Below are 461,373 nucleotides of genomic sequence, written 5' to 3'. Positions count from 1 at the left end.
CACTGCCGCGGTTGCGGCTGGTCCGGCAAAGCGGCGATGAGCTCTGCGGTCTCGGCGTCGGCCTGTTGCTGTCGCAACGCGACCAGAGCCGCCTTTTCAACCGCTTCTGACTCGCCGTCGACCAAGCCTTCGAGAAACTCCACAGACTCCTCGATCGGCATCCATCCCGCAAGTTCGGCGACCATCAGACGGTCCGAACTATCTGTGCACTCGCTCATGCGAGTGATCGTCTCGACCAAGCGTCGCCGTGGTGCGGCACGGCACAGCAAGCGCCTAATTTGATGGCGAACGGGAACCGGCGCTGCGGCGTGGTCGCCCAGCAGGACGTCCGCTGCCCTTTCGCATGAGCTCCAACAACAGGTAGGCGGCCGACTCTGCGCGGGACGCAGCACGCCGGCGGTGATGAGCCGATCGCGAGTCGCGTCTGCAACGGCCAGTCTGGCAGCAACGCTGGCCGTCCACGGATAGATCGCACTCCCATCAAGTAGCGTGCCAGCGAGACGGAGCAAAGCATATCCGTCGCTGGCATGGAACGCCTGGGTGCGTTTCTCTATCGTCGCCCTTCGCCAATACCGATCGACCAGCTCATATTCGCCGACAGCCGGCCCAGCGCTCGCTTCCGGGAATTCGGCAATAGATCGCCGCCAATGTGGGACGTGTAAGCGACAGCAGCACGTCGTCAGGGAGGAACTTAGGATCGCGGCCGGGACCGGCGGAGATGTTCACGCACTTGCGCCAAGGTGAAGTCAGGCACGGCCACTTCGCTCAGCCCCTCGGTCGTCTGATGCAGCAGCCTCGTCATACGATTCTCCGCTGAGATCACCGTCCTGATACCCAGGCGCGCCCAGGGCACCGCTGTCGGCGGCTAGATCCGGATCGGGCCAGGTGGTCGAGGAACAAGGTCAGCCAGACGCCATCCTTGTTGCCAAGTTGCGGAAATCCTCGCAATTGGCAAGCTGCGGTCAAAATCGGTGCGCCAAATGGTCTGACGAACTTATACATCCGGGACAGGTAAGACCGGCTATTCTAGCCTTCGTCAGATCACAGGTCCACCATCGCCGAACCTTCGAGCGAGAGCAACAGCCGAATCTGCCAGCGGCTATTCCCGAACGAATTGATCCGCACCTGCGTTGACTGAAGCCCACATATCGTCGGGTTCCTCGGCATCGGCAACGTTTTGCGTCATCTGCCAAAGAGTGTCGAGAACGTCTGAACCATCTGCAGCGGTAGTCAGTTGCCCTACCCAAGCAGTTATCGCTGCTACCGGCCAGGCGACGACAAACGAGATTAGATCGCCATTTACAAATCCGGCCACGTCTCCGGTCAAGGACTTCCCGCTCCCGCTTTTCGCGGTCGTATATGAACCGGACACTTTGTTCCCCACAACGGCAAGAAACATCTTCGAACCAAGCTCGTTTTTCCAATGTCCGGCAAAGTCGGGACCGTTGCCTGAAGTCATCGAAAGCAGCTTGAGCGCCGTCTCAACTTTTCGCACGTTACATTCCTCCCAAGGTCGACCTTGTGTGGCTTATATCCAAAGGGAGCTTGACGAAGCAAGGCACGTTCCGTCAGTTGTGGGAGAAAAAGGGGTGATAGCAATCAAGACAGAAAACCAGCCAGCCTAGATTCACCACTCGTCATGGCCGATGAATCCAATGCGCTGACGACGGCGACAAGAGACCGCCGGCCCCTCCGGAGCCAATCCATCATTCCAACCAATCTTTCTGTCCCGCATTGCGCTTTGTTGCCGGCAATAGAAGAACGACTCTGTCCAGGATCTGATTTCAGACAGAATTGTTGCCCGCACCGGACGGCAGTTTCTAGACGCAGATATTGAATGCACCCCTCAGATCGGCGCACTCCCCCTGCGCCACTGAAAATTCGCTGACTAGCATTGGGCTTGTTCTCGGATTGCCGCTTCGTGTTCGCGTACGAGTTCTTGGAAGCTAGCGAACGCGACGTAGAACAGCATCTGTTATCGCTCCAGCAAGGTCACAATCTTGGCAAGGTCGAGCGGCTCACGTCCGCCGAACCCGTAACGGACCTGGCCCGTCTTCTCGTTGACGATCCGCGTTACGAGTTGCGTCATTCCAACCACAAACCGCGGCGAGAAACGATGATTGTAGGCATTGCGGAAATCGTCGGTGCCACCGCGGAAGGCACTTGCGCCAATGGCGTCAAGCGCGCGCTTAAGTCCTTTGTAGCCTCGCCAAGACTTGCCATACTTGTCAGCCACGTGGGGATAGATGTCGTAGTCGAGCGGCAGGTCGTCGCTCCAGGTGGCTGGCCGCTTGAGCATATTCGCCTGATGGCACAGATGGGCGGCGGCGAAGCCGAAGCGCCCCTTGACTACATAGGGAGAGTTCAAGGCGTTGATGGCGAGTGTGTCGATGAATTCATGGGTCGCGTCAAATTGTTTCTTCTGCGTTAGCGACTGGATCACCCTTGACCAAGCTGTCAGGCTATGGACGTCGTTGGTAAATCTATTGATGGTATTGGCGAGCTCACGCCCAAATTCGTCGAGCATCCACGAATACGCCATCCATTGGACGCCAATCGGATTGGGCAAGTTCGACCAATTGTAGGGCATATAGCGCCCGGTGAGCGGCGTCCCCTTTAAGGTTTTCCGGAACTGTCGATAGAGCGAGATCCCCATAGCGAGAGTTGTACTCGACGGCGTTCAAAAAGCCATACGCGTCAGTCGCCATTTCAATCGGATCGCGCCGGTATAATTCGGCTTAGGGATTGGGTTCGAGGGCGTCGCGGATATGACGTTTGCATGGCGAACCAGCGCGATGGCGGCGCATTGACGGTCGGGAAATGGAACTTTTCCGGTGTCCTCTACCAGTTGCTTGCAACGTTGAAGGCCGGCCTCACCGCAATGATCGAAGAAGTGGTAGCCAACCGCGACGGTGCCAGCGTCCGCATCGTCGTCGAGCGCGCGAGAGGCGGCGATGCCCAGACGCTCCAACCTGTGGTCCGCAGGGTCGACTAAATCAAGATCCGCCGGGGAATGGCGCCTTGGACTTCGCGCACGATCGTTGAAGAGGTGCTGCCAGATCTGTTTGAGGCCGCGGGCAATGGTGCACAGCCAACCGAATTCCGGTTCATCACAATCTCGATGGGACGGATGCGTTCGCAAAGTTCGTCGAGTCAATCGGCAACGCGCATCGAAATGGCAAAGGTCCAGCGGATCTCGATACCTTAGAGCTGCGCTTTCGCTGGCGGACGGAAAGAATATCACCGGAAGGTGTTCAGCCACATCGTCGAGACCTTGGACGCTCCTGAAGTGTGGCGTTTTCTGGCGACCCTCATAGTGGCGGGCTGGTCGGAGGCAGCAATCACCGATGAGATCGATGCTATGCTGGCCGAACTCGTCGATGAGCGCGAGGAGATCTCCGTCAAGCGCAAGGCGTTTGTGGCGCAGCTCCTCGGCTTAGGCACGGGGTCGGCGTGTCGCTTTTCGCAAACGCCCTGCTTCAAGCGGTCGATCTCATCCTGCGCGGCTGACCTTGGCGCGGCGCATACCGTGGATTCTTCGTCAAATCGAGACGCCCTGCAGGTGGCGAGATATGATCGGACCATTGGATGTGCGGGGCGTGCCGGCGTCGATCGAAGCCCCACTTTCGGTTCCGGACAAGGCAAGACCTGTCGGCTGTGCCGCGCCGCACAGGAGATGATTGATGCCGGCCAATGCGCGATGTTGTTGGCGGCGAGGGGGGAACTTGCCGACATCGAGGCCAAGGAAGGTGTGCTTGTGAAGGTCGGCAACAGGGCGGTATCGCGCTGCGGCGGCGATGAATGCCGCACGGTGCACGGTTGGCTTAGTTGGGCTGTGTTGTGGATCACTGGAGGCTGCACTGCTGAGAGCCTCACTTGACCAAGGCTGCTTCGCGCCCAATTTCGGACGGTGAGGCAAACTTTGCCTTCGCCTGGAAGCAGACATTCCGATCGCCATCTTGATAGTCCACGGCAGAGCCCCGAAGCCGCCGTTCGGTCGAGGACTGCGACGTAGTCGGTCGACCCGCGCCAGTGGCCCGCGATCTTCTGGACAACATTGTTCGCTATGATCTACCCCCTTCCGCCAAGGCGCGTATCCTGCTCAAAGGAAGTTGCCAGCGCAAAAACGAAAGCTAACATCTGGAGTGGCCGCGGTAGCGGCTCGGGGGAATTCGCTTGAAGATCATCAACTGCGGGAACGGCCTACATGTGCGCGAGGTGAAGGGCATCGAGACCTTAGCTTCATTGCCTTCGCACTGGTTCGCTTATACGAACCTCGACCTTGCTACCGCGCCCGGCTCAAGCCGCGAGATCGACGTCATCATCGTGGCGGACGACCGCATACTGGTCGTCGATCTCAAGGATTGGTTCGGCCCGATCGAGAGCCGCGATGGGCATTGGTACAACGCCGGGCGGGACCATGGCCCGTCGCCGGTCGCGAAGATATCTGCCAACGCGCGCCACGTCTTCATTCAGCTCGAGGCCCACCTCAAGCGCCACGCCAAGGGCGCAAAGCCGATCGTCCCTAGGGTACAGGGCCTTGTGGTCCTGACCAAGGCCACAGACCTCAGCGGCATTTCGGAGACCGAGCGGCGGGCGGTAATGCCCGTCGCGGCGTTCACTTCTTCGCTCAAGTCGGTTCCCAAGCGGATCGAGGTGTTCGGCAAAGGGCCACCCGCTGGCATCCTGACCTCGGCGGAGTGGAAGGACCAGCTCTCGAAGTTCTTCAATATGAGCAAGGGCGTCTTCGTACCTGGCCGACGGACCTATGGTGGCTTCTATGCCACGTCCGCCGCACCGGTGTTCGAGCACCCCGAGGGAATCTTCGCGGAGTTCGAGGCGAGCGACGAACGGCAGTCGCCAACCCTCGGAGTCCTGCGGCTATGGGATTTCTCCAAGGCGGAAACTCGCTTCCAGACCGAAGAAGGACGTAGCGAGATCGCTGGTCGCGAGCAGGAGGTCATCGCCTACCTGCAGGACCGGAGCGAACAGTGCGACAGCGTGATTGTCGGCGGCAAGACGCGCGACCCGACCTTCGGCGTACGATACTGGGAGGTCTATGACCGCCGGCGCCGGCTTCACCGTCTGACAGATTTTGGCAGCTCCGAGCTAGCTGACCTTAGCCGGGTCGATCGAATCGAACTGGCTCGCCAATTGCTCTCATCCCTCGACGCGCTTCACCTCGCGGAGGCAGCGCACCTCGACCTCGGACAGCACAGCGTCTGGGTGCAGCGACCGTCAACCGTTCGGCTCTCGCACCTGATGGCGGCAAGCTACCCCGATGTTCGCTCGCTCGGCGAGTCGCGCTTCCAGTTTCTGTCAACAGGCAAGCTGCCAGAGGACATCTTCGGAGTCGAAACAACCCCTAAACGTCGCGACGTGTTCCTCGCCGCTTCCGCCATTCACCGCATCCTCCTGGGCACGGGCCCTGCAACCTCGAGCGGAATTCCCGAGTGGGACAGCGAGTGCGACAAGGCATCCGACTACGTCGAACTTTACGGCTGGCTGGCGTCCGCGCTCGCGCCCGACCCAATGCACCGGTTCAAGGACGCGGGAGACGCGCTGACGGCCTTCAACGCTGCAGTCGCCATCCGGCCCACGCCTGCGGAAGTCATAGCAGGGCTTGAGCGGCATCGCGGCGCGATCAAGAGTCAGATGGCTCTCTTCCAGGCCTATCCGCCTGCCGAGATCCTGCGAGACGACGAGACGCGCGCCTTGTGGCGCTCCTGCAAGGACGGTCGCGAGGTGCTGGTAAAGGTCTGGAAGCGTGCTTCGTGGGGCGACCAGAAGAAGGAAGGATCGCGCATCCTTGATTTCCTAGATCAGCTCGCCGAGCTCTCGGCAGTCGAGCCCGAGGGATGCGCGAAAATTCTGGGTGCGATGTGGCTGGGCGATGCGATCGTCATGATCCAGGAGTGGATCGATCGCCCCGACCTCGCGCTGTTGATGGCGGAGCACCCGGAGCAATTTGGCGAGGAAGCGCGGCTTCAATTAATCGACGCTCTTGCCCGGCGGGTCGAGGAGTTGCACACCCTTCGCCTGGCGCATGGCGACCTCAAACCTGCCAACATCCTCGTCGATCCCGCAGCACCGAGCGACCCGGTTATCGTCGACCTGAGTGACTTTACGACGGCCACCGAAGGCGACACTGTAATTGCGCGCTATGCCCCCGAGAGCGGCGGTCGCTTCGAACGCGATTGCTTCGCGGTCACAGTCATCGGCGAGGAGCTCCTCGCCGGAAGCGATTCGAGAATATCCGGCCGCCTTCGCGAGGCAATCGCGAAGGTGCGAACCGACGACCCGGCGAACGCGACGTTGCTTCCCTTGATCGATGTGCTGGCGGCCGGCGAGCCGCACGACGCGGACTTGGCGACGATCCGGCTCGCTAGCCCACACGTAGGGGCAGGCCCTTTGCTACCGGACGAGGGCCATTATTTCCTGCGCCGCGCCCCCTGGGGACGTACGCTCATTATCCGCGGGGCCTGCGAGGAGCTTGAGGTCAGCATCGGGGCTGACGGAAAGCCCTACCGGCTCAACCGGCGCGCTCTGGAGCAGTCAAGGATCAGGCTTTTCCAGAGGTTCGAGTTCGCGTCACTCGAAGCTGCCATCATCGTCGAGGACGGTCCAGTTACCAATCTGGAAGACCTCACTCCGCTGCTCGAACGCGAGGATGTCACTGCGGCCCTGGGTCCGACGCAGCCCAGGGCGACGGACGCCGAGGTGAGCGCGGAGGGCGAGCAGCCCGCCGAACAACGCGACATCGTTTCAGGCGAGTCGCCCGAGGACGACCTGATCGAGGCGATCGCTGCTGAGCCACCGCCGAACGGTCAGGTAGACGTGGCGATGCTGTGGGGGATCCTCGTCGATGCCGAGCGGGAGTTGGTCACCTATGGGCAGGTTGCCGAGGACAGCGTCTTCGACATAAGCATCAACCGGCACAAGGTCCAGTTTGACCTGATGAGTGGGTCGTTTGACTACAATCGGCGTGACCGTGTCATGGTCGAGCGCGAGGACCGCCGAGGCAATTGGCGGCCCGTCGGCCAACTCGACCTCCAGCGATCCAAGCCTGACACGCTCTATCTGGAAAGCATGCGGCCGGAGCAGCGAAACGGACCGCCGCTAGTGGAGGAGGGCGACGAGCTTCGCTTCCGGAGCCGCATGGAGGAGACCAGCCTCGACCGTCGCCAGGCTGCGGTCAGGCGGATCGTCGGGCGCACCTCGCGTACGCGCAACCTGATCGGAATCCTCGATCCGCGCACCGCGGCAACACCGCAGTCGTTGCCCGATCGCCAGCCGGTCGAAAAGTTGAAGGAGCAGTACGAGCTCAATGACCAGCAGGCCGAGGCCTTGTCAGCTGTGCTCGCCACACGCCCGCTCGCCCTCGTGCAGGGGCCGCCGGGAACAGGCAAGACGGTCTTCATTGCGGCGTTGGTGCATGCCGCTCTCACCTTGGGGCTGGCGCGCAATGTCCTGCTCGCAAGCCAAGCGCATGAAGCGGTCAACAATGCCGCCGAGGCCGTGCTTAAGCTCTTCGCTCGGGCGGGTGAGATACCGAGCATCCTTCGCGTCGGCAACGAGGGTGTTGTCTCAGACCGCCTGCTGCCATTCCACGTCGAGCGAGTCGAGCAGCTCCAGAAGGATAGGTTCCGTGCCGAGATGCGCGAGCGCTTGGCCGTCGCCGCCCAGGGACTGGGCATTCCAGAGGCGCTGACCGACGCGCTGACCCATGTCGAGATTGCGATAAGGCCCGTCGCGGCCCGGCTGGCCAGCTTGCAGGACGAGGAAAGTTCGGCGCAACGAGTAACAGCGCTTCGCGAGACAATCAGCCAGCAGGTCTTGCCGCTTGGCATAGACGACACGCTGCCCGCCGACCTGGCGGCCGAGAAGATTGTCACGACGATTGTCGACGCCTGCCTCCAGGCCATGCCGCAGGGCGAGCGCCCGAGCGCTGACCGTGTTGCTAGGTTCCAGGCAGTCGCAGGGCTAGCACGCGACTTCGTGGGAACAGTCTCGACCGAGCAACGGAGCCTCGAAACTTTCCTCGCCGGAACGCGCCAGATCGTCGCTGGGACCTGTGTGGGGCTCGGCAGATCGGCGCTTGGCTTGACCTCAACACCCTTTGACCTCGTGATCGTCGACGAAGCGGCGCGCTGCACCGCCAGCGAGCTCGCGGTGCCGATCCAGGCGGGCGCATGGATCGTACTCGTCGGCGACCATAAACAGCTTGAGCCACAGCATCCGGAGTCAGTGGTCGACGAAGTCGCCGAGCGCCTCGGCGTGGGCGTGGCGGAGGTTGCGAGGAGCGACTTCGAGCGCATCTTCGAGACACCCTATGGGATTGCCGCGGGTCACACGCTGCGACGGCAATATCGTATGCTCCCACCGATCGGTGAGATTGTCTCGCGGTCATTCTATGGCAAGCGCCTTGAGCATGGTCGCGTGACGCCGATCATCGACGCAGAAGCGCTACCTGCCGACCTCAGCGCGCCTGTCACGTGGTTCGACACGGCGCCGTTTGGCGAGCGCGCCAAGCAAGCCGATCCCAATCATCGCAAGAGCCTGACCAATACGGTTGAGGCAGACGTGATCGTAAGCCTTCTTAAGCGATGGAGCGAATGCCAGCTGTTCCTCGACTGGCTTGCCCAACAAGCAACGCATGCCCATGGCATCGGGATCATTTGCGCCTATTCGGCCCAACGTGACCTCGTGAGGCGCAAAATCGCCTTGGCACCGATCCATCCCTCGCTGCGAGCCGCGATGAAGGTGGACACGATCGACAGCTACCAGGGCAAGGAAAACCCCATCGTGATCGTGTCGCTTGTTCGCAATAATTGGGACGGGCCCGTGCAGGGCGGCTTCAAGACAATTCGGCCTGGATTCCTCGCAAGGCCCAACCGCATCAACGTCGCGATCAGCCGCGCGATGGACCGCCTTGTTATCGTGGGTAGCTTGAAGCGATGGGAGGAGGCCGGGCCGATGGACCGGATCGCGCGGGCCTTTGCCAGTAACGTTGAATACGGGCACGCAAGGGAAGTAGATGCAATGGCTTTACTGGAGAATCGGCTCAACGCCGCGCCCATTGATGGCGCCTTGGAGAAGGCACAATGACCGTCCAGCCCCGCAGTAAGCTGACGCTCGGCCCCGTGCGCGAGGGGCTCGTCGAAGAATCGGAGGACGGCCCGCTCCAGTTGGCGACGATCGACCTAACGCTGCCCTGTCGTCGGTTCGTCGTCGAGCACAAAGTCGCTGATGTTGGCAAGGTCTCCGTGACAGCCGAGTTTCTAATTCGCTTCGTCCGCGCAATGGGAAGCTGCACAGAGGAAGCGGTCCAGTCCTTCTTCGGATATAGCCGGCGCGAGATGGCCTACGTTTTCCACGAGGTCGAGGACGCCGACTACATCCGTCGGAGCGAGGGACGCATCACGCTGACACAGACGGGGCTTTCGCTCTTCCGCCCTGGTGTCGAAGAACCACTTATCTACGAGGTCGAGCGCAAGATCGCACGCGTCGGCTTCGACCTCATCTCGCTGGCGCCCGCCGAAAAGAAATTTCTGAGCTACTTCGAGCGGAACCTTCCCGAACTGCCGCTGGCCGACGTTGAGCAAGTCAGCTCGGCAACGGAAAGGGTGCCGTCGTCGTTCCGTCGGTTCTTTCGCGAGTTCGCGCTGAAGATCGATCCAATCTCGACCCCGCGACGCACGCTCTATTCCATCGACGGGGTGGCGGCTGAGGAGCGCTTTTCGACGCTCGTGCGCGTCCGGTTGATGTCATCGGGGCTCAAGCCAACCTTACCCGACATCGACCTTTCCGAGTGGAAGTCAGACTACGAGTTGTCAGATCGTGAGGCAGTGGGGCTTGCGGTCGCCGAGATGGTCGAGCGCATGGCTGTTGCGCGGCGGGAAGACGATGGCGAGGCATACCAGCTCCTGATCCAACTTGCCCAAGACTATCTTAAGGAATGGACGCGCCGCGATGGGTTAAGCGTGCAGCGCTTCTATCGACACGCCTTCACGAGCCACGGCGACGTCCGTGCTGACCGCCCGACCGTGCCGATCATCGGCAGCCTATTCACCAAGGAAAATGCGCGTAGGCTGTTCGATGTCGCAAGCTACGGCCTGCGCAAAACGCGCCACGCCGCAGCTGCGATCTATTGGGTGGTGCCCCAGGCCCCACTTTGGGGAAGCACCTCGATCATGGCCGAAATCGTCGAACAGTTCCGCGAACAGATCAATCGCTTGAACGAGGATCTCGGTGTGCGGCAGAACGTAGAGACGATTTCGTTGACCGCACAGCGCGCCGAGCGCTGGGTGAAGGAAGCCTTCACCCGCGGGTACGAGTCGAACGCCCGTGTATTTCCCGGCGGGTTCGAAATGCTGCTCGTCCCGGGTGCCTTCGTCGCCGCAACGGTCCACGCGCCGATCGGCCAACAATCGGGCTTGCCGGTCCCTTTGGGCTTTGCGAGTTTCGACTCGCACGTGTTGGCGCGTGCGGGCGAGTTGCTCGACGCGAACGCCGAAGCGTTCAAACTCGGTGACGTGCTCAGACGAAACCTTATCGCGCCGCCCGCAACGGAAAAGACGGAGGACAGTGCAGGAGGGGCCGTGCCCGCCTCAAAATAGCCGCCGCACCCCTCGAACGGCGAACATGATCCAGAAAAGTTGCGGTTCGCGACCTCGGAGACAGCAGCAGCTTCGCGTCACACGTTGTTGACAACTCGCGGTGTCGAAAGGGGTCAATGCGCAACGTGATCGAACGAAGCATAATTTTGAGCGTCGTCGAAACGGCATCTATCCCCAAAAATTCTATAAGCGGTCAGACCGCATGCGGCCCCAAGGCTGCCGGACCGCAATGCGCCCAATCTCAGTCATTCGATCGCCGGATCTCGATTCCGGGAGCTGCCGTTCGCCGACTTGGCCATGGATCCCTAGCTCACATTCTGATTAGTCTTGGCGTATTGCTCCGCTGTCAGTTCCCCGACTGCTTGAATATTCGCCCGGTTGGTCGAAAAGGACGCAGCGCTGCTGAGATTGGGTGAATCCGAAGGCGATGCATTGGTCCAGTGCCGAGCAGCCCCGTTCGCACTCGTTGCGAGAGCGGGCGCTCAGCACCCGGAACCCGTTGCCTGAAAAAGCCTTGCCGTTGAAATACTCGAAATAGGGAGCCGCACTCGACGCCGGCGGCATGTCATCTCCCGAGATAACGCCGCTAGTAGCGCGGGCGTTCATCAAAAGTTGGCCTTGTCGCTCCTTGAGAAAGCACTTTCTGTTCCACGCGTCGTAAGTGAAAGCCCTGCACCAGCTCTCCGAAGCTCGGCACATGGATTCACACTGTTCCACGTTGTCAGCTTGACGGGTCTCTGCGGCCTTACTCTTTATATCCCTGTTGAGGAAACGCCTGAAAGATCCGGATGGTGGCGCGACGGCCACCGCCTCCTCTTCCAACTCGCCAGGCTCCGGCGGCGGTTCTGCCTGTGGAGAGGCAGGTGGATTGACTGGTGGATGATAGCCAGTGACCAGACTGCGAGTGCCGGCCGTGTGTCCTTGGCTTTCCTGCGCGCCTGCTACGCTCGAGAACAGCCTGCAGACGCCGCCATGCGACGAATGATCAAAGCCCGCGCACCCCGAGCGCGCGGAACAAAGCTTGCTGCAGGCCTCAAGCGGCACGCTGACCGTGGCGCTGACCGCCCCGTTCAGGAAGGTCTGCGGGTAGCGGAAGAGCTCCTGGGCCGATTGCGCGTTTGCGGGCCGACCTCCGGCCGGCGGAACAACAGCAGCCGCAAATGCGACCACAAACCCTATCAGTAGTCCAACGGTTCTGCCGCTCAATTGCCGAATGCGATCAGCAAACCTCCGCGGGCACGCAGGATGCATGTCCGATGGTGGCTCGGACACTTGGAGCACCTGCGGATTGTTCATCTGTGACATTGGTTGCCTTTCTCCGCCGCTTTCCGAAGAGAGCCTCAAAAGCTTCCGGGACCGCTCAGCGGACATTTCCGGGATGCGAGAACCGAGAAGGTCCCAAAATGGTTGTTGCAGATGCGGAACTTAGACGGACGTGCCCTCGACGCCGAGGAGGTCGGATCTGGTGAGGCCGCTTTTGACTTTGCTGCCGGCCGCTGACTTGTCGCCTCTCGTTGTTTTTTACGTCTTGGTTTCGCTCGGACGATCGCCGCAGGCTTGCCAGTCTTTTGCGATGTGGCGCTTTTCTGCTTCGTCGCTCCCGCTTCCGACGCACCCTGGCTCGGCTGCGATGTCGGTTGAGCTGCGACTGGCGGATTGGCTGGCGGACGGTAGCCCATGACGAGACTGCGTGTTCCGGCGATGTGTGGCGGGCTCTCACCCGCGCCAGCCACGTTCGCGAACAGCCGACAGAAACCGTCGGACGACGAGTAGTCGAAGCCGATGCATCCCGAACGCGCGAAGCAGAGGTTTCTGCACGACTTCAGCGGCACGCTGACCGTCGCGCTGACGGTACCATTCAGGAGGGTTTGTGGATAATTGAAGAACTCTCCTGTCGACTGCGCGTTCGCTGGCAGAATCCCCGTTGGCGGCACGACAGCAGCAAGCGCGCCCGCAAGTCCCAAAAGAAGTCCCGCCATCCCGCGACGAAGACCACCTGCCAGCATGTTTCCTCCTCGCCTGCTCAGCCTCGCGCTACCGTTCCTGTAAAATGGTCGTGTCCTCGGAAACGGCCGGTGCGAGCTTCCTTTTCAGGCGCATGATGTTCTCGTAGGATTTCTGTATCCGCTCAAGCATTTCCGGGTCCTTGCGCGCTTCCTCGGACAGGAGGGCGGCAACTTTTTCCGGGACCAGGGGGTCTGGATGTTTGTCGTTGGCAAATATCAGGATGTCGTTCCCTGCCAAAACGGCTCGGCGCACCGAGTCCTCAAAGGTGATGGTGTCGGTAATGGCCTGCATCTGCATGTCGTCGCTGATAACCACGCCCTTGAAGTGCATCTTGTCCCGCAGCAGCCCGGTTAACGTCGCGCGGGAAAGCGAGGAGGGGATTTGGGCCGAAAAGGAAAGCTTGTTATTTATCACATGGGCGGACATGACCATGTCGACATCTCCCGACGCGATCAGGTTCTTGTAGGGGAGAAGTTCCTTATCGCTCCATGTCTTGGAAACGTCGGCCATGCCCTTGTGGCTGTCCTTGGTGCTGGAACCGTGCCCAGGGAAGTGTTTCAAGACCGTTAGCACTCCCTTCGCCCGATGCGCTTCGACGAAAGCCTTCGCGTATGCCTCGACCGTCTGCGGATCGGCGGAAAAGCTCCTGCCAAGCTTGCCAATGATGGGATTTGCCGGGTTGACGTTGACATCGACGACGGGAGCCAAGTTGAGGTTGAATCCCAGATCCGAGAGAGCGGAAGCGAGGTCCTGGTAAATCACGCTGGCCTCGTCTGGACTCATGGACTTAGCCACAGTCGCCTCGCTCGGCGTCTCGTTGAACCCCATGGCTCCAGTGAACCTCTGGATACGGCCGCCCTCCTGGTCGACAGCGATGAGCAGCGGGCTTGCCGCGAAACGCTGCAGGCCCTCGTTCAGTTGCCGCACTTGCTTCAGGCCGTCGATATTGCGCCCCAGATAAATGACGCCCGTGATCTTTCCTTCCTCCGCTTGCCTGACGACTCTCGCGTATCCCTCGGCACCGGGCTGGCTGCCGACAAAGCCAACCAGCACCATCTGCCCGATCATCTGACGCAGCCTGGCGTCTTCGATTATGCGATGCAGGTCGACGTTTGGGATGCGGGCTCTCGGCACTGGGGGGTCAGCCTTCAGCGGTGAGGAAAGGCCAAAAAAGGCGCAGGCAACAGCGGTGAGAAATGCGATCCGCGGCGGCATGTTTTAATCCCTCGGAGCGACGGGATGTACAAAGTCGGGAGTGACCGTCCGGCTGTTTTTTCGCGCCGACGTCATGCCTTTTCGCCGCACCGGGTACAGGTTGGTTCCCTGGACCAGGAAACATCGGTTGGGTCTCACGGTCACCCACGTAAACCCACCGCATCCACCGTCCGAGTGACATTGCCCCATGCATTCCTGATAGGAGATCGCAGGCGATTCCATGCCGTTTCCAATGAAGCCGCTCAGGGTGAAAAGCTCCCAGTCGGCAGTCAAGGTCGGAGGAGGGGCCGATGGTTTAGCCTTGAAATAGAGGCCGGACCGTCCCAAAGGGTAGGATTGCACGAAATCGAAGCCCGATTTTAAAAAGCATCGATTCACCTCCTGATTGTAGGTGAACGCCCGGCAGGAGGTTCGGCTGTCACACAGAGCCGAGCAGCTTTCGGCGTTGGGCGCATCGATGCCTTTTGACACGAGATCGCCCCCCCAAAGGTCAACCCCGCTGAAGGACGCATAGTACCAGGACTCGGCATTGGCGGGATCGTGATAGCCTGGAATCCGCTGGCGGGTGCCGCCGGTCGAGAGCGGGTCAGGTTGTGCTGAGGCGACCGCTGGAAACAAACGGCAGAGGTTGGTTGAAGAGGAGTGATCGAACCCGGCGCAGCCCGAACGCTCCAGGCAGATTTTCCGGCAGTCGTCCAAAGGTCGCCGGAACTCGGCACTGGGGGTTCCCCTCAATGCGGTCTCTGGATATTCGAGAAGTTCGCCTCCTGACGCCTGCGCAGCAATTCCAGGCATCGCAAGCGAAAATGTCAGCAGAAACGCCGCCGACGCTGTTCCGACCACGCGCAACCAATGCCGCCTCCGCTGCATTCCGCTTCCCTTGGCCCAACCCATGAAACCGATATGTAAGAGCGGTTGGGTCAAGGACTGATCGACCCTTCGCAGTAGGTGGTGCGAAGGAAATTCTCGTATGCGTTGGCGTGGTTCGAGCCCGTGTCGCTAGCGTCGACGCAAAGCGAGCTCAGCAGGTTGTTGGCTTGCGCATTGCCCTCTAGCGCGAGTTCGAAATACGAACGCGCCGCCTTATTGGAGTCGATCGCGTCCACGCGGTCCGGCGCGAAGGTCCTTGGATCATACCATTTCGCCATTTCGAGCTTCGCGTCCTGGTTGCCTCTCTGCATTGCGAGATTGATCGCCTGCAGCCCGACGCTCCGGTCTCCGCGCTTGAAAGCCTCCTCGCTTAGCGCGAAGAGTTCATGGCCGTCAGTGTCGGTTTCCTTGAGCTTCGCCAGCCTGGCTGCAAGCGGAGGATTTGTCGGGTCGGTGTAATTCGAAAGCAGGCTGCGCGTCGCAGCGGTCGAACCCACGTTCACGCGTCCGGCGCCCACGCTCGCGAACAGGCGGCACTCGTCCTTTTGAGAATGGTCAAACCCCTGACATCCCGAACGCGCCTCGCAGAGTTTCCGGCATTCTTCTATCGGCTTGGAAAACTGGGCGCTGACGATCCCGTTCAGCAGAGTGTCCGGGTAGTTGAAAAGCTCGTTCGCCGCGGAATTTTCCTGTGCTCCCGCTGACAGGGTCATGCCCAGCAAGATTGCAGCAGCCATGGCCGCCATGTACCCCCTGAAGTGGAGGAAATACTTGTCGAAGCTGCTCTTCAGCATGCCATTGTCCCTCTGACGGTTCCATAGGCGGCGAATTGCCGGACCTTGTGATTTTCAATCATTATTCCAGCGTCCCCTCGCAATAAGTGTCCTTCAGGAACCCATTGAACCCAAGGTCTTGAGGAGAACTCGCGCTCTTCGCGCAGAGGGAGCGGAGCATTTCCCTGGCCGCTGTCTCGCCTTCTACCGACAGTTCGAAATAGGCCCTCGCCGCCCTGTTCGCATCCGGTCGATCTGCTCTGCTGGGCTCGAAGGAGCTTGGATCGTACCAGCGCGCAATCTCGAGTTTCGCGTCCTTGTTGCCCCGCTCCATCGCAAGATTGATCGCCTGCAAGCCGATTCCGCGGGCGCCTTCCCGGTATGCCTCGCCGCTTAGGGCGAACAGCTCAACGCCGTTAGTGTCCGTCAGCTTCAGCCTCTCGAAACGCGCGAGCAAAGGCTCGGGGTTGTTGAACCAACCCCTGCTGTCGGCAATGTAGTATCCTCCCCCTGCCAGAAGCAGCGCCAACGGGATCAGTAGGTACAAGAACCGCCTCTTCTTTGGCGGCTGGGCCAAAGGCTGGGGTTTCGGCTCCACCACCCGTGGCAGCTCAACAACCTGTTCGAGGGCCTCTTCAAGCTCCCGTTCTATAGCCTGAGGAATGGACATCTTGAAAGGGGTCAGTTCCTGGGACCAAGCTCCCGGGCTAGGTGGGATCGGCGGCCAGAAGGCGCTCCCCTCAATGTCATGGCCTTCGACTTCGATCTTCACCTGCAGGTCGACCGGGATCTGGTCGCAGACCTCGGGTCCGACGACCAGCGTGGCCGAATTCGCGCCGCGGCTGACGACCGCTGCCTCTACGGTTGCGGGACGCGCCTGCCATCCGGCGGCGCCAAGATAGGGAGCGTCCTTGGACTTGCGCATGATCGACAGTCGCAACCCCGGAGAGCTGCCTAGTTCCTGCGGGAACGTGATCAGGGCATGCCCGAACAGGCGCGTCTCGTCCTCGCTGACTTTGACCGCAACCTTGTTCATCGAGCAGTCCCAACGGGCGCACCAAGCAGCGGCGCGGACTCATCGAGCGCGTCCAGTATGGCCCTCAGGCGCTCGTTCTCCTCGACGTTTATAATGATCCCTTCGCCCGAGAGGACGTTGTCAGTAACCACTTGGTGGAAGGCGTACATCCACTCCGAGAGCGCGAGGTAGGAGAAGTTCCGCCGCTCCACCCCAAGCCCGTCGCAGTCTGAAACGCTCGGACGGCGGGCAAAAACCCTAACTTCACCGTTCTCAGTGCCGTCAGGAGCCAGAGGCCGCTTGTTCTCGGGCATCGCGTCGAAGCCAAGCGTGCTGACGAAACGGTTGATGTGGCTCGTGGCAAGAAAGCCAGCCTTCTCGAGCAGGATGTCGGACCTTTCGACTGAACTTCCCGAGAGCTTGGCAAGGTCCCTGGCTATGCGCTCTTCGAGCCCCGATCGCCGCGCGGCAGATGTAAGCTCGGCGACCAACTCGCTTGCGGACTCTTGCCCGAGGCCAATGGCCTGCAACGCATTGTCGTTTCTCGCGAGTGCGAAAAGGCCGTCCGTCCAATGCCTGATGGCTGACCGGGCGAGATAGGCTTCGCGCGGCAGCGCTTTCTGCGAAACCGACTCCCCGGAGGAAACCACGGCCGCGGCCACCTTCTTCTTGCTGCCGGGCAATGGAGGGGCGCCGGGCCGCGGAGGCGCCGGTCGCTTCTTCGCCGCGGCGTCTGTCCGTCCTTCGGAACCTTCCTCCGGCGCGTTCTGCCGCTTGAGGCGGTTGCCGTACTCGATGTGAAGGTGTTCGGAGATTCCGTTCTGCGATATCTGCAGCATCTTCATGGCGGTCCCGAACTGGTCCCGCTCCCAAACCTCGGTGAAGTTTGCGAGAATCTGGTCCGAGACTTCCCGACGCTCGGCTATCCGCTTGTTGATGTCGCTTTCGATGAAATACGGAGCGAGCACACGGCGGATATCGTGGGCTATGTCCCCGACGCGGCCTCGTATCTGTGAATACTTGATGTCGGGACGACAGATGGCCGCGAGGTTCTCCGCCAGATAGCTTACGCCGCCATCGTTCAGCCTGAGGGCCTCGTCGAAGGCCTTGGCCGGCTCGCGGAAGTGCTGCTGAACTTCACTGACCTGAAGATACGCCTCGCGCAGCGCGGCGACCTTCGCGACCTTGTCGGGCAATATCTCGGTCTCCACGCCGCCTTTGTACTTGATCAGGGACTCTGCCTTGAAGTTCGGGTTGCGCAGCCAGTAAGAGTTGTTGAAAGGCCTGTCCGGCATCCATTCGAACGGCCACTTGTGGGCCTTGCCGAAAAAGCGCGTTAGCGAGGCGCCCAGGCGCGCGCTGAAACGATCCGCCAGGCTCTGTCCTTCCTCGCCCGCCTTTTCGCTGAAGTGCATGTCGAACATCGTCAGCACCAGGAACAGCGCAGTCTCGGTCCGGGCCCGATCGAGCGGGCTTTCCCCGTGCGAGGTTCTGATCCAGTCGTCGATCATGTCGGGAAGGGTCGCGACGTCCTGGTTCGAGGGCTTGATGCACAGCAGCATGCTCGAAAGCTCCTGCTCTGCAACGTAGCGGTCGAAGAGGTAGGCAACCTTGCCCCGGACGAAGAGTTCCTTGAGCGCGTCGGGGTTGCCCTCGATGAAGGCCTGAAGGTCCACCTTCTGCCTGCTGCGAGCGCCCGGGAAGTCCAGGAGGTCTGTGTGCTCGAAGAACGGCCATGGCTGTTCCGATATCGCAATCCGGAGTTCAGCCACCAATGCGGCGATAACGGGTCTCGGCAACGAAACCGTCGATCCTTTCATTGGCCGGATCAGCAACTCGTCCTGGCCGGATTTTCCGAGCCCCCGCAGCGTCTCGACGTCTATGATGCTGCTTTCCCGGGGAACCAGCGCCTCGACAGGGCAGTAGGCATCCTTGGCGAACCCCAGGCTCTCAAGGGCGGTGACGAGTTCGACGAAGAGATCGGTAAATTTCTGCAGACCGCCCCATAGCACGGAAAAAAGGTCGCCGCGGTCGGCAATGGAAAGCCGGGAGCCAAGGAAGGCCGCTTCCTCCCAGTAGGCCCCTAGCGTTTCGATGTTCGGCAACCCGGCGAACTGCTTCTCGAAATACTCCTGGAGGTCCCACACGTCCTCCTCGGCCAGGCCATCCGTCGCTGCCTGCGGCATAGCCCGGCTCTTCGCCCTTTCCAGGGTGGACAGGACGCTGTCGGAAGTCAGCGGCGCGCGTTTCTTCGCGTCTCCGTCAAGGAAGAAGCTGTTGCCCAGGACCTTGGCCACGTCCGTTTCGCTCAGCATCCTCAGCACAACGGGCGCGCCGGGCGGACTTGGCTCTTCTCGAACCGAAAAGCGGGTGACAAGCCCGGTCGACTCCCGATCGCCACCGGGGTTGATCTCCCGGATGAAATCGACCTCCCGCCCGAGATCGCCGAAGCGAGCCATCAAGGGCGCGCTTCCATTGCGGGCCAGGACGGACACAAGATAAGACTTGCCAGCCTGGCTGGGGCCGAACACCCCGACGCACATGGGGCGGTCTATGGCCAGCATCGCCTTCCGGGTGGCAACGATCGACTTCTTGAGCTGCTGCTCGGCGCCCGAGCGCGTGCTGCCGACCCGCTCCGCGTTTGCTGAGGCTCCGATCCAGACAAGGCCCTCCTGCGCCGATTTCAGCGCCGTGTCGCAGGTCTTCTTCAACTCTTTACGCATGCCTTCAGCTTTCACTGGATGGAGATAATTCCGGTATCGAGCCAGTAGCCGTCGCCCGCCTCGACCGCGAGCGTGTCCAGCTTCAGCTCCATGATGCGCTTGACCGGAGAGCCGTCGGCGTCCTCCGCGTCCTGAACCACGAACTCCTCGCGGGTCGCCTCGCTCGTAAGAAGCGCGATCTCGTTCGCCTCGTCGTCTTCCGGCACCTGCACATTGCGCGCGATCGTGACGCGGACCGGCTTTCGCACGCTCCGCGCCGATCGCGTCTGCGCGGTGGTCAGCTTGTAGAGCGGAGTCGCCACCCAGCGCTCCAGTGGAAGCTGCCTGAAGCCAATGCGAAGCGGGCTGTGGTAGTCGAATTCCGCCTCGGCTTCCGCCGTTGCGGCATCGAGGTCGATGTCCGAGAAAAGCAGGGTTTCGTCCGGCAGCACGGAGCTGCCCTGAAGCCGACCGATGTACCGGGCCGTCGACTTCATCCTGAGGTACTGGGAATAGAGGGTGAAGTTGGTGATCTGCCGTTCCGCGAGCGCGCACAGCATTGCGCCCACGACCGCGGTCGTCTTTGGATCGTCGATGTGCGTGTTGCTGACGCCCCGGAAGGGATACCACGTGCCGACGCGATAGTCCTTGATCGGAATGACGCGGTCAGGCCGGACCGACATCTTGTTCATGAACAGGCTTATCATCTGTGGCAGGCGCATCGGCCGCCCGGTCAGCAGCACCACGTCAGCGTCCAGATGGTTGATCGCTTCCGCGATGTTGTCGAACACGCCGTCGAAGATCGACAGGACGCACTCTTCGACCGCCAGCGGGTCGACTGCTATGTCGCAGTCGGAGACCGTGAACTCTCCGGCTCCCAGAGCCCCTATGCTGTCCTTGAGATATCCGAGGATGCGCGCGTCAACCGGAATGTCGCCTCCGGCCGTCGTTCGTCCCCCGGTCTCGAAGAAACTGCCTGCCTTCCGGATTTCCGTCTTGCGGCTCGTCGCAGGCATCGCTTCGCATTCGGACAGAACCGCGATGGCGATTGGCTGCAGAACCTGCAGAACGAACTGGCGTCGCAGGTGCTTTTCCTGCTCGGACATGTTCGGGTTGTCGCCTGCGAAGCGGTCCTTGAGATAGTTCCGCGCGTTCGGGAGGCCCGCTTGAGCCAGGCCTTCCTCGAGCCTGGGTATGACAAGCCGCTCGATAACCACCTTGAGGAGGTCGTCCCCCGCGATACGGAATCCCTCCCGAAAGTTCTGGTCGGGGAAAAGGGCGACATTGTCGGTTTGAAAATAGGTCGTAACCATGAGGTCGGTGGTGCCGCCGCCCACGTCGACGCTGGCGACGCGCAGGGACCGTTCGAGCTTCTCCTTGGCCTTGGACGCCGGGAGCGCCTTCGGCCTCTCCCTGTCCTTGCCGAGCATGTCGAACAGCGTCCTGATCGACCCGCCCAGCTTGTGCACGGCCTCGCCGTAGAGATAGACCAGATGAACTGAACTCGCCTCGTCCCAGGAGCAGTGGATTTCCGGACGCTGGCTGTTTATGCCGCTGTCGCTGTCGCCCCATCCCGACAGGGACCAGAGAAGCTTGACCGCGGCTTCTGCGCGCGACCGCAGGATGCGCTGCTCCTGGATCGGGGTCGCTGACGGGATCGTCAGGATGATCCTGCGCAGGCGTCGCGGAGAATCTTTGAGTCTTCTCTCCCGGCGGGTGCCGGGGTTGTTCATCATCGACATCGCCTGCGCAATGATTTCGACAAGCATGAACGTGAAGAAGGACGACCTCGAGAAGCAGAAGCGGCTCGCCGTCTGCAGTTCGCTCTCTTTGACTTTCAACCTGAACTGGCGCCTGTCGCTCTCGAGCTGTTCGAGGACGTCGCCGCGGTCGTTTATGAAGCGGTACATGGAGCGCTCGATCAGCGGCTCGGTTCCCGCATGGCCCGCCGAGGCCGAGCGGAACTTCCACTCCTGGAGAACCGGATCGGAACTCCACAGGTACCGCTTCGGCGAAGAAAGCCCCGTGGCCGCCTCGGTGCCTTCCGACTCCCCGCGCAGGCGGGAGGCCTCGGGGCCGATGCGGAGCAGGCTTGGCCAAAAGAATGCCCGCGGTCGGCCTGACCGCCTGGCGATGTCTTCCGCTCCGAATTCCCCGGCCACCAGTTCGCACTGGCTTTCGAACGGATCGCGATAGACGAGTTCGGGCTTGGAAAGGTCGCGCAATTCCAGCACGACGGAGTTGTTGAGGTCGACGTTCACGTCGTCCGGGAACGACTGGATCAGAAGTCCGCACGACCGCGAGTTCCCGATGTCGAGCACCAGGTCGACGTCGACTGGATGGACGTTCCTGTTGTCGCTGACCGTGTCGATGAGGGTGACGCGAACGGGCTTGATCACGCTGGCGAGAAACTGGACGAAGGTTATGTAGCGGGCGAGGTGCTCGAACTGGAAAGGAAAGTCATCGGGCCTCAGCTCCTTGCCCTTCCTCTGAAGCTTCTTGAAGGAGTGGAGGATGTCCCTCAGCCAATCGTCCAGCCATTTCTGGGCGTCCACGGGCCCTTGTCCGGGAACGTCGACCTTATGGGAAAGGAACGAGATGACGTCTGGAAGCTGGCTGACGAACCGGAACGATTCTGTCCGCATCGCGTCTTCCGGACAGGGCGCGAGATAGGGACGGTTCGTCTTGCGGGGCGCAAGCGAGCTGTCGAATGCGAAGATTGCCCTGTGCGTTCCCTTCCGGTCGCCATGGGCGTTCCTGGTTTCCGTAACCCTTACCCGGACCCAGTCGGTCGGGCCCTGTGCGTAAATTTCGTTGCCCAGCGAGTCCTTTCCGGGTTCGATCTTGAAGAACGGCACCGGAACCCAGCGGTCGAGGAAGGTCTCGAGCGCCCTCGACTTCGCGATGTCGTATACCACGTCGTCGCCACTCGGGGGATACGGCGGCTGGTCAGAGTCGGGGTCGTCATCGTTCCAGTTCGGAAGCAGGCGGATCAGCGTCTTTCCATCCGACCCCGTTTCGCCCGGCGACACACGCTCGATGAACGACCTCGTAAGACGCGGCGAAGCGTCGAAGTCAAACCCGAACTCGACGAACTGGAGGCCGCTGTCCGGCACCAGCGTGAAGCCGTCGCTGAAATCGGCGAGGTTGGTCAGCATCGATTCGTCCTGTCAGGCTGGTGGCGGCTTGCTGCAGTCATGGAACATTGAACTCCATGACTTTCATCTGCGTCGCGTCGTGAGACTCTTCAGTCACGCTGCCCGGGTAGCTTTGAGTGGCGTCACCCTTCTTGAGGATGACGTTGAAATCCGTCCGCCGGGCAGGATCTCCGCGCTTGTTGAACATTCTCAGGTAGACCTCGTAGTGTCCGGGCGGTGGCTTGCTCGCCCACGTTATGTGTTCGACCGGCTTGGTGCTCTCTCCATTGAGATTCATGTCGATGTCGTGCACGCCCCCGCATTTCGGCTGTCCGTCCAGAAGCACCATTCCGCCGTCCGGGCACTTCACGAAGAGGTCCAGGTCGGTCCGGTTGTTCCAGATGAGCGTCACCTGCGTCTGGCCTTCCGCACCGCCTGCGCTTTCGACGCGATTGTCTGCTTCCTGCGCTGGGTCAGTCTGCTCGGCCCTTGGCGCCGGAGCGGGGGGCTGGCACGAGTTCAGGTGCCGCCGCAGCTGCTCCTCGATGACAGCTTCTTCCGACATGAGTTCCCGCGTGCGCAAGCTACTATGGTCGACAGTCGGCTGCGGCGCCGCAAGGGCGCAGTAAGCGCCTCCGCCCTTTCCAAATGCGGTGACTCCGAACGGAAGGACCAAGCCGCAAGCCGGGAGCAGCAGCCACGCGGTCGCCCCCGCGAGTGCTACGGGAACAAGCCAAAGAAGCCTGCGGGCGACCGACTGCCACCAGGCAGGTCCAGCAGATCGCACGGGCCGCTCCGTTGCTGTGTCCGCAACAGAAGCCGTCGGCGGGCGGTCCCGGGCGGCTTCAGCAATCTGTCCCTTGCCGCTGGTTTCCGCGTCATGTTTTTCGTAACCCCATGCCGTAAGCACGAGCACTCCGTCGCTCCCGTCGGAGCCGCCGGAAACCCATACGTTCTCGTCGTCGGGGAATGTCACCGCGTTGCGCAGCGCAGTAGCCGTCGAGCGGGCTGCCGGGTCGGTGCGAGCCTCATGCGCGGCGGCCGCACGAAGAACTGCGCGGACGGATTGGTCGAGCCGCGCCTTGTAGACGGACGCCGTTTCGGGCGGGAGGTCCGTCAGCCGGACAAGAGGCTCGTCGCGCTCGGTATACCAGTCGATCCCAGAGCCGTCCTTTCGCGGCACCGGTTCGGCCAGCTCGAGGCCTATGCCCCCGGGGAATTCCCGTCCGAGCACGGCTTGAAGCCTATGGACCGAGCGCTCCGCGGTCGACCCGAGGGAACGCATCAGGCTGAGGGTCGTGGTCGCGACGAACTGGCTCATTTGACAGGGCCTTCCGTTGGCCCTGCGGCCGCGGCTATTCCCGTGGCCGGATTACACGGCTGATCGGCGCCGGCCACCGTCACGCCGTTGGCTGACAGGAACCGGATGGCGTCGCTCGCGCCGAGGGAGAAGTTCAGCTTCTGAACGTTCCCCCCGTCGAGGACTATGAAGGTGTTGACTCCGACGGCCCGGCCGCAGGCGTCCGAAAGGGGACCTCCGCTGTTGCCGGGGGAAATGTTCGCGGAATGGGTAATGACCTTTGCCGCCCCGCCCTGAGGCATGGCCATGACGTTGCCCTGCGTGACGACCATCTCAAGATTGGCAAGCCCCGTGGTGTCGCCATTGAGGATCGCTCGATAAGTGCTGTCCATCGACATCACGAATGACGGAAAGCCCCCCGCGATGACGCTGTCCAGCCTGGCGATTTCCGTAGAAAGGTGCAGGGGCCTCACAGTGCTGGGGCATCATCCACCCGAAGGAGGGCAAAGTCCGGATTTCCAGTCTCGCTGCTTGCGGATCTTGCAACGACACGGGCGGGAACCGCACGCCCGAGTGCCTTGCTGGCGACGAATACCGTCCCCCCGGCGCCCTCGACAACGTGGTTGTTGGTGAGGATTTCCCTCTGGCTCACAAAGAACCCGCTTCCAGTGCTGAGGGAGTCCGCCGAGGGTGCGAGCACGAGGACCGTCGCCGAGTCCAGGGCGGCGAGAAGCGAATGCGGTGAGCCGGGGGCAGGCGCCTGCCCGCGGGCGGCTCCTGACGCGCCGTTTTCTGTTCCACCGCCGGACTCATGGAGCGGCGGACCGAGAACAGATGAATCTGCCTCGCATGCAGCCTTTGCGAGCTCCCTTTTCATTTTGCCGATTCGCTCTTCAAGGCTCCGGTTGACCTCCTCGTTGTTCACGAGTGGAGCTGTCGGTGGCGGCGGGAGCGCTTCCGGATAAACGAGGTTGCCCGGCGAGGCCGCGTAGATCAGGCAGGCGGCGAACACCAACGAAAGGGCAGCTATGGGCCAAAGCCAAGACTGTTTGTGTCGAGCTGGCGCCGTTGATTGAGCCTCTTGCGTGGATGCTGCGGTGGCCTCGGGTGCAATCACGCGCCGCGGGGGAGACAGTCCGGCAGTGGCGAAACCTCCCAGGGCAGCCCACGCCTGACCAGGCACCCGGGGGGACATGCCGCTTGGAAGGTAGGGGCCAATTGTCTGCTCGCTGTGCCGCACGAATGCGGCGCGGGAGGAGCGGGCTTCCTCCGGCAGCACTCCCCAATTCGTGAGGACGGCGTTCTCGCCGACGGCGACGATAGAGGCTTCGTCCGCGACATTGAGCATCGCCCCAACGGTCCCGCCGATTTCCCGGTCCGCCAGGGCTGGTCGAAGCGCCTCGATCCGCGCGGCCAAGTTCGACTCGATCCGCGACCGTTTTCCCCGATCGAGTTCGCCCAGTTGCTTCGGCTCCTCGTCGAAGCTGCTGAACCACGCCACGACCAGGCGGCCGCCCTCCTGCTCCTTGGCGTTCGGTTCCGCGAACAGCCGCGAGGTGTTGTCCCCGCACAGTTCATCTATGCGGGCGAATGCCGTTTCGCAGTCGTGCCACAGCGGTTTCCCTGCGACAGCCAACACGTCCACGGCACGCGCGGACGTTGAACGAACGAAGTGGACATTGCCCCCCCGAGCCATTAGGCACCTTCCCCTTGCCGCAATAAATCGTTGACCATGCGGCGTCCCCGGCCTCATATTTCGACGTAAAAAACGCAGTGTCAACGAGCCCTCAAGTAGATTCGACTCAGATGCTTAACCTGTAGCGGGCTCGCAGCCTATTTCACGTCTTGGCGACCGTTTCTATCTTGAACCCAATTTCGCGGTGCTCATCCCCCATTTATAGCTGGAAATGCAAATTCTGGAGAATTACGGTGGCGCCGGGCTGGTATTGCCGAGCCCTAAAGGGGCATTGCCTACGGCAAAGAAAAATGAGGCAACAGGAAAGATCGCGACCTGTCATGAGAATCCTGGCTGGCCGTCTAGTTCGACCCTCCACGTCGCCAGTCATGACATCAAGCCGGCGAACTTCGCTGACTTGGCGATCAAGTCCACTTGAAACAGAATAACAGCGGCCGGGGGAAACATGTTTGCGCATCTTTTTCGCTGCGGATTCCAAGAGTTCGTGCTCGGAGTCGCCGGGTCGTCTCTGGCAACTCTCGTCCTTCTAGTCGGCATTCAACCGATCGGCGCGCAAACCACGGCAGTGTTCTTCGACTATCCCGGGACCTCACTGAACGGGTTCGTCAGCGCGCAGGTCATCGCACCCTTGGAGGCGTGTCGTTCCCTTTGCACCTCGCGTTCGGGCTGCGTTGGGTTTGACCACTCGACCGAGGGCGGCGTTTGTCGGCTTTTGGCGAGCGTAGGCTCCGCCAGCCAAAATCGGCTTTCGACGGCAGCCACGCGGAACCTGGTCGCCGGCTATCGTCCTCCCTCAAATCCACCCGAGGCGCCTTCCGCCGTCCAGCCGAAACCCGCAGTTGTGCGCTCGGAGCCGCCAGACATCAGTGGCCGCAAGGTGAGTTATCGATCGATTCCTGGCGACCCGAGGCCGATAGGCTGGGTCTATATCAATGTCTGCAGCGGAGCCCCGGTCGATGCGGCCTCAATTCGCAGTTCGATCAACGGATATGTTTTTGAATCGTTGCGCGTCATTCCGGGCAGAATTGAACAGTTTGACAGGAACACCACACCGCAATGTGCGCTGGTGCCCAAGGCCGTTGGCTATGCCTCGCCGAGCGCCGAGGAATGGAGAATTGGAGCGGTGCTGGAGGAGATGCGTCCGATCCTTCGTGCTGCAGGAGTGGGAACGCGCGCGGACGGTCTATTGCCCATGCAAGGTTCTGACCGCTACCGCATCGATATATGGCTTAGTCACGAGTGAATGCCTCGGCTTCACTGCGGGACCGGCAGCGCGGCGAAATCCGAACCGATGCCGTTGGGATAACCGAAAAAATCGTGATCGGGATGTCCCAAGACCCTTCGACGCTAATATGCGAAGGTAAGCCCCACCGAATGGACACTTCAACGGCTCGATCCTATCAGCAGCCATCGAGTGCCTTTATGCCTTCGATGTAGTCCTTGCCGCCCTCATTCACTGTCCTCACTTCGGCGCGGCCAGTGCATGTCGTCGCACCCTTCCTGAACGCATAGCTGACGAAGAACAAGTCTTCTGCCTTCGCTTGTATGCCGAGAAGCTTAAGGGGCGCCTGCATCCCTCCGTAGAAGCCACTCAGCGCGGCTGCTGAGAGAGGACCCTTGGTGCTCTTTTCTGGAACTACAAACCGCGCCGCCTCCTTGCCGTCCCCAGTGCCGAGGGCCAGATAAAACGCCCGCACGACAGTCGCGGCAGTGCCATATTGTTCAGTGATGTCCTCTTCAGGCGCGATGCTCCCGACAACGGCCATGAGCGGGGCTCGGTGATTTGCGTTATTTGCAGCCCATCGATCAACGACGCCGACAGTCACGCGGCGTCCGATCAACGATGCCATGGCGCTTTCCATACCGCCCACCGGCACGACGTGAACCTCGCGGAAACTGGATGCGGGATCAGCAAAGTCCGCGCCCTCAAGGCAGATGTCGGCATCCAGTTCCAGTAGGTAAGTCGGCTCGGGCTGATCTCCTGCCTGCACGTCTTTGTAGTTCGGCGGCCCGGGAAGTATCCGACGATCGAGTTGGCCGCTCAGCTGCGATGGCTGCCCTTTTGAGATGTCGTAGCAGGCGGCCTGCGCTCCGCTGACCGCAACGACACCGTAGAAAACCAATGCGGTTGCCCCAAGATATTTCATAGTTCGCTCCCCACAAAGCCAATGCCATATGGCATTCATTCATGGCGTCGTTCAACCGATACATGACCGAGTGTTTTTAACCCTCGTTCTTTGCAAGATCGTCGCCAAATGCTCGATGCGCATCATAACCTCGCCGCGTGACGGCTGGGTCGGCGAACGTCAGGCAAGAGTCGGGCAGCATGTGCGCGCAGGCACTCTGTTGGTCGCCGTCGTTCCTCGGAGCGTAGGTCGTGGCCAATTTTCAAGGAGACACAGATTGCCGCGTTGTGCATTGGCGGCAGGATTGCAGTATCAGTCGAGCCGTCCCCGGGAGGGACGCATTGAGAGCTTGTCGCCAGCCAGCGGGGCACAGTTTGCACTCCTACCGGCAGACAACTCGGCCGGCAATTTCACCCACATCGTTCAACGCATACCAGTTAAGATTACCTTAGATCAGGGGAAAGCAGGCCTCGATTGCTTGCGACTCGGTATGTCAGCTTTCGTCGCAATGTCACCTGCTAGGCATCCCGGACGACAGAGTGGAACCGCAACGCGCAAATTGATGATCTGAAGTGATGGCCGACGACGGGAGGAGCTCGCCCGCTCCCATGACCAGACACGAACGTCGTCAATGGGACGGCAGCGAAACGTCCGCCTATTCACGACTTCAGCCCAAAAGCTGCCAGTCAGCTGCCGGCCCCGCAACAGTCTAGCGGCGTTTCTCTGGTGGCCAATCATGGCTGCAGGAGAAGCGAAATGGGACACTCGTGCTACGACCTCACCGACTCCGACCGCCGGGCATGGAATGCCGGGAAGAAGGTCGGGACGAAACGACCTCTGAAACCTCGACAGATATGGGCGATACGCTTCTTTCTCGATCGAGAGCTGCGTCTGCGAGACAGAGCGCTCTTCGATTTGGCGATCGACAGCAAGTTGCGCGGCTGCGATCTCGTCAAGATCAAAATCGGCAACCTCGTGGTAGGACCGGAAGTCCGAACTCGCGCGATGGTCATCCAACAGAAAACTGGCCGACCTGTTCAGTTCGAGTTGATGAGCGACGTACGCTCCAGCCTTTCTCGCATGGCTGGAGCGACGCGGCGGAACAGTCGATGATTACGCGTTTCCGAGCAGGATCAATCCAAGGGCTCACATGAGTACAAGGCAGTATGCACGCCTCGTCGACGAATGGGTCGAGGCGATCGGGCTTAGACCAGAGGAATACGGAACCCATTCCCTGCGTCGCACCAAGGCCTCGATTATCTACAAAGCGACGGGAAATCTGCGAGCCATCCAGATTTTAGTCGATGTTGAGGATGCTCTCGAACTTTCCGAGGCAACTGAGGTTTGATCAGGTGCGGCTCCACTTCACGAGTGGAGCCGTGACCAAATTGCGCCGGTGGGTTCAACCGGTCATCGTAACACCTTCTGTAGCCTATCGGCCGGCGTTTCGAAGTCCAGGGTTTTCGGGGTCGCTGATTGAGCTGCAGGGCGACGGCGTTGAGTTGGGCCTGCGAGACATGGGAGAGGTTGGTTTCTCTCGGGAAGTACTGCCTGAGCAGACCGTTGGTATTTTCATTGCTGCCGCGCTGACAGGGACTTCGCGGATCGCAGAAGTAGACCTGTAGATCGGTTGCAACGGTGAAGCTCATGTGCCGAGCCATCTCCTTGCCCTGGTCCCACGTTAGCGAGCGTCGTAACTCTTCGGGCAATGTGCCGATCGTCTGGGCAAGGGCCGCCACGACGGTGGCCGAGTCCCTCCTCGCCACCTTTACAAGCATCGTGAACCGGCTGTGTCGCTCGACAAGGGTGGCGATGTGCGTGTCGTTCGCGCCGGTGAGCAGATCACCCTCCCAATGGCCTGGGATGGCGCGATCCTCAGCCTCGGCGGGGCGCTCGCGGATGGAGATCATATCGAGTATTTGTCCTTGCCCCGTCCGGCTCTGTGCGCCTTTTGCGAGCCGCATCTGTCGTTTGGTACACAGGTGCGCTGATAGTTCCTTCTTGAGCGCCCCTCGCGACTGGATGAATCGACTGCGATAGATCGCTTCATGAGATATCCGCATGCTTGGATCGCCTGGGTACTCTCGCCTCAGCCAGCCCGCTATCTGCTCCGGGGACCATTGCAGCGCTAGCTTTTGCGCCACCTGCCATCGTAGCCGCCCAGAGCTTGCCAGGCGACACTGCTTCGGGCGCAGCGCTCGCACCCAAGCATGCTTGTCGGCCCGGGTTGCACGATACGCTTGTGCACCGCCATTGCGCGAGATAACGCGACATATTGTCGATGGGGATCGCCCGAGACTTCGTGCAATAGCGCGGATCGCAAGACCCGCCGCGATCCCGCGAGAGATCTCTTCGCGTTCCGCCAGCCCGAGCGCCAAGGCCCCTCTACGCCTAGCTGACGGAGCAATGCCGCTGCGTAAGGATACGATCCGCTGAACGCCGGTCTTGTTCCGGCGGTCAAGTGCTCTGACCTCGGTTCCATCGCTCCCAAAGCTCGACCTTCTGCGCTGACGTAAACCAGATCCGTGACGTCACCATGCAACACCTCTTCATCCTCTCAGATTAAAGCGGGTTGCGACGACCGGTTGAACCCGCCGCCTCATTCCGGTCGTTCGCCCACCTTCCGAAAACGGGTCGCCGGCGGTGAACTCAACTCTAACTTGTCGTCAGTAAGTTGTGTTCCGTGCCTCCTGGCCTAAGCGATTGCGTTCTTGCAATATCTCAGCTCAGCTCCGGCGTTAATTTAGATCAATCTAATGGACCCCTAATGAGTGCGCGCTTATCGACGGCCATTAGGATCGGGGAAGCCGCAAAGGCGATCTTCCGAAAAACTCAGAGCTTTCCAAGCCGAGAATTCGGAAAGCATGCAGACCTGAGCGAACGCGAACACGTCGGTGTTGAACCGATGCTTTTGGCGCTTTCTATGGAGCTGGCACTCAAAGCGTGGTTCGTCTTCGACCACGAAAATCCAAAAGTCGTCAAATCGCACAACCTGATAAGGCTGTTTGATCGCCTAAAGCCCGAAAGCCAAGAGAAACTCGACGCGGAGTTCAAAAGGTCAGTGGTCCCGTATCATCCCAATGGTTTCTACATCGAGTACAGCATTCGTCACATTCTGTATCAACACCAAGATGCCTTCACCGACTGGCGCTATCTTCACGAGGCAAAGAAATCGATGATGTTCGATCAGAGTGCTTTTGAGGCAACGCTCGAAATGGTGCTCCGTGAGTTCGAGAAGAGGTATCGGATTGAGCGGGTGAAGCCGCTTTGGCCATCCTGAATGTAGTCAGGATCGGAGGCCCCGATGCGGCCTTGATTGTTTCGAGCGGTAGCTTTGGGACCGGAGCTTTCCTTGCCGGAAGGGCTAACGACCGCAACGAGGCGGGCAGCGGCCTGACCGTCCCGGGCTTCAGGACCACGTGGCCTCGTCCGAAACCCACTTATGGAACGCGGCGATACGAGGGTCGGTCCAGCAATCTTTTCTGCAACACAAATGATAGGCCTCCGTGTCGTCAGAGATCTGCATATCTTTGAACGGCAGCACCAGTTCTCCCTTGGCAATCTCGTCGTGAAGCACAGAGAGGTCTCCGATCGCGACGCCCTGGCCCATGGCCGCGGCACGATAGGCCATATCGGCACTGGGAAAAACCTCACCCGAGTTCACGTCAAGAAGGTTCGGCGCAAATCGCCCAGCCCAAACTTTCCAATCGTGCCGATCAGGCGTCTCGTGCAGCAGGTTATGGTGAACCAGGTCGGCAGGAAACGTTATTGGCACGCCCCTCTCCAGTAGCTTTGGAGAGCAAACTGGGGTGCCGAACGATTGCAACACCAACACCGCCTCGATATCTTTCGGCCGATTTGGATAACCGCAGTCAAAGGCGAGATCGAACTCACCTCCGAAGAAAATTTCCCAGTCAAAAGGAGCGGTCGTTACCCGAATACCGATTGCAGGCCATTGCTGCTTGAAACGGTCAAGCCGCGGGAGCAGCCACCGAATGGAGAAGGTGGGCGGGCAGATAACCTTCAGATGCCGAGGCTGGCGTTGCACGTCTTGAGCTCCCGCGGCAATGCTTTCGAACGCGGCCGCCAGGATCGGTTGAAAATTGCGCCCCGCATCGGTCAAAACCAACCGGCGCGGCAATCGTCGAAACAATTCCACTTGCAATGCTGTTTCCAACAGCTTGACGTGCCTGCTGATCGCTCCTTCGGTCACGCATAGCTCCTCAGCCGCGCGCGCAAAGCTTTCGTGGCGCGCGGCTGCTTCAAAGGCCCGAAGCGCATTGAGTGAAGGGAGACGCATCGACTGTCACTACCTCAGGAATTCTGAGCCTATCCCAGAGAAAGACTGGTTTGTAGCCGGTACGCTGTCTGCCTACGCTGTCATCTGCAAGCGCGAGGTTGGCACGGAGGCCTGACGGTGAGCAACAATCTTCTTGCATCGACGTTTCAGGACTTGTCCCATGAGGTTCGAGCAATCAGAATAGCTCGCTATGTCTCAAGATGGCGGCAACGGCATTTCTACCGCCGTGACCTAGCGCGACTATCGGGGGTAGCGCCGCACATGATCGACGATATTGGATTGACGGAGGACGAAGTGGAGTCTGAACTTGCAAAGCCATTCTGGCGATGATCGGATCCTGACTAGGCCGACCACTTGAAAGCTGGAACCCTTTGTCGAGTGCGCTAAGCTCCCCCTCAGGTCAAGTCACGACGCGCCCACGCCAACCCTGAATGTCCGGCCTTGAAGATTCGCAGACCGAAGCTGCCGGTCAGCTACCGGCTCAAAAAATCTACCGGTCAGCAATGCGCCTTAACTCGACCAGAGAGTTCAATTTTGCAGCGGCCCGAATGGAGACATCGCCGGCGACCACGCCGGACGCCGCGGTTGCGCCTCAAAATCGTTGTTAAAGAATGGCCCCTAATTCGGCTGATCAATTGCCGCCCTCAAGCGGGCTCAGCCCGCGGGGCTTTCCCTTCTCACCAATTTCCCGTCTGGTTCTGCGCTGCACTCTTAAGCGCGAGAGAGGCGGATGTATCGAAACTGTCGGCGCAGGCCGCCTCGACGTCTGCTTTGGTTAAGCCAACGTCGCGCAGAAGGAAGTTGGACAGGTGACCAAGCCCACGCTTTATGTTGCGGCGGGTCCGCCACTCACAGACAAGGGCCAGCAGCCGTTCGAGCGGAGGATCAAAAAAAGTGCGCGGCACGCGCAGTGCGGTCTCGCCTAGTGTCGTTTGCGTAATGTTACGCCAGGTCATGGTAGCCTCCGTTGGGGGATGCACGAATGACGACCACCATCATGGCAGAGGACGGGAAGGGGCCAGCGCACCTTCGGAAGCACTCCGCTTCAGATTGTGAACTGGCCTTAGAGCTCCGCAAGGCCTAACCTGCGGCAAAGGAGCGGTCAGCCATGACGCGACGGCCTTACGGACTGGTCTGCCCGATCTCGCACGCCTGCGAGTTCCTGGAGCCCCGCTGGACGATCCAAATCCTGACCGAACTCTGGAACGGCTCGACCCGCTTCAATGACATTCGCAAGGGGGTGGGCAACGTCTCGTCCGCCCTCTTGTCGAGGCGGCTCAAGGACATGGAAGCGTTGGGCCTGGTCGAGCGCGTCGAGGACGGGGCGACGGGCGCCATCTGCTATTTCCGTACCCAGAAGTCGATAAACCTCAGGGAAGCGCCATGGAAAGCACGTGCAGTAACGGTTGATTCAACCATTGCTGGTATAAGTGTGGGGTGGGTGGCGGCTCCGACAGTTCGGGGTGGAACTCAATGCCGAAGCCGCCTGCGCAGCCAAGGTTGGGGTTTGACCGCGCCGTCCTATTCTGGGACAGCGCGGTCAACGATTCGTTAAAACGCTCCGGAACTAATTAAGCACGCGCTAATTGACTCGCGGTCTCGGGAGTCAGTGCATGCGTGAAGTTCATTCCTCCGATGATGGAGCCGATTTGGCGGGACAAGCCTCCCGAGGGCATTGGACAGCGTCACGTACCGGCCGCCGTCTTCGTCTTCCCTCTTCCTAGAGATCCGCCATTCGTTGGGCGAGTGGGTTGTTCGCATCATAGGGAGGAACGGTGAAACGTATTCCCGAGCATTCGAATATGAAGCAGATGCCGTCGCTTTCGCTGGCGATCAGTCTTCTCGTCTAGGATTGGAAGCTCCCCCGAAGCAAGCAACTTGACGAAATCAGCGAGCGACGCGCCTAGGAGACGGCGGTTCATCATCACGATGGTTTATGGCACTTGTCCGACATGCCGAGCGCCGGACTCCGTCTTGGCCGGCTGCAGCAAGCGCTGGTCGATAGCGGCGGCCTTGAACGCCGCAAATGCTACGGCCGGACTGCAGCTTCCATCCTTGGCCTCCGCAATTAATCGGCACGCATTCCTATAGGCCGCCGCTTCTTTATTTGGCCACTGCCCCAGGAGCGCTTCCTCGGCCTCACAGATAGAGGAAACCGTCATTGATTTCCGGTCTTCCATGCAGAACCAGTGCGATGCCATGCGCGGCTTTGCAAATCCGAAGCCTCCATCCTTGCCGCAGCCGGCATGTTCACATGCATGATTGTCGACGCGTCGTCGTCGCGGAGTGGCCCTGTCATGTATGGCCTCTGCCAAAGACAATGCACGATCAAGGTCATGCGGGATAGTTCGCCAGGCACCATATGGCGGTTAATTCAGCGATGGCCGCCTTTTGGCTGAGAGGTGAGAGGCCGCGCATCTGCTTTCCCATCTTGCTGACAGCGCGATGTATGGCCGGCAGCTCGCGCCTTATCGTGGCGTAGATTTCGGGCTGTTCGGATTCAGTCGCAATCGTCGGTTTCATGGTTTGTCTCCAATTTGCCCGCAGTGAACAAAATAGGAACACGGTAGTCAATCCCTCTTGACTGGACAGGAATATGTTCCTCATTTTTGTTCACTATGGCGCACGATCCGATCGACACTCTGGGAAGGCGACCCGGCACAACATGCTTGTGAAAGCCGAGTGCAGCTGCGGCAACGTCCGCTACTGCCGGTCCGCGGACCTGATGATGGTCTAATGGCGGCGGCGTGGATCCCTTGAAGCTCAATTTCGACTGCAACAGGTGTAAGCCGCAGATCAAAATCACGCTTCTCGAGGTCCATCCCGAGCATCTCCCCAAGAGTCACGCATCGAGTTCCCCGCTCCTCCCAGGAAGATTCCCGGTTCATGTCGTTTATTGCTAGGCGCAGAGGCCTGCACCAACGCTTTGAAGGTCAGCAATGCGCCCAACGTCGGCCGTTAAGATCAGGCTCGCCGTTTCCTCAAAGGAGACGTTCGGCTTGGGCGACATGATCTCCGGGTTTGGCCCAAAGCGGGCCTTGGGTGGCCTTTCAGGCCAAGCTCAGCTTGTCCGCTCAGCCGAACGACGGCGTGGCGCAATGTCAAACGGGCAGTGGCACAGGAGAGCATCGAGGGATCAGCGAGCCCCAAGGGCTTACGGCATGGCTTTGCCTTGGGCGCCACCCACTCCGGATTTCCCCTCAATCTGCTCCAGCCTAGTCACCCGCGGCGACGGACATCGCCAATTCCGGTGTGCCGTTGAAGGTCGGCATGGCTCCGACCGCCGATAAGACCGTCGCGATGTTCATGCGCTACATCCACAACGAAGACGACCCGGTCCCGTCGCCGATCGATTGTGACGTCCAACGCGCCGGCAATCATCGTGCCCGCGCCGGAGGCTGCCGAAGCCGCGCCGAGCAAAGGCCGGCGTGGCCTGTCAGCACGGAGACGGCGGCATGAAAGCCCCAAACCCATAGCCACACGTCGGGTATGGTCCGACGCGATGGCCGACCGCACAATCGCGCTCGGTCGCCCCAACATTTCGAACGGGCCGGCAATGTCCAAAAGATTGACGCCTTCATAATCAGGAATTCCAAGTTTCGTTGGAGGCCCTTCCTACTCGGCGACGAGCAATTCCCGGATATTGATCGTTGGATTTCCGACTTCGCTTAGGGCCAGCACACGGTCCTTGCCTTTCGCGCCAAGCACCTCGATGCGTACCTCGAGCTTCTTGCCGGCCACGTCCGAACGATTGGCCCTCAGATCGACGTTAACGGTCTCGCGTTTCACACAGCTTGGGCATTTTTTGGGTTCGGTCCCTTGAAAAAAGGCGTGCCGCGCAACTCTCTTGCCGTCCGCAAGGAGTTGGACTTCAAAACTGCCGGATATGGCCAGGCGTGCTATGTTTTTCACGCGAATGGAGAGCCTGGCCTTGCGCGGGATGCTGAACGACTGATCGGCCGAGATATTGCCTCGCGCAACCCTGGCCAAGGCGCTGAACAGCGACGCCGCCGGATCCTCATAGGCGTACTGCGACGCGTCGATCGCCTGAGCGGCTGTTTCCGTGAACGGTTTCAGTTCGTTAAAGGGAGCTACATCCAGCCAATCCATGTCCGGGATGCTGAGCGTCTTGCGAAAGTCTTCAAGCGACACGGCTTGGTGGCGCTGCTGCCATGCCCACCACATGCGCTCCCAGTTGCAATGGAAGAGCCAGAAAATCGGATCGAAGGCCGCAATATCGGGTGTTTGCATCGCAGGACCGCACGACACGTGCCCGTCGTCGTGCGCTTGCTCGATCTGCTGGGTAAAGCTTTCAAACGTCGGGGAATCTAGCGCGCCCTTTATGGTCCCCTCGACATCGCGATCGACCATCTCGGCATGGATTTTCTTGGCGGAGTGCCGTTTTGTCGCCGTGCCGGCGGGGTACTGTGGCGCAGCGTCGCGTTGCAAAGTGTAGCTGTCGAACGGCGGCTGAAACATCCACGCTGGCGGCTGACGGACGACGTTCCAATAGGGCAGCTTGATATCCTCGCACTTTGGAACCGACTGGAGACCCGCCTCGAAGCGGTCGATGAAAATGCGGTGCCAGGGATTGTATCGCTCTTCATGATGAAGGCAGTTTACCGGTGTCGGAAACCAATGAATATCAGCGAGCGCAAAATAGCTCTGCGGATGGTCTGGCGAACGCTCCATGATCGTCCGAAAGGCTAGTGCGAGTCTTTCAACTTCTTCCTTCGACATGTTCTCGGCATCGCGTCGGAACGCCCCGCGGGCGGTTGCCGCCAAACTGGACATTGTCTTCAGGACCTTCGCTGGCGCGTTTCCCATCGGAAATCCGCCACTGATCCAGTTCTTGAACGTTTTAACGCGGTTCTGCGACCAACGCCTTTCCGGTTCCGGAGGCATCGATCCGGATTTGGTCTGGGAGTAGATTGAGGTGGCGTTTGCCTTTACCCCGTCGTAGGTAGCGAGATCGACGCCACGCGGCGCCATATGATCCACATCTATGGCTTCAAAGAAAAATTTGATGTGTTCCAGGAAAGTTGGATTGTCGACAACTTTGTCCTCACTGTCCGGCATAGTGCATCCCCCATTTTAGAACTCACAATCAAGCGGCCAGCCCGCGGATTGACACTGTCCGATGCAACTGCCTTGTCGATTTTGGCAGCATTGGATTCCGCAGGACAGGCTTCTAGGCTGCCGATTGCTGGATATTGCCCTCCAGGGCCACTTGCGCTAGCAACGCATGAGGCACAAAGCCAAATCAAAGCCGCAAACGCAGCCGTGGTGCGAACCTCACGCATCACGGTCGCCTCTCAATTAAAAGAAATACAAACAATCCCTCCTGCGTTATTTTGCACGACTTACAAGGATTTGCAATAGCCTTGTTAAGTATAGATGGTTAAACTGTATTTTACATAATTGGCGTCTGCTGTCGTGGAGACGCATGGGAGGATAAACACCGCCAAAGGGGGCATCCACCTCGGGTAAGATGTGGCCATGGGGCAACGTCCGCTTCGGTGGAGTCGTTCCGAATAACGTCTCTGGTAGCCCTGCTGCTGTGAACCAGCCCGAGCGGAAGGGCACGCCGCTCGGCTGTTCCGAGATCGCGTCTTAGATGCCAAATGTTACGATCAACGGGCAATGGTCCGCGATTCCCAGCAGTGGCTCAGGGTTGTCTTTATTCGGTACATTGCCGATATTCTTGCAGTCCGCCTGCCAGTTGGCTGTCGCGATCGGGACAGATGAGAGCATATAGGTGGCGGACGATTTCCGCGGACGTGCTCTGGCGCATTAGGGAGCCTGATCTGAGCTTGCGCCTGTGGACCAGATGGCACTATTTCTATTGCGCAGTATCCAACTATGCGAGGCGTCGCTTGAGTGTAGAATTCGATCACGGACCACCTGATCCATTTGCGCAACACTTTGCAGCGATGCCGGACTACGCGCCCTTCAAGCAATTCTTCTGGTACGATTGGGGGCCGGTGTTCTACCGCGGCCGGCTCGATGGGTCGGCACGGGTGCTGTGCATCGCGTCTGATCCGGGTGCGACCGAGAGGCTGGTCGGACGGACGCTGGTCGGCGACGCCGGACAGCGCGTTCAGGGATTCCTCGCCAAACTCGGTCTCACTAGATCCTATCTCTGTCTCAATGCCTATGCGCTGGCGCTGATACCGAGCCAAGCCGCTGGCGGCGACGATGTGCTCGATGCGCCTGACCACAAGGCATGGCGGAACGCGCTCTACGACATGGCGAAGACGGCCAGGGTGCAGGCGATCATCGGGTTTGGAGTGCAGGCGCAGCAGGCGGTAACCAAATGGCCGGGCAAAGGCACGACTCCGGTGTTCAAGCTGCCGCATCCGAGCAGCCGTGACCCGGCGGCACTGGCCGATGGCTGGCGCGTGGCGATCACGCAATTGCGCGCACTGGTCACGCCGGACGCCGATGGGGATACTACCCTTCCCAATTACGAGGCGCAGGTGGCGGAAGCCGACTACCGGCCCATCCCGAAGCGCGACCTCCCCTATGGTTTGCCGGCATTCGTCGGCGACGATGCGTGGCTCAGGGCGCAGGCTCCGGCAAAGTTTGCGAGCGTCAGCAGGCCGCGGCCGGACGACCGGCATACATTGATCTGGACGGCGCCGAAGACGGTCTGAACCAAAGGAGGGGCGACAATGCAGGCGAGCAAGCGGGCCTATCGCGGGCGTGTGGTGCAGATGGACGCGGCGTTCAGTGTGCTCAAGGACGCGGTGATCTGGATCGAAGGCAACCGGATCAAGGCGGTGCTCGACGCCGCGGCGACGCCACCGCAGGGGTTCGAGCACATGACGCCCATCAACACCGGCGGAACATTCTATCCGGGGCTGATCGAGCTCCACAACCACCTGGGCTACGACATATTGAAGCTTTGGGATGTCCCTAAGCTCTATTGCAATCGCGGCCAGTGGCAAGGCTCGCCTCCCTACCAGGCCGGCGTGAGCGGACCAATGGGCGTGCTGGGCAAGACGCCTGGCGTGGCACCGGCGATTGCCCGCTACACGGAGGCCAAATGCCTAATGGGCGGGACGACTACGTCACAGGGCATCACCCTGTTCAGCGCGCCGGGACTGATGCGACAGTACAGAGGAATAGTTCGGAACGTCGAGGAGAGTCTCGACAGCACACTGCCCGATGCCAAGGCGCGCATCCCGGACTATGCCGCCAAAGACAAAGACAATTTCCTCGGCTACCTGAAGGATTTTCCATGCCTCTTGATGCATCTCAGCGAAGGGATCGATGCGAGCGCGCGCAAGCATTTCCTCGACCTAGAGATTAGTCCCAATGTGTGGGCGATCGCGGCGTCGCTGACCGGAATTCATTGCAACGCGCTGACGCGGAAGGATTTCGACCGGTTGGCCGCAGTGCGCGCAGGTATGGTGTGGTCGCCGCTGTCAAACTTCATGCTCTATGGCCAGACGGCCGACATTAAGTCAGCGCGCGCGGCGGGCGTGCGGATCGGGCTTGGCTCGGATTGGTCGCCGAGCGGTAGCAAGAATTTGCTACACGAGTTGAAGGTGGTACGGGTGGTTAACTCGGTACAGGCGCTCGGGTTTTCCGATCGCGATATCGTCGCGATGGCGACCATTGTGGCGGCGGGCCTATTGCGGTGGGACCGCTATCTCGGCTCGATCGAAGCCGGGAAATATGCCGATCTGGTGTTGGTTAGGGGCAAGGCCGGCGATGCCTATGAGCATCTGCTGAAGGCGGACGAGACCAGAATCGACCTCGTCGTGATCGACGGCTTGCCTCGCTATGCGATCAAGAAACTGACGGCGGGGTTTTCAGGAACAGGGGAGGTGATCAGTTTTGCGGGTGAGACGCGTTATCTCAATCTCGACGATGCCAACGCCGACGAGATCGTCGCGGGACTGTCGCTGAAGGTCGCCACCAAGACGTTGAGTAATGCGATGAAGAACTTGCCGACGTTGGCAAAGAAGCAGGCCAAGTTGCCACCGTCGCCACTGATGACGATGGCAATGGACGGCGCGCGACGGAGGGTGTTCGGACAGGGTCCGACCCCGCGGGCCGACTGGACTCTCGTTCTGGACCAAGACGAGCCGCCGGACGAGAACTTGCGCCCACGCTTCGACAGCGAGGCGCCGCTGCCCGGAACGATCCGGATGTCCGCGATGCCGACGGCCACAAAGGCGCCAGCGGTTTTGAAGCCGCTGGAACTCGATGAACTGACCGTCACGGGCGATCCCGGCTATTATCCAGCGCTTGCGGGCCAGCGCAACATTCCTCAGGCGATCAAGGACGGGTTACAGCCTTAAAGTGGGGACGAGGGGAGAACTGAAATTTCAGGCCGTTTATTGAATAAGGGGCTCTTCGGTCCGGCTAGGGTCTCCGAGCGTCCGCCTTGCAAACGTAGCGGTCCTGTATCCCAATCTCTGTCTTTTTCTTCGCGGCTCAGTTTTAGTCAATCCACTCGAACGTCGGGCAGGCCGTCTCCCCACTAGTCGAGTCGGCGATCGGAGCCTCCATGAGATCGCGTGCGATCGACGTCATTTCGTGCATACCGTTCATGATCGCGGTGTAGAGCGCATTGGGCGTGCCGTTGATCGCTTCGCCGAGTTGCCGCAGCATCATGGTGTATCGGTTGTTGAAGGCGTCGTTCAGCGCCGCTATTCTGGAACCCTTGGGATAATCCGTTGTCCGGGCATTCTGTTTTATCGGATACACCGCAGTATAGTCGACAGGCATCGCGATGCCTGTCGGCGGTTTGCCGGGGTTGTCAGTCTTTGAAAAGTGCCGTTCGAAGAAGATTTCGCTGAAGCGGTAGTAGTGACCCATATCGAGCGGGTGGTCGACGCTAGCCGCGAGCCTATCCTGGGTCCAAGGCCACGCGCCTTCACCTTGGTCCACCACCGTCCTCAGGGCGGCCTTTGCGCTTTCAAGGTCGGTCACAATCCTTATTGTTCCACCACCTCCCCAGAAAAAATCGCTCTCGAGTTGGTGGCTGGGATCGCCGCTAAACAGCTTGCCTGGAAGCGCGGCATCGAGTTCCTCCAACAGAGAGACGATCTCACCATAGAACTCCCCAATGGTGGGTGCGGGGACATCTATCACGTCGTGCAACCATGCCGTCTTGGTAACAGGTTGCTGTGGCTGCTCGATCTTCATGAAAGTAACCATCGATGCCTTGGAAAATCGCTCCAGGTTGATTGGAAACGTCCGGTCAGCGAAGGGTCGGCCCTCAAACGTCATCGTTAGAGGGTATCTCGGACAGTTCGACTTTCCGACGAACGGACGACCGCCGACAGCATTCATGACATTTGCGACCAGGGCCAAATGAAGCATCTCTTCCATCGCGACACCACGGATGAGGTCCGCCGCTACCCGGTTAGAACTTCGTTTAATGCTGAGAAGGGCCACGAGGTATGGGGGCAGGGTTGCCCACTCCAGTTCCAAGGCCAGTTGCAGTCGAGCCAGCAGCGTTCGGTGCTTCTCCTCTCTTTCAGCTTCGTTCACTAGACGCCGCCTCCCGCGTTCAAATGATCCCCGAGCCTGATAGCCAGAGCCGTGAGCGTCAGGGTCGGATTTATTGCGCCGATGTTTGGGAATACAGCATTCGAGATCACATATAGATTGTCGATCCCATGAACTCTCAGATCGGCATCGACCACGCCATCTTGCTCCCTCGAACTCATCCTACAGACGGAGGCAGCGTGATCTGCGCGCCATGACAATGATTTCGTCCCCGTGGGGGGTGCATCCATAGCTTTTAGTATTTCGCCGACCTGCGCTTCGACATCCTTCATTCGTTGGTCAAAGTCAGGGTCTTTGGTGTACTCTACTTGGGTCATTGGTATCCCGACCCGGTTGTACTTGACCTTGCCGTTCGCTTCCTTGGCGACAGTTACCCGATTATAGTGGCGTCCAAAGACCTCGATCATTCCGTGGATTTGAACGCCATTTCGACCTGTGAGCGCCGCGTCGATCTCGGCGCGAGATTGACCCTTCTGAAGGCTATCGGCAAGTCGAAATCCGACGGCGTCTGGGGGTGAGACGAGCACGTATTTTCCGGCAGCTTGCTGGGGTTCGCTGTCAAAGTGCCGCGACACGAGGGTTGGAAAATCCATCTCGGCCTGGAGACGAAGCGGATTGGCAGGCAACAGCCCTTCGAAAGTAAAGTAAGGATGCGTAACGAGATACCGACCCACCAGATCATGGTTATTGCCAAGCCCATTTCGCCAATCATCTGAAACAGAGCGCTGGAGCAGCTTGGCAGACTCGATGGTGCCGGCGGCGACAATCACCCGATCGGCCTCAACATCTTGAGAGGCTCCGGTCTCGCGATCCCAAAATGTTACACCTTTGACCCTACGCTTTCCGTCTGTGATGATGCGATCGACGATGGCGCCGAGCCGCACCGACAGGCCAGGCCAATCGTTCCACTCGATGAAATCATCGAGGTAGTTGCAAGCAGCGTAGCGCGCACCGAAAGGACAATATTTGCAGGTTCCGGTTGTTTGGCACGGAGCATGCCTCGACGGTTCACCCGATACGCCGCGCCTGGCTATCGGCAAATGGCCAAAATCGAAATCAAGCTTCTTGAGTCCATCCGCGATCGGGCGATCCATCAACGTGAAAGGAAACTCGCGAAACGGGTAGTCGCGACTGCGCTTGAGCAGAGGATCGCGAGAATCCCCCGATACTGCCAAATGGTGTTCGGCACGGCAGTAGAATGGTTCAAGCTCATCGTAGTCGAAGGGCCAGTCGATGCCTTCGCCGGTATTCGACCTCAAATGGAAGTCTTCAGGCTTCAGCCGGAACGCCCAGCCACCCCAATGCAGGGTCGATCCTCCGTACGCGAAGACTCTGGCACCATTGAGCGGCATGTCCGTGCCACCCGCACTAGTGTTTTCACCTGGAAAATCGCGCTGTGGATATGGCAGATCAGTGTACTGCTCGTACGGCGTCTGGCGGGTCAGCATGTATTGCTCCCACAAGCCAAAATCCTTGGTCTTGACCCGGACGCCGGCCTCAAGAATGAGCACCGACGCTTGCGGGTTATCTGCAAGAAGCCTCTGAGCGACGGCGGTTGCAGCCACACCGGAGCCGACGATGACAGTACCGACTTTCATCGTTTATCGCTCCCGATATGGGGTTGGCTCCCCATCGATATTCGCGCCGCCAAAATAGCCCCGATAATTGATCGCGCCGAAGGACTTGAATCCTCCGAGAGCCAGTCGGAGAGAGATGAATTCATTCACCACGAACCGCTGTACCGCCTCAAGTCGCGTGGCTGGGATCCCCGATTGGACCACTCGCGGCTTCTGGGCAAAGAGGCGTTCGAGAGCTGCCGCCGGTCCAATGTCTGCGGTCAAGCTTTCAAAATATGCCGCACCGTCGACGTAGTAACCCTCATACACGGGATTCAAGTTTGTCCTGTTCTCAAGGAACGTTTCAAAACGAAGTCGATAGCCGGTGGGCTGGTCCTCAAGGGACCAATGCTCACCGATCGCGACGAAAATCGTCCACAATGTCTCTATTGTTTCCCGTGCGAGCGGCTTCAGGGATCTGCTTAATGGGTGCATCGCGCGACGTTGATACATTTGGATGTCCCATCTAAGAGTTTATGTTGGAATGGGTGTCCAGCGAAGATCGTCCTGCAGCCGGCGCCGGTACGGCGTCATAACCTGTGAAGGTGTCTTGCGTACATATGCTTCGGCGTCAGCGTGATCACCACTTTCAATCAGGTCTCTGAAGTGCCTGAGCACAGCAGTGTATTGCGGCACGACGTTGGGACTACCTTTCAGTCCGGGTTTCAGGTTCGTCCACACCACTGCATCAAGGTTGTGGGCCAGGGCCCATGCCGCAATGGTTTGTGCACCTCGCCCATTTGACGCTCCATCTGCTTTCCGCCACCAACCAATTGAATACTGAATGTTCTCTTCTTTTATGTCCTCGCGCGTGGCCAGAGCATCTATTGCGGCGGCCTGACTATCGACCTTCATCAGCGCCCACAAGGATGTCACCGTCTCCGGAACGTTGGCGATCACGAGAGTTATGCGCTTTCGGCCTGATTCACGCGCAAACTCAATTGGTAGTATCGGGCCGTCCTTTTCCCACTCGCCAGACAATGGCAAGTTTCTTGGATCCCAAACCAACGACCCCCAACCCAAGCAAGCGATCTTCATCTGCGTCTCAATGCCGTTCGAAGGCTGAACCCCGACCAAATCCAGAAGCCACCGCCATAGTCGGTACCACACCCCTATCATCAACACTCCCAATCAAAGGGACCAGAATGAATAGGAGTAGTCCTTCTTAGGGAGACAGCAAAGGGCGCGGCGTCCAAAACCGCCACCGACCGCCAAAAGCGGATCACCTGTTGGCATCTTAGGAAAGGCCTATCGCCGTTTGTCCGAGGATGGACGCTACAGTCGTCCCCGAATGGTGGCAATATGGTTGCAATCCTCGCCACCTTGGGAATGGCGCATGCAATCTATCTCCGTAATATATTGATTTTATTGTGCCTTCCCGAGAGATGGGTGACAGTTCATTCCGGAGACATGGGTTACACTTTTGGCCCTTTGCAAGGAGACAAGGTGCCTTGGAAGGAGTGTAACGTCATGGAAGAGCGGCTGAAGTTCGTCGCCCGGCTGCTGGACGGCGAGAAGATGGCGGTGCTTTGCCGGGAGTTCGATATCTCGCGCAAGACCGGTTACAAGATCCTCGCGCGCTACAACGATAGTGGCCTGGAGGGGCTGACGGATCGATCGCGCCGGCCCTATCGCCAGGCCAATCAGCTTTCGTTTCAAATCGAGAAGCTGATTGTGCGCCTCAAGCAAGACAAGCCGACATGGGTTGCGCCGAAGATACGCGAGCGGCTGGCGCGGCTGTACCCCGATGTGCACAGGCCCGCGATCTCGACGGTGCATGCGGTTCTGGATCGGCACGGCATGGTCGAGCACCGCAAGCGGCGGCGCAACAGGGCGACCGGGACAGCGCTTTCAAGCGGCTGTCGCCCCAACGCGCTGTGTTGCGCCGACTACAAGGGCGAGTTCATGCTCGCCGACCGGCGCTATTGCTATCCGCTGACGATCACCGACTTCGCCAGCCGCTATCTCATCGCCAGCGAGGCGCTGTCGACCACCAAGGAAGCCTATGCCTTCACAGTGTTCGAAAGCCTTCTCAAAGAATTCGGCCTGCCCAGCGCGATCCGCACCGACAATGGCGTTCCCTTCGCAAGCCCCAACGCGCTGTTCAACCTCAGTAGGCTGTCGGTCTGGTGGCTGCGCCTGGACATCGACATCAAGCGCATCAAGCCGGGCTGCCCGCAGCACATTCGTGGAAGCTCTTGTACGCCGCCTTCGCGTCCAACTGGAAGTGTTTGTCGCCGATATGTTGGCCAAAGCGGAGCCGGTGGACCATACCGAGCTCCCTGGACAATTTGATCAGATCGCGGATCCTAAGTGGGTCGATGATCCTGGGGCAAACCCATTTGCCTTCCAGTTGGATGGAAGGCTTCGCAAGCTTTCCAGGGAACGTGGATCCGTTCGCATAGCGTCGCTGGAACGAGAACCTCAGTCTCCGGCTCGTTCTGCTTAGCTCACGAACGTCTGAAAAGGGTCGGCAGTGGAACGGCGGCTTGCCGACGCGATTGCCCCGAAAGCTGACGGCCCGCTTCCGGCCCCAGTTCAGACTACGATCCGTGTTTCACATCGCATATTGATAAGCGTCAGCCCTTGAGGCTGATCGGGTAAACTGTCTCAGTCCGGCTTATCGCCCAAAGCCAATTCAGAGATGTCCATCCACATCGCTCCTCGTTGAGGGGAAATCGTTGTCGGTCCGGTCCGAAAACGGCGTCGGGGCGGGGATGGGCGCACCTATCGCGGCTCTTGATGAAGATCGCACGGTGACATCGGGCGGCATCCTGAAGTCGAACTCCCTTCCTTCGGGGGTTTGATGTAGTTTGGGCGGCTAGTCGCCGACAGCCATGGAGTTGGATACGATGACGTACTTCGATCTAGGCACCTTCTCCCGCCGGCTGGACAACACGCTTTCCGAGGCGCAGATGTGGTTCGACCGGGGACTGATCTGGCAATACGGATTTAACCACGAAGAGGCCATTGCCTGTTACGAGCGCGCGCTCGAGGTGGCGCCTTCGAACGTCATGGCGCGGTGGGGAATTGCCCACTGTCTGGGTCCAAACTACAACAAGCTATGGACCTCCTTCGGGCCTGAAGAGCGTATTGTCGCTTTGACGCGGGCGCATGTATTGCTGGCGGAAGCGTGCGATCTGTCTGCAATCGAAGTCGAGCGCGCCTTGCTTGATGCGCTGACATCGCGCTTCCCTACTGATCCAGAGATTGCGGATTATGGCCCTTGGAATGACGATTTCGCTGATGCGATGCGCACAGTGTACGAGAGGTTCCCTGACGATCTGGATGTGACCGCGATCTTCGTCGAGGCACTGATCAACCGCACGCCTTGGGCGCTGTGGGATACTCGGACCGGGCAGCCTTCGGCTGGCACCTCGACGGTGGAAGCGCGCGCGGCTTTGGACCGCGCCTTCACGACCCAGCCAGCAGCCTGGGGACATCCGGGGTTGTTGCATTTCTATATTCATCTGATGGAGATGTCGTCGACGCCAGAAAAAGCCTTGCCGCATGCAGATCGGCTGGTGCGCCTAGTGCCAGACTCTGGGCATCTTGTGCATATGGCGACGCATATTGACGTGCTTTGCGGCGACTACCACAAAGTCGTGGTGCGCAATCGGCAGGCGGCTCAGGTGGATCGTTCATATTTCGCTCATGCAGGCGGTGAGAACTTTTACACTGTCTACCGCATCCACAACCTTCACTTTCAAATCTACGGGGCCATGTTTCTTGGTCGCCCTTCGGATGCCTTCGAGGCCGCGAGGGCACTGGCAGAAAACCTGCCGGAGCCGGTGGTGCGTTACATGCCAGAGATGTTTGAAGCCTTCGCGCCGATGAAGTTGCACGTACTTATCCGCTTTGGCCGCTGGTCCTGCATCCTGGAAGAGGCCTTCCCTGACGATGCTGAGCTCTACTCGTTCAGCACCGTCCTGTTGCATTATGCCCGCACCGTAGCTCTGGCCAATCTCGGTAAAATCCCCCAGGCAGAGGAAAGCGCTAGCCTTTTCGCGGCCGCGCGCGATGCAGTGCAACCCGAGCGCATGCTGTTCAACAACCCATGCGCCGATATCCTCGAGGTTGCCGAAGCGATGATGCTGGGGGAGTTGCACTACAAGTCCGGTCGCGTCCATGAAGGCCTGGACTTCCTGCGGCGTGCGGTCGATCTCGACGACAATTTGCTCTATGATGAGCCATGGGGTTGGATGCAGCCGACGAGACACGCGCTTGGCGCATTGCTGATGGATGCCGGACTATATGGCGAAGCTGAGGCTGTCTATCGCGCGGACCTTGGGCTTGATGCGACGTTGCCGCGTCCTTGCCAACACCCACGCAACGTCTGGAGTCTACACGGCCTGCTTGAATGCCTTAGCCGACGTGGTGGCGCGGTAGAAATCATCGAGGTCCGACAGCAGTTGAATCAGGCTCTGGCGCATGCAGAGGTGCCGATCATGGCATCATGTGCCTGCCGGAGCGCATCGCAATAAGTGGCAAGCATCCGCTCGCCACGTTGCAGCCTCCTCAGCGCCATAAGAGCCAGCATCGAACAGCGTCTCGCACGCGTCCATTGCGCGCGCGAATCCGGCCGTCACTCTGGGGCTCAGTGAAGGGGTGATAGCGAGGCAGAGCTTACCCGCATGGGGCACTGGAGCAGCATCTGGCCTAGCGGATGCTCGAGATCGCGGACCTGCACTGCCACGGTTCGACAAGGACTTCGTGCAGGGCATGTCTGCCCTGCAGCCCCGGGTCATCCGTATGCATGCAACCCGCCTCAACGTCCGCTCAGACGTCGTCTGCCGAATGGCGGCTATCCGCCGAGCTCGCCCCGATAGCGGACCGACGGGTTCCGGCCCCAAACCTGCCAGTCCGCAATGCGCCCAATATCCGTCGTTGAGCAGACCCTAACCGCATCCCAAAAGCGGACATCCGAGCGAACATCCGCAGCCGCACGTTTGCACCAGTTGCCGACATTGACGCCGCTGGCGAACTCCATGAGCTTGACGATACGACCGCCGTTCATGTTTAAGATCGGCTCTTGACTCCTATGTAGCTCTTGCAGTTGCTGGCCTCGTAGCATCGGCCTTTCAACAGAAGTGCGGCCGACGGCCGACTCCGCCCTTTCTACATTCTTTCCATAATAACTTTTCCTGAACACCCGCTGCCAGCTCCGGTCCCTTTAAATCTGCCGGTTCCGTTGTCACCCTTTATGACCCCGCTCAGGGTGTTCCCGCCCGTTCTTCCTTTATATACAAAGGTGCTTTTCATATTGACGGCGCCGCTGCTGGAAATGCTTCCTGTAAATCCGGAGTCAGACGATACTCTGCCATCTCTTATGAAAACGCGTGTTGAGAGTTCTCGCCAATCGCCGCAGTCCGTTGTGGCTCGTCTGACTAATTTCCATGTGCCATTAAAGGCGCTTAGCCCGCTCGTCTGGGGCACACAATGATCGCCCTGCACCCTCATTCCGTCTTCACAAATAAGCGGGCAGATACGAGCTCCGACCGCCCTTAGTCTTTCCAGAAGTTCCGCTGTCGGTTCCAATGATGCAAGCTTGACACCTTGCCTGCCGGCATAGTCTTGAAGTGCTTTGCGGCTGCCCAAGCCCCATTTGCCGTCGGCATGGCCGGCCAGGCACCCCAGGCGAACCAGTTCCACTTGAGTGGCCCGTGTAAGTTCGCCAGCGTCTATGTTGCCTGCCGGTGACTGCGGCAGCGGATTGGGTTGTTCAAGGCTGGCGACTTCCATCGCCTTGGTATTGTCGGTTGCCTTAGCGATGCGCTCCGTCGTTGGCTGTCCCGCCACCTGTTTGGTGGAAGCCTGCCGTTCCGCTTCAAAACGCTTGGCGATACCGTCGATCTTTAGCCTGGCAAGGGCCGCAAAGACGCCCGTCGGAAACTGCTGTAGATACGCCTCGAAGAAGCTCTTGTCGGTTGAGTCCTTGATGGTCGCCCAATAGGCTAGCTCGACCGCGTTGTCTGGCGACGCAGTCTGCGGAAGCGAAGCAGACGCCTGTTTCGGCTCGGCCGTTGCCGCGAGAGGCTTCAAAACGACTTCTCCCGTAAGCGACGAATTTTCCCACGGCACCTGCTTCCCATCCGTGGCGGCCAGCACATCGCGGCGCACATCGACGAGGTCGCGCATGATATCCTGCCCAGGCGTGCCGAGGTGCGAGAGCAGTGCAGTTGTGAACGGAGAGTTCCGGCCCGCCCCGTCTATCGCGACGTTACCTGGTTGCGTTGCGAACGCGATTAGCGACCCGACTCCGCTGCCAAGTCTGGCAAGACCACGCCCTAGGGAACCGGAGCGCGTCCCCATGGAGCGGGAAAGCTTCTCCGCAAACGGATTATCCCGGCAGGCATCGAGGAAGATGAGGTTAACCTTCGTGCTGCGTTCCATCGCCGAAAGTACGAGGTCTATCGGCAGGGCCTCAAAGTCGAGGTCGTTGTAGCTGGACAACTGTGCATCCACGGGCACCATATAGTTGCTGCCATTCACCTGCAGGCCGTGTCCGGCATAGAAAAAAAGCGCCATGTCGGCACCGTCGAGCCTCTCCAAGAAGTTGCGTACTGTGCGTCGCATTCCCGCCAAGTCGAGGTCCTGGTCGCTCACGACCTGAAACCCAAGGCTTTCAAGTTTGGCAGCTATGTCGGAGGAGTCGTTCTTCGGATTGGCTAGTTGGACGGCATGCTGATAGGCAGAATTGCCAATGACCAACGCAACGCGTTTCTCGGCGACTGCCTGTCCCGAAACAGCGGCAAACAATAAAACCAAGAGAATGAAAGCGCTGCGCATGGCGAAACGGCTCCCCAAGGGAACTTGTAGCAGAGGCTAATGCAACCGAAAAGAGCTATGCCCCGGGCTGCGGACGAGTGGCCTGCGACTCTGAGATGGATTGGCGGACACCGTTTCGGTGCTGGGGTCGTGCATTCCAATGCAAACGGGCGACAATTTGCTTGATGCGCCTGAACGGGTATGCTGGCAGCGAGTAGCGCTTCCACTTAGGGGTGTATTTCGGCGTGCGGACACTTGGCCGGATCGTCAGCCTGCGGCGAGGGGGCATCGCCGCATCGCTCGCCTATCTGGTTCTGCTGGGCCTCTGGACCGCTCTCGTGTCACCGCCGTTGGAGAACATCCTGCGCGACGTGATGATGGTCTCGATCTCGCCGTTCACCCATGCTCCACCCAACATCGTCGTGGTCTCAATAACAGAACAGACCCTGGCGAATTTTCCATACCGCTCACCACTGGACCGTGGCTTCTTGGCCGACATGGTGGCCCGGATCGAGTCCGCCCGCCCTCTCGCCATCGGCATCGACCTACTGTTCGACCAGGCAACAGAGCCGGAAAAGGATGCCCGCCTCCAAACTGCCATTGAAACCGCCCGTGTGCCTGTGGTGATCGCCTCGGCTTCGCGGACTGACGGCCTTACCCAAAGACAATCCGACTATCTAAACGCGTTCGCTCCGTCGGCAAAGCGGGGCCTTGCAGCATTGTTGCATGACAATCTCGACGGCGTGGTCCGTGGGGCCTTCCCCGGTCGAGAAGGCGGCGGCGCTTGGATGCCAAGTTTTGTTGCAGTGATCGCAGCATCCACCGGCGTTGGTGGCGGCCACTCGCCGGAGGAGATGGTCTACTACCGCACGGGGAACAGCCTGCCCTTCAGCTTTCCAACCTATCCGGCACAGGCCGTTCCGCTGGCACCGCTCAGCTGGTTCGAGGGGAAATATGTTCTTATCGGTGTAGACCTACAGCAAATAGACCGTCATCCGACACCGTTCGCGTTGTTGAGCGGGGCGAAAATCGGTGTCCTCCCTGGCGTCGCGATCCACGCCCATTCGTTAGCCAGGCTCGTGTCCGGGAATCGGATAACGACCCCTTGGCCTGCAGTGGGCTATGCGCCAATGCTTCTTGTCGGGCTGTTCTGCTTATGGATCGTTTCGCGGCCGATCCCGGTGGTCCTCAAACCTGTCGCGGTCGCTTGTACGGTGCTGCTGGTATGGATCAGTGAGGCGTGGGCGTTCGCGCGGTTCGCAATCCTCGTTCCGATGGTCGCCCCTGCATTGCTTGTGGTCGGCCTGTCGGCGTTCGTTGGGTTCCTGGCTTGGAGACGGGACGCCAAGGCTCGCCAGTTCATTCTGAACGCGTTCTCGAAATATGTCAGTCCGGCCGTTGTTGCAGCGATTGTCAAGGAACCCAACGCTCTCCATCTCGGTGGCGAGAAGCGTGAGCTCACCTGTGTATTCACGGATGTCGAGGGATTTACGTCATTCAGCGAGCAACTCGCGCCAGAGGTGCTCGCAGATGTATTGAACGAATATCTGAACGGGCTCTGCGAGTTATTTGTCGAGCATGGTGCAACCATCGACAAGGTCATCGGCGATGCGGTGGTCGGCTTCTTCGGGGCTCCGGCAGCACAAAATGACCAAGCGGAGCGGGCGGTGTCTCTGGCACTTGCTGTGCAGGACCACGCGCAGCGGCTGCGCGAGAAATCGGCACGACGGGGCCATTCACTCGGATCCACCCGCATAGGTATTCATGGCGGGCCTGCAATCGTCGGCAACTTCGGGGGAAATCGGTTCTTCAACTACACAGCTATTGGAGACACGGTAAACACTGCGGCCCGACTGGAGGGCGCAAACAAGTACATCGGCACGAAAAATTGCATAAGCGCGGAAGTCGCGAAACAAGCAACGCGCTTCTTGCTGCGGCCTGCGGGAGTTCTGCACCTTAAGGGCAAGAACCAAGGCATCGAGGCTTTCGAGGCAATGAGCCGAACGTCAGAAAATACGATACTTTGCGAGGAATACGCAAAGGCGTACGCCCTGCTTGGCACCGACGATAAGCTCGCGACAGCGGCATTTGAGCTGTTGGTCACAAACTATCCACAAGACGCCCTGATCGCTTTTCATCATAGCCGTCTTGCAAGCGGACGCTTCCGAGCAGACATTCATCTTGCCGACAAATAGGGTCATCAATGACATGAGCCTCATGCGTCCGATCTCGCAAATCGCCTCTCTGACCCTCACCGCGGCCGTTCTTGTGACGGCGCAACGCGCGGTCGCCGGCAGCCAGTATGTGGTCCTGTCAGCTGAGCCGGCGGTGGATGAACTGCCGCCAGGCAAGCTCTTTATGCCAAGCGACGTCATCAACGTGCCAGCCGGTACGGTCGTCACTTTGCTCGGCGAGGACGGCAGCGTGAACGCGCTTTCGGGTCCAGATTCCTTCGTGGTAACTGAGGATGCATTGACGTCCGGCAGTTTACAGGGGACTGCCAAAGCGCAGGAAGGCCCTTCAAAGCTTGACCTGATAGCCGTCCTCTTGGCGAACGAGCGCAAGAGAACGGAGTCCATCGGCGGTTCGCGCACCACTAGCGACTATTCCACGCCGAGCGGGCTCGACGACCCCTGGGCAGTGTCCATCGAAGAATCCGCCCCGGGCTGCATCCGCGATGGTGTTATGGTTCTTGCGCGCGAGGGCATAGGTCAGAGCGCGGTTTTTTCAATCCGCATCGGCGACGGTGAGCCGTTCAACGGCATAGTCTGGAGCGCAGGCAAGCTCACTTACTCTCTTCCAGACCGTATTCCTCCCGAGGTGAAATCTGTTGTCGTCGAGACCAACAAGACATCGGCGTCGATCGAAATTAAAATGTTTCCAAAGAACGTTCTTGAAAATCCGCTGGAAGTTCTTGGATGGATGGTAAGCAGCGGTTGCAAACGTCAAGCGTTGGCCTTGGTGCATCAGCTTGTGACAAAACAGCAATGAGTTATTGGCTAGCAGCCGCGCCGCGAATGATGGAGCGACTGGCTAACGGCGTAGCGGCGCCATTCTCAGAGTCGCCATCGCCAGGCATCAGGTAAACTGCAAGGCCTTGGTTTGGTGGACTGTAAGTGCGCTAACGATGATCCGAGCTCGTCGATTTCTGCACAAGGGCACAGTATCAGGCGAACGAAGGGCGTCATCAGCCGATGTCTAATTGAATGTCAAGCGCGGACGCGCTGGAAAATCGAGAGGAGGGTGCGATGCTCCATCCGCGTTTCAACGTTATTATAGCCTTGGCTGTGACTGCGGTTGTGAGTTATGCCACGGGCCGGCTGGAGGCCGCCGAAGAAACCGGTTTCGATCCTCTCGTAATCGACGAGTTGAGTGCTCCCAAGTCCGTTGCGATCATCGATGACCCAACCGGCGAGGCGCCGACCTCCAAGGTTTATTCTTTTCGGATCCCCTCAGGTTATTGCAATCCACGGCGCTATGAGCCGCATGCTCCAGCTAACGACTGCGACGAGCAGTCGGTACGGTCGCAAGTTCGTGAAAACGTCTTTGCGACCAAAAAGAACGGCAATGGGCAGCCGAAACAGGGCTGGTATGGGTTCGCTGTCTACTTACCTGACGACTTCCCATACGGCATAAAGCAAGCTGACGGTTACATGCAACTATTCTACTTTCACAACAAACAATGCCAGCACATTTCACTCGCAAATTTCGCGGGCAAAGATGACTCTCTCTACCTTGCATTCAGTAACGCGCTCAGAAACTACAACTGCACGCCCGGTCCGCGCCTCAAGGTCGCCGATTTCAAGAACCTTGTCGGCAAGTGGAGCCGCTTCGAGCTATTTATTAAGTGGGCGAAGGACAGCTCCGGTCGGGTTAAGGTGTACCTCAATGGCAAATTAGTGACCGAGTGGCGTGGACCGACCTTCACCCCCGGACTTGAGAGCACCAATTACGCCAAGTTTGGCATCTATCTTTGTTGCACCCAAGCGGTCGCTCGGGTCAGAGACGCGTCGCTATACTTCGCGGCGGTCAGACGGGCCGCAACTCGCGATGGTCTCTACACGCTAGGCGACGCCGTCGCGCTCAAATCGCTGCAGGTGACCCTCAATGCTTTGGGCTGTGACGTCGGCAAGCCGGACGGGCGTCCCAGCGAGCGCACCCGCGAAATGGCGCTGAGTTGCCGCACATTGCCGGCAGCCGTCGCACCTCGGGACCTAAGCGTTGCGACAGTGCGGTCCTTCCTCGCGCTCTACTCGGACCCGACAACCGCTGGTTTGCAGAGGGGAACATTCATCGAGCCGCCAACCGAGGTGGCGGTCGTCTCGAACGTACCGAACGATGCCGCGGCACAGGCAGGTCTGCTTGTGCCCGTGTTCAAGGTACACGCGTACGAGGGACAGACGCAAAAAGGAGGCAGCGACTCGACCTATGTCACCGACCTCGACGTCAAGATCGACAAATCCAGCGGAACGCCGAATTTCGGCCTGGCTGTCGTAGTTCATTCCTATAACCCTGGGAACATCGATAGCCTTGAGATGTTCCTGAACGCTCCCACGAAATCAGCCGGCAAGATCGCTTCTTGCGCCATGGGCAGTATTAAGTATCCCGACGGCACCGATCATGTCGCCTTCCGGTTTGACAAGTCCGGCGACACCTGGATCGTCAGCAACGCTTCATGCCTGATCTCGGCGCTACCCAAGAAGGAAGCTGCGGTCGTGCGCTTCGTCGCCGAGCACTTCTCGGACGTTGCGGTAGGCATGGTTACCGATGGCAGTGTCAACCTTCTGACGTTCGACGTGATGCGCAATCTTGTCGGCAGGGTCGCCACCGGGGAACTGAAGATCGCGGCCCGATAGCCTTCGTAGAAACTCCACTATCCGAAGAGGAAGATCATCGCCGAGACTCTTCCCAGGTCGATCCTCGCAAATCATAAGACAGAGAGCTTGCTAGCCAACATGACCATGTGCAGAAACGCACCCAGCCTAGCCGGCGGCTCAGGTAGGCAGCGCTCGTCGAAACCGCGCAGGCCCAGTTCGCGGCCTTGGCGGCTCTGCCTGCAGAGCGCGACATAGCTGCCTCGACTATGTGCGACGCAATGCCCGCTTCTTGATTGCATTATCCTGAGAACAGGCTATCTGCTTTCGGCCCCAAACCAACCGTCATCATCCGCTAACCTTAATAGTGTCCTGGAAAGAAAGTTGACCCCTCCGGGCCTACGACTTGGCGACGAGTTTCGGCGTTTTTCGACGGTCAGTATGATTTCCGGCGGTTGGAGATTTGTATCGGCCTTTGATGAACGGCCGCTGTTTGGTTCAAAGTGGATGGTCGCGTTATTGTATGGACAGCAGGCTTGCGGGGTCCCTCGGTTGAGTTCACCCGCGGGTTTTTGCTCTTGAGTTCATCCAGATAATCGGCCCACCACTGCATCATGTTGATGCGCTCCTCCCAGTGCTCTGCCCGGGCATAGGCGCGCCGAACGTCGTTGTTCTCAATGTGGGCCAGCTGCCGCTCTATCGCGTCCGGATGCCACTCGCCGCATTCGTTCAGCAAAGTTGATGCCGTTGCTCGAAAGCCGTGCGCGGTAGCTTCTTCCTTGCCGTAACCCATACGACGTAGTGCGGCGTTTAGCGTATTGTCGGAAATCGGACGTGAAGCCGATCGAACACTAGGAAACAGCAGCGATCCACCACCAGAAATTTCCCTGAGTGAAGTCAGGACGCTGATCGCCTGCTTTGATAGGGGTATGCGGTGCGGCCGTCGCATTTTCATGCGTGCTTCAGGGATGGTCCACACCGAGCTTTCAAAATCGAACTCTTCCCATTCAGCGACGCGAAGCTCCCCGGGGCGGGGAAACAGCAGCGCCATCAGCATCAGACCGGCCCGGGTTGTAGGCTGTCCGTCAAATGCATCGATCGCCCTCAGCAAACCGCCCAAGGCCTTCGGATCGGTAATCGCGGCGCGAGACGTTACCGTCGGACTGATGAGTGCGCCTCTGAGGGCGAAGGTCGGATCTGTCTCGGCGCGTGCGGTCGCGATTGCGTATCGAAACACGCTGCCGATCGTGGAGCGCAGTCGCCTGGCCGACTCGTATCGACCGCGAACCTCCACGCGGCGGAGGGCGGTAAGGATGGTGGCCGGGTCGATCTCCCGAATGCACTTGTCGCCGATTATCGGATAGGCAAAGTCGAGCAGCCATTTGACCTTGCTGATCGTCCGGTCGGCACGTCCCTCCTTCTTTAGTTTGTCAACATATTCGTCCGCTATTGAGCGAAAGGAGTCCTTTGCCGAATCGGCCTTCCGCAAGCTGCGTTCCTTTCCAGGGTCGACGCCAGCTAGCAGAAGCCTTTTAGCGTCATCGCGCGCCTCCCGTGCCTCGGCGAGAGAGATAAGGGGATAGCTGCCCAGCGCGAGCAGTTTCTGCTTGCCGTCAAAGCGGTAGGCGAGCCGCCAGAGGCGAGAGCCCGTGGGCTGTACCCATAGCTGAAGCCCGCCCCCATCAGATAATTTCACGAGCTTGGAAGCAGGGCGGGCATTTCGACATTTCACGTCGGAGAGGGGCATTCGTCAGGTCTCCCTTGGCTGTTTCGATACCATCAGGATGTCGAATACCAACGGAAATACCATCCCCCCGCCTCGTTGGACCAAATGCTCCTGAAGCGCTCCGTGTCCCGCTTAACCGCGCAAATGCGACTGCAAAAGACCAACAATTCCAAGCGGTTGCAGAAGCTGCAGCGTAGAAGGTTCGGTGAAAGGGAGTGCCGGGAGAAGGGGGCATGGTGCCCAGAGGCGGATTCGAACCACCGACACGCGGATTTTCAGTCCGCTGCTCTACCAACTGAGCTATCTGGGCCTCGCCGACAAACGAGACATCGCCTGACCGGACTTTCAGGAAAGCGCCGTGGAGCACCCCTTGAAAGCGCGTGGGTTATAGCACGGGAATCCGGCCTGTCCAGCGCCTAAGCGCTGATTTTCCGGGGCAATTGTCGCAGACAATGCCGACGCCGGCAAAGCAGCAATTGCGTAAGGTCGGCGAAGTGGAATTGCGCGGCCGGCACCACCCAAACCCTACTTCGGCTCGTCGCTCTCGTCCTCGTCATCCCGCGCGGTGATGACATAGGCGCCCTTCAGCCAGCGGTTGAGGTCGATGTCCTTGCAGCGCTTCGAGCAGAACGGATAGGTCTCGCGCGCCGACGGCTTGCCGCATTCGGGGCAGGGGCGCTTCGGGCGCAGTGGTGTGACCTTATCGTCCAGGCTCATGGCCGCGCGGTATGCCAGCTGGTGTGGACCTTGAAGCCTTCGCCCGAAAGCAGCGCCACCGTCTCGTAGAGCGGCAGGCCGACAATGTTGGTGTAGGAGCCGACCAGCTTGACGACGAACGAACCGGCGAGACCCTGGACGGCATAGCCGCCGGCCTTGCCGCGCCATTCGCCGGAGGCGACATAGGCGTCGATCTCCTCGCGTGGAAGCCGCTTGAAGCGTACCCTGGATTCAACCAGCCTTTGGCGCAGCTTGCCGCCCGGCGTAATCAGGCAGATGCCGGAATAGACCCGGTGCGAACGGCCCGAAAGCAGTCCAAGGCAATTGGCGGCGTCGTCCAGCGTCTCGGCCTTGGGCAGGATGCGGCGTCCGACCGCGACCACCGTATCGGCGGCCAGCACGAAACTTGGCGCATAGTCTTCCTCGCTTTTCAGCGAGGCCAGCGCCTTCTCGGCCTTTTCCTTCGACAGCCGCTTGGCCAGCGAGCGCGGATGTTCGGCGCGCAGCGGCGTTTCGTCGACATCGGCTGGCAGCACGCGGTCCGGCTCGATGCCGGCCTGTTGCAACAGTTCGATCCGGCGCGGCGAACCAGAGGCAAGCACGAGCTTCTGCAGGATGCTCATCGCGGTTCGCGCCGGACTGTTACTTGAAACGGTAGGTGATGCGGCCCTTGGTCAGGTCATAGGGCGTCATCTCGACCAGGACCTTGTCGCCGGTCAGCACACGGATGCGGTTCTTGCGCATGCGGCCAGCCGTATGGGCGATGATCTCGTGTTCGTTTTCGAGCTTCACCCGGAACATCGCGTTGGGCAACAATTCCGTCACGACACCCGGAAACTCGAGGACTTCTTCCTTCGGCATTCGATACCTTTGCTTGGATTGCAGTTCCTGCGCCCTGGAGCGCCCAGGCCGGAATTTCGGCGGAACCTATATGATAATCGTGCGCTTGTGAACACGCTTAGATCGCGTCATATGCGACGCGCTCCAAGCTTTCGTTTTATGCATGTCGTTGTCTCAAAACCGGGACCGCTTTTGAGCGACATGCATCAATCCGCCGCGTTTTTTACCTCCGGAAGCAGAAAACGTCGGCTGATGCGCGCTTTCAGCCGTTCTCTCACGTCGCGATAGCTGGCCATGATCTGCTCGCGCCTGCCGCCGACATCGGTCGGATCCGGCATCGGCCAGTATTCGACGTCGACGGCAAGCGAGCGGGTGAGTTCGAGCGCGGCGTGGTGGGCTTCCGGCGCCAGGGTGACGATCAGGTCGAAATAATCGTCCTCGAGATCGTCCATCGAGCGCGGCTGGCGCTCGCCCAGCGTCAGGCCCTCTTCGGCCAGCACCGCGTCGACGAACGGATCGCGCTCGCCCCTGTGCACGCCGGCAGAGGCGACGAAAGTGGCCGGCGGCAGCATGCGAAGCGCCAGCTGCTCGGCCATCGGCGAGCGCACGGCGTTCATGCCGCACAAGAACAGGATCGAGCGGGGCGCCCCAGTCAGGTCTAACCCCGCCAGTGCAGCACGCAGACCAGCGTGAACAGCCGCCGCGCCGTGTCGAAGTCGATGTCGATCTTGCCGGCCAGCCGGTCCATCAACGTCTGCGAGCCTTCATTGTGCAGGCCGCGCCGGCCCATGTCGATCGCCTCGATATGGCTCGGCGTCGAGGATCGGATGGCGTCGTAGTAGCTTTCGCAGATCAGGTAATAGTCCTTGACGATGCGCCTGAGCGGCGTCAGCGACAGGATATGGGTGACGACATCAGCACCATCCTCGCGGGCGACCGCAAACACCAGCCGGGATTCGGCCAGCGAGAGCTTCAGCCGATAAGGCCCGGCGCCGTCATCATTGACCGGCTGAAAGCTGTTTTCTTCGATCAGGTCGAAGATCGCCACCGCGCGCTCATGTTCGACATCGGGCGTCGAACGGCCGATCGACTCGTCGAGCTCGACATCGATCAGCCTTGCGCGGGTTTGATCGCCGTCCGCCATCGCCGCCTACATGTTCAGCCGGATGGCGACGGAGCGGCCATGCGCGTCGAGGCCTTCCGCCTTGGCCAGCGCAATCGCCGCCGGCGCAAGTGCTCTCAGCTGCTCCGGCCCGAGCTTCAGGATCGAGGTGCGCTTGACGAAATCGAGCACCGACAGGCCCGAAGAGAAGCGCGCCGAACGCGCCGTCGGCAGCACGTGGTTGGAGCCGCCGACATAGTCGCCGATGACTTCGGGCGTATGGCGTCCCAGAAACACAGCACCCGCATTGCGCATCCTGGCCAGGAAGCCCTCGGCATCGTCGATGGCGAGTTCCACATGTTCGGCGGCGATGCGGTCGACCAGCGGCAGCGCGGCTTCGATGGTCTCCACCAGGATCACCGCGCCGAAATCGCGCCAGCTGGCAGCCGCCGTCTCGGCGCGCGGCAGGCTCAGCAATTGGCGCTCGACCGCCTGTTCGACTGCTTTTCCGAACGCAGGATCGTTGGTGATCAGGATCGATTGCGCCGACACGTCGTGCTCGGCCTGCGCCAGAAGATCGGCGGCGATCCAGTCGGGATCGTTGCTGCCGTCGGCCACCACCAGCACTTCAGACGGTCCGGCAATCATGTCGATGCCGACCGTGCCGAACACCTGGCGCTTGGCGGCGGCGACATAGGCATTGCCGGGCCCGACGATCTTGGCGACCGGCCGGATCGTCTGCGTGCCATAGGCAAGGGCGGCAATCGCCTGCGCGCCGCCGACGCGGTAAATCTCTGAAACGCCTGATATATCGGCGGCCACCAGCACCAGCGGATTGATGATGCCGCCCGGCGCCGGCACGACGATGACGATGCGCTCGACGCCCGCCACCCTGGCCGGCACGGCGTTCATCAGCACCGAGCTTGGATAGCTTGCCGTGCCGCCCGGCACATAGAGCCCGACCGCCTCGATCGCCGTCCAGCGCGAACCCAACTCGACCCCGGCGGCATCGGTATAGCGATCGTCCTTGGGCATTTGTCGCTCGTGATGGGATCGGATGCGGTCACGGGCAAATTTCAGCGCCTCGACCGTCTGCGGATCGGCGTCTTTGTAGGCCTGCGCGATGTCGTCCTTCGACACGGCGATGCCGAGGCTATTGAGGTCGGCCTTGTCGAATTTCAGCGTGTAGTCGACCAGGGCAGCGTCGCCCTCGGCACGAACCCGCGCAATGATGGCGCGCACGGCAGTGTCGACGTCCTCCGATACCTCCCGCTTGGTGGTCAGGAAGGCGGCGAAACGCTGCGCGAAACCGGCATCGGACTGGATAAGCGTAATGGCCATCGGCTGCGTCTAGATCGTGATGAGACTTGGTTGAAATCTCATCACGATCTAACCCTTTGTTGGAGCAAGATCTCTGGACAGACGATTCCCGTTTTGTCCAACAAAAACCGGCACCCACTTTTTGGGATCATGCTCTAGACCCTGTGCACCGGACGCGAGGTGGCTTCCCAGGCGCCGCCTATGTCGGCAAGCCGCGCCTCGATGCATTCGACGTCGAGCATGATCGCGCCGCCGCCGGAAAAGACCAACTCGACTATGCCGGCCGGCTTGCTGATTTCGATAAAGCTGATTGCCAGAAGCGACAGCACCTCGGCCGGCCGATCGCGGGCAATGCCGCTGGTCTTGGCGCCGAGCACGCGGTCGAAATGCAACACCGCCTGGCGCCGCTCATTGTGCGGGCTGAACAATCCGGATTTCGCCTCCCAGACGAAGCGGTTCATGGTCAATATGAAACGCTTGGCCGAAGGCAGGTATTCGAGATCCGAGACTTTCATCACGGCGTCCTGGACGTGAGCCGAGACGATGCTCAGATCCTGATCGTCGAGCGCAATGAGTTTGAGGGCTGCCATGCCGAATGCACACCTGAAAGTTGGTTTCAGCCTTCTGTTAGGCGGTCTTTCCGGTCCGTGCAACCGCGACACAAATTCAACCCGAGGCTAGCGCCTCGGGTTTGAAGTGTTGGCGGTGAATGAAGGCAGCACCAGACGCCTGTCTGTCTGAAGCAACTGCCGTGCGGTCAAGCCGAAATCCGCTCGATCACCGCGCCGCAATTGGAGAGCTTTTCTTCCAGCCGCTCAAAACCGCGGTCGAGGTGGTAGACGCGGTTGACCGTCGTTTCGCCTTCGGCCGCCAGACCGGCGATGACCAGCGACACCGAGGCGCGCAGATCGGTCGCCATCACGGGCGCGCCCTTCAGCTTGGCGACGCCGTCGACGATCGCAGTTTGGCCGGACAGCGTGATGTGGGCGCCGAGCCGGGCCAGTTCCTGCACATGCATGAAGCGGTTTTCAAAGATGGTCTCGGTGATGCGCGACTTGCCCTTGGCCATGGTCATCAGGCCCATGAACTGCGCCTGCAGATCGGTCGGGAAGGCCGGGAACGGCGCCGTCGTTACGTCGACCGGCGAAATGCCGGCGCCGTTGCGCCGGACGCGAATGCCGGAATTGGTCGGCGTGATCTCGGTACCGGTCTGGGCAATCACGTCCAACGCGGTCTGCAGCAGCTCGGGGCGGGCGCCTTCGAGCACGACATCGCCGCCGGTCATGGCCACAGCCATGGCATAGGTGCCCGTCTCGATGCGGTCGGGGATGACGCGCACGCGCGCGCCCGACAGCGAGTCGACGCCGTCGACGGTGATGGTTGGAGTGCCGGCGCCGGAAATTTTTGCGCCCATGGCGTTGAGGCATTCGGCGAGGTTGACGATCTCGGGCTCGCAGGCGGCGTTTTCGAGTACCGTCTCACCCTTGGCCAGCGCCGCCGCCATCATCAGCACATGGGTGGCGCCGACGGAGACTTTCGGGAACACATAGCGATTGCCGACGAGGCGGCCGTTCCTGGTCTTGGCCAGCACATAACCAGTGTCGACATCAATGTCGGCGCCCAGCGCCTGCAAACCCTCGAGGAACAGGTCGACCGGGCGCGTGCCGATGGCGCAACCGCCCGGCAGCGACACTTTGGCCTCGCCCATGCGGGCCAGCAGCGGGCCGATCACCCAGAACGACGCCCGCATCTTCGACACCAGCTCGTAGGGCGCGGTCGTGTCGACGATGTTTCGGGCCGAGAAGTTGATGGTGCGCGAATAGCCCTCATTCTGCTTCTCGCGGCGGCCGTTGACCGAATAGTCGACGCCGTGATTGCCAAGAATGCGGATCAGCTGCTCTACATCGGCCAGATGCGGCACGTTTTCCAGCGTCAGCGTGTCGTCGGTGAGCAGCGAGGCGATCATCAGCGGCAAAGCGGCGTTTTTCGCGCCCGAAATCGGAATGCTTCCGGCGAGCTTGTTGCCGCCGACAATTCTGATGCGATCCATGAGAGAATGTCCCCTCGGCCCGAAAGGCCGGTTTTCGTCAGTTTGCGTATCGGCCCGTCTAGACCATTGGCCGGCTTGGTTCAAGATTCCTGAGCCCGTTAGCCAAGTTGGCCGGCCAGTGTGGCCGATATCGGTCAGTCCTTGTGCATTTTTTCAGCAGCCGTCAGGCCTTCCGGGCGCTGGTCAGCGTCACCGGTGCGCCGCGAACGCGCTTGCGTCTTGCGCTTCATGAGATTGGCGCGCAGCTGCTCGGCCAGACGGTCCTTGCGGTTAGTCCCGTCCTTCTTTGCCGGATCAGCCTTTTTCGGTGGATTTGTTTTGTCGTCCATCGTTCCGTCCCGCCCGCGACTGGCAGGCCTGCCGTTCAAGGGATAGCTAGCATTGTGGCGCCGCCATGTCAGCGAAACTTGTCTGGCAAGCCTTTCACAGACGCCTTGCGCTTGCCGGTTCTATATGGCAGAAGCCCCGCCATCAGCGGCTGCGGTAGCTCAGTGGTAGAGCACTCCCTTGGTAAGGGAGAGGTCGAGAGTTCAATCCTCTCTCGCAGCACCAGTTCATTCCTTTGATTTTAAAAAGATGCAGTCGCGAAGTCGGGGTCTCGTTGCGGACCAAAAAAGCCGGCGGACGCAAAAGTGCCAATCCCGCGCATCCAACCGTGGCCCCCTCGCCCGGAAACATTGAGAGAAAGAGGCTCTACGGGGCCGGACGACTGCTCAACAAGTCCGGACCTGTCAACTCATGAACAGGCCGGACTGGCCGTATCCGGCATGCTGAACACTACCGCTCGCACGCTGAAAGCCAGCCGCCTCGTACGCATATCCATGACAAGAACACAGCTCGCCCAAGGACTTGCCATCGGCCGGCCATCATGATGCCATCTCGCTTGCGGAAGATAGCGTTGGGTTTTGGGTAGAGAATGCTCTTTGGGCGAACAGCAGGTGCGACAGGGCGCATGTGCGCGGCACTTGCCGCAGCACTGGTGTGCCTATGCGCGTTTGGCCCCGCTTTGGCTGAAGAGCCGAAGGCGCTGAAAGGCGTCGCGCTCATCATCGGTCAGTCCGACTACCAGCATGTCGGCAAACTGCCCAATCCGGAAAACGACGCCCGCGCCATCGAGGAGATGTTCGACAAGCTCGGCTTCGAGACAAATGTCGCCACCAATCGCGACACACGCAAATTGCGGCGCGATCTCGAAGGCTTCGTCAACGATGCCGAGGGCGCCGATGTCGCCATCATCTACTATTCCGGCCACGGCATCGAAGCCGGCGGCGAGAATTATCTGGTCCCTGTCGATGCCGATATTTCGGCACTCGACAATGCCGGCGAAAAGTTGGTGCCGCTGTCGTCCATCGTCGCCGAACTGAAGGCCAAGGTGCCGGTCACCATCGTTCTGCTGGACGCCTGCCGCAACGATCCGTTCCCGCCGGGCACGCTCTTGAAGCTGGCGCCGGGCGACGAAGGCAAGCCGATCGGCGCCGGCGGTCTCGGCGAAACGCGCGGCGTGGTTTCCCTGAAAGGTGGCGCCGAGGCCAAGGGCTCGGTCGACGACAGCCTCGGCCAGGTCATCGCCTTTGCCGCCGAGCCCGGCAAGGTTGCGCTGGACGGTCCGGCCGATGGCAACAGCCCCTATGCGGCAGCGATCCTGCGCCACATCGACACGGTGGGCGGCGAGGAATTCGGCACCGTTCTGCGCATGATCGGCGAGGAGGTCTATCTCAAGACCAACGGCCAGCAGCGGCCCTGGGTCAATGAGAGCCTGCGCCGGCTGCTCTATTTCGGCACCCCCGCCGAGGCGCCGAAAGGTGATGAGGGCGAAATCCTCAGGGAGCGACGCCAGCTCCTGCTGACCATCTCGACGCTACCCGATCCGGAGCGCCGCCAGATCGAAACCATATCGCGTGACGGCAAGGTGCCGATGGATGGGCTCTACGCCATGCTGAAGGCGCTCGGGGTCGACATACCCAAGGATCCGGCTGAGCTCGACAAGCTGCTGCGTGGCCAGACCGAACGGCTGAAACACGTGTTGGCTGAACGCGAGACTTTGAAAAACCCGGACCCCGAAATTGCCAGGCTATCGAAACTAGCCGAACAGGCGGTTCAGGAAGGCGCGCTCGAAGCGGCGCAGAAATTCAACGAACAGGCCAAGGCCCGCATCGGCGAACTTTCGTCTACGGTCGAACAGGCCGAGGCCGAGCTGAAGGCAAAGCGGCTGGAATTCGCAAAGGTCTTCGCCAGCAGTGCCAGGACTTATGAAATCTCCTTCAACTTCAAGGAGGCGGCGCAGGATTACGCCAAGGCCTTCGAGCAGGCTGCCAAATGGAGCGACGAAGACGCGTTCTACTACAAGGCGGCAGAGGCCAACGCTCTGTCGGAACAAGGGGACTTCTCCGGCGACAATGCGTATCTCGCCCAGGCCCTGACAGCCTATGAACAGGCATTGACCTATGTCACCCGCGAAAAGTTGCCGCTACTTTGGGCGGCCACCCAGAACAATATGGGCGCCACGCTTGCTACGTTGGGCGAACGGGAAGCCGGCCGCGAAAACCTCGACAAGGCAGCTGCCGCTTATGAGCAGGCGCTGACCGTCTATACGCATGACGCCTACCCTGACGAGTGGGCATCGACCTATGGCAATCTGGGCACGGTCTACTGGCGGCTCGGCCAGCGCGAGAACGGGACGGCACTGCTTGAGCGGGCAGTCGGGGCCTTCCGCTCGGCGCTCGAGGTACAGTCGTCGAAAAAACTGCCGCTTGAATGGGCGGCGACGCAGAACAATCTCGGCATCGTGCTGTCCGAGATCGGCGAACGCCAGACCACATCGGACAGTTTTCGCGCCGCAATCGAAGCGCATCGTGCGGCATTGACGGAATACAACAGAGAGCGCGTACCGCTCGACTGGGCATTGAGCCAGATCAATCTGGGTGTCGTTCTGGCGAGCCTCGGCGCGCGCGAAAAGGATGTACCGACGCTTGAGCAATCGGTCGCGGCCTTCCAGGCGGCGGCTGAGGAGATGACCAGGGAACGCGCGCCGGCGCAATGGGCGACCATCCAGAACAATTTGAGCACCGCATTCGAGTCGATCGGCGAGATCAACGGCGATATCGCCGCGTTGCAGCGCGCGCGGGAGGCGGCGGAGGCAGCGCTTTCGGTTCGGACGCGCGAGCGCGCGCCGGCCGACTGGGCGAACGGCCAGCTGACGCTGGGCAACGCACTGCATCGTCTTGGCGCCAGGCAGAACGACGACGCCATGTTGCTCAAGGCGGTCTCAGCCTACGAGGCGGCGCTATCTGAATATACGCGTGAAAAGCTGCCGCTCGACTGGGCCTCGCTGCAACAGAATCTCGGCTTCGTTTATGCAACGCTTGGAAATCGAGACACAGGAACCGACTATTTGCAGAAGTCGGCGGCCTCCTACAGCAAGGCATTGGAAGTCTACACCGCCACCTCTGCCCCCCTCGATTTCGCCTCGACAGAGTACGATCTCGGCGCCACGCTGTCGACCTGGGGTGCCCGTGCGGGCGACAGGGCGATCCTCGAACAGGCGGTCGCCGCTTATGATTCCGCGCTCACGGTGCGAACCAGAGAGGGCGCCCCGACCGACTGGGCGACGACGCAATACCGGCTGGGCATCGCCCTGTCCATGCTGGGCAAGGCCAATGACGGCCCGGTCGAGGCGCTCGAACGCTCGGTGACAGCCTATCGCGCGGCGCTCGAGGTGCAGACTCGCGACAGCGATCCGGTCTCTTTTGCGGCAACACAATGGGGATTGGGCCATGTCCTGCTCGTGCTCGGCGACAGGACACGGAACGCCGATGACTTCAGCCAGTCGGTGACTGCGCTCGAAGCGGCCTTGCCCTTCTATGACCGCGCCACGGCGCCGGAAGATCATGCACAACTGCAGAACAATCTCGGTAGCGCCTACTACTACCTTGCCGGTAGCAGCAACGATCCGTCTCTTTACCAGAGGGCGGCGACCGCGCACGAGGCGGCGCTCGCCGTCTATGCCGCGTTGCCCGATCGCACACTGTGGGCCTCCGTTGAAGGCGATCTCGGCAACGCGCGGATGATGCAAGCCAGCGCTACCTCCGACCCGGACACAATGGCGAAGTCGGTTCAGGCCTACGAGGCGGCGCTCAGCGTGATTGCCCGCGACACAGACGCCGATGAGTGGCTACGCAACCAGGCCAATCTGGCCAGCGCGCTGTCGACGCTGGGCTACTGGCGCAACGATGTCGCCTTGCTGAAGCGCTCGGCCGCCATCTATCGCAGCATACAGAGCGTGCGCACTCGTGAGCGGGCGCCGGAGCAATGGGTCCGCACGCAGGGCGATTTCGCCCGGGTGCTCGCCATGATTAGGGACAAGGCGCCGGAGTCGGCGGTGTTCGATGAAGAGATCGCCGCCAACCGCGCACTGGCCGATGAGGTCGGCCGCGACCGCGACCCCGACCGATGGGCGACCGTGCAGAACGAGGTCGGCTATGCCTTGACGCTTGCCGGCCGCGCCGAAAACAACGTCGCCCGCTTCGAGGAGGCGGTGCCGATCCTGCGCGAGGCAATCGCCGTGCAAAAGAAGATCAATTCGGTGCCGGCCGTAGCCTTCACGCAGGACAGCCTGTGCGACGTGCTGGTCGACCTCGGTGCTGCCCGCAAGGACAAGGCGCTTGCCGAGGAAGCCATCGCCGCCTGCCAGGATGCGCTCGTCATTTTCAAGGAGCGCAAGATGGACGAACTCGCCGCCGGTTCGGAACAAAACCTCGCCGAGGCACAGGCGCTGCTCGCCGGCTTGAACTGAGGCTCCAGACAACGCTGATGCAGGGCAATCACATAGGGCGCTCCCCCCATTCTTCGATGTTTGCCCGGCACCTACCCCCACCCTTAATCCCTCCCCACAAGGGGGAGGGAGACCTGGTAAGCGTTGATCTCGGCAAATTACTGAGGTCTAGATGCAAGGGCGGAGATACAGGGCGCGCCGCAGCTTTCCCTCCCCTTGTGGGAGGGATTAAGGGGGTACGTGCCGGGCAAACCTTGGCGGGCTAACCGGCGGCACCAGCGTTCACGCTGGTGCGCAAGCAAATGTCATCGGCTCGCCATGGCATGATCGGGAGGCGATGTGGCAGTATCGGCAGCGCGCCGGTAGCCGCCGCCATCCAGAGCGCCAACACAGCCGGATTTTCGTCGGAGCTTTCCATGACCCTACTCACCCGCCGCCGGCTTCTAAAAACAGCCGCGGTTGCCGGCGTCGGCGGCGTTGGCCTTGCAGCGATGGCCAGGCTTGGTGGCTGGGCCGCGGCCGCACCGGAGCCGGTGGTTCTCAAGACGGCAAAGATCCAGGCCAGGTTCATGGATATCGGCCAGACCCGCGATGTGCTGACTTATGGAGAGGCCGGAATGCCGCCGGTGCTCAAGATGAAAAAGGGCGAGCCTTTCGCCGCGCGTCTCGTCAACGGCATCGACGACCCGACGACCATCCATTGGCACGGCATTCGCGTTCCAAACAAGATGGACGGTGTTCCATTCCTGGTTCAGCCTTACGTCTATACCGGCGATCATTTCGACTACGCCTTCACGCCGCCCGACGCCGGCACGTTCTGGTATCACCCGCATTGCAACACGCTGGAGCAGATGGGCCATGGCCTCACCGGCGTGATCGTGGTCGAGAACCCCAACGATCCAAAATTCGACGCCGAAGCCGTCGTCAACCTGCGCGACTGGCGCCTCGGCGACGACGCGCAGTTCATCCAGCAATTCCGGCCGCGCGATGCCGCAAAAACCGGAACCTATGGCACGGTGCGCACCGCCAACTGGCTCGACCAGCCGCAATTCGACGCGCCGGCCGGCGGGTTGGTGCGGCTGCGGGTCGCCATCACCGATGTCACCCGCATCTACGCCTTTCGCGTCGAGCGTGGGGAGGCCGCGGTCATCGCGCTGGACGGCAATCCGGTGCCGCAGCGTTTTGCGCCCGATGCTTTGCTGCTCGGACCGGGGCAGCGCATGGAGCTCGCCATCCGCATGCCTGACCAGGAGGGCGCGATCGTCAGCCTGGGCGACATCAGAGGCACCAAACCCAAGGTCCTCGCCACCTTGCGCGCCACCGGCAGCTCGCTCAAGCGCGATTTGCGCGACCTCGCACCGCTGGAAGCCAACCCGGTGCCGGAGGTGGATCTCGCCAGCGCGAAACACATCGCGCTCTCGCTCAGCGCCACGGCGGAAAACGTGCCTAGCGACAGCATATGCGGCACGCTAGGCTACTCCTTCTGGGCCATCAACAAGGTACCGTGGCCGGGCGACACGCCGGACCCGACCGCGCCTTTGGCCGAGCTGAAGCTCGGCAAAAGCTATGTCATCGACATGGAGAATTTGACGCCGCAATCGCATCCGATGCATCTGCACGGCATGAGCTTCAAGGTGCTGTCGTCGTCGACACGCCAGGTTCAGCCGGTCATCTCCGACACCTATCTCATGCAGCCCAACGAGAAGGTTCAGCTCGGTTTCGTCGCGGATAATCCCGGCGACTGGCTGCTGCACTGCCACATCATCGAACATCAGAAAACCGGCATGACGAGCTATATCAGGGTGGTTTGACGCCGAGGCGGGTCAATCAGCCTCTACTGGGGTTGGCCTCACCTGCCGGGCCTGTTGCCGGAGAAATTGCCGCCGTCCGCTGGTTTCGTTGGCAAAGCGGGGCCGTTCCCTGCTATTCCCGCCTGCAATCAAGAAGCCGTGGACACGCTTGCATGACCAATGTCGCCCTGACCGGACTGGCCCGCGATCTCGCCAGGCGCGCCGCCGAGGGCCGCCCGGTGCGCATCGGCGTCATCGGCTCCGGCGAAATGGGCACCGACCTGGTCACGCAAGGCATGCTGATGCCCGGTATCGAGATCTGCGCCATCTCGACGCGGCGTCCGCACACGGCGCGCGACGCCATCCGCATCGCCTATGGCGACGAGGCGATGGCGGTCGAGGCCGACATGGGTTCGAAAGTCACCGCGGCGATCGAGGCCGGGAAAATCGCCATCACCTCGAACGAGATGCTGGTCACCAATCCGCTGATCGACGTCGTGATCGACGCCACCGGCAAGCCTGGTGTCGCCGCCGATTTCGACTTGAAGGCGATGGAGCACGGCAAGCACCTGGTGATGATGAATGTCGAGGCCGACGTCACGATCGGCTGCTACCTCAAGCAGCAGGCAGACCGGCTCGGCGTCGTCTATTCGGTCGGCGCCGGCGACGAGCCGTCGAGCTGCATGGAGCTGATCGAGTTTGCCTCAGCGCTCGGCTACACCATCGTCTCGGCTGGCAAGGGCAAGAACAACCCGCTCAACCACGATGCCGTTCCGGACGACTATCGCGAGGAAGCGATCCGCCGCAACATGAACCCGCGCATGCTGGTCGAATTCGTCGACGGTTCCAAAACCATGGTCGAGATGTGCGCCATCGCCAACGCCACCGGGCTGGTGCCCGATGTGCCGGGCATGCACGGGCCCAAGGCCGACCGCGACCAGCTGGCCAAGGTGCTGATACCGCGCGCCGATGGCGGCATCCTGTCGAAGAAGGGTGTTGTCGACTACACGATCGGCAAGGGTGTGGCGCCGGGCGTCTTCGTCATCGTCGAGGCGACGCATCCGCGCATCGTCGAGCGCATGGACGATCTGCATATCGGCCACGGCCCCTACTACAGCTTCTTCCGGCCGTATCACCTGACCTCGCTGGAAGTGCCGCTGACCGCGGCGCGCATCATGCTCTATGGCCGGCCAGACATGGTGCCGCTGCCGAGGCCGGTCGCCGAGGTCTGCGCGGTGGCCAAGCGCGATCTCGCCATGGGCGAGACCTTCGATGCCATCGGCGAGACTTGCTACCGCTCATGGACCATGACCGTCGAAGAGGCGCGCGCCAATCGCGCAGTGCCGGTCGGCCTGCTCGAAGGCGGCAAGGTGCTGAAACCGGTGAGGAAGGGCGAACTGCTCACCGCCGACAATGCTACGCCCGACCGCACGACGAGGCTGTTCGCTTTGCGGAAGCTGCAGGATGATATGCTCTACGGGGCTGAGATGGCATGAACAGGCCAGCTCTCTGGCTTTGTCATGACAAGATCACTATATTGTAGTGACAGCGAAACGGAGGCTTCCAGAATGAATCTCCAGATCAGAGACCCGCGCGCCCGTGACCTCGCCCGGCAGCTTGCCGAAAAGCGAAAGATTTCCTTGACCGAAGCGGTGATCGAAGCGCTCGAATCCGAGCTTCAGCGCGAACGTGAACGAGTTCCGCTGGCTGAGCGGCTGGCCGCCATATCGAACGATCTGAAGGCCAAGGCGGGAAGGGGCGGCAGGGATTTGACTAAGGATGAGATCGACGAGATGTGGGGACATTCCTGATGTTCATCGACACCTCGGTGGTGATCGCTGTCCTCGCCGGAGAGGAAGACGCCGCCGATTGGAGCCGCCGGATCGGGCAGGCCTCGGTACGGATCACATCTCCGCTGGTCGTGCTCGAAGCGGCGATGCGGCTTTCATCGAAGTTGGTGGTGGAGCCGCTCTTCGCCGAAAAAGCGATATAGGACTTCCTGCGTGAGGCCGAGATCGAGGTGGTTCCGATCGAAATCGGTGATGCCAAGCTCGCGATCCAGGCTTTTTCGACCTATGGCAAAGGTCGCGGCCACCCGGCTCAGCTCAATCTCGCTGACTGCCTGTCATATGCCTCGGCAAAAAGCTGTGGGATGCCCTTGCTCTACAAAGGGAAAGACTTTTCCCACACCGATCTGGCCTGATCCTACTCCCCCAGTTCTACGATTCGGCCAGCAGCTTCGTCAGCCGGTCCCGCCCAGCAGGCCAAATGCTGCCGCGCTCGCGCCATGGGGCTGTTGACCTGCTCGCGCATGATCATTGCGCTCGTGCTGACGACGCAGACCATCGGCTGCCATTGTATGATCGATTCATACAGTCTGTCTTTTTGATCCGGGTTTTTCAAACGATGCCGAGATGCCAATCTCGATCAGCTGAACCCCCATTGAGGATTGAAATCTTGCAAACCATTTGGACAAGACGCGAGACGATGAAAACCCTTCTGGCAACGGGCATGGTTGCCATGCTTCAGCCTCTGGCTTTTGCAGCCAGGGCCGCCGCCAAGCTGGAATGGACCTATTTTCAGGCTGACGAGAATGGTTTCCGCCGCACGCCGGTGCTGCTGACCGGGGAAAAAGAAGCCATCCTCCTCGACGGCGGATTTACCCTGTCCGATGGCCGTGCGGTCGCGGATGCGATCAAGCCGACGGGCAAGACCCTGACGACGATCTATGTCAGTTGCAGCGACCCTGACTATTATTTTGGCCTGCGTCCCGTCGCGGATGCTTTCCCCGGCGCCAAGATCATCGCGGCCGCTGCGACGGTGGCGGCCATCAAAGCCAATGTGCAAGCCAAGCTGGATGTCTGGGGCCCGCAGCTCAAGGACAATGGACCGAAGGTCCTGGCGGATGTCGTCATTCCCGAGGCATCCGATATCACCTCACTTGAAATCGAAGGAAACAAGATCGAGATCGTCACCGTCGCCGATCTGAAAGACCGGCGGTATCTCTGGGTGCCCAGCCTTGAAGCGGTGTTCGGCGGCGTGCTGATCTCGTCGGGCGTGCATGTCTGGGTTGCCGACGAGCCAACCGTAGACGACCGTAAAAAATGGATTGCTGCGCTCAACGAAATCGCGTCCCGCAAACCCAACATCGTGGTGCCGTCCCATCAGGTAGCCGGTGCACCGGACGGTCTGGCGGCCGTGGAATTCACCCGCGCCTACCTCGAAGCCTTCAACGAGGAAGCCGGGAAATCGAAATCCAGCGTCGAGCTGATTGCAGCGATGAAGCGGCGCTATCCCGATCTTCTGGACGTCTCGTCCCTGGAACTGGGCGCAAAGGTCGCCAAGGGTGAGATGAAGTGGGGCTGATACGGCCCCGCGAGCGTCTGGGCTACTTCCCCAATTCCACCGACCGCAGCCGCGCGGCTTCCACCGCCTCGGTCAGCAGCTTCGTCAGCCGGTCTTCGCCCATCAGCACGGCAAGGGCGGCTGCCGTGGTTCCGTTGGGGCTGGTCACCTGCTGGCGCAGGACGCCGGGCTCCTCGCCGCTTTCGGCAGCGAGTGCAGCAGCGCCATAGACGGTCTGCATGGCAAGCAGCCTGGCGGTCTCGGTCGGCAGCCCGGCCTTCTCGGCTGCAACCGTAAGCGCCTCGATGAAATGGAAGATGTAGGCCGGACCGGACCCCGAAACCGCCGTCACCGCGTCCATCAGGCCTTCGTTGTCGATCGTCGTCACCACACCGCTCGCCGACAGCAGCTCGGCAACGAAACGCCTGATGTCGTCGCTCACCAGCGGGTTGGAATAGACCACCATCATGCCCTTGCCGATCGCGGCCGGCGTGTTGGGCATGCAGCGGATAACAGGCGCGAGATGGCCGAGGATGTGCTCGAAGGTGGCGACCGGCGTGCCCGCGGCGATGCTGACGAAGGTGGTCCTGCCGTCGCCGAAGCGCTTGTAGGCGGCGGTGACGTCGCGGATCACCTGCGGCTTGACGGCGATGACGACGAGGTCGGGCTCTGCGTCGGCGGGGATCCCGTTCGCGCCCGCGGCGACACTGCAACCGAGGTGCTCGGCGCGCTTGCGCAATTCGGCATTGGGCTCGACCACGAACACGGCTTGCGGGGCAAGCTTGCCGGATTTCAGCCAGCCCGCAAGCATGGCGTAACCCATATTGCCGCAACCGGCGAGAACAAGCCTGATCGTCATTGAGAGCCCTCCGAGACAAGGGTTCTCCTTAGACGCTAGCGGGCAGACGGGAAAGCCCCTCAAGGGGTGCTGGATCAGGCCAGCCGGTCAAGGTCGCCGGCGTACCGCGATCGGCCGCAGCGACACTTGCCGCAAGCCAAGCACGCCGAGCACGAAGAACAGCCACACCGGGTCGCCGCGATGGAAGAAGAAGCTTTCCAGGAACGCGTTCAGCGCCGTGAACAGCACCACCATCATGAAGAAGTCACCGAGATAGATGTTCTCCTTGCGCGGCGGGATGCGCATGTAGTCGCGCAGCGGCGCGATCACGAAAGTGTAGACGGCAACGCACAGCGCCGGGATGCCCATCAGCACCGCAATGTCGAGATAGCCGTCATGGCCATGCACGATGGTCCGGATGTCCCAGGCCCGGTCGAAAGGCTGGTCCTGGCTCAGCAGCAGCGGCGTGCCCCAGAAGCTTTCATAGCCGTAGCCGGTCCAGGGCTTCTTCGCCAGCATCTCGCCGGAGAACTCCCACAGCGTCGTGCGCCCGGTATAGGTGAGGTCGGGGAAATAGGTGGCCGCCAGCTCTTTCACCGGCGGGATGAAGACGATGCCTAAGGTACCGATGGCCGTCGCAATGATCGCCAGTGCAAACAGGATCGGCGTGCCGAACCGCATGCCGATCAGGCCCGGCAGCACGACGATCAGGATCGAGAACGGCACCAGGCCGGCCGTCGTCTTGGATCCGGTGTGCAGCATGAAGATCATCGCCGCGCCGAAGATCGCCACGCCCCAGAATTTCTGGCCGCGCCGGAAGAGATAGAGGCCGGCGAAGCTGAAGCAGGCCATGATTGGTCCGGCAATGTTCTTGTGGGCGAACACACCACGCCACAGGCCGGCATGTTCGGGCTCCTGCGAATCGGCCGTATGCAGGGCCTCATGCGGAAAGACGATGAGGCCGATATAGGACAGGCCGATAACGACGATCGCGCAGAATATGATGACTTTCGAAAAACTGTCGGCATCGCGCGGCAGCACCAGGACCGTCGCTATCGTCAGAACGCCAAGCAGCGTGAAGAAGGCCGCGCGCATGGCCGAGGACGGGTCGGTCGCGTTGATGACCGAAAGCATGAAAAAGCCGAGCATCAGAATCCAGGACGGGCTGAGCAGCGAGCGCACCATCTTGGGGTCGGCGAACGTCAGCAGTGAGAAGGTCGAAATGGCGCCGAGCGAACTGAAGCCGAGCTGGTTGACGATGTCGCCGGCGTTGCCGGTCAGTTCCGCGCCTGCCGGCTGAAACGGCCGGAACGACACGATGATGACGGCAAACAACAGCGCGGCAATGGCCGTCGCCACGCCGTCGCGCGTGACGATGCCGCCCAGCAGCAGCTCGTCAGTTCTTCTCAGGCTGCCTGTATTGCTCATTGGCGTATCCGAATTCGGCAAGCACGCGGCCGAGCGAGACATAGACGGGGTAAAGCGCCGTCGACAGCGATCCTGTCCGCGCCAATTCGATTGCGCCGCGCACGGGCGAGGCTATCAGCAGCGCCAGGCTTTTTGCAAACACCTTGGCGCCGGCGAATGGCGTGCCGGCGCGCTTCTTCTTTTCGACCAGCGTCGAGATTACACCGTTGCGTAAGGATCGGGCGCGGATCCAGTCAGCCTCGACGCGCCGGGCCGGAACGCCTTCGCGCACCTTCGCCTCGGCGCACCAGCCAAGCACGAAACCTTTCTGCGCCGAGCGGCTGAGGAAGTCGGAATCTCCGCCGCCCATGAAGTTGAACCGCAGGTCGAGGAAGGGCGGCCCCATGATGGTGAGCACATTGCGCCCGACCAGAAGGTTGCCAGAGGAATAGAGTGCGGCCACGCGCCCAGTCTGGCGATAGGGCGGCGCAAACACGGGGTGCTCGGCCCATTTGGCGTGAGCAGGATCGGTAAACACTGGCACTTGCGGGCCACCGACAATGTCGGCGCCAAGCGTCTCCGCCGTCTTGCACATGCGCTCCAGCCAGTCCGCGTCGGCGATCTCGTCATCGTCGATGACCAGCAGGTAGCGGAAATCCGGAAAATGCAGGATCGCCGTCTGCCAGCCGGCATTGTAGGCACTGCAATTGCCCCGCTCGTGCGCGATGATGACCATGCCTTTCATATCGTCGCGTTCGAACAGCGGCACGGCCGCCTTGGCGCCCTCACGCGCCTTGGCTTCGTTTTCGATGACGATGACGGCGAAGCGCCGGCTGGTTTGCTGTGCCTTCAGCGACGCCAGCGTTTCCAGCAGCAGTTGTGGCCGCATGAAGGTCGGCAGCGTGACGACGGCTTCGATCGTCTCTGCGGCGAGCCCCGGAGAGCGTCCCGCAATCGATACCGAACCGTCCGATGGCAAAGGGATCATCCGCTCCAGCCGCATGTTTTGAATCTGGCTTTCGATAACACCGCGACGATAACGTTTCGTTAATCACCTTTCGCAGCGGCGCCTGCCGGTCCGCGCCTTTCAGCCGTTGCGTTGCGTGATTTAATCAAGGGTTCACCCAGCTTTGCTAGTGGCTGACGCCTGGATAGGTGAGATGCATCTGCTGTTCGCCACATCGATCGTGCCCGACGGCGCTCTCGCTTCGGGCTATGAGATCGCCAACGCTGCGATCATCGCCGCCTTGCGGCGCGCCGGCGTGCGCGTCACCGTCATCGGCTTCATCTGGCCGGGCAAGGCGCCCAGCGACCCCGAAAACACCTTCGTGCTCGGCGCCGTCGACGTGCGCACGGAAAGCGCCTCGGCGCGGCAGAAGCTCGCCTGGCTTGGCAAGGCGGTGCTGTCAGGGCTCACCTTCGCTTCCGTGAAGCTGCGCGCGGTTTCCGACAGCGAAGTCCGTGCCGCGATCGAGCGCGCCGGTCCCTTCGACGGCTATGTCCTGAATTCGGTGCAGTTCGCCGGCGCCTTTGAAAAACTGTTCGCCGACCGTCCCTCGATTTTCGTCGCCCACAATGTCGAACATGGTTCGGCCAAAGAGAATGCGGCAGCAGCAAACAGTCGCTTCCAGCGCCTGCTGTTTGCCCGCGAGGCCAGGCTGCTCAAGACCATGGAGGAGCGGCTCTGCCGCCGGGCTCGCTTCGTCTTCACGCTGGCCGAGGAAGACCGCGCCGCACTCGGCGTTGCCAGCGACGACCGCTCGGCGGTGCTGCCGCTGGTGACCACAGCCACGGCGCCAAAGCCGGTCAAGCCGCGCCGCATCGATTGCGACGCGGCGCTGATCGGCACTTGGACCTGGCAGCCGAACCGCATCGGCCTCGACTGGTTCCTGGAAAAAGTCGTGCCGCATCTTCGCCGGAGCTTTCGCATCAGGGTCGCCGGCAACATGCCGTCGGATATCACCTCTGCCCATCCCGGTGTCGAATTTGTCGGCCGCGTGTCCGACGCCCAGAATTTCGTGCGCGGCGCCGCCGTCATTCCACTGATCAGCACCGCGGGCAGCGGCGTTCAGCTCAAGACCATCGAAACCTTCGAGCTCGGCCTGCCGTCGGTCGCCACCAGCCGTTCGCTGCGCGGCATCGATCATCGCCCGGCAAATTGCTTCGTCACCGACGATCCGGCCGCCTTCGCCGGCGCGCTGGAGGCAGCGGCGGCCGATGTCAAGGATGTCGATGGCAGCGCCTTTCACCGCCGGCAGATCAAGGCACTGGATGCCGCCATCAGGCTCGGCCTGGAAAAGCTCGGGTCGGTGGGGGAGGAGGTGTTTGCATGAACATGCACACCGCCCGCGCCGCCTTCGGGCTCGATACGCTGAAGACGATCCTTGGCATTTCGGTCCTTGCCATCGGCTGGGATGACGCGATCGCGCTGCTCGCTCGTCTGATTGCCGAGCGGCGCTTCACCAAGGTCAGTTTTCTCAACGCTCACAACGCCAACATCGCCTCTACCGATCCGGTCTTTGCCGAGGCGCTCGACGATTTCCTCATCCTGCCTGACGGCGTTGGCGTCGATCTGGCGGCAAAGCTGCTCTACGGCGCGCCGTTCCCGGACAATCTCAACGGCACTGATCTCATTCCGGCCTTTCTGCAGGCATCGGCGAGGCCGCTGACCGTCGGGTTGCTTGGCGCCACCCGCGCCAACGCCGAGGCGGCGTCGGTCAGGCTGGCCGCTCTGGCGGTGCAGCACGAATTCGTCGTCATCCATGACGGCTATTTCTCCCCCGCCGAAGAGCAGGCGATCGTCGATCGCATCGAGGCATTGCGGCCCGACGTGCTGCTTGTGGCCATGGGCGTGCCGCGCCAGGAATTGTGGATCGCCCGTCATATCGATGCCCGCCACTGCACGCTGCCGATCGCCGTCGGCGCGCTGCTCGATTTTCTCTCCGGCACGGTGCCGCGGGCGCCTCTGTGGATGCGCCAGCTGAGGCTCGAATGGTTGTTCCGTCTGTGCATCGAGCCCGGCCGGCTGTGGCGCCGCTACGTCGTCGGCAATCCGGTGTTCCTGCTGCGTGTCGTCAGGCAGAAATTCTCGCGTCGGCCCGAGCCCGCCGGAGAGTTGCGGTGAACAGCCGCGTCGTGCCGAGCCCTGCAGCCGAGACCGGTGCCCTGCCGCAAACGCCGACGGCGGCGGTGGTGACCGCCAGCTATGCGCCGGATTTCGAACGCTGCCGCCTGTTGTGCGAGACCCTCGACCGCCATGTCTCCGGCGTGGCGCATCATTACATTCTGGTCGAGCACCGCGACGTGGCGCTGTTTCGCCAGTTGGAAAACGACCGCCGCAGCGTTGTCGACGAGCGCGACCTGCTGCCGCGCTGGCTGCGTGTGTTCGACGATCCGATGAGCCTCTTTCGCCGTCGCATCTGGCTCAGTTTCAAGACCCAGCCGCTGCGCGGCTGGCATGTGCAGCAGCTGCGCCGCATCGCCATCGCTGCGCATGCTGGAGAAGACGTGCTGGTCTTCTGCGATTCCGACGTCGCCTTCCTCAAGCCATTCGATCTGAGCGCCTTCTGGCGCGACGGCAAGGTGCGGCTGTTCCGGCGCGACGGCGTGCTGTCGAGCGACGGTCACGACGAGCATCGCATCTGGTCGCGCAATGCGGCCTCGGCGATTGGTATCGATGCATCCGAGGTTTCGAACCACGACTATATTTCGACGCTGATCGCCTGGCGCCGTCAGACCGTGACGGCGATGTGCGCCGAGATCGAGAAGGTGCACGCGCGCGGCTGGGTCGAGGTCATCGCTTCAGTGCGCCGGTTCTCCGAATGCATGATCTATGGCCGCTATGTCGACGATGTGCTGGGGGGCGCCGGCCATTTCCACGGCTCGGAGGAATTCTGCCGCGTGCATTGGACCGGGGAGGCGCTGTCGGATGACGAATTCCGCAGCTTCGTCGCCGCTATGGCACCGGGGCAGGTGGCGATCGGCATGCAATCCTTCATCGGCACCGATATCGGCCGCATCCGCCGCCTGATCGGATTGGCTTAGATTGCCTTGGCGGGCTTGCGCAGCGCCGAATAGGTCAGCAGCGCCGAGGCGAGATAGAGCAGCAGGAAGACGACATTGAGCGATACGACAAGCGTGGGCGTGTCGGCAATCGTGGTCAGCACATAGGTCAACAGCACCGCCTTCAGCCCCGCCAGCAGGCCGAGGTTGAGCGCCCTGAGCGCGGTCTGGCCGCGCGCGAACAGCAGCTCGGCCTGGTATTCGACCAGGTTGCGCAGTCCCGGCACGCCGATTGCCAATGCCACCAAGGGCGCCGCCTCGGCGACATTCCGGCCAAGTGCATTGGGGACGAAATGCAGCACGATGCCGAGTGCGGCCAGCGCCAATGTCGATACCAGGAACACGCCGGCTTCGATACCGCTCTTGACCCGCAGTCGCGACAACAGCTCCGGCGACCGCATCATCTTCTGCACCAGCATCATCGAGAAGGTGCGGATCGGTATTGCCGTCAGGTCGACCAGCCGCATGATGATGGCATAGATGCCGGCCAGATGCGGCCCGCCGATCGCCAGGACGAGCAGCTTGTCGAATTCCGACTGCAGGTAGAACAGCACTTCGGCGCCGGCAACATAGATCGAATCGGCAAGCCGCCTGAGATAGAGCTCGGTGCGCAGCCTCAGCCGCTGGCGTGGATAATAGAAGCCGAAGGCCAGCAGCAGCGAGGCGGCGTTGGCGCCGATGTAGAACAATGACCAGATCCAGACGCTGTGCTGCCCCGACAGCATGAACAGCACGGCGCCCAGCGCACGGAACGCCGTGGCCACGATCGACAGCACCGCGGCGCGGCCGAATTTGCCGAGCCCGTTGTTGACGATCAGCACCACCTCGACCGGCCGCCACAAAAGCGCCTCTGCAAAGACGATTGCGGCAAAGACGGCCAGCGGAACGGTGCTGGCGAAGAAGATCAGGTAGACGCCCCAGGAGGCCGCCGCCAGCAGTGGTAAGGACACGGCGCCAAGCAAAAGGAAGCCGGCGGTGAAGGTGCCGATCAGATTGGGGCGGATGGTGGCTGTGCGGTAAAGCGCCGAGATGAAGCCGAAAGCGAGGATGCGCGACAGCATGACGCCGGCCGCCGAGGCGGTGGCGAACATGCCGAACTCGGCAATCGACAGCGTGTTGGCAAGTGCGATGAAATAGGCAAGCGAGAACACCAGCCGCCCGCCGGCGCCGCTGATGGCTGAAAGATAGTCGCGAACCAGCCCCCGTCTTTCGGCGAGGAAGGTGCCGATGCGGGCGAGTGTCCGCCTTTGCGGTATGTCGCTGGCCTGCGTCATATCGAGGAAAGCCGTAAGCCGCAAAGCTTAACGTGCGGTTCTGACGCCATTTTACAGATCCCGGCAATGCGTGGCGAAGCGAGAAACTTTCACTTGCAGACTTCGGAAATTAACCTTTTGTTTCCCATGCCTGTTTAGCGTGACTTAACGATTGGCCGACCGCCGCTCCTGCGCCGTCGAAGGTAAAGTTTCGAGACAATGGTCGACAGGGAAAACCGTGAAGACTGGAGGCGCGAGCGCTCCCTCCTGGCGCTCGGCAAAGCCGTGCGCGGCGATGAGGCGGCGGATGCGTCGGCGGTCTCGATCGGTGACCGGGTGGATCCGTCATGGCGCGAGGACGCCGCCACGCGTCACCGCATAGCCCGCTCGCAACGCGAGGCGCGGTCGAATCCGGCGCCAACGTCACCGCCCGAGCCGCCGCAGTTCCAGGCCGACGGCGAACCCGTTTCGGCCGCCAGCGCGCGTGAGGAGCCTGTTTCCGGCCGGCGTCAGCAGCACGCCGCCTATGAGCTCCGCTCTTTCCACGAGCAGCGACCGGACCGCGACGACGATGACGGGCAGGAATGGAAGCCGCTGATCGATCCGCTCCAGGTCGTCCGCGGCATTAGTCGTTCCAAGTTGCTGATCGTCTCGACTACGATATTGGGCACGGTGCTCGGCGTCGCCGTCGCCGTTTCGACACCGAAGAAATACGAAGCCACCACACAGATGGTCATCGAGCCAGGCGACCTGAAGCTTTCCGACAACGATCTCACCCAACCGGTCGGGCAGCCCGATGCGGCGCTGGCTGTTGTCGAAACCCGCATCAAGATGGTGACATCCGGCAAGGTCCTCGACAAGGTCGTGGCCGATCTCAATCTCGTCGACGATCCGGAATTCAACGGACAGGGCTCTGGCGGCCTTGGCGTCCTGTCGCTCATTCGCTCGATACTGTCGCGCCAGGATGGCCCTGGCGGCGGCGGTGAAGTGCGCCGCCAGGCGCTGGCGGCCGGCAATCTGGCCAAGAGCCTGTCGGTTGAGCGCAGCGGCAAGAGCTTTGTCGTTTCCATCAGCGCCACCACTCAAAGCGCCGACAAATCGGCGAAGATAGCCAATACGACCAGGGACGTTTTCCAGCAGGAGGCGGCCCAATACCAGTTCGGGATGGCCGGGCGCGCGACGGACCAGCTGACGGCCAAGCTCGATGACCTGCGCAAGAATGTCGAGACAGCGGAGCGCAAGGTCGAGGATTTCAGGGCCACGCATGATCTCGTCGACGCGCAGGGCCATCTGATCAGCGACGACCAGATGCTGAAGCTCAACGAGCAGCTCTCAGTCACCCGGGCCCGTACGCTGGAACTCAATGCCCGGGCCGCGTCGGCGCGTTCGCTGGACGTCAATTCGGTCATCAACGGCACGTTGCCGGAAGAAATCAATTCCAACACGATGAGCGAACTGCGCGCGCAATATGCAGTTTTGAAGCAGGAGGCCGACCGCGCCGCCGTGCGTCTGGGACCGCGTCATCCCGAATACCAGGCGCTCAACGCCCAGCTCGACGGCTCGCGCGAGCGCATCGCAGGCGAACTGCGCCGCATCGCCTCGTCGCTGCAGGTCGATTTGAAGCGCTCGGTTCAGCTTGAGCAGGATCTCGCTTCCCGCCTAGCTCAGGCAAAGGTCCAGAGCGGCGACGTCAACAGCGATCTGGTCAGCCTGCGCGAACTGGAGCGTGACGCCACGGCCAAACGCTCCGTCTACGAACAGTACCTTCTGCGCGCCAAGGAGACCGGCGAACAGCAAAACATCAACACCACCAACATCAATCTGATGACCCCCGCGCAACCGCCGCTCGAACCCAACGGACCGTCGCGGGCTGTAATAGCGATGGCCGGCCTGCTGCTCGGGCTTGCTTCGGGCATCGGTGTCGGCGCCATGCGCGGCGCCTTTGCCAGCCTGCGCGGCGCTGCCAATTCGCGTTCGCGCGGCAGAATGGACGAGCGCCCCCCTCCGGTCGAGGACAAGGTCTATCGCGCGCCGCTGCCTGTGGCGCCGCCACCGGCAGCACCTCCGGTGTTGCCGACCGCGGCCGCTCCCGCCCGGAGCCCAGGTCTGTTCGACGGACTGTTCTCGGCGATGCGCAAAGCCGCGCCGGGTAGCGGGACGTCAGGCGAACCCGTCGAGACCTACCGCGCCCAACCAGCCGCCGAATATACAAGGCCGGTGCAGGAGCCTGTGGGCTATCGCCAGCCGGACTTCCGGAACGAGGTTCCGCACGCCAATTCCCCTGCGCAGCAGCCTGGCTACGCGCAGCCTCGTCAGCCGGCTGACTATGCCTATTCGCAGGCTCAGCCGATGCCCGCGGCGTCCGGGCCGTGGTCTTCTCCGCAGCCCGCTGGGGCGGCGCCGGAAGACCAGCAGGCGCAAATCGACGATATCCGCGCCAGCCTGCGCGAATTTCGCGAAGCGGTGCGCGAACTCACCGAAAGCCGTTCGCACCGCCGCTATTTCTGAGCAATTCCAGGAAAAGTGTGAAACGGTTTTCCCGGGAAAAGCGCGTAGCGCGCTTTCCCTTGGGAATTGCGTCAAAACAAGAAATAGAGCGGTTCAGCCTTTCCGTGAAAGGATGAGTCGCTCTGAGCCCGTCAGCACAGAATAAAAGCTGCCGGTTTCGAGTTTACGGCATGTGACGGCGCTTTGACGGGATTGCTTAGGCCAAATTTCGTGACAATGCCGCGCAGCATGGCGCCCAAAAAACGCTGCCGTCGGGCTTTACCCGAATGGGCGGAACGTTTGGAACAACGACATGCACGAAGCAACGTTCAAGGCGCGCGCCGCGCCTTGGCTGGAATGATGTCGAGGATGGTTCATGGCCGAAGTGATTGACGGAAAGATCGTCGCCGCAGACGTGGTTCAGAAGGTCAAGGCCTTGACCGAGGACCTGGTCGCCAAGGGAAAGGCCCAGCCCGGCTTGGCGGTGGTCATCGTCGGCGAGGATCCGGCAAGCCAGGTCTATGTCGCGTCGAAGTCGCGCACCGCCAAGGAATGCGGCTTTCATTCGCTGCAGCACACACTGCCGGCCGACACGTCCGAAGCGGCACTGCTGAAGATCATCGGCGAACTCAACGCCGATCCGGCCATCAACGGCATTCTGGTGCAGCTGCCGCTTCCCGCCCATATCGATGCCGGCAAGATCATCCAGGCCATCGCACCGCAAAAGGATGTCGACGGCTTTCATTTCATCAATGTCGGCAAGCTCGGCACCGGCGAACTCGAAACAGCCTTCGTGCCCTGCACGCCGGCCGGCTCCATGCTTTTGATCGAACGCGTGCGCGGCAAGGATCTTTCCGGCCTCAACGCGGTCGTCGTCGGCCGCTCCAACATCGTCGGCAAGCCGATGGCAAATCTGTTGCTTGCCGCCAACTGCACCGTCACCATCGCCCACAGCCGCACCAAGGATCTGCCGGCGCTGGCCCGCACAGCCGACATTCTGGTTGCCGCCGTCGGCCGGCCCGAAATGATCAAGGGCGACTGGGTCAAGCCCGGCGCCACCGTGATCGATGTCGGGATTAACCGCATTGCCGCACCCGAGAAGGGCGAAGGCAAAACCCGCCTCGTCGGCGATGTAGCCTATGCCGAAGCCGCCAAGGCCGCCGGCGCCATCACCCCCGTGCCCGGCGGTGTCGGACCGATGACCATTGCCATGCTGATGGCCAATACGTTAGCCTCAGCCTACCTTGCGGCCGGCTTGAAGCGGCCTTCCTTCTGACCCAGAAAGCAGCTTCTTTGCCGAACCTTACTATACCCTCTGAACGGCCGGATGATCCCGTTCAAGGGGGCCGGCAATTCGCGTTCCTGCTGGTCGACAAGTTTTCGATGTTTTCGTTGGCAGCGGCGATCGATACCTTCCGCTCGGCCAACCGCCTGCTCGGCCGCGATTTCTATGGTTGGACCACGGTCTCGGCCGACGGCGATCCCGTCATGGCCTCCAATGGCCTGCCGCTCAAGATCGACTATGCCGTCGCCGATTTGCCGCCGGTCGATATCCTGTTCGTGTCGGTGGGCCTGTCGGTCGAGTTCCCCGGCAAGAGCAAGGTGCTGGCGGCGCTGCGCAGCTGGGGCCGGCGCGGCAATGCGCTCGGCGCGCTGTCGGTCGGCTCTTACCTCCTGGCCGAAGCCGGCCAGCTCGAAGGCTATCGCTGCACCATTCATTGGGAAAACCGGGCCGGCTTCGTCGAGCGCTTTCCCGACATCAACTGCACCGGCAACGTCTTCGAGATCGACCGCAAGCGCTACACCTGCGCCGGCGGCACCACCTCGATCGACCTGATGCTGGAGATCGTGCGTGGCGACTTCGGCTCGAACCTCGCCAACGGCGTTGCCAACCAGTTCCAGCATGAGCGCATCCGCTCCGCCGGCGACCGCCAGCGCGTCGGGCCGGAGCGCGACCTGACCGGCAAGTCGGAGAAGCTAAGGCGCATCGTCGAACTGATGGCCGACCATCTCGACGAGCCGCTATCAGCCGTGCAGCTTGCCAAATCGGCGGGCCTGTCGGTGCGCCAGGTCGAGCGCTTGTTCCTGCGCCATTTGAGCGTCACGCCCGGTCGTTACTACATGCGGCTCAGGCTTGAGCGGGCGCGCGAACTGCTGCGCCAGACCAACATGCCGATCCTCGACGTGGCCATCGCCACCGGCTTCACCTCGCATTCCTATTTTGCCCAGAGCTACCGGCTGCAGTTCGGCCGTCCGCCTTCCGAAGAGCGGCGCACCACGTACTGACGCGGTGCTGAGCCGGCCTCGGAACAGGCCTCGGCCGGCGCCGATCCTGTTACACGGCAACCGTTCGTGACCCGCTCCGGGGCTTGTGCCCGGACGCGCCGTCAAATAGCTTCCGGCGCGGATCAGAGGGCGGTCTCAAGGAGATTTCCATGGCGGGACTTTTGCGGAGCATCGCTGCGGCGCTGCTCCTTTTGTCGATGACTTCGCTCGGCTTTGCCGCCAACAAGGTCATCATCATTCTTGACGCTTCGGGCTCGATGTGGGCCCAGATCGACGGCAAGCCGAAGCTCGAGATCGCGCGCGAATCGCTGAGGACCGTGCTGCAGTCGGTCCCGGGCGACGACGAGATCGGCTTCATGGCCTATGGCCACCGCGAAAAGGGCAGCTGCGACGACATCGAACTGATCGTGCCGCCGCAAGCCGGCTCGGCTAGCGCCATTTCGGCCGCTGCCGACAGCCTGAAATTCCTCGGCAAGACGCCGCTGACCGCAGCCGTCAAGCAGGCGGCCGAAGCTCTGAAATACACTGAGGACAAGGCGACCGTGGTTCTCATCACCGATGGGCTTGAAACCTGCGAAGGTGACCCGTGCGCGCTGGGCAAGGAACTGGAGGCCTCAGGCGTCGATTTCACCGTCGACGTCGTCGGCTTCGGCCTGACCGCTGACGAGGGCAAGCAGATCGCCTGCCTTGCCGACAACACCGGCGGCAAATATATCCAGGCCTCGGACGAGAAGGCGCTGCAGGAAGCACTGGTCGAAACCGTCGCCGCGCCGGCTCCGGCGCCGGCACCCGAACCCGCTCCGGCGCCTGCCCCTGAACCGGCAAAGCCCGAATTCAATTTCATCCCGAGCGTGGTCATGGCCGAAGGCGGCGATCCGATCACCGACGGCAATGCCTGGGAGGTCTACAAGGCCAAGGCCGATGGCACGCACGGCGAGGCCGTCACCACCCAGTACAACAACTACGAGGCCAATCTCGAGCCGGGCGACTATGTCGTCGTCGCGCGCGCCGACGAAGCTCGGGCGGAACAGAAGGTCAAGATCGAGGTGGGCCAGGTCTACAAGCCGCTCTTCACCTTGAACGCCGGCACCATGCTCATCCATCCGAAGCCAAGCCAGGGCGCCGAGATCAGTGACGAAGCCCATGTCGATTTCGCCTTCCCGGGCGGCAGCACCACCCACTATGGCGACACCAGGATCATCGTGCCGGCTGGTGAGCAGAAGGTGACGGTTGCGATCGGCAGCGGCTCGGTGACCGAGAACATCCAGCTCGCCGCCGGGCAGACTGTGGAAAAAGACATAGTCGTCGGCGTCGGCCATGCCGCCGTCAACGCCTACTACACTGCAGGCGGCGACAAGGCCGACTCCTCGGGCATCAGCGTCCAGATCGTCAAGGCCAAGAAAAAGATCGACGGCTCGCGTGACGATGTCGCCCACTCCTATGGGCCCGACAGCAAGTTCTGGCTGCCGCCGGACGACTATGTCGCGGTCACCTCGCTTGAGCTCGCAACCGTCGAGCAGCCTTTCAGCGTCAAGGTTGGCGACGTCAAGGACGTCAAGGTGACGCTCGATGCCGGCGTGCTGGTGATGTCGGCGCCGGGCGCCTATTCGATCGAGGTGCTGTCGTCGAAGAAGGATATCCAGGGCAACCGCAAGGCGCTCGGCCTGAACTATGGCGACACCTGGCAGCAGACTATCCCGGCCGGCGACTATGTCGTCCTCCGCCACATGTCCGATCAAGGCCATGACAAGGAAATGCCGGTGACGGTCAAGGCCGGCGAACGGAGCGAGATTACGGTTCAGCCGTAATCGCCATCCATCCCTCACCAAAGGGCGGCCTCAAACCGAGCTCGAGCCGCCCTTTTTACAAAATAGGCAATCTGGTCAGGCTGCTCCGAAAGCACTGGCGCCATGGTCGGCGCGGCCGACCAGCTGGCGGAAACCGGCGAACAGCTCGCGGCCGAAACCGAACTCGTTGCCGATGAGATCGATGTCGGCCGTGCGGCGCAGCGCGAGCTCGGGCCCCGGCACCAGCACTTCCAGCGTGCCGGCATCGGCGTCGAGCCGGATGATGTCGCCGTCATGGATCCTGGCGATCGGCCCTTCCTCGACCGCTTCCGGCGTTACATGGATCGCCGCCGGCACCTTGCCGGAAGCGCCAGACATGCGCCCGTCCGTGACCAGCGCGACGCGCTGGCCACGATCCTGCAGGACGCCGAGCACGGTGGTCAGCTTGTGCAGTTCCGGCATGCCGTTTGCCTTCGGGCCCTGGAAGCGGATGACGGCGATGAAGTCGCCGGTCAGCGTGCCGGCCTTGAAGGCTTCGTTCAGTCCCTGCTGGCTGTCGAACACCTTGGCCGGCGCCTCGATGACGCGGCGTTCCGGCTTCACGGCGGACGTCTTGATGACGGCGTGGCCGAGATTGCCGGCGAGCACTTTCAGGCCGCCGGTCGGCTGGAAGGCCTTCTTGAACGGCGCCAGCACCTTCTCGTCGCCGCTCTGCAGCGGCGAGGCTTCACGCACGACGCCGCCATCTTCGCCGAGCCGGGCCTCGACCGCATAGGGCCTCAGGCCTTCGCCCCATACCGTCTGCACATCCTCATGCAGGATGCCTTCGTCGAGCAATTCGCGGATCAGGAAGCCGAGCCCGCCGGCGGCATGGAAATGGTTCACGTCGGCAAGCCCGTTCGGATAGACGCGCGCGAGAAGCGGCACCGCTTCCGACAGGTCGGAAATGTCCTGCCAGGTAAGCGTGATGCCGGCCGCCGCGGCCATGGCGATGAGATGGATGGTGTGGTTGGTAGAGCCGCCGGTGGTGTGCAGGCCGACGACGCCATTGACGAAAGAGCGCTCGTCGATCATGCGGCCGACCGGCGTGTAGGCGTTGCCGAGCGCGGTGATCGCCAGGGCTCGCCTGGTCGCCTCGCGCGTCAGCGCGTCGCGCAGCGGCGTGCCTGGATTGACGAAGGACGCGCCGGGCGTATGCAGGCCCATGATCTCCATCAGCATCTGGTTGGAATTGGCGGTGCCATAGAACGTGCAGGTGCCCGGCCCGTGATAGGATTTGGACTCCGCTTCGAGCAGTTCTGCGCGTCCGGCCTTGCCCTCGGCATAGAGCTGGCGAACCTTGGCCTTCTCGTCGTTGGGCAGGCCCGTCGTCATCGGCCCGGCCGGCACGAACACCGCCGGCAGATGGCCGAAGGTGAGAGCCGCGATCACCAGCCCCGGCACGATCTTGTCGCAGACGCCGAGATAGACGGCGGCGTCGAACATGTTGTGCGACAGGCCGATCGCCGCGGACATGGCGATGACGTCGCGCGAAAACAGCGACAGCTCCATGCCGGGCTGTCCCTGGGTCACGCCGTCGCACATGGCGGGCACGCCGCCGGCCACTTGCGCGATGCCGCCAACTTCCTTCGCGGCTTCCTTGATCAGCGCCGGGAAGGTTTCGAAGGGCTGATGCGCCGACAGCATGTCATTGTAGGAGGTGATGATGCCGAGGTTCGGCACCTTGTCGGCGCCGAGCGCCAGCTTTTCAGACGGGCTGCAGACGGCAAAGCCATGCGCGAGGTTGCCGCAAGACAGGACGCCCCGGTTGGCGGTGCGGCTGGAGGCCTCGGCGATGCGGCCGAGATAGCGCTCGCGGCCGGCTTTCGAGCGTTGGCGGATGCGTTCCGTGATGACTTCGATGTCGCGTCTGGCTGTCATGGTCGGTCCTTTCGAGCCCCGGAAGAACGTCCTCCACCGTCTGCCGGGACTGCTTTGCGTGAAATCAGGGTGCCCAGAACACCTCTACCGGGGTGGGTGCCGCTTCGAGGACTTTGCGGATGGGCTTTTTCGCACCCGGTCCCATCGCATCCTCGAAAGCGGTGCGCTTGTCCTCGCCTTCGATATGCAGCGCGATGAAGCCGGCGGCGACGATGCGCGCCATCGATAGAGTCAGCCGCGGCTCGCCGCCGCTTGGTGCATGCACCGGCAGCACGATCCTGCGCGAAGCTGGATCGAGCAAGGCGGGTAGATTCTCGGCGTCGGGAAAGAACGAGGCGGTGTGGCCGTCGCCGCCCATGCCGAGCACGACGACATCGAGGGGCCAGGGCAGAGCCTTCAGCGCCGCATCGTCGGCCGCCGCGGCGGTCTCGATCCTTGCCGCCTCATGGTAGAGCGGCACGAAGTGCGCGGCAGCCGCCTTGTTCTGCAGCAGGTTGGCCGCGACCAGCCCCGCATTCGAGCGCGGCGAGGAGGCCGGCACGAACCGTTCGTCGACCAGCGTCACCGTCACCTTGTTCCAGGCGATCGGAATGGCCGAAAGTGCTGCAAAGAACTTTGCCGGCGTGGTGCCGCCGGAAACGGCAAGCAGGGCCGTGCCGCGCTCGTCGATGGCCTTGGTCAGGCGCGCCGCGACATTGCCGGCAAGGGTTGCCGCCAGATCCTGGCGCCCGGCAAAGCCGTTCCAGTTGTAGACGGGCTCGCTCAATTGCTTTCGTGCCATGTCCGCCCGTCGCGTTCGATCAGCGCAATCGAGGCCGAGGGACCCCATGTGCCGGCCGTATAGCCTTGCGCCTCCTGCCTGGCGCTTTCCCAGGCGTTCTGGATCGGGTCGATCCACTTCCATGCCGCCTCGACCTCGTCGCGGCGCATGAACAGCGTCTGGTTGCCGCGGATAACATCCATGATTAGCCGTTCATAGGCGTCCGGCGCGCGGCCGTCGAAAGATGTTGCAAAGCTCATGTCGAGCGGAATCTGGCGCAGCCGCATGCCGCCCGGGCCTGGATCCTTGATCATGATGAACTGCTTGACGCCTTCGTCGGGCTGCAGCCGGATCACCAGTTGGTTGGCTGAGATCGGCCCGGCGCTGTCGCCGAAGATCGAATGCGGGATCGGCTTGAACTCGATGACGATTTCCGAAACGCGGGTCGCCAGCCTTTTGCCGGTCCTGAGATAGAATGGCACGCCGGCCCAGCGCCAATTGCCGATCTCAGCCTTGATGGCGACGAAAGTCTCGGTGGAGCTGTCTTTGCCAAGTTCTTCGACATAGCCTTTCACCGCGCCGCCTGCAGAGGCGCCGGCGCGGTACTGCCCGCGCACGGTGTGCTTGGGTGCCTCATTGCCGTTGATGCGCTTCAGCGCCCGCAGCACCTTCAGCTTCTCGTCGCGCACGGCATCGGCATCCATCGACGATGGCGCCTCCATGGCAACCAGGCAGAGCAGCTGCAGCATGTGGTTCTGCACCATGTCGCGCAGCGCGCCGGCCTTGTCGTAGTAGGTGACGCGGTCTTCAAGACCGACGGTCTCGGCCACCGTGATCTGCACATGGTCGATATGGGCAGAATTCCAAAGCGGCTCATAGAGTGCGTTGGCAAAGCGCAGCGCCATCAGATTCTGCACCGTCTCCTTTCCGAGATAGTGGTCGATGCGGAAGATCTGGCTTTCGTGGAAGTCGTCTCCAACCACGTCGTTGAGCTTGCGCGCCGAATCGAGGTCGCGGCCGATCGGCTTCTCCAGCACGATGCGCGAATTCGGCGTGATGAGATTGTGGGCTTTCAGCTGGTGCGAGATGTCGCCGAACAGCGCCGGCGCAACCGCCAGATAGAAAGCGCGAATGCGGTCGCTTTCGCCGATCGCCTTTTTCAGCTTGTCGAAGCCGGCACCCGTCGTCGCGTCGGCCGATACGTAGGACAGCCGGGCAAGAAATGTCTTGAGTTCCTCGGCGTCGATGTCGGCCGGCTTAACATGCTGGGAAATCGCCTGCTTGGCGAAAGCCTGGAATTCCTCGTCGCTCATCTTGGAGCGCGAGGTGCCGATGATGCGGGTCGGCTCGGAAAACTGGTGGTCGCGCTGGCGGTGGTAGAGCGAGGGCAGCAGCTTGCGTTCCGACAGGTCGCCGGTGCCACCGAAAATGATGAAGTCGAAAGGCTCGACGGGAATGATCTGGCTGGTCATGGTCTGTCCGCTTTGACGCCGCTCGCTGTGACGCGGCAGGATATAATCTAATCGATTTAAACTATCCAGTGCCATGGTGTCACATCGAGGCCAAATCACTGCATATTGATTCGCTCCAAATGTGCCTTGACACTGGCTGCCACCCGGAGGCTTTTCGTCAAGCGATGGTCCCGGGGCTTTCGCGCCTGCAACATAAAGCGGGAATGTGACGAAAGCTAATGCGTGTCGCCCAGAAGTGCGAAGCGGTTCTGGGAGACAGACACGCATCAAACAAAAAGGAAAATGCGCTTGCGAGGTGGGTCTTCAATGAGCGGAAAAAGCATGCGTCTGGAAAACAAGGTTGCCGTCATCACGGGTGCTGCGTCAGGTTTCGGCGAAGGCATGGCCAGGCGCTTTGCCGAAGAGGGCGCCAAGGTCGTCGTCGCCGACCTCAACGCCAAGGGCGCGGAGCGCGTTGCAGCAGAGATCGGCCAGGCCGCGATCTGGACCCAGACCGACGTTTCGCAGCGTTCCGAATTCGACGAGATGGTCTATGCCGCAAAAAGCGCCTTCGGCCGCATCGATATCATGGTCAACAATGCCGGCTACACCCATCGCAATGGCGACATGCTCGACGTCGACGAGGCGACCTTCGACCTGATCACTTCAGTCAACATGAAGGCGATCTATCACGCCGCACTTGCCGTGGTGCCGATCATGGAGCGGCAGGGCGGCGGCGTCATCCTGACCACGGCTTCGACCGCCGGTCTGCGGCCGCGGCCGGGGCTCACCTGGTACAATGCCTCGAAGGGCTGGGCGATCACCGCGACCAAGTCGATGGCGGTCGAACTCGCGCCCAAGAACATCCGCGTGAACTGCCTTTGCCCGGTCGCCGGCGAGACCGGCATGCTGGAGAAATTCATGGGCACTGACACGCCGGAGATCCGCGAGAAATTCCGTGCCTCGATACCGCTCGGCCGTCTGTCGACGCCGCTCGATATCGCCAACGCTGCGCTTTGGCTTGCGTCGGACGAAGCCGCCTTCATCACCGGTGTGGCGCTGGAGGTCGACGGCGGCCGCTGCATTTGAGCAATTCGGGAAGTACCTCGCTGTTCGCAATGCATGGCAGACAGAGCAATGTCGGCAAGAGTTCGCATCGGTGCGCCGGCCGGCCGAGGAACGAACAGTTGACGTCGTCACGCCGGACCCCAGTTTGACTTCTCGATCCCCCGAAAGGCATAACGGATCGTGGATAGTGTTGGCGGGTGATGAAGATCAGGCAGCAGAAAAGTCGCTACGATCTGGGATGGCGGCTGCGGCTTTACCTGGCCAAGCGTGCGCGGGCGAGAAGCAAGGCAATTTTCATCGGTGTTACCGGAAGCTCCGGCAAGACGACGGCGGGAAGCCTGCTTGGACACATCCTGGCTGGCCACGGTTCGGTCCACACACAGGTTCTGGCCAACACTATGAAGGTGTTGGTTCGAACGCTTTACAAGCGCCTGAGGAAGGCCGGCAAAGTCGATTACGTCGTTTTCGAAGCCGGCGCTTCCGACTTCGGCACGATCAGCGCCATGGCGCAGATGCTGAAGCCGAGTGTGGCGGTGGTTACGATGATCCGTCTGGAGCATTTCGGCAAGTTCAGGACTCTGGAAGCTGTGGCGGGAGAGAAGCGGGCGCTGGTCGAGGCACTCCAACCCGATGGACTTGCGGTTCTCAATTGCGATGACCCACTGGTGATCGGCATGGCGTCTGGCGCGAAATGCCGGATTGCGACCTTCGGCCAGTCCGGCGAGGCAGACTACCGCGTGAGTGACGTGCATGCCGCGTATCCGGAATTGCTGCGGTTCACCCTTCATTGGCGCAGTGGCAGCCTGAATATTCAAGCGCCTTTTCCCGGCGAGCAATTCTGGCTGCCGACTGCAGCGGCTGTTGCCGCCGCCTTGGAACTTGGCGTCCCGCCAGAGCAAGTCGTAGCGAGAACGGCATCGTTTGCACCACTGCCCAACCGCTCTACGGTGCAAGAGGTATCAGCGGGTCCGAAATTCCTGGTCGATACGGCCAAAGCGCCCTGGCATTCGCTCAACATTGCCCTGGAGATGATCGCAAAGGCCAAGGTCGCTCGCAAGCGCATTGTGCTTGGGCAGATATCCGACTTCGCCGGCTCGCCGAGGAAATACGGCAGTGCATACAAGATCGCGCGCGAAATCGCCGATGAGGTCATCTACACGGGCGACAATGCGCATCGCTCGCGCGCCAGCCAGGCCGACCGCGACAGCGGCCGGTTCATTGAGCTTCGCAGTCCCAAGGAAGTTTCGGATCACATCAAACAGACGGCGGTCCCAGGAGAACTGATTCTGCTGAAAAGTTCGTCCAACCTTCATCTGGAAAGGATCGCGCTCGCCTGGACGCACGATGTGAAATGCTGGACCCCGCTATGCGGCAAGTCCGAAAGCTGCCAAATGTGCGGCCTCTATGAGGTGCCGTTCGAGGAACACCGGGATTTCCTGGTGAAGCGCCAACTTGCTCGCAGAAGACACCGTTTCAGATGGCTGCTCGGCGGCTGACCAGATCTGGCGGCTTCGTCTGTGTCTCAAGCTCCGGTCTTGATGTAGCTCTTGTAGATCCAGCCGCGCTTGCCGTTGTAGACGATCTGGCACCATTTCTTGCAACTCATCACCTGCACCGATGACTTGGCGGGCACGGTGCCGATGGCGGCGGCGTTTTTCTGCGGACCGCTGCGCATTGTCACTGTCCTGAGGATGCGTCCGGTGCCGGCTGCAGCAGCCACCTTCTGTGGCTTGGCCTTGGTCTGGGTATCGTTCGTTGCGGCGGAAGATTGCTCGTCTGGAAGTTGCGGTTTTGGCGTCGGTATGGCGGCGGTTTCCGCGTCGTCGTCATTGGCGGCAGCAGCGACCTTTGACAGCTGCGTCGTGGCGTCGCCCTGGGCCGCCGGTTCTTCGAATGCCGCGGCATCGGACGGTTTGGCGGCAGCCTGCTCGGCAGGCGCCTGATCGGATGGCGTCGCGGCAGGGTCGCTGTTGGATTGCGCCGCAGTCCAGCGCGGATCGTTGGCCGACAGCGGCGGCATCGCAGCCCCACCCACAGCGACCGTCGATGAAACCGCGTCGCCCTTGCGCGCGGCTTGTGGCGCCGCTACCGCGGTAGCCGTCGCCGCGACCGGGGCAATCTTGGTCGTCTTGACCGGAAAAGTCGGAACGTTCTGCTGTGTGCTGGCGATCGCTTGCCGGTCGTTGGCCGGCAATGCCAGCCAAAGCGCTATGCCCGCCACACCAAGCAGCGCTGCGGTGCCGACCGCGGCGATCACCAGATGCGAATTCGTGCGCACCCCCTGCCAGAAGGAGGGCCGCATGTCATAACCGAATTGCATGGCGAAGCGCCGACGTTCCGGCGCGCCGAAACTGAAGGGCTCGTTCACTCTTGCCACCTCCAAAAGATGAGCCGGTGTTCTTTCGATCGGCGCCGGCAGCCCGGCATTCGATCGGCATCGGTCCCAACAACAAAGCGGGCAGGCCCGCAGAAATCCCCGTTCAATCGCCCAGAACCGGCATCCTTTGCCCTTGATTGTGGCATCAGTGCGCCCTCAGGGGAATTGTGCGCTCTTGTTAAGGATTCTGCAACGTCTCGTTGCGGCAACCAACAGCTCAATAGAATCGGCTCAGTACCAGCCACGGCTGATATGAGATACTTTCCCTATATTCGGTCCCTCAGGGCAAACCAGTTCAGTGCCAAGAACAATAATGGCGTTCTAAATCGCCGGCCGCCGGGAAAAGCCGGGATGTTCAGGTCCTCGATCAGCTTCAGTCTGTCGCGGTTGCCGGCGACGGTCTGGGCATAGAGCTTGCCGAAGAAGTTCGACAGCATCACGCCGTGGCCGGAATAGCCTCCGGCCGAGATCACATTGGGCATCACCTCGCGCACGAACGGTTTCCTGGGCATGGTGATGCCGACATAGCCGCCCCAGCCATGGGTGATCTCGACATCGCTCAGTTCCGGATAAAGCTCGGCTATCTGCCGGCGGATATGGACATGGATGTCCTTCGGATCGTTGACGCCATAGACCTCGCGCCCGCCGAACAGCAGCCTTCCATCCCTGGATTTGCGGAAATAACGCACGACGAAACGCGAATCGTCGACCGCCTCGCCGCCCGGCAGCACTTTCGAATCGACGCCCAGCGGCACCGTCGCGCCGATGAAGGAACCGATGGGCATGATGTGCGCGGCACTCACCGGCTCGAGCGTGCCGCCATAGGCATTTACACCGATCAGGCATTTCTGGGCGGTGATGGTTCCTCTCGAAGTCGTCACCCTGACCTTGCCGCCGCTGGAGGTAACACCGGTCGATAGTGTCTGCTCGAACAGGTGCGCGCCGGCCGCTGCCGCCACCTTTGCCGTGCCGATCACCAGCTTCATCGGGTGGATGTGTCCGGTGCCGGTGTCGCGGGTGCCGCCGAAGTAGCGTGTGGAGCCCAGCCGTTCGGCCGTTTCCCTGGCATCCATGAAGGCGATGTGCGGATAATTGAAGCGGCCCGCCATGATCTCGGCATGCGCCTTGTAGTCGTCGAGATAACGCGGCTTGTGCGCCACGGACAACTGGCCGGGCATATAGTCGATGTCGATCTGGTTGACGGCGGCGAATTCGAGCAGGTGCGCTTTCGCCTCCTCGGCAAGGTCGAACAGCGCCTTGGCGCGGGAGAAGCCGTATTCGGCCTCCATCTCTTCGGCCCAGGCGCGCTGGCCCGTGCCGAGCTGGCCGCCATTGCGCCCTGAAGCGCCGTCGCCGAAGCGATGCGCCTCGATCAGAACGACGTGGGCTCCCGCCTTCGCCAAATGAGCGGCCGCCGACAGCCCGGTGAAGCCACCGCCGACGACGACGACGTCGCAGCTGCGGTCGCCGTCCAGGGCAGGGTACTCAGGGCGTGGTCCGGCTGTGTCTTCGTACCAGGAGCGACCGGGGGAGATAGGTGATTGGTAAGGCATGGGGACACCAGCCAATGGTGAATGGTGAATGGTGAATGGCTGCGAGACGCACGACGTCTGCGCTCATCCATCCAATATGAAACTACTCACCATTCACTATTCACCATTCACACGACGAAGTCGCCGCTCACACGTTGAGCAACAGATACTCCCGCTCCCACGGGCTGATCACTTCCATGAAGGTCTCGAACTCCGCCCGCTTGATCGCTGCATAGGTTGCGGCAAAGGACTTGCCCAAAAGGGCGCACAGCTCCTCGTCGCCTTCGAAAAGATCGACGGCTTCGAGCAGGCCGCGTGGCAGGTCGATCTCATCGGCGTTTGCGGTGGTCAGCACCGGAGGCTCGGCCTTGATCTTGTTGGTGATGCCGATCAGCCCGCAGGCAAGTGAGGCCGCCAGCGCCAGATAGGGGTTGGCGTCGGAAGACGGGATGCGGTTTTCGACACGCCGCGCCGCCGGATCCGAGCGCGGCACGCGGAACGCCGTGGTGCGGTTGTCATAGCCCCATTTGTTGTTGACCGGCGCCGAGGCCGACTGCGTCAGCCGGCGGTAGGAATTGACGTAAGGGGCAAACATCACCAGCGCGTTCGGCACATGCTTCTGCATGCCGCCGATGAAATGGAAGAAGTCGTCGGTTTCCGAGCCGTCCTTCGCCGAAAAGATATTCAGCCCGGTCTTCTTGTCGATGATCGACTGGTGGATGTGCATGGCAGAACCTGGCTGGCCCTGGATCGGCTTGGCCATGAAGGTGGCATAGATCTCATGCTTCAGCGCTGCCTCGCGGATGGTGCGTTTGAACATGAACACCTGGTCGGCGAGCTCGACCGGATCGCCGTGACGCAGATTGATCTCGAGCTGGCCGGCGCCTTCCTCGTGGATCAGCGTGTCGATCTCCAGGCCCTGGCTTTCGGAGAAATGGTAGATGTCGTCGATCAGTTCGTCGAACTCGTTGACGCCGGCGATCGAATAGCCGGCGCCGCCGCCGATTGCCCGTCCGGAACGCCCGACGGGTGGGGTCAGCGGATAATCCGGGTCGGGGTTCTTGCGCACCAGATAGAATTCGATCTCGGGCGCCACCACCGGCTTCAGCCCGCGCTTGTCATAGGCTGCTACCACGCGCTTCAGGACGTTGCGCGGCGTGAACTCGACCGAACGGCCATCCTGATGGACGAGGTCGCAGATGACGGCGGCCGTCGGGTCTTCTTCCCACGGCACGACGGTCAACGTCGACAGATCCGGCATCAGCTTTAGGTCGCCATCATCCTCCGGATAGTGGAAACCGTTGCCATCCTCGGGATAGCCGCCCGAAATCGTCGTCATGAACACTGCCGATGGCAGCGCCAGCGAGGTGTTGGAAGTGAATTTCTTCGACGGCATCATCTTGCCGCGCGCGACGCCAGCCTGATCAGGCGTGATGCATTCTATGTCTTCGATGCCGCGCCATTCCAGCCAAGCGCTGACTTCCTTCCAGTTCTTCACGCCGCGTTGATTTTTCACGAAGGCAGGCGTTCGGACGCGTCCTCCGCGGGTCGACGGACGGACTTCCTTTTTCGCAGGCGGCATCATTCACCAGTTTGGGTTGCAATTATCACAGTATAGCTGTTGCCGGTGATGGAAGGGAAGGGGAGCCGGCCCGATAGGTGCGGCAACGAGGCTGGACGGCCTCTGTCAGACGGCCTTGCCGGGCAGCGCATTTGCATCCAGCCATCTGCGCAAGGCACCGGCATAGAGCCTGCGCCATCCGCTTTGCGGCGCGGTCAGGAACCAGGATTGGCTGAGGTCCCAGCTGTCTGCGCACAGATCCCTGAGCCTTGTGTTGATGATGCCTTTGCCGGATAGCGGATAGACCGAGAATTCGGAAAAGAAGATCGCGCCGTTGATTTCGTAGAAATCGCAACGCATGTGATCGAACGGCACGGTCAGCCGCTCGGCGATGGCAAGCATGCGCGGGAAGGATGCCGGCAGGTCGATCCGGACCCACTGGGGGCCGCTGCCTGGCGGTGGCGGCGCATAGGTTCCGTCCCGGTCGAAATGACATTTCTGTTCGTTGCCGTGCTCATCCCGACGTGCGGCATAGACATAGGCCGTCGTCCCGTTGGACACGTGGAATTTGTACTCCAAAGCGACAGGCTGACTGTCCTGAAGGAGCATCTCTTCCACAAGGATGCGCCTGCTGGCGTACTTGTAGCCCCATTCGCCGAATTTCCTGCCGTAGCGACGGAGCATCCAGCGAGCTGTACGCCGGCGCAGCCTGGCTCTGTCCACCTCACCGTTGCGCACCATCATGTTCCAGCGGCAGCCATGATTGGCCTTCACCATGACATTGCCGGCAAGAACCTCCGCCGGAATCTTTGTTGCGTCTTCCCCGGACCATAGGACCTCGGCAGTCTTTAGTTCGGGGCAGGTGGACAAAGCGTAGGTTTTCGAGGCGAGCTTGTCGCAAGCTGTCGTGAAAAACGGATTGTGATCGAAAAGCTTTCGCCACAGGAACTTGTCTGCATAGGAAGCCGGTCTCGCCGGATCCGGCAGCATGCCGCTATGGTCGAATGTGCGTTTGCAAATCATGGGATGGCGCGCCAGGCACCATGCCCGCGCCAGGGCGAGGATCACTCGATCGCTCTTTCCAAGAGCCGACACGATCAGCCCAGCTGCCGGGTCGAAGATGAACCGTCTCGTCGGGCGACGAACACGTCTCTGGTCATGTTTCGCGAGATGCTCGTGCGGCCGATGACCTCTAGCCGAGGGTCAAGTGTGCGTTCCGCATTTTCAGCCCAAAGCCTGCCTAGCGAAACAGGCTCCCACAAAACGATCTGCACAGTCTCGGCCGCGGTATCGGCGATACGAGACACGACAGCTGCCTTAGGCGAAACCATGCTCGCGACATAGACAACCTGAGCGTCGCTGTAATCATAATCGCATCCGTCGCACAGCTCGGCCCGCATGCGCGCATAGCTGAGCTTGGCGGCGAGCCTGTTTGCCGTTTCGACGGCTTCGGGAACGATGTCGAGGCCGATGATCTCAGGGACAGTTGTCTGGTCGTGAATACGGAACATGGTGAACGGTCGCCCGCCGCAGCCGACCATGACAGCGCGGCGGCAATTATTGAAATCGACATGATCGAAGACTTCGTCGAGGCGGTTATAGGCATCCTTTGATGACAGCACGCCGATGCTTGTTTTCCCCGCTGCGATCTGTCTGAACGATGCCGGACCGCTCAGATCCTGATCCAGCATCTGCCTGATCTCGGCGGCATCTTGCGCCTGCACCATCTTGCCGAATGCGGCGGTCAGCGCCGGTCGGTGCGAAAGGATCTCCGGGTAGGTTTCAAGCAACGCCTCGCCGGTATCGTGTCCCATGGCGATGCCAAGATCTCGGATGGCATTTATGAGTTCGGTCGGAGCGCGACCTGGCAAGGAGCTCAGAATTTGCTCCAGTTCACGCTTCCAGGCGCCCAATTCCGGCATTGTTGCCCACCATTCCCCTTGCCGTAGCTAGCAGTGCGCGGCGACAACGTCTACATCACTGCCTTCACTTGAAACGGGACAGTCGACCATGCCCCTGACCACCATCGGCTTCGACGCCGACGACACGCTGTGGCAGAACGAACAGTTCTTCCGCCTGACCGAGAAGCACTTTGCAGCCCTGCTCGCCGATCATGGCGAGGCCGAGCACATCTCGGCACGGCTGCTCGAGGCCGAGAAGCGCAACCTTGCCGTCTACGGCTTCGGCATCAAGGGCTTTACCTTGTCGATGATCGAGACGGCCATCGAAGTGACCGAGGGCCGCGTGCCGGCCTCGACGATCGCCGAAATCCTTGCCGCCGGCCGCGACATGCTCGGCCATCCTGTCGAGGCGCTGCCGCATGCGCGCGAGACAGTCGAAAAGCTCGCCGGCACCTACCATCTGGTGCTGATCACCAAGGGCGATCTGTTCGACCAGGAGCGCAAGCTGGCGGCGTCCGGCCTTGGCGACCTGTTCGATGCCGTCGAGATCGTCAGCGACAAGAGCGCCGCCACCTATGCCAGGATCTTTGGCCGCCACGGCAGCCCGCAGGACAGCATGATGGTCGGCAATTCGCTCAAGTCGGACGTGGTGCCGGCCATCGAGGCCGGCAGCTGGGGTGTGTACGTCCCGCACGAACTGACCTGGGTGCTCGAACATGTCGAACCGCCGGTGGCAGCACCGCGCTTCCGCCAGATTGTCGATCTTGGCGAACTGCCGGCTTTGATCGAGAGCATCGGCAAGGAAGGCTGACCGCCCCGCACGCGTTCGGGCGGATTGCGATCAGCCGCGCCCGAGACTGATCAGCCGGTCGACCACCGGCTGCAGCCTTTCGGTGGTGATCGGCTTGGTTACCACCACATCGACCACGCTCGACAGGCCCAGGCTGTCGGGCGTGCCGGTCTTGGTTGAAAGCAGGATCACCTTGGGGAGCGACCGCCCAGATGTCCGCCGCAAGGCGTCGATGGCCGCCATCAGCGCGCGGCAGTCCTCGTTGTCGGGGCCGCCATCGAGAACGACGGCGCCCGGAATGAGGGTTCGCAATGTCTTGGCCGCCATTTCGGGCGACTCGGAGATCGGCTTCAGTCCGGACTTCTCGACGATCTTCGACACCACCACCCGGTTGATCGGCGATTTTCCAACGACCAGCACGTGGGAGAAATCCGTTGATATCTCGGAGTTCGCGTCCCTGCTTGACGAATTCAGATGTTTGGCGGTGTCGGTCTCGCGGTTCACAGGGCACATGGGCGGGGCGGGCACTCGGCGCTGCTTCAATGCAGGGTTGAAATCCGAGAGCCAATTGGCGTGAGATCGCCCGCCATGTCAAGCTGAAATGACGGACCTGCGAAATATAGCCGGAAATATTAAACCCCGGAGACAAGGTCTGTTTTCGAACTGTAGTTAAGTTTACGCTCAAAAGCAAAAGTCACCCGCGCTGAAAACCCGCGGGTGACGTTGAAATCGGCCAGTGAGCGGCGGGGTCCATAGGTTCCACAAGCACAAAGCTTCCGTTAGGGAAGATCAGCCGTGACTCTTCTGCGTGACGATCACCGGGATCAGCAGGTCGCCCCAATTGCCGTCGCCGCCATGATGCCGGGCCGAGCGCACCAGTTCCACCGAGACGCCGGCCTCCACTGCCTTCATCACCGATTGATTGAGCCGGTGCAGGTCGTTGGCCAGCATGCGGATTGTCGCCTGTTGGTCGACACTCATCGTGGTGGACTGCTCTTCTGCACGTTCCTTGACGCGGCTTATCGATGCCATTTTCTTCTCCCTTGCCCTTCGGGCGTTTCCTCTGTTGGTTATGTCGATCGGTTCATTCCGCTGCCGGCTTGAACTGGACGTGCTCGGTCGATTCATGCATGGCGGTGGTCGACGACTGGCCGCCGCTGATTGCCATCGACACGGCGTCGAAATAGCCGGTGCCGACCTCGCGCTGGTGCTTGGTCGCGGTGTAGCCGTGGACTTCGGCCGCGAACTCGGCTTCCTGCAACTCGGAATAGGCCGCCATCTGCCGCGCCTTGTAGCCGCGGGCCAGCTCGAACATGCCGAAATTGAGCTGGTGGAACCCGGCCAATGTGATGAACTGGAACTTGTAGCCCATGGCGCCGAGCTCGCGCTGGAACTTGGCGATCGTCGCGTCGTCGAGGTTCTTCTTCCAGTTGAACGACGGCGAGCAATTATAGGCGAGCAGCTTGCCCGGATGATGCCTGCGCACGCCTTCGGCGAATTTCTTGGCCTGCGCCAGATCGGGCTTGGATGTTTCGCACCAGATCAGGTCGGCATGCGGCGCATAGGCAACGGCGCGCGCGATGCACGGTTCGATGCCGTTCCTGACCTGGTAGAAGCCTTCAACCGTGCGGCCGGCATCGTAGTCGACGAAAGGCTGGTCGCGCTCGTCAATGTCGGAGGTCAGAAGCTTTGCCGCTTCCGCATCGGTGCGTGCCACGACTAGCGTCGGCGTGCCCATCACGTCGGCCGCCAGACGCGCCGCGTTGAGGTTGCGGATATGCGCGGCGGTCGGGATCAGCACTTTGCCGCCGAGATGGCCGCACTTCTTCTCAGAGGCCAGCTGGTCCTCATAGTGGACGCCGGCAGCGCCCGCCTCGATGAACGCCTTCATGATCTCGAAGGCGTTGAGCGGTCCGCCGAAGCCGGCCTCGGCATCGGCGACGATCGGCGCGAACCATGTGTCGACCGACAGGCCGTTGCCTTCCGAGGTCTCGATCTGATCGGCGCGCTGCAGCGTGCGGTTGATGCGCTTGACCAGTTCGGGCGCCGCATTGGCGGGATAGAGCGACTGGTCCGGATACATGGCCGACGCGGTGTTGGCGTCGGCGGCGACCTGCCAGCCCGAGAGATAGATTGCCTTCAGCCCGGCACGCACCTGCTGCATCGCCTGGTTGCCCGACATGGCGCCGAGTGCATTGACGAAGTCTTCCTCGTGGATGAGCTTCCACAGCCGGTTGGCGCCCATTTCGGCAAGACTCTGGCGTATCTGGACCGACCCGCGCAGCCGCTTCACATCGTCCGGCGAATAGGCTCGTTCGATGCCGTCGAAGCGGCCTTCGGGCGCGGATGGGACAAGATTGTAAAAATCAGTCATTGGTCACTCCAGATCAATCGATGCCAGTGTCTTGAAACGCCGCGCCCTGGGATGGTGTGCGTCGTCTGTGTGTGACATCATTTACATTGCGCCGCGACGAGAGCGAGGAAAACCGCCATTTCCGGTAGAAAATAAGAGAAAACCTGTGTTGTGTTTGACTGCTTGCCGCTGTAAGTCTGTCATAATTGTAAAAAGATGGTGCGCCGTTCATCGCTCGCAAGTCGTGTAAATTCCTGTCACGGAAAGCCGATGGCCGACCAGAAGATATTCGCCGGGCCGCGCATCCGCCGCATCCGCATCGCCAAAGGCCTGACCCAGACGGCGATGGCCGAGGGGCTCGGCATCTCGCCGTCCTATCTCAACCTGATCGAGCGCAACCAACGGCCGCTGACGGTGCAACTGATCCTGAAGCTGGCCTCTGTCTACAAGGTCGACCCGCATGAATTGCAGGGTGAGGCGAGAGGGTCGATCTCGGCCTTGAAGGAAGTGTTCGGCGACCCGCTGCTTGCCGGTGAGCTGCCGGGCGACCAGGAACTGATCGAACTGGCCGAGGCAGCCCCCAACGCATCGGCTGCGATGATAAAACTGTTTCGCGCTTACCGCGAGCAGGCCGAGCGGCTGTCCGATCTCAACGAGCTTCTGGCGCGCGAGGGCCGCGCCACGGCGCTGTCCGGTGCGCGGCTGCCGATCGACGAAGTGCACGAGATTTTCGAGCGCCGGCCGAACCATTTTGCAGCACTGGAGGAAGAGGCCGAGGCCTTCACCTCGATGCTCGACCCCGGCGACGATCTGTTCGGCGCGCTGAAGGCGTGGCTGAAGCGCGAGTATGGCATCGTCGTCAAGGTTCTGCCGGTCGCCACCATGCCGAACTGGCGCCGCCGTTATGACCGTCATTCGCAGCGTCTTTTTCTATCGGAGCGGCTGTCGCCGTTCGACCAGTTGCGCGAAGTCGCCATGGAGGCCTGCCTGATCCGCATGACGGTCGCGATCGCCGGCGAAATTCAGGCGCTGAAGCTCGGTACGGACGAAGCCCGCCGGCTCGCCCGCTTCGAGTTCGGCCGCTACGCCGCCCATGCCTTGATGATGCCCTATCAGGCCTTTCATGCCGCCGCCGTGCGGGCTCGTTACGACATCGATGTGCTGCGCTCGCGTTTCGGCGTCTCCTTCGAACAGGCGGCGAACCGCCTGACCATGCTGCAGCGTCCTGGCTTGTCCGGAGTGCCGTTCTTCATGCTCGAGGTCGACAATGCCGGCAACCGCTTCCGCAAGGCCGGCGGCCAGGGCTTTCCGCAAAGCCGCTTTGGCGGCGGCTGCCCGAAACTGCCGGTCCATGCCGCTTTCGCTTCGCCTGGCCAGATCCTGGTCGAGGCGGTGGAAATGCCCGACGGCGCCGAGTTCCTCTGCATCGCACGCACGCTCGAGGGGCCGCAGGGTTCGTTCTCCGAGCGCCCGCGCCGCACCGCGCTGCTGTTGGGCTGCGATATCGGCTTTCGCGACGAGAGCGTCTATGGCGCCGGGCTGCCGGCAAAGGCCGGACAGGGCGCCGCCACGCCGGTCGGTCCCGCTTGCCGGCTGTGCGAACGCATCGGCTGCCTCGCCCGCGCCGAGCCGCCGGTGACCCGTCCGCTGGGCCTGGACGAGATGGCGACGGGCCTGAGCGCCTTCGATTTCCAGTGATGCTTCTCGGGCTGGAGGTCGCGGAAGACCGCAGCTGTTTGCGCTAAGCAATAGAGCGCTGCCCGAACCGTCGCCGAACCAAATATTGATTAAGCATTGGCGCTGCGCTATCGAAGGTGAGCTGCAGGGCAGCCAAGGGGGGGATGGCTTATGAACAGGAAAGCTTTGTGGCTTGGCGTGGCGCTTGCCCTTTTGGCGGGGCCTGTTCTGGCAGAAAAATCCTCGGAATTCTTCAAGGACTATCAACAGTATAGTGACGACGGCAAGGCATTCCTGGACAAAATCGATCCAAAGACCGGCGCGGTCGACCTTCCCGAAGGCATCCATCTCGATCTCAAGGACAAGTTCTATTTTCTGGGCAAGAAGGACGCGACGTCCGTCCTGACCGAGGCCTGGGGCAATCCGCCTGATACCGCGTCCGAAGCAATCGGCATGATCTTCCCGGCCAAGTACGAGCCCATCGCCGGCAACGGTTGGGGCATCGAATTGCGCTATGAAAAGATCGGCCATGTCGATGACGCCGACGCCGCATCCATCGACTACACCGAATTGCTGAGCAGCATGCAGGCGGACACATTGTCGGCCAACGATCAGCGGGTGAAGGGCGGCTTTCCCCCGATCAAGCTGATCGGCTGGGCCTCGCCGCCGGTCTATGATTTCGTCCACAAGCGGCTGCACTGGGCCAAGGAGCTGCAGTTCGGAGACGATACCGTCCACACGCTCAATTACGACGTCCGTTTCCTCGGCCGGGAAGGCGTCTTCGTGATGAGCTACATCGCTACGGTCGAACAATTGCCGGAGATCAAGCAGAGCCTGGACGAAGTGCTGGGCGTGGCGGACTTCAACACCGGCAAGAAATACACCGATTTTCTGCCAGGCACCGACACGGTCGCCGCGGTTGGCATTGGCGGCCTCATCGCCGGAAAACTCGCGGCAAAGGCCGGCCTGATTGCGGTCGCGCTCATCGCCCTGAAAAAGTTCGGCATTCTGCTGCTGGTACCGTTGGCCGGTCTTTGGCGCTTTATCCGCGGCAACAAGGGCATGTCCTAGAAACGGCGGTGTTTGCCCGTATGGCTGCCGGTTGGCGGTGCGCCAAAGGGAATGCCGGGCTGGATCACGTCCGGGGGTAGCCTATGCGCTAGGCGAATACGGCACGTTTCTGTCGTCCATTGTGCATCATGCCGCCCCGAGATAGCCGACAGTCGCACCTCATGACCGATACCGCATCTTCTCCAATCGCCGCACCGCCGATCGTCTCGCCGCGCGAAGAGCGGGTCGGCTTGCTGCTGGTGTTCCTGTCGGCGCTGATGTGGAGCTTTGGCGGCACCATCGCCCGCTTCATCGACACCGCTGACAGTTGGACGGTGGTGTTCTGGCGCTCGCTGTGGGCGGCTTTGTTCCTGATTTGCTTCATGGCCTGGCGCGACGGCTGGCGCGGCATGTTGCGGCTGTTTCGCGACATGGGCCTGCCCGGCCTTGCCGTGGCCGTCTGTTTCGCCACGGCATCGACGTGCTTCGTTGTCGCGCTCGCCTACACCACCGTTGCCAATATCCTGTTGATGCAGGCCGGTGTGCCGCTGCTGGCGGCATTGCTTGCCTGGGTGCTGTTTCGCGAACGCGTCGCCGTCGCGACCTGGGTGGCGATCGCCGCCGTCATCGCCGGCGTCGCCATCATGGTGTCGGAATCGCTCGACGGCGCCGTATCGCCCATCGGCGACGGGCTGTCGCTGCTGATCGCCGTCATGTTCTCGATTGCCACCGTCATCACCCGGCGCTTCGCCCATGTGCGCATGACGCCGGCGACGTGCCTCGGCACGATGCTGGCAGCGGCTTTCGCCGCATCGCAAGCCACGCAGTTTGCCACGTCGGCCCACGACATGGCTTTCCTGTTTGCCTTCGGCGTCATCAATCTCGGCCTGGGCCTTGCCTTCTTCGCCACCGGCGCGAGGCTGGTTCCGGCGGCGATCGCAGCACTCCTCGGCACGTTCGAGCCGATCATCGGACCGATCTGGGTCTGGCTCGTTCATGGCGAGGTGCCCTCGGTGCGCACCATCATCGGCGGCGCGGTGGTGGTCGCCGCGCTGCTCGTCCATATCGCGCTTGAATTCAAGCGCCAGGCGAGGCCTGCACGGCCGGGGACCACTGGCCTGCCATCCCCTAATTGACCCGCCTTTCCCTTGGTTGAGCCCGTCTTCCCTAATTACACCCGTCTTTCCCCAATTAGCGAAGCCGCACGCCCCTATTGACCGAGCTTCCCCGCGCGGGCCATTGACAACCTTGCTGCGGCACGGGCAGGCTGGGGCACGGCAACAACAAGACAGGCTTATCTTGCCAAGTGTCCCCGCCGGTCGGACCAAGACCGGACCACAGCGTCGTATCCCTGCCAGCGCCGCGGCGAAAGCCTCTGACGGCGTCACCGCGCCCGCCATGCGGGCACACAGAGCCATCATCTGCCGCTCGTCGAACCGCCCGGACGGCGCTGGCAGTTCATGCTTGTGGCTGCCCGGAAAGCTCAATACTCTGAAGCAAATGCCCAATCGCGCTCGAACAGCGACGACTTGGCGAAGGAACACTCATCAAAGGAGAACAGCATGATCCGCAAAGCGCTCTGGCTTTCGGCAACCTCGGCATTTCTGACGCTTTTCGCCGTTGGCGGCCATGCCGAGAATCGCGTCGTCAACGTCTTCAACTGGTCGGATTACATCGACAGTTCGATCATTGACGACTTCACTAAGGAGACCGGCATCAAGGTCGTCTACGACACCTTCGATTCCAATGAAATCCTCGAAACCAAGCTGCTTGCCGGCGGCAGCGGCTATGACGTCGTCGTGCCCAGCGGCAACTTCCTGGCCCGCCAGATCCAGGCCGGCGTGTTCCAGAAGCTCGACAAGTCGAAGCTGCCCAACATTTCCAACATGTGGGACACGGTTTCGGAGCGCACCGCCAAATACGATCCGGGCAACGAATATTCGATCAACTACATGTGGGGCACGGTCGGCATCGGCTACAACATCAAGAAGGTGAAGGCTGCACTCGGCACCGACAAGATCGACAGCTGGGATGTGTTCTTCAATCCCGACAGCCTGGCCAAGCTGAAGGACTGCGGCGTCTATGTGCTGGACTCGCCGGCCGACATCATCCCGGCGGCGCTCAAATATCTCGGCCTCGATCCGAACAGCACCTCACCTGACGACATCGCCAAGGCCGAGGAGACGTTGCTGAAGGTGCGGCCGTATATCCGCAAATTCCATTCGTCCGAATACATCAATGCGCTCGCCAACGGCGATATCTGTTTGGCGGTCGGCTGGTCGGGTGACGTCTTCCAGGCACGCAACCGCGCGGTCGAGGCCAAGCAAGGGGTCGAGATCGGCTATTCCGTGCCCAAGGAAGGCGCCCAGATGTGGTTCGACCAGATGGCGATTCCCGCCGATGCGCCGCATGCCGCCGAGGCACTCGAATTTCTCAACTACATGATGAAGCCGGAAGTGATCGCCAAGTCGTCCAACTATGTGCTGTATGCCAACGGCAACAAGGCTTCGCAGCAGTTCGTCGACAAGGCGCTGCTGGATGATCCGGCGGTCTATCCGGACGCCGAGACCTTGAAAAAGCTCTATACGGTCCAGCCCTACGATCCCAAGACCCAGCGCCTGATCACGCGCAGCTGGACCAAGATCGTCACCGGCCAGTAAGCAATGCGACATGGTCCCGGCAGCCACCTGCCGGGACCATTCTTCTCTGGGGCAAGAAGCAAAAAAATAGGACGGAGTGGGACATGAAATCGCTTGGCAGCATCCGCAGGGATTTCGCGCCATGGAACGACCCGAACGCCAAGCCATATATCCAATTCGAGAACGTCACCAAGAAGTTCGGTGACTTCACCGCCGTCAACAATCTGTCGCTGACCATTTTCGAGCGCGAGTTCTTCGCCCTGCTCGGCGCGTCGGGCTGCGGAAAGTCGACGTTGCTGCGGATGCTTGCCGGCTTCGAGGAGCCCACCGCCGGCCGTATCCTTCTCGACGGCCAGGACTTGCGCGGCATCCCGCCCTACCGCCGCCCGGTCAACATGATGTTCCAGTCCTATGCGCTGTTCCCGCATATGAGCGTGGAAAAGAACATTGCCTTCGGCCTCAAGCAGGAAGGCATGCCGGGACCGGATATCGAAAAGCGCGTCGCCGAGATGCTGAAGCTGGTGAAGCTAGAGCAGTTCGCCAAGCGCAAGCCGCACCAATTGTCGGGCGGCCAGCGCCAGCGCGTCGCGCTCGCCCGCTCGGTTGCCAAGCGGCCAAAAGTCTTGCTGCTCGATGAGCCGCTCGGCGCGCTCGACAAGAAGCTGCGCGAGGAAACGCAGTTCGAGCTGATGGACCTGCAGCAAAATCTCGGCCTTACCTTCGTCGTCGTCACCCACGACCAGGAAGAGGCGATGACCATGGCCGACCGCATCGCCATCATCGACAAGGGCGAGGTGATGCAGGTGGCGACGCCGGCGGAAGTCTATGAGGCGCCGAGCTCACGCTTCGTTGCCCACTTCGTCGGCAATGTGAACATGTTCGAAGGCAAGGTCGCCGAGCGTGCGGCAAACACCACGCGCATTACCGGCGCGACAGGGGCCCAGATCGTCGTCGAAAACAGCACCGATACAAAGGCCGGTTCCGACATCGTCTTCGCCATCAGGCCGGAGAAGATCAAGGTGTCGTCGAAGAAACCGGCCGACGCAGTCAATGCGCTTGAGGGCGAGGTCTACGACGTTGCCTATCTCGGCGACATGACCGTCTACCACATCCGGCTGGATGACGGCCAGATCATCAGGGCAAGCGCGCTCAACGCGGCGCGAGTCACCGAGGACCCGCTGACCTGGAACGACCGCGCCTGGGTCTCCTTCCGGCCGGATGCCGGCGTCGTGCTGACGCGGTAGGGGGCGGGCATGTCCAACATCGCCATCACCGGCACCGGCCCATCGACAGCGGCCAAACCGTTTCTGACACGGCTCGGCGCCGGCTTCGTCAGCCGGCTCGTCATCATCGTGCCCTATCTCTGGCTGCTGTTCTTCTTCCTCATCCCGTTCATCATCGTTTTCAAGATCTCGCTGTCGCAGACGGCGATCGCCATGCCTCCCTACACGCCCGTGCTCGATTTCAGGGACGGCATGTCCGGTTTCTTCGCCGGCTTCCGCGAACTCAACTTCGACAATTATACCTTGCTGGCGCAAGACGCGCTTTACTTCAAAGCCTATGTGACCAGCGTCATCATCGCCGCGATATCGACGGTCCTTACGCTGCTCGTCGGCTACCCGATCGCCTATGGCATGGCGCGTGCGCCGGCAACGATCCGCCCGACCTTGATGATGCTGGTGATCCTGCCGTTTTGGACGTCGTTCCTGATCCGCGTCTACGCCTGGATTGGCATCCTCAAACCTGAAGGCCTGCTCAACCAGCTGCTGCTCGCCACCGGCATCATCGACGAACGCTTGATCATTCTCAACACCTACTATGCGATCTTCATCGGCATCGTCTATTCCTACCTGCCATTCATGGTGCTGCCGCTCTATTCCTCGCTGGAAAAAATGGATTATTCGCTGATCGAGGCGGCCAAGGATCTCGGCTGCCCGCCGACATCAGCCTTCTGGAAAATCACCTTCCCGCTGTCGCTGCCCGGTGTCATTGCCGGCTGCCTGTTGGTGTTCATTCCCGCGGTCGGCGAGTTCGTCATTCCCGACCTGCTCGGCGGATCGCAGACGCTGATGATCGGCAAGACGCTCTGGAACGAATTCAACAGCAACCGCGACTGGCCGGTATCGTCGTCGGTGGCGGTGATCCTGCTATTGCTGCTGATCGTGCCGATCATGCTATTCCAGCGAGCCCAGGCGCGCGCCCAGGAGCAAGACAAATGAACACCAGCTGGAGCCGCTTCAACGTCACCTCGGTCGTGCTGGGCTTTGCCTTCCTCTATCTGCCCATCGTGCTGCTCGTCATCTTCTCCTTCAACGAGTCGAAGCTGGTCACCGTCTGGGGCGGCTTCTCGACCAAATGGTATGCCTCGCTGTTCCACAATCAGGGGCTGATGGACGCCACCTGGGTGACCGCGCGTGTGGCTCTCATCTCCGCCACTGTGGCAACCGTGCTCGGCACGCTGGCGGCACTGACCTTGACCCGCTACACCCGCTTCCGCGGCCGCATCCTGTTTTCCGGCATGGTGTTTGCGCCGCTGGTCATGCCGGAAGTCATCACCGGCCTGTCGCTGTTGCTGCTGTTCGTTGCCGTCGGTCTCGACCGTGGCTTCCTGACCGTGACGCTTGCTCACATCACCTTGACCATGTGCTTCGTGGCTGTCGTCGTGCAGTCGCGCCTGGTGTCGTTCGATCGTTCGCTGGAAGAAGCTGCCTTGGACCTCGGCGCAACGCCGGTAAAGACCTTCTTTCAGATCACGCTGCCGGTCATCATGCCGGCCATCGTCTCCGGCTGGATGCTGGCCTTCACCCTGTCGCTTGACGACCTGGTCATCGCCTCCTTCACCTCCGGGCCTGGCGCCACCACGCTGCCGATGAAGATCTACAGCCAGGTGCGTCTCGGCGTGACGCCGGAAATCAACGCCGCCTGCACCATCCTGATCGCCGTCGTGGCGGTAGGCGTCATCATCGCTTCGGTCGCCAACAAGCGGCGTGAGGTGCAGCGCCAGCTCGACGAACAGGCCGCGCAGCGCGGTTGATTGCGTCAAACGAGGGATAGGGCGGTCCCGGTAAGGGTCCGGCTATTCGCCTGAGACGCCGCGGCTGATCGGCGAGATGAACGGCGTGCTCCAGGTGCCGCCGACGAAGAATGACGACTGGTTGGATCCCTGCTGGCCATTGACCGGTGCCGCTGCCGGGTCGGCCTGGGTGACACCGCCCGACAGCGCCAGCCCGCGTCCGCCGTAAGAGGCGATGCCGGACAGCCAGACCTTGTATTTCGCCGAATTGGCCTCGGCCTTGTCCAGCCTTGCCACACCCTTCGAGATGGTGGCCTTGAGCTCGGCGCCGTCCATCGGCAGTGTCCCGTCCGAGACGTCGTCGAGCGCGAAGAAGCCGCCCTGTTCCGTGTGCTTCAGAAATGCCGGCAAATTGAGCCCGCTCAGCGCGCCCGGCCCGAACGTCGCAGAGACCGAGCCGTCCGCGTTCTCGAAGATCGAGTCCCAGGATTTGCCCGGCCCTTTGAGAATGACCGAGACAGTGCCGGTGCTGGCCGGCACCAGCCGCGTCATTCCGGCCGCGGTGCCGAAAGCGGCGCCGTCAATGTCGGAGGCGAGCAGCCGGATCTCGACCTGCGAGCCCTCCGGTTTGCGGTCGAAACGCAGGCTGCTTTGCACGTTGCCGCCAAAGGCCGACGCATCGGAGATATCGAAGACGGCAAGCCCGTTCTTCACCTGCGCCGTGGCGGCGACGTCGGCAAGCTGGATTGCGCCGGCCGAGGCATGTGCCGCTGACAGCCTCAGATCGAGATTGATCCGGTCGGCGAAGCTGGTGTCGATTTCGCCGGGACCGGTCTCGCCGGTCGGCGCCAGCGGCGTGAAGGCCGAAAACAGCGACCTGAGGTCGAGCGTATCGAAGGCGAGTGTGCCTGATATCACCGGCAAGGCGTCGCCGAACGAAAAATCCAGCGCCCCCATTCCCGGGTTGTTGTCGAGCGTCACCGCGGTGTTTTCGAATTTGACGCGGCCGGCGGTCGCCGTGATCTTGCTCGAAATCGAGACCGAACCGATCGCCGTACCAGGAGCAATGCCGGCCTGCGACCATTCCAGCACGCGCCGCAGCGAGGGCGCGGCGAATTTCGCCTGGCCATCGAAATAGGCGTTTTGCGACATGCTGGCCGTGCCGTCGAACGAGAAGCTGGCCGGCGCTGCCTTGAACGAAAACGTGACCGGTGCGGCGCCGCCGGCAAACAGCACCAGCGGCTTGGGCGAGGCGGCATCGACGGTGACGCTCTCGCCGCGCCAGATTCCGGTCGCCGACAAGGTCGCGTTGCTGTTCATCGCTGCCCAGCTCGCCTGGCCGGACAGGCTGGTCAGCAATTCGACGTCCTTGCCGCCGACGGAGGCGACCATGCGGCCGTCCCTGAATTCCACGTTGCCGAACGGATCGGCGGGCAGCTTGCTCAGATCCGGCTTCGTCGGATCGGCGTTGACCACGCCGCGCGCCGTGTCGATGGAGCGGGTGATGCGTCCGCCCGTTGGTATGGCGGGCAGGAATATGCCGTTTGCGGCGCGCTGGACCCGGATCGTCGGCCGCACCAGCCGCGCCGTCGAAAACACCACATCGCCCTGCAGCGCCGCCATGGCCGAAAGGTCGACCTCGACCCGTTCGGCCTCGATCACCGGCGGCGCGTCGGTCTCGGTCCACTGCGACAGCGTGACGTCGCTCAATATGGCGCGGAACTTCGGCCACACCTCGATGCGCGGCGAACCGGCGATGGTGACCCTGAAACCGCTCCACGCGCTCATCTCCCAGGCGATGCGATCGCGCACGATCCGGGTCGAGGCAAACAGCGGCAGAGCGGCGACGACCAGCGCGATGACGAGCACGGCAACGCCGATCGCCCATATTCCGCGCCGGATCAAAGGTGATGGCATATTGCCCCGGTTGCTTTCATTCCGATAAACGCCTGACGGGTGTAACCGCCAGTCGTCACCACGCCTTCCAGCCGTCACTACGACTTAGGGCTGAGGCATTTCAAGTCTTTATGGCCCGGCGATGGCAATTGCGCACATATGGCCGAGTTTAGCGGAACAAAATCTTGCTCTGCCGCACGGTGGTAGGCATAAGCGATGCAGCTTCAGCCTGTTACGAGGCGCGGCGTTTTTGGGACAGCGGCGCCTGTAAAGCTGAGGCTAGTGCATGTCGCCCGGAAGAGTGCAGCGGTTCCGGGACAACGACGTGCATCAAAACAAAAGCATATCTATCTTGCGACGCGACGGGCTTCAAGGAGGATCGATCATGGCTGCCGAAGCACCGCTCTGGACTCCGACGCAAGAGCAGATCGACGCAGCACCACTGACCGCGTTCATGAAGGCAGCAGCGGCCAAAAGCGGCACATCCTTCACCTCCTACGCCGACCTGCACCGCTGGTCGGTCGAGGATCGCGAAGGCTTCTGGAGCCTGCTGTGGGACTTTTGCGGCATTGTCGGCGACAAAGGGACCGATGCGGGCGAGACCGTGCTCGTCGATGGCGACAAGATGCCCGGCGCATCGTTCTTTCCCGAAGCGACGCTGAACTTCGCCGAGAACCTGCTGAAGAAGACCGGTTCCGGTGACGCGATCGTCTTTCGCGGCGAGGACAAGATCGAGCGGCGGCTGTCGTGGAGCGAACTGCACCAGCTGACCTCGCGCTTTCAGCAGCTTTTCCTGTCGCTCAAGGTGAAAAAGGGCGACCGCATCGCGGCGATGATGCCCAACATGCCGGAAACCGTCGCCGCCATGCTGGCGGCCGCCTCCATCGGCGCGGTCTGGTCGTCCTGTTCCCCCGATTTCGGCGAGCAGGGCGTGCTCGACCGTTTCGGCCAGATCGAGCCGGTCATATTCATTGCGCCGGACGGCTATTGGTACAATGGCAAGGCAATCGAGCTAGCCGACAAGATCGCTGCCGTTGCGGCGAAGCTCGAAACCGTCCGCAAGGTCCTGATCGTCGACTATCTCGGTACCTCGCGCGATATCGCAGCGATCATCGACAAGGCCGTGGCGCTCGAAGAGGCGCTGTTACCCTTTACCGCCAAAGCGGTCACGTTCGAGCGCCTGCCGTTTGCGCATCCGCTCTACATCCTGTTTTCGTCAGGTACCACCGGCATTCCCAAATGCATCGTCCATTCGGCCGGCGGCACGCTGGTCCAGCACGTCAAGGAACACCGGCTGCATGCCGGGCTCGTCGAAGGCGACCGCTTCTTCTACTTCACCACCTGCGGCTGGATGATGTGGAACTGGCTGGTGTCGGGCCTGGCCTCTGGCGCCACGCTGCTGCTCTATGACGGCTCGCCCTTCCACCCCGACGGCAATGTGCTGTTCAGCTTCGCAGATGCCGAGAAGATGACCTTTTTCGGCACTTCGGCCAAATTCATCGATTCCGTACGCAAGGCCGGGCTCAAGCCGATCCGCAGCCATGATCTGTCGTCCGTGCGGGCGATTTCCTCCACCGGCTCACCGCTGTCGCCGGAGGACTTCCGCTTCGTCTATGACGGCATCAAGAAGGACGTGCATCTGGCCTCGGTTTCCGGCGGCACCGACATCGTCTCCTGTTTCGTGCTCGGCGTACCGACGCAACCGGTCTGGACCGGCGAGATCCAGGGTCCCGGCCTCGGCCTTGCCGTCGATGTATGGGACGATGACGGCAAGCCGATCCGCGAGCAAAAGGGTGAGCTGGTCTGCACAAAAGCGTTCCCGTCGATGCCGATCGGCTTCTGGAACGATCCTGACGGCAAGAAATACCAGGCCGCCTATTTCGAGCGCTTCGACAATGTTTGGTGCCACGGCGACTTCGCCGAATGGACCGCGCATGGCGGCATGATCATCCACGGCCGTTCCGACGCGACGCTCAATCCGGGCGGTGTGCGCATCGGCACGGCGGAGATCTACAATCAGGTCGAACAGATGCCGGAAATCCTTGAGGCGCTGTGCATCGGTCAGGATTTCGACAATGACGTCCGCGTCGTGCTGTTCGTGCGGCTGGCCGCCGGCGTGACGCTGGACGAGGATCTGGAAAAGCGCATTCGTTCCAAGATCCGCAGCGGCGCCAGCCCGCGCCACGTGCCGGCAAGGATCGTCGCCGTCAGCGACATTCCGCGCACCAAATCGGGCAAGATCACCGAGCTTGCAGTGCGCGACGTGGTGCATGGCCGCGCCATCAAGAACAAGGAAGCGTTGGCCAATCCAGAGGCGCTGGAGCTGTTCAGGAACCTGCCGCAGCTGGCTGAGTGACGCGGCCGGGATGGTTAACCAGATATGTCGGTCGAATTTACCTAGATTTCATGAGTGGTACACATTCGTAAATTTTTTGGACGGCCGGTAAGGAGTTGTTAAGGCCCGGCGTCGATAGTCGCACGTAACTTGAGGGAGAAATCCCGTTCCTCGTCCCCTGAGGATCAGATTCGCTCAAGCCCCCGTTGTGACAGCAAATCCCATCTAAGGCGTCCTGTTGGACGCCTTTTCTTTGTCCGGGATTCTCGCCCGGGAATGGCCGGCCCTATTCGGCAAGCACCCGCGTCGACGGGAAGGCGACCTCGACCAGCGTCCCTTCGCCCGGCGTCGAGGTGATGGTGAAGCGGGCGCGGTTGGCTTCCACCATCGCCTTGGTCAGCGGCAGGCCGAGACCGGTGCCGTCGCCACGCCCGCGCTTCAGCGCATTGATCTGCTTGAATGGCTTCAGCGCCTGCTCGATCTCGGCATGGCTCATGCCAATGCCGGTATCGCGCACCCGCATGACAACGTCGCCGGAGGTTTCATAGGCGGTCGACACGATCACCTGTCCGCCGGCTTGCGTATAGCGAATGGCGTTGGATAGGATGTTGAGCGCGATCTGGCGCACGCTTCTGAGGTCGGCGACGACTTCCGGCAGTCGCGAGGCGAAGCTGGAGCGAATGATGACACGCTCGCGGTTGGCCTGCGGCTGCATCATCGCCACCGTCTCGGCCAGCGTATCGTTGAGCGACACCGCCTCGTAGTCCATTTCCTGCTGGCCGGCCTCGATCTTCGAAATGTCGAGGAGGTCATTGACGAGATCGAGCACATGGTTGCCCGAGCGGTTGATGTCTCTGAGATAGTCGCGGTAGCGGTCATTGGCTACCGGGCCGAACTTCTCGTCCACCATCAGCTCGGAAAAGCCGATAATGGCGTTGAGCGGCGTGCGGATCTCGTGGCTGATGCGGGCGAGGAAATCGGTCTTCTGCGAGGAGGCGCGCTCGGCCACCGCGCGCGCCTGGGTCAGATCCTCTTCGGCCCGCTTCCACTGCGTGATGTCGCGCACCACGGCGCAGAAGCCGCTGTCATTGGGCAGCCTGCCGATGGTCATGAACAGCGGGATGAAGCGCCCTTGCGCCTCGCGCCCGATCACCTCGCGGCCATCGTTCATCACACTCGCCACGCCGGGCTCGGACAGGCCGTTCAGATAGTCGCGGGCCGCGCGCTGGCTTTCGATGGCAAACAGCGAGGCGAACGGTTTGCCGGTGACGTCGTCGCTGTCGAAGCCGAACAGCGCCTCGGCCGGCCGGCTGATCGAGCGGATGTCGCCGTCGCGGCCGATCAACACCACACCATCGGTCGCGGTGTCGATGATGGTGCGCATCTCGGCAATGCGCGCTTTGAGTTCGGAGACATCGGGCTGCGTCTGCTCCTCGCCTGCGAGATGCGCAACCATCGGCGGCTCGTTATCGCCGGTACGTCGCACCACCAGCATCAGCGCCTTGCCGGAGCGCCACGGCACCGAACGCAAAATGGCTTCGATCGGAAATTCCTGGCCCTCGCGCGTCTTCAGTTTGAGTGTGTGGTCGCTTTCGCCGGCCGTTTCTGAATAGGGGTCGGCAAACAGCGCGTCGAGCCCGCCGGCGTCGCTCAGGTCCTCAAGCGTGTCATAGCCGGTCAGGCCGAGGAATTCCTCATTGGCGTAATGAAGCTCGTCGCCCGAATGGATGAGCAGCGGCACCGGCAGCTTGCCGAGGATCGACGTGTCAGGGGCCTTGTGTTCATCTCCGGCCGAGAATGCCGAAGGCATGAACCCCTCAAGCTTGAGCGGCGGCACTTTCAGGCGCTGTGGTTCTGCCGGCACTGTGTCCGCATCGCCGGCCTTGTCCCCGTCTTCCACGGCCGAGTCAGTCGCCTCGTCGGACGGCGCCCAATCCTCATTGTCCTCGGCATCGCGGAAATCGGCCGACGTCATGCTGTCGTCTTCACCGGCATTGGCCGGCGTCTCGGCAACAACCGGCTGCTGCTCTGCGGCCTCGACGATCTCTTGGGCTTGCGTATCATCCGGTTCGGAAGCCGGCGCAAGTTCGTCGTTGGACGACGTTGCTTCCGTACTGTCTTCGGTGGCGGAGCCTGGTTCGGGATCGGCATAGTCGAGCAGGGAGCGCGACACTGTCGGCGCCTTCGCCTCGCCTGTTTCGCCGTCCGCAAGGCCGTCGTCCGGCTGCTCGCCGTCAAGCCGCGTCAGGTCCTTTTCGTCCTCGGCATCGCTTTCCGGCGGTTCGGCCTCAGCCGTTTCGCTTTCGGGTGCGGCTGCCGATGGTTCAGCCACGGCAGCCGGGCCGGCTTCGTCCGGACTCGAGACCTCGGCGGGTTGTCGGGCTGGCGCGGCTGTTTCAGGCTGGTCCGCCTCGACATGATCCGGCTTGGGCTCATCTGCCTTGGCCTGGTCTGGCATTACCTGATCCGGATTGGCCGGTTCGGCCTGCTTGGCAGTCTCCGGCTGCTCCGGCGGGGGATTGTCCTTCTTCAGCCGCTCGCCGATTTCGCGGAAAGCGCTGCGCTCCAGCGTCGACAGGCCCCTCTCGCTTGTCGGCTGCTTGTCGTTGGCGGGCTGCCGATGCTCGGCCAGCCGGATGACCTTGTCGGCAAAACGACGTTCCTGCTTCGGCACGATGGTCAGTGCCGGCACTTCGCCCTCGAACGGATCGGCCGCCTTGGGAGCTTCCGCCACGGGCTGTTCCGGGGCCGGCTCAGCTGCTGCCGCTGGCGCGCCATTGGGGACCAGCGCCATGCCGATTGCTTCCGGATCGACCACCGCATCGCCGGCGCGGGCGACGCCGAAACCACGAAAACCTTCGAAGGCGCGGCTGCGGCCATAGACAGGCAGTGCTGCCAGATCGACCGGTATCTTCAGGTCGGAGCCGGCAACCGGCCACAGTACCGAGCGGCCCGACCAGGTGTCGCGCCGTTCAAGCAGGCCCGCGATCTCGCCCGAGGCGTCGAGGCCGAAAGTTGTCGCGACGTCCTTGAAGCGGCGGCCGATCACGTCGGCGGCGGCTTTGCCGACAATGTCGCCGAATTCCGGCGACAGCGCGCTGAACTTGCCGTCGGCGTCGGTGCGCCAGACGAAGCGCAGCGGCGGCGCCGAGCGGTCGACCTCACGTTTGGCGGGAGGCGCAGCCGGTGGGGCTGCGTCAGACGGCAGGGCGGGCGCAGCGGCACTGCTGTCCAACTGCGCACTCTCGGCCGGGGAAACAGAGTCCGGCTCGGCCTGCGCCGGGCTGTCCGGCTCGCCCGCCTGCGGCTCTTCGCCGGCATGGAAGTACCAATGATCATGTTGCGCCGGCGCGCTGTCATTCGCCGCCTGCTCGCGGCCGGTCGTCTGCTCGCGATGGTCCGCCTTTGTATCGGTTGACGCCGAAGCATCATGCTTGGTGGCAGCCGGACCTGTCTCCCCGACATCAGGCGCGGCCGCGAGTGGGGCGCCCTGATTCCCGCTTGCGGTGGGGTGGTCAGCCACCGCATCCACCGTTACCGCGTTCTCCGCGGCGGCTTGCGCCGGGCCATCGTCGACCTGCGCTGCAGCAGGTTCGGCATCCAGCTCGCCGACAGGATTTTCCTCACCGAGCTGATCCTCGTCGATGACCACCAGCAGATGCCTGGACTCGGTCAGGCGCGCGAAGCCGGCCGGATAGGACGTGGCGCCGCCGGGGACCAGCCGCTTGACGATGCGGTCGTCCTGGCTCGCCACGTCGGCGACAAGCGCGGCCAGCGTCTCAGGCCGGATGGCGAGCGCGCCAAAGCCATCCGAAGCCGCCTCGACAGTGCCGGCGGCGTCGACAAAGGCGATGAAATGGCCGTCTTCGGTAAAGCCGCTGATGGCGCGGGCCGCAATGTCGGCAGCACTGCGCGAGCCGGCCTGCGCTGCCGGCACCACCAGCATAATGGCGCTTTCGCCGTCCGGCATAGTCACCGCACTGGCCAGGAAGCCGACGGCGCGGCTGGTGATGCCGGTCGCCAGCCGTACCGTAATGGCGCGGTCGCTGCCGATCTGCGGGAAACCCGCGGTCGCCATGATCTGGCGCCTGGCGATCAGCGGCAGCTGAGCCGAGGCGCCGATGATGGCCTCGATATCGGGATAGCCGAACACCGCAGCGCCCGGGCCGTTGGCCCAGATCACCTGTTCGAGGTCGGCCGACAGAATCGCGATCGCGTCGCCGGCGGCGAAGCGCTGGCGAACCGCATTAAGCACGGCGACATCGAGGAAAGAGTAGTTCTCGGAAGGCATGCGCTTGGCGGACCCTTTCGGTGAAACCTCTTGGCGAACCCCTCTTGGCGAACCTACAAGGCGGGCAATTTGCAGTTAACGCTTTGTTAATAAAAGCCCGCGCGGCGAAGGTCCACAAGCCATGGCGGGAAGCAGGTGGAATCTCTGGCCACTTGGTTAACAGCCTCTCGGAATGTCCCTGGATAACCTCTTGGGTGACGCATGGGAAGAAATTTATGGTGCACTGCAACAAAGATATTGCATCGCACAAAAAAACCGCTATATTGCCATCATACATGAACGAGACGGCTTTTTGTCAAAGCCGCTACCCCGAAAGGATGGAAAATGACCAAGGCCAAGACCGCTGAGACCATCGAAAACGTCGAATTCCCGAGCTTCGACGCTTCCAAGGCAACCGACCAGATCCGCGCTTTCGCCGAAAAGGGCGTCGAGCAGTCGAAGGAAGCCTACTCCAAGCTGAAGACCGGCGCCGAAGAGACCCAGAAAGTCCTGGAATCGACCTTCGAGACTGCCAAGACCGTTTCCAGCGACCTGTCGCTCAAGACCATCGCCGCTCTGCGCGCCAATGCCGAAGCCGGCTTCTCGCATCTCGAGGCCCTCATCGGCGCCAAGTCGCTGTCGGAAGTGGTCGAACTGCAGACCGCCTTCCTGCGCAAGCGCGTCGAGACCACCGTCGAGCAGGCCAAGGACTTCCAGGCTGTTGCTTCGAAGGCTGCCGAAGACGTCTCCAAGCCGGTCAAGACCGCTTTCGAGAAGGCCCTGAAGGACATCAAGGCCGCCTAATAATTGCGCACAACTCTGCGATGCATCAAAACGTCGCATTTCGTCAGACAAATAGGTGTGCGATAGAGTTGTTCAAATGAATACCCGGCGAGTGGAACCTCCTCCCTCTGCTCTCCGGGGTGACCAGCCAGCACCTCCTCCCGCTGGCTCGTAACAGGAAAAGGCCGGCACCTCCTCCCGCCGGCCTTTTCTTTTGCCGAAGAAACCGGCGCCTGTTGGCAGAACCGGCTTTGCCTTATCAAAGGCCTTGAATTAGTCTCTGATAGACCGTATTGGACGCATCGCCGAACGACAGAGCGGATCTCGGAGAATGAATTTTCACCACGATCTGGCTCAGGCGAACGTGCCGTTGTAGCTCAGATGGTTAGAGCGCCGGATTGTGGATCCGGAGGCCGCTGGTTCGATCCCAGCCAACGGTACCACCGACCTTCCGAATAAGTGTTTGAATTCATTGGCAAATTTCGGCGAAAATTTCGGCGAAAGGTTCGCCTAGGTTGCGCTTTCGCGCCGTTTGTGATACATAATGTGATACGTATCGTGACACAAACGCCGTGTTGAACACTGGGCAGACGACGCGAAGAGCATGATCCCGACCGCTTCCTGCAACTCAGGGGGGATCACTTCCATTACCGACGCCGGGTGCCACAAGAGGTCAGGCACCTCGACGAACGGGGTGAGTTCGTGCGCCGTGCCCTCGATACCACTGAGCGAATAAAGGCGCGCACAGCTGGGCGAAAATCCACAGGCGGCGCGCGCCCGATACGGCCAAGCGATCAAGCGCGCCGAATCGTTGGGGTTCGTTTATCGGCCGCTTGCCGAGATTCTCGTCGCCGAGCCGCTCGACACGATCCTGCAGAGAGTCGAGAGCACGATCGGAGCACCCGCCACATCACCATCGGTGGACGCAGTCGGCGGCACCGTTGCCCGTCCTGACGACAAGATATCAGAGGCTCTGGAGCTTTATTTCGACGAGATCACCCGCGACGAAATCCGTACCAAAAGCCCCGATCAGAAGAAGCGCTGGAAGGCAAAACGCGAGATGAGCGTCGATGTGTTTATCGGCCTGGTCGGCGACAAGGCGATGGGTGAGATCACGCGCGACGACGCTCGAGTGGTGCATAACTACTGGTGAATCGTATCGCGCCCCAGACAGGGAGGGCAGACCGTTCGGCGTCTACTGCAACCGAAACATGAGGAACCTGCGAACCCTCTACGCCGACTACTACCGGCATCTCGGTTTCCCCGAACAGAAAAACCCCTTCGCCGATCTCTCATTTAGCGGCAAGTCAAAGCGCAGCCGGCCGCCATTCCCGACCGACTGGATCCGGGACAAGATTTTTGCGCCGGGCGCGCTCACAACGCTCAACGAGGAGGCGCGGGGTATCGTCCTTGCGTTTGCGGAGACAGGCGCGAGACCGAGCGAGCTTGCGAATTTACATGCCGGCGTCATCAATCTTGACCACGATGTCCCGCACATCTCGGTCGAACCGCGCGACGACCCTGACGATCCGCGAGAAATCAAGACCGCCTCGTCAGTGCGCAAGATACCACTGGTCGGCGTGGCGCTTGAGGTGTTCAAGAAATATTCAAAGGGCTTCCCACGGTACAAGGACCGCGAGGCATCGTTGTCAGCCCTGCTTAACAAGCACTTCAAGAGCCAGGGATTGTTTCCCACCGAGGATCATACGGTCTATTCGCTGCGCCATTCGTTCGAAGACCGTATGAAGAACGGCAGGCTGGACGAGGAACTTCGGCGTATGCTTATGGGCCACACGATCGACCGGCCAAAATATGGCGAGGGTGGCGACATGAAGATGTGGCAGGAAGAGCTTATGATGATCGTGCTTCCCTTTGACCCCTCGATCGTGTGACGCGCTCGCGCACAGCCGCCATACGCTTTTCCCTCGCCTTGTGGTCTCGCAGAGCACGTTCCAGATGTTCATATAACGGCAGCCAGGCCTCGCCTTGGTCCCCTCGCGCCACAATGATCTCCGCGATGCGATCGAGCGCTCGCTCGATGCGCTCGGCGGTCACCGGACGTGACGTCAACGAACACCGCTTCACGACTTCTGAATCCTACAAGTCGATACCTCAGCATGCGTTGGCCGTAATCGGGCCTTCAGTGCAGAGGGAAGGGGTGCATTCGGCTTTAGCGGAAAATGGCGGTCCCGGCGTGCAAAATAGGCGGTGTTGTCAGCCTTTTCGGACCGGCCGTTGGGCGTTGGTAGCGGGAGACCGCTACTTCGTTAGACCACTATCGAGGAGACGTGCTTTTGCTATCGTCGTCATGCGGCGTGGCGGCAATGATGGACTGGGAAAAGATGTTGCAGGCGGCTTTCGAGCCGGAACAGAATGCCGCCGATGGCCAGCGTACAAAACGGCTGCCGGCTATGGCTTGTCTACCGACGGTATAGCTGCCCTAAAAATTCGCGGTATGAACATAGGGACGCGCCGAGCATATTCATCATACTCGGGAAAGGTTTGCCGCAAGATGGCTTCCTCATTCCTCGCGCGTCGATACTGCAAAAGAAACTGAAAAGCACCGACGATCACCATCAATACCGAAAAATGTGAGAGGATCATCCCGAGGACGAATACTGCTTCACAGACGTACAGCGGATGCCGGACAAGCGAATATGGGCCTGAGGCGACAAGTTGCCGAGCCGTGGCCATGATGGAAAAGGAACGGCCAAGCCAATATAGGGAAAAAATCGAAGTGACGGTGCCGATGAATATTGAGCAAAGAGCCGCTATTTGCGCAGCTTCGCTTTCCAGTGCCGGGGTCAGAAACATCGCCACCAACATAAGGAAAGATCCGGCTAACGCGGTAATCCTTGGCTCAATTCCTCGGGCCGTTCCCTTAGCCGGAAGACGGCTGACTGTCATAACGACCTGCAATAGCAACAACACAGTCGCGGCCGCCTGAGTGATGACCGCCAGCGAACTCGCCGGAGTGTCCTGATTGAAATGGCCGAAAATTGAAATCACGCCAAATGTCGCCAAGACCGTCAGAACAAGGACGATCGCAATTCGGCCAAGGAAATCCTCAGTTAGCATTGTAGTTCCCCGCTTCGGGGAGCATTGAAGCACTGCATTCGCGCCTCGGCAAGAAAATGGTTTCCGAAGAGTTAACTTCTACTCCACCTGTTCGGAAACGATCGTCTTGTCTGATAGGTCAGCAAGTGGTTCACTCTTCCCATAACTGCCACTTTTGGATAGGCCAATGGACCTCTTTGGTCTGAAATCTCTGCTCATTTGTGCCCTGATCTTCGTCCCGCTGGAGCGAATCCTGACCCTGCGGCCGCCTCAAAAGATTCTTCGCAAGGGTCTCGCTATTGATGCCATCTACGCAATCTTGAATGGCACGCTTGTAAGAGCTTGCATTTTCTCGATGGCAGCGATTGTCATGAGCGTGGCCGCATTGCTGGTGCCCGAGCGCGTATTGGATACCATCGGCGGCCAGCCCACATGGCTCCAGGTAATCGAAATCATCATATTAGCCGATCTCGGGGTGTACGCCGCACACCGCGCGTTTCATGCGGTTCCGGCGCTGTGGCGATTTCACTCGATTCATCACGGTATAGAAGAGTTGGACTGGGTGGCCTCGTTCAGAGCGCACCCGGTCGATCAGATCATCACCAAGGCGGTCTCCCTCATGCCAGTGTTCTTTCTTGGCTTTTCGACAGAGGCGATCGCCATCTATTTCCTTGTTTATACCGGGCACGCGCTACTGCTGCACGCCAACGTCAGGATCAATTTTGGGCCCTTGAAATGGCTGATCGCGAGCCCGCAATTCCATCATTGGCACCACGCCGATCATCGCGATGCCTATGACAAGAACTTCGCCAGTCAACTATCGATCATCGATCTGCTGTTCGGCACTTTTCACGTTCCAGGTTCGGCAATGCCCGAGAAATACGGAGTCGATGAGCCGATCCCGGCAAGCTACCTCGGCCAGTTCGGATATCGGTTTATGCCCAAACCCAAAGAACGGGGGAATGCCGAGATCGGCGCGGTCAAGCAGACGCCTGATGCTTAGGCCAGATCTCTCGGTTTGTGAAACCCCTCCGCACCTCCGAGCCCACCCACTCACCTTCGCCATGCCGTTGTTGTTTTGGGCCCGCGACCATCAGATCGATAGCCCGCCAGAAACCATCAAGCTGGCGTAGATCTGAAACGCCAGCGTGCAGATCGCCGCGATCGATATCGGCACGCCGAACGGAACAACCCCCTTGCGATCCAGATGCTGAACATAAAGGCGGAAGGCGCCTTCCGGCAGCATGAAGGGATTTTTCACGATCAGCGCCGTGGTAAGAGCAAAAACCAGCAGCAGCAGGGAAAACACCGCCAGACTGCTTCCGCCGGTCAGGAATGGCATTACTCCCATCAGCTTGACATCGCCGGCACCGACCTTGCGCAGAGCCCAGAACGGGAAGAGCGCAAGAAACAGCACGATGCCTGCAATCGCGCTCAGGCCCATGTCCCACCATGATCCGACCAGAATTGATACAGCCTGCAGTGATCCCAACCCGAGGCACAGCAGCAGAAGCACATCACGGTTGGATATTTTTTGGGTGGTGAAGTCGAGCCAGGCTATCCTTGCGAGCAAAGGGACAGCAAATACCTTCAGCAGCAGCGATGCGGCAAGCAGCATGACTACTGACGCTCGACGTTCTGCACACTGGATGACAGAAGCTTCAGATTGTTGACCACGGTCGGATCGTTGGGCGCCAGTTCGTAGGCCTTGAGGAAGTTCGCGCGTGCATCCTGCAGCTTGCCGCGCAGCAGGTAAGAGTAGCCGACATTGTTGTAATATTCGGGCGACGCGCCAACTAGCTTGAAGGCTCGGGCGTAGGCCCGATCTGCGAGATCGAAGCGGTGGATCCGGTCGCTGCAGGCGGCCAGACCCATCCAGGCGCCACCATCATTGGGAGCCAGTTGCGTCGCCTTGTAGAACAGCGCGCCGGCATTGCCGTAATTTTCCGCACGAAACTGGTTCTTGGCCTCGGCAACGGCCTGATCCGAGGCGTAATATTCGACGTCACCAACTGTCTTCAGCCCGTCGAAAGTGTCGCCGAAGGACGTCACGTCGCCTTTCGACGGCTCATTGGTCCGGACGACACCGTCGGTTGTGTCCGTTCCGTTTGTCTGGCAGCCGGCAAGCAGCACGGCCAGCAAACTGGCAGCGGCTGCGAGGCGCATTGGCCTTCTCATCTTGTCTCCCCAAAGTCCCCGGACCCTATTTTAGAACCAAAGCATATGACTGTTCAGAAGAAAATGCCTTTCATGCGGATTATCACGGGCAGCATGACCACCATCATCACGACTGGAAAGATGCAAAGTCCCAATGGGATCATCATCTTGACCGGAAGAGTGTTGGCACGCTCTTCGGCACGAAAGATTCTTTGTCCCCGCATTTCGTCGCTATACACGCGCAGGGCGTCCGTCAGACTCGTCCCAAGTTCCTCTGATTGCCGGAACAGCACGGCCAAAGCGCGCGCCTCCTCGAGCCCGATTCGATCGGCGAGTTCGCGCAAAGCTTCCCGCAGCGGCTTGCCGGCGCGCAATTGCAGATTCATGATCGAAAGCTGGATGCCGAGCCATTTATGTGTGCCGGCCAGTTCGGCGCCAACACGCTCGACCGCCGCCTCCAGGCTCATGCCGGCGTCGGCACAGGTGATCATCATATCCATGAAATCGGGAAAGCCACGCCGATAGATCTGCTTTTGCCCGTTTTCGAAGCGATCGAGCGCTATGCTTGGAATGACAATGCATGCCAAGCCAAGCAAGGCTGAGCCTCCAAAGACGAAAAGACCGGGCAATTGTGGTGGCAAGATGCGCGAGAGGAGTCCGTAGGTCACAGCAAAGCCGACACAGACCGCCGCCAGACGCGATACTGTGTAGATCAGCGGCGCGCTTGGCTGATAGAAGCCTGCGCGAAAGAGTTTCGCGTCCAGGGCACTGGGTTCGTCGCGTTCCTTCTCGATTGATCGAAAATATGCTTGGACAGGTTGCTGCGCAGAGATTCTTGCCAACTCCTCCTGCCCAACAAGCGAGCGGCGGTTCGGAATGCCCTCTGCCATCAATGTTTGCGCAACCAGCTTCCGCGTCTGCAGCGCCGGCAGGAATATGAGTGCAGCCAACAGAAAAATGGCCACCGCTGCCAGGAAAACGGCAATGGAGATCAGGAGGCTCACATCGTGAGTATTCGAAAAGAGATTTATGGTTCGCTCCCAGTCAGAAATCGAAATTGACCATGCGATACATGATGAAGTCGCCAAGCAGAGCCCATACCCCGAAGACCGTAAACACAGGCATGACCAGCGGGTCGTTCCATATATCGCCATAGTAGCTTGGAGTGATGGTCATGAGGATAACGAGCATGAACAGCGGAAACAGGGAAATGATCCATCCAGACATTCGACCCTCGGCGGAAAGTGCCTTTATCTTCAGCCTGAGCTTTTGCCTTTCACGCAGCACCGCTGAAAGGTTGGACAGAATTTCGGTCAGATTACCGCCCGTCTTTGCTTGAATCGACAGCGACACCGACAACAGTTGAAGGCCTTCGAAACCAACGCGCTGGGAGAGTTTTCGTACCGCGTTTTCGAGGCTGAGACCAAAAGTGATTTCGTCGGAGACGATACCGAATTCGGTGCCCAGCGGATCGGGCATTTCCCGGGCGACGAGCCCGATCGCCACAGAAGTCGGATGGCCGGCACGCAACGACCGAACGATCATGTCGAGTGCGTCCGGCAGCTGCTTGGCGAATTTCTGGATACGTTTAGCTCGGGCGCGGCGAAGAACCAGAAGCGGCAGGATAAAGGCGATCAACAAAAAAACGAATAGCGCGAATATAGCGGAAAAATGCAGCAGAAACGCAAACACCAGCGCCAGCGCCAATCCCGCAAGAAAGAACATCGCGACAAACGACAGCGGATTCCCGGTAATTCCAGACTGGGTGTACAGTCTGTTCAGCCCGACCATGCTGAAAAGAAAATCGCCAGAATTGGTAAGCCCACGCTCGCGCAGCAATCCTTGCAAAGTCTGTTCTGCAGGAGCTTCATCAGCCAGCCTTTTCAGCCGACGATTTATCGCGCTGACCCGCGAGCGGCGTTTGGAATAGGTGACAAAGAGAGCCTCGATCGCAAGGATCGCCGACGCCGCCGCCAGCACATAGATGAAGTAAAGCAAAGTCTGGCCAGTCGGCATCAGAGCGGAACCTGCGGATTGAATGCGTCCTTGCCGAACAGAAAGCCAAGCGTCGCGGCTTCCTGGGCAAAGCGTGGACGAATGCCGGTGGCGCGAAATTCTCCGACGATCTGGCCGTCCGCCGTCACTTCACGCCGCACGAAGTGGTAAAGTTCCTGAAGCTGGACCACATTGCCTTCCATGCCTGTCAGTTCGGATATGGAAACGACTCGCCGCCCACCGTCCGAAAGGCGCTGCGTTTGGACGATGATGTTGATGGCGGAAGCGATCTGCGCGCGGATGGAATCATTGGTCATCGGCATGCCGGCCATGCCGACCATCTGCTCCAGCCGCGAGATCGCGTCGCGCGGCGTGTTGGCATGGATGGTGGTCATCGACCCCTCATGGCCCGTGTTCATCGCCTGCAGCATGTCGAAAGCTTCCTCGCCGCGAACCTCGCCGACGATGATGCGGTCCGGCCGCATGCGAAGCGCATTCTTCAGCAGTTCGCGCTGACGCACCTCGCCCTTGCCTTCGACATTGGGCGGGCGCGTTTCGAGACGGCCGACATGCGGCTGCTGCAATTGCAGCTCCGCCGCATCCTCGATCGTCACTAGCCGCTCCTTGGGTGGAATATAGCTGGACAATGCGTTCAGCAAGGTCGTCTTGCCGCTGCCGGTGCCGCCCGAAACGAGGATCGATTTGCGCGCCTGCACGGCGATCCGGAGCAAGTCGACCATCGGCTGGCGGATCGAATTGAAGGCCATCAAGCGCTCGAGCGAATAGGGATGCTTCGAAAACTTGCGGATAGACACTAGCGGACCATCCACGGAAATCGGACGCACCGCGATGTTGACGCGCGAGCCGTCTGCCAGGCGAGCATCGACCATGGGCGCCGATTCATCGACGCGCCGTCCGATGGCCGAGACGATCTTGTTGATGACGCGCAGCAGGTGTGCCTCGTCGCGGAAACGAATTGCCGTCTCCTCGATCACACCGCGCCGTTCTATAAAAACGCGATTGTGCGTGTTGATCAGAATGTCGGAAATCGAGTCATCCTTGAGCAGTGGTTCGATCGGACCAAGCCCCAGCATCTCGTCGGCGGTGTCGCTGGTCAGCTGATCGAGCTCGCGCGCGTTCAGGGGCACGGTTCGACCGCGAACAAATTCGCGCACGATCGGCCGAATCTCGTTGAGGATTTCATCCTTCGAAGCGTTTTCGAGCGCGGTCAGATTAAAGCGATCGATGAGATGGCGGTGGAGCTCGACCTTGAGCGTCAGAAAGTCGTCACCGTCCGGTTCGAGGTCGGCCACGGGGACAGGTATCGGAATTGCCGGTGCCAATATGATCGGAGGCTCGATTCGAACCCCATCGGCTCCCTTGGTGGTGAACCGGCCCAGCATCGTCCCAATCCCTTTAAACTACCCCAAGACGGAAACTATTCGTTAACCAGAGTACGTGCAAGAGTGCTAATATTCCAAACGCGCCGTATGGTTAAGGACGGCCAGCGCGTGCGATCCAGCGGACAGACTGGAACGACGCGGCCGCCACAGCCAACCCCGCCAGTACGTCGACCAGATAATGACTGCCTTGAGGCAACGTGGCGATTATGAGCATGGCGTTCAGCAGATAGATGGGCGGTGCCACGTAACGGATGCCTCGCATCGAATAAACGAATATCGCAGCAAGCGCGGAATGAAACGAAGGGAAGGTCACAAGGCCTTCCGGGTGCTCAACCACAAATGGTCTCAGCGTCCTGAGGGCATAGAGTTGATCGAGGTGGCGTGTCGAGGCGCCGGGACCGAACGAACTCAAAATACCTGCGGAAGGATCATAGAAGTCAAAGGCACCCGCTGCCGGTATAGCCACAAGCACCAGGCACGTCAGACAACCAGCCAAACCAAAATGTGCGAGAAATTCCACTAGTCGGCCCGACCGAGCGGTGAGGACCAGGATGGCTGGTATCAGAAACAACTGTATCCTCAGGCTCGAATAAGCGGATGAAAGTAGAAAGGCAGCCCATGGATGCTCGTTCAATCGCCTGACATATTGGACCCAATTGAAACCCAAGGCCGCGTCGCCTGCAGCCAGATACCCGTCCATCAGCGGCCTTCTTGTCGCGCTCGCAAGATAGCAGAGTAACAGAAGTCCTACCGAGAACGACATGATGACACCTAAGGTCACGACCAAGGCCTGGGACTTGCCCGCGAAATCGCTCAACAGGTCGCGATAGCGAAAGGGCGTTTTGCGGAGCTGATAGCGCATCGCGCCGAGCGCGCCCCATATCAGCGCCAAAGGTAGCGCCGAGATCCCTGCGCGAGACCAAAGAACCGGATCCACAGCTACGGTCGAGAACGGAAGCCAGATCAAAATTACCGTGGCAATCGCTCCGAGCATGGCCGAGATAAAGGCCACGAGCCGGCCGTTCCACAAATTTACCGCCTTACTGTCACTTGATCCGCCCCAGCGCCCCATTGATCCGACGTCAGGCAGATCGGCGGTCACATCGTATGCACTAGGCGAAAGGTGCACAGTCGCCTGGTCCCCGCCCGCTGCTCGTCTGGGCTCCAACCGGCTCATGACAGTGCGTTAGCCCCCCTCTAAATATCCTGGCGCTGAAACTAACGGTTAACCACGAGGGGGACAAGCGCCGCATCAGGCGCCGAGTAGCCAATACTTACAACATAGTTAAGGGTCTTGCCCAAAAAAATATCGTTTTTATTTTCCGGCGTTCGCACTGCCGCACATGAGCCAATGCATTAAGCTTACTGAACCGGCGCCCCTTGGGGGTGCCGAGCCGAGGAACCCTCTCGATAATTGGCTGTAACCCCTTAGATATAAAGGAATATGCTAAAAACCTAAATTAGATGCGGCTTGATTAGCTTCGGGGCACAATTATGAACGAATGGTTAAAACGCTTGAAAAATTAGTCGAATCAAGCTCTTGTTGAAATTTAAGTGCCTTCCGGTCAGGTATTGAAAGGTTAAGGATCCGTTAATCCGTTTGACTCTGCTTTTTGGCGCGACCTAGGATTGAGATGACGGGGGATGCTTGGGTATGGGGTTCATCCTTGGCTCTGTCTCGTCGGGTTCAAAACTCCAAGGGGAGAAGTTGGCATGAAGAAGCTCATGACGATGACCCGGCAGTTCCGCGACGACGAAAACGGCGCTGCTATGGTCGAATATACGATCCTGCTCGGGATCATCACTATCGCGGTGATCGCATCCGTCATTACGGTCGGCGGCTGGGTCAGCGGCAAGTGGTCCTCTTTGGCATCGACCCTGCCGACTTGATCATTTTTGTCATCGACGCCGGGGCATCCTCGGCGTCGATGATTGGTGGGCATTCGACTGGAAGATGGCGGGGGATGCTTGGGTGTGGATTTTCATCCTTGGCTCGTCTCGTTGGGTTCAACTCCAAAGGGAGAGATTGGCATGAAGAAGCTCATGACGATGACCGGGCAGTTCGGCGACGACGAAAACGGCGCTGCTATGGTCGAATATACGATCCTGCTCGGGATCATCACTATCGCGGTGATAGCATCCGTCATTACGGTCGGCGGCTGGGTCAGCGGCAAGTGGTCATTCTTGGCATCGACACTGTCTTGATCGCCGACACGTAGTCATCGGCGCCGGGGCGTTCCCCGACGTCGATTTGCCTAGCAATCTGGGGGGCAAATGCGCGCCAACACTGTCATCATGATCGTTCTCGCCGGCGTGTTCGGCGTGCTCGCGGTGGTGCTTGCCAATATCTGGCTGGCCGGGCAGCGGAGCGCCATGGCACGTACGGACGACGTCCAGCGCGATACGGTCGTGGTCGCGGCGGTGGCTCTTAAGTTCGGCGACACGCTTTCCGCCGACAAATTGCGCGAAGTCGAATGGCCGTCGGGCGCCGTCCCGGCCGGCGCTTACAAGACGACACAAGACCTTCTCACGAAAGACCTTCCGGCCGGCGGCGGCACCAAGCAGGCTTTGCAGTCGATCGGCGTCAACGAACCTGTCCTTGCCACCAAAATTACTGGCCCCGGCCAGCGCGCTACGCTTTCGGCGGTGCTCGGCGAAGGCATGAAAGCCGTTTCCATCAGGGTCAATGACGTGCTCGGCGTTGCCGGATTTGTCTATCCCGGCGATCGGGTTGACGTGCTTTTGACGCGCACCGTTCGCAATGCCGAAGGCGGGGATCAGAGTTTTGTCGACGTGCTGCTTCAGAGCATGAAGGTGCTCGCCGTCGACCAGGTCGCCGACGAGAGCAAGGACAGCCCGACAGTTGTGAAGTCGGTGACGCTCGAGGTCAGCACCAAGGATGCGCAGAAGCTGACCTTGGCCGCAGGCGCCGGCCAATTGTCACTGGCGCTTCGCCAGGCAGCGGCGAGCAAGGGCGAGATGACCGAACGAGTCACGCTTTCCGATTTGACCGGCGAGACGCCGGACGATGTCGCCAAAAGGCAAGCCGATCTCGCCAAGCAGGCGGCGGCCGACGCTGCGGCCGCGGCCGCACGTCAGCGCGCGGACGACAAGATCGCGGGTTTGGCCCGGGCGGTGGACCGGGTTGGAAGCCAGATCGACCAGTTGAGCAAGGTCAAGCCGGCTCCGGTCGTTGTGGCGGCACCCGCGCCGGAGCAGGCCGTCAAGGAAGTGATCAAGTATGTGGAGCCGGAGCCGCCAGCGCGGGCGACGGTTGGTGTTTTCCGGGGTGTCAAGCTCGAGACATATGACGTGCCGCGACAACCGTGATAAGCTGCGGCGAAACGGACTGCCACCGGCAGCGATTGGGGATACGGGATGCAAGGGTCTTGGTTAAGGATGGCGGCGGCCGCGTTGCCCTGTCTGGCCGCGCTGCTTCTGTCTAGCCTGGCGGCCCTTGCGGCCGACCGTTTCATCGACGTGTCGACCCCTCGCGTGCACCGTATTTTCCTGCCGGTATCGCAATCGGTAACGATCCAGGTGAGCGCCAATCTGGGCGATATCGTCGTCGGCGATGAGAAGATCGCCGATGCCCAGCCGATGACCGACCGCACGCTCTATGTCATCGGCAAGGGCGCCGGCACCACCACGGTCAATCTGTTCTCCACAGACAAGCGTTCGCTCGGCGCCCTTCAGATCGAGGTCGGCGTCGACGTCAGCGACATGGCGCAGGCGATCCGCCAGGTGGCGCCAAGGTCGCGCATCGAAGTCGGGTCGGTCAATGGGAGGGTCAGGCTTGGCGGCCACGTCAAGGACGGCGCCACTCTGGCGGCCATCCTGGAGGTGGCAAAGCAATATGGTCCCGACGACATCATCAATTCCGTCACTGTCGACGACAGCCAGCAGGTCAATCTCGAAGTGCGGGTGCTGGAAGCCAAGCGCAACGCCGGTCGCGATCTCGGTGTGTCGATCAGGGGCAACAACAGCAGTGGCACCACCAAAGTCGGAACCGGCATCACCGCCGTCGACAAAGATGACGTGGTGCTTGGCGCCGGAGGTTTTCTCAGCAACCTCCTGTCCAACTCGACGCCCTTTGGAGCGTTGCTCACACGCGTCATCGACAGCAACATCAAAGTCGACTTGTACATTGAAGCGCTCGAGGCCAAGGGCGTGGTACGCACGCTCGCGAATCCCAATCTCACCACGCTTTCCGGTGAGGAAGCCAGCTTCAATGCCGGCGGTGAGGTTCCCATCCGCAGCCTCGACAAGGATGGCCAGATTCAGATCGACTTTAAGCAATTCGGCGTGAATCTAAAGTTCACACCTGTTGTGCTTGAAGACGACAAGATTCATATGAGGCTGGCACCGGAAGTCAGCGATCTGACCGGCTTCACCACCGCCGGCGACCCGATCTTTACCAACCGAAAACTATCGACCGTTGTGGAGTTGCGCGACGGCCAGAGCTTCGCGGTAGGCGGACTTCTGTCCAGCAAGACCACCAAGCTACAGAACCAGGTGCCGTGGCTCGGCCAGGTGCCGGTTATCGGGACGCTTTTCCGCAATTCGAGCAACCAGAAGGAAGAGACCGAGCTGGTGGTCATCGTCACGCCGCACCTCGTGCGGCCGGTGAAGCCCGGCGAACAGCTGGCGACGCCGTTCGACAAGACGCGGCCGGCCAACGATCCGGAATTCTTCGTGCTCGGTCAGCTCGAGGTGAACAAGGACATGATCCGACAATATGAAACGGGCGAAGGCGTGACCGGCCCTTATGGCCACATGCTGGACTTCAAATCGAAGGACAAGATGCTCTATGTCAAGAAATAGCGCCTTGATCCTCATTCTCTGCGCCGGCGCGCTGTCGGGCTGCGCCGCGGATTATCTGAATCACTACGATTCAGTGACGCTGGCCGCTGGCGATACGCAGAAGTTCAATTCGCTGCTGCAGACGGTCGATCCACTCAATCCGGCCTCCAAAAACACCAGGATCGAGGGTGACGGCGTGCGTGCCGCCGCTATAGCAAACAACTACAAATTTCCGCCGCCGCCGCCCCCCCGCCGGCCATCACGGTCAATGTCGGCACGCCGGCAACCAACACGGGGGAATGAACAGAAGGATGCGGTTTCAGTGCGCCAGGCACGACGAGGAAACCTGGCGTCAGGGGAGCAAAGAGTAAAGCCATGCTGCGAACCATTCGCGCGTTCTGGCACGATCAAAGGGGAATAGCGCTGATACTCGTCAGCGTCATGCTGCCGGCCATTATCGGCTTTTCCCTGCTGGCGATCGATATGAGCCGGGTCAACAATCTGCACAATGATTTGCAGAAGGGGGCGGACGCATTCGCTCTCGCAACAGCTGCAGAACTCGACGGCACGTCCGACGCAATCACGCGAGGTGATTACGCACTGGCGACACTGGTTCGCAACCAGTACAATTTCACGACCACGCCAGGTCCCCAGGATCTAGCAGCTGCCGGCGTGACGCGACGATATCTCCGATTCCTGCCGGCCACCGACAATCTGCCGATCGTCGCTGCGAATGTAATCACCGACGAGGTGACCGATGCGAAAAATGCCCGCTTTGTCGAGGTGACGGTGACCCCAGTCGGCTTTGCCGCGATCTTCCCGGCATCGTTCTTGACAGGCAACTCCGCGAGCAATTCCTTCAATGTTGGCGCGGTGGCAGTGGCCGGCTTCAAGTCAAGCGTCTGCGACTATACCCCGGTCTTTATGTGTAATCCGTACGAGGATACGAGCCTCACAGGCGGCGTAACGCTTGAACAGGCGGCAAACTCACAGCAGTATCGCCGTCGCCAGATCCTTCTGCGAGATAATGGCTACTACCAACCTGGTAACTTCGCCTTTCTTGCTTCGCCGGAGGGCAACGGCGCGAACGCCTTGGAAGCGTCGCTCGCCCGCGTGAAGCCGGTGGGCTGCTATGCTCAAGATGGCGTTGACACCGAACCGGGACAGAGCACCGGCCCCGTGCAAGACGGGCTAAATGCCCGCTTCGGTATCAGCAAAAGTTACATTGGAACGTCCACCGGTCCAGCGGCCAATGTCCGCATGGGGCTCAAAAACATCAACTGCAACAACGGCCAAACTGACTTTGAGACCGATCCAACAAAGGGTGTGGGGCTTGAACGGGACTCCTGCCAGATCACCGGCACATGCAGCCTGATGGGCGGTCGTATGGGCGCCGGCGATTGGAATGCCAGCCGCTATTGGACTGTCAATCATCCGACACGCGGCGCTTTGCCTTCATCGCTGGTAGGTGCCACCCGCTACGAAATGTATCGCTACGAGCTTAACCCCGACGGGAACCCCGCGACCAACGACAGCATCGCTGGGGATGCAGCGATAAGCGGAGAAACCGGTAATCCGTCCTGCGGCCAGACACCCGTCACGACGGTGGACCGGCGCATCCTCTTCGGGGCCATCATAGACTGCAACGCGATAAGCGGATTCAACGGTCGCGCCAACAATATCCCCGTGCGCGCCTTTGGGAGCTTCTTCATCACCGAGCCTATCAAAGATAGCAAGGATATCTACGTCGAACTGATCGATATCACAGGCAAAGGCGGACGGGGAACGCTCGATAACTTCCTCCGCGATGAAGCGCAGCTTTACCGGTGATGGCCATGCTGAAAACGCTGCTCCGCCATCTCGACCGATTTCGGCGCGACCACCGCGGCGCGGTGCTCGTCGAGATGACGCTGATCACGCCGCTGATGCTGATCTTGTCGGCCGGCGTGTTCGAATTCGGCAATCTGATCCATGACAAGTTGTTGATGGAGGCCGGGCTTTCGGACGGGGCTCGCTATGCAGCGCGCTGCAACAGCCAGATGTATACCGACGCCGGGCTTGCCGCGATCGACTGCGCCGCGATCGCGGCCAACATAGCAGTGTTCGGCAAGCCGACGGCAACACAGACGGATGTTCCGCGAATCGCCAATTGGCAGGCGTCGAATGTGACGGTGACCAGCACGACCTGCTACGACGCCGTACAATCCGGCATTACCAAATATCGTTCGACCACGGCACAGGTCTGCACCGTCCGTGTATCCGGCACCTACCTGTACCCTGATGTCGGGATGCTCTCGTTTATCGGCATCGGGCCGATTACGCTTCGCGGCTATCACGACGAGCGATTGCTCCGGTTTTGAACATGATTAGGCGTTTCACAACATCGGAAGACGGCGCGGCGATGGTGGAAATGACCATCGTATCTACCTTGCTGTTCTCGCTTGTCCTGGGCTTCGTCGATTTCGGCTATGCGTTTTATCAATGGAACGCTGCAACCAAGGCAGTCCAGGTCGGTGCACGGTTGGCTTCAATTTCCGATCCGGTTGCGACCAACCTGACGGCCGCCGCACCGACCATAACGCCCGGTGCTCCGGTCGTCTCAGGCGTGTATGGTCCGTTTGCATGCTCGTATACCGGAACCACCGGTGCCTGCACCAACAGCGGCATCTTCAGCGCTGCCAATTTCAGCCGAGTTTTCCGGGGTGACACGGCTGTCACCAATGACGACGTCTGTCCCGTGCTGGCCGCCAACCAGCGGCCAGGGATGTGTCATTTCTTTCCGGGCCTGCTGCGCAGCAACGTTGTCATCACCTATTCCGCCACCGGCCTCGGTTTCCAGACGCGGCTGGGCGGACCAGTGCCGACAATCAGCGTCAGCCTGCAGAACAGGACCTTCCAGTTCTTCTTCCTGAAAGGACTGATGGGTTTCGCAGACATCAACATGCCCTCCATGCTGAGCACGGTCACGGGCGAAGACTTGAAGAGTACCGCGTCATGAATGCCATCAACACCAAGGTTACGCCGACCAAGCGAAAGCAGGTGGCGCTGTTCTCGTCGGATGCGAATTTCAAACGCGATGTGGCGACGCGCCTCGATGCGCTGGCGATCTACGACGTCAGGGTTTCCGAGACCGGCGACTTCCTTAGGGGGGCGCCCGCTGATACGCGCCCCGGTATCGTCATCCTCGACCTCGGCAATGGCGAGTTGCTCGGCAGGCCGGGCATCATCGAAGCGCGCGCGCTGTGGGCGACCGTGCCGCTGATCGCCGTCTCCGACGAACTGTCGTCGGAGCAGACGCGTGTGCTGGTGCGCATGAACGCTTCGGACTGGCTGCACAAGCCGCTCGACGGCAAGGAATTGCTGAACGCGGTGACCTTCCACGACACCGGCAACCAGGGAACCAAAAGCCGCATCATCACCTTCATCAGTGCGAGCGGCGGCGCCGGCGCGACGACGCTCGCTCTCTCGGCGGCCGAGTTCCTGGCATCGAAGTCGAAAGAGCGGGCGGCTTCCACCTGTCTGGTCGACCTCGATTTCCAGAGCGCCAATTGCGGCGCCTATCTCAACCAGTTCAACCAGTTCGACCTCGGCGGCATCATCGGCCAGCCGGAGAGGCTCGACGTCGAGCTGATGGATGTCATCAAGCTCTCGCGCCCGTCCGGGCTGACGCTCTATTCCTTCGAGAGGCCGCAATTGCCTTTCGAACCGCAGGGCAGTGATTTTGTCTTCCGGCTGCTGGACCTCGTCGCCTACCGGTTTGACGACATCGTCATCGACCTGCCGAACATCGAGACGCCTTGGCACAATTCCGTGCTGTCGACGAGCGATGAGATATTCATCGTCTTCGAACTCAACGTCGCCTCGCTGCGGCAAGGCAAACGGCTCTACAAGAAGATCCGTGAGTTGCGTGGCAATGCTGTCAGCATCACGCTGGTCGCCAACAAGCACAAGCGCAAATGGTTCGGCAACCATTTTTCGCGCAGCGAACTCGAAAAGATCTTTAAGGCGCCGCACATCAAGTCGGTCGCGCTGGACAATGCGCTTCTCACCGATGCGTTGAACCGTGCTATCCTGCCTGCCGAGGTGGATGGGCGTGCGCGCTTCAACAAGGACCTCAAGCGGATGTTCAAAGAGCGGCTCGATGACGCTGCCAAATAGGGGGCGGCCAAGTAGGTATCGGATTGGCCCGGGATTGGCCTGCGTCATGAGCATTGCGCTGATGATGTTGGCCCAGGATTTCGCCAGCGCACGATCGGCACTTTCGGATCGGCCGCCGCTGCCGGCAATGGGGCCCAGCCTGCGCAAGACTGTCGCCTTCGAGACGACCGAACAGCCCGGAACAATCGTTATCCGCAAGGGCGAGAAAGCGCTTTATCTGGTGACCCGACAAGGCCAGGCGCTTCGCTATCAGATCAGCGTCGGACGCGACGGATTTGGCTGGACCGGGGTAGTCAAGGTGGGGGCGAAGACCGAATGGCCGGAATGGCACCCACCCCGCGAAATGCGCGCCCGCCAGCCGGACCTGCCGCAAATGGTGCCTGCCGGTCCCTACAACCCACTCGGCGCCAGGGCGCTTTATCTGCTTCGGGACGGGCGTGACACGCTCTATCGGATACACGGAACCAACGATCCCAAGGGTGTTGGCTTCGACGGAACATCGGGGTGTTTTCGCCTTACTAACACCGATGTGATCGATCTCTTCAAGCGCGTCGCGATCGGCGCAAAGGTGGTGGTTCAATGACGATGATCAGCGAACCGGACATGCCGGCAATCGAGATTGGGACAGCAGCCCGCATCGGAGAGCAGGCTGTCGTTGGGAAACCGAGCGACAAAAGCATTATCGGCGCGGTCATCATCGGCACGTCCCTGCTCACTTTGGTGAATATGGTAGCCGCCGTTTATCTCTACCGCGGCATCAGCGATATGCGCTTTCTGGAAGGGCGCCTGGAACAACTCGGGACGTTCGAACAACGAATCGGCGGCCGGTTGGATACGGTCAACAACGGTTTTCAGAGCCGATTTGAAAAACTTGACAGTCAACTGCAGAGCAGCTTTGGCGAAATCAACCGGAGCATAGCCCGGCTGGAACAGAGCCAGCCTATTGCCCATGACGAAATCACGTCGAGCGCAGCGGAACCTTCCGTCGACACGACCAGCAGCATGGCGGAGGCGCCTGCTGTTCTCGATGGTGAAGACGCGACCGACCACAACGTTGTCGATGCGCCGCGTCCAGCGAAAAACAGGATCGCGGCCGCATCGCCTGCCCCAAGCTCCAACTACCAGCGCATAGAGCAGGCCGACGGCAAGGTTTACTACCGGAAGATCAACTAACGCCGGAAAAAATAGGGCACCCTTAGAGATCTCGCTGCAAAGCAACAAGCCTCGCGGCCAGCGCTCCGGACCGCTGCCGGGTTTCGCTGAGAAAGACAACATGACAGTAGGCGCATGCTGTCACACCCAAAAACAGCACAAGGGTGTTCTTCAAGGTAAAATCAACCATTAGCGAGAATGGAAGACCCCCGGGTACGGCGAATGAAGCGATCGTGCTCGCCGTTTCGGAATGGCTGGTGACGGCGATCATCAACCCGGCAAAAAGCAGGGCGATGTGGTTGGCAAGGAAGAAGAAGGCAGCCGACTTTCTTGTGCGGCACGCCGTCCAGCAAACGATTGATGCGGCAGCCAGGACGGAGGCATCGAGGACCATCGAGGCGCCCACAAAGAGATCGACCTGTTGCCAGAACATCGTCGACAGTGGCCTTAGTTCAAGCCAGATCCGCCACATTGTAGGACTGGCCGGATAAGCTCCCAGCAAGAAGGTCGCCATGCGCTCCCCTGCCAGGATCAGCAGGATCAGAGCTGGGAAGGCAAAGAGCATTATCGACTTGCGCTTCATGTCACCCTCGACAAACTGGCAACAAGATAGCTTGCAGAGATTGAGCGAGGCTTAACAGACCTTTGCTGGTCCTGCGGCAGCGCGGCCAGCCGCGAATGGCAGCAGAAAGAGCCATGCGCCGTTAGTTGCTTTGGCTAAGCACGAGCGTCACCACCTTCGGCTCGACCCGTTTCAAACATCGTTCAGGAATATTGGGCCACATCGCCTTGGCGCATCGCTCGTCGTCCTTTGGCGTTAAGGCAATCCAGCGTTTTGAGCTACGGGCTTCCTCACCGGTCGTAAGGAAGACCTGTGTAAGCAGCGCGGTCGCCATGGATACCTGGACGATGATAAGAGCGTAAGCGAAACTTCTGATCATCCGCTCGCAACGCCGAACTCGCGAGCTGGTTCCAATGTCGTGCCCACCGGGTAACACGATCGCGATTCTTGGCTCCTCGCAGTGAATTTTGCCATTCAATACCGGCGGATGTTGAACGAAGTACGCGTCTTGTCCTTGGCCGCGTTTCCAGAATACGACGCGTACTCGCGAAAGGTGCCGATGCTCGCCCGAATTGTTGACGCCAGCTTATGGCAAACGGCCCCGGTCGAAACATTCGATGACTTTCAATGCGCGTCGAAAGTTGGTGCATCGCGAATGGATCACGATATGCTGCGTTGTTGCGCCGCCCGCCGTTTACAACCATCGCTATGTTCGCCGGTCCATCTGCTCCTCACGCCGTTCACCATCGAACGCCTGCCTACCCTTCGCGGTCCATAGGTTTCGCGCATGCTCGCCTTCATGGCTCTGCAGCTTGGCGGCGATCCAAAGCAGCGCGCCGTAGATGGTGGCGCGATCGTCATTGGTGAGCTCGACAATGCCTGCCTTGACGGCGAGACCGCAAGTTCGATGAGGTGCCGTGTGCGCTGGCGACGCTCGACCTGCCAGGTGCGCATGTCATTGCGAGCCTGTGCCGCCTGCCGGCGATTGCGGGCCGCCCGATTGCGCTGGAGCGCTGCGAGGGTTGCGTTGAGATGCCGGATCAGTTCGCCGGGACCGGCTCTCGAAAAACATCACGCCACGCTTGGCCCATGCCTCACGCTTCGCGGCGTCTTTGGTTTCGGCGATTGCGACGAGCGCGCCGGCCAATTCGTCGGTGCTGAGTGCATCGGCCCCGTGGCGATCATCAGCTCGCCAAGCTGCTGCACCTTTCGCGTTTTGAGCTCGCGCGCCTTGTCTTCCAGGGTCTTGAGTCCGCGTCGAAGTCTCGTGGTTTGCGCATGGCTGTCTCCATTGATTGTGGAGCGTCCGCCAGAAGGCTTCAGCGTTGCCGAGACAGCCCGGGATGGGCTGGTCCATCCCGAGAATTTTTCGAGGGAGGGCGCGCTTATACGTCGTGCCGACGTAGGCTTTGACGTGCAAATGATCTGGTCGCGATGGCGATCTATCATCTTCACGTCAAGGTCATTGGTCGCAAGGCAGGCTCAAGCGCCGTCGCGTCGGCCGCCTACCGTTCAGCGTCGCGATTGCGCGATGAGCGCATCGAACGCTTGCCGCAGGATGCACCGGAGGCCTGGCGCGACCGCGAGAGGCTGTGGAACGATGTCGAAACGTTCGAGGTCCGCAAGGATGCCCAGCTCGCCCGCGAGGTGGAGTTTGCGCTCCCGCGTGAACTCAGCCAGCCGCAAGGCATCGAACTGGCGCGCGACTTTGTACAAGTCGAGTTTGTCAGCCAGGGCATGGATCGCCTGGGTACGCTCGCTTCAGCCAACCCGCAATCTGCTCCGGCGACCATTGCAGTGCCAGCTTTTGCGCCACCCGCCACCTTAGCCGTCCAGAGCATGCCAGGCGACATTGCTTCGGGCGAAGCGCGCGGTGCCAAGCCTGCTTGTCGGCTCGGGTTGCTCGATACGCTTGGGCACCGCCATTGCGCGAGATCTCGCGACTGATCGTTGATGGGGATCGCCCCAGACTTCGTGCAATAGCGCGGATGGCAAGACCTGCCGCAATCCCGCGAGAGATCTCTTCGCGCTCCCCCAGCTCGAGCGCCGAGGCCGCTCTACGCCTTGCTGACGGAGCAATGCCGCCGTGTAAGGATACGATCCGCTGAACGCCGCCCTTGGTCCGGTGGTCTAGTGCCCGCGAGATCGATGAAATGCTCTGACCCTGCTTCCACCGCTGGTTGTGTGCGTCAAGTTCTGCAAAATGGGGCAGCCATGATGCTGGCCATGATGCTGGTCATGCGGCTTGGCGCAGAGCGAGCTTCTTGTGCTCGCGCAGGTCGTCCATGTTGATGTATCGGTTGGCCTCCATCCAGTTTTCATTGGTCTCGACGGCCAACGCCCTGACCAGGCGCAGGCAGCTTTCGGTATTGGGGAAGATGCGCACGACATAGGTGCGCCGGCGGATTTCCTCGTTGAGCCGCTCCAGCATGTTGGTGGATTTGAGATGCTTGTGGTGCTGTCTCGGCAGCCTGAAGAAGGTCAGGGTTTGTTCGATGGCATCCTCGGCCCAGCCTGTCAGGCGCGGATAGCGTGCCGACCATTTGGCAAGCCATGCGGCAAGATCAGCCCTGGCCTCTGCGAGATCGCGCCGGTCGTAGAGCCAGCGCAATTCCTGCAGGCAGTCGTCGCCGTGCTTCCTCGGCAGATGATCGAGCGCGTTCCTGAGGAAGTGCACGTAGCAGCGTTGCCAGGCGGCTTCGGGGATCACCTCGCCGATCGCTGCCACCAGGCCGGCGTGATCGTCGGACACAACCAACTCGACGCCCTTGAGGCCGCGCGCCTTGAGGCCGACGAGGAAGTCCCTCCAGGCCGAGCGGCTCTCGCGATTGGCCATCTCCACGGCCAGGATCTGGCGCCTTCCGTCCCAGTCGATACCGACCGCGATCAGCACCGCCTGGCTCATGACAACACCGGCTTCACGCACCTTCTCGTAGCGCGCATCGAGGATGAGGTAAGGAAACGGCTCTTGAAGGGGGCGCCTGGCAAAGGCAGCGAGGCTCTCGTCCAGCCGCTTGTTGATGGCCGAGATCGACGAGGCCGAGAAGGCATGGCCGCACAGTTCTTCCGTGATCGCCTTCACCTTGCGGGTCGACACGCCCTGCACATACATCTCCGCCAGTGTCGCCACCAAGGCCCGCTCGGAACGCTGGTAGCGCTCGAACAGCTCGGTGGAGAAGCGCCCGGCCCGGTCCTGCGGAACCCGCAGCTCGAGCTTGCCGACCCGCGTCACAAGGGTACGGCCGTAATAGCCCGAGCGATAGCCAAGCCGTTCGGGCGTGCGCTCGCTCTTCGAGGCACCCAGCGCCTCGTCCATCTCGGCCTCAAGCACCTCCTGCATCACCGCACGGAGCACTTCGTGCAATCCATCCGGGTTCGAAAGCAAAATGTCTTTGACGGCAGCGCTGGCGGTCTTAACTTCAGTCTTGGTCATGGTGGCGTTCCTTCGCGGGAATCAGGTGACGTGAACAATCACCAGCCTGCCATGACCGCCCCCTCTCAGCGAATTTGCAGAACTCTCAGCACACTACCCCACCGCTCCCAAAGCTCGGCCTTCTGCTCCGGGGTAAACCAAATACGTGACGTCACCATGCGACACCTCCCAATCCTCCCAGATTAAAGGTGTTGCGGCGACCGGTTGAACCCACCGCCTCATTTCGGGCGTCCGAAGGACCTTCTCGCCATCCTAAAAGCGGACATTTTCGGATTGCTGGACTAACGAATAAAGGGGATGCAACCAGTCTGCTTTCGATGAAAAGTCGAGGCAAGAGGACACTGAGCGCTCGGAAACACCGGGGCTGTATGCTGAATGGCAGCTTTCGCCATCCAGAAGAGGTACGCGGACGCGTGGGGGTCGCGGCAGGTCCTAGAGCCGTGGATTGATGGAGAAAGCTTTCGCAGTTGTCGATACGCGCTCGACCGAACAACGGGAAGATCATGCAATCCGCCAAAACGCATTACACGGAGCCGCGGCTCAAGCTTTTGCCGCAGACTATCGGCGTCATCGCCTCTTTGGGCTGGCTCTTGAAGACGGCACCTCCACGTCGTGGAATAGGGGCATAATAAGCTCGTGCCGGCGAGCGATCTCGATTAAAAGGCCGTTCGCGACCATGCCTCGGGGTTTAGCTTCTCGGGTCCGAGCCTAAGCAGCGGCAGGAGAATCTCGGACAGCTCTTCGGCGAGCAAGTCCTGGACCGCGATCGAGCCGACGTTTCGCGCGACGTTTCGAAGAGCGACACATCACGCAGTGTGGCACGCTCTAACAGCGCGGGGAATCCCAAACAGGCCGCTTTAGTCCCGACTATTCCACTCTCATGTTGCCGCTTCAAGGAGTGATCGCGATCCTGCCGATTCCGTCAGAAATCATTCGATCGAGCCTGTAGTTGGACAATGTAGGAGGCACGGTCTCGAAACGACGGTCCGGGTTGGTTACCGCCGGACCTGATGCGTCGCGGAGCTTCCTCTGTCAGGGAACTAGCGTCGGATCGAAATCTGGCTGTTAGTGGTAACGAGGATTCTCTACCGTGGTCGTGCCCCCAACTTTGTCCAAATGCAGATAGGGATAAGTGAACTTGATCTCCTTTTCGCTGGTGGCGAGATCGGTCGACAGCGTTTCGACCGCGGCGTGTTGCACAAGGTTTCCAGCTTGCCGGGGTCGCGCCCCACGATCAGCCATCCGCGCCTTCGCGGGCGAAAGCTTCCGAAAAATTGCCAGGCCGATGCTGTCCGACCCACGGGTGACCAGCGCCCGCTTCGTTGGAGTCGCATCGCCATGCTCCCGCAATTGGGCGGTCAAGGGTACGACCTCGCCGGCTATGAATTTTATCCGACCGAGGCAAGGCCGACGGGCCTAGGCTGGCGCGGGGCAAAGCCGCGCCGCGACGAAATCCTTGACCTGGCGCACAGCCTGCTCGCGCGTGACGCTGCCCGGCTGCAGACCGAGCCTGAGCCATAGCCCGTCGATCAAAGCGGTGATGCCGACAACGATTTCGTCGGCCAGTTCCGGCGAAGCGAGGCCGCGCAGGCCGGACAAGAGGTTCGAGCGCATGCGCGCATGGATGACCTTCTGGATGCGCGCCAGCTGCTCGTCGCGGGGCACTTCGGCGCAGAGCGACAGCCAGGCATTGCAGAGCGGCGGCAGGAACAGATGCTCCTCGAAATTGCCCTCGATCACCGCGTCCAGCCGTTCCATCGGCGTGCGCGCCCGCTGCAGCCGGGCGACCACGGCGTGGCAGAGCACGGCGTTCGCCTCGCGCATGGCGTGCTCGAACAACTCCTGCTTGTTGCGGAAATAATGCAGCACGATGCCCTTGGAGGCGCCGGCCTGGGCCGCGACCTTTTCCAGCGTCGCACCGGCGATGCCTTCGCGCTCCAGAACGGCGAACGCCGCCTGGCGCAATTCCTTGCGGCGTATGTCGCTGAGACGCGTGAGCTTCACTGGGTCGACCCATCCATTGCGAATCCATATTGACATCTTCGTCCGTTCAGATCAACAATTGACCAACAGGACAATAAAGTGACCAATAGGTCAAAGTCGGAAAGAGGAGAACCGGAATGTTGCGCATGCTTGCGAATGGCGTCTGTGTCGCGGCCCTGACGCTGGCTTCCCAGGCGGCCCGGGCCGCAGAGGTCGAAAGCTGCAAAACGGTCCGCATGGCCGAGCCCGGCTGGAACGATCTCGCCTTCACCACCGGCGTGGCCAAGGTATTGCTTCAGGCGCTCGGCTACGAGCCGCAGAGCGAGGTGCTCGGCATCAACGTCATCTACGAGGGGATGAAGAACAAAGACCTCGACCTGTTCCTCGGCTACTGGGATCCGGCCATGGTCACCTATTACGAGCCCTACAAGAAGGACGGCTCCATCGAGAATGTGCGCGTCAATCTGGTCGGCGCCAAATACACCTTTGCCGTGCCGACCTATGTCTGGGACGCCGGCGTCAAGGACCTGTCGGACCTGCACAAATTCGCCGACAAGTTCGGCAAGAAGATGTACGGCATCGAGCCCGGATCCAATCAGCTGATGATGGACGCCATTGCCGATCCCAATTTCGGCCTCGACGGCTGGCAGGTGGTCGAATCGAGCGAGGCCGGCATGCTCTCGGAGGTCGGCTACGAGATCAAGGAGAAGCAGTTCATCGTCTTCCAGGGCTGGGCGCCGCACCCGATGAACACGATGTACGACTTCAAGTACCTGACTGGCGGTGACGAGTTCTTCGGTCCGAATTTCGGCGCCGCCACCGTGACCACGCAGGTTCGCAAGGGTTTTCTGCAGGAATGCCCGAATGTGGCGCAGTTCCTGAAAAACCTCGCCTTCGACATCGACATGGAAAATGTCGGCATGGGCTACCTCATTAACGACGGCATGAAGCCGGAGGACGGGGCTCTGAAGTCGATCGCCCTGCACAAGGATCGGCTCGATGCCTGGCTTGCCGGCGTCGCCACCTTCGATGGCAAACCCGGCCTTGCCGCGGTCAAGGAAAAGCTCGGACTGTGAGGCCGGCTTTGGAGCTGACGGATCAGGAAGCCGAACAGGCGTCTTGGGCCGGACGTAAGCGCATCGTCGATGTCGGCAGTCTCGAGCTTACCTATGTCGAGATCGCCGGTTCGGAGCCGCCGTTGCTCTTGGTTCATGGCTTCACCGACACCAGCCGCAGTTTTTTGCTGCTGGCGCCGCATTTTACCGGGCGCCGGCTTATCATGCCGGACCTGCGTGGCCACGGCGGTTCGCAGGCGGGCGAGGGTTATCGCGCCGCCGATTTTGCCGAGGATATGGCCGGGCTGATCCAACGCCTGCGGCTCGGCCGGCCGATCGTTGTCGGCCATTCGCTGGGCGGCATGGTGTCGATCATGCTGGCCGCGCGTCGTCCGGAGCTGATCGGTGGGCTGGTGATCCTGGCCAGCACGCTGAAGCCCGATTTCGGATCGGATCATCAGCTGATCGACGGCGTCGCAGCCTTGCGCGACCCGATCTCGCCGTCCGATCCGTTCTACGACTGGTGGCATGGCTGTCGACCGGGCGTGCCGCGGGCTTTTCTCGCCGGCCTCGCGGAGGACGCGTCCGCGATCCCGGCTGCGCGCTGGCGCGCCATTCTCGAAGAAGTCCGCCGCACCGATCTGACCGCCGCGGCGCGGGCGGTGCAGGCCCCGACGCTGATCATCGCCGGCGGGCTCGATCCGCTTTTCGGCGCGGCGCACCAGCGCACACTGACCGATGCACTCGTCGGATCGCGTCTGGTGTGGGCGCAGGATTGCGGCCACAACCCGCATTGGGAAGATCCAGCCTTTGTCGCCGAGGCGATAACAGGGATGTTGCCGGCGGGATGATTATCTCAAGAGCGACCGCGCCCTAGGTGCCAGCTTTTTGGGACTGACAATCATGGTCGCGGGCAACCGCCATGCCGGCGAAGCGGCGGGGCGCGGCTTGATGACCGACATGGGCATCGTTCGCGCCACCCGGCACAAACGCCGGCTTGCCGGCCGCGCCCTTGCCCGCCCTGCTCTTCGCGGCATCCGGTTCCTGCACTGAAATCCGGGGCGGAATCGAGGGAGGGAGCGCGACGAGGCGCAGGCAAGATGAAAAAAGCAGAGCTGGAAGAGCTGAAGGACAAGGTGCACTGCGCCGCGGTGCTCGAGCGCGCCGGATTCGCGCTCGACGTCAAGGAGAGCACGCGCGAGCGATGAAATTTCGGCGCGATGCGTTGGTTCGATCCGCTGTCGGACGGGAAGGGGGACGTCTTCCGCCTCATCGAACACCTCGAGGGGTGCATTTCGTACAGGCCATGAAAGACGTCGCCGGGCTCGCCGGATTCGTGTCCACCACGCGTGTGTGGGACCGACAATCTTCCGGCGAGCGAGAGCCTGATCTGTCGATTCCAGAACGCTGGCTGGGAGCGGACATGGTGGATGCAGCTCGCCGAAGGTCCAACGATATAATCGTAGCCGGCAAAATTGGCGACGAAGACCGCCTCGGCCCCTGCCGCATCCTTGTGCGCGCCCCTGTTGGCCATCGGCTGACCGCAGCAGGTCTGCTCTTCAGATAGTCCACGTCGAGACTCAGGCGCTCCAGCAATTCGAGCGTCGCAATGCCGTCCTGGATAAAACGCATCGATAAAGCACGGGACAAAGACAGCGCCTTTCATGGCAGCGCTGGGACCGAGGCAAAGAGCTTGCCGAGCACCAGCGATTGACACTGGCCACGGACGTCGAGGTCTACTTCTGCGATCCTAGATCACCCTGGCAGCGCGGCTCGAATGAAACACCAACCGACTGCTGCGCCAATATCTGCCACGTGGCACCGACCTGTATCTGCCACGTGGCACCGACCTGTCCCTGCACAGCCAGGCAAAGCTCAGCGCCATCGCGCGGCAACTCAACGAACGCCCCAGAAAGACCTTGCTCTATCAGACCCTAGCGGAGCGATCAGTTGAACCCGCCGCCAAAAGCGGTCATTGATGTTGGGCGGACGAGCTCTTAACCGATTGAAGCGACCGGCGTCAGTTATTTGCACAAGTAGCGCAGTGACTTCAGAGGGCTTGGGCGCCCGCCACGGAGCGCCGTAATCATCGAACGGGCTACCGCGGTAGCTTTCCCTGCCGAGCGACAACTGACGTTCGGCGTCATCAGAAAAAGGCGGACTCTGGCACGGTTCTGGTCTATGCCGACGCTCGTTGCCGGTCCGCCGGCCTTTTGCAACTGGTCCATGAATGAAGCGCCAGCCCACGACGTCGAGCCTGTTACGCCGACTCAATCGTTCGGCCGTGGTGGATTTGATCCGCACCCAAGGAGTGATTTCGCCATCGAGCCTCGCCGAGCGGCTGAACATCAGCCTGCCGACGGTGATGCGGGTGATCGAGGATCTGATTGCCGAGGATTTGGTTGCGTATGACGGGTTTGACGAGGCCAATGTCCGGGGCCGGCCGCGGGCGCGCATCAAGTTCCGCGGTGCGGCGCATGCGATCATTGGCATCGAGGCCGGCAAGGGCGAGTTCTACGGCGCCGTGGCCAATCTCGAAGGCGTCGTGCAGACAGAAATGCACGAGACCGCCGACGATGATGGCGAGCGCAATTTCGAAAAGCTGGTCGGCCTGATCCGCCGGCTTATGGCGGCCCCCCGCCCGCGCGGCCAGACTATTCGCGGCATCGGCATTGGCGTGCCCTCGATCGTCAGGCAGCCGGAGGGCGAAGTGGTGCTGACGCTCGGGCTCGGCTGGCGCGACATGCCGTTGCGGGCGCGGCTCAGCGAGCATATTCAGATACCTATCGTCGTCGAAAACGGGCGCAACCTCGCCGCCGTGGGCGAATGGGGATTCGGGGCCGGGCGTGGCGCCGACAGCGTCGTGAGCCTTTCGATCGGGCCCGGCGCGGGCGCGGGCGTCGTGATCGACGGCAAGCTCTATGGCGGGCATTCGCATGCGGCGGGCGAGCTCGGCTGGTATCTCGACGACCCCCTCCTTACCGGGCGGCCGTTCGAATATCTGGGCGACAAGCAATCGCTGCGCTTTTTCGGCATCCCCGAACAGGCGACCAAGATGCTCGAAGAGGCCAACACCCAGTATGCGGCGGGAAAGCTCACCCTGGCCGCTGTCACCGACCGGCAGGCGGACAAAATCGCGCCGGTTGTCACCGAGTTGCTGGACTATGCGACGATGGCGGTGGGCAGTGTTGCTGCCTTCATGAACCCCGAAATCATCGTACTGGCGGGCCGGGTCGTCGGCGGTGGTGATCTGGTGCTCGATGTGCTGCGACATCGCCTCAAGGGCAATGTGTACGACCCGCCGCGCCTCATGATAGGCGCGCTGGGGCACCGCGACATAGTGCTTGGAGCGGTGCGCCTTGTGCTCGATTCGACGACGCTCAACCCTGCTGACAGCCTGGTGATGGCCGATTAAAGATCAATCGATCGCGATTGACAGCGACTGTATGTCGGCATTAAGTTTCTGACTGAAAGAAAAACCGCGTCCTGCGTCGTGTGGGAGCGTATCTTTCGTGGGAGGACTTCAATGACGAAGATTTTCAATCCGCTTGGGCGGATGATGCAGCGTCGTGACTTCTTGAAAGTTGCAGGTGCGAGCGTTGCGGTAGCGGGTCTGCCTGCGGCAGTTCGCGGTGCCGAGCCCGTCAAGGTGCTTGTGTGGTCGTGGGTGCCGAATCTCCAGCTTGAGGTAGACATGTTCAACGCCGCGCATCCGGGCATCCAGATCGAACTCGTGAATCCCGGCCAGGGGGACCCGTTGTATAACGCGCTCCGCGCGGGCCTGCAGGCAGGCAGCGGCCTGCCGGACGTCGCCCAGATCGAATACCAGCACCTTGAGAGCTTCCGCCAGGTCGACGCCCTCGCAGACATCGGCCAGTACGCCAATGCCCATCAGGGCGAGTTCCCCGAAGGCCTATGGGCGCAGGTCGCCATGGGCAATGTGGTCAACGCCACGCCGCAGGATTACGGTCCGATGGCGATGCTCTATCGCAAGGACATCTTCGACAAGCATGGGATCACGCCGCCCACCACCTGGGCTGAGTTTGCCGATGCGGGCAAGAAGATCCATGCGGCCGATCCGAATGTGTTCATGACCGACGCGCCGTTCGGAGCCAACGCCGACTGGGTCTTGGGTCTGTTGTGGCCGATGGGGTGGAAGCCGGTCAGCCGCGATGGCGACAAGCTCGTGATCAGGATCAACGACAAGATTGCTAAGGACTTCGCCGCCTATTGGCAGGACCTTATCACCGCGGGTGTTATCGAGACCAAGCCGGGCTTCAACAATGAGTGGTACAGCGGCCTAGACTCGGGTCGCTATGCCACCTGGCTCGCTGCGGGCTGGGGTCCGCTGTTCCTGACCTCGGTCGCCAAGACCAGCGTGGGCAAGTGGCGTGCCGCCGATCTGCCGCAGTGGGACGCGAGCAAGTTCGTGACTGGCGCTTGGGGTGGCTCAGCGCTGGCCGTGATGAAAGCGACCCAGCATCTGCCCGAGGCCGCCGAAGTCGCGATCTGGCTGAATACGAATCCCGAAGCCACAAAGCTCTACACCACCAAGCAAAACTTCTTCCCCTGCACCAACGCGCTGCTGTCGAGCCCGGAATGGGCGAGCGCCAAGCCGGAATTCTTTGGCGGCCAGGAGGTGAACAAAGTGTTTGCCAAATCAGCGAGTGCCGTGGCGCCGTTTGAGTGGAGCCCGTTCCAGGGCTTCCTCTACCAGTCGATGTCCGATGAATTCGGCGCTTCGATCAGCGGCAACGGCACGCTGTCGGATGCGTTCGACCGTGTCCAGGATGCCGTGGTCACCTACGCGAAGGACCAAGGCTTCACCGTGGCCTAACTCCTCCCGGGCACCGGCCGGGCGCGCCTTGATCGGCGCGCCCGATCTCTTTATCTTGCAGGATGGGGACCAGGGCATTGTCGAACTCGCCAGCCGCAGCGACGCGCCCAGCGCGATCGGGCGGTTTTACGTCACGAAAGCTGGCGCCCTATCTGTTCCTGGCGCCCTTCATGCTGCTGTTTATCGCCTTCATCGTCGCGCCGCTGGTCTATGCGTTCTACATGAGCCTCTACCGCGACACGCTGGTGGGCGGACGGCAGTTCGCGGGTGCAGCCAGCTACATCAAGGTCGCGGACGACGCCAAATTCTGGGGCGGCGTGTGGAACCTCGTTTTGTTCGGCATCGTGCAGGTGCCGATCATGCTGGCCCTGGCGTTGTTGTTCGCCATCGTGCTCGATCGTGGCCAGGTCTATGCCAAGGGCGTCTTCCGGCTCGGCTTCTTCCTCCCCTATGCTGTGCCGAGCGTGATCGCGACGATCATCTGGGGTTATCTCTACGGCCCCACCTTCGGCCCGTTCACGCAGATTGCCAAGGCGTTCAACCTGCCGCCGCCGGACTTCCTATCGCCGGGCGCGATGATCTTCTCATTGGCCAATATCGTGACGTGGGAATATGTCGGCTACAATATGGTGATCTACTACGCCGCGCTGAAGGCGATCCCGTCGGACCTCGCCGAGGCCGCGCGGATGGACGGCGCCTCGCCCTGGCAATTTGCCCGGCTGATCCAGCTGCCGCTGCTGTGGCCGGCGATCCTGCTCACCATCATCTTTTCGATCAACGGCACACTGCAGCTGTTCAATGAGCCGTATTTGATGCGCGCGCTCGCCAGTAACACCATCAATTCGAGCTACACGCCGAACCTCTATGCCTATTCTCTGGCGACTAAGAACCAGCAGTATGGCTATGCGGCCGCCGTTTCGTTCGTGCTTGGCATCGTGATCGCCGGTGCCTCCTACATCTTCACCCTGATCGCCAACCGCCGTCGGTCGGAGCAATGATGACTGCGACCACCGACATCGCCACTTTCGAGGCTGCCAAGCGCCGGCCCGGCGAAAGGCGGCGCTCGCAAATCATGCTCACGCTGCTGCTGTCACTGTTCCTCCTCTACAGCTTCATGCCGCTGGCCTATCTGGTCCTGTCGGCAACGAAGACGAATGGCGACCTGTTCACCACGTTCGGCTTCGGCTTCGGCACGGAGTTCAACCTCTGGCGGAATCTGAGCGATCTTCTGGCGCGCGACAACGGCGTCTTCATGCGCTGGATGTTCAACAGCGTGCTCTATTCGAGCGTCGCCGGGCTTGGTGCCGCGATCTTGGCTACCGCGGCAGGCTATGCGTTAGCCAAATTCAAATTCGTCGGCCGCAATCTGCTGTTTGCGCTGGTCTTGGGCGCTGTGATGATCCCGCAGACGGCCCTCGTCGTGCCGACCTTCCTGCTGCTGGCGCTTTCGGGACTCAGCGACAACCCGCTGGGCGTGATCCTGCCCTCGATGATCTCGCCGATCGGCGTCTATCTGATGCGCGTCTATATCGAGCAGGGCGTCGACGACGAACTGCTCGACGCAGCGCGTCTCGATGGCGCCGGCGAGTTCGTGATCTTCCGCGCCATCGTGCTGCGGCTGGTGGCACCGGGCATGGTGACCGTGGCGCTGCTCTCATTCGTCGGGACCTGGAACAATTACTTCCTGCCGCTCATCGTGCTGCGCACGCCGGAATATCAGCCGATCACGGTGGGCCTTGCGACCTGGTATCAGCTCGCGCAGCAGGGCGGTGGCGGAGGACAGGTGCTGTTCTCGATCATCATCACCGGCGCTCTGGTCAGCATCATCCCGGTCATCGTGGTATTCCTGCTGCTGCAGCGGTTCTGGCAGGGCGGCCTCACCGCCGGCGCCATCAAGTAGACTATCGCCTGGAGTTTTCCGACTATGACGACTGCCTCGAAATCCGCGCCGCTCTCTGTCTGGCGGCCGATCGCGACCGACACTTTCCTCGTCGGTACCCCGCATTACCCGGAGCATGTCGATGAGAGCTATTGGCAGCGCGACGCCGACCGCATGGCAGCCGCGGGCTTCAACGCGGTGCGACTTGCGGAATTCGCCTGGCATATTATCGAGCCGCGTGAGGGGACGTTCGACTTCGTTTTGTTCGACCGCGCCATAGATGTGCTGGGCAAGGCTGGCATCAAGACCATCATGTGCACGCCGACGGCGACGCCGCCGCGCTGGCTGACGGCGCGTTATCCCGAAGTGTTGCGCGTCGATGCCAATGGCCGCGCCATGAGCCATGGCTCGCGCCAGCACAGCAATCTTGCGAGCGGAGTGTTCCGCGAGCATTCGAAGCGCATCACCAAAGCGATGGCCCAGCATTATCGCGGCAATTCGCACATCATCGGCTGGCAGACGGACAATGAGCTCAATACCTCTGGATCGCTGTCCTACGGTCAGGTGACGCTGGCCGAGTTCCAGGCCTTCCTCAAGGACAAGTACGAGACCATCGCCGCGCTCAACGATGCGTGGGGCGGGCATTTCTGGGCCACCGCCTACGACGATTTCGATCAAGTGGTGCTGCCCCTCGACTACGCGCCTGCCCCGGTCGGGCCGACCCATGTGGTCGACTATCACCGCTTCCTCGCCTTCGTCACGGCGCGGTTCCAGCACGATCAGGTGCTGATCCTGCGCGAGACCAATCCAGACTGGTTCGTCTTCCACAATCTGGGGCGGATCGACGACATCGACTTCCGCGGCGAGTTCTCGACCGATCTCGATTTTCTCGGCTTCGACATCTACCCGCATCTCGATGACGAGATGCAGCGGGTCGGCAGCGTCGGCGAGGTACAGGCGCTGCGTCTCGACATCTGCCGCGGCTTCACCGGCAACTTCATCGTGCCTGAGCAGCAATCGGGTTTCGGTGCGCAGCCGAACTTCTCGACGCTGACGCCCGAACCCGGCGAGATGCGCCGCATGGCCTATACGTCAGTAGCGCGCGGCGCCGATGGCGTGATGTTCTTCCGCTGGCGGCCGGCGCATTTCGGCGCCGAGATCTATTGGATGGGCATCATCGATCACGACGACATCCCGCGGCGGCGCTATGACGAGGCCAAGCAGTTTGCGGGCGAGGTCACGGCGCTCAAGGACAAGATCCTCGGCACGCATGTGCGCATGGATTTGGGCATCGCCGGATCAGATTTCGACAATCAAGAGATGCACCGCTCCTGCCCCATCGGCATGCCGAGCCCGCAGGACGATGCGACGCTGCTGCACCGCTATTGCTACCGCCACAACTTCGCCTGCGGCTTCATCCATCCCGAGGATGATCTCAGCAAGCTCAAGGCGCTCTACGTGCCGCATTGGCTGAAATGGACCGATGCGTGGACGGCGCGGATCGAGGCCTTCGCCAAGGCGGGTGGAACGGTAATCCTGGGCGGCCGCACCGGATCACGCGACGTTAACAACCACGTCATCCGCGACACCTCGCCGGGCAAGACGCTCTCGGCGCTGGCCGGGATCACGGTCGAGGAGTTCGGGTTGCTGACGCCGATCGGCGGCGAGGGCCTGTTCGAGCATGGCGGCCGCTTCGGCGCCAATACGGTGCGCAAGAAGCTGCCAGCGACGTCGGCGAGCCGCCAATACGAGCTCAAGATCGGGAATGCGCAGGTGACGGCGGCGCATCTTTATGAGCTGCTTAACGTCGCGCCCGGCACGGAGGTTATCGGCAGCTGGGCCAGCCGCTTCGCCGAGGGCCAGGCCGCGATAACTTCGCGCAAAGTCGGCAAGGGCAAGGTGATCTACCTCGGCACGTACCTCAGCGACGCTCTGGTCGAGGTGCTGGCCGATCAAGTGCTGGCGCCCGCCGGTATCGTGCCGCTCATCGCAGACATGCCGGCCGGCGTCGAAGCGACCATCCGCGAGAGCAAGGACCGCCACCTGCTGTTCATCCTCAACACGCTGGGCGAGCCGGCAAGCATCGGCAATGTCCCCGCGGGCAAGGATTTGCTCGGCGATGGCAAAGTACGCGGCGGTAGGCTGTCGCTCCCGGCCTATGGCTGCAGCATCATCGAACTCGACTAGGGATATTGGCGCGAGGCCTTGGGAAACGCTCCAGGCATCTTTGTGTTGCCACGTGCCACGGCTTTCAGCGCGACCGTCACGAACACGCTTTTCGTACGTCCCTTGATCCTTTCGATGAGAAGCCGTGCCGCGTTTGCGCCAAGTTCGGGCGCGCGATACGAGGCGGTATCAGGGGACCGCGCCGGCCTCTAAGGGCTCTTGACGATTTGCCTTGACTGCGCGAAAGAACTCTATTGTATTTGTGGATACAAAAATCCAATTTTGCGTTGATCAGAAAATTCAGCAAAAAAGATCCCCAGATGAGCCATTCGGCAATTCCCTACGCCCAGACGCCGGCCACTGCGGAGCAGGAAGCTTTTCTGCATCTGCAATCTGCAATACGCCTCGGGCGTTACCGTGCAGGCGACCGGCTCATCCCTGAAGAGATCGCGGCCGAGATCGGCATGAGCCGGATGCCTGTGCGGGAGGCCTTCCAGCGGCTGGCAGTCGACGGGCTGGTGGTGATCCGCCCCAATCGTGGCTGTATCGTCGCTGGTCTGACGCTGAACGAGATCTACGAGACGTTCGAGATCCGCTCGGTGCTTGAGGGGCTTGCCGTTCGCCTGGCAATGCCTCGGATGAACGCCGAAACCATTGCCGAACTTGAGCGCCTTTTGGCCCGTATGGAGCGCAGTGGCGCTGCCGGCGGCGCCGATTGGGTGACACGGCACCAGGAATTTCACGGCTACATTTGCAATCAAAGCGGCCGCCCGAAACTTATTCGGCAAATCGCATCCCTGCATGTGACCATCGAACCCTATCTGCGCATCTGGTTCGACTATGTCGAAAAACCGCTCAGCGCCGCGGAGGAGCATTTGGCCGTGATCGATTCGCTACGCGGCGGCGATGCCGGAGCCGCTGAAGCGGTCATGCGCAGCCACATTCTCGACACGGCGCCGCTGCTGGCAGAGTTCGCGAGCCCGAGCCGACGTTGAGGTAGTCGGCTAAGGGATATTCGAGTTCTACAAAGTGCCCTCGCAGGGCCGAAAAAAAGGGGAACAGAACCATGAAACTATTACCCATTGCATGTCTTGCGGCCGGATTGAGCTTAGCTGCCGCTCTGTCGGCTTCAGCCGAGGATACGCCAAAGAAGATCACCATAGCGACGGAGGGCGCCTATGCGCCCTGGAACTTTACCACCGCTGATGGAAAGCCCGATGGCATGGAGGTCGAGCTCGCGCGCAATCTCTGTGAGCGTATGAAAATTGACTGCACCATCATTACGCAGGACTGGGATGGGCTCATCCCGGCGCTGACAGTTGGCAAGTTCGACGTCATCATGGCGAGCATGTTTATCACCGACAAACGACTTGAAGTCATAGACTTCACTCAACCCTATGCGATCGATCCTTCCGGGTTCGCCGTGGCGAAGGACAGCGCGCTCGGTGCGTTGGCCGGTTCGACCGAGAAGATAAAACTGGAAGACGAGGCCCCTGCCAAGGCGGCAATCGACAAGATCAAGCCGCTGATCGCCGGCAAGATCGTCGGCGTCCAGGCTGCGACGGCGAACTTGGAGTTCCTGAAAAAGTATTTCGACGGCGCCGTCGAAATCCGCGAGTACAAAACCACGGAACAGCACGACCTCGATCTCGCGGCCGGCCGTGTGGATGCCCTGTTTGCACAGCAGACCGCTTTGGCGGCAACCTTGGCCAAGCCGGAATTCTCAGGCTACACGGTCGCTGGTCCCGGCTTTCTCGGCGGGGTTTTCGGACGGGGCACTGGGGCAGGGCTGCGCAAGCAGGATACCGTGCTCAAGGCGATGTTCAACAAGGCGATCGATGAAGCCATTGCCGACGGCACCATCAAAAAGCTTTCGCTGAAATGGCTGAAGGCCGACGTCACGCCGCCCAAGTGAGAAGCCCTTCCCGGAGCGCGAACTAGCCGATGCTGGATAGCGTTCGTCTGCTAGGGTTTGGCGACGGCGGTTGGGCGGTGGCGCTGCTCAGCGCTGCGTTCGTAACGCTTCTGCTTTCGGTCGCCGGATTTATGGTCGGCTCGGTGATCGGCGCCTTGGCAGCTGCGGCCCGGGTCAGCGGGTCGCGCTCCCTCGGCTTGCTCGCCGATGCCTATTCCACGGTATTCAGGGGCGTTCCCGACCTCTTGACCATCTATCTCCTGTATTTCGGCGGTAGCATGGCGCTGACTGCGGTTGGCCATTGGTTTGGCGCCCAGGGCTTCCTTGGATTGCCGGCTTTCGCCACAGGCACAACGGCAATCGGCATAATTTCGGGTGCCTATCAGGCGGAGGTATTCCGCGGTGCCTACATCGCCATCGACCGCGGTCAGATCGAAGCAGCGCGCGCCTATGGCATGCCGCCTGCGCTCATGTTGCGCCGGGTGATCGCACCCCAGCTTATGCGTCACGCCATCCCGGGGCTAGGGAATGTGTGGCAACTGGTGCTCAAGGATTCAGCGCTGATTTCGGTAATCGGGCTTGTCGAACTGATGCGCCAGGCACAGATCGGGGCTGGATCGACCCGCGAGCCGTTTCTCTTCTACATGGCTGCCGCCGCTCTCTACCTGGCCATCGCCTCAGCGACGGGATTGCTGTTCAAGCGCGCTGAACGCCGCGCGCTTCGGGGCATTCGGGGGGTGTAATGGATTTCGCCTTTTTCGCTGAAATATTGCCAAAGCTGCTTGCCGGCCTGCCGCTGACGCTTGAGCTTGCCGGCACGTCCATCCTGCTCGGCGCCATCCTCGCCTTGGCTTTGGCGCTGGCCCAGCGCCTCCGCCAGCCCTTGATTGACGGGCCAATCAAGGGTTTCGTCGCGGTGTTTCGCGGCACGCCCCTGTTGGTCCAGATATTCCTGATTTACTACGGCCTTGGCCAGTTTCGGCCGACATTGCAGGAACTTGGTTTGTGGGGCCTTTTCCGCGAACCTTATTGGTGTGCCATCCTCGCGCTAACCCTCAACACCGCAGCCTATGGCAGTGAAATCCTCCGCGGCGCCATGCAGTCGGTCCCGTCCGGCCAGATTGAGGCGGCGCAGGCCTTTGGCATGACGCGACTGATGACCTTGCGCCGCATCGTCCTGCCGATCGCACTGCGCCAGGCTTTGCCAAGCTATGGCAACGAAATCATTTTGATGGTCAAGGGAACCTCACTTGCATCCATCGTTACGCTGATGGAAATCACCGGCATCGCCCAGGGCATCATTTCGCAAACCTACCGGGCCATGGAAGTTTTCGTCTGCGCCGGCGCTATCTACCTGATCCTCAATTTCATCATCACCCGGACACTGGGCCGGCTCGAATACAATCTGTCACGGCATCTGCGCCCGGCATCGGGCCTTGCGACCAGTCCAGCGTGATCGGCTGGCGCTCACTGCAATCGTTCTAGGGAGTTTTTCGCGTATGAGAGATTTCGAGAAACCAAGCCGTTCGGTCGTGGTCGCACGGCATGGCATGGCTGCGACGTCCCATCCGTCGGCCACGCTTGCAGCCGTTCGGATTCTGGAGGCGGGGGGCAACGCACTCGATGCGGCCATCGCCGCCAGCGCCGTACAGTGCGTGGTCGAACCGGGGTCTACCGGCATCGGCGGAGACTGTTTCGTCCTAATGTCGAAAGAAGGGTCCAGCGAGATCATCGCCTACAACGGATCCGGCCGTGCCCCTGCGGCTGCAACAGCCGATTGGTATGCATCTCAGGGCATCACAGAAATCGAGCGTCACTCACCGCATGCGGTAACGGTTCCCGGAGCGGTGGACGCCTGGACACAGCTCAACGCCGATCATGGAAAACTGCCGCTGGGCAAGCTTTTCGCTCCTGCGATCGAGTTCGCCGAAAGCGGCTACGCCATCTCCCCACGCGTGCATTTCGACTGGGAACAGGAGGCGGCGCTGCTTTCCGCCGATCCTGGCGCAAAACGCATCTTTCTCCCTGGGGGGCGGGCGCCGAGGATCGGCGAGGTGCACCGGCAACCAGAACTCGCCGCAACATTCCGCAAGATAGCTACGGATGGACGCAACGCCTTCTACAGGGGGGAGGTTGCCGAGGACATGGTTTCGCGCCTGCGAAGCCTCGGCGGTTTGCACACACTGGATGATTTCATGGGGGCCAGGGGCGAATATGTGACGCCGATAAAGACGGGTTTCCGCGGCCACGACGTCTACGAATGTCCGCCAAATGGCCAAGGCGTCATAGCGCTCATGATCCTCAATATCCTGTCGCGCTTCGAGGCCAAGGGTGACCCTCAATCCGCCGACCGGCTGCACATCGAGATCGAGGCGACGCGACTTGCTTATGCGGCGCGCGATGCTTTGCTCGCCGACCCGGCGAAGGTGGCGGTGCCGGTCGAGCAACTGCTTTCAAGCGCGACGGCGGATCGTCTGGCGAGGATGATTGATCTTGGCCGCGCGCGCGCGGATCTTCCTTCATTCGATATTCCGGTGCATCGCGACACGGTCTATATTTCCGTCGTCGACAAGGATCGCAACGCCGTCAGTTTCATCAACTCGATCTATTATGGTTTTGGCTCCGGCATCGTCGCGGCGCGCTCGGGCGTGATACTCAACAATCGCGGTATAAGTTTTTCGCTGGATCCCAACCACCCAAACGTTATCGAACCAGGCAAGCGCCCGCTGAACACGATCATTCCGGGCATGCTGGTGAAGGATGGGCGCGTTGTTATGCCTTTCGGTGTGATGGGTGGAGCGTATCAGGCCATGGGTCACGCGCACTTCCTGTCAAAAGTTCTTGATTTTGGCCTCGACCTTCAGCAAGCCATTGATCTGCCCCGCGTCTTTCCAATTCCTGGCACGATGGACGTGGAGGTCGAGAGCACGCTTCCAGTCGCGGTTCAGGAGGAACTGGCCGGTCGCGGATTCCGCATCGTCCCGGCGGAAGAGCCGATCGGGGGCGCCCAAGCGATCATGATCGACTGGATGAATGGGACGCTGCAGGGCGGTTCAGACCCACGCAAGGACGGCTGCGCAATCGGCATTTAGAACGCTACACAGGTGTTGGACGAGGAACAAAGGTCGAGGCCACTGTCCGGCCATCTCGCATACTTGGGCCTATGGGCTCATCCTCGTAGCAACCAGCGGAGTCTGATTTGACCATGCCTTCTTCTATCATCAAGCGAGCACTGATCACCGGGGCGGGTGCTGCCGACGGCATCGGCTTTGCCATAGCGCGGCAGCTCGGTCTTGCCGGTCATGCCGTTTTCCTGAACGGTGCCAGCGCGCGTGTACTCGATCGCGCCGCCGAACTTTGCGCCGAGGGCATCAATGCCAAAGCTGCGGTCGCCGATCTCACCATCGCGGCCGAAGTCGCGCGGCTGCGGGCTGATGTCGGCGCTGTCGACATCCTGGTCAACAATGCCGGCATGGGTTCGCTGGCATCGCCCTCGTCCGATAAGGCGTTTCTTGCCATGACCGAGGCAGACTGGGACCAAGGGATCGACGTCAGCCTGAAGACCGTATTCCTGGTCACCCGCGCGTTTTTGCCGGCGATGGTAGAGGCAGGCTATGGGCGCATCGTCAATGTGGCGTCGGTTACCGGGCCGCTGGTGTCTTTCGAAGGCACAGCAGCCTATTCCGCCGCCAAGGCCGGCATGGTCGGCCTGACGCGCACGCTGGCGCTCGAAGTAGCAAAAAGCGGCATCACGGCCAATGCCGTGGCCCCCGGCTGGATCGAAACGGGCTCGTCTAGCGCAATGGAGCGGCAAGCTGCCCTGCACACGCCACCGGCGCGGGCCGGGCGACCGGACGAGGTTGCCGCAGCGGTGGTGTTCCTGGCATCGGAAAGTGCGAGCTACGTCAACGGCGCCCTGCTGGTGGTCGACGGCGGCAACAGCCTTCAGGAGCGCAAGGGCTGAATCCGAAACGAGGTCGTTCACGATCAGGTCGCGAGTTATGGAAAGCGTTGGAAATAGCATCGCCAACGCATTCGCCGAGGCTGAAGTGTGTGTGCGTGGGGGTGCGCATGGTCGCGACGACCTCCCAACCCCGAGTAAGGAAGAGTTCTGCCGTGGCGAGACCGAAACCCGACGAAGCACCGGTGATAAGAATTTCGGCATCAATGTATCTCTGTCGTTGGTACGACGAGATATGGACAAAAACGCCGGACTTTCAGCCCGGTGCGCACCCCGCTTGAGGTCGGACGCAGACTGCAGCTTGGATTGAGGCCAGAACACCGCGACGCGGGCGATGGGATTGCCATGCAGGCCAGTGTGGAATTCGTCGAGGCGCTGGGATCTACGTCCTATGTACATTCGACGCTGACAACCGGCGAGACCATCGTCGCCGAGCGGCGATCATTTCGGCCCAAGACTGGCGATCAGATCACGTTCCATTTCGCGCCTGCATCGGCGCGGCTATTTGGCGAAGACGGCGGGCGCTACATTCCGCGTGGCCCGGAGCATGTTGTCATTCACTCGCTCATGTTCTGAAGCGCGTCGTGCCTGACGATTTCCACGCACCGCAGACTAGCCAGGCGGATGACGCCTTTCTCCTTCAGCCGGGTGAAGATCCGCGATACCGTCTCGATGGTGAGGCCGAGATAGTCGCCGATGTCCATGCGCGACATCGGAAGTTCGACCTGCCGCAACCCCCCTTGCCGTTCGGCCATGTCAACCAGGAACGCGGCGACGCGTTCGATGGCGCTCTGGCGACCGAGGACCAGCAGGTGTTCCTGGGCTCTGGTCAACCCCTGGAGCGCTAGGGGCAGCAACTGATGGGACATGTCCGCTCCAGCAGTGAGGCGGAAGACGCGGACACCGGTGGAGTTGATGGCTTCAGCAAAGAAATGGTGCGTCGTGTCGGCTTCGAAGCCGAATGTCTCTCCGGCTAGGTGAAAGGCACTGATCTGCCGGCGGCCGTCAGCAAGCAGGCGATAGACGCGGACAGCGCCGAACTCCACCTGGTAGAAGGCTCCGGCCTTCTCGCCCTGGGCGTAGATTTCCGCACCTGCGGAATAGAAGCTGAGTGGTTGCAGCGGTGCGCGCTCGAAAGCCTCAGGCAGGTTGGGCAGGGTAGATCGTGACGGCAGCGAAATTCTGGAGGCGGTGTAGGCGTACATGGCTGTTTTCCCGGTTGATCCGTTACACAGCATGGCGTGAATCGGCCGGCGCCGAAATTCGGTTATGTCCCTACGGGAAACTACCTAGAACCGCAGCTCCTACACCGGGCCAGCCATCGCTTTCGCAGGCCGCCGCAGTAAAAACACCTATTCACTTGCTTCGCGGCCCGACACCTGCTCGATCAAGATACGGAAGAAAACGTGGGGCGCGCTGTCCGACACCGGAGGTGTGACCGGCTTGAGGGCGCCGGGCTCCCACCAGTCAGCGTGCTTGCTCAACACCGACCATGCGTGGTCGCGCTCGCGCTTGTGGCCAAGTTGGTCCGGCAGTTCCTCATAGCGGCCATCGACAACAACGCTTCGCCATCCTCGCCCTTGGCCGCGCTCATCAACCTGGACGGATACCAGCGGATTGGCTCGCATCCATTCGATCTTCTTGCCCGGCATGGAAAATACATAGAGGTGATTGTCCGCATGCGCGTAGTACAGGGGCACGATGTAGGGCCGCCCATTCTTTGCGCATGCGAGCCGGCCAACGCGATTGGCCGTCAGCAATCTCGTACATTCCAAGGCAGAAAGTGTGCGGACCATCATCGGAGCCATCTCCTATTTCTCACAGCCAGCGCAAGGTGTTGTTTGCCTTGCCGCGTTGAACCATGACCATGCGGGTGCTTTCGCCTTGGCTCACGGCGGCAAAGCGCACATTCGCGCATTCGGCAATTGCGGAAAATGATTCAGATCAAGGCGCGAGCTGGCGCTTCTGCGGATCATGAGGAGATGTGGAAACCAATCCTCACCGCTCCGTTTGGGCGCAACCTCAAACTGGCCGTCTTCGACGAGGACGGTGAGCATGCGCTCGTGTTTCCCTGCAGGAAGGAGCTGGACGGCTGGAGGAACGTCGCCACCGGCGCATGGGTCGACATCCGTCCGACCCACTGGCGCGACTGGGAGCCTCACCGGGTGCCAACTCGCGACGGCAATCCCTTTGGAGACCATCCCTAGGGCTTGGATTCAACGATCAACGCCATGCGCACAAGATGTGACAGACTGCCGGCGCCCATCTTGCTCATGACATTGGCGCGATGGATCTCAACAGTGCGTGGGCTGATTCCAAGGTCATAGGCGATCGTCTTGTTCGGCAAACCCGACACAAGCCCGTCCAGCACCTGGCGCTCACGATCTGTCAACGTCGACAGACGCCCGCGAATATCCGCGGACTGAGGGTGGGATGCATTGACCTGGTTGCGGTTGGCCAACGCTGAGCGGATCGCCTCGATCAACATTTCATCGTCGAATGGCTTCTCGATGAAATCGCAAGCGCCTTCCTTCATTGCCTGAACGGCTAGCGCCACATCCGCATGGCCCGTCATGACGATGACCGGAATTCCATGCCCGCCTGCTCTGAGCTGGCGCAGAAACTCGATGCCGTCTATGCCCGGCATGCGCACATCGGTGACGATGCAGCCCTCGAGACTGCCAGACGCCGTCGACAGGAAGGCCGTGGCGGAATCATACAGGCGGACCGCAAAGTCTGCCGTGCCCAACAGAAATCCAAGCGACTTGCGGACGTCCAGGTCATCGTCGACCACGTGCACCAGATCATTAGCGGCCATTGGTGACCTCATCCTTATCGACGATGCGCAATGTAAACCTGAAAGCGGTCCCGCCGGCCGGCATTGCCTCGGCCCATATGTGACCGCCATGCGATTCAACTATGGTGCGGCAAATAGACAGGCCGACGCCCATGCCCTGCTTTTTGGTGGTGACGAATGGCTGGAACAGTTGGGCGGAAATCTCCGGCGCGAGACCGGCCCCGGTGTCGATGACGCTCACCTCCGCCATCCCGTCGGCGCGCGCAATAGTCGTGACCAGCAGTTCGCGTCGCGGCGCGTCTTGCATGGCTTCGACAGCATTGCGCATTAGGTTTAGCAGAACCTGCTGGATCTGGATGCGATCGGTTAACACCAGTTCGGCAGCAGGATCGAGCTTGTAGCTGACAAGGACATTTATCTCCCTTGCCCCGACCAGGGCCAGCGACGAGGCCTCTTCGATGAGCGCCGGCAGCCGTTCGACCTGACGCTCGCTTTCGCCTCTTGCAACGAAGTCTCTGAGATGGCGAATGACGTTTCCAGCCCGCAGCGCCTGCTCAGCGGCCTTTTCCACGGCATCCCGCAGGATGGGCGCATTCTCTTCGGTGCTTTTCTCGAGCAGCCGACGACTGCCCTTCAGATAGTTGGTGATGGCCGTCAGCGGCTGATTGATCTCGTGAGCAAGGGTCGAGGCCATTTCGCCAAGTGCTGTAAACCGCGCCATATGGAGAAGCTCCTGCTGCTGCTCCTGGATTCTAGCTTCTGCCCGATGGCGTTCGGTCAGGTCGCGGCAAAAGCCGGTAAAGAAGCGTCCGGTTCCCGGATGCATCTCGCCGACGGAAAGCTCCATCGGGAAGGTCGAACCATCCTTGCGCATCCCGGTGACGGTGCGCCCGAGCCCGATAATCCGGCGCTCTCCGGTGGTCAGGTAGCGAAGCAGATAGGCATCATGCTCGTCGCGGTAGGGCGGGGGCATCAGCACTTTCACGTTTTGGCCAATGACCTCACCTGACTGATAGCCAAACAATGTTTCGGCGGCTGTGCTGAAGGATTGGATCCCGCCTTGCTCATCGATGACGACCATTGCATCCGGCACTGTTGCCAGGATCGATCGCAAATGGTCCTCACGCAGCCGAAGAGCTGCGTTTGCAAAGGAGAGTTCGCTGACATCCGTGCCTTCGATGAAGATCGCGGTGATACGGCCATCGTCGGACTTGATGGGCTGATAGACGAAATCAAGGATGCGCTCTTCGAGCGGCCCGTCGGCCTTGTTGCGAAGGCCGACCTTTACGCCCTGGCCTCTGTATGGCTCGCCGGTCGTGTAGACCTGGTCCAGATGTCCGAAAAACTCATCTCCTTCGAACTCGGCAAAGGCTTCCCTGACTGACTTTCCAATCACCTGCCTGTTGCCGATCAACCGCTGGTAGGCGGCATTGGTCAGTTCGAAAACGTGACCCGGCTCGCGCATGAGCGCGATGAAGCCCGGAGCCTGATCGAACATCCGCGACAAGAGGGCTTTCAGCGTCGTCCCAGCGGGCGATAAGCTGAGCGCTTCGTCTTTGATCAAATCAAATTCCCAGGTTCGAGATGGTGCTACCGGGCTAACTACCACTTCTCGTCGCACAGGCAAAACAGATCGAGACACGTTTCCGCAAGAGATTTAGTTGGCGGGCGCAATTGGCGGGTCTTTGACGTGCATCAAGGCATCGGGCGCTGGCGCATGCGACCCATCACGCATAGCGCCGCTCCAGTGAAAGGCACCCGCAATGGCCTACAAGTCAATCATCGTGAACCTCGCCATCGATGCGGCTCCTGCGCCCATTGTTCAGGTGGGTATCGAACTTGCCAAGCGATTTGGAGCGCATCTTGTTGGCTTGGCGGCAGCCGATGTCCCACCTTTGGTCGCGACAGGCGAAGGGATGGTCTACGAAGGTGAGATCATGCAGATCCAACGAACTGAGATCGAAAAGCGGCTCGCCGAATTGCGTGCAGTGTTCGAAAGAATGGTGCCGGTTTCCGTTACAAGCGAATGGGCACAGTCCGTCTGCAGTCCGACCCGGTTCCTCAGCGTTGTGGCCAGGGCGGCCGACCTTATCGTCACCGGCTGCGGCGATGGAGACAATGTCTTTCGTGCTGTTGATATCGGCAGCCTCACGCTCGGTGCCGGCCGGCCAGTCTTGGTCACGGCAGGTAATATGGAACATATCCGCGCAAAAACCGTGCTGGTTGCCTGGAAGGACACCAGGGAGGCACGGCGTGCGGTAGCCGATGCACTGCCTTTTCTGGAAAAGGCCAGCGACGTTATCGTCGCCACGATAGACACCAGCCGCAACGAAACCAGTCGAGACAGCCTCGACGATGTCGCCGTTTTCCTTGACCACCATGGCATCAAGGCGCGAACCGAGCTGATCGCCTGCAAGGCTGATGGCGACCGGTTGCTGAGTTTCGCGCGCTCGATCCATGCGGACCTGATCGTCTCGGGCGCCTATGGCCATAGCCGCTTGCGGGAATGGGCATTTGGCGGTGTCACTCGCACGCTCATCGAAGAGAGCGGCATCAGCCGTTTCATGTCGTATTGAAGGAGAAGTTGACCAGCAACCTGTCTCGGCCGGAGCAGGTTACCTCCTGCGGCGCGCCTGGAGACCCTCAGCCTCGGGACACCGCGACGGTGCTAGCAACATGTTCAAGGTGGGGGTGCCCACGACGCAGCGGCTGCGTTCATTTGTTTTCCGAAGCGAACAACGGCCAGATCTAGACCTGGCCCGAGCAACCGGCCTGCCGGTCAGCGGACGTCTTCGACCACCTGCCATTCCGTTTGGCTTCATGCTCCCCGTCACGGCCCAGGGTTGGCAATGATGCCGCCTGTTGATCGAGATCAACGCCACCCGCCGCCAACGGCGGCAAGGATGACCGGTAGGCAGGAGTGATCAACATGACCTTTCTCGATTACCTGATTTCGGTCGACGCCAGAACGGCGCTAATGGGTCGAATGATGCGGTCGCTCGGGGTCGACAGACATCTGAAAGTCGTGGCAGACCATGCGGCAGTCACCAATCGGGCGGTGGACCGCTGCCGTTCCTGCGGGCACCAGGATGAATGCTCAACCTGGCTCGACGAACATGAGCAATCCGAGAACCCGCCAGACTATTGCCGCAACAGCGACCTGATCGCTCGACTGCAGCATGCGGCCGGGCAACGCTAGGGCATCGAGCAGGCAGCCTCGACGAGAGGTCGTGCCGTCCGTGTTTTGACGAGGGCCAACGCAAACCAAGTTTTTGCGGTTGATAAGTCTGCATTCCACAGGACCAGGCAGCTTGGACAACTTACTTTTTCTCGGAGCATTTGTGCTCTTTGTCGCACCAGGGCCTACCAACGCTCTTTTGATGGCGGGGGCGGTCAAGCGAGAGAAAGTGGTCAAGCTTTTGGCCGCTCAGGCATGCGGATACGGGATCTCATCCGCGTGCTGGTTTTCCCTGCGCCCCTTCATGTCACCCGAGGCCATTCAAATACTTAGGCTGGTAGCAGCCGGATGGCTTGTAGTTCTTGGACTGCATCTGATAACCAGCGCGCGGATCAACGTTTCCAAAAATGGCGACGCCATTTCTGTTGCGGTGACCAGTGCCCTGAACCCGAAGGCCTTTATCTATTGCCTGGCTATCGTGCCGATGAACATCGAACCGCGCGCTCTGGGGATCTTCTGGGTTGTGCTTCTGGTGATAACAGCTGCCACCGGATCGGTGTGGCTTTTGCTTGGCCGGCGCTTCAGCGGAGGCAACAAAAAGACAGAAAGAATTGCGGGCGCGGCGCTCGTTGCATTCGCCCTGTTGCTCCTTCGGCCATTGATACTTCTAGTCGCGATCTGAACGCGGCGAAGCCTGGGCGAAAAGCGGGCCTATCGTGGATGCAACCTTGAAATCAGCTGGCACGGCCGCTTGCTACGAAACAAGGAGGACGGACACTGGATCGGCGCAGAAGAGACCATCCTCGACAGCTTTGACGCCGGCGACGTTTTCGGCCGCAACAATGGCTGCCCGGCGCGCGCGTTCGTCGAAGATGGCCCCGCCCAGTTTCACCATGCCATTGTTCACAGTCACGTTGACCATGTCCTTGCCAGCCCATTTCTGTGTCCCTAGCTCGGCCATGATGTTCTGCCGGATCTGTTCGTCATCGATGGCTGCAGCGGCTGCAGCCGGAAGGGCGCTAATCAATGCCCGCAGAAGATCAGAGCGGGTGATGATGCCGACGACTTTCCCGGTGTCGATGACAGGGATGCGTTTGACATGGTGACGCGTCATGAGCTCGACGACCTCGTCGAGCGATGCGGTGGGGAATGCCGTGACGACATCTTGTGACATCACCTCCTCAACCCGTCGCCCATTGGCGTGGACATATTCATCGGCGGCCGTTCCGGGGCTGACCAGAAACTGCAGCCAGCGTGAGCGCTTGCGCTGCGTGCCCAGTTCCCCGCGACGCAGGAAATCGCCCTCGCTGACGATCCCGACCAGGGTGCCGTCGCCGCGAATGACGGGAAAGCCGCTAATCTTTTTGGTGAGCATCAACCAGGCAGCGTCGGCGATCGATGCGGTCGGGTCTATGCCGACGACCGGCTTGCTCATAATGGCTTCGGCTTGCATGCCAACCTCCTCATATGGTTACTCCTATCCATATCGAGGCCGCGCGAGCTGTGCCTTGATCTGAATCATTTCTAAATTGCGTAAGCGCAACGAAGGCAGTCCGAGCCGGATTTATGAAGAGGGCTTCGCAAATCGCGGAGACGTCATCATGAAACAGTGCAGCTCGATCAACCCCGATATGGTCGTCGACGAAATCATGAGGAAATGGCCGGCAACGGTCGCTGTGGTGTTGAGACACAAGATGCTCTGCGTCGGCTGTCCGATAGGCACTTTCCATACGGTGACCGAGGCGTGCCGGGAACATCAAGTCGATGAGGGCGACTTTCTGGTCGAACTCGAATTGGCCATTCGAGGTGAACGATGACGGTCAGTCCTTTTCCCGGTTCTCGGCCAGAACCACAAGGCGATGCGCATCTTTGACCGTGACCCTCTGGCGCCCGCTGACAATTATTCCGTTCTCTTCCCATTTGCTGAGCAGCCGGCTGACGGTGTGCAGCGTCGTTCCCGTCATCTCGGCAATGTCCTGCCTCGAAATCGGGAAATCGATTTCGATGCCGCTGTCCGTTTTTCGGCCGGTCTGGTTCACCAGCCGCAGAAGCGCATGCGCAACCCGCTGCTCCACCTGTTCCGTGGACATCTCCACCACCCGCGTCTGCGTCTCCTCCAGCCTGCTTCCAACCGTCTTGTAGGTGGCTGCCCCAAACACGGGGAAGCGTCGGGACAGATCAGGCCACAGGGCGTTGGGCCAGGCCAGCACCACGCAGTCGACAGCCGCGACGGCACTTGCGGGATAGGTCGTCCGGCCAAGGGCTGCGGCGACGCCAAAGATCTCGCCTTCGCTGATGTATCTGGCGATGACCTGCTGTCCGTCCGGCGTGGTGCGGACCACCCGTATGTGCCCGGCGATCAGCACGAAGAAGGAATGGGCTTCGGCTTCCTGCGCGAAGATCGTTGGGTCTTTGGCATAGCGAGACGATCGTGCATTTCGCAGGATCTCGCTCTGCTCGTCCGGCGCCAGCCCCTGAAAGAGCGGCAGCGGCGAAATCAGCGATCGGTCCAGCGCGGCCAAGCGGATCCCTCACGGCTCTATGGTTCCGCATCAGTCTTGCGGAAGACCTTTCTTATCCCGAGTTTGCGCCAGCGCAAATTGTCCTGGGCCGCATCAGGCTAAATGGCATGGAACGGCGCAACGCCGGGAAGACGAAACAAGGACAAACCGATGAAACTCTCCATCCTCGCTGCCGCAATCTCGATCCTCGCGCTCGCCGGCGGTGCCAGCGCGGAAGAGCACGTGGTGCAAATGCTCAACAAGGGCGAAAAAGGCGCCATGGTTTTCCAGCCAGCTTTCGTCAAGGCGGCGCCCGGCGACACCGTCAAGTTCGTGCCGACCGACAAGACCCACGACGCCGAGTCGATCAAGGGCATGCTTCCGGATGGCGCTGAGCCTTTCAAGGGAAAGCCCAGCGAGGAAATCACCGTCACGCTGACAAAGGAGGGTGTCTACGGCGTCAAATGCGCGCCTCACTACGGCATGGGGATGGTCGCGCTGATCGTTGTCGGCAAGCCGGTCAATCTCGATACCGCCAAGGCGGTAAAGCATCCCGGGAAGGCAAAAACGGTGTTCGCCGACCTGTTCACCCAGGTTCCTGCCAACTGAGAGCAATCGATACAGGCATGCCTGCCGCATAAAGGGCGGGCACGGGCCGGACGGACCGAGGGCGGCGGTTCATCCGGCGCTGTTCATTTGGAGATACAAATCATGGGAATTCCACGCCTGCGGGCCTACGCCGGGCCTGCACTTCTTTCCTATGGGTTCAGGCCCTTCTTTTTGCTCGGGTCGCTGTATGCTGCGCTGTCCGTTCTGCTTTGGCTGCCGATCTATGCCGGCGAACTCGATGCCCACAGTGCGTTTCTCCCGGTCGACTGGCACATCCATGAAATGTTGTTCGGCTATCTGCCGGCGATCGTTACCGGGTTCTTGCTGACCGCCATCCCGAACTGGACCGGCCGGGTGCCGGTGCAAGGCCTGCCGCTGCTGGCGCTGGTTGTCCTGTGGCTCGCCGGTCGTGCCGCTGTCTTCTTCTCGGCCGATATTGGCTGGCAAGCAGCCGCGTTGATCGACGGTTCTTTTCTGCTTGCGGTCAGTGCTGCGGCGGCACGCGAAATCGTCGCGGGGCGGAACTGGCGCAATCTCAAGGTGCTGCTGCCGCTTGCCGTCCTGGCCGGCGCCAACGGCGCCTTCCACATCGAGGCGCACCTTCACGGCACATCGGACGTCAGCCGAAGGCTCGGCATGGCCGCGGCGATCATGCTCATTTCACTGATCGGGGGGCGCATCATTCCAAGCTTCACCCGCAACTGGCTCGTCCGCGAAAATCCTGGGCGGCTGCCTGCGCCGTTCGACCGTTTTGACGTCGCCTCGATAGCCATCTCGGCGATCGCCCTCGGAGCATGGACGTTCGCCCCCGGCAACAGCGCCTCAGGGATGCTCATGGCCGTCGCCGCAATCTGCCAAGCGTGGCGTGTGTCGCGGTGGGCAGGCGACCGCACATTCCGGGACCCGCTCGTGCTCATCCTTCACGTGGCTTATGCCTTCGTACCGCTCGGTCTTGCCCTGCTTTCGGCGTCGTTCTTTTTTCCTGGCATCGTGCCGGTCGCAGCTGGGCTCCACGCGTTGGGCGCCGGCGCGATCGGGTCGATGACGCTCGCCGTAATGGCCCGAGCGACGCTCGGACATACCGGCCGGCAATTGCGGGCTGGACGACTAACAACTTTTGTCTTTGCAGCTATTCTGGTCGCAGCCTTGTCGCGCGTCCTTGGCGTTTTTGTCCCCGATGAGGCCATCATTAATCTCGCCGGTGCTGCATGGGTACTGGCATACGCCGGCTTCCTTCTGACTTACGGCGTCGCATTGACGACGCCGAAGGCTCATGCCGTTTGACGGCTACTCCATGCCAAGCGAAGGCGGGATAGCGCCGCCATTCCCTTACGGCTGCGCATCGCCTGGCGCCTTACAAATCTGTAAGCTTTCGGCCGCAATTCCGGGAGCATTTGAGCCGAATAACGCCAAGGTTCCCTCGTTATTCAGTATCGCGACTGCGAGGCTGTTCGAATTGCAAGAGGAATCAAAATGGCAGAAACCAGATTTGGATATTCAGCTTATCAAATTGCGCTTCATTGGATCATAGCAGTGCTGGTGTTATTCCAGCTGTTCTTTGGCGAGAGCATGACGAACGTGGTTGACGCGGCCGAAGATGGAACCCTCGTCTCCCCAGTCGACCAGACATTGGGCTCTACCCACTACTGGGTTGGGGTTTCGATCCTGGCCCTCGTCACGGTCCGGCTGATAATGCGCTTGGTAACGGGTGCTCCCATGCGTGCGGAAGGCGGCACTGGCTGGATGCAGGTCGCCGCGCGGATCTCGCACGGCCTTTTCTATCTGCTCTTGCTCGCAACGCCCATTGTGGGACTTCTCGCCTTCTACGTTGGTGACCCATGGGGCGACATCCATTCGCTCAACAAGCCAGTATTTATGGTCCTGATTTCCGTCCATGCCTTCGCGGCACTGTTCCATCAGTACTGGCTTCGCGATGGCACACTTAGGCGGATGCTGTCGCCCCGCCGATAGGTCTGGCCTGTCAAACAAATCGCCGCCAACGCAGGCACATCGGGTTGCCAGAATCTGACGGGAGTTTCCCGTCAGATTACGCCCAAATGGGTGAGAACATCGTTCGCCCAGCCCGACGAGTCCCGGACCAGCCTGAACCCCAGGTTGTCGGGAGGGGTTCCGACGGCACAGCCGCCGCTTTTTCCGTCGCTGACGAAGTTCGACATGTAGGCTCTGTGAAGCCCTTCAAGGACGTGGACGCCGCAATTGTCGACCGAACTCGCAACGCCGCGCCCATCCGCAGCCAGCGTGGTGCGGACATAACAGGTCGAAGTCCACTCCCAGACGTTGCCGGAAAAGTCGGCGAGGCCCAGGGAATTGAAGCCAAAAGAGCCACGGCTCTTGGGCAGCGGGTCCGGTTTGCGATTGAGGTCCACCTCGGCCTTGTAGCTGGTGAGCCAACGTCTGGCGGGGTTGTTGGCGTCGTTTTCGACACCCTCGAACTCGCCTGCGAACCGTTCCGCCGCGGCAAATGCCCATTCCTCATCGGATGGCAACCGCCATTGGTCGCCGGTCGCTGTCGAATACCACCGGGCGTATGCGTTGGCATCGAGATAGCTGACGCCGGTCACAGGAGCGCTGGCGGAGATCGTGCGCGCCTCCTGTGCCGGCTGGCAGTTGCCCGCAGCAACGCAGTCAGCATAGTCTTCCGCGCTGACCTGATAGGTCATGATTTCGAGCGGTTGGTCGAGCTGGTGTTTATGACGGGGATTGGCCTGCGGGTGGCCGTCCTTCAGGAACTCGCCGGGTATCGGATAGGTGATGGAGGCGGACAGCAAGGTCCTCGTGGCAGCTACGGCGTGAGGCTGCCGGTCCCAACTGGCCGCCTTTATCGACAGGCCCACCGGCACAGAAGTGGCCGCCATGGAGACCGCGAAAACTTTCAGGATGTAAGGAGACATGTCTGTTGTCCGTGCCCGGCCAGCGACGCTGTCCGGGCAATTTGGAGTGCCGTCAGTTGGTGGCGATGGGTTTAGGCGCCTCGACCTGCGTCATCAAATCATCATTCCACTCGCCCTCGACCATGAAGTGAGCGGTCGCCCCGAGTTCCACGGCCTCGATGAGATTGTGATTGACGTAGGCGTAGACGCCGGGCTGCAGGAACGTATAGAGCGCCGACCCCGCCGAGCCGCCGCGGATGAACCAGGTTTCCAGATCCTTGGCCGGCGGATTGGCGAATTTGCCCTGTTCCCAGACATAGTCGCCGTGACCACCGATCAGATGCGGCCGCGTATCGCGGTTGGCCTGCGAATGGACGATCAACACGGTCTCGCCGACCTTCGCCTTCATGGCGTTGTCGCCGGTCAGCGAACCGACCCTGCCGTTGAACACCACGTGCGTCGGGATCAGCCCGCGCATGACCTTGACGATATCGTCATACCCATCACCGGCCGATTCGTAGCTCTTGAAGTTTCCCTTCTCATCGCGCGGAATATAGAAGTCGCTCTCGCCGATATAGAAGATCTTGTCGTATTTGACCGGCTCGCCCTTGTCGTTCCTGAGCCCGTCGCGCGGCAGCACCATGATGGCGCCATTCATGCCGGAGACGACATGCCACGGGATCATCGGTCCGCCGGGAGCACAGTGATAGACGAAAGTTCCCGTTCGGGTTGCCTTGAAGCGCAGCGTCACCTGTTCGCCGGGATTGATCAAGGTGAGGGCGCCGCCGCCCAGCGCACCCGTCGCTGCGTGAAAATCGATGTTGTGGGCTAGCGAGTTGGTGTCGGGATTGATGAGCGTCAGCTCGACATAATCGTCCTGGTGGACGACCATCAGCGGGCCCGGGATCGAGCCGTTATAAGTCATTGCATTGAGCTGCGTCCCGTCGGCGTCGATGACCATCGGTTTCTCCTCGATCGTCATGGTGAGTTCGACGACCTTCGGACCGCCTTGAGCGATCTGGTCGTGCGGATGCACAAAAGGCGGTGCCACGAGCTTGACCTTGTCGCGGGGAAGTCCTCGAATGTCTGCTTTCGTCACCGTTGCTGACAGTGCGGGCAGTGCCGCCACGGCGGCAGCGCCAATCGCTGCTCCGAAGAGGGCTTCGCGTCGCGTGATCATATCAATCTCCTATCTCAACCGTTGCGGATGAGCAGAAGCTAACTGACCTGACGCAGCGTTTCTTTGCGCTGGCGCAAATTGGTGAGTGTTAATTGGAGCAACAAACAGCCTCGACTGCCGCAATCTTGTGCGTCAAGAATGGTCGAGCAAGTCCCGATCGGTTTCGAGCTTGGCGATGGACGGGCGTCTTCGCTGCCGACAGCGTGCTCGCCAACCATGACGGGCGCTATACGCTCGATGAACTCGCCGACAGCCTCATGTCCAAGCGATGTGGGAAGGGAGCAGAACCCAAAGGGACGCTGCTTGGCGTCCCCGCTTTTTTCCGCAGCTATGAAACCATCACCGAGAGCGGATCTGTACGGAGGAAGAGGCTGTCCTTGACTTGTCCGACGCCGGCAACGTTCTCCGCCGCAACGATCGCAGCCTTCCGCTGACGCTCGTCGACAATCGCCCCGGTCAGTTCGACGAGGCCGTCGCTGACCCTAACATCAATCAAGTCACCACCGCTCCACGATTGTCCCTGCAGCTCGGCAAGTATGGCCTTGCGGATCAGGTCGTCATCGGGTGGCGTGGTGCCCTGTTTCGGCATTGCGCGGATCAGGACAGGCAGCAAATCAGTTCGCGTGATGATGCCGACGACCCTTTCCCGATCGACAATCGGCACATTGTTGATGCGGTGTTGCATCATCAAGTTAACAATCTGTGCAATTGAGGCGCCTGGAGGTGCCGAAATGACGGCTGTGGTCATCACCTCATGGATGATCCGTCCGTTCGAGCGCGCATAGTCTTCGGCGACTGTGCCCGGGCCAAGATCAAACTCCAGCCAGCGCGGACGCACACGCTGGGTCCCAAGTTCTTCTCGGCGCAAGAAGTCGCTTTTGCTTACAATGCCAACCAGGGCACCTTCGCTGTCCGTTACCGGCAGGCAGCTGACTTTGTTTGAAAGCATGAGCTTGGCCGCTTCGTCGATCGTCGCGTTCGCATCCGTCGTGATGACTGGCTTCGTCATGATGGCTTCGGCTTGCATCCTCACCCTCCTGATCTTACGTTGACGACGATGGGACATCCCGACCCGCGGCGCTTTGATCTGAGTCACTTGGAACGAGCAGGATTCTCCGCGCCGTCGTCGCGGTCGATAAGAATGCGCTCCGCCGCGCCATCGAGATCGTCGTACTGGCCGCTTCTCAACGCCCACAGGAAGCCGGACAGGCCGAGTGCGCCAAGGAGCAGCGCCACCGGAATTAGATAGGCGAGCGTCGTCATGAGGATTGGGCCAAGGCGCCGGCCCGCGCGGGCCTGTCCTGCCGCGCAGTTTCGGACGACGCACCCGTTGCGAAGCCTTGCAGACGCATCGCATTTCCAATCACAAGCAATGACGAGGCAGACATCGCGACCGCCGCGATCAGAGGCGTAACATGACCCAGAATGGCGATCGGCACGGCCACAGCATTGTAAACGATAGCAATTGTTATGTTCTGTCGGATCAGGCTTCCCGCCTTGCGCGACACGTCCAGCGCCAGCGGGATCGCCAAGAGGCTTTCGCGCAGAAAAACGAAGTCGGCTGCATTGCGGCCAATGTCGGCGGCGGCGGCGGGTGCGATCGAGACATGCGCGGCGCTCAGCGCCGGCGTGTCATTGAGGCCGTCGCCAACCATCAGAACCTTGTGCCCGTCTCTCGCCAGGCTCTCGATGCGTTCAACCTTGCCGGACGGCAGCAGGCAGGGAACGAAGTCGTCGACACCAAGCACGTCCGCAACCTCGGCGCAGCCTTTCGCGGTATCGCCCGACAGCATTTCCACGCACATACCAGCGTTGCGCAGTTGATCGATCGCTGCCCTGGTGTCGAGGCGCAGCGCATCTTCGAAAACGAAGGATGCGACAATCATGCCGTTTTTCGTCAGCACTGTTCCGCCGTAGCCATGTTTGCCTTCGCCGCCGGTTCGCGCCTTCCAGCCAGCCCATCCGCGTCGACCCAGCCGCCAGGTGATACCGGCGGCGGTGGCTTCGATCCCGAAACCCGGGTGCTCGGTCACCGCATCGAATTTGTGCTGGCTGCTGCTGACGGCAAAGCCGGCAATGGCCTTTGAATATGGATGACGCGAATGCGCGGCCAAGTCGGCAGCGATTGCCAGCATGGCGGGATCGATCGACGACGTGTTGACGAGCCTGGGCTGGCCAAGCGTGAGCGTGCCGGTCTTGTCGAACACGGCTGTATCGATCGTTGCCAGGCGCTCCATGGCCGAGCCGTCCTTGACCATGATGCCATTCTCAAACAGGCGCCGCGCGGCGACCACCTGAACGATTGGGACGGCGAGGCCAAGCGCGCAGGGGCATGTGATGATGAGAACAGCGATGGCAATCGTCATCGCCCGATGCCAGTCGTCGGTCGCCGCCATCCAGCCCAGGAAGGTTGCCAAGGCGGTGAGATGAACCACGGGCGCGTAGAGTGCCGACACGCGGTCGGCGATACGGCGATAGCGGGCGCGACCACCTTCGGCGGCCTCCATCAGCCGAACCATTTCCGCCAGGAACGAATCCTTGGCGGCCGCTGTCGTCTCAATCGTCAGCGGACCGGTGAGGTTGAGGACACCGGCCTGCACAATCTCCCCTGGCGCGACGTTTCGCGGCGTGCTCTCGCCAGTGACCAGTGAGCAGTCAAGATCCGACGCTCCATGAACGATCGTGCTGTCGACGGGGATTCTCTCGCCGGCTGCAATGAGCAGTTGCATCCCCGGTTCGATTTCGCCAACCGGCAAATAGTCCCGTGCGCCATCGCCGCGCAGCACCATGGCGCCACGCGCAGCCAACTGTGACAGGTTCTTTACCGCGGTCCGCGCGCGTTCGCGCATCACGTGATCGAGCGTGCGGCCGATCAACAGGAAGAACAGCAGCGATACCGACGCGTCGAAATAGGCGTGGTCGCCATGGGTGATCGTCTCATAGAGGCTCATGGCGTAGGCCAGCGACACGCCGACGGCGATCGGCACGTCCATGTTCATGCGGCCGTGGCGCAACGCATTCCACGCCGACTTGAAGAAGATGCCGCCGGCGAAGGCCAGCGCAGGAATGGCGATCAGGGCCGAGACCCAGTGGAACAGGTCGCGGGTGGCGCCCTCGGCGCCGGACCAGACCGACACCGAGAGCAGCATGATGTTGCCCGCAGCAAAGCCGGCAACAGCGACGGCGCGGATAAGCTCCGAAAGCATCTTGTCCTTTGCATCAATCTCGGCTTCGAACAAATGCGCCTGATAGCCGAGCCGGCCGAGCACAGCGACCAATGGTGGAGCCTCGTCGCCGCGCCAGCGGACTGAGACCCGCTTGGTTGACAGGTTCACGCGAGCTGCCTCGACGTGATCGAGTTTTCCCAACGCCGTCTCGATCGTCTGGATGCAGGCGCCGCAATGAACGGTCGGCACCGAAAGGTCGGTCTGATGAAGGTCGTCGCCAAGCGATCGGCTCGCCAGCCTGATTTCCTGGCTGGAGGGCAGGACCGAGGTGCCGCTGACCAGATCCAGCGCTATTTCAGCGCCCGGTGCACAACAGATCATTTCAGCGCTCCATTGGAAATCATGATCCTGCGCACGTCGCGATAAGGCTTTGCCAGGCCGGTATCGGCGTCTATTTCGATGATCCAGACACCATCCCTTGGCACGTGTTGTGCTGCAAACTCCTGGCCCGAGGCGAGGGCGAGCGTGACGGACTCATCCTCTTTCTCGTAAGCGGGATGGCGAAACAGCACCTTCACGCCATGCAGGGAAACCGGTTTGCCCGCGGCGTCGATGATGCCATAGCGGACTTCACCCCATGCGATGGTCAACTGGCCGGTCCAGCCAAGCGCTGCCTGCGCACGGCCTTCTTCAGCCTTCTTGTTGAATTGCTGGCTCGCGACATAGGTATTTTCGACGACAAGGCCGGTCCAGCTTGTGTTGGCAAGCGTCGCCATCGTCAGATTGACCGCGATGACCACGCCGAAAAAGGCAAGGATGGTGGCCAACATGTGCCTGCCGGTGAATTCGCGGGGTCTTCGGGTGGTGGCGGTCATCTGGCGATCTCCGGCGCATTGAAGGTGGCGGTGTATTCGTTGGACTCGAAGCTGACCTTGTCTTCGACGCGGAATGTGAAGGTCTGCGCCTGGCGATTAATCTGATCGGCGGGCAGGCGCACGAAAACCTTCAGCATCTTCAGCCGGTCGGGTTCGACCTGGACCGCAAAGGAGCGATCGGCGGGGAGGTCGACGCCAACGATGCTCATCTCTGCGCCTGGCAAACCCCCGAGGGTGACGATAATCGTTCTCGGTTCGGGGATCATGTTCAGCAGCTTGACGGTATAGCCATTGCGGATCGAGCCGTCGGCGAGCGTCACGAATTGCGGGTTGCGGTCGTGCAGGACATTGATCTCGAGCCGGTCGCGGGTCAGCAGCGAAAAGAGCAGGCCCAGGCCGATCATCGACCACATAGCCATGTAAACGTAAGTGCGCGGCCGAAAGATCTTGCGGATATGGAAATGCGCCACCCTGTCCGAAAACACGCCGTCATCCGTCCTGACCAGCGACGGATCGACCGAGCTGGCGCCGCCGGCGGTGGCCAGCATCATGTTGGCGTTGTAGTCGGAGAGCGTCGCGTAGGAGATCAGTCCTCGCTCCTTGCCGAGTTTATCCATGACGCCGTCGCAGGCATCGATGCAGAGCGCGCAGGTGATGCATTCGAGTTGCTGACCGTCGCGTATGTCGATCCCCATCGGACAGACGGCGACACAGGCATTGCAGTCGACGCAATCGCCGACGGGATGCCCTGCGGCAAGAACCTTCTTGGCGTGACGGGTGCGCGGTTCGCCGCGCCAGTCATTGTAGGTGACGGTGAGCGAGCTCTCGTCGAGCATGGCTGCCTGGATGCGCGGCCAAGGGCACATATAGGTGCAGACCTGTTCGCGCATCAGCCCGCCAAACGTGTAGGTCGTCGCCGTCAGAACCGCGACGGTGATGTAGGCGACAGGCGCTGCCGTGCCGGTGAAGAGTTCGCCGACCAGCGTCGGCGCATCGGCGAAATAGAAGATCCATGCGCCACCAGTCGCTGCGGCTATGACCAGCCAGATGACGTGTTTCGATGCCCGCAGCACGAGCTTGCGGGTGGTCCATGGACCGGCATCGAGCCGCATGCGCGCGTTGCGGTCGCCCTCGATCGCGCGCTCGACGACCAGGAACAGATCGACCCATACGGTCTGTGGGCATGTGTAGCCACACCATGCACGGCCGACGGTTGACGTGATCAGGAAAAGACCGACGCCGGCCATGATCAGAAGGCCGGCGACATAGTAGAATTCCTGGGGCCATATCTCGATGAAGAAGAAATAGAAACGCCGGTTGGCGACATCAAGCAGCACCGCCTGGTCGGGGGCAAACGGACCCCGATGCCAGCGCAGCCACGGCGTCAGATAGTAGATGCCCAGCGTGATCGCCATCACGATCCATTTAAATCGGCGAAAGCTGCCCGAGGCCCGCTTCGGGAAGATCTTCCTGCGCGCGGCATACATTGGCTGGCGCACCTTGGCGGAGTTGACCGCCTCAGCCTCGAGCCGTTCTACCTGCGTATTGTCCAGCACTGGTTTCTCCCGTCGCGCAACTCGTGATTTCGCCGGGGTAAATGTCCTGGCTGGTGCAGTCAGGTCAGCGAAATGCAGCGTGGATCGGATTGTGCCGCCGACCGGATGGCGCCGCGTTGATGCAGGTCAATCGCCGGGTACACGCAAATAGATCGAGGCCCGGCAGAGCCGGGCCTCGTCGCTTGGACGGTGAAGGGCAGGGAATAGGCCCCCGTTCCTATTCCCCACCGCCAAGCGAATGCACGTAAACCGCAAGTTCCTTGACCCTGGTTTCGCCCAGGCGCGCGCCCCAAGCCGGCATCACGCCCTGTTTCGGTGCGGTTACCTGGGCGGCGATGGCGGCTTCGCCCGATCCGTAGAGCCAGATGGCGTCGGTCAGATCAGGAGCGCCGAGTTCCTTGTTGCCCTTTGCATTGTCGCCATGACAGGCCACGCAGTTTTCGGCAAAGACCTTGGCGCCGGGCGCCACCAACACCTGATCGCTGACGGTTTGGGACAGGCTGGCAATATAGGCGCTGACCTGTTTGATCTGATCGGCAGTGATGATGTCGCCAAAGGCCGGCATTTCGGACAGGCGCGTATCCGGATCGGAGGCGAAGCGAATGCCATGTGTAACCGTCTGCTGGATCTGGTCCGCCTTGCCGCCCCAGAGCCAGTCGTCGTCGTTGAGGTTGGGGAAGCCCTTGGAGCCCTGGGCGCCGGAGCCATGGCACTGGACGCAATTGAGCTTGAACGCGGCACCGCCGGCGGCGACGGCGAATTCGCGCAGCGTGTCGTCCGCCGCGATCTTCGAAACACTTTTCGCTTCTATCGCGGCGACATATTTGCCCTTGGCTGCTTCAGCCTTGGACAACTCGTTCCCGACATCGTTGCGGCTGGAATAGCCGAGCACACCCTTGGTTGCCGTGTGCAGCAGAGGCCATGCCGGATAGGCGATCGTGTACCCGATCGCCCAGACTATGGTGATGTAGAACGTCCAGACCCACCAGCGCGGAAGCGGGTTGTTGAGCTCCCGGATGCCGTCCCACTCATGACCGGTGGTTGAAACACCAGAGATTTCATCGATGTGCTCGTCGCTCATGATCACTCGTCCTCAAGGGGAATCCGGGCAGCTTCGTCGGCCAGCTTGCGGCTGCCGGGGCGCAGGGCAAAGATGATTGCGCCGACAAAAAACAGCGCCATGGCGACCAGACCCCAGCTGTCAGCGAACTCCCGCATCAAATTGTAATCCATGGATAAAACTCCTCAGCGGTAGCCGGCTGCTTCGTCGTAGTTCTTGAAATCGACCAACGTGCCGAGCATCTGGAGATACGCGACGAGGGCATCCATTTCGGTGACCTGTTGCGGGTTGCCGTCGAAGTCGCCGATCTTGGCCTTGGGGTAGCGAGCCTGGAGGCCGGATGTGTCGGCGTTGGGATCAGCCTGCGCCATCAAATCGGCATTGGCGTTAGCGATCATGTCGTCGGAGTAGGGGACGCCGACGCGCCTGTTGGCGACCAGATGCGTCGAGAAGTCCTTCGCCGCGATCGGCTTGTCCTTCAGGAAGGCATAGCTCGGCATGATCGATTCCGGCACCACGGACCGTGGATCTGTCAGGTGATCCACGTGCCACAGGTTGGAATAGCGGTCACCGACGCGAGCGAGGTCCGGTCCGGTGCGCTTCGATCCCCACTGGAAGGGGTGGTCGTACATCGACTCGGCCGCCAGGCTGTAGTGGCCGTAGCGCTCGACCTCGTCACGGAACGGCCTGATCATCTGGCTGTGGCAGAGGTAGCAGCCCTCGCGCACATAGATGTTTCGTCCGGCAAGTTCGAGCGGCGAGTAAGGCCGCATGCCTTCCACCTTCTCGATCGTATTATCGAGATAGAAGAGCGGCGCGATCTCGACGATGCCGCCGACCGTTACCACTAGGAGGGAGCCCACGAGTAGAAGCGTAGCGTTCTTCTCGATCAATGCGTGTCTGTCCATCAAGCCCATTTTCTGGCTCCTTATTCGGCAGGCTGAAGGGCGGGAACGGAGGCGGGCATCGGCTCCTCCTCGCGCTGGTGTCCGAGAATTGTCATGCCGATGTTCCAGGCCATGATCAGGGTGCCGGAGAGGTACATGGCTCCGCCGAGGGCACGCATGACATAGTAGGGGTGCATGGCTGCCACGGTTTCGGCGAAGGAGTAGACCAGGAAGCCCTGTTCGTCGTATTCGCGCCACATCAGGCCCTGCATGATGCCGGACACCCACATCACCGCAGCGTAGACAACGATGCCGAGCGTCGCCAGCCAGAAATGCCAGGTGACGAGCCTGAGCGAATAGAGGCGTTCACGGTTCCAGAGTCTCGGCACCATGAAGTAGATTGCGCCAAACGAGATCATGCCGACCCAGCCGAGTGCGCCGGAATGGACGTGGCCAATGGTCCAGTCGGTATAATGCGACAGCGAGTTGACCGTCTTGATCGACATCATCGGGCCTTCGAAGGTCGACATGCCGTAGAAGGCGATGGCCATCACCATCATGCGGATGATGGGATCGGTGCGCAGCTTGTCCCAGGCGCCCGACAGCGTCATCAGGCCGTTGATCATGCCGCCCCATGACGGCATCCACAGCATGATCGAGAACACCATGCCAAGCGTCTGCGCCCAGTCGGGCAGGGCGGTGTAGTGCAGGTGATGCGGCCCGGCCCAGATGTAGAGGAAGATGATTGCCCAGAAATGGACGATCGAGAGGCGGTAGGAATAGACCGGCCGGTTGGCCTGCTTGGGCACGAAATAGTACATCATGCCGAGGAAGCCGGCGGTGAGGAAGAACCCGACCGCATTGTGGCCGTACCACCATTGCGTCAGGGCGTCCTGGACTCCGGAAAATGCGGAATAGCTCTTGGATCCGAGGAAGGAGGCCGGCATCGAGAGGTTGTTGATCACATGCAGCATCGCGATGGTCACGATGAAGGAAAGGTAGAACCAGTTGGCGACGTAGATGTGCGGTTCCTTGCGCTTCAGGATGGTGCCCAGAAACAGGATCAGGTAGGCGACCCAGACGATGGTCAGCCAGATGTCGACATACCATTCGGGTTCCGCATATTCGCGGCTCTCGGTGATGCCGAGCAGATAACCGGTCGCGGCCATGACGATGAAGAGCTGGTAGCCCCAGAACACGAACCAGGCGAGATCGCCACCGAACAGCCGAGCGCGGCAGGTGCGTTGGACGACATAGAGAGACGTGCAAAGCAACGCGTTGCCGCCGAAGGCGAAGACGACGCCCGAGGTGTGCAGAGGCCGCAAGCGGCCGAAGTTGAACCAGGGCTGGATGTTGAGATCGGGATAGGCAAGCTGCAGCGCGATGACCACCCCGACCAGCATGCCAACCACACCCCAGAACATGGTGGCGATGGCGCCGTAGCGGATTGGACCATCCATGTAGGCGGACGGGTCGATCGGAGCGGCAGCTTCGAAACTCGTGTTGCGGAGGAGGATGGCGACAAAACCGAGCAGCACAAGAAACAGCACCCACATATGCTGCCGGAAGGGCTCGTCCACTCCGAAACCGGCGGCCACCAGGGCGGCAAAAGTAAAAAGGGCCAAAGCGAAGACTTGCGTGCCGAACTTCATGACCTGCCCCCGACTTCGGATTCCTGTGCGCGGACGTCAATCCGCCTGACACCAATCCAGCAGTCACGCGGCTGGCGCCTTGATCCATGTCAAAGCCATTTGATTTTGGATTGGGCAGCGTTGAATTTGCAAAAGATCGGGAGGCTGTCATTGAACAGGAGAGGGAGCTGCGATCGTCGCTGTTCGAACCGAGCCGCGACAGGTCGATGCCGACAGTTCGATCTGGCAGAGAAGCAGTCCGGCGGCGCTCATGAAACGTGCGCATCTGGAAAAGCTGCAGCTCTGCGATGCCTTGGAAAGAATAGCCGACACCCTTCCCAGGGTGGATTGCCTGGCATGCCTTGCTGCAGCAAACTCGATCGTTCCGCTGTTGCGCAACATTCATCAATACGAGGAGACGGTGATCTTTCCGGCCTACGAGGCTGCTTTGACCGGCAGGGATGCCAACCTTGCTTCAACTCGTCGACTGCGCGCCGAACACGTCGAGGACGAATGCTTTGCCGGCGAGGTGACTGAAATCCTGCTGGCGATCGGCCATGGAGAGACGGTTGAGAACGCCGAGGCTGTCGGCTTCATGCTGCGCGGCTTCTTCGAAAGCTTGCGCCGGCATATCGCCTTCGAACGCGAGCACGTCTTGCCGATGATCGGGGTCGTCGATGGCGGTTAGGCGCCGGAGCGGCGTTCCAGCCGGCCCATGTTGTCCACCGTCACGTGCCGATTATTGTCGATCCGGATCACGCTGTCTGTTCGCAGCCTGGTCAGTTGGCGGCTGACCGTCTCGATCGTCAAGCCGAGAAAATCGGCGATATCGGCGCGTGTCAAAGGCAGGTCGAAGGTCGTCGACTGCGCCGCCGGGTCCAGCGTGGGATCGATATTCCTGGCGATCATCAGGAGAAAGCTCGCCACCTTTTCCGAAGCACTCTTGCGCCCGAGCGTCACCATCCAGTCGCGGGCTTCGTCGAGTTCGTTGAGCGCCTGTTTGAGCAGACGATGCTCGAGTTCCGGAGATTCCTTCATCATCCGCTCGATGGCGGCCTTTGGAAACGAACACACGGAAACCGCGGTTGCGGCTTCAGCGTTGATCGCGCTTTCCACCTTGAAGGGCCTGCCCAGAAAATCGGGGGCGAACTGGAGGCCGACAATCTGCTGGCGCCCGTCCGAAAGGCTCTTGGTCAGCTTCACAACGCCGGAAAGCACGTTCGAATAACTGTCGACGGTCTCGGCGTCGCCAATCAGTTCTGTGCCCGGTTCAACGGTATGCCTCGAGGAGGTCTTGGCCAGGCTTACCAATTGGTCGGTATCGAGCGCACCGCAAACGCCGCGGTGCCGTGCCTCGCAAGACTCGCAAAGCACTGGAATGCTGGAACTGTGAACGTCCTGGCGCACCGTCATCTTGATCTTCAAAAGGATTCCATGTGCCGGCAACCTACCATCGCCGGATAAAAAAGCCTTGCGGCAGTTTGTCTGCGGGGGCCTTGACCGAAATCAAGGCCGCCGGCGCCCGATGTGATCAGTGTCGCGCCAATGCAAATGGGATCGGATAGCGACATGCGGCCAGAATTAGTTGCCAGGCTCGGTGAGAACGTTCCACGCTACACGAGCTACCCGACCGCGCCGCATTTCCATCCAGGCGTTGATGCTGCCGTTTGTCGTGGCTGGCTGCAAGCGCTCAACGAGAGCGACGAAATCTCGCTCTATCTGCACATCCCATACTGCGACAAGCTTTGCTGGTTTTGTGCCTGCCATACCAAGCAGACACGCCATTACGAACCGGTGACGATCTATCTCCGCTCACTGCATGCCGAGATCGCTACCGTCGCCGGTCTTGTTGGAGGCAAAGGTCGTGTGCGTGCCGTCCATTTCGGCGGTGGTTCGCCGACGATGCTCAAGCCCGAAGATATGGCGGCGCTGGGAACCGCCCTGCGCAACAGCTTCGGCTTTCTTCCCGGCGCCACGATCAGCGTTGAAATCGAACCCAACGATATGGACGATGCCCGCCTCGATGCGCTTGCCGAAATCGGCATGACAAGGGCGAGCCTCGGCGTTCAGGATTTCGATCCGAAGGTGCAAAAGGCAATCAACCGCGAGCAGAGCTTTTTGCAGACCAAGTCTGTAGTCGACGGTGTTCGTTCGCGCGGGGTCGAGTCCGTGAATCTGGACCTGCTCTACGGCCTGCCGCACCAGACGAGGGAGAGCGTCTCCTCCACCGTCGCGCAGGCGCTGACCTTGGAACCCGACAGGATAGCGCTTTTTGGCTACGCCCATGTGCCGTGGTTCAAGAAACACCAGACGATGATCGACGAGGCCTGGTTGCCGGGTCCGGCGGAGCGCTTTGCCCAATCGCAGCTGGCAGCGCGGGCGATCGTGGACCAGGGATACGAAGCAATTGGGCTCGACCATTTCGCCAAGTCTAACGATGCGTTGGCCGTAGCGGCCCGAACCGGCACTCTGCACCGGAACTTTCAGGGCTATACCGAGGATCGCTGCGAGACATTGATCGGCCTCGGCCCGTCATCCATCAGCCAATTTCGGCAAGGCTATGCACAGAACATGCCATCGACCGCCGAGTATGGGCGCATGGTCGAAGACGGCGGGCTGGCCGCGGTCCGCGGTATCGCGCTTTCCCAGGACGACCGGGTTCGCGGCTGGATCATCGAGCGGCTGATGTGTGATTTCGCCTTCTCGGCGATCGAGCTGGTGGAGCGCTTTGGCGAAGCCGGCCAAAGTCTTCTCGGCAAGGCAAGTGCGACAGCCCTTCATGATCCTGCGCGGTTGCTCGAGCTTGATGGCGACAGTTTCGTCGTGCCGGCGGAAAGTCGGCCCTTTGTCAGAAGCATCGCGGCAAAGTTCGACAAATATTTCGAAACCGGCAAAGCCAGGCATTCGGTGGCGGTCTGAGCATTGGCTCCTGTCAGAAATGTTCGCCGGCCTTGAACGGGCCGATGCGGGTGCCTGCCGCGATCAGATAGGCGGTCGACCAGCCAATCAGAAGAAATCCGTTCACGCCTTCAAGCGCCGCCAGGACACGCCATCCGTGGGCCAGCACGATGTCGCCGTAGCCAACCGTCGAGAAAGTGATGGTGGAAAAGTACAGGGCGGTTTCGAAATCAGCGAAGATATCAAGCAACCGGTACAGGTTCGCCCAGAGCCAGACCTCCGCGGTCATCACGGCAAAGAGGCCCATCAACACGCGATCATGGCGACGATACGGCTGCGGCGTCCGTGCATGCGAAACCGCGCGACCAGGTGTCCCATCGCGTGCGTGACGCGATCAGACCAAACGTGTGGATCAAAACCGTCAGACTTATGACGAGTGCCGATGAGGAGATTTGAGGATCATCGTTGGAAGGTAGAGATTGCAGTGGCGCCTTCCTTGCTCGGACTGATGGAACAGCACCGGACCGTGCTCGGCAACGATCTCCGCGATCAGTTCAAGGGCTGCCGGTGCCGCCGCGACCTTAGCCTGCATTGTGTTTTCCGATTTCCAGCCTGTGGCGCGGCCCCTCGCGGAGCCGCGCCTGTAAGTCAAAGCCGCGATCAGAAGAAGCCCAGCTTCTTCGGGCTGTAGCTGACCAGCATGTTCTTGGTCTGCTGGTAGTGGTCGAGCATCATCTTGTGCGTCTCACGACCGATGCCGGACTGCTTGTAGCCGCCGAAGGCCGCATGCGCGGGGTAGGCGTGGTAGCAGTTGGTCCAGACGCGGCCAGCCTGGATCGCGCGGCCGAACCGATAGGCGCGATTGCTGTCGCGTGTCCAGACACCGGCCCCGAGGCCGTACAGCGTGTAGTTGGCGATTGCCAGCGCTTCGGCGTCATCCTTGAAGGTCCAATTACCACCGCCCATTCCTTGTCGGTCGAACCGGAGGTGATGGTCGTCAGCATCAACCTGAGCTCCTCGACATGGGCAGCCATCAACCGGCATCGGCACTTCTGCGTGAATGTGCTGCGCGCAGATCAGATCGCGATTGCCGACCGTTTTGCTGGTCGAGGCGGCCTCAAGGGGCAGGCTCGCTACGAGGGTGCACGCTGGTCCACCCTTGCAAGCGGCGCATTGGCGCTCGAAGGTGCGCTTGCCGAGGTCGATTGCACCGTCGAGGATACCATAGTTCGCCACAGCCATGCGCTGATCCTCGGCAGCGTCCGGCATGTGGTGAGCGGAGAGCCCAGTCCGGCACCGATCTATCATCACGGCGCCTATGGATTTCCGTGAGCGGGTTGGTACGTGTCGTTTTCTGACACCCATGAAATCCTTGGTCTCATTCAAGGCGGCGAAGGAACGAAATACGAATTCTCCATAGCCCTTCGCCGAGACGCGCCGCACACACCCAAGATGCGAAAACGCGACCGAGATGGCGCGGGAGCACTATGTGCGATTGTTTGGATGTGAGCCAATACGGGCTTTGCGCGTTGTTGTTGAACTTGCGAAAGCCCTTTCCAGCCAAGAGGCTTGAGAGGAATAATTCTTCCGGGCAGTTACTCGCAAATGCGCCGAAGGCGTCGTAGCGTTTGGTCGGGGATGATGGTTTTGAAAAGCCCAGCCGAGTCGATTGGATGCATCGTCCGTTTTTCACAGGATGGACAACGCCTGGGATCAGTTTTACGAGTCAGCCCAACCAGCGGAGATGTTCGCGTCCCCAAATGAACAAGATGGACACCCAAAACAGCAAGGGCGGCGACGAGCGCTCGACCGCCACCAGCCTTCTGCGGCTCGGCATACGGTTGAAACTCTCCCGGCAGACGCGTGGGCTGACCTTGAAGGCGCTAGCTGCCGCCGCGAACTGCTCTGAAAGCCTGCTTTCCAAGGTCGAGAACGGCAAGGTCTCGCCCTCGCTTCCCATGCTGCACCGGCTTGTCGAGGTGCTTGGCACCAACATTGGCTGGATGTTCGAGGAATCCGATGGTGAGGAAGGCATCGTCTTTCGGGCTGGATCGCGGCCGTTGATCGCGCTCGATCCGCTTCGGCGCGGCGAAGGCATTTCGCTCGAGCGCGTCATTCCGTATTCGCCCGGCCATCTCCTGCAGTGCAACATCCATCACATCGAGGCGGGAGGTGAGAGCGCCGGCCCGATCCAGCACGCTGGCGAGGAAGTCGGCTACCTCCTGGAAGGTGCGATCGAATTGATGGTCGGCGAAAAGACGTTTCGCCTGTCGGCCGGCGATTCCTTCGTCTTCAATTCCGAACTGCCGCACTGGTACCGCAATGTCGGCGACGAACGCGCCAGCATTTTCTGGGTGAACACGCCGGCAACATTCTGATCGGGCGAGCCCCTCATTTGTCTTCGTTGATGCCAATTCAAGTCACTTGACAAGAAATCAAGCATCTTGAAATATGCTCTGCGCTCAGGCGCCAGGTGAGCCCGATCAAGGGCCTTTTCGAGAAAACCAAGGGGAACCGGAATGCGTCTTACCAAGATCCTTTCAGGCTGCGCCGCAGCCATCGCCATGACCCTCGCCCTCGGCTCTGCTTCCGCCATGGCCGAGACCTATGCGCTGGTGACCATCAACCAGCAGGCCCTGTTCTTCAACCAGATCAATGACGGCGCAACGGCTGCCGCAAATGCTGCCGGCGTGGACCTCGTCATCTTCAACGCCAACAATGTACCAAGCGCGCAGAACGACGCCATCGAGAACTACATCACCCAGAAGGTCGACGGCATCATTCTCGTCGCCATCGATGTCAACGGTGTGAAGCCGGCCATCACCGCGGCCAAAGCCGCCGGCATTCCGGTCATCGCCATTGACGCGCAGATCCCAAATGGCGACAACGTCGCCTTCGTCGGCGTTGACAACACCAAGGCAGGCGAGGATATCGGCAAGTTCTACGCCGAATACGTGAAGACTAAGCTGAGCGGCACCGCCAAGATCGGCGTCGTTGGCGCGCTCAATTCGTTTATCCAGAACCAGCGCCTCGACGGCTTCAAGAAGGCTGTCACCGACAGCGGCCAGAAGGTCACCTTCCTCGACACGGTCGACGGCCAGAACGTCCAGGACGTCGCCCTGTCCGCCTCCGAAAACCTGATGACCGCCAATCCTGACATGACGACGCTTTACGCGACCGGCGAGCCGGCTCTGCTCGGCGCGGTTTCCGCCGTCTCCAGCCAGGCCCGTACGGGCGACGTCAAGGTGTTCGGCTGGGACCTGACCAAGTCGGCGGTGCAGGGTCTCGAAGAGGGCTGGGTGGTCGCTGTCGTCCAGCAGGATCCGGCCGGTGAAGGCAAGGCTGCCATCGAAGCTTTCGTCAAGCTCAAGAAGGGCGAGAAGATCGACCCGATCATCAACGTTCCGATCACCATCGTGACCAAGGAAAATGTCGGCCAGTTCAAGGACATGTTCAAGTAGTATCCTCCCCGGACCGCTGGGCTGCGCATTGACCCGAGGGTTGCCTGCGCAGCCCGGCGACCGATTGAACATGTCGCGCCCAGAGAATTGGAACCATGATGAGCGATGGCGAGACCTACCGCGTCAGGATGACCGGTATTTCCAAACGGTACGGCCCTATCCAGACGCTGGACGATGTCTCGCTGAACCTGAAGCCTGGCGAAGTGCTCGGCCTGGTCGGCGACAATGGCGCCGGCAAATCCACCTTGAGCAAGGTCCTGTCCGGTGCGGTAATTCCTGATGCCGGCACCATCGAGATCGATGGCAAGGCGGTGTCTTTCTCGTCGCCGGCCGATGCCCGCGCCGCACGGGTGGAGATGGTCTACCAGGACCTTTCGCTCTGCGACACGGTGGATGTGGCGGGCAATCTCTTCCTCGGCCGCGAACCGCGTCGCCGCGTTCTCGGCGTCCCCTTTCTCGACAACAAGCGCATGCATGGCGAGACGCGCCAGATGCTCGACCGGCTCGGCATCGTCATTGCCGATACCAAGCTCAAGGTCGAAAACCTCTCCGGCGGCCAGCGCCAGTCGATCGCCATCGGCCGCGCCGCTTCTTTCGACCCCTCGGTGCTGATCATGGACGAGCCGACGGCCGCCCTTGCGGTGGCGGAAGTCGAGGCGGTTCTGGAACTCATCCGCGCCGTCAGCGCCCGTGGTGTCAGCGTCATCCTCATCACCCATCGCCTGCAGGACCTGTTCCTGGTCTGCGATCGTATCCAGGTCATGTACGAAGGCCGCAATGTCGCCGAGCGCAAGATCGGCGAGACCAGCATCGAGGAGGTCGTCAACCTGATCGTCGGCCGCAAATTCACCGCGCGCTCGGCCCGCGCAAGCCGCGATGAGGGGGTCCAACCATGAACGTTACCTCCGCCGGTGTTGGCGCCTCGCCCAAACGCGCTCACAACAGCACGTGGAAGGATGTGGCGTTAGCCAATGGCAGCTTCGTCTCGATTGCGCTGTTCTTCATCGTCGTCTGCGTGGTCTTCTCGCTGATCACCGGTTCCTTCCTGACGACGCCCAATCTGCTCAACATCGCGCGCCAGTCGGCGCCGCTGCTGATCGTTGCGGCCGCGATGACCTTCGTCATCACCACCGGCGGCATCGACCTCTCGGTCGGCTCCGTGCTGGCGCTGACGGCAACGCTGTCGGCGGTTTTCCTGCAGGCCGACCTGCCATGGCCGCTGGTCGTCATCGCCATGCTGGCGCTTGGTGCTGCGATCGGCGCCTTGCACGGCTTCTTCATCGCCTACGAGCGGATACCGCCCTTCATCGTTACCCTTGCCGGGCTCTCCGTCATCCGCGGCGTGGCGTTGCTGATCACCGGCGGCTATTCGATCCCGGTCGAACCGACCAGCTTCTTCGTCAACATCGGCAGGGCCTGGTTTCTCGGCGTGCCGGTACCGGCGCTGCTCGCCCTTGTCGTGCTGATCATTGCCTATCTCGCCTTCAACCAGACGCCGTTCGGCCGCTATGTCACCGGCATCGGCGCCAATACAGAGGCCGTGCGCCGAGCCGGTGTCGATACGCGCTTCATGACGCTCTTCGTCTACATCCTGTCGGGCATGGCGGCGGCGGTGGCCGGCATCATCCTCGCAGCCCGGCTCGGTTCCGGCTCGTCGAATGCCGGCCAGGGTTTCGAGCTCGATGTCATCGCCGCCGTGGTGCTTGGCGGCACCAGTCTGTTCGGCGGGCGCGGTACGATCATCGGCACTGTGCTCGGCGGGTTGACCGTCGCGGTCATCGGCAACGGCTTGATCCTTGCGCATATGTCGCCCTTCCTGACGCCGATCGTTACCGGCACAATCATCCTCGTTGCCATCTGGCTGAATTTCCGGCTGTTCAAGGGCGTAACGCGGAGCCGCTGACATGGATCATCTGTTCGACGACAAGCCAAGGGAACGGGCACCGATCGGTGTTCGCTCCGGCACGGTGATGACCGTTACTGGCCCGGTTGCGATCGCCGATATGGGCGTGACGCTGATGCATGAACACATACTGCTCGATGGCGCGACGTCGTGGAAATGCCCTTGCCATCCCGACGAGAAGAAGATCGCCGAGCAGCCGGTCAGCATGGAGATCATCGGCGAGTTGCGGATGAACCCCTACATGAACCACGACAACGTCTCGCTCGACGACAGCGACCTAGCCCTTTCGGAGTTGGCGAAATACCGGGCGCTCGGCGGCCATACCGTGGTGGATGCGACCAACATTGGCATTGGCCGCGATCCGGTGAAGCTGGCGCGCATCGCCCGCGCCTCTGGACTGCGGATCGTCATGGGGACGGGCTTCTACCTGCAGCACACCCATCCCGTCTGGCTGAAAGCGATGGACATTGACGACGTCACCGAATTCCTCGTCAATGATGTAGGCGGCGGGTCGGCGCAGCCCGAAATCATTGCCGGCATTATCGGTGAGGTTGGCGTCAGCAAGGATTTTACCGACGAGGAGCGCAAGTCGCTGCGGGCCTCCGCCCGTGCGGCCAAGATGACCGGCGTGCCGCTGACGATTCATCTGCCCGGCTGGGAGCGGCTGGCGCATGATGTGCTTGACGTGGTCGAGGCAGAAGGCGCCGATCTCCGGCATACGGTGCTTTGCCACATGAACCCCAGTCACAACGATCTTGCCTACCAGCAAAGCCTCGCCGCGCGTGGCGCCTTCCTGGAATACGACATGATCGGCATGGATTTCTACTATGCCGACCAGGATGCGCAGTCGCCGTCCGACGAGCAGAATGCGCGGGCGATCCGCTCGCTGATCGATATGGGACTGCTCGACAGGATTCTGCTGTCGCAGGACGTCTTTCTCAAGATCATGCTGACCCGCTTCGGCGGTTTCGGCTACGGCTTCATCCTCAAGCATTTCGTGCCGAGACTGAAACGCCATGGTGTCGAGCAGTCGGCAATCGACACGATGCTCATCGACAATCCAAAGACTGTGTTCGCCGAGGGCCTCTGAGCCGCGGCTCCAAAACAAGATAGGGAGACTACATGTCCAGGAAGAAGGTTCTTCTCGCAGGCGAGTCCTGGGTCTCGACCGCGACCCACATCAAAGGCTTCGATCAGTTTCCCACCGTGACATATCACACCGGTGCCGATGAGTTGCTGGCCGCGCTGAAGGACAGCCTGTTCGACGTCACCTTCATGCCGGCGCATGAGGCACAGCGGAACTTCCCGCAGACCATGGAAGCGCTTTCGGCCTATGACGCGGTCGTGCTCTCCGATCTTGGGGCCAACACGCTGCTGCTTCACCCCGATACCTGGATCCACTCCAAACCGACGCCGAACCGGCTGCGCCTGTTGCGCGACTATGTCGGCAATGGCGGCGGCCTGTTGATGTTCGGCGGCTATTACAGCTTTCAGGGCATCAATGGCGGCGCGCGCTATCACAAGACGCCGGTTGAGGACGTTTTGCCGGTCATCTGCCTGCCGGTGGACGACCGTGTCGAGGTTCCAGAAGGCTATGCGCCGGTCGTCGTTGGCCCGCAGACCCATCCGATCCTCAAGGGCCTCGGCAAGGATTGGCCAATCCTGCTTGGCTTCAACGAGGTCACGGTCAAGGACGGCGCGGAAGTTCTCGCCACCGTCTCTTCCGACTACCGTTCGCTGCCGCTGCTGGTGACCGGCAAATATGGCCAGGGCCGCACCGTCGCCTGGACGTCGGATGTCGGTCCGCACTGGCTGCCGCCGGGCTTCATCGCCTGGAATGGCTACAAGACGTTGTTCGAACAGATGCTAGGCTGGGCAACGGCCAGGGATTAGCCATGCGCGTCCATGTCGTCGGCAATGTTTGCGTCGATACAACCTTTCGGTTGGACCGGTTTCCGGCGGCAGGCGAGACGCTGAACGCATCGGAACATGCTGAAGGACTTGGCGGCAAGGGTGCGAACCAGGCGGTGGCCGCGGCGCGCACCGGAGCCGATGTTCGCTTCCGTGCCGCGATCGGCAACGATCCCGCCGGAGCCTGGATCGCAGAGCAGTTGAGCCGCGATCTCGATGCCAGCCATCTGGCGGTGCTGCCACTGCCCAGCGATCGGTCAACGATCATGGTCGATGCGCGGGGCGAGAACCTGATCGTCACCGGAGCCAGTTGCGCCGCCGCGTACAATCCTATGGCCGACAGCGGTTTTACCCGAGCGATCGAACGCGGCGATATCGTGGTATTTCAGGGCAATCTGGCTCCGGATATGACGGCCACTTGCCTGAAGGTGGCGCGCGGCGCGGGAGCGATGACGATCTTCAATCCGAGCCCGCTTGCGGCCGACCACACACCGGGCTTGAGCGACGTCAGCGTCGTCATCGCCAACGCGGGCGAAGCGGCGCAACTGACCGGGGCTGGCGACCCTGCCATGGCGGCCCGCGACTTGATCCGTCAGGGCGCCGGCGCTGCCATCGTGACGCTTGGCGCACTCGGCTGCCTTGTCGCCGATGGCGAAGGACGGATCGACCGGATCGCGGCGCCCAGGGTGGCCGTGCTAGACACCAGCGGCGCGGGCGACGTCTTTTGCGGTTGCCTCGCTGGTTGCCTTGCGGCCGGCATGGAGCTCCCCGCGGCAGCGCGGATTGCGGTCCGCGCCGCAGCCATCTCGGTCGGGCGCGCCGGCACCCTCGGTTCCTGCCCCGACAGACGGGAAATGAAAGTGCTTATGGAAACGACGGAAGCGAAAACCGCATGACAAATTCCCCTAACTCCAAACCCATTGGCCAGGTCGCGGATGATGTGCTGCAGTCGATCTTCGGCAGGAGCAAGGTGGTGATCGGCGTTGTTCACCTTGCACCCTTGCCGGGTGCGCCGCGCTACGATGGCGAGGCGGTCGAGGCCATATATCAACGCGGCCTCGACGATGCGAAAGCCTATCTGCATGGCGGTTGCGACGGCGTGATCGTCGAAAACCACGGCGACGTGCCTTTTGCTAAGCCGGATGACATTGGGCCGGAGACTTCAGCCTATATGTCCGTCGTCTCCGACCGCATCCGCCGCGAACTCGGCCGGCCGATCGGCATCAATGTGCTTGCCAATGCCTCCATTCCCGCGCTGTCGATCGCCAGTGCCTCCGGTGCAGCCTTCGTGCGCGTCAACCAATGGGCCAACGCCTATGTCGCCAATGAGGGCCTTATCGAAGGCGAAGCGGCGCGCGCCATGCGTTTCCGCGCTAAACTTCGGGCCAACGGCATCCGCATCTTCGCCGACGCGCATGTCAAGCATGGCGCCCATGCGATCGTCGGCGACCGGCCGATCGAGGAGCAGGTCAAGGACCTCGTGTTCTTCGATGCCGACGCGGTGATCGCCACCGGCCAGCGCACTGGCCACGCCGCCGACCTCAGCTACATCAGGATGATCAAGGACGCCGCCGGACTGCCGACGCTTGTCGGCAGCGGGGTGACACCCGACAACGCCAACGATATCTTGGACATCGTCGACGGCGTCATTGTCGCCAGCTCGCTGAAACATGATGGAGTGTGGTGGAATCAGGTCGATCCGCAACGGGTAAAGGCCTTCATCCGCGGCCTCAAGCGGTGACTTCAGTGCCGGAGATCGACGGCGAGCGGCTGCTGGGCCGGCTCGATGCCTTCGCCCGGATCGGCGCGACGCCAGCCGGTGGCGTAAACCGACAGGCGTTCAGCATCGAGGATCGCGGCGCCCGGCGCCTGTTGGCGGAATTGGCGCTCGCGCGCGGCTTCGCGGTTTTCCAGGACGCCATGGCAAACCTTTTCATCCGCCGCGAGGGCACGGATGCCACCCTGCCGCCGCTGCTGATCGGCAGCCACCTCGACAGCCAGCCGACCGGCGGGCGCTTCGATGGAGCGCTGGGCACGCTTTCCGCCTTCGAGGCGCTCGAAGCGCTGGAGGACGCGAGGGCCGAGACTCGGATGCCGATCGAGGTCGTCGCCTGGGCCAATGAAGAGGGCAGCCGGTTTACGCCGGGTGTCATGGGCTCCATGGCCTTCACCGGAGCCGACATTTGCGCATGGCGGTCCATAGTCGGTAGCGACGGTGCGTCCCTCGCAGAGGAGCTCGGGGCAACGATCTCCGCCTTGCCAGAGGCAACCCTTCGCCCCCTCGGCATGCCGATATCCGGCTACATCGAGCTGCATATCGAACAGGGACCATCGCTGGAAAAGGAGCGGTTGCCGATCGGTATCGTCACAGCCGTGCAAGGTACGCGCTGGCTGGAGGTCTGCTTTGAGGGCGCCGCCGGTCACGCCGGTACAACCGGCCTCGCCTACCGTAGGGATCCGATGGTCGCGGCTGTTGCCGCGATTCACAGGCTCCAGACGACGATCATGCCGTTCGACAGCAGGGCAAGGCTGACGGTGGGCCGGGTGACCGCCCAGCCGGGATCGATCAACGCCATACCGCAGTCTGTGGTCTTCGCCGTCGATATCAGGCATCCGCGGGTAGAGCGGCTCGATGCCATCGAAGCAGAACTGCGCCAGGTGTGCGCGGCGGAGGCAGAAGCTCAGCATTGCACGGTAACGATCAGTCGGTCGTTCGACATGCCGGGGGCGGCATTCTCTCCCGATATGGTCAAAACCGTCGAGGAGGCCGCCAATAGCCTAAAGCTGCCGAACAAACAGATGATCTCGGGTGCATTCCATGACGCGCTGTTCCTCGCCCGGGTGGCGCCTGCCGTGATGATCTTTGTGCCGTGCCGTGACGGGCTGAGCCACAACGAGGCGGAATATGTGGAGCCTGCCCACGCGGTTACCGGCGCGCGGGTTCTGCTTCAAGCGGCCACCGTCGCCGCCTCTTAGGCAGCGACGGTGGCACAGGCGTGCTGGCGTGAAGAGGCAACCCGTGGGACTTCCTGGTGCCCGTCCGTCATTTCGTGACGTCGGCGGGCTGCAACGGGTGGTCAAGGCCGCCGAGCTGCGGCGGATTGATCGCGGACGTACGATCGGCCCACATTCAACACCTGGCCCAGCAGAAAAGCCCACCAGATCCCTGGGCCGTCATTGACGCCGTGGGTGATAGGCGGTGACGATCTCGTCGACTTACCGAGATGGACGATCTGCTGGGCTATCGCCTCGGCCACCGGCAGGAAATCCCCACGCCCGCCATAGAGCTTGCCCGTGTCGATCGCGAGCAACTGGCGCCGTCCAGCCGTCCAGCGCTGCTGGACGTTGTCGCACTCGAGGCGTCCACAAGGATGCGTGTGTCCCAACTGTCGCTTCGGCTAATCCTAAAGCCAATGTCGCGCACCATGGAAAGAGACAATCCCGATTGGGCACCCAGAAACTGGTGATGTCGCCGGCAAGGGAATCCACTTCGTAGTATTGCGCGACGGCGACGCCAGGCATCATGGCAACGAACCTTATTGCCCAAAGGCATCGGCGCTTTCAAAAATGTCGATAGATGACTGCGAGCCGTTTTGATCCTTCCCGGCCATCGCCAGATGGACGTTGCTACCGCACATTAGCAGAACCGGATTTTTCTCGCCAAAGGCGAAAAATCGAAACGTCGTTCCTTATCTCTATAGATTTTGTCGAATATCGTCTGCCCCGGTTTGGAAATGACCAATGCGCATGCAGGGTCTGGGAGATTGATGAGTTGGCAAGGCTATCGGTTCTCGGAATATCCGGCGGCGTAAGCACGCCATCGCGCACAACCGCGGTGGTGAACGCGCTGGTCAAGGACGTGGCGCTGCGCGTCCCGGCAGACACGGGCCTGATCGAAATCACCGAGGCGGCGCCTTCGCTTTTTGTCGGACTGTCCCGTGGCGCCCTCGGCGCGTCCGGCGAAGCGATTATCCAGCGTGTCGAGAAGGCCGATCTGCTCGTGGTCGGAACGCCTGTCTATCGGGCTTCCTACACCGGCGCCCTCAAGCACCTGTTCGACCTCGTCGACTATCGCGCGCTCGCCGGCAGGACCGTGCTTCTCGCGGCGACAGGCGGAAGTCCATACCATGGCCTGGTTCTCGAACATCAGTTGCGGCCATTATTCGGCTTTTTCGGCGCCGTCACCGTACCGACCGGCGTCTATGGCGCGCCCGACGATTTCATCGGCGCCGAAATCGTCGGCGAGGCGATACGCGAACGCATTTCACGGGCCGCATCCGAAGCGGTTTCACTGCTCAATTCCAATCGTGCAACGGCCGCCGCAGCGCGCGTCGGCTGAGCCAACCAAAAAGGGAACAACGACATGACGTCTCATTCCGACGGCCTGAAATTCGCCTACTGGGTTCCGAACGTCTCCGGCGGCCTGGTCATCTCCAACATCGAGCAGCGGACCGGTTGGGACATCGACTACAACCGCAAGCTCGCCCAGATCGCAGAGGCCAACGGCTTCGACTACGCACTGAGCCAGATCCGCTTCACCGCCGGCTACGGCGCCGACAACCAGCATGAATCCGTGTCGTTCAGCCACGCACTGCTGGCCGCGACCACGACGCTGAAAGTGATTGCGGCCGTCTTGCCCGGTCCATGGAACCCGGCGCTGGCCGCCAAGCAGATCGCCACCATCAACCACCTGACCAATGGCCGCGTGGCCGTCAACGTCGTCAGCGGATGGTTCCGCGGCGAGTTCGCCGCCATCGGCGAACTTTGGCTCGACCATGACGAGCGTTATCGCCGTTCGGAGGAATTTATCCGCGCGTTGCGTGGCATCTGGACCGAGGACAATTTCACGCTGAAGGGCGATTTCTATCGCTTCACCAACTACTCGATGAAGCCTAAGCCGATCGATCCGCAGCCCGAGATCTTCCAGGGCGGCTCGTCGCGCGCCGCGCGTGACATGGCTTCGCGGGTGTCCGACTGGTATTTCACCAACGGCAACACGCCCGAGGAGATCAGGAAGCAGGTCGACGACATCCAGGCCAAGGCGAAGGCCAATGGCCACAGGGTGAAGATCGGCGTCAACGCCTTTGCCATTGCTCGCGAAACCGAGGCAGAAGCGCGCGCGGTGCTGGACGAGATCGTCGCCAAGGCCAATCCCGAAGCGGTGCAGGGCTTCGCCGATCAGGTCAAGAACGCCGGCAAGGCCTCGCCGGAAGGCGAGGGCAACTGGGCGAAATCGTCCCTTGAGGATCTGGTGCAATACAATGACGGCTTCCGCAGCAATCTGATTGGCACGCCGGAACAGATCGCCGAACGCATCCTCAAGCTGAAGGACGCCGGCGCCGACCTGATCCTGCTCGGCTTCCTGCATTTCCAGGAAGAGGTCGAGTTCTTCGGCAAGCGCATCATCCCGCTCGTGCGCGAATTGGAAGCGGCGCGCGACAGGGAGCTTGTCGCCGCCGAATAGGTCAGGGCGCGGCCTTCGGACCGCGCACTCCTTCAAAAATCAGGAACGTGTCATGATTGGTGCTTCGCTGGGAGCAGCCGCATACGAGCGTGCGCCCGAAATTTCCGGCATTCCTGCTGTCGCTGCTTCCGTCGAGGAGGCGCGCCCGGCGCGCTTGTCGGCAAAGTTCGATGCAATCCTGGCCCTGAGCAGGGTAGGCATTTCCTTTGGCGGTGTCACGGCGCTGAGCGATGTCGACCTCGAGGTCAAGAGCGGCGAAATCCGCGCCGTGATCGGCCCCAACGGCGCAGGCAAATCCTCGCTGATCAACATCATCAGCGGCCTCTATCACGCCGACCACGGCAAGATCGCGATCGCCGGCCAATCATTCTCCCGTGTGCCGGCGAGCCGTCTGGCACGTCTGGGCGTCGCGCGCACCTTCCAGAACCTGGCGCTCTTTCCCGGGCTTTCGGTGCGCGACAACATCGCGTCCGGCCGCGTCCACACCAGGCGCGCCAGCTTCGTCGAACATATTGCGGGTCTGCCACGCGCCCGGCGCGAAGATGCGGGCATAGCCGAAAAGGTCAACCAGACAATCGCCTTCCTGCATCTGGAAACGGTCGCCGATCAGCTGGTCGCGACGCTGCCCTACGGCTTGCAGAAGCGGGTCGAACTGGCGCGAGCGCTGGTTGCCGAGCCGAAGATCCTGCTGCTCGACGAACCGATGGCCGGCATGACGGCCACCGAGAAAGCCGAGATGGCCGCGTTCGTGCGCGCCGCGCGCGACCGGCATGGCGTCACCATCATCCTGATCGAGCACGACATCGGGGTGGTCATGGGCCTGTCCGACCGCGTCGCCGTGCTCGATTACGGCCGCAAGATCGCCGACGGCACGCCGGCCGAAGTGCGCGCCGATCCGGACGTGATCCGGGCCTATCTCGGCGCCGCCGAGGGCGAGGATGGCGAGGGCATCTGATGAGCTACTATGATTTTCTCTTCGTTGTCGAAGTGCTGGTCGGCGGCCTGTTGTCGGGAGTCATGTATTCGCTCGTCGCCATCGGCTTCGTGCTGATCTACAAGACGTCGGGTGTGCTGAACTTCGCGCAAGGGTCGATGGTGCTGTTTGCGGCACTCACCTTTGTCAGCCTGGTCGAACGCGGCATCCCGTTTGCGCTTGCGCTGCTGATCACCTTTGCGGTCATGGTCGCGCTCGGTTTCACCATCGAGCGAACCGTGCTCAGGCCGCTGGTCAACCGCTCGCCGATGACGCTGTTCATGGCCACGCTTGGCCTGTCCTACATCATCGAGGGTGCAGCCCAGCTGATCTGGGGAACGCAGGTGCACGGGCTCGATCTCGGCATCGACGACACGCCTTTCGAGGTCGGCGGCATCCTCATCTCGTCCTTCGATCTGCTCGCGGCCGGCATTGCCGCGGCGATGGTGGCCGGCTTGAGCGCATTCTTCTACTGGACGCGGATCGGGCTGGCTTTTCGCGCCGTCGCCGACGATCAGTTCGCGGCACTTGCCGTCGGGCTGCGGCTGCCGCGGATCTGGGGAACGGTGTGGACGGCTGCAGGCTTCGTGGCGCTGGTCGCGGGACTGCTGTGGGGCGCACGCCTCGGCGTCCAGTTCTCGCTATCGCTGATCGTGTTGAAGGCGCTGCCGGTGCTGGTGCTTGGCGGCTTCGATTCCATCCTTGGCGCCATCGTCGGCGGCCTCATCATCGGCGCCAGCGAAAAGCTCGCTGAGGTCTATCTCGGACCCTTCGTCGGCGGCGGCATCGAAGGCTGGTTCGCCTATGCGCTGGCGCTGGTTGTCCTACTGGTGCGCCCCTCCGGCCTGTTTGGCCAGAAAATCGTCGAAAGGGTCTGACCGATGGCCGTGCAAGCGCTCGATGCCGCAAGGGCTCCAATCGACTGGCTGAGGTTCGCCCGGAAATTAGCTTTGCCGGCCGTGGCGATCGTCGTCGTCTACGGCCTGGTCCCGGCCTTTGCGTCGAGCTATCTGGTCGAGGCGATCCTGCTGCCGTTCCTTGCGCTCAGCCTGGCGGCAGTCGGCCTCAACCTCTTGACCGGCTATTGCGGCCAGCTTTCGCTTGGCTCCTCCGCTTTCATGGCGGTAGGCGCCTTCGCCGCATACAATTTCAACCTGCGAGTCGAAGGACTGCCGCTGGCTGCGACCATGATCCTGGCCGGGATTTCGGCCGCCGGCATCGGCGTCATCTTCGGGTTGCCGAGCCTGCGCCTGCGGGGCTTCTATCTCGCCGTCTCGACGCTCGCCGCTCAGTTCTTCGTGCAGTGGGCGCTGACCAAGTTCGGCTGGTTCTCCAACGACAATCCGTCCGGGGTGATTTCCGCGCCGCACCTTGCCGTCGCCGGGTTTTCGCTCGACGGTGCCGCCGGACGCTATTTACTTTCCGTCACCACCGTCATCGTGCTGACGGCGCTGGTTTGGCGGCTGGTCAACAGCGCGACCGGCCGCAACTTCATTGCCGTGCGCGACAATGAAACCGCCGCGCGCGTCATTGGCGTGCCGGTGCTGCGGACCAAGCTGCTGGCCTTCGCCATCTCATCCTTCATCATCGGCGTCGCCGGCGTGCTGTGGGCCTTCACCTATCTGCGCACGGTCGAGCCGGCCGGCTTCAATCTCGACCGCTCGTTCCAGATCCTGTTCATCATCATCATCGGCGGGCTGGCTTCGATACGCGGTGCGTTTCTGGGCGCCGCATTCATCGTCGTCTTCCCGCTCGTTCTGTCTCGGCTCGGCGCCTTCGTGTTCGGCGGCCTGTTCGATTCTGGTGTGCTCGATATGAGCCAGCGCATCGTGCTTGGCGCCCTCATCATCATATTCCTCATCGCGGAACCGAACGGGCTGTCGGCCCTCGTCGACCGCCTGAAACGACGGATCGGCTCAAGGTCCAGCTGAGCGCCGCTCGACATTCTCTCACGGACCCAAAACCTCAGGAGACGCAACTCATGACCTTCTTCAGTCACCTCAAGAAAGCGGCGATCGCCACCGCTTTCGTGCTCGGCGCGACAGCCGTCCATGCCGACGAACAATATTTCCCGCTGCAGAGCTACCGCGTCGGCCCCTATGCCGCGGGCGGCACCGGCTTCTTCGGCGGCTTCATCGACTATCTCAACCTGATCAACATCCGCGACGGCGGCGTCAATGGCGTCAAGCTGACCTGGAGCGAGGGCGAAACCCAGTATGAGGTCGAGAAGGGCGTCGAGGTCTACGAACGGTTGAAGAGCAATCCCGGCATCGCCGCCTGGAACCCGCTCTCGGTCGGCATCGCCTACGCCATGATCGACCGCATCACCGACGACAAGGTGCCGCTTATCACCATCAATCACGGCCGCACCGACACCACCGACGGCCGGGTATTCCCTTACGTCTTCCCGCTGCTGCTCAACCCCTACAGCGAAACATCGGGCATCGTGAACTACATCGCCTCCAAGGAAGGCGGCCTCGACAAGCTCAAGGGCAAGAAGATCGTCGTGCTCTATCACGGCTCGCCCTACGGCAAGGAGACGATCCCGATATATGAGCTGCTGTCGCAGAAATACGGTTTCGAGCTGTCGCAGATCGAGGTCCCGCACCCCGGCAACGAGCAGCAGGCACAGTGGCTGACGATCCGTCGCGATCGTCCCGACTATGTCGTGCTGCGCGGCTGGGGCGTGATGAACCCGGTTGCGCTGAAGACCGCGCAGAAGACCGGCTTCCCGGCCGATCACATCGTCGGCAATGTCTGGTCCAACTCTGAAGAGGACGTCATCCCCGCCGGCGACGCCGCCAAGGGCTACACCGCCATCACCACCCAGGCGTCTGGCGCCGACTACCCGGTCGTCAAGGAGATCGTCAAGACGGTCTACGACGCCGGCAAGGGCAATCTCGAGGACAAGAGCCGCATCGGCTCGGTCTACCACAATCTCGGCATCGTCAACGGCATCCTCAATGTCGAAGCCATCCGCATCGCGCAGGCCAAGTTCGGCAATCGCACGCTGACCGGCGATGAGGTCCGCTGGGGCTTCGAACACCTCAAGCTCGACCCGGCGCGCGTCGAGGCGCTCGGTGCCAAGGACCTGTTCCACTCGATCAACGTCTCCTGGGACAATCACGAAGGTGATGGCTACGTGACCTTCCAGCAGTGGGACGGCAAGAAGTGGAACGTCGTGTCCGACTGGATCGCGCCGGACTGGAAGCTGCTGCGCCCGATCATCGAGAAGTCGTCCGAGGCCTATGCCAAGGAAAAGGGCCTCAAGATCCGCACGGCCGAAGACGCCGATGCGGTGGTCAGCAACTGAGTTTGAAGAGCTCACGGCCGGCCCGCGGGCCGGCCGTGCCATCCATCTTCGCAGCGGAGTTATCGATGTCCAGCCCGGAAAATCCGATCCTGTCGGTCAGCCGCGTCGAGGCCGTCTACAATGGCGCCATCGCCGCTTTGCATGGCGTTGACCTCTCGGTCGGCAAGGGCGAGATCGTTGCGCTGCTCGGCTCAAATGGCGCCGGCAAGACGACGTTGTTGCGAGCCGCATCCAATCTTCTGCCGGCAGAGCGCGGCGCCGTTACCGCCGGCCGGATCATTTTCGATGGCGAGGATGTTTCAAGGGCAAGCCCCTCGCACCTTGTCCGCAAGGGCCTGGTCCAGGTTCTCGAGGGCCGGCACTGTTTCCGCTCGCTGACGGTCGAGGAGAACCTTCTGACCGGTGCGCTCGGGCGTTCATCCTCGCGCCTTGGCGTGAAGGCCGACCTTGAGCGTGTCTACGCGCTGTTTCCGAGGCTTCTCGAGAAACGCCGCACGCGGTCCGGCCTCACCTCCGGCGGCGAGCAGCAGATGACGGCGATCGGTCGCGGGCTGATGTCGCGGCCGAAACTCTTCGTGCTCGACGAGCCTTCGATGGGACTGGCGCCGCTGATCGTCGACGAGATTTTCAGCGCTTTGAAGCGGCTCAATCGGGACGAGAGTCTTTCGATCCTTGTCGCCGAGCAGAATTCGGCGGTGGCGCTGAAATATGCCGACCGCGCCACCGTGCTCGAAAACGGAAAAAGCGTGCTGGAAGGGTCGGCTGCCGACCTGCGCCAGCGCGACGACATCAAGACCTATTATCTCGGCGGCGCGCCGCTCCCATTGCAACACTTTCCCCAGGAGACAGCAGCATGACCATCCAATCCAAGCAGCCGTCCGACGCGCGCGGCGCCGTGCCTCCGGTCGAGCGCCCCTCGGCCAAGGCGCATATCATCAAGACCGATGCCGAGGCGATCGCCATCGCCGAAAAACTTGCCATTGAATTCGCCAGGGAAGCCTCGAAGCGGGATCGCGAGCGCATCTGGCCGAAGGAAGAGCTCGATGCTTTTTCGCAGAGCGGCTTGTGGTCGATCAATGTGCCGAAGGCCTATGGCGGGCCGGAGGTTTCCTATGTGACGCTGTCGAAGGTGATCACCATCATCTCGGCGGCTGATCCCTCGCTTGGCCAGATTCCGCAGAACCATCTCGGCGTGGTCGCCGCCATCCGCACGGTTTCGGACGAGGCGCAGAAAAAGCTGCTCTTCGCCGAGGCACTGTCCGGCACGCGCTTCGGCAACGCGTTTTCCGAGTTCGGCTCCAAGCGTGCCGCAGACTTCGAGACCAAGTTTGTCGATGCCGGTGACCATGTCGTGGTCAACGGCCAGAAATTCTATTCAAGCGGCGCCCTGCTCGCCCATCTGGTGCCGATTGTGGCGCTCGATGACGAGGGGCGCGCCTGGTATGCCATCGCCGATCGCGGGGCGTCCGGACTGACCGTCATCGACGACTGGTCGAGCTTCGGCCAGAAGACGACGCTCTCCGGCACGGTCCTGCTCGACAATGTGAAGGTGCCGAAGACGCATCTCGTCCCCGGCTACAAGGGTTATGACAAGCCGACAGTCGACGGACCCATCTTCCAGATCATCCAGGCGGCGGTCGATCTCGGCATCGCCAAGGCGGCAATCGACGAGACGGTCAGTTTCGTGCGCACCAAGTCGCGCGCGTGGATCGACAGCGGCGTCGAGCATGCCTGGCAGGATCCCTATACCATCCAGGCAATCGGCGACCTTCGCCTGCGCGCCAATGCGGCCGAGGCTATTCTCGAAAAGGCCGGCCTTGCGGTCGATCGCGCCGTGGCCGATCCGAACGAGAAGACCGTCGCGCAAGCGCAGATCGCGGTCGCCGAATCCAAGATCCTCACCACCGAGATCGCCATCAACGCCACCAACAAACTGTTCGAACTCGCCGGCACGCGATCCACGCTGGCCGAGCACAATCTCGACCGCCACTGGCGCAATGCCCGCACCCACACGCTGCACGATCCGGTGCGCTGGAAATACGCGATCCTGGGGAACTATTACCTGAACGAGGTGAACCCGCCGCTCCACGCCTGGAGCTGAGCGGGAACGCCGTAAAGTCACAAAGGACTATTCATGAGCGCTGCCACCCCCTCCAGGATTAAGGTCCTGTGGTTTCTCCCGACGCATGGCGACAGCCGCTACCTCGGCACCTCCGAGGGCGGCAGGGCGGTCGATCTGCCCTATCTCACCCAGGTCGCCAAGGCCGCCGACGCCATCGGCTATTATGGCGCGCTGCTGCCGACCGGGCGCAGTTGCGAAGACAGCTGGGTGGTGGCGTCGGCGCTGGCGCCGCTGACGCAGCGGTTGCGCTTCCTCGTCGCCGTGCGGCCGGGTCTGCAATCGCCGACGCTCGCCGCACGCATGACCTCGACGCTCGACCGCATTTCGGGCGGGCGCTTGCTGATCAACGTGGTCACGGGTGGCGATCCGGTCGAGAACAAGGGCGATGGCATATTCCTCAGCCATGACGAGCGTTATGAGGTGACGCGGGAATTCCTCGACATCTACAAGGCCGTGCTCAGCGGCGAAACCGTAGCCTTCGAAGGCAAGCATTTCCACATCGAAGATGGCAGGTTGCTGTTCCCGCCGGTGCAGACGCCGCACCCGCCGCTCTATTTCGGCGGCTCGTCGGACGCGGCCAATGCGGTCGCCGCCGAGCAGATCGACAAATACCTCACCTGGGGCGAGCCGCCGGCGGACGTCGCCGCCAAGGTCGAGCATGTGCGCGGCCTTGCCGAAAAGGCCGGCCGCGAAGTGAGCTTTGGCATCCGATTGCATGTCATCGTTCGCGAGACCAATGACGAGGCCTGGGCCGATGCCGATCGGCTGATCAGCCGCCTCGACGACAAGACGATCGCCGAGGCACAGAAGGTTTTCGCCCGCATGGATTCGGTTGGCCAGTCGCGCATGAGCCGGTTGCATGGCGGCAGCCGCGACAAGCTCGAAATCAGCCCGAACCTTTGGGCCGGCGTTGGCCTCGTGCGCGGCGGCGCCGGCACCGCCTTGGTCGGTGACGCGGCGACCGTGGCAGAACGGATCGACGAATACCGAAGGATTGGCATCGATACCTTCATCCTGTCCGGCTATCCGCATCTGGAGGAAGCCTATCGCTTCGGCGAACTGGTGCTGCCGCTGCTGCCGCTCGATCACGAAATCTCGACCCGGCCGACGACGGTGAACATGGGACCGTTCGGCGAAACGGTGGCCGGAGATCATCGACCATCGGCGCTGCGCGCGAGCCAGCCTTGAGCGCTTCCCGCAGGGCTGGGAAACTGACGGTCGCCATCATTGGCGGCGGCTTTTCCGGCGCCGCAACCGCGTTTCACCTGGCGCGGCTGCTGCCCGCCGATGCAGCCGATATCGTGGTCGTCGAACCGCGCGAGGCGCTCGGCTATGGTCTGGCCTATTCGACGGCCGATCCCTCGCACCGCATCAACGTGCGGGCGTCCAGGATGACGCTGATCTCAGGTGAGGAGGGCCATTTTTCCGACTGGCTGGAGCAGACCGGCGCTATTCTGGACGATACGCAGGCCATCGCCGCCAGCGGCGCGATTTACCCGCAGCGTCGGGTCTTCGGCCGCTATGTCGAATCCCACCTGCAGCCCTTCCTGCAAAGCAAGGCGATCCGCCATGTCAGGGCCGAAGTTGCTTGGGTCGAGCGCAGTGGCGAGGGCTACCGGCTTGTCCTGTCCGATGGCGCAACGCTTTCCGCCGATGCTGTGGTGATCGCGGCGACGCATCCATTGCCGGCCCTCCCGGCGCCGCTGCGCAGCGTGGCCTCAGTCGCCGGATTGGTGGCCAATCCCTACGATCTCGAACGGCTGCAGGCGATCGGCCGCGACGACCGTGTTCTCATTGTTGGCACCGGTCTGACCTCGGCCGACGTCATTGCAGCCCTCGACCGTAGAGGTCATCGCGGCCGCATCACGGCACTGTCGCGCCATGGCTATCGCTCGCATGTGCAGGCCGCCATGCAGGGCGACCCGATAGGCGACTTCACCAGCCTGCCTTTACGCAGCGCCACGGTGCTGCTCAGGCGCATCCGGGCCACGATCGCGGCAGCGACGCGACAGGGCGAAGACTGGTATCCGGTCCTCGACGCTGTCCGGCGTCAGGGGCAGTTGATCTGGCAGGCCTTGCCGCTCGCCGAGCAGCGCCGCGTGGTGCGCCATCTTCGCGCGCTCTGGGACGTGCATCGTTTCCGCATCGCGCCACAGGTAGCAGTCGTGCTGGATCGCCGCCTTGACGAGGGGACGCTCGCTTATCGCGCCGGATCGATTGTCGAGGCCGAAGCGGCCGACGGACGTATCCGCGTCACGCAGCGGTCAAGGCGCCGACACGACCTCATAGTTGAGACGTTCGACAGCGTGATCGTGACGACCGGGCCGGCGCATGCGGACATTCTTCGCACCAACACGGCGATTGCCGCCCTTGGACATCTGGGCCTGGTCCGTCTTGACCCAACCGGCCTTGGTCTCGGCACCGACAGCCACGGCCGCGCGGTCGGTAAGTCAGGTCACCCGGCCGACAATATTTTCATCAGCGGACCGCTGGCGCGCGGCAGCGTCGGCGAGCTGATGGGCATCCCTGAAGTCACCGCCCATGCCGAGAGCATCGCCACCGAAATTCACCAATGGTTGGGTTACCAGACGGCGTTGCGTCGCAGGGCGTCGTGAAGGTGCAAACACGATGAGGCTATCCAGATGACACTAACCGAACGCATTCTGCCGGATGAAACCCGGATTCCCCTGAAATTTGCGATGCGACACCTGGCCGGAGCCGTGTCCGTGGTCACCGCAGGCAGCGGCGACGAGCGGACGGGCGCAACAATTACCACAGCCCATTCCCGGTCGAACCGGAGGTGATGGTCGTCAGCATCAACCTGAGCTCGTCGACATGGGCAGCCATCAGCCGGCATCGGCACTTCTGCGCGAATGTGCTACGCGCCGACCAGATCGCGATCGCCGACCGCTTTGCTGGTCGAGGCGGCCTCAAGGGGCAGGCTCGCTACGAGGGTGCACGCTGGTCCACCCTTGCAAGCGGCGCATTGGCGCTCGAAGGTGCGCTTGCCGCGGTCGATTGCACCGTCGAGGATACCATAGTTCGCCACAGCCATGCGCTAATCCTCGGCAGCGTCCGGCATGTGGTGAGCGGGGAGCCCGGTCCGGCACTGATCTATCATCAGGGCGCATATGGATCATCTTGAGCGGGTTGGTACGTGTCGTTTTCTGACAGCCATGCAAATCTCGGAAAAGTGACGCTCGCGATGCTTGGCCTTCTGGCATACCAGAACCGCGAATGATCCGCGGCGCGGGAGCACGTAATTCAAACAACGGATGCCTTGAACCTCTGCAGATCGCCGACTGCAACAACGATTAAGAGGCTTGCTGATCGGAATCGTCGCAGGTCCTTCCTGGGCATTACTATCCGCGCCGATAAGCGGACGTAAAATGGAGGACACGCCAGGAACGGCTTGCGTCACCCCCCGAGGCAGTTTGCGGGCGCCGACCGGGCGGGCGGGTTGTATGATGCCCGGCGTGTTGGCCGGTTTAGAATGGAAGCTTGATTTCGCCCACCGAGAGAGGCCTACCGGCCGCTATGAGCGCCGCAACCGTCTCTCTGTCCTGTTGCCGGCGCTTCACGAGGCCGTTCAGCACCCTATCGAGAGATATCTCCCCGGCGCCGGCTACGGCCAGGACGAACATGCCGCCCGCTATGGCGAGATCCTTTTCGAGATGCAGCAATTCGTTCTGGTTGGCGAAATTGGTGTGGAACAAAGCTGCCGTTGCCAAACAGAACAGTCCGAGCGCCACCGCGCCCAGACGCGTCTGCAGACCAAGGCCGACCGAAAAGCCAGCTCCCAGCTGCAGCGCTATGGTGGCTATTAAAAGCGGCAGGCTGACGCCGAGCGCCGTCATCGCCTTGGCTGCACCGGCGAAATGCGTCGCCAGCTCCAGGCCTTCATGCACGAAGAGCAATGAGAGCAGCAGGCGACCCGTCAGCAGGGTCAAGTCGGTGAGATGTGGTTTCCAGGCGGTTTGTGTCGTTGTCACGATGGGCTCCAGGCAATGGGAAAGGGGCAGGCGCCTTGCAGCACCTGCCTGGTTTACTTTGTCACCTTGGTGTCGATGGCCTTGTGGAGGTCTTCGAGTTCTTCACAGCCGGCGGGACACAGCTTCTGCAGCGACGCCAACTGCTCGTTGGCCTTGGCCATGTCGCCGGTCTCTACATAGAGTTCGCCCAGATATTCGCGGGCGGCCTTGTGGTCGGGCTTCAGCTCGAGCGCCTTGTTGTAGTAGGTCAGCGCCGTGGTGAAATCGCCCGTCTTGCGCAGCGTGAAGCCGAGCAGGTTGTAGACGTCGGCCTGCTGGTTGTCCTGCGCGAGATCACGCAGATCGGCCAGCGCGCCCTTGTAGTCCTTGACGGCGATCTTGGCCTGGACGGCGGTGAGGTCGGGTGCATCGGTGCCTTCGAGGTCGTCGACCGCATAGGCCGGCATGATAGTGGCCACGGGAACGACGGTCAGCACGGCAATGGCGCCGAGCAGGCCAAACAGGGCGTGCTTGCCCAGATAGGATTGCTTCATCATCTTTCTCGCTTGGGTTGGGAGCTCGCGCTCAAATCTGAACTGGGGTGAAACCATAGGCATTGCCGTCTTTCACGAAGACGCCGGTGCCGGGGAACGGGAAATGCGAACCCGAGATCCGGATGTTGTCGGCGATCACGCGATCGATCAGCTTGTGCCGCGTGGTGATCGCCATCGGCCCGTCCTGGTCGTAACTGCCCTGCCACTCCGGATGCGGCGCCAGAAGGGCGGGCACATACATGGTGTCGGCCGAGATCATCAGCTGTTCCTTGCCGGAGTTGGCGAGGTAGACCGAATGTCCCGGCGTGTGGCCGGGCGCAGCGATGATCTGGATGCCGGGTGCGACTTCGGCGCCGTCATTGACCAGCTTCCAGTTCTTCCATTTCGGAAAGTTTTCGGCGATGCGCTTGCCCGCCGGCTTGCGGCCTTCCGGCAGCTTGGCCAGCCGGCTGGGGTCGGTCCACCAATTGTATTCCGTGGCGTTGACGATCAGCTCGGCATTGGGGAACACCGGTGCATCGGTCCCCTTTTCCATCAGGCCCCAGACATGGTCGGGGTGGAAATGCGAGATCATGATGGTGTCGATCGTCTTATAGTCGATGCCGGCGGCGGCCATGTTGGCCGGCAGATGGGTGGCATTGGTCTGCCATTGGCCGACGCCCGATCCGGCATCCATCATGATCAGCCTGCCGTTCATCTTGAGGACGATGACGGTGAGCGGGATGGGCATGAAGTCTGTCGTCAGGCCGGCCTTGGCAAGCGCTGCCTTGGTGTCCTCGACGGAAACATCCTTGATGAAGGCCGGGTCGTGCGGCTTGCGCCAGATGCCGTCATAGATGGCGGTGACCTCGATATCACCGACCTTGTATTTGTAGAAGCCGACGGTCGGCTCGACCGACGTTTCGGCGAAGGCGGGACGGGTGAATTCCAGCTTGCCGGCCAGACCGAAGGCGGTCGCGGCGAGCGTGGTTCCAAGCAACGTGCGACGTGTCATCATGAACATAGGTGATCTCCTGCAGCCTTATGGGGTGATGATGGAGAGCCAAAGGTTTGGCTCTCCATCGTGAGTGGTAAGAGAAGATGTTCGGAAGGGTGCCTTCAGCGGCCCCAGATGCCGTCGTTGTTGTGCCTGGTGATGATGTCCTGAACCGACCCCTGGCGCGGCCCGGTCGTCACCATGGTGTCGACGCCGGCTTGGCGCGGGGAGGGGGAAATGGAAGCAGTGGCATTGGTGTCAACGGTAGCGACCGGCTGATTGGAGTTGTTGCCGCCATGGTCGCTGCCGGCAAAGGCAGCGGTTGAGGCAAGCAGCATGGCAGCCACGCTGAGAGCGAGCTTGGTCATTTCGGTAGATCCTTTTTTCGTTTCTTGGGTGCGTGCCGGGAAATTGGCCCCGCTAACAACAAGACCCATCAGGACATCCCTTTATTCCCGGGCGGCGCGAAATTCTTTTGAGATTTCCCGAAAACAGGGGCCGGCGTCCGCCCCGAACTGGAGCCGACGCTGCACGAGGACGCGTTCGACGTCGGCGCCATGCTGCCGTGGTCTGTCACCCGGGCAGGAACGTCAAGGCTAGCGCAGGTCGGCACTCGATATCGGTTGGAGTGCCGACGGTCGGTTATCAGCCGGGGACGACCGCGGCGCGGAAGCGCGCCACGAAGTCGTCGAGCTCCGGCCGCTCCATGTCGGAAATCGCCCAGTAGGAGAAGGCGCCGTCGCTCCATTGCACCAGCGAGAAGCCGCCCTCCGAGAGATCGACGGGGTCGGTCACCGCCCCGGCATTTTGCGGCTCGGCGACAAGGGTGATCAAATGCTCGCGGTGGCGATAAACCAGCGCCGGCACTGCCCGGCCGCCAATGACCTCGACCCTGCCACCGATGAGCGCAAATCCGTCTTTCACCATATCAGGAGCCGGCGGCGAAAGGCCGAGCCTTGCATCGAGCCATGGCTTTACGGTGTGCCGGTCCGACGAGACTACATCGACGGGGCTGGTCGCCAGCAGGCTGCGTTGGTGGCCGCTGGCCACGCCTGCGGCAAAGCTATCGGCTACGCTAGGCTGCATCGCCCATTGCGTCGCGCCGCTGGCCAGAACAGCGCTGATCATGATCGAGGCCGCCATGGTGCGCCAGTCGAATGATCCGAAGTTGCGCGCCGACCACCACGTTCGAGCGGACTTCGCCCGTATCGGCGCTCTGGGCCGCAGCACCTCGACGCTGCCGGATGCTGCCATGGCTGCAATGCGCGCGCTGAACTCGTCGCTCACCTGGGGCTTCGGAAGCCTGGCCACAGCCCCTTGCAAGACCATGATGCGGGCATGTTCGGCCGCCAGCTTGGGATCGGCCGCGATGCGCCGCTCGACAGCCATGGCCGCGGCGGCGTCAAGCTCGCCATCTATCAGCGCGTGCAGCATCAGGTTCATGCCTGCGGCGTCCTCGGGCAATCCATCGTTGTGCGCACTCATTGCGCCCTCCCAAGGTCAGAGATCAGCAGTCCACGCGCCCGCGCCAGCCGCGACATCACCGTGCCCATCGGCACGCCCAGCATGGCTGCGATATCGCGGTAGGCTAGGCCATTGACGTCGCGCAGCACGAGCGTTTCTCGAAAGGGTTGCGGCAGAGCGGCGATCGCCGCCTCCAGGGCCGCCACGTCTGCCCTGGCAATCAGGCTCGCCTCCGGGCTTTCGCTCTCAGTCGGATCGACTGCGTGAGCGGCGCTCACCTCGTCGAGATCACCGAGGTCGCCCACCGAGACGATGCTGCGCGGGCGATTGCGCGCCAGCCATGTGTAACACGAGTTGCGAACGATGGTGAGCAGCCAGGCACGTGCATTGCCGCCGGCATAGCTTGCGATGTTGGCGTGTGCCTTCATGCAGGCGTCCTGCACGACATCCTCGGCGTCGGTGGCATTGCCGGTCAGCCAGCGGGCCAGCGAAAGCGCGTCGGCGAGATGGGGCATTACCACTTCGCCGAAGCGGTCGGCTCGCGCATTGCTGCTTAGCATCGGTACACCGTCACATGCGCCTCGCCTTGAGTGCTCATGGGGCGAGAATGGTTCTGCGTTGCGATCGAACCCAGAGGAAACATCCCGGGTCGCCAACTGCGTTGAATGTGAGGGCAAACGTCGCATCGGTGTCAATCACGCACTGGACCGCAAACATGCATCCAGATGGATGCTTCTCGAGCACAAGCATTGCCGAATTCACGACCCATTTCGCATGCGCGGCACCTCAGCTTTCCCGATCCCGACCGCGGCAGCACCTTCGGCAGACAGGTGAGCCAGCCGGCCGCCGGCGGCCGACCTATCGCCTTCCAGAGGTCCTGGAACGCGTCGACCGATACCGTCGTGCTCGGCAATGTGTGGGTTTGCAGTGCGGCGTCCCTTCAAGGTCAATCAGCAGCTCATGCATGGAGGACCAGGGCAAGCGGCTTTTTATTCCCGGACAGCGTGATTCTTTCTCGGCAATGTGATTGGTCCGGGCGCCCTGGTTTTGGCATTGCGTTTGATGAAACTACTCGATCGTCCGGCGTCAATCCCAATCCTGCAGAACCAGCTTATTCGTGAGATGCACTACTGGCTGCTGACAGGTCGCCACGGTGCAGGCATCCACGCGCTCGGGAATCACCGACAGCCATGCAAGCCGCCTCGGGCCGGCCGTCGCGCTTATCAGAGCGGCCTATGCGGAGGCGCTGACGGTGGAGAATTGGCCGAAGTCGCCGGCATGAGTCGTTCTCACTCAGTTCGATCGTCGGCCGCCCGTCCAAGCGAGAACGGTTGAGCTCCCGTTCATCAAGCATATCCAAGTTTGATGCTGTCAAACCATCGTTTCATTCAAATCACTTTAGAAAATTTGGGGTGAGCGTAGACAAGATGCCGCCTGTGCGTCCGCCGATAATTGATTGCTGGACGACTTGAGACATGGGATGCGCATTTTGAACGTACGATCTAGGTATCTTCGTGCTGCCCCGGTTAAGTTCGACATGGAAGCTTTTCTTTGTGGCCGACATCATTGGCATGAGTTCCATTCTGAAGCTTTTCAGCGAGACCGGTCCGACGATGAATGTCAATTCAACCGCGGCCAAGCTCCGACAACCATGGTTTCACCAGGTATAAGCGTGGCTAGTCCTCAGAGGGTTCCGGGCAGGCTTTGGTATGTGGCCCTCGCGGGGGCTGTTTGTGGGATGTTTACATTGGTGTTGTTCCTCGTTTCATCAAAGCAATCCCTGCCTCTGCGCACGACCTATGTAAAATATGGATGCATTCCCGACGATCCTGCAAAACGCGAATGGGATCAATATCTTGGGCTGTCGACCTGCAAATGAGCAGCATGCCGATGCTAAGCTCAGCCCGGGCTTGGCCGGGTCTCGATAAATCGGCCTTACCCTGAACGATGTCGCCGGGCGATGCTGGCGCCGCATCTGTATGTTGATTACCGGTCGACTGGCAACGTTGGTGTCCCAGCCAGCAGCGACTGACTTGGCAAGGTCCTCATGGAACCTGATTCGGAAATTGAGAGTGATGCGTCTCTTGCCGCCAACGTACGACCAGGAATGCTGCGCCCGGCGGCCAGTCGGACGCGCTTCGTCACAATCCGTTAGGGCATCCAACCTGCTCGACATTCATTGCCTCACGACTGGGGGATGAGCAGATCCAAAAGATGAAGTCCGCACGTTGTGCCGGGAAAAATATCAGGCTGTAGCGCGCATATTGTACGCTGTTGCTCCCGTTAACGAGCTGATGCGTATTGAGCATCAAGAGACTTGGGTTCGTACGATATATGCGGGTTTAGAATTCCTGCAGGATCGAGAGCAGCGCGGATGCGGTTCATCGCTGCGATTTCGGCCGTTGATCGCGATCGCCAAAGATGGGCCGCCTTCTCTCGGCCGATCCCATGTTCGGCAGAAATCGAAGACGGTTCGTACGACGCCAAGGCGTCATAGACGCATTCCTCGATAAGGCGTGTCGCGTCGGACAAAGACCCGTCGTGTCCGATCATGAAATGAATGTTGCCGTCCGCGAGATGCCCAAAATAGTAGGCGACGGCGTCTGATATTCGGGCTTTGAGGCGCGCTTCGACGTCTGCGATGTAAGCGGCATACTTATGTGGTCGCATACTGACGTCAAAGGAAAGCACATGTTCATGGGCCCGCTCGATGACATCGGACCCATCACGGATGGACCAGAGACGGCTCTCCTGGACAGGTGTCGTCGCCAGCGCGCTATCGATAATGTCGTCGATGCCCACCAAAGCTCCGACCAGACTGTCGACTGCTTGTTCGCCACTATCCATGCCCTCGACCTGGGCGAGAAGATAAACGGGATGGCCCGGTGGAAGCGGAGGTGTTTCTTCCGACAGTGCAGTGCTCACTTTCTCGAAGTATCGGTTCCACATGATCTCCAAGGCCAGCAAAGAATGGCCGCAGGCTCTTTCTAACGCTTCCATCACTGTGAGAGCGCTGTTGAGGTGGTCGAGCGCCAACAGAACACTCGCCGTGCCGGCCGGGCGTCGGCTGAGCTTCAGCAACGCTTTGGTCACTACACCCAGCGTTCCCTCGGAGCCGATGAATATCTGCTTCAGGTCGTAACCCGCGTTGTTCTTAGGTAAACCCCTCAGATCGGTAACGATCGACCCATCGGAAAGGACCGCCTCAAGCCCGACAACGTTGGATCGGGTCATGCCGAAGCGGATGACGGAGTTCCCGCCCGCGTTCGTGGCGATATTTCCGCCGATGGTGCAGCTACCCCGAGCGCCGAGATCGACCCCATATCGTAGATCGTGGTCCGCAGCGAAATCATGGACCGCCTCCAACTTCGTTCCTGCCCCCACCACAACCAGGCGCGTGCTCGGGTCGAAGCTCTCGATCCGATTTAGCCTCTCGGTGGAAATTCCGAAGTAGTGCGATGGGGTGTGGGTACCATGCACGAGCCCGGTGAGCCCGCCCAGCGTAACCACTGGAGCCTGTTGCCCGTGAAAGAGCTTCAGGCACTCCGCCACTGCCTTGGTGGTCCCGGGTCTGACGACAAGCGCTGGGCCACCTGGCGGCCCGGCAATGACATTCGACTCGCCCACGACCTGCCGAAGTCCAGCCTCAAGGGTCTCGTTGTTCATGACACGCCTGCGCCTGAAAACATTGCCGCGTCATTGTCTATCTGGAGCAGGGTCGGTCTGTTTCTCTTGAAAGCTTCCTTGAGCTCACGGCTGAGCTGTTCGAGCGATTCAATTTGAACGGCATGGCATCCGAAGCCCGTCGCAATCATCTGGAAGTCGGGCGTGTAGAGATCCACGCCCACTGTGGGGATGTCCGACGCAATCATGGCATCTCTGATTTCGCCATATGCCCGGTTGTTCCAGAGAATAACGGGAAGGCTGACTTCATTCTCAACTGCCGAGGTGAGTTCCTCGATCGTGTAGAGGAAGCTGCCGTCGCCTACGATCGCGACCACCTGACGATCCGGGCAGCCGATCTTCGCTCCGATGGCGGCGGGGAGGGCGCTTCCAAGGGTGCCGTAGCCGTTCGGGAACAGCCAAGTGCCAGGCTCTTTCGAGGGGAAGAAGTGATTGCCTGTGTACGCAAGCTGGGTGGAGTCGGCGCAGATGACGGCATTCGGATCAAGCGTTGCCGCTATGGCCCCCAAGATCGGCTTGTGCTTGTGGGACTCCGCGGACCAACCTGCGTCTTTTTCCACTGCCGCCCTGATGCCGGCGACTCGTCGCTGAGCAATTTCACTCTGATCCGCGTCGGCACCGCCGCACCCTTCGACTATCGCCTGGAGCGCGACCTTGGCATCGGAGAGCATAGCGATGCGCGGGAGATAGTTCATGGTCAACTGTCGCGGATCGATGTCGATCCTGATCAACGCACCATTTATCCGGTAGCTCTTGCAGGTGTAGAGCAGGTCCGTCTCACTGAGTTCCGTCCCCACTGCCAGCACTACGTCGGCATCCTCGATCGCGCGGTGCATCGGAGGGAATGGAAGACTTGAGCCAAGGGAAAGGGGATGGGTTTCTGGCAGGATTCCCTTACCGGTATTCGTCGTCACCACGGGAATGCCAAGTTGCTCTGCGAGCGCCAGGACTTCCCGGTTCGAGCTGCGAGCTCCTCCGCCGACGATCATGATGGGGCGCTTGGCGCCCATTAGCATCGAGGAGACTCGGCTGATCACATCCGGGTGCGGCCCGGGTCTATACAGTTGGAGCGCTTGCTCGCCAGGAACCGCCACCTGCGAACTGAGGAGGTCTCTCGGAACTTCGATCAGGGCCGGCCGCGGACGCGACACCTCCATTGACGACATGGCCCGGTGGAAAACCTCCTCGATGTTTGAAGGCTCCAGCAAGGTATGGGTGAAAGCAGCAATCTGCTCCTGGACAGCGGACTGCGATTTGGTCTCGTGCAGGGCGCCGCGGCCCACTCCGATTTCTCCGCGCAAGTTGTTCGCGGCGATCACGAACACCGGAATGGAGTCCGAATGGGCTTCAGCAATACCTGTGGCAGCGTTGAGCACACCGGGTCCGGTGATGAGCATGCACGCGGCCGGTCGGCCGGTCGCGAAGGCGTAGCCGTATGCCATGAACGCTCCGCCCTGCTCGTGCCGAGGCGTCACGTGCCTGATCCGCCGTTCGGGAAGGGATTTATAAAAGTCGACGGTGTGCACCCCGGGGATGGAGAAGATCGTGTCGATCCCATAGGATTCCATGAGACGAAGAATGGCGTCCGCCACCGTCGTCTCGCCGATTTGCTTTTCGCCACCCATATCAGGCCTCCCCGCCTTTGGTCAGAACCATGACGGCCCTGGCAATCTTGCGCGCGGAATTGACGAGGTCGGCCGTCCCGACATGTTCCTCAGGTGTATGCGCCCACTTCTCGTCACCAGGACCAAGGCCGATCGTGGGGATGCCGGCGGCGTTCATGAACGTGCCGTTCACGCCGAAACGCCAGGCGGAGATGGACGGGGCGGTGTCGTCGACGTCGAGTGCGGCGACGATGGCGGCCTGAGCCACCAGGCTGGTTTGTGGGGTGAACATCAACGGGTAATGGTTGGTGACTTCGGCCGTCCACTTGACCCCCTCGGTTTCTCCGTATGCGGACTTTAGGATTTGACGGATTTCCGACAGGCAGCTCTCTTCATCCTCTCCCCTGATGTAGCGACGGTCGACCCTCATCTTCACGAGGTCCGGTACGACGGCGGTGCCATTGTCCGGGAAGGAATGCATGCCGGTCACGACGACCGTGGCAGGGCCAAGGAGCTCGTCTTCGGGCAGCGTAGACGAGTATTGCTCCAAGGCACCGATGAACGCCGTCGATAGATAGATCGCATTGATGCCATTCGACGGCTCCGACGCATGGGAGGTTCGCCCATGGAAACAGACCTCGAACTCCAGCTTGCCGCGGTGACCGAGATAGACTTGCCCCCTCGTCGATTCCACGGAGATTCCGTAGTCCGCGCGAATGCCTCCTTCAATAACCGACTTCACACCCTTGGGAGAGTCGGTCTCTTCCTCGACGTCGGCGACAACGATGACATCGCCGCCCGGCTTCAGCCCGCTGCGCTTCAGGGCACCCACCGCATAGACGGCCGAGATGACGTTGCACTTCATGTCACACGATCCACGGCCGAAAATGGCCTGACCGCTTTCGCCCCAACGGGCGGCGTCCACGAGCTCACCGGAGAACGGATTCTGCATAGCGCCAACCGGGACCTGATCGATGTGGCCGTTGATCATCACGGATGGGCCGGTCCCGTCACCGAAAACCGTCCCGATGACATTTCCGTTCGCATCGATTTTTACGTCGTCAAAGGAAAGCTCGATCATCTTTTCGGCGACGAATTTCGCGACATCCGCCTCCTGGCCGGTGAGGCTCTCGATCCGTACCACCTCCTGGCAAGCCGCGATAAGCGCATGAGCGTCGATCGCTTCGTCAATGGCCGCACCAACTGAATTTCTGAGCATGATTAAGTACTCTTCTGTCTACTGTCGACATTTTCGGCCTTTAGGAACGGCCTCATGTCGGGATTGATGGGAAATTTGGTGCTGAGCTCATGATGCTGCCGTCCGGCCGCGTTGAGCTATTTCGTGGAAGCAAAGGCGTCCAGTGATGTCATTATGTGCTCAGCGAGCGCTGCGGCGGCCTTGTCTGGATCGCCGCTTTCTATCGCTTGCACGAGAGGCTCATGCTCCTGCGCCACGTCCATGAGGCTCTTGTAACCTGCATTGTCGATCGTAAGCGCGAGGCGAAGATGGTCGAACAGAAGCCCGGCGACCTTTTCGATGTACGGGTTCTTGGCCATCCGCCACAGAGCTTCGTGGAATTCAAGTTCTGCGTCGACCAAGCCAGGCAAATCGCCATTCTTCGCAAAATTCGACATCGTTTTGATGAGCTTGCGCAGCTTCTTGACGTCTTCGGCGGTATGGCGCTCGGCCACCGCCCTGATCGCCAACGCCTCGATGGCATTCCTCACGACATACAATTCGCGGATTTTTTCCGCACTCATCTGGATAACCGAGGTGCCGTAATGGGTGCGGCTCTCAAGAAGTCCGGCTTCGGTCAGACGGTTGACGGCTTCGCGGATCGGCGCGCGGCTGATGCCGAGAGATTTGGCGATGGTCGCTTCGACGATGCGCTCCCCCTGGGCGATCTGTCCTGAAAGAAGTTTGGCGCGGAGGTCGAAGTACACCTGATCGGCAACCGAATTACGCTGGATCACCAAACCGTTGGTTTCATCTTGTTTCACGACACCCATGGTGGGCCTCTCTTCATGGTTGGCGCAGCCTACCGGATTCGGTCCAGCATCAGCGCAGGCAACTTAGCGGAACTTGCGGAAAAAGAATACGAAACCGTGCAACAGTACTGGTTCGCTCCGTTTTCCAGTGTGGAGAACCTCCCCGGCTCTTCGCCAGGGAGGATGGACGGATTACGCGGCAGACTTCACAGACTTGCGCAGTGAAGAGCCAGCGCGGTCGAGAGTATCAACGATCTGGTCTGCCTCCGCTTCGGTAAGCACCAGTGGAGGAAAGAACTTCAGACCGGGCGGATCGATCTCCGCGACGCTGTGGCATAAAACGCCATCGTCGAGAATTTTCCTGTAGAGTTCACGCCCCAGATCCCGGTTGGCAACTTGAACCGAGACGGCGAGCCCGAAGGATGTAACGCCCTTGAGAACGTCGGAGTGTTTCGAGCAGAGCGCTTGGAAGGCGTTGTGGAGGTACGCTCCAACTTTGCGGACGTTCTCCAACAAAGCCGGACTGGAGGCGACGTCAAGCACCTTCGCCGCGACAACACAGCTGATCTCGTTGCCGCCGAGGCTGGAGATATACGCGAACCGATGCTGATTCATGCAGTGCTCGTAGATCTCCGCCCGCATCAATACGGCACTCGCTGGGTACAGGCCGCCCGACAAGCCCTTCCCGGTGATCATCATGTCCAGATCGATGTCATACTGCTCCGAAGCCCACAGTGTCCCCGATCGACCCAGACCTGCGCGTGTTTCGTCCACGATGAACAGGACCCCGCGCTCTTTGCAAAGGCGGGAAGCCTGGGTGAAGAAGTCGTTGGAAGCCGCCTCGAAGGTCTCGTAGTCCATCGGCTCGATGATGAAGGCCGCGATCTCGGAGGTAAGAAGACGGTCGAGTTCCTCGAGATCGCCGAACCGCTCGAGAAAGTTCGAGTGCGAAGGGAGATTATAGTGGTCGATGATCCCTTCTTCGGGCGAGCCCGTGACGATAGCCGCAAATCCTGTATGGCCGTGATATCCATGCCTGTAGGCAAGCATCTTCTGGCGCTTGGTGACGCGGAACGCGAACATTGTCGCCAGATCGACTGAAAGAGTTGAGCAAAGAGTAATCACGCTCCGATTCAGATGGGCCTTGGGCGCGAGCGCCGCCAGCTTGTCCTGGAGTTCCAAATATTTGGCATTGGGTACCGACCAAAGTCCGGTGTCCCGGCCGTCGTCGAGCGCCTGCCGCAGCACAGCCAAGATCTCCGGATGGCGATGTCCCAACGCGTGCACGCCGCCACCGGTGCCGCAGTCGATCAGGCGCCGCTTGCCCTCGATGTCCCACATGTAAACGCCTTCGCGTTTGCCGATGACGAACTCAGCGCCTTTCGCCTTCTGCCGCTCAGCATTTGACCGCCAGGATCGCTCGATGAAGGCGTCGAAAATTTCGGCACTTGTGTGAAGTGCCTTCTGGTTTTCGGTTGTCATTTTTACGATTCCATTCTCGCAGTCACTGCGCATCCAAAGCGAAGTGCCAAACCTTCGAGACGATCTTCCATCCGCCGGCGGTTTTGGCGCAGGTCAGTTCGTCCACGAAGTTCTTCGGAATGAAAATCTCCTTGACCCGAAGATGGGCTGTCGTGGGGCTGGCGATCTCGATCGAAACGACCTCGTCTCTCCTTGGATCGTTGCGGGAAGCCGGTGAAACACGGCCCCGCACGATCTCGATGTACTTGTCGACCCCCATGATTACGGGTTCAGCTTCCGTGAAGCAGTAGAGCATCGCCGCGGGATGAAACACCTCAGCGAAGAGGTCCGCCTTCCCGAAATACAGCGCGTCGAAATACTTGTTTGCGAGCTCGCGCAACGCGGCTTGGCCTGACATGATGTCCTCCCTTAGGTTTGTTCTGTTCGGGCCGATCAAGCCTGTTTCGTAGTGCGGTTCTGGTGGGCTACCGCCGCCAGGCACGTGAGCTCGAACATCAGGTTCGCGGCGTTGATGCAGGTGATCCCGGTCGGATCGAGCGATGGCACGACCTCGCAGATGTCACCGCCGATCAAATCGATGCCATTGAGCGACCGCAGGATCATTTGGGCATCCCGCATCACGATGCCGCCTGGTTCTGGGACACCCGTGCCGGGTGCGTCCTTCGGGTCCAGGCCGTCGATGTCGATCGAGAAGTAAGTCCGGCCGGCGCCGATTACGCGTTTGATCTCCTCGATGACCGCTGCGCGGCCCATCGTCTCGAACTCGTCCATCGTGATCATTCGGATGCCGACCTGACCACCATAGACGATGTCGTCGTCGCCATAGCGGGTGCCCCTCAGACCGACCTGGACGATCCGCTTGGGATCGAGGAGGCCTTCTTCCACGGCACGGCGCACGAAGGTGGCGTGGTTGTACTTCGTGCCCATGAACTCATCGAAGGTATCGGAATGCGAGTCGATCTGGATCAGGCCAACCGGGCCGTCCTTCGCGATCGCCCTGAGAATTGGAAGCGGGACCGTGTGGTCTCCGCCCACTGAGATGGGAACGGCCCCGGCTTCGTGGACGCTTTTGAAGAAATCCTCGATGCGCTCGACGCTCTTCTCGACGCTGAGGGGATGGGTCGGCGCGTCGCCGATATCGGCGATGTTTGCTATGCGGTATGGCGCGACGCCGGTGGTCGGGTTGACCTGTCGGATCAGGCGGGAGGCTTCGCGAACGCCCGCCGGTCCCTGTCTCGCACCGGACCGGTACGTCGCACCGAGATCCAGTGGAACGCCGACCAGAGCGATGTCGATAGAGGACGAAATCTCGGATCGTGCGGCGCGCATGAACGTCGCGATCTCGGCGTATCTGGGGGTAATAGATGAATCCACTGGATTGAATTCGTTGTTCGACATTTCATTCCTTTCTTGTCGACCACTGCGGTCTAATGGCTGCGAAATTCGGAACAGGCCTCTTCAATGCCTCAACAGGTGGAGCATGTGCTTGCGGTAGCGGGTGAATTCCTCGCTCGCGACGACATCGGCGACGCGCGGCCTCGGCAGTTCGATCCTGAAGTCTTCGATGATCCTGCCGGGGCGTGCGCTCATGACCAGCACGCGATCCGCGAGATAGACGGCTTCCTCGATATCATGCGTCACGAAGATCACGGTGGTCCGCTTGCTAGACCAGACGTCGAGCAGCAGTTCCTGCATCCGCGAGCGCGTCTGAGCGTCGAGCGCGCCGAACGGCTCATCCATCAACAGAACGCTAGGTTCCATCGCCAGGGCGCGGGCGATCGCCACGCGTTGCTTCATGCCACCCGACAGGACTTTCGGAAACTGGTCGGCATATTCCTTGAGGCCCACGATCTCAATGAGTTCATTGGCGATTTGGGAGACCTTGACCTTCGGCCAGCGGTTCAATTTGGGGCCGAACTCGATGTTCTGCCTCACTGTAAGCCATGGATAGAGCGAATAGTTCTGGAAGACCATTCCGCGATCAGGGCCTGGTCGGGCAACCGATCGTCCATCGACCTTGATGGACCCGGTCGAAGCTCCCACCAGCCCGCCCACGACATTGAGCAAAGTGGATTTTCCGCATCCGGATGGCCCGAGAAGGCAGACGAACTCGCCTTGCTCGATTTCCAGATGGGTATTCGTCAGCGCTATCTGCGGAGCTTCCCGATGCCGGGCGAATTCCACGCTGACGTTGTCGACAAGAACGCGTGTCATGGTGGTCCTCAGTACATGTAGGGGAAGAACTTGCGGTGCGCATAGCGGAATGCGAGGTCGGTCAAGACCCCCAGAATGCCGACGGCCACGATGCCGGCGATGACCTGGTCCGTCAGAAGAAAACGCTGGGATTGCAGGATGGCGATCCCCATTCCCTTGTCTGCTCCGACGAGCTCCGCGACGATGACATAGGTCCAGGCGATGCCCGCCGTAATGCGGAGCGCGTCCACAATTGCCGGGATGCAGGCTGGCAGCAGAACCTTGAAGAACACCTGTCGCGAGCTCGCTCCAAGCGAGTAGGCACTGTTCATCAGGTCACTGGAAACGCCTTCCGAAATGCTGGCGATGAACAGGACTAGCGGGAAGAACGTGCCCATGAAGACGATCGAGATTTTCTGCGACTCGTTGATCCCGAGCCAGATGATCATCAGCGGCACGAAGGCGGTTGCAGGCAGATAGCGCGCGGTGCTGAGCAACGGCTCGAGAAGGGAACGGAAGAACGGGAAGTTCCCGATGAGGATGCCGATCGGCACAGCCACTGCTGCAGCGAGAAGGAATCCGCCGAATACACGGTACGCGCTCGCCCAGACATCCGCCAAATAGCCGCCGTTTACGACCATGGTGGCCAGACGACTGGCGACTGCGATGGGGCTGGGAAGGAAGAAGGGTTGAATCCAACCGGCCTCGGTGACAAGCAACCACAGCAGAAAAAAGGCCAGTACGCCGACGACGGAAATCGTCATCCGCTCGCTTGCAGGCAGGATTGCCCTGGGTCTCAAATATGTCTGGACCTTGATCAGGAAGCTTGGGCGTCTCGGAGAGACGCCCGCCGTTTTGAGTTCGCTGTTCATTGGAAGCACTTGCAAAGTCCGCATGGTCCCATCAGGCTCACTTTGCCAGTTCGCCGGCCATGCCGACGACCTTTGCCGCGTCCGGCGTCGAGCGCAGCACGCCGATCTTGTGATAGAATTCACCGGCCTGCGACACGAGTGCAAAGGCCGGGCTGCGGTCACCGGAGAAGAACGCCGCGTTGTCCTGTTTGGTAAAGAAGCGAACGTCCTTCAGCGTCCCCTCGAGCGTCTCGGTGCTCATCTTCAGATTGCGAGCAATGATCTCATTCGCCTCCGCCGGATTCTTCCCCATGAAGGCAATGCCTTCGAAGTAGGCGCCGACGAAAGCCTTCATCTCCGTCTTGTGCTCGTTGGCATAGTCTGACTTCGCGGCGAGCGCATCGACGATCAGGCCGGGCATCGAGCTGGTGTCGGCCAGAATTTTGCCGAACTTGGTGGCTGCGGCCTTGGAAAGCCAGGGCTGCCACGTCACGGCTGCATCGACGCTACCGGCAACGAAGGCTGCGCCGGCGTCACCGGACTTCATGTCGATGATTTGGACGTCTTCGAGCGTCAATCCGGCCTTGTTGAGGGCCTGCGCCAGAAGGAACTGGGAGACCGAGCCTTCCTGAACACCGACGGATTTTCCCTTCAGGTCCGCGACGGTGGCGATCTCTTTCTTCGCCACGATTCCGTCGCCGCCGGCCGACTCGTCAAGCGCGGTCAGCACCTTCAGGTCGGCTCCATTTCCCGAAAACAGCGCGAAGTTGTCCATCGTCGAGGCGACGATGTTGATCTGACCGCCCTGCATTGCGGCGATGGCGTCGGATGATGCCTCGATGATCTGCAGGTTTACGTCAAGTCCTGCCTTTTCGAAGAAGCCCTTTTCCTTGGCGATGTAGAGCGCGCCGTAACCGATCCAGGTCGAGTGCGCGACCGAAATTTTTTCCGCCGCATCAGCGGCGTTCCAGCTTGCAGACATGGCGATTACGCCCGCGAGAGCGAGTCCCTTAAGCAGTTTCATTGACGTTCCCCATCGCTGTTTTTTGACGACTGTCTTCTGTCGACAATATTTCGTCTCACATAAGTCCGATCTAGTCAATGCGAAATGGTCCTCTCGCGATAACTGTGATTTATGGGGCTGGCATCACCCCATCAAGTCGTGCGGGATTATCCTGAAACGGCGGAGGCACGGTCGAAAGGCGGAGTATGCGCGTAGAAATCCCACCCCTGGACAAGGTTGATATCCGGCTCCTTCGGGTCTTCAAGGCGGTGACCGAATGCAATGGTTTCGCGGCCGCAGAGGAAACGCTAGGTCTGGGTCGATCAACGATCTCAATCCACATAGCAGATTTGGAGACGCGCTTTGGCCTGAAGCTTTGTGTTCGCGGTCCTAGCGGGTTCTCGCTGACGCCACAGGGACAGGTTGTGTATGAGGCCACCCTGCGGCTCTTTAGCGAGATCAACAGTTTCAGAACAACGGTTGCCGGTTCCAAGGGGCAACTCATGGGCGAACTGACGATATGGCAGATGGAAAACATAGCCAGCGATCGGCTGAACCCCTTGGTTGGTGCGCTTCGGCGATTTCGAGAGCGTTCGAATGGCGTTGAGATAACCATGAATGTTGTGCCGTCCAACGATGTCGAGCGGGGTGTCTATGACGGTCGTTGCGATCTTGGTCTTACCGGAAGCCGAAGCCCGCTGAATGGCTTGAAGTATGAGCAGGCCTACTCCGAAAGAATATCGCTTTACTGTGGTTCGAAGCATCCACTTTTCGATCGTTCGGCAAGTGCGCTTAGCGATGATGACCTTCGTCAAGTCGATTTCGTCCGGCGAGGGTTTGTAACGCGGCAACAGGAAATGGTTGAAACCAATTGGAACTCAACCGTCGTTTCGATGCACGTCGAAGCGACCCTCGAATTCATCTTGACGGGTCTCCATATCGGCTATCTTCCGGATCAGTACTCTGCGGCATGGGTTGACCTGGGCATACTGCGAAAGATCAATCCGGAACGATTCAGCGTGGATTGGCCGGTGTACATCGTGTCTCGGGAGAGCAACGCTCCCTCTGTCCTCGTCTCGACGTTTCGAGATGATCTCCTCAGCGAGTCGCGGCAACTTGCAAACCAGGAGGCGAATTGAACCACGTCAGAAGAGGGTTTTGGCGATCAGCGCCAGCACTCTTTCTCCCTCCCTGAATTGCTCTTTGTCGATAAACTCGTCGACCTGATGAGCCTGTGATATGCTCCCTGGCCCAAAGACCACTGTGGAAAGCCCCGCGGCCTGGAAGAAGCCGGCTTCGGTTGCATACGACACGGCCTTCACATCCGGCGAGGAACTGAAGCGGCTGACGAGCTGTTCCGCAACACTGGAGGCCTCTCTGACAAGTGGCGGAATATCGAAACGCTCCGTGATCTTGATCTCACAACCGGGAGCAGTCGCGCACAGCCCAGGAAGCACAACATCGCGCGCAAGGTTTGAAATCCGGGCAAGGATAGTTGCAGCCTGGCCCTGCTCCACTGTTCGGGCCTCCATCTGGAAGCTGCACCGCGCTGGGATGACGTTTCCAGCGGTGCCTCCTTCGATGACTCCGACAGTGACAGTGGGATGCGGCACGTCGTAGAGCTCGGCATTCGGTGACGGCTGCTTCTCAAGCTCCCTGGCAATCTCCTCCACCTCGCAAACCAGGCGGGCGGCCGCGTGAATGGCATTCGCGCCCAGATGCGGAAGACTTGAGTGGGCCGCCTTGCCGAGAACCTCGATCGTCCAATCGAGCGCGCCTTTGTGCGCGCCTACAACCTGCATTTCGGTGGGTTCGCCGACGATGACCGCGAGAGGCTTCGGAACCGACTTGGCGATATGGCGCACGATCGGTTTTACCCCTTCACAGGAGATTTCTTCGTCATAAGAAAACGCAAGGTGGAGCGGCTTGGTGAGCTCGGCAATGGGCATGGTCGCGGCAAGCGAGAGGGCAAGGGCGAGGAAGCCTTTCATGTCCACCGCACCACGCCCGTAGAGGCGTTTATCCGCCTGCCGCAACGCGAATGGGTCGGAAGTCCAGGGCTGGTTCCCCGCGGGAACCACGTCCATATGGCCCGACAGGACAATTCCGCCCGGAACCATTGGTCCGAGCGTCATGAGCAGGCTGGTTCGGGTGCCATCGGCTGAGGGGAACCTTTGGATGGTCGCCCCCAGGGATCTGGCGAACGTTTCGACATAGTCCGCGATGTCGTGGTTGGATTGACCCGATAGCGACTTAAATCCCACCAGCTTGGATAGGATCTCGATAGCGTCTGTGGAGGGCATCCTTCATTCGACCTTTGGTTCCAGTGGCTGCGACGGCGACTTAGCCCGAAGGATGAAGCCGCCGTCGCCGTCAGCCGGCAAATGGGAGGATGCCGTTGGCCGCCGCGCCAACATTGTGCATTCCGCGGAGTATGAGAGGTGAGCCAGGCAAGCCGATATGTCCTTGCAATACATCCAACCGCCGAGACGAACGTTCCCCAGACTTGGGCTCCCAGTAGACCCCAATCGGACGGCACATGATGTCAAACTTTCAAACAAGGGTTTGAGAGCCATATTGTCGACAGTGGACAATAGGTTCGCCATGCTAGATATCGGCGACGTGTGAGATGAGGTTTCAGATTGGACTGGGCTGGACAGATCGCGTCGGGGACGGTTTTGACCGTTGGGCTGGCACTTGCGACGCTTCCGGTAGGGCTCTTGCTTGGATTGGTGCTGGCCTTGGCATCAAGGTCGGAAAGTCTTTGCCTGCGGTCCGTTGCGGCGGTCTACTCGACAGTCTTCCGCGGCTTGCCGGAGCTTCTGACGCTGATCGTGATCTACTATGGAGCGCAGGAACTGCTCAATCAGTTCGCAGACGAAATCGGGATTGACGGCTTTGGCGAGATCAGCCCGTTTGCAGCGGGCGTATTCTCCCTGGCTCTCGTTTTCGGAGCCTTCTCCGCGGAAGTCTTCCGGTCTGCGCTGAACTCCATCGCCAGCGGCCAGGCCGAGGCCGCGCAGGTGATCGGCCTTAATCGCTTTCAGACATTCAAGGATGTCATCGCACCTCAGATGCTGCGGGCGGCGATGCCTGGCCTGTCGAATACGTGGATTGTATTGTTGAAAGATACATCATTGGTCTCGATCATCGCGCTCAATGACCTCATGCGGACGACCAGCCTGGCGGTATCGAGCACCAAGCAACCGTTCGCGTTCTACGGGGCCGCCTGCATCATCTATCTCCTGTTGACCACGGTCTCGGAACGCACCGCAGGTGTACTCGAGGCACGGTTCTCTCGCGGATATGCCAGGAGCGCGTCTTGAATTTGTTCCTGCCCGATTTTGCCCCTCAGCTTCTGGCCGGTTTTGCCGTCACCCTGAAGATCGTGGCCGTGTCCGCCTTTCTGGGGTTCCTTGCGGCGATTCCGCTGACGATGGCGCTTCTCAGTGGTCGTGCATCCATCCGTCTCATAGCCAGTTCATACCTGCTCTTCTTCCGCGGTACGCCGCTGCTCGCACAGCTTTTCCTGGTCTACTATGGAAGCGGCCAGTTCCGCACAGCCCTGGACCATGTCGGCCTCTGGTGGCTCTTCGCAGACCCCTTCTTCTGCACGATCTTGACGTTTTCGCTGAACACCGCAGCCTATCAAGCCCAGATTTACCGCGGCGCCATAAACTTGGTCGCGCGCGGGCAAACCGAAGCGGCGCAGACCCTCGGTTTGTCCCCCTACAACACGTTTGTCGACATCTTGATTCCGCAAGCGATGGTCGTCGCGGTGAGACCGCTCGGCAATGAACTCGTTCTTCTTGTAAAGGCGAGCGCCGTCGCCTCCATCGTCGCCGTCTATGACCTGATGGGTTCCGCCAGATTGGTCTATGCGCGGAGCTTTGAACTAAGCCCATATCTTTGGGCGGGGCTTATCTACATCTGCTGCGTTGAGGTGCTCAGGTTGAGCTGGAATGTCCTCGATCGCCGGTTTCGGCGGCATCTGCCGAACAGCCATTGACATATATCTTCGCATCGATAGATTGCCGACTGTCGACAATGAAATTCGAACGATACCCCTCTGGGAGGAACCAATGAATTGGAAGCGTCTTACGACGGCAGCCGTCTTTGCGGCTGTATGTTCGGTCAACTCGGCTTACGCACAGCAAGACGTGAAAATCGGAACGGAGGGTGCCTTTCCTCCCTTCAATTTTGTCGACGCGAATGGCCAGCCGCAAGGGTTCGAAGTCGATCTCGGTTATGCAATCTGCAAGGCGGCCAAGCTGAATTGCACATTTACCGCCATCGCGTTCGACGGTCTTATTCCTGCACTCAAGGCAAAGAAGATCGATGCGATCATCGCCTCGATGAACATCACCGACGAACGCAAGAAAGTCATCACGTTCGTCGGGCCCTATTACGTCGATCCGCCTCGCTTCGTTGGCAAATCTGGATCGTCTGCCGATGTCACCCCGGCGGGGCTTAAGGGCAGAACCATCGGTGTAGCGTCGGGAACGATCAGCGAGAGTTACGTTCGCGACGTTGCAGGGACAACAGCAAAAATCACGAGCTATCCGAGCCTGGACAATGCTCTTCTTGACTTGTCGGCCGACCGCGTCGAACTCGTCCTTGACAACGCGATCGCCCTCTCCGAGGGATTTTTGAAGAAGCCTGAAGGAAAGGAGTTTGAGTTTATCGGACCGGCGCTGTCGGACACCAAGCATTTCGGCATCGGCCCAGGCATTGGAATTCGCCAGAACGAAAAGGCTACGGCATCCGCGCTTGCTTCGGGCCTGAAGGCGGTACAGGACTCCGGCGAGTTCAAAACACTGAGCCAGAAGTATTTTGGCATGGATATCTCTCCGAAGAAGCCATGAGCATTCGGAGCAAGAGCATGGATTCCGAACGACACACAACCGATCCGGCGATCGATGTCGCCGGAGTGTCCAAGCGATTTGGCCAACACCCGGTTTTGACCGCAATCACCTTGCAGATGCCGGCCGGAAAACGGTTCGTCGTCTGCGGTCCGTCGGGATCGGGCAAGTCGACCCTTGTACGCTGCATCGTCGGTCTTGAGCGAAGATCCGCAGGCTCAATCAGGGTAGCGGGTCATGATCTCGATCCCGATTGTGCGAACGCAAGGCAACTCGCCGGCGACGTCGGAATGGTCTTCCAGCAATTCAATCTTTTCCCGCATCTGACCGTCATGGAAAACCTCATCCTGGCCCCGCGGCGCGTAAGGAAGATGACACGGGCTGCTGCGGAGGAAATTGCCATGGCGCAGTTGAGAAAGGTGCGCGTGGAGCAACTGAAGGACAAGTATCCGTCTCAGCTATCAGGAGGTCAGCAGCAACGCGTGGCAATCGCCCGTGCTTTGACGATGCAGCCTGCCGTGATGCTCTTCGACGAGCCGACCTCGGCGCTCGATCCGGAACTGGTGAACGAAGTGCTCGACGTCATGCTGGGTCTTGCCGACGAAGGGATGTCGATGATGATCGTCACGCATGAGATGCGATTTGCGAGGCAGATCGCCGACCAGATCGTCTTCATGGATATGGGGGAGATCGTCGAGCTTACGCCGCCCGACTGCTTCTTCAACGCGTCTCAAAATTCCAGAGTGCGTTCTTTTGTGGAAGCCACGACAAGGGGATAGCCGCTGTACCTTCATGGTTGCCAATAAAAACCCAAATAGAATGGAGCTCGTGACTGGACCCGATTCGGTCGTTGCTCGCACCAATAATTCATACGCGTCCAGAGCTGCTTTGCGACATTCCCCGAGAAGGCGGGTTTCATCGCGCGTCATCTCCGTTTTTGGCATCGATTGGATCGCAGCTGGGATCGGTGGGACGTGCTCGTTGCGATCTGGCGGTGAGCCGAAAGCGATCTGGACCGTCTGCTGAAAACAGCCTGCGGTGTCGCCGAAGGTGAGCGTCAAGCCGCCGGCCAAGTGTGGGCTGGTAGCGAATGACGCCGCGGCGCCCGGCAGTCACTCTGCGACGTCACAATGCCGCCCTCGGCCGATGGAGCGAGCACGGCCAAAGCCAGGACCAGTCCCAGGCAAAGCCACCGGCACTATGAGGAGTTACATGACCAATTCCGACCTTGCATCCAAATTGAAAGACGACACTCTCCTGGTAAACAAGGCGTTTGTGGGCGGGCGCTGGGTGGGTGCCAGGGAAGGATCCGTCTTCGCCGTGACCGACCCCGCCACCGGCGAACACATCCCTTTCAGTCCCAGATATGGGCGAACTGGAGCTCCGGGAGGCAATCGATGCCGCGCACGAAGCACAGAAGAAGTGGGCGAAGCTGACCGGAAAGGAGCGAGCATCATACCTTCGAAAGCTGTATGATCTCGTCGTTCAAAATGTCGAAGATCTTGCGATCATTCTGACCGCGGAAATGGGCAAGCCCCTGCAAGAAGCCCGGACCGAAATTCTCTATGGGGCGTCCTACATCGAATGGTTCGCCGAGGAAGCAAAACGGATTTACGGCGATGTCATTCCCGGCCATCAGGCTGACAAGCGCATTTTCGTGCTGAAGAGTCCGGTTGGTGTGGTTGGAGCAATTACGCCCTGGAACTTTCCAAGCGCGATGCTCGCCCGGAAACTTGCGCCCGCTTTGGCGGTGGGATGTTCGGTGGTCGCCAAGCCGGCCGCGCAGACACCATTGTCGGCGCTCGCCCTTGGGGTACTTGCGGAGAGGGCCGGTATCCCGGCGGGCGTGCTGAACATCGTCACATCCACCAACGCAGCAATGGTTGGTTCGGTGCTCTGCGCAAGCGACAAAGTTTGAAAGATCTCGTTTACAGGCTCGACGAATGTCGGACGGATCCTGATGAGGCAAGGTGCGGACCAGATCAAGAAGCTCAGCCTTGAGCTTGGCGGCAATGCACCGTTCATCGTTTTCAACGACGCCGATATCGACGCGGCCGTGGAAGGGGCGGTCGTTGCCAAATTCCGCAATGCGGGCCAGACCTGCGTCTGCGCAAACCGCATCTATGTGCAGTCGGGAGTCTACGAGGAGTTTGCGTCGAAACTCGCAGGCCGGGTGCGCAACCTGAAGGTCGGCAATGGCTTTGCTGAAGGGGCACAGATCGGCCCTCTGATCGATGAAAATGCAGTCAACAAGGTCAATGAGCATCTGCAGGATGCGCTGTCGCACGGCGCGCATATAGCGACAGGCGGGACAAGCGGTGAACAGGGCAAACAGTTTTTCTCGCCGACCGTACTCCTCGGTGTCACCTCCAAGATGAAGGTTGCGGCGGAGGAAACCTTTGGTCCCCTTGCTCCGCTGTTCTCCTTCGAGACAGAGGAGGAGGTCGTAGCGATGGCAAACAAGACCGAGTTCGGTCTTGCCGGCTATTTCTACTCGCGAGATGTCGCACGTATATTCCGCGTTGCCGAAACTGGGATGGTGGTATCAACACAGGTCTGATCTCGACCGAGGTCGCTCCGTTTGGCGGCGTGAAGCAATCGGGGATGGGACGGGAGGGCTCGAAATACGGAGCCGACGACTACATCAACATCAATACATCTGCTTGAGTATTTCGTAGCCGATGATCGAGGCCTGGTAAGCGTGGCGGAATGGGTACCATTTGCGGAAGTGTCCTCAATTCGGCTCTCGTCGCGGCAATGGCCATCGTGAAGGCTTTGACGTTCGCAATCATCAAACCTTCGTTTGGTGCAACATAATTTCGAATTTCCCCCGGTGATCTAAACAAGGCCAGGTGAGTCTCGGCCTCTCCTGCGCAGCGATGCGGCGAAGCCGGGCTTCCCGTAGACCAAAAGCTCAGGACGGGACGAGGGGGTGCTCGATCGGCTTCCAGCCGAACCGCCACCTTGGGTGATTTCGGCGCGTCGGATCTTTGAGGATCACCATAGCCGGCAGGCGCTCTTCGATGCGTCACCGATGGAGGTAAGAGAGCAAAAGCATGAACCAGGACATTGGCAGCTACTTCAATCGGTTCTCCGTCCCGTCCGAAGTCATTTCCTTCGTCTGCCGTCCGATAGGCCATTTCATCGACGGCAAGGAAGTTGATTCAGCCGCCGAAGTCATCGATGTCATCGAACCGTTCACTCGTCAAAGATTGACGGGAATGGCAAGCGGAAATGCTGAAGTTGTCGATCGCGCGGTGCGTTCGTCCCGCAAGGCTCTCAACGGCCATTGGGGCAGAATGCCGGCGCTGGAACGACAGAAGCTTATCCTGCGATTGGCTGAAGCGATCGACGCCGACGCAGATTTCCTGGCCCATCTGGAAACCATCGACGTTGGGAAAGCGATTTCCGACGCGAGGTCGATCGACGTTTTCGGCTCGATCGCAAATTTCGACTATTTTGCAGGCTGGACAAGCAAGCTGGATGGCAGGACAGCGAGCGCAGTCTCCCTACCTGGCGAGACGCTGACCTACACCATCAAGGAGCCGGTCGGGGTTGTGGCGGCAATCATCCCGTGGAATTTCCCACTGCAGATCCTCTCGTGGAAACTTGCGGCCGCGCTTGCTTGCGGATGCACGGTCGTCTGCAAACCGTCGGAGCTCACGCCTCTCTCGGCAATGAGGGTCGCCCAACTCGCGACCAAGGTTGGTTTTCCTGACGGCGTTATCAACGTCGTAAATGGCTTTGGGCATACCATCGGCCAGGCGTTGGCCGCCCACCCGGGTATCGACAAACTTTCGTTTACAGGTTCGACAGCCGTGGGAACGGCGGTTGGGAAAACCGCGCTCGATACGATGAAGCGCCTGACGCTTGAGCTCGGAGGTAAATCGCCTGTGATCGTGACGAGGCAGGCGAACCTGGATAACGCAGCGAACGCAATTTTGTCAGGAATATTCATGAATTCCGGCCAGGTCTGCGACGCGGGATCGCGCGTCTATGCCCATGCCAGCGTCCACGACGAATTGGTCGAGAAGCTGAAGGATGGTGCAGAGAGTTTGGTAATTGGTTCTGGTTTGGATCCGATCTCCAGGATCACCCCACTCGTCTCGGCGGCGCATCGGGGCCGCGTCCTGGAGCATATCAAGAGCGCACATTTGGAAGGCGCATTACTCGTTACAGGCGAAGGGCCAGGCGGAACGGGTCGCGAGGACGGCATTCTTCGTCCGACGATCTTCGCTGAATGCTCCGAAGGAATGGGAATTTTCCGCGAAGAAATCTTCGGCGCCGTTCTGGGCGTTGCACGATTTGAGACCTTTGATGAGGCGGTGGAAAAGGCCAATGCGAGCATCTATGGGCTGGCTGCCGCTGTCTATTCCGACAATGTCGACGAAACAGTGCAGCTGTCCCGGCGGCTCAAAGCCGGGAACATTTACATCAATGCACATGGGCTGCTGGATCCGACCATGCCATTCGGTGGGGTGGGAGCTTCGGGCTTTGGCAAGGACATGGGACCGGAACAACTCGACGGATTCCTGACAACAAAAAGCATCTACCTTCAACTCGGAAAGTGATGCGTAACTATCTCACACAGCGCTTTCGGGAGGAGGCAACGATGGAAACATTGCGGCGAACTAACACTGATCAGGAGCTGCCACGGTTTTCGGAGCACACTCGGGCCATTGCCAGTGAAGGAGCGGCAGGCTGGGCGATCGCGGACGCGGCGGCGGATGCTGTAGATCGAGGCGAAGACGTCGTCAGCCTCTGCCTTGGGGATACCTCGTTCGACACGCCGACGAGGATATCTGAAGCTGCCATTCAAAGCATCCGAGGCGGTCGGACGCACTACGCTCCGGTTCCGGGCACGCCGGGCCTCCGTCGCAGCATTGCTGCCGCGCAAAAACGGTTCGATGGGCGTGATTGGAGTGCAGCACAAGCCATTGTATTCGGTGGAGCACAAAATGCTCTTTTCGCCGCCCTGATGACCGTTGCCGGAGCTGGCGACGAGGTGCTCTGCCTCGAGCCTTGGTATGCCACATACGAAGCGGCAATACGCGCCGGTGGAGCAGTGGCCCGACCCGTCAAACTATCGCTGCAAAATGCGCGGGAGAAAATGTCCGAGGATATTCTCAGTGCAGTGGTCGGAGATCGAACGCGGGCAATCTTGCTGAACTCCCCAAACAATCCCGGCGGATATGTGTTCGGCAAGCAGGATCTGGAAACCGTTGCGAGATTTGCTGAGCGGCACAATCTGTGGATCATCAGTGATGAGGTTTACCGCAGCACAATCTTCGACGGCGAGTTCCTCTCAGTAACGTCCATTCCCGGCATGACGGAGCGGACGATAATTGTGAACAGCCTGTCCAAGTCTCATGCAATGACTGGCTGGAGACTAGGATGGACGCTTGGGCCGGTCTCGGCATCAGTTCATTTGGAAAATCTTGCGCAATGCATGCTCTTCGGATCGCCGACCTTTATTCAGGATGCCGCAGCGGTGGCTCTCGATGCGGCGGGTGACGAGGAGATGCGGTTTTTCTCAAGCGAACTGAAGCGCAGACGCGATCTGATGTGCGCTAGCTTGTCCGAGATTCCCCAGCTGAAATTTGCGCGGCCGGGTGGCGGCATGTTCTGTTTCGTCGACGTCAGTGCGACGGGTTTACCCGGCACTGAGTTTGTCGAGCGTCTGTACTCCACGGAACGACTGGCAATCGTCCCGGGCGTCGCGTTTGGGCCGAATATGAAAAACTTCATACGCATCTCGTTCTCGGGTGCCGACTCCGTGATCGAGAGCGGAATGGACCGGCTGAGACGATTTTGCGCGGGATTGTAGCAACGACGTGTCGAATTTGGTAACTGCTCGTACGCGAGCCGCTCGCCCCTGGTACTGGGCAAGCGATCTGCACGGGGAAAAAGGGGCAGGGGCTTGAGTACACAGGTTGCAGCGACGGCCAACTGTACGATCCGGAATTCGGGCCATGGGATGGATTCCTTGGTTTGGGAATGGGACTGCTCGCTGCACCCTTGCCCTCGTCACGACGGTGCTAAGGCTGCGGCGGCAGTTAACGTTTCGACCTACTAGGCCTTCATACACGAGGAGCCATTGCGTCGCGCCGGTGGCCAGGAGGTTCGTGGACACGCCAAGCTGCGTGGGTAGTAAGATACTCGATGCCATCACTACGCGGGATTGACGGGTTGAGTGTTCCCGGACTGAAGTTTTTGGACAGGTGGGTTGCCGAGCAATTCCCCATTGCGGCGCCAGACGATCCGATCGCCGCCAGCGACTTGGCAGATCAATTGATGAAAGCGCCGAGAAGCGGCATCGTAGCGCCGGCTTCAACCGCGTGTGGTTATGTACCATGAAGTAGCAGAAAATGTGTTACGCGTTGCGATACCTATTGTGATACAAATTGCCCACCGTTACGAAGAAAAACATAGTAAATACAATCGTGTAGAGCCGAAGCCGATCCCAGCCAAGGTACCATCGAATTTCCCGCTAAAGTCTTGATTGCCGATCGACGATCCACGAGAGGTCAAGACCTGTATGCGCTGTCGGCAGGGCAGGAAGACCCTGACTGCACACACACCGCGGTGCGGATACCCGCGCCGCAGCTTAGGTTTCATTTTACTCCAGCGGTTCGTCGGTCGGCCGAGGCGTCGTGCCTGCCTGACGAGCGGATCAGGATGTTCCATCGGGCGGAATCGCCAACAACGAGGAGCAAATTTCAGATAGCCTTCAAACAGATGTCCCTGGTGGCAACGCGGGTCTTGCAACCAGTCAGCACCGGATTGGTGGTCTCGTTGTAGTCGGCCATGGTCGGCAGCGCGGCAGATTCGGCAAAGTTCCAGTCTGGCTCGCAATGCCCGCTTACGCACACCGCCGCTCGTAGACCTTGAGCTGGCTCGTTCCAGCCACTCCAACCCAAATTGCCAGTCCGGCTCCCGGCGGCGCGCTGTTTGGATTCCGTGGGAACATCAACAGCGCCAGCGAGTTCGGTATGTGCAGCGAGTTCCCTGTTCGCCGCATGGCCAACGTCCGGAGCTCTTGACTGCCCGCGTCTTCGCTCCTGGAGCGCGGGCCACTCCTCTTAGCCCAAGGTTGCGATCATGAGCAGAAACATTCCGGAAAAGCGGGCCAGGCAGGGTGGCTTGGGGCGACCGGTCCTTGGCGTGCTCTTGGCAGGCCTTGTCTTGGCGCTCGTTGCCTGGGGGATCGCTGAAATCTATGGCGAGCAGGCCGAGCAGGCTAAGACACCGGCGACACAACAAAACAGCCGGGTTCCATCGCCAGATACTTACAGCCCAAATCCTGGCCAAACGGACCCTGCAAACTCCAAGGCCGACGATGTGAATGGCGAACCGGTGGACCGAAATCCCAAGCTCGACAAGGATCCCACGCCGCGATCAAGCACTGGCGGGGATCAGCCAGGAACGCCGCCAACTCAACCTGCTTCGCCATAGCGTTCGCACTAGTTGATAAACACAATTCAAACAGATGCGGAAATGTGGAGCGGCGATTTTAGCCAATTTCAAGAGCCGGGTCTGTCAATAATCGCCGGCGCTCTCTGATAGCTGGGGAGCCACGAAAACCTCCGCTGATTCTTACCGCTTGCTGGATGGCACTGGCGGCTCCAGACCGACTGCGCGCTGTGTCACGCCCGCAGACCTTTGCACCTCTGGGCGCTTTTGGAGTTGCAAGTCGATGGAATCGGGCAAGCTGGGTGTAGATGATGCAGTCGTCATCTTATCCAGGTCCGGCAGCAACACCATCTTTGCGTAGCGTGGAGGAACCAGATGGCCTCCGAAAACAGCGAATATCCCGCACACGAATAAAGCGAGAAGCAGGGCCGTAAGCACATCTGTGAAAATTTCGACAAATCTCATGTGCTCGCTCCGCGCGTAAGGATCCCGCCGCGCTCTCGACAGTAAGAGCGGCGGGATCCTCAACCGGCGATGAAGGGACTTTGATCGACGGTCTTCTCCTAATGTGGCTTCCGGTTGCGTGTTCCCTGGTTCGGACCTTATCCACCGACTATGGGACTAAGGTCCCGAACCTAAATGGAACCAATGGGGAAGAGCGGAATCCATGTGCCTTTAAGAGGCTTCAACCAGAGGGCACGACGGCTGATCGTCAGCCTCCCGCCAGAGACAGTCCACGGGCGCGCTCGCGCAGCAACGCAAGCAGTTCGTCGCGCCGTGGCTCCGGCGTGTCGACGGGTAACACCAAACACAAGGTCCTTTTGATGGCGCCGTGGCCGTCACGGATGGGGGCCGCCATGCACCAGGTGAAACGGTCGGCCAAGGCTGTGGTCTCGCTGAAACCCTGCCGGTGGGCCAAGGCAACATCGGCAAAGAATTCGGCTGGTGCAATGATGCGGCCGTCGGGAAGCCTGTAGTCGCCAGATGGGATGAAATCCCTCAACTCTTGCTCGTTCATATGGCCGAGGAGCAGCCGTCCGGATGCCGTCCATGGGATCGGCACCTCAACCCCAACATCGCTTGAGATCCGGAACGGGCCTGGGGAATCTCGGCAGTCAAGAACGACGTATTTGTTGCCACGCAGGCCGCATAGCTGGACCGTCTCGCCTGTCTCGGCGGCCAACTTATCCAAGGTCTCGATGATGCGACGGTAATGGGCATTGTGATGTGAGTAGGCCCAGCCGAACAGATGCATGGCGCGTCCGAAATAGACGTAACCTTCACCGCCGACGTTTTCGAGCATTTCGGCGTCGAGCAGGCTGTTGACGATCTCGTAGGTGGTCGAACGCGGCGCGCCGATCATCTTGGCGATGTCGCCGACGCGCATTGGCGCGCGATGCCGCAGCAAAGCCTCGAGCAGCATGATGACGCGGTCGATGCCGCGTCGTCGTTCGCCATTGCGCGGCTCCGCGCCGGCTTCCTTCCCGATCGCATCGTTAGTGCCGTCGCTCATGACCATCCGCCAAAATCATTTCGGTTCTCGTCTCAAGGCGCTTGAAAGATGTCAAGGCTCGGTCTAGCATCCAATTTGTCCGATATACAGACACATTGTCTGAAATACCAGACAAACTAACGAGCCTGACGCAGACAAATCCCGAGGCGACACACGGTTTCCAAGATCCGGCGACCGACGGGTTTCCTCGCCCTTGTTCTGCACGTCGAGGCCACAACCTCTGAAGGGAACAGTCATGATGAAATCACCGTTTTTCGCATCCGCCAGCGCGCTTTGCCTCGGTCTCGTGCTGAGCTTTGGCGCCGGCTCGGCAGCCAATGCCGCCGCCAACTGCATCAAGGGCGACCGCAAGGCGCCGTACACGATCGGCTGGGCCAACATCTATTCCGTGCCGACCTGGATGAAGCAGACCCAGGGCACGATCGAAGCCGAAGTCGAGACCCTGAAGAAGCAGGGACTGGTCGACAAGCTCGTCGTCACCGACGCTCAGGGCGATGCCAACGTCCAGATCCAGCAGATTCAGTCGATGATCGATTCCGATGTCGACGCCATCATCCTGATCGCCGGTTCGTCGACCGCACCGGCACGCGTTCTGGCCGACGCCTGCGCCAAGGGCATCGCCATCATCAACTTCGACAGCCTCGTCGACACCGACAAGGTCACCGCCAAGGTCAACACCGATTCTTCGCAATGGGGCGACCAGGCCGCCAAGTTCCTGATCGACGCCATCGGCGGCAAGGGCAAGATCCTGATCCTCAATGGCCCCGCCGGGGTTTCGGTCAGCGATGACAGGCGCAAAGGCGCCGACGCTGAGCTCAAGGCCCATCCCGACGTGACGGTGCTTGCCGAGACCAACACGCCCTACAACGTCGCGCCGGCACAGGAAGCCGTCACCAGCCTCCTCTTCGCCAACCCCGAGATCGACGGCATCCTGTCGCTCGGCGGCGCTCTGTCGGCAGGCGCCGTGCTGGCCCTCGACAAGCAGGGCCGTGAACAGGTGCCGATCACCGGTGAGAACGCCCGGCAGTTTTTGGAACTCTGGAAAGAAAAGGGCTTGAAGAGCTGGGCGACGATGCAGCCGAACTGGCTCGGCGCCTTCGCCACCTACACTGCCGTCCAGGCGCTGGAAGGCAAGGATGTGCCGGCTTTCGTCAAGATTCCGCTGCCGGTAATCGACAATTCCAACATCGACGAATACCTCGCCCGGGCCAAGGACTTCCCGGCTGACGGCTACATCTTTTCTCCTTACGATGAGGAGCTGTTCAAGAAGCTGCTGGCTCAGAAATAAGCCTGAAGGGTTGTAGCGTTGACAACCATGGCTCCGCTGCTCGCGGCGCGGGGTGTGTCGAAGTCTTTCTTCGGCAACCCCGTCCTGCGCGACGTTTCAATCGCTCTCCAGCCGGGCCGCGTGCATGCGCTGCTCGGCGAGAACGGCGCCGGAAAGTCGACCTTGATCAACCTTTTGTCCGGCGCCTTGAGACCGGATAGCGGGACGATCGAGGTCGATGGACGCGCGGTCTCACGCATGACGCCGGCTGTTGCGCGGCAGGCCGGCATCGCCGTCGTCCAGCAGGAACTCAGCCTGACGGCCAGTCTTTCCATCGCCGAAAATATTGGTCTCGGCGCCTATCCCAAACGGTTCGGCCTGATTGACTACCGCGAACTCGCTGCGCGGGCGAGGACCGCATGCGAACTTGTCGGGCTGCACGAGCCGCTGTCGACGCCGGTCGGGCATCTGTCGCTCGGCCGCCGCCAAATGGTGGAGATCGCCAAGGCGCTCTACCGCCGGCCGCGCGTGCTCATTCTCGACGAACCGACATCGTCGCTATCGGCAACCGAAACCAAAATTCTCACCGATCTGCTGCAGCGGTTGCGCGGCGAAGGCATCGCCATTCTCTACATCTCGCACCGACTGAACGAAGTCATGGCGCTGTGCCAGCACGTCACCGTTCTGAAGGACGGCACCTGCACGGCCGACCGCACCCTGGAAGGCACCGACGCCGCCGGGTTGGTTCGGCTGATGGTCGGCCGCGATCCCGGTGATCTTTTTCCGCAATGGCAGCCTTCCAGTTTGCCTGCCGACGCTATCTCTGTCCGAAATCTTTCGGCCGGCCTGATGCGCGACGTCGATCTTGATATCAAAACGGGCGAAGTGCTTGGCATTGGCGGCCTGGTCGGGCAAGGGCAGGAAGATCTGCTGCTCGGTCTCTACGGCGCCATTCCGGCACGGACGGCGTCGGCGACCGTCAACGGCGCCTCCGGCCTGCCCGGCGGCGTGCCGAAAGCCAACGCGCTGGGGCTGGCCTATGTGCCCGCGGATCGCAAGCGCGAGGGCCTGCACCTGATCCATCCCATCATCACCAACATGATGCTGCCCGCCTTTGCCAGGCTGCCGGCGCTGAAGCTGCGCAGCCGCCGCGCAGAGCGCGAGACGGCCAAAAGCCTTGCCGCCCAACTCGGCATCAAGGGTCACCTCGGCCGGGCGGCGCAGGCTCTATCGGGCGGCAACCAGCAGAAGGTGGCGCTGGCGAAATGGATGCCGCACGACCCGCTGGTGCTTCTGCTCAACGATCCGACGCGCGGCGTCGACGTCGAAACAAAACGTGAGATCTACATGATGCTTCGCAATTTCGCCGCCGCCGGCAAGGCGGTCGTGCTGCTCAGTTCCGACACGCCCGAACTGGTGCACCTTTGCGACCGTGTAGCCATCGTCCGCGAAGGCCGCATCGTCGCCATGCTGGCGCGTGGAGCGCTGAGCGAGGAAGCCATCGTCTCCGCGGCGATGGGCGCCGAACAGCGGAAGGTTGCGGCATGAACACATCTTCCTCCGCCCGGCAGACCGGCGCGCTCTACTGGCCGGTGCAACTGCGTCGCAATGTCGGCGTGCGCAGCCTGTTTGCCGTCGTCCTGGTGTTTCTCATCGCCTATGGCGTCCTCTTTCCGGGTCTGTTCACGGCGTCCGGCTTCGCCAAATTCACGCAGAGCTGGTTTCCATTGGCTCTGGTCGCGATGGCGCAGGCCATCCTGATGCTCACCGGCGGCATCAGCCTGGCCATCGGCGCGACGGTCAGCTTGGGCGCGGTCATCGCCGCGACGACGATGGCCGGGCCGCTGGGCGTCGCCGGGGGCACTGCCGCAGTGGCGCTGACGGGCCTCGGCATCGGGGCGGCGACCGGCTTCATCGTGGTACGGCTTCGCCTGCCGGCGATCGTGGTGACGCTTGCCGGGTCGTTCATCATCGGCGGCGCCGCACTGCTGATCCTGCCGCGGCCCGGCGGCGCAATCCCGGCGTGGCTGTCCGACCTGCTTGCCGGCAACACACCGGCGGCATTCGTGCTGCTGGTGGTCATCATTCTCCTGTGGAAGCTCTATCTCGCCACGCCGCTTGGCTTGAGCCTCTATGCCGCCGGCGAGAATCCGGTCGGCGCCTATCGCTCCGGCGTGCCGGTCGACGGCGCGCGCATTGCGGCCTATGCGATCAGCGGTCTGCTCTCCACTGGCGCCGGCTTGTTCGTCGCCGCACAGACCGGTTCGGGCGACCCGGTCATCGGCGCCGCCTTTACCCTGAACTCGATTGCCGCTGCGGTGCTCGGCGGCATCGGCTTCCTCGGCGGCCAGGGCACGATGCGCGGCGCGCTTGCCGGCAGCCTGCTGCTCAGCCTGATGATCAGCGTCATGTTCTTCCTCGGCTTCACGCCGGTCGCACAATATGTGGCCCAGGGCCTGATCATCATCGGCGCGGTCGCCATCCCGCAATTCCGCAAGGCACAGCAATGACAGCATGGAATGACAGCGCGGGCGGCAAACGCGCCCTGACGGTCCTGCGCAGCCGGCCGTTTCTCACCGTTGCCATCGTTGCCGCGGTCTGGATCGTGGCGAGCTTCGTTTCGCGCGGCTTCGGCGCTTATGGCCATCTGCGCTATCTGGTGGAGCTCGGCGCCGTCATCGGCCTGGTTGCCGCGGGCCAGACTTTTGTGGTGATCGCCGGCGGCATCGACCTTTCCGTCGCGGCCATCGTCACGGTCAGCGCCGTCAGCCTGCCGCTGCTGTCGTGGCAGGTGGATCCGACCGGCATCACCTCCATTCTTGCCGTTCTGGTGCTGACCACGGCAATCGGCCTGGTCAACGGGCTCGGCGTCGCTTTGCTGCGCGTCCACCCGATGATCATGACATTGGCCATGGCGACATTCTTGCAGGGTCTGTTGATCATCATCGCCGGCGGCAGCGCCGTGACCGCCGAGAACCCGCTGGTCCACTGGCTCGGCAATGGCCGGCCGGCCGGCATTCCCGCTGGCGTATTGTTGTGGGTGGTCGTGTCGGCGATCGTGCTGACCACGATGCATGCGACATCGCTCGGCGCCCGCATCTTCGCCATGGGCGCCAACCCGCTTGCCGCGGCGCTGTCCGGTGTTCCGGTCACGTCCACGACGCTTGCGGTCTACGGCATCAGCGGCTTCTGCTCGGGACTTGCCGGCGTGCTCGTGTTGGGCATGAACGGACAGGGCTATGTCGGCATCGGCGATCCCTATCTGCTCGCCTCGATTGCCGCTGTGGTCCTCGGAGGCACCTCGATCCTCGGCGGGCTTGGCACCTATGCCGGCACCATCCCCGGCGCCATCCTGCTGGTCACCATCACCGCGCTGATCACCGTCGTCAACGCATCGCCCGGCTGGCGCAGCATCCTGTTCGGCTCGCTGATCCTCGGCCTGCTGCTGCTCTCAGGCCGGGAGCAGGCGCGCCGATGACACATCGTCGAGCCGATAGATGCGCCTTGCGTTGCCGAAGAACAGCGCCGTCTGCTCGTCGGCGGAAAAGTCCGCTGTGATGGTTTTGAAGCCGTCATATATGTCATCGAACGAGGCATGCAGGCCGGCGACCGGAAAGTCGCTGCCGAACATGGCGCGACCGGTGCCGAAACAATCGATGCAATGCAGGACGACGGGCTTCAGGCTGTCGAGCGTCCAGTCATGATCGTAGGCGACCAGATCCGATATTTTGATGGCGACGTTGTCGCATTGCGACAGAAGCCGCAGCCCGTCGCGCCATCTCTGCATGCCGTCGGCGTCGCGGTCGATCGGACTGCCGCAATGGTTGAGCACGAATTGCTGATCGGGGAAGGCAGCCGCAAGGCGAGCCGCGCCGGCGAGCTGGCGCGGAAACACCATCAGGTCGAAGGCCAGCCGATGCTGGCCAAGCAAGGCAAGCCCGGCGCGCCAGGCCGGATCGTCCATGATGCCGTCACGGGTCGCAAAACGCCGGGCAGGGTCGGGATCCCAGCTCAATATGTCGCGCACGCCGGCGACACGCTCGAACGCGGCTTGCGCTTCGATCAGCGCAGGCGTCTGGCGACCGGCGAGCGGCACGTGAACGACATAGCGGGCGGCGACGCCGCGCGATTTGTCGAGTGTTTCAAGCCAGCGCGTTTCTCCGATGCAGTCGCCACTCGCCCAGCCGGCTTCGACATGGACGGTGGCGACGACATTATGCCCTATGGCATCGCGCGCATAATCCCCGGGCAGATAGTTCCGCCGCAAGGGGCCAAGCTCGCCGAGGCCGCCGCGCTCGCCGGCCATGGCGTCGAGCCAGGGATGCCGTCCCAGGCTGAGATCCCAAAGATGATGATGGGCGTCGATGATCGGTCCGGCGTAAGGTTCTGGCACGTATCTCTCTCAGGCTGTGACCGGCGATCGATTCTGGCTTCGTTCTGCGACGGTGAAAGGGTTAGCATCGGATGACTGAAAACTCACCGGTTCCAGCCCTTTCGGTGCACGAAAATTTTCAGCTCGACGACCGCATCCGCGGCGTGCCTCCCGGCACAACCGGGCTTGACAGCAGCCTTGTCGCGGCCGAGCACTGGCATCCCGCCGATGGACGCATGGCGCTTCCGGTGCTGACCCTCGACGAGGCGGCCTTCTCCGCCAATCGCGACCTGTTCCTGCGCTATGCGCGCGAACACAATGTTGAGATCGCTCCGCATGCCAAGACGCCGATGGCGCCCGACCTTGCCCGGTCGCTGGTCGAGGCCGGCGCATGGGGCACGACGGTCGCCGACATCAGGCAAGCGACAGTGATGCTGAAGGCCGGCTTGACACGGCTGATCATCGCCAATGAGGTTGGCGGAGCCGGCGGCGCCAACCGGCTGGCGGTGCTTGCTGGTGCCTGGCCGGATGCCGAGGTCTATGTCTTTGCCGACTCGGTCGACGCCGTGAACGCGCTTGCCGAGGCCTGGCGCGCCAATGCGGCGCTGCCGCTGCTGCGCGTGCTGGTCGAACTTGGTGCGGGCAGGGCGGGCGCCCGCACCACCGCGCAAGCCGAGGCCATCGCCGATGCGATCACGGCTGCCGGCGGGCGGCTGCTGATCGCCGGCGTTGCGACCTATGAAGGCGCGGCGGCGCAACCCGAGCCCGGTCGCACCGATGAGGTGATATCCGGCCTGCTGGCAATGACCGCCGACATGTTCCTGCGGCTGCGTGCCCGCGTCGGCGGCGACGCACCGCTGATCGTCACAGCCGGCGGCTCCGCCTTCTTCGACCAGGCGGTCGCGGCGCTTGCACCCCTCGTTTCCAGCGACGGCAACGCAACGCTGGTGCTGCGCAGCGGCGCCATCTTCTTCCACGACCACGGCACCTATGACCGTTCGCTCGGCGCCCTCGATGCCCGCAAGGGTTTTGCCATAGGCGGCATCAGCGCTTCGGCGCGGCATTCCTTTCGCCCTGCGCTACGCCTGTGGGCCGAAGTGCTGTCGCGGCCGGAGCCGGGCCTTGCCATCTGCGGCATGGGCATGCGCGACGTGTCGTTCGACCAGGGCTTTCCAACGCCGCTCACCGTCTTTCGTGCCCGCAAGCCGCTGCCGATGCCGGCGGCGCGCGCCGAGGTGGTCAAGCTCAACGACCAGCATTCCTTCCTGTCGATTGCGCCGAGCGACGACATCGCCGTCGGCGACGTCGTCGAATTCGGCATCTCGCATCCCTGCACCTGCCTCGACCGTTATCGCGTGATCTTCGGCGTCGACGCCACCGGCCACGTCCGCCACGCTTTTCCCACCTGGTTCGGCTGACCAGATCCCCCAAAAAGAGAACGTCGAAAGGATCCGATATGATCAAGTATTTTCAGTCCGGCTCGCGCATGTCGCAGGCAGTCGTCTATGGCGGCCTCGTTCACATAGCCGGCCAGGTGGCCAACGATCGCAAGGCCGGCATCGAAGGCCAGACCAGCGACGTGCTTGCCAAAGTCGAGGCGCTGCTGGTCGAGGCCGGCAGCAGCAAGTCGAAGTTGGTGGCGGTCAACATCTTCCTGCCGCAGATCGGTGATTTCGAGGCCATGAACAGCATCTACGATGCCTGGATCGATCCTGCCCGCCTGCCGGCGCGGGCCTGCGTCGAGGCGCGGCTTGCCGACCCTGATCTGCGCATCGAAATCACCGCGGTCGCGGCGGTCTGACCATGCACACCGGCCTCGCCCACACGCTCGATTTCGACCGCGACGGCAAGACGCTCAGCCATCTAAGCATTCCGTTCTCGATCGATCGCTCGCCCTACTTTCAGGTCAAGGTGCCGATCTGCCTCATCCGCAATGGCGACGGCCCGTCACTGCTTTTGATGGCCGGCAATCACGGCGACGAATACGAGGGCGAGCTGTCGCTGGCAAAACTGGCGCGCCGGCTCGATCCGAAGCGGATCAAGGGCCGCATCACCATCATGCCGATGGCCAACGCCCCTGCGGTGATGGCCTCCAAGCGCTGCTCGCCCCTCGACGGCGGCAATCTCAACCGGGCCTTTCCCGGCGACCCCTCGGGAACGCCGACAAGCCGGCTCGCCAATTTCCTTGAGACGGAGCTGTTCCCCCGTCACGACGTCGTCTTCGATATCCATTCGGGCGGCACGTCGATGGAGCATCTGCCGACCGCGCTGGTCGAACGCAACGCCGATCCCGAGCGCCACCGGCGCGGCGTCGAGCTGATGCGCACGCTCGGCATGCCCTACGGCTTTATCGCTGACAACGGCCAGGCCTCGCCAACCTCGATGGGCGCAGCGCGCCGCGCCGGCGCCGTCGGCGTCAGCGGTGAGTTCGGCGGCGGTGGCACCGCAACGGTCGATTCGATGGCGATCACGGCCCGCGCACTCGACCGTCTGATGATAGCAATGGGTGTGGTCGGCGCGCCGGTTCTTGGCGCTGGCGAAAAGCCTTCGGCGCCGACAAGGCTGCTGTCCCTGTCCAGGCACAGCCAGGGCCTCTATGCCACCCGCCGCGGCTGGTTCGAGCCCGCCGCCAGGCTCGGCGACAGTGTCACTTCAGGACAATTGGCCGGCTGGTACCACGATCTCGAGCGGCTCGATGTTGCCGAGGAGGCCCTACATTTCGCCGAAAGCGGCTTGGTGCTGTCGCGCCGGCTGCACACGATGTGTGAGGCGGGCGACTGCCTAATGCAAGTCGCAGAGCCGGTCGACGGCTGAGCCAAAGGCAGAGGATATTCCATGCAGCAACTGTCCATGTGGACCTATCCCTGGGACATCCAGGATCTCGGCCTGGAGACGGTCGAACGTGATCTTGTCGGGCGCGCCGGGCTCAACATGATCAGCCTGGCGACATCCTATCATGCCGGGCGCTTCCTGCAGCCGCGCAGTCCGGGCCGCAAGGCCTATTTCCCTGAGGACGGCACCATCTATTTCAAGCCGACCGCTGCGCGCTGGGGAAGTCTAGCCATCCAACCCAAGGTGGCTGACGTGATCACCGAGGGCGGCGACGTGCTCGGTCAGCTCATCCGCCGTCGCGACGCGGGCGGGCTAGCCGTTTCGTGCTGGACGGTCTGCCTGCACAACACCCGCCTGGGCATGCTGCATCCGCAGGCCGTCACCCGCAACGCCTTCGGCGATGCCAACTACTACAATCTCTGCCCGTCCCATCCCGATGCGCGCGCCTATGTCCGCGCGCTGATCGCCGACATCTCGCACAGCTATCGGCCGGACCGGATAGAACTTGAAAGCCCGTCCTTCATGGGCTTTGCCCATGAATACCATCACGAGAAGGACGGTGTCGGGCTGACGCCGGAAGACGATTTTCTTTTGTCTCTGTGCTTCTGTCCGTCCTGCGTCGCCCGTGCGGCAAAAGCCGGCATCGATGCCGAGGCGGCGCGTAAGCTCACCAGGCAATGGATCGTCGAGACCTGCGAGCGTGCGGTGCCTGAGCGGCGCTTTCCCGATTTCCCCGCCTGCGGCCTCGACGCCTTTGCGCCGTGGCCGGAGCTCCATGCCTATCTCTTGTGGCGATTCGAGCCAGTGACCAGCCTGGTCGCCGAACTGCGCGAGGTAGCCGATCCCACGACGCGGGTCGTCATTATCGATCTGAAAGACGGCTGGCTTGGCGGTTGCGATCTGGCAGCGCTGGGCAAGGTCTGCGACGGGGCGATCCTGTGCGCCTACGACATGCAGGCCGGCGATGTCGCCAGCCTGATGGCGGCCGGCCGTGCGGCACTGGGCGCGGACAAATTCCTCGGCGCCGGCTACCGGCTGTTCTATCCGGAAATGGCCCGCCCCGACATCCTCGCGGCCAAGGTGAAGCCGGCGCTGGCGCCCGGTGTGGACGGCGTCAATTTCTACAATTACGGCCTCATTCCAGCCGCGCGGCTCGACTGGATCCGCGCTGTTCGGCAGTCTTGAGCCAGCCGGCCAATGCTCGTGGCCACGAGGCGTTGAGGCCGGATTCGGGCGCGAGCGCTGCCGGGTTAATCAAATCAGCGAAACCTGAAGCCATCCATGGTGTAATCCGGGTAGGCGTCCATCGTGTCGAACAGGTCGAACAGGTCAGGTGTGTCCGCCAATATTCCTGACAGAACCAGCACCGTGGCCACGCCGGCAGCAAGTCCGCCGGCGATGTCGTGTTCGACGCTGTCGCCGACGCAGACCACAGTGCTGCGGTCTGGATTGCCTGCCACCGCTAGCGCAGCGCCGAATATAGTGGGGTAAGGCTTGCCGATACGCGTGACGCTACCACCGAGGTCCTCGTAGAGATCCGCCAGCCGGCCGGCGCCGAAGCGCGGCCCCACTGCCGTCAGCATGATCTTGTCAGGGTTGGTGCAAAAGCATGGCACCTGCCGCACCGCAGCCGGCGCAAGAAGTCGGCGATAGTGCTCAAGATCATAGCGGTCGCCCTCGCTGGCCGAAATCAGCACCAGCCCGGCATCGTCACCGTCCTTAGTCAATGCGAACGGCAGACCTTCGATCGCCGAGCGGTCATCGTCGCGGCTTATCAACAGGCATTTCGTGTTTGGCAGTAGCTTTCCGGATACCGCCATGTCGTGGAAGAACTCCCACGCGACCTCGCCGGAAGAAACAAAATGGTCCCAGCTTCCCGGTTCGAAGCCGAGCTTTAGCAGCCGGCTCTCGTTAGGCCCCGCCCGCTTGCCGGAGTTCGAGATCAGCACAATGGTCTTGCCGGCGCGCTTCAGCGCCGACAGTGCTTCCACTGCCCCTGGATAGGGGCTGGCGCCGTCATGCAGCACGCCGAACTGATCGAGCAGGAAAAAATCATAGCGCTCGGCCAGCTGGTTGACGCCGTTGAGGTGTTCGACTGTTTTCGCGCTCATAGAAGCCCCGCCGCGCTTGCGCCCATCAGCGCCAGCCGCGCTGTGCCGGCGGCGGCTTCGTCCGAAAGCGCCGGCAGGAAATCAACACCAAGTCTGCGCTGCCGGATCGCCGTCCAGGCGGCATTCGCCGCACCGCCGCCGACGCTTCTGACCGACGTCAGCTGCGGAGCGCCGAGCTCGGCGAGCCTGTCATAGCCGAGCGCCTCGATCGCGGCGATACCCTCCAACATGGCTTTCAGATAGTCGGCGTCCTCCACCGGTCGCGGCACAAGACGCGGCGGCAGTGCCGGATCGGCGATCGGAAAGCGTTCGCCTGCAGTGGCAAGAGGATAGTAGTCGAGGCCGGTCTCGGTCATCGGGTCGATCGCCATGCTCAGCTCGACGATGCGCGCCAGAGGGAAATGCTGTGTCAGCACCTTGCCGCCGGAGTTCGATGCGCCGCCCGCCAGCCAGACATCTCCAAGCCGATGGCTGTAGATGCCGAAGCGTGGCGCCGAGATAGGCCGGTCGGACAGGATCTTGACGGTCAACGACGACCCCAGCGCGGTGACGCCGTCGCCTATTGCCGCGGCACCTGTCGCCAGGAACGAGGCGCAGCCATCGGTCGTTCCGGCGACGACGGCGATTTCGCGCGGTAAGCCGAACATATCCGCGGCATCCGCGGTGAGTTTGCCGACGACATCGCCCGGCCTGGCGATACCGGGCAGCAACTCCATGCGCATTTCGGTGGCCGCAATCCAGTCCGGCCAGCAGCGGGCCGTGATGTCGTAACCGGTTTTCAAGGCATTGTTCTCGTCGCTGACATCGAAGCGACCGGAGAATTGTCCCGCGATCCAGTCCGCCTGATGCAGCACCGCGGCAACACCGGGCGTGCGCTGGAACCAGAGCGCCTTGGCGAGACCGGACGTCGCCCCAAGTGCGGCACTGGTCGCTGGGGCTTCGCGAGCGATCGCGACCAGAATGGCGTTGTCGGCGACCGTATCGTTGTACATCAGCGGCTCGGCCAGCGGCCGCCCGGCGCCGTCGACCGGCAGCAACGTACCTGAAGTGCCGTCAACAGCGATCGACCGGACCGCTGTTCGGTCGATGCCCGAAAGCAGTTCCGCCAGCGCTGCGCCGACCGCTGACCACCACACTGCAGGGTCGCGGGCATTCCGGCCAAACAACTCGAGCGAAACGGCGGAACGCGCGGCAATGGAAAAATCCGGACGCATGGCGACCGCGCGCGCGCCGGACGTGCCGATGTCGATGCCTATGGCAAGCGGCGTGTCAGCGGCTGGCGGCATTGAGTTTCTGGCGATACTTCTCGGCGTCCCAGTTGACCAGTTCATCGTTCTCGGCGGCGGTGAGGTAGTTCAGCCGCGCTGCAATGTCGATGCGTGCCGTCACGTCGGCAAGGCAGCGTTGCATGGCGTCGGCGCCCGCACTGGCATCGCCGCGCATCAGCACGCCCAGCCCGGGAAACAGGATCGCCACGGGGTTTGTACCGCACCGCTCGATGACGCGCGGCACATCCTCACCGGGCTTTGCCACCACCGACCCCCGACCCAGAAAGATGACGTGATCGGGGTAGAGGCTGCCCCCGGACGCCATGCGGCGGCTTTCGGGATCGATGGCGACCGCGTGCGCCTCGATTTCCGCCGGCAGCCTGTAACCGGTTTTCCCGGCCAGCGCCGCCAATCCCGCAACATCCGGTTCCGCCACTTGGCGCGCCGGCCGCGCCAGAAGCAGCGTGACGCGGCGCAGCAGCACTTCGGCCTCGGCGACGGTATCGGCCGCGACGACCAGCCCGTGATTGGCAAGGATCAGCACGTCGACCCCAGCCTGAAGCCGCTCGGCAATACCCTGGGCAAGCGGCAGGCCTGGCCGGAAATAAGGAACATACGCCCATTTGAGGCCATCAAGGCGTCTGGCGGCTTCCACCTCGCAATTGGCCTGTACCGCCAGCGAAATGGTTTCGACGCAATGGACATGCAGGACGACGCGCTGCGGCATCAGCGCGTGAACGGTGGTTTCAATCGAAGGGCGCAGGCGCCGGGCGTTGAGCGTCTCGATGGCGAAGATCTGCGGCTGGTCGGCGGCGCTGTCGCGCTGTTCGACAGCCCTGAGCAGCGGCGCCATCGCCACCGGGACCATGATGTCTTCGGAGAGCGCATCCTTCAGCCATGTGCCGGAAGCCTTGATCCACAGCGTGTCGCCGGCTTTCAGCGAGGTGTTGCCGCCGGCGGCCTGGGTCAGATTTGGATTGCGCCCGATGCTGGCCGAAAGCGCCCGCAAAGCAGCCATTTCCTGCGCATCCGCATAGCTCGCCATGGCGCATTTCCTCTATCAACTCCGTCAGCCTCGCAGCTTCGGATACCCGTCGTGGGATGTTGATGTGTATCGCAGATGCGAGCGACTTACGTCAATAGTGATCTAATGTCATCAAAGGTTCTTGCAATCGGAAAGATGTTGAGTAAGTTACGTCAAATGTCGTGGCAAAACGGCTCCTGGGAGGAAAACGATTGAGCGACTCCGGCCGCCAGCGTCAGATCGTCGAGTTGCTGCGGGATCGCCCCTTCGCGTCGGTGCGCGAACTGCAGGAGCAGCTCGGCGTGTCGGCGGCGACGGTGCGGCGCGACATCGACAAGATCGACGAGGCCGGTGAAGCACGGAAGGTCTATGGTGGCATCTCGGCGCTCGACGGCGCTTCACAGGCGGGTGTTGCCTATGCCAGGCCCTATGACGAGAACCGCGACCTCGCGGTCGAGGCCAAGCGGCAGATCGCCGCTCTCGCGGCCACGATGGTGCGCGACGGCGATGCGGTCATCGTGCATGGCGGTTCGACCTGCTTCCACCTTGGGGTCAAGCTGGCTGAGCGCAGCATCCGTCTCTATACCAATTCGATGCCGCTCGCGGCCTATCTGAGCGACCACGGCCATTGCAGCCTGACCGTTGCCGGCGGCGATCTGCATCGTGAGCCGGGCATCATCCATTCACCGACCCAGGCGGAGCCGTTCTACGCATCGAAGTTCTTTCTCGGCGCGCAAGGCCTTGGCCAGGAGGGCGTGCTGGAATCGCACCCGCTGCTGGTCCGCTCCATCGCCGATCTCAGCCTGTGTGCCGACCAGATCGTGGTGCTGGCCGACAGCCGCAAACTGTCGATCCACGCCCGTAACATCGCGCTGCCCTTGTCGCGCATCGGCACGCTGGTGACCGATGACGGCCTGTCCGACGTCGACGCGCGCATGCTGGAAGACGCGGGCGTCATGGTGCGCATCGCTTCGGCTTCGGGAGCCATCCAGTGAAGATGGCCGTCCTCGATTTCGGCAAGACCAATTCGAAGCTGTTCGTCTTCGCTCAGGACGGGCGCATCGTCGACGAGCGCCGGACCCGGCCGAACTGGATGCGCAAAGATGGCTTCAGCGTGCTTGATGAGGCAGCACTTCACAGTTGGGCGGTTCGCGCCGTAAGCGAGGCCTCCGACGTCCATGGCGTACAGGGCGTGATGGTGTCGGGCCATGGCTGCACCTTTGCCCTGGTCGACGAGGCGGCGCTGACGCATCCGATACTCGATTATGAGCAAGAGCCGCCGGCTGATATTGCCGCGCAAATTGATCGCCTCGTTCCGGATTTCACCGAGACCTTCTCGCCGCGATTGCCGCTCGGCTTCAACTACGGTCGCCACATGCTGTGGCTACAGGCGGTGCAACCCGGTGCATTCACGGCCGCGAAATCGATCCTCGGCTATCCACAATACTGGAGCTGGCGGTTTGGCGGCCGGGCGGTCTCGGAAGTGTCCTATCTCGGCTGCCACTCGCATTTATGGGCGCCGCGCAAGCGCGACTTCAGTTCGCTGGTTGATATTGAGGGCTGGCGCGACCGGATGCCCGCTTTCGAGCGGGCGGGCTCGGTTGTCGGCGAGCAACGCCTCGGCGACACGAAGCGGCGGATCGCCATCCACAATGGTGTCCATGACAGCAATGCCGCGCTCCATGCCTATCGCCGGCAGGAGCTTGGCCCGGTCACCGTCGTCTCGACCGGCACCTGGGTCGTCGTGCTTAATCCGGATTGCCTGCTCGACGCGCTCGATGGCCAGCGCGACATGCTGGTCAATGTCGATATCGACGGCGGCCCTGTGCCGACCATCCGCTTCATGGGCGGGCGCGAATTCGCCACGATCAGCGACGGCTGGCAAGGCGCGATCGCGCCGGCGGCAGTGCAGCGGGTGATCAACGCCGGCAGCATGGCGCTGCCGAGCTTCGCGCCGGGCGGACCAATGCCCGGCCGCGCCGGCAAATTGGTCGGCCGCATGCCAAGCGCCGAGGAACGCGCAGCCGTGGCGCTGCTCTACGTCGCGCTGATGGTCGACCTCTGCCTCGACCAGATCCATTCGGACAACACCGTGATCGTCGATGGCGGACTGAACGCTGGCGGCCTGCTCGCCGGGCTAGTGGCGCAACTGCGTCCCAGCCAGGCCTTCCTGCAAGGGGCCACACTGGAGGGCAGCGCCACCGGGGCGGCGGCGCTGGCCTTCGAGACCGTCGGCCGCGAATTTGCCGCGGAAGTGCCGGAGCCCGTGCGTGCCGCAAGCTTCACCGGACTTGCCCGATATCGCGACACATGGAGTGGCCTCATCGGCGAGCAGGGCATCCCCCGCGCGGCAGCGGGAGGCGCACGGTGATCGTCGCTGCTCAGGCCGAAGTCACGCGCCGGCCAATGCTGGAAATGCGGCACATCTCGAAGACGTTCGGGCCAGTCCGCGCCTTGCAGGACGTGTCGCTGACCGTCCATGCGGGCGAAGTCCATGCGCTGATGGGTGAAAACGGTGCCGGCAAGTCGACTTTGATGAAGGTGCTGTCCGGCGCCTATCGGCCTGATGCCGGCGGCGAGATACTGATTGACGGCGTGCCGGTCGCCACCGGCGACCCGATCAAGGCGCGGGCTCACGGCATTGCGGTTATCTACCAGGAACTGTCGCTGGCGCCCAACCTGACGGTCGCGCAGAACATCTTCCTCGGCAATGAGCCGAGGCGTTTCGGCATCGTCGACCGCGACCAATGCTACCGGCGCAGCAATGAGATCATCAAGCGTCTCGGCGTGTCCTTCTCCGCACGGGCCCAGGTTTCCAGCCTGTCGCTCGGCGAGCGTCAGCTGGTCGAAATCGCCCGCGCGCTTTCGACCAGCGCGCGCATCATCGTCATGGACGAGCCAACCACCTCGCTGACCTCGCGCGAGACCGACCGTCTCTTCGAGGTCATCGCGACGCTGAAGTCGGAAGGCATCGCCATCATCTACATCAGCCACCGCATGGAAGAGGTCTACCAGTTGGCCGACCGTGTCAGCGTGCTGCGCGACAGCGGCTATGTCGGCACACTCGAGCGCGCCGAGCTGAACGCCTCGCGCCTCGTCTCGATGATGGTTGGCCGCGACCTGTCCGCTTTTTACAGGAAGGATCATCGCCCGCCGGACAACAAGCGCGCGGTCGCCTTGTCGGTGCGCGGCATGGCGGACGGCAATCTCCTGAAGAACTGCTCCTTCGAACTGTATAAGGGCGAGGTGCTGGCTCTGGCTGGCCTTGTCGGCTCGGGCCGCACCGAACTCGCGCGACTGATCTTCGGTGCCGACAGACGCATCGCCGGCACGCTGGAACTCGACGGCAAGCCCGTAACCATCGGCTCGCCAAGCGAGGCACTGAATGCCGGCATCGCCTATCTCACCGAGGACCGCAAGGAGCTCGGCCTCTTTCTCGACATGTCGATCTCCGACAACATCAGCATGGGCGTGCTGGCCAGGGATGCGCGGCCCGGCGGCTTGCGCGATTTCAAAGCCGCCGAGAGACGTGCTGCCACTGCCGTTTCGGATCTCTCCATCCGCACCAGGTCGGTACAGGCCAATGCGGGTTCGCTGTCGGGCGGCAACCAGCAGAAAGTGTTGCTTGCCCGCCTGCTCGAGACCGAGCCGCAAGTGGTCATCCTGGATGAACCGACGCGCGGCGTCGATGTCGGAGCGAAGTCGGAAATCTACCGGCTGATCGACAATCTCGCCAAAAAGGGCATCGCCATCCTGATGATCTCCAGCGAACTGCCGGAGGTGATCGGCGTTGCCGACCGCGTGCTGGTAATGCGCGACGGCACGATTGCCGGCGAGGTTACGGCGTCCAAAGACCAGCCGCTGCGCCAGGAAGCAATCATGGAACTTGCAACGGGAGCGGCCAAGGGATGACCGACAAGGCGACCGAGATCAGTGGCCAGGCTGTCGGCAGGAGCCGGCGGTTGCGCACCGCCTTCGCCGCCCTTGGCATGCTGCCGATCCTGATCCTGCTGGCGGTCGGCTTTCAGTTGATGAACGCGCGCTTCTTCACCCAGACCAATTTGCTGATCGTCATGCAGCAATCGTCGATCAACATTGTGCTGGCAGCGGGCATGACCTTCGTCATCCTGACCGGCGGGATCGACCTGTCCGTCGGCTCGATACTTGCAGCCTCGGCGATGGTGGCGGTGATGGTGTCGCTGGTGCCTGATTGGGGACTGCTGGGCGTGCCGGCGGCCATTCTCGTCGGCCTCGGCTTCGGCGTCATCAACGGGCTGCTGATCGCCTATATCAGACTGCCGCCCTTCATCGTCACGCTGGGGTCGCTGACCGCTGTGCGCGGCGTCGCCCGCCTGCTCGGCCAGGACACCACGGTGTTCAACTCGGACCTGCCGTTCGACTTCATCGGCAACGGTACGCTGTTCGGCATCCCCTGGCTGGTCATCATCGCCTTGTCGGTCGTGGTGCTGTCCTGGCTGGTGCTCAAGCGCACCGTGCTCGGCACCTGGATCTATGCCGTCGGCGGCAATGCCGAAGCGGCGCGGCTGACCGGCATCAAGGTGCCGCTGGTGCTGCTCTTTGTCTATGGCGTTTCCGGCCTGCTGGCCGGCCTTGGGGGCGCCATGTCAGCGGCCCGGCTCTATGCGGCCAACGGGCTGCAGCTTGGGCAGTCTTACGAACTCGACGCCATTGCCGCGGTCATTCTCGGCGGCACCAGCTTCGTCGGCGGCGTCGGCTCGATCTGGGGTACGCTGATCGGTGGCCTGATCATAGCGGTGCTCTCCAACGGGCTTATCTTGGCCGGTGTCTCGGACATCTGGCAGTACATCATCAAGGGATTGGTCATCATCGTGGCAGTCGCCCTCGACCGCTACAGGCTCCAGGCAGGAGCGAGAACGTGATTGACCTTGGTCGCCGGCGTAAACGACCGGTTTGTGTAACGCACCGTGAGAGGCGCGGGGCAATTGGAGGAAAGCAATGAAGACCATCGCTAAACTGCTCTGCGGCGTCGCACTCGCGGCTGCCGCCATCGCGCCCGCATCGGCCAAGGACCTCAACAAGGTCGGCATCTCGGTCGGCCTGCTCGGCAACCCCTTCTTCGTCGCCACCATCAAGGGCATCGAGGACGCGGCCAAGAAGATCAACCCGAAGGTCGAGGTGACGTCAGTGTCGGCCGACTACGACCTCAACAAGCAGGTCTCTCAGGTCGATTCCTTCATCGCCGCCGGGGTCGACGTGATCATGCTCAATGCGGTCGATGCCAAGGCGATCGGCCCGGCGGTGAAGAAGGCGCAAGCAGCGGGCATCGTCGTTGCCGCCTTCGACGTCTCGGCGCCAGGCGCCGACGTCACCGTGATGACCAACAACGTCAAGGCCGGCGAAGAGGCCTGCCAGTATCTGGTCGACCACACCGGCGGCAAGGGCGACTACGTTATCCTCAACGGCCCGGCGTCGTCGTCGATCCTGGAGCGGGTGAAGGGCTGCAAGGACGTCCTTGCAAAACACCCCGACATCAAGATCCTCTCCGAGGACCAGAATGCCGAAGGCTCGCGCGACGGCGGCCTGAAGGTCTTCCAGTCGCTGCTCACCCGCTTCGACAAGATCGATGCGGTGTTTGCCATCAACGATCCGACGGCGATCGGCGCCCAGCTTGCGGCCAAGCAGCTCAATCGCTCGGAGTTCATCTTCACCGCAGTGGATGGCGCTCCCGATATCGAGAAGGAACTCGCTTCCGGCACCTCGATGATCAAGGCCTCGGCTTCGCAGGATCCCTACGTGATGGCTGGCCAGTCGCTGACGATGGCGGCTGAGCTGCTTGCCGGCAAGAAGCCGGCGGAGCCGACCGTGCTGCTCGACCCGAAGCTGATCACGGCCGAGAACCTGAAAGACTACAAGGGCTGGACCGCAGCCCGCTAAGCCTCCCAAGGCCGATGCGGCCGGGGCAACCCGGCCGCATCTCAATTCCAGAAACGGGAGACGATCATGTCGCGCATCGGTATTCATTCCTTCGTCTGGTCGGCGAGTTCGGCGCAAGGCGACCTCGAACGCACGCTGGCCAACACCAGAGAGGCCGGCTTCGACCTGATCGAGTTCTCTTATCTTGACCCGGCCAATGTCGACGTTGGCGGGTTGGCCAGGCGCATCGCCGACCTCAAGCTCGGCGTCGCGATCAGCATCGGCCTGCCGGCCGACGGCGACATTTCGAGTGCCGACAAGGCGGTTGCCGCGCGCGGCGTCGAGATCCTCAACGAGACGATCGCGCTCACCCGCGATCTCGGCGGCCAGAAAATTGGCGGCATCCTCAGTACCAGCCACGGCTTGCAGACGCAGGCGCCGACGCGCGATCAGTGGAACCGCAGCGCGGGGACACTTGCGAAGGTTGCGGAGACGGCCAAGTCCGCCGGCGTCACGCTCAATCTGGAGATCGTCAATCGCTTCGAAAGCAATCTGCTCAACACCGCTTCACAAGGCCTGGCCTTCATCGCGGACACCGGCTCCGACAACATCTTCCTGCATCTCGATACCTTCCACATGAACATCGAGGAGGCCGATGTCGGACTGGCTATCCGCCATGCTGCTGACAAGATCGGTTATGTCCATATCGGCGAGAGCCATCGCGGTTTCCTCGGCACCGGCAATATCGACTTTGCCGCCATCTTCGATGCGCTGACCGCAATCGGCTATAGGGACGACCTCAGCTTTGAATCCTTCTCGTCGAAGATCGTCGACGAGAACCTGTCACGGAAGACCGCGATCTGGCGCAATCTGTGGGCCGACAATATTGAACTGGCCCGGCATGCGCGCGCCTTCATCGCAATCGGGTTGGAGACGGCGCAGCGCAAGGCAAAGCTTGTCGCATCGAGACATCGTCCTTAGCAGGAGCGCGCTGCCAAAGCGCCAATGTTGTCGTTCATCCGGCCCGCGCCTTACGTGCAAGGAATCGACGTCGGAGGCGCTGAGTGTGGCGGAGGCAGTCGAGCGGGGTGACGCTGACGAGAGGTTTCTGATTTTGGCCACGAAACGCAATAAAATCAACATATTCATACGCCCTCCGGGGCCATCCAATCTCCATACTGGACGGGGATGACGTTTGACACAGCGCGGCGGAAAGAAGCAGGATAGCTGATAGAGTCGACATCGCATAATGATGTCACTATATAGCGGCGGCTTCGACCGCGTAGCTGTGGCGGTGTACCACGAAGCAGCAGAAAATGTGTTACGCGTTGTGATCCCTATTGTGATACAAATCGGCCGTCGACAGCAGGAAAAGATCGTAAGAACAATAGCATAGAGCCGAAGCCGAATCCCGGCCAACGTACCACTCTATCAAACAATCAGAACGTGCTCATTGAACCCTTCCCTTCATTCGGCTCTTCGGACCTCCGACAAGATCAACTTGCCGGGCGAAGCCGACTCGGTTCGAATGGCAGCATGCATCCTTTACCGGGTGCGGACGTTTACGGTTACCAACCGGCATAGCCGCCAGGGAAAAGCAGTATGAGTGAACATGCGATCGAGTTCTTGCGCGGATGGATCGGTGAAAAGGTCCACTGCCAGCACTCGCCGGTAAAGATCGAGAAGCAGGCCGAGACCCTCGCCAAGGAGTGCGCGGCCAAGGCCGCTGAGGTCGGCATTCCGCTGGAAGATATCCAGGAAGAAGTCGGCGACATCCAGGAACTGATCGCATCGCGGCTCGAAGAGGCGGCCGAGGCCGACCAGAGCAACGCGGCCAAGCCGTGACGCAACAGGCCTGGTGCCGCCAGGCCTTGTCCTCTATCCAAATCGATCTTTCAGCCAGGCCTTCGGCAGCGCCGGCACGAAATTGCCGTCGCGTCCGCTCATATCCTCATTGGCGACCATTGCATTGAGGATCGCCTCCTCTACGCCTTGCGCCACCGCATCGAAGAACGGATCGATATCGACGTCCGGGATGTAAGCGACGTTTGCGGTTCGTCCCGATGGTGCAAGTGCTGCTTGCGGATTGGCGGTGGTGAAGGCCAGAAAAATGTCGCCCGAACTGTGGTACCCGAAGCCGCCTGTCATGGCGATGCCGAGCGGCACGCGCTTTGCCAGCCGCTTCATCTGGTGCGGCAGAAATGGCGCATCGGTGGCGACGATGGCGATGATCGAGCCCTTTTCGGCACGCGGCGTGCCTTCGCGCATCGCCGGCTCTACCAGATCGGGCCCGACGCGGGCGCCGCGCAGTGTGAAATTGCGCCGCTTGCCGAAATTCGCCTGCACGAATACGCCGACCGTATGCCTGATGCCCTGCCACTCGACGATGCGCGATGCCGTGCCCGAGCCGGCCTTGAAGCCAAAGGCAATCATGCCGGTGCCGCCGCCGACACTGCCTTCCTCGATCGCTCCACCGGCGGCACCGTCGAGCGCGGCTTCGACATGTTCGAAGCCGACGTGATGACCGTTGATGTCGTTGAGGAAACCATCATAGGTCTCCGCCGCGACCGGCAGGCCCCAGCCGCTGTCGAGCGCCGCCGACAGCACGCGTTGCATCCAGCGCAGCGTGCCGTCGCGGGTAACGCCGCAGGAATGCGTGTTGGTGATCGTGACCGGCAGGTTGAAGGCGCCGACTTCCTCGATAATGTGCGACCCCGTCAACTCGCCATTGCCGTTCTGGCTGAAGACACCGGCAAACACCGGCGTGGCGAGCTCAGCCAACGGCCGCGGCAGGATGGCGGTGACGCCGGTGCGCACCGGCCCCGTGCCAACCTTGAGCAGACCCTCGCCGGAAATCAGCGTCGCATAGCCGACCGATACGCCGAGCACATCGGTGATGGCGTTGAAGCCGCCCGGCGTGCCCTCGAAGGCAATGCCGAAAGCACGCGCGCGCGGCTTGCCCGCCGGCGTTTGAAGATGCGGGTCATGTCCGGTCATGCGGTCCTCTAAAAAAGCGAGCCCTGATTGCCCGGCTCTTTCGGTTTGCTGGCCGTCGGCTTTGCAGCGGGTTTGCTGGCGGGCGGCGTGGCCGCTGGTTTGGCAACGGCCTGCACCCGCTCGGCGTCGCCGGTCGCGACTGCATTTACGATGCCGTCGGCGAACTCCAGCTGCAGGCCAGCGCCCGGCGCCACATCAACTGCCAGTTTGATCACCGCGCCGTCGGCATCCTTGACCAGCGCGAAGCCGCGGGCCAGCACAGCCTTGTGCGACAGCGTTGCCATCAGCCTCTCGGATTGGACGATGCGGCCGCGCAGTCGCTCCAGCCTGAGCAGTACCGCTTGCGTGCCGCGTCTCGTCAAAGCTGTCAGCAGATCCCTCTGCACGGTTTGCCGCCGTGCCGTTGGCTCGATCGTAATGCGGCCTTGCAGCAAAGCCAGTTGCTGCCTGTGCCGTTGCAGGGATGCTTTCGCACATTTTGGCAACTGATCCGCCGCACGATTCAACTCCGCGCGCCGGGCTCTCGCCAATGCGCGCAGCGCCCCTTGAGCGCGCAAAAGGTTGCGGTCGTTGGTGCGTCGCGCCTCGGCAATTCGCCGCGACAGCGTTGCCGGAGTGAGCTTCACGGCGAAGAACCGAGCTTGCTTTCTTTCGGTGGAGACCATCAGCCCCCGGCTAAGCCGGCTGGCCGCCTCGTCCAGCCGCCGTCGCGGCAGCGCCAGCAACTGGTCGGGCGAGGGCAGCGCGCGGGCGGCCGCACGCGAGGCCTGCCGCTTGCGTTCGAAATTGCGCAAGGTAGCTGCTTTGAGCCGTGCGCCAAGACTGGCTAGTGTCGCTTCGAGGTCTGCTTTCACCGGCACCGCGATCTCCGCCGCACCTGTCGGCGTCGGTGCGCGCATGTCGGCGACGAGGTCGATCAAGGTCCAGTCGGTCTCGTGCCCGACGGCCGAAATCACCGGAATGCGCGAGGCGGCGACGGCGCGCGCCAGCCCTTCATCGTTGAACCCCCAGAGGTCCTCGAGGCTGCCGCCGCCGCGCGCCACGATCAGAAGGTCGGGCTGGGCAATCGCGCCATCCCAGGCCAGCGCGTTGAAGCCGTTGACGGCGGCCGTCACTTCCGCCCCCGCCGTCTCGCCCTGGACTCTTACCGGCCAGACCAGCACATGCAGCGGAAAGCGGTCCTTGATGCGATGGATGATGTCACGGATCACCGATCCGGTCGGCGAGGTGACGACGCCGATGGTGCGCGGCATGAACGGCAGCCGCCGCTTGCGGCCGGCATCGAAAAGTCCTTCGGCCTGCAGTCGCCGCTTGCGCTCTTCCAAAAGCGCCATCAGCGCCCCGGCGCCGGCGGGTTCTAGATTGTCGATGACGATCTGGTAGTTGGATTTGCCGGGATAGGTGGTGAGTTTGCCGGTTGCGATCACCTCCATCCCCTCTTCGGGACGGAATTTCAGCCGGCTCATCGTGCCTTTCCAGACCACGGCATCGAGCCGCGCGCGGTCGTCCTTCAGGGTGAAATAGGCATGGCCGGAAGAGTGCGGCCCGCGATAGCCGGAAATTTCGCCGCGCACCCGCACATGGCCGAAGACATCCTCGACCGTGCGCTTCAGCGCGCCGGAAATCTCGCTCACCGTGTATTCGGTGGCATTGGTTCGTGATTCGGATTCTGCGTCGCTCATCGGCCGATTGAGCGGCTGTTGTCGCTCCGCGTCAAGATTCCATAACTTGATCTTAAGCCTGGCCTGATTGACTCTGGGCCAAGGAGGACGCATGAGCGCCCGCAAACAACGCAGCCCGTTGACGTTCCAGGTCACCCTGACGGTGCTGACGCTTGCCGTTTTTGCACTGGCCATCGTTGTCGGCTTCGGCCTTTACGCCACCATGCAGGCCGACCGGGTCTCGCTCGAGCGGGAGAAGGTTTTCCTTGCCAACGGCCTGCAGGACCAGATCGCCGCGGTAAAGCGCGAGCAGGAAAGCGTCGCCGTCTGGGATGATTCCGTTATAAACGCCAAGGCCGGCAACCAGACCTGGATGGCCGAGAATTTCAGCGTCTGGATGTACTCGTATTACGGCCACAACCGGGTCTATGTGCTGGACAACGCCAACCGGCCGGTCCACGCCATGCGCGAAGGCAAGGTCGTGTCGCCTGCCGTCTTTGGCGAGGACGAACCCGCTTTGCGGCCGACCATCGCCAGGTTGCGCCAGATGATGAGCAAGGACGCAAGCCAGGCCGGCGCAAAATTCGTTGCCGACGATCTGGTCTCGCTTGGCGGTCAGCCTGCCATACTCAGCGTCATGCCTCTGGTGCCGAGTTCGGATCGCGTCACCCAGGCATCCGGCAGCGAATATCTGCATGTCTCCATAGAGTTCATCAACGACGCGGTGATCGGCAAGATCGCGCAGAAATATCTGCTGGCGGGGGCGCATCTCCTGCCGATGGCTCAGCCGCTTGGCTCGGCTGCCATTCCGCTTATCGACAAACAGGGTGTCATCCTCGGCTATATTGCCTGGGACCAGGAACGGCCCGGCCTGACGCTGGTGGGCAAGGCCAGCCCGGCCCTGGCTCTGGCCGCGCTGGTTGCGGCGAGCGTGCTCGCCTTTCTGCTCCGGCGTCTGCGCCGTGCGTCATCGGCGCTGCAGACCAGCCAGGCCCAGGCGCAATATCTCGCCTTTCACGACACGCTCACCGGCCTGCCCAACCGGGCACTGTTCGAGGACAGGCTGCGGCGTGCCTTGCTTACCTCCGGCAATGAAAGCAAGGTCGCGCTGCTTTATCTCGATCTAGATCGCTTCAAGCATGTCAACGACACGCTTGGTCACCCGGCAGGCGACGAACTCGTGCGCCAGACGGCGGCCAGGCTTCAGCATACGGTTCGCGACGTCGACACGGTGGCAAGACTGGGTGGCGACGAATTCGCGGTGATCCTGATCGATGTCCGCGACGTAAGGAACGCCGAGGATATTTCCGAGAGGGTGCTGCAGAAACTGCAGGAGCCGTTCAAGCTGATGGACGATCAGGTCTTTATCAGCGCCAGCATCGGCATAGCCTTGTCGACAGGCCCTGATGCCGACGCAGACGATCTGCTGCGCAAGGCCGACATCGCGCTCTACGAAGCCAAGAAGAACGGCCGTGGCCGCTACCAGGTCTTCGCCGGCGACATGGACGACCTTTTGCTGCGCAAGCGCAAGGTCGAGAGCGAGCTGCGCAGCGCGCTGAATGGCGGCACCGGTATCAAGCTCGCCTACCAGCCGGTCTTTGCCAGCGACGGCAAGACCATTGTCGGCGCCGAGGCGCTGATCCGCTGGGCGCATGAGGTCCATGGCGCACTGCCGGCGGCGCAGTTCATCGCCATCGCCGAGGAACGCGGCATGATCGGGCAGCTCGGCGCATGGGCCCTGCTGGAAGCCTGCCGCTTCGCCGTGAAGACCAAACTGCCGTGGCTCGCCGTCAATGTCTCGCCGCTGCAATTGCGCGACGCCGGCTTTGCCGAAGAGGTTGCCTCGATCCTCGCCGAAACCGGACTGGCGCCGAAGCGCCTGCAGCTCGAAATCACCGAAAACGTTCTCTTGGAAAACAACGACACCACCAGAGCGGCTCTGGCAGCCTTGCGCCAGTCGGGCGTCGGCATTGTGCTCGACGATTTCGGCACCGGCTATTCGTCGCTGAGCTATCTGCGCCGCCATGCCATCGACAAGCTCAAGATCGACCGCTCCTTCGTGCGGCTTCTCGACGGCGACGGCAATTCGGGCGCCATCGTCAAGGCGCTGATCGATCTCGCCGGCGCGCTCAAGGTCGAGGTCACCGCCGAGGGCGTAGAGACCGAGGTGCAAAAGGCGCTGCTGGTCGCCATGGGCTGCCAGCAGCTGCAGGGCTACCTCTTGTCGCCGCCGCTGGAGCCGGCGCAATTGGTGGCGCTGCCCGGCCTGTCGTCGGCCAACGCAACGACGGAGGCGGCAGCGTCGGCCTGATCGTTCCTACCAGCCAGGCAGGATCTGGTTCGGCTTGCTCCGCTTCATCTTGGCGAAGGCGAGCGAGGCGAAATCGAAGCTTCCCGTTTCTTCGCCGAGCGGCACGGAAATATTGTCGAGGCTTTCCGAGATGTGTCGGGCCAGAGCGTCGACGATTTCGGGACGCGAGGTCTGGCCGCGCATGATGCCGATGCGGCAGTCGGGCAGGGCGCCAAAACCGTCGGCTTCGCCCAGCACTCGCATGCCGGGCCGCAGCGCGCATTCCGGCAGCACCGAGATCGCCAGCCCCGACAGCACCGCGGCGGTGATGACGGTGGCCGAGAAGCTGGTGAACAGGATTCGATAGTCGCGGTTTTGCCGGTCGAGCACATCGACGGCGGCGCGCCGCCAGATGCAGTTCGGCCGGCCGAAGGCCATCGGCAGCACTTCCTGTTCGTGCGTGGCATGGTTGGCCGAGGTCACCCATAGCAGCGGCTCGCGCCGCACCACTTCCGACTGGCCGCGCGTATCGTTGTGCGTCACCAGCGCAAGATCGAGATTGCCGCGCTTGATATGCTCGACCAAGCCTGGCGTAGGCTCGCAGATGACGGTCAGTTCGACGCGCGGGTTTGACCGTGTGAAGCGTGCCATGATTTCGGGCAGGAACCGGTCGGCATAGTCGTCGGGGGTGCCGATGCGGATGGTGCCTTCGAGCCGCTGGTCATCAAAGGCGGCCAGCGTTTCGCGGTTGAGATAGAGCAGGCGGCGCGCGTAGGAGAGCAGCTTGTCGCCTTCCTCAGTCAGCCTGTTGGTGCGGCCGTCCTTTTCGAACAGCGGCTTGCCGATCCGCTCTTCCAGCCGGCGCATCTGCATCGACACCGCCGATTGCGTGCGCAGCACTTCCTCGGCCGCGCGGGTAAAGCTGCCGGTATCGGCAATCGAGATGAAGGTCTGCAACTGGTCGAGATCGAGTGGCGCTTTCATCGGTCCAATCCATCACTAGCGTTGATGCTAAAGGTTAGAAACATTCGTTGGATTAATCAATCGGTGCGTGGCAAATTCACATTGTCCACATGAAAGCATGTGAATCGAGACCGGAACGGCCGCTGTCCCCAGCGCCGATCGCCTGGTCTTGTCCAGTTCGAGTCTGAAGGAGACCGACATGACCACGTTTGATTTCGCCACCGAGACCTCGCGCATCACCTCGCGTCCGGCCGTTGCGACGCGCGTGGCCAACACCCTTCTCAATGCCTACCAGGCCTGGAAAAATCGCCGGGCCTTCTATCGCCTCGGCGAGATGTCGGACGCCGAACTCGCCGATATCGGCCTGACGCGCGCGGACCTCCATGTCGCCATCGATGTGCCGTTCGGCGCCGATCCGACCGTGAAGCTGCGTGCGATTGCGAGCGATCGCGCCGATACAATCGAAGATCTCGCCCGCCAGATAGCGTGATATCGGGCGCATTGTTTCGGTTGCCGTGAACCTTTCTCAGGCTCGCTACGACCAACGAGTATAGCAGGCTCCCCACTCCCTGCCGGTTCCCCGCCGGCCAGCCTGCACACTGGCCCGGTCCTCCTCCAGGACCGGGCTTTTCTTTTAAAGCTCCGTCGTCATCGTGCGGTCTGCGCCGCGTCGCTTCGTTCCTTGCTCCGAAGCCACGAAGGTCAGCGCCCAACTACCGCCAACTACCGCCGGTCCATGTCCCGCTTGAACTGGTCGAAGATCGTTTCCACGCCCTTCTGATAGTCGTCGCGCTGCTGGGCGCCGGTCTCGAACATCTTGCCGAAAATATCGTCGAACGGATTGCGTGGCCTGCCGCTCGGATTGGCCTGCGGTTGCGGCGCCTGGCGCTCCTGCGGTGCCTGTCGCGGCTGGGGTGCTTGCGGCTGCTGCGGCGCCGGCTGCCCACCGGGCAGGCCGAAGCCGCCACCGCCGCCTTGCCGCATCATCTCTTCAAAAATCTTGCCCAGCGGGTTGTCGCCGTAAGGGCTCTGCGTCTGTTGCGGCTGTGTTGGCTGCTGCGGCCGGCCCTGCGGTTGCTGTGCCGCGCCACCGCCGAACATATCCTGCAGCACCTTGCCCAGCGGATTGTCGCCATATGGGTTGGGCGCCTGTTGCGGCTGGCTTTGCGGCTGTTGGGCGCCGCCGCCGAACATGTCCTGCAGCACTTTGCCCAGCGGGTTCTCACCGTAAGGATTGGGTGCTGGCTGCGGCGCAGGCTGTGCCCCGCCGCCCGCCTGCCGCATCATCTGTTCGATGATCTCGCCGAGCGGATTGCTGCCGCCGCCGAAGCCACCGGCGGCCTGCATCTGACCCCCGGTCAACTGGTTTGTCGTCTGCTTGAACAATCCGCCCATCACCATCGAAGCGATGGCCGGCAGCATCTGCTGCAGGATCTGCTGGCTGACGCCGGTCGCCTGCGCGGCCTGGCTGGCCACCGCGCGCGACAGCTCCTTCGAGCCGAACAGATGACCCAGAATGCCATTGCCCTCATTGACGCCTTGCGGTGAGAAAGCCCTGGTCGCGTCCTCGAAGTATTTGGCGTGCTGGCCGCTCGCCATCGCCGTCATGAAGGCGCCGAGCCCATAGGGATCGGCGGTGTTGCGTTGCAGCCCTTGCGAGAAGGCCGGCAGCAGAGCGGCGACAGCCGCCTGCGTCTGCTGCATGGAAAGCCCGTACTGCTGGGCAAGCGCCTGCATGCCGTTGCCGTTCTGCGCCTGCGCCAATATGTCGAACAAGGTAGGCATCGGTTTCTCCTCCGGGAAATCCTCGAGGGAGAACCTAGTTCGTTTCGATGTTCGATTGAAGCGGCTTTTGCCGCTGCTCAAGGCGCGACGCTAATACGCATATTCCATGAACACCGGCTCGATCGAGCCGCCCCAGCGCGTGTGGTAGGCCGACAGCATTTCCTCGGCACTGGTGGTACCGCGCGCCACGACTTCGTCCAGCGTGTTGAGGAACGAGGTCTCGTCATAGCCGTCGCGGTTCTTCCTGCCGCGATTTTTCAGCCCAAGGCGCGAAATGGTCATTACATCGCGGCCGATCTCACGCAACGTCGTGTTGCGGAACGGCGCGGAAATGCCTTGTTCCGGCACCGCATTGCGCATCGCCAGCGTTTCTTCATAGGTCCAGCTCGAAGTCAGCGCCTCGGCGGCGTCGAGCGCGGCCTCGTCATAAAGCAGCCCGACCCAGAAGGCCGGCAGCGCGCAGATGCGGCGCCACGGCCCGCCATCGGCGCCGCGCATTTCGAGGAAGCGCTTCAGCCTGACGTCAGGGAACAGGGTCGACAGATGGTTCGCCCAGTCGCCCATGGTCGGCAGTCCGTCCGGTACTTCATTGCGGGCAGCGCCGGCCATGAACTGGCGGAAGGTGATGTGCGTCATGTCGTGATAGTGGCCGTCGCGGATGACGAAATACATCGGCACGTCGAGCGCCCATTCGACATAGTCGGCAAAGCCGAACTCGGGCGAGAAGCAGAATTCGAGCAGGCCCGAGCGCTGGTTGTCGGTGTCGCGCCAGATGTCGCCGCGCCAGCTCTGCAGCCCGTTCGGCCGGCTGTCGGTGAAGGGCGAGTTGGCAAACAGCGCCGTCGACAGTGGCTGCAGCTTCAGCGACACCTGCATCTTGCGGCGCATGTCGGCTTCGCTTTCGAAGTCGAGGTTCACCTGGATGGTGCAGGTGCGATACATCATGTCGAGACCCTTGGTCCCGACCTTGGGCATGTAGCGGGTCATGATTTCGTAGCGCGATTTCGGCATTTTCGGCGTCTCGGCGAGCGACCATTTCGGACTGCCGCCGAGGCCGAGAAAGCGGATGCCCATCGGCTCGGCGATCTCGCGCACTTGCGCCAGATGCGCATTGCCCTCCCGGCAGGTCTGGTGGATCGTTTCCAGCGGCGCGCCCGACAGCTCGAACTGGCCACCAGGCTCCAGCGAGATCGCGCCCTGTCCGGTCGGCTCGACCAGGCCGATGATGCGGCCGTCATCGATGATCGGGTCCCAGCCGAGCTTTTGCTGCATGCCTTCGAGGATGGCGCGGATGCCGCGCTCGCCGCCATAGGGCACCGGCGCGTTCCCGTCGACATAGAAGGGGAACTTCTCGTGCTCGGTCCCGATGCGCCACTTGTCGCGCGGCTTGTTGCCTTCGGCCAGATGCTCGACCAGTTCGTCGATGCCTTCGATTGCCCGGAAATCGGTTGTGTCGCGCGCCATGGGGCCCCCTCTGCGGCTCTCGGAGCCCGCCGGCGCTAAATGGACGAAATGTCAGCAGCCGATCAAGCGAAAAATCCTGAGCCACAGGTCAACAGGAATTGATCTTTACGCTTCTTACCAGTCTCCGACCGTCGCCTGCATCACCGCAAGCGCCGCTACAGCTGCTGTGTCAGCGCGCAGGATGCGCGGCCCGAGCGGGATGGCAGTGACGAAGGGGAGCGCCCGCAGCATCTTTCGTTCGTCGTCGGAAAAGCCGCCTTCCGGTCCGACCAGCAGCGCCAGCTTCTTCTCCGGCACCGCCTGCAATGCCGGCAGCGGATTGTTGGTCGAGGCGTCCTCGTCGCAGAAGATCAGTCGCCGCTCCTTGTCCCAGCGGGAGAGCAGACGCTCGAATTTCTCGGCTTCTCGCACTTCCGGCACCGCCAGTATGCCGCATTGCTCGGCCGCCTCGACGACATTGGCGCGCAGCCGGTCGATGGAGGGTTTTGCCACTTGCGTGTGCTGGGTGATCACCGGCTGCAGGATGCCGGCGCCCATCTCCACCGCCTTCTGGACGAGATAGTCGAGCCGGCCCTGCTTCAGCGGCGCGAAGCAATAGACGAGATCGGGCAGGGGCGGCTGCGGCCGCTGCAAGACCAGTACCTTCAGCCGCAGCGCCTTTTTCGACTTGGCTGTGATCGCCGCCGACCACTCGCCGTCGCGGCCGTTGAAGACCAGGATCTCGGCGCCCTCTCCGAGCCGCAGCACATGCATGAGATAATGGCTCTGCTGCTGTCCGGCATCGAATTCGATACCTGCTGCGAGATCGTCCGGCACGAACAGCCGCTGCATCTTGTAATTGGCGCGCATCGCCGAGGAATGGGCGAGGCGGTGCCTGGCGTCAAGCCTTGGCGGAAGGATGCCACACCGCTTCAAAGCCTTGCCGCAGCACCGAAACGGTCGTGGCCGGTGTGAGCAGGCGCAGCGACCGGCCGGCAAGGCTGTCGAAGGCCGCCGCATCGCCATAGCCTGCGAACGACCAGGGCAGCGCGTTAGCGCCGCGCAACGCATAGGCCGAGCCGCCATCCGCGATCATCGCTCCGTCCGGCAATTCGGCAAGCTCTCCCATGGTGACATCAGGTGGCTTGCCGCCGGAAGCCAGCCGCTCCTTGTGCAGCCGCTTGTCCACCATTGGCGCGCGCGGTTCGTTTACACCGAAGACTTTGCCGAAACGCCCGACAAAATCCGTGGCTCGTTCACGCCGGCAATAGAAACAGGGACGGTGCCCGGCGGCCAGCGCCGTCACCTCGTCGAGGAAGAACAACTCGGTCCAGCCGGCCCTGCCGCCCGGCCTGTTCCTGCCCATCGGCTCGCGCCGCACATTGCGGAATTGGCAGACGCAGATGATCCAGGCCGGCAAGGCCCAACGCTTTTTCAGCAGCGTCTTGGTCTCAGGATCGTGGATGATGCCGCGATTGCCGGTGAACAGGCCGCGCTCGGATATGGCATGGATGGCGCCGAACGGATCGACCCGGTTCTGCAGTGGCATAGCTCTCTCCCGAATACGCATCTTGGCTGCAATACGGGCGACATGATATCGCTCGTCGCGTCATTTCATGTCAGCAGGGTTTTGCGATGCGGGTGCTGGTGGTCCAGAACTACGACAACACCGGCCTTGGCCAGGTTGGTGCCGCGCTCGCCGAAGCCGGCGCCGATCTCGACCTGCGCCGGCCCTACAAGGGCGATGCGCTGCCGGACGACGCGACCGGACACGATGCCATGGTGATGCTTGGCGGCGGTCAGAATGCGCTGGCCGACGATGACTACCCGTATTTCCCGGCGCTGCTCGAACTGACCCGCGATTTCGCCGCCAAGGATCGCTCGGTTCTCGGTATCTGCCTGGGCAGCCAGTTGGTTGCCCGCACTTTCGGCGGTGAGAACCAGATCGGCGCCGCCTCGGAATTCGGCTGGCACAAGGTATCGCTGACGCCGGACGCCAGAACCGATCCGGTGCTTGGCGCACTTCCCCAGGATTTCCCCATCTTCGAATGGCACGACGACACTTTCGCGCTGCCGTCAAATGCGGTGCGGCTTGCCGGCAGCGAAATTGCTGAGAACCAGGCGTTCCGTATCGGCCGCGCCGTCTACGGCTTCCAGTTCCATTTCGAGGCCGACCGGCCGATGGTGAGGGACTGGAGCACGTCCTTCGCGCCGCTGATTGCCGATCGCCATCCCGACTGGCACGACCGCCTCGACAGCGAAATGGCACGCAACGGCCCCGAGGCCGACGCCGCGGGTTTGGCCATTGCCCGCGCCTGGGTGGCGACGATCTGAACCCAGCCAACGCGCGGCCGTTGCATAATTGGCACGCGGCGGGGAATCTGCCGGGGACAACTTCTTTCGTCCTTGGTTTGTGGCCGAACGCCATCCTACAAGGCGCGCGCTATGCATCGGCAATGCAACCGCGATGAACCTTCTGTGTGATCCGCGCGACACACCGCCGATACAGAATCGACCTACAAGCGCGAAATCGTCGAAACTTTGAGACGAATTCTCGGTTTCAACCCATTGGTAACCGCCTCGTGCCCAGATGCAGGAAGCTCAACTAGAGATGACGTCCGTGAAAGCAGCGCTTCTGTCCTTTGTCATGCTGTCTGCCATCGTTTTGTGCGGTCTCGGCATTTATTCCGCCGATGCGGCCAACAACCATCAGGCCGTCGACGGCTACGGCGTCACCGCCGCGCTTCGCTAAAACGCTTTTCCCTGCACAGTCAGGATACGCTTGTCCGCGCCGTCCACGGCGAGCGCGCTGAGCATGCCTGACTGCCAGGCGAGCGTGTCGACATTGACGCGGTTCGGCATCACCTCCGCCTCCGGCACCGGTGTGTGGCCGTGCACGATCACCTTCGGGTAAAGCCCTGGATGGTTGTGGAAGACGTCGCGGATCCAGACCAGATCCTGCGGGCTCTGGCTCTCCAGCGGCACGTCAGGCCTGACGCCGGCATGGCAGAAGAAGAAATCACCTGATATCAGTGACAATTGCAGCGACCGCAGGAAGTCGACATGGGCTTGCGGTACAGCATTGACCAGTGCCTGGTGTCCCCGCCGTAACGCCTCGGCCTTGCCGAACCAGCTTGCGTGTCCCGCTAGGTCGACGCCATAGGATTGTGCCGTCTGCACGCCGCCATAGCGGATGAACAGCCCTTCCGGGTCAGGCTCGTCGAGAAAATCGAGGAAGCCGATATCGTGGTTGCCGGCCAGCATCAGATGCCGTGGATCGCGTTTCTGTGCCTCGATCAGGAAGTCTATGACGCCCTTGGACTCTGGTCCGCGGTCGACATAGTCGCCGAGGTGGATGACGCGCCAATCGCTGGTCGGCTTGTATTCGAGTTCGCTCTCGATGCGGCGATGCATGGCGGCGAGCAGATCGAGCCGGCCATGCACGTCGCCGATCGCATAGAGGCGCATGCCATCGGGCGCGCGCGCGTCGAGGTAGTGGATGCCGGTCTCGGTCAAGGCGGCTTCGTCTCCGTGATCCAGCGAGGCTAGGGTCTAATCGGTGAACAAGACCCTATCGCCGCAACTGGTCCTTGCCCATCTCGGTCACCAGCCGTTTGCCGCACAGTGCCAGCGTGATGTCCATCTCCTTGCGGATGATGTCCAGCGCCAGGGTCACGCCTTGCTTGCCCATGGCGCCTAATCCGTACAGGAACGGGCGGCCGATATAGGTGCCCTTGGCGCCGAGGCAAAGCGCCTTCAGCACGTCCTGGCCCGAGCGGATGCCGCCGTCCATATGCACCTCGATCCTGTCGCCGACGGCATCGGTGATCTCTTCCAGCGCCATGATTGACGACGATGCGCCGTCGAGCTGGCGCCCGCCATGGTTGGAAACGATGATGGCGTCGGCGCCGGTCTCGACCGCCATCAGCGCGTCCTCCTTGTCGAGAATGCCTTTCAGGATCAGCTTGCCGCCCCAACGTTCCTTGATCCAGGCGACATCCTTCCACGACAGATGCGGGTCGAACTGCTCCGTCGTCCACGATGCCAGCGAAGCGACGTCGCCGACGCCCTTGGCATGGCCGACAATGTTGCGGAAGGTGCGGCGCTTGGTGCCGGCAATGCCCATCAGCCAGCGTGGCCGCATGGCGATGTTGGCAATGTTGGCCAGCGTCATCTTGGGCGGCGCCGACAGCCCGTTGCGGACATCCTTGTGGCGCTGCCCCAGGATCTGCAGGTCAAGCGTCAACACCAGCGCCGAGCATTTCGCAGCCTTCGCCCTGTCGATCAGGTCGAGCACGAAATCCTTGTCGCGCAGCACGTAGAGCTGGAACCAGAACGGCTTCTTCGTCACCGACGCGACATCCTCGATCGAGCAGATGCTCATCGTTGACAGCGTGAACGGCACGCCGAATTCCTCTGCCGCCTGCGCCGCCAGCATCTCGCCATCGGCATGCTGCATGCCGGTCATTCCAGTTGGGGCAAGCGCAACCGGCATCGCCACTTTCTCGCCGATCATGGTCGATTCCAGCGAGCGGTTGCTCATGTCGACCAGCACGCGCTGACGGAATTTTATCTTCTGGAAGTCCTCTTCGTTGGCGCGGTAGGTGCTTTCGGTCCAGGCGCCGGAATCGGCATAGTCGAAGAACATCTTCGGCACCCGCCGGCGCGCCAGGTCCTTGAGATCGGCAATGGTGAGGATGTCGCTCATGGTGGTTCCTCGTTAGCCAGTCGTCTTGAAGCCGTCGTCGGCGTCGGAGCGCTGCTTAAGCCTGAGCCGCGACACGCGCTGCCAGTCGCCGCTGCGTTCGGCCTCGAGCATCGAGCGCTCGACATAGGAGATATGGTCCATCGCCGCCTGGCGGGCAGCTGAGGGATCGCCGGCCTTCACGGCTTTGTAGATCGCGCCGTGCTGGGCCAGCAGCGCCTCGCGCGCTCCGGGCACGCTGAACACCAGAAGCCGGTTCTGGAACACGCCTTCAGACAGCAGCCGGTAGCAGGAGCGCAGCGTGTGCAAGAGGATGATGTTGTGCGCGCATTCGCACACAGCATGGTGGAACTCGACGTCGATTTCCGCCTCGTCGTCGAAATCGCCGGTGCGGTGCGCCTCGTCCATGCGCGCCATGATGCGGTCGAGCAGCGCAATGTCGTCCGCTGTCGCGCGCCGCGCCGCATATTCGGCCGCCACGCCTTCGATCTCGCGGCGGTATTCCAGATAGTCGGTCACCGCCTTGCGGTGCATCGAGATGAGGTCGGTCACCGGCTTGGTGAACAGCTGGCCGATGACGTCGGCGACATGGGTGCCCCCGCCGGCCTTGGTGATCAGCAGCCCGCGCCCTTCCAGCGCCTTCAGCGCGTCGCGCAGGATCGGCCGCGACACGTCGAACTGGCGCGCCAGCTCGCGCTCGCCCGGCAGCCGGTCGCCGGTGCGCAGCACGCCTTCAAGGATCAGGCTTTCGATCTGCTGCACCACCTCGTCGGCGGTGCGCGAATGCTCGATCCTGGAGAAAATATCGCTCAACGGGGGCCCGGGAAATTGAACCTGTGTCGCGCAAGATAAAGCCAGCGTCGCCAACTGGTCAAATTATTTATCCAATTCGCCCAATCGGGTCGGTCTGCGCGTCGCGCTGGCAGGACCTACGATGCTAGACTTTGGTGTTTACGCGCCTCATGGATTGCCTTTAGAGCACGCTATTACACGAAGGGTCGAGAACAGGGGGGCCACCGTGTCGGACGAGACGTCCAACCTCGAATTCCAGCCGCGCGCCCAGGGCAGCGTGATGGGCTTTCCTGCGCATGAGGGACGGCCCGGCGCAATCGGCGAGGTCCATGCCCGGCCGCATCCGCTGATCGAGAAGCCGCGCGTGCTTGTGCAACTCGCCTTCATGACGGAGGGCGGCTCCGGCGTCGACATGGCCGTGCTCTCCGAACTTTCGCGGCGCCTCGGCATTGCCGCGCCCGACCGTCATGCCCGCCACCACGCCATGAAGTGGGGCAAGGGTACGCTGCGCTGGGAGCGGCATACGGAATTTTCGACCTACCTGTGGGAAGGGCCGCTGGCCGAAAGCAGCAGGGCGCAGGAGGATTCTCCTTTCGGCAACGGCTTCTCGCCGCCGGGAACGGTGATCTCAGGTATAAGGCTGGAGATCCGCAAATGGACGCCGGCAAGCGAGAAGCTGATTGCGGCCTTCGACCCGACGAGCCTGTGCTATTCGCTGGTCGAGCGCGGCAATGCGGCCATAGTCACCGATTTCCGCCAGGACGGCGACGGCCTGACCCGCATCCTGGTGCTTGATCGCGGCCTGACGCCGGCGCGGACCGGCGCGCTGTCGCAGCGGCTGATCGACCTCGAGACGTATCGCACGCTTGCCATGCTCGGCCTGCCGCATGCGCTGACCCTGTCGGGCCGCGCCCGCCGCATCGAGGACCGGCTGGCGCAGACCACGCTGGAAATGAAGGTCGCTGAAACCCGCGACAGCCAGACGCTGCTCGCCGACCTGACCGAGCTTGCCGCTGAACTCGAGGCTGATGCCGCCTCCAGCCTCTATCGCTTCGGCGCCAGCCGCGCCTATGACGGCATCGTTGTCGAGCGGCTGCAAGCGCTGGACGAAGAAGCCGTGGCCGGCTACGACACTTGGGGCGGCTTCCTGCAGCGGCGGGTGGCGCCTGCCATGCGCACCTGCCGTTCGGTCGAAGAGCGCCAGGCCAACCTGTCGCGCAAACTGACCCGCGCGACCACGCTGCTGCGCACCTGGGTCGATGTCGAGGTCGAGAAGCAGAACCGCGATCTGCTGGCGTCGATGAACAACCGTGCCCGGCTGCAACTGCGGCTGCAGCAGACGGTGGAAGGCCTGTCGGTGGCGGCAGTGTCCTACTATGTCGTCGGCCTGATCTCCTATCTCGCCAAGGGCGCCTCGATCTTCGGCCATGCCTTTGCACCCGAAATCGTCACTGCCGCGGCGGTGCCGGTCGCCATCGTGCTGGTCTGGTGGGGCGTGCGGCGAGTCAGGCGGATGCATTCCGAGTCGGCGAAACATCCGGGGGAGTAGGAGCGCACTTTACCCTCCCCCTTGTGGGGAGGGTCGATCCGCATAGCGGATCGGGGTGAGGGTGCTCGTAAAGAGCTTTCGTCGCGCGGACCCCCACCCCGCTCACTGCGTTCGCGACCCTCCCCACAAGGGGGAGGGTTAAGATCCATAGCGGCAGATTGCCGCTGCGGAAGGCTGGCACTACGCTCTTTGCCCGACGCGGTGTTTGCAACATCCGGATGTAACTGGTAAAAGATTTTTACCAGCCAAGCGGAGGACGCCGCCGATGTCCGGCCTTGTCATGCCCAAGCCAGACGACGCCACGATGCGAAGGCGCGCAGAGATCGTCGCCGATATGCGCATCATCGTGCCGGGCGAGGGCGTCGTCGACGCCACCAACGAAATGCGCGCTTTCGAAAGCGACGGTCTCACCGCCTACCGGCAATTGCCGCTGGTCGTGGTGCTGCCGGAAACGGTGGCGCAGGTGTCGCGGGTGCTGAAATACTGCAACGACCGCAACATCCGTGTCGTGCCGCGCGGCTCCGGCACCTCACTCTCCGGCGGCGCGTTGCCGCTCGAGGATGCCGTGCTGCTGGTCATGAGCCGCTTCAACCGCATCCTTGCCATCGACTATCCCGACCGCGTCGTCATCGCCCAGCCGGGCGTCACCAATCTCGGCATCACTACTGCCGTCGAGCAGGAGGGCTTTTATTACGCCCCCGATCCATCCTCCCAGATCGCCTGCTCGATCGGTGGCAATGTCGCGGAAAATTCCGGCGGCGTGCACTGCCTGAAATACGGCCTGACCGCCAACAATGTGCTCGGCATCGAAATGGTGCTGATGAATGGCGAGGTGGTGCGGCTTGGCGGCAACCATCTGGACTCGGAAGGCTATGATCTCCTCGGCGTCATGACGGGGTCCGAAGGCCTGCTCGGCGTCGTCACCGAGGTCACCGTGCGCATCCTGAAAAAGCCGGAGACAGCCCGTGCTCTGCTGATCGGCTTTCCGACCAGCGAGCAGGGCGGCCAATGCGTCGCCGACATCATCGGCGCCGGCATTATCCCCGGCGGCATGGAGATGATGGACCGGCCGGCGATCCATGCGGCGGAGGATTTCGTCCATGCCGGCTACCCCCTTGATGTCGAGGCGCTGCTGATCGTCGAACTCGACGGGCCGGGCGTCGAGGTCGACCACCTGATCGGTCTCGTCGAGGCGATCGCCTATAGGAACGGCTCCACCACCTGCCGCATCTCGCAATCCGAACAGGAGCGGCTGAGTTTCTGGGCCGGCCGCAAGGCGGCCTTCCCGGCGGTCGGCCGCATCTCACCCGACTATTACTGCATGGATGGCACCATCCCGCGCAAGGAATTGCCCCGTGTGCTCGCCGGCATGCGCGAACTGTCGGGAAAATACGGCCTTGGCGTCGCCAATGTCTTCCACGCCGGCGACGGCAATCTGCATCCGCTGATCCTCTATGACGCCAACGTGCCGGGCGAACTCGACAAGGCGGAAAGTTTTGGCGCCGACATCTTGCGGCTCTGCGTCAAGGTCGGCGGCGTCTTGACCGGCGAGCACGGCGTCGGCGTCGAGAAGCGCGATTTGATGCCGGAGATGTTCAACCAGATCGACCTCGACCAACAAATGCGCGTCAAATGCGCCTTCGACCCCAACCATCTGCTCAACCCGGGAAAAGTGTTCCCGCAACTGCGCCGCTGCGCGGAGCTTGGACGCATGCATGTGCATCGCGGCCAGGTGGCGTTTCCGGACATTCCGAGGTTTTGATGGGGGCGGAATGTCTCACGTCGGCGATCCTTCGCACCCCCCTCTGTCCTGCCGGACATCTCCCCCACAAGGGGGGAGATCACCAGTCATCTCTGCCTTCGCCAATCTTCGACGTTGCTAGAGAGGCGCGGTCGCCAAAGCTGCTAATCTCCCCCCAAGTGGGGGAGATGTCCGGCAGGACAGAGGGGGGCGCGAAGGAACTCGACCCATCTTCGCCATGACGACCTTCACCCCCACCACATCGGCCGAGATCCTCTCCACCGTCCAATGGGCGGCGGCGGAAGAGTCACCTTTGGAAATCATCGGCCACGGCTCCAAGCGCGGCATCGGCCGGCCACAGCAGAGCGAACACACGCTCGATCTTTCGAAGCTCACCGGCGTCACGCTCTACGAGCCGGCCGAGTTGGTACTGTCGGCCAAGGCCGGCACGCCGCTTTCCGAGATCGAAAACCTGCTCGCCGAAAGCGGCCAGCAACTCGCCTTCGAACCGATGGATTACGGTCCTTTACTCGGCGGCGAGCCCGGCAAGGGCACCATCGGCGGCGTGCTCGCCGCGAACCTGTCCGGCCCGCGCCGGCTGAAGGCGGGGGCTGCACGAGACCATATTCTGGGAATCAATGCGGTTGCCGGACGCGGCGAGGCCTTCAAGTCCGGCGGCCGCGTCGTCAAGAATGTCACCGGCTACGATCTGTCGAAGCTGATGGCCAACAGCTGGGGCACGCTGGCCGTGTTCACCGATGTCACCTTCAAGGTGCTGCCGGCGGCCGAGACCGAGGTGACGCTTGCCATGCGCGGCCTACTCGACGATGCCGCCTCTGCCGCCATGGCGCTGGCGCTCGGCTCCAGCGCCGAAGTGTCGAGCGCGGCCCATCTGCCCGAACGCATCGCCGCGCGCGTTGCCGGGGGCAGTCTAGGCACCGACGCTGCAACGCTGCTGCGCGTCGAAGGGTTTGGCCCATCGGTCGCCTATCGCATTGAGGCGCTGAAGACCCTGCTGAAAAATGCCGGCCCGCTGCAGGAGATCGCAGGTGAGACATCACATACCCTCTGGCGTGACATAAGGGACTGCACGCCATTCGCCGACCGTAGCGAAAAGCCGGTCTGGCGCGTCTCCATGGCGCCGTCTCAGGCCCATCAGATGGTGCTGACGCTGCGCATGCAGATCGGTGTCAGCGCCTTCTACGACTGGCAGGGCGGGCTGCTCTGGCTGCGCATGGAGGAGGGCGATCCCGAGGCCGCCCTGCTGCGCGGGCTGATCAGAAAGCTTGGCGGCGGCCACGCCACGCTGGTGCGCGCCACCCCTTCGCATCGCGCCGCCGTCCCGGTGTTCGAGCCGCAGGCACCGCATAAGGCCGCACTGTCGGCGCGGCTCAAGGCCGAGTTCGATCCCAAGTCCATCCTCAATCCCGGCCGCATGGCCCAAGGCTAAGATAATGCAAACCAACTTCTCCCTTGCCCAGCTTGCTGATCCGCATGTCGCGGAATCGGAGAAGATCCTGCGCAAATGCGTGCATTGCGGCTTCTGCACCGCCACCTGCCCGACCTATGTGACGCTTGGCAACGAACTCGATTCGCCGCGCGGGCGCATTTATCTCATCAAGGACATGCTGGAGAATGGCCGCCCGGCCGACAAGGAGATCGTCACCCATATCGACCGCTGCCTGTCCTGCCTGGCCTGCATGACCACCTGCCCGTCGGGCGTCAACTACATGCACCTGGTCGACCATGCCCGCGCCCATATCGAGGAGACTTACAAGCGGCCGCTGCTCGACCGGCTGACCCGCGCCATGCTGGCCTTCGTGCTGCCCTATCCCGCGCGCTTTCGCGCCGCGCTGAAATTGGCGAGACTGGGCAAGCCATTCATCGGCCTGTTCGAAAGGCTGCCGGCGCTGAGGCCGCTGGGCGCGATGCTGAAGCTGGCACCGGCCTCGATCCCGACGGTCTCGCCAATGGCCTCTTCCGGCATTCATGCCGGGCAGGGGACGAAGAGAGGCCGCGTCGCCATCCTCACCGGCTGCGCCCAATCGGTACTCGACCCCGCCATCAACGAGACGACGATTGCATTGCTGACACGGCTGGGCGTCGAGGTCGTGGTGCCGCAGGGCGAAGCCTGCTGTGGCGCGCTGGTCCATCATATGGGCCGCGAGGCAGCAGCCCTTGCCTCGGCCCGGCAGAATGTCGATGCGTGGACGCGTGCCATCGACCAGGGCGGGCTCGATGCCATCGTCATCACCGCGTCCGGCTGCGGCACAACGATCAAGGACTACGGCTTCATGCTGCGCCTCGATCCGGCCTATGCCGACAAGGCCGCGCGGGTCTCGGCGCTGGCCAGGGACATTACCGAATATCTCGCAAGCCTCGACCTGCCCGAGCCGGTGCGCAAACCCGGCACCGTCGTCGCCTATCACTCCGCCTGCTCGATGCAGCACGGCCAGAAGATCACCCGCCAGCCGAAGGAATTGCTCGCCAGGGCCGGCTTCGTCGTGCGCGATCCGCGCGAGGGACATCTGTGCTGCGGCTCGGCCGGCACCTACAACATCCTGCAGCCGGAGATTTCGGAGAAGCTGCGCGACCGAAAGGTGAAAAACATCGAGGCCACCGGCGCGGAGATCGTTGCCACAGGCAATATCGGCTGCATCACCCAGATCGCTTCGGCTGCAAAGCTGCCGGTGGTGCACACGATCAAGCTGCTCGACTGGGCCTATGGTGGTCCGAAGCCGGAGGGCGTCTCCGAAGGAAACCTGGTCGCCGCCGAGTAAGCAGCTATTCCGCTGCCAGCCGGTCCACCACGCCATACGTCGCCTGGTAGCGCGCGCGCTGGCGGCTGAGCGCGACCATTGTGTTGCGCAAGAGGATCGCCACAGTGATCGGGCCGACGCCGCCCGGCACCGGCGTGATCCAGGACGCGACTTCCTTCACGCTCTCGGTGTCGACGTCGCCGACGATGCGGCTCGTGCCGTCCGGGCCGATCTCGGAATTGATGCCGATGTCGATGACGGCCGCACCGGGCTTCACCATGTCGGCCTTGATCAGCCGCGGCTTGCCGACGGCGACGAACAGCGCATCGGCGCGGCGCGCATGTGCCGCCACCGAGCGCGTCATGTGATGGCACACCGTCACCGTCGCGCCTTCGCTCATCAGCAGGAAGGCAATCGGCTTGCCGACGATCTCGGAATGGCCGACGACGACGACTTCGAGCCCCTTGAGGTCGAGGCCGGTTTCCTTGAGCAGCTCGACCGAGGCCGCAGCCGTGCAAGGCGCGAGGTCGAGCTGATTGTAGACGATATTGCCGATCGACGCCGGATGCATGCCCTCGACGTCCTTCAGTGGATGCACCGCCGCTTGCAGCGTCTTGATCGGGATATGCGCCGGCACCGGCCGCTGGATGATGATGCCGGTGACGCGCGGGTCGGCGTTCAGGCCGTGGATCGCCGCCTCGAGTTCGCCGGCGCTGATGTCGGCGGGGAACCGCCGCTCCTCGAAACCGATGCCGGCAAGGGCGGCCTTGGCGCGCTGGTTGCGCACATAGACATCTACGGCAGCGGTATCGCCGACGGTGATCGACACCAGCTTGGGCGGAAAACCTTCGGCGGTAGCGATGGCGGCATCCTCGCGCACGGATGCCATGATGCGCTGGGCGACCGGGCCGCCCCGGAGATAGCGGCTATCGTCTGGCGGAGACATGGCTGGACCTTTGCAGCGGAGTTTGGCGCAGGGGAGTTTGGCCGTCCCTATAGCGGGGGAAATGCGGCAAGGCAGCGTGAAAGCGAACCGTCATCCCCCTGGCGCGACGTTCTGGCGCAGCCTGGCTCAGCTATAGCCGCAAAGAGAAAGGGCAGCGCGGTTTCCCAGGCTGCCCTTTCCTGACTGGCCGCATCCCCACACGGCCCGTCCCCCGCAAACTCTTCCCGATCCTGAAGGTCTAACCTTCTGGACCAGATGATTCGGTAGCCGATTATATCACGACCACGGTCGTTCCAACATTGACCCTCTCGTAAAGGTCAACCACGTCCTCGTTGCGCATGCGGATGCAGCCGGAAGACACCGAGCCGCCGATGGTCCATGGCTGGTTGGTGCCGTGGATGCGGTATTCCGTCGTGCCGAGATAGAGCGCGCGGGCGCCAAGCGGGTTTTCCTCGCCGCCGGCCAGATAGGTCGGGAGGTAGCGGCCCTTGGCGGCCTCGCGCTTGATCATCTCCGCTGGCGGGCGCCAGTCCGGCCAGACGCGCTTGTTGGTGATCTTGTGCGTGCCAGACCATTCGAAGCCAGGCTTGCCTGTGCCGACGCCATAGCGCCGCGCCTTGCCGTTCTTCTCGACCAGGAACAGGAAATTCTGCGTCGTATCGATGACGACCGTGCCCGGCTTCTGCGGGCCGTCATAGGCGACTTCCTGCGGCAGATAGAGCGGGTTGATCTGTGGTCGCATCACCAAGCGCTTGGCCGGCGCCTGCACCGAAGCGGTGCGCACCCGATCGGGGCGTGCCGGCTGCGCATAGCGCAGGCGTGGCTGCTGCTGCTGACGGCTCTGCCGCACTATGCCGGGCGCGCGGCCAAGCTGCAGCACCCAGGGTGCCGAGAGGTCAGGGCTCACCATAACCGGCGGCCTGTCGGCATAGCGGTCGTTGGCGGCGGACGAGTTGGCGCCGGCGGCCAGAATGGCCACGGCGCCGAGCACGGAACGCAAAAACATCTTCATCGGAACGCACCTTGATCGTCAAACGGACAGAGGCGGGAACTTGCCTCCGGTTGCGCGATCCTTGGCGCCAAGCCACAACCGAAACATGAATCGGAATGCGTAAAATGCTCACTTGTCAGTAAACCTTTTGGTGTGGTTACCGCCGGGTTCAGGAATCTGGTAAAGCCGCGGTAAACGATGCTTGCAAGCGCGTTAACGAATGGATCTTTGTTGATGGCACAAGACAATACCGGCCTGCTTACCGGCGCCGACGGCATCACACGCTGCTTCTGGCACGGCAATCTGCCGGACTATCTGCATTATCACGACCATGAATGGGGCCGGCCGATGGCCGACGACCGCAGGCTGTTCGAAAAGATCTGCCTCGAAGGTTTTCAGTCCGGCCTGTCCTGGCTGACCATCCTGCGCAAGCGCGAGAATTTCCGCGAGGCTTTCGCCGGTTTCGACTTCGACAAGGTCGCCGCCTTCACCGACGAGGATGTCGAGCGCCTGGTCGGCAATGCCGGCATCATCCGCCACCGCGGCAAGATCGTCTCGACCATCAACAACGCCAAACGTGCGAGAGAAATGGTCGACGAGTTCGGCTCGCTGGCCGCCTGGTTCTGGAAGTTCGAGCCGGGCAAGGAGGAGCGGCCCGAAATCGTCGACCTCACCCATCTGCGCGCCAATCCCACAACTGTGGTTTCGACCCGCATCTCGAAAGAACTGAAAAAGCGCGGCTGGAGCTTTGTCGGCCCGACCACCGTCTACGCCTTCATGCAGGCGATGGGCCTGGTCAACGACCATCTCGAGGGGTGTGTTTGCCGGGAGCAGGTCGAGAAGGACAGGAAGGCGTTCAAACGGCCGAAGTGAGCGTCGTCAGGTGCCGCTTGCGCCGGTCAGGAACAGCCCAGCGACGATCGCGGCCAGCGCTGCAAAGGCCGGATAGATCACCAGCAGGCTGGTCATCATCGCATCGCGCATCGTCGAGCCTTTGCGCTCGTCGGCGGTGACCTCAAACGGCCCGGCCACTCTCGCCGTCACCGGCGCACGGCTCTCGGCCGGCCGCAGCCGGACTTCATGCAAGCCGTCGTCTCTGATATCGAATTTCTGTGCCGCAGTCATGGCCCCAACCCCTTGTTTCGGCGCGCTTATCGGCTCCGATTGTGTCGGCACGATGCCGCACCGATGGCGGAATTGTTTCCTTTTTGGTGCGTTTTGTTTCGAAGGAGAAGGAAAGAGCGCAAACCCTTGCCGCACAAAGCCGCTTCGGTTAGGACACGCCCACTCCAAACAAGTCATCGATTACTAAGCGAAAAGACCCATCCCATGGCCGACAAATCGGAAAAGACGAAAGCGCGGCTGCCGCGCGGCTTTGCCGACCGCAGCGCTGAAGACATCCGCGCCGTCGAGAAGATGATGGCCACGATCCGTTCGGTCTATGAGCTCTACGGTTTCGAGCCGGCCGACCAGCCGCTGATCGAGTACACCGATGCGCTCGGCAAATTCCTGCCCGACCAGGACCGGCCGAACGAAGGCGTTTTCTCGTTCCAGGACGATGATGAGCAGTGGCTGTCGCTGCGCTATGATTTGACTGCGCCGACGGCGCGCTACGTCGCCGAGAATTTTGAGAAGCTGCCGAAACCCTATCGCAGCTACCGCTCCGGCTGGGTGTTCCGCAACGAAAAGCCCGGCCCGGGCCGCTTCCGCCAGTTCATGCAGTTCGACGCCGACACGATCGGTACGCCGGGCGTCGCAGCCGACGCCGAGATGGCCATGATGATGGCCGACGTGATGGAAGCGCTTGGCATCAAGCGTGGCGACTACGTCATCCGGGTCAACAACCGCAAGGTGCTGGATGGCGTGCTGGAGGCGATCGGCCTTGGCGGTGACAACAATGCCGGCCGCCGGCTGACCGTGCTGCGCGCCATCGACAAGCTGGACAAGCTCGGGCGGGAAGGCGTGAAGCTTCTGCTTGGGCCGGGCCGATGGGATGGCGGCAAGGAAGGCGAGGGCGACTTCGCCAAGGGCGCTGGTTTGGACGACGGGCAAGCTGAAGCAGTTCTCCTCGCCACGGCAAGGAACGCACAGGTCGACCAGGTTTCCATAGTGAGCTCGAACCCGACTTACCAAGAAGGCGTCGGCGAGCTCGCGACGATTGAAGCCCTGGTCAGGGCGGCCGGATATGGCGAAGATCGCATCGCCATGGACCGCTCCGTCGTTCGTGGCCTCGAATACTACACCGGCCCGGTTTTCGAGGCCGAGCTTCTGGCCGAAATCCCCAACGAAGACGGCCAGATCGTGCGCTTCGGTTCGGTCGGTGGTGGCGGCCGCTATGACGGGCTGGTCTCGCGCTTCCGTGGCGAGCCGGTGCCGGCGACCGGCTTTTCGATCGGCGTCTCCCGCCTGATGACGGCGCTGAAGAACCTCGGCAAGCTGGACAGCACCGATGTCATCGCGCCGGTCGTCGTGCTGGTGATGGACAAGGATACGGAAAGCCTCGGTCGCTACCAGAAGATGGTGGCCGATCTGCGCGCGGCCGGCATCCGCTCCGAAATGTATCTCGGCGGCGCCGGCATGAAGGCGCAGCTGAAATATGCCGACCGCCGCGGCAGCCCGGTCGCCGTTATCCAGGGCGGCGACGAGCGCGCCAAGGGCGAGTTGCAGATCAAGGATCTGATCGAGGGCGCGCGCATGTCGGCAGAGATCACCGACAACGCCGAATGGCGCGCCGCAAGGCCGGCACAGGTCACGGTAGCGGAGAGCGAGTTGGTCGCCGAGGTGAAGAAGATTTTGGCTGCGCAGGTCGAGGAGAGGGCGAAATGATGAGCGCCGCGCTGTTCTTCCCTTCTCTCCTTGTGGGAGAAGGTGGATCGGCGCGGAGCGCCGAGACGGATGAGGGGTGTTCCGGGGAACTCCAACGCCTCACTCCGCTGGAACACCCCTCATCCGTCGCCTTCGGCGACACCTTCTCCCACAGGGAGAGAAGGGAAGGCTGCGCTTCATGACCTCCCGTCCCGCCATCGCATCCGAAATCACCAAGCTCTTCGCCACCCGCAACACCCATGCGGTCGAGGTCGCGGTGCTGCAGCCGGCCGATCCGTTCCTCGACATGGCCGGCGAGGATCTGCGCCGCCGCATCTTTCTCACCGAAAGCGAGACCGGCAAGACGCTGTGTCTGCGGCCGGAATTCACCATCCCCGTCTGCCTCGACCACATCGCCTCGCAGGCCGGCACGCCGCGCCGCTATTCCTATCTCGGCGAAGTGTTCCGCCAGCGCCGCGAGGGCGGCAACGAGTTCTTTCAGGCCGGCATCGAGGATCTCGGCGACCGCGATACGGCCGAGGCCGATGCGCGTTCGCTGGCCGATGCGCACGCGCTGCTGCAGCTGGTGCTGCCGGCGCAACCTCTTGCGATCACGCTCGGCGACCAGACCATCTTCGAGGCGGTGCTGGCGGCCCTCGGCCTGCCGCGCGGCTGGCGCATGCGACTTGCGCGCGCCTTCGGTTCGGCGCCGATGCTGCAGGCAGCGTTGTCCGATCTCGCCAACCCGCCACGCAACGGTCAGCTTGACGGCGAAGTCGCGGCCCTTGTCCTCGATCGCGATCTCGAAGCGCTTTCCGCCCACATTGCCGGCGGCATGGAAGAGGCCGGCCTGCTGGCATCCGGCGGACGCGCGCCCGCCGACATTGCCCGGCGGCTGATCGAAAAGGCCGAACTGCGCAGCGTGCGGTTGTCGAACGAAGCGTTTGCGGCGCTCAGGGATTTTCTCGCCATTGACGTGCCGCTCGACGGCGCGAGTGCTGCGCTCGAAAGTTTTGCGGCCTCTGCCGGGCTTTCGCTGGGCGCGGCGCTGGAAAAATTCGCCGCCCGCGCCAAAGCCATAGAGGCACATGGCCTGCCTGCAAAGACGATCAGCTACGACGCTGCCTTCGGCCGTCCGCTGGATTACTACACCGGCATCGTCTTCGAGATCGCAGCACTTGGTGGCGAGCGGCCGCTGGCCGGCGGCGGTCGCTACGACCGGCTGCTGACCCTGCTCGGCGCCAAGACGCCGATCCCCGGCGTCGGCTTCTCCGTCTGGCTCGACCGCATCGAAGCGCTGCGGGGAGAGCCGCAATGATCACGCTGGCGATCCCATCGAAAGGCCGGCTCAAGGAGCAGGCCTTGGAGGTACTGGCCAGGGCCGGGCTTGCCGTCAGCCTGCCCGGCGATGAGCGCCAGTACCGCGCCCGCATCGACGGCGCCGAGGGCATCGAGGTGGCGTTCCTGTCGGCGTCCGAAATCGCCGGCGAGATTGGGCAAGGTTCGGTCGACCTCGGCATTACCGGCGAGGACCTGCTGCGCGAAAACCTCGCCGACTGGGAGGCGCGCGCCGAAATCGTCGCTCGCCTCGGCTTCGGCCATGCCGATGTCGTGGTCGCGGTGCCCGGCATCTGGCTCGACGTCGACACCATGGCCGATCTCGACGATGTCGCCGCCGATTTCCGCCAGCGCCACGGCAGGCGGCTCAGGATCGCCACCAAATACTGGCGGCTCACGCAGCAGTTCTTCTCGCAAAAGCACGGCATCCAGGTCTACCGCATCGTCGAAAGCCTCGGCGCCACCGAAGGCGCGCCGGCGGCAGGCCTTGCCGATGTCATCGTCGACATCACCACCACCGGCTCGACCCTGCGCGCCAACCATCTCAAGGTGCTGGCCGATGGGGTTGTGCTGGAGTCGCAGGCTTGCCTGGTGGCTGCCCGGAAAGATCGTGCGCCGGCGGATGAGGCGCTAGTGCGGGAAATAGCCGCGAAGATGAGCGCGCTCCCTCCCCCTTGAGGGGAGGGTGGACAGCCGCCAAAGGCGGATGGACGGGTGGGGTCGCTCCGGCAGTGCTCGACGCGAGACGACCCAAGCCGGGTCGACCGTGAGCAAGGAAGTCGAGCACTTCGCCGAGGGTCCCACCCGCCTCGCTTCGCGAGGCACCCTCCCCGCGAGGGGGAGGGGAACCGCCTCTACTTTCCACCATCCCATCAGGCTGATAGGCTCGCCATATCCCGGGAGGAAACGGCGATGGCGATCAATCTCGACGAGCTCAAGAACGCCACCAATCTGCGCGGGCGCGGCAGGGCTTTCATCGCTCCGCTCGACGGCCGGGCACATGTGTCGGGCGACCGTTCGGTGCCGCTGCTCGACAAGACGATCCCTCAGCTTTTCTCCGGCACGGTCAGCAAATACGCCACGCAGGATGCTGCCGTCTTCGTCGGCCAGGACAAGCGCTTCACCTGGAGCGAACTGTCGGACACGGTCGATACGCTCGCCGCCGGCTTCCTGGCGCTGGGCCTCGAAAAAGGCGACCGTGTCGGCATCTGGTCGCCCAACCGCTGGGAATGGCTGGTCACCCAATTCGCCACAGCTCGCATCGGCCTGATCCTGGTCAACATCAACCCGGCCTACCGGCTGACGGAGCTCGAGTATGCCCTCAACAAGGTCGGCTGCAAGGCGCTGGTCACCGCCGCCAGTTTCAAGACCTCCGACTATCTCGGCATGATCGAGACGCTGGCGCCGGAGCTCGCCAACGCCACCCCCGGCAAGCTCAAGGCGCAGAAATTGCCGACGCTGAAGATCGTCATTCGCATGGGCGACGACAACTCGCCCGGCATGTTCAATTTCGCCGATGTGCTGTCGATGGCCGGCCGCGACGAGCATGACAGCCTCGACCGCATCTCCGAAGGGCTGAAGCCGGGCGAGGCCATCAACATCCAGTTCACATCAGGCACGACGGGCGCGCCCAAGGGCGCGACGCTGACCCACACCAACATCGTCAACAATGGCAATTTCGTCACCGCTGCGATCAAGCTCACCGTTGACGACCGGCTCTGCATCCCGGTGCCGCTCTACCACTGCTTCGGCATGTCGATGGGCACGATGGGCTGCGTCACCAAGGGCGCGACCATGGTGTTTCCTGGCGAGGGTTTTGACGCCGGCGCGACGCTGAAGGCGGTGGCGCAGGAACGCTGCACCGGCCTCTACGGCGTGCCGACCATGTTCGTCGCCATGCTTGACCACGCCGACTTCACCAGCTTCGATCTCTCCAGCCTGCGCACCGGCATCATGGCGGGCTCACCATGCCCGATCGAGGTGATGAAGAAGGTGGTGACGCTGATGCATATGGAAGAGGTGACCATCGCCTACGGCATGACCGAGACCAGCCCGGTCTCGTTCCAGAGCAGCGTCGACGATCCGCTGGAAAAACGCGTCTCCACTGTCGGCCGCATCCATCCGCATGTCGAGGTCAAGGCCATCGACGCCGAGGGCGCCACCGTCGCCGTCGGCGCGCCGGGCGAGCTGTGCACCCGCGGCTATTCCGTCATGAAAGGCTACTGGGACGACGCGGAAAAAACCCGCGAGGCGATCGACGCCGACGGCTGGATGCACACCGGTGATCTCGCCACCATCGACTCCGAGGGCTATTGCAACATTGTCGGCCGGGTCAAGGACATGGTCATCCGCGGCGGCGAAAACGTCTATCCCAGAGAGGTCGAGGAATTTCTCTATCGCCATCCCAAGGTCAAGGAGGTGCAGGTGTTCGGCATTCCCGACGCCAAATATGGCGAGGAGCTGTGCGCCTGGATCGTGCTGAAGCCCAACCAGATCGCCACCGAGCAGGAGATCAAGAATTTCTGCGCCGGCCAGATCGCCCACTACAAAATCCCCCGCTACATCCGCTTCCGCACCGAACTGCCGATGACGGTGACGGGCAAGCCGCAGAAGTTTCTGATGCGGGAAGCGATGGTGGAGGAACTGGGGCTGGTGGTGCAGAAGACGGCTTGAGGGTTGAACGCCGGGGACGGGACTGCCGGGCTTCGAAACGACATTGGGGTGCTCGACAGGCTTCCGCAAGGTTCGCCGAACGCATTGGGGCTTGAATGACTGGTTTCGCACGATCAGCGACTTCCTATGCGATGCCTTTGGCCGCGCTGGCACTGGCCGTTGCGGTCAGAGTCAGCGGGCTATCGGTGGACGAAGGTTCGCCGAGCGTCAGGATTCTCGTCGGAGCGCTCTCGAGTGCGATCATGTTCATCACTATTTTCGTGGTGCTCGATCACGCCGAGGCGGTGGCCCACCGTGTGGGGGAGCCTTACGGCACATTGGTGCTGACTTTTGCCGTGACGGCAATCGAAGTGTCGATCATCGTTTCCATGATGCTGCATGGAGAGAACAACCCCACGCTTGCACGTGAATCGGTCTTCTCGACAGTGATGATTGCCTCCACGGGCGTTGTCGGAATGTGTCTCACGTTTGGCGGCTGGCGGCATCGCAAGCAGGCAATTGTCCGGCAAGGGACCAGCGCATATCTGGCGGTTTTGGCCGCACTGACCGTCATGACGCTTATCCTGCCGACCTACACGCGGACCACCGATCCCGGCACATTTTCGGCAGCTCAGCTTGGCCTGGTAAGCGTTCTTTCCGTGCTGCTCTATGCAAGCTTTGTGTTCGCGCAGACAGTCCGGCACCGGGACGATTTCATCGAAGGACTGGCACACGACCTTTCGGCGCGAACCGCCCCTCACAAAAGCATCTCTTCCAGCGCTCTGCTCCTGGTCATCGGACTGATCGGAATTGTCATGCTCGCCGAGCAGGTCGCCGCAAGTGTTGAAAATGCGCTCGTTGCTTACCAGGTGACCCAGGCTGACAGCATTGTGGGGGCAATGATCGCGGGTCTGGTTTTGATGCCGGAAGCCATTTCGGCGGTTCGCGCTTCACTCAACAATGAGCTGCAGCGCGGCCTGAATGTCGCAATGGGTTCGGCTTGCGCCACGATTGGTTTGACGATACCTGCGGTCGCAGCAGCCAGCCTGCTTACGGGACGAGGGTTGACCCTGGGGCTCCCGGAAGCTGACGCCGTACTTTTGGTTTTAGCGCTTTTCATATGCAGCGTAAGCTTTAGCAACGAAAGAACGACCTTCCTGACCGGAATCGTCCATGCCGTTGTGTTTTTTACGTATGTATTTCTGGTATTTATCCCTTGAGGCTTTGGTGCGATCTGGCGACCAACCATCAAGGCGGGTATTCTCGAACGCGCCTGATTTGAGCTTTTCGGGGGTTCCCAAGGCGACATCCAAGACCCAAACGACTCACACCCCCATCACCACCCCATCCAGTCCGCGAATGATCTTCGCCAACTCGACGCACTCATCATGCCGCACCTTGTTGCGGCGCCAGGCGAGGCAGATCGTGCGTTGCGGCATTGGCTCCTGGAACGGCACGATCTTGAGGTCCGGCATGGCGCTGGCCGGCTTCGCCGCCATTTCCGGGATAAGCGTGACGCCGAGACCATGCGCCACCATCTGCAGCAGCGTCGTCAGGCTGGTGGCGCCGTAGCTTGCCATCGCTACGGGACGCACGCTGCCGCACAGGGCCAGCGCCTGTTCGCGCAGGCAGTGGCCTTCCTCCAAAAGCATCAACCGCTCCAGCGCCAGGCTTTCCGGCGGCACCGGTGGCGAGGCGAAGGCTGGATCTCCGGATGGCACAGCGAGGAAGAAGCGGTCGGCGAACAGTTCCTCGGTGACCAGGCCCGGCTGGTCGAGCGGCAGCGCGGCAATGAAGGCGTCGAGCCGTCCGCTTGCCGTGTCCTCGACCAGTGATGCGGTGACTGCTTCGCGCAGTTCGAGCTGCAGGGACGGAAAATGCCGTTTCAGTTCCGGGAGCACATGCGGCAAAAGATACGGCGCCACGGTCGGGATGATGCCTAGCCGGAAGCGGCCTTCCATGGCCGGGCGGCCGCGCCGGGCCGTCGTCTCGACGTCGCTGATATCGCGCAGGATGCGCTCGATGCGTGGCAGCAGCGCTTGCGCCTCTTCCGTCATCCGCACCGTCTTGCCGCCGCGCTCGAACAGCCGGCAGTTCAGCCTTTGCTCCATCTGGGCGATCTGCGCGGACAGCGCCGGCTGGCTGACGCCGGCGAGTTTTGCGGCGCGGCCGAAATGCAGCGTTTGCGCCAAAGCCTCGAAATATTGCATCTGCCGCACGGTCAAGCCAATCATAAGGAAAACCTATCGCAACAAACAGGAAAGGCAATTTGTTTTTATCGAAGAGACGGCTTAGTCTGGAACCATTCCAGAGTGGCGCGGCTCCCGGCCGGCCCGGAAAAAACAACACATAAATCAGCAATTCGGAGGCCAAGATGGACGCGATGACCGACGACAACAGCGCCGGCAAATGCCCGGTCGCGCATGGAACCTCCGCCAGGACCAACCGCGACTGGTGGCCGAACCAGCTCGACATCGGCGTTCTCCACCAGCAGTCGAGCCTTTCGGACCCGATGGGCGAAGCTTTCGACTACGCCGCGGAGTTCAAGACGCTCGACCTCGACGCGGTGATCGAGGATTTGCACAAGGTGATGACGGATTCGCAGGATTGGTGGCCGGCCGATTTCGGCCATTACGGGCCGCTGTTCATCCGCATGGCCTGGCACAGCGCCGGCACCTATCGCATCGGCGACGGCCGGGGTGGCGCCGGTGCGGGCCAGCAGCGTTTCGCGCCGCTGAACAGCTGGCCGGACAACGCCAATCTCGACAAGGCGCGCCGGCTGCTGTGGCCGGTCAAGCAGAAATACGGCCGCAAGATCTCCTGGGCCGACCTGTTGATTCTCACCGGCAACGTCGCGCTGGAATCGATGGGCTTCAAGACCTTTGGCTTTGCCGGTGGCCGCGCCGATGTCTGGGAGCCCGAGCAGGATGTCGACTGGGGTTCGGAAACCAAGTGGCTCGACGACAAGCGCTATTCCGGCGACCGTGAGTTGCACGGCCATCTCGGCGCGGTGCAGATGGGCCTGATCTACGTCAACCCGGAAGGGCCGAACGGCAAGCCGGATCCGCTGGCCTCGGCCCGCGACATCCGCGAGACCTTCGGACGCATGGCAATGAACGATGAGGAAACCGTGGCGCTGATCGCCGGCGGCCACACCTTCGGCAAGACCCATGGCGCCGGTGATGCAACACTGGTCGGCGCCGAGCCGGAAGGCGCGGGCATCGAGGCGCAGGGCCTCGGCTGGTCGAGCAAGCATGCCACCGGCATTGCCGGCGATGCGATCACGTCCGGCCTCGAAGTTACCTGGACGACGACGCCGACCAAGTGGAGCAACAACTTCTTCGACAATCTCTTCAACTTCGAATGGGAGCTGACCAAGAGCCCGGCCGGGGCCCATCAGTGGACGCCGAAGGGCGGCTCTGGCGCGGTTACGGTGCCGGACGCGCACAATCCCTCGAAGCGTCATGCGCCGGCAATGCTGACCACCGACCTCGCGCTGCGGGCCGACCCGGCCTATGAGAAGATCTCGCGCCGCTTCCATGAGCATCCGGAGCAGTTCGCCGATGCCTTCGCCCGTGCCTGGTACAAGCTCACCCATCGCGACATGGGGCCGGTCGTGCGGTATCTCGGCCCGTTGGTGCCGAAGGAAGAGCTGATCTGGCAGGATCCGGTTCCGGCCGTCGACCATGAGCTGGTCAGCGACCAGGACATCGCATTGCTGAAGGCCAAGATCCTGGCTTCGGGCCTCAGCGTTTCGCAATTGGTCTCGACCGCCTGGGCCTCGGCCTCGACCTTCCGCAACTCCGACAAGCGCGGCGGCGCTAATGGCGCGCGCATTCGCCTGGCGCCGCAGAAGGACTGGGAGGTCAACCAGCCTGTCGAACTGGCTACCGTGCTGGCGAAGCTCGAAGCCATCCAGAACGAGTTCAACGCAGGCGGCAAGAAGGTCTCGCTGGCCGACCTCATCGTGCTCGGCGGCGTCGCCGCGGTCGAGAAAGCCGCAACGGATGGCGGCAATGCGGTGAAGGTTCCCTTCACGCCCGGCCGCACCGACGCCTCGCAGGCGCAGACCGACGTCCATTCCTTTGCGGCGCTCGAGCCGAAAATTGACGGCTTCCGCAACTATGTCAGGGGCAAACCGCCGATGTCGGTCGAAGCCATGCTGGTCGACCGGGCGCAACTGCTCAACCTGACGGCGCCGGAGATGACGGTGCTGGTTGGTGGCCTGCGCGTGCTCGGCGCCAACACCGGCGGCTCGAAGCATGGTGTGTTGACCGACAGGCCGGGCACGCTGACGAACGACTTCTTCGTCAACCTGCTCTCGATGAGCACCATCTGGGATCCGGCCTCCGAGGCCGGCTCGCATGAGGTCTACGAAGCACGCGACCGCAAGACCAGGGCGGTCAACTGGACCGCCACGCGCGCCGACCTGATCTTCGGCTCGCATGCGCAGCTGCGCGCGCTGGCCGAGGTCTACGGGTCGGCAGATGCCGGGCAGAAATTCGTTGGCGATTTCGTCAAGGCGTGGACCAAGGTGATGAACGCCGACCGTTTCGACATCGCTGCCTGATACAACCTCCCAAACGAAGGGCGCGGGCCGAGGCCCGCGCCCTTCGTTTTCGCAGGCTTCGAAATCAGTCCTTTTCGAAGATGCGTGCCTTCGCGACGACGCCAGCGATTGCGCCGCCGATCAGCGGCGCAACGATGAACAGCCAGAGCTGGCTGAGGGCTGCGCCGCCGGTAAACAGCGCCGGGCCGATCGAACGCGCCGGATTGAGCGAGGTGCCGGTCACCGGGATCATTGCGAAGTGCAGTCCGGCCAGCGTCAGGCCGATGACCAGGCCGGCGAACGCCGTCGAGTGCTTCTCGGCGGTGACGCCGAGGATGACGGTGACGAAGGTGAAGGTGCCGATCAGCTCCCACAGGAAGGCCGAACTCGTCCCCCATTTCGCCACGTCCCAGCCATTGGCGCCGAAACCGGTGGTGTGCCCGCCGGTCTGGCCGGAGACGATGATCCACAGCGCCAGCGAGGCCAGAATGGCGCCGATGATCTGCGCGATCCAGTAAGGAATGACATCCTTGGCCGGCAGCCGGCCGGCAAGGAAGACGCCGAGCGTGACGGCCGGGTTGAGATGTGCGCCTGAGATGGGACCCACCGCGTAAGCCGCCGCAATCAGGCCGATGCCGAACGCCAGGCCGATGGCTTCCTGGCCCAGCGGCAAGTCGGCGAGAAAGCCACCCGTCGCCACCGACGCCGTGCCGATAAACACCAATAGAAATGTCCCTAGAACTTCCGCAAGATACGTTTTCATTGCCCTCTCCTCGTATCGATCCGTCGGTCCGCTTTTCCGCGCCGCGAATCATGGCGCAAAGAGTATTCCCAACGCAAAAGCTTGGAAAGCTGAGCAATTGCGCCACAGATCGTGCTTACGGCGGCCAGTTACCAACATTAGAGACCTTGCATATATTTGAGATTTGTTATCGCCGGCGGGCGGACATTTGCCGGCGGGGAAAATCGTCGGCCGCGAGCGGAAGGCCTCGTCGCCGCGAAATTCAAGCGGGGTTCAATCTCGACGCGAAACGCTCTAAGAGCAGGCCGAAAGATACTGTGCTCGATAGATGGAATGACAAATGCGACTGGGCGGACGGCTGGCGGCAGCCATTGAAGTGCTGGACGACATTGGCCGGCGCCACCGGCCGGTGGCCGATGCGCTGAAAGATTGGGGCCTGTCGCATCGCTTTGCGGGCGGCGGCGACCGCGCGGCGATCGGCAACATCGTCTACGACGCGCTGCGCCACAAACGTTCCGCCGGCTGGCTTTTGGGTGAAGACACGCCCCGCGCCATCGGCTTCGGCGCGCTGCTCATCGAATGGGGCCAGACGCCGCAATCGCTTAACGATGCGCTCCAGGGTGACAAGTTCGCGCCGCCGCTGCTCAGCGCCGCCGAGTTGCAGGCGCTGGCCGAGCGCCGGCCTGAAGACGCGCCGGAGGCGGTGCGGGCGGACATACCCGACTGGTGCGCGCCGCTCTTCGAACGATCCTTTGGCGCAGACTGGGTTGCGGAGGGGGCGGCTTTGGCGACCCGCCCGCCGCTCGACATCAGGGTCAATACGCTGCAGTCCGACCGCGCCAAAGTGCTGGCGGAACTCGCCGAAACCGGCGCCAAGGCAGCCGCTATCGCGCCACAAGGCATTCGCATCCCGCCCATCGACGGCGACGGCAGGCACCCGAACGTACAGGCCGAGCCGGCCTTCCAGAAAGGCTGGTTCGAGGTCCAGGACGAAGGCTCGCAGATCGTTGCCGCCCTTGCCGGCGCGCAAGCCGGGATGCAGGTGCTCGATTTCTGCGCCGGCGCCGGCGGCAAGACGCTGGCGTTGTCGGCGGCGATGGCCAACAAAGGCCAGGTCTTCGCCCATGATGCCGAAAAAGCGCGGCTGGCGCCGATCTTCGACCGCCTCCGCCGTTCGGAAAACCGCAACGTCCAGGTTGTCACCAAGCCGGCTGAGCTCAGCCCCCTCGCAGGCCACATGGACATCGTGCTGGTCGATGCGCCCTGCACCGGCAGCGGCACCTGGCGGCGCCGTCCAGACGCCAAATGGCGGCTGATGCAAAGACAGCTCGATGCCCGCAAGGGCGAGCAGTCGGCGATCCTCGATGCGGCGAAGGCCTATGTCAAACCGGGCGGCCTGCTGGTCTACATCACCTGTTCGGTGTTCGACGAGGAGAATGGCGAACAAATCGCCGCCTTTCGCGAACGGCACAAGGGCTTCGTTCCGGTCGATCATCGCGCGCTTTGGGATGCCAGCTTCCCCGGTCACGCAGCGGCCGCCCGGATCGGCAAGACAAGCGATATCTCGCTGTCGCCGGCTCTGAGCGGCACCGACGGCTTCTATTTCTGTGCGCTGCGTCGGGCGAATTGACGCTGTGATTGACAGACTGACATAGCGCTCCAGTTGCAGATGCGCGGCGTCGGCCGCCAGACGGGGTAGAATTCTTGCAAAGATATGTGTCGCTTCGATATGTGTCGCTTCTGCTTTTCCTCCTTCTTGTGCTCGGCGGCGGCCTGTTGATCGGCTATGCGACGCTGCCGGGTGAATGGTATGCCTCGCTCGCCAAGCCGCCCTTCAACCCGCCCAACTGGGTCTTCGCGCCGGCCTGGACGCTCCTCTATGTGCTGATCGCCGTGGCCGGCTGGCGGACATGGGAGCGGGAACGAGCAGGCGCCGCGATGAAGATCTGGGCCCTCCAGCTTGTTCTGAACTTCGCGTGGTCGCCGACTTTCTTCGGCGCCAAACAGATGGGGCCGGCACTGGTAGTGATCCTGGCTCTTCTCGCCAGCATTGCGCTGTTCATAGCCACGGTGTGGAACCGCGACCGGGTTTCCGGCTGGCTGTTTGCGCCCTATGCCCTATGGGTGGCCTTCGCCACCTTGCTCAACGCGTCGCTGCTCCTGTTGAACTGAGTGCTTTGCTGCAGTGCAGCAAAAGCATTTGCGTGGCGTTCAGGCGTCTGCGATAAGCTTTGCAGATAAATCAGGGCGATGGCCATGGCAGCAAAGATCGTACCCGCACCCGATTATGAGGACCGCGTCAGGGCGTCGTTCGCCCGCCAGCAGGCGATGGCGACCATTGGCGCCGAGCTGACCCTTGTGACGCCGGGCATCATCGAGATCGAAATGCCCTATTCCCAGGCACTGACCCAGCAGCACGGTTTCCTGCATGCCGGGGTGATTTCGACGGCGCTGGACTCGGCCTGCGGCTATGCCGCGTTCTCGCTGATGCCGGAAAATTCCGGCGTGCTGACCATCGAATTCAAGGTCAATCTCCTGGCGCCCGGCCGGGGCGAACGCTTCCTGTTCCGCGGCTCGGTGACCAAACCCGGCCGCACCATCATTGTCGCCGATGGCCAAGCGTACGCCTTGGCCGCCGATGGCGAGGCCAAGCTGATCGCGACCATGACCGGCACGATGATGACGGTGGTTGGCCGTGACGGGATAGCGGGATGATGGCCAGCGTTACGCGAATTGGCGGCAAGGACGTTCTTTTCGTCATGGCGGCGCAAGCGGAATACGGTCTGCATCTGCAGAAACTGTTCACGCCGCTGATGACGGGCGTCGGCCCGGTCGAGGCAGGTGTGCGGCTCGGCGCCGAACTGTCATGGCTGAAGTCTGAGAAGACGCTGCCCGATCTCGTCGTCTCGCTCGGCTCCGCCGGCAGCCGCACACTGGAGCAGACGGAAATCTACCAGGCGGTCTCGGTCAGCTATCGCGACATCGACGCTTCGCCGCTAGGCTTCGAAAAAGGCGCGACGCCGTTCCTCGACCTGCCGGTGACCGTCCCGCTATCATTCAGGATACCGGGCATTAAAGAAGCCAGCCTGTCGACCGGCGGCGCCATCATCACCGGTGCCGCCTATGACGCCATCGCCGCCGACATGGTCGACATGGAAACCTTCGCCTGCCTGCGCGCCTGCCAGTTGTTCGATATCCCGCTTATCGGCCTGCGCGGCATTTCAGACGGTGCAGCCGATCTGCGCAACGTTGGCGACTGGACCGAATATCTGCATGTCATCGACGAGAAGCTGGCGGATGCAGTCGTGCGCCTCGAACAGGCCATCGGCTCCGGCACGCTGCGCAAGGAGCCGCCTGCGGGCGAGCCTGCACCGCTCTGAAAGTCGGGTTACGCAACCCATTGCGCCGACTCGTTTCTTTCTCTAAAGGCTCGCCATGACGACAGCCAATCATTCCGACACCGTCCTGGCGGACACCGTTCTCATCATCGATTTCGGCAGCCAGTTCACGCAGCTCATCGCCCGCCGCATCCGCGAGGCCGGTGTGTTTTCCGAGATCGTGCCGTTCCAATCGGCCGAAGCTGCCTTCAAGCGCATCAATCCAAAAGCCGTTATCCTGTCGGGCGGTCCCTCCTCGACATCGGACATCGGCAGCCCGCGCGCGCCGCAGATCGTCTTCGATGCCGGCGTGCCGGTGCTCGGTATCTGCTACGGCCAGATGGCCATGTGCGTGCAGATGGGCGGCGTAGCCGAAAGCTCGAACCATCGCGAATTCGGCCGTGCCTTCGTCGAGATCGAGAAGGACAGCCCGCTGTTCGAGGGCCTGTGGGCGCCAGGCCAGCGCCACCAGGTGTGGATGAGCCATGGCGACCGCGTCATCTCGCTGCCCAAGGGGTTCGAAGTCTTCGGCAAGTCGGAAGGCTCGCCCTTCGCCATCTTCGGCAATGTCGCGCGCAAGATGTACGGCATCATGTTCCACCCCGAAGTGGTGCATACGCCGGATGGCGCCAGGCTGCTGAGAAACTTCGTGCACAACATCGCCGGCATCGAAGGCGACTGGACGATGCGCGCCTATCGTGAGCACGCGGTCGAGACCATTCGCAAACAGGTCGGCAAGGGCAAGGTGATCTGCGCGCTGTCGGGCGGCGTGGATTCATCGGTCGCTGCCTTGCTGATCCACGAAGCGGTAGGCGACCAGCTGACCTGCATTCTTGTCGACCATGGCCTTATGCGCAAGGACGAGGCGGCCGGCGTCGTGGCGATGTTCCGCCAGCACTACAATCTGCCGCTGATCCTGGTCGACGCGTCGGAAAAATTCATCTCGGCGCTGGAAGGCGAGTCCGACCCCGAGAAGAAGCGCAAGACCATCGGCCGGCTGTTCATCGAAGTGTTCGAGGAAGAGGCCAAGAAACTCGGCGGCGCCGATTTCCTGGCGCAAGGCACGCTCTATCCCGACGTCATCGAGAGCGTCTCCTTCACCGGCGGCCCGTCGGTGACCATCAAGTCGCACCACAATGTCGGCGGCCTGCCGGCGCGCATGAACATGCAGCTGGTCGAGCCGCTGCGCGAACTGTTCAAGGACGAGGTGAGGGCACTGGGCAAGGAACTCGGCCTGCCCGAAAGTTTTATTGGCCGCCATCCGTTCCCCGGACCAGGCCTTGCCATCCGCTGCCCCGGCGGTATCACCCGCGAAAAGCTCGAAATCCTGCGCGAGGCCGACGCCATCTATCTCGACGAGATCCGCAAGGCCGGCCTCTACGACGCCATCTGGCAGGCTTTCGCCGTGCTGCTTCCGGTGCAGACCGTCGGTGTGATGGGCGACGGCCGCACCTACGAATTCGTCTGCGCCCTGCGCGCCGTGACGTCCGTCGACGGCATGACCGCCGACTTCTACCACTACGACATGGCTTTCCTCGGCGCGGCGGCCACCCGCATCATCAACGAAGTCCGCGGCATCAACCGCGTCGTCTACGACGTGACGTCAAAGCCGCCAGGCACCATCGAGTGGGAGTGATTCAGGCCCACTCAAACGCCGCCGAAATATGCCGATCTGCGATGTAACCTACTGAAAACAAAAATAAATCCTTCACGGACAATCAGCGACAATCCGTACGCAAAGATTAACTTTGACGGACCGGTTGACGGACCCTTCCGCACATTGCCCACCCGAGTTTTTCCAAGTACCGTAGGAGCCAACGAGGCTCGTGACGGTACTTTTTTCTGCCTAAGGCATTGAAGAAAAAAGGAATTTCCTGCCACGCAGCCTCCAAATTGTACTGACGGTACTTTTCAGAAGGCAATGGGTATGCTGACGGATGCCGCCCTTAAGGCACTGAAACCAAAAGAGAAAATCTATAAGATTGCAGACCGTGACGGCATGTATGTCCGCGCGATGCCCAGTGGTGCGATCTCCTTTCGGCTGGACTACAGGCTCAACGGAGGCCGCGAGACGGTCTATCTTGGCAGGTATGGACGGGACGGAATCTCGCTTGCCTCAGCCGGGAGAAGTGTCTCGACGCGAAGCGCGCTATTGGCGAGGGACGGTCGCCGGCGATAGAAAAGCAGCGCGACAAGCGCCGAGTTGTGACCCCGGTCTCCGGCCGACTTCAGCGCCGAAATGGCTACCAAACCAAAGCGATGCCCGGGCCTTCAAGGCCTCTTCTTATTCCGGCCAAGCCGGCCCGGAGCGCCGCATTCACTCACATCCCTTGAACCTGGGTGCAGAGCTGCTGCATCGAAGCCATTTGAGCAGCTGAGTTCGCGCCCGAACCCGTGCTGGTGCTGGCGGTCGTATCGCCAGCTGTATTCGAGGATCCCGACGTGCCGGTGGTTGTACCCGAACCAGTGCTGTTGCTGGCCGTGGTGTTACTGCCGGTCGAACCAGAGCTGCCTGAAGTGCCGGTGGCTGTGCCAGAGCCGGTGCCGATACTCGCCGTTGTATCACTGCCGGTCGAAGCCGAGCTACCTGACGTGCCGGTCATTGTGCCAGAGCCAGTGCCGTTACTGGCCGTCATCCTCGAGCAGTCGGAGCGAACCTGTGCCTGCTGTTCAGAGCTCAGGGACGACCAGTTCTTGCGGATCTCATCCTGCGACAGAAGTCTTCCCGAATTGGCGTCGCTGAAGAATGAGCCGGAGAGCTTGCTGTCCCAGCCGCTCGGGATACCGCTTTGGCCGGAGCCGGACGTAGAGCTCATACTGGACCCGGCCGATGAGCCGGACGTTCCGTTCGTGCCGCTGGATGTTCCCGACGACTGCGCCAAGGCCGCGGTGGCGAGACAGAGAGAGATCGCTGTAGCTGTCAAAATCTTACGTTTCATGTGAGTCTCCTTTGGGGTTCGACGCCGTTGCGGCGTCGAATCCTAATCCCGAGGAAAGGCACTTGTTCCTGTAAAGAGTGGAATTCGATGTCATGATCCTTGTGCACCAGCCTTGGCCTCGAATGCGATGCCGGAGCGCTTCAACGACGACTGACGCCTCAGGCGAGAGCTGTCCGCTACTGGGTGTTAGAGGCGATATGCGGAACGCTTCCCGAATAGTTGGGTGCCACCATCGGGTAATTGCGAGGCAGGTTCCATTTGGTTCGGTAATCGTCCGGATTCATGCCCAGTCGGCCAAGGTGCGAACTGCGTCGGGTCTCGGTTAGAGACAGGAGGGTGGCCTTTGCCGCAGCGTATAGCTCGACATGCGGAGCTCGTCTCGACCGCGCACACTCAATATGTTTTACGATGACGCCGCCAGATGTCATATGAGCGAATGCCTTTCCGGCGAAATAAATTGCTCCCAGCAGGTCGACGCTCAGCACCTTCAGCCAGCCCGCTCTAGTGAATGCCTCAATGGGTTAAAGATTATCAGGCCGGCGCGTTGTTGACGATTATTACCAACCTGCCGAACGCGTGAGCGCAAGTCGACAGCACCGTGATAGCGGCCTCCCCGGAGCGCCCCTTGTCGAACCGATGCGCGCCTTCTCGACCTTGCCTCCACCCACGTCGGCTCACCCGTGCACCTTCGGTGCCCAACCGCATGGCGATGGCCAGTCCAATGCCGCTTGCAGCACCGGTTACAATGCAGCCTTGTTATCCAGGCGCATCGGGTTCGACCTCTTTCTGGGGAGCAGCAAGTGGTTCAGTCCAGCCTTCAGCGACCCGATCCACGCTCAGCAGGCTGCGCGCATAATCCTGTTGCGCGCGAACAATGGCATCGTCTTGCTGTGAGGGAAGAAAGACCGGCAAAGCAAGGCAGACACTTTGTGTGGCCAACAGCTTGTTCCAGTTCGCGATCAGCGCCTTGAAAGCGCGCCCCACCGCCCTCGGATTTCGGTCGAGGTCATAGAGGCCGAGCGGATTGATCCGTTCGTTGTTCTCCCGAAGCGCACTGTCCCAGTCCACCTGATCCGTCAGCGAGTACCAGGTGAAGCCTACGATGGGGATGCCATCGTTGCGGATCCGCAGCACGTTGGCCCACTCTTTCCACAGCCAATAGACGGCCTCGTCTCCATTGGGGCCTTCTCTGATGTTGGTCTCCGTATGCATTACGGGAAGCCGGTAGCGGTTGAAGTACTGCCGCGTGATCTCGTCATAGCCAAACACCTCGCCGGACCCGGACGTCGTTCCGTCTGCCCAAACCCGATGTTCGTTGGTCTGGTAATAGTCGGTGCCCATCACGCAATGCCTGCGCAGATGGCTCTCCAGGAAGAAACTGTATTCTTCGGCCGTCATCCCGTTTTCGAGAAGATAGCGATAGGTGTGCGCGTCGACGTCATGACCGTAGTTGAGATCAAGCGACAGGAAACGCTCGCTGTTGAACCGTTCCGCTCTGCCGACCGCCTCGGGAGAATCGGCGTGGAAGTATTCCGAGGATTCGCTCTGTATGAAGATGGCGTCCGGCCGCACCTCGAGGATCGCCCGCATGGCAAGCACGTTCGCCTTCACGATGTGCTTGAGGGCGGTGACGAAAGCAGTGTCGCTGCTCAGTTGTTCGTTCCACCATCCCCAGCGAGCCGAAAAGGTGGCGCAGATGAACATCTCATTTATTGGGGTGAAGAGCTGGATCCACGGATAGCGCATCGCGAAATCCCTGGCGTAGTGCTCGAATAGTGTCGGAAAGTCCGGGTTCTGGAAGTTGCCAACCCAGTCCGGCACGCCAAAATGGCAAAGGTCGACGATCGGAAGAATGTCTTTCTCCTTCAGGTCCGCGAAGGTCTCATCGGCGAATGCCCAATCATAACGTCCATCACCCAGCCACGTTTTGTGGATGGGAGGTCCGTAGCGGAGGAAATGCACCCCGAGATCCTGGACCAGTTCGAAGTCGGTGCGCCATCGTTCGTAGAAGCGGCATTTTTCCATTTCGTCGACGCGCTCCCGGCCTTGTCGAATGGTGGGGGTGCTGTTCTCGATGCCGGTGGCAAACATGAACGTGAACATTGATGGTCCTTAGCCAAGGCGGAGATGCCCGCGCTTGGGTCAAACGTTCAGTGCTCGACGCAGTTCCTGCAAGACTGCTTGTCAAGTTCGGTGGGCGCCTGGCAACCACGTGCCTGCAAGTGCTATTCAAAGTCGGTTGACCGGTCTTTGCGAAAGGCAACGCCACATGGCGGGAAAGCCTTCGAACCGGCTTTTTGCCAAAGCCGGAGAATGGCTGGTCGAGAAGGTTCGGCGGCGATTTCTCCAGCCCTACCCGGCCATTCGGAAGATGGCGCTACGCTCGTGATCGTGAGCAGGGCCACCCCAGGCATAGGCGGGTCGAGATTGGCGGAATTCTATCCCACGGTTCAAGCGAGCAGCTTGCGCCGAATATGATCGGACTATGCTGGACGGAGAGGTCGGCTTCGGGCCAGCCCAGTTGGCGTCAAACGGGTCTTTGCGAGTTAAGGCGGTATGGCAGTTATCCACGTTTGCAAACCGTAAGCGGATGTTCCGCTGCCGGCCCCATTTGAGCCATTCACTGGGAGGCAGACCCGCGGTACATCACCGATATTCTCGAAGCCAATAGTTAGTCTCGTTCATCGTCCTTTGGTTCGACAGACCATACGAGAGAATACGAGAGGTGTGGACCGGCGAACCATCCGCTGTATTGATCTCCTGTAGAAAACAGTGCCCCTCAGAGACTAGCATGATCATTATTTGTCAATGCGCTACGAAGCTGTTCGCCCAATTGACTCAAGAAGCTGATCCAGCCACTCCCTGACCGCATTTATCTTCTGCCGAACGGCAGCAACGCGCCTGAATCCTGCCTCCGGATCAATGTTCGCGTACGCAAAAACCGCCGCTCGCGAACATACATTGACAGGTCCAGTTCTGAATAATAAGTTCGGTCACAGAACGAATTAACCGGGGTTCGATGTGACTGACCTGCCGCGCATATCCCGTCAGTTCTCACAGCGCTCCGTGATGGAAGCGATCGTCCAGGGCGGGCCGATCTCGCGCGCCTCGATCGCCAAGCTGACGGGCCTGTCGAAGCAGACCATCTCCGAAATCGTGCGCGGGCTCGAGCAGGAGGGCTGGGTCCAGGAAACCGGCCGCACCAGCGGCCACGTCGGGCGCACCGCCGTCACCTACGAACTGGTCCACGACGCAGCCTATATCATCGCCGTCGACCTTGGCGGTACCAAGGTGCGGGTCGCGCTGACCGACCTTGCCTGCCAGATCTTTGCCGAAGCCGCCACACCGACCGATCCGCGCGGCGGCCAGTTCGTCGTCGATCAGATTGCAGCGCTGGCCTTCGATGCCGCGGCCAGACAGCACGTCGCGCGCAAGAAGATACGCCTGGCCGTCATCGGCGCGCCTGGCGCTCCTGACCCGGCCACCGGCCGCATTCTAATGGCGCCGAACATTGCCGGCTTCGACACAATGAATGTGCTGGATGCCTTCGAAGAAGCGCTCGGCGTCGCGGTGATGATCGAGAACGACGTCAATCTCGCGGTGCTTGGCGAGAACTGGCTCGGCCAAGGCCAGGGCATCGACAATCTCGCCTACATCGCGCTCGGCACCGGCATCGGCAGCGGGCTGATGCTGGGCGGCCATCTGGTGCGGGGTGCTGGGCACGCCGCCGGCGAGATCGGTTTTATGCCGATCGGCGCCGATCCCTTCGCCGAGGAATCACTGCGCACCGGCGCATTCGAACGCGCGGTGGCCACCCACGCCATGACCGATCGCTACCACGCCCTCACCGGCAGGCAGGTCTCGGTGCCGGCAATATTCGAGAATGCCGCGCTTGGCGACAAGGACGCGCTCACCGTGCTCGACGAAACTGCCCGCCATCTGGCGCAAGGCGTTGCGGCAATCGCAGCGATCGCCAATCCAGAAAAGTTTATCCTCGGCGGCTCGATTGGGTTGCGGCCCGAAATCCTGTCCAGGGTGCAGGCGCTTCTGCCGCTATGCTTCCCCTATCCGGTCAGGGTCGAGGCGAGCGAACTCGGCGCACGCGCAGCCCTCATCGGCGCGGCGGCAATCGGCCTTGGCCAATTGCACAACACGCTGTTCGGCGTCGACGCGCCTGATGGCCGGATTTCGCTGCCGCCTGCCCAGGCCGCCGCGCTGAAGGAGGCCGCGATATGACTTGCAATATTACCGCCCGCCTGCAGGCAGCGCTCGACCGTGACGACGCACTAACGCTGTTTCGCGGCGCCATCGGCCGAGAGAGCATCACCGGCAACGAAGCCAACTTCGTCGACTTCCTCGAAGCCAGGATGCGCGACCTTGACCTCAGCGGCCTGACCAGGACGGAATTCCTTCCTGGGCGGCCCAACATCTGGGGCGAGCGCAAGGGGGCCGACCAGGGAAAGCGCCTGCTGTTCATCGGCCATACCGACACCGTCCATGTCGACGGCTGGCGCGAGCATTGGGCAGGCACCGAGCGTGAGGATCCGTTCGCCGCCCCGATCATTGATGGTGCTGTCTGGGGCCGAGGCTCCGGCGACCTCAAGGCCGGCATCATTGCTTCGCTGGCGGCACTCGCGCTGCTCGACAAGGCCGGCGTTCGCCTCAAGGGCGACGTCGCCTTTGCCTTCGTCGGCGACGAGGAGAGCGGCCAGCCCGGCACCGGCATTTCCGCCGGGATCAAGCACTTCGTCGGACGCATCGAGACCGGCGAGGTCACAGCACCCGATTTCAGCGTCTATGTCGAGCCGACCCGCCTGGCCGTCTATGCGGCGCAGATCGGCTTCTTCATCACCGATATCTCGATTACCGGCAAATCCGCCTATTTCGGTGTGCCAGAACTCGGCAAGGATGCGCTCCGTGCAAGCCATGCCGCGATGACGGCGCTTTGGAAGCATTCGGATGAGGTCGCCGCGCGCGCCGAGCACAAACTGGTCGGGCGCGGCTTCCTGCTTATCACCGGGCTTGCCGGCGGCGGCTACATTGCCGTTCCCGAGCGCTGCACGCTCTCGCTGATCCGCAAGCTGTTGCCTGGCGAGGACCTCGACACCGCCGCCGCCGAGATCGAGGCTGCCGTGCGCGGCGCGATCGCCGATCCGGATATTTCGGTAGAGTTCGCCTACCCCGCCGGCCGCGACCACAGGCTGGGCGGCACCGCTGCCGAGATCGGCGAAACGCGGGCAGAAGTCGCCATGCTGTCCGACGCGATGGCTGGCGCAATGAGCGGACGCGGCGTCATCGAGGGCGCACCGTTCTGGTCGGAGTCCCCCTTCATCATCAATCAGCTCGGTATTCCTGCCGTCTATTGCGCGCCCGGCGACATCAGGAATTGCCACACATTCGAGGAGCACGTGGATGTCGAGGAATATTTCGCCGGCATAGTCGGCTTCGCCGCCTTCATGGCCCGCTATTGCGGCGTGGCCGACTGAACCACCAACGAAGCAAAATGGGAGAACTGACATGCCGATGAAGACACTGATCGCCGCCGCCTTTGCCGGCGGATTGATGCTTGCCGCCAACCCAGCTTTCGCACAGACGGTCGGCCCGCAGGGCGAGAGCGCCACGCCGAGCGCCGACGTGATCCTAAGCGATGCCGACATCGCCGCGCTCAAGGACAAGGGCTACAAGGCTGCGTTGCTCTGGCACACCTCGTCCGATTTCACCAATGCGGTAACCGCCGGCGCCACCGACGAATTCGCCCGCGCCGGCATCACCATTGCGGTCAAAACGGATGCCCAGTTCGACTCCGCCCGCCAGCGCAGCGACATCGAGACGGCGTTGGCCGCCAAGCCCAACGTCATCTTGGCGCTGCCGCTCGACCCGGTCACCTCGGCAGAAGCCTTCCGCCAGGCGGTCAAGGACGGCACCAAGTTGGTGTTCCTGTCCAACTTGCCCAAGGGCTACAAGCAGGGCACCGATTACGCTTCGATCGTGACTGACGATCTATTCCAGATGGGCAAGCAGGCTGCGGACGCGATGGCCAAGGCGATTGGCGGCAAGGGCAAGGTCGGCTACATTTTCCACGACGCTGCCTACTACGTCACCAACCAGCGCGACCAAGCCTTCAAGACCACCATCGAGAAGGTGTATCCCGACATCAAGATCGTCGCCGAACAGGGCATATCCGACCCGGCCCGCGCCGAGGAACTGGCCAACGCGATGCTTTTGCAGCATCCCGATCTCGACGGCATCTACGTGACCTGGGCCGAGCCGGCCGACGGCGTGCTGTCGGCGCTACGCGGCGCCGGCAACGCCAGGACCAAGATCGTCACGCTCGACCTCGCCGAGCCGGTCGCGCTCGACATGGTCAAGGGCGGCAATGTCGCAGCCCTCGTCGCCGACAAGGCCTATGAACTCGGCCGCGCCATGGCTGCTTCCGGCATGAAGTCGCTGCTTGGCCAGCCGACACCGGCCTTCGTCGTCGCCCCGGCCCTGACCGTCACCAAGGAGAATGTCGCGCAGGGCTGGAAGGACTCGCTCAACCGCGACGCGCCGCAGCCGGTGCTCGACGCGGCCAAGTAAGGCTCTCGCTCGGGCGCGGCCCGCCGCACCGGAGCTTTTCTTCGACACAACAAAAAGGGAACCGGGATATGCGCAAAGCATCTGTAATCATAACGACAGTGGCGAGCCTGCTAGCCATGCACGCCTTCGCCGCTGAAGGCGTCACCACAGGACCGAATGGTGAAAAGCCGGTGCCGGCGAGCAGTCTTACGCTGACGCCAGCCGAAGAGCAGCAGATCAAGGACGGCAAGTTCACCGCCGCCCTCGTCTGGCACGAGATGAGCGAATACACCAACGCCGTCAACGCCGGCGCCCATGACGAATTCAAGCGCCTCGGCATCGAGGTGGTGGCGCAGACCGATGCCGGTTTCGACGCCGCGCGACAGAAGGCCGATATCGAGACGGTGATGGCCAAAAAGCCGTCGATCATCCTGTCGCTTCCCGTCGATCCGGCGACCGCAGCTTCGGTCTACGATCCGGCACGCCAGGCCGGCGTCAAGCTCGGCTTCGTCGACAATTCCCCGGCCGGCTACAAGCAGGGCAGGGACTATGTCACCATCGTCTCCGACGATCTCTTTCAGATGGGCAACAAGGCCGGCATCGCCATGGCCGAGGCGCTCGGCAAGAAAGGCAAGGTCGGCTACATCTTCCACGATGCCGACTTCTACGTCACCAACCAGCGCGACCAGGCCTTCAAGAAGACCATCGAGCAGGACTATCCCGATATGAAGATCGAGGCCGAGGCCGGCATGGCCGACCCGGCGCGCAGCGAAGACATCGCCCAGGCGATGATCACCCAGCATCCGGACCTGGACGGCATCTATGTCACCTGGGCCGAACCGGCGCTGAGCGTGCTTTCGGCCTTGCGCGGTGCCGGCAACACGCACACCAAGATTGTCACGCTCGACCTCAACGAGCCTGCCGCGCTCGACATGGTCAAGGGCGGCAACATCGCGGCCCTCGTCGCCGACGAGGCCTACAGCATTGGCGTGACGCTGGCGCGCGCCTCGGCAGGTTCGCTGGTCGGCAAGAAGGCCGAACCATTCTATGCCGTAGATTCCATCGCCGTCACCAAGGACACGGTGAAGGACGGTTGGAGGAAGTCCCTCAACAGGGACGTACCGGCGGCCATCGCGGACGCGGTGAAATAGGCTCGAGGCGAAGCGCTCACCACCGGAGGGATAAATGTCCAGTGCCAACACCAGTGCCGGTGGCAGCTTCGCCAGCCGCTTCAATCTGCAGCAATATGTCGTCTACCTCGGTTTCCTGGCGATCTTTCTGTTCTTCGCCATTGTGCTGCGGGACAGCGGCTTCCTCACCGTCCGGAACTTATCGAACATCGTGTTGCAGACGACGCCGGTGACGATCATGGCCATCGGCCTGGTCTTCGTCATGTCGGCCGGCGAAATAGATTTGTCGATCGGCTCGATCGTGGCGGTGGCGGCCCTTGCAGCCGCCGTCACCATCAACGCGTACGGCATGCCGGCAGGGATAGTCGCCGGCCTCGGCGCCGGCCTGCTGATCGGCGTCATCAACGGCGTGCTGGTGGCGTATGTCAGGCTGCCCTCCTTCCTGGTGACGCTGGCGACGCTCGGCCTGTTCGCCGGCGTTTCGCGTTCGATGACAGACCTTCGCTCGATCTCGGTGACCAACGAAGCGTTCACCGGCTTCTTCGGTTCCGGCTCGCTGCTCGGTGTCCCCTCACTCGTCTGGTGGTCGGTGATTGCCGTGGCCATCGGCCACCTGGTGTTCCGCGAAACCCGTTTCGGCGCGCATGTGCTGGCGACCGGCGACAATGCCCGCGCCGCAAGCGTATCGGGCATCAGCGTGCCCAGGATCAGGCTCGCCGTGCTGACCATCAGCGGCGGGCTCGCCGGTCTTGCCGGCTTGCTCTATGCCGGTCGCCTGCAGGCGGCGAAATATACTCTCGGCGAAACCGACTTGATGACGGTCATCGCCGCCGTCATCGTCGGCGGCACGCTGCTCAATGGCGGCAAGGGCTCCGTGGTCGGCGCGCTGGTCGGCTCGTTGATGATGGGCATGCTCAACAACGGCCTGATCCTGATGGGCCTGTCGGTCTCCGACCAGATGATCGTGCGTGGCCTCATCATCCTGACCGCAGTCGCCGTGTCGCTGCGCGAAAAGAACCGCTGAAGGAAGCCATCCATGTTTCTCGACATTTTGCGCCGCCGCAACCCCGCCTTCATCGAATCAGCTATCCGGTTGCACCAGCAAGGTAAGTTGCCGGCCAATGCTTATGTGCTCGATCTCGACACGGTTGAGGCCAATGCGCGGGTTCTCAAGAGCGAAGCCAGCCGCAACGGCCTGAAGATCTTCGCCATGACCAAGCAGGTCGGCCGCTCCTCGTCGTTCTGCCGGGCCGTGATGCGCGGCGGCATTGACCGCGCGGTCGCCGTCGACATGGCTTGCGCCCGCGCCACCCACAAGGCAGGCATGAAGCTTGGCCATCTCGGCCATCTCCAGCAGGTCGCAAAATTCGAAGCGGCGGCTGCGGCGAAAACCTTCAAGCCGGACTACTGGACCGTGTTCAACGATACCAAGGCTGGGGAAGCGGCAACAGGCGCCAAGGCGGCCGGCTATGTGCAGGACCTGCTGGCCCGCATCGCCGCCGAAGGCGATATCTTCTATCGCGGCCATGAAGGCGGTTTCAATGCCGCCGACATTATCGATGTCGCCGACCGGCTGGATGCCGTCGAAGGCGGCCGTTTCGCCGGCATCACCACTTTCCCTGCTCTGCTGTTCGACCATGCTTCGCGAAAAGTGCTGCCGACCCCCAATCTGGCGACGCTCGCGAAAGCTGCGGAAGCGCTGGCTAAGGCAGGCCGCAAGGACATTGAGATCAACGCGCCGGGCACCACGTCGAGCGTTATGCTGGCGGCACTCGCCGAGGCCGGCGCGACGCAATGCGAGCCCGGCAATGGACTGCATGGCACCACCGCGCTGCATGTCATGGAAGATTTGCCGGAGCTGCCGGCGGTGCTCTATCTCACCGAGGTCTCGCATCTCTCCGGCGGCAAGGCCTATTGCCTTGGCGGCGGCTTCTACATCGATCCGATCTTCCCCGACTACGACGTCAAGGCGATCGTCTCGGCTGAACCGACGACGGCAGGCTCGGCACTGCGCAGCGTCGAGGTGCCGCCGCCCTCGGCGATCGACTATTACGCCATGATCGATGCCGCCGGCGCGAACGCGCCGAAGCCTGGCGACAGCGCCGTGTTCGGCTTCCGTGGCCAGGCCTTCGTCACCCGCGCCCATATTGTCGGCGTGTCGGGCATTTCGACGGACAATCCGAAAGTGGAAACCATCGAGAACGGCTTCGGTGAACCCTATGCCTGGCCAGTCTAGGAGAAACACATGACGGTGAGCGCGCCCATCCTTCAGCTGCACGACATTCGCAAGAATTTCGGCGGCATCACCGCGATCGAGAGTTTTTCGCTCGAGGTTTTCCCGGGCGAGATCGTTGCACTCGTCGGCGACAACGGCGCCGGAAAGTCGACGCTGGTCAAGATCGTCTCGGGCGTCCACCCGCCCTCGTCCGGCACCATCGTCATCGAAGGAAAACCGGTGACGATGTCGAATGCCACCATGGGGCGCGCGCACGGCATCGAGGTCGTCTACCAGGACCTGGCGCTGGCCGACCAGCAGACGGTCTACATGAACATGTTCCTCGGCCGCGAGCCGCTGAACCGCCTCGGTTTGCTCGACCGCCGCCGCATGATCGACGAGACCGAGAAACTGGTGAAGGAACTGGACGTGCGCATCCCCTCCGCCCACGCCACTATCCGCGATCTCTCCGGCGGCCAGCGCCAGGGCGTTGCGATCGCGCGCGCCACGCATTGGGCAAGCAAGCTGATCCTGCTGGATGAGCCGACGGCGGCGCTGGGCGTTGCCGAAACCGCCCGGGTGGAGGCTATCGTCCAGTCGCTGAAGCAGCGCAATGTCGGCATCCTGATCATCAGCCACAGCCTCGACCAGGTCTTCAAGCTCTCCGACCGCATCTGTGTTCTCAGGCGTGGCAAGCAGATTGGAATTCGCGAGACCGCGAAGACCGATAAGAACGAGATCATTGCCATGATCACCGGCCTGCAGCAGCAATAGCAGGAACTTCTCTGAGAGCCCCCGCCCGAGATCCGGATGTTGTCGGCGATCACGCGATCGATCAGCTTGTGCCGCGTGGTGATCGCCATCGGCCCGTCCTGGTCGTAGCTGCCTTGCCACTCCGGATGCGGCGCCAGCAGCGCTGGCACATACATCGTGTCGCCCGAAATCATGCGCTGTTCCTTGCCGTAGTTTGCGAGGTAGACCGAGTGGCCGGGCGTGTGGCCGGCGCAGCGATGATCTGGAAGCCGGGCGCGACTTCGGCGCCGTCATGGATGCTGCTGGAACTGCTGCGTCTGGTGAAGCTGCCTGCATCGCCTGAATTTCTCCAGGCGTTCCGCACCAGCTTTCTGGCGGCCAACAGCAGCGCGTTGGCATCGCTATCCCAGTCTCGATTTGATAGGACCTATGCAATGTATGGCGGCGCCGACATCACCGTGCCGCCCGGCGGCGTCAAGCTGTCCGGTTTCGGTCGCGACAAAGTCGCTGCATGCGCTGGACAGATACACCGTCTCAAAACAGCCGGGATTTCTCTGGGCTGCCCGTTTCTCGCTAAGCGCTGCCGAGGATGAAATCGGCGCACCGATCGGCGATCATGATCACCGGCGCGTTGGTGTTGCCGCTGATGAGACGCGGCATGATCGAGGCGTCGCAGATGCGTAGGCGCGGCACGCCGCGCACGCGCAATTGCGGGTCGACCACCGCCTGGTCATCGGTGCCCATCCGGCAGGTGCCGCAGGGGTGATAAACCGTCTTGGCGTGTTCGAGGATGTGGTCTGTTATGGACTGATCGGAAAGGTCGGCGGCCCCGCCCGGCGACAGCTCCTCGGCTATCACCGCCTGCAGGGCCGGCTGACGCAGGATGGTGCGGGCGATCTTCATGCCGGCGAGCAGCAGGGCAAGATCGCCGGGATCGGTCAGAAAGCCGGTGGTGAAGCGGATCGGGGCGGCCGCGTCGCGCGACCGCAGCCTGACCATGCCGCGCGAGTTTGGCCTGAGCACACAAGGGTTGAGCTCCATGCCGTGGCGATCGATCGAGCCGTGCTCGGCGCTTTCGATCATCACCGGGAGGACGTGGAACTGGATGTCGGGCCGGCCGTCGCCATCGGTGTCGAAAAAGCCGCCGCTTTCGACGACGTTGGAGGTGAGCAGGCCGCTGCGGAACAGCATGTACTGTATGCCATGGCGCAGCGCCCGCAGGCCACGGTCCTCGCCGAGCAGCGAGATCGGCTGGCGCGTCAGCGCATAGACGGGGGCGGCGACATGGTCCTGCAGGTCGCGGCCGACCGAAGGCATGTCGCGGATGACCGGAATGCCGAGCCCGGCCAGATGTTCGGCGGGTCCCAGTCCCGACAGCATCATCAATTTCGGCGTTGCCAGCGCGCCCGAGGTGAGGATCACCTCGGCCTTTGCCGTCGCCGCGTGGTTCCGGCCATCCGAAGTGGTGTAGGCAACGCCGCTCGCCGCGCCGTTTTCCAGCGTCACGCCGGTGACCAGCGCATCGGTGACGACGGTGAGATTGGTATTGCCGGCCAGCGGCTTGAGGAACACTTTTGCCGCCGACTGGCGTTCGCCATTCGATGTAGTCGTCTGGTAGAAGCCGACGCCCTCCTGCCCGGCGCCGTTGAAGTCGTCATTGTAGCGGAAGCCGGCCTGTTGCGCCGCCTTGACATAGGCCATGGACAACGGATGGCGGTAGCGCGGATCGGAGACCGGGAGCGGTCCCTCGGTGCCGTGGCGTTCGCCGGCGAGGCGCTCGTTGCGCTCAAGCCGCCGGAACACCGGCAGCACCTCGTCCCAGCCCCAGCCGGGGCAGCCGAGGTCGCGCCAGCCATCATAATCCTGCGGTTGGCCCCTAACATAGAGCATGGCATTGATCGAAGAGCCGCCGCCCAGTGTGCGGCCCTGCGGCACCGGCAGCCGGCGTCCGCCGACGCTCGGTTCCGGCTCGGATTCGTAGATCCAGCTGCGCGCCGTGCCGATCACCTTGGCGAAGGTGGCGGGCATGTCGATGAGCCTGGTGTTGTCGGCCGGCCCGGCCTCGACGAGGAGCACGCGCTTGCCTGATCCGACCAGCCGGTTGGCCAGCGTGCAGCCGGCCGATCCGGCGCCGGCGATGATGTAGTCGTATTCGGCGCTCATCGTGTCAGGCGTAGCGCATGATGACGGTCTTGGTCTCGAGATAGCCTTCGATCGCGGCACGGCCATGTTCGCGGCCGATGCCGGACTGCTTGAAGCCGCCGAACGGTGCGGCGGGGTCGAGCGTGTTGTGCGAATTGACCCACACGGTGCCGGCCTTTAGGCTGTGGATGGCGGTCATCGCCTTGCCCAGGTCGCGGGTCCAGATCGAGGCTGAGAGACCATAGCGCGTGTCGTTGGCGATGCGGATCGCCTCGTCGAGGTCGGCGACTGGCATTGCCGCCACCACCGGCCCGAACACCTCCTCGCGCATGATCTCCATGTCGGGTCGGACATTGTGCAGGATGGTCGGCGCCACATAATGGCCCCTGGCCGGCAAGGGTCGCGCGCCGCTGACCCGCTCGCCTCCGGCCGCCAGTCCACGCTCGACAAAGCCCTCGACGCTTTTCCGGTGCTTGGCCGAGACCAGCGGATTGATTTGCGCTTCGGCATCGCGGCCGGCGCCCAGCGTCATGCCGTCGGCGATTTCGGCCAGCCTTGCCAGCGTGCGGTCGTAGATCGATTTCTCGATCAAGAGCCGCGAGGCCGAGGTGCAGACCTGGCCCTGGTTGAAGAACATGCCAAGGCCGGCGACCAGCGGCTCGATGCCTTCCTCCATGTCGGCAAGCAGGATCATCGGCGATTTCGAGCCGAGCTCCAGCGTGAAGCGGGCGACACGGTCGACCGCCGCATGGCCGACGCGTTTGCCGACTTCCGTCGAGCCGGTGAAGGTCAGCTTGTCGATGCCGGGATGGCGGATCAGCGCCTCGCCGGTGACGCTGCCGCTGCCGGTGACGATGTTGACGACGCCCGGCGGGAAGCCAACGGCTTCGATCAGTTCGGCGAGCCTGAGCAGGCCTAGTGGCGTTTCCTGCGGCGGCTTCAGCACCACGGTGCAGCCGCAAGCGAGCGCCGGCGCGATCTTCCACATGCCGATCAGCAGCGGAAAATTCCACGGCACTATGGCGCCGACGACGCCGACCGGCTCCATCACCGTCATCGCCTGGTGTCTGGCGCCCGGCGGCACGGGGATGGACACCTGGAAGGTCGAGCCCTCGATCTTGGTCGCCCAGCCGGCATAGTAGCGCAGCCAGTCGACGGTGCCGCCGGCGCTGAGCATACGGGCGACGCCGAGCGACTTGCCGTTCTCGATGCTTTCGATCTCGGCCAGAAGGTCGGCGTCGGCCTCGACCGCGTCGGCGAGTTTCAGCATCAGGTTCTGGCGATCGACCGGCCGCATCGACGCCCAGGGGCCTTCGAGCGCCGCACGCGCCGCGTGCACCGCCCGATCGACCAGTTCGGGGCCGCTTTCGGGGACACGGGCGACGATCTCGCCGGAGGCGGAATCGTCGACGGGGAGGTCGTTACCGGCAAGGCCGTCAACAAAGCGGCCATTGATGAAGGGCCGGTGCGAACGCGCCAGGAACGCGGCGGCGGCTGGGCTGATCGGCGGCACCATTCTCTCGTTCATGCCATCCTCCTCGATGTTGATGAACACGGTGCAGCGAGGGTTATGGAGCGCATGGACTGGCTTCAAGCCAAAGGCGGCGCGAGTGCGCGCTCAGTCAAAACAAAGTTCCCGCTCGGACAAGACACCTCGCGATTGAGTGGCCTAGATCAGGATCGCATCGAGCCGCGCGTTTTGCGCGAGCCTCCCTGACGCGAAGAGGTGTCGGCCATTGAGCGCATTGCTGGGCAATCCGATGGTCACCACGGCGGCGCTGCCGCTTGTGCTCGGCATGGCGATGGCGTTGCTGGGACGATTTGCGCTGCCGGGATCCTCGCCGGCGCTCTCGTTGATCTGGGCCGCGTTGCTGCTGTTCTTCTACTGGGACACGCTTGGCCCGCCGGTCGTGCCGCCCGTCGCCGCCAGCCAGAAGCTGATCTATCTCGCTGTTGCCGGTATTCTCATCGGGCTGTTGCCCGAGCGCCTGTTGAGCACCCCGGGCGTGCTGGTCGCCGCGGCCCTTGCGGCGGCGCTGTTGTGGCTCGGCTGGCGCCGCCTTGCTGGCGGTTCGCTCGATCCGCAGATGATCGCAGCCCTCGTCACCGGCCTTCTCGTAATCGTCGGCGTCGCGATGCTGCTGTCCCTGAAGGCTTTGCCGTCGCCGCTGGTGGAGGATCCGTTCCTGGCACCCGCGGCCATGCTCGCCATGTGCCTGGCCGGCGCCATCATCTCGGTGCTTGGCGCGTCGATCATCACCGGGCAGTTGCTGGGATCGCTGGCCGCGCTCGCCGGCGGCTGGTGCCTCGTCCAGTATATCGCGGTGCTGCGCGGCGGCACGGCGGCCGCCTGGAGCAAGGGCGCCGAGCTGATCCTCGTCTACGCCGCGGCCACGGTGCTGATCCAGATGGCGCTGCTGGCGCCTAAGGCCAATCCGGTCGCGCTGGTGCTTTCGCCCTTGCCGCTGATCGTGGCTGCCCTGGTGCCCGGTCCGCTGCGGCGCCTTGTTCCCGGCATCAGGCCGTTGCGGCCGCTGGTTGCCGGTCTGCTGATCGCCATGCCGGCGATGCTGGCCATCCTGACGGCGATCGTTCGGGCGCCGCACGGAGCCGCGCTTGGCTTTTCCTGAGCCAAGAAATGACAACCAACAATGGGGAGAGATACGTGACAATAGGAAAACTGACGGCCGCGCTGGCCTTTGCCTCGACATGCGCGTTCGCATCGGCCGCGCACGCCGAAAACTACGAGATCGATGGCCAGCACGCCTGGGTCACCTTCACCATCAAGCACGGCATCTATGGCATCGCGCATGGTCAGTTCGATGCCGTCAAGGGCGCCATCGTCATGGACAAGGCCGATCCGTCGAAGAGCAGCGTGAAGGCCGAGCTCGATGTCGGCTCGGTGCACACCGCCTATGACCAGCGCGACAGCGACCTGAAAGGCCCGGACTTCTTCAACGCCGCCGAATTCCCGGCGATCTTGTTCGAGAGCACCAAGATCGAGAAGGTCGGCGACAAGACCGGCAAGGTGACCGGCAATCTCACCATCAGCGGCGTCTCCAAGGAGATCACACTCGACGTGACGCTGATCAACGAGGCGCCGGCGCCCTGGGATGCGACGCTGACCAAGGCAGCGTTCACGGCCACCGGAAAGATCAGCACCGCGGATTTCCCGATGGCCAAGGCTGCCGCCGGCTTCGGCCTCGGCCCGGATGTCGACATCGTCATCGATCTCGAAGCGGTGAAGAAATAGGCCCCTTCTTTGTTTGGCGCAATTCCCCAGGGGAAGCGCTACGCACTTTCCCCGGGAAAACCGCTTCACACTTTCCTGGAATTGCTCTTGCGGGGGTGGCGGCTGCCGCGCGGCCGAGAGGTCGCGCGGCATCAATGGACGAGGCGCGAAGTGCGCGCTCAGTCAAAACAAAGTTCCCGCTTGGACAAGACGCGAAACGGCTGATGCCGCACTATGCCCAGCGAAGATCGGCGCAGCCGGCACAGCACCAATCGGGATGGAACCATGCGATTTTCCGGAAAGACGGCTTTCATCACTGGCGGCGGCACCGGCATTGGTGCCGCGGTCGCAAGGCGCATGGCGGCGGACGGCGCCAAGGTGGTGCTGATGGGCCGGCGGCGCGAGCCGCTGGACGCCGTCACCAGGGATATTGGCGGTCTGGTGGTGCAGGGCGATGCCGCCGATCCGAAGGCGGTGCGTGCGGCGCTTGCCGAAGTGCATGAAAAAATCGGACCGGTCGATATCCTCGTCGCCAATGCCGGCGGCCATGGTGTCGGCCCGACGATTTCGATGAGCGACGAAACCTGGAGCCTGGCGACGCGCACCAATCTCGACACCGCTTTCGTTTGCGCCCGCGAATGCCTGCCGGACCTGATCGCGCGGAAGGGCAACATCGTCGTCGTTGCCTCGATCGCCGGGCTGTTTGCCGGCCCGGACGCTGCCGGCTACGTCACCATGAAGCACGCCTGCATCGGCTTCGGCAAATCGTTGGCGCGCGACTATGGCCGCAAGGGCGTGCGCACCAATATCATCTGCCCGGGCTGGGTCTCAACCGACATGGCCGACGAGCAGATGGCGCTGATCGTCGAGAAACACGGACTTGGCTCGACCGACGAGGCCTACCGTCTGGTGACCAAGGATGTGCCGCTCGGCCGTTCGGCGACACCGGAAGAGGTTTCCAACGTTATCTGCTTCGTCGCTTCGAGCGAGGCGGCCATGATGAACGGTTCGATCCTGACCGTCGACGGCGGCGCTACCGTCGTCGACCTGCCGACATTAGCTTTTGTCGATTGATTGGGAGAGTGCGATGAAGGACCAGAACAGGCCGGCGGACTGGAAGCATTTCGATGATTTCGCCGCCGGCATCGCCACCAACCGGCTGGCGACGACGTCAGCGTTGCGCGGCCAGACCTTCAAGATCACGCTGGACACCGGGCGCACAATCGACCTTGCCTTCACGTCGGCCGACACGGTGGCGTGGAGCGAGGGTAGCGAGGCGGGGGCGGACTGGTACGAGGCGCTCGAAGTCGCCGCTAATGTGTTCTTCATCAACATGACTTTCGCCGCCCGGCCGACCGAGGATGAGGCCTACGTCGTGAACACCAGCACGCGCCGGGTGCTGTCGGTGCGCGAACGGGTGCGTGAAGAAGGCGAAGCGCCCGGCGAGCCGCTCGTCGCGCAGACCTGGTCGGCCGGCGTACTCGGGGATCCCGGCAAGGCGCCGACCGGTATCAAGCCGGCGCCGAGCCGGGACCTGATCGGGCTCACCGCGCACTACACCTACAGCCCCAACCACGTCTACGAGCACATCTATCTGAGCTCCGAGCGTTATGGCTGGCAGAACCTCGTCGGCATCCAGCGTGGCCATGGCGACGTCGACCTCGCGACCACCTGGAAGTTTGCAGACAACCAATATGTGTTCGGCTTTCGCGAGTTCATCATCCCGGTCGCCTCGCTGTTCTTCTACAATTGGGACGTCATGCGCTCGACCGGGAAATTCCTCGGCGTGACCGGCCTGGGCAAGGTCGAGAACAAGCCGGCAGGCGCTCACATCGAGAAGAAATCCAGAACCGTCTATGACGAAGGCAAGGCGCCGGTCTGACCGTGCGGGAGAACGCGATGAACAAGAACTACGAAGCGATCAAGGCTCATTACGCCGGCTCCGATGCCAAGGATTTGGCCGCGATGATGGCGCCGATCACCAGCCGCACCGCCTGGACCGAAATGGCGGGCTTCCCCTATGCCGGCACCTATGTCGGCCCCGACGCCATCATAGCGGGGGTCTTCAAGCGCATCGGCGAGGAGTGGGACGGCTACACGCTGAAGCTCGAAAGACTGGTCGATGGCGGCGCCACAATCGTCGGCATCGGCACCTATTCGGGCACCTACAGGAAGACCGGCAAGCCAATGTCCGCGCGCGTCGTCCATGTCTGGGAGATGGACGACGGTAAAGCCGTGAGTTTCGAGCAATTCACCGACACCAGACTGGTCGCGGCAGCGACGGTCTGAGGCATGCGGGCGGGCGCCGATGCGTCTGGCCGATGAAACAACCTGGGAGGATGCAATGGGAAAAAATCTGAAGGCAATTCTGGCGGGCCTGGTGCTGGCGACCGCAGTTGCGGCCGGCGTCACAGGGGTCGCGAATGCCGCCGGCGATGAGATCGTCATCGGCGCGCCGATCTCCTTGACCGGGCCGCTGGCCGGCGACGGCAAGGAGCAGAAATGGGCCTATGAGCAAGCGGTGGCCGATATCAACAAGGCTGGCGGCATCATGCTCAAGTCGGCCGGCAAGAAGCTGCCGGTGCGCCTCGTCGTCGCCGACGACGAAAGCTCGGAAGGCAAGGTCGCCTCGGCGCTGGAAAACCTGATCAAGGTGCAGAAGGTCGACGCGCTGCTATCGACCCATTCCGGGCCGATGAACATCGCCGGTGCCATCGTCGCCGAGAAATACAAGAAGTTCTACATGATCACGACGGCGTTCCCGTTCGAGTGGCAGCCGTTGAAGCTCAAATATTCGGCCCTCTTCTTCTTCCACCCGGGGCCGGGCGCCGAAGTGCCATTCGAGATCTGGAACAAGCTGCCGGCCAATGAGAAGCCGAAGAACCCGGCTCTTGTCACCGAGGATTCGCCCGACGGCAAGGGCTTTGGCGGCGCCTTCGAGGCGGCTGCGAAGAAATATGGTTACACTTTCGCCGTGGACGATCCCTGGGCGATCGGGGCCACCGACTACTCGGCACTGATCACCAAGCTCAAGGCCGCCAACGTCGACGCCATGCTGGTGTTCGGCTCGCCGGCCGACACTGTGACGCTGCTGCGCCAGATGAAGGAGCTCGGCTTCTCCGTACCTTATCTGCATGGCTGGAAGGGCACCTGGACGGGTGAGTTCCACGAAGCGCTCGGAGCGGATTCAGACTACATCATGACTGACGGTTTCTGGTCGTCGAGCTATCCCTATCGAGGCGCCAAGGGACTCGGAGATCGCTACGAGGCCGAATTCAAGAAGGACTCCGTCACAGTCGGCGCCTTCTACGCTAATGCGCAGGTGCTGGCGCAGGCGATCGAAAAGGCGGGAACCACCGATGCCGCCGCGCTGCATGACGTGATCTTCAACCAGGAATTCAAGGACACCGTCGTCGGCGATCTCAAATTCGACCAGACAGGCTTTGCCCTGATCCCCAGCGTCGCCACGCAATGGTGGCAAGGCAAGCACCAGCTGATCTTCCCCAATGGCAACTGGACCTACAAGCCGGCGCCGGCCTGGGACAAGCGCTGAGCGGCGAGGGCACGGGCTCCGACGTTGCCGCCCGCCCCTTCTCCCCCGTCGTACGCGGGGAGAAGGGCGGCGGGGCGACGAGGGCGGCGCTGACCTCGACAGATTGCATGGACAGCTTCCCCTGGAGAAACGGAAACACACGATGCAGCCTGACGAGACCTTGCTTCGCCTCGAGGCGATCCAGAAGCGGTTCGGCGGGCTTGTCGTGCTCAACAACATCGACATCGCCGTCGGACCCAATGAGCTGATCGGCCTGATCGGTCCCAACGGCGCCGGCAAGTCGACACTGTTCAACGTAATTACCGCGCTCTACACCCCAACCCAGGGCCGTATCCGCTTCCGTGGCGAGGACATCACCGGCACGGCCCCGCATCGCATCTGCCGGCTCGGCATTGCCCGCACTTTCCAGCTGGTGCGCACGTTCCTGACCATGACCGCCTTCGAGAACGTCATGGTTGGCGCCGTCTATGGCTCCGGCGGCCGGGTCAAGCATGCGACGGCAGCCGCCGAGGAGGCCCTTGAACTGGTCGGGCTGACTGGCAAGCGCGATATCCGCACTGCACACATGACGCTGTCGGACCGGCGACTGCTGGAGATCGCGCGAGCCGTCGCCTCCCGCCCGGGGCTGCTGTTGCTGGACGAGCCGATGGCGGGGCTGAACCCGACCGAGATCCAGCGCATGGTCGATGTCATTCGCCGCGTGCGCACAGACAAGGGGGTCTCGATCCTGTGGGTAGAGCACAAGGTCGATGCCATCATGAAGGTGTGCAGCCGGGTAATCGTGCTGGACCATGGCGAGAAGATCGCCGACGGCACGCCGCGCGAGATCGTTGCCAACCGCAAAGTGATAGAGGCCTATCTTGGCGAACCGGCTGCTTGAAGTGAACAACGTGGAAGTCGCCTATGGCGACGTCGGCGCGTTGTGGGGCGTGTCGATCCACGTCGGGCCCGGCAGCATCGTCGCCATTGTCGGCGCCAACGGCGCGGGAAAGACGACGCTGCTGAAGACCATCTCCGGTCTGCTGAAGCCGAAGCGCGGCGAGATCTTCCTCTCTGGCGCGCTGCTGGCCGGCAAGGCGCCGGAGGAGATCGCGAAGATGGGCATCGCGCATGTGCCGGAAGGGCGCGGCCTGTTCCGGCAGATGACGGTGCTGGAAAACCTCGAACTCGGCGCCTTCCAACCCAAAGTTCGGAAGCGCTTCAAGCAGTCGCTGGAGAAAGCTTACACGCTGTTTCCGCGGCTAAAGGAGCGGGCAGGGCAGAAGGCCGGTTCGCTCTCCGGCGGCGAGCAGCAGATGCTGGCCATCGCGCGCGCCACCATGTCGGACCCGTCGCTGCTGATTCTCGATGAACCGTCGTTGGGGCTGAGCCCGATCGTGGTGCAGCAGATGTTCGCTCTGATCGAGACCTTGCACAAGCAGGGCGTCACCATCCTCTTGGTCGAGCAGAATATCCATCAGGCACTGAAGGTCGCCGACTACGCCTTTGTGCTGAAAACCGGCGAGCTTGCCATGCAAGGCACCGGTGCCGAGCTCATCGCCGATCCCGAAATCCAGAAGGCCTATATGGGCGTATTGGAGGTGCAATGATGCAGAACATTCCGCCTCCCGAAATCCTGCTGCAACTGTCGCTCAACGGCGCGCTGGGTGGCGCCATGTACGGCGTTGCGGCGGTGGGCCTCAGCCTCATCTTCGGCACCATGCGGCTGATCTTTCTGGCGCAGGGCGCGATGATCATCCTGTCCGCCTATTTCGTACGAGCGCTGTTCTACGGCGTCGGCATCGACCCTTTCGTGTCGCTGCTGATCGTCGTGCCCGTCGGGCTCGTTGTCGGCTGGTTGGTCTACCAAGGCCTGTTTCGCCGCGCGGCGGCAGCGGAGGACCGCAACATCTCGCTCTTGATCGCGGTCGGTCTGATGTTCCTGATCCAGAACCTGATGACGGTTATCTGGGGCGGCAATACCGCGGCGATCGTCACCTCCTACACGGCGAGCGGCATCGAGATTTTGGGCGTGCGCACCTCCTTCACCCGTTCGATGGGCTTCGTGATTGCGCTCGCCGGTACCGGCCTGGTGGTGCTGTTCCTGCGCAAGACATTGGTTGGTAAGGCGGTGCGCGCGGCCTCCGAGGACATTGAGGCGGCGACTCTGATGGGCATCAGCCCGCACCGCGTAAACGCCATCGCCTTCGCGATCGGCATAGCGCTTGCCGGAGCGGCCGGGGTCGCGGTGGCGACGACATTCCCGTTCAACCCGTTCGCCGGCTTCATCTTCAGCCTCAAGGCGCTGGTGGCGCTGGCGCTGGGCGGGATCGGCAATGTAGCGGGCGCACTTGCCGGCGGCATCATCCTCGGTCTGATCGAAGCCTATGTGCAGTATTTCATCTCGGGCGGCTGGACCAACGCCATAGCCTACGGCGTGTTCCTGGCGGTGCTCATGTTCAAGCCGGAAGGCCTGTTCAGCCGGCCCTACAAGAAGGCTTGAGCGTCATGATCAAGAAAGCCTTGCCGAAACAATTCTGGATTGGGATCGCAATTGCTGTGGTCGCGGCCCTCGCGCTGGTGCCGCTCGTGCCCGGCGCGATCGATTCTTATGCCTTTTCGCTCCTGTTCTTCGTTTTCATCTACGCCACCATGGCGCAAGGCTGGAACCTCGTTGCCGGCTTCGGCGGCCAGATCAGCCTCGGTAACCATGCCTTCTTCGGGCTCGGCGCCTACACCACCGCCATCCTGTGGAGCGGCAATTATCTCTGGGGCTCGTTCTATGACGCCTATCCGCGGATCTACTATTTCGACCCGGCGACGATGATGCTGGGCGGACTGGTCGCGGCCGTCGCCGCCATCATCATCGGCCTGCCGTTGCTGTCAAAGCTGCGCGGCGACTATTTCGCGCTCGGCACGCTCGGCTTCGGCGAGATCGTCAAGGTGATGTTCATCAATGGCGGTGATTTCACCGGCGGCGCCTTCGGCGTGGTGGCGCCCGCCGGCACCTTCGATACGCTCTTGCCGCACTATCTGGTCGGGCTCGGCCTGATGGTGGGCACGGCGCTTGCCATCCGCTTGCTGATGCGCTCGCGCTACGGCCTGGCGCTAGTCGCCGTGCGCGACGACGAGATGGCGGCATCGGCCAACGGCATTGACACGCTAAGGGTCAAGGTCGCCGCCTTTGCTGGCAGCGCCTTTATCGCCGGCGTCGCCGGCAGCCTGTACACCTACTACATCTTCCATGTCGGCCCGGACTCCGTCTTTGACCTTGACTGGATGCTTTTGCCGCTGATGATGACTGTGGTCGGCGGCACAGGCACCGTGCTCGGCCCGATCCTCGGTGCCTTCGTCATGTACGCGGTGTTCGACCTGGCGCGCATAGTGGTGCCGGATTACCACCCGGTGATTTCGGGTCTGACCATCATCTTGGCGATGCTGTTCTTGCCGAAGGGGCTGATGCGGAGTTTTGCGGGCCGGGCGCGGACAGCTTGAGGCCTGAGTATAGCCCTTTTGAGACGTAAGCGCTGCAGGTCGGGAGTGAGAGTCCTTGAGAAGGTGAGATAAAATGTGCCCGTATATGGGTGCAAAACAGTTTGCGGTATCCGATAAAGGTACGGCTAGCAGCACCTTCCTAATGCACCACCACCATTCGCACTCGCTCCCGCAAGTCTCTCGGCGCAACATCATACTTGCTTCTGAACGCCCGCGAAAAATGTGCGCTAGAATTGAACCCGCAGGCAAACGCGACTTCCGAGATGGAGGCTGAGGCGCGGGCGGGCGACAGCAGCTCCTCCTTGCTGCGCTCCAGCCGTCTATCCCACACGAATCGCTCCAGTGTGGTGCCTTCGCCTTCGAAGGCGCGGTGCAGATAGCGGCGGGAGCAGCCCATGTGGCGGGCTATGTCCTCGGCCGACAGGTTTGAACGCGCCAGGTTGGCGTCGATATAGGCGACGATGCGTTCACGCAGCGCTTCCAGCGGCGAGCGGCGGAACTCCGACGCCGTCGGCCTTGCCTGGATCAGTCCGTTGACGAGTTGTATAAGGCTTTCTCCGACACGGCGGCAACTGGCGTCGTCGAGCTTGTGCGCGGTGCCGATCGCCATCTGCATCAGACCGGAAACGATATGGGTAAGGCTATCGTCGTTGCCGGGCAACGGCACCGGCGCCGAGAGACGCGTCAACGTCCCGTCGCCGAAAGTCGAGCGCGGCACCTGCAGGATGAGTTGGTCGACATCCGACAGGTTTTGCAGCGAATAGCTGCGCATTGGATCATAGATGATCGCAGCGCGTGGGCCGAGATCGACCGCGACCCCCTTCTGCTCGAAACGGCTGCGGCCGCTGAGCTGCATCAGGATCTTGATCGCATCGGGATCGAAGCTACGCCAGAAGGTGCGGTCGCTGACGACGAGATGCGACTTGGCCTTGATCTCGGAGAGCCGACAGGAGCCGAGATGCACGGACACGAGCTTCGGCAGCGACGGCGCCTCGCCGCGCGAGAAACGCTGGGTGATCGGGCCGAACAGCATCCGCGACGCGGATAGGAAAGCCTCGCCATCGGCGACGCTCACGTGGTGGGCGGTCATAGTCTCCTCCACATTCTCATTGTTCGTCTTGTCGCGGGATTGTGACGCTGCGGCAGCGCCGCGTCTTCCTTAACATGATAAGCATCTTTGCCGCAACGGCGGAGGTGATTCACGCCGCGCCGCCCGGCCAGCCGGAAGCCGGATGGGCGCTGGTCAGCATCAGCATGTCGGACTCTGTGGGACCGACTACCATATTTTGAAGGCAAGCTCCCTACCTGGCCTATCCGCGCATCATGGGGCATGAACTCTCGGGCACCGTGACCGCGGTCGGTGAGGGCGTCGCCATCGAGTTCGGTGAGCGGGTCGGAGCCGGCTCGCGGCCGCCGAAGGTAGGGCTGCGATGCCCGAGCCGGTGAAATAGATGTTCGCGGCAGTTGCGATCGCCGACCGGTTGGCTGCTTGCGCCCGGGGGGTAGCCGAAGGCCGGGATCTAAAACGCCGCAATATTGCCTCTCGAGCGGCTCCTGCTTCGAAGGCAGTCGCCGCAGTGTCGATGCAGTTGGCTCATGATGTGCCGAGTTTCGATCTCGCATGGTGATGTAACTTATGCGATCAGCCCGTACTGCCGTGCCTTGTTGCGCAAGAACGGCAGACCGTTGCCCATCACAACCGCTTCACTCTCGGCCACCGGACGCCACACGCTAAGGCCAAACGCCAGACGCGGATCCATGTTGATGAAGCTCTCCATCGCGAGCCCGCCCTTGAAGCCGATCGCGGCCAGCGTCGCGAACGTCTCATCCCAATTGCAATTGCCCTCGCCCGGGGTGCCGCGATCAGACTCGGAGAGATGGATATATTTGAGGTAATCGCGGGCGGTGATAATGCCGTTGCCCATGCCCTTTTCCTCGATATTCATGTGGTAGGTATCAAGGTGCACGAACATATTGTCGGCGCCCACTCGTTCGATCAAAGCCACCGCCTGAGTCGCGGTGTTGATGATGTGGTTCTCGTAGCGGTTCACGGCTTCGACACCGAGTTCGATGCCGCGAGACTTGGCTTGCGCGGCGGCGGACGTCATCACTTTTGCAATGTTATCAAGTTCGTCCTGCGTAGGTGGCACGCCAGTACGCTCGCCGATGCCGCCATAGATTACGCCGCATAGCGCCTGGGCCCCGATGTCGGCCGTCTTGTCGATAGCCACCTTGAGAAAGTCAATCGCCTCCTGTGGGTGGCGCGATGCCCACGCATATTCGGGCAACCCTAGCGAGCACACCGCCTGCATGCCATTTGCCGCCAGCAGCTTGCGGGTGTGATCGGCATCGCAAGAAAATGGATCGGCCAGCGAAATTTCAATGAAATCGAGATCGTATTTTTTCACCGCCGCTACAGTGTGCTCGGCGCCCTCTACGGACCAACCACTCGTCCACATGCTCGTATGAACGCCAAAACCCTTCATCGTGTTATCCTCATGAAATTGAGCTGCCCGGCAGCCCACCGCAAGATCATGACGCCGATCAGCATGATGCCCCAAATGGCTGTGGCCAGGTGCTGGCTGGCGCCCAAGAGATTCAGTCCCGAAGAAAGCAACTGCAAAACGATGAGGGCTAGGAAGACCGAAACGACCTTGCCGAAGCCGCCAAACGGATTCACCCCGCCCAAAAAGCAGGCAAGCACCGTAATCAGCACATAGGACTCGCCATGGCCGACACGGACGGAATTGAATCGTGCCATCATGATAATGCCGGCCAACGCACACATGGCGCCAGACAGCGCGTAGATCAGAATGATCACGCGTCGCGTCGAGATGCCGGAATAGCGCGTCGCCTCGATGTTGGAGCCGACCATATAGTTTGAAAAGCCAAGCCTGGTTCGGGTCATCAAAACATGCCAGACGATGACTGCGCCGAGCAGTATCAGCAGCGGGACAGGAATGCCGACGATGCTGCCGTGGCCCAGGGGCTGGATGAATTCGGGAAAGCCCGAAATATCGGCGCCGCGGGTCAGAAACTCGCCAAGGCCGCGCAGGAAAATCATCACCGAGAGCGAAACGAGGATGGGGTGCGCGCCGGTATAGGCTATCACCGGGCCCATGACCAAGCCGCTTGCCGTGCCAACACCGACCGCAAGAACGGAACCGAGTAGAAAGGCATAGATGCTTGCGTCCGGTCCTCCGTTGGCCTGAAGAACCCAGGCGAGCGTGAGGCCACAGAGATTGGCCGTGAACGTCACGGCGAGATTGATGCCGCCCGAGATGATCGGCATCAACATCGCGAGCGTAAGCAGTCCAAGTTCAGGCAACTGGAAGGCCACCGATTCAAAGGTAGCTTTGGACAGGAATCGCGGCGAGAGAGATCCGAAGAATGCAATCACCAAAATCAATGCCAGCAAAAGTCCGATATTCTCGGCGCCCAACGTGCCGGCAAGACGGCGCAAGAATCCGTGCCGTAGCGCTCCAGTTTCGAGCACGCGCTGCGTCATGTACCCATCCTCTGCCGCAAGCCCGCGAGGATATGCCCGAGCGGCGCGTTGGACAGCGTGATGGCAATCAAGATGATCGCCCCGACGATCATCTTGAAAGCATAGGGAGAGATGCCGAGGAGGTTCAGCCCGTTTTGCGTCACCGACACAAGAAACACGCCAAGGATGCAACCGAGCACGGTGCCGCGCCCGCCACCCAGCCTGGCACCGCCAAGGACAACAGCTGCCAGCACGTCCAGCTCGCGCCCCACCAATGCGTTGGGCACGATTTCCTGGGAATAGTGCACCTGCACAAGTCCCGCGATCCCGGCCATCAAACCAAGCCAGCCGAAGGCAATGAAGTGCATCGCCGCGATGTTGATACCGAGGCGACGGGCGCCCTCCGGGTTATCGCCAAAAGCGTATAGCTGCCGTCCCGTGGTGGTATACCGGATAAGCCCCCAGGTGGCGGCGACGCAGACCGCCATGATCGCAACCGGCAGTGTTAGCTCGGCCCAATTGCCATTCGCCTGTTGGAACTCGAAAAGCACAGTGCGATGCGTCCACCATGCAGGCAGATTGTAGATCGATACACCGTGCGTGAAGAACATCAGAAGGCCGAAAAAAATATTGAAGGTGGCGATGGTGACAACGATTGAAATGATCTGGAAATAGTAGATGAGGCCGGCGTTCACCGCACCCAGGGCGATCCCGACAATTGCCGCCAAGGTGAGGCCGATGAACCAATCACCACCTCCCATTTGGGCTAGAGCCAGCGCCACAACGTATTGAACCACTGACGCGGCCACAGCGAAGGAGATGTCGATGCCCCCAGCGATCAACACCACCAGCAGCCCAACCGCGAAGATCAGATTTGTCGAGCTTGTGTTGAGCAGATTGAAGAGATTGGCAATGGTGAAGAATTTGTCGCTCGCAACGGAGAGACCTGCGCTCATGATGAGAAGAACCACAACGAGCCATGTCTCGGTGGGATGAGCCCGGAAGAGCTTGCCGCGGTTACGCATAGACGGCAGCTTCCAGGTCGCCGAGCGGGATGGCGTGCGGATCGTATTCGGCGACTATCTTGCCCGCAGCCATATGAAGGATACGATCGGCGTTGAAATAGACCTCCGGCACTTCATCGGATATCAGCAGAATCGCCAGGCCTTCGGCAGCGAGCTTGGCGACAATCTCGAAGATGCCGGCCCGCGCGCCAACGTCCACCCCCACGGTTGGCGAATCGAGAATGATCAGTTTCAGGCCGACCGCCAGCCATTTGGCGATGGCCACCCTTTGCTGGTTGCCGCCCGAGAGCGTGGAAATCGCATCGGTCTGCCGCCCGACTTTTATCGCCAATTCCTCGATCCAATGATTGACGAGCGCGTCCTTCTTCTCCGAGGAGATCAGCCCTCGATCAAGGATCTTGTCGAGCACCGGGATAACGGCGTTGTCGGCGATGGACTGAGCTTGTATGAGACCAAGGGACAAGCGGTCTTCGGAGAGATATCCAATACCCGCGCGGATTGCGTCGCGGTTGGAGTTCAGATGAAGAACCGTCCCGTTGAGTGCGATGCTGCCGCGGTCTGGGCGCAGCATGCCGAAAATAGAAAGCGCGAGTTCTGTGCGACCGGCGCCGAGTAGCCCGGTCAGGCCAAGCGTTTCACCTCGCCGTATTGTCAGCGAAACGTCGTCATAGTCGCCTGCGCGGGTCAATCGATCGATCTTCAACACGACGGGTGATCCACTAAGGTTTCTCGTGCTCACGGTTTGGTCGAACGTCTTGCCGGTCATCAGTTCGGTGAGGCGTGATTGGGTCATTCCGGCGGTCGGGAACACCCCAACGACCTTACCGTCGCGCAGAACGGTGACGCGACTTGAGATCTCCAGAACTTCTGCAAGGCGATGGCTGACGAAGACGATGGCCATGCCTTCATTCGAGAGTGTTCGAACGATCGCGAGCAACCGGTCTGTTTCCGATTGAGTAAGCGACGATGTGGGCTCGTCCATGAAAATAACCTTCGCATCGCCGGCGAGCGCCCGGGCGATGGCGACGATCTGACGTTGGGCGATTGCAAAGCTACGCAGAGGCGCGTCGACATCGAGGTCGGCGCCAAGCCGCGCCAACAGCCCTCGCGCCACCTCGCGAATGCGCGAATGATCGACGAGCCGAGGCATGTTGCCGAGGACAGTTCTGATCCCGATATTTTCCGCGACTGTCATTTCAGGAAACAGTGCGAGGTCCTGCCAGATGACTTCCACCCCGGCGCTGCGCGCCGCAGCCGGCGACATGATGTCGACAGACTTTCCGGCGATCGACATGTTTGCGCCGGCTAGCGGCTGACAAACGCCGGTGATTACCTTGATCAGGGTGCTCTTGCCGCTGCCGTTCTCACCGGCGATGCATTGCACTTCACCCGGGAGAACCTCGAAGGCGACATCCTGGAGGGCTCTAACGCCACCAAATGTGACGCTTATGTTGCTAAACGACAGAACCGATGGGAGGTCCTGCGTCGTAGACGCGACGAGGTTCACGGCGGGCCCTTCTGAAATGACAAGGATGGGGCGTGCCGGGATTGATCTGCCACCCCGGCACGCCAGCCATGGTCCGCCATCTAAAGCCCTAGGGCTGCAAGACCATCGACCGTTTCGACCGTGATAGGCTGCACAGCGTCCACGATGATGGTGCCGGTTTTGAAGTCAGGGTGAACGACACCCAGACCTTCGATCGTCATGCCGTCGGTGATTTCACCGCCGCCCGCCAGAAAATCAGCCATCGTTACGAATACTTTGCCCGCTTCCAGAGGATTCCACATATAGCCGCCGTCAATAATGCCGGACTTGAGCATTGCGCTGCCTTGACTAGGCGAGAATGAACCGACAAGAACCACCTTGTCACCAAGCTTCTGCTCCTCGATCGCGCGTCCGGCGCCGATCGGTCCCTGACTGCCGAACGTCAGGAAGCCGCCGAGGTCAGGATTGGCGGCAAGCACATCCAGAGCCGTCTTCCGGCTGTCATCGGCGCTTTCGGCCACGCCATATCTGTCGCCAACCATCTGCATGTCGGGAAAGTTCTTCTTCAGGTAGGCGATTGCAGCATCGGCCCAGGCATTGTGTGCGGGCACGGTAAGAGAACCCACGTACACCACGTACTTGCCTTTGCCGCCCATTTTCTCGGCAAATAGCTTGGCATGGGCCTCACCGAAACCAACGGCCGAGACCATTTCGAAGTCCCAATCAGCGTTCACCTGGTCCGGCGATTCATGAGTTATGACCTTGATGCCCGTGTCGCGCGCCTTTTTTAGAACCGGCTCGAGAACGTTTGCATCATTCGGCACGACGCCAATTACGCTGACGCCCTGAGCTATGAGGTCTTCGATCGCGCGGACCTGAAGTGCCGGGTCGGCGCTGGTCGGCCCGACCATGAAGCCGTCGTCGCCAAGCTCTTTCGACTTTTCCTTTATTCCCGTTTCCATGGCATTGAACCAGGGAATGCCGCCGATCTTCACGACGACTCCAACCTTGACGTCCTTTGCCAGCGCAGCATTCATTGTGGCGACCGAAAGGGCTGCGCCGAACGCTGCCGCGAGTATAGTTTTTGCTAACATTTAATTCCTCCCTGATTGACGAGTTTTTGGGTTGCCTATTGCCCATGTCGGCTTTGTTTGGCCCACCCCTTTGTGCCCGACGGCATTGACGCACTCGGCGCCGCATTCCTCCCAGAACGCGCCATAAAAGACTTTGAACGCCGGCCGGTCAAGGTGCTAAATAGATTTAGCAAGGCGGTCACGCCACCGGCGTCTAAAAACATTTGTCGATTGATGTAAACGATCCGCCCTTTCGCACTCAGGCTGCACCCGTGGAAACGACATGCGATCCCCCGCCAGCCTTGGGTTGAGGCGGTGCTACCCAGATCCGAGGTGCTGATGAACGGAGTTGAACTTCTGCAACGATGTCTTGCGACAAAGAATTGCTAGTGGTCGATGCTCGATTTGGATGCCGAATCCCAATCTTCTTGGGCGCCGTCATGCTCTCCGGTTCGCCCAAAGCTGGTCGGTACGGTCACCAGCGGAAAGTGGTCTATCGAATAATTCTCCAGAAGCGAAAATCCTTCAGCAATCATCACCTCGACATTCTGTCGGACCATGGTCACATCGAAGGGCAAATGCGCCGCGAATGGATCCCAGTCGAAGCTTCCGACAACAACCCGTCCAAGCTCACTTGAGGCTAGCGTCGAAGTGAACCGCAACGTTCCTTCAAGAGCGGTCACGCCGTTGACGAACATACCTGAGGGCAGATGCCCAAGCTGAGCGTATCGTGCAGCGAGAGACCGAGCAGCGTTGGTCGGTGCGTATCCGCAGCAGTCAATCGTGCCCGGGCCCGTAACAATCCCATGCGCTGCCAGCGCATCGTGAAAACCCAGCAAACGGCTACGTGTTGCGTCATCATCGCTGACCCCGCCAAAGAAGAAGAGATCTTCGGTGGAGCCCCCTCGTTCTTTCAATTTCTGAACAATGATCTCTGTGAGCGCCTTGGCGCCTCCGTAGTTGTCAGAAACAACCGAGGGAGCCCGGCGGCCTGGCAGATCGATGTTGATGCACCGGACGCCCGCTGCCCGGCACAGATCATTCAGCGGATCCGGGTCACGAACGCCCGCAAGGAAGAGAAATTCCACCTGCTGAGCCAGCAGGGTTTCCGTCACACTCAACTCGTTATCAGGATTGCGATGGGTGCTGACGACGATCGGGCACAAGCGGTGGACGCGGGATTCCGCTTCAAAGGCTTCGGCCAATCCGGCGAAGAAGCGATTGCGGTAATGTGGCAAGATCATTCCAGCGAGTCCGGATCGGGAAAGCCGCAATCCTCGTGCCTTGAGGTTGACAGCATAGCCAAGCCGCTCAGCCCAATCGAGGATGGTCGCTGCGGTTTCCGCCTTGATCCGGTGCTGTTGCCACGAGCCATTGAGGACGAGACTGACCGCTGTCGGGGACAACTTTGCCGCCACCGCGATGTCATAAATCGTTGACTTGCGTCGGACAGACTTTCTCGCCATTCGTGACGCTCCTACTAGCAGATGCAGTAGACGCTAGTGCGGGGTCAAGGCAACATCTCTAAATTGCGTCAAACGGTTTGGAGGAGCGACCCCACGGAAGGACGCGGCCTCTCGTGCCTCCGGTCCGGTCTCCCTGATTGTCTCGATCGTTGTAATGACAGCGCCAGGGAAATCGGCAGATTTGGGATTTTCCCTGAAGCTTCGTTCAGCGTCACTGGAGACACCAACCCCAGTGTTTCGGCTTTGGTCTCCCCGATGATCAATCACCTTGCAAAGGTCGACGAGAAGTTTCGATCAGTTTGGAGCCCACCGTTGGCGATGGTCGGGCGCACGCGTCACGATCGAGTCCTCCGTTTCAATAGCGGGAAGATGAAAGCTTTGGGTTTCTGAGTCTCTATCTGGCCCCAAAAGGGTGCTGCCGGATGCGCCTTCGTCTCCGGGCGTTGTTTGCGTACTTGGCCGAGGTGCCCTTGCTTGGCAAGTTCCTTCCGCGACAAGGGTCTGCTCGACAGCATTTTCGTCGCTATTGCCAATGCGGAGCCCCGGAGGATCAAAACCGGTTAGCAGCATGATGCCGACGGTCAGAGCAAGCGACTCAGATTCCCGATTTGCTCAGAGTCTCCCAGCCTGTGGCTCTCCGTGCAGCCGGCCTTGAGCGTCTGGCTCGACCTTTTTGAAAGCTCGCCTCCAATCGCTGGACGAGTTTGGCGGCAAGGCTAGTCGTCTCCATCGGTGTTATGATCGATGCCAGGGAGGCCGCCTGGACCATGGCGTGAACTCATTGCCGTATGCTGGCAGTGCAAGGCAATGAACTGACTGCACAACATGTAGGTGCATTCGTGGATCAAATTTCCAGATAGCCAAACAGCGCGCGTATCTCGATTAGGTGGCAAGGAGTTGCGAAAGCTATGTTCGTAGTTTGAGAATCGTCCGATATGCCGCACAACGATGCCGGCAAGACGAGCCGAGGATGATCTGACGCAATGTTCAGATCCAAGAAGGACGGTTACCTGTGGCCCAGAAAGGAATTACACTAAAGGACGTTGCCGCAGCGGCTAAGGTGTCGCGCGCCACGGCCGCCCGGGCGCTCAACAGCTATGGTTACGTTGGCGACGAGACGGCGCTCCGCGTGGTTGAGGCAGCCGAAAGGCTGGGCTATCGGGCCAACCTCGTCGCGCAGGCGCTGCGCAGCGGACAATTGCCGATCATAGGCTTCGTGCCCGGCGATATCCAGAATCCGTTCTTCGCCCGAATCGCGCACGACATAGAGGTGGAACTGCGCAAGCACCGCCACAATCTTCTGATTGCCAGCAGCGAGGAGAATGTAGAACAGGAAAAAGAACTGCTTGAGAGCCTTCGCTCGCTCAGCATTCGCGGCTTCATCCTTGCCCCAACGTCTGCAACCGACAGCCAGCATATTGTGCAACTGGCCCGCGAAGGCGCACCGATCGTGCTCATCGACCGCGTTGTAAAGGACCTGCAATGCGACAGCGTCGTCGTCGACAACGAGGGCGGGGCGCGCGAGGCAGTGGACTATCTGGTTGGCAACGGTCACCACCGGATCGGTCTTCTGCGCGACGAGTCACGCATCTTTACGGCACAGGAACGCTTGGCTGGCTACGAAAACTCGCTCCACTCGCATGGGATCGCAATCGATGAAGCGCTCATCGGCGTATCGCGCTCGACCGTCGAGCACGCCATCGAAGCCACGATCCGCCTGTTCAGCCGGCGCAATCGCCCCACCGCACTGTTCACGGTGGACAGCCTCATGACGCAAGGCGCGCTTCTTGGCCTGCGTTCAATGGGGCTCTCGATTCCGCATGACGTGTCGGTGGTTGGCTTCGATGACTTCAACCTCGCCACGTTCACCGATCCGCAGATAACGGTCGTGGCGCAACCCATCTCCGAGATCGGACCGCTCGCCGCTAGATATCTGCTGGAGCGGCTTGCCGGCAAAAAGGTTGCACCGCGCCGTACCCGATTTCAGACCCGCTTGATCGTACGCGGATCGGTTGCCCGGCGCGCTGTGCGCTAAAGAGCAAACCCCTCGATTTCGGAGAATTTCGTCTAAAGGACTTGCCATTGGCGAAATTGCGTGTCCATTATCGCTTGTGAGATCGATCTCACATCGGAAAACGAGCTAGACGGCCCACCGACGCCTAAGGCGGGCTAGAGGCCTGTCACACGCGAAATACAAGGAAAACGTCATGCTGAACTTCGATAGGGACCGCTTCGTGAAGATCCAAAGCGGGGCCGTCGCCGTCGCAGGTGAGGTTCGCTCACTGATGCGCACACTGCTGGCAGATGGCGTCGAGCGGCTGTTTTTCATGGGCACCGGCGGCGTGCAGCTTCTAACCTCGCCCGCGATCGAGTTGGCGCAGCGCTGTTCCACCTTCCCGGTGAGCGGTGCCTATCCGGCGCAGGTCGTGATCGATCCGCCCGCCGGTCTCGACAGCAAGGCCGTCGTGGTCATCCCGTCCTTGTCGGGCACGACCAAGGAAGGCGTCGAGCTCATGGCCTTTCTGAAAAAACGTGGTGTGCGCACGATTTCGCTCACCGGCCATTCGGATACGCCAATCGCACGGGAGGCTGACCACAATTTCACGAACTTCGCCGAAGACGACACCTCGTCGGAATCCTTCTACCTGCAGACGCTGCTGATCGTCCTGGCCCTGCTGGAAGAGCGCGGCGAATATGATGATTTTGATGGCACTGTCGCCGAACTCAAACTGCTGCCGGATCTGCTTGCCGACGCCAAGGCTGCCTTTGAGGACAGGGCGGCCGAACTGGCCCAGACAATCAAGGACGATACCTATCACATCTTCACCGGCGCCGGCTCGGTGTGGCCGGAGGCACACTATTACGGCATGTGCATCCTCGAAGAGATGCAGTGGATTCGCACCCGCCCGGTGCACGCCGCCGACTTCTTCCACGGTACGCTCGAGTTGGTCGAGCCGGGCGTCAGCGTTTTCGTGTTCAAGGGCGAAGATGCCCTTCGGCCCCTGGCCGACCGGGTCGAGAACTTCGCCAGGCGCTACACGGACCGCGTTCGCACGCTGGACGCGGCCTCGGTCAAGTTGCCGGGCATCTCCGCAAAGGTCCGCGGCATGATCTCGCCGGTTCTGCTCGCCACCTTGCTCGAGCGGCTGAGCGCCCATCTTGAGGTGCTGCGCAACCACCCGCTGACCACCCGTCGCTACTACAAACGCGTGGAATATTGATCCCCTCTTACCTCTGAAGGAGCTATCCATGAAACGTTCGCTGCAAGTCGTGGCGGTCACGGTGGCCGCGGTATCATCATTGGGGCTGTCGATAAGCGGCAGTTCCGCCGCTTCGCCGGCTGTCACGGCCGACCCAAACGCCAAGGTGGAATACACCGGCACGCTTTCGGTCCTGACGAAGTTCGGGCTGCAACAGCTGTCGCCCTATTTCGTCAACCTGGCACAGGCCTATGAGAAGCTCCATCCGGATGTGAAGGTCGAACTTATCCAGGAGAGCGACGACAGCGTGAAGGGCAAGACCAAGACGCTGGTCGCTTCCAACTCGCTGCCCGATATCTATTTCTCCTGGACAGGCAGCTGGGGTGGCAATTTCGTGCGCGGCAATCGCGCCGTTGATCTCACACCCGTCATTGCTGCCGATACCGAGTGGGGCAAGTCGCTGTCTCCAGCCGCCGTCAAGGCGTTCCAATACAACGGCAAGTTCTATGGCATTCCGCTTTACCAGGATGCCAAGTTCATGGGCTACAACAAGCAGATCTTCGCCAAGCTCAGCCTCAAGGCACCGGGCACTTTCGAGGAATTGCTGACCAGCTGCGACGCCCTCCGCAAATCCGGCGTGACACCGATCTCCTTCGGCAACAAGGAGGCCTGGCCGGCAATCCACTTTGCAGGCCAGCTGCTCGCCTACAACGTGCCGCAGGGAACGCTGGAACGCGACTTCGATCCGGCCACCGCCCAATACACCGACCCAGGCTATATCGCAGCACTCAAGCAGTTCAGCCAGCTTGTCGAGCGCTGCACCGATGGCGCCGGCGTCAACGGCACATCCTATGCCTCGGCTCTCCAGGCCTTCACCAACGCGCAGTCGGCCATGTACTACCAGGAGATCATCGAGTTCGATCAGGCCGCCACGCCGGAGTCGGCGTTAAAGCCCGCCGATTTCGGATTCTTCCGGCTGCCGGTGCCCGCCGGCGCCAAGGGTGACGCCAAGTCGATCGAGGGCGCGCCGGAGGGCTACATGATCAATGCGGCATCGAAGAACATCCCGCTGGCGATCGATTTCATGAAGTTCGTGACTTCGAAGGAAAATGCGCAGGTGCTGTCTGCGCCACCCTATGGCCAGCCGAGCGCCACCATCGGCGGCGCCTCGGAATCGAACATGAGCGCGGCTGTGGTCGATGGCCTCAAGGATATCAACGCCGCCTCATACCTCATGCCCTGGCTGGATACGGCCAACCCACCGCGCGTCGCCGCCGTCTGGCTGTCCAGCCTGCAGGCGCTGGCGGGCGGCTCGATGACGCCCGAGCAAGTGATGGACGAGGTGCGCAAAGCCGCATCCGCGGCCAAATAAAGCAGGCGAGCATGGCAAGGGCCTCGGACACAGTGGACAGCGGCGCCGACATCGGCGTCGCCAGGCCGCAACGGCCAAAGAGCCGGCGGGCCTGCTTCGCCAACCTGTTGTCGTTGCGATGGGCGGCGATCGCGCTCATCCTCATCGGCTGGTTCGTCTATTATCCGATCGTCGACAATTTCATCGTCAGCACCACCGACCAGGACATCTACACCGGCGAGGTCACCAATGTCGGCCTCGCCAACTACGACCGGCTGCTGCATGACCCGGTCGTGCTGCTGGCGCTGTGGAACAACTGCCTCTACGCTCTCATCTCCGTCATCTTCCAGGTCTTCGGCGCGTTCCTGCTGGCGGCCATTATCGAGGACCTGAAAAGCGAAAGCTGGCGCCGGCTGTGGCGCGCCGTCTATTTCGTGCCGTCGGCAATCTCGATCACGGTGACCGGCCTGCTGTTTTATTTCATCTACCAGCCGCAGATCGGCTTGCTGGATGCCGCGCTCAGCCGTGTTGGACTGAGCCAGCTCGTCATGCCTTGGCTCGGCAATGAGCACACCGCCATCTATGCCATCATCGCCATGAGCCAATGGCAGGGTTTTGGCTATTCGACGCTGCTGTTCGCCATTGCCATCCAGAAGATCCCGCGCGACCTCTACGATGCCGCAACGATCGACGGCGCGGGTCCGCTTCGCCGCCTGTGGAGCATCACCTTTCCGCTCACCCGGGAAATGACGGGGTTGATGATCATCGTCACCATCACGGGCGCGTTCCAGGTGTTCAACGAGGTTATGGTGATGACCGCAGGCGGGCCTAACAACAGCAGCCAGGTGCTGGGCACGTGGCTCTACCAGAAGGCCTTCATCGAGGACAATTTCGGCTATGGCGCGGCGATCGCCGCCGTCATCTTCATGTTGACCATGCTCACAGGTGCGGCACAGCTCTGGTACACCAAGCGCCGCCGGGTGCAGCAATGAGTGCGATGGTCGCAGCCGGTCGCAGCCGGAACGTGAATGTGTGGTCGGTCATCGCCAGGACATTGCTCTATTCGTTCCTGGTCTGCCTTGGTGTCGTCGTCATCTATCCGCTGATCTGGATGGCGCTGAGCGGCTTCAAGGACAATGCGCAGATCTTCGGCGATCCCTTCGCCCTGCCCACCCATTGGTCGTGGAACAATTACATGCAGGCATGGAACCAGGGCGTGCGTGGCTACGTGACAGTCTCGGTGCTGGTGACCGTCGCTTCGGCCATATGCACCGTCCTGATCAGCGCCTGGACGGCCTTCGGCCTGACCCGCACCAAGATGTCGGCAAAGCCGCTGGTTATTGCCATCGTTCTGGGCGGCTTGATGCTGAGCCCCACCGTGGCGATCATTCCACTGGTGAAGATGTTGCAGGCGCTCGGTCTCTACAACACCTACTGGGCGCTGATCATTCTCTACACGGCGTTCCGTGTGCCGTTCACCACCTTCCTCATCCGCGCCTACATGCTGGATCTGCCTGAAGACATCGACGAGGCGGCGACGATGGATGGCGCCAGCGAGGGTCAGATCTTCTGGCGCATCACCTTGCCGCTGTGCCGGCCGATCATCATTTCCTGCGTCATCCTGCACGTCCTGTTCGCCTGGAACGAATATCTCTTCGCCATGATCTTCACGAGCGGCTCGGATGTGCAGACGCTGCCGGTCGGATTGACGTCGATCATGGCAACCCACGGGACCAACTATGCCGTGGTGTTCGCGGCCATGACGATCTCGGCGCTGCCTATCGTGATCGTGTTCTTTGCCGCACAACGCTACTTCATCCGCGGCTTGGCCGAAGGCATCGGCAAATAACAATTCCCGAAAGGAGCCTTCATGCCGCAGCTCGCTGCTCATCAGCTGATCGGAGCCAATTTCAGCTTCCAGCACTTCCCCTTCGATGAGGTCGCCAGGACGATCCGAGGCTTTGGCCTGCTCGAGATCGAGCTGTGGGGGATTGCCCAGCATCTGGACCTGTTCCACGCCACGGACGCACGTGTCGAATCCGTTCGCCGGGTACTCGCCGACAACGAGCTGTCGGCCTGGTGCTTTACGCCTGAGCAGGTGTTGTATCCAATCAACATCGCCTCCGGCGACGCCGCACTGCGCCAGGACAGCATCGAGCGGTTTTGCCGTGCAGCCGACATCTGCGCGGCGCTTGGCGCCCGCTATCTCTTCCTGACGCCCGGCCGGGGCTACGAGAGCGAACCCCGGCAACCGGCATGGGACCGCGCGGTCGGTTCGATCGGCGAGATCGCCCGGCGCGCCGCCGCAAACGGGGTGCGCTGCCTGCTCGAGCCGTTGCAGCGGTTCGAGAGCAACCTCGTCAATGATGCGGCAGGCCTGCGCCAAATGCTGGACGAGGTGGGCGCTGAAAACATCGACGTCGTGCTCGACACTGTCGCCATGGCCACGGCCGGCGACACCGTGGCCGGCTATGTCGACCTGTTCGGCTCGCGGCTGGCGCATGTCCATCTGGTCGACGGCACACCAGGCGGGCATCTGGTGTGGGGGGATGGTACGCTGCCGCTCGGCCACTATGTCAGCGAGCTCGCGCGCCTGGGCTATGCCGGAAAGTTCACCTTCGAGCCGTTCGGCAACGGCTCCTACGCGCTCGATCCCGTAAAAGCCTGGACACGCTGCCTTGGCGCCATCGCGCCATACCTCAATTGCGCAACGGTGCCGGCATGACGTCGAAGAAGCTTATCGCGGTCGGGGACAATTGCCTTGATGCCTATTTGACCAACAACTTGATGACGGTGGGCGGCAACGCCTTGAATGTCGCGGCGCAATGGCGGCGCAACGGCTGGTCCGCGCGCTATTTCGGCGCCGTCGGGAACGATCCCGAAGGCGACGTGGTGCTTGCTGAGCTGGCAGCCGCCGGCCTATCCCCCGACGACGTCGAACGGCGTCCCGGCGATACGGCCGTCACCTTGCTGCGCGATGAATCCGGCGACCGGAAGTTCCTGCACGAATCCTTCGGTGTGGGCGAAAACTTCATGCCGCTGCCCGCGCACTATGCGGTCATCGCCGCGGCCGACTGGGTGCATCTCGGCACCAACGCCAACAAGCACCTTGTCCAACGATTGGTGGCGGACCATGTGCCGTTCAGCATCGATCTATCGACCGCCCATATGGCGCTGCCGCTCGACGGTGTCCCGCTTTTGTTTGCGTCCGGACCGGACGATGTCGATGTTCCCATCGAGCCATCGCTGGGCGCGCTCAGGGCGGCCGGCGCAAGGCAGGTAGTTTTGACCTGTGGTCGACGCGGCTCCTACTTCGACGATGGCACGAATGTCGTGCATGCGCCGGCGACGCTTGTCGACGTCGTGGATACGTGTGGCGCCGGCGACAGTTTCATTGCCACTTTCCTCGCCGGCTTCCATTTCGGCGGCCTCGGCGCCCTGGAGGCATTGCACAGGGCGTCGATCGCGGCGGCGCAGACCTGCACCCATCTTGGCGGGTTTCCCCAGAGACCGCGTCCGATACCCGATTGGCTGCCAGCCAAATATGCCAGCTTCATTGTCGATGCGCAGGGAGCCCAAGCGTGAGTACACTTCGTTTGCGGCAGCCTGCGGTCGCGCTTGCATCTGACCGGTCGTTTTGGCTGCAGGACATTGCTGCCGCCCCTGCGACCGAGCCATTGCGAGGCGACGAGCGCGCCGACGTGGTGATCGTCGGTGGCGGCTATACCGGTCTGTGGACCGCGCTGCGGATCCTTGAACTGGCGCCGCAAACGCGGGTGGTGATCCTTGAAGCCGATCTGTGCGGATCGGGGGCCTCGGGGCGCAACGGCGGTCAGGTCCATTCATGGTTCGCCGAAATCGACCAGATCAGTGCGGTCGTCGGTCTCGAGGAAGCGCGCCTGCTGTGCGCCGACACGGTGGCATCGATCGCGGAGCTGAAGACGCTGCAGCAAAACGGCACCATAGACATGGACCTGAGGCTGGACGGATGGTTGTGGACAGCAAGCTCCATTGCGCAGGAAGGCGCTTGGGAGACCGCCGTGGCCTTGACGGCGGCTGTTGGAGAAAACCGTTTCAGCCCGCTGACAGCCGAGGACATTCAACGCCGCACCGGTTCATCGGCCTCCTATGTCGGCGTCGTCGAGACCACTGCCGGCACGGTCCATCCCGCCAAACTTGCCATCGGATTGCGCAAGCTGGCACTGGCACGCGGCGTCATCATCCACGAGCGCAGCCCGGTCCTCGCCATCGAACCCGGCATGACGTGCACGGTGCGCACGGCGCATGGCGCGGTACAGGCCGACAAAATCGTGCTTGCCGCCAACGCCTGGCTTTCCGCGCTGCCGGAACTGCGGCGGCATCTTTATGTGGTCGGCAGCGAGGTGATTGCCACTGCCGCCGTTCCCGAACTGCTCGACAGCATCGGTTGGCGCGACGGTGCCTCGATCTGCGATTCCCAGGCCCAGGTGCTCTACTACCAGCGCACCATCGGGGGCAGGGTGGTCTTCGGTCGTGGCAGCGGCAACGTCGCCTTCAGTGGAAATTTCGGCGCCAGCTTCAACCGCAGCCCGGAGCACGGCCGCGACAATATGCGAGAGCTGCATCGGGTCTACCCGTCGCTGCGCGGTGTGGCGATCGAATATGACTGGTCGGGGCCGATCGACTGCGTGCCTGAACACGTTCCTGTCTTCGACCACCTGCGCGATCATCCCAATATCTTCTACGGCATGGGATTCAACGGCACCGGCATCGCGCAGACGCCGATAGCCGGACGCATTCTGGCGAGCCTGGTGCTCGAGCGAAAGGATCGCTGGAGCGAAAGCGGTCTGGTCGGCATCAAGCGGCGCATGTCGCTGCCGCCCGAGCCTTTGCGTTATCTCGGCGCCAGACTTGTCCGCGCGGCGGTGGGCCGCAAGAACGAGGCCGAGATCCGCAACCGCAAGGCGGGCAGGATCACCAATCTTGTGGCGGCCCTGAAGCCAGGCAGGCGCAAGAATTAGCCGGGCATCTGGCTCATCGTCACGCTCTTCAAACCATGAGCCGGCACGTGCCGTCCCGATGACGGTGGACGCGGCATTGCGATCAGGGTGTTTGCTGGGCTTCATTGACGTACATTCTTAAAGCGGAGTGCGTCGACCTTGTTCTAACGTATTCATGTGGGCCGTACCGCCGTCACGCCTATGCTTGGCGCACTTGCGGCTTTCCATTTGAGGGCGGGCCAACGGATCCGCGTGCAATGATGGCGGTCGGCAAAACGAGCCTTTCCGCCGGGCGGGAATCTCCCTTCAATCGTCGGATGAGCAATTCCGCGACGCTCTTGCCAAGCGCGTAGACGGGCTGGTCGATAACGGTGATGGGCGGCGTGGTGACGCTCGTCCAGTCCGCATCATGGAAAGTGATGAGCGAAATGTCGTCGGGAACCCGCAGGCCGCGCTCGCGGGTCACCTTGAAGATCTCCAGCGCAATGACGCTGTCGGAGGCGAGGATCGCCGTCGGCCGATCCGGCGCCGACAGCATCTCGCCGGCAACCCTGCGCGTTTCGGTGGGGCTTGTCGCGCCAAGGCGAACATAGCGTTCTGGCCGATCAAGTCCGGCCTCTCGGCACACGGTGAGGAAACCGTCGATGCGCTCACGGACCGACGAGGTGTAGATCTGCCCGAGATCCCGGTACTCGTGCCCTTCGGCGTCGACCGCGGTTACATAGGCGATGTTGCGGTGGCCGGCATCCGCTAGAAAGCGGGTCGCCAGCATGGCGATGCCGCGATCGTCGGTCGTGACCGTATCGACATCCAGATCTGCCAGCGCCCTATCCAGCAGGGCAAGCGGTCGGCCCGAGCGGTGGATATCGCGCAGGTGCGCGATGTCGCGCGATTCCGACGGCGTGACGATCAGCCCGTCGACGCGCTTGCCGATGAGCAGTTTCACGGCCGCCTTTTCCGCCTCGATCTTCTCGCCGGAATTGGCCAGGATGACGTTGAACCCGGCTGCCTTTGCCGCGTCGCTGATGCCGCGTACCGCGAGGCTGAAGAACGGGTTCTCGATGTCGCCGACAACCACGCCGATGATGCCGGAGCGGCCGGTCGTCATGCTGCGGGCGAGCTCGTTCGCACGATAGTCCAAGGCCTTGGCCGCGGCCATGACTTCCGCGCGGATCATTTCGCTGACGACGCCGTATCCGCCGAGCACGCGCGCGGCTGTCGCTTTCGAAACATTGGCCGCGCGGGCGACGTCGCTGACCGTTATCGACGGGGTCTTGGGGGCGGTTCTTTTCATCGGATGACGACTACAAGAGTTGTTGACGGGAGGTCAACGTGGCGATAACGATTAACAAAGAGACCGGTCTCACGCAATATGAGACCGGTCTCTTTAAAAGGAGTGGAGCCGAGAGGCGTGACGGACCGTGATTTCGGCAAGGGCATGTCGGCGCGCCAGATGGCGGCTCGACGGAAATACCAACAAGAACAGACCTTCAGAGTGGAGAAAGACATGAGCAGGAAAGAAATTCTCAAGTCGTTGATGTGCCCGGTCAGAACCGGCGCAATGGCTCTTATGGCGATGTGCGTCGGCGCCGGGCTGGTTTCAGGAGCGGCCGCCGCGGATGACAATCCCTATGGCCTCATTGATGCGAAGGTCATCAGCGTCGGAACCATGGGCGATGCCAAACCCTACGCTTTCACCCAGGCCGATGGGTCGTTCACCGGCTTCGACATCGAATTGTTCCGCAACGTCGCGAGCCGCCTTGGCTTCAAGCCCGACCAGGTGATCTTCACCGGCCAGGAATTCTCGGCGCTGATGCCTTCGGTTGCAAACGAGCGTTTCGATGTCGCGGTCGCGGCAATCGGCACGACGGAAGCACGCAAGAAGACCGTCGACTTTTCCGACGGGTATATCGCAGGCTATCTGTCCGTGCTTACTGCCGACAAGGCGATCACGTCGGCGGACGGGCTCAAGGGCAAACGTCTCGGCGTCGTGCAAGGCACGCTCCAGGAAATCTACGCGGCGAAGAATTTTGTCGGAACCGATCTCGTCAAATTCCCCGACAACAACTCCGCCGTTTCGGCGCTTAACAACGGAACCGTGGATGCCCACTTCCTCGATTACGAGGCTGCCAAGGACTATGGCGTTCGCTATCCGAACCTGAAGATCGCGGTCAATATTCCTTCCTTTGACGCGCCGGCCGGCTTCGTCCTGCGCAAGGGCAACGACAAGCTCCGCAATGCGCTGAACACCGCCCTTCACGCGGCCATGCAGGACGGCACCTGGAAAACGCTTTATGAAAAGTGGTTCCCCGGCTCGCCGATGCCCGACCAGTATCTTCCCAAGAAGTAGACCGTACCCGGCCGCTGGCTCTCATGCCGGCGGCCGGATTACGCCGCCGTCCTTGATGCGGACGATGTGAATAGCGCAACCGAAAGGGGGGCGAATGAACTGGCTCGAAAACCTGCGGCGCAGTTTCCTCGACTGGCAGGCCATGGCGGACGTGCTGCCCAGCATGATCACCATCGGATTGAAGAACACGTTGATCCTCGCCGCCGCGTCGACGGTGCTGGGTGTCATCCTCGGCATGATCCTGGCGGTCATGGGCATCTCGCAATCGCGCTGGCTGCGCATTCCGGCGCGGGTCTACACGGATATATTCCGTGGGCTGCCGGCGATCGTCACCATCCTGCTGATAGGCCAGGGCTTTGCCCGCATCGGCCGTGAAATCTTCGGCCCTTCGCCCTTTCCGCTCGGCATTCTTGCGCTGAGCCTGATCGCCGGCGCCTATATCGGCGAAATCTTCCGCTCGGGCATCCAGAGCGTCGAGCGCGGGCAGATGGAGGCCTGCAGGGCGCTCAGCATGAGCTACGGCCAAGGCATGCGCCTGATCGTGATCCCGCAAGGCATCCGCCGCGTCTTGCCGGCCCTCGTCAACCAGTTCATCGGCAACGTCAAGGATTCAAGCCTTGTCTACTTCCTCGGTCTGCTCGCCTCGGAGCGCGAGATCTTCCGTGTCGGCCAGGACCAGGCAGTGGTCACCGGAAACCTCTCGCCATTGCTTCTGGCCGGCGTGTTCTATCTCGTCATCACCGTGCCGTTGACCCATGTGGTCAACTACATCGACAACTCGCTGCGGGTCGGAAAGCAAAAGGCCGGCCTCGTCATCAGCGGCCTGGCCGAAGTGAGCGAACTGGAGGGCGCCACCGGCAGTGCACTTTCGGAGGCCGGCTCTGATGCCCGCTCAGCGCTGCCCCGCTTCAAGGGCGGCAGTCTCGCCATTACCGATCTCGACATGGCCTATGGCGACGTCGATGTTCTCAAAGGCGTCAGCCTGGCAGTCAAGCCTGGCACGGTCACATGCGTGATCGGCCCATCAGGTTCGGGCAAGTCGACCCTGCTGCGCTGCCTCAACCGCCTGGTCGAGCCCAAGGGCGGTGAGGTGTTGCTCGATGGTGCGAGCATCCTGGCGATGAAGCCTGAAAAACTGCGCCGGCGTGTCGGCATGGTTTTCCAGCAGTTCAATCTGTTTCCCGACCACACCGCGCTCGAAAACGTCATGCTGTCGCTGACCAAGGTAAAGGGGCTCCCTGTACAGGAAGCTGAGCGCATCGCCGAGGCGCGCCTTGCCGACGTCGGGCTTGCGACCCGCAAACACCATCGTCCAGGGAGCCTTTCCGGTGGCCAGCAGCAGCGTGTGGCAATCGCTCGTGCATTGGCGATGGACCCGGAGGTCATCTTGTTCGATGAGGTAACGAGCGCACTCGATCCAGAACTGGTGAAGGGTGTGCTCAACCTCATGGCGGATCTCGGCCGGCGCGGCATGACAATGGTCGTGGTGACGCATGAAATGGGCTTCGCCCGCAAGGTCGCCGATCAGGTCGTCTTCATGGATGAAGGCCGCATCATCGAGGCCGGCACGCCTGCCGCGATTTTCGACACGCCGAAAAGCCCGCGTCTGAAGCACTTCCTTGCCGAAGTGCTTTGATCACGCATGAGCCTTCAAGACGGCCGCCCAAACCAACCTCCACCAGTGAAAGATATCTCATGGCTGCATCACATCAGGTTTCCAAGGTCGTTGTTGTCGGCGGCGGCATTTTTGGCGTCTCCTCGGCCGTTCATCTTGCAAGGCTCGGCATCGAGACCGTGCTGGTCAATGATGGACCGCTCGCCAAGGGAGCTTCCGGTCGCTCGCTCGCCTGGATCAATTCGGCGCGCAGGCGCTCGGCTGAATATCATCGCCTGCGCATGATCGGTATCGACCGCTACCGCAGTTTGTCGGCGCGATGCCCGGATGCCGCCTGGCTGCGTTTCGACGGTGGCCTGACGTGGGATGCGGACGATGCCTCAAACGAGATCGCCGATGTCTTCGCTCACGAAAAACGTCTCGGCTATGATGCGCAGCATCTGTCCGCGGACGCCATAAGGTTGGTCGCGCCGGGTGTCTGCGCAAGCGCTGTCACGCCTCAAGGCGCGATCTTCAACCCGGGCGAGGGCTGGGTCGACCTGCCGTCGCTGATTGAAATATTGATCGCGGAATTCGTGGAGCGGGGCGGCCAGGTGGTCACCGAGGCCGGACGCGCTACCGTCACCGTCGCCAACGGCCGCGCCACCGGCGTCACCACCACCAGCGGGATCAGCTTCGCCGCCAACGCGGTGCTTCTGGCGACCGGTGCGGATGTGCCGCGAATGGTCGCAGTGGCCGGTCAGCGTATTGCCGATGGGACACCGATCGCGCTGCTGGTCAGGACCAAGCCAGTCGACTTGCCGCTACGCGCCGTGCTCAACACGCCGCGCGTCGCCATCCGGCCGACGCCTGATGGCGCCCTCGCGCTCGATTCTGCCTGGTCGGAAGAAGAGGTGGTAGTCAATCCGGACGGGACTTATCGCGTAAAAGCATCGACCATCCAGGGGCTTCTCGACGAAGCGTCGAATGTTCTCGACGGTCATCCGAAATTGGAACTGGAGAGCTACGGTGTCGGGCCCAAGCCGATCCCCGGAGACGGCGAGCCGGTCTTCGGCCAGTTGCGGGAGATCGAGGGGTATTACGTCGCCTTCAGCCACAGCGGCGCAACACTTGGCTTGATTGCCGGCGAACTGCTTGCAACCGAGATCGCCACCGGAACAGAGCACCCACTCCTTGCAAGCTTTCGACCGTCTCGATTTTCACTTTAGCCTGCCAATTCGCCTCGGAATGGGATGTAATGTGGCATGCCTGGAGTTTCGCTAGCCGAGACGGCGGCCGCCTGGCCGCTTACGCGCACCTGACAAGCGAATATGTTCCGGAACATTTTCTCCACGTTGAAGTTGGACAGCGCCAGGACCGTCGTTCGTCCAAGCTCAACCAGCGCTGAGAAATTCCATGACCAACCAACACCCCAAGACTAAACAGCCCACGGACAAGGATCTGCGAGACAACCCGGGAATCGGCACCTCGAAGGGCGCGGTCAAGGGCGGCGATATGCTCGACGAGAACGATGCTCTCGATGGGGACAATACGTTCGAAGGCGATGTCGAGAACGATGTCACGCCTCAGGGCGGCATCAATCCTGACCAGACCGGACGCACGAACAAGTAGGAGGCGCCTTGCCATGGCCGGCCGGAAGACCCACGAGCAGCAGCTGCGCATCATCGAAAAGCGCGAGAACACCAGCAATGCCGGCGACGATTTCAATGCCGAGGATGAGCTGAAGAGAACCAAGCAGGAGCGCGAGGCGCGGCAAGACGGCGCCAATCTACGCGACGAGGGCGTGGAATTGACCGACAAGGACGATCGCCAGATGATCCGCGGCGAAAACCAGGAGAGCGAGCACCACAAGCGCAGGCAGGACGACTAAGCCTGCCGTCTTTTTAAGGCTATCGAGGAGCCATCCCAGACTACCGGCACGCCAGGCACCGCATGGTCGAGGCGCACATCGCCCGCCGCGGTGTGCGCGACGAACGAGTCCTTTCGCCACTGAGGCGGAATCCCGGGCGAGAAATCGTCGACGAGGGGTGCGAGGAGTTCGCCTATGGGGACGGTCCGGGCGGCGTTGCGCTCTGGCTATAGGGACCTGCGAAGACGCGACCTGAACATCGGCCAGCTCTGCCGCGAGAGCTTTTGGCGATCAGACAGCCTCGGCCACTACATGCAATCCTCGGCCTCGCAGCAGTTCGATGCCTTCGTCTGTTCGATCGCACCTCGCCTGTTCAGCCGCTGACTGCCGAACAGCGCCTCATCGGGTGGTACTGACACGTTTGCCTTCGGCACCTGACTAGGCGGCCTTGCCTTCGGGCACGGAACATCTCACCGACTTTCTGGTTAGGCAGGCCGGATGTAGGGAGCTTTGCGCATGGCCACTAATTTGGAAGACGGCAAGACCGCTCAATCTTCCGACGAGTTGCATGGCGGCAATCGCGGCGGCAACAAAGACCAGCGTAAGACTGACAAGACCGCGAACAAGAGCAGCCAGGCGGCGGGATCCGCATCGCGGTAAGGACTGAGACATGCCGACCGCCGCGGACATCCTCATCGAGACGCTGATCGACTGGAACGTCGATATCATCTTTGGCCTGCCGGGCGACGGCATCAATGGCATCATGGAGGCGCTGCGCAAGCGGCAGGACCGCATCCGCTTCATTCAGGTGCGGCACGAGGAATCCGCGGCGTTCATGGCGTGCGCCTACTCAAAATGGACAGGCAAGCTCGGTGTCTGCCTCGCAACTTCCGGCCCTGGCGGCACACACCTCCTGACTGGACTCTACGATGCCAAGCTCGACCAAGCGCCGGTGCTCGCCATTACCGGCATGCAGTTCCACGACCTCATCGAGACCTTCACCCAGCAGGATGTCGACTTGACGCGCGTCTTCAGCGATGTCGCCGTCTTCAACGCGCAGGTCTCCGACGCGGCGCATATGGAAAGCCTGGCCGGTCTCGCCTGCAGGTCGGCGCTGGCACGTCGCGGCGTTGCGCATCTGTCGATCGCCAGCGATGTGCAGGAGCACACGCTCTACCAAGCCAAGCGCTCGAAGCGCAACAAACCGTCGCATACGCCGGATCGTTGGTTCGAAGGAAGCAGGCTTCCCGACGAAGAACAACTTGCGAAAGCCGCCGAGATCCTGAACGGGGCGACGAAGGTCGCGATCCTCGCCGGTCGGGGCGCGCTTGGTGCCAGGCACGAGTTGGAAGAGACGGCGGAGCTGCTTGGTGCCCCCGTCGCAAAGGCCTTGCTCGGTAAGGCTGCCTTGCCCGACGATCACCCGCTGACGACTGGCGGCATCGGAATTCTCGGCACGCTGCCGTCGCAGGAAATCATGGAGGAATGTGACGCGCTGCTCGTCGTCGGCTCGACCTTTCCCTACATCGAATACTACCCGAAGCCGGGACAGGCGCGCGGGGTGCAGATCGAGCGCGACCCGCAGCGCATCGGCCTGCGCTATCCCGTTGAGGCCGGCCTTGCCGGCGATGCCGCCGTGACGCTGCGATTGCTGAACAGGCGCCTGAAGCGCAAGGATGATCGCAGCTTCCTCGAGAAGGCGCAGGCGGGCATGCGACGCTGGCGCGAGATGATGGCGCAGTCGGAGCAAAAGGCCGCCACTTCGCTCAAGCCCCAGGTGGTTACACGCGCATTTGGGAAACGATTGCCCGATGATGCGATCCTGGTTGCCGATTCCGGCCAGAACACCGAGATGGCGGCCCGCCATATCGAGCTGCGTGACGGGCAGGCCTTCGGCGTCTCGGGCGCGCTGGCCTCGATGGCATGCGGACTGCCCTATGCGATCGCCGCGGGCCTGGCCTTTCCCGGCCGGCCGGTCTTCGCGGTCGTCGGCGACGGCGGTCTCGCGATGCAACTCGGCGAGTTCTCGACGGCAGTTCGGTACCGGGTCCCACTCAAGGTGCTCGTGCTCAAGAACGGCATGCTCAATCAGATCGCCTGGGAGCAGATGATGTTCCTCGGTAACCCGCAATTCGCCTGCGAACTCCAGCCCATCGACTTCGCCATGGCCGCCGAAGCCATGGGCGGCATCGGCTACAGCGTCTCTCGCGCCGAGGAGGTGGAAGGTGTTCTCGACGCTGCCCTGGCTGCTGAGGGTCCGGTGGTCATCGAGGCCGTGGTCGACCCGTACGAACCGATGATGCCACCGAAGATGCCACCGGATTATGCGAGAAATTTCCGCAAGGCGCTACCGGATACCCCCGGACGCGCGGAAATCGAGGCGAATGTGGCGCAAGAGCCGCTGAGGTCGATGATTACCGCCGGCGAGAAAGACTGACCACACGCAAGAAGGAGCACGAGTTGAACAAGACCGACAGCGGCACCGCAAATCGCGGTTCGCCGGACCTCATGGGCGGCGACCAAGCGTGCAAGGCCGAGGAATGGGGCGGTGGCTCGAAAGCCGCCAAGGGACCGATCACGGAACCGGATCGACACAACCGCAACTCCAACCAAAAAAGGACCTGACATGCAGGATGCCCAGCAGAAATATCCTCAGCCGCCGCTTCCCGAACAGCAGCAGGACATGCCCGGCTACACCGACGAGATGGATCCACGGCCTGACCACGGGGAGGAGAGCTATCGCGGCAGCGGTAAGCTGACGGACCGCGTCGCGCTGATCACCGGCGCGGACTCGGGCATCGGCCGGGCGGTGGCTATCGCATTTGCACGCGAAGGCGCCGACGTCATCATCTCCTACCTTGAAGAGGACGAAGACGCGCAGGAGACGGCGCGCTTGGTCGAGGAAGCGGGGCGCAAGGCGGTGCTCGCACGCGGCGACATCTCGGACGAAATCTTCGCGCGGTCGCTTGTGCAGCGAGCTATCGATGAATGCGGGCGCCTGGACATCCTCGTCAACAATGCAGCCCACCAGGCGTCGTTCGAGAAGCTTGAGGACATCAGCGCGGAGGAATGGGATCTCACCTTTCGCACCAATGTCTATGCGATGTTCTATCTGTCCCAGGAAGCAGTGAAGCACATGGAACCCGGCTCGACCATCATCAACACATCCTCGATCAACGCGACCAGTCCATCGCCGGCACTGCTTGCCTACGCCACTACCAAAGGAGCGATCGCCAACTTCACCGCCGGACTTGCAGGACTGGTAGCTGAACGCGGCATTCGGGTAAACGCGGTCGCTCCCGGGCCGATTTGGACGCCGCTGATCCCGTCGACAATGCCCTCTGAGAAGGTCAAGGAGTTCGGGAAGAACACACCGCTCAAGCGTCCCGGGCAACCGGCAGAGCTTGCAGCGACCTATGTGCTGCTTGCCTCGGAAGGATCGAGCTACACCACCGGCGCACTCTACGAGGTCACCGGTGGACGGCCGATGCTTTGAGCGAGCGTACCTGCCAGCTCCACGGCGCCCACTCCCGGTAGCACACCGACATGTGGCGAGGCTCATGCGCGATCAGGATCGCGGACAACCGCCACGTCCGCAAACTGGTCGAGGCGGATGCCGAAGCCTCCCACCAGACCCTGAACCGGAGGTTGGTAGACGGGAAGCTGACTTCACTCCGGGTTCAACCGGAGCGTCAGCTTTCGGGGAGGGGCAAACGCTGGGTGAATGTCCCCGATAGGCGCATTGCAGCCATGCCGCCGTCGCGTTGTGAGACTGATTTGGCGACCAGCAAAACAGCAGCCTCTACGACTCGTCCCTCTCATCGCGCAAATTAGACACAACGCGGCGGTTCTGCGACCTGCAGGCGGAGTCGGGGCAGTCGCGGACCAGCCTGTCCTTGCCGTAGCCCTTGGCCCACATGCGGTTCCGGTCTATGCCGCCGGCGGCGAGGTAGTCCATCACCGCATCGGCGCGCTGCTGTGACAGCGCCGTTTCGCTTGCGCCGGGATCGTCGGCGAAACCCTGCAGCTTGAGCAGCCAGCGCGGATGCTTTGTCAACCAGGCGATCTGGGTGTCGAGGGTGGCCTTGGCGACAGAATCGAGCGCGGCCGAACCTTTCGTGAAGTAGGTGCGGCGGCCGACATTGAGGATAAAATCCTCCTCGCTGCCCGGCTGCACGTTCTGGAAGCCGGCAATCTCGGCGTTGGTGACGTCGGGCGTCGACGGGGCCAGCGTGTTGCTGGTCGAGCAGGATGTGGCCACAACCAGCAGGCCGGCGGCGAGCAGCCGGCGCGTGTTTTCAATCATGCGGTTCATGATGCGCCAATCATTCGACAGTGGTGGAAGCGGGCGCCTGGTCGGCGATGTGCGGCAGGACCTCCACCGCGGTGCCGATCGGGCACCGCTGGTAGAGGTCGATGATGTCTTCGGGGAACATGCGGATGCAGCCGCTGGAAGCGTCGGTGCCGATGCTCCATGGCTCCAGCGTGCCATGGAGGCGGTAGCCGATGTCGGCGCCGTCGCGGTACAGATAGAGCGCGCGCGGCCCGAGCGGATTGTTGGACGCGCCGCCTGCGATCATGGGCGGTAAGTCCGGTTTGCGCTCACGCATTTCGGGGGGCGGGACCCATTGCGGCCACAGCGCGCGGCGATCAATCGTCGCGCGGCCGTACCATTTGAAGCCTTCCTTGCCGACGCCGACGCCGTAGCGGATGGCAGTCTTGTTTTCCATGATGAGGTAGAGGAAGTGGTGGCGGGTGTCGACCACGACGGTGCCGACCGGCTCGCTGCTGAAATATTTGACGATCTGGCGATGCCATCTCTTGTCGATCTTGGCGAAGTTGGTCTTGCGATAGACGAAATCGTTATCGCTGGCGGTACCGGCGAAAAAGGATTTTGCCCCCGCGGCTTGAACAATATTGCTGGTTCCACCGACCGCGACCAGCGCCAGACCGCCGAGCACGACACCCCTGCGTGATAAAACCATCGGCAATCCCCCATGCCTTAAGCCTGGCGAACCATAGTTGAGAATGATTTCCGCTCAAAGTGGAAAAATGCTGCAGTGGGTGGGCCGCAAGCGGTCTGTCCGCTTGACGGCAAAATAGCAACTGCCCGCCGGCTCACGCCGGCGAGCTTTTTTGTGCGGACGGGAACATCCTCGCTCCAAGGGTGTTCTGTCACACCCGGCTCGTTCTTCATCGGTCGTGCCGGTGACCAAGATGTCCCCTCATTCATCATGGTCGGCCCGCGCAGCCTTGACCGCACGCGCGGGCCATCCCATCACAAGGCCCGCTGGCTCACGCTGGCGGGTTTTTCCGCGTCCATGCGCCGACACTCATCTTCGCATGCCTGTCACAACGAGCCAGGCGGATTCCAGTATCCGCACGCGGCGAGGAGGACTTGCGACATGCCTCGCTGCGGGATTTTCGCGATGAGTCTACCTGGCTCCCGCTGAACGCCATGGCCTGACCACCGGGCGCGTTGGACGACCTTCAAGTCAAAAAAGCCCGCGGCAATCGCACCTTAGGCGAAGAGGCTTTGCTTTGTTGATGCAGTTGTCATCGCATCAATCGTGGGTAGCAACGCGGTTGTTGCGTGTTGTTGGAGAGATGGGGTTTCCCGAAAAGAATGAACATGCGCAGACAAAAGAAGCGAGCAGGATGGCCGTGAGTACATCTGCCAAATATCTATTACCTCATATGCGCTCGCTCCTCGGAAGGCGATCCCGCCACCCTCTCGACAGTGAAGATGGCGGGATCTCAACCGGCGACAAGGGACTTCGATCGACGGTGGGTTTCCAATTCGGCGTCCGGCTGCGTGTTCCGCCGTTCGGGCTTCTTCCAACCGCAATCAGACGTAAGTCCTATCCCATAAGACTGATGCCAAATTCGGAACATCCGCTGAAGCATTGCGTTCGGCAGCGTGAAACCCCAAGGCAAAGGATGACTAATCATGTCGAATTGCGAGACTGCAAAATCACATTCGTTAGGAAATCGCGTGGCTGATCTCACAGCCAAGATGCGTGAAGCGCAGATTGACGCGGGTGAAATGATGGCCTTCCACAAGGTTGCAACTATGTTGGAGGACAGCCAAGGACGTATCAATGGCGACGACTTGATCGCCGCATCCTTCGTTCTGCTGGAAGACCGAGCGCCCGAGTGACCTTGCGTTGGTCGGCTTCGATCGTTCCTCGATCAGCAATGCGAAGCCTTTTTTGTCACGGCTGGCGTCTCGCGGGACTGCGGGAATAGCTCAAGCCTAAAGGGTGCTGGCCGGGCGGCTAACAGCCAAGAGACACCGCTTCGGGATCGGCCGCCACGCGCCCGCTTTGTCCGAGGGAGGGCATTCCCTTTGAAGACAGCTACGGCGTGTCCTCGCTATCAGTGCCATGCATGCTGGAGCCATGCATGAAGGACTGGATCTCGTCCGCATCGATCTTGCCATCACCATTCTCGTCAATGCTACTGAACATCCTGCCCACCGCGCGTTGAACCTCGTCCTCGGACACCGATCCGTCGCCATCGGTGTCCAACAGCCCGAACATCAGTCGCATGCCGGCACCGCGCATCATCTGATGATGCCAGCGTCCAGCCATTCTGTGTCCACGATCGCGGTCACCGTGGTTCTGCCAACGGTCGCCATCTTCATCGTGGCGGTCAGCATCCTCGTTGCGATCGCCTTGATAGTTGCGACTATCTTCCTCGCGGAAACCCTCTTCGGAACCGCGATCCTGCTGCAGTCGCTCACGGATAGCTTGCTCAACCATCTGGCGGATCATTTCGCGTGTTGGTCCATCCGCTTGTCCGGTCGCATCCGGCAACTGTCCGGCGGCCGGCGGTTCGGTTGCCGGAGCGGGTGCAGGTGTCGAGGGTGATGGTGTTCCGCTTGTCTGGGCGAGCGCGGGGGAGGTCAGGGCAATGAAAACGGCGGCCGCGGCCGTCGTGCTGTGTGGAAATCTCATGGCATGCTCCATCAGTGCCTTCGCTTGGAAGGCCAAACTGGAGCTCGATCTGATTGTTCCCCGAAGGGGATCAGGTCACGGCGAAGTTACAGGGCATGCCCCCCGTCTGAGGTAGATCAGGGTCTTCGTCAGGGAATAATTTCGGCTCTTCTTCCCTAGGCACAAGAGGAAGCCGGCGCCCATTTTTGCGGGCAATGAACGTTGGACATTCGGCCTCGCCAATTTTCTGCCAGTCGATCATACCGACGCACCAATTCCCTCTGCGTCCTCTCCTTTCGTGGGACGGAAGCCGTTTCGACCGCACGCCGTCAATCGCGAATCCCGCGTCCATATGTTGCGCGGCCATGATGCATATTTTTTATGTCACGGACCTCTGTCCGTCTGGACACCATGTTAGCCAGCGCTAAGTCAGAGCAATGCGACGCCTCCTGCTGGGACTTACAGTTTTTCTCTTTTGGACCACGTTGCTTCAGGCCGAGGCGTGGCAGCCCTTCGGCGTCCGACAGCTTGGCTTTAGTTTCGATATTCCTCCGAATTTCGTCCTGACCCAGAATTCGCAGCAGGGCGCGGCTTTTCAGGGCCCAAGAGACGCGTTTCTGGTCGTTTGGGGCGCGCGACTGGGCAAAGCAAGTTTTCGCGCCGAGATTGAACATCGCATGATCGAGGACGAAAAGGCCGGTTGGCGACTGACCTATCGGCGCCTAGCCCCGAAATGGGCCAGCTACTCCGGGGTCAAGAATGGCGAGATTCGCTACGTCCGTGCAATTATGGTCTGCAACCAGCGTGCCGCGCTTTTCACAATGAATTATCGGAAATCCGAAAAGAAACCGTATGACCCTGTTGTTGTGCGCATGGTCCGGTCCCTGAGAGCGGAAGGATGTTAGCCAGCAAAAGGCGAGGTTGCCGTACTGTGCTTCCCTCGGCTAAGGGCCCAGTGGTCAACCCGGCTCCCCAATAGCCCCGCCCAGTCACATGAAAGCAGGCACCGGCAGATATGCGGCCGAACGTTCTCACGCTGGCTCAGCCGCTCAAAGCCCATCACCGAAAAGCTGCTTAGTGCGGTCGCCAGCTAGAGCTACCACTGAGCCATTCCCGCTGCGGCTGGGTAGCGCCTCAGTTCCGTACGCGTTCATACCAAGAACGGGCGGGGCGAACGTCCTGATAGAGCTACGGCTGTAGAAGCGCGCCGCCAAACTGCGCCCACAAGCGCTCGCACTCTCTCGCCCTTAGGCTCGGGGTACCGGCCGCGCCATAGAAGACCATGGCGCCTCGAATGTCGTATCCAAGCACCGAGGCGTTGGCCACGAACTGGATGGCTCTTCCCAAGCTGGTGATGCCGATGTCGACCTCAGCTTTGTTGGTGAGGTCGACCACGCCTACTATTTCCGCATTGGCGCTCCTGCCTGCCAAAACGGCCGTCGACATCGCATCATGCACGGCAAGAAGCATTTCGGTGAGTTGCCCGGTGGAAGGGCTCTACAAACGCTTAAATGTCAGGTTTGTTCCCAACTGGCCTTGGCGGCTTCCCGACTACCAAGACTGGGTCACGCGGCCTCTCATGTGCGCGTAGTTGACATCGTCTGCTGGACCGAACGGTCAGGCCGACGAGCCCAGTTCCTCTCAGCATCAAGCAGTTCATTCTGCCCAATCAAGCCGTTCATAAACAGCCTGAGTATGTGCGCAGCTATGCGCTCTCCGTTCTGCGAAGCAAGAGGTAGGGCGCGCTCTTTGCAGACCGTGTGACAAACCTGGGCGAGCATCTCAATGTCGCTTGGCCCCAAAAACCGACCCGGATACAACATACCGTTTTCCTGTTGGAGAGTTGGAATGGCTATCCATTACGCAGGGTCACCGGCAGCCACAATCAACTATGATAGTGAGATGTCGAGTCCCGGTGGAAAAAACAGTGAGGTCCCACAAGCGGTCGCGCTTGTCTCCGATTGACAGATGCCTCGACGCTACACCGACCAGCGCTACCGCATCCGCTTCATCGACGCGGCTTTGCAAAGGCCTATGACCAGTTCGCTACCAGCTGCCGGACCGCCCAGGCGAGCATGCCGCCGGCCATTACCGAAAGCGCGATGTCGTGGATGAGGCAGCCTTTTCCGTATACATCCAGTTGTTACGCTGCGCATCTGCTTCGGTTCGAAAACTCGCCGCGAGCCTGGCGTGCTCGCGTGTCCGGGCCGAAAACGCCTTCACAGCCCACATGTTGATAACGACATCGATGAGGCTGCCGCCGACCTCGTTGGCATAGGATCCTTCCCGGCAAGGGCATCGACCAATGCCCCGGGGCCGACCAGCACGAACCTGCGGGGGCTTTCCCGGAACAAAGCGTCGACGATCCGGTTCGGCAGGGAAGCGGCCAAAATTCATGCCATCGGAGATGCCGAGGCAGATGACAGATGAAAGGGAAGCTGAAGATGACGAAGTCTCGCGACCGCACCGTTCCCGGCGACGGCAAGATCGAAACCGGCCCGAACACATCTCCGCAACAGGATCCGGCAGAGGGGTCGCGCGAGACAATCGATCGCGAACTCGAGCGGACAGACGACGATAATAATTCCGACGAAGCGGAACGCTTGCGCCGAGACCTGCGGAAAGGGGTGGCGGAAGAGACCGAGCTTCCCGAACGCGGCTCGGCCTGAGGATCGCCGGAACCTTGCCAAGGCAAGAGACATGGAAGGCTCGACGCCGGTCGGATCGCTTCGTGCCTTTAACGCACCGGCCACACAACCCATGCGCGGCGGTGACCCAGGAGACGGCGAGAACGGCCGCGCGACGGTCCACTCTGTTCCAGCAAACTCGGCTCGCCGAGAGCTACCACCTCTGGCGTTAGGGCCTGACGAGATGCCACCTGTCCAGGTCGCATGCCGCCAGGGTTCGGAAATCTCTATCAGGCTGCGCCGGCCTTCTGGCTGCGCTGCGAGCGGGCACGGTCGCGGGCTGCGGCAGTGCCTCCGGGAAAGCCGCTTCGATCGCTGTAGTCGCGTGGCTTGGTCCCTCTCCGAGAGTGGCGCGCAGTCACGCTTTTCGCACCGATGATGTCGAGCAATGTGATGCCGGCGACCATCGCAAGCGCAAGGCCCACATTATCGCGCTTTGGGTTGCCATGCCGATACGCTGTCAGCAATGTCGCGATATCCAGGCCGTCGCCGGCCACCCGGCTCCACAGCCCCGCTTGCTTGTCCACTGAAAGCGAGAGTATGCCGCTGCTTATTTCCCGCGCCCCATAAGCGCGGATCAGATCTTCCTTGCCGCGCATGCCGAGCGCGCCGGCAATCCGCTCGGCGCCAACCAGCTCGGCGACGCCAAGCGCGATGCTGAACCAGCCGAGCTTGCGGGCAAGGCCATCGGAGGCCGCGACCGCACTCTGCCCAGTCTTCAGCACTTTGGGATCGCCAGGCGATCGGGTGATGTTGGTAAGTTTGGCAATCACGTTCATGACGATTTCCCTACGGTTTCAGTACAACCTTGATGCAGCTGTCCTGCTTGTCGCGAAACACCTTGTACATCTCGGGTCCCTGCTCGAGCCCCACGGTATGGGTGATGACGAAGGATGGGTCGATCTGGCCATCTTCGATGCGGCGCAACAGATCCTCGGTCCAACGGTTGACATGGGTCTGCCCCATTCGGAAGGTGAGCCCCTTGTTCATTGCCTGTCCCATCGGAATCTTGTCGACCAGCCCGCTGTAGACGCCGGGGATCGAGATCACGCCGGCCGGCCTGCAGACATAGATCATCTCACGCAAAACGTGCGGTCGATCATTTTCCATCAGCATCAACTGCTTTGCGCGATCGTAGACGGTATCGGGCTGGGCCAGCGAGACGTGGCTTTCCATGCCGACGCAATCGATGCACTTCTCCGGGCCCTTTCCACCGGTGAGTTCCCGCAGTCGTTCGACGACACTTTCCTCGGCGAAATTGATGGCGATGGCGCCGCCGGCGGCGGCCATGGAAAGCCGCTCCGGCAGGCAATCGATCGCCACCACCTGTTTCGCGCCGAGCAGCAGGGCGCTGCGTATGGCCATCTGCCCGACTGGGCCGCAGCCCCACACCGCAACCGTATCGGTGGGCTCAATGTCGCACTGTGCCGCCGCCTGCCAGCCGGTAGGAAAAATATCGCCGAGGAAGAGAACCTGCTCGTCGGTAAGGCTGTCAGGCACCTTTACGTGCGTGGCATCGGCGAACGGCACACGCATGTATTCCGCCTGTCCCCCGGGATAGCCGCCGGTCAAATGAGTGTAGCCGAACAGACCCGCGGTGGTGTGCCCGAACACCTTGTCACCGAGATTCTTCTTGCGGTTTGTGCGTTCGCAAACCGAAAAGTTCTGTCGCTTGCACTGGTCGCACTCACCGCAGATTATGGTGAACGGCACGACGATGCGGTCTCCCTCCTTCAGAGCGCCGTTGACGCCCTTGCCGACCTCGACGACCTCTCCCATCATCTCGTGGCCCATGATGTCGCCGGGCAGCATGGCTGGCACATAGTTGTGGTAGAGGTGAAGGTCGGAGCCGCATATGGCACAACTCGTCACCTTGATGATCGCGTCACGTTCATCCTCAATTTCCGGGTCCGAAACCTGATCGCAGCGTATGTCTTCCTTGCCGTGCCAGACCAACGCTCGCATAGCTTGCTCCTATTTTCGCAAGATCTGTGGGTAGGGACCTCGCGCCTGTCCTAAGCGGGCCGATGCCTGGTTGGATCGACTGTGCCGCTGCTTGTCGAACCACAGGGGCGGACCGATGTTCCGGGAGCTCGAGAGAATTTTTGGGCCATTCCAGACCCGCACCTTGGAAGGATCTGTCGCGGGCACCAGCGGCCTTCGCGGGCGCGTCGGGGCACGAACCGCCGGAGCCCGAGCCACGAATGGACGTACTCAAGTGTACCAAAGAAGGTCCGTCCGCAGGTGTCCCTTCGCGGCGATCGACACCTCATCTGCTCGATTCTCGCGGCCATAACCGGCATTCTCTTCCTCGCCCTCACAGGTCGGCCGAGGCGCTCAAGGGTCAGCGCTGTGACCGGAGCAGGTAGGAGATGCCGCTCACCGGCGGGCGCGCAGCCCGACCGACGCGATCGACATGAGGTGGATGGGCGCCATCGCGACGGCGGCTCTAGCGGAGTATTTCGCAGAAATACAATGATTAGCGGGCAGGGCGGACTGCTAGCCGTGCGCAGCGATGAACATGGCGACGGCCGACCGGCAATAGGATTCGATTTCGTTGTCGTCCGCTGCTCTCGCGTCATCGAAGCGTGCGATAATCAGGAGATCGGATCCTTTGAAAAGCGCGGCAAACAAGCGGGCGGACCGGAGAGGATCGGGCACGTTCAGAACCGCCTTCGCGTGCAACTGACGCAACAGGGCCTCGATTTGGGCGATGACATTGGCGGGGCCGGCTTCGTAATGGAGCTTGCTTAAGGACTTTGGATTCGTCTGGTCGGCCATGACCATGGCTTCGACACTGCGGACATCTGATCTCAACAGCGTGCGAAGTAGGGATGATCCCACCGCCATGAGCTGATCCTCGACCGAACCGCCGACGCCTTCAAGAAGGGCCTGTGGTGCAAACAAATGATGGCAGCCGGACGCGATGGCCGCGCTGAACAGCGCCTCCTTGTTCTCGAAGTGCCGATAGATGCTGAGTTTGGATATCTTCGCCCGCTGGGCGACCTTGTCCAATGTGGTCGCTTGAAAACCCAATTCCACAAAGAGTTCGGACGCAGCGTCGAGTATCGTTTGGCCAAGCGCCTCGTTGGCGGGCCGGCCGCGCCGGCCGTGGCTATTTTCGGTCACGACAATTCCAGTCCTTGACAGTATCCTAATTCTTGGATTACGATACCATGTAGTTTCTGAAATGCGCAAGCCGATGGGTAGGTTTGGTCCAACCAGCCCCTCATCCACAACACGGAGCCCATCATGGATGACGTCATCATCATCGGCGGCAGCTTTGCCGGTCTCGCCGGCGCCCTGCAACTCGGCCGTGCCCGCCGCAAGGTCACCGTTCTCGATACTGGCCTGCCGCGCAACCGCTTCGCCGGCCACTCGCATGGCCTGCTCGGCCACGATCACAAGCCACCGCTGGACATCTTGGCCGAGGCGCGGCGGCAGCTGGCGCGCTATCCCACGATCAAGCTGGTCAATGCCCGGGCCGACCGCCTCTCCGGGGCCATCGACGATTTCTCCGTCCTCACTGGCGATGGCGGAAGCCTCGGCGCGCGCCGGCTGATCCTGAGCTATGGCGTCGCCGACCAGATGCCTGATATTCCGGGCTTTGCCGAAGGTTGGGGCACGTCCATCGTGCCCTGCCCCTATTGCGACGGCTTTGAAGTCGCCGGCCAGCATTGGGGCCTCGTCTGGTCCGGCCCACAGTCGATGAATCAGGTCAGGCTGTTCCACGATTGGACCGACAGGTTGACGGTCTTCGCTGATGGTCACGACATTCCGCCCGATATCCGGGCCGGTCTGGCGCGCCGCAACATACCTGTCGTCGACGGCCGGATCAGCGAGATCGCCCATCACGGGGGGCATAACGCCACCGTCAAGCTCGATACCGGCCCCAAGGTCGCGGTCGACATCCTGTTCGCGCATCCGCGCAACAAGCCGTCCGCAAGCCTGCATGAATCACCGGGCCTCACCACGGTCGATACGCCCCTCGGCGTAATCCTCAAGGTCGACGAGCGCCGCGAAACCAGCATGCCCGGCATCTACGCCGCGGGCGACCTCGCCAACCCCCTCACGCCGCCATCGGTCACCCTGGCAATATCGCATGGCGCGATGGCGGGCATCTTCGCCCAGCAGTCGATGCTGGTGTGAGAGCGCAGATTCCCTTCTCCGGGGTGCCGCGGGCTATCGTATTCTGAAGGTTGCGGGCCGGTGTTGCGGAACGTCGGCCCGCTCTCCCCTGAGGGGCGTCTTTGGCCGGCCAGCCTTGAGAACTCAACTGCGCTGCCGGCATGACGGCGATCGCCGACATCGGTTATCAAGCTCAATCACGCTGGAAAGCATGTACCACGTCGACGTCGACATCGCCGGCGGGCTTACGGTATGGGGACCGGTGGCGGAAGATTCGCCACCGCGGTCGGCACCTCGATGCTGCGACGCTACTGCGAAGAACGGTCGCGCCCAGCAGCGCTTCTGGCGGAAGTCTCAGGCGGCCACGACGCGGGCCAGCAGTGACGCGGCCTCGGTACCAGCCAGCCAAGGTCACGGACGCTGCTCATGTGATTGGCCCCACCAAGGGTGGTGCGCGAAACAGTCAGTCCCTGTGTGTCAAGGTGGTCCGTGAAGAGTGCGGCCTGGCTGTGGAACGGCGACGTTTCATCGGCGCCGACCGAGATATCTACGCCCACGGATGGATCGAAACTGTGGTCGATCGGCGAGAATCGGCGGGCCTCCTCGTCGGTGATCGCGATCTCGGCGGCAAGGAACGACATCTGCAATGGCTTCAGGTCGTAAAGGCCGCCAAGCAGCAGCGCAGCTTTGATGCCGGAAGGCCGCTCGTCACCGTCGAAAAGCATTGTTGCCAGATGCGCACCGGCGGAATGACCGCTAACGGTCAGCAGGCCGGGATTGCCGCCATGGTGTGCGACATTGTCAAATACCCATCGCTTGGCGCGGCGCACCTGGTCGACGATCCTGGCCATCCTGACGGTAGGCATCAGCGCGTAGTCGACAATGACCGCGATCGCACCTGCGTTCGTAACGGTCTCGGCGACGTAGGAATAGTCGCGCTTGGAGAACATGCGCCAATAGCCCCCGTGGATGAACATGTGCACCGGCAGGCGGTCCCGTTTGCCCTCGGGAAAGAACAGATCCATGGTTTCGGTGGCGTCAGCCCCGTAGGCGACATCGGCGACCATGGGAACGTTCGCCCTGGTCTCCTCGCTTCTGCGAACGATCTCGGCGACGATGTCGTCGAACTCGACCACATGATCGCGAATGCGAAACGGATCTTTGGTGGGATGTCCGCTCACAGGGTCACGGCGATGTACTTGGCCTCCATGAACTCGGCAACGCCGTGCTTCTGACCGCCTTCGCGGCCTAGCCCGCTCTGCTTGACACCTCCGAAAGGCGCCGCCGGATCCGACATCAGGCCGCGGTTGAGCGCGATCATGCCGGACTCGATCTTCGATGCCACGCGCATCCCCCGGCCCAGGTCGCGCGTATAGATGTAGGCAGCGAGACCGTATTCGGTGTCATTGGCTTTGGAGATGACATCCGCCTCGCTTTCGAAGCGACTGATCGGCGCCACGGGACCGAAGATCTCCTCGTGAGCCATGGCAACGTCGGCCGGCACGTCCTTGAGCACCGTTGGCGGATAGAAAAAGCCTCTGCCTTCAGATACGCCGCCGCCACACAGGATTTTGGCGCCGCGGGCAACGGCGTCCTGCACAAGCCGGTCGATCTTGTGCACAGCCTTCCTGGTGATCATCGGCCCGCATTCTGTGTCTGAGTCTGTGCCCGGGCCCAGGTTGAGTGCCGCCATGCGTTTGGTCAAGCCTTCCGCGAAAGCATCATGGATGCCGGCCTGGACGTAAAGCCGGTTGGCGGCCGTGCAGGCTTCGCCGGCGTTGCGCATCTTGGCAACCATCGCACCGTCGAGGGCTGCTTCCAGGTCGGCGTCGTCGAAGACGATGAAGGGTGCGTTGCCGCCAAGCTCCATGGAACAGGAAATGACGTGCTTTGCGGCTTCGGCCAGCAGCACGCGGCCGACGCCGGTCGAGCCGGTGAAGGACAGCTTTCGCACGCGCGGATCGGCCAGCATGGCCGCCGTCACCGGTCCGGGGGTCGAGGTCGTCAGGACGTTGACGACGCCGGGCGGCACGCCGGCTTCCTCGTAGAGCGCCGCAAGCGCATAGGCCGTCAGCGGTGTCTCGCTGGCGGGCTTCAGGACCACCGTACAGCCGGCCGCCAGCGCCGGAGCGATTTTACGTGTCGCCATGGCGGCTGGGAAATTCCATGGCGTGATGAGCACGCAAATGCCGATGGGCTGGTAGTCGACAATGATCCGGTTCGCGCCCGAGGGTGCAAGGCCGAACTCGCCGCTGATGCGGACCGCCTCCTCGGCGTTCCAGCGGAAAAACTCAGCGGCGTAGGCGACTTCACCGCGCGCATCGCGCAGCGCCTTGCCGTTCTCCAGCGAGATCAGCGCAGCCAACGTCTCCATCCGTTCGGTCATCAGTTCGAAGCAGCGCCGCAGGATTTCCGATCGCCTGCGTGGCGGGGTCTCGCGCCAGCCGGCCGCCGCCTTCGCGGCAGCGTCGACGGCGGCGGCGGCATCAGTGAGCGTTGCATCGGGAACCGCAGCGATCACGGCTTCAGTCGAGGGATCGACCACTTCGATCACGCGGCCCTCCGATGAGGGCCGCCAGCGTCCGCCAATGTAGAGACCGTGCGAGACCGTGGCGTAGTCGAACATATCTTGATCCTCGTCGGATATGCCTGCGGCAATGTTCATTGGATGAACTCCTGGTCGATCACATCATGGTGGCGGACATGTCGCCGTCATAGGCAGCCCTGACCAGCCGTCGCATCGCGGTGCGGTCGAACGGACGCGGATTGTTCTTGATCAATCGGTCGATGCCGAGCGCCTGCTCGGCCGTCCAGTCGATCTTGTCTTCGGGAAGACCCAGTTCGGCCAATGTCGGGGTGATGCCGATGGCGCCAAACAGCCGGCTCACCTCCCGGATGGTGGCGTGCGCCAAGGCATCGGCGCCGCCGCCCTGAAGGGAAAGGCCAAGAGCAGTGCCGACTTCCGCAATCTCCGCGGCTGCTGCGGCCAGATTGTAGGTCATCACATAGGGCAGCATGGTGGCCACTCCCAGGCCATGCGGGGTGTGGGTAAGCGCGCCAACGGGATACTGCACCGCATGGGCGGCGGCCGTTCCCGCCGTACCGAAGGCGCAACCGGCGGCCAGCGCTCCCATCATGACGTCGGCGCGCGCATCCTCGTCCGATCCGTCGCGATATGCCTTTTCCAGACTGCGGCCGAGCAGCCTGATGGCCAAAAGCGCGAAATGGTCGGTCAGAGCGCTCTTGCCGATGAACACGTGCTGTTGCGGCAAATGAGGGTCCGCGCCGCGTTTGGCCGCTGTGAAGGCCTCGATTGCGTGCGTCAGCGCGTCGGCGCCGGCGATCGCCGTCAAGGACGGTGGACAGGTCACCGTCAGATCCGGATCGCAAAGCGCCACTGCCGCGATGAGATGCGGACTGGCGATACCCACTTTCAGCGTCCGATCTGGGTCGGAGATCACGGCGACGGGGGTCACCTCGGAGCCTGTTCCAGCCGTCGTCGGCACTGCGATTACCGGAAGGGTAGGGCCGGGTACCTTGAACTCGCCATAGTAGTCCTCGAGCTTGCCGCCATGGCTGAGCAGAAGTGCAGCGCATTTGGCCATGTCGAGGCAGCTGCCGCCCCCGATTCCGATCACCATGTCGGGCTTGAAACCCTTCGCCTGCGCAATGCAGGTGGCGACGCTGTCGCGCGGCACATCCGGCAGCGTTCGGTCGAAGACCAGCGCCTCGATCGCCGCGTTGTGCAAGCCAGCCAGAATCTCGGCGAACTGCGACGTCGCCGCGAAGCGCTCATCGGTACAGACGAACGCACGCCGCCCATATTTGGTGGCAATGGCAGGCAGGACATGGCGCTGGCCTTTGCCAAACAGAATCTCGCTCGGCAGGCGCGCCGCTGCAAACAAGCTCATGCACAAGATCCTGCGAAGACGGATTGGAAGCCGACAGGCTTGGCTTCGTGCCAGAGGCCGACCTCGGCGCTGCAGGTCATGATCATGCGATATCCCCATAAAATCGTATAGGATATAGGATTGAGTTTCGCGAAGCATCATGTTAGTGGGTGGTTCTGTCAAGAGGCAAACGATGCAGAACACGGACCTGACGGTTGACAATGAAGCCCGTGCGACCCGTCGTATTCAGCGCGCCAACAGTTTGGCTGGCGACGTTTACGAAGCAATATTCGCGCAGCTCATGTCTTTGAGGATTGCTCCGGGATCGCGCATCACCGTCGACAATCTCGTCAAGGAATTCAACGTCTCGCATACCCCCATTCGTGAAGCGCTTGGCAGGCTGGAGGGGGAAGGGCTGGTTCTGAAAACCCACCTGATCGGCTATCGCGCCGCCCCACAAATCACCCGCCGGCGCTTCGACGAGCTTTACGAGCTGCGTCTATTGCTTGAACCTGCCGCCGCGGCCAAAGCCACCGCAACAATGGACGGCGAGCGCCTTGCCGCGCTGCAGGAGGCGGCCGGCGTCATGGCTCGGCGGGTGGGGAAAGACGAACGCCTGCGCTATTCGAACTTCGCCCGTCAGGATGCCATCTTCCACGACAAGATCGTCGAGTTCGCCCAAAACGAACTCATTCGCGAGACACTGAATCACCAGCATACCCACTTCCATATCTTCCGGCTGATGTATCACTCCAGGGTGACCGAAGAGGCGCTCGACGAGCACGAGGCTATTCTCGCTGCCTTTGCCGCGGGCGATCCGGACGCCGCCGAAAAAGCCATGCGTGCGCACATCGAAAATTCGCGGGACAGGCTCCTGCCTGCGTTCGAGTAGCCTGGTGATGTTGCTTGTCAGAGGCACCCTCAAGCGCGGCGCGCCGCTGTCCGCCCAGCCTGCCGCCTACGAATTCTATTCCCCGTTCTGAGCCGATTTCGATCCCGGGAAGCGAGGCGCGCAGTGCACCTCGCCCCTGAAACAAGCCGAGAGGAAAAGACATGCCAGCCAAAAAAATCCTGATGCTGACCGGTGATTTCACCGAGGAGTATGAAATCTTCGTCTATCAGCAGGCGATGGAAGCGGTGGGACACACCGTTCATGTCGTGTGCCCCGACAAAAGCGCCGGAGACATGATCAAGACATCGCTGCACGATTTCGAGGGCGATCAGACCTACACCGAAAAGCCCGGCCATAACGCGCTGATCAACAAGACCTTCGCCGACGCCGAGAAGCAGCTGAGCCAGTACGACGCTGTCTATTGCGCCGGCGGTCGTGGCCCCGAATACATCCGCACCGACAGGCGGATACAGGCAATGGTGCGCCATTTCCACGAGGCGAAAAAGCCGATCTTCACGATCTGCCATGGCGTCCAGATTCTGATCGCGGTCGACGGCGTCGTGCGCGGCAAGAAGGTGGCGGCGCTCGCCGCTTGCGAGCCGGAGGTGACGCTTGCCGGCGGCATTTATATCGATTTGTCTCCCACCGACGCCTATGTCGATGGGACCATGGTTTCAGCCAAAGGCTGGACCGCGCTTGCGGCGTTCATCCGTGAATGCCTGAAGGTGCTGGGAACGGAAATCCACCATTCTTGAACCGTTTGTCCCGGCGCATCCCTGAGGGGATGCGCCGGCTCCCTCAACGGCGCGGCGACTTCCGTCATTTCATCAAGTTCAGATCAGGAACCTGCGGCAGGTGTGCTCCAGAACCTTGTGCCATCATCACCTCGGACGCCTTTAAGGCGCTGTCGCATCGCGTGCGTGCACAGCGCGCCATCCTCGTTGACCTTTCCCAGCTTGACGGGTCCGAACCCGAGTTGATGGACTCAATGGGAGGTTGACATGAAGTCGGCGCCCGGGAGCTGTCAGGGCTTCACGAACCGAAACGCGAAGCGATCGGTCTCGCCCTTGATCGCGGGATCGAACACCTTGATCGAGTGCGGGTCATCCTTATTCACCAGCACGGTGCTTTCCGCGTCCAGTACGAAGCCGGCCGCCTCCACCTCCTCGCGGACGAATGCAGGGTCGATCCGATGCAGCGACCGGGTGTCGCTCGTGCCCGACCCAGTGGCGGCGGCGTGGTCGACGATAACGTAGGACCCACCGGGTTTCAGCCGCTTGTAGACAGCTCGATTGAAGTCGGCCGCCGTCGCACCCTTCTTCTGGATCAAGGCGGTGTGAAGATCGTGGTAGAACAGGTGCAGCCATAGGACATCGGCTGGCTGCGTAATCTCCGGCATCGCGACGAGATCCGCCGAGGTGGCTTCGACGTTCTCTCGGCTCGGCTCCTTCGCGAGCGTTCGCATGAGGCCGACCGGATCGTTCTTGAAGTGGGCGACTTCGGCCGGCACGAAGCTGTAGACCCGCCCCTCTGATCCGACGATGTCGGAGAAGAGGCGCGTCCAGTCTCCGTCGCCAGGGTAAACGTCGATCACGGTGGAGCCCGCCTCGATTCGTGCGAACCGGATTAATTCGGACACCTTGGATTGGTCGTACATCGAAATCTCCTTAGGAGTGGATATTCTTCTCGGTGCTCATAGTGATTTCTCCATTTGCTCGGATCGGATCGAGCTTGATCCGATCCGAGTTCCGATCGCGTGCGTCGTCTCTTTGCCGAGGACGTCGCGCTCGTCAGTCGAATTTGACCAAGTCCTTGAAGATCAGATGGCCCCATCTGTTTCCGCGCGCCTGGACCAGCAGGCCACCTTCCGACACCCCGCCAAGGTTGATCGGCGCGAAACCGAGATTTTCCGCAAGCTCCCCAATCCGTGTTGCGGCAGCGTCATCGTCGCTTGCCAGGAACACGACCCTCCGGCCACCATGTACGGCCGGATCCTGATCAAGCACCGGGGCGACCAGATGGTTGAAGCCCTTGACCAGTTTTGCGCCAGAGAAGGCCTGCGCGATGAACTTGGAAGAAGGTTGTCCTCCCAGTTCCTCCGGGGGCACGCCATAGGCATTGGTCACATCGATGATCGTCTTCCCCTGCCAGGTAGGGAGCGCCTTCGCGACATTCGGGTGCGCCTCGAAGCGGACAGCCAAAAAGATGATGTCCGCCTTGATGGCTTCCGCCAGTTTTTTGGGGATGATCGTGGGTCCGATCGCGGCCGCATCGGCGGCAAAGCTTTCCGGGTCGCGTGTGGTTGTAACGGAAACTTCGATGCCGTTTCGGGCAAACGCCTTGGCAAGGGCTTGTCCGATATTGCCGAATCCTACGATTGCATAGTTCATAGTACTTCTCCGATCTGGTGCTAATGCCGGGGTCAGACTTGCGCCATGCCTCCGTCGACGGCGAGATCCACGCCGGTGACGAAAGAACTTTCATCGGAGGCGAGGAACGTTACGGCAGCCGCGATTTCCTCTGGTTTGCCCCTGCGACCCATTGGGATCTGTGACGCAAACTGGGCGGCCGCTTGCTCGGCTTGCTCAGGGGTAAGGCCAGTCATTGTCTCCAAGGCCGGCGCCTCGATTGGTCCCGGACTCATTGCATTGACGCGGATTTTGCGGTCTTTGAATTCCAGTGTCCAAGCGCGCGCGAAGTTGCGTACAGCCGCCTTGCTCGCGGCGTAGGTACTAAACCCTGGAAGCCCCAACACGTTCGACACTGAAGAATTCAGGATGATCGAACCGCCGTCTTTGAACAGGGGAAGGGCCTTCTGCACCGTAAAGAACAGACCCTTCACGTTCACATCGAAGGTCTGATCAAAATGTGCCTCGGTAGCGACGGCGAGCGGTGCGATCGTCCCCGCGCCGGCGTTGGCGAAGAGAATGTCGATATGACCATGTTTCACCTTCACGACGGCATAGAGGCGATCCAGATCTTCCAGGAGCGACACGTCACCCACGACCGTCGTAACGTTTTTCATGATGAAGGCTGCGGCCTCCTTCAACTCCTTCTCTCTTCGCCCGGTAATCACGACGTGCGCTCCTTCTTCTACGAAGCGCTTGGCTGTGGCCAATCCGATCCCGCTGCTTCCGCCCGTGATGACTGCGATCTTGCCTTCGAGTTTTTTCATAATTCTTTGTCTTTCGTTGCGCGCGGCCCAGGTACGGACCGCGCTGGGGGTCAGAGTTGAGCCAGGCCGCCGTCGACGGCGACTTCGCTGGCGGTCATGAAGCTGCTGTCCGGCGACGCGAGGAAGGCGGCCACGGCCCCGATCTCCGCCGGATTGGCCATGCGCTGGAGCGGAGTCATCGCGCCGTAGGCCTTCTGGCCTTCCTCGCCCAACGCCTCCTTCGCGAGTTCGGTCGCCGTCGCCCCGGGCGACAACACGTTTACCCGGATGCCGGTGCCCTTCAGGTCCTCCGCCCAGGTCCGCGCCAGGTTGCGCACTGCCGCCTTGCTCGCGCTATAGGCAGTGAACCCCGGAGCGCCCGTGGTGCCGGCGCTCGACCCGGTCAGGATGATCGAACCGCCCTGGCTCATCAGCGGCAGCGCCTTCTGGACCGTGAAGATCGTACCCTTCACATTGGTGTCGAAGGTTTCGTCAATGTGCCTGGCGGTGATCTGCCCGAGCGGAAGCGGACTTCCCGCCCCGGCATTGGCGAAGACGATATCGAGGCTTCCGCGCTCGGCCTTCACCGCAGCGTAGAGTCGGTCGAGGTCGGCCTCATCCGAGACCGAGCCCTTAACCGCGCGGGCACTAGGCCCAAGGTCGGCCACGGCAGCGTCGAGCGCTTCCTGCCGGCGGCCGAAGATGAAGACGAAGGCGCCCTCCTCGATAAAGCGCTTGGCTGCGGCGCGGCCGATGCCCGTAGCGCCGCCGGTTATCACAGCGGTCTTTCCATTCAGTCTGTTCATTTCATGCATCCTTCGTTTCGCCGTCTCGTGTCTTTGGCTGTACGGGAAAGTCCCGCGAGAGCCTCAAGATGGGTTCGCCGAAGTCGGGCGGTGAGTGCGCAATCGCGCACATCGCTGGTGCGAAAACGATCCAGCTAGATGATTGAACGCCACGATGACCGCACGAACTTACGGCTGATCGTGTTAGTATGGGCTTTTGCAAGCCGCACTGCGCTGCGCAGGAATGCACCATGATCGACTGGGATGACGTCCGCTACTTTCTTGCCGCCGCGCGCGGCGGCTCGGTGCGTGCTGCCGCCGCGCACCTCGGTGTGAACCACTCGACCGTGCTGCGACGCATCGCTCAGTTCGAGGAACGCCTCGGGGCGCAGATGTTCGAAAAGCTGCCTTCCGGCTACCGCTTGACGGCTGCGGGCGAAGAGGTCCTCGATCTCGCGACCCAGATGGAAGCGTCGTCGCACCAGCTGGAGACGCGAGTCTTCGGTCGTGACCAGAGCGCGCGCGGGCTTTTGCGGGTGACGCTTCCACCGTTCCTCGCCACACACCTGCTCATGCCGGATCTCGCCGACTTCGCGCGTTTGCATCGCGACATCGAGATGGAAATCTTGTCGTCCGGTGAGCTGGCAAATCTGACCAACCGAGAGGCCGACGTGGCGATCCGCATTGTCGCCGACCGCAAGACCCTGCCGCTCAATCTTCACGGCCTGGAGGGACCGGAGCTGTTCAGCGGCGTCTACATGTCTCGCGATCGGCTAGCCGCGTGGCGTGCGGGCACGCCTGATCCCATCCGGTGGATAGGCATAGACAATCATGGAATTCCGGACTGGGCGCGCGAGGGAGAAGTTCACGTCACGGGAGTACCGTTCAGGACACCTGACGCCGAGACGCAGATCATCGCGGCGCACCAGGGGATTGGGATAACGAAACTGCCGTGCTTCGTCGGAGATGCCGACCCCCTGCTGGTGAGGGTGCCGGGGATCGACGTGCCCATGCATGGGACACTGTGGCTTCTCACGCAAGGCGAGACACGCAAGACGAAGCGGGTGCGGCTCTTCACCGAGTTCGTATCCCGCAGGCTCGCCACGTACGCTCCGCTTCTCTCGGGGCTGTCCATATCGCGCGACTGACGCCCGGCAGGTCCGCCGGCAACGCTTCCCGCAATCCGGGTGGAAGCCGAGCTGCGATCGCCTGAAGCGGCGTGTTCAATCCGCGAATCCAGTGGGAGTAGGAAACGGCGGCAGTAGCGTAGAGGTACCAGCCTAAGCTCGACCTCTTCCCACACCATGATCAGATAACGATGCCACTGTCTTCAGCGCGCCATCGAGCATGTCGCCTTTCTCGTCTTTCAGCGCAGCTTCGCGCAACCGCCTGATCCAGTCGGCAGCGTCATCGCGGCCCTTGACCAGATCGAGCGCCGACAGCACGCGATCGAATTTGGACTGGGCGCGGAGGTGGGTGTCGCTGTAGCCCTTGATCAGCCGGCGGCAGTTCAAGATTTCGACGGCGAGCGCGTAGTCCTGAGGCGCGTGGCTGAGCGCCAGCGCATACCAGCGCTCCAGATGCGCCGTCTCGACCTTGTGGCGCAACAGGCGCCGCCGCCAGCGGCGCAGGCCGCCGATGAACCAGAGGACCGCAAAGCCGGCAAAGCTGTCGGTGCGGATGCGCCGGCCATGATTGATGCGCCGGTCGAGAAAGCCTGCAAGTTTCGGTCGGTTCTCGATGTAGCTGCCCAACCCCGCCGGCAAAGTGCCGCAGAACTCCTCGATGCGCGGATGGAAATACTCGGTCACCTGCAGGATGGAGCCGTTCTTGACGCCCACCTCCTTGCGCACCCGCCGGTCACGCGTCGAACGTGTCTTGAGATCGGCGACGCGGATCATGTCGTCGTAGCACAGCGCGTTGGCCAGATGCTTGGCGGCAACGATGGACAATGCATGGGCATGGCCGGGATCATCGAGCGCAACGGCCTTGTCCAACCGGTCGAGATAGTCGCGGCCATAGGCGATGTCCTGGTAGTCGACGACCTTTCTCAGGCCTCGAAGCGCCATGTCGCGCACCGCCGCGGGCATCAGGTCGATGCGGGCGGCCAGCGCCTGCCAACCCTGCAGCAGGTTCTGCGGACCGCTCACGCGCCCTGCACCCGGAGCGGGTTCGACCGGGGCCGGTTCTGCCGGCTCTGGCGCGGGGACCGTCGTACCGCGCGCGCGGTCGTAGGCTACGGCGAAGGCAGCGAGGCTGGCTTTCGCGCCTCGGCCGCCGGCGCCGATCGCTTGCTCATAGCTTTCACGCGTGAACGGCAATGCGTCGGAGCCGGCCAGCGCGCCAAGCAGGCTGGCGGAAATCATCGAGCCATTGTCGGCGGCGATCTTTTCCATGTCGAAGGCGATGAAGCGTTTCGATGCAGCTTCCGCCGTCGCGTGTACCTTGGAAGACGAGGCCCGGCCGTCACCCGGCTCGATCTTTTCCGACACCGCCGCAATGCGATGCGAAGAAGCAATGAGCGTGGTGCGATCGGGCGTGACGAAGCCCCTGATGATGGCGCGGCCGGCTTCCATCAGCTCGGCGGCGATCAATATGTCGACGTCGCCCTGCGAAGGCGACAGGGCAAAGACCGGCAGCCGGCCGGTGTCGCGGGCCATCTCGACGTAATAGATCGTAGCGCCGGTGCGCTGGGCGACGCCGGCGACGGAGGTCGATTGCGCGACGTAACCATTGCGCTCGGCGACATCGGTGATCCAGTCGGCGAGCACACCGCCGCCCTGGCCACCGACCGCGAGCAAAGCGAGTTTGATCACCGGCTCGGTATCGGCGGCACCGGATTTCGGGCGCAAGGGCGAAGCCTGGTCAAGCATCGGCGAACGTCAACCTACGGCTCTCGCGGCGGCGCTGCATCAGGCCGATCACGGCGCGGCGAGCGCTTTCCAGGAAACGGTCCCAGCGGCCCGGATTGTGCACGACATCGGCGCGGTAGAAGGATGGGCACAGCACGGCGGCGTCCGCCACCTCCCCGCAATTGCCGCAGCCGACGCAGCTCTGGTCGATCGATGCCACCGGATCGTCACGCAAGGGATCGTCGAGCGATTTCACCGACAGCGACGGGCAGCCGGACAGCCGCATGCAGGCGTGGTCGCCGGTGCAGATGTCCTCGTCGACGCCGAATTTCGGCTTGACGACACGGGTCCCTCCCTTGATCGCCTTGTCGACCAGCGGCTTTTCGCGACGCTGGCGGTTGAGCATGCATTCGGAAGAGGCGACGATGACCTTTGGTCCCTTTTCCTCCGTCGTCAGCGCCTCGCGCAGCGTGTCCTGCATCTTGCCGACATCGTAGGTGCGGTCGATGTGGCGCAGCCATTTGACGCCCATGCCCTTCACCGCTTCGGTGATCGGATGCTTGGTCGACTTGGTCTTGTTGCCCGCACGCGACGACAATATGTCCTGCCCACCGGTGGCGGCGGAGTAAAAATTGTCGACGATGACGATGACGCCGTCATTCTTGTTGAACACCGCGTTGCCGATCGAGGAGGTCAGGCCGTTGTGCCAGAAGCCGCCATCGCCGACGAAGGAGATCGACCTCCGTTTGGCGTCGGGCGAATTGAAGGCTGAAGCCGAGGCCGGCCCGAGCCCGTAACCCATGGTGGTGGCGCCAAGCTCGAAGGGCGGCATGATCGAGAACAAATGGCAGCCGATGTCGGAGGCGATGTGGTGCTTGCCGAGTTCCTGCTCGACCAGCTTTGTCGCGGCAAAGATCGGCCGCTCCGGGCAACCGATGCAGAAGCCCGGCGGACGGCCCGGCACGACATTGATCAGGTCGGCGGTGTCGACGCCGTCGCCGACCTTGTTGGGCGCGCGCACCTCGCCCGGCAAGAGATGCGAGGCCTCGGCGCGCAGGAAGGCGCCGATGCCGTCGAGCATGACCTGGCCGGTGTATTCGCCGGCCATCGGCAGATACTCCTTGCCGACCAGCCTGGTACCGCGCCCGGCCTTGTGCAGCATGGCGGCAAAGGCTTGCTCGATGTAGTTGGGCTGGCCCTCCTCGACCACGAGCACCGCCTGCTTGCCTTCGGAGAAAGACAGGAACTCATCGTCTATCAGGGGATAGACGGCGTTGAGCACATAGAGCGGCACATCCGTCTCGCCGTAGGTGTCGGCAAGGCCGAGACGCTGCAAGGCGCGGATGACCGAATTGTACATGCCGCCCTGCATGACGATGCCGACCGAACCGTAATCCGAGCCGAAGAATTCGTTGATCTTGTTCCTCGCGATGAAATCGACAGCCGCCGGCCAGCGTTTTTGCACCTTCTCCTTCTCGTGCAGGAAGGAGGCGGGTGGCAGCACGATGCGGCCGGTGTCGCGGCGCGGCGCGTCGAGCGCATCGGCCACCGTCATCGGCGGGCGCTTGTTGTCCTTGGCTATGAAGTGGCCGTGGACGTGGCAGCAGCGGATGCGCACCTGCAGCATCACCGGAGTATTGGACGCTTCGGACAGCTCGAAACCATCCTCCACCGCCTTGACGATCGAAGGCAGGTTCGGGCGCGGGTCGAGCAGCCAGACCTGGCTTTTCATGGCGAAGGCATGGCTACGCTCCTGCATGATCGAGGAGCCCTCGCCATAATCCTCGCCGACGATGATCAGCGCGCCGCCGGTGACGCCGCCGGAGGCGAGATTGGCGAGCGCGTCGGAAGCGACATTGGTGCCGACAGTCGACTTGAAGGTCGCCGCGCCACGGATGGGGTAATGCACCGAGGCCGCCAGCATGGCGGTGGCGGTGGCTTCCGAGGCGCTCGCCTCGAAATGCACGCCGAGTTCGCCCAGAATGTCCTGCGCGTCGGCCAGCACGTCCATCAGATGGCTGATCGGCGCGCCCTGGTAGCCGCCGACATAGCCGACGCCGCATTGCAGCAGCGCCTTGGTGATGGCGAGAATGCCTTCGCCGGCAAATTCCTCGCCGGCGCCGAGCCTGAGTTTTTCGACTTCCTTGGCAAAAGACCGTTCGGCCATTTTTCCAACCTTCCGTTGCCGGCGGTGCGGCCGGCGCCTAACGTCTAGATGTCGTGCTTGCGAATGTTCTTCAGCATCTTCTGCAATGTGGCGATCAGCGCCGCGTATTCGGCGTCGTCGACATCGTCGAACATCGCCTCGAACGCGTCATGCATTGCCGGCCAGGCGCGCGCGAACTCGGCGCGGCCGTCATCGGTCAGGAAGACATGGCGGATGCGGCTGTCTGTGACGCCTTGCTCGCGCCGCACGAAGCCTTGCCCTTCCAGCGTGTCGAGCGTGCGGCTCAAGGTCGACTGCTCGATGACGGTGTAGACCGAGAGGTCGTTGACGGTGACGCCGTCGGTGACCGACAGCACAGCCAGCGTGCGGACCTGCGGAATGGTTAGGCCCTGCTTGCGGAAATCGTCGCGCAAGGTTGCGTTGTAGCGCCCCATGATGCGGTTCATCAGATAGGGCGCGAATTGCTGCAGGCCGATCTGGCCGAGGGTCGAGATGTGCTGGCGCTTTTCCAGAACCTTCTGCTCCATCACAGCCTCCCCGCCAGGAGAAAGCCGGAACCGCCACCGAGGCCCGCGCCTGGATGGGTCGAGGCGCCGATATGGTAGAGGTTCTTGATGCCGGTCTGATGGTTGCGGCTGGTCTTGAACGGCCGCCAGAGGAACGACTGGTCGATAGTCGACGAGCCGCCATAGGGGTCGCCGCCGACCAGGTTGATGTTCATCGCTTCGAGATCGGCCGGCGAATAGGCGCGGCGCGCAATGACGCTATCCTTGAAGCCGTCGATGTGGCTGGCGAGGATCGCCTCCGCGCGGTCGGCATAGGCCTCGCGCAGCGCGTCGGTCCAGCGGCCGCCAGCCGGTGCATGCAGCGCGCCTGCGGCGTCGCCCTTGATGTGCCTGGGCGCCTCGGGCAGTTGCAGCCACAGGATCGCCTTGCCCTCCGGGCAGCGCGACGGATCGAGCGCATGCGGCTGGCCGACGCAGATGGTCGGCACTTCGGGCAGCATGCCGCGCGCCGCCTCGTTGCAGGCTTTCGAGACGCCATCGAGCCCCGGCGTCAGGTGCAACAATGCCACCTGGTCCAGGCCATCACCGCGCCATGCCGGCGGCTTGTTCAGCGCATAGTGAATCTGGAAATTGCCTTTGCCGTAGCGATATTTCTGTGTCGCTTCGACATCCGCCTTGGGAGCCTCGCTGCCGAGCAACCGGTGGTAAAGCTGCGTCGGCGTGACCGAACAGATGACGCTCTTGTTTGCTGTAATCGTTTCGCCCGAGGCGAGCCGTACGCCGGTCGCGCGGCCACCGCTCTGGACGATCGAGGCGACATCGGCGGCGGTACGGATGTCGCCACCACGTTCCCTTATCAGAGCTTCGAAGGCGGTGAGCAGGGTCTTCGCTCCACCCTTGACGATCGGCGCCCCGGCCGCTTCCAGCGCGAAGGCAATGACCTTGGCGATCTGCCCTGAGAAGGCGTCTTCCGGTCCGAGCCCGGCGTGCAGCACCCAGGGCGCCCACAGCGCGCGGATTGTCTCGGACCGATAGGTGCTTTCCAGCCAGCTGCGCGCCGGCACCAGTGCTTCGCCGAGAAAGGTGGCAAGGCCGCGTGGGCTGCGCCGCCAGGCATCGCCGGCCAGCAGTTTCGCCGTCGGATAGGACCACAGGCTGCCGCCGAGCAGGCCGAACAACAGGCCGGCATTGCGCTCGATGCCGCTGACATCGTCCGCATGCCGGTCGCCATCGTCGGCGGCAATCGCATTGATTGCCGCGACATTGGCGGCGCGGTTGGTGGTGAGCACTGCATGACTGCCGTCCGGCCGCAGCACGCCGGTTGGCGTGCCGGTGTGGCAGAATTCCAGCCCGTGCCTGGCGAGATCGCCGCCCAACGCCGCAAAAGCCGGCGAGGTGATGAACAGCACGAAGGTGGTTGCCATCACGTCATGGATAAAGCCGGGAGCGGTGATCTCCTCGGTACGCACGCAGCCGCCGATGCGGTCATTGCGCTCGAGGACGAGCACACGCGCCCCTTTGCCGCCGAGCATCGCCGCGCAGACCAGCGCGTTGATGCCGCTGCCAACGATGATGTGATCCGGCTGGCTCACCTTGGCGTGCTTTCACCTAGCCGTTGGATACAAGCGCCAGCGCGCGGATCGGGCTGCCGGTGCCATGTTCGATCTTGAGCGGTGCGGCGATCAGGATGGCGCCCTTCGGAGGCAACTGGTCGAGGTTGCAGAGGCTGGCGAGGCCATAGCGGTTCGCCTTGTGCATCAGCGTGTGGGCCGGAAATGGCGGCTCCATGCCGCCGGCCTTGCCGGCATCGGTACCGATGGTCTCGGAGCCCCAGCCCTTGATATCCTTGCTGATCAGGAACTGGATGGCTTCGGCTGTGGGACCTGGCGTATGCGGGCCGGTTTCGTTGGCGTTGAGGAATTCGGCTTCCGAACCGTTGCGTTTGTACCAGTCGGTGCGCATCACCACCCACTCGCCGGCGTTGATGGCGCCATGCTTGGCTTCCCACGCCTTGATGTGGTCGACGGTGAGCAGGAAATCGTGATCGGCGGCGGCTTCCTTCGAGCAGTCGATGACATTGACCGGGCCGACGAAGTTCTGCGCCGGAATGGTGTCGGTGGCGCCGTCCGGATAATCCTTGCCGCTGATCCAATGCTGCGGCGCATCGAAATGCGTGCCCGAATGCTCCCCAAGCTTCAGCCAGTTCCATGCCCACCACGGGCCGTTCTTGTCATAACGGGAGATGTTATGGATCTCGACCTTTGGCGTGTCGACGGCAAGCTCCGGCGGCAGCTTGATAAGAGGCGTGTCGGGTCCGAGTTGCGCAGAGAGGTCGACCACCCTGATGGCGCCTGAAAGCAGCTGGCCGGCGACTTCGCCGAGGAGTTTTTGCGTGTCCATGGTCTGAAGTTCCCTCTTTCTGGTGAAGATCAAGGCTCGTCTCGGCCCTTAATATCCTACTAGACGAAAACATATGCATCTGCAATTATCTTTAAGCATAAAGGAAATGGGAACGGGGCGTGAGCGAGTTCGACGCCATCTTTGTCGGGGCGGGCCACAACAGTCTGGCATGCGCCGCGCATCTGGCGCTCAAAGGCTGGAAAACCGGGATTTTTGAGCGCAGCGCAGCAATCGGCGGTGCCGTCCAGACCCACGAATACACCCTCCCAGGGTTCCGGCACGATTTCGGTGCAATGAATCTGAGCCTGTTTGCCGGCTCCGCCTTCCACCGGAAATATGCAAATGAATTGAAAGCGCAGGGTCTTGAGTTCGCTCCGGTCGCCGACTGTTTCGCCAGCGCCTTTCCGGACGGACGCTGGTTCGGCGTCAGCAATGACTTGGAAAGGACTGCCACGCGGCTGGCCGCGTTCTCCGCCGCCGATGCCGCGACGTGGCGCAAGCTCGTTGCCGCCTTTCCTGCTGAGGCCGAGCATCTGTTCCGGCTGCTGGGATCGCCGATGAGTGCCCGCGCGCTTGCCGGCACCGCCTGGAACCTGTGGCGCAAGAAGGGCATGTCAGGCGCGCTCGATACCGGCCGGCTTTTGCTGTCGTCACCTCGCGCCTGGCTGGAGGAGACCTTCGAGTCGCCTTATGTGCGGGCAACGCTTGCCACCTGGGGCATGCATCTCGATTTCGCACCCGACATCGCCGGCGGCGCCGTGTTCCCCTATCTGGAATCGATCGCCAACCAGAGCTTTGGCATGGTGCTGGGCAAGGGTGGCGCCGACACCATCATCCGGGCGCTGGCAGGTATGGTCACCTCGGCGGGCGGCACGATCGTCACCGGGGCGGAAGTTGCCGAGATCACCGTTTCCGGCGGCAAGGCATCGGGCGTGCGACTCGCTTCAGGTGAGACACATACGGCCACCAAGGCAGTGATTGCCGGCGTCGCGCCCAAGGCGTTGAGCGGCAGGTTGCTACCCAACGGTTCCGGCGACACCGGCTTCGACACGGCTATGCAGAAGTTCCGGCACGCGCCGGGCACGATGATGATCCATCTGGCGCTCGACGACCTGCCGGACTGGCGCGCCGGGGCCGAGCTGCGGCAGTTCGCCTATGTGCATCTGTCGCCCTCGCTCGACGCGATGTCGCGCACCTATCAGCAGGCGATGGCGGGCATGCTGCCGGACCAACCGGTGCTGGTCGTCGGCCAGCCGACAGCGGTCGATCCGTCACGCGCGCCGCAGGGCAAGCATGTGCTGTGGGTGCAGGTGCGCATGCTGCCCGCCGAAATCCTGGGCGATGCGGCCGGCAAGATCGCGCCCGCGCATTGGGATCAGGTCAAGGACGTCTATGCCGAACGCGTGCTCGACACCATCGAGATCTACGCACCCGGACTGCACGCGAAAATCCTCGGCCGTGCAGTGTTCTCGCCAATCGACCTCGAGCGTGAGAACCCCAATCTCGTCGGTGGCGACCAGGTCTGCGGCAGCCACCATCTGGCACAGAATTTCCTGTTCCGCCCGGCGCGCGGTTATGCCGGCTGGAACACGCCGGTCGGCAATCTGCATCTCATAGGCGCCGCGACATGGCCCGGCGCCGGCACCGGCGCGGCCTCCGGCTTCATGCTCGCGCAACAGCTTGGCGGGAGGTAGCTCGCAAGATTTCATGAAGGCGACGAGAGGCAAGGCGCTGCTGCCCACGAAGCCCGGATCGATAAACTGATAGTGCCGCGCAAAGACAACAAAACCAACAAGGGGAACGACCATGACAATCAACAGACGAGAATTGCTGGGATACAGTGCCGCGGCACTTGGGGTGGCGGCGATCGGCCTGCCTGAGATCGCCAAGGCGGCAGCGGGCGAGCTGACCATCGCCTATAACGTCAACCTGCCGTCCTGGGATCCGACCACCGGACCCTCGGCCGTCAACCCGACGATCCAGGGCCTCTACCAGTCAGTGTTCGACCAGTTCATTCCGCAAAAGCCGGACCTGTCCTTTGCGCCTGGCCTGCTCACCGAATGGGGCTGGAACGAGGATCGCACCAAGGTGACGATGACGGTGCGCGAAGGCGTGACCTGGCATGACGGCTCGCCCTTCACGCCCGAGGACGTGGTCTGGTCGCTGCAGCGGGCGGGCGACGAAAAGACCGGCAATCCGATCCAGTTCGTCTGGAAGAACGTCAACAATTTCAAGATCGACGGCAACAAGATCACCGGCGACGTCGTGCAGTTCGATCCGGTCTACTTTAAATGGATGTCGTTCCTGACCGGCTACATCCTGCCGAAGGCCTATTATGAGAAGGTCGGCGCCGAAGGTTTCGAGAAGGCGCCGATCGGCACCGGCCCTTACATGGTGGAAAAATTCGAGCGAAATGCTTTCCTCCGACTGAAGGCCAACCCGCACTATTGGGGCGACAAGCCGGCCTTCGAGAATGTGACGATCAAGTTCGTCACTGATGCGGCGAGCCGCGTTGCCGAAATCGAATCCGGTTCCTCGCAGGTGACGCTGGAGGTCCCCTATGAAGAGTATGACCGGCTGATCGCCAAGGACGGGCTTGCCGGCTCGTGCAAGCCCGTTTCCGACATCGGCATGATCTTCTTCAACGACATCGAAGCGATGCTGGACAAGAACGTCCGCCAGGCCGCCGTCATGGCTGTGGACAAGGAGCTTCTGGTCAAGCGGCTGCTGCGCGGCTATGGCCAACCGATCGCTACGCTGGAGACCCCGGAGTACACGGCCTTCGACGCCTCGATCAAGGTCGAGCACAATCCGGAAAAGGCCAAGGAGCTGCTCGCGGCTTCCGGCTATTCGCCGGAAAAACCGGTCAAGTTCACCATCCAGACGACCAAGGGCTTCAAGCCCAAGGATTATGAGATGATCCAGGCGATCGTCGGCATGTGGCGTAAGGTCGGCATCGAGGCGACGATCGAGGTCTACGAGATCGCCAAGCACTATGAACTGCGCGCCGCCGACAAGCTGGCGCCGGCCGCCTTCTACAATTGGGGCAACGCCATCGGCGACCCGACGACGTCGACGGGTTTTGCCATGTATGGGCCGAGCCCGCACTCGGTGTGGGACAGCCAGGACCTGATCGACATGATCAATCCGCTCTGGGGCGAGAAGGACGAGGCCAAGCGCATCGCCGGCTGGAAGGCTGTCGACAAGTATATCGCCGAGCAGGCCTATGTGCTGCCGCTGATTCAGTATGCGCAACCTATCGTGCATGCCAAGGGCGTCAACGTGGTGCAGCATGTGTCCGGCGCGCTGCTGCCGGCGCTGATGACCCCGGCCTGATATCGGCTTGTGGGCGCCACCCTACGCTGAGCGGCCCCCTCATCCGGCCCTTCGGGCCACCTTCTCCCCGCTGGGGAGAAGAGACCAGCTCAGCTGTCCGTGACCTCTTCTCCCCTCGGGGAGAAGGTGGCCGCGAAGCGGACGAATGAGGGGGCTCTTCGTTAGAAACGCACTGGGCCAACACCAGAATGCTCCTGCAACGATTCCTGATCCGTCTGCTGACGATGCTGATCACGCTGTTCGGCGTGGCTGTCGTCGTCTTCGTCGTGATCCGCGTCGCGCCTGGTGACCCGATCGCCATGATGCTGCCCCCCGGTGCGACAGATGCCGACATCGACCGGCTGCGTGCACTCTACGGGCTCGACAAGACCATCGTGCAGCAATTCTTCATCTGGCTGTCCGGCGTCGTCAGGGGCGATTTCGGCACCTCGATTTCGCTCAGGCAAGATGTGCTCAGCCTTGTCTTCAATCGTTTGCCGGCAACGCTGGAACTTGCCATCATCGCGCTCTTCATGGCGGTTGGGCTCGGCGGCACGACGGCGATCCTCGGAGCCCGCGAGCGCGGCACGGCGGTCGAAGCCGGCATCGATATCGCCAGCGGCGCCGCCCTTTCCATTCCCGATTTCCTGTGGGGCCTCGTGCTGATCCTTTTGTTTGGCGTGCTGGTGCCGATCTTCGATATCTCCGGCCGCGTGTCGCCGCAGCTCGATCTGCCCTTCGTCACCCAGTTCTATTTCTTCGAGAGCTTGCTTCGGCTGCGCTTCGACCTGACCTGGGATCTGCTGAAACACATGCTGATGCCGGCAGTAGCCTTGGCATTGCCGCTGGCGGCAATCATCGCGCAGTTGCTGAAACAGTCGCTGAAGGAAGTGCTTGACCTCGACTATGTCGTTCTGGCCCGGGTGAAGGGGTTTTCGGAAACGCAGGTTATCCTGCGCGAGGCGCTGAAGAACGCTGCCTTGCCGACACTGACTCTCGTCGGCGTCCAGTTCACCTTCCTTGTCGGCGGCACGGTCATCGTCGAGCGGCTGTTTTCCTACGAAGGGCTCGGCAACATGGCGATCGATGCCGTCATCAACCGCGACCTGCCGCTGATCCAAGGCATCGTGCTGGTGTTCGCGCTGCTGTTCGTGCTGATCAATCTTGGCGTCGACATGATGTACGCGCTGCTCAATCCGAGGCTGCGCCATGGATGAGGCACGCATCGCCCGGCGCGGACTCGGCCCGAGGCTGTGGCTGGCCGGCGGCTGGCTGCTGCTGGCGCTGCTGGCCGCGATCTTCGCGCCGCTGGTCGCACCGCAGGACCCGCTGGCGCAAGACCTGATGCTGGAACGGCTGCCGCCATTCTGGATGAGTGGTGCGGAATCCGGCTATTGGCTGGGCACCGACAGCCTCGGCCGCGACCTTCTCTCCCGCCTGATCTTCGGCGGCCGCATCGCCTTCATCGTCGCTTTTGCGGCGGCGATTGCCGCCTGCCTCGTTGGCTCGACACTCGGACTGGTCGCCGGCTATTTCGGTGGCTGGGCCGACCGGATCATTTCGCGCATCGTCGATGTCTGGATGGCGTTTCCGCCGGTGCTGTTCGCCATCCTGCTGGTCGCGGTGCTCGGCACTGGCCTCAGCTCCGTCATCCTCGCCATCGCCATCATCGACTGGACGCGCTTCTGCCGCGTGATCCGCGCCGAAGCGATGGGCCAGTCGCGCATGGACTATGTCGAGAACGCCCGCATCGCCGGCTATGGCCGCATCGGCATCATGCTGCGCGAGGTGCTGCCTAATGTGGTGCCGTCAGTCGTGGCGCTGCTGTCGCTGGAAATGGGCATCGCCGTCATCGTCGAGGCGATCCTGTCCTTCGTCAATCTGTCGATCTCGACCGACGATCCGACCTGGGGCGGCATCATCGCCGAGGGTCGGCTGTCGATCCACCAGGCCTGGTGGGTGCTGGTGTTTCCGCTGATCACGCTGATCCTTACCGTGCTGTCGTTCAGCCAGTTCGGCGAGGCGCTGAAGACGCGCTTCGATCCGGTGCTGCGATGAGCGCTTGCCTGGATATTGCCAATCTGAGCGCCGTGCTGCCGAACGGCCAGCGCGTGCTGCGCTCGGTGTCGCTCTCCGTGCAGCGGGGTGAGGTGCGTGCTCTTGTCGGCGAGAGCGGCGCCGGCAAGACGATGATCGGCAAGGCGGTGCTCGGTGTGCTGCCGTCAAGCGTGCGCATCGTCGAAGGCGCCATGCAGCTCGAAGGCGAAGACCTCGGCAGGCTGCAGCCCAAGGCAAGGCGCACGCTGATCGGCGCCCGCACGGCGCTGATCCCGCAAGATCCGTTGACTGCGCTCAACCCGTCGCGCCGCATCGGTCCGCAGATGACTGACCGGCTGGTGCGCATTCTCGGCTGGAACGGTGACAAGGCGGACAAGCGTATCCGGCAATTGTTGGATGAGGTGCAGATCCGCGATCCCGACCGGGTGCTGAAATGCTATCCGCACGAGCTGTCCGGCGGCATGCGCCAGCGCGTGCTGATCGCCGCCGCCTTCGCCGCCGAGCCACGGCTGATCGTGGCCGACGAGCCGACAACCGCGCTCGACGTTACCGTGCAAAAGCAGATCCTGCGACTGATCGCCGAGCTGCAGCGCGAGCATGGCACCGCGATCCTGTTCGTCACCCACGATCTCGGCGTCGTTGCAAAGATCAGCCAGCAAGTGTCTGTGCTCTACGCCGGCAAGGTGGTGGAAGAGGCTGACACAGCCGCTCTCTTCGCCGCGCCTGAGCATCCCTATACGCGGGCATTGATGGCCGCTACGCCGCGCTATACGGATCCCTTTGCCTCGCTGATGCCGGTGGACGAGACCGTGCTGGCCGGGCTTGCCGCTGAGATCGATGCGGCAGACCAGGCGTGGAGGCGGCCGCATGGTTGAGCCGCTGTTTTCCGTGCGCGGGCTGAAGGTGGCGCTGCCCGACATGACCCGCAAGCCGCTGATCGGCCGCGCGCCGCTGGCCGAGATTTTGAAAGGCCTGGATTTCGATTTGCCGAGAGGTTCGGTGACCGGCATCGTCGGTGAATCCGGGTCCGGAAAATCGACGCTCGGCCGCACGCTTGTCAGACTTCTGGAGCCGAGCGTCGGCAGCATCCATTTCGAGGGCCGCGATATCGCCCATCTGCCGGATGCAGAGCTGCGACCTCTGCGCCGCGACCTGCAGATGATCTTCCAGGATCCGATGTCGTCGCTCAACCCGCGTCGCACCATCGCCAGCATCATTGCCGCACCGCTCAAGCAGAATGGGCTTGGCGACAGGCTTAGGGAACGCGTCGCCGAGGCATTGCATCGCGTCGGCCTGCCGCAAAGCTTCGCCAGCCGCTATCGGCATGAACTGTCGGGCGGCCAGCGCCAGCGCGTCGGCATTGCGCGCGCACTGGCGCTGTCGCCGAAATTCGTGCTGGCCGACGAGATCGTCTCCGGCCTCGACGTGTCGACGCAAGCGCAGATCCTCACCTTGCTGGAGAAGCTTGCAGCGGAGATGGGGCTGACCGTCGCCTTCATCAGCCACGATCTGTCGGTGATCAGGCGGCTCTGCCAACAAGTCATCGTCATGCGCGAAGGCAGGATCGTCGAGGCGAGCGCCACCGATGCGCTGTTCGACAATCCCAAGGAGACCTACACGCGCGACCTGCTTGCCGCCATTCCGCTGCCCGAGATCGATGCGGACTGGCTGCGGCCAGCGGCGAAAGCGCCGGAATAGGATTGTTCATCTGCACGCCCAACAGCGGGCCTCGGACGTGCAGAAGAGCAAAATCAGCCCGCGAACGGAGGGTAACATGAACTATGCAGCCCGCGGCACGATGCTTGCCGCGATCCTGTTCGGCTCGATGGGAGCGGCCTCGGTGACCTGCTCGATGACAGCCTTCGGATCGACGCCCAGAAGATCCTGCATGAAGGTGCCCTTGTCGTCGGCAAAGGGCCCGAACGACATCGCCTTCTTGCAACCGACGACCTCAGTGAAGAAGTCGACCGCCTGCTTCATGTCGGGAACCGTTATGCCGGTGTGGTCGCCGCGCATGCCGGGGATCGAATCGGCCATGGTGCGTTGCGGCTATGGATCGAACATCGAGCTGTTCAAATACACCGCGCCTGACCAGAAGGATTTGACGCCGAAGAACAGCGATATCGGCGGCTTCCACATTGCCTTGTATGTCGATGATGTCGCCGCGGCGAAAGCCTATCTCGATGGCAAGGGTGTGAAGACGCGGATGGGGCCGCTGCCGGTCAAGGAAGGTCCGGCCGCCGGCCAGACCATCCTCTATTTCCAGGCGCCATGGGGATTGCAACTGGAGGCGATCAGCTATGCCGATGGGATGGCCTATGAGAAGGGCGCCGAGACCGTTCTGTGGAGCCCGAAGAACCCGGAGAAGTGATTTCCGGAGCGTGCTTGCGGGACCGATCCACAAGCGCGCCACCCCGTGCCCAGACAATCACTTCACTATGAAACTTTAAGCTTGAAATACCTCACCTCTGGCGCGATACTTGAGATGCAGCAAGCGAAGAGGAGATCGCACGGATGAAGGTTGCGGTTCTCGGCGGCGGACCAGCCGGCCTCTACTTTGCGATTTCGATGAAGCTCAGAGACGCCGCGCACGAGGTCACGGTGTTCGAGCGCAACCGCGCCGACGATACGTTCGGCTGGGGCGTCGTGCTGTCGGCCGAAACACTCGACAACCTTGCCAAGAACGACCCGGTCAGCGCCGTCTGGATCAAGAAGCATTTCGCCTATTGGGACGACATCGCCGTCATCCATGACGGCGTGCGCACGGTCTCGTCGGGACACGGTTTCTGCGGCATCGGCCGCAAGCGGCTTCTGATCCTGCTGCAGCGGCGTGCCCGCGAACTCGGCGTCAAGCTGATGTTCGAAAGCGATATCGCCGACCCTCAGCCCTACATGGAGACGCATGATCTGGTCGTCGCCGCCGACGGGCTGAACTCAAGGGCGCGCAACACCTTCGTCGAAGTCTTCAAGCCCGACATCGACACCCGCAAATGCAAATTCGTCTGGCTCGGCACCAACCAGAAATTCGACGACGCCTTCACCTTCATCTTCGAGAAGACCGAACATGGCTGGGTGTGGGCGCACGCCTATCAGTTCGACAGCGAGACAGCGACTTTCATCGTCGAATGCAGCGAACAGACCTGGGCTGCCTTCGGCTTCGGCGCGATGTCGCAGCAGGAATCGATCGCCGTCTGCGAGCGCATCTTTGAGAAGCATCTCGGCGGCCACGCGCTGATGTCCAATGCCAATCACATCAGAGGTTCGGCCTGGATCAATTTCCCGCGCGTGCTGTGCGAACGCTGGTCGTACAAGAACCTGGCGCTGATGGGCGATGCCGCGGCCTCGGCGCATTTCTCGATCGGCTCGGGCACCAAACTCGCATTGGAAAGTGCGGTCGCGCTGGCCGAGTATGTCAAAACCGAACCGGACCTCGCCGCCGCCTTCCGCAAGTATGAGGATGCGCGCCGCACCGAGGTGCTGAAGCTGCAGTCGGCAGCGCGCAATTCGCTGGAGTGGTTCGAGGAGGTCGAGCGCTATCTCGGCCTCGATCCGGTGCAGTTCAACTATTCGCTGCTGACCCGCTCGCAGCGCATCAGCCACGAGAATTTGCGGCTGCGGGATGCCAAATGGCTTGAAAGCGCCGAGGAATGGTTCCAGCGCCAGGCGGGGGCAGGCGGCAACAGGCAGCGCCGGGCGCCGATGTTCGCGCCGTTCAGGCTGCGCGACATGCAGCTCAACAACCGCATCGTCGTTTCGCCGATGGCGCAGTACAAGGCTGTCGATGGCTGCCCGACCGACTGGCATTTCGCCCACTATGCCGAGCGGGCCAAGGGCGGCGCCGGGCTTGTCTATATCGAGATGACCTGTGTCAGCCCGGAAGGACGCATCACGCCCGGCTGTCCCGGCTTCTATGCGCCCGAACATGAGGTTGCGTGGAAGCGGCTCGTCGATTTTGTCCACACCGAGACCGAGGCGAAAATCTGCGCCCAAGTCGGGCATTCCGGGGCCAAGGGCTCGACCCGTATCGGTTGGGAAGGCACCGACGTGCCGCTCGCCTCGGGCAATTGGCCGGTCATGGCGGCCTCGGCGATTGCATGGTCACCTGAGAATCAGGTGCCGAAAGCCATGGACCGTGCTGACATGGACAAGGTGCGCGACGAGTTCGTGACCGCCACCCAGATGGCCGATCGCTGCGGCTTCGACATGCTGGAGATCCATGCCGCGCACGGCTATCTGCTGTCGTCCTTCATCACGCCGGTCACCAACCGGCGCACGGATGAGTATGGCGGTTCGCTGGAAAATCGCATGCGCTATCCCCTGGAAATCTTCCATGCGGTGCGTGCCGCCTGGCCGGCGCGAAAGCCGATCTCGGTGCGCATTTCGGCCAATGACTGGGTCGGCATCGAGGGTGTGACGCCGGCCGATGCGGTGGAGATCGCGCGGATGCTGCATTTGGAAGGCGTCGACATATGCGACGTCTCGGCGGGCCAAACCTCGATTGCCGCCAAGCCTGTCTATGGCCGCATGTTCCAGACGCCGTTCTCGGACCGCATCCGCAACGAGGTCGGCATGGCGACGATGGCGGTTGGCAACATCTACGAGCCTGACCATGTCAATTCGATCCTGATGGCTGGCCGCGCCGACCTGGTGGCACTGGCACGGCCGCATCTCGCCGATCCCTACTGGACGCTGCATGCGGCAGTGACGCTCGGCGACCGTGGCGTCAAATGGCCGGATCCCTATCTGCCCGGACGCGACCAGATCTACCGGCTGGCCGAGCGCGATGCGGCGGCGGGGCTGAAAGTATGACGACGGCCTCGGCGATTTCAGGCAAACATGCGCTGGTCACCGGCGGCGGTTCCGGCGTCGGTCGGGCCATCGCACTCGCGCTGGCCGAGGCCGGCATCGAGGTGACCATATGCGGACGGCGCGACGCCGAGCTTGCCAAGGTGGCAGGCGAGAACGGCCGCGTTCACGCCATGCCGGCCGATGTTACCAACGAGGCGGCGATGACATCGCTCTACGCGCAGGCGGAAGCCTTGCGCGGCCCGTTCGACATCGTCGTCGCCAATGCCGGCATGGCCGGCAGCACGCCGGCGCACAGGACCTCGCTTGCCGACTGGCAGCGGACGCTCGACGTTAATTTGACCGGCGCCTTCCTGACGGTGAAGCCGGCGCTGGCCGGCATGGCCGCGCGCAAGGCAGGCCGGATCGTCTTCGTTGCGTCCACCGCGGGACTGAAAGGCTACGCCTATGTCGCGCCCTATGTGGCGGCCAAGCACGGCGTGGTCGGGCTGATGCGGGCGCTGGCGGCCGAGACGGCGAAATCCGGCGTCACCGTCAACGCCGTGTGCCCCGGGTTTGTCGAGACCGACATGCTGGAGGCATCCGTCCAGCGCATTGTCGAAAAGACCGGCCGCTCGGCTGGCGAGGCGAGGGCGAGCCTTGCCTCGACCAACCCGCAAGGCCGCTTCATCCAGCCGCAAGAAGTTGCCGCGGCGGTGCTTTGGCTGTGCGGCGATGCGGCGGCGTCGATCACCGGACAAGCAATTTCGATCTCAGGAGGCGAAACATGGTAGCCGGCCCATTGCCCGTACCGTCGGGGCCTGGCAAGGACCGGCTGCGTCTTTGGATCAGGCTGCTGCGTGCCTCGCGCACGATTGAGGCCGAACTGCGCGAGCGCCTGAAGAAAGAATTCGATACGACGCTGCCGCGTTTCGACGTCATGGCCGCCCTCTACCGCGCGCCGGAAGGCATGCTGATGAGCGATCTGTCGCGCTTCCTGCTGGTATCCAACGGCAATGTCACCGGCATTGTCGACCGACTGGTTTCGGAAGGCTTGGTCGCGCGCGCGCGCCGCAATGGCGATCGCCGCACATCCATGGTGCGACTGACCGACGAGGGTTCCAAATCTTTTGCCGCAATGGCCGCGGCGCATGAGGGTTGGATCGGAGAATTGCTGGCCAAGGTCAGCGAGGAGGATGCGCGTCGGCTGACCGGCATGCTGACCTCGTTCCGCAGCAACTGGGAGGGACGCGAATGACTGCGATGGCCGGCCTCAAGCCGAAGCACTTCCTCTGGGAGGTCGAAGGCAGGATCGCCAGGGTGCGGCTCGACCGGCCGGAGCGCAAGAATCCGCTGACCTTCGACAGCTATGCGGAACTGCGCGACACGTTCCGCAACCTCGTCTATGCCGACGACGTCGACGCCGTGGTGTTCCTGTCCAATGGCGGCAATTTCTGCTCGGGCGGCGATGTCCACGACATTATCGGCCCCTTGGTCAAGATGGACATGAAGGAGTTGCTCGCCTTCACCCGCATGACCGGCGATTTCGTCAAGGCGATGCTCAATTGCGGCAAGCCGATTATCGCGGCTATCGACGGTGTCGCGGTCGGCGCCGGCGCCATCATCGCCATGAGCGCCGACATCCGCATCGCCACGCCGGAGGCCAAGACCGCTTTCCTGTTCACCCGCGTCGGGCTTGCCGGCTGCGATATGGGCGCGTGCGCGATCCTGCCGCGCATCATCGGCCAGGGCCGTGCCGCCGAATTGCTCTACACCGGCCGCACGATGACGGCAGCGGAAGGCGAGCGCTGGGGCTTCTACAACAGGCTTGTCGATGCCGCAGTGCTCGAGGCCGACGCGCTCGAGATGGCGGCGCGCATCGTCTCGGGCCCGACCTTCGCGCACGGCATCACCAAGACACAGCTCAACCAGGAGTGGTCGATGGGGCTCGACCAGGCGATCGAAGCAGAAGCGCAGGCGCAGGCGATCTGCATGCAGACGCGTGACTTCGAGCGCGCCTACAAGGCCTTCGTCGCCAAGAAAAAACCGGTGTTCGAGGGCAATTGATGGCTGACAGGAGTTTCCTCAACTGGCCGTTCTTTGAAGATCGCCACCGCGAATTGGCCGAAAGGCTGGAAGCATGGTGCGCCAGGAACCTGCCGGTCGATCACCATGACGTCGATGCCGCCTGCCGCGAGCTGGTGGCGAAACTTGGCCGCGACGGCTGGCTGAAGCCGACGGCGCTCGATACCGACAATCCGGGACCGCTCGATGTCCGCACCTTGTGCATCACGCGCGAGACGCTGGCGCGCCATGACGGGTTGGCCGACTTCGCCTTCGCCATGCAGGGGCTCGGCACCGGCGCGCTCAGCCTGTTCGGCACACCCGACCAGCAGCAATGGCTGGCAAAGACCAGGGCCGGCAAGACGATTTCCGCCTTCGCGCTGTCGGAGCCACGCTCCGGGTCGGATGTCGCCAACACCGAAATGACCGCGATCCGCAATGACGACTTCTATATCCTCACCGGCGAGAAGACCTGGATTTCCAATGGCGGCATCGCCGATCTCTACGTCGTCTTTGCCCGTACCGGCGAGGCGCCGGGCGCTAAGGGACTTTCCGCCTTTCTCGTACCCACCGACACCAAGGGGCTTGGCATCGCCGAGCGCCTTGAAGTGATCGCGCCGCATCCGCTGGCGCGGCTTTCCTTCGATCAGGTCCGGGTGCCGGCCTCGGCGCTGATCGGCAAACCGGGAGACGGCTTCCGCATCGCCATGTCGGTGCTTGACGTGTTCCGCTCCACGGTCGGCGCGGCGGCACTCGGCTTTGCCCGCCGGGCGCTGGACGAAAGCATCAGCAGGGTGGCCGAGCGCAAACTTTTCGGCGCTCCGATGGCAGAGCTGCAGATGGTGCAAGGCCATATCGCCGACATGGCGCTGGACATCGATGCCGCAGCGCTGCTGGTCTACCGCGCTGCCTGGACCAAGGACATGGGCGCGGCTCGTGTCACCCGCGAGGCGGCGATGGCCAAGCTGTTCGCCACCGACAAGGCGCAAGAGGTGATCGACAAGGCTGTGCAGCTGCATGGGGGGGACGGCGTCCGCAAGGGCCATATCGTCGAGAGCCTCTATCGCGAGATCCGCGCGCTACGCATCTACGAGGGCGCATCCGATGTGCAGAAGGTGGTGATCGCACGGCAGGTGATGGGCGCGGCCTGACGGCGATGTATTTGATTTGAGATTGATCTTTAAGAATACCGGGGAAGCTTGAAAATGCACGAGATCCTGCAGCCGGAGGGCTGGGCGAAACCGGTCGGCTACGCCAACGGCATTGCTGCGCGCGGCAGGCTCGTCTTCGTGGGCGGACAGGTCGGCTGGAACGGGCAGTGCCAGTTCGAGACCGACGATTTCGCCGGCCAGGTGCGGCAGACGCTGCAAAACATCGTCGCCGTGCTGGCGGAAGCCGGCGCGGAGCCTCGGCACATCACCGCGATGACCTGGTATTTCACGGACAAGGCCGAATATCTCGGCAATCTCAAGGGTATAGGCGAGGCCTATCGCGAGGTGATCGGCCGGCATTTCCCAGCGATGGCCGCCATGCAGGTGGTGGCGCTGGTGGAAGATCGCGCCAAGATCGAAATTCAGGCAACCGCCGTCATTCCGGATTAACGAATTCGTTATTCCCGGATTGGTCAGCAGCGCAGCCCCGCCCGCTTCAGCAGCGGAAATACGTGGTCGCAGAAATAGGGCAGTTCCTGGGTGTAGTTGACGAACGACAGCGCGATGCCCTGGTAGCCATGCCCGGCTATTGCCGCCATCTCGGCGGCAATCGTCTCCGGCGTTCCAACCAGCGGGTAGGTGCCGGCGCCGCCGGCGAAACGCTGCCGGTAGCGGTCATAGGCATGCGGGTCATGCGACTGCGAGAACTCCTTCTTGCCTGCCATATGAGCATCGACCGCATCGTGGTCGACCAGATCGACGGCATAGCGCGTGTAGTAGGCCTGCGCCTCTTCCATGGTTGGACGGCAGACGACATGCGCCACCGTGTAGACGCCGACGTTGCGGCCAACCTTGTCGGCCCGCTCGCTGATGTCGGCGACATGCTTGCCGGCATCGCTCATTTCCGAAAAGGTCGTGAACAGATAATCGCATCGGGCGGCGGCGAAATCCCGGCCCGGGCCACCGAAAGCAGCGTTCATGGTCACCGGGCGTGGAACCTGCAGGCTCGCCGGCCGGCTCACCGCCTCCTTGAGGCGATAGTAGGTGCCTTCATAGTCCAGAGGCTGGTCCGAGGCGTAGAGCTTTTCCAGGATTTCGATCCATTCGGCGGCCTGGTCGTAGCCCTTCTCGACCAAAGGCGTGCCGAACATGCCGAATTCCTTCGGGTTCCAGCCGCAGACGATGTTCAAGCCGGCGCGGCCCTGGCTGATATGGTCGACAGTTGCCAGCGCCTTGGCGGCATAGAGCGGATGCACCAGCGGCACATGCACGGTCATGAACAGGCCGATCTGCTCGGTGGCCACGGCCAGAGCTGCTGCCCAGGTGAAGGTCTCGAACGACCATTCGCGCACCTTGTTGCGGCCGCCAAAGCCACGCCAGCGCGCGATCGGAAGCATAAATTCCAGCCCGGCGCGGTCGGCGATCTGCGCCGCCGTCAGATTGTCCTGCCAGCTTGCCGTCCAGCGTTCCGGCACATCGGTGATGGCCAGACCGCCATCGGCATTGGTCGAAAAGACGCCGAGCTTCAGTTTGTTCGAGCCGTGCAGGGGATGCGTTTTGATCATCATGGGAACTCGTGGCGGGAGACCGACACGCTAGGCCGGCGCAAAAATATTTCAAGCCTGAAATAGCTTCGCCTCGCCGCCGATTGCGGATATGAATTTGGAGGGGAAAAGGGGATGGATATGAGCGCGTTCCGTCAGAAGTGCATCGGCAAGACCAATCTCGTCGGCTCCTTCGCCGCTATTCCCCATCCCGTCGCCGTCGAAGTGATGGCGCTCACCGGCCTCGACTTCGTCTGCATCGACTGGGAACATGCCCAGATCGCGCGCGACACGATCGAAACCATGGTGCGCGCGGCCGACGTGCATCGCGTGCCGGCCATGGTGCGTGTTCCCGGTCATGCGCCGGAAGCTATCCAGGCGGCGCTCGACAGCGGCGCACAAGGCGTGCTCGTGCCGCGCGTCTCGACCGCTGCTCAGGCCGAGGCGGCGGTGAAAGCCTCGCGCTATCCGCCGCTGGGCGAGCGCGGCGTCGGGCCTGGCCGCGCGGCCGGCTATGGCTATCGCATTCCCGAATATCTGGCCGCGGCCAATGACAGGGTGGTCGTCGCGGTCCAGGTCGAGACATCGGAGGGGCTGGCCAACATCGAGGCGATCGCGGCCATAGACGGCATCGATGTGGTCTTCGTCGGCCCCGGCGATCTCTCCGTGTCGATCGATGCGATCGGGCCGAAAGGCGTGGACAAGCTCAATGAGGCGATCACAAGGATCATCCGCGCGACCGTCGCGCATGGCAGGACATCGGGTATATTTTGCGCCAGCCCACAGACGATCAGCCAGTGGGCCGCTATCGGCGCGAGCTTCTTCGTGCTGGCCAGCGATACGATGTTTCTTGGCGCCGGCGCTGCGGCCAACTGCACCGCTGCGCGCGCCGAGCTGGGGTGAGACGGGCGGGATCGGGCAAAAACTTTTTAAGCTTAAAACTTTTTCCTTGAAAAGCGCAGCACATTGGATAGCATCCAAACTCGATGGCGACTGTCGTGTCGGTGGGGCTTGCCGGGCAGTCCGTCGCGGTGCTCCGGGTGGGAGGGGTTTCAGTCCTTGTCGTTCATACTGCCCCAGTCATCGTCCAGCGCGCGTTATGCTTTCGACGGCGTACGTGCCCAGATCCGTGACCTGCACACCGAAAACATTGCCAACCTTGCCGTGCGCGCCCGAGAACTGGGCGACGTGATCGCGCTCTGGTACGGCGAAGGCGACATGGTGACGCCCGCTTTCATCCGCGACGCGGCGAAGGCCGCCTTCGATGAAGGCCAGACGTTCTACGTCCCTAACATGCGTGGGCACCCCCTACTGAACGAGGCGCTGTCGGAATACCAAACGCGCATTCACGGCCGGACGATCCCGATTGCGCGCACCACGGTCACGCCCGGCGGCATGCAGGCGCTGTACCTGGCGCTGGAACTGCTGGTCGATACCGGCAGCAACGTCGTCTATGTCGCGCCGCAATGGCCCAACATCCACAACGCCATCCATCTGATCGGCGGCGAGCCAAGGCCGTTTTCGCTCGACTTCAAGGGCGACTGGCATCTCGATCTCGACCGGCTGTTCGCCACTTGCGATGCGCGCACACGCGCGATCTTCCTGTCGACGCCGTCCAACCCGACCGGCTGGACCGCGTCGCGCGAGGAGATGCAGGCGCTGCTCGACTTCAGCCGGCGCACCGGCATCTGGATCATCTCCGACGAGGTCTATGGCCGGCTCTATTTCGACGGCAATGTTGCTCCTTCCATCCTGCAGATCGCCGAGGATAGCGACCGGGTGCTGTCGGTCAACAGTTTTTCGAAGGCGTGGGCGATGACCGGCTGGCGCATCGGCTGGCTGACGCATCCGTCGGGGGTGGCCGACCAGCTTGGCGCCATGACGCAGTACATCAACAGCGGCACCGCCGCGCCTATCCAGGCAGGCGCTGTCGCCGCCATCCGCCAAGGCGAGCCGCTGGTCGAGGAGATCAGGCAGCGGATCAAAACCGGCCTCGACCTTGCCTATGACAGGCTGGCCCAGATTCCCGGCATCATCCTGCCGACGAAACCGCGCGGAGGCATGTATGCCTTCTTTGCCATGGACGGCGAAAGCGACGCCCGGCAGGCCTGCGCCAGGATACTGGAGACGGCGCGCGTCGGGCTGGCTCCCGGCCACCTCTTTGGAAATTCGGCAGCGGCCTTCCTGCGGATGTGCGTGTGCCGTGAACGCGACCAGATAGCGACCGCGCTCGAGCGCATGGTCGCCGCCATGAATTGACGCCCCGCTGGGAGGTGGGACGGCAACAAACCGTGCGGGAGCAAACCCGCCCGATCAACAACCGGAGGGAACACAAAATGAGCTTCACTCGTCGCAACCTGCTTCTTCTCGCCGCCACGATCGGCATCGCTGCCGGCCCGGCCACCGCCTTTGCCGCCGATGTGCTCAATGTCGGCGCCTACCCGACCAATCCGCCCTTCGAATACAAGAACGAGAGCGGCACGTTCGAGGGCTTTGAAGTCGACATCGTCAACGAAGCGGCCAAGCGTGCCGGCATGACCACCGACATTGCCGACCTCGGCTTCCAGGCGCTGTTCGCGGCTGTCAGTTCCAACCGCATCGATGTCGCGATCTCCTCGATCACCATCACGCCGGAGCGACTGAAAACGCTGTCCTTCACCCAGCCCTATTATGACTCCGACATGGGCATTGCGACGAAGACCGATAGCGCTGTTAACACCGAGGCCGACCTCAAGGGCAAGATCGTCGGCGTGCTTTCAGGCTCGACCGGCGAGACCTGGGTCAAGGCGCATCTGGAGGCTGACGGCTACAGCGACGTGAAGGGCTATGACACGCAGCAGAACCTGCTGCTCGACCTCAGCGCGGGCCGCGTGGACGCCGCCGTCAGCGATATTCCGGGCATGGAATACTCCTTCACCAAGATGAAGGACCTCAAGGTCAAGCAGCGCATCAAGACCGGCGAACAGTACGGCCTGATGATGAGCAAGGACCATCCGCTGCTCGGCAAGCTGAACGACGTGCTGACCGCGATGAAGAAGGACGGAACGCTGGCCGCGATCCACAAGAAGTGGTTCGGCAGCGACGCGCCAGCCGATTCCTCGACGGTCAAGGAAATGCCGCTGCCCAAGGCCTGACCGGCAATGCACTTAAATCGTGCCGGCTCCCGGGCCGGCACGATTCATTTCACGCTCCGGCGCCTGCTGCCGCACGGATAGCCTCATGGGAGGCAAGGTCGATTGGTTTTAACTTGAGCATCCTTTGCTCTGGGGTTCGGGAACGCTCCCATGTCGCTAATCGACACCTTCTTCAATCCTGACGTGATCATGTCCAGCCTGCCGGCGCTGTTGCGTGGCTTCCTGAACACGCTGCTGCTCGGCATTTTGAGTATCGGCATCGGCATTCCCATCGGCCTGGGGATCAGCCTGTTGCGGCTCTATGCGCCGAAGCCGCTGCGCTGGCTGGCGGTCGGCTACACCGACATCTTCCGCGCCCTGCCGGTGCTGGTGGTGCTGATCCTGATCTATTATGCGCTGCCCTTCCTCGGCATCCGTCTGTCGTCCTGGGCCTCCGCCGTGACGGCGTTCGCCATCATCATGTCGGCCTATTCAGCAGAAGTGTTCCGCTCCGGCATTGAGAGCATTCCGAAAGGCCAATTCGAGGCAGCACAGGCGCTCGGCCTGCCTTTCCTTTTGACCTTGCGCAAGGTGGTGCTGCCGCAGGCGATCCGCGTCGTCATCCCGCCGATGACCAGCAATTGCGTCTCGATGTTCAAGGACACGTCGCTCGCTTCCACCGTTGCGCTGCCTGAACTGTTGAAGGAAGCGACCAACGCGCAGTCGCTCTATGCCAATCCCTCGCCGCTGATCGGCGCCGCTTTGGTCTATCTCATCTTCCTCTGGCCGATGGTCCGCCTCGTCAGCCTGCTCGAAGACCGCTTCAAGACCGAGAAGACGCGCTGACCTCATCAACCGTCCCGCTTCCCAAGCCATTCGCAGGAGATACAGTTGAGCAATTCCCAAGCCGCCGGCGGCTTTCCGGTCGACACCATCCGCGCCATGTTTCCGGCCTTGCAGCGCGCCGGTGATTTCATCTTCATGGACAACGCCGCCGGCGCGCAGATCCCGCAGAGCGTGCTCGACGCGGTGACCAATCACCTGGTCTCGCACAATGTGCAGCGTGGTGGTCGCTATGGGCGCTCGGTCACGGTCGACCAATCGGTTGCGGATGCTCGGACGAGCGTGGCCTTGCTGATCAACGCCTACAGTCCGTCGGAAATCTGCTTCGGCATGAACGCCACCTCGTTCATTCGCCTGGTCAGCCTCGGCATCGGCCAGATGCTGGCCAAGGACACAGAGCGCGACGAGATCGTCATCACCGATATGGACCACGACGCCAACATCGCCACGTGGCTGGCGCTGGAGCCCGCCGGAGCCAAGTTCAAATGGTGGCGCATGCGCGAGGACGGCAACCTGCATGTCGACGACCTCAAGCCGCTGGTTTCCGATCGCACCCGTCTCGTCGCCTGCACGGTGACCGCGCATTCGATCGGCTCGATCGTCGACGTCGCTTCGGTGGCCGCGATCGCGCATGCGGCCGGCGCCGAAGTGTTCCTTGACTGCGTGCATTACGGACCGCACGGGCTGATCGACGTGCAGGCCTGGGACTGTGATTATCTCGTCTGCTCCGGCTACAAGAATTTCTCGCCGCATATGGGCTTTCTGTGGGGCCGCTTCGAAACGCTGAAGCGGCTGCCGACCTTCCGCGAGGATTTCATCCCCGACGAGCCGCCTTACAAGGTCGAGGCAGGCACCTTCATCTACGAGAACGTCTCGGGCATGGATGCCGCAGTGCAGTACCTGGAACTGATCGGCCGCAATCTGGCGCCCTCCAACAACCGCTCGCGGCGCGACAACATCGTTGCCGGCATGGGCGCCATCCGCGATTACGAAGTGCTCCTGGCGCGTGAGATGCTCGCCGTGCTCAAGGGATGCAATGCCACGATCTACGGCGTCGCCGAGGAAGCCCGCATCAACGAACGCGTGCCGACATTCTGCTTCAACATCGGCAAGCTGTCGCCGCAGCGGATCGTCGAGGAAATGGCTGACATGCAGATCGGCATCCGCGACGGCCATATGTATGCGCCCCGGCTGATGAAGCGTCTCAACCTGTCGATGGACAGCGGCGCCATCCGCGCCTCGCTGGTCCATTACAACACGGTCGACGAGGTCAGGCGTTTCGGCGAGGCACTGCGCGCCGTCATCGCAAGGCTGTCGTAGCTGGTCCTTAAACCTCTCCGGCGCGGAACATCGGCCCGCCCTTGTGGGCCGGGAAGCCATAGCCGTTGATCATCACCAGATCGATGTCGGAGGCACGCGCCGCGATGCCTTCGGCGAGTAATGCCTTGCCCTCGTCGGCCATTGCCGCCAGCAAGCGCGTGACGATCTCATCGGGCGAAAAGCGGCGCGGCACGATGTCCTTGGCCGCCCGAACGGCCTCGATCAGCGCGGCCACTTGCGGGTCGCTCCTGCGCTCGCCGTCGGAATAATCGTACCAGCCGCGCCCGGTCTTGCGGCCGAAGCGGCCGGCCTCGCACAGCCGGTCGGCGATCTGGACATAACGTGCTTGCGGATCGCGCATCGCCGCCTGTCGCTTGCGCCGCGCCCAGGCTATCTCCAGCCCAGCCATGTCGTTGACCGCGAAGATCCCCATCGGGAAGCCCCAGGCCTCCAGCGCGGCATCCACCTCTTCCGGTGCTGCGCCATCCTCCACCATGAACTCCGCCTCGCGGCGGTAGGCCGAATAGAGGCGGTTGCCGATGAAACCCTCGGTAACGCCGCACACGACAGGCAGCTTGCCGAGCTTCCTGACGAACGCGATAGCCGAGGCGAGCACATCGGGCGCCGTCGCCGCGCAATCCACCACTTCGGTGAGCCGCATGACGTTGGCCGGGGAGAAAAAATGCAGGCCGGCGATCCGTTCGGGCCGGGCGGTTGCCGAGGCGATCTCGTCGGGGTTGAGGTAGCTGGTGTTGGTCGCCAGTATGGCGTCGGGGCGGACGATACGATCAAGCTTCCGGAAGAGTTCGGTTTTTACCGCGAGATCGTCGAACACTGCCTCGATGACCAGATCGGCCTGCACCAGCCTGCCGGCGTCACTGGCCGCTTCAAACCGGCTCAGCGCCTCCCTGCGGGCATGATCGGTGAGTCGGCCGGATTGGACCGACTTGTCGAGAAGGCCGGCGATCCGCTCGTATCCTTTTGCCGCGGCGTCGTCGTTCTGCTCGATGCCGATTACGCGATAGCCGGCATTCAAGGCCGAGACCGCGATGCCTGCACCCATCAGGCCGGTTCCGACGATACCGACGGTCTCGACCTTGCGAGGCGTGACACCCTCCAGCCTGTCGACTTTGCTGGCTTGCCTCTCGGCAAAGAAGACGTGGCGCAACGCTGCCGCTTCGCGAGAATCCCGGAGGCGCAGGAAGGTCGCGCGTTCGTCCGCAAGACCGTCCTCAAGCTTGGCCGTGGACGCGGCCTGGACCAGTCTCACGGCTTCTGCAGGCGCCATCTGCCCTCGGTTGCGGGAAAGTACCTTCTTTGCGGCTGCCGCGTCGGCCTCAGGTTGCGAGCGCGGGACGGAAAGCGCGCCCGTGCGCCACAGCGGTTGGCCAACGAGACGGCGGGCGACGTCGAGCGCGCCTTCGGGAAGATCGTCGGCAATGGTATCGATCAGACCGAGAGCGAGCGCTTCGTCGGCATTTGCGGGCCGACCCGTGCCGATCAGGTCAATTGCGGCGACCGTGCCGATGAGGCGGGGCAGGCGTTGGGTTCCGCCGGCCCCAGGCACTAACCCGAGCTTGACCTCGGGCAGGCTGAAGCTGGCCGCCTTGCTGGCCACCCGGTAGTGGCAGGCCAGCGCAATCTCGCAGCCGCCGCCGAGCGCCGCGCCGCCTGCTGCCGCCACGATCGGTTTGGCGAAGCTCTCGATCGCTTCGATCACGTCAGGCAGTGTGGGCGAGACAGCGGGCTTGCCGAATTCCTTGATATCGGCGCCACCGATGAAGGTGCGCCCAATGGCGGTCAGCACCACGGCAGACACTTCATCCGACGCCGCACGCCCAAGCGCAGCCATCAGTCCGGCCCTGACATGGAAGGACAGCGCGTTGACCGGCGGATTTTCGATCGTGACGACGAGAACGCCATCGACGATCTTGCCTGTGACACTCTCGGAAAATCGTGCTGTGTTCATGGAGTTTTATCCCGGAACGACGGCAAATCTTCCTCCTCCTTCTGCTCTCCGCCAAATGCCGGTGTCCCGGCTCGGACGGATGAAGCGCCATGGTTCTTCAAATAATTTCAAGCTTAAAATAATTAGAATTCAAAAAACTTCAAGCCTACCGGAGTCGACTGCAAAAGGCGTCGCTACCACGACGGTGATCGGTCAGACTTGACGGTTGCACTGCGGTGCCGGGTCAAGGCGAGTTTGTGGAAACCTTCGGCAGCAGGGCTTTGAAATAGTCGATCGTCTGTTGCAGCCCGGCTTCCAAAGTCACCGTCGGCTCCCAGCCGACAAGCCTTTTGGCAAGGGTGATATCGGGCTGGCGGTGCCGCGGATCGTCTTGCGGAAGATCGCGGTAAATTATATCCGAACCTGATCCGGTCATCTGCGTCGTCAGTTCGGCCAAGCGCCTGATCGTTACTTCCCTTGGATTGCCGATGTTTACTGGACCGGTCACCTCCGGCCCCGTATCCATGAGGCGCAGCATGCCGCTCACCAGGTCGTCGACGTAGCAAAACGACCTTGTCTGTGAGCCGTCGCCGAAAATGGTTATCGGTTCACCACGAAGCGCCTGCACGATGAAATTTGAGACAACCCTGCCGTCTGCCGGGTGCATGCGCGGCCCGAACGTATTGAAAATCCGCGCGACCTTGACCCACAAGCCATGTTGTCGGTGATAGTCGAAGAACAGCGTTTCGGCGCAGCGTTTGCCTTCATCGTAGCATGAGCGCGGCCCGATCGGGTTTACATTGCCCCAGTAACTCTCCGGCTGCGGATGCACAGACGCGTCACCATAGACCTCGCTGGTGGAGGCCTGAAAGACTTTGCATTTCAGCCGCTTTGCCAGTCCAAGAACATTGATGGCGCCGTGCACGGCGGTCTTGATCGTCTGAACCGGGTCGTACTGGTAGTGAACAGGCGAGGCCGGACACGCCAGGTTGTAAATCTCATCGACTTCGACGTAGAGCGGAAAGGTCACGTCATGGCGCATGAATTCGAAGCGGGGATGCTTGGCCAAATGGTCGATATTGCGCTTTGATCCGGTGAAAAGGTTGTCGACACACAAGATTTCGTCGCCTCGTTCCAACAGGCGGTCAATAAGATGCGAGCCGATAAACCCTGCGCCCCCGGTAACGAGAATGCGTCTGCGGCTGTCATAGAGTCTGGCCAATTTCTGCTCCCAGGCAAATGCTGATCGACCAGATATGGGTCGCCACACGCAGGATACGACGTGTCCGCAGCCAATGCACAAGGACCAAACTGAAATTTCGCAGATCCGCTCGGTGCCGATGCGAATTCCGATCCGGGCATTTGGTTTGATCAGAAGGCACGATTGAGGCCGATAGTGGCCTATGGATTGGCAGCAGAGAATATCAGCCCTGTCGTCAGGGCCGCCGCTGCGTAGATGGCCGGCAGAACCTGACGGTTCACCCCAATCCGCAGCAGAGAGTGGCTCGAAACCCGGTCCTGCTGGATTTATCCACAACATCGATGGCATCGGCGGATGGCAACATGAAACATGGCAACGACCATTTTTCATGAGACATTCCTCTTCGCGATAGAGCATCGTTGAATTGGCCAACAGGCTGCCATACAAGCACGTCGGCTCAACAGGTGGCTCGAGGAACCCCACGGATGTCCGAACGCATTGCAGTTATCGGCCTGGGTTATGTCGGCCTGCCGGTAGCCATTGCCTTTGGGAAGGTTTTCCCCGGCACCATAGCTTTTGACATCAGCGAGCGTCGGATCGGGGAATTGCGTGGCGGCGTCGATCGTACGGGGGAAGTTGACGCAACGGCGCTCAAGGAGACCTCGATAGGGCTGACCACCGATCGGGAGATGTTGAAAGGCGCTACTTTCTTCATCGTTGCCGTGCCAACCCCTATCGACGCAAATCGCGCTCCCGATCTAGCTTCTTTGAAACTGGCGTCCGAACTCGTCGGCGAGGCGGTGAGCAAAGGCGCCGTCGTCGTTTTTGAGTCGACAGTCTATCCAGGTGTGACCGAAGATTTCTGTGGGCCGATCATCGAGCAGGTTTCCGGCCTGCGACATCCCCGCGACTTTGCCCTCGGCTATTCGCCCGAACGCGCCAACCCCGGCGATCGAGAACACTCGCTGCAAAAGATCGTCAAAGTCGTCTCCGGCGAGAATAACGAGACGCTGGAGCGCATCGCGAACGTTTATGGCCGTATCATCGATGCCGGCGTCTACCGCGCCCCGTCGATCAAGGTGGCCGAGGCAGCGAAGGTTATCGAGAACACCCAGCGCGATCTGAACATCGCGCTGATGAACGAACTGGCAATGATCTTCGAGCGGCTCGATATCCGGACGCAGGATGTTCTTGATGCTGCGTCGACGAAATGGAACTTCCTTCCCTTCAAACCGGGGTTCGTCGGCGGCCACTGCATCAGCGTCGATCCATATTATTTGACCGCCAAGGCCGAGGCCGAAGGTTACCATCCGCAGATCATCCTCGCCGGACGTCGCATCAATGACGGCATGGGGGCCTTCGTCGCCCAGCAGGTTGTCAAACGGCTGATTGGTTCTGACACGCCCGTCAAAGGGGCTTCTGTCGGCATTCTCGGGCTGACATTCAAGGAGGACGTGCCGGATTTGCGCAACAGCCGCGTTTTCGACATGGTCAAGGAACTAAGGCAGTTCGGAATTGTCCCCAAAGTCCATGATCCCCTTGCCGATGTCGAAACCGCTCGGCGTGATCACGGCGAAACAATCCTGCCGCTCGATGAGATAAACGATTTGCAGGCGCTTGTTCTGGCGGTGCCTCACAGGCAATATCTCACCAACGAAAGAGCGCGTCTTTTTCAAATGATCAGGCCGGGGGGGACACTGTTCGATGTCAAGTCGGCCATCAAGCCCAATGAAGTTCCCGACAACATAAAATACTGGAGCTTGTAAAGCTCGCCTGAAATTAACGCTAGGATATGCAGTGACATCAAGCAGGCCGATACTGATCACCGGCGCAGCCGGGTTCATAGGGTTTCATCTTTGCCTGAGGCTGCTTGCCGAAGGAGGCCAGGTTATCGGCCTCGACTCCATGAACGAGTACTATGACGTCAGCCTGAAGCAGGCTCGTCTCGAGCGGCTGAAAGCGTTTTCGAATTTTTGTTTCGAGCATGCCGATCTCACGGAGCGGGACCGTATTTCGGAGCTCTTCCTCTCGGCCGCGCCGGAGGTTGTCGTCAATCTCGCGGCGCAAGCCGGCGTACGCTATTCGATCAGCAATCCGCACGCCTATGTGGAAAGCAACCTCAGCGGCTTTGTCAACATCCTGGAAGGATGCCGGCAGGCCTCCGTCGGCCATCTGGTCTATGCATCGTCGAGTTCGATTTATGGCGGCAGCACCCGCATGCCGTTTTCCGTGCACGATCCGGCGGACCATCCGCTCAGCCTTTACGCCGCAAGCAAGAAGGCGAACGAGCTGATGGCGCACACATACAGCCATCTGTTTCGACTGCCGACCACCGGGCTGCGTTTTTTCACCGTCTATGGTCCGTGGGGGCGGCCGGACATGGCGCTGTTCATCTTCGCCAAGGCTATCCTCGCCGGCGAGCCGATCGAGGTCTTCAACTATGGCAACATGCAGCGGGATTTCACCTATATCGACGACATTGTCGAAGGTATTATCCGCGTCATGCAGCAACCCGCGACACCCAATCCTGAGTGGAAAAGTGTCGCGCCAGACCCAGCGACCAGCAACGCCCCGTTCAGGATTCACAACATCGGCGGCAATTCGCCCGTTCAACTGAACCGATTGATCGAGGTGCTCGAAGACGCGCTGGGACGCAAGGCAAACCGCAACCTCAGGCCACTTCAGCCAGGCGACGTTCCGGCAACTTTCGCCAATGTCAGCTCGCTCGAGGAGGCGACCGGCTTCAAGCCCAAAATCCCGATCGAAATAGGGGTTCCGCGCTTTGTCGAATGGTACCGGGAGTTCTACCGAGCATGATCGGACGCTTCGCCACCTGGAGGCGGCTGGCTCCTGACCAGCCATGGCTGGCGCATGCCGCTCGGAAAACTCAATAAGCCGCAGCCGAACTGGGTGTTGCCTGAAGGCGGTCAATATCTTTCCGGGGCGGCGCACCGAACAGGCGACGATATTCTCGGCTGAACTGCGAAGGGCTGTCATAGCCCACCGCGAACCCGGCCGTGCCTGCGTTTGCGCCGCCGGCAAGCATAATCCTTCGCGCCTCCTGCAGGCGCAGCTGCTTCTGGTATTCGAGCGGGGTCATGCGCGTAATCGCCTTGAAATGGGCATGAAGGGACGACGCGCTCATGCCTGATGCCGCCGCAATCTCTTCGATGCGCAGTTGTGCCTGGAAATGATTGCGGATCGTGGCGATGGCGCGGCTGACCTGGTTCAGGTGGCTATCCGCCGACGCCATTTGGCGAAGCGTCGCACCATGCGGTCCAGTCAGGAGACGATAGAGAATCTCGCGTTCTATCAGCGGCGCCAGCACGGCGATACTCTCGGGGCGATCGAGCAACTTCACAAGCCGGCAGGCGGCGTCGATCAGGTCGGGGTCGCTCGGATAGGTCGCCAGCACGGGCAGGTCCCTGCAGGGGGCAGCGCGTCCTTCATTCACAAGCAGCTCAGCCAGTGCTGCGCTGTCAAAATCGATCTTGCAGCAGAGGTATGGCGCTGTCGGGCTCGCCTCCAGCACATGCCCGACCAGCGGCAGGTCGACTGAGACGAGCAAATAGCTCGCTGCGTCATAGACCACGCTCTGGTCGGCCAGCGAGACGCGCTTCGACCCTTGGGCGATTATGCAAAGCGACGCCTCGTAGACCGCGGGCACGGGTGCACTGGGCTGATTGGCGCGAATGAGCGACAGCCGCGGCACCGTAGTGCCGGCCATACCCGATTTTGGCGCAAAGCGGGTGATCAGCTGGGCGAGTTCATTGATTTTCTCCATGCCGCATAAATCTTCATGACGCGAAATGTTGCAAGGCATTTCGAGTTCATTTGGAGGATTGTGCAAACTCTTTGGACGATCACGCTACCGCCCTTTGCCGCTACTGCACCATTTTCCTCCCCGTCTCACAGCGAAAAAGGAACGATCATGACGGGACTTAAAGACAAGGTTGTACTCATCACCGGCGCCTCCAGCGGCATCGGCGAAGCGACGGTTCGGGAACTTGCCGGTGCCGGCGCCAGACTGTTCATCGGGGCCCGCCGCACCGAGCGGCTCAAGGCGCTGGCCGCAGAAATAGGCAAAGGCGTCGCGTGGCGCGAACTCGACGTGACTGACGCGGCGAATTTCGACGCCTTTGCCGATGCCGCTCATGCCGAATTCGGGCAGATCGATGTGCTGGTCAACAATGCCGGCGTCATGCCGCTGTCGCCGCTTGCCGCGCTGAAGCGCGATGAGTGGTCTCGCATGATCAATGTCAACATCGGCGGCGTGCTGAACGGGATCGCCGCGGTGCTGCCGCGCTTCGTCGCCCAGAAGAATGGGCATATCGTCAATGTCGCCTCGGTCGGTGCGCATATCGTGCTGCCCACCGCGGCGGTCTATTGCGGCACGAAATATGCCGTCTGGGCAATCACCGAGGGGCTGCGGCAGGAGCATGACGACATCCGCGCCACGATCATCTCCCCCGGAGTGACCGCAACCGAACTGGGCGACGATATCAGCGATCCTCAGGTCGCCACGGCTCTGAAAGAATGGCGGCAGAAGTCGCTCACACCGGACGCCATTGCACGGGCGATCCGTTTTGCGCTTGATCAACCCGATGGCGTCGACGTCAACGAAGTGATCGTACGGCCAACCGCCGCCAATATGTAGAACTTGCTGCCGGATGCCGGCTTTCGGCGAGCTGGGGCGCTCTCCGAGATCCGGCAAACGGCCCACCCCTCAACGCACCCGCCCTCAGCCTCTGGCGTAACTTCCGCGGGCCACATCGTACCGGCTCTCGAACGCGCGCGAAAAATGCGCACTCGAATTGAACCCCCAAGCAAAGGCGATTTCCGAGATCGTGGGCGACGCTCGGGCGGGCGACAACAATTCTTCCTTGCTGCGCTCCAGCCGCCTGTCCCAGACGAAGCGTTCCGGTCTCGCGGCAAGGCCGGTGCGCCGCTGGGAACTTAACCCGCTAATCATCTCCCCTGCGACGGTAGAGATGTCAGGCTTCGCCGGCCAGGCGCGCTGAAATCAGCCGCGCCGCCTTGATCACCGCTTCGCCCTGGCTGGCCGCCATGCTGTCATCGGCGCGTGACACAGGCGAGGCCACCGCCAGAGTGCCTAAAGGACGGCCATCGGAGCCGAGGATTGCCGCGGCTATGCTGTGGACGCCTTCTTCATAGCCTTGGGAGCTCGAGGAATAGCCGCGCTTGGCGGCAAGCCGGATCGCCTTCATCAGCCTGTCGGGCTGCGTCACCGTGTGTGGCGTGAAGGTCGGCAACGGCTTGTCGACATAGGCCTCGGCCGCTTCCCGAGGCGAAGCGGCGAGAAAGGCGATGCCGGAGGCGGTGCCGTGCAAGGGCAGCACCTGGCCGACATCGACATTGACCCGGTTGGCCTTTGCCGACAGCTCGACATGGACCGTCAGCAGTGCGCCGGCGCTGAATTCCGACAGATGCACCGTCTCGCCGGTTTCCAGCGCCAGCTCGCGAACCACAGGTGCTGCCACGCGCACGAAGGGAAAATGCGCGTCGCGAAACCGGGCCAGCCGCGACAGGCCGGCGCCGAGCCGGTAGCGGCGGCTTGCCGGCTCTTGTTCGATCAGGCGGTGGTCGGCCATCGCCATCAGCAGGCGCCGCGCCGTCGCCTTGTCGAGGCCGGTTTTGCGGGCGAGCTCGGACAGGCCGATCTCCGGTTCGCCGAGCGTGAACTGTTCCAACAGCGATATCGCTTTGCCGACTGTGCTCATCGTGCATCCTCAAGATACTTCGCATGGGAGGGAAGCCAATCCACCTTGCAGTCCGCTCATAGCACATAAAATGGTGGTTCAAATAACGAACCGTTTGGAAGCGACAAAAAACACCAGCAAGTTTCGCGGCGACATCAATCTCGATGCGCCGCGCCGTGCGAGGGGTGATGCTGCGCGGCAACACCTATCAACAGGTGGATCAACTCGGCGGCGCTGCGCCTGGCCGGCGTGTCGACCCAAACGCCTGATCCTGGCCGGCGCGGAAGCTTCAACTCTGCCCCAGCTGCGCGCGGCGCCAGGCGGCGGGCGCCTGGCCAACCCGCTCCCGGAAGAAGCGTGAGAAATAGGCCGGATCGTCGAAGCCGATTTCGTAGGCGATGTCCTCGACGGTGCGCACGGTGAACAGCAGCAAGCGCTTGGCCTCCAGCAACCGTCGCTCGCCCATGAGCCGCTTGACGCCGCTGCCAAGCACCCTATGGGCGGCCTTGTCGAGAAGATGCGGTGTCGTGGCCAGCGCCTCGACGTAGCGGTCGACGGGCCAGTTGTCGCGGAAATGCGCATCGACCAGACGGCGCAAGCCGCGCGCCAATGCAGCATCGGAAGAGCCAGTCGCATCCATTACCTCGGGACCAAGACGCGCGACGTGGGAGAGCGCGACGGCAATCAGCGCCGGCAGGGTCTTGTCACTCCCGGCCTGCGCCTCGGCATATTCCGTGGCGATCATCTCCAGCACCGCCGCAAGCCTTTTCCACGCGACGTGCTGAGGAAGGCTATCGGCAAAAACCGGCCGATCCAATGGCAGCAGGCTGTGAGCGGCTATTGCCGCAAGCGCATCATCGGCGACCGAAACGACGATGGCGTCGGTGCCGGGCCCGATCGAGAAGCCATGCACGATGGTGCTCGGCACGAAGCTGACGGCCGGCGCCGAAAAGTGCCAGGATTGATCGTCGATGCGATAAGTGCCGGAGCCGCTTGTCCAGTAGGTGATCTGGCCCATTTGCGGATGCTTGTGCGCGGCAACCTGGCCGAGATGAATGTTGCTGCGCGCAAGCACCGTCTCGACATGCAGGAAGCCGACTTCGAGCGGCCGCACCGGCTCGCCATAGACAAAGAAATCAGGAATGGAATTGAGGCTCATGGCGCCGGAAAAAGTCCAATCGGTTTTGCCGTTACGTCCTAACCGATCCTTGCCAGGAGAGCTAGAGTTGATGCCATAAGTGGAGGAACATCATGCGATCGGAAGACTTTCGTGCCGACAATGGGCGCCCGTTCACCGGGGCCGAGTATCTGGAGAGCTTGCGCGACGGCCGCGAGGTCTACATCAACGGCGAGCGCATTGCCGATGTCACCACCCATCCGGCGATGCGCAATTCGGCGCGGTCGCTGGCGCGCCTCTATGATGCGCTGCACGATCCCAAGCGGCAGGGCACGCTGACCTCGCCTACCGATACCGGTTCGGGCGGCTACACCCACAAATATTTCCGCGTCGCCAAATCCTCCGGCGAACTCGCGGCCCAGCAGACCGCGATCGCCGAGTGGTCACGCATGTCCTATGGCTGGATGGGCCGCACGCCCGATTACAAGGCGGCACTGATGAACACGCTCGGCGCCAATGCCGACTGGTACGGCCCGTTCAAGGACAATGCGCTCGCCTGGCACAAGCGTGCGCAGGAAGCCGTGCTGTTCATGAACCACGCCATCGTCAACCCGCCGATCGACCGCCACAAGCCGGCCGAACAGGTGAAGGATGTCTTCGTCCACATCACCAAGGAGACCGACGCCGGCATCTATGTCTCCGGCGCCAAGGTGGTGGCGACGTCCTCGGCGCTGACCCACTACAATTTCCTGGCGCAGAGTTCGGCGACGGTCACCGAAGATCCGTCGCTGTCGGTCATGTTCATCGTGCCGATGAATGCGCCGGGGGTAAAGATGTTCTGCCGCGTCTCCTATGAGCAGACGGCCAACACGGCGGCGGCTCCGTTCGACTATCCGTTGTCGTCGCGCTTCGACGAGAACGATGCCATCCTGGTGCTCGACAATGTCTTCATCCCCTGGGAGGACGTGCTGGTGCTGCGCGACGCGCAGAAAATCCTGTCCTTCCATCCGGCTTCGGGCTTCATGCATGGCTATTGCTTCCAGGGCTGCACACGCTTTGCCGTCAAGCTCGACTTCCTCGCCGGCCTGCTGGCCAAGGCGCTGCGCGCCACCGGCGGAGATGCCTTCCGAGGCAACCAGGCGGCGCTGGGCGAGGTCATCGCGCTCAGGCACATGTTCTGGAGCTTTTCCAACGCCATGGCTTATAATCCGATCCCCTGGGCGAATGGCGCTGTCCTGCCCAACCTGGAAGCAGCCCTTGCCTACCGGACTTTCATGTCGGAAGCCTACCCGCGCGTCATCGACACGGTGCGCCGGGTGATCGCCTCCGGCTTGATCTACCTGCCGTCATCGGTGCGCGACTTCAACAATCCCGAGATCGATAAATACCTCGCGCAATATGTGCGCGGTTCCAACGACATGGGCCATGTCGAGCGCATCAAGATCATGAAACTGTTGTGGGACGCGACCGGCACCGAGTTCGGCGGCCGCCACGCGCTCTACGAACTCAACTATGCCGGTGCGCCGGAAGAGGTGCGGCTGCAGGTGCTGAAGGGCGCCGAACGCGGCGGCCGGCTGAAGGCCATGGAAGAACTGGTCGATACCTGCATGGCCGACTATGACGAGAATGGCTGGACGGGAGATACCTGGCTCAATCCGCTCGCTTCTACGGCCGGGTGATGTCAGATGGCCACGCAGATTTCGAAGGCCGATTTCCGCGACGCCATGGCAAGGGTCTGCGCGCCGGTCAACATCGTCACGACAGATGGTCCGGCCGGGCGCGGCGGCTTCACCGCCACCGCCATGTGCAGTGTGTCGGACGAACCGCCGACACTGCTGGTGTGCATGAACGGCCGCTCGACGCAGGCCGCCATGTTCCTCGCCAACCGGCGCTTCTGCGTCAACGTGCTGACGCATGACCATATGCACTTAGCCGGCAAGTTCGCCGGCGCGACCAGGGACATGGAGGCACGCTATTCGGCGGCGCGCTGGCAAACGCTGGCCTCAGGCACGCCGGCGCTGTCCGATGCGATCGTCAATTTCGATTGCGAGATCGAGGATGTGCACATCGTCGGCACGCATAATGTCATGATCGGCCGCGTTATCGACGTCAGACACGGCAGCGGCGGCTCGGCCTTGCTCTATGTCGACCGCAATTACACGCAGCCGACGCGGCTTGGCAGTTTTGGCGGCTGAGCGGGAGCAGTCAGTTCTCGCCGGCGATCAGGCTCTCCAGCAGATCGAGCAATTGCTCGAGCCTCTCATGTCCGAAGCGCTGTTCGATGTCGCGGTAGATGACGAGGCGTTCCGGCGACAAGGCATCGATAAGGGCGGAGCCCGCCGGGGCGATCGTCAGCACGACACGGCGGCCATCGCCTTCCGCCTTGTTGCGGGTGATGAATTTTCGGCCCTCGAGCGTCTTGATGATGCGTGTCAGGCTGGGCGGCAGCACCGAAGCCCGATCGGCAAGTTCCGTCGCCTCGACAGGGCCGGCCTCGCTCAGAACGCGCAGCACACGCCATTGCTGTTCGGTCACGTCATGCGCCGCCAGCATAGGGCGAAACCGCGCCATCACCACTTCGCGGGCATGGAGCAGCGCCATCGGCAGAGAACGACGGGTGTTTTCAGGCAGCAAGAAGCAGCGTCCCCAATGATGCGGGCGGTCGGCGGGACCGCACGCCAAAACCTGACCTTTCATCCCGTATCGTCGCCTCAACTTGGATGCAAGTCTTGACTTCAGGGATGCTGCATGTAATTAACGCGTTAATTACAACAGTGGAACAATCCGGGGAACGAGACGCGGTGCCTCACTTTTCCATCGAGTATTCGGCCAACCTCGATGCCAAGGTCGACATGAGCGAATTGTGCGCGCTGGTGTTGCGCACCGTGCTCGGCACCGGGCTGTTTGAAACCGGCGCGGTGCGGGTGCGGGCCTTCCGCGCGGAAGCCTATGCCATCGCCGACAGCCTGCCGGAAAACGCTTTCCTCGACATGTCGTTTCGCATTGCAACCGGGCGCAGCGCCCAGGACAAGAAACGAACCGGGGAGGCGGTCTTCGCCGCGGTGAGCGAATACCTTGGCCCCCTGTTCGAGACCCCGCATTTCGCTCTTTCCCTGGAGATCAGGGAGATCGACCCGGTACTGAGCTGGAAGAAAAATGCAATCCACCCGCGACTGCGCGGCAAGTGACGGAAGCTGATATGTCCGACCTCGAAGGCAATCTGAAAAAGGCCGAGGCCTATCTGGCCCGTTTCAAGCGCGACGGCGTGCTGAACCAGATCGGCGGCGAAGCGGTGCCGGCGGTGGATGGCTCGACCTTCGAGAGCATGTCGCCGGTCGATCTCAAGCCGCTGGCCAAGGTCGCGCGTGGCAGCGCCGCCGATATCGACCGCGCCGCCAAGGCGGCAAAGGCGGCGTTCCCGGCCTGGGCCGCCATGCCGGGCGACGGGCGCAAGAAGCTGCTGCACAAGATAGCCGATGCGATCGAAGCGCGCGCCGAGGAGATCGCCTTCGTCGAGTGCATGGACACCGGCCAGGCGCTGAAATTCATGGCCAAGGCCGCGCTGCGCGGCGCCGAGAATTTCCGCTTCTTCGCCGACCGCGCGCCGGAAGCGCGCGACGGCGAGACGCTGCGCACGACAGGCCAGGTCAACATCACCACGCGCGTGCCGATCGGCCCGGTCGGCATCATCACGCCGTGGAACACGCCGTTCATGCTGTCGACATGGAAGATCGCGCCGGCGCTGGCGGCAGGCTGCACCGTCGTCCACAAGCCGGCCGAATTTTCGCCGCTGACCGCTCGCCTGCTGGTCGAGATCGCGAAGGAGGCCGGCCTGCCGAAAGGCGTGTGGAACCTGGTCAACGGCCTCGGCGAGCACGCCGGCAAGGCGCTGACCGAGCACCCTGACATCAAGGCGATCGGTTTTGTCGGTGAGAGCCGCACCGGCTCGATGATCATGAAACAAGGCGCCGATACGCTGAAGCGCGTGCATTTCGAACTGGGCGGGAAGAACCCGGTGATCGTCTTCGCCGACGCCGATCTCGAACGTGCGGCGGATGCGGCCGTGTTCATGATCTACTCGCTCAACGGCGAACGCTGCACCTCATCGTCGCGGCTGCTGGTCGAAGCCTCGGTCTACGACACATTCACGGATCTGGTCGCGGAGAAGGCAAAGCGCATCAAGGTTGGCCATCCGCTCGATCCCAAAACGGTGGTCGGTCCGCTGATCCATCCGGTGCACGAGGAAAAGGTGCTGTCCTATATCGAGATCGGCAAATCGGAAGGCGCGGTGGTAGCCGCCGGCGGCGGCAAGTTCGCCGGTCCGGGCGGTGGCTGCTATGTCAGCCCGACGCTGTTTACCGGCGCCACCAACAGGATGCGCATTGCCCAGGAAGAGATTTTCGGGCCGGTGCTGACTGCCATTTCCTTCAAGGACGAGGCCGAAGCGCTGGCGCTGGCCAACGACACCCAATACGGCCTGACCGGCTATCTCTGGACGTCGGATGTTACCCGCGCCTTCCGCTTCACCGATGCGCTGGACGCCGGCATGATCTGGGTCAATTCGGAGAATGTGCGGCATTTGCCGACGCCGTTTGGCGGCGTCAAGAATTCCGGCATCGGCCGCGACGGCGGCGACCATTCCTTCGATTTCTACATGGAGACGAAGAACATCGCCTTCGCCACTTCAGCGCACACGATCCAGAAACTCGGCGGCTGACCGGAGGACATCGCATGCCACTGCCCAAACCAAACCTCTATCCCGCCTTCAACATCGTGCGCCTCAGCCATGTCGAACTGGCGGTCACCGACCTTGCGAAATCCCGCGCCTTCTATGTCGACACGCTCGGCCTGCAGGTTACCGACGAGACATCGGAAGCCATCTATCTAAGGGCGTTGGAAGAGCGCGGACACCACTGCATCGTGCTGAAGAAGGCCGGCAGCGCCGAAGCCCGCGATCTCGGCTTCAAGGTTTTTTCGGATGAGGATCTCGACAAGGCCGAGCATTTCTTCAAGGCAAAAGGCCTGCCGGTCGAGTGGGTCGAGCGACCGTACCAGTCGCGCACCTTCCGCACCCGCGACCCGTACGGCATTCCGCTCGAGTTCTTTGCCCAAATGGAAAGGCTGCCGCCGATTCATCAGAAATATGCGCTCTACAAGGGCGTGAAGCCGCTGCGCATCGACCACTTCAACTGCTTCTCGCCCAATGTCGACGAGTCCGTCGCCTTCTACAACGAGCTTGGCTTCCGCGTCACCGAATACACCGAGGATGCCAGTAGCGGAAAGCTGTGGGCGGCCTGGACGCACCGCAAGGGCGGTGTCCACGACATCGCCTTCACCAACGGTGTGGGTCCGCGCCTGCATCACGTCGCCTTCTGGGTGCCGACACCGCTCAACATCATCGACCTGCTCGATCTGATGGCGACGACCGGTTACCTCGCAAACATCGAGCGCGGCCCAGGCCGGCATGGCATTTCCAACGCCTTCTTCCTTTATGTCCGCGACCCGGACAATCACCGCATCGAGATCTATTGCTCGGACTACCAGACGGTCGATCCGGATCTGGAGCCGATCAAATGGGACCTCAAGGACCCGCAGCGCCAGACGCTATGGGGCGCGCCGGCGCCGAAAAGCTGGTTCGAGGAGGGCAGCACCTTTGCCGGCGCGGCCGCACGCCAACCGGATTTGACGGCGTCGCCGATCATCGCACCGTGACCACAGACGCGAACCTGACGGAGACCGGGATGACTGCACATGGGCGGCTCGCCACCTTCACCGTCGGCGGCAAGACGCGCTATGGCGTGGTCACAGATAAGGGCGTCGTCGACCTGTCGGCGCGGCACAGCCAGTGGCCGACGCTGCGCGAAGTGATCGAGGCCGGCGTGCTACGGCGGCTGGCGGAAGAGGCCGAAGCCTACGCCGTCGATTTTCCAGTCGGCGCCATCGCTTATGAAATCCCTGTGCCGTCGCCGGAAAAGATCATCTGCGTCGGCGTCAACTACCCGGACCGCAACGAAGAGTACAAAGACGGCCAGGCCGCGCCTTCGAACCCGTCGCTGTTCATCCGCTTCCCCCGCTCCTTCGTCGGCCACAACGCGCCGCTGGTGCGGCCGCCGGAATCGCCGCAGCTGGACCATGAGGGCGAGATCGTCATCGTCATCGGCAAGGGTGGACGACGCATCGCCGAGAGGGATGCGCTTGACCATATCGCGGCACTATCCCTGTGCAACGAAGGCACCATTCGCGATTGGGTACGGCACGCCAAGTTCAACGTCACGCAGGGCAAGAATTTCGACCGCACCGGCTCGCTCGGTCCGTGGCTGGTGCCGTTCACCGACGAGGCGCAGATTGCCGACATCGCGCTGACCACCCGCGTCAATGGCGAATTGCGCCAGCAGGACCGCACCAGCCGGATGATCTTCTCGTTCCGCAAGATCATCGCCTATGTCTCCACCTTCACCACGCTGGTGCCAGGCGATATCATCGTCACCGGTACGCCGACCGGCGCCGGCGCCCGCTTCGACCCGCCGATCTGGCTGAAGCCGGGCGACGTGATCGAAGTCGAAGCCGACGGCATCGGCGTGCTCCGCAACGGCGTCGTCGACGAGGCAGCATCGTGACCCCCGAGCAAGTTGAAGATGCCGCGGCAAGGCTGTTCGAAGCCGAGCGTTCGCGCCGCCAGATCCGTCTGCTCAGCCTCGATTTTCCCGACGCGACGATGGAGGATGCCTATCGCGTCCAGGCAGCGCTGGTGAAACGCAAGACCGATGCCGGGCTGACCCCGAAGGGCTGGAAGATCGGCCTGACATCGAAGGCGATGCAATATGCGCTCGCCATCGACACGCCGGATTCGGGCGTGCTGTTCGACGACATGTTCTTCAACGACGGCGCGACGATACCCGTCGGCCGCTTCATCCAGCCGCGCGTCGAGGCCGAGATAGCCTTCGTCATGAAGGCGCCGCTGAGGGGCCCAGGCGTGACCATCTTTGACGTGCTCAACGCCACCGATTATATCACGCCGGCGCTCGAAATCCTCGACACGCGCATCGAACGCGTCAATGCCGAGACAAAGAAGGCGCGCACTTTCTTCGATACCATTTCCGACAACGCCGCCAATGCCGGCATTGTCATCGGCGGCCGGCCGCAACGACCCGATGAAGCCGATATGCGCTGGATCGGCGCCATCGTCTCGCGCAATGCGGAGGTCGAGGAGACCGGGCTTGGCGCCGGCGTGCTCAACCATCCCGCGATGGGCATTGCCTGGCTGGCGGACAGGCTCGCCCGCTACGGCATGTCCATCGCGGCCGGCGAGGTGGTGCTGTCCGGATCGTTCGTGCGCCCGGTCGAGGCGCGGCCCGGCGATACGATCGTCGCCGACTTCGGCAGCTCGGGAACTGTCAGCATCCATTTCGCCAAGAGCTGATGGCTCTCATCGGCTCGTCAGTTGGGCTGTTCGCCGCGCAAGTAGTCAATCACCACATCGGCCGCGATGGTCGACATGCGCAAGCCGACATCCCTGGTGATGTCGCCTTCGACGCGGCTTTGCACCCAGCCAAGAAACGCGAAGGCACGCAAGGCGGCGAATAGAGGCAATGCGGCGATGTCCTGCGGGGTCAGCGCACGCTCTTGCTGGTAGCCGTCAAGCAAAGCGGTCTCGATCAGCGGGTAGATCGCCTCCTCGCGGTTCTGGTAGAGGGCGACGGCAAGGTCGTACATGTGCCAGCCATGGCCGCAATCGTCGAAATCGATGATGCGCACCGCGCTGTCATGGATGAGCACATTTTCGCGCACCAGATCGGCGTGGATGATGCCGAAATTGCGCGCGCCGCGCTCATGTTGCGACAGCGCCTTCACTGCCTTGTCGCGCGCCTGCAAGACCAGCGCGCGGCGAGGACCATCGAGAAAGGGCGAGGTCTCGAACCGGCCCCAGACCGGGTTCGCACCGAAGAAGCCGTCGAAGTCCCAGGCATGGCGGGCGAAGCCCGCGGGCGGCGTCCACGAGGCAGTGACATTGTGCATATGGGCGATGGTCCGCCCGATCGCCGTGAAGATCTGGATCGACTGGTCGGCCGTGTAGACCAGTGGCACGCCGCGTGCGCCCACGGCGCGCCCCTCCAGCCAGCTCAGGCAATCGGCCTGCCGGGGCTGCGCCGAGGTGGCCGTGCTGACAAGCACGAACGGATCGCCGGCCTGTGTTGCGACGCAAGACGGCGTGGCGACGCCGGCGGATTGCAGGAAGCCCATCCATTGCAGTTCCGAACGCAGCGCGGCGTCCGTGTGGTAGCCGAGCCGGTGGATGCGCATGGCTGCCGGCTGACCATCCGGCAGCCGCACGCGGAAGACGGCGTTCTCGCGGTGCTTCAGAAGTTCCGGCTCAAAATTGCGGACGCCCCAATGTTCGAGCGCACGCCTGGCAAGCTCCGTGACATCGGCGGCCGTTTCGGGCTCGGATTGGGTGGAAACAGAATTCACGCCGGCACTCCGCCGACTTCGCCCAGCACCTCGTCCAGCAGGCCGATCAGGAAATCGGCATTGTCGCGCGAGAACGGCATGGGCGGGCGGATCTTGAGCACATTGCCGTGGATGCCGGTCTTGCCCATCAGGACGCCGCGATGACGCATGCGGTTGGCGACCTGCTCGGCAATGTCGGGCGCCGGTTCGCGCGTGTCGCGGTCGTGGACCAGCTCGGCGCCGAAGAACAATCCGGCGCCCCTGACCTCGCCGATGCACTCATGCCGATCGGCCAGCGGGCGCAGCAGGCCAAGCGCATAGGCGCCGACGTCTTGCGCGTTGGCGACAAGGTTTTCCTGTTCGATGACGTCGAGGACGGCATTGGCGACCGCGCAGGAGACCGGGTTGCCACCAAAGGTGTTGAAGTAGCGGAAAGCGTCGCGGAAGGTCGCCAGTATCTCCTTGGTGGTGACCACGGCCGCGATCGGATGGCCATTGCCCATCGGCTTGCCCATGGTGACGATGTCGGGGACGAAGCCGGCGCGCTGATGGCCCCAGAAATGGCTGCCGGTGCGGCCGAAGCCGGGCTGCACTTCGTCGGCGATGACCAGACCACCGGCTTCGCGCACGGCCCCCAAGGCGTCGTCGAAAAATCCGGTGGGCAGAGCCGAGAAACCTTCATTGGCGAGCAGCGGACACAAGATGATGCCAGACAGGCCAATGCCGTCCTGTGCCAGCGAAGCGATCGCTTGACGCACGGCGTCGCCGAAGGCCTTGCCATTGGCCATCGCATCGGGATGGCGATAGCTGTCGGGGGCCGGCACCAGCCTGACATGGGGGGCGCGGCCGCGGATCGGAGGCATGCGCGTGCTGAGCTGCGAAACCGCCGCCGTGTTGCCATGATAGGTGGCGTCGGTGGCGATGATGCCCATATTGCCGGAGGCGGCCTGCGCCATGCGCAGCGCTATGTCGTTGGCCTCGCTGCCGGTACAGGTCAGGATTGCGGTGGCGAGGCTTGCATCGAAGGTCGCCGTCAGCCGCTCGACATACTCGAGAATTGCGGTGTGCAGATAGCGTGTGTGGGTGTTGAGCAGGCTTGCCTGACGGCACAAGGCCTCGACCACATGCGGGTGGCAATGGCCGACATGGGCGACGTTGTTGTAGGCATCGAGATACTTGCGGCCGTCGGCATCGTAGAGCCAGACGCCTTCGCCGCGCACCAGGTGCACGGGCTCGTCGTAGAACAATTGCGATTTCGCGCCGAGCAGGCGGGCACGCCGCTTGACGAGCGCTTCCTCGCTCGGGTTCTTCTCAGATTGGGTCATTGCGTACCAAACTCCATTGCGTCAGCGGGTCCATCAGGCCCTCGACAGACCTGCATCGATGGCCTCGCCGATCTTTGCCACGTCGGCGGCGCCGATGATCAGCGGCGGCGACAGGATGATGTTGTTGCCGGACACGCGCAGCATGACGCCGGCGTCATAAGTGGCTTCCGAAACCACGGCCATGGTCTTCTTGTCCACCGGCTTTTTCGTCGTGCGATCGGAGACCAGCTCTAGCGCAGCCATCAGGCCCTTGTACCTGATGTCGCCGACGATCGCGTGCTTGGCTTTTAGCCCCTCCAGCATCGCCGCCAGCTCGATGCCGCGCGCGGCTGCGTTCTCGTCCAGGCGAAGCCGTTTGGTCTCGGCAAGTGCAGCCAGCCCTGCCGCGCAGCCGACAGGATGGCCGGAATAGGTATAGCCATGACCGATCGCCCCGAAGCTGGTCTTGTCGGCCTCGAAGACGTCGGCGACCTTGGCGCCGATCAAGGTGGCGCCGAGCGGGAAATAGCCCGAGGTGATCGCCTTGGCGATGGTCATGAAATCCGGCTTCACGCCGGATAGCCGCGAACCCGACCAGGCGCCGGTGCGACCGAAGCCCGTGACCACCTCGTCGGCGATCAGCAGGATTTCGTGGCGGTCGCATATCTCGCGCACCAGCGGCATGAAGCTGTCATGCGGAACGATGACGCCGCCGGCGCCGAGAACCGGCTCCATGATGAAGGCGGCAATGGTGTCGCCGCCCTGGAAGGCGATCTCATCCTCCAGCGCTTTGGCGCACAGTTTGGCCAGCCGCGCCGGATCGGTCTCATCGAACGGATTGCGGAAGGTCCAGGGTGCGGGAATGTGGAAGACGCCGGGCATAAGCGGCTCATAGTTGCGGCGGAAATTGGCGTTGCCGTTGACTGACGCGCCACCGAAATGGGTGCCGTGATAGCCCTTCTTCAGCGCGAGGAATTTTGTCCGGTCGCCCTGGCCGCGGATCTTCCAGTATTGGCGGGCGAGCCGCAGTGCGGTTTCGACCGAATCCGAGCCGCCCGAGGTGAAGAAGGTCCGCACCATGCCTTCCGGTTCGAACCATTCGCTGAGTTCGTAAGCGAGCTCGATCGACGGGCCGGTCGACGTGCCGCGAAACCCGGAATAGTAGGGCAGGGCGCTGAGCTGGTCGGCGATGGCCTTCTTGATCGGGTCGCAGGAGTAGCCGAGATTGACGTTCCACAGTCCGCCAACCGCATCGAGCACGGTGTTGCCGTCGATGTCGGTGACCATCACGCCTTCGCCTTTCATGATCACCTTTGGCGGGTTGGCCCGCATCTCGGCCGGGTGTGCCATCGGATGCCAGATCGGCTTGGCGTTTTTCTCGGTGAGGAAATTGATGTCGCGCATCGCAAGGCTCCGCAAATGTCTCAGGAGATGAGGTCGAAATGGCCGAGGGCCTCGGCATAGGAAAGTGCCGGCCGCGCGACGTCGAAATGAACGGTGCGCATGCCGGCGGCACGGCCGCCATCGACATTGCGCTGCTGGTCGTCAACGAACACACAGGCGCCGGCAGGCAGGCCAAGCGCCTCGGTCACCAAGGCATAGGCGCGCGGATCGGGCTTGAGGATGCCGGTATAAGTGGCGTCGACGATGGTGTCGAACAGCTCGAGCAGCGGCAGCCGCTGACGGAAGCCGGCGCCATAGAACAGATCTAGCTCGTTGGACACGATCGCCAGGCGAAATCCCGCCGCATGCACGGTCCGGATTGCGCGGACGGCTTCGGGCCGCACGATCTTTTCCGGCTCGGCTCCGCGTGCGCGCTGGACGAATGTCTCCATCGCCTGCCAGTCCTCGCCGACGAGCCGGCCGACTTCGCTGGTGCGGGTGCGCCAATAATCGCGCTCGCTGATCTCGTCGGCCTGCATGGAGCGCCACAGCGGATCTGAATCCGGGTCGAACGGCCCGTGCCATTGCAGCGTTCCCGGCGCGAGGCCGAGCGCCTGTTCGGTCAAGGCATGGGTCTCGAAAAGGGTCCGGGTGACGACGCCGCCGAAATCGAGGACGAGCGCCTGGGCAGGAACAGCGCTCACGCAGCCACTCCCTTGGCCGGCATGCCGCGCGGGATGATGCCTTCCTCGACCCAGCGGTCGAAGATTTCGAGCGCCTTGCCGACGAACTCGTCGCTGTTGATGTGGGCGTCGATCTCGTGGAACTCGACGCCGGCGGGAATGGCCTTGCGCATCTCATCGGTGAACGCCGCGAGGGCTTCGGGTTCGTACAGCGGCTCGCCCTGCGCATCCCATTCCTGGATGCCGCCGGAGGGCAGGATGAAAGCGGAGCGCCCCTTCGACGCACCGAGCTTGGCGGCGATGGTCCTGGCGACTTCACGGCGGTCGGCGGCATCGACGGTGATCGAGCCGATCAACCTGTTATGAGCATGGAATGGCCGCTGCGCGAACTTTGTCGGCAGCGCCTGCCAGGTCGGCAAATCGACCATGTCTACGGCGCCAGGGGCTGCGATCTGCGGAATGCCGCGGGCGCCGGCATTCTCGAGCCGGTCTGCGCCGGAGCTGACGACCGAACCGGCAAGATGATTGGTGATCTCCTGCAGGCTGAAGTCGAACACCGCGCAGAAATGGTCCTGGCTGGCGATCGATTCGAAGGCCCGGCCCCCCATCCCGGTGGTGTGAAAGACTGCAACGTCATAGCCGCGCTGCTCCAACGCCGGCTTCAGCGTCTTCACATATCGCAGGCAACTGCTGCCCAGCGAAGTCATGCCGATGGTCGGTCCGACCGCCGGGGCCGAAGCACGGGATGCAAGCACGATCCTCGCCGCACCGACCACCGCGCCGCAGGCCTGGGAAAGGACCAGCTTGCAGATGGTGTTGAGGCCGTAGAGCCCGCCTGCCCACAGGATCATCATCAGGTCGGGCGCGACACGCTCGGGCGGAATGAGATGCGAGTAGGCGATGGTCGAGACGACGAATTTCGGCACGCCGAGCGGCAGGCACAGCGCGACATCGAGCGCCAAATCGGTTCCCATCGAACCACCGATGGCGATGAAGGCGTCGATCTCGCCGCGCTGGTGAAGCTGGCGCACCAGCTGAACGGCGCCGACGGCCATCAATGTCATGGCGGTGTTTTCATCGCCGCTCGAGACGATTTCGGCCATCGTCACGCCAGCGGCCCGCGCAACGGCATGCTTGTCGTGATCGGGACTATAGGCGGGGTCGCCCAGCACGCTGACATCCATCATCACGGCGCGGCCACTGGATGCCTCGATACACGCTTTCATGAACAGCAGTTCGTCGGTCTTGGTATCGCCCGTGCCGATGACCAGGATGCGGGGCGTCGCCATATCTGCAGACATCAGGCCTGCCTCCTCAGGGTTTGCAGGTTTTCGCCATTGAGGCGCATCGAAATCTCCCGTGCTGCGGTCACAACCGCAAGCCCTCGTTCCACGATCGTAGCCGGTGTCGTCCTGGCCTTCGGGGCTGCCACCGCAATTGTCCCCAGCGCAAGACCATCGGCGGCGCGGATTGCAGCCGCGACGCCGATCACGCCGTCCTCATGGCCCTGGTCGCAGATTGAATAGCCGCGGTCGCGCGCCTCGCCGATCGACTTTGAAATGGCGGCCGGCTCGACGAGGGTATGATCGGTGAAGGCCTCAAGCGAACCTGTCAGGCATGCTTTCACGGTCGCGTTGTCGGCGAAGGCGAGATAGGCGATGCCGGAGGCGGTGGAATGCAGCGGCAGAAGCTGGCCGACATCGATGTTCACCCGGTTTGCCCAGCTTGAATGCTCGACATGGACGGTGATCAGCCTGTCGACGCCGAATTCCGACAGATGCACCGTCTCGGTTGTCGAACCCGCCAAATCCTGCGCCACGGGAATTGCCGTTGGCAGGAACGGGAAGCAGGCTTCGCGGATACGCGCCAGCCGCGACAGGCCGGCGCCGAGGCGATAGTGCCGCGTGCCGGCATCCTGCTCGACGAAGCCATGGCCGCCCAGCGCCATCAGCAGCCGCCGCGTCGTCGCCTTGTCGAACGCACACCGCCGCGCGAGATCGGAAAGTCCGAGCTCGGGCTCGTCCGCCGTGAACAGCTCCAGAAGTGAAATCGCCTTGCCGACCGTACCCATCCAGCCTCCCGCTCGGATAGAAACTTAATGTGTGAATTAACTTGACAGGCATCCGCATTCTTTGCAAGTCTATATTCAAAATAAGGGTTCAAATAATGAACCGATGGCATTCAGGGAGCAGGCCGAGCGGCCGCGAACCCACGGGTTCGTAAAACTGGAGGGACAAATGTCAGCAGTTTCGGAACAGGCGCCCGCCAACAGGCTGCGCAAGAACAGTCTTGGCGTCGGCGCTATCACCTTCATGGTGATTTCGGCGGCGGCGCCGCTCACCGCGGTCGCCGGCGGCACGCCGCTCGGCATGCTTATGGGCAATGGGGCGGGCTTTGCCGGAACCTATCTTATCGTGACCGTGTTGCTGCTGCTGTTTGCGGTCGGCTACGTCGCCATGTCGCGCCATGTCGGCAATGCCGGCGCCTTCTATGCCTATGCCGCGCGCGGGCTCGGCGGTTTTGCCGGCGGCGCAACCGCAATCATCGCGATCCTGTCCTACAACGCCATGCAGATCGGGGTCATGGGCCTGCTGGGGGCCGCGACCGCCGGCCTGTTCGCCGGCTGGGGCATCGACCTGCCCTGGTGGGTGTGGAGCTTCATCGCCGTCGCCATCGTCGCGGTGTTGGGCTACCGCCAGGTCGACCTGTCGGCCAAGATCCTGACGGTGCTGGTGCTGTGCGAATACATCGTGGTGCTGGTGTTAGACCTCGCCATCCTCAAGACCGGTGGCGACAGCGGCCTCTCGGCGGCGCCGTTCAGCTGGAGCCAGATCGTCAGCGGCTCGCCCGCCATCGCCATCCTGTTCTGTTTCGCCGCCTTCATCGGTTTCGAGGCGACGACGATCTACGCCGAGGAAGCCCGCGACCCCAAGGTGACCATTCCGCGCGCCACCTATTTCTCCGTGCTGCTGATCGGCGTCTTCTACATGGTCACGGCCTGGCTGATGGCGGTCGGCGCCGGCGTCGACAAATTGTTGCCGGCACTGCAGGAGCTTCAGGATCCGACGACTTTCCTGTTCGGCCTGTCCGACCGCTACGCCGGAACCATGCTGTCGCACGCCATGGGCATCCTGTTCGTGTCGAGCCTGTTTGCCGGCGTGCTGGCGTTCCACAACGCGGTTGCCCGCTACATCTACGTCTCGGGCCGCGAGAAGCTGTTGCCTGAAGCGATCGGCGTGACGCATTCAGTGCACCAGAGCCCGCATGTCGCTTCCGTCATCCAGAGCGTGTTGGCAGCGATCGTCATCGGACTGTTCGCGATACTCGGCCTCGATCCGGTTCTGGCGCTGTTTTCCTGGCTGACTAATGTCGCGACGCTGGGAGTCATCGTCATGATGGCGGTGGCCTCGCTCGCCGTGGTGATGTACTTCCGCGCCAACCCGTCGACGCAGGAGAATGCGCTGAAGACCACCATCCTGCCTGGGCTGGCCTTCATCGCTTTCGTCGTCATCATCTACCTGATCGTCATTAATTTCGGTGGCCTGTCGGGCGCCAGCGGCTTCCTCGGCGCGTTGCTGCCGGGGTTGGTGCTGATTGCCGCGGTGGTCGGCCTGCTGCTTGCCGGTGCGTTGAAGAGCCGGGATCCGGTTGCCTTCGAAAATCTCGGCGTGCCGCTGAAGGACTAGGACAAAGGACAAGGGGGTAGCGCGTTCGGCGCCGCCCCTTTCCATCGCAAGGGAGTAACGGCGTTGAGCTTTGCCGAGAGCATCACCGTTGAGGCGCTGGAAGCCGATCCGTATCCGATCTATGCGAAACTGCGGCGCAGCGCGCCTGTCGCTTTCGTGCCGGCGGTCAATCTCTGGTTCGTCACCCGCTGGAAGGACGTCGAGACCGTCGCAAAGTCACCCGACATCTTCTCCGCTGTCGTCGGTACGTCTCCGGTCGAACGCTCGTTCGGCAAGCCGACCATCCTGACCACCGACGGCGAAACGCATAGACAGCTGCGCCAAGGCGTCGATCCGAAATACCGGCCGCGCACCGTCGCCGCCTATGCCGGCGATCTCGTACGGTCGATTGCCGAACCTTTTCTCGACCGGATCGCCGAACAAGGCTCCGCCGAGCTGATGGCGGATTATTTCGAGCCGGTGTCGACGCTCAGCCTGGCGCGCTCGCTTGGCCTTGCCGACATCGACATGCCGACGCTGCGCCGCTGGTTCTATGGCCTTGCGCAGGGCGCCATCAATTTCGAGAACGACCCGAAGCGGCAAGAGATCGCCGACGCGATCAGCGCCGAGGTCGGCGCAGCCATCCGGCCGACTCTGGATAGACTTGCGCGCGCCCCCGACGGCTCGGCGCTGTCGCATATGCTGCATGACGGCATGCCGGAAGGCACGACGCGGCCGATCGATTTCTTGATGCCGAGCATCAAGGTCATTCTGCTTGGCGGCATGCAGGAGCCCGGACATGGTGCCGGTTCGATCCTCGCCGGCCTGCTTGCGCATCCCGAACAATTGCGGCAGGTGCTCGCCGATCCCGAGACCTTTGTGCCCAGGGCTGTCGATGAAGGCTTGCGCTGGGTGGCGCCGATCGGAACCCAGACGCGGCAGACGACGCAGGCGGTCGAGCTTGGCGGCGTAACCATCCCTGCCGGCGCCGCGGTCGCTGCACTTGTCTCCTCGGCAAGCCGCGACGAGAGCCGCTTTGCCGATCCAGACCGCTTCGACATCAACCGCAGGGAAGGCAATCATGCCGCCTTCGGCTTTGGTCATCATTTCTGTTCGGGCCGGTTTTTCGCGCGCGAGCAGATGTGCCTTGCGTTAAGGCTGCTGCTCCTGCGCTTCCCCGATCTCAGCTTGGTGCCAGGCAAGGTGCCGGTGTTTCGCGGCTGGGAATTCCGCGCGCCAACCACGTTGTATGTTTCCCTGGGAGTCCGCCACCAATGATCAGCCAGAATGCCATCGACGCGCTGCGCAAGACGGAGATCGGCGAGCGGGGCTTGTTTATCGACGGCGTACAGGCCGCAGCGACGAGCGGCGCGACGCTGGCGGTGATTTCGCCGATCGACGGCCGCCCTTTTGCCAGCATCGCTGACGGCAATGCCGCTGACATCGATCGCGCGGTCCGATCGGCGCGAAAAGCATTCGAGAAGGGTTCATGGTCGCGCGCCGCCCCTGCCTTTCGCAAGAAGGTGCTGACGAAATTTGCCGAGCTGATCGAAAAACATGTCGATGAGCTGGCCGTGCTTGGCGTGCGCGACAACGGCACCGAGATCGGCATGGCCTACAAGGCCGAGCCGCTGTCGGCGGCCGGCACCATCCGCTACTACGCCGAGGCGATCGACAAGGTCTATGGCGAGATCGCGCCGACGGCCGACAATGTGCTCGGGCTGATCCACAGGGAGCCACTCGGTGTCGTCGGCGTCATCGTGCCGTGGAACTTCCCGCTGATGATCGGTGCCTGGAAGATTGCGCCCGCACTGGCCACCGGCAACAGCGTCGTCGTCAAGCCGCCGGAGATCGCCTCGCTGACCTTGCTGCGGCTGGCCGAACTCGCAAGCGAGGCTGGACTTCCCGAAGGCGTGTTCAACGTCGTTACCGGTCATGGTGCTGTCGCCGGCGAAGCGCTTGGCCTCCATATGGATGTCGACGCCATCGCCTTTACCGGATCGGGGCCGGTCGGCCGGCGGCTGCTCGAATACTCCGCCCGTTCCAATTTGAAGCGGGTCTTCCTCGAGCTTGGCGGCAAGTCGCCCAACATCGTCTTTGCCGACGCTCCGGACCTGAAGCAGGCGGCGGTCGTCTCGGCTAACGGCATCTTTCGCAATTCAGGCCAGGTCTGCGTGGCGGGCTCGCGTCTGCTCGTCCAGTCGTCGGTCTATGATCTTTTCATGGACGAACTTGTCTCGGCAACCACGCGGCTCAAGGTCGGCGACCCGCTCGATCTCGCCAGCGATATCGGTGCGGTATCGAGCGCCGAACAGCTGGACAAGAATCTCGGCTTCGTCGCCATGGCGCAAGCCGAAGGCGCCCGTCTCGTCGCCGGTGGCGAACGGATACTGACCGAGACCGGCGGCAGCTACATGGCGCCGACGATCTTCGAGAACGTGACGCAAGAGATGCAGTTGGCGCGCGAGGAGGTGTTCGGACCGGTGCTCGGCGTGATGCGCTTCGAGACCGAGGAGGAGGCGGTGCATCTGGCCAACTCCACTGTCTACGGACTTGCCTCGGCGGTGTGGACCGCCAATCTTTCCACGGCCCATCGCATGGTGCGCGCCATCAACGCCGGTGTCGTCCACGTCAACACCTATGGCGGAGCCGATATCACCGTGCCGCTTGGCGGCGTCAAACAGTCCGGTTTCGGCCGTGACAAGTCGCTGCATGCGCTGGAGAAATTTGTCGACCTCAAGACCGCCTGGATTGCGCTCTGAGCCTCGCGGAAAGGCCAGCATATCTGCTCTTTTCGTCAAGCTTGGCCTCAGAACGCCACGCTGGTGCTGGTTGGCGGCGATCAGGTCGTCGCTATCGGCAGCTCGACTAGCGTGGTGTCGCGGGTCCAGGCTTTGCGCGGAAAGCCGTGTTGCGACCGGCGGGTATCACAGCGTCCTACTCCGTTGTGCCGGCTTTTTTTCTGCGCCGATTGGTGTGCGACTGGGCGACGGCCATTCGTAATTCAGGTGTGACCTCCAAACGCGCATTCTCTGTCCCATGCGGGTCTTGCAGCCCCTGGACGTGGACGGTCGGGAATGGGAGCTCGATGCCCTGCTCCTTGAAGGCCTGGCGGAGGCGCAAAAAGAACCTGCCTTTCATGCTGAAGGCGCCTCCAGGTCTGGTCGTGACCTTGACCCTCAAGACGATGCCGTACTCGCCGAACTCCTGCACCCCCTGCATCTTGATCGGTTCGATCACCCAGTGTTTGAACTCCGGATCTTCCGCCAGTTCCAGGCCAATTCGCTTGATCAGTTTGCGAGCAAAGTCGATATCGGTGTCATAGCCAACGGTGATGTTGAATTTGTCGGTGACCCAGTCACGGCTCTGGTTCTGCACGGCGCCGAGTTCGCCGAAAGGTATCGTGAACAGCGGACCACGATGGTGGCGCAGCTTCACCGAGCGCAGCGAAAAGCTCTCCACCGTACCCCTGTAGCTGCCCGATGAAATGTATTCGCCGACACGGAAAGCATCGTCGAGCAGATAAAACACGCCAGAGATCACGTCCTTGACGATGGTTTGCGCGCCAAAACCCACGGCGACGCCGACGACGCCGGCGCCGGCGATCAGCGGGCCGATCTGGATGCCGATCGAAGCGAGCATCATCAGCACCGCCATCACGATGATCACTGCTAGCAGAATGTTCTGGATGATCGGCAACAGCGTGTGCAGCCGCGCCTGATGCGGATCGAGGGTGAGGATGTCTTCTTCGCTCACCACCGCTTGCGGTATCGCGACGCCCAGCTTTCGTTCGATCAAGGCTTTGATGATCGACCAGCCGAAATCGGCAGCAAGGGCAATGACCACGACGTTGATCAAGCCGCGCAATATGAGCATGGTGGTCGTATCGCTGCCGCGCATGGATTGCATGTCCAGGCCCAGTACGCGTGCGAGAAGGTAAGCCGCCGCGAGGATGAAAATCATCCGGATACCGCGATCGATGACAGCGATCGTCACCGCCGGGATCGTCGGCCGGCCGGCATCTTCCGAACCGGGCCGCAGGACGAAATTAACCCCGCGCTCTGTCAGCACAATTGCCAAAGGCAGGAAGAATGCGGTGAAGGTAAACCAGAAGAATGTGTAGAGGCCGGCAATGCGTTCGAGGAACAGAACGACGAAGTAAGCCGTCAACAACCATGTCACTGCCGTGTGACCGCTGTGGCGCGCGCCGTCTCGCTGCGTTCTTGGCCGACGCCAAATGGCCAGCAGGAAGAGCAACAGCAGGATGAAATCGGCGCCCACCGACAGGACCATCATTCCGTCCTGGTCTATGCCGAGACCCGGCAAGAGGACAAACGCGGCGGCGAAGAAGGCGAAAACGCCGACGATCCGGGGCAGCCAATAAGCCCAATGGTCAGCAGCTCCGTTGGTGATCGGCAGGGCACGAACCTCGATGGCGTGCTCGACCTCCATGAAAGAAGGGACGAGCGTGGCCATCACGTATAGGCGCACAGCCCACGTAAAGACCGCAGCCATCAGAAATGTCAGCACAATCTCGCGGATGAGCGCTGGCCAGTCGAACAGCATGAACGCACCGGCGCTGCCCAGCGCGAACGAGCCGATCATCATGCTGGAATAAAGCGTGCGGCCGCCGATCTTCTTGGCCCGCCCGATGGGCGTATCTCTGGGTTGCGCGATGATCCAAAGACGAAATGGACGGGTGAGCTTGTATATTGCCCAGGTGAGCGCCAGGCCGGCAGCGATAAAGATCGCAATCAGCACCAATATGCTGACGGGGCCCTTGCTGGACATATCGTCCATGGTATTGGCCCGGACGCGCGCGAACTGGTCCGGCAGCGAAGGCAAGGTTCGCACGATCTTTTCGATGTGATGCTTGATCCGATCGAGCGTCGAGGATGCCATAGTATTCATCTGGCCCGGTGCGGCCACGGCGTCGGCCGGCGGAGCGCCAGCCGCAGCAGGCGCTTCCGTTGATCCAGCGGCCGGATTTCGTTGCTCGGCCACCCAGGCCTTCACCGACGGATCATCGAGAAGCTCGAACAGCTGTTTGACCTTGTCGGGCGTGACGGCGGCCGGTGACTGCGCCTGTGCCGGGCCAGCCAGCAGGAGGGCGATGCCAAGGATGAGCGGCCCGGCAATCAGGGCAAACATCGTCGTTAGGCCTCCGGGACGCCGTGCCGGGCGCGCGAGCTTGCTGGCTCCCAATCGTCGTTTCATGAGCAGCATCGTGCGGTAACCTTCCGGTCAGATCGGCGAGCAAGGACAGCTATGTCCGTCGTTGCCCCCACCTTTAACAAGCCGATGTTGCGGTGCAAGTCTCATCGCACCTAGACCGTTGGGTAGGGCACCAGGCGACCGGCAAGGCTGTCATCACCAGCGCCAGCGTTGCGCTGCGTTCCTTGTCCCGACCACCTAGACGGGGTCGTTGTCGGTCGGGGGTTGCTCCGCGGCGGGAGCCTGTGACCATGCCGCATTGCACAATTTTGCGACCTTGCCCACAATGCACGCATGGTCCGCAGCTCACTCGCCGTCCTGGTCATCGACGAAAACCGTATCCGCGCCGCGATCATCGAGGCAGGTTTGCGCGAGGCCGGCCATGAGCGGGTCACCGTCATCCACGATGTGACCGGCATTGCGCGGCGCATCGCCGAGATCGAGCCGGACGTCATCGTCATCGACCTGGAAAACCCGAACCGCGACATGCTGGAAAACATGTTCCAGCTGTCGCGTGCGGTGAAGCGGCCGATCGCCATGTTCGTCGACCGGTCGGACCAGGCATCGATCGAAGCGGCGGTCGATGCCGGCGTTTCGGCCTACGTCGTCGACGGCCTCAGGCAAGAGCGCGTCAAGCCGATCCTGGACATGGCGGTCAGCCGCTTCAACGCTTTCTCGCGCATGGCGCGCGAGCTGGAAGAGGTTCGAGGCGAGCTTGAGAGCCGCAAGGTGATCGACCGTGCCAAGGGCATCCTGATGAAGTCGCGCGGCCTGACCGAAGAGGCCGCCTACACGCTGCTGCGCAAGACGGCGATGAACCAGAACCGCAAGATCGGCGACATTGCCCAGAGCCTGGTGACTGCCGCCGGGCTGCTCGGGCCGCCGGAGGACGAATGAGCATGAGCGCCGAGCACCAGATCACCGCCGGCTTCATGCCGCTCTTCGACAGTGCCGTGCTGGTTGCGGCGGGTGAGCTTGGATTTGCCGCACGCGAGGGCATCGATCTCACACTGCACCGCGAGACCTCCTGGGCCAACATCCGCGACCGCATCGCCATCGGCCATTTCCACCTGGCGCACATGCTGGGGCCGATGCCGCTCGCCTGCAATCTCGGGCTGACGCCGCTTGCTTCCGAGACAATCGTGCCGTTTTCGCTCGGGCTTGGCGGCAATTGCGTCACCATCTCCAACGCCGTCTGGGAAGGCATGGCGGCACACGGCGCCATACCCGATCTCGAGCCCGCGCGCGCGGGCGCAGCCCTTCGTGCCTTCATTCGCGAGCGCGCCGGGGCTGGCGGCGATCCGCTGCGCTTTGCCGTGGTGCACCCGCATTCGGGGCATAATTACGAACTGCGCTACTGGCTTGCCGGGTGCGGCATCGATCCGGAGCGCGAGATCGAGATCGTCATCGTGCCACCGCCCTTCATGGCCGATGCGCTGGTCGCCGGGCGGATCGACGGCTACTGCGTCGGCGAGCCCTGGAACAGCGCGTCGGTCGCCGCCGGCACCGGCCATATCGTCACCGTCAAGGCGATGCTGTGGCGCAACAGTCCGGAGAAGGTGATCGGCGTGCGCAAGGCCTGGTCGCAGGAGAACCCGGTCGCGCTGGCAGCATTGCTGCGCGCGCTGCATCATTCGGCGCGCTGGTGCCAGGATCGGGGCAACCACGCCGAACTGGCTGGTGTGATGGCTCAAGCTGGCTTCCTGGGCCTGCCACCAGCTGTCCAGATGCCGATCCTGACCGGCCATCTTGAACTGGGCGGCGGCGCCGAACTGGATGTCGACGACTTCTTCCTGCCCTTCGACAAGGCGGCGAACTTTCCGTGGAAGAGCCATGCGCTGTGGTTCTATACGCAGATGGTGCGCTGGGGGCATGTCGAGCACACGCCGGAAAACCTTGCTATCGCCCGTGACTGCTACCGTCCGGACCTCTACCGCTCGGCGCTAAAGCCGCTTGGCGTTGCACTTCCCGGCGCCAATGCGAAGGTCGAGGGCGCGCTTAAGGTCGCCACGGCTGTCGGTGCGACCGGGGCAGGCTTGGTGCTTGGGCCGGACGGCTTCTTCGACGGTCAGACCTTCGACCCCGACGAGATCGACGGCTATATAGCGCGCCAGAAAGCGGCTCGCGCGGAAGCCTGATCATTCTCGCGCCATTCTTGTGCATTGCACAAAAAATGTGCGTGCGATTGCTGTAATGAACAATCTTTGACCTGCTTGCGATGTCGCCTCGCGTGCCGGCGTCTGGCGCGTAATGTTGATTTCATTTGGGTTTTTCGTTTCACTCAGAACTGGCACGGATCCTGCTTTGAATTAGCCAGGCCCTTCGCGGGTCACGGAACAGGCGTCCAATGGCGGGCGCCACAGGCAAAGCTGCCGCTCAGGTCAACGACGCGATCCCGGATGTACGGACGCGCGAGGCCTGGACGGCGGCTTTTTTGTTTTGGCCACTCGACGAAGCCCTCGCGTTCAACCGGAGATCACGATGAAAGAAAAAATAGGGAAATGGATCGGGACGGGAACATCGCTCAAGGATGTGACGCGCCGCGATTTTCTTGTCAGCAGCGCCATGACGGCCGGCCTGTTCGTGGCGGCCCGCAAGCTCTTCCCCTCGGGCGCCTATGCCGCCACGACCGCTCCGGAGGTCACCGGCGCCAAGCTCGGCTTCATCGCGCTGACCGACGCGGCGCCGCTGATGATCGCCAAGGAGAAGGGGCTGTTCGCCAAGTTCGGCATGCCCGACGTCGAGGTGCTCAAGCAGGCCTCCTGGGGCGCGACGCGCGACAATCTGATGCTCGGCGGAGAAGCCAACGGCATCGACGGCGCTCACATCCTGACGCCGCTGCCCTATCTCATGCACACCGGCAAGGTGACGCAGAACAACCAGCCGATGCCGATGGCTATCGTGGCGCGGCTCAACTACGACTGCCAGGGCATTTCGGTTGCGCAGGAATACGCCGGCACCGGTGTCGGCCTCGACGCCTCCAAGCTGAAGGACGCCTTCGCCGCCAAGAAGGCGGCAGGCAAGGAAATCAAGGCCGCCATGACGTTCCCGGGCGGCACCCATGATTTGTGGCTCCGTTACTGGCTAGCCGCCGGCGGCATCGATCCCGACAAGGACGTCTCGACCATTGTCGTGCCGCCGCCGCAGATGGTCGCCAACATGAAAGTCGGCAACATGGACGTGTTCTGCGTTGGCGAACCGTGGAACGAACAGCTCGTCCACCAAGGCGTTGGTTTCACCGCCGCTACCACCGGCGAACTGTGGAAGGGTCATCCCGAAAAGGCGCTCGGCCTGCGCGCCGAATTCATCGACAAATACCCGAACGCCACCAAGGCGATCGTGATGGCCGTCATGGAGGCCCAGCAATGGTGCGAGGCCACGGAGAACAAGGACGAGATGGCCGCCATCATCGGCAAGCGGCAATGGATGAACGTGCCTGTCGCCGACATTATCGGCCGCCTCAAGGGCGACATCAACTACGGCAACGGCCGCGTGGCCACCGGCACTGACCTCTATATGAAATTCTGGAAGGGTGGCGTCTCCTATCCCTACAAGAGCCACGACAGCTGGTTCCTCGCCGAAAACATCCGTTGGGGAAAATTCGCGCCGACCACCGACATCAAGACGCTGGTCGATCAGGTCAATCGCGAGGATATCTGGCGCGAGGCGGCGAAGGATCTCGGCGTTGCCGCAGCCGATATTCCGGCCTCGTCGTCGCGCGGCGTCGAGACCTTCTTCGACGGCAAGATTTTCGACCCGGCCAACCCGTCGGCCTATCTCGACAGCCTGAAGATCAAGGCATCGGCTTGACCGGCGCAAACGGCGCGTTGCGCCGTTTGTCGCCCCCAGCGCAACGGCGCTTCGCCGCTTGTCGCCCGCATCGACCCCGGAGTTATACTCAGACATGTCCATCCAAGCCATTGAGGAAACCACGGTGAAGGCGTTCCCCGCGAAGCCTGCCGCGGTCATCGCTTTCACCGCCAAAGCGCGGCGCCGCTTCGACCCGATCGCGATCGCCGGCAGGCTGGCCACCGCCCTGGTGCCGCCGGTCATCGTTATCGCCTTCATGCTGGTCGTGTGGCAGATCGCCTGCTCGTCGCCGACCGCCAGCCTACCGCCGCCCAGCCAGGTGTGGAACGAGGCCTATGACCTGATCGCGCATCCGTTCTTCAACAACGGCCCGCAGGATATCGGCCTTGCGTGGCGGGTGCTGATCTCTCTGCAGCGCGTCGCCATCGGCTTCGGCCTGGCGGCGATCCTCGGCGTCGCGCTCGGCGCCCTGGTCGGCCAGTCGATCTGGGCCATGCGTGGCCTCGATCCGGTGTTCCAGATACTGCGCACCGTGCCGCCGCTGGCCTGGTTGCCGCTGTCGCTGGCTGCTTTCCGCGATTCCAGCCCGTCGGCGCTGTTCGTTATCTTCATCACCTCGATCTGGCCGATCATCATCAACACCGCCGTCGGCGTGCGAAACATTCCGGAAGACTACCGCAACGTCTCACGCATCTTGCGGCTCAACCAGTTCGAATTCTTCGTCAAGATCATGGTTCCGGCCGCCGCACCCTACATCTTCACCGGCCTCAGAATCGGCATCGGCCTGTCCTGGCTCGCCATCGTCGCCGCCGAAATGCTGACCGGCGGTGTCGGCATCGGCTTCTTCATCTGGGACGCCTGGAACTCGTCGCGGCTGCCCGACATCATCGTCGCGCTCGCCTATATCGGCGTCACCGGTTTCTGCCTCGACCGCCTGGTCGCTGCGGTCGGCGCTTTCGTCACCCGCGGCACAACGGCAAAGTGAGGAGAGGGCGATGACGGCCTATCTGAAGCTCGACCATATCGACAAATCCTTTGCCCGCGGCGGTCAGGTCAGCGAGGTGCTCAAGGACATCAGGCTGACCATCGACAAGGGCGAATTCGTCTCCATCATCGGCCATTCCGGCTGTGGCAAGTCGACCTTGCTCAATCTGATCGCCGGGCTGACCAAGGTTTCCGCCGGCGCCGTGCTGCTTGAAAACAAGGAGGTCGACAGCCCCGGACCCGAGCGCGCCGTGGTGTTCCAGAACCACAGCCTGCTGCCATGGCTCACCGTCTACGAAAACATCAGCCTGGCGGTGTCGAAAGTCTTTGGTCGTTCCAAGAGCAGGACCGAACGGCATGACTGGATCATGCGCAATCTTGATCTCGTGCAGATGGCCCATGCCAAGGACAAGCGGCCGGCCGAAATATCGGGCGGCATGAAGCAGCGCGTCGGCATTGCCCGGGCGCTTGCCATGGAGCCGAAGATCCTGTTGCTCGACGAGCCGTTCGGTGCACTCGACGCGCTGACGCGCGCCCATCTTCAGGACGCGGTCATGGACATCCATTCCAGGCTCGGCTCGACGACGATCATGATCACCCACGATGTCGACGAGGCGGTATTGTTGTCCGATCGCATCGTCATGATGACCAACGGTCCGGCGGCTACCATCGGCGAGGTGCTTGCGGTGCCGCTGGCACGGCCGCGTCGCCGCGTCGAACTCTCTTCCGACCGCACCTTTTTGCGCTGCCGCGAAGCGGTGCTGAAGTTCCTCTATGAACGTCATCGCTTCGTCGAAGCCGCGGAGTAACGCCATGACCGAAAAGCTCGTCATCATCGGCAACGGCATGGCCCCTGGGCGCATGCTGGAGCATCTGCTCGAACAGGCGCCGGGCCGCTACACCGTGACCATCTTCAACGCCGAGCCGCGGGTGAATTACGACCGCATCATGCTGTCGCCGGTTCTCTCCGGCGAAAAGGCCTATGAGGAAATCATCATCCACGGCGACGGCTGGTACATCGCCAACAACATCACCCTCTACAAGGGTCACAAGATCGTCGCCATCGACCGGGCGGCCAAGACCGTCACCTCCGACCACGGCGTCACCGAGCCTTACGACAAGCTCGTCATCGCCACCGGATCAGTGCCTTTCATCATTCCGGTGCCCGGTCACGATCTGCCGGGCGTGCTGACCTATCGCGACCTCGACGATGTTCAGGCCATGATGCTTGCCGCCCAGTCGCGCGCCAAGGCCGTGGTCATCGGCGGCGGCCTGCTCGGGCTGGAGGCGGCAGCAGGTTTGAACGCCCAAGGCATGGACGTCACCGTGCTGCATGTCATGCCGACATTGATGGAGCGTCAGCTCGATCCAGCCGCCGGCTATCTCCTGCAGCGCGCGGTGGAACAGCGCGGCATCAAGGTCATCACCAAGGCCAACACCCAGGCGATCACCGGCAACGGCAAGGTCGGGCAGGTGGAGCTTGCCGACGGCACCATCATCCCGGCAACGCTGGTGGTGATGGCGGTCGGCATCCGGCCGAATGCGGCGCTGGCCAAGGAGGCCGGCATAGCCGTCAATCGTGGTATTGTCGTCGATGCCGGCATGCGCAGCAACGACCCCGACGTCTACGCGCTCGGCGAATGCGCCGAGGTCAACGGCCAGGTCTACGGGCTGGTCGCGCCGCTCTACGAGATGGCGCGCGTTGCCGCGAACCAGTTGGCCGGCAACGAGGCAGCGGCCTTCGTCCACATGGACACGCCGACCAAGCTCAAGGTCACCGGCATCGACCTGTTCTCGCTTGGCGACTTCGCCGAAGGCGAGGACCGCCAGGAGATCGTGCTGCGCGATGCCGCCGCCGGCGTCTACAAGCGCCTTGTGCTCAAGGACGACCGCATCATCGGCACCGTGCTTTATGGCGAGACGGCGGATGGGGCCTGGTTCAACGATCTCAAGAAGAAGCAGACCGACATATCGGAGATGCGCGACACGCTCATCTTCGGCCAGTCCTACCAGGGGGGTGCCCCGCTGGACCCTATGGCGGCCGTTGCAGCCTTGCCGGATGATGCGGAAATCTGCGGCTGCAACGGCGTTTGCAAGGGAAAGATCACCGGCGCGATCACGGCCAAGGGCCTGGCTTCGCTCGACGACGTGCGCGCCCACACCAAGGCATCGGCTTCCTGCGGTTCGTGCACCGGGCTGGTCGAGAAGCTGATGGTGCTGACCATCGGCGAGAAATACAACCCGGCCGCCGTGCAACCCATGTGCGGCTGCACCACGCTCGGCCATGACGAGGTGCGCCGGCTGATCATCGCCAAGAGCCTGAAGACCATTCCCGCCGTCATGCAGGAGCTGGAATGGACGACCTCCTGCGGCTGCGCAAAATGTCGGCCGGCGCTCAACTACTACCTCGTCTGCGACTGGCCGAACGATTACGCCGACGACTATCAGTCGCGCTTCATCAACGAACGCGTCCACGCCAACATCCAGAAGGACGGCACCTATTCGGTGGTGCCGCGCATGTGGGGCGGCGTCACCAACGCCGCCGAACTGCGCGCCATCGCCGACGTCGTCGATAAGTTCGAGATACCGATGGTCAAGGTCACCGGCGGCCAGCGCATCGACATGCTGGGCATCCGCAAGGAGGATCTGCCGGCGGTGTGGGCCGATCTCGGCCAGGCCGGCTTCGTCTCAGGCCATGCTTACGCCAAGGGCCTGCGCACGGTGAAGACCTGTGTCGGCTCCGACTGGTGCCGCTTCGGCACGCAGGATTCGACCGGCCTCGGCATTCGCATCGAGAAATTCATGTGGGGCTCGTGGACCCCGGCCAAGGTCAAAATGGCGGTGTCGGGCTGTCCGCGCAACTGCGCCGAGGCGACCTGCAAGGATGTCGGCGTGATCTGTGTCGACAGTGGCTACGAGATCCATTTCGCCGGCGCCGCCGGCCTCGACATCAAGGGCACCGAAGTGCTTGGCCTGGTCAAGACCGAGGACGAGGCGCTGGAGCATATCGTGGCGCTGACGCAGATGTATCGCGAGCAGGGCCGCTATCTCGAGCGCATCTACAAATGGGCCAAGCGCATCGGCATCCCCGAGATCAAGCGCCAGATCATGGACGACGGTGCAAAGCGCAAGGCCTATTACGAGCGCTTCGTCTTCAGCCAGAAATTCGCCCAGGTCGACCCGTGGTCGGAACGCGTCTCCGGCAAGGACAAGCACGAGTTCCGGCCAATGGCTTCTGTCGGGTTTGCGCAGGCGGCGGAGTGATCAAAATGGACTGGATATCGATCGGCTCACTCTCCGACATCCCGCGGCGTGGCGCGCGCTGCGTCGACACACCCGAGGGTAAGATCGCCGTCTTCCGCACGCAGGACGATCAGGTCTACGCCATCGACGATCATTGCCCGCACAGAGGTGGGCCGCTGAGCCAAGGCATCGTCCACGGCACCGCCGTCACCTGTCCCTTGCACAATTGGGTCATCTCGCTGGAGACGGGCAAGGCGCTCGGCGCCGACGAGGGCGCCGTGCGCACCATTCCTGTGCGGATCGAGGGCGAGCTCCTGTTCATTGCGCTGAAAGCGCTGGCCAGCCGCGCGGCCTGAAGCATGGAACTGGGCGAAGCGCGCGAGGTGAGGACCACCTGCCCCTATTGCGGGGTGGGTTGCGGCGTGCTGGCGAAAGTCGCCGCGAACGGTGAAGTCAGCGTCCGCGGCGACCCCGACCATCCAGCGAACTTCGGCCGGCTCTGCTCCAAGGGCTCGGCCCTGGCCGAAACCATCGACCTCGACGGCAGGCTGCTCTACCCCGAAGTCCACGGTCGCCGTGCCGGCTGGGACGAGGCGCTCGACCGCGTCGCTTCGACCTTTTCGCAAACCATCGCCGAGCACGGTCCTGACTCCGTCGCCTTCTATGTCTCCGGCCAGTTGCTGACCGAAGACTACTATGTCGCCAACAAGCTGATGAAGGGCTTCATCGGCTCGGCCAACATCGACACCAATTCGCGGCTATGCATGGCCTCCTCGGTTGCCGGCCACCGCCGCGCCTTCGGCTCCGACACCGTGCCCGGCACCTACGAGGATCTCGAGCTCGCCGACCTGATCGTGCTGGTCGGCTCCAATCTCGCCTGGTGCCATCCCGTGCTCTTCCAGCGCATCGCGGCGGCCCGGGAAAAACGACCGGAGATGAAGGTCGTGCTGGTCGACCCGCGCCGCACCATGACCGCTGATATCGCCGACATTCACCTGGCGATCGCGCCGGATGGCGACGTTGCTTTGTTCACCGGCCTGCTCGCCTGGCTCGGCCGGCACAACGCACTCGACCGTGGCTATGTGACCGCACACACGACCGGCTTCGGCCAAGCTCTCTTCGCCGCATCGGCGCTCGACCTTGCCGGCATCGCCGCCGCCACCGGCCTGAGCGAGGACGAGCTCACCCGCTTCTACAACCTGTTCGCCGCGACTGCGAAAACCGTCACGGTCTACAGCCAGGGAGTGAACCAGTCGTCTTCGGGCACTGACAAGGTCAACGCCATCATCAACTGCCATCTCGCCACCGGCCGCATCGGCAAACCTGGGGCAGGGCCGTTTTCAGTGACCGGCCAGCCCAACGCCATGGGCGGCCGCGAGGTCGGCGGCATGGCCAATATGCTGGCCGCCCATATGGAGATCGAAAACCCCGAGCACCGCGACCGCGTGCAGCGTTTCTGGAATGCGCCGGCCGTCGCCCAAAAGCCCGGTCTGAAGGCGGTCGAGATGTTTCAGGCGGTGGCCGACGGGCGCATCAAGGCGCTGTGGATCATGGCCACCAACCCGGTCGATTCGATGCCGGATGCCGATGCCGTCGAGGCAGCGATCAAGGCCTGCCCGTTTGTCGCGGTTTCGGATGTGCTGGCGAGCACGGACACCGTGCGCCACGGCCATGTGCGGCTGCCCGCCGCCGCATGGGGCGAGAAGGACGGCACCGTGACCAATTCAGAGCGCCGCATCTCGCGCCAGCGCAGCTTTCTTGCGGTGCCTGGTGAGGCGCGGCCGGATTGGTTGATCGTCGCCGAGGTGGGCAAGCGGATGGGGTTTGACGAGGCGTTTTCCTATTCGTCGCCAGCGGAAATCTTCGCCGAACACGCCGCGCTGTCGGGGTTCGAGAATGACGGCGCACGGGATTTCGATATTGGTGGTTATGCTGGTGTTGATAAGGAGGCCTATGCAGCGCTTGAGCCTTTCCAATGGCCGGCGCCGAGCCCAGCCACCCCCCTCTGGCCTGCCGGCCATCTCCCCCGCAAGGGGGGAGATCAGCCGTCGCCTCGGCCTTCGCCAATTACCAACGATGCAGAAGATATGCCGGCGTCAAAGCTGCCAATCTCCCCCCTTGCGGGGGAGATGTCCGGCAGGACAGAGGGGGGTGTTCAAGCGGGACTTGACCCTTCCAGCACCCGCTTCTTCGCCAACGGCAATTTCTACAATCCCGACCGCAAGGCGCGCTTCATCGCCATTCGTCCCATCGTCGAGACACGCACCAGCCCGGACTATCCGCTGATCCTCAACACCGGCCGTGTTCGCGACCATTGGCACACGATGACCCGCACTGGGAAAAGCCCACGTCTCTCCCAGCACATGGCCGAGCCCTTCGTCGAGATCCACCCGGCGGATGCCACGCATCACGGCATTGGCGACGCCGACATCGTGCGCGTCTCCAGCCTGCGCGGGGATGTGCTGGTGCGCGCGCTGGTGACGGCACGCCAGCGCCGGGGGAGCGTGTTTGCGCCGATGCACTGGACCGATCAGTTTTCGGCAAAGGGCCGCCTCGACACGCTGACCGCGCCTCTGACCGATCCGGTTTCCGGCCAACCTGCGCTGAAACATGTCGGCGCCCGTATCGAGAAATTCGCCGCGAGAGCCTTCGGCTTCGCTGTGGTGCGCCGCAAGCCGGTGGCGCTCGCAGCAGATTACTGGGCCGTGGCCAAATGCAAGGGCGGCTGGCGGGTGGAGCTTGCCTTTGCCGGCGATGACATCGACTGGGCTGGTTTTGCTGGTTCGCTTTTCGATGTTCCCGTAGCCGACATGCTCGCCTATCACGACCGCGATACCGGCCAGCATCGCATTGCTGCCTTTGACGACCAGCACCTCGCCGGGGCTTTGTTTATCGCGTCGGGACCGGTGGCGGTTTCGCGGGGTTGGGCGGCACAGCAACTCCAGGAGGTTCACACCAGCCAGCGCGAACGCTTCAGGATCGTCGCCGGTCGCGCCGGCGCTGATCGGCCCGATGCGGGCGCGACCGTCTGCTCCTGTTTCAGCGTCGGGGTCAACCAGATCGTGGCGGCAGTGGCGGCCGGGTGCACGACAGTCGAAGCCGTAGGCGGCGCCCTGAAGGCCGGCACAAATTGCGGCTCCTGCCGGTCCGAGATCCGGGCGGTCATCCAGGCCAATCGGGTTCAGGCTGCGGAGTAGGTGCGGCTGGATCTGACGATATCCTCTTGGGCCACCATGGTCATCGATTGCGGAAGGTGGTGGCTGTCTAATCCAGCCGGTCGCGCAGGATGCTCCAGGGGAGCAGCATATTCGGTGCATAGCGCACGAGCTTGTGCAGCGGGATCGGCGCTGGCGGCGCGAAGGGGAGCGGCAGATCGCGGGCGTCCGTTCCGCTCGCCCAGTTGGCCAGCACCTTGCCCATTGCCGTGGTCATGGCGATGCCGCGGCCGTTGCAGGCGAAGCCTGCGATCAGGCCTGGGCCGAGGTCGATGAGACGCGGCAGGAAATCCGGCCCCACCGCCGCCACGCCTGTCCAGCTGTAGGCAAGCGGCGGCAGGTCAGGCAAATCGAGATGCCTGGCGAGCCGTCGCCAGATTGTTTGCGGCACCCGCGTCTCGGCGCCGGCTCCGACGACATGCATGCCGCCGCTGATCAGCCGGTTCTGGCCATCGCAGCGGCACGTGAACAGGTTGCGCCTGGTGTCGCCAACGCCCTGGCCGCCGGGCATCAGGCGCGCGCGTATGGCGCGCGACAGCGGCGCAGTGGCGATCTGGAAGACTTTCAGCGGGATATACGTCCGTGCCAGTGTCGGGTTCAGCTCTCCACCATAGGCGTTGGTGGCGACCAAGACCTTGCCCGCTCGCACAGTGCCGGACGCAGTCTTCAAGGCCCAGCCATCCGGCGTGCGGTCGATGGAAGTGACACGCGTCTGCTCGAAGATGCGTGCGCCAACCTTTTCCGCGGCGTCGGCCAGGCCGCGCGCATACTCGACCGGATTGAGGACGCCGCCCGAGTTGTCCATCCAACCGCCGGCGTAGCCGCCGATACCGGTGAGCGTCGTGACCGCCTTGGCATCGAGCGTTACGGTCGGCCTGCCCCGCGCCGCCCATTGCTCGGCGCGCGATCGCGTCTTTTCCAGCGCGGCGGACGAATGCGCCGGCTGGATCCAACCGTTCTGCACAGCGTCGCATTCGATGCCATGCCGCTTGATCAGGCCGAAGACGAGGTCAGCGCTTCCCGCGGCGAAATCGATCAGCCTCCCGCCGCGCTCGGGTCCGAGTTCGGCGATGATGTCGTCTGGATCCCGCTTGGCGAAGTTCGGAACGACGAAGCCGGCATTCCGGCCGGTCGCACCCCAAGCGATGAATTCGGCTTCGAGGACCGCGACCGAAAGCCCTTTCTCAGAGGCATGCAATGCCGTCGACAGGCCGGAAAAGCCGCCGCCCACAATCGCGAGATCGACGTCGAGTCCGCCTTGCAGCGCGCCCCGGTCGCGGCGGTTGCGGCTGACGGCATGCCAGAGCGAAACGCCATACGCTTGCTGCCGGATCATGGCATTCATGATCCGGCCTCGTTCTCGTTGGCCGCCGCCTTTGTCTGTGTGCCGGGCTTCGGTCGGCGCGGCCGGTCGCCGAACAATCCGTTAGGCCGCATCAGCAGGATGACGCAGAGCATGACGCCGATGGCGACGATCTGCAGTGAGGCCGCGCGTGCTTGCTGCTCGGGCGCAAACAGCACGCTGGTCAGCGTGCCCGACCCCGCCCATATCGCCCAGACCAGGATGCTGCCGGCAACGGCGCCGGCATTGCTGCCCGAGCCGCCGACGATCAGCATCACCCAGACCTGGAAGGTCAGGATCGGCAGATAGTTATCGGGCGCGATGAAGCCGGTGAAATGCGCCTGCAAAGCGCCGGCCAGCGCCATGATAGCGCCGCCGACGGCGAAGGCCTGGACGCGGTAGAAGCGCGCGCTCTTGCCCAGCGAAATCGCCGCTCGCTCGTCCTCGCGCAGCGCCTTGAGCACGCGGCCCCAGGGGCTGCGCGACAGGTGCTCCAGAGCGAGATAGGCGATCAGCGTCACAGCCGAAACGACGGCGAGGTTCGACAGGTTGAACAGCAGCGGCGTTTCGGCAAGGCCGCCGAACGGGCGCGGGATGAAACCGATGCCGAACGGGCCGCCGGTGAGTTTCTGCGCGTTGAGCGCGACCAGCTGCACGACGACGGCGACGCCGAAGGTGGTGATCGCCAGGTAGTCGGATCGCAGACGCAGCGTGGCCATGCCGGTAAGTGCTGCGGCGATACCGCCGACGACCATGGCGCCCGCCCAGCCGAGCAGGATCGGCAGACCGAAGCCGCCGAAGCGCGCGGCATCGTCCGGGGTCGTCAGCAGCGCCGATGTATAGGCGCCGATGGCGACGAATCCGGCAAGGCCGACATTGAAAAGGCCAGTCAGCCCCCACTGCAGATTGAGCCCCAGTGTGACCAGCGAAAAGATCAGTGCGGTGGTCAGGAAGAAGGCGCCGTAGCCGAGCAGGTCCATCAGCGTTCCCTCACACCAAACAGGCCGATCGGCCGAACGAACAGCACCGCCATCAGGATGATGAAGGAGATTGCGGCGCGCCATTCGGCGCCGATCAGCTGCACCGCACCGGCTTCGGCAAGACCGATGATCAAGCCGCCGAGCACAGCGCCCGGAATGCTGCCGATGCCGCCGAGGATGGCTGCTGCAAACATCGGCAGCAGCATGTCGAAGCCCATGAACGGGCGGATCTGCACCAGAATGCCGATCATCACGCCGGCCACGCAGGCCAGCGCCCCGCCGATGATCCAGGTGACGCGCACCACGGAGGCAACATCGATGCCGACGATGCGGGCCAGGGCCGCATTTTGGCTCAGCGCCTGCATGGAGCGGCCGGTCTGCGTGCGTGTCATCAACAGATGCACGCCGAGCACCAGCACTGCGGTCAGCAGCAGCAGCGCGATCTGATCGGGCGTGATGCGGATGCCGAAGCCGACCGGCATGGCGATCTGGATCGCCCGGCTGAAATAGGTCGGGCGTGAGCTGAAGGTGAATTCGAGCAGGCTGCGCAGCGCCATCGAGGCGCCGAAGCTCGCCATCACCACGATGATGGCTTGCCCCTGCGAGCGCAGCCGCGAAAACAGCACCTTGTCGAGCAACAGCGCCAGCAGGGCGGTGAAAGCCATGCCGACAACCAGCGCAACCAGCAGCGGCCAGCCGAAGGACAGCGGACCAATGGGCGCCACCTTGCCGAACATCGCGCCGATGGCGCTGACGACGGCGAGCGTCGCATAGGTGCCCCAGGCCATGAAGTCGCCATGGGCGAAGTTCGAGAAGCGCAGGATCGAGTAGGTCAGCGTCACGCCGATGGCGCCAAGGCCGATCATCGAGCCGGTCAGCAGCCCATCGACGACAAATTGCAGGCTCATGCCGCGCCTCCCTTGCCGACGGGGGACGGGCGTTGGCCGAGATAGAGTTCGGCGACGACAGGATCGTTCCACAATTCGGATGCCACACCCTCGTGCCGGTCCCTGCCTTCGACCAGCACATAGGCGCGGTCGCCGATGGCAAGCGCTGCCTTGGCGTTCTGTTCGACCAGCAGGATGGTGACGCCGGACCTGCGGATGCCGGCCAGCATCTCGAACACCGTCGATACGAATTTCGGCGAAAGGCCGGCCGACGGTTCGTCGAGTACCAGCACCTTGGGATGGACGATCAGGGCGCGCGCGACGGCAAGCATCTGCCGCTGTCCGCCCGACAGATTGCCGGCGGCGGTGCGGCGCTGGCGGACGAGGTCGGGGAAGGCCGTGTACATTTCCTCGATGCGGGCAGGGATTTCGCGTCGCTCGAGGATGCCGCAGGCGACTTTCAGATTGTCCTCGACCGACATCAGCGGGAAGATGTTCTCCGTCTGCGGTACGAAGGCCAGGCCGAGCCTAACCATGGTGTGGGCGGGAGCAGCAGTTATGTCCTTGCCGTCCAGGAACACCGCGCCGCCGGTGATCGGGACAAGGCCGGCGATCGCCTTGATGAAGCTCGACTTGCCGGCGCCGTTGGGACCGAGCACGACGACGATCTCGCCCTTGCCGACGGTGATCGAGGCGCCGCGCACGATCGGCACGCCGGGCTCGTAGCCGGCTTCGAGGTTGCGCACGTCGAGGACCGTCTCACTCATGCTGGGCCTCCGAGATAGGCCTCGATGACGCGCGGGTCGCGGGCGACCTCTTCCGCAGTGCCTTCGCTGAGCAACTGGCCGCTCGCCATGACCAGCACGCGGTGGCAGAGCCGCGTCACCATGTCGATATTGTGCTCGATCAGCAGAAAGGTGATGCCGCGCGCGTTGATGTCGCGGATGCGGTCGATGATGATCTCGAGCAGCGTTGCGTTGACGCCGGCCGCCGGCTCGTCGAGCAGGATGATCGCCGGATCGGCCATCATGACGCGGGCGAGTTCGAGCAGCTTGCGTTGACCGCCGGAAAGCACGCGTGCCGGTTCGTGCGCCAGCCGAGCGAGCGAGACGAGCTCGAGCAGCTCGAGTGCCTTTGCCCTGGCTGCTCTTTCCTGTGCCGCCACTCGCCACGGCGTGACGAAGTTGGCGAGCAATTTTTCGCCGGCTTGGCCCTGCGCCGCCAGCATGATGTTTTCGATCAGCGTCAGATTGGGCAGGGGGCGCGGGATCTGGAAGGTGCGGCCAAGACCACGGCCGATACGCAGATGAGCGGCTTCGCCGGAGACGCGCGTGCCATTGAGCAGGATATCGCCGCTGGTTGGCAATATGCTGCCCGCCAACAGATCGAACATCGTCGTCTTGCCGGCGCCATTGGGTCCGATCAGGCCGAGGATTTCGCCCGCTTTGACATCAAACGAGACATTGTCGACGGCGACAAGGCCGCCAAAACGCCTGACGACGTTTCGTGCCGTCAGAACTGGCGCACGGGTCTCCTGCCGTTGGCGCTCCGCTGCATCGCTCATCAAACCCTCTGGCCGAAGACGATCGTTGTCGCCTCCTGATTTTTGATTTGTGATCACACTTGCGTTGATCACGCTATTCGGCTTTAATTTCATTCGCAAGCCGAAAACGGGGCAAATGCCGGTAATGCAGAAGGCTGCCATCGACAAGAACAACGGGACGATCGCAGCCCAGCTTACGCCGGTCGGCCGCGAGACGGTGCAGGATCGCGTCTATTCCGAGTTGCGCCGTGCTCTGATCGGTGGCCTTTTCGAGCCGAACCAGGTGCTGACTATCCGCGGTCTCGCCGATGCGCTGGTCACCTCGACCATGCCGGTACGCGAAGCGCTTGGACGGCTGATCACGGAAAAGGCGCTGGAGGCGCTGCCCAACCGCTCGGTGCGCGTGCCGCCGATCACGCTGGAGCGCATCGACGACCTCCTGCGCGCCCGCTCACTCATCGAAGGCGAAGCGATCGCGCTTGCCGCCACGCGTATGAGCCCGCGCCAGATCGCATCGATCGAAGCCATGCTGGGCGAGTGGGACGAGATGCGGGCCCTGAAGCACAAGAAGGATATCGATCGCGAAGCGACGCTCAACCAGAGCTTCCATTTTGAGATCTACCGCTGCTGCGGCTCGGCTGTGCTGATCCCGATGATCGAAAGCCTCTGGCTTCAATCGGGTCCCTGCATCCGCGTCGCCATCTATGCCTTCTCCGAGGCAGGCGAGGTTGATACCGCCCACTATCATCGTCGAATTGTCGCGGCACTTGCCAAACAGGATGCGCAAGCGGCGCGCGAGGCGCTGGTAGCCGACATCAGCCGCCCCTTCGCCTTCCTGCGCGACAAACTTCAATCGGCGAAGGACTGACATGCCCAAGCCCGCCATCGGCATCACAGAACCACGCTCGAAGCTTTCCGTGACGGCGCTGCTATTGCCCGAAAAGGCGCCGGAGAATGCCGCCTTCCTGCTGGCGTATCTGGCGCAGCCACGCATCATCCCAGGCATCCATGCGATGTGGACAGGACCGGAAATCTCGTGCCCGGTTCCGTCAGCCGATCTCCACGGCCAGGCCTATGCCCAGTCTTTGCCACCGGAGAATGCAACGCTGACGCCGCAGCCCGGCGATATCGTGCTGTCCTATGTGCCGCCACGCGTGTGGGGCGGCAATCCCAATGCCATCTTCGATATCGGCCTGTACTACGGGCAGGGGGCGCGGCTGCTGTTCCCGATCGGCTGGCTGGCCGGCAGCGTGGTCGCGCAAGTGCTTGCCGGAGAGCGCGATCAGTTTGCCGCCGCCTGCGGCGTCATCCGCCGCAACGGCGCCTGTGACATCACCTTCAGCCTGGTGGAGGCCTGAATGGCCGACGACAGTTTCGAACTCTTCGATCTGCGCGTCGAAGCGGTCATCCCCGAGGGCAAGCCGGTCTATTGCGGCGCCAGGGCCGGCGACTATTTCGAACTCAAGGGCGAAATGCTCTCGCTGCCGGCAGGGCAGGGTTTTTCGATCTATTCGATCTCGGCCGTGTTGCCGCTCCTGGCGGCAAAGCAGCGCCCGACGCATGCAAATGACTGGATGACCTCGGATGCCGAGATCGCCTGTCCCGATCCCAATTGCGCCAGCCGGCTCCGCATCGTCAGGCTTGCCAAGCGGCGGTTCAGCCATGCCGAAACCACGGCCGTGCCGCTGCCGAAGGAGACCGACAAGGGATGACCGCCAGGACCATCGAACTCAGCCCCGGCTATGGGATCTCGCGAGTCATCCGCGGTGGCTGGCAGCTGGCCGGCGGGCATGGCGCCGTCGACCGCAGCCAGGCGGTGACCGACCTCATCGCCACTTTCGATGCCGGCATCTGGACCTATGACTGCGCCGACATCTACACCGGCGTCGAGGAACTGATCGGCGCCGCGCGCCTGCGGCTGGCCGGCGAGCGCGGTCTCGATGTCGCGGCCAGGATGAAGGTGCACACCAAGCTGGTGCCGGACCTCGAACGACTGGCAGGCATCAGCCGCGACTACATCAGGGGCATCGTCGATCAGTCGCTTCGCAGGCTCAAGACCGAGCGGATCGACCTCGTGCAGTTTCACTGGTGGGATTATGACCAGCCTCGTTACGTCGAGGCGATGGGTTGGCTCGACGAGCTTCGGCTGGAAGGCAAGGTGCGCAATCTCGGCACCACCAATTTCGATACGCCGAGGCTAGCCGAAATCCTCTCCGCGGGCATCCCGCTGGTCAGCCAGCAACTGCAATATTCAGTGCTCGACCAGCGGCCGGCAAACAGCCTTGCGGGCCTTGCCGCTAAGAACGGTGTCCGCTTCCTCTGCTACGGCTCGGTGGCGGGCGGCTTCCTCAGCGACAAATGGCTTGGCGTGGCCGAGCCCTCCACGCCGCTCGAAAACCGCTCGCTGGTCAAATACAAGCTGATCATCGACGACTTCGGCGGCTGGGAGCTGTTCCAGTCCCTGCTCAAGGCGCTGAAAGCGGTCGGCGATCGCCACGGCGTCGACATTGCCACCATCGCCTCGGCATGGGTGCTCGAGCAGCCGCAGGTCGCGGCCGTCATTGTGGGTGCGCGCAACCAGGCACATGCGCTGGCCAATACGAAAATCATGGACGTCGCGCTCGACGCCGACGATCGCGCGCGGATTGCTGCCGCCATCGCACAAGGCACCGGCCTCGCGGGCGATGTCTACGCGCTGGAGCGCGACCGTCATGGCCGCCACGGCTCGATCATGCATTACAACCTCAATGCGGGGAAGAAATGAGCGGAGAGCCTTCCCTTTTTTCGCGTGCCAGCGCTGAAATCATCGACCTGCATCGCTTCTTCGTCGACTGGTTTGTCGCCGCGCGAGCCGACGCTGTGGAGTTCGGCCGCTTCGAGGCTGTCATGGGCGAAGGCCTCACCATGGTGGCGCCGAATGGCCAGATCCTCGATCGCGACGCGGTCGTAGATCATGTCCGGACAAGCCGCGCCACTTGCGACGACGGTTTTGCCAATTCGATCGAGGACATCAGGCCGGGTTGGCAGGACGCGGACACGATCGTCATCTTCTACATCGAGGCGCAACTGCGCGCCGGCAAACACAGTCGCCGGCAGTCCAGTGCGGTCTTCACCACCAGTTCATCGGCACCAAACGGCGTCGAATGGCGGCATCTGCATGAGACCTGGCTGCAGGCGCCGGAAGGCTGAACAGGCAAAAGTTCAAACAAGAAAAGGGGAACGGCAATGAAGAAGACGATACTTCAAATCACCACAGCACTGGCTCTCGTGACGATGGCCGGCGCCGCACACGCAGCGGACTGCAAGATCACCGTCGGCCTGGTCATGGAGCTCACCGGTCCGGCCGGCGAATACGGCCAGGCCGGCGCGAAGTCCGTCGAAATGGCCTTCCGCGACATCAATGAAGCCGGTGGCGTACGCGGCTGCGATCTCGCAACCGACACGCGCGACAGCCAGAGCCAGGGCAATATCGCGGTCGATGCCGCGACCCAGCTGGTACAGGTCAAGAAGGTGCCGGTGATCATCGGCGGCATCATCTCCTCGGTGTCGATCCCGATTTTGACCTCGGTCACCGGGCCGGCCAAGATCGTGCAGGTGTCGCCGGCTTCGTCCTCGCCGACGCTGACCGCCCTTGGCCGCGACGGCAAGACCAACGGCATCTTCTTCCGCACCATCACGTCGGATGCGCTGCAAGGCGTGGCCGCCGCCAAATACGCCATCGACAAGGGCTTCAAGAAACTGTCGATCATCCATGTCAACAACGACTTCGGCGTCAACATGGTGGCCGAATTCTCGCGTGCCTACAAAGCGCTCGGCGGCACCATCGTCTCCGACACGCCCTATAATGAAAAGCAGTCGAGCTATGCTTCGGAAGTGACGGCGGCGATGGGAGGCGAGCCGGACGGACTCTACCTCGTCAGCACGCCGGTCGACGGCGCAACGGTCGCCCGCACCTGGATATCGCAGGGCGGCGTGCAGAAATTCCTGCTCAATGACGGCATGAACAGCCCGGACTTCATCGAATCCGTCGGCGCCGATTATCTGAAGGATGCCTATGGTACCTCTTCCGGCACCAGCCCGACGGCATCCACCGACTATTTCCTGAAAAACTACAAGGAGTTTTCGGGTATCGAGCCGTCGAACCCGGCAGCCGACCGTTCCTATGATGCCGGCGCCATTGTCGGCCTCGCCATTGCCATTGCCGGCTCCGAGGATCCAGCCAAGATCAAGGATGCCATGTACAAGGCGGTCGATCCTGCCGGCACACCGATCTTTGCAGGCAAGGACGAATTCGCCAAGGCGCTCGGCCTGATCAAGGATGGCAAGCCGATCCGCTATGAAGGCGTCATCGGTCCGGTCAGCTTCGACAAATATGGCGACATCACCGGTCCGTTCCGGCTGTGGAAGATCGTCGACGGCAAGGTGACGACCGACGGTGAAATGACAACCGACGACGTCAACGCGCTGCAGGCGAAATTGCAGTAGGCGCTGGTACATTGTCCGGCGCGATCTCCGTTCGATCTCTGGGAGATTGACGCCGGACAAGCAGTCCAACATCGGCGCTAGTTACGCGGTCAAGCGCGAAATCAGCCGGGTCAATATAACGACAGGCGGCTGGCCGGGCATGAAGACCTGCGGATTGGAGAGGGCGCCAACGATATGACCCACATAGTCTGATTTGTCGTAGCCGATTGACGATATCGGGTAGGCGTCGAAATTGGTCAGGGACACATTGTCGAAGCCATAGAGGCGGAAGCGGCTGGGCCGGTTGTCGGGGAAATCCGCCCGGCAGACATCCAGAACACCCATGGCCATCGCGTCGGACGTACAAAAGACCGCATCTGGACAGCCGCGTCCCGTCAGGCCGGCGGCTGCCGCATAGCCCGACTCGTAGGAATAGTCTCCCTGGACCGTCTGCAGCAGTTCAATTCCATGATGCCGGAACGCTTCGAGGTAGTGGCCGATGCGCAGCTGTTCGACCCGCGAGGACGAACGGCCGGTCAGCAGGCTGGCCGTGCGCGCGCGCTTGGCCGCCGCATCCGCCACGGCCTCGGCGATGCCGACGCCTTCATCGGGAATGACGGTGGGTGACAGATCGTCATGCAGTCCGTTCAGCATGATGACCAGGTCCGAGCGAAACATGCGCCGCACCGTCGCTGCATCGGCAAAGTCGGAGAACACCACGGCGGCATCGACATGATAGGCAACGCCGTTGCGCAGAAAATCCTCGACCCCGTCCGCCGAGCCGATGCGGATGAGGATGACCTGCTTGCCGATCGACTGGATTGCGTCGAGCAGCCGGTCGAACAGGTCGAGATCTGAAAGGTCGTGAATGTGGTTGACCACGACGGCAACCAGATTGACGGTCTTGGTGGTCAGGCTTTGCGCCAGGAGATTGGGTTTGTAGCCGAGCTGGGCGGCGGCCTGCACGACACGCTCGCGTTTGTCCGCCGAGACCGGTCGCGGTCCGCTCGACAGCGCACGGCTGGCCGCGGCGCGCGACACGCCTGCCAGCCGCGCGACGTCGGCGATCGTTGCGACGGCGCCTCGACTGTGCGCCGATCGGTTACCGGTAGTGGGTGTCACCACAGCGGGTTGAGCGCCGGCGGGTTGGAGTCCGGCCCCCACCACTTCTTGTAGGTCGTCTCATAGGTGCCCGACTGGATGAAGTCGGACACGAACATGTCGAGCCACCGGACGAATTCGGGATCGCCCTTGGCGACCGCGATGCCGATCGGATCGTTGGAATAGAGGCCTGGCAGCGTCACCAGGCTCGGTGTCTTGGTCGCGAGGTAATCGAGCAACGAGGAATCCTCGATCGCCGCATCGACGCGCTTCTGTTGCAGCTGCAGAACCCCGTCGGGCGCGAACTGGTCGACATAGACGAGCTCTGCGTCCGGCACGGCCGCCTTGAGGAAGGTTTCGCCCGTGGTGCCGCGGCCGACGACAACCTTCTTGCCGGCGAGCCCCTTGAGGTCGGTTATCCCGGCATCTTTCTGGACGATGACGCGCAGCCCGGCCCGGTTGTAGGGGATGGTGAAGTTGACGGTCTTGGCCCGCTCGAGCGTTGCAGAGGTGTTTGCGACCGCGACATCGATCTGTCCCGACACCAGCATGGAAATACGCGCATCGCCCGAGACGTCGACGAACTCGACCGGCACACCGAGCTTTTGCGCCAGCAGCGTCGCGACATCGACATCGTAGCCGACAGGGTTGTTTTGTGCATCGCGAAAGCCGATCGGCTCGCCGCCGAGCGATACGCCGATGCGAATGGTGCCGCGTGAGCGGATGTCGTCAATCATGCCGGCAAGGGCTGGAAATGCCGAACCGGCCACGATGGCCAGCGCGGCGAAGGCACGCAGTAGGGTCTTCATGGTTCCTCTCCTTATTTTCAAGTGACACGCTTTGCTGCCCGCAATTCGGGTGCGGACATGCAATCCTTCCAGAGCCAGTAGCGGACCTCGCCCTCGCATCTGAAATTTACCACCTCATGGTTCTGCTCGGCGTCGACGGCGTGGATGACCACGCCGGCCAGGAAGCCGGTGTCGAGTTCACCGAGTTCCTCGACCGCCAGCGCGACCGCATCCGACAAGGATCGGCCAAGCTTCATGGCCAGCACGACGGTCCGCGCGGTCGTGCAGCGCATCGTCATCTCGCCGGTATGGGTGCACGCCGCCGCACCATAGCGGCTGTCGGCGTAAAAGCCTGCGCCGGGAATGGGAGAATCGCCGAGCCGGCCCGGATATTTCCAGGCCCAGCCCGAGGTCGAAGTCGCGGCATGGATGCCGCGCCGCGCATCCGCCGACAGGAAGACGGTGGTGTCGCGGACGCGCTCGGGATCGGTTATAGTACGGCTGAGCGGCGCCAGATCGATATCGGGGAATTTCGCCAGCTGTTGCGGTGTGAGTTCCTGTTGCAGCCGCTCCCACCAGACGCGCTTAGAGTCCTCGAACAAGACTTCGTCTTCGGCAAAACCGATTTCGCTGGCAAAGCGCCGCGCCCCTTCGCCGGTCAGCATCACATGCGGCAGGCGCTTCATCACCTGGTGCGCCAGGGCAGCGACCGCCAAGGTCCTTGGCACAGCGCCGACTGAACCGACCTCTCGTGTATTGCCATCCATGACGCCGGCGTCGAACTCCATCTCGCCCAGCATGTTCGGCCAGCCGCCATAGCCGACGCTTCGAACCTTGACCTCTTTCTCCACCATGCCGATGCCGGCAACCATCGCGTCCAGGCTGACGGCGCCATCGCGCAGCATTTGCACCGAGGTCTCGAATCCCGGCCATGCTTCGTTGTTGGCTAACAGCAGCATTCCTAGTCCTTGCGCATCCTGGAGAGAAACTGCGCAACCCGCGGCTGCGCCCGGCCGCCGTCCGCGGCGAAGAAACGATCCGTCGGCAGATCGACCACCAGCCTGCCCTTGTCGAGGAAGACGATGCGGTTGGAAATCTCGCGCGCGAATTCGATCTCGTGGGTGACGAACAGCATCGTCGTGCCTTGCGCGGCGAGCTTTGCCAGGATGGCCAGCACCTCGGAAGTCATTTCCGGGTCGAGCGCGCTGGTGACTTCATCGAGCAGCAGATAGCGCGGCTGCATGGCGAGCGCCCGGCAGATGCCGACACGCTGGCGCTGCCCGCCCGACAACTGCGCCGGGTAGGCGTTGGCCCGATCGGCGAGGCCGACGGACTCGAGCAGCTTGCGCGCCAGCGCCTCGGCCTCAGGGCGCGGCATCTTCAGCACCTCGATCGGGGCGAGCGTAATGTTCTGAAGCGCGCTCATATGCGGATAGAGGTTGAACAGCTGGAAGACGGTGCCTGAGCGCTTGCGCGCCTCGGCCAGCTCCTTCGGCTTGCTGACATCGAAATCGTCGACCGTGATGCGGCCCGACTTCAGCTTTTCGAGGCCGTTGATGCAACGGATCAGTGTCGACTTGCCGGACCCCGACGACCCGAGGATCGAGACCACTTCGCCGGGCGCGATCGTCAGGTCGACGCCGTCCAGCACAGTGACCTCGCCGAACGCTTTGTGCACGTTTTCGATCTTGAGCATGTTAAAGCCCCCGCCAGGCGCTGTGCGCCCGCAGGCGGTTTTCAAGACGCTCGCCAAGCAGGGCGACCAGCTTTGCCGCGCCATAGTAGAGCAGCCCGACGACGGTCCAGACCACGAACGGCTTCAAGGTGCGCATGTTGAGGATGTGGCCGATCTTGGTCAGGTCGACGACGCCGATGACAGAAATCAGCGACGTCACCTGAAGCTGGTTGACCAGCAGCGCGACGAGCGGGCCGACCGCGAAGGCGGCAGCCTGGGGCGAAACGATATGGCGCAGGACCTGCCACCGGGTCAGGCCGAAGACACGCGCGGCCTCGACCTGCTCGCGTTCGATCGACTCGATCGCCGAGACCGCGATGACATAGACGAAGGCCGCGGTGTTCGCCGACAGAGTGATGGTCGCTGCGGTGACCGGCGTCACCCTTATATGCAACAGGGCCGGCAGGCCGAAGAACACCAGGAACAGCTGCACCAACACCGGCGAGTTCTTCAACAGCTCCGACAGGAAGGTGACGACCTGGGCCAGAACCGGCACACGGTAGAACCGCACCAGTGCCCAGCTCAGGCCAATCAGCAGTCCGATCAGAGAGGTGACGAGAAACAGCGCGATGTTGGTGCCGAGACCTTGCGCCAGCAGGATCAGGTCGTAGGAGGTGAAGTCGCTGAACCGCATCAGTCGACCGCCTCCATCATGTCCCGATTGAGATGGCGGTGGAGCAGGGTGACGCCCAGCGAGACCAGATAGGTCAGGGCCGCATAGGCACAGAGCAGCACCACATAGACCTCGAAGGGCCGATAGGTCTGCGAGACGACGATCTGGGCTGAGCCGGTGAGCTCGTTGAGCGTGATGGTCGAGAGGATCGAGGACGTAAGGATCATGTTGATGAGCACGGATCCGAGCGGTCGCACGGAGGTGCGCAGCGCAATCGGCAGCACGATGCGGGTAAAGATCTTGCGCCTGGACAGGCCGCTCACTTCAGCGGCCTCGATGATGCCCTGGTCGATGGCGAGGATGCCGGCGCGAATGATGTCGGAGGCATAGGCGCCGCCGGCAATCGAAAGCGCCACGACGCCGGTGGTGAAGGCATCGATGTAAATGCCGAGCTCGGGCAGGCCGTAATAGAAGAAGAACAGCTGGACGATGAACGGCACATTGCGGAAGAGATCGACATAGACGAAGGCGATCCGTCGAAGCAGTGCCGAGGCGGAGGTGCGTGCGATCGCCACCAACGCGCCCATGAAGACGCTTCCTACCAGCGACAGCGCGCAAGCCGCGGCCGTGAGTTCGGCGCCGCGCGCCAGAAAACCCAGATGCGGGAGCAGAGTGGACAGATCGAAATGCACCGGCGGTCCCCAGTGAAACCGGTTTCACTCTTTTGGCTTTCGCCTCGTCTGTCAAGATGCAGGGTCTGGTTGCCGGCCTGTGGATTGCATTCGTTGCGATGATTCCGGTTCGCCTCATGCGCGCTATGTCTCAAGCGCCGGCAATTCGCCGCCGGCTTTCAACTCGACGACGCCGCCTATGCCAGCCGCGCGTCGCTGCGATGGCGGCTGGGGCGGCGCCCTCGGTTTTGCCGATCCCGGCGCCGGTGTCGGATTCGGCTACGTCACCAACCGCATGCTGGGTTTCGACGACTCCACGCCGCAAGGTGTTGATGATGCCGTTTACGACGAGCTCTGACGTAGGGGCGTTATGTGCGGATATTCGGGTTCCACATGGCGTCCGGCACGATCACCAGCTTGCCGACGAAGTCCTTGGCAATAAAGCCTGCCTGCGCCTTGTGAAAATCGGAGAGCCTGTAGACGCCGCCGACCAGCGGCCGGATTTTCTTCGCTTCGATGTATCCAATGATGCGGCGGAAGTCGGCGCGCGTGCCCTGGCTCGATCCGTGCAGTTGCAGCTGCTTGAGATACATGGTCCTGAGATCGAGCTGCACGACCGGGCCGGCGATGGCGCCGGCGGTGGTGTAGCGGCCTTCAGGTCGCAGGATGCGCAGCAGGTCGTTGAAGATCGCGCCGCCGACGAGATCGGCGACCACATCGATCGGCTGGTCGCCAGTGGCTTCATTCACGGCGGCGGGAAGATCGGCAACCCCACGGGTAATGACCGCTTCGGCGCCGATGTCGCGCACCGCCTGCTCCTTGCCCTTGCCGACGACCGCATAGGGAATGGCGCCGCGCGCCCGCGCCAGCTGCACGATGCCGGAACCGACGCCGCCCGAGGCGCCGGTGACCAGCACGCGTTCGCCGGCTTTCAGCCCGGCGCGCTCCAGCATCTGTTCGCCGGTGAGGTAGGCGCAGCAGAAGGTGGCGAGTTCGACGTCGCTCATGTCAGTATCGACGAAATGCGCATTCTCGCCCGGCACCGTCTGGTACTCGGCGTACCCGCCGTCGCGACCGTGGCCCATATAGTCAATGTCGGCGAGGGAATCGTCGTCGCGGTTGTAGATCGAAAAATCGACCATTACCCGTTCGCCGATACGGCCCGGGGAAACGCCTTCGCCGACGGCAGCGATGGTGCCGACCGTGTCGGTGCCCTGGATGCGCGGGAAGGTAAGCGTGTTGCCTTGCCGCCGCCACGTCGACACGGCGGCAGCGTCCTCCTCCGTGCCATAGGCGCCCTGGCGTACCCAGACATCGGTGTTGTTCATACCGCAAGCGCTGACCTTAACCAGCACCTCGCCGGCGGCAGGCACAGGCACTTTCACATCGCTGCGATAGACGAGCTTTTCCGGTCCGCCATGCCCGGTGAGCAGCACGGCGGCCATGGTGGCGGGGAGGGTCTTGGTCATGGCATTCATGGGTCGATCTCAGAGATTGGAAAACACGCTGTTGACGGCATCGGCGGTTTTCGAAACGACGATGTCGGCTTCCTCACGCGTCAGGCAGAGCGGCGGCGCGAAGCCTAGTATGTCGCCCTGCGGCATGGCGCGGCCGATGACGCCGCTGGCGGCAAGTGCTGTCGCCACTTGCGGCCCGATCTTGAGCGAGGCGTCGAAGAACACCCGGTCGTCCTTGTCGGCGACAAATTCGACCGCCGCCAGCATGCCATCGCCGCGCACGTCGCCGACGTGTCTGTGCCCGCCGACAGCCTTGGTCAGTTCGGCGCGGAAATAAGCGCCGGTCTCACCGGCGTTCGTCACCAGGTCCAGTTCGTCGATCAGTTCGAGATTGGCGACACCTGCGGCGACGCAGATCGGATGCGCGGCATAGGTCCAGCCATGGCCAAGCGAACCGAGCTTGTCGGAGCCCTGCACCAGCACCTGCCACATCTTGTCGGCAACGATGACGCCCGACAGCGGCGCGTAGGCCGAGGTCAGCCCCTTGGCGATGGTGATGAGGTCTGGCTTGATGCCGTAATGGTCGGAGCCGAACATGGTGCCCAGACGGCCGAAGCCCGTCACCACCTCGTCGGCGACCAGCAGCACGTCATACTTCTTCAGCACCGCCTGGATCTGCTCCCAGTAGCCGGCCGGCGGCGGCACGATGCCGCCAGTACCGAGGATCGGCTCGCCGATGAAGGCGGCGACGGTTTCGGGACCTTCGGCCAGGATCATCTCTTCCAGTCTGTCGGCGCAATGCTGCGAGAACTGCTCCTCGCTCATCGAGCGGTCGGCGCGGCGGAAATAGTAGGGCGCTTCGGTGTGCAGGACCGGCGCGCGCGGCAGGTCGAAGGCGTTGTGGAACAGGTCGAGCCCGGTCAGTGATCCCGTCATCACGCCCGAACCGTGATAGCCGCGCCAGCGCGAGATGATCTTCTTCTTCTCCGGCCGCCCAAGCACGTTGTTGTAGTACCAGATCAGCTTGATGTTGGTCTCGTTGGCATCCGAACCCGAGAGGCCGAAATAGACCCTCGACATGCCCTTCGGCGCGCGGTCGATGATCATCTTGGCCAGTGTGATCGAAGCCTCGGTGCCGTGGCCGACATAGGCGTGATAGTAGGCGAGGTTCTTCGCCTGGGTGGCGATGGCGTCAGCGATCTTCTGGCGGCCATAGCCGACATTGACGCAATAGAGCCCGGCAAAGGCATCGATACTCTTCTTGCCATTGTTGTCCCAGACGGTGACGCCTTCACCGCCGGCCATGATACGCGTGGGCGATTCTCCGCGTGCGTGTGTGCCCATATGGGTCGAGGGATGGAAGAAATGGTCGCGATCCCAAGCGTTGAGTTCGTTGGATTGGTCGAGCATTTTTGACTCCTTGAGAAATCCGGGTGAGGCCTAAGCCACATCTAAACAGAGATATTTGAGATCGGTGAAAGCTTCGAGCCCGTGGCGCGAGCCTTCGCGCCCGATGCCGGACTGCTTGACGCCTCCGAAGGGGATCGGCGCGCCGGTGATCTTGACGCGGTTGATGGCGACCATGCCGTAGTCGAGCGCGCGGCCCAGGCGCTGCTGGCGGGCGCCGTTCTCGGTAACGACATAGGCGACGAGGCCGTATTCGGTGGCGTTGGCGCGGGCGGTCACTTCGTCCTCACTGTCGAACGGCGTGACGGCGGCGACCGGCCCGAAAGTCTCCTCGCGCATGATCAGCGCCTCATCAGTGACATCGACCAGCAACGTCGGCTGGTAGAACAGCGGCCCGGCCTGATGTCGCTTGCCGCCGGTGAGACAGCGCGCGCCACGAGCGATGGCATCGGCGACCTGCTCTTCGACCTTTGCGACGGCACGCTCATGCATCAGCGGCCCGATGTCGATCTTGTCGGTAAGGCCGTTGCCGGTGCGCAGCGCCTCGATACGCCTGGCAAAAGCGGCGCAGAAGCGATCGTAGATGGGGCGCTGGACGTAGATGCGGTTGGCGGCGAGGCAGTCCTGGCCGGAGGTGGCGAATTTGGCATCGATGGCGATGCTCACCGCCTTGTCCAGATCGGTATCGGCAAAGACGATCAGCGGCGCGTGGCCCCCAAGCTCCATCACCAGCCGCTTCATCGTCGGCGTGCTTTGTGCCGCGATCAACCGGCCGATCTCCGTCGAGCCGGTAAAGCTCATGGCGCGGACGCGTGGGTCTTCGCACATGCGGCCGACGATGGTTGCAGCCTTTCCGGTGATGACGTTGAAGACACCGGCGGGGATGCCGGCGCGCTCGCCAAGTTCCGCCAGCGCCAGCGCCGACAGCGGCGTCTCGGATGAAGGATGCGTGACGATGGTGCAGCCGGGGGCAAGGGCGGCCGCCGCCTTGCGGGTCAGCATCGCCGCCGGAAAATTCCAGGGCGTGACGACGCCGACGACACCGAGCGGCTCGCGTCGCACCATCATTTCCGCGTTGGGCAGATGGCTGGTGACGCTCTCGGCGTTGAGGCGCTTTGCCTCTTCGGCATACCACTCGACGAAGGAGGCGGCGTAGTCGATTTCGCCGAGCGATTCCTGCAGCGGCTTGCCCTGTTCCAAAGTCATCAGCAGAGCGAGGTCGTCTTTCGCAGCGATAATCAGCTCGAACCATTTTCGCAGAATTCTGGACCGCTCCTGCGGCAGCAGTGACCGCCAAGCCGGGAAGGCACGCGCGGCGGCACCGATTGCCCTTGTCGTTTGCTGCGCATCGAGCGCGGCGACAAACGCGACCGTCGCGCCTGTGGCCGGATCGGTGACTTCAAAGCTTTCGGCCGCTTCGCTCGCGGTCCAATGCCCATCGACATAGGCAAGCTCGCGCAGCAGCCGGCGGTCGGAGAGGCGGTCGAGCGCCTCATGGCGATGCGAGCGGGCAAAATGCGCGGACATGGTCGAGGCCTCCCGGTTCGGACGATGCGGGAAGACTATCCGTCACATGCAGACAGAGAGACTGTTTCGACGCCCTGAAGGAGAGAGACTCTCTCTATTGTGCCGTCCCGACAGACATTCTCTCCGGGCTTATGCCGACGCCGGCAGCAGATCGGCTATCGGCAGCACGATTTCGTCCTTCACCGTCTTGGTGACGATGTAGGTGAAGTAGCGGTCGATGCCGATCTCGCGCTCCAGCAGGTCGTCGACCAGCCGCTGATAGGCGTCGATGTCGCGCGTCATCACCTTGACCACATAGTCGACGCCGCCGCCCACCGACCAGCAGGCGACGATTTCGGGGATGTCGCGGATGACGCGTTCGAAGCGGTCGAAATCGGCCTGGCGATGGCTGGCCAGCGTCACCTCCATCAACACGGTGGCGACCGGCGCCACCACGCGCATGGCGATCCTGGCGTGGTAGCCCGAGACGATGCCTGCCTTCTCCAGCTTGCGCAGCCGCATCCAGCACGGCGTCGGCGACAGCCCGACCTGTTCGGCCAGCGCCAGCTTGGTGATGCGCCCGTCGCGCTGGATGGCGTCGAGTATCCTGAGGTCGACCGCGTCGAGTTTCGCTGATGTCATCGGCGTCCGCTTTTTTGTCGGCATCACCATGACGGCGCATTATTTCGATTGTCAATTGCACTGATTTCGATCTCTAATAAGTCATGACATTATGGCAACCCGACCCCACGCTCCTCCGCCGGCCAGCCTATCAATCGCTGGCCGACCAGTTCGCGCGCGCCATTCATGACGGGCGGCTGGCCAACGGCGCGCGGCTTCCAACGCATCGAAGGCTGGCAGACGATCTGAAACTGTCGGTGCAGACGGTCAGCCGCGCCTACGAAGAACTGATCCGGCGCGGCCTGATTTCGGGCGAGATCGGCCGTGGCAGCTTTGTCCAGACGCAGCGCCGCGACCCGGAGCCGCCCTATCTGCCGGAGCGCCTCGGCGAGGTCATCGATCTGTCAATCCTGAAGCCGGTCTGCGAGCCGATGCATTTGGAGCGACTGAAGCAGGCGCTGGGCTGGCTGGCCGAAAACCTGCCATCCAGTTCTGCGTTGTCGTTCCGGCCCAACATGGTGTTCCCGCGTCACCGCGCGGTGGCTGTCGAATGGCTGAAACTGTGTGGGCTCGACACCTCCGCACAGAATATCAGCCTGACCAATGGCGCGACCGCCGGGATGACCGTGGCGCTGATGAGCGTTGCGCCGCCGGGATCGACTGTCGCCACCGAGGCTATCGGCCACCACACGCTGGTGCCGCTGGCGCGCTATCTCGGCTTCAACCTCGAAGGGCTGCCGATCGACGGCAATGGCTTGATCCCCGAGGCGCTGGACGAGGCCTGCCGGCTCACCGACATTCGCGCGGTATTCGTGCAGCCCTCGGTGATCAACCCGACGGCGACGCTGATGGACGCCAGACGGCGCGAAGAGATCGCCGCGGTCGCGCGCAAGCACGACATCGCCATCATCGAGAACGATGTGCTGGGTCCCTTGGTGGAGGACCGGCCGCCGCCTGTCGCGGCCTTTGCACCGGAGCGCACGCTCTACGTCACGTCCTTCACCAAGATCACCGTACCTGGCCTGCGCATCGGCTATCTCGCAGCGCCGGATCGCTACGTCGCGGCGGTGGCCAACCGGCATCTAGTGTCGAACTGGATGGCGACGCCGCTGGTGGCCGAGATCGCCACCAAATGGGTGACCGACGGCACCGCGATGGAACTCGTCCGCTGGCAGCGCACGGCCTTACGCCGCCGCCAGGATATCGCCGCCGAGGTGCTGGCCGGGGTCGACTACCGCGCCAGGCGCGACGGGCTGCATGTCTGGCTGCAGCTGCCACCCGACCGCGCCGAGGAGAGTTTTGTCGCCCAAGCCCGTTTGCAAGGCGTGGCAATAGCGCCCGGCACCTCTTTTCGCATTTCGGATACGCCTTGGCACCCGGCGGTGCGCATCTCGCTAGGCTCGACCACCGAGGGGGAACTGCGCGCCGGCTTAGGCGTTGTCACCAAGCTGCTGCTTGGCGATCCGGAGCATCTGCTGCTCGCTATCTGAGCGGAAATTGCCCTGAAATCATGCAGCGCCGGAAATATTGTCATGATTTTATTTTCCCAATTGACATGATTTGGCGCGTTCCCCATCGTTAAGGGCACAGGCTTCTCCAGCAGGGGAAATTCATTTGTCCACACCCATCATCAAGGTCGACGCCATTTCGAAGAGCTTCGGCTCGTTCAAGGTGCTGGACGGCCTGTCGATGCAGGTCATGCCCGGCGAGAAGCTGGCGCTGATCGGCCCGTCCGGCTCGGGCAAGACGACGATCCTGCGCATCCTGATGACGCTGGAGAAGATCGACGGCGGCCATATCCAGATCGATGGCGAGCAGCTCTACCACATGGAGCGCAACGGCCAGCTGCTGCCCGCCGACGAGCGGCACCTGACCAAGATGCGGCAGAAGATCGGCATGGTCTTCCAGCTGTTCAATCTGTTTCCGCACAAATGTGTCATGGATAACGTCACGCTGGCGCCGATGCTGACCAAGGGCACGCCTCGCGCCGCCGCTGAAAAGCGGGCCATGGAACTGCTCGACATGGTCGGCATGGCCGACAAGGCGAAGTCGATGCCGGCGCAGCTGTCCGGCGGCCAGAAGCAGCGCGTGGCGATTGCCCGTGCGCTGGCATTGTCGCCGAAGATCATGCTGTTCGACGAGGTGACGTCGGCCCTCGATCCGGAGCTGGTCGAGGAGGTGATGAATGTCATGCGCAAGCTCGCCGCAGAGACCGACATGACCATGCTGCTGGTCACCCACGAGATGGGCTTTGCCCACGACTTCGCCGACCGCGTGCTGTTCTTCGACCGCGGCAAGATCGTCGAAGAGGGCAAACCAGACGAGATTTTCCGCCATCCAAAGCAGGAGCGCACGCAAGGCTTCCTGAAGAAGATCATCGCGGCCGGACATCGTGTCTGACCGCTTTGCGGGGCGGAAGACCGCCCCAGACAAAACCAAGAAGACAACAAGGAGTTGGGAACAATGAAGAAACTTGGCATTCTGGCCGGCGTCGCCGGTCTCGCACTGACGGCGGTGCTCGCCGCGTCGAGCACCGGTTCGGCCGATGACGGCAAGCTCGAGCAATTGAAGGCACAGGGCTTTGCCCGCGTCGCCATCGCCAACGAGCCGCCCTATACTGCGGTCGCTGCCGACGGCAAGGTTTCGGGTGCGGCGCCCGACGTGGCGCGCGAGGTCTTCAAGCGCCTCGGTGTTGCCGACATCGTCGCTTCGATCTCCGAATATGGCGCGATGATTCCCGGCCTGCAGGCCGGCCGCTTCGACGTCGTCACCGCCGGCCTGTTCATGAAGCCGGAGCGTTGCGCGGCGGTCGTCTATTCCGAGCCGGTGCTGTGCGACGCCGAGGCGATGCTGGTGAAGAAGGGCAATCCGAAGGGCTTCAAGAGCTACGAGGACGTCGCCAAGG

At 62.0% G+C, this 461,373-nt stretch carries 415 protein-coding genes, 3 tRNA genes and 19 pseudogenes (2 of these 437 cut by a window edge); 246 read left to right on the top strand and 191 right to left on the bottom strand.

The features are described from left to right. The 3 genes from NLY43_RS11745 to NLY43_RS11735 form a co-directional block, all read right to left on the bottom strand. Positions 1–185, bottom strand: partial view of a hypothetical protein gene (locus NLY43_RS11745; RefSeq protein WP_155921672.1) — the 5' portion only. It extends 139 nt beyond the left edge of the window; 185 of the gene's 324 nt are visible here — the first part of the coding sequence; the start codon lies at positions 183–185; its stop codon lies off the left edge, out of view. Positions 186–1,099: 914 nt separating this feature from the next. Beyond that, positions 1,100–1,495, bottom strand: a complete 396-nt coding sequence (locus NLY43_RS11740) for an avidin/streptavidin family protein (RefSeq protein WP_023711810.1) — start codon at positions 1,493–1,495, stop codon at positions 1,100–1,102. Positions 1,496–1,975: 480 nt separating this feature from the next. Continuing rightward, complete coding sequence (locus NLY43_RS11735) at positions 1,976–2,656, bottom strand: hypothetical protein (protein WP_023713204.1); 681 nt, start codon at positions 2,654–2,656, stop codon at positions 1,976–1,978. Between the two features lie 123 nt (positions 2,657–2,779). Here NLY43_RS11735 and NLY43_RS11730 point away from each other — a divergent pair, with 123 nt between their 5' ends. The 4 genes from NLY43_RS11730 (at position 2,780) to NLY43_RS11715 (ending at position 10,619) form a co-directional block, all read left to right on the top strand. Beyond that, positions 2,780–2,995 (top strand): hypothetical protein, encoded by a 216-nt coding sequence (locus NLY43_RS11730; RefSeq protein WP_023692444.1) that lies wholly within the window; start codon positions 2,780–2,782, stop codon positions 2,993–2,995. Between the two features lie 255 nt (positions 2,996–3,250). Further along, the gene (locus tag NLY43_RS11725; protein WP_023711808.1) at positions 3,251–3,880 is read left to right on the top strand and encodes a hypothetical protein; all 630 of its coding nucleotides are present in this window, start codon (positions 3,251–3,253) and stop codon (positions 3,878–3,880) included. Between the two features lie 296 nt (positions 3,881–4,176). Beyond that, the gene (locus tag NLY43_RS11720) at positions 4,177–9,108 is read left to right on the top strand and encodes an AAA domain-containing protein (RefSeq protein ID WP_023713203.1); all 4,932 of its coding nucleotides are present in this window, start codon (positions 4,177–4,179) and stop codon (positions 9,106–9,108) included. After that, positions 9,105–10,619 (top strand): hypothetical protein, encoded by a 1,515-nt coding sequence (locus NLY43_RS11715; protein WP_023692440.1) that lies wholly within the window; start codon positions 9,105–9,107, stop codon positions 10,617–10,619. The genes NLY43_RS11720 and NLY43_RS11715 overlap by 4 nt, the downstream gene beginning before the upstream one ends. Before the next feature lie 321 nt (positions 10,620–10,940). Here NLY43_RS11715 and NLY43_RS11710 read toward each other — a convergent pair whose 3' ends face one another. From NLY43_RS11710 to NLY43_RS11660, 11 genes are all read right to left on the bottom strand, one after another. Further along, on the bottom strand, positions 10,941–11,924 hold the full coding sequence (locus NLY43_RS11710) for a PAN domain-containing protein (RefSeq protein ID WP_023711806.1): 984 nt from the start codon (positions 11,922–11,924) through the stop codon (positions 10,941–10,943). 35 nt (positions 11,925–11,959) lie between these two features. Further along, positions 11,960–12,625 (bottom strand): PAN domain-containing protein, encoded by a 666-nt coding sequence (locus NLY43_RS11705; RefSeq protein ID WP_245263932.1) that lies wholly within the window; start codon positions 12,623–12,625, stop codon positions 11,960–11,962. 28 nt (positions 12,626–12,653) lie between these two features. Continuing rightward, positions 12,654–13,841, bottom strand: a complete 1,188-nt coding sequence (locus NLY43_RS11700; RefSeq protein ID WP_023711805.1) for a glycoside hydrolase family 3 protein — start codon at positions 13,839–13,841, stop codon at positions 12,654–12,656. Positions 13,842–13,844: 3 nt separating this feature from the next. Continuing rightward, the gene (locus NLY43_RS11695) at positions 13,845–14,765 is read right to left on the bottom strand and encodes a PAN domain-containing protein (RefSeq protein ID WP_023723437.1); all 921 of its coding nucleotides are present in this window, start codon (positions 14,763–14,765) and stop codon (positions 13,845–13,847) included. After that, a complete protein-coding gene (locus NLY43_RS11690; protein WP_023692436.1) occupies positions 14,762–15,505 on the bottom strand; it encodes a PAN domain-containing protein in 744 nt (247 codons plus the stop codon). Before NLY43_RS11690 ends, NLY43_RS11695 begins: the two co-directional genes overlap by 4 nt. A 61-nt stretch (positions 15,506–15,566) precedes the next feature. Next, complete coding sequence (locus NLY43_RS11685; protein ID WP_023692435.1) at positions 15,567–16,520, bottom strand: hypothetical protein; 954 nt, start codon at positions 16,518–16,520, stop codon at positions 15,567–15,569. Beyond that, a complete protein-coding gene (locus NLY43_RS11680) occupies positions 16,517–19,222 on the bottom strand; it encodes a virulence factor SrfC family protein (protein ID WP_023711804.1) in 2,706 nt (901 codons plus the stop codon). The genes NLY43_RS11685 and NLY43_RS11680 overlap by 4 nt, the downstream gene beginning before the upstream one ends. 11 nt (positions 19,223–19,233) lie before the next feature. Further along, positions 19,234–22,359, bottom strand: a complete 3,126-nt coding sequence (locus NLY43_RS11675) for a virulence factor SrfB (RefSeq protein ID WP_023829579.1) — start codon at positions 22,357–22,359, stop codon at positions 19,234–19,236. Positions 22,360–22,396: 37 nt separating this feature from the next. Then, entirely contained in the window at positions 22,397–23,659 is a 1,263-nt protein-coding gene (locus NLY43_RS11670) for a hypothetical protein (RefSeq protein WP_023692432.1), read from the bottom strand. Then, entirely contained in the window at positions 23,656–24,111 is a 456-nt protein-coding gene (locus tag NLY43_RS11665; protein WP_286460903.1) for a trypsin-like peptidase domain-containing protein, read from the bottom strand. Before NLY43_RS11665 ends, NLY43_RS11670 begins: the two co-directional genes overlap by 4 nt. Continuing rightward, complete coding sequence (locus NLY43_RS11660; protein ID WP_286460902.1) at positions 24,108–25,283, bottom strand: trypsin-like peptidase domain-containing protein; 1,176 nt, start codon at positions 25,281–25,283, stop codon at positions 24,108–24,110. The genes NLY43_RS11665 and NLY43_RS11660 overlap by 4 nt, the downstream gene beginning before the upstream one ends. Positions 25,284–25,779: 496 nt before the next feature. Here NLY43_RS11660 and NLY43_RS11655 point away from each other — a divergent pair, with 496 nt between their 5' ends. Beyond that, on the top strand, positions 25,780–26,577 hold the full coding sequence (locus NLY43_RS11655; protein ID WP_023692429.1) for a PAN domain-containing protein: 798 nt from the start codon (positions 25,780–25,782) through the stop codon (positions 26,575–26,577). A 157-nt stretch (positions 26,578–26,734) separates the two neighbouring features. On the opposite strand, the gene NLY43_RS11650 is transcribed toward NLY43_RS11655, so the two are convergent. After that, positions 26,735–27,481 (bottom strand): hypothetical protein, encoded by a 747-nt coding sequence (locus NLY43_RS11650; protein ID WP_023692428.1) that lies wholly within the window; start codon positions 27,479–27,481, stop codon positions 26,735–26,737. 319 nt (positions 27,482–27,800) lie between these two features. Here NLY43_RS11650 and NLY43_RS32735 point away from each other — a divergent pair. Together NLY43_RS32735 and NLY43_RS11645 are read left to right on the top strand one after the other, a co-directional pair. Further along, positions 27,801–28,031 (top strand): annotated as a pseudogene (locus NLY43_RS32735) (hypothetical protein); the annotation flags it as partial. A gap of 185 nt (positions 28,032–28,216) precedes the next feature. Beyond that, positions 28,217–28,808 (top strand): annotated as a pseudogene (locus tag NLY43_RS11645) (tyrosine-type recombinase/integrase). 62 nt (positions 28,809–28,870) lie between these two features. Here the strand turns inward: NLY43_RS11645 and NLY43_RS11640 are convergent. After that, positions 28,871–29,998, bottom strand: a pseudogene (locus NLY43_RS11640) (IS30 family transposase). Between the two features lie 229 nt (positions 29,999–30,227). On the opposite strand from NLY43_RS11640, the gene NLY43_RS11635 reads away from it, so the two are divergent. Further along, positions 30,228–30,740, top strand: coding sequence for a hypothetical protein (locus NLY43_RS11635; RefSeq protein WP_023829574.1), 513 nt, complete (start codon positions 30,228–30,230; stop codon positions 30,738–30,740). A 129-nt stretch (positions 30,741–30,869) separates the two neighbouring features. Here NLY43_RS11635 and NLY43_RS11630 read toward each other — a convergent pair whose 3' ends face one another. Both NLY43_RS11630 and NLY43_RS11625 read right to left on the bottom strand, forming a co-directional pair. Then, positions 30,870–31,760, bottom strand: coding sequence for a LysR substrate-binding domain-containing protein (locus tag NLY43_RS11630; protein WP_023692425.1), 891 nt, complete (start codon positions 31,758–31,760; stop codon positions 30,870–30,872). Positions 31,761–32,437: 677 nt separating this feature from the next. Continuing rightward, positions 32,438–32,716, bottom strand: coding sequence for a DUF1127 domain-containing protein (locus NLY43_RS11625; protein ID WP_023697496.1), 279 nt, complete (start codon positions 32,714–32,716; stop codon positions 32,438–32,440). Positions 32,717–32,868: 152 nt separating this feature from the next. On the opposite strand from NLY43_RS11625, the gene NLY43_RS11620 reads away from it, so the two are divergent. After that, positions 32,869–33,315: a winged helix-turn-helix transcriptional regulator gene (locus tag NLY43_RS11620; RefSeq protein ID WP_081730871.1), complete on the top strand. Its 447-nt coding sequence runs from the start codon at positions 32,869–32,871 to the stop codon at positions 33,313–33,315. A gap of 379 nt (positions 33,316–33,694) precedes the next feature. Here NLY43_RS11620 and NLY43_RS11615 read toward each other — a convergent pair whose 3' ends face one another. The 3 genes from NLY43_RS11615 to NLY43_RS11605 all read right to left on the bottom strand — a co-directional run bounded on the left by NLY43_RS11615 (position 33,695) and on the right by NLY43_RS11605 (position 36,839). Next, the gene (locus NLY43_RS11615; protein ID WP_245263944.1) at positions 33,695–33,922 is read right to left on the bottom strand and encodes a DUF982 domain-containing protein; all 228 of its coding nucleotides are present in this window, start codon (positions 33,920–33,922) and stop codon (positions 33,695–33,697) included. A gap of 172 nt (positions 33,923–34,094) precedes the next feature. Further along, positions 34,095–34,283 (bottom strand): hypothetical protein, encoded by a 189-nt coding sequence (locus NLY43_RS11610; protein WP_023692422.1) that lies wholly within the window; start codon positions 34,281–34,283, stop codon positions 34,095–34,097. 1,092 nt (positions 34,284–35,375) lie between these two features. Then, positions 35,376–36,839 (bottom strand): tyrosinase family protein, encoded by a 1,464-nt coding sequence (locus NLY43_RS11605; protein WP_023692420.1) that lies wholly within the window; start codon positions 36,837–36,839, stop codon positions 35,376–35,378. A 797-nt stretch (positions 36,840–37,636) separates the two neighbouring features. Between NLY43_RS11605 and NLY43_RS11600 the strand changes: the two genes are divergently transcribed. Then, complete coding sequence (locus tag NLY43_RS11600) at positions 37,637–38,416, top strand: uracil-DNA glycosylase family protein (RefSeq protein WP_198025473.1); 780 nt, start codon at positions 37,637–37,639, stop codon at positions 38,414–38,416. An 18-nt stretch (positions 38,417–38,434) separates the two neighbouring features. Beyond that, positions 38,435–40,072, top strand: coding sequence for an amidohydrolase family protein (locus tag NLY43_RS11595; RefSeq protein ID WP_023692418.1), 1,638 nt, complete (start codon positions 38,435–38,437; stop codon positions 40,070–40,072). 142 nt (positions 40,073–40,214) lie between these two features. On the opposite strand, the gene NLY43_RS11590 is transcribed toward NLY43_RS11595, so the two are convergent. Genes NLY43_RS11590 through NLY43_RS11575 form a run of 4 tightly spaced genes read right to left on the bottom strand, consistent with a single transcriptional unit; the run spans position 40,215 to position 43,942 of the window. Continuing rightward, positions 40,215–41,270, bottom strand: a complete 1,056-nt coding sequence (locus tag NLY43_RS11590; protein WP_031196685.1) for a ferritin-like domain-containing protein — start codon at positions 41,268–41,270, stop codon at positions 40,215–40,217. Further along, positions 41,270–42,886 (bottom strand): GMC oxidoreductase, encoded by a 1,617-nt coding sequence (locus NLY43_RS11585; protein ID WP_023711799.1) that lies wholly within the window; start codon positions 42,884–42,886, stop codon positions 41,270–41,272. Before NLY43_RS11585 ends, NLY43_RS11590 begins: the two co-directional genes overlap by 1 nt. 3 nt (positions 42,887–42,889) lie before the next feature. Further along, entirely contained in the window at positions 42,890–43,357 is a 468-nt protein-coding gene (locus tag NLY43_RS11580) for a hypothetical protein (protein ID WP_023692415.1), read from the bottom strand. Between the two features lie 21 nt (positions 43,358–43,378). Next, positions 43,379–43,942 carry a hypothetical protein gene (locus tag NLY43_RS11575; protein ID WP_023692414.1) on the bottom strand — a complete coding sequence of 188 codons (564 nt, stop codon included), beginning with the start codon at positions 43,940–43,942 and terminating at the stop codon, positions 43,379–43,381. Positions 43,943–44,350: 408 nt separating this feature from the next. Here NLY43_RS11575 and NLY43_RS11570 point away from each other — a divergent pair. After that, positions 44,351–45,085: pseudogene (locus tag NLY43_RS11570) on the top strand (helix-turn-helix domain-containing protein); the annotation flags it as partial. Between the two features lie 671 nt (positions 45,086–45,756). Then, on the top strand, positions 45,757–47,388 hold the full coding sequence (locus NLY43_RS11565) for a tetratricopeptide repeat protein (protein ID WP_023692413.1): 1,632 nt from the start codon (positions 45,757–45,759) through the stop codon (positions 47,386–47,388). A 634-nt stretch (positions 47,389–48,022) separates the two neighbouring features. Here NLY43_RS11565 and NLY43_RS11560 read toward each other — a convergent pair. After that, positions 48,023–49,693 carry a caspase family protein gene (locus NLY43_RS11560; RefSeq protein WP_023692411.1) on the bottom strand — a complete coding sequence of 557 codons (1,671 nt, stop codon included), beginning with the start codon at positions 49,691–49,693 and terminating at the stop codon, positions 48,023–48,025. A 224-nt stretch (positions 49,694–49,917) separates the two neighbouring features. Between NLY43_RS11560 and NLY43_RS11555 the strand changes: the two genes are divergently transcribed. From NLY43_RS11555 to NLY43_RS11545, 3 genes are all read left to right on the top strand, one after another. Beyond that, entirely contained in the window at positions 49,918–51,867 is a 1,950-nt protein-coding gene (locus tag NLY43_RS11555) for a CHASE2 domain-containing protein (protein ID WP_023713199.1), read from the top strand. 13 nt (positions 51,868–51,880) lie between these two features. Continuing rightward, the gene (locus NLY43_RS11550) at positions 51,881–52,663 is read left to right on the top strand and encodes a hypothetical protein (protein ID WP_023692409.1); all 783 of its coding nucleotides are present in this window, start codon (positions 51,881–51,883) and stop codon (positions 52,661–52,663) included. A 257-nt stretch (positions 52,664–52,920) separates the two neighbouring features. Continuing rightward, entirely contained in the window at positions 52,921–54,528 is a 1,608-nt protein-coding gene (locus NLY43_RS11545) for a heparin lyase I family protein (RefSeq protein WP_031202526.1), read from the top strand. Positions 54,529–54,922: 394 nt separating this feature from the next. On the opposite strand, the gene NLY43_RS11540 is transcribed toward NLY43_RS11545, so the two are convergent. The 11 genes from NLY43_RS11540 to NLY43_RS11490 all read right to left on the bottom strand — a co-directional run bounded on the left by NLY43_RS11540 (position 54,923) and on the right by NLY43_RS11490 (position 62,570). After that, complete coding sequence (locus NLY43_RS11540; protein ID WP_023711794.1) at positions 54,923–56,233, bottom strand: tyrosine-type recombinase/integrase; 1,311 nt, start codon at positions 56,231–56,233, stop codon at positions 54,923–54,925. Between the two features lie 213 nt (positions 56,234–56,446). Continuing rightward, positions 56,447–56,522, bottom strand: a tRNA-Phe gene (locus NLY43_RS11535). 215 nt (positions 56,523–56,737) lie between these two features. Further along, a complete protein-coding gene (yacG, locus tag NLY43_RS11530; protein WP_023669280.1) occupies positions 56,738–56,929 on the bottom strand; it encodes a DNA gyrase inhibitor YacG in 192 nt (63 codons plus the stop codon). Beyond that, positions 56,926–57,552 carry a Maf-like protein gene (locus tag NLY43_RS11525; protein ID WP_023681911.1) on the bottom strand — a complete coding sequence of 209 codons (627 nt, stop codon included), beginning with the start codon at positions 57,550–57,552 and terminating at the stop codon, positions 56,926–56,928. The genes yacG and NLY43_RS11525 overlap by 4 nt, the downstream gene beginning before the upstream one ends. A gap of 19 nt (positions 57,553–57,571) precedes the next feature. Continuing rightward, on the bottom strand, positions 57,572–57,790 hold the full coding sequence (gene infA, locus NLY43_RS11520; protein WP_006200926.1) for a translation initiation factor IF-1: 219 nt from the start codon (positions 57,788–57,790) through the stop codon (positions 57,572–57,574). A gap of 185 nt (positions 57,791–57,975) precedes the next feature. Next, the gene (locus NLY43_RS11515; RefSeq protein WP_081839793.1) at positions 57,976–58,440 is read right to left on the bottom strand and encodes an arsenate-mycothiol transferase ArsC; all 465 of its coding nucleotides are present in this window, start codon (positions 58,438–58,440) and stop codon (positions 57,976–57,978) included. Beyond that, complete coding sequence (locus NLY43_RS11510) at positions 58,428–58,913, bottom strand: UPF0262 family protein (protein ID WP_023669283.1); 486 nt, start codon at positions 58,911–58,913, stop codon at positions 58,428–58,430. Before NLY43_RS11510 ends, NLY43_RS11515 begins: the two co-directional genes overlap by 13 nt. A 6-nt stretch (positions 58,914–58,919) precedes the next feature. After that, a complete protein-coding gene (gene hisD / locus NLY43_RS11505) occupies positions 58,920–60,212 on the bottom strand; it encodes a histidinol dehydrogenase (protein ID WP_023689352.1) in 1,293 nt (430 codons plus the stop codon). 134 nt (positions 60,213–60,346) lie between these two features. Next, positions 60,347–60,781: a DUF2948 family protein gene (locus NLY43_RS11500; RefSeq protein WP_023669285.1), complete on the bottom strand. Its 435-nt coding sequence runs from the start codon at positions 60,779–60,781 to the stop codon at positions 60,347–60,349. Between the two features lie 167 nt (positions 60,782–60,948). After that, positions 60,949–62,241 (bottom strand): UDP-N-acetylglucosamine 1-carboxyvinyltransferase, encoded by a 1,293-nt coding sequence (gene murA / locus NLY43_RS11495; RefSeq protein WP_023713198.1) that lies wholly within the window; start codon positions 62,239–62,241, stop codon positions 60,949–60,951. A gap of 134 nt (positions 62,242–62,375) precedes the next feature. Further along, positions 62,376–62,570, bottom strand: coding sequence for a hypothetical protein (locus NLY43_RS11490; protein ID WP_023689351.1), 195 nt, complete (start codon positions 62,568–62,570; stop codon positions 62,376–62,378). A 148-nt stretch (positions 62,571–62,718) separates the two neighbouring features. Here NLY43_RS11490 and NLY43_RS11485 point away from each other — a divergent pair. The 7 genes and pseudogenes from NLY43_RS11485 (at position 62,719) to NLY43_RS11455 (ending at position 72,168) form a co-directional block, all read left to right on the top strand. Continuing rightward, a tRNA-Thr gene (locus NLY43_RS11485) sits at positions 62,719–62,793 on the top strand. 400 nt (positions 62,794–63,193) lie between these two features. Continuing rightward, positions 63,194–67,033: a caspase family protein gene (locus NLY43_RS11480; protein ID WP_050593477.1), complete on the top strand. Its 3,840-nt coding sequence runs from the start codon at positions 63,194–63,196 to the stop codon at positions 67,031–67,033. 395 nt (positions 67,034–67,428) lie between these two features. After that, positions 67,429–68,823, top strand: coding sequence for a multicopper oxidase family protein (locus tag NLY43_RS11475; protein ID WP_023711791.1), 1,395 nt, complete (start codon positions 67,429–67,431; stop codon positions 68,821–68,823). 152 nt (positions 68,824–68,975) lie between these two features. Then, complete coding sequence (locus NLY43_RS11470; protein WP_023689348.1) at positions 68,976–70,298, top strand: NAD(P)H-dependent oxidoreductase; 1,323 nt, start codon at positions 68,976–68,978, stop codon at positions 70,296–70,298. Between the two features lie 72 nt (positions 70,299–70,370). Further along, positions 70,371–70,613, top strand: a complete 243-nt coding sequence (locus NLY43_RS11465) for a type II toxin-antitoxin system VapB family antitoxin (protein WP_023697316.1) — start codon at positions 70,371–70,373, stop codon at positions 70,611–70,613. Further along, positions 70,613–71,005: pseudogene (locus NLY43_RS11460) on the top strand (type II toxin-antitoxin system VapC family toxin). Before NLY43_RS11465 ends, NLY43_RS11460 begins: the two are co-directional and overlap by 1 nt. Before the next feature lie 263 nt (positions 71,006–71,268). Beyond that, complete coding sequence (locus NLY43_RS11455) at positions 71,269–72,168, top strand: MBL fold metallo-hydrolase (RefSeq protein WP_023711790.1); 900 nt, start codon at positions 71,269–71,271, stop codon at positions 72,166–72,168. A gap of 22 nt (positions 72,169–72,190) precedes the next feature. Here NLY43_RS11455 and proC read toward each other — a convergent pair whose 3' ends face one another. The 3 genes from proC to NLY43_RS11440 all read right to left on the bottom strand — a co-directional run bounded on the left by proC (position 72,191) and on the right by NLY43_RS11440 (position 75,380). Then, a complete protein-coding gene (proC, locus tag NLY43_RS11450) occupies positions 72,191–73,006 on the bottom strand; it encodes a pyrroline-5-carboxylate reductase (RefSeq protein WP_023711789.1) in 816 nt (271 codons plus the stop codon). Between the two features lie 87 nt (positions 73,007–73,093). Next, entirely contained in the window at positions 73,094–74,413 is a 1,320-nt protein-coding gene (locus NLY43_RS11445) for an O-antigen ligase family protein (RefSeq protein WP_023711788.1), read from the bottom strand. Then, complete coding sequence (locus NLY43_RS11440; RefSeq protein ID WP_023711787.1) at positions 74,382–75,380, bottom strand: glycosyltransferase family 2 protein; 999 nt, start codon at positions 75,378–75,380, stop codon at positions 74,382–74,384. The genes NLY43_RS11445 and NLY43_RS11440 overlap by 32 nt, the downstream gene beginning before the upstream one ends. Positions 75,381–75,552: 172 nt before the next feature. Between NLY43_RS11440 and NLY43_RS11435 the strand changes: the two genes are divergently transcribed. From NLY43_RS11435 to NLY43_RS11425, 3 genes are read left to right on the top strand one after another with little or no spacing between them, the layout of a single operon-like run. Further along, entirely contained in the window at positions 75,553–76,725 is a 1,173-nt protein-coding gene (locus NLY43_RS11435) for a glycosyltransferase (protein WP_023711786.1), read from the top strand. After that, the gene (locus tag NLY43_RS11430; RefSeq protein WP_023669298.1) at positions 76,722–77,516 is read left to right on the top strand and encodes a WecB/TagA/CpsF family glycosyltransferase; all 795 of its coding nucleotides are present in this window, start codon (positions 76,722–76,724) and stop codon (positions 77,514–77,516) included. Before NLY43_RS11435 ends, NLY43_RS11430 begins: the two co-directional genes overlap by 4 nt. Beyond that, positions 77,513–78,436 (top strand): DUF6492 family protein, encoded by a 924-nt coding sequence (locus NLY43_RS11425; protein ID WP_023704513.1) that lies wholly within the window; start codon positions 77,513–77,515, stop codon positions 78,434–78,436. The genes NLY43_RS11430 and NLY43_RS11425 overlap by 4 nt, the downstream gene beginning before the upstream one ends. Here NLY43_RS11425 and NLY43_RS11420 read toward each other — a convergent pair. Next, positions 78,433–79,728, bottom strand: a complete 1,296-nt coding sequence (locus NLY43_RS11420; RefSeq protein ID WP_023711785.1) for a lipopolysaccharide biosynthesis protein — start codon at positions 79,726–79,728, stop codon at positions 78,433–78,435. The two genes, NLY43_RS11425 and NLY43_RS11420, sit on opposite strands and share 4 nt — an antisense overlap. Before the next feature lie 198 nt (positions 79,729–79,926). Between NLY43_RS11420 and NLY43_RS11415 the strand changes: the two genes are divergently transcribed. The 4 genes from NLY43_RS11415 (at position 79,927) to NLY43_RS11400 (ending at position 86,288) form a co-directional block, all read left to right on the top strand. Then, the gene (locus NLY43_RS11415; protein WP_023711784.1) at positions 79,927–82,215 is read left to right on the top strand and encodes a GumC family protein; all 2,289 of its coding nucleotides are present in this window, start codon (positions 79,927–79,929) and stop codon (positions 82,213–82,215) included. Positions 82,216–82,570: 355 nt separating this feature from the next. Then, positions 82,571–83,470 carry a bifunctional methylenetetrahydrofolate dehydrogenase/methenyltetrahydrofolate cyclohydrolase FolD gene (gene folD, locus NLY43_RS11410; protein ID WP_023669302.1) on the top strand — a complete coding sequence of 300 codons (900 nt, stop codon included), beginning with the start codon at positions 82,571–82,573 and terminating at the stop codon, positions 83,468–83,470. Positions 83,471–83,487: 17 nt separating this feature from the next. Further along, positions 83,488–84,480 (top strand): GlxA family transcriptional regulator, encoded by a 993-nt coding sequence (locus tag NLY43_RS11405; RefSeq protein WP_032905230.1) that lies wholly within the window; start codon positions 83,488–83,490, stop codon positions 84,478–84,480. Positions 84,481–84,629: 149 nt separating this feature from the next. Next, on the top strand, positions 84,630–86,288 hold the full coding sequence (locus tag NLY43_RS11400; RefSeq protein WP_023711783.1) for a vWA domain-containing protein: 1,659 nt from the start codon (positions 84,630–84,632) through the stop codon (positions 86,286–86,288). Between the two features lie 75 nt (positions 86,289–86,363). Here the strand turns inward: NLY43_RS11400 and edd are convergent, their stop codons facing one another. From edd to zwf, 3 genes are all read right to left on the bottom strand, one after another. Then, positions 86,364–88,187, bottom strand: a complete 1,824-nt coding sequence (gene edd / locus NLY43_RS11395) for a phosphogluconate dehydratase (protein WP_023711782.1) — start codon at positions 88,185–88,187, stop codon at positions 86,364–86,366. A 64-nt stretch (positions 88,188–88,251) separates the two neighbouring features. Then, positions 88,252–88,968: a 6-phosphogluconolactonase gene (gene pgl, locus NLY43_RS11390; RefSeq protein WP_023697310.1), complete on the bottom strand. Its 717-nt coding sequence runs from the start codon at positions 88,966–88,968 to the stop codon at positions 88,252–88,254. Continuing rightward, positions 88,950–90,419, bottom strand: a complete 1,470-nt coding sequence (gene zwf / locus NLY43_RS11385) for a glucose-6-phosphate dehydrogenase (RefSeq protein ID WP_023669307.1) — start codon at positions 90,417–90,419, stop codon at positions 88,950–88,952. Before zwf ends, pgl begins: the two co-directional genes overlap by 19 nt. 321 nt (positions 90,420–90,740) lie before the next feature. Here zwf and NLY43_RS11380 point away from each other — a divergent pair, with 321 nt between their 5' ends. Both NLY43_RS11380 and NLY43_RS11375 read left to right on the top strand, forming a co-directional pair. Continuing rightward, a complete protein-coding gene (locus tag NLY43_RS11380) occupies positions 90,741–91,487 on the top strand; it encodes an SDR family oxidoreductase (protein ID WP_027049416.1) in 747 nt (248 codons plus the stop codon). A 179-nt stretch (positions 91,488–91,666) separates the two neighbouring features. Then, positions 91,667–92,962 (top strand): Mur ligase family protein, encoded by a 1,296-nt coding sequence (locus NLY43_RS11375; RefSeq protein ID WP_023711781.1) that lies wholly within the window; start codon positions 91,667–91,669, stop codon positions 92,960–92,962. A gap of 26 nt (positions 92,963–92,988) precedes the next feature. On the opposite strand, the gene NLY43_RS11370 is transcribed toward NLY43_RS11375, so the two are convergent. The 5 genes from NLY43_RS11370 to NLY43_RS11350 form a co-directional block, all read right to left on the bottom strand. Next, positions 92,989–93,834 carry an SH3 domain-containing protein gene (locus NLY43_RS11370; protein WP_023692384.1) on the bottom strand — a complete coding sequence of 282 codons (846 nt, stop codon included), beginning with the start codon at positions 93,832–93,834 and terminating at the stop codon, positions 92,989–92,991. A gap of 275 nt (positions 93,835–94,109) precedes the next feature. Continuing rightward, complete coding sequence (locus NLY43_RS11365) at positions 94,110–95,396, bottom strand: NAD(P)/FAD-dependent oxidoreductase (RefSeq protein ID WP_023711780.1); 1,287 nt, start codon at positions 95,394–95,396, stop codon at positions 94,110–94,112. Positions 95,397–95,523: 127 nt separating this feature from the next. Further along, entirely contained in the window at positions 95,524–96,960 is a 1,437-nt protein-coding gene (locus tag NLY43_RS11360; RefSeq protein WP_023669313.1) for a glutamine synthetase family protein, read from the bottom strand. A 102-nt stretch (positions 96,961–97,062) separates the two neighbouring features. After that, the gene (locus NLY43_RS11355; RefSeq protein ID WP_156935524.1) at positions 97,063–97,959 is read right to left on the bottom strand and encodes an ATP-grasp fold amidoligase family protein; all 897 of its coding nucleotides are present in this window, start codon (positions 97,957–97,959) and stop codon (positions 97,063–97,065) included. Positions 97,960–98,033: 74 nt separating this feature from the next. After that, complete coding sequence (locus NLY43_RS11350; RefSeq protein ID WP_023711778.1) at positions 98,034–98,858, bottom strand: class I SAM-dependent methyltransferase; 825 nt, start codon at positions 98,856–98,858, stop codon at positions 98,034–98,036. Positions 98,859–98,946: 88 nt separating this feature from the next. Between NLY43_RS11350 and NLY43_RS11345 the strand changes: the two genes are divergently transcribed. After that, positions 98,947–99,648, top strand: coding sequence for an HAD family hydrolase (locus tag NLY43_RS11345; RefSeq protein ID WP_031199286.1), 702 nt, complete (start codon positions 98,947–98,949; stop codon positions 99,646–99,648). A 30-nt stretch (positions 99,649–99,678) separates the two neighbouring features. Here NLY43_RS11345 and NLY43_RS11340 read toward each other — a convergent pair whose 3' ends face one another. The 3 genes from NLY43_RS11340 to aceA form a co-directional block, all read right to left on the bottom strand. Further along, positions 99,679–100,140, bottom strand: a complete 462-nt coding sequence (locus NLY43_RS11340; RefSeq protein WP_023669317.1) for a response regulator — start codon at positions 100,138–100,140, stop codon at positions 99,679–99,681. 276 nt (positions 100,141–100,416) lie between these two features. Next, positions 100,417–100,659, bottom strand: a complete 243-nt coding sequence (locus NLY43_RS11335; protein ID WP_023669318.1) for an SMc00767 family acetate metabolism repressor — start codon at positions 100,657–100,659, stop codon at positions 100,417–100,419. 52 nt (positions 100,660–100,711) lie between these two features. Next, positions 100,712–102,001, bottom strand: coding sequence for an isocitrate lyase (aceA, locus tag NLY43_RS11330; RefSeq protein WP_023689327.1), 1,290 nt, complete (start codon positions 101,999–102,001; stop codon positions 100,712–100,714). 249 nt (positions 102,002–102,250) lie between these two features. Here aceA and NLY43_RS11325 point away from each other — a divergent pair, with 249 nt between their 5' ends. The 7 genes from NLY43_RS11325 to NLY43_RS11295 all read left to right on the top strand — a co-directional run bounded on the left by NLY43_RS11325 (position 102,251) and on the right by NLY43_RS11295 (position 110,380). Then, positions 102,251–103,678 (top strand): helix-turn-helix domain-containing protein, encoded by a 1,428-nt coding sequence (locus NLY43_RS11325; protein ID WP_023681875.1) that lies wholly within the window; start codon positions 102,251–102,253, stop codon positions 103,676–103,678. A gap of 150 nt (positions 103,679–103,828) precedes the next feature. Further along, positions 103,829–104,728, top strand: coding sequence for a DUF2167 domain-containing protein (locus NLY43_RS11320; RefSeq protein WP_031199417.1), 900 nt, complete (start codon positions 103,829–103,831; stop codon positions 104,726–104,728). Positions 104,729–104,889: 161 nt separating this feature from the next. Beyond that, on the top strand, positions 104,890–105,843 hold the full coding sequence (locus tag NLY43_RS11315; protein WP_023711776.1) for a DMT family transporter: 954 nt from the start codon (positions 104,890–104,892) through the stop codon (positions 105,841–105,843). 426 nt (positions 105,844–106,269) lie between these two features. Beyond that, positions 106,270–107,367 (top strand): polyamine ABC transporter substrate-binding protein, encoded by a 1,098-nt coding sequence (locus tag NLY43_RS11310; RefSeq protein WP_023711775.1) that lies wholly within the window; start codon positions 106,270–106,272, stop codon positions 107,365–107,367. An 83-nt stretch (positions 107,368–107,450) separates the two neighbouring features. Then, the gene (locus tag NLY43_RS11305) at positions 107,451–108,590 is read left to right on the top strand and encodes an ABC transporter ATP-binding protein (RefSeq protein ID WP_023697298.1); all 1,140 of its coding nucleotides are present in this window, start codon (positions 107,451–107,453) and stop codon (positions 108,588–108,590) included. A gap of 9 nt (positions 108,591–108,599) precedes the next feature. After that, positions 108,600–109,565 (top strand): ABC transporter permease subunit, encoded by a 966-nt coding sequence (locus NLY43_RS11300; RefSeq protein ID WP_031199416.1) that lies wholly within the window; start codon positions 108,600–108,602, stop codon positions 109,563–109,565. Then, positions 109,562–110,380: an ABC transporter permease gene (locus tag NLY43_RS11295; RefSeq protein ID WP_023689320.1), complete on the top strand. Its 819-nt coding sequence runs from the start codon at positions 109,562–109,564 to the stop codon at positions 110,378–110,380. Before NLY43_RS11300 ends, NLY43_RS11295 begins: the two co-directional genes overlap by 4 nt. Before the next feature lie 42 nt (positions 110,381–110,422). Here the strand turns inward: NLY43_RS11295 and NLY43_RS11290 are convergent, their stop codons facing one another. After that, complete coding sequence (locus NLY43_RS11290; RefSeq protein WP_023711774.1) at positions 110,423–112,276, bottom strand: AsmA family protein; 1,854 nt, start codon at positions 112,274–112,276, stop codon at positions 110,423–110,425. A gap of 364 nt (positions 112,277–112,640) precedes the next feature. On the opposite strand from NLY43_RS11290, the gene NLY43_RS11285 reads away from it, so the two are divergent. Next, positions 112,641–114,611: an acetoacetate--CoA ligase gene (locus NLY43_RS11285; RefSeq protein WP_023711773.1), complete on the top strand. Its 1,971-nt coding sequence runs from the start codon at positions 112,641–112,643 to the stop codon at positions 114,609–114,611. 265 nt (positions 114,612–114,876) lie between these two features. Here NLY43_RS11285 and NLY43_RS11280 read toward each other — a convergent pair whose 3' ends face one another. Continuing rightward, on the bottom strand, positions 114,877–118,881 hold the full coding sequence (locus NLY43_RS11280; protein ID WP_023711772.1) for a PAS domain S-box protein: 4,005 nt from the start codon (positions 118,879–118,881) through the stop codon (positions 114,877–114,879). A gap of 324 nt (positions 118,882–119,205) precedes the next feature. On the opposite strand from NLY43_RS11280, the gene NLY43_RS11275 reads away from it, so the two are divergent. The 4 genes from NLY43_RS11275 to NLY43_RS11260 all read left to right on the top strand — a co-directional run bounded on the left by NLY43_RS11275 (position 119,206) and on the right by NLY43_RS11260 (position 121,535). Beyond that, positions 119,206–119,664, top strand: a complete 459-nt coding sequence (locus NLY43_RS11275; protein WP_023669330.1) for a phasin — start codon at positions 119,206–119,208, stop codon at positions 119,662–119,664. Positions 119,665–120,009: 345 nt separating this feature from the next. Beyond that, a tRNA-His gene (locus NLY43_RS11270) sits at positions 120,010–120,086 on the top strand. A 368-nt stretch (positions 120,087–120,454) separates the two neighbouring features. Beyond that, a complete protein-coding gene (locus NLY43_RS11265) occupies positions 120,455–120,796 on the top strand; it encodes a hypothetical protein (RefSeq protein ID WP_245263931.1) in 342 nt (113 codons plus the stop codon). 58 nt (positions 120,797–120,854) lie between these two features. Next, positions 120,855–121,535 (top strand): site-specific integrase, encoded by a 681-nt coding sequence (locus NLY43_RS11260; protein WP_245263930.1) that lies wholly within the window; start codon positions 120,855–120,857, stop codon positions 121,533–121,535. Positions 121,536–122,052: 517 nt separating this feature from the next. On the opposite strand, the gene NLY43_RS11255 is transcribed toward NLY43_RS11260, so the two are convergent. Then, the gene (locus NLY43_RS11255) at positions 122,053–122,721 is read right to left on the bottom strand and encodes a methyltransferase family protein (RefSeq protein ID WP_031199415.1); all 669 of its coding nucleotides are present in this window, start codon (positions 122,719–122,721) and stop codon (positions 122,053–122,055) included. Between the two features lie 166 nt (positions 122,722–122,887). Between NLY43_RS11255 and NLY43_RS11250 the strand changes: the two genes are divergently transcribed. Continuing rightward, complete coding sequence (locus NLY43_RS11250) at positions 122,888–123,703, top strand: sterol desaturase family protein (RefSeq protein WP_023711770.1); 816 nt, start codon at positions 122,888–122,890, stop codon at positions 123,701–123,703. A 90-nt stretch (positions 123,704–123,793) separates the two neighbouring features. Here NLY43_RS11250 and NLY43_RS11245 read toward each other — a convergent pair whose 3' ends face one another. The 6 genes from NLY43_RS11245 to NLY43_RS11220 form a co-directional block, all read right to left on the bottom strand. Further along, positions 123,794–124,318: a prepilin peptidase gene (locus NLY43_RS11245; protein ID WP_023711769.1), complete on the bottom strand. Its 525-nt coding sequence runs from the start codon at positions 124,316–124,318 to the stop codon at positions 123,794–123,796. Positions 124,319–124,320: 2 nt separating this feature from the next. Next, positions 124,321–124,878: a tetratricopeptide repeat protein gene (locus tag NLY43_RS11240; protein WP_023711768.1), complete on the bottom strand. Its 558-nt coding sequence runs from the start codon at positions 124,876–124,878 to the stop codon at positions 124,321–124,323. Positions 124,879–124,931: 53 nt separating this feature from the next. Then, the gene (locus NLY43_RS11235) at positions 124,932–125,861 is read right to left on the bottom strand and encodes a type II secretion system F family protein (protein WP_245263929.1); all 930 of its coding nucleotides are present in this window, start codon (positions 125,859–125,861) and stop codon (positions 124,932–124,934) included. A gap of 40 nt (positions 125,862–125,901) precedes the next feature. Then, complete coding sequence (locus NLY43_RS11230) at positions 125,902–126,873, bottom strand: type II secretion system F family protein (RefSeq protein ID WP_023681001.1); 972 nt, start codon at positions 126,871–126,873, stop codon at positions 125,902–125,904. Continuing rightward, positions 126,873–128,255, bottom strand: coding sequence for a TadA family conjugal transfer-associated ATPase (locus NLY43_RS11225; RefSeq protein ID WP_023711766.1), 1,383 nt, complete (start codon positions 128,253–128,255; stop codon positions 126,873–126,875). The genes NLY43_RS11230 and NLY43_RS11225 overlap by 1 nt, the downstream gene beginning before the upstream one ends. A gap of 91 nt (positions 128,256–128,346) precedes the next feature. Further along, positions 128,347–129,357, bottom strand: coding sequence for a phosphatase PAP2 family protein (locus NLY43_RS11220; RefSeq protein WP_198025475.1), 1,011 nt, complete (start codon positions 129,355–129,357; stop codon positions 128,347–128,349). Between the two features lie 611 nt (positions 129,358–129,968). Here NLY43_RS11220 and NLY43_RS11215 point away from each other — a divergent pair. The 11 genes from NLY43_RS11215 to NLY43_RS11165 all read left to right on the top strand — a co-directional run bounded on the left by NLY43_RS11215 (position 129,969) and on the right by NLY43_RS11165 (position 138,389). Next, positions 129,969–130,145 carry a Flp family type IVb pilin gene (locus NLY43_RS11215; protein ID WP_023711764.1) on the top strand — a complete coding sequence of 59 codons (177 nt, stop codon included), beginning with the start codon at positions 129,969–129,971 and terminating at the stop codon, positions 130,143–130,145. A gap of 141 nt (positions 130,146–130,286) precedes the next feature. Continuing rightward, positions 130,287–130,460, top strand: coding sequence for a Flp family type IVb pilin (locus NLY43_RS11210; RefSeq protein ID WP_023711763.1), 174 nt, complete (start codon positions 130,287–130,289; stop codon positions 130,458–130,460). A 69-nt stretch (positions 130,461–130,529) separates the two neighbouring features. Next, positions 130,530–131,585, top strand: a complete 1,056-nt coding sequence (gene cpaB, locus NLY43_RS11205; RefSeq protein WP_023711762.1) for a Flp pilus assembly protein CpaB — start codon at positions 130,530–130,532, stop codon at positions 131,583–131,585. Between the two features lie 48 nt (positions 131,586–131,633). Continuing rightward, positions 131,634–133,079: a type II and III secretion system protein family protein gene (locus NLY43_RS11200; protein WP_023681004.1), complete on the top strand. Its 1,446-nt coding sequence runs from the start codon at positions 131,634–131,636 to the stop codon at positions 133,077–133,079. Between the two features lie 4 nt (positions 133,080–133,083). Next, a complete protein-coding gene (locus NLY43_RS11195) occupies positions 133,084–133,479 on the top strand; it encodes a hypothetical protein (RefSeq protein WP_286460899.1) in 396 nt (131 codons plus the stop codon). Next, the gene (locus NLY43_RS11190; protein WP_023711760.1) at positions 133,434–134,888 is read left to right on the top strand and encodes a pilus assembly protein TadG-related protein; all 1,455 of its coding nucleotides are present in this window, start codon (positions 133,434–133,436) and stop codon (positions 134,886–134,888) included. Before NLY43_RS11195 ends, NLY43_RS11190 begins: the two co-directional genes overlap by 46 nt. Next, entirely contained in the window at positions 134,888–135,418 is a 531-nt protein-coding gene (locus NLY43_RS11185; protein ID WP_023714724.1) for a TadE/TadG family type IV pilus assembly protein, read from the top strand. The genes NLY43_RS11190 and NLY43_RS11185 overlap by 1 nt, the downstream gene beginning before the upstream one ends. Positions 135,419–135,420: 2 nt before the next feature. After that, positions 135,421–136,056, top strand: a complete 636-nt coding sequence (locus NLY43_RS11180) for a TadE/TadG family type IV pilus assembly protein (protein ID WP_023697282.1) — start codon at positions 135,421–135,423, stop codon at positions 136,054–136,056. Then, positions 136,053–137,216: a CpaE/TadZ family protein gene (locus NLY43_RS11175; RefSeq protein ID WP_023697281.1), complete on the top strand. Its 1,164-nt coding sequence runs from the start codon at positions 136,053–136,055 to the stop codon at positions 137,214–137,216. The genes NLY43_RS11180 and NLY43_RS11175 overlap by 4 nt, the downstream gene beginning before the upstream one ends. Further along, positions 137,200–137,799, top strand: coding sequence for a L,D-transpeptidase (locus tag NLY43_RS11170; RefSeq protein ID WP_023711759.1), 600 nt, complete (start codon positions 137,200–137,202; stop codon positions 137,797–137,799). Before NLY43_RS11175 ends, NLY43_RS11170 begins: the two co-directional genes overlap by 17 nt. Beyond that, a complete protein-coding gene (locus NLY43_RS11165) occupies positions 137,796–138,389 on the top strand; it encodes a hypothetical protein (RefSeq protein ID WP_023711758.1) in 594 nt (197 codons plus the stop codon). The genes NLY43_RS11170 and NLY43_RS11165 overlap by 4 nt, the downstream gene beginning before the upstream one ends. 22 nt (positions 138,390–138,411) lie before the next feature. Here the strand turns inward: NLY43_RS11165 and NLY43_RS11160 are convergent, their stop codons facing one another. From NLY43_RS11160 to NLY43_RS11150, 3 genes and pseudogenes are all read right to left on the bottom strand, one after another. Beyond that, positions 138,412–138,951: a hypothetical protein gene (locus tag NLY43_RS11160; RefSeq protein WP_023689301.1), complete on the bottom strand. Its 540-nt coding sequence runs from the start codon at positions 138,949–138,951 to the stop codon at positions 138,412–138,414. A 685-nt stretch (positions 138,952–139,636) separates the two neighbouring features. Next, positions 139,637–139,884 (bottom strand): annotated as a pseudogene (locus NLY43_RS11155) (conjugal transfer protein TraD). A gap of 1 nt (position 139,885) precedes the next feature. After that, positions 139,886–140,210 (bottom strand): annotated as a pseudogene (locus NLY43_RS11150) (conjugal transfer protein TraD). A 154-nt stretch (positions 140,211–140,364) separates the two neighbouring features. Here NLY43_RS11150 and NLY43_RS32475 point away from each other — a divergent pair. After that, a pseudogene (locus NLY43_RS32475) lies at positions 140,365–140,670 on the top strand (MobA/MobL family protein); the annotation flags it as partial. Here NLY43_RS32475 and NLY43_RS32730 read toward each other — a convergent pair. The 4 genes and pseudogenes from NLY43_RS32730 to betI all read right to left on the bottom strand — a co-directional run. After that, a pseudogene (locus NLY43_RS32730) lies at positions 140,669–141,142 on the bottom strand (transposase); the annotation flags it as partial. The pseudogenes NLY43_RS32475 and NLY43_RS32730 sit on opposite strands and share 2 nt — an antisense overlap. Before the next feature lie 24 nt (positions 141,143–141,166). Beyond that, the gene (locus NLY43_RS11140; RefSeq protein WP_286456782.1) at positions 141,167–142,363 is read right to left on the bottom strand and encodes an IS256 family transposase; all 1,197 of its coding nucleotides are present in this window, start codon (positions 142,361–142,363) and stop codon (positions 141,167–141,169) included. Between the two features lie 1,065 nt (positions 142,364–143,428). Continuing rightward, positions 143,429–143,725: a hypothetical protein gene (locus tag NLY43_RS11135; RefSeq protein WP_023689298.1), complete on the bottom strand. Its 297-nt coding sequence runs from the start codon at positions 143,723–143,725 to the stop codon at positions 143,429–143,431. Between the two features lie 54 nt (positions 143,726–143,779). Next, the gene (gene betI / locus NLY43_RS11130) at positions 143,780–144,367 is read right to left on the bottom strand and encodes a choline-binding transcriptional repressor BetI (RefSeq protein WP_031202248.1); all 588 of its coding nucleotides are present in this window, start codon (positions 144,365–144,367) and stop codon (positions 143,780–143,782) included. A gap of 116 nt (positions 144,368–144,483) precedes the next feature. On the opposite strand from betI, the gene choX reads away from it, so the two are divergent. The 3 genes from choX to NLY43_RS11115 are packed head-to-tail and all read left to right on the top strand — an operon-like array spanning position 144,484 to position 146,454. Continuing rightward, a complete protein-coding gene (choX, locus tag NLY43_RS11125) occupies positions 144,484–145,422 on the top strand; it encodes a choline ABC transporter substrate-binding protein (RefSeq protein ID WP_023669332.1) in 939 nt (312 codons plus the stop codon). Then, complete coding sequence (locus tag NLY43_RS11120) at positions 145,419–146,252, top strand: alpha/beta fold hydrolase (RefSeq protein WP_023713756.1); 834 nt, start codon at positions 145,419–145,421, stop codon at positions 146,250–146,252. Before choX ends, NLY43_RS11120 begins: the two co-directional genes overlap by 4 nt. A gap of 52 nt (positions 146,253–146,304) precedes the next feature. Next, the gene (locus tag NLY43_RS11115; protein ID WP_023669333.1) at positions 146,305–146,454 is read left to right on the top strand and encodes a hypothetical protein; all 150 of its coding nucleotides are present in this window, start codon (positions 146,305–146,307) and stop codon (positions 146,452–146,454) included. A gap of 379 nt (positions 146,455–146,833) precedes the next feature. On the opposite strand, the pseudogene NLY43_RS32465 reads toward NLY43_RS11115, so the two are convergent. Beyond that, positions 146,834–147,067, bottom strand: a pseudogene (locus NLY43_RS32465) (heterodisulfide reductase-related iron-sulfur binding cluster); the annotation flags it as partial. An 8-nt stretch (positions 147,068–147,075) separates the two neighbouring features. Here NLY43_RS32465 and NLY43_RS11110 point away from each other — a divergent pair. The 13 genes and pseudogenes from NLY43_RS11110 to NLY43_RS11045 form a co-directional block, all read left to right on the top strand. Beyond that, positions 147,076–147,380: pseudogene (locus tag NLY43_RS11110) on the top strand (IS30 family transposase); the annotation flags it as partial. Positions 147,381–147,631: 251 nt separating this feature from the next. Continuing rightward, complete coding sequence (locus NLY43_RS11105) at positions 147,632–148,816, top strand: ROK family transcriptional regulator (RefSeq protein ID WP_023697275.1); 1,185 nt, start codon at positions 147,632–147,634, stop codon at positions 148,814–148,816. 111 nt (positions 148,817–148,927) lie between these two features. Further along, positions 148,928–150,238 carry an ABC transporter substrate-binding protein gene (locus NLY43_RS11100; RefSeq protein WP_023712998.1) on the top strand — a complete coding sequence of 437 codons (1,311 nt, stop codon included), beginning with the start codon at positions 148,928–148,930 and terminating at the stop codon, positions 150,236–150,238. Between the two features lie 77 nt (positions 150,239–150,315). Next, positions 150,316–151,236 (top strand): carbohydrate ABC transporter permease, encoded by a 921-nt coding sequence (locus NLY43_RS11095; protein ID WP_023713757.1) that lies wholly within the window; start codon positions 150,316–150,318, stop codon positions 151,234–151,236. Beyond that, on the top strand, positions 151,236–152,138 hold the full coding sequence (locus NLY43_RS11090) for a carbohydrate ABC transporter permease (RefSeq protein WP_023712996.1): 903 nt from the start codon (positions 151,236–151,238) through the stop codon (positions 152,136–152,138). Before NLY43_RS11095 ends, NLY43_RS11090 begins: the two co-directional genes overlap by 1 nt. Before the next feature lie 24 nt (positions 152,139–152,162). Then, complete coding sequence (locus NLY43_RS11085; protein ID WP_023712995.1) at positions 152,163–154,304, top strand: beta-galactosidase; 2,142 nt, start codon at positions 152,163–152,165, stop codon at positions 154,302–154,304. A gap of 299 nt (positions 154,305–154,603) precedes the next feature. Further along, a complete protein-coding gene (locus NLY43_RS11080; protein WP_023712994.1) occupies positions 154,604–155,278 on the top strand; it encodes a GntR family transcriptional regulator in 675 nt (224 codons plus the stop codon). Positions 155,279–155,349: 71 nt separating this feature from the next. After that, positions 155,350–156,198 (top strand): transporter substrate-binding domain-containing protein, encoded by an 849-nt coding sequence (locus NLY43_RS11075; protein WP_031199779.1) that lies wholly within the window; start codon positions 155,350–155,352, stop codon positions 156,196–156,198. A gap of 29 nt (positions 156,199–156,227) precedes the next feature. After that, positions 156,228–156,941: an ABC transporter permease gene (locus NLY43_RS11070; RefSeq protein WP_023669344.1), complete on the top strand. Its 714-nt coding sequence runs from the start codon at positions 156,228–156,230 to the stop codon at positions 156,939–156,941. Beyond that, positions 156,941–157,654: an ABC transporter permease gene (locus NLY43_RS11065; RefSeq protein ID WP_023712992.1), complete on the top strand. Its 714-nt coding sequence runs from the start codon at positions 156,941–156,943 to the stop codon at positions 157,652–157,654. The genes NLY43_RS11070 and NLY43_RS11065 overlap by 1 nt, the downstream gene beginning before the upstream one ends. Before the next feature lie 43 nt (positions 157,655–157,697). Further along, positions 157,698–159,290, top strand: coding sequence for a gamma-glutamyltransferase (gene ggt, locus NLY43_RS11060; RefSeq protein ID WP_023712991.1), 1,593 nt, complete (start codon positions 157,698–157,700; stop codon positions 159,288–159,290). A gap of 113 nt (positions 159,291–159,403) precedes the next feature. Then, positions 159,404–160,162: an SDR family NAD(P)-dependent oxidoreductase gene (locus NLY43_RS11055; protein ID WP_023712990.1), complete on the top strand. Its 759-nt coding sequence runs from the start codon at positions 159,404–159,406 to the stop codon at positions 160,160–160,162. Positions 160,163–160,423: 261 nt separating this feature from the next. After that, complete coding sequence (locus NLY43_RS11045) at positions 160,424–160,735, top strand: TOBE domain-containing protein (protein ID WP_156935593.1); 312 nt, start codon at positions 160,424–160,426, stop codon at positions 160,733–160,735. Here the strand turns inward: NLY43_RS11045 and NLY43_RS11040 are convergent. Continuing rightward, the gene (locus tag NLY43_RS11040) at positions 160,717–161,364 is read right to left on the bottom strand and encodes a helix-turn-helix domain-containing protein (RefSeq protein ID WP_023689282.1); all 648 of its coding nucleotides are present in this window, start codon (positions 161,362–161,364) and stop codon (positions 160,717–160,719) included. The two genes, NLY43_RS11045 and NLY43_RS11040, sit on opposite strands and share 19 nt — an antisense overlap. Before the next feature lie 147 nt (positions 161,365–161,511). After that, positions 161,512–161,958, bottom strand: a complete 447-nt coding sequence (locus tag NLY43_RS11035) for a pyridoxamine 5'-phosphate oxidase family protein (RefSeq protein WP_023689281.1) — start codon at positions 161,956–161,958, stop codon at positions 161,512–161,514. A 135-nt stretch (positions 161,959–162,093) separates the two neighbouring features. On the opposite strand from NLY43_RS11035, the gene NLY43_RS11030 reads away from it, so the two are divergent. Beyond that, a complete protein-coding gene (locus NLY43_RS11030) occupies positions 162,094–162,366 on the top strand; it encodes a hypothetical protein (protein ID WP_023712988.1) in 273 nt (90 codons plus the stop codon). On the opposite strand, the gene fixJ is transcribed toward NLY43_RS11030, so the two are convergent. Both fixJ and NLY43_RS11020 read right to left on the bottom strand, forming a co-directional pair. Then, positions 162,363–162,977: a response regulator FixJ gene (gene fixJ, locus NLY43_RS11025; protein ID WP_023689279.1), complete on the bottom strand. Its 615-nt coding sequence runs from the start codon at positions 162,975–162,977 to the stop codon at positions 162,363–162,365. The genes NLY43_RS11030 and fixJ overlap by 4 nt on opposite strands. Further along, positions 162,967–164,520, bottom strand: a complete 1,554-nt coding sequence (locus tag NLY43_RS11020; RefSeq protein WP_023713762.1) for a PAS domain S-box protein — start codon at positions 164,518–164,520, stop codon at positions 162,967–162,969. The genes fixJ and NLY43_RS11020 overlap by 11 nt, the downstream gene beginning before the upstream one ends. A 199-nt stretch (positions 164,521–164,719) precedes the next feature. Here NLY43_RS11020 and NLY43_RS11015 point away from each other — a divergent pair, with 199 nt between their 5' ends. The 3 genes from NLY43_RS11015 to NLY43_RS11005 all read left to right on the top strand — a co-directional run bounded on the left by NLY43_RS11015 (position 164,720) and on the right by NLY43_RS11005 (position 166,816). Further along, a complete protein-coding gene (locus tag NLY43_RS11015) occupies positions 164,720–165,532 on the top strand; it encodes a putative universal stress family protein (RefSeq protein WP_023689277.1) in 813 nt (270 codons plus the stop codon). Positions 165,533–165,885: 353 nt separating this feature from the next. Further along, on the top strand, positions 165,886–166,155 hold the full coding sequence (locus NLY43_RS11010; RefSeq protein ID WP_023806646.1) for a DUF6455 family protein: 270 nt from the start codon (positions 165,886–165,888) through the stop codon (positions 166,153–166,155). 112 nt (positions 166,156–166,267) lie between these two features. Further along, positions 166,268–166,816: a hypothetical protein gene (locus tag NLY43_RS11005; protein WP_031199776.1), complete on the top strand. Its 549-nt coding sequence runs from the start codon at positions 166,268–166,270 to the stop codon at positions 166,814–166,816. Positions 166,817–166,888: 72 nt separating this feature from the next. Here the strand turns inward: NLY43_RS11005 and NLY43_RS11000 are convergent, their stop codons facing one another. After that, positions 166,889–167,587: a CBS domain-containing protein gene (locus NLY43_RS11000; protein ID WP_023689274.1), complete on the bottom strand. Its 699-nt coding sequence runs from the start codon at positions 167,585–167,587 to the stop codon at positions 166,889–166,891. Between the two features lie 148 nt (positions 167,588–167,735). Between NLY43_RS11000 and NLY43_RS10995 the strand changes: the two genes are divergently transcribed. Further along, on the top strand, positions 167,736–167,951 hold the full coding sequence (locus NLY43_RS10995; RefSeq protein WP_023712984.1) for a DUF1858 domain-containing protein: 216 nt from the start codon (positions 167,736–167,738) through the stop codon (positions 167,949–167,951). A 3-nt stretch (positions 167,952–167,954) separates the two neighbouring features. Here the strand turns inward: NLY43_RS10995 and NLY43_RS10990 are convergent, their stop codons facing one another. After that, a complete protein-coding gene (locus tag NLY43_RS10990) occupies positions 167,955–168,656 on the bottom strand; it encodes a Crp/Fnr family transcriptional regulator (RefSeq protein ID WP_023712983.1) in 702 nt (233 codons plus the stop codon). Between the two features lie 150 nt (positions 168,657–168,806). On the opposite strand from NLY43_RS10990, the gene NLY43_RS10985 reads away from it, so the two are divergent. From NLY43_RS10985 to NLY43_RS10975, 3 genes are all read left to right on the top strand, one after another. Next, positions 168,807–169,244: a pseudoazurin gene (locus NLY43_RS10985; RefSeq protein ID WP_023689271.1), complete on the top strand. Its 438-nt coding sequence runs from the start codon at positions 168,807–168,809 to the stop codon at positions 169,242–169,244. Positions 169,245–169,346: 102 nt separating this feature from the next. Further along, entirely contained in the window at positions 169,347–170,528 is a 1,182-nt protein-coding gene (locus NLY43_RS10980; RefSeq protein ID WP_023712982.1) for an NnrS family protein, read from the top strand. Between the two features lie 189 nt (positions 170,529–170,717). Continuing rightward, on the top strand, positions 170,718–171,215 hold the full coding sequence (locus NLY43_RS10975) for a cytochrome b (protein WP_023673750.1): 498 nt from the start codon (positions 170,718–170,720) through the stop codon (positions 171,213–171,215). Positions 171,216–171,286: 71 nt separating this feature from the next. Here the strand turns inward: NLY43_RS10975 and NLY43_RS10970 are convergent, their stop codons facing one another. The 11 genes from NLY43_RS10970 to ccoN all read right to left on the bottom strand — a co-directional run bounded on the left by NLY43_RS10970 (position 171,287) and on the right by ccoN (position 182,512). Continuing rightward, positions 171,287–172,156: an SUMF1/EgtB/PvdO family nonheme iron enzyme gene (locus NLY43_RS10970; RefSeq protein WP_031199774.1), complete on the bottom strand. Its 870-nt coding sequence runs from the start codon at positions 172,154–172,156 to the stop codon at positions 171,287–171,289. 52 nt (positions 172,157–172,208) lie between these two features. After that, entirely contained in the window at positions 172,209–173,315 is a 1,107-nt protein-coding gene (gene nirK / locus NLY43_RS10965) for a copper-containing nitrite reductase (protein ID WP_023712980.1), read from the bottom strand. Between the two features lie 328 nt (positions 173,316–173,643). After that, positions 173,644–174,342: a CBS domain-containing protein gene (locus NLY43_RS10960; protein WP_031239593.1), complete on the bottom strand. Its 699-nt coding sequence runs from the start codon at positions 174,340–174,342 to the stop codon at positions 173,644–173,646. A gap of 65 nt (positions 174,343–174,407) precedes the next feature. After that, a complete protein-coding gene (ccoS, locus tag NLY43_RS10955) occupies positions 174,408–174,578 on the bottom strand; it encodes a cbb3-type cytochrome oxidase assembly protein CcoS (protein WP_084568351.1) in 171 nt (56 codons plus the stop codon). Continuing rightward, a complete protein-coding gene (locus NLY43_RS10950; protein WP_286460890.1) occupies positions 174,575–176,863 on the bottom strand; it encodes a cation-translocating P-type ATPase in 2,289 nt (762 codons plus the stop codon). The genes ccoS and NLY43_RS10950 overlap by 4 nt, the downstream gene beginning before the upstream one ends. Further along, positions 176,860–177,357, bottom strand: a complete 498-nt coding sequence (locus tag NLY43_RS10945; protein ID WP_023713185.1) for a FixH family protein — start codon at positions 177,355–177,357, stop codon at positions 176,860–176,862. Before NLY43_RS10945 ends, NLY43_RS10950 begins: the two co-directional genes overlap by 4 nt. Further along, positions 177,354–178,913 carry a cytochrome c oxidase accessory protein CcoG gene (ccoG, locus tag NLY43_RS10940; RefSeq protein WP_286460889.1) on the bottom strand — a complete coding sequence of 520 codons (1,560 nt, stop codon included), beginning with the start codon at positions 178,911–178,913 and terminating at the stop codon, positions 177,354–177,356. The genes NLY43_RS10945 and ccoG overlap by 4 nt, the downstream gene beginning before the upstream one ends. A gap of 217 nt (positions 178,914–179,130) precedes the next feature. After that, a complete protein-coding gene (gene ccoP / locus NLY43_RS10935) occupies positions 179,131–179,994 on the bottom strand; it encodes a cytochrome-c oxidase, cbb3-type subunit III (RefSeq protein ID WP_031199832.1) in 864 nt (287 codons plus the stop codon). Between the two features lie 2 nt (positions 179,995–179,996). Next, entirely contained in the window at positions 179,997–180,146 is a 150-nt protein-coding gene (locus NLY43_RS10930) for a CcoQ/FixQ family Cbb3-type cytochrome c oxidase assembly chaperone (protein ID WP_023673929.1), read from the bottom strand. Between the two features lie 12 nt (positions 180,147–180,158). After that, the gene (ccoO, locus tag NLY43_RS10925) at positions 180,159–180,890 is read right to left on the bottom strand and encodes a cytochrome-c oxidase, cbb3-type subunit II (RefSeq protein ID WP_286460888.1); all 732 of its coding nucleotides are present in this window, start codon (positions 180,888–180,890) and stop codon (positions 180,159–180,161) included. Between the two features lie 11 nt (positions 180,891–180,901). Continuing rightward, positions 180,902–182,512 (bottom strand): cytochrome-c oxidase, cbb3-type subunit I, encoded by a 1,611-nt coding sequence (gene ccoN, locus NLY43_RS10920; protein WP_286460887.1) that lies wholly within the window; start codon positions 182,510–182,512, stop codon positions 180,902–180,904. Between the two features lie 250 nt (positions 182,513–182,762). Between ccoN and NLY43_RS10915 the strand changes: the two genes are divergently transcribed. After that, complete coding sequence (locus NLY43_RS10915; protein WP_023713155.1) at positions 182,763–183,179, top strand: hemerythrin domain-containing protein; 417 nt, start codon at positions 182,763–182,765, stop codon at positions 183,177–183,179. On the opposite strand, the gene NLY43_RS10910 is transcribed toward NLY43_RS10915, so the two are convergent. After that, positions 183,176–183,904 (bottom strand): Crp/Fnr family transcriptional regulator, encoded by a 729-nt coding sequence (locus tag NLY43_RS10910; RefSeq protein ID WP_031199863.1) that lies wholly within the window; start codon positions 183,902–183,904, stop codon positions 183,176–183,178. The two genes, NLY43_RS10915 and NLY43_RS10910, sit on opposite strands and share 4 nt — an antisense overlap. A 156-nt stretch (positions 183,905–184,060) precedes the next feature. Between NLY43_RS10910 and hemN the strand changes: the two genes are divergently transcribed. After that, entirely contained in the window at positions 184,061–185,410 is a 1,350-nt protein-coding gene (gene hemN / locus NLY43_RS10905) for an oxygen-independent coproporphyrinogen III oxidase (protein ID WP_286460885.1), read from the top strand. Between the two features lie 13 nt (positions 185,411–185,423). Here hemN and NLY43_RS10900 read toward each other — a convergent pair whose 3' ends face one another. From NLY43_RS10900 to NLY43_RS10895, 3 genes and pseudogenes are all read right to left on the bottom strand, one after another. After that, entirely contained in the window at positions 185,424–185,696 is a 273-nt protein-coding gene (locus NLY43_RS10900) for a potassium channel family protein (protein ID WP_023713114.1), read from the bottom strand. A gap of 195 nt (positions 185,697–185,891) precedes the next feature. Continuing rightward, positions 185,892–185,981, bottom strand: a pseudogene (locus tag NLY43_RS32725) (DUF779 domain-containing protein); the annotation flags it as partial. A gap of 68 nt (positions 185,982–186,049) precedes the next feature. Next, positions 186,050–186,337: pseudogene (locus NLY43_RS10895) on the bottom strand (aldehyde dehydrogenase family protein); the annotation flags it as partial. 42 nt (positions 186,338–186,379) lie between these two features. Between NLY43_RS10895 and NLY43_RS10890 the strand changes: the two are divergent. The 10 genes from NLY43_RS10890 (at position 186,380) to NLY43_RS10845 (ending at position 195,640) form a co-directional block, all read left to right on the top strand. Continuing rightward, the gene (locus NLY43_RS10890) at positions 186,380–186,721 is read left to right on the top strand and encodes a flavin reductase family protein (RefSeq protein WP_348524392.1); all 342 of its coding nucleotides are present in this window, start codon (positions 186,380–186,382) and stop codon (positions 186,719–186,721) included. Between the two features lie 428 nt (positions 186,722–187,149). Then, entirely contained in the window at positions 187,150–187,767 is a 618-nt protein-coding gene (locus NLY43_RS10885; RefSeq protein ID WP_023672469.1) for a cupin domain-containing protein, read from the top strand. Positions 187,768–187,908: 141 nt separating this feature from the next. Further along, positions 187,909–188,850, top strand: coding sequence for an ABC transporter substrate-binding protein (locus NLY43_RS10880; RefSeq protein ID WP_023713117.1), 942 nt, complete (start codon positions 187,909–187,911; stop codon positions 188,848–188,850). 95 nt (positions 188,851–188,945) lie between these two features. After that, on the top strand, positions 188,946–189,746 hold the full coding sequence (locus NLY43_RS10875) for an ATP-binding cassette domain-containing protein (RefSeq protein ID WP_023713118.1): 801 nt from the start codon (positions 188,946–188,948) through the stop codon (positions 189,744–189,746). Then, a complete protein-coding gene (locus NLY43_RS10870) occupies positions 189,743–190,753 on the top strand; it encodes an ABC transporter permease (RefSeq protein WP_023713119.1) in 1,011 nt (336 codons plus the stop codon). Before NLY43_RS10875 ends, NLY43_RS10870 begins: the two co-directional genes overlap by 4 nt. A gap of 1 nt (position 190,754) precedes the next feature. Further along, positions 190,755–191,843 (top strand): phosphotriesterase family protein, encoded by a 1,089-nt coding sequence (locus tag NLY43_RS10865; protein WP_023686758.1) that lies wholly within the window; start codon positions 190,755–190,757, stop codon positions 191,841–191,843. Between the two features lie 32 nt (positions 191,844–191,875). Further along, entirely contained in the window at positions 191,876–192,646 is a 771-nt protein-coding gene (locus NLY43_RS10860) for a glutamine amidotransferase (protein WP_023686759.1), read from the top strand. Between the two features lie 2 nt (positions 192,647–192,648). Further along, a complete protein-coding gene (locus NLY43_RS10855; protein ID WP_023713120.1) occupies positions 192,649–193,560 on the top strand; it encodes a ribokinase in 912 nt (303 codons plus the stop codon). Further along, positions 193,557–194,405, top strand: coding sequence for a BtpA/SgcQ family protein (locus tag NLY43_RS10850; protein WP_023686761.1), 849 nt, complete (start codon positions 193,557–193,559; stop codon positions 194,403–194,405). Before NLY43_RS10855 ends, NLY43_RS10850 begins: the two co-directional genes overlap by 4 nt. Then, positions 194,402–195,640, top strand: a complete 1,239-nt coding sequence (locus NLY43_RS10845; RefSeq protein ID WP_286460883.1) for a Zn-dependent hydrolase — start codon at positions 194,402–194,404, stop codon at positions 195,638–195,640. Before NLY43_RS10850 ends, NLY43_RS10845 begins: the two co-directional genes overlap by 4 nt. A gap of 101 nt (positions 195,641–195,741) precedes the next feature. On the opposite strand, the gene NLY43_RS10840 is transcribed toward NLY43_RS10845, so the two are convergent. Then, positions 195,742–195,975, bottom strand: coding sequence for a hypothetical protein (locus NLY43_RS10840; RefSeq protein ID WP_156935483.1), 234 nt, complete (start codon positions 195,973–195,975; stop codon positions 195,742–195,744). Positions 195,976–196,436: 461 nt separating this feature from the next. Between NLY43_RS10840 and msuE the strand changes: the two genes are divergently transcribed. The 11 genes from msuE to NLY43_RS10785 all read left to right on the top strand — a co-directional run bounded on the left by msuE (position 196,437) and on the right by NLY43_RS10785 (position 207,681). Next, positions 196,437–197,003 carry an FMN reductase gene (gene msuE / locus NLY43_RS10835; RefSeq protein WP_023710165.1) on the top strand — a complete coding sequence of 189 codons (567 nt, stop codon included), beginning with the start codon at positions 196,437–196,439 and terminating at the stop codon, positions 197,001–197,003. A gap of 24 nt (positions 197,004–197,027) precedes the next feature. Further along, positions 197,028–198,128 carry a dimethylsulfone monooxygenase SfnG gene (sfnG, locus tag NLY43_RS10830; protein WP_023686766.1) on the top strand — a complete coding sequence of 367 codons (1,101 nt, stop codon included), beginning with the start codon at positions 197,028–197,030 and terminating at the stop codon, positions 198,126–198,128. A 52-nt stretch (positions 198,129–198,180) separates the two neighbouring features. Then, a complete protein-coding gene (locus NLY43_RS10825) occupies positions 198,181–199,083 on the top strand; it encodes an ABC transporter ATP-binding protein (protein ID WP_050588940.1) in 903 nt (300 codons plus the stop codon). Next, positions 199,083–199,979, top strand: a complete 897-nt coding sequence (locus NLY43_RS10820; protein WP_023686768.1) for a branched-chain amino acid ABC transporter permease — start codon at positions 199,083–199,085, stop codon at positions 199,977–199,979. The genes NLY43_RS10825 and NLY43_RS10820 overlap by 1 nt, the downstream gene beginning before the upstream one ends. 3 nt (positions 199,980–199,982) lie before the next feature. Next, entirely contained in the window at positions 199,983–201,032 is a 1,050-nt protein-coding gene (locus tag NLY43_RS10815) for a branched-chain amino acid ABC transporter permease (protein WP_023686769.1), read from the top strand. A gap of 50 nt (positions 201,033–201,082) precedes the next feature. Beyond that, positions 201,083–202,414 (top strand): ABC transporter substrate-binding protein, encoded by a 1,332-nt coding sequence (locus tag NLY43_RS10810; protein ID WP_023701787.1) that lies wholly within the window; start codon positions 201,083–201,085, stop codon positions 202,412–202,414. Between the two features lie 65 nt (positions 202,415–202,479). Then, complete coding sequence (locus NLY43_RS10805) at positions 202,480–203,271, top strand: ABC transporter ATP-binding protein (RefSeq protein WP_023723373.1); 792 nt, start codon at positions 202,480–202,482, stop codon at positions 203,269–203,271. Then, a complete protein-coding gene (locus tag NLY43_RS10800) occupies positions 203,268–204,515 on the top strand; it encodes an SfnB family sulfur acquisition oxidoreductase (protein WP_023710164.1) in 1,248 nt (415 codons plus the stop codon). Before NLY43_RS10805 ends, NLY43_RS10800 begins: the two co-directional genes overlap by 4 nt. Positions 204,516–204,548: 33 nt before the next feature. Then, positions 204,549–205,724 carry an FMNH2-dependent alkanesulfonate monooxygenase gene (ssuD, locus tag NLY43_RS10795; RefSeq protein ID WP_023670615.1) on the top strand — a complete coding sequence of 392 codons (1,176 nt, stop codon included), beginning with the start codon at positions 204,549–204,551 and terminating at the stop codon, positions 205,722–205,724. Further along, the gene (locus tag NLY43_RS10790; RefSeq protein WP_023670614.1) at positions 205,721–207,151 is read left to right on the top strand and encodes an FAD/NAD(P)-binding protein; all 1,431 of its coding nucleotides are present in this window, start codon (positions 205,721–205,723) and stop codon (positions 207,149–207,151) included. The genes ssuD and NLY43_RS10790 overlap by 4 nt, the downstream gene beginning before the upstream one ends. Before the next feature lie 188 nt (positions 207,152–207,339). Then, the gene (locus NLY43_RS10785) at positions 207,340–207,681 is read left to right on the top strand and encodes a flavin reductase family protein (RefSeq protein ID WP_286460878.1); all 342 of its coding nucleotides are present in this window, start codon (positions 207,340–207,342) and stop codon (positions 207,679–207,681) included. Between the two features lie 343 nt (positions 207,682–208,024). Here NLY43_RS10785 and NLY43_RS10780 read toward each other — a convergent pair whose 3' ends face one another. From NLY43_RS10780 to NLY43_RS10755, 6 genes are all read right to left on the bottom strand, one after another. Then, entirely contained in the window at positions 208,025–208,528 is a 504-nt protein-coding gene (locus tag NLY43_RS10780) for a DoxX family protein (RefSeq protein ID WP_023710163.1), read from the bottom strand. 53 nt (positions 208,529–208,581) lie between these two features. Next, positions 208,582–209,061 carry a tetratricopeptide repeat protein gene (locus NLY43_RS10775; RefSeq protein WP_023670612.1) on the bottom strand — a complete coding sequence of 160 codons (480 nt, stop codon included), beginning with the start codon at positions 209,059–209,061 and terminating at the stop codon, positions 208,582–208,584. 31 nt (positions 209,062–209,092) lie between these two features. Next, a complete protein-coding gene (locus NLY43_RS10770; RefSeq protein ID WP_023670611.1) occupies positions 209,093–210,064 on the bottom strand; it encodes an MBL fold metallo-hydrolase in 972 nt (323 codons plus the stop codon). A gap of 95 nt (positions 210,065–210,159) precedes the next feature. Beyond that, positions 210,160–210,405: a DUF680 domain-containing protein gene (locus tag NLY43_RS10765; RefSeq protein ID WP_023670610.1), complete on the bottom strand. Its 246-nt coding sequence runs from the start codon at positions 210,403–210,405 to the stop codon at positions 210,160–210,162. Between the two features lie 277 nt (positions 210,406–210,682). Then, positions 210,683–211,522, bottom strand: coding sequence for an anti-sigma factor family protein (locus NLY43_RS10760; RefSeq protein ID WP_023723369.1), 840 nt, complete (start codon positions 211,520–211,522; stop codon positions 210,683–210,685). After that, positions 211,519–212,061: a sigma-70 family RNA polymerase sigma factor gene (locus NLY43_RS10755; protein WP_023670608.1), complete on the bottom strand. Its 543-nt coding sequence runs from the start codon at positions 212,059–212,061 to the stop codon at positions 211,519–211,521. The genes NLY43_RS10760 and NLY43_RS10755 overlap by 4 nt, the downstream gene beginning before the upstream one ends. A gap of 463 nt (positions 212,062–212,524) precedes the next feature. Between NLY43_RS10755 and NLY43_RS10750 the strand changes: the two genes are divergently transcribed. Next, positions 212,525–212,836, top strand: a complete 312-nt coding sequence (locus tag NLY43_RS10750; protein WP_460221688.1) for an AraC family transcriptional regulator N-terminal domain-containing protein — start codon at positions 212,525–212,527, stop codon at positions 212,834–212,836. A 948-nt stretch (positions 212,837–213,784) separates the two neighbouring features. Here the strand turns inward: NLY43_RS10750 and NLY43_RS10745 are convergent. The 10 genes from NLY43_RS10745 to NLY43_RS10700 form a co-directional block, all read right to left on the bottom strand. Then, the gene (locus NLY43_RS10745) at positions 213,785–215,167 is read right to left on the bottom strand and encodes an FAD-binding oxidoreductase (RefSeq protein ID WP_023710162.1); all 1,383 of its coding nucleotides are present in this window, start codon (positions 215,165–215,167) and stop codon (positions 213,785–213,787) included. Then, positions 215,164–216,810, bottom strand: a complete 1,647-nt coding sequence (locus NLY43_RS10740; RefSeq protein ID WP_023710161.1) for a 5-guanidino-2-oxopentanoate decarboxylase — start codon at positions 216,808–216,810, stop codon at positions 215,164–215,166. The genes NLY43_RS10745 and NLY43_RS10740 overlap by 4 nt, the downstream gene beginning before the upstream one ends. Position 216,811: 1 nt before the next feature. Then, positions 216,812–218,008, bottom strand: coding sequence for a M20 family metallopeptidase (locus tag NLY43_RS10735; protein WP_023710160.1), 1,197 nt, complete (start codon positions 218,006–218,008; stop codon positions 216,812–216,814). A gap of 116 nt (positions 218,009–218,124) precedes the next feature. Continuing rightward, positions 218,125–218,799, bottom strand: a complete 675-nt coding sequence (locus NLY43_RS10730) for a GntR family transcriptional regulator (protein ID WP_023670602.1) — start codon at positions 218,797–218,799, stop codon at positions 218,125–218,127. Positions 218,800–218,970: 171 nt separating this feature from the next. Then, complete coding sequence (locus NLY43_RS10725; protein WP_031198966.1) at positions 218,971–220,260, bottom strand: class-III pyridoxal-phosphate-dependent aminotransferase; 1,290 nt, start codon at positions 220,258–220,260, stop codon at positions 218,971–218,973. 22 nt (positions 220,261–220,282) lie between these two features. Beyond that, positions 220,283–220,657 carry a nuclear transport factor 2 family protein gene (locus tag NLY43_RS10720; protein ID WP_023710158.1) on the bottom strand — a complete coding sequence of 125 codons (375 nt, stop codon included), beginning with the start codon at positions 220,655–220,657 and terminating at the stop codon, positions 220,283–220,285. 35 nt (positions 220,658–220,692) lie between these two features. After that, positions 220,693–221,658 (bottom strand): agmatinase, encoded by a 966-nt coding sequence (locus NLY43_RS10715; RefSeq protein ID WP_023710157.1) that lies wholly within the window; start codon positions 221,656–221,658, stop codon positions 220,693–220,695. A 60-nt stretch (positions 221,659–221,718) separates the two neighbouring features. Then, positions 221,719–222,444 carry an ABC transporter ATP-binding protein gene (locus tag NLY43_RS10710; RefSeq protein WP_245267862.1) on the bottom strand — a complete coding sequence of 242 codons (726 nt, stop codon included), beginning with the start codon at positions 222,442–222,444 and terminating at the stop codon, positions 221,719–221,721. A 38-nt stretch (positions 222,445–222,482) separates the two neighbouring features. After that, positions 222,483–223,325: an ABC transporter permease gene (locus NLY43_RS10705; RefSeq protein WP_245263934.1), complete on the bottom strand. Its 843-nt coding sequence runs from the start codon at positions 223,323–223,325 to the stop codon at positions 222,483–222,485. Positions 223,326–223,362: 37 nt separating this feature from the next. Further along, positions 223,363–224,406, bottom strand: coding sequence for an ABC transporter substrate-binding protein (locus NLY43_RS10700; RefSeq protein ID WP_286460877.1), 1,044 nt, complete (start codon positions 224,404–224,406; stop codon positions 223,363–223,365). Positions 224,407–224,513: 107 nt separating this feature from the next. On the opposite strand from NLY43_RS10700, the gene NLY43_RS10695 reads away from it, so the two are divergent. Beyond that, positions 224,514–225,446, top strand: a complete 933-nt coding sequence (locus NLY43_RS10695) for a LysR family transcriptional regulator (RefSeq protein ID WP_023710153.1) — start codon at positions 224,514–224,516, stop codon at positions 225,444–225,446. A 6-nt stretch (positions 225,447–225,452) separates the two neighbouring features. Here NLY43_RS10695 and argE read toward each other — a convergent pair whose 3' ends face one another. Next, on the bottom strand, positions 225,453–226,610 hold the full coding sequence (gene argE, locus NLY43_RS10690; RefSeq protein ID WP_023686789.1) for an acetylornithine deacetylase: 1,158 nt from the start codon (positions 226,608–226,610) through the stop codon (positions 225,453–225,455). Positions 226,611–226,949: 339 nt separating this feature from the next. Here argE and NLY43_RS10685 point away from each other — a divergent pair, with 339 nt between their 5' ends. The 8 genes and pseudogenes from NLY43_RS10685 (at position 226,950) to NLY43_RS10650 (ending at position 236,624) form a co-directional block, all read left to right on the top strand. Beyond that, on the top strand, positions 226,950–227,633 hold the full coding sequence (locus NLY43_RS10685) for an ABC transporter permease (RefSeq protein WP_023723365.1): 684 nt from the start codon (positions 226,950–226,952) through the stop codon (positions 227,631–227,633). Then, positions 227,630–228,316, top strand: coding sequence for an ABC transporter permease (locus NLY43_RS10680; protein WP_023670591.1), 687 nt, complete (start codon positions 227,630–227,632; stop codon positions 228,314–228,316). The genes NLY43_RS10685 and NLY43_RS10680 overlap by 4 nt, the downstream gene beginning before the upstream one ends. 73 nt (positions 228,317–228,389) lie before the next feature. Continuing rightward, positions 228,390–229,172 carry a transporter substrate-binding domain-containing protein gene (locus NLY43_RS10675; RefSeq protein ID WP_023686791.1) on the top strand — a complete coding sequence of 261 codons (783 nt, stop codon included), beginning with the start codon at positions 228,390–228,392 and terminating at the stop codon, positions 229,170–229,172. Between the two features lie 17 nt (positions 229,173–229,189). Further along, complete coding sequence (locus NLY43_RS10670) at positions 229,190–229,948, top strand: amino acid ABC transporter ATP-binding protein (RefSeq protein WP_023686792.1); 759 nt, start codon at positions 229,190–229,192, stop codon at positions 229,946–229,948. Between the two features lie 433 nt (positions 229,949–230,381). After that, positions 230,382–231,847, top strand: a pseudogene (locus NLY43_RS10665) (NAD-dependent succinate-semialdehyde dehydrogenase). Between the two features lie 378 nt (positions 231,848–232,225). After that, positions 232,226–233,740, top strand: coding sequence for an aldehyde dehydrogenase family protein (locus NLY43_RS10660; protein WP_023710151.1), 1,515 nt, complete (start codon positions 232,226–232,228; stop codon positions 233,738–233,740). 41 nt (positions 233,741–233,781) lie between these two features. Further along, positions 233,782–234,996, top strand: coding sequence for a pyridoxal phosphate-dependent aminotransferase (locus NLY43_RS10655; RefSeq protein ID WP_198025437.1), 1,215 nt, complete (start codon positions 233,782–233,784; stop codon positions 234,994–234,996). 1,274 nt (positions 234,997–236,270) lie between these two features. Then, complete coding sequence (locus NLY43_RS10650) at positions 236,271–236,624, top strand: hypothetical protein (protein ID WP_084561007.1); 354 nt, start codon at positions 236,271–236,273, stop codon at positions 236,622–236,624. Between the two features lie 670 nt (positions 236,625–237,294). Here the strand turns inward: NLY43_RS10650 and NLY43_RS10645 are convergent. After that, positions 237,295–238,095: an IclR family transcriptional regulator gene (locus NLY43_RS10645; RefSeq protein ID WP_023681861.1), complete on the bottom strand. Its 801-nt coding sequence runs from the start codon at positions 238,093–238,095 to the stop codon at positions 237,295–237,297. A gap of 235 nt (positions 238,096–238,330) precedes the next feature. Here NLY43_RS10645 and NLY43_RS10640 point away from each other — a divergent pair, with 235 nt between their 5' ends. The 4 genes from NLY43_RS10640 to NLY43_RS10625 are packed head-to-tail and all read left to right on the top strand — an operon-like array spanning position 238,331 to position 242,840. Beyond that, positions 238,331–239,383 carry an ABC transporter substrate-binding protein gene (locus NLY43_RS10640; protein ID WP_023723360.1) on the top strand — a complete coding sequence of 351 codons (1,053 nt, stop codon included), beginning with the start codon at positions 238,331–238,333 and terminating at the stop codon, positions 239,381–239,383. A 27-nt stretch (positions 239,384–239,410) separates the two neighbouring features. Next, complete coding sequence (locus tag NLY43_RS10635; protein WP_023723359.1) at positions 239,411–240,910, top strand: sugar ABC transporter ATP-binding protein; 1,500 nt, start codon at positions 239,411–239,413, stop codon at positions 240,908–240,910. Beyond that, entirely contained in the window at positions 240,907–241,872 is a 966-nt protein-coding gene (locus tag NLY43_RS10630) for an ABC transporter permease (protein ID WP_023710147.1), read from the top strand. The genes NLY43_RS10635 and NLY43_RS10630 overlap by 4 nt, the downstream gene beginning before the upstream one ends. Beyond that, the gene (locus NLY43_RS10625; protein WP_023723358.1) at positions 241,869–242,840 is read left to right on the top strand and encodes an ABC transporter permease; all 972 of its coding nucleotides are present in this window, start codon (positions 241,869–241,871) and stop codon (positions 242,838–242,840) included. The genes NLY43_RS10630 and NLY43_RS10625 overlap by 4 nt, the downstream gene beginning before the upstream one ends. Here the strand turns inward: NLY43_RS10625 and NLY43_RS10620 are convergent. Further along, complete coding sequence (locus tag NLY43_RS10620) at positions 242,814–243,755, bottom strand: amidohydrolase family protein (RefSeq protein ID WP_023710145.1); 942 nt, start codon at positions 243,753–243,755, stop codon at positions 242,814–242,816. The two genes, NLY43_RS10625 and NLY43_RS10620, sit on opposite strands and share 27 nt — an antisense overlap. 71 nt (positions 243,756–243,826) lie before the next feature. Between NLY43_RS10620 and NLY43_RS10615 the strand changes: the two genes are divergently transcribed. From NLY43_RS10615 to NLY43_RS10600, 4 genes are read left to right on the top strand one after another with little or no spacing between them, the layout of a single operon-like run. Then, positions 243,827–245,152, top strand: a complete 1,326-nt coding sequence (locus tag NLY43_RS10615) for an alanine racemase (RefSeq protein WP_031198959.1) — start codon at positions 243,827–243,829, stop codon at positions 245,150–245,152. A 38-nt stretch (positions 245,153–245,190) separates the two neighbouring features. Next, a complete protein-coding gene (locus tag NLY43_RS10610; protein ID WP_023670576.1) occupies positions 245,191–245,535 on the top strand; it encodes a RidA family protein in 345 nt (114 codons plus the stop codon). A gap of 2 nt (positions 245,536–245,537) precedes the next feature. Continuing rightward, complete coding sequence (locus NLY43_RS10605; RefSeq protein ID WP_023710143.1) at positions 245,538–246,548, top strand: succinylglutamate desuccinylase/aspartoacylase family protein; 1,011 nt, start codon at positions 245,538–245,540, stop codon at positions 246,546–246,548. A gap of 21 nt (positions 246,549–246,569) precedes the next feature. After that, positions 246,570–247,751, top strand: coding sequence for a hypothetical protein (locus tag NLY43_RS10600; RefSeq protein ID WP_023723357.1), 1,182 nt, complete (start codon positions 246,570–246,572; stop codon positions 247,749–247,751). Between the two features lie 74 nt (positions 247,752–247,825). Here NLY43_RS10600 and NLY43_RS10595 read toward each other — a convergent pair whose 3' ends face one another. From NLY43_RS10595 to NLY43_RS10585, 3 genes are read right to left on the bottom strand one after another with little or no spacing between them, the layout of a single operon-like run. After that, a complete protein-coding gene (locus NLY43_RS10595) occupies positions 247,826–248,677 on the bottom strand; it encodes a TIGR01459 family HAD-type hydrolase (protein ID WP_023681854.1) in 852 nt (283 codons plus the stop codon). Further along, on the bottom strand, positions 248,674–249,963 hold the full coding sequence (locus NLY43_RS10590; protein ID WP_023723356.1) for an FGGY-family carbohydrate kinase: 1,290 nt from the start codon (positions 249,961–249,963) through the stop codon (positions 248,674–248,676). Before NLY43_RS10590 ends, NLY43_RS10595 begins: the two co-directional genes overlap by 4 nt. Continuing rightward, on the bottom strand, positions 249,947–250,990 hold the full coding sequence (locus NLY43_RS10585; RefSeq protein ID WP_023670571.1) for a class II aldolase/adducin family protein: 1,044 nt from the start codon (positions 250,988–250,990) through the stop codon (positions 249,947–249,949). The genes NLY43_RS10590 and NLY43_RS10585 overlap by 17 nt, the downstream gene beginning before the upstream one ends. Positions 250,991–251,181: 191 nt before the next feature. Between NLY43_RS10585 and NLY43_RS10580 the strand changes: the two genes are divergently transcribed. The 7 genes from NLY43_RS10580 to NLY43_RS10550 all read left to right on the top strand — a co-directional run bounded on the left by NLY43_RS10580 (position 251,182) and on the right by NLY43_RS10550 (position 258,709). Further along, complete coding sequence (locus tag NLY43_RS10580; RefSeq protein WP_023701285.1) at positions 251,182–251,964, top strand: DeoR/GlpR family DNA-binding transcription regulator; 783 nt, start codon at positions 251,182–251,184, stop codon at positions 251,962–251,964. Then, on the top strand, positions 251,961–253,340 hold the full coding sequence (locus NLY43_RS10575) for an FGGY-family carbohydrate kinase (protein WP_023710141.1): 1,380 nt from the start codon (positions 251,961–251,963) through the stop codon (positions 253,338–253,340). The genes NLY43_RS10580 and NLY43_RS10575 overlap by 4 nt, the downstream gene beginning before the upstream one ends. 35 nt (positions 253,341–253,375) lie before the next feature. After that, a complete protein-coding gene (locus NLY43_RS10570) occupies positions 253,376–254,881 on the top strand; it encodes a sugar ABC transporter ATP-binding protein (RefSeq protein ID WP_050589722.1) in 1,506 nt (501 codons plus the stop codon). Next, positions 254,878–255,870, top strand: a complete 993-nt coding sequence (locus NLY43_RS10565; RefSeq protein WP_023710139.1) for an ABC transporter permease subunit — start codon at positions 254,878–254,880, stop codon at positions 255,868–255,870. The genes NLY43_RS10570 and NLY43_RS10565 overlap by 4 nt, the downstream gene beginning before the upstream one ends. A 76-nt stretch (positions 255,871–255,946) precedes the next feature. Further along, positions 255,947–256,885, top strand: coding sequence for an ABC transporter substrate-binding protein (locus NLY43_RS10560; protein WP_023710138.1), 939 nt, complete (start codon positions 255,947–255,949; stop codon positions 256,883–256,885). Between the two features lie 66 nt (positions 256,886–256,951). Continuing rightward, complete coding sequence (locus tag NLY43_RS10555; RefSeq protein WP_023710137.1) at positions 256,952–257,845, top strand: sugar phosphate isomerase/epimerase family protein; 894 nt, start codon at positions 256,952–256,954, stop codon at positions 257,843–257,845. Positions 257,846–258,466: 621 nt separating this feature from the next. After that, positions 258,467–258,709 (top strand): DUF768 domain-containing protein, encoded by a 243-nt coding sequence (locus NLY43_RS10550; RefSeq protein WP_023670565.1) that lies wholly within the window; start codon positions 258,467–258,469, stop codon positions 258,707–258,709. Positions 258,710–258,742: 33 nt separating this feature from the next. On the opposite strand, the gene NLY43_RS10545 is transcribed toward NLY43_RS10550, so the two are convergent. After that, positions 258,743–259,861, bottom strand: a complete 1,119-nt coding sequence (locus tag NLY43_RS10545) for a DmpA family aminopeptidase (RefSeq protein WP_023710136.1) — start codon at positions 259,859–259,861, stop codon at positions 258,743–258,745. An 8-nt stretch (positions 259,862–259,869) separates the two neighbouring features. Then, positions 259,870–261,543, bottom strand: a complete 1,674-nt coding sequence (gene xseA, locus NLY43_RS10540) for an exodeoxyribonuclease VII large subunit (protein ID WP_023686817.1) — start codon at positions 261,541–261,543, stop codon at positions 259,870–259,872. 91 nt (positions 261,544–261,634) lie between these two features. Here xseA and NLY43_RS10535 point away from each other — a divergent pair, with 91 nt between their 5' ends. Further along, positions 261,635–263,833: a bifunctional diguanylate cyclase/phosphodiesterase gene (locus NLY43_RS10535; RefSeq protein ID WP_023723354.1), complete on the top strand. Its 2,199-nt coding sequence runs from the start codon at positions 261,635–261,637 to the stop codon at positions 263,831–263,833. A 6-nt stretch (positions 263,834–263,839) separates the two neighbouring features. On the opposite strand, the gene NLY43_RS10530 is transcribed toward NLY43_RS10535, so the two are convergent. Next, complete coding sequence (locus tag NLY43_RS10530) at positions 263,840–264,796, bottom strand: LysR substrate-binding domain-containing protein (RefSeq protein WP_023695095.1); 957 nt, start codon at positions 264,794–264,796, stop codon at positions 263,840–263,842. 178 nt (positions 264,797–264,974) lie between these two features. Between NLY43_RS10530 and NLY43_RS10525 the strand changes: the two genes are divergently transcribed. Continuing rightward, positions 264,975–265,265 carry a DUF1127 domain-containing protein gene (locus NLY43_RS10525; protein ID WP_023670560.1) on the top strand — a complete coding sequence of 97 codons (291 nt, stop codon included), beginning with the start codon at positions 264,975–264,977 and terminating at the stop codon, positions 265,263–265,265. A 233-nt stretch (positions 265,266–265,498) separates the two neighbouring features. Here NLY43_RS10525 and NLY43_RS10520 read toward each other — a convergent pair whose 3' ends face one another. The 4 genes from NLY43_RS10520 to NLY43_RS10505 form a co-directional block, all read right to left on the bottom strand. Further along, positions 265,499–266,560, bottom strand: coding sequence for a DUF937 domain-containing protein (locus tag NLY43_RS10520; RefSeq protein WP_023710135.1), 1,062 nt, complete (start codon positions 266,558–266,560; stop codon positions 265,499–265,501). A gap of 90 nt (positions 266,561–266,650) precedes the next feature. Continuing rightward, positions 266,651–268,024 (bottom strand): glutamate--cysteine ligase, encoded by a 1,374-nt coding sequence (locus NLY43_RS10515; RefSeq protein WP_023710134.1) that lies wholly within the window; start codon positions 268,022–268,024, stop codon positions 266,651–266,653. Positions 268,025–268,138: 114 nt separating this feature from the next. Continuing rightward, positions 268,139–268,873, bottom strand: a complete 735-nt coding sequence (locus tag NLY43_RS10510) for a 16S rRNA (uracil(1498)-N(3))-methyltransferase (protein ID WP_023710133.1) — start codon at positions 268,871–268,873, stop codon at positions 268,139–268,141. Positions 268,874–268,904: 31 nt separating this feature from the next. Then, positions 268,905–269,552: a hypothetical protein gene (locus NLY43_RS10505; RefSeq protein ID WP_023710132.1), complete on the bottom strand. Its 648-nt coding sequence runs from the start codon at positions 269,550–269,552 to the stop codon at positions 268,905–268,907. A gap of 86 nt (positions 269,553–269,638) precedes the next feature. Between NLY43_RS10505 and NLY43_RS10500 the strand changes: the two genes are divergently transcribed. Together NLY43_RS10500 and NLY43_RS10495 are read left to right on the top strand one after the other, a co-directional pair. After that, positions 269,639–270,337, top strand: coding sequence for a type 1 glutamine amidotransferase (locus NLY43_RS10500; RefSeq protein ID WP_023710131.1), 699 nt, complete (start codon positions 269,639–269,641; stop codon positions 270,335–270,337). A 277-nt stretch (positions 270,338–270,614) separates the two neighbouring features. Next, entirely contained in the window at positions 270,615–270,755 is a 141-nt protein-coding gene (locus tag NLY43_RS10495; protein ID WP_006206855.1) for a hypothetical protein, read from the top strand. On the opposite strand, the gene NLY43_RS10490 is transcribed toward NLY43_RS10495, so the two are convergent. Genes NLY43_RS10490 through NLY43_RS10480 form a run of 3 tightly spaced genes read right to left on the bottom strand, consistent with a single transcriptional unit; the run spans position 270,752 to position 273,521 of the window. After that, on the bottom strand, positions 270,752–271,519 hold the full coding sequence (locus NLY43_RS10490; RefSeq protein ID WP_023686824.1) for a metallophosphoesterase family protein: 768 nt from the start codon (positions 271,517–271,519) through the stop codon (positions 270,752–270,754). The two genes, NLY43_RS10495 and NLY43_RS10490, sit on opposite strands and share 4 nt — an antisense overlap. Before the next feature lie 55 nt (positions 271,520–271,574). Then, positions 271,575–272,711: an alpha-hydroxy acid oxidase gene (locus NLY43_RS10485; RefSeq protein WP_023710130.1), complete on the bottom strand. Its 1,137-nt coding sequence runs from the start codon at positions 272,709–272,711 to the stop codon at positions 271,575–271,577. A 12-nt stretch (positions 272,712–272,723) separates the two neighbouring features. Then, on the bottom strand, positions 272,724–273,521 hold the full coding sequence (locus NLY43_RS10480) for an FCD domain-containing protein (protein WP_023695102.1): 798 nt from the start codon (positions 273,519–273,521) through the stop codon (positions 272,724–272,726). Positions 273,522–273,726: 205 nt separating this feature from the next. Here NLY43_RS10480 and NLY43_RS10475 point away from each other — a divergent pair, with 205 nt between their 5' ends. The 4 genes from NLY43_RS10475 (at position 273,727) to glcF (ending at position 279,570) form a co-directional block, all read left to right on the top strand. Next, complete coding sequence (locus NLY43_RS10475; RefSeq protein ID WP_023710129.1) at positions 273,727–275,049, top strand: DUF3422 family protein; 1,323 nt, start codon at positions 273,727–273,729, stop codon at positions 275,047–275,049. Positions 275,050–275,314: 265 nt separating this feature from the next. Beyond that, positions 275,315–276,811 (top strand): FAD-linked oxidase C-terminal domain-containing protein, encoded by a 1,497-nt coding sequence (locus NLY43_RS10470; RefSeq protein ID WP_023710128.1) that lies wholly within the window; start codon positions 275,315–275,317, stop codon positions 276,809–276,811. Positions 276,812–277,028: 217 nt separating this feature from the next. Continuing rightward, positions 277,029–278,240: an FAD-binding protein gene (locus tag NLY43_RS10465; RefSeq protein WP_023710127.1), complete on the top strand. Its 1,212-nt coding sequence runs from the start codon at positions 277,029–277,031 to the stop codon at positions 278,238–278,240. A 4-nt stretch (positions 278,241–278,244) separates the two neighbouring features. Then, entirely contained in the window at positions 278,245–279,570 is a 1,326-nt protein-coding gene (gene glcF, locus NLY43_RS10460; RefSeq protein WP_023710126.1) for a glycolate oxidase subunit GlcF, read from the top strand. A gap of 4 nt (positions 279,571–279,574) precedes the next feature. On the opposite strand, the gene NLY43_RS10455 is transcribed toward glcF, so the two are convergent. Then, positions 279,575–280,495 (bottom strand): bifunctional 5,10-methylenetetrahydrofolate dehydrogenase/5,10-methenyltetrahydrofolate cyclohydrolase, encoded by a 921-nt coding sequence (locus tag NLY43_RS10455; RefSeq protein WP_023670547.1) that lies wholly within the window; start codon positions 280,493–280,495, stop codon positions 279,575–279,577. 271 nt (positions 280,496–280,766) lie between these two features. Beyond that, a complete protein-coding gene (locus tag NLY43_RS10450; protein ID WP_023710125.1) occupies positions 280,767–281,507 on the bottom strand; it encodes a L,D-transpeptidase in 741 nt (246 codons plus the stop codon). A 213-nt stretch (positions 281,508–281,720) separates the two neighbouring features. Between NLY43_RS10450 and NLY43_RS10445 the strand changes: the two genes are divergently transcribed. Beyond that, complete coding sequence (locus tag NLY43_RS10445) at positions 281,721–282,359, top strand: DNA-3-methyladenine glycosylase I (RefSeq protein ID WP_023710124.1); 639 nt, start codon at positions 281,721–281,723, stop codon at positions 282,357–282,359. 6 nt (positions 282,360–282,365) lie between these two features. Here NLY43_RS10445 and NLY43_RS10440 read toward each other — a convergent pair whose 3' ends face one another. After that, on the bottom strand, positions 282,366–282,611 hold the full coding sequence (locus tag NLY43_RS10440) for a hypothetical protein (protein ID WP_023710123.1): 246 nt from the start codon (positions 282,609–282,611) through the stop codon (positions 282,366–282,368). 204 nt (positions 282,612–282,815) lie between these two features. Here NLY43_RS10440 and hisS point away from each other — a divergent pair, with 204 nt between their 5' ends. The 5 genes from hisS to NLY43_RS10415 all read left to right on the top strand — a co-directional run bounded on the left by hisS (position 282,816) and on the right by NLY43_RS10415 (position 289,501). Continuing rightward, positions 282,816–284,312, top strand: a complete 1,497-nt coding sequence (gene hisS, locus NLY43_RS10435) for a histidine--tRNA ligase (protein ID WP_023710122.1) — start codon at positions 282,816–282,818, stop codon at positions 284,310–284,312. Positions 284,313–284,490: 178 nt separating this feature from the next. Continuing rightward, entirely contained in the window at positions 284,491–285,609 is a 1,119-nt protein-coding gene (locus tag NLY43_RS10430; protein WP_023710120.1) for an ATP phosphoribosyltransferase regulatory subunit, read from the top strand. After that, a complete protein-coding gene (gene hisG, locus NLY43_RS10425) occupies positions 285,606–286,307 on the top strand; it encodes an ATP phosphoribosyltransferase (RefSeq protein WP_023710119.1) in 702 nt (233 codons plus the stop codon). The genes NLY43_RS10430 and hisG overlap by 4 nt, the downstream gene beginning before the upstream one ends. A gap of 234 nt (positions 286,308–286,541) precedes the next feature. Continuing rightward, positions 286,542–288,302 (top strand): AMP-binding protein, encoded by a 1,761-nt coding sequence (locus NLY43_RS10420; RefSeq protein ID WP_023710118.1) that lies wholly within the window; start codon positions 286,542–286,544, stop codon positions 288,300–288,302. A gap of 95 nt (positions 288,303–288,397) precedes the next feature. Then, positions 288,398–289,501 carry a calcium:cation antiporter gene (locus NLY43_RS10415; RefSeq protein WP_023710117.1) on the top strand — a complete coding sequence of 368 codons (1,104 nt, stop codon included), beginning with the start codon at positions 288,398–288,400 and terminating at the stop codon, positions 289,499–289,501. Between the two features lie 105 nt (positions 289,502–289,606). Here the strand turns inward: NLY43_RS10415 and NLY43_RS10410 are convergent, their stop codons facing one another. After that, the gene (locus tag NLY43_RS10410) at positions 289,607–290,515 is read right to left on the bottom strand and encodes a hydrogen peroxide-inducible genes activator (protein WP_023710116.1); all 909 of its coding nucleotides are present in this window, start codon (positions 290,513–290,515) and stop codon (positions 289,607–289,609) included. 140 nt (positions 290,516–290,655) lie between these two features. Between NLY43_RS10410 and katG the strand changes: the two genes are divergently transcribed. Next, positions 290,656–292,851, top strand: a complete 2,196-nt coding sequence (katG, locus tag NLY43_RS10405) for a catalase/peroxidase HPI (protein WP_023710115.1) — start codon at positions 290,656–290,658, stop codon at positions 292,849–292,851. 64 nt (positions 292,852–292,915) lie between these two features. Here the strand turns inward: katG and NLY43_RS10400 are convergent, their stop codons facing one another. Beyond that, complete coding sequence (locus NLY43_RS10400; RefSeq protein ID WP_023681822.1) at positions 292,916–293,593, bottom strand: MIP family channel protein; 678 nt, start codon at positions 293,591–293,593, stop codon at positions 292,916–292,918. 319 nt (positions 293,594–293,912) lie between these two features. On the opposite strand from NLY43_RS10400, the gene NLY43_RS10395 reads away from it, so the two are divergent. From NLY43_RS10395 to NLY43_RS10365, 7 genes and pseudogenes are all read left to right on the top strand, one after another. Beyond that, positions 293,913–295,202: an RsmB/NOP family class I SAM-dependent RNA methyltransferase gene (locus tag NLY43_RS10395; protein WP_023710114.1), complete on the top strand. Its 1,290-nt coding sequence runs from the start codon at positions 293,913–293,915 to the stop codon at positions 295,200–295,202. An 86-nt stretch (positions 295,203–295,288) separates the two neighbouring features. Next, entirely contained in the window at positions 295,289–295,744 is a 456-nt protein-coding gene (locus tag NLY43_RS10390) for a TspO/MBR family protein (protein WP_023710113.1), read from the top strand. Positions 295,745–295,828: 84 nt separating this feature from the next. Continuing rightward, entirely contained in the window at positions 295,829–296,287 is a 459-nt protein-coding gene (locus NLY43_RS10385) for a PaaI family thioesterase (RefSeq protein WP_023710112.1), read from the top strand. Next, positions 296,284–296,952 carry a 5'-methylthioadenosine/S-adenosylhomocysteine nucleosidase gene (locus tag NLY43_RS10380; RefSeq protein ID WP_023710111.1) on the top strand — a complete coding sequence of 223 codons (669 nt, stop codon included), beginning with the start codon at positions 296,284–296,286 and terminating at the stop codon, positions 296,950–296,952. The genes NLY43_RS10385 and NLY43_RS10380 overlap by 4 nt, the downstream gene beginning before the upstream one ends. A gap of 55 nt (positions 296,953–297,007) precedes the next feature. Further along, positions 297,008–298,585 (top strand): glutamine-hydrolyzing GMP synthase, encoded by a 1,578-nt coding sequence (gene guaA, locus NLY43_RS10375; protein WP_023695122.1) that lies wholly within the window; start codon positions 297,008–297,010, stop codon positions 298,583–298,585. 291 nt (positions 298,586–298,876) lie between these two features. Further along, a pseudogene (locus NLY43_RS10370) lies at positions 298,877–299,154 on the top strand (Arm DNA-binding domain-containing protein); the annotation flags it as partial. A gap of 195 nt (positions 299,155–299,349) precedes the next feature. Beyond that, positions 299,350–299,892, top strand: a complete 543-nt coding sequence (locus tag NLY43_RS10365) for a protein TonB (RefSeq protein ID WP_245260041.1) — start codon at positions 299,350–299,352, stop codon at positions 299,890–299,892. Positions 299,893–300,064: 172 nt separating this feature from the next. Here NLY43_RS10365 and NLY43_RS32720 read toward each other — a convergent pair whose 3' ends face one another. Both NLY43_RS32720 and NLY43_RS10355 read right to left on the bottom strand, forming a co-directional pair. Continuing rightward, the gene (locus NLY43_RS32720; RefSeq protein ID WP_155923233.1) at positions 300,065–300,373 is read right to left on the bottom strand and encodes a MucR family transcriptional regulator; all 309 of its coding nucleotides are present in this window, start codon (positions 300,371–300,373) and stop codon (positions 300,065–300,067) included. A 271-nt stretch (positions 300,374–300,644) separates the two neighbouring features. After that, on the bottom strand, positions 300,645–301,991 hold the full coding sequence (locus NLY43_RS10355) for a family 1 glycosylhydrolase (protein WP_023710109.1): 1,347 nt from the start codon (positions 301,989–301,991) through the stop codon (positions 300,645–300,647). Between the two features lie 918 nt (positions 301,992–302,909). On the opposite strand from NLY43_RS10355, the gene NLY43_RS10350 reads away from it, so the two are divergent. The 7 genes from NLY43_RS10350 (at position 302,910) to NLY43_RS10320 (ending at position 310,565) form a co-directional block, all read left to right on the top strand. Next, entirely contained in the window at positions 302,910–304,124 is a 1,215-nt protein-coding gene (locus NLY43_RS10350; RefSeq protein WP_023710108.1) for an ROK family transcriptional regulator, read from the top strand. Further along, on the top strand, positions 304,121–305,374 hold the full coding sequence (locus tag NLY43_RS10345; RefSeq protein ID WP_023695126.1) for a M20 family metallopeptidase: 1,254 nt from the start codon (positions 304,121–304,123) through the stop codon (positions 305,372–305,374). The genes NLY43_RS10350 and NLY43_RS10345 overlap by 4 nt, the downstream gene beginning before the upstream one ends. 31 nt (positions 305,375–305,405) lie before the next feature. Further along, positions 305,406–306,467 carry a substrate-binding domain-containing protein gene (locus NLY43_RS10340; protein ID WP_023667731.1) on the top strand — a complete coding sequence of 354 codons (1,062 nt, stop codon included), beginning with the start codon at positions 305,406–305,408 and terminating at the stop codon, positions 306,465–306,467. Between the two features lie 68 nt (positions 306,468–306,535). Further along, positions 306,536–307,597 (top strand): substrate-binding domain-containing protein, encoded by a 1,062-nt coding sequence (locus NLY43_RS10335; protein WP_023681811.1) that lies wholly within the window; start codon positions 306,536–306,538, stop codon positions 307,595–307,597. Positions 307,598–307,631: 34 nt separating this feature from the next. Next, the gene (locus NLY43_RS10330) at positions 307,632–308,600 is read left to right on the top strand and encodes an ABC transporter permease (RefSeq protein ID WP_023692325.1); all 969 of its coding nucleotides are present in this window, start codon (positions 307,632–307,634) and stop codon (positions 308,598–308,600) included. Between the two features lie 12 nt (positions 308,601–308,612). Next, a complete protein-coding gene (locus tag NLY43_RS10325; RefSeq protein ID WP_023710107.1) occupies positions 308,613–309,812 on the top strand; it encodes an alanine racemase in 1,200 nt (399 codons plus the stop codon). Between the two features lie 9 nt (positions 309,813–309,821). Continuing rightward, positions 309,822–310,565 (top strand): ATP-binding cassette domain-containing protein, encoded by a 744-nt coding sequence (locus NLY43_RS10320; protein WP_023686849.1) that lies wholly within the window; start codon positions 309,822–309,824, stop codon positions 310,563–310,565. Between the two features lie 23 nt (positions 310,566–310,588). Here the strand turns inward: NLY43_RS10320 and NLY43_RS10315 are convergent. Beyond that, positions 310,589–310,842, bottom strand: a pseudogene (locus NLY43_RS10315) (MBL fold metallo-hydrolase); the annotation flags it as partial. Between NLY43_RS10315 and NLY43_RS10310 the strand changes: the two are divergent. Beyond that, positions 310,802–311,137 (top strand): hypothetical protein, encoded by a 336-nt coding sequence (locus NLY43_RS10310; RefSeq protein WP_023710106.1) that lies wholly within the window; start codon positions 310,802–310,804, stop codon positions 311,135–311,137. The pseudogene NLY43_RS10315 and the gene NLY43_RS10310 sit on opposite strands and share 41 nt — an antisense overlap. Here the strand turns inward: NLY43_RS10310 and NLY43_RS10305 are convergent. Both NLY43_RS10305 and NLY43_RS10300 read right to left on the bottom strand, forming a co-directional pair. Beyond that, entirely contained in the window at positions 311,118–312,707 is a 1,590-nt protein-coding gene (locus NLY43_RS10305) for a GMC family oxidoreductase (protein WP_023695130.1), read from the bottom strand. The genes NLY43_RS10310 and NLY43_RS10305 overlap by 20 nt on opposite strands. Before the next feature lie 4 nt (positions 312,708–312,711). Continuing rightward, positions 312,712–314,214, bottom strand: coding sequence for an aldehyde dehydrogenase family protein (locus tag NLY43_RS10300; protein WP_156935482.1), 1,503 nt, complete (start codon positions 314,212–314,214; stop codon positions 312,712–312,714). 208 nt (positions 314,215–314,422) lie between these two features. Here NLY43_RS10300 and NLY43_RS10295 point away from each other — a divergent pair, with 208 nt between their 5' ends. The 10 genes from NLY43_RS10295 (at position 314,423) to NLY43_RS10250 (ending at position 322,945) form a co-directional block, all read left to right on the top strand. Further along, entirely contained in the window at positions 314,423–315,316 is an 894-nt protein-coding gene (locus NLY43_RS10295; protein WP_023723347.1) for a hypothetical protein, read from the top strand. A 35-nt stretch (positions 315,317–315,351) separates the two neighbouring features. After that, complete coding sequence (locus tag NLY43_RS10290; RefSeq protein WP_023710103.1) at positions 315,352–315,939, top strand: YceI family protein; 588 nt, start codon at positions 315,352–315,354, stop codon at positions 315,937–315,939. A gap of 264 nt (positions 315,940–316,203) precedes the next feature. Then, positions 316,204–316,992 carry an SDR family NAD(P)-dependent oxidoreductase gene (locus NLY43_RS10285; protein ID WP_023710102.1) on the top strand — a complete coding sequence of 263 codons (789 nt, stop codon included), beginning with the start codon at positions 316,204–316,206 and terminating at the stop codon, positions 316,990–316,992. Positions 316,993–317,005: 13 nt separating this feature from the next. Then, positions 317,006–317,800 (top strand): MoaF C-terminal domain-containing protein, encoded by a 795-nt coding sequence (locus NLY43_RS10280; RefSeq protein WP_023710101.1) that lies wholly within the window; start codon positions 317,006–317,008, stop codon positions 317,798–317,800. Positions 317,801–317,817: 17 nt separating this feature from the next. After that, positions 317,818–318,207 (top strand): nuclear transport factor 2 family protein, encoded by a 390-nt coding sequence (locus NLY43_RS10275; RefSeq protein ID WP_023710100.1) that lies wholly within the window; start codon positions 317,818–317,820, stop codon positions 318,205–318,207. A 55-nt stretch (positions 318,208–318,262) separates the two neighbouring features. After that, positions 318,263–319,471, top strand: a complete 1,209-nt coding sequence (locus NLY43_RS10270) for an amino acid ABC transporter substrate-binding protein (RefSeq protein WP_023710099.1) — start codon at positions 318,263–318,265, stop codon at positions 319,469–319,471. A 142-nt stretch (positions 319,472–319,613) separates the two neighbouring features. After that, entirely contained in the window at positions 319,614–320,351 is a 738-nt protein-coding gene (locus NLY43_RS10265) for an ABC transporter ATP-binding protein (protein ID WP_023723345.1), read from the top strand. Beyond that, positions 320,344–321,060: an ABC transporter ATP-binding protein gene (locus NLY43_RS10260; protein ID WP_023710098.1), complete on the top strand. Its 717-nt coding sequence runs from the start codon at positions 320,344–320,346 to the stop codon at positions 321,058–321,060. The genes NLY43_RS10265 and NLY43_RS10260 overlap by 8 nt, the downstream gene beginning before the upstream one ends. After that, positions 321,057–321,953, top strand: a complete 897-nt coding sequence (locus tag NLY43_RS10255; RefSeq protein ID WP_023686860.1) for a branched-chain amino acid ABC transporter permease — start codon at positions 321,057–321,059, stop codon at positions 321,951–321,953. The genes NLY43_RS10260 and NLY43_RS10255 overlap by 4 nt, the downstream gene beginning before the upstream one ends. Before the next feature lie 5 nt (positions 321,954–321,958). After that, positions 321,959–322,945 (top strand): branched-chain amino acid ABC transporter permease, encoded by a 987-nt coding sequence (locus NLY43_RS10250; RefSeq protein ID WP_023686861.1) that lies wholly within the window; start codon positions 321,959–321,961, stop codon positions 322,943–322,945. A 139-nt stretch (positions 322,946–323,084) separates the two neighbouring features. Here NLY43_RS10250 and NLY43_RS10245 read toward each other — a convergent pair whose 3' ends face one another. After that, complete coding sequence (locus NLY43_RS10245) at positions 323,085–324,035, bottom strand: helix-turn-helix domain-containing protein (RefSeq protein WP_023710096.1); 951 nt, start codon at positions 324,033–324,035, stop codon at positions 323,085–323,087. Between the two features lie 215 nt (positions 324,036–324,250). Here NLY43_RS10245 and NLY43_RS32715 point away from each other — a divergent pair, with 215 nt between their 5' ends. Further along, entirely contained in the window at positions 324,251–324,391 is a 141-nt protein-coding gene (locus tag NLY43_RS32715) for an alcohol dehydrogenase catalytic domain-containing protein (protein ID WP_502882174.1), read from the top strand. A gap of 188 nt (positions 324,392–324,579) precedes the next feature. Here NLY43_RS32715 and NLY43_RS10235 read toward each other — a convergent pair whose 3' ends face one another. From NLY43_RS10235 to NLY43_RS10210, 6 genes are all read right to left on the bottom strand, one after another. Further along, a complete protein-coding gene (locus NLY43_RS10235) occupies positions 324,580–325,431 on the bottom strand; it encodes a sugar phosphate isomerase/epimerase family protein (RefSeq protein WP_023710095.1) in 852 nt (283 codons plus the stop codon). After that, positions 325,428–326,453, bottom strand: coding sequence for an ABC transporter permease (locus tag NLY43_RS10230; protein ID WP_023667740.1), 1,026 nt, complete (start codon positions 326,451–326,453; stop codon positions 325,428–325,430). The genes NLY43_RS10235 and NLY43_RS10230 overlap by 4 nt, the downstream gene beginning before the upstream one ends. Continuing rightward, positions 326,450–327,457: an ABC transporter permease gene (locus NLY43_RS10225; protein WP_023681803.1), complete on the bottom strand. Its 1,008-nt coding sequence runs from the start codon at positions 327,455–327,457 to the stop codon at positions 326,450–326,452. The genes NLY43_RS10230 and NLY43_RS10225 overlap by 4 nt, the downstream gene beginning before the upstream one ends. Then, positions 327,450–328,964: a sugar ABC transporter ATP-binding protein gene (locus tag NLY43_RS10220; protein ID WP_023704356.1), complete on the bottom strand. Its 1,515-nt coding sequence runs from the start codon at positions 328,962–328,964 to the stop codon at positions 327,450–327,452. Before NLY43_RS10220 ends, NLY43_RS10225 begins: the two co-directional genes overlap by 8 nt. 80 nt (positions 328,965–329,044) lie before the next feature. After that, positions 329,045–330,037 (bottom strand): substrate-binding domain-containing protein, encoded by a 993-nt coding sequence (locus tag NLY43_RS10215; protein WP_023704355.1) that lies wholly within the window; start codon positions 330,035–330,037, stop codon positions 329,045–329,047. A 365-nt stretch (positions 330,038–330,402) separates the two neighbouring features. Beyond that, the gene (locus tag NLY43_RS10210; RefSeq protein WP_023667744.1) at positions 330,403–331,482 is read right to left on the bottom strand and encodes a LacI family DNA-binding transcriptional regulator; all 1,080 of its coding nucleotides are present in this window, start codon (positions 331,480–331,482) and stop codon (positions 330,403–330,405) included. Positions 331,483–332,494: 1,012 nt separating this feature from the next. On the opposite strand from NLY43_RS10210, the gene NLY43_RS10205 reads away from it, so the two are divergent. The 8 genes from NLY43_RS10205 (at position 332,495) to NLY43_RS10170 (ending at position 341,033) form a co-directional block, all read left to right on the top strand. Further along, positions 332,495–333,517: a LacI family DNA-binding transcriptional regulator gene (locus NLY43_RS10205; RefSeq protein WP_023667745.1), complete on the top strand. Its 1,023-nt coding sequence runs from the start codon at positions 332,495–332,497 to the stop codon at positions 333,515–333,517. A gap of 172 nt (positions 333,518–333,689) precedes the next feature. After that, entirely contained in the window at positions 333,690–334,703 is a 1,014-nt protein-coding gene (locus NLY43_RS10200) for an SIS domain-containing protein (RefSeq protein ID WP_023710094.1), read from the top strand. 28 nt (positions 334,704–334,731) lie between these two features. Beyond that, entirely contained in the window at positions 334,732–336,054 is a 1,323-nt protein-coding gene (locus NLY43_RS10195) for an ABC transporter substrate-binding protein (protein WP_023710093.1), read from the top strand. An 11-nt stretch (positions 336,055–336,065) separates the two neighbouring features. Beyond that, entirely contained in the window at positions 336,066–337,025 is a 960-nt protein-coding gene (locus tag NLY43_RS10190) for a carbohydrate ABC transporter permease (protein ID WP_023710092.1), read from the top strand. Then, complete coding sequence (locus NLY43_RS10185) at positions 337,022–337,882, top strand: carbohydrate ABC transporter permease (RefSeq protein WP_023710091.1); 861 nt, start codon at positions 337,022–337,024, stop codon at positions 337,880–337,882. Before NLY43_RS10190 ends, NLY43_RS10185 begins: the two co-directional genes overlap by 4 nt. Before the next feature lie 21 nt (positions 337,883–337,903). Then, the gene (locus tag NLY43_RS10180) at positions 337,904–338,758 is read left to right on the top strand and encodes a sugar phosphate isomerase/epimerase family protein (protein ID WP_023710090.1); all 855 of its coding nucleotides are present in this window, start codon (positions 337,904–337,906) and stop codon (positions 338,756–338,758) included. Further along, positions 338,755–339,618, top strand: coding sequence for a PfkB family carbohydrate kinase (locus NLY43_RS10175; RefSeq protein ID WP_023710089.1), 864 nt, complete (start codon positions 338,755–338,757; stop codon positions 339,616–339,618). Before NLY43_RS10180 ends, NLY43_RS10175 begins: the two co-directional genes overlap by 4 nt. Continuing rightward, entirely contained in the window at positions 339,561–341,033 is a 1,473-nt protein-coding gene (locus tag NLY43_RS10170) for an NAD(P)/FAD-dependent oxidoreductase (protein WP_245263935.1), read from the top strand. The genes NLY43_RS10175 and NLY43_RS10170 overlap by 58 nt, the downstream gene beginning before the upstream one ends. Positions 341,034–341,211: 178 nt before the next feature. On the opposite strand, the gene NLY43_RS10165 is transcribed toward NLY43_RS10170, so the two are convergent. Then, complete coding sequence (locus NLY43_RS10165; protein WP_023682773.1) at positions 341,212–342,306, bottom strand: LacI family DNA-binding transcriptional regulator; 1,095 nt, start codon at positions 342,304–342,306, stop codon at positions 341,212–341,214. A gap of 213 nt (positions 342,307–342,519) precedes the next feature. Between NLY43_RS10165 and NLY43_RS10160 the strand changes: the two genes are divergently transcribed. The 10 genes from NLY43_RS10160 (at position 342,520) to NLY43_RS10115 (ending at position 350,322) form a co-directional block, all read left to right on the top strand. Beyond that, on the top strand, positions 342,520–343,362 hold the full coding sequence (locus tag NLY43_RS10160; RefSeq protein WP_023692311.1) for an ABC transporter substrate-binding protein: 843 nt from the start codon (positions 342,520–342,522) through the stop codon (positions 343,360–343,362). A gap of 94 nt (positions 343,363–343,456) precedes the next feature. Next, positions 343,457–344,998 carry an amino acid ABC transporter permease/ATP-binding protein gene (locus tag NLY43_RS10155; protein WP_023710087.1) on the top strand — a complete coding sequence of 514 codons (1,542 nt, stop codon included), beginning with the start codon at positions 343,457–343,459 and terminating at the stop codon, positions 344,996–344,998. 59 nt (positions 344,999–345,057) lie between these two features. Continuing rightward, positions 345,058–346,185, top strand: a complete 1,128-nt coding sequence (locus NLY43_RS10150) for an NAD(P)/FAD-dependent oxidoreductase (protein WP_023710086.1) — start codon at positions 345,058–345,060, stop codon at positions 346,183–346,185. A gap of 187 nt (positions 346,186–346,372) precedes the next feature. Beyond that, entirely contained in the window at positions 346,373–346,588 is a 216-nt protein-coding gene (locus NLY43_RS10145) for a hypothetical protein (protein ID WP_023667757.1), read from the top strand. A gap of 13 nt (positions 346,589–346,601) precedes the next feature. Continuing rightward, positions 346,602–346,847: a hypothetical protein gene (locus NLY43_RS10140; protein ID WP_023667758.1), complete on the top strand. Its 246-nt coding sequence runs from the start codon at positions 346,602–346,604 to the stop codon at positions 346,845–346,847. A 174-nt stretch (positions 346,848–347,021) separates the two neighbouring features. Next, positions 347,022–347,210 (top strand): hypothetical protein, encoded by a 189-nt coding sequence (locus NLY43_RS10135; RefSeq protein ID WP_023707234.1) that lies wholly within the window; start codon positions 347,022–347,024, stop codon positions 347,208–347,210. Positions 347,211–347,342: 132 nt separating this feature from the next. Continuing rightward, positions 347,343–347,486 (top strand): hypothetical protein, encoded by a 144-nt coding sequence (locus tag NLY43_RS10130; protein ID WP_023686882.1) that lies wholly within the window; start codon positions 347,343–347,345, stop codon positions 347,484–347,486. A gap of 10 nt (positions 347,487–347,496) precedes the next feature. Further along, on the top strand, positions 347,497–349,263 hold the full coding sequence (locus tag NLY43_RS10125; RefSeq protein ID WP_023710085.1) for a thiamine pyrophosphate-dependent enzyme: 1,767 nt from the start codon (positions 347,497–347,499) through the stop codon (positions 349,261–349,263). A 23-nt stretch (positions 349,264–349,286) separates the two neighbouring features. Beyond that, positions 349,287–349,451: a hypothetical protein gene (locus NLY43_RS10120; protein ID WP_023710084.1), complete on the top strand. Its 165-nt coding sequence runs from the start codon at positions 349,287–349,289 to the stop codon at positions 349,449–349,451. 1 nt (position 349,452) lies between these two features. After that, positions 349,453–350,322, top strand: a complete 870-nt coding sequence (locus NLY43_RS10115; RefSeq protein WP_023707232.1) for an SDR family oxidoreductase — start codon at positions 349,453–349,455, stop codon at positions 350,320–350,322. Positions 350,323–350,628: 306 nt separating this feature from the next. Here NLY43_RS10115 and NLY43_RS10110 read toward each other — a convergent pair whose 3' ends face one another. Further along, positions 350,629–351,141 (bottom strand): OmpA family protein, encoded by a 513-nt coding sequence (locus NLY43_RS10110; protein WP_023667764.1) that lies wholly within the window; start codon positions 351,139–351,141, stop codon positions 350,629–350,631. A gap of 10 nt (positions 351,142–351,151) precedes the next feature. Beyond that, positions 351,152–351,811 carry a L,D-transpeptidase gene (locus NLY43_RS10105; protein WP_023682764.1) on the bottom strand — a complete coding sequence of 220 codons (660 nt, stop codon included), beginning with the start codon at positions 351,809–351,811 and terminating at the stop codon, positions 351,152–351,154. Positions 351,812–352,821: 1,010 nt separating this feature from the next. Here NLY43_RS10105 and NLY43_RS10100 point away from each other — a divergent pair. After that, positions 352,822–352,986, top strand: a complete 165-nt coding sequence (locus tag NLY43_RS10100) for a hypothetical protein (RefSeq protein WP_023667766.1) — start codon at positions 352,822–352,824, stop codon at positions 352,984–352,986. A 199-nt stretch (positions 352,987–353,185) separates the two neighbouring features. On the opposite strand, the gene NLY43_RS10095 is transcribed toward NLY43_RS10100, so the two are convergent. Continuing rightward, positions 353,186–353,797: an EF-hand domain-containing protein gene (locus NLY43_RS10095; RefSeq protein WP_286460799.1), complete on the bottom strand. Its 612-nt coding sequence runs from the start codon at positions 353,795–353,797 to the stop codon at positions 353,186–353,188. Between the two features lie 404 nt (positions 353,798–354,201). Between NLY43_RS10095 and NLY43_RS10090 the strand changes: the two genes are divergently transcribed. After that, the gene (locus tag NLY43_RS10090; RefSeq protein WP_023686891.1) at positions 354,202–354,669 is read left to right on the top strand and encodes a hypothetical protein; all 468 of its coding nucleotides are present in this window, start codon (positions 354,202–354,204) and stop codon (positions 354,667–354,669) included. 283 nt (positions 354,670–354,952) lie between these two features. On the opposite strand, the gene NLY43_RS10085 is transcribed toward NLY43_RS10090, so the two are convergent. Continuing rightward, entirely contained in the window at positions 354,953–355,210 is a 258-nt protein-coding gene (locus NLY43_RS10085; RefSeq protein WP_245263936.1) for a hypothetical protein, read from the bottom strand. A gap of 998 nt (positions 355,211–356,208) precedes the next feature. Between NLY43_RS10085 and NLY43_RS10080 the strand changes: the two genes are divergently transcribed. Then, positions 356,209–356,433, top strand: coding sequence for a hypothetical protein (locus tag NLY43_RS10080; RefSeq protein ID WP_155922421.1), 225 nt, complete (start codon positions 356,209–356,211; stop codon positions 356,431–356,433). A 248-nt stretch (positions 356,434–356,681) separates the two neighbouring features. On the opposite strand, the gene NLY43_RS10075 is transcribed toward NLY43_RS10080, so the two are convergent. The 3 genes from NLY43_RS10075 to NLY43_RS10065 all read right to left on the bottom strand — a co-directional run bounded on the left by NLY43_RS10075 (position 356,682) and on the right by NLY43_RS10065 (position 359,580). Continuing rightward, positions 356,682–357,230 (bottom strand): hypothetical protein, encoded by a 549-nt coding sequence (locus NLY43_RS10075; RefSeq protein WP_023710080.1) that lies wholly within the window; start codon positions 357,228–357,230, stop codon positions 356,682–356,684. A 10-nt stretch (positions 357,231–357,240) separates the two neighbouring features. After that, the gene (locus NLY43_RS10070; protein WP_023682758.1) at positions 357,241–358,416 is read right to left on the bottom strand and encodes a zinc-dependent alcohol dehydrogenase; all 1,176 of its coding nucleotides are present in this window, start codon (positions 358,414–358,416) and stop codon (positions 357,241–357,243) included. A gap of 534 nt (positions 358,417–358,950) precedes the next feature. Then, on the bottom strand, positions 358,951–359,580 hold the full coding sequence (locus tag NLY43_RS10065) for a TetR/AcrR family transcriptional regulator (protein WP_023710079.1): 630 nt from the start codon (positions 359,578–359,580) through the stop codon (positions 358,951–358,953). Between the two features lie 123 nt (positions 359,581–359,703). Between NLY43_RS10065 and NLY43_RS10060 the strand changes: the two genes are divergently transcribed. Continuing rightward, a complete protein-coding gene (locus tag NLY43_RS10060; RefSeq protein ID WP_023710078.1) occupies positions 359,704–360,600 on the top strand; it encodes an NAD(P)/FAD-dependent oxidoreductase in 897 nt (298 codons plus the stop codon). A gap of 287 nt (positions 360,601–360,887) precedes the next feature. Here NLY43_RS10060 and NLY43_RS10055 read toward each other — a convergent pair whose 3' ends face one another. Genes NLY43_RS10055 through NLY43_RS10045 form a run of 3 tightly spaced genes read right to left on the bottom strand, consistent with a single transcriptional unit; the run spans position 360,888 to position 364,490 of the window. After that, positions 360,888–361,715, bottom strand: coding sequence for an alpha/beta hydrolase (locus tag NLY43_RS10055; RefSeq protein WP_245263937.1), 828 nt, complete (start codon positions 361,713–361,715; stop codon positions 360,888–360,890). Positions 361,716–361,756: 41 nt separating this feature from the next. Beyond that, on the bottom strand, positions 361,757–363,205 hold the full coding sequence (locus tag NLY43_RS10050) for an NAD-dependent succinate-semialdehyde dehydrogenase (RefSeq protein ID WP_245263947.1): 1,449 nt from the start codon (positions 363,203–363,205) through the stop codon (positions 361,757–361,759). A gap of 58 nt (positions 363,206–363,263) precedes the next feature. Beyond that, the gene (locus tag NLY43_RS10045; RefSeq protein WP_023710075.1) at positions 363,264–364,490 is read right to left on the bottom strand and encodes an iron-containing alcohol dehydrogenase; all 1,227 of its coding nucleotides are present in this window, start codon (positions 364,488–364,490) and stop codon (positions 363,264–363,266) included. Between the two features lie 172 nt (positions 364,491–364,662). On the opposite strand from NLY43_RS10045, the gene NLY43_RS10040 reads away from it, so the two are divergent. Together NLY43_RS10040 and NLY43_RS10035 are read left to right on the top strand one after the other, a co-directional pair. Next, positions 364,663–365,361, top strand: a complete 699-nt coding sequence (locus NLY43_RS10040) for a GntR family transcriptional regulator (protein ID WP_023710074.1) — start codon at positions 364,663–364,665, stop codon at positions 365,359–365,361. 161 nt (positions 365,362–365,522) lie between these two features. Beyond that, positions 365,523–366,116 (top strand): DJ-1/PfpI family protein, encoded by a 594-nt coding sequence (locus NLY43_RS10035; protein ID WP_023710073.1) that lies wholly within the window; start codon positions 365,523–365,525, stop codon positions 366,114–366,116. A gap of 269 nt (positions 366,117–366,385) precedes the next feature. On the opposite strand, the gene NLY43_RS10030 is transcribed toward NLY43_RS10035, so the two are convergent. From NLY43_RS10030 to NLY43_RS10015, 4 genes are all read right to left on the bottom strand, one after another. Next, entirely contained in the window at positions 366,386–367,018 is a 633-nt protein-coding gene (locus NLY43_RS10030) for a class I SAM-dependent methyltransferase (RefSeq protein ID WP_023710072.1), read from the bottom strand. Positions 367,019–367,151: 133 nt separating this feature from the next. After that, positions 367,152–367,751 (bottom strand): NADPH-dependent F420 reductase, encoded by a 600-nt coding sequence (locus tag NLY43_RS10025; RefSeq protein ID WP_023667785.1) that lies wholly within the window; start codon positions 367,749–367,751, stop codon positions 367,152–367,154. A gap of 32 nt (positions 367,752–367,783) precedes the next feature. Beyond that, complete coding sequence (locus tag NLY43_RS10020; RefSeq protein WP_023710071.1) at positions 367,784–368,536, bottom strand: SDR family NAD(P)-dependent oxidoreductase; 753 nt, start codon at positions 368,534–368,536, stop codon at positions 367,784–367,786. A 50-nt stretch (positions 368,537–368,586) separates the two neighbouring features. Next, the gene (locus NLY43_RS10015; RefSeq protein WP_023710070.1) at positions 368,587–369,321 is read right to left on the bottom strand and encodes an SDR family NAD(P)-dependent oxidoreductase; all 735 of its coding nucleotides are present in this window, start codon (positions 369,319–369,321) and stop codon (positions 368,587–368,589) included. A 230-nt stretch (positions 369,322–369,551) separates the two neighbouring features. On the opposite strand from NLY43_RS10015, the gene NLY43_RS10010 reads away from it, so the two are divergent. Continuing rightward, positions 369,552–370,448: a LysR family transcriptional regulator gene (locus tag NLY43_RS10010; protein WP_023710069.1), complete on the top strand. Its 897-nt coding sequence runs from the start codon at positions 369,552–369,554 to the stop codon at positions 370,446–370,448. 132 nt (positions 370,449–370,580) lie between these two features. Here the strand turns inward: NLY43_RS10010 and NLY43_RS10005 are convergent, their stop codons facing one another. From NLY43_RS10005 to NLY43_RS09985, 5 genes are read right to left on the bottom strand one after another with little or no spacing between them, the layout of a single operon-like run. Next, positions 370,581–372,173: an indolepyruvate oxidoreductase subunit beta family protein gene (locus NLY43_RS10005; protein WP_023710068.1), complete on the bottom strand. Its 1,593-nt coding sequence runs from the start codon at positions 372,171–372,173 to the stop codon at positions 370,581–370,583. Continuing rightward, entirely contained in the window at positions 372,166–374,319 is a 2,154-nt protein-coding gene (locus tag NLY43_RS10000; RefSeq protein ID WP_023710067.1) for a thiamine pyrophosphate-dependent enzyme, read from the bottom strand. Before NLY43_RS10000 ends, NLY43_RS10005 begins: the two co-directional genes overlap by 8 nt. Positions 374,320–374,363: 44 nt before the next feature. After that, a complete protein-coding gene (locus NLY43_RS09995) occupies positions 374,364–374,846 on the bottom strand; it encodes a MarR family winged helix-turn-helix transcriptional regulator (RefSeq protein ID WP_023710066.1) in 483 nt (160 codons plus the stop codon). After that, positions 374,846–376,417 (bottom strand): phytoene desaturase family protein, encoded by a 1,572-nt coding sequence (locus tag NLY43_RS09990; RefSeq protein ID WP_023710065.1) that lies wholly within the window; start codon positions 376,415–376,417, stop codon positions 374,846–374,848. The genes NLY43_RS09995 and NLY43_RS09990 overlap by 1 nt, the downstream gene beginning before the upstream one ends. Before the next feature lie 16 nt (positions 376,418–376,433). Continuing rightward, on the bottom strand, positions 376,434–377,225 hold the full coding sequence (locus tag NLY43_RS09985; RefSeq protein WP_023695181.1) for a cyclase family protein: 792 nt from the start codon (positions 377,223–377,225) through the stop codon (positions 376,434–376,436). Between the two features lie 119 nt (positions 377,226–377,344). On the opposite strand from NLY43_RS09985, the gene NLY43_RS09980 reads away from it, so the two are divergent. The 7 genes and pseudogenes from NLY43_RS09980 (at position 377,345) to NLY43_RS09955 (ending at position 384,296) form a co-directional block, all read left to right on the top strand. Continuing rightward, complete coding sequence (locus NLY43_RS09980; protein ID WP_023710064.1) at positions 377,345–378,919, top strand: phytoene desaturase family protein; 1,575 nt, start codon at positions 377,345–377,347, stop codon at positions 378,917–378,919. 112 nt (positions 378,920–379,031) lie between these two features. Further along, positions 379,032–380,561 (top strand): ABC transporter substrate-binding protein, encoded by a 1,530-nt coding sequence (locus NLY43_RS09975; protein WP_023686913.1) that lies wholly within the window; start codon positions 379,032–379,034, stop codon positions 380,559–380,561. Between the two features lie 33 nt (positions 380,562–380,594). Next, positions 380,595–380,707: pseudogene (locus NLY43_RS32710) on the top strand (endonuclease domain-containing protein); the annotation flags it as partial. Between the two features lie 42 nt (positions 380,708–380,749). Continuing rightward, positions 380,750–381,757, top strand: a complete 1,008-nt coding sequence (locus NLY43_RS09970) for an ABC transporter permease (RefSeq protein ID WP_023710063.1) — start codon at positions 380,750–380,752, stop codon at positions 381,755–381,757. Then, positions 381,750–382,598 (top strand): ABC transporter permease, encoded by an 849-nt coding sequence (locus NLY43_RS09965; protein WP_023710062.1) that lies wholly within the window; start codon positions 381,750–381,752, stop codon positions 382,596–382,598. The genes NLY43_RS09970 and NLY43_RS09965 overlap by 8 nt, the downstream gene beginning before the upstream one ends. Beyond that, positions 382,595–383,473 carry an ABC transporter ATP-binding protein gene (locus NLY43_RS09960; protein WP_023710061.1) on the top strand — a complete coding sequence of 293 codons (879 nt, stop codon included), beginning with the start codon at positions 382,595–382,597 and terminating at the stop codon, positions 383,471–383,473. Before NLY43_RS09965 ends, NLY43_RS09960 begins: the two co-directional genes overlap by 4 nt. Next, complete coding sequence (locus NLY43_RS09955; RefSeq protein ID WP_023710060.1) at positions 383,466–384,296, top strand: ATP-binding cassette domain-containing protein; 831 nt, start codon at positions 383,466–383,468, stop codon at positions 384,294–384,296. Before NLY43_RS09960 ends, NLY43_RS09955 begins: the two co-directional genes overlap by 8 nt. Positions 384,297–384,437: 141 nt before the next feature. On the opposite strand, the pseudogene NLY43_RS32705 reads toward NLY43_RS09955, so the two are convergent. Further along, positions 384,438–384,635: pseudogene (locus NLY43_RS32705) on the bottom strand (VOC family protein); the annotation flags it as partial. Between NLY43_RS32705 and NLY43_RS32700 the strand changes: the two are divergent. The 7 genes and pseudogenes from NLY43_RS32700 to NLY43_RS09920 form a co-directional block, all read left to right on the top strand. Continuing rightward, positions 384,631–384,969, top strand: a pseudogene (locus NLY43_RS32700) (VOC family protein); the annotation flags it as partial. The pseudogenes NLY43_RS32705 and NLY43_RS32700 sit on opposite strands and share 5 nt — an antisense overlap. A 143-nt stretch (positions 384,970–385,112) precedes the next feature. Beyond that, positions 385,113–387,407 carry a bifunctional salicylyl-CoA 5-hydroxylase/oxidoreductase gene (locus tag NLY43_RS09945; RefSeq protein WP_023710058.1) on the top strand — a complete coding sequence of 765 codons (2,295 nt, stop codon included), beginning with the start codon at positions 385,113–385,115 and terminating at the stop codon, positions 387,405–387,407. Beyond that, on the top strand, positions 387,404–388,177 hold the full coding sequence (locus NLY43_RS09940; protein ID WP_023710057.1) for an SDR family NAD(P)-dependent oxidoreductase: 774 nt from the start codon (positions 387,404–387,406) through the stop codon (positions 388,175–388,177). The genes NLY43_RS09945 and NLY43_RS09940 overlap by 4 nt, the downstream gene beginning before the upstream one ends. Further along, the gene (locus NLY43_RS09935) at positions 388,171–388,641 is read left to right on the top strand and encodes a MarR family winged helix-turn-helix transcriptional regulator (RefSeq protein WP_023710056.1); all 471 of its coding nucleotides are present in this window, start codon (positions 388,171–388,173) and stop codon (positions 388,639–388,641) included. Before NLY43_RS09940 ends, NLY43_RS09935 begins: the two co-directional genes overlap by 7 nt. After that, on the top strand, positions 388,638–389,450 hold the full coding sequence (locus NLY43_RS09930) for an enoyl-CoA hydratase family protein (protein WP_023710055.1): 813 nt from the start codon (positions 388,638–388,640) through the stop codon (positions 389,448–389,450). Before NLY43_RS09935 ends, NLY43_RS09930 begins: the two co-directional genes overlap by 4 nt. Beyond that, complete coding sequence (locus NLY43_RS09925; RefSeq protein ID WP_023710054.1) at positions 389,450–390,598, top strand: acyl-CoA dehydrogenase family protein; 1,149 nt, start codon at positions 389,450–389,452, stop codon at positions 390,596–390,598. Before NLY43_RS09930 ends, NLY43_RS09925 begins: the two co-directional genes overlap by 1 nt. Before the next feature lie 54 nt (positions 390,599–390,652). Then, on the top strand, positions 390,653–391,048 hold the full coding sequence (locus tag NLY43_RS09920) for a RidA family protein (RefSeq protein WP_023667806.1): 396 nt from the start codon (positions 390,653–390,655) through the stop codon (positions 391,046–391,048). A gap of 23 nt (positions 391,049–391,071) precedes the next feature. Here NLY43_RS09920 and NLY43_RS09915 read toward each other — a convergent pair whose 3' ends face one another. Beyond that, a complete protein-coding gene (locus tag NLY43_RS09915) occupies positions 391,072–392,163 on the bottom strand; it encodes an LLM class flavin-dependent oxidoreductase (RefSeq protein WP_286460991.1) in 1,092 nt (363 codons plus the stop codon). A gap of 120 nt (positions 392,164–392,283) precedes the next feature. On the opposite strand from NLY43_RS09915, the gene NLY43_RS09910 reads away from it, so the two are divergent. From NLY43_RS09910 to NLY43_RS09890, 5 genes are all read left to right on the top strand, one after another. Then, complete coding sequence (locus tag NLY43_RS09910) at positions 392,284–393,045, top strand: HpcH/HpaI aldolase family protein (RefSeq protein ID WP_023710053.1); 762 nt, start codon at positions 392,284–392,286, stop codon at positions 393,043–393,045. 156 nt (positions 393,046–393,201) lie between these two features. Further along, positions 393,202–394,401 carry a pyridoxal phosphate-dependent aminotransferase gene (locus tag NLY43_RS09905; RefSeq protein ID WP_023710052.1) on the top strand — a complete coding sequence of 400 codons (1,200 nt, stop codon included), beginning with the start codon at positions 393,202–393,204 and terminating at the stop codon, positions 394,399–394,401. Between the two features lie 77 nt (positions 394,402–394,478). Beyond that, positions 394,479–395,276 (top strand): ABC transporter substrate-binding protein, encoded by a 798-nt coding sequence (locus NLY43_RS09900; RefSeq protein WP_023710051.1) that lies wholly within the window; start codon positions 394,479–394,481, stop codon positions 395,274–395,276. 150 nt (positions 395,277–395,426) lie between these two features. Further along, positions 395,427–396,101 carry an amino acid ABC transporter permease gene (locus NLY43_RS09895; RefSeq protein WP_023667812.1) on the top strand — a complete coding sequence of 225 codons (675 nt, stop codon included), beginning with the start codon at positions 395,427–395,429 and terminating at the stop codon, positions 396,099–396,101. A gap of 45 nt (positions 396,102–396,146) precedes the next feature. Next, positions 396,147–397,418: a cysteine desulfurase-like protein gene (locus NLY43_RS09890; RefSeq protein ID WP_023682725.1), complete on the top strand. Its 1,272-nt coding sequence runs from the start codon at positions 396,147–396,149 to the stop codon at positions 397,416–397,418. Between the two features lie 7 nt (positions 397,419–397,425). Here NLY43_RS09890 and NLY43_RS09885 read toward each other — a convergent pair whose 3' ends face one another. Then, positions 397,426–399,387 carry a 3-hydroxyacyl-CoA dehydrogenase NAD-binding domain-containing protein gene (locus tag NLY43_RS09885; RefSeq protein ID WP_023710050.1) on the bottom strand — a complete coding sequence of 654 codons (1,962 nt, stop codon included), beginning with the start codon at positions 399,385–399,387 and terminating at the stop codon, positions 397,426–397,428. Between the two features lie 223 nt (positions 399,388–399,610). Next, a complete protein-coding gene (locus tag NLY43_RS09880) occupies positions 399,611–400,588 on the bottom strand; it encodes a UDP-glucuronic acid decarboxylase family protein (protein ID WP_023667815.1) in 978 nt (325 codons plus the stop codon). A 464-nt stretch (positions 400,589–401,052) separates the two neighbouring features. Between NLY43_RS09880 and NLY43_RS09875 the strand changes: the two genes are divergently transcribed. Together NLY43_RS09875 and NLY43_RS09870 are read left to right on the top strand one after the other, a co-directional pair. Beyond that, entirely contained in the window at positions 401,053–402,333 is a 1,281-nt protein-coding gene (locus tag NLY43_RS09875) for a nucleotide sugar dehydrogenase (protein ID WP_023710049.1), read from the top strand. Positions 402,334–402,364: 31 nt separating this feature from the next. Beyond that, positions 402,365–403,384: an NAD-dependent epimerase gene (locus NLY43_RS09870; protein ID WP_023723332.1), complete on the top strand. Its 1,020-nt coding sequence runs from the start codon at positions 402,365–402,367 to the stop codon at positions 403,382–403,384. 70 nt (positions 403,385–403,454) lie between these two features. Here the strand turns inward: NLY43_RS09870 and NLY43_RS09865 are convergent, their stop codons facing one another. Then, positions 403,455–404,279 carry an AraC family transcriptional regulator gene (locus NLY43_RS09865; RefSeq protein ID WP_245263938.1) on the bottom strand — a complete coding sequence of 275 codons (825 nt, stop codon included), beginning with the start codon at positions 404,277–404,279 and terminating at the stop codon, positions 403,455–403,457. A 219-nt stretch (positions 404,280–404,498) separates the two neighbouring features. Between NLY43_RS09865 and NLY43_RS09860 the strand changes: the two genes are divergently transcribed. Beyond that, the gene (locus NLY43_RS09860) at positions 404,499–405,224 is read left to right on the top strand and encodes an SDR family oxidoreductase (protein WP_023682721.1); all 726 of its coding nucleotides are present in this window, start codon (positions 404,499–404,501) and stop codon (positions 405,222–405,224) included. Positions 405,225–405,308: 84 nt separating this feature from the next. Here the strand turns inward: NLY43_RS09860 and NLY43_RS09855 are convergent, their stop codons facing one another. The 3 genes from NLY43_RS09855 to NLY43_RS09845 all read right to left on the bottom strand — a co-directional run bounded on the left by NLY43_RS09855 (position 405,309) and on the right by NLY43_RS09845 (position 407,446). Next, on the bottom strand, positions 405,309–405,539 hold the full coding sequence (locus tag NLY43_RS09855) for a helix-turn-helix domain-containing protein (protein WP_023710046.1): 231 nt from the start codon (positions 405,537–405,539) through the stop codon (positions 405,309–405,311). A gap of 22 nt (positions 405,540–405,561) precedes the next feature. Then, entirely contained in the window at positions 405,562–406,308 is a 747-nt protein-coding gene (locus NLY43_RS09850) for an IclR family transcriptional regulator (protein WP_023686930.1), read from the bottom strand. A 268-nt stretch (positions 406,309–406,576) separates the two neighbouring features. Next, positions 406,577–407,446, bottom strand: coding sequence for a helix-turn-helix domain-containing protein (locus NLY43_RS09845; RefSeq protein ID WP_023710045.1), 870 nt, complete (start codon positions 407,444–407,446; stop codon positions 406,577–406,579). 92 nt (positions 407,447–407,538) lie between these two features. Between NLY43_RS09845 and NLY43_RS09840 the strand changes: the two genes are divergently transcribed. Next, positions 407,539–409,083, top strand: coding sequence for a 4-hydroxyphenylacetate 3-hydroxylase N-terminal domain-containing protein (locus tag NLY43_RS09840; protein ID WP_023710044.1), 1,545 nt, complete (start codon positions 407,539–407,541; stop codon positions 409,081–409,083). A 6-nt stretch (positions 409,084–409,089) separates the two neighbouring features. Continuing rightward, positions 409,090–409,599 (top strand): flavin reductase, encoded by a 510-nt coding sequence (locus tag NLY43_RS09835; protein WP_023692271.1) that lies wholly within the window; start codon positions 409,090–409,092, stop codon positions 409,597–409,599. Between the two features lie 10 nt (positions 409,600–409,609). Here NLY43_RS09835 and hpaR read toward each other — a convergent pair whose 3' ends face one another. Continuing rightward, entirely contained in the window at positions 409,610–410,005 is a 396-nt protein-coding gene (gene hpaR, locus NLY43_RS09830; protein WP_023695202.1) for a homoprotocatechuate degradation operon regulator HpaR, read from the bottom strand. A 200-nt stretch (positions 410,006–410,205) separates the two neighbouring features. On the opposite strand from hpaR, the gene NLY43_RS09825 reads away from it, so the two are divergent. Genes NLY43_RS09825 through hpaH form a run of 5 tightly spaced genes read left to right on the top strand, consistent with a single transcriptional unit; the run spans position 410,206 to position 414,824 of the window. Continuing rightward, complete coding sequence (locus NLY43_RS09825) at positions 410,206–410,592, top strand: 5-carboxymethyl-2-hydroxymuconate Delta-isomerase (protein WP_023710042.1); 387 nt, start codon at positions 410,206–410,208, stop codon at positions 410,590–410,592. Positions 410,593–410,603: 11 nt separating this feature from the next. Then, positions 410,604–412,121 (top strand): 5-carboxymethyl-2-hydroxymuconate semialdehyde dehydrogenase, encoded by a 1,518-nt coding sequence (hpaE, locus tag NLY43_RS09820; protein ID WP_023710041.1) that lies wholly within the window; start codon positions 410,604–410,606, stop codon positions 412,119–412,121. A 14-nt stretch (positions 412,122–412,135) separates the two neighbouring features. Continuing rightward, entirely contained in the window at positions 412,136–413,116 is a 981-nt protein-coding gene (hpaD, locus tag NLY43_RS09815) for a 3,4-dihydroxyphenylacetate 2,3-dioxygenase (protein ID WP_023710040.1), read from the top strand. Between the two features lie 29 nt (positions 413,117–413,145). Further along, entirely contained in the window at positions 413,146–414,021 is an 876-nt protein-coding gene (locus NLY43_RS09810) for a fumarylacetoacetate hydrolase family protein (RefSeq protein WP_023710039.1), read from the top strand. After that, positions 414,015–414,824: a 2-oxo-hept-4-ene-1,7-dioate hydratase gene (gene hpaH, locus NLY43_RS09805; RefSeq protein WP_023710038.1), complete on the top strand. Its 810-nt coding sequence runs from the start codon at positions 414,015–414,017 to the stop codon at positions 414,822–414,824. The genes NLY43_RS09810 and hpaH overlap by 7 nt, the downstream gene beginning before the upstream one ends. 17 nt (positions 414,825–414,841) lie before the next feature. On the opposite strand, the gene NLY43_RS09800 is transcribed toward hpaH, so the two are convergent. From NLY43_RS09800 to NLY43_RS09775, 6 genes are read right to left on the bottom strand one after another with little or no spacing between them, the layout of a single operon-like run. Continuing rightward, positions 414,842–415,873 carry a phosphotransferase enzyme family protein gene (locus tag NLY43_RS09800; protein ID WP_023710037.1) on the bottom strand — a complete coding sequence of 344 codons (1,032 nt, stop codon included), beginning with the start codon at positions 415,871–415,873 and terminating at the stop codon, positions 414,842–414,844. After that, positions 415,870–417,177, bottom strand: coding sequence for an aminotransferase class III-fold pyridoxal phosphate-dependent enzyme (locus NLY43_RS09795; RefSeq protein ID WP_023710036.1), 1,308 nt, complete (start codon positions 417,175–417,177; stop codon positions 415,870–415,872). The genes NLY43_RS09800 and NLY43_RS09795 overlap by 4 nt, the downstream gene beginning before the upstream one ends. 33 nt (positions 417,178–417,210) lie before the next feature. Continuing rightward, on the bottom strand, positions 417,211–418,560 hold the full coding sequence (locus tag NLY43_RS09790; RefSeq protein WP_023710035.1) for an aminotransferase class III-fold pyridoxal phosphate-dependent enzyme: 1,350 nt from the start codon (positions 418,558–418,560) through the stop codon (positions 417,211–417,213). Between the two features lie 20 nt (positions 418,561–418,580). After that, positions 418,581–419,243, bottom strand: coding sequence for an HAD family hydrolase (locus NLY43_RS09785; RefSeq protein ID WP_023710034.1), 663 nt, complete (start codon positions 419,241–419,243; stop codon positions 418,581–418,583). Then, on the bottom strand, positions 419,240–420,523 hold the full coding sequence (locus NLY43_RS09780) for a Tm-1-like ATP-binding domain-containing protein (protein WP_023710033.1): 1,284 nt from the start codon (positions 420,521–420,523) through the stop codon (positions 419,240–419,242). The genes NLY43_RS09785 and NLY43_RS09780 overlap by 4 nt, the downstream gene beginning before the upstream one ends. Then, positions 420,523–421,293: an IclR family transcriptional regulator gene (locus tag NLY43_RS09775; protein ID WP_023710032.1), complete on the bottom strand. Its 771-nt coding sequence runs from the start codon at positions 421,291–421,293 to the stop codon at positions 420,523–420,525. Before NLY43_RS09775 ends, NLY43_RS09780 begins: the two co-directional genes overlap by 1 nt. A gap of 166 nt (positions 421,294–421,459) precedes the next feature. Here NLY43_RS09775 and NLY43_RS09770 point away from each other — a divergent pair, with 166 nt between their 5' ends. The 3 genes from NLY43_RS09770 to NLY43_RS09760 all read left to right on the top strand — a co-directional run bounded on the left by NLY43_RS09770 (position 421,460) and on the right by NLY43_RS09760 (position 425,649). Continuing rightward, a complete protein-coding gene (locus NLY43_RS09770; protein WP_023710031.1) occupies positions 421,460–422,908 on the top strand; it encodes an APC family permease in 1,449 nt (482 codons plus the stop codon). A 63-nt stretch (positions 422,909–422,971) separates the two neighbouring features. Then, entirely contained in the window at positions 422,972–424,165 is a 1,194-nt protein-coding gene (locus NLY43_RS09765; RefSeq protein WP_023710030.1) for a cytochrome P450, read from the top strand. Then, positions 424,162–425,649: an aldehyde dehydrogenase gene (locus tag NLY43_RS09760; RefSeq protein ID WP_023692260.1), complete on the top strand. Its 1,488-nt coding sequence runs from the start codon at positions 424,162–424,164 to the stop codon at positions 425,647–425,649. Before NLY43_RS09765 ends, NLY43_RS09760 begins: the two co-directional genes overlap by 4 nt. A gap of 175 nt (positions 425,650–425,824) precedes the next feature. On the opposite strand, the gene NLY43_RS09755 is transcribed toward NLY43_RS09760, so the two are convergent. After that, entirely contained in the window at positions 425,825–428,038 is a 2,214-nt protein-coding gene (locus NLY43_RS09755; protein WP_023710029.1) for a mechanosensitive ion channel family protein, read from the bottom strand. A 357-nt stretch (positions 428,039–428,395) separates the two neighbouring features. On the opposite strand from NLY43_RS09755, the gene NLY43_RS09750 reads away from it, so the two are divergent. The 8 genes from NLY43_RS09750 (at position 428,396) to NLY43_RS09715 (ending at position 439,335) form a co-directional block, all read left to right on the top strand. Next, complete coding sequence (locus tag NLY43_RS09750) at positions 428,396–428,998, top strand: ANTAR domain-containing response regulator (protein ID WP_023686949.1); 603 nt, start codon at positions 428,396–428,398, stop codon at positions 428,996–428,998. A gap of 2 nt (positions 428,999–429,000) precedes the next feature. Beyond that, positions 429,001–430,239, top strand: coding sequence for a CmpA/NrtA family ABC transporter substrate-binding protein (locus tag NLY43_RS09745; protein ID WP_031198949.1), 1,239 nt, complete (start codon positions 429,001–429,003; stop codon positions 430,237–430,239). 343 nt (positions 430,240–430,582) lie between these two features. After that, a complete protein-coding gene (locus NLY43_RS09740; protein ID WP_023704740.1) occupies positions 430,583–431,911 on the top strand; it encodes a CmpA/NrtA family ABC transporter substrate-binding protein in 1,329 nt (442 codons plus the stop codon). Between the two features lie 94 nt (positions 431,912–432,005). After that, positions 432,006–432,896: a nitrate ABC transporter permease gene (ntrB, locus tag NLY43_RS09735; protein ID WP_023710027.1), complete on the top strand. Its 891-nt coding sequence runs from the start codon at positions 432,006–432,008 to the stop codon at positions 432,894–432,896. A gap of 10 nt (positions 432,897–432,906) precedes the next feature. Further along, entirely contained in the window at positions 432,907–433,704 is a 798-nt protein-coding gene (locus NLY43_RS09730; RefSeq protein ID WP_023682696.1) for an ABC transporter ATP-binding protein, read from the top strand. Positions 433,705–433,708: 4 nt separating this feature from the next. Then, positions 433,709–436,159, top strand: coding sequence for a nitrite reductase large subunit NirB (gene nirB / locus NLY43_RS09725; protein ID WP_023710026.1), 2,451 nt, complete (start codon positions 433,709–433,711; stop codon positions 436,157–436,159). A gap of 5 nt (positions 436,160–436,164) precedes the next feature. After that, the gene (gene nirD, locus NLY43_RS09720; protein WP_023686954.1) at positions 436,165–436,494 is read left to right on the top strand and encodes a nitrite reductase small subunit NirD; all 330 of its coding nucleotides are present in this window, start codon (positions 436,165–436,167) and stop codon (positions 436,492–436,494) included. Positions 436,495–436,497: 3 nt separating this feature from the next. Continuing rightward, on the top strand, positions 436,498–439,335 hold the full coding sequence (locus tag NLY43_RS09715) for a nitrate reductase (RefSeq protein ID WP_023710025.1): 2,838 nt from the start codon (positions 436,498–436,500) through the stop codon (positions 439,333–439,335). Positions 439,336–439,402: 67 nt separating this feature from the next. Here the strand turns inward: NLY43_RS09715 and NLY43_RS09710 are convergent, their stop codons facing one another. From NLY43_RS09710 to NLY43_RS09690, 5 genes are read right to left on the bottom strand one after another with little or no spacing between them, the layout of a single operon-like run. After that, positions 439,403–440,698 carry an NAD(P)/FAD-dependent oxidoreductase gene (locus NLY43_RS09710; protein WP_023710024.1) on the bottom strand — a complete coding sequence of 432 codons (1,296 nt, stop codon included), beginning with the start codon at positions 440,696–440,698 and terminating at the stop codon, positions 439,403–439,405. Next, positions 440,695–441,678 carry a branched-chain amino acid ABC transporter permease gene (locus NLY43_RS09705; protein ID WP_023710023.1) on the bottom strand — a complete coding sequence of 328 codons (984 nt, stop codon included), beginning with the start codon at positions 441,676–441,678 and terminating at the stop codon, positions 440,695–440,697. Before NLY43_RS09705 ends, NLY43_RS09710 begins: the two co-directional genes overlap by 4 nt. Next, positions 441,675–442,583: a branched-chain amino acid ABC transporter permease gene (locus NLY43_RS09700; protein WP_023710022.1), complete on the bottom strand. Its 909-nt coding sequence runs from the start codon at positions 442,581–442,583 to the stop codon at positions 441,675–441,677. The genes NLY43_RS09705 and NLY43_RS09700 overlap by 4 nt, the downstream gene beginning before the upstream one ends. Then, a complete protein-coding gene (locus NLY43_RS09695; RefSeq protein ID WP_023710021.1) occupies positions 442,580–443,329 on the bottom strand; it encodes a branched-chain amino acid ABC transporter ATP-binding protein in 750 nt (249 codons plus the stop codon). The genes NLY43_RS09700 and NLY43_RS09695 overlap by 4 nt, the downstream gene beginning before the upstream one ends. Then, on the bottom strand, positions 443,326–444,126 hold the full coding sequence (locus NLY43_RS09690; RefSeq protein WP_023710020.1) for an ABC transporter ATP-binding protein: 801 nt from the start codon (positions 444,124–444,126) through the stop codon (positions 443,326–443,328). Before NLY43_RS09690 ends, NLY43_RS09695 begins: the two co-directional genes overlap by 4 nt. Positions 444,127–444,250: 124 nt before the next feature. Between NLY43_RS09690 and NLY43_RS09685 the strand changes: the two genes are divergently transcribed. From NLY43_RS09685 to NLY43_RS09660, 6 genes are read left to right on the top strand one after another with little or no spacing between them, the layout of a single operon-like run. Beyond that, positions 444,251–444,973 carry a GntR family transcriptional regulator gene (locus NLY43_RS09685; protein ID WP_023710019.1) on the top strand — a complete coding sequence of 241 codons (723 nt, stop codon included), beginning with the start codon at positions 444,251–444,253 and terminating at the stop codon, positions 444,971–444,973. 1 nt (position 444,974) lies between these two features. Beyond that, the gene (locus tag NLY43_RS09680) at positions 444,975–445,463 is read left to right on the top strand and encodes a DUF3830 family protein (RefSeq protein WP_023667857.1); all 489 of its coding nucleotides are present in this window, start codon (positions 444,975–444,977) and stop codon (positions 445,461–445,463) included. After that, on the top strand, positions 445,464–445,817 hold the full coding sequence (locus NLY43_RS09675; protein ID WP_023667858.1) for a TIGR04076 family protein: 354 nt from the start codon (positions 445,464–445,466) through the stop codon (positions 445,815–445,817). After that, the gene (locus NLY43_RS09670; protein WP_023667859.1) at positions 445,814–446,869 is read left to right on the top strand and encodes an aldo/keto reductase; all 1,056 of its coding nucleotides are present in this window, start codon (positions 445,814–445,816) and stop codon (positions 446,867–446,869) included. The genes NLY43_RS09675 and NLY43_RS09670 overlap by 4 nt, the downstream gene beginning before the upstream one ends. After that, positions 446,866–447,294, top strand: coding sequence for a hypothetical protein (locus tag NLY43_RS09665; protein WP_023710018.1), 429 nt, complete (start codon positions 446,866–446,868; stop codon positions 447,292–447,294). Before NLY43_RS09670 ends, NLY43_RS09665 begins: the two co-directional genes overlap by 4 nt. Before the next feature lie 36 nt (positions 447,295–447,330). Beyond that, on the top strand, positions 447,331–448,590 hold the full coding sequence (locus NLY43_RS09660) for an ABC transporter substrate-binding protein (RefSeq protein WP_023704754.1): 1,260 nt from the start codon (positions 447,331–447,333) through the stop codon (positions 448,588–448,590). Positions 448,591–448,671: 81 nt separating this feature from the next. Here NLY43_RS09660 and NLY43_RS09655 read toward each other — a convergent pair whose 3' ends face one another. Genes NLY43_RS09655 through NLY43_RS09630 form a run of 6 tightly spaced genes read right to left on the bottom strand, consistent with a single transcriptional unit; the run spans position 448,672 to position 453,498 of the window. Then, positions 448,672–449,694, bottom strand: a complete 1,023-nt coding sequence (locus tag NLY43_RS09655) for a LacI family DNA-binding transcriptional regulator (protein ID WP_023710017.1) — start codon at positions 449,692–449,694, stop codon at positions 448,672–448,674. After that, positions 449,688–450,479, bottom strand: a complete 792-nt coding sequence (locus NLY43_RS09650) for a transporter substrate-binding domain-containing protein (protein WP_023710016.1) — start codon at positions 450,477–450,479, stop codon at positions 449,688–449,690. The genes NLY43_RS09655 and NLY43_RS09650 overlap by 7 nt, the downstream gene beginning before the upstream one ends. Before the next feature lie 17 nt (positions 450,480–450,496). Next, the gene (locus NLY43_RS09645; protein ID WP_023723327.1) at positions 450,497–451,417 is read right to left on the bottom strand and encodes an isoaspartyl peptidase/L-asparaginase; all 921 of its coding nucleotides are present in this window, start codon (positions 451,415–451,417) and stop codon (positions 450,497–450,499) included. Positions 451,418–451,419: 2 nt separating this feature from the next. Next, positions 451,420–452,154 carry an amino acid ABC transporter ATP-binding protein gene (locus NLY43_RS09640; RefSeq protein ID WP_023710015.1) on the bottom strand — a complete coding sequence of 245 codons (735 nt, stop codon included), beginning with the start codon at positions 452,152–452,154 and terminating at the stop codon, positions 451,420–451,422. Position 452,155: 1 nt separating this feature from the next. After that, positions 452,156–452,827 (bottom strand): amino acid ABC transporter permease, encoded by a 672-nt coding sequence (locus NLY43_RS09635; RefSeq protein WP_023667866.1) that lies wholly within the window; start codon positions 452,825–452,827, stop codon positions 452,156–452,158. Then, on the bottom strand, positions 452,827–453,498 hold the full coding sequence (locus NLY43_RS09630) for an amino acid ABC transporter permease (RefSeq protein WP_023710014.1): 672 nt from the start codon (positions 453,496–453,498) through the stop codon (positions 452,827–452,829). Before NLY43_RS09630 ends, NLY43_RS09635 begins: the two co-directional genes overlap by 1 nt. Before the next feature lie 178 nt (positions 453,499–453,676). On the opposite strand from NLY43_RS09630, the gene NLY43_RS09625 reads away from it, so the two are divergent. Then, a complete protein-coding gene (locus NLY43_RS09625; RefSeq protein WP_196814892.1) occupies positions 453,677–453,835 on the top strand; it encodes a hypothetical protein in 159 nt (52 codons plus the stop codon). Positions 453,836–453,845: 10 nt separating this feature from the next. Here the strand turns inward: NLY43_RS09625 and NLY43_RS09620 are convergent, their stop codons facing one another. The 4 genes from NLY43_RS09620 to NLY43_RS09605 all read right to left on the bottom strand — a co-directional run bounded on the left by NLY43_RS09620 (position 453,846) and on the right by NLY43_RS09605 (position 458,489). Next, entirely contained in the window at positions 453,846–454,955 is a 1,110-nt protein-coding gene (locus tag NLY43_RS09620; RefSeq protein ID WP_023710012.1) for an alcohol dehydrogenase family protein, read from the bottom strand. Between the two features lie 9 nt (positions 454,956–454,964). After that, positions 454,965–456,344 (bottom strand): aspartate aminotransferase family protein, encoded by a 1,380-nt coding sequence (locus tag NLY43_RS09615; protein ID WP_023710011.1) that lies wholly within the window; start codon positions 456,342–456,344, stop codon positions 454,965–454,967. Positions 456,345–456,374: 30 nt separating this feature from the next. Continuing rightward, complete coding sequence (locus NLY43_RS09610) at positions 456,375–457,868, bottom strand: NAD-dependent succinate-semialdehyde dehydrogenase (RefSeq protein WP_023710010.1); 1,494 nt, start codon at positions 457,866–457,868, stop codon at positions 456,375–456,377. 129 nt (positions 457,869–457,997) lie between these two features. After that, positions 457,998–458,489 (bottom strand): Lrp/AsnC family transcriptional regulator, encoded by a 492-nt coding sequence (locus NLY43_RS09605; RefSeq protein ID WP_023710009.1) that lies wholly within the window; start codon positions 458,487–458,489, stop codon positions 457,998–458,000. A gap of 83 nt (positions 458,490–458,572) precedes the next feature. Here NLY43_RS09605 and ehuR point away from each other — a divergent pair, with 83 nt between their 5' ends. The 3 genes from ehuR to ehuB all read left to right on the top strand — a co-directional run. Beyond that, the gene (gene ehuR / locus NLY43_RS09600) at positions 458,573–459,958 is read left to right on the top strand and encodes a MocR-like ectoine utilization transcription factor EhuR (RefSeq protein ID WP_023667872.1); all 1,386 of its coding nucleotides are present in this window, start codon (positions 458,573–458,575) and stop codon (positions 459,956–459,958) included. Between the two features lie 124 nt (positions 459,959–460,082). After that, the gene (gene ehuA / locus NLY43_RS09595; protein WP_023667873.1) at positions 460,083–460,868 is read left to right on the top strand and encodes an ectoine/hydroxyectoine ABC transporter ATP-binding protein EhuA; all 786 of its coding nucleotides are present in this window, start codon (positions 460,083–460,085) and stop codon (positions 460,866–460,868) included. 63 nt (positions 460,869–460,931) lie between these two features. Further along, positions 460,932–461,373, top strand: the 5' portion of a protein-coding gene (gene ehuB / locus NLY43_RS09590; protein ID WP_023686968.1) for an ectoine/hydroxyectoine ABC transporter substrate-binding protein EhuB. Its footprint extends 410 nt past the window's final position; the window shows 442 of its 852 coding nt (coding positions 1–442); it begins with the start codon at positions 460,932–460,934; its stop codon lies beyond the right edge, outside the window.

This window comes from Mesorhizobium sp. C416B (assembly GCF_030323165.1).
Classification (GTDB): Bacteria; Pseudomonadota; Alphaproteobacteria; order Rhizobiales; family Rhizobiaceae; genus Mesorhizobium.
This window is presented reverse-complemented; position numbering and strand designations above follow the sequence as displayed.

Coding starts and splice junctions, on each gene's coding strand:
- NLY43_RS11735 (WP_023713204.1), bottom strand. CDS start 2,656: ATGGGGATCTCGCTCTATCGACAGTTCCGGAAAACCTTAAAGGGGACG.
- NLY43_RS11730 (WP_023692444.1), top strand. CDS start 2,780: ATGGCGAACCAGCGCGATGGCGGCGCATTGACGGTCGGGAAATGGAAC.
- NLY43_RS11715 (WP_023692440.1), top strand. CDS start 9,105: ATGACCGTCCAGCCCCGCAGTAAGCTGACGCTCGGCCCCGTGCGCGAG.
- NLY43_RS11710 (WP_023711806.1), bottom strand. CDS start 11,924: ATGTCACAGATGAACAATCCGCAGGTGCTCCAAGTGTCCGAGCCACCA.
- NLY43_RS11705 (WP_245263932.1), bottom strand. CDS start 12,625: ATGCTGGCAGGTGGTCTTCGTCGCGGGATGGCGGGACTTCTTTTGGGA.
- NLY43_RS11700 (WP_023711805.1), bottom strand. CDS start 13,841: ATGCCGCCGCGGATCGCATTTCTCACCGCTGTTGCCTGCGCCTTTTTT.
- NLY43_RS11690 (WP_023692436.1), bottom strand. CDS start 15,505: ATGCTGAAGAGCAGCTTCGACAAGTATTTCCTCCACTTCAGGGGGTAC.
- NLY43_RS11685 (WP_023692435.1), bottom strand. CDS start 16,520: ATGAACAAGGTTGCGGTCAAAGTCAGCGAGGACGAGACGCGCCTGTTC.
- NLY43_RS11680 (WP_023711804.1), bottom strand. CDS start 19,222: ATGCGTAAAGAGTTGAAGAAGACCTGCGACACGGCGCTGAAATCGGCG.
- NLY43_RS11675 (WP_023829579.1), bottom strand. CDS start 22,359: ATGCTGACCAACCTCGCCGATTTCAGCGACGGCTTCACGCTGGTGCCG.
- NLY43_RS11670 (WP_023692432.1), bottom strand. CDS start 23,659: ATGAGCCAGTTCGTCGCGACCACGACCCTCAGCCTGATGCGTTCCCTC.
- NLY43_RS11655 (WP_023692429.1), top strand. CDS start 25,780: ATGTTTGCGCATCTTTTTCGCTGCGGATTCCAAGAGTTCGTGCTCGGA.
- NLY43_RS11650 (WP_023692428.1), bottom strand. CDS start 27,481: ATGAAATATCTTGGGGCAACCGCATTGGTTTTCTACGGTGTCGTTGCG.
- NLY43_RS11635 (WP_023829574.1), top strand. CDS start 30,228: ATGAGTGCGCGCTTATCGACGGCCATTAGGATCGGGGAAGCCGCAAAG.
- NLY43_RS11630 (WP_023692425.1), bottom strand. CDS start 31,760: ATGCGTCTCCCTTCACTCAATGCGCTTCGGGCCTTTGAAGCAGCCGCG.
- NLY43_RS11625 (WP_023697496.1), bottom strand. CDS start 32,716: ATGACCTGGCGTAACATTACGCAAACGACACTAGGCGAGACCGCACTG.
- NLY43_RS11620 (WP_081730871.1), top strand. CDS start 32,869: ATGACGCGACGGCCTTACGGACTGGTCTGCCCGATCTCGCACGCCTGC.
- NLY43_RS11615 (WP_245263944.1), bottom strand. CDS start 33,922: ATGACGGTTTCCTCTATCTGTGAGGCCGAGGAAGCGCTCCTGGGGCAG.
- NLY43_RS11610 (WP_023692422.1), bottom strand. CDS start 34,283: ATGAAACCGACGATTGCGACTGAATCCGAACAGCCCGAAATCTACGCC.
- NLY43_RS11605 (WP_023692420.1), bottom strand. CDS start 36,839: ATGCCGGACAGTGAGGACAAAGTTGTCGACAATCCAACTTTCCTGGAA.
- NLY43_RS11595 (WP_023692418.1), top strand. CDS start 38,435: ATGCAGGCGAGCAAGCGGGCCTATCGCGGGCGTGTGGTGCAGATGGAC.
- NLY43_RS11585 (WP_023711799.1), bottom strand. CDS start 42,886: ATGAAAGTCGGTACTGTCATCGTCGGCTCCGGTGTGGCTGCAACCGCC.
- NLY43_RS11580 (WP_023692415.1), bottom strand. CDS start 43,357: ATGTATCAACGTCGCGCGATGCACCCATTAAGCAGATCCCTGAAGCCG.
- NLY43_RS11575 (WP_023692414.1), bottom strand. CDS start 43,942: ATGAAGATCGCTTGCTTGGGTTGGGGGTCGTTGGTTTGGGATCCAAGA.
- NLY43_RS11565 (WP_023692413.1), top strand. CDS start 45,757: ATGACGTACTTCGATCTAGGCACCTTCTCCCGCCGGCTGGACAACACG.
- NLY43_RS11560 (WP_023692411.1), bottom strand. CDS start 49,693: ATGCGCAGCGCTTTCATTCTCTTGGTTTTATTGTTTGCCGCTGTTTCG.
- NLY43_RS11550 (WP_023692409.1), top strand. CDS start 51,881: ATGAGCCTCATGCGTCCGATCTCGCAAATCGCCTCTCTGACCCTCACC.
- NLY43_RS11545 (WP_031202526.1), top strand. CDS start 52,921: ATGCTCCATCCGCGTTTCAACGTTATTATAGCCTTGGCTGTGACTGCG.
- NLY43_RS11540 (WP_023711794.1), bottom strand. CDS start 56,233: ATGCCCCTCTCCGACGTGAAATGTCGAAATGCCCGCCCTGCTTCCAAG.
- yacG (WP_023669280.1), bottom strand. CDS start 56,929: ATGAGCCTGGACGATAAGGTCACACCACTGCGCCCGAAGCGCCCCTGC.
- NLY43_RS11525 (WP_023681911.1), bottom strand. CDS start 57,552: ATGAGCATCCTGCAGAAGCTCGTGCTTGCCTCTGGTTCGCCGCGCCGG.
- infA (WP_006200926.1), bottom strand. CDS start 57,790: ATGCCGAAGGAAGAAGTCCTCGAGTTTCCGGGTGTCGTGACGGAATTG.
- NLY43_RS11510 (WP_023669283.1), bottom strand. CDS start 58,913: ATGGCGGACGGCGATCAAACCCGCGCAAGGCTGATCGATGTCGAGCTC.
- hisD (WP_023689352.1), bottom strand. CDS start 60,212: ATGGCCATTACGCTTATCCAGTCCGATGCCGGTTTCGCGCAGCGTTTC.
- NLY43_RS11500 (WP_023669285.1), bottom strand. CDS start 60,781: ATGGCAGCCCTCAAACTCATTGCGCTCGACGATCAGGATCTGAGCATC.
- murA (WP_023713198.1), bottom strand. CDS start 62,241: ATGGATCGCATCAGAATTGTCGGCGGCAACAAGCTCGCCGGAAGCATT.
- NLY43_RS11490 (WP_023689351.1), bottom strand. CDS start 62,570: ATGGACGACAAAACAAATCCACCGAAAAAGGCTGATCCGGCAAAGAAG.
- NLY43_RS11480 (WP_050593477.1), top strand. CDS start 63,194: ATGTGCGCGGCACTTGCCGCAGCACTGGTGTGCCTATGCGCGTTTGGC.
- NLY43_RS11475 (WP_023711791.1), top strand. CDS start 67,429: ATGACCCTACTCACCCGCCGCCGGCTTCTAAAAACAGCCGCGGTTGCC.
- NLY43_RS11470 (WP_023689348.1), top strand. CDS start 68,976: ATGACCAATGTCGCCCTGACCGGACTGGCCCGCGATCTCGCCAGGCGC.
- NLY43_RS11465 (WP_023697316.1), top strand. CDS start 70,371: ATGAATCTCCAGATCAGAGACCCGCGCGCCCGTGACCTCGCCCGGCAG.
- proC (WP_023711789.1), bottom strand. CDS start 73,006: ATGACGATCAGGCTTGTTCTCGCCGGTTGCGGCAATATGGGTTACGCC.
- NLY43_RS11445 (WP_023711788.1), bottom strand. CDS start 74,413: ATGAGCAATACAGGCAGCCTGAGAAGAACTGACGAGCTGCTGCTGGGC.
- NLY43_RS11440 (WP_023711787.1), bottom strand. CDS start 75,380: ATGATCCCTTTGCCATCGGACGGTTCGGTATCGATTGCGGGACGCTCT.
- NLY43_RS11435 (WP_023711786.1), top strand. CDS start 75,553: ATGCATCTGCTGTTCGCCACATCGATCGTGCCCGACGGCGCTCTCGCT.
- NLY43_RS11430 (WP_023669298.1), top strand. CDS start 76,722: ATGAACATGCACACCGCCCGCGCCGCCTTCGGGCTCGATACGCTGAAG.
- NLY43_RS11420 (WP_023711785.1), bottom strand. CDS start 79,728: ATGACGCAGGCCAGCGACATACCGCAAAGGCGGACACTCGCCCGCATC.
- NLY43_RS11415 (WP_023711784.1), top strand. CDS start 79,927: ATGGTCGACAGGGAAAACCGTGAAGACTGGAGGCGCGAGCGCTCCCTC.
- folD (WP_023669302.1), top strand. CDS start 82,571: ATGGCCGAAGTGATTGACGGAAAGATCGTCGCCGCAGACGTGGTTCAG.
- NLY43_RS11400 (WP_023711783.1), top strand. CDS start 84,630: ATGGCGGGACTTTTGCGGAGCATCGCTGCGGCGCTGCTCCTTTTGTCG.
- edd (WP_023711782.1), bottom strand. CDS start 88,187: ATGACAGCCAGACGCGACATCGAAGTCATCACGGAACGCATCCGCCAA.
- pgl (WP_023697310.1), bottom strand. CDS start 88,968: ATGGCACGAAAGCAATTGAGCGAGCCCGTCTACAACTGGAACGGCTTT.
- zwf (WP_023669307.1), bottom strand. CDS start 90,419: ATGACCAGCCAGATCATTCCCGTCGAGCCTTTCGACTTCATCATTTTC.
- NLY43_RS11380 (WP_027049416.1), top strand. CDS start 90,741: ATGCGTCTGGAAAACAAGGTTGCCGTCATCACGGGTGCTGCGTCAGGT.
- NLY43_RS11375 (WP_023711781.1), top strand. CDS start 91,667: ATGAAGATCAGGCAGCAGAAAAGTCGCTACGATCTGGGATGGCGGCTG.
- NLY43_RS11365 (WP_023711780.1), bottom strand. CDS start 95,396: ATGCCTTACCAATCACCTATCTCCCCCGGTCGCTCCTGGTACGAAGAC.
- NLY43_RS11360 (WP_023669313.1), bottom strand. CDS start 96,960: ATGATGCCGCCTGCGAAAAAGGAAGTCCGTCCGTCGACCCGCGGAGGA.
- NLY43_RS11355 (WP_156935524.1), bottom strand. CDS start 97,959: ATGATTTGCAAACGCACATTCGACCATAGCGGCATGCTGCCGGATCCG.
- NLY43_RS11350 (WP_023711778.1), bottom strand. CDS start 98,858: ATGCCGGAATTGGGCGCCTGGAAGCGTGAACTGGAGCAAATTCTGAGC.
- NLY43_RS11345 (WP_031199286.1), top strand. CDS start 98,947: ATGCCCCTGACCACCATCGGCTTCGACGCCGACGACACGCTGTGGCAG.
- NLY43_RS11340 (WP_023669317.1), bottom strand. CDS start 100,140: ATGTGCCCTGTGAACCGCGAGACCGACACCGCCAAACATCTGAATTCG.
- NLY43_RS11335 (WP_023669318.1), bottom strand. CDS start 100,659: ATGGCATCGATAAGCCGCGTCAAGGAACGTGCAGAAGAGCAGTCCACC.
- aceA (WP_023689327.1), bottom strand. CDS start 102,001: ATGACTGATTTTTACAATCTTGTCCCATCCGCGCCCGAAGGCCGCTTC.
- NLY43_RS11325 (WP_023681875.1), top strand. CDS start 102,251: ATGGCCGACCAGAAGATATTCGCCGGGCCGCGCATCCGCCGCATCCGC.
- NLY43_RS11320 (WP_031199417.1), top strand. CDS start 103,829: ATGAACAGGAAAGCTTTGTGGCTTGGCGTGGCGCTTGCCCTTTTGGCG.
- NLY43_RS11315 (WP_023711776.1), top strand. CDS start 104,890: ATGACCGATACCGCATCTTCTCCAATCGCCGCACCGCCGATCGTCTCG.
- NLY43_RS11310 (WP_023711775.1), top strand. CDS start 106,270: ATGATCCGCAAAGCGCTCTGGCTTTCGGCAACCTCGGCATTTCTGACG.
- NLY43_RS11305 (WP_023697298.1), top strand. CDS start 107,451: ATGAAATCGCTTGGCAGCATCCGCAGGGATTTCGCGCCATGGAACGAC.
- NLY43_RS11300 (WP_031199416.1), top strand. CDS start 108,600: ATGTCCAACATCGCCATCACCGGCACCGGCCCATCGACAGCGGCCAAA.
- NLY43_RS11295 (WP_023689320.1), top strand. CDS start 109,562: ATGAACACCAGCTGGAGCCGCTTCAACGTCACCTCGGTCGTGCTGGGC.
- NLY43_RS11290 (WP_023711774.1), bottom strand. CDS start 112,276: ATGCCATCACCTTTGATCCGGCGCGGAATATGGGCGATCGGCGTTGCC.
- NLY43_RS11285 (WP_023711773.1), top strand. CDS start 112,641: ATGGCTGCCGAAGCACCGCTCTGGACTCCGACGCAAGAGCAGATCGAC.
- NLY43_RS11280 (WP_023711772.1), bottom strand. CDS start 118,881: ATGCCTTCCGAGAACTACTCTTTCCTCGATGTCGCCGTGCTTAATGCG.
- NLY43_RS11275 (WP_023669330.1), top strand. CDS start 119,206: ATGACCAAGGCCAAGACCGCTGAGACCATCGAAAACGTCGAATTCCCG.
- NLY43_RS11260 (WP_245263930.1), top strand. CDS start 120,855: ATGAGGAACCTGCGAACCCTCTACGCCGACTACTACCGGCATCTCGGT.
- NLY43_RS11255 (WP_031199415.1), bottom strand. CDS start 122,721: ATGCTAACTGAGGATTTCCTTGGCCGAATTGCGATCGTCCTTGTTCTG.
- NLY43_RS11250 (WP_023711770.1), top strand. CDS start 122,888: ATGGACCTCTTTGGTCTGAAATCTCTGCTCATTTGTGCCCTGATCTTC.
- NLY43_RS11245 (WP_023711769.1), bottom strand. CDS start 124,318: ATGCTGCTTGCCGCATCGCTGCTGCTGAAGGTATTTGCTGTCCCTTTG.
- NLY43_RS11240 (WP_023711768.1), bottom strand. CDS start 124,878: ATGAGAAGGCCAATGCGCCTCGCAGCCGCTGCCAGTTTGCTGGCCGTG.
- NLY43_RS11230 (WP_023681001.1), bottom strand. CDS start 126,873: ATGCCGACTGGCCAGACTTTGCTTTACTTCATCTATGTGCTGGCGGCG.
- NLY43_RS11225 (WP_023711766.1), bottom strand. CDS start 128,255: ATGCTGGGCCGGTTCACCACCAAGGGAGCCGATGGGGTTCGAATCGAG.
- NLY43_RS11215 (WP_023711764.1), top strand. CDS start 129,969: ATGAAGAAGCTCATGACGATGACCCGGCAGTTCCGCGACGACGAAAAC.
- NLY43_RS11210 (WP_023711763.1), top strand. CDS start 130,287: ATGAAGAAGCTCATGACGATGACCGGGCAGTTCGGCGACGACGAAAAC.
- cpaB (WP_023711762.1), top strand. CDS start 130,530: ATGCGCGCCAACACTGTCATCATGATCGTTCTCGCCGGCGTGTTCGGC.
- NLY43_RS11200 (WP_023681004.1), top strand. CDS start 131,634: ATGCAAGGGTCTTGGTTAAGGATGGCGGCGGCCGCGTTGCCCTGTCTG.
- NLY43_RS11190 (WP_023711760.1), top strand. CDS start 133,434: ATGCTGCGAACCATTCGCGCGTTCTGGCACGATCAAAGGGGAATAGCG.
- NLY43_RS11185 (WP_023714724.1), top strand. CDS start 134,888: ATGGCCATGCTGAAAACGCTGCTCCGCCATCTCGACCGATTTCGGCGC.
- NLY43_RS11180 (WP_023697282.1), top strand. CDS start 135,421: ATGATTAGGCGTTTCACAACATCGGAAGACGGCGCGGCGATGGTGGAA.
- NLY43_RS11175 (WP_023697281.1), top strand. CDS start 136,053: ATGAATGCCATCAACACCAAGGTTACGCCGACCAAGCGAAAGCAGGTG.
- NLY43_RS11170 (WP_023711759.1), top strand. CDS start 137,200: ATGACGCTGCCAAATAGGGGGCGGCCAAGTAGGTATCGGATTGGCCCG.
- NLY43_RS11165 (WP_023711758.1), top strand. CDS start 137,796: ATGACGATGATCAGCGAACCGGACATGCCGGCAATCGAGATTGGGACA.
- NLY43_RS11160 (WP_023689301.1), bottom strand. CDS start 138,951: ATGAAGCGCAAGTCGATAATGCTCTTTGCCTTCCCAGCTCTGATCCTG.
- NLY43_RS11140 (WP_286456782.1), bottom strand. CDS start 142,363: ATGACCAAGACTGAAGTTAAGACCGCCAGCGCTGCCGTCAAAGACATT.
- choX (WP_023669332.1), top strand. CDS start 144,484: ATGTTGCGCATGCTTGCGAATGGCGTCTGTGTCGCGGCCCTGACGCTG.
- NLY43_RS11115 (WP_023669333.1), top strand. CDS start 146,305: ATGGTCGCGGGCAACCGCCATGCCGGCGAAGCGGCGGGGCGCGGCTTG.
- NLY43_RS11105 (WP_023697275.1), top strand. CDS start 147,632: ATGAAGCGCCAGCCCACGACGTCGAGCCTGTTACGCCGACTCAATCGT.
- NLY43_RS11100 (WP_023712998.1), top strand. CDS start 148,928: ATGACGAAGATTTTCAATCCGCTTGGGCGGATGATGCAGCGTCGTGAC.
- NLY43_RS11090 (WP_023712996.1), top strand. CDS start 151,236: ATGACTGCGACCACCGACATCGCCACTTTCGAGGCTGCCAAGCGCCGG.
- NLY43_RS11085 (WP_023712995.1), top strand. CDS start 152,163: ATGACGACTGCCTCGAAATCCGCGCCGCTCTCTGTCTGGCGGCCGATC.
- NLY43_RS11080 (WP_023712994.1), top strand. CDS start 154,604: ATGAGCCATTCGGCAATTCCCTACGCCCAGACGCCGGCCACTGCGGAG.
- NLY43_RS11075 (WP_031199779.1), top strand. CDS start 155,350: ATGAAACTATTACCCATTGCATGTCTTGCGGCCGGATTGAGCTTAGCT.
- NLY43_RS11070 (WP_023669344.1), top strand. CDS start 156,228: ATGCTGGATAGCGTTCGTCTGCTAGGGTTTGGCGACGGCGGTTGGGCG.
- NLY43_RS11065 (WP_023712992.1), top strand. CDS start 156,941: ATGGATTTCGCCTTTTTCGCTGAAATATTGCCAAAGCTGCTTGCCGGC.
- ggt (WP_023712991.1), top strand. CDS start 157,698: ATGAGAGATTTCGAGAAACCAAGCCGTTCGGTCGTGGTCGCACGGCAT.
- NLY43_RS11055 (WP_023712990.1), top strand. CDS start 159,404: ATGCCTTCTTCTATCATCAAGCGAGCACTGATCACCGGGGCGGGTGCT.
- NLY43_RS11040 (WP_023689282.1), bottom strand. CDS start 161,364: ATGTACGCCTACACCGCCTCCAGAATTTCGCTGCCGTCACGATCTACC.
- NLY43_RS11035 (WP_023689281.1), bottom strand. CDS start 161,958: ATGATGGTCCGCACACTTTCTGCCTTGGAATGTACGAGATTGCTGACG.
- NLY43_RS11030 (WP_023712988.1), top strand. CDS start 162,094: ATGATTCAGATCAAGGCGCGAGCTGGCGCTTCTGCGGATCATGAGGAG.
- fixJ (WP_023689279.1), bottom strand. CDS start 162,977: ATGGCCGCTAATGATCTGGTGCACGTGGTCGACGATGACCTGGACGTC.
- NLY43_RS11015 (WP_023689277.1), top strand. CDS start 164,720: ATGGCCTACAAGTCAATCATCGTGAACCTCGCCATCGATGCGGCTCCT.
- NLY43_RS11010 (WP_023806646.1), top strand. CDS start 165,886: ATGACCTTTCTCGATTACCTGATTTCGGTCGACGCCAGAACGGCGCTA.
- NLY43_RS11000 (WP_023689274.1), bottom strand. CDS start 167,587: ATGCAAGCCGAAGCCATTATGAGCAAGCCGGTCGTCGGCATAGACCCG.
- NLY43_RS10995 (WP_023712984.1), top strand. CDS start 167,736: ATGAAACAGTGCAGCTCGATCAACCCCGATATGGTCGTCGACGAAATC.
- NLY43_RS10985 (WP_023689271.1), top strand. CDS start 168,807: ATGAAACTCTCCATCCTCGCTGCCGCAATCTCGATCCTCGCGCTCGCC.
- NLY43_RS10980 (WP_023712982.1), top strand. CDS start 169,347: ATGGGAATTCCACGCCTGCGGGCCTACGCCGGGCCTGCACTTCTTTCC.
- NLY43_RS10975 (WP_023673750.1), top strand. CDS start 170,718: ATGGCAGAAACCAGATTTGGATATTCAGCTTATCAAATTGCGCTTCAT.
- NLY43_RS10970 (WP_031199774.1), bottom strand. CDS start 172,156: ATGTCTCCTTACATCCTGAAAGTTTTCGCGGTCTCCATGGCGGCCACT.
- nirK (WP_023712980.1), bottom strand. CDS start 173,315: ATGATCACGCGACGCGAAGCCCTCTTCGGAGCAGCGATTGGCGCTGCC.
- NLY43_RS10960 (WP_031239593.1), bottom strand. CDS start 174,342: ATGCAAGCCGAAGCCATCATGACGAAGCCAGTCATCACGACGGATGCG.
- ccoS (WP_084568351.1), bottom strand. CDS start 174,578: ATGACGACGCTCGCCTATCTAATTCCGGTGGCGCTGCTCCTTGGCGCA.
- NLY43_RS10950 (WP_286460890.1), bottom strand. CDS start 176,863: ATGATCTGTTGTGCACCGGGCGCTGAAATAGCGCTGGATCTGGTCAGC.
- NLY43_RS10945 (WP_023713185.1), bottom strand. CDS start 177,357: ATGACCGCCACCACCCGAAGACCCCGCGAATTCACCGGCAGGCACATG.
- ccoP (WP_031199832.1), bottom strand. CDS start 179,994: ATGAGCGACGAGCACATCGATGAAATCTCTGGTGTTTCAACCACCGGT.
- NLY43_RS10930 (WP_023673929.1), bottom strand. CDS start 180,146: ATGGATTACAATTTGATGCGGGAGTTCGCTGACAGCTGGGGTCTGGTC.
- ccoO (WP_286460888.1), bottom strand. CDS start 180,890: ATGGGCTTGATGGACAGACACGCATTGATCGAGAAGAACGCTACGCTT.
- ccoN (WP_286460887.1), bottom strand. CDS start 182,512: ATGAAGTTCGGCACGCAAGTCTTCGCTTTGGCCCTTTTTACTTTTGCC.
- NLY43_RS10915 (WP_023713155.1), top strand. CDS start 182,763: ATGAAACGTGCGCATCTGGAAAAGCTGCAGCTCTGCGATGCCTTGGAA.
- NLY43_RS10910 (WP_031199863.1), bottom strand. CDS start 183,904: ATGACGGTGCGCCAGGACGTTCACAGTTCCAGCATTCCAGTGCTTTGC.
- hemN (WP_286460885.1), top strand. CDS start 184,061: ATGCGGCCAGAATTAGTTGCCAGGCTCGGTGAGAACGTTCCACGCTAC.
- NLY43_RS10900 (WP_023713114.1), bottom strand. CDS start 185,696: ATGGGCCTCTTTGCCGTGATGACCGCGGAGGTCTGGCTCTGGGCGAAC.
- NLY43_RS10890 (WP_348524392.1), top strand. CDS start 186,380: ATGGTCGTCAGCATCAACCTGAGCTCCTCGACATGGGCAGCCATCAAC.
- NLY43_RS10885 (WP_023672469.1), top strand. CDS start 187,150: ATGAACAAGATGGACACCCAAAACAGCAAGGGCGGCGACGAGCGCTCG.
- NLY43_RS10880 (WP_023713117.1), top strand. CDS start 187,909: ATGCGTCTTACCAAGATCCTTTCAGGCTGCGCCGCAGCCATCGCCATG.
- NLY43_RS10875 (WP_023713118.1), top strand. CDS start 188,946: ATGATGAGCGATGGCGAGACCTACCGCGTCAGGATGACCGGTATTTCC.
- NLY43_RS10870 (WP_023713119.1), top strand. CDS start 189,743: ATGAACGTTACCTCCGCCGGTGTTGGCGCCTCGCCCAAACGCGCTCAC.
- NLY43_RS10865 (WP_023686758.1), top strand. CDS start 190,755: ATGGATCATCTGTTCGACGACAAGCCAAGGGAACGGGCACCGATCGGT.
- NLY43_RS10860 (WP_023686759.1), top strand. CDS start 191,876: ATGTCCAGGAAGAAGGTTCTTCTCGCAGGCGAGTCCTGGGTCTCGACC.
- NLY43_RS10855 (WP_023713120.1), top strand. CDS start 192,649: ATGCGCGTCCATGTCGTCGGCAATGTTTGCGTCGATACAACCTTTCGG.
- NLY43_RS10850 (WP_023686761.1), top strand. CDS start 193,557: ATGACAAATTCCCCTAACTCCAAACCCATTGGCCAGGTCGCGGATGAT.
- sfnG (WP_023686766.1), top strand. CDS start 197,028: ATGACGTCTCATTCCGACGGCCTGAAATTCGCCTACTGGGTTCCGAAC.
- NLY43_RS10825 (WP_050588940.1), top strand. CDS start 198,181: ATGATTGGTGCTTCGCTGGGAGCAGCCGCATACGAGCGTGCGCCCGAA.
- NLY43_RS10820 (WP_023686768.1), top strand. CDS start 199,083: ATGAGCTACTATGATTTTCTCTTCGTTGTCGAAGTGCTGGTCGGCGGC.
- NLY43_RS10815 (WP_023686769.1), top strand. CDS start 199,983: ATGGCCGTGCAAGCGCTCGATGCCGCAAGGGCTCCAATCGACTGGCTG.
- NLY43_RS10810 (WP_023701787.1), top strand. CDS start 201,083: ATGACCTTCTTCAGTCACCTCAAGAAAGCGGCGATCGCCACCGCTTTC.
- NLY43_RS10805 (WP_023723373.1), top strand. CDS start 202,480: ATGTCCAGCCCGGAAAATCCGATCCTGTCGGTCAGCCGCGTCGAGGCC.
- NLY43_RS10800 (WP_023710164.1), top strand. CDS start 203,268: ATGACCATCCAATCCAAGCAGCCGTCCGACGCGCGCGGCGCCGTGCCT.
- ssuD (WP_023670615.1), top strand. CDS start 204,549: ATGAGCGCTGCCACCCCCTCCAGGATTAAGGTCCTGTGGTTTCTCCCG.
- NLY43_RS10785 (WP_286460878.1), top strand. CDS start 207,340: ATGGTCGTCAGCATCAACCTGAGCTCGTCGACATGGGCAGCCATCAGC.
- NLY43_RS10775 (WP_023670612.1), bottom strand. CDS start 209,061: ATGAAGCAATCCTATCTGGGCAAGCACGCCCTGTTTGGCCTGCTCGGC.
- NLY43_RS10770 (WP_023670611.1), bottom strand. CDS start 210,064: ATGTTCATGATGACACGTCGCACGTTGCTTGGAACCACGCTCGCCGCG.
- NLY43_RS10765 (WP_023670610.1), bottom strand. CDS start 210,405: ATGACCAAGCTCGCTCTCAGCGTGGCTGCCATGCTGCTTGCCTCAACC.
- NLY43_RS10760 (WP_023723369.1), bottom strand. CDS start 211,522: ATGAGTGCGCACAACGATGGATTGCCCGAGGACGCCGCAGGCATGAAC.
- NLY43_RS10755 (WP_023670608.1), bottom strand. CDS start 212,061: ATGCTAAGCAGCAATGCGCGAGCCGACCGCTTCGGCGAAGTGGTAATG.
- NLY43_RS10745 (WP_023710162.1), bottom strand. CDS start 215,167: ATGAACAACGAGACCCTTGAGGCTGGACTTCGGCAGGTCGTGGGCGAG.
- NLY43_RS10740 (WP_023710161.1), bottom strand. CDS start 216,810: ATGGGTGGCGAAAAGCAAATCGGCGAGACGACGGTGGCGGACGCCATT.
- NLY43_RS10735 (WP_023710160.1), bottom strand. CDS start 218,008: ATGCTCAGAAATTCAGTTGGTGCGGCCATTGACGAAGCGATCGACGCT.
- NLY43_RS10730 (WP_023670602.1), bottom strand. CDS start 218,799: ATGGGTGTCGTGAAACAAGATGAAACCAACGGTTTGGTGATCCAGCGT.
- NLY43_RS10725 (WP_031198966.1), bottom strand. CDS start 220,260: ATGACAACCGAAAACCAGAAGGCACTTCACACAAGTGCCGAAATTTTC.
- NLY43_RS10720 (WP_023710158.1), bottom strand. CDS start 220,657: ATGTCAGGCCAAGCCGCGTTGCGCGAGCTCGCAAACAAGTATTTCGAC.
- NLY43_RS10715 (WP_023710157.1), bottom strand. CDS start 221,658: ATGTCGAACAACGAATTCAATCCAGTGGATTCATCTATTACCCCCAGA.
- NLY43_RS10705 (WP_245263934.1), bottom strand. CDS start 223,325: ATGAACAGCGAACTCAAAACGGCGGGCGTCTCTCCGAGACGCCCAAGC.
- NLY43_RS10695 (WP_023710153.1), top strand. CDS start 224,514: ATGCGCGTAGAAATCCCACCCCTGGACAAGGTTGATATCCGGCTCCTT.
- argE (WP_023686789.1), bottom strand. CDS start 226,610: ATGCCCTCCACAGACGCTATCGAGATCCTATCCAAGCTGGTGGGATTT.
- NLY43_RS10675 (WP_023686791.1), top strand. CDS start 228,390: ATGAATTGGAAGCGTCTTACGACGGCAGCCGTCTTTGCGGCTGTATGT.
- NLY43_RS10670 (WP_023686792.1), top strand. CDS start 229,190: ATGGATTCCGAACGACACACAACCGATCCGGCGATCGATGTCGCCGGA.
- NLY43_RS10660 (WP_023710151.1), top strand. CDS start 232,226: ATGAACCAGGACATTGGCAGCTACTTCAATCGGTTCTCCGTCCCGTCC.
- NLY43_RS10655 (WP_198025437.1), top strand. CDS start 233,782: ATGGAAACATTGCGGCGAACTAACACTGATCAGGAGCTGCCACGGTTT.
- NLY43_RS10650 (WP_084561007.1), top strand. CDS start 236,271: ATGAGCAGAAACATTCCGGAAAAGCGGGCCAGGCAGGGTGGCTTGGGG.
- NLY43_RS10645 (WP_023681861.1), bottom strand. CDS start 238,095: ATGAGCGACGGCACTAACGATGCGATCGGGAAGGAAGCCGGCGCGGAG.
- NLY43_RS10640 (WP_023723360.1), top strand. CDS start 238,331: ATGATGAAATCACCGTTTTTCGCATCCGCCAGCGCGCTTTGCCTCGGT.
- NLY43_RS10635 (WP_023723359.1), top strand. CDS start 239,411: ATGGCTCCGCTGCTCGCGGCGCGGGGTGTGTCGAAGTCTTTCTTCGGC.
- NLY43_RS10630 (WP_023710147.1), top strand. CDS start 240,907: ATGAACACATCTTCCTCCGCCCGGCAGACCGGCGCGCTCTACTGGCCG.
- NLY43_RS10625 (WP_023723358.1), top strand. CDS start 241,869: ATGACAGCATGGAATGACAGCGCGGGCGGCAAACGCGCCCTGACGGTC.
- NLY43_RS10615 (WP_031198959.1), top strand. CDS start 243,827: ATGACTGAAAACTCACCGGTTCCAGCCCTTTCGGTGCACGAAAATTTT.
- NLY43_RS10610 (WP_023670576.1), top strand. CDS start 245,191: ATGATCAAGTATTTTCAGTCCGGCTCGCGCATGTCGCAGGCAGTCGTC.
- NLY43_RS10605 (WP_023710143.1), top strand. CDS start 245,538: ATGCACACCGGCCTCGCCCACACGCTCGATTTCGACCGCGACGGCAAG.
- NLY43_RS10600 (WP_023723357.1), top strand. CDS start 246,570: ATGCAGCAACTGTCCATGTGGACCTATCCCTGGGACATCCAGGATCTC.
- NLY43_RS10595 (WP_023681854.1), bottom strand. CDS start 248,677: ATGAGCGCGAAAACAGTCGAACACCTCAACGGCGTCAACCAGCTGGCC.
- NLY43_RS10590 (WP_023723356.1), bottom strand. CDS start 249,963: ATGCCGCCAGCCGCTGACACGCCGCTTGCCATAGGCATCGACATCGGC.
- NLY43_RS10585 (WP_023670571.1), bottom strand. CDS start 250,990: ATGGCGAGCTATGCGGATGCGCAGGAAATGGCTGCTTTGCGGGCGCTT.
- NLY43_RS10570 (WP_050589722.1), top strand. CDS start 253,376: ATGCTGGAAATGCGGCACATCTCGAAGACGTTCGGGCCAGTCCGCGCC.
- NLY43_RS10565 (WP_023710139.1), top strand. CDS start 254,878: ATGACCGACAAGGCGACCGAGATCAGTGGCCAGGCTGTCGGCAGGAGC.
- NLY43_RS10560 (WP_023710138.1), top strand. CDS start 255,947: ATGAAGACCATCGCTAAACTGCTCTGCGGCGTCGCACTCGCGGCTGCC.
- NLY43_RS10555 (WP_023710137.1), top strand. CDS start 256,952: ATGTCGCGCATCGGTATTCATTCCTTCGTCTGGTCGGCGAGTTCGGCG.
- NLY43_RS10550 (WP_023670565.1), top strand. CDS start 258,467: ATGAGTGAACATGCGATCGAGTTCTTGCGCGGATGGATCGGTGAAAAG.
- NLY43_RS10545 (WP_023710136.1), bottom strand. CDS start 259,861: ATGACCGGACATGACCCGCATCTTCAAACGCCGGCGGGCAAGCCGCGC.
- xseA (WP_023686817.1), bottom strand. CDS start 261,543: ATGAGCGACGCAGAATCCGAATCACGAACCAATGCCACCGAATACACG.
- NLY43_RS10535 (WP_023723354.1), top strand. CDS start 261,635: ATGAGCGCCCGCAAACAACGCAGCCCGTTGACGTTCCAGGTCACCCTG.
- NLY43_RS10530 (WP_023695095.1), bottom strand. CDS start 264,796: ATGAAAGCGCCACTCGATCTCGACCAGTTGCAGACCTTCATCTCGATT.
- NLY43_RS10525 (WP_023670560.1), top strand. CDS start 264,975: ATGACCACGTTTGATTTCGCCACCGAGACCTCGCGCATCACCTCGCGT.
- NLY43_RS10520 (WP_023710135.1), bottom strand. CDS start 266,560: ATGCCTACCTTGTTCGACATATTGGCGCAGGCGCAGAACGGCAACGGC.
- NLY43_RS10515 (WP_023710134.1), bottom strand. CDS start 268,024: ATGGCGCGCGACACAACCGATTTCCGGGCAATCGAAGGCATCGACGAA.
- NLY43_RS10510 (WP_023710133.1), bottom strand. CDS start 268,873: ATGCGCGCCAATTACAAGATGCAGCGGCTGTTCGTGCCGGACGATCTC.
- NLY43_RS10505 (WP_023710132.1), bottom strand. CDS start 269,552: ATGCCACTGCAGAACCGGGTCGATCCGTTCGGCGCCATCCATGCCATA.
- NLY43_RS10500 (WP_023710131.1), top strand. CDS start 269,639: ATGCGGGTGCTGGTGGTCCAGAACTACGACAACACCGGCCTTGGCCAG.
- NLY43_RS10495 (WP_006206855.1), top strand. CDS start 270,615: ATGACGTCCGTGAAAGCAGCGCTTCTGTCCTTTGTCATGCTGTCTGCC.
- NLY43_RS10485 (WP_023710130.1), bottom strand. CDS start 272,711: ATGAGCGACATCCTCACCATTGCCGATCTCAAGGACCTGGCGCGCCGG.
- NLY43_RS10470 (WP_023710128.1), top strand. CDS start 275,315: ATGTCCGGCCTTGTCATGCCCAAGCCAGACGACGCCACGATGCGAAGG.
- NLY43_RS10465 (WP_023710127.1), top strand. CDS start 277,029: ATGACGACCTTCACCCCCACCACATCGGCCGAGATCCTCTCCACCGTC.
- glcF (WP_023710126.1), top strand. CDS start 278,245: ATGCAAACCAACTTCTCCCTTGCCCAGCTTGCTGATCCGCATGTCGCG.
- NLY43_RS10455 (WP_023670547.1), bottom strand. CDS start 280,495: ATGTCTCCGCCAGACGATAGCCGCTATCTCCGGGGCGGCCCGGTCGCC.
- NLY43_RS10450 (WP_023710125.1), bottom strand. CDS start 281,507: ATGAAGATGTTTTTGCGTTCCGTGCTCGGCGCCGTGGCCATTCTGGCC.
- NLY43_RS10445 (WP_023710124.1), top strand. CDS start 281,721: ATGGCACAAGACAATACCGGCCTGCTTACCGGCGCCGACGGCATCACA.
- NLY43_RS10440 (WP_023710123.1), bottom strand. CDS start 282,611: ATGACTGCGGCACAGAAATTCGATATCAGAGACGACGGCTTGCATGAA.
- hisS (WP_023710122.1), top strand. CDS start 282,816: ATGGCCGACAAATCGGAAAAGACGAAAGCGCGGCTGCCGCGCGGCTTT.
- NLY43_RS10430 (WP_023710120.1), top strand. CDS start 284,491: ATGACCTCCCGTCCCGCCATCGCATCCGAAATCACCAAGCTCTTCGCC.
- hisG (WP_023710119.1), top strand. CDS start 285,606: ATGATCACGCTGGCGATCCCATCGAAAGGCCGGCTCAAGGAGCAGGCC.
- NLY43_RS10420 (WP_023710118.1), top strand. CDS start 286,542: ATGGCGATCAATCTCGACGAGCTCAAGAACGCCACCAATCTGCGCGGG.
- NLY43_RS10415 (WP_023710117.1), top strand. CDS start 288,398: ATGACTGGTTTCGCACGATCAGCGACTTCCTATGCGATGCCTTTGGCC.
- NLY43_RS10410 (WP_023710116.1), bottom strand. CDS start 290,515: ATGATTGGCTTGACCGTGCGGCAGATGCAATATTTCGAGGCTTTGGCG.
- katG (WP_023710115.1), top strand. CDS start 290,656: ATGGACGCGATGACCGACGACAACAGCGCCGGCAAATGCCCGGTCGCG.
- NLY43_RS10400 (WP_023681822.1), bottom strand. CDS start 293,593: ATGAAAACGTATCTTGCGGAAGTTCTAGGGACATTTCTATTGGTGTTT.
- NLY43_RS10395 (WP_023710114.1), top strand. CDS start 293,913: ATGCGACTGGGCGGACGGCTGGCGGCAGCCATTGAAGTGCTGGACGAC.
- NLY43_RS10385 (WP_023710112.1), top strand. CDS start 295,829: ATGGCAGCAAAGATCGTACCCGCACCCGATTATGAGGACCGCGTCAGG.
- NLY43_RS10380 (WP_023710111.1), top strand. CDS start 296,284: ATGATGGCCAGCGTTACGCGAATTGGCGGCAAGGACGTTCTTTTCGTC.
- guaA (WP_023695122.1), top strand. CDS start 297,008: ATGACGACAGCCAATCATTCCGACACCGTCCTGGCGGACACCGTTCTC.
- NLY43_RS10355 (WP_023710109.1), bottom strand. CDS start 301,991: ATGTTCACGTTCATGTTTGCCACCGGCATCGAGAACAGCACCCCCACC.
- NLY43_RS10345 (WP_023695126.1), top strand. CDS start 304,121: ATGACTTGCAATATTACCGCCCGCCTGCAGGCAGCGCTCGACCGTGAC.
- NLY43_RS10340 (WP_023667731.1), top strand. CDS start 305,406: ATGCCGATGAAGACACTGATCGCCGCCGCCTTTGCCGGCGGATTGATG.
- NLY43_RS10335 (WP_023681811.1), top strand. CDS start 306,536: ATGCGCAAAGCATCTGTAATCATAACGACAGTGGCGAGCCTGCTAGCC.
- NLY43_RS10330 (WP_023692325.1), top strand. CDS start 307,632: ATGTCCAGTGCCAACACCAGTGCCGGTGGCAGCTTCGCCAGCCGCTTC.
- NLY43_RS10325 (WP_023710107.1), top strand. CDS start 308,613: ATGTTTCTCGACATTTTGCGCCGCCGCAACCCCGCCTTCATCGAATCA.
- NLY43_RS10320 (WP_023686849.1), top strand. CDS start 309,822: ATGACGGTGAGCGCGCCCATCCTTCAGCTGCACGACATTCGCAAGAAT.
- NLY43_RS10310 (WP_023710106.1), top strand. CDS start 310,802: ATGATCTGGAAGCCGGGCGCGACTTCGGCGCCGTCATGGATGCTGCTG.
- NLY43_RS10305 (WP_023695130.1), bottom strand. CDS start 312,707: ATGAGCGCCGAATACGACTACATCATCGCCGGCGCCGGATCGGCCGGC.
- NLY43_RS10300 (WP_156935482.1), bottom strand. CDS start 314,214: ATGAACGAGAGAATGGTGCCGCCGATCAGCCCAGCCGCCGCCGCGTTC.
- NLY43_RS10285 (WP_023710102.1), top strand. CDS start 316,204: ATGCGATTTTCCGGAAAGACGGCTTTCATCACTGGCGGCGGCACCGGC.
- NLY43_RS10280 (WP_023710101.1), top strand. CDS start 317,006: ATGAAGGACCAGAACAGGCCGGCGGACTGGAAGCATTTCGATGATTTC.
- NLY43_RS10275 (WP_023710100.1), top strand. CDS start 317,818: ATGAACAAGAACTACGAAGCGATCAAGGCTCATTACGCCGGCTCCGAT.
- NLY43_RS10270 (WP_023710099.1), top strand. CDS start 318,263: ATGGGAAAAAATCTGAAGGCAATTCTGGCGGGCCTGGTGCTGGCGACC.
- NLY43_RS10265 (WP_023723345.1), top strand. CDS start 319,614: ATGCAGCCTGACGAGACCTTGCTTCGCCTCGAGGCGATCCAGAAGCGG.
- NLY43_RS10255 (WP_023686860.1), top strand. CDS start 321,057: ATGATGCAGAACATTCCGCCTCCCGAAATCCTGCTGCAACTGTCGCTC.
- NLY43_RS10250 (WP_023686861.1), top strand. CDS start 321,959: ATGATCAAGAAAGCCTTGCCGAAACAATTCTGGATTGGGATCGCAATT.
- NLY43_RS10245 (WP_023710096.1), bottom strand. CDS start 324,035: ATGACCGCCCACCACGTGAGCGTCGCCGATGGCGAGGCTTTCCTATCC.
- NLY43_RS10235 (WP_023710095.1), bottom strand. CDS start 325,431: ATGAAGGGTTTTGGCGTTCATACGAGCATGTGGACGAGTGGTTGGTCC.
- NLY43_RS10230 (WP_023667740.1), bottom strand. CDS start 326,453: ATGACGCAGCGCGTGCTCGAAACTGGAGCGCTACGGCACGGATTCTTG.
- NLY43_RS10225 (WP_023681803.1), bottom strand. CDS start 327,457: ATGCGTAACCGCGGCAAGCTCTTCCGGGCTCATCCCACCGAGACATGG.
- NLY43_RS10215 (WP_023704355.1), bottom strand. CDS start 330,037: ATGTTAGCAAAAACTATACTCGCGGCAGCGTTCGGCGCAGCCCTTTCG.
- NLY43_RS10210 (WP_023667744.1), bottom strand. CDS start 331,482: ATGGCGAGAAAGTCTGTCCGACGCAAGTCAACGATTTATGACATCGCG.
- NLY43_RS10200 (WP_023710094.1), top strand. CDS start 333,690: ATGCTGAACTTCGATAGGGACCGCTTCGTGAAGATCCAAAGCGGGGCC.
- NLY43_RS10195 (WP_023710093.1), top strand. CDS start 334,732: ATGAAACGTTCGCTGCAAGTCGTGGCGGTCACGGTGGCCGCGGTATCA.
- NLY43_RS10190 (WP_023710092.1), top strand. CDS start 336,066: ATGGCAAGGGCCTCGGACACAGTGGACAGCGGCGCCGACATCGGCGTC.
- NLY43_RS10185 (WP_023710091.1), top strand. CDS start 337,022: ATGAGTGCGATGGTCGCAGCCGGTCGCAGCCGGAACGTGAATGTGTGG.
- NLY43_RS10180 (WP_023710090.1), top strand. CDS start 337,904: ATGCCGCAGCTCGCTGCTCATCAGCTGATCGGAGCCAATTTCAGCTTC.
- NLY43_RS10175 (WP_023710089.1), top strand. CDS start 338,755: ATGACGTCGAAGAAGCTTATCGCGGTCGGGGACAATTGCCTTGATGCC.
- NLY43_RS10165 (WP_023682773.1), bottom strand. CDS start 342,306: ATGAAAAGAACCGCCCCCAAGACCCCGTCGATAACGGTCAGCGACGTC.
- NLY43_RS10160 (WP_023692311.1), top strand. CDS start 342,520: ATGAGCAGGAAAGAAATTCTCAAGTCGTTGATGTGCCCGGTCAGAACC.
- NLY43_RS10155 (WP_023710087.1), top strand. CDS start 343,457: ATGAACTGGCTCGAAAACCTGCGGCGCAGTTTCCTCGACTGGCAGGCC.
- NLY43_RS10150 (WP_023710086.1), top strand. CDS start 345,058: ATGGCTGCATCACATCAGGTTTCCAAGGTCGTTGTTGTCGGCGGCGGC.
- NLY43_RS10145 (WP_023667757.1), top strand. CDS start 346,373: ATGACCAACCAACACCCCAAGACTAAACAGCCCACGGACAAGGATCTG.
- NLY43_RS10140 (WP_023667758.1), top strand. CDS start 346,602: ATGGCCGGCCGGAAGACCCACGAGCAGCAGCTGCGCATCATCGAAAAG.
- NLY43_RS10135 (WP_023707234.1), top strand. CDS start 347,022: ATGGGGACGGTCCGGGCGGCGTTGCGCTCTGGCTATAGGGACCTGCGA.
- NLY43_RS10130 (WP_023686882.1), top strand. CDS start 347,343: ATGGCCACTAATTTGGAAGACGGCAAGACCGCTCAATCTTCCGACGAG.
- NLY43_RS10125 (WP_023710085.1), top strand. CDS start 347,497: ATGCCGACCGCCGCGGACATCCTCATCGAGACGCTGATCGACTGGAAC.
- NLY43_RS10115 (WP_023707232.1), top strand. CDS start 349,453: ATGCAGGATGCCCAGCAGAAATATCCTCAGCCGCCGCTTCCCGAACAG.
- NLY43_RS10110 (WP_023667764.1), bottom strand. CDS start 351,141: ATGAACCGCATGATTGAAAACACGCGCCGGCTGCTCGCCGCCGGCCTG.
- NLY43_RS10105 (WP_023682764.1), bottom strand. CDS start 351,811: ATGGTTTTATCACGCAGGGGTGTCGTGCTCGGCGGTCTGGCGCTGGTC.
- NLY43_RS10095 (WP_286460799.1), bottom strand. CDS start 353,797: ATGGAGCATGCCATGAGATTTCCACACAGCACGACGGCCGCGGCCGCC.
- NLY43_RS10090 (WP_023686891.1), top strand. CDS start 354,202: ATGCGACGCCTCCTGCTGGGACTTACAGTTTTTCTCTTTTGGACCACG.
- NLY43_RS10085 (WP_245263936.1), bottom strand. CDS start 355,210: ATGTCGACGGCCGTTTTGGCAGGCAGGAGCGCCAATGCGGAAATAGTA.
- NLY43_RS10080 (WP_155922421.1), top strand. CDS start 356,209: ATGACGAAGTCTCGCGACCGCACCGTTCCCGGCGACGGCAAGATCGAA.
- NLY43_RS10075 (WP_023710080.1), bottom strand. CDS start 357,230: ATGAACGTGATTGCCAAACTTACCAACATCACCCGATCGCCTGGCGAT.
- NLY43_RS10070 (WP_023682758.1), bottom strand. CDS start 358,416: ATGCGAGCGTTGGTCTGGCACGGCAAGGAAGACATACGCTGCGATCAG.
- NLY43_RS10060 (WP_023710078.1), top strand. CDS start 359,704: ATGGATGACGTCATCATCATCGGCGGCAGCTTTGCCGGTCTCGCCGGC.
- NLY43_RS10050 (WP_245263947.1), bottom strand. CDS start 363,205: ATGTTCGACTACGCCACGGTCTCGCACGGTCTCTACATTGGCGGACGC.
- NLY43_RS10045 (WP_023710075.1), bottom strand. CDS start 364,490: ATGAGCTTGTTTGCAGCGGCGCGCCTGCCGAGCGAGATTCTGTTTGGC.
- NLY43_RS10040 (WP_023710074.1), top strand. CDS start 364,663: ATGCAGAACACGGACCTGACGGTTGACAATGAAGCCCGTGCGACCCGT.
- NLY43_RS10035 (WP_023710073.1), top strand. CDS start 365,523: ATGCCAGCCAAAAAAATCCTGATGCTGACCGGTGATTTCACCGAGGAG.
- NLY43_RS10030 (WP_023710072.1), bottom strand. CDS start 367,018: ATGTACGACCAATCCAAGGTGTCCGAATTAATCCGGTTCGCACGAATC.
- NLY43_RS10025 (WP_023667785.1), bottom strand. CDS start 367,751: ATGAACTATGCAATCGTAGGATTCGGCAATATCGGACAAGCCCTTGCC.
- NLY43_RS10020 (WP_023710071.1), bottom strand. CDS start 368,536: ATGAAAAAACTCGAAGGCAAGATCGCAGTCATCACGGGCGGAAGCAGC.
- NLY43_RS10015 (WP_023710070.1), bottom strand. CDS start 369,321: ATGAACAGACTGAATGGAAAGACCGCTGTGATAACCGGCGGCGCTACG.
- NLY43_RS10010 (WP_023710069.1), top strand. CDS start 369,552: ATGATCGACTGGGATGACGTCCGCTACTTTCTTGCCGCCGCGCGCGGC.
- NLY43_RS10005 (WP_023710068.1), bottom strand. CDS start 372,173: ATGCTTGACCAGGCTTCGCCCTTGCGCCCGAAATCCGGTGCCGCCGAT.
- NLY43_RS10000 (WP_023710067.1), bottom strand. CDS start 374,319: ATGGCCGAACGGTCTTTTGCCAAGGAAGTCGAAAAACTCAGGCTCGGC.
- NLY43_RS09995 (WP_023710066.1), bottom strand. CDS start 374,846: ATGGAGCAGAAGGTTCTGGAAAAGCGCCAGCACATCTCGACCCTCGGC.
- NLY43_RS09985 (WP_023695181.1), bottom strand. CDS start 377,225: ATGGACACGCAAAAACTCCTCGGCGAAGTCGCCGGCCAGCTGCTTTCA.
- NLY43_RS09975 (WP_023686913.1), top strand. CDS start 379,032: ATGACAATCAACAGACGAGAATTGCTGGGATACAGTGCCGCGGCACTT.
- NLY43_RS09970 (WP_023710063.1), top strand. CDS start 380,750: ATGCTCCTGCAACGATTCCTGATCCGTCTGCTGACGATGCTGATCACG.
- NLY43_RS09965 (WP_023710062.1), top strand. CDS start 381,750: ATGGATGAGGCACGCATCGCCCGGCGCGGACTCGGCCCGAGGCTGTGG.
- NLY43_RS09960 (WP_023710061.1), top strand. CDS start 382,595: ATGAGCGCTTGCCTGGATATTGCCAATCTGAGCGCCGTGCTGCCGAAC.
- NLY43_RS09955 (WP_023710060.1), top strand. CDS start 383,466: ATGGTTGAGCCGCTGTTTTCCGTGCGCGGGCTGAAGGTGGCGCTGCCC.
- NLY43_RS09945 (WP_023710058.1), top strand. CDS start 385,113: ATGAAGGTTGCGGTTCTCGGCGGCGGACCAGCCGGCCTCTACTTTGCG.
- NLY43_RS09940 (WP_023710057.1), top strand. CDS start 387,404: ATGACGACGGCCTCGGCGATTTCAGGCAAACATGCGCTGGTCACCGGC.
- NLY43_RS09935 (WP_023710056.1), top strand. CDS start 388,171: ATGGTAGCCGGCCCATTGCCCGTACCGTCGGGGCCTGGCAAGGACCGG.
- NLY43_RS09930 (WP_023710055.1), top strand. CDS start 388,638: ATGACTGCGATGGCCGGCCTCAAGCCGAAGCACTTCCTCTGGGAGGTC.
- NLY43_RS09925 (WP_023710054.1), top strand. CDS start 389,450: ATGGCTGACAGGAGTTTCCTCAACTGGCCGTTCTTTGAAGATCGCCAC.
- NLY43_RS09920 (WP_023667806.1), top strand. CDS start 390,653: ATGCACGAGATCCTGCAGCCGGAGGGCTGGGCGAAACCGGTCGGCTAC.
- NLY43_RS09915 (WP_286460991.1), bottom strand. CDS start 392,163: ATGATCAAAACGCATCCCCTGCACGGCTCGAACAAACTGAAGCTCGGC.
- NLY43_RS09910 (WP_023710053.1), top strand. CDS start 392,284: ATGAGCGCGTTCCGTCAGAAGTGCATCGGCAAGACCAATCTCGTCGGC.
- NLY43_RS09900 (WP_023710051.1), top strand. CDS start 394,479: ATGAGCTTCACTCGTCGCAACCTGCTTCTTCTCGCCGCCACGATCGGC.
- NLY43_RS09895 (WP_023667812.1), top strand. CDS start 395,427: ATGTCGCTAATCGACACCTTCTTCAATCCTGACGTGATCATGTCCAGC.
- NLY43_RS09885 (WP_023710050.1), bottom strand. CDS start 399,387: ATGAACACAGCACGATTTTCCGAGAGTGTCACAGGCAAGATCGTCGAT.
- NLY43_RS09875 (WP_023710049.1), top strand. CDS start 401,053: ATGTCCGAACGCATTGCAGTTATCGGCCTGGGTTATGTCGGCCTGCCG.
- NLY43_RS09860 (WP_023682721.1), top strand. CDS start 404,499: ATGACGGGACTTAAAGACAAGGTTGTACTCATCACCGGCGCCTCCAGC.
- NLY43_RS09855 (WP_023710046.1), bottom strand. CDS start 405,539: ATGATTAGCGGGTTAAGTTCCCAGCGGCGCACCGGCCTTGCCGCGAGA.
- NLY43_RS09850 (WP_023686930.1), bottom strand. CDS start 406,308: ATGAGCACAGTCGGCAAAGCGATATCGCTGTTGGAACAGTTCACGCTC.
- NLY43_RS09845 (WP_023710045.1), bottom strand. CDS start 407,446: ATGAGCCTCAATTCCATTCCTGATTTCTTTGTCTATGGCGAGCCGGTG.
- NLY43_RS09840 (WP_023710044.1), top strand. CDS start 407,539: ATGCGATCGGAAGACTTTCGTGCCGACAATGGGCGCCCGTTCACCGGG.
- NLY43_RS09835 (WP_023692271.1), top strand. CDS start 409,090: ATGGCCACGCAGATTTCGAAGGCCGATTTCCGCGACGCCATGGCAAGG.
- hpaR (WP_023695202.1), bottom strand. CDS start 410,005: ATGGCGCTGCTCCATGCCCGCGAAGTGGTGATGGCGCGGTTTCGCCCT.
- hpaE (WP_023710041.1), top strand. CDS start 410,604: ATGTCCGACCTCGAAGGCAATCTGAAAAAGGCCGAGGCCTATCTGGCC.
- hpaD (WP_023710040.1), top strand. CDS start 412,136: ATGCCACTGCCCAAACCAAACCTCTATCCCGCCTTCAACATCGTGCGC.
- NLY43_RS09810 (WP_023710039.1), top strand. CDS start 413,146: ATGACTGCACATGGGCGGCTCGCCACCTTCACCGTCGGCGGCAAGACG.
- NLY43_RS09795 (WP_023710036.1), bottom strand. CDS start 417,177: ATGACCCAATCTGAGAAGAACCCGAGCGAGGAAGCGCTCGTCAAGCGG.
- NLY43_RS09790 (WP_023710035.1), bottom strand. CDS start 418,560: ATGCGCGACATCAATTTCCTCACCGAGAAAAACGCCAAGCCGATCTGG.
- NLY43_RS09780 (WP_023710033.1), bottom strand. CDS start 420,523: ATGTCTGCAGATATGGCGACGCCCCGCATCCTGGTCATCGGCACGGGC.
- NLY43_RS09775 (WP_023710032.1), bottom strand. CDS start 421,293: ATGGGTACGGTCGGCAAGGCGATTTCACTTCTGGAGCTGTTCACGGCG.
- NLY43_RS09770 (WP_023710031.1), top strand. CDS start 421,460: ATGTCAGCAGTTTCGGAACAGGCGCCCGCCAACAGGCTGCGCAAGAAC.
- NLY43_RS09760 (WP_023692260.1), top strand. CDS start 424,162: ATGATCAGCCAGAATGCCATCGACGCGCTGCGCAAGACGGAGATCGGC.
- NLY43_RS09755 (WP_023710029.1), bottom strand. CDS start 428,038: ATGTTTGCCCTGATTGCCGGGCCGCTCATCCTTGGCATCGCCCTCCTG.
- NLY43_RS09750 (WP_023686949.1), top strand. CDS start 428,396: ATGGTCCGCAGCTCACTCGCCGTCCTGGTCATCGACGAAAACCGTATC.
- NLY43_RS09745 (WP_031198949.1), top strand. CDS start 429,001: ATGAGCGCCGAGCACCAGATCACCGCCGGCTTCATGCCGCTCTTCGAC.
- NLY43_RS09740 (WP_023704740.1), top strand. CDS start 430,583: ATGAAAGAAAAAATAGGGAAATGGATCGGGACGGGAACATCGCTCAAG.
- ntrB (WP_023710027.1), top strand. CDS start 432,006: ATGTCCATCCAAGCCATTGAGGAAACCACGGTGAAGGCGTTCCCCGCG.
- NLY43_RS09730 (WP_023682696.1), top strand. CDS start 432,907: ATGACGGCCTATCTGAAGCTCGACCATATCGACAAATCCTTTGCCCGC.
- nirB (WP_023710026.1), top strand. CDS start 433,709: ATGACCGAAAAGCTCGTCATCATCGGCAACGGCATGGCCCCTGGGCGC.
- nirD (WP_023686954.1), top strand. CDS start 436,165: ATGGACTGGATATCGATCGGCTCACTCTCCGACATCCCGCGGCGTGGC.
- NLY43_RS09715 (WP_023710025.1), top strand. CDS start 436,498: ATGGAACTGGGCGAAGCGCGCGAGGTGAGGACCACCTGCCCCTATTGC.
- NLY43_RS09710 (WP_023710024.1), bottom strand. CDS start 440,698: ATGAATGCCATGATCCGGCAGCAAGCGTATGGCGTTTCGCTCTGGCAT.
- NLY43_RS09700 (WP_023710022.1), bottom strand. CDS start 442,583: ATGAGCCTGCAATTTGTCGTCGATGGGCTGCTGACCGGCTCGATGATC.
- NLY43_RS09695 (WP_023710021.1), bottom strand. CDS start 443,329: ATGAGTGAGACGGTCCTCGACGTGCGCAACCTCGAAGCCGGCTACGAG.
- NLY43_RS09690 (WP_023710020.1), bottom strand. CDS start 444,126: ATGAGCGATGCAGCGGAGCGCCAACGGCAGGAGACCCGTGCGCCAGTT.
- NLY43_RS09685 (WP_023710019.1), top strand. CDS start 444,251: ATGCAGAAGGCTGCCATCGACAAGAACAACGGGACGATCGCAGCCCAG.
- NLY43_RS09680 (WP_023667857.1), top strand. CDS start 444,975: ATGCCCAAGCCCGCCATCGGCATCACAGAACCACGCTCGAAGCTTTCC.
- NLY43_RS09675 (WP_023667858.1), top strand. CDS start 445,464: ATGGCCGACGACAGTTTCGAACTCTTCGATCTGCGCGTCGAAGCGGTC.
- NLY43_RS09670 (WP_023667859.1), top strand. CDS start 445,814: ATGACCGCCAGGACCATCGAACTCAGCCCCGGCTATGGGATCTCGCGA.
- NLY43_RS09665 (WP_023710018.1), top strand. CDS start 446,866: ATGAGCGGAGAGCCTTCCCTTTTTTCGCGTGCCAGCGCTGAAATCATC.
- NLY43_RS09660 (WP_023704754.1), top strand. CDS start 447,331: ATGAAGAAGACGATACTTCAAATCACCACAGCACTGGCTCTCGTGACG.
- NLY43_RS09650 (WP_023710016.1), bottom strand. CDS start 450,479: ATGAAGACCCTACTGCGTGCCTTCGCCGCGCTGGCCATCGTGGCCGGT.
- NLY43_RS09645 (WP_023723327.1), bottom strand. CDS start 451,417: ATGCTGCTGTTAGCCAACAACGAAGCATGGCCGGGATTCGAGACCTCG.
- NLY43_RS09640 (WP_023710015.1), bottom strand. CDS start 452,154: ATGCTCAAGATCGAAAACGTGCACAAAGCGTTCGGCGAGGTCACTGTG.
- NLY43_RS09635 (WP_023667866.1), bottom strand. CDS start 452,827: ATGCGGTTCAGCGACTTCACCTCCTACGACCTGATCCTGCTGGCGCAA.
- NLY43_RS09625 (WP_196814892.1), top strand. CDS start 453,677: ATGCCAGCCGCGCGTCGCTGCGATGGCGGCTGGGGCGGCGCCCTCGGT.
- NLY43_RS09620 (WP_023710012.1), bottom strand. CDS start 454,955: ATGAATGCCATGACCAAGACCCTCCCCGCCACCATGGCCGCCGTGCTG.
- NLY43_RS09615 (WP_023710011.1), bottom strand. CDS start 456,344: ATGCTCGACCAATCCAACGAACTCAACGCTTGGGATCGCGACCATTTC.
- NLY43_RS09610 (WP_023710010.1), bottom strand. CDS start 457,868: ATGTCCGCGCATTTTGCCCGCTCGCATCGCCATGAGGCGCTCGACCGC.
- NLY43_RS09605 (WP_023710009.1), bottom strand. CDS start 458,489: ATGACATCAGCGAAACTCGACGCGGTCGACCTCAGGATACTCGACGCC.
- ehuR (WP_023667872.1), top strand. CDS start 458,573: ATGACATTATGGCAACCCGACCCCACGCTCCTCCGCCGGCCAGCCTAT.